Origin of the sequence: Nitratireductor sp. B36 (assembly GCF_020833685.1) — a bacterium.
Lineage (GTDB): Bacteria > Pseudomonadota > Alphaproteobacteria > Rhizobiales > Rhizobiaceae > Nitratireductor.
The window spans coordinates 230,230-684,758 of the sequence record NZ_JACKZY010000002.1; the positions used below are offsets into that span (position 1 = coordinate 230,230).

The following is a 454,529-nucleotide window of genomic DNA, read 5'->3' on the forward strand; positions in this document are numbered from 1 at the left end:
GTTGCCGGCGGTTACAACATCATCATCCTGTCGGATCGTCAGATCGGCCCGGACCGCATCGCCATCCCGATGCTGCTTGCCACCGCCGCCGTCCACCATCACCTGATCCGCAAGGGCCTGCGCACGGCGGTCGGCCTCGTGGTCGAATCCGGCGAGCCGCGCGAAGTGCACCACTTCTGCTGTCTGGCCGGCTATGGCGCAGAGGCGATCAATCCCTATCTCGCCTTCGATACACTGCTTGCCATGCACCAGGCAGGCGAGTTCCCGCCGGAGGTGGACCCGCAGGAGGTCGTCCAGCGCTACATCAAGGCCATCGGCAAGGGCATTCTGAAGGTGATGTCCAAGATGGGCATCTCCACCTACCAGTCCTATTGCGGCGCGCAGATTTTCGATGCCGTGGGCCTCGAAAGCGATTTCATCGAGCAGTATTTCACCAACACCGCCACCACGATCGAAGGTGTCGGGCTGGAGGAGATCGCAGCCGAGACGGTGGGGCGTCACACATCCGCGTTCGGTCCCGACCCGGTGTTGAAAAACGCGCTCGAAGTGGGGGGCGAATACAATTACCGCATACGCGGCGAAGCCCACATCTGGTCGCCCGATGCGGTCGCCTCCCTCCAGCATGCCGTGCGCGGCAAATCGTGGGAGACCTATCGCGATTTCGCAAAAATGGTCGATGGCGAGGCGGCAGACGCCAAGTCCATTCGCGGCCTCTTCGCGGTCAAAACCGCAAAGGACACGGGCCGCAAGCCGGTCTCGCTCAACGAGGTCGAGCCGGCGTCCGAGATCGTCAAGCGCTTCTCCACCGGTGCCATGTCCTTCGGCTCCATCAGCCGCGAGGCGCACACCACGCTGGCGCGCGCCATGAATGCGCTGGGCGGCAAATCCAACACGGGCGAGGGCGGCGAGGAGCCGGACCGCTACATGCCCATGCCCGATGGTTCGATGAACCCCGAGCGCTCGGCCATCAAGCAGATCGCCAGTGGCCGTTTCGGCGTCACCACTGAGTATCTTGTCAATTCCGACATGATGCAGATCAAGGTGGCGCAGGGCGCAAAGCCCGGCGAGGGCGGTCAGCTTCCCGGCCACAAGGTGGATGCCACCATCGCCAAGGTGCGCCACTCCACGCCGGGTGTCGGCCTCATTTCGCCGCCGCCGCATCACGACATCTATTCCATCGAGGATCTGGCGCAGCTCATCTACGATCTGAAGAACGTCAATCCGGATGCGGATGTCTCCGTCAAGCTCGTCTCCGAGGTTGGCGTGGGCACGGTCGCGGCAGGCGTCGCCAAGGCGCGCGCCGATCACATCACCATTTCGGGCTATGATGGCGGCACGGGCGCTTCCCCGCTCACCTCCATTAAGCATGCCGGCAGCCCGTGGGAGATGGGGCTTGCCGAAACCCACCAGACCCTGGTGCTCAACGGGCTGCGCTCGCGCGTCGCGCTTCAGGTTGACGGCGGGCTGAAAACGGGCCGCGATGTCATCATCGGCGCGCTGCTCGGTGCCGACGAATACGGCTTCTCCACCGCACCGCTGATCGCCGCCGGCTGCATCATGATGCGCAAGTGTCACCTCAACACCTGCCCTGTCGGCGTCGCCACGCAGGATCCTGTGCTGCGCAAGCGCTTCAAGGGCACGCCGGAGCATGTCATCAACTACTTCTTCTATGTCGCGGAAGAGGTGCGTCAGTATCTGGCCGAGATGGGCTACACGAAGCTCGACGACATTATCGGCCAGTCGGATCTTCTCGAGAAGAATGCGATGATCGCGCACTGGAAGGCGCGCGGTCTCGACTTCACGAAAGTCTTCTACAAGCCCGATGCCCCGCGCGAAGCCTTGCGCTGGACGGAACGGCAGGTCCATCCGATTGATGACATTCTCGACCGCAAGCTGATCGACGCGGCAAAGCCCGCGCTTGAAAGCCGCGAAAAGGTGTCGCTCGATTTCCCGATCTGCAACACCGACCGGTCCGCCGGCGCGATGCTGTCGGGCGCGGTGGCCAAGCGCTACGGCCAGAAGGGCCTGAAGGACAACACGATCGATGTGCGCCTCACGGGCACCGCCGGTCAATCCTTCGGCGCGTTCTTGGCGCGCGGTGTCACCTTCACCCTTTATGGCGATGCCAACGACTATGTCGGCAAAGGTCTCTCGGGCGGGCGCATCGTCATTCGTCCGACGGACGATTCGAAGATCATTGCCGAAGAGTCCATCATCGTCGGCAACACCGTGCTTTATGGTGCGACCGAGGGCGAGTGTTATTTCCGCGGCGTCGCCGGCGAGCGTTTTGCCGTGCGCAACTCTGGTGCCATTGCCGTGGTTGAAGGCGTTGGCGATCATGGCTGCGAATACATGACCGGCGGCGTTGTCGTCGTGCTTGGCCAGACGGGCCGCAACTTCGCAGCCGGCATGTCGGGCGGTGTCGCCTATGTGCTGGACGAGGCGGGCGATTTCGCCGAGCGCTGCAACATGGCGATGGTTGAGTTGGAGCCGGTGCCGGAGGAAGACGACATCCTGGAAAAGCTGCACCACCATGGCGGCGACCTCATGCATAAGGGGCGTGTCGATGTTTCCGGAGACATGACCCGTCATGACGAAGAGCGTCTGGCGCAGCTCATTGCCAATCACCTCCACTATACGGGGTCGTCGCGTGCACGGGCGATCTTGGACAATTGGGCCGACTATCGCCCCAAATTCCGCAAGGTGATGCCGGTCGAATATCGGCGCGCGCTTGAGGAAATGGAGCGCATGAAACTGGGCCTGGCGGCTGAATAGCCGCCACTTTCGAGGTCTGTTGCCAATGGACATCTTCGGCGATCAGAATTCGGGCAATTGCCTGAAGGTGAAATACACGGCCGACCATCTTGGTCTCGCCTATCGCTGGCACGAGCTCGACATCATGGCGGGCGAGAGCCGGACGGAGGCGTTTCTTGCCATGTCACCTTTCGGTCAGGTGCCGGTGGTCCGGTTCGATGACGGGCGGGTGCTCGGGCAGTCGGGCGCGATCATCCGCTATCTGGCGCGTGGCTCGGCCCTCCTGCCCGAGGATCCGTTCGCGCAGGCTGAAATCGACCAGTGGATGTTCTGGGAACAGAATATCCACGAGCCCAATGTGGCAGGTGCGCGCTTCCACGTGGTCTACCGCAAGGAGCCGGTGGAAACACGGGATCCAGCCAAGGTCGCGCGGGGGGATGCCGCGCTGGATTTCATGGATCAGGCGTTGAAGACGCGCGATTTCTTTGTGGGCGCTACGCTCACCATCGCCGACATTGCGCTGCTCGGCTACACGCGGCTTGCGCCGCAAGGCGGTTTTGAATTCGACGGGCGCAACGCGCTCACCCGCTGGATTGCACGGTGCGAGGATGTCCTCGGACTTCCGGCACTTCAATAGAATAACGGGGTTTACTCGATGGGTAAGGTTACAGGTTTTCTCGAAATCGACCGGCAGGTCCACAAGTATCAGCCGGCATCCGACCGCATTCGCCATTTCCGCGAATTCACGCTGCCCATGTCGGACAAGGAAGTCGAGAAACAGGCCGCGCGCTGCATGGATTGCGGCATTCCCTATTGCCACGGGCCGACAGGCTGCCCGGTCCACAACCAGATCCCGGACTGGAACGATCTGGTCTACAATGGCGACTGGGACGAGGCGATCCGCAACCTGCATTCCACCAACAATTTCCCCGAGTGGACGGGCCGCATCTGCCCCGCTCCCTGCGAGGAAGCCTGTACGCTCAATCTTGAAGACATTCCCGTGGCCATCAAGACGGTGGAACAGGCGATTGCCGACAAGGCCTATGAATCCGGCTTCGTTCGCCCCTATCCGCCTGAGCACAAGACCGGCAAGACCGTGGCCATCATCGGTTCCGGTCCCGCTGGCATGGCGGCGGCCCAGCAGCTTGGCCGCGCAGGCCATCAGGTTCATGTCTATGAGCGGGAGAGCAAGCCAGGCGGTCTGATGCGCTACGGCATTCCCGATTTCAAGATCGAGAAGCACTACATCGACCGCCGTGTCGAGCAGATGGAGGGTGAGGGCGTCACCTTTCATTGCGGTGTCAATGTCGGCGTCGACAAGCCGGTCGAGGACCTCCTTTCCGAATATGATGCCGTTTTGTATTGCGGCGGTTCGGAGCGCCCGCGTCCTGCCGGTATTCCTGGCGCCGACCTCGAAGGTGTGCACGACGCAATGCCCTATCTGGTTCAGCAGAACAGGCGTGTGGGAGGCGAGGACATCCAGTCCGTTGCCTGGGCATCCGATCCCATTCTGGCCGGCGGCAAGCATGTCGTGGTGGTCGGTGGCGGCGACACCGCGTCGGATTGTGTGGGCACGGCGTTTCGTCAGGGGGCGGTGCGCGTTACCCAGCTCGACATTCGTCCGCGCCCGCCGGAAAAGGAAGACAAGCTCGCCGTCTGGCCCTACTGGGCAACGAAGATGCGCACCTCCTCTTCTCAGGCCGAGGGGGCGGAGCGCGAGTTCCAGGTCGCAACGCTTGAATTCATCGGCGAGGACGGTGTTCTGACCGGCGTGAAATGCTGCCAGGTGGATGAGAAGCGCAAACCCATCGCAGGTACGGAATTCGTTATCCGCGCCGATCTCGCCTTCATCGCCATCGGCTTTTCCGGTCCGGCGGAAACGGGCGTTCTGTCGGAATTCGGGGATCGCCTGAAGACCGATGTTGATCGCCGCAACTCGGTCAACGTCAATGCCAATGACCGCGACTACAAAACGACCGTCGATCGGCTGTTTGCGGCAGGCGATGTGCGTCGCGGCCAGTCTCTGGTCGTCTGGGCTATCCGCGAGGGGCGTCAGGCCGCACGGGCGATTGACGAGTTCCTCATGGGAAGTTCCGTCCTGCCGCGCTGAGTGCTTCAGCAGAGTTTGAGAAATCAGGGCGTCGCCTGGGCAGATGGGCCAGGCGACGTCTTGTTTTGCGGGGATGTGTTCGTCTGAAGGGAAAAATTGTCTGCCCGACCAGGTGGAGTGGCAGTCTCTCGAGGGCGTTCGCGGCTTTCGATACGCTCTTGACGCTCGATCGGCTTGACCACCGCGCCCATCAGTTCAAGACCGCCGTCGAGAGCGGGATCGGAAAGCGAGATTGGCATTGTCCGGTTCACCGGCGCAGGGTTTTCCGGATGAAGCACAAGGGCCGGGAGGCTCTCCATGCCGAGCTCGCCGATATCCGGAGACACAGCCTCCCCGAGCAGCTTGTTCAGAGGTTTCTCCACATAAAAGGCAACCTTGCGTTTTCCCGCGCGGGTAAGATTGATGCCGTCACTGCCGCGTAGCCGAACGGGCTGGCCGTTCATGTCGGGCCCGGTGAAGACAAAGCCACCATTCTCGTCCACAAAACCGTCCCAGATATCCACAAAAGTGCCGTCGATGGCTTCGACGGCGGTTTTGTAGATATCGTTGAATGCAAGCATGTCCGACGACATGCTCGATGATTTGAATGACGGCAGACCGCTCCAGACGAGGGGAATCTGCCTGTCTTCAACTGCTGCAGCAAAGGTTGCGACACGCTGTGTATATTCCGCGACCCAGGCTTCGGAGCGCGGCGCTTCGCGCTTGCCGTCAACGATGAGTTGCTGGCGATCATTGGAGCCAATCATCATCACCACAACCGCGGGTGATACATCGTCCAGAATGCCGGCTATTTCGCCGTTCCAATCGTAGTAGTCGTCACGGACGAAGCCGGACGACCCATTGCTCCGATTGATCACGCGCACGCCCGGTGATTCTGCGTAGGCTGTGGTCAGCCCCTCGGCAAGTCCGCCTGCAAGGAAGTCCCCCACCACGAGGACGACGCGCGCATTGTCCAGCTTCTCCACTTCCGGGGATGGCGGTTGCTGACGTGGAGCAGAAGGGGCCGCTGAACGGCGCCTTTGTGTCCCTTGCTGCTTTCTGGGTGCGGAACGTTGGCGGGTCGCAGGTTTTTGCGGCTCGCGTTGACGTAGAGCCCCACCGAAAAGAAGGTCGAAAAGGCCACGTCGCTTCTCGCGCTGATAATCCTGTGCCTCGGCGAATGAGGGCAGGGTGATAGAAGCGGGCACGGCAAGAGCCAGAGCAATAGCGACGATGACAACGCGGCTGCCTTTGCCGCTGCCGTCGATACCGCTTCGTGTTAAGCCCATGCCCGCTCCCCTTGTTTCGGCTCAGTTTCCGCGCAGGCGACGCAGGACTTCCTTGCCGGGATGGCCATCCTCCTGCATGCCATTGCGCGCCTGAAACGCGCGAATGGCGGCACGCGAGCCTGAACCGATCTTGCCATCAATCGGGCCATCATAATAGCCGAGGGCGCCGAGGCGCTTCTGCAGTTCCTCGGTTTCAGAATAGCTCAGACGCTCGAACGGACGGTTCCAATCCCGCACCAGACCGCCGTAGCCGGCGATCTCGTCGGCGAGCAGGCCCACTGCGAGGGCGTATTTGTCTGAGTTGTTGTAGCGTTTGATGACCTGGAAATTCTTGGTCACGAGAAAGACAGGTCCGTCGCGCCCGTCGGGCACTTTCAGTTCGGCTGTGTCGCTCGGGCGCGGGAAGGGTTTGCCATTGGCACGGACCACACCGATTGACTGCCAGCGGCTCAACGCCATGTTGCCGCCGGGGAATTTGCGGCCCCCGGGGAGGGCTGCGGTTTCGTAGCCCCAGGTCTCTCCGCTCCGCCATCCGTTGCGACGCAGGAGATTGGCTGCGGTCGCCAGCGCATCAGGAATGGATGTCCAGATGTCTCGCCGCCCATTGCCGTCCATATCGACTGCATAGGCCTGATAGCTGGTGGGGATGAACTGGGTGTGCCCCATCGCGCCAGCCCAGGAACCGGTAAGGTGGCCGACATCGATGTCGCCGGTCTGAAGGATTTTCAACGCTGCGATGAGCTGCTGGCGGGCGAATTTTGCACGGCGCTTGTCGGCATAGGCGAGCGTCGCCAGCGAACGCGGCACGCTGCGCATGATGCGCTCGTTCTTCAACACTTCGCCGTAGTTCGATTCGATCGACCAGATGGCGAGCAGAATGTAGCGGCTGACACCAAACTGGCTTTCAATGCGGTCGAGCCACGGCTTCCACTGGCGGGCAAGTTGGCGACCGCGCTGAATTGCGTCTTCCTGCACACGGTTGTCGAAATATTCCCACGGCTCGGCGCGGAACTCGGGTTGGTAGCGCGCTTTTTCCAACACTTCTGGATCCGGGGCCGTAATGCCACGGAAGGCGCGGTCATAGGTGGCGCCGGAAATGCCGTTCTGGATCGCCACGTTGCGGAACTGTTGAATCCATCTTTGGAAGCCGGCATCCGCATTGGCCGGTTGAAGGGTTACGGTGAAGGCAACCACGAAAGAAGCGACCAATGTCGCGACGAGGTTTCGTGGGGGCAAGCGGAACAACATCACGATCTCCGTTACAGGTACTCCAGCCTATCCATGGCATGCCCCGGTTAGAAAAACGTTTACCATGCTGTTATCCTTCGTGAACGATCTTCTCGCATTTCCGTCACGAAATACGCGAATTCATTATGGAAACATCAATCCGGCGTTGCTAAGGCAGCGCCAAGCTCATTTTCATAAACCTTCGGGGGTCGATTTCTGATGACGAAACTTCGCAAAGCGGTTTTTCCTGTTGCCGGTCTTGGGACAAGGTTCTTGCCTGCTACCAAAGCGGTGCCGAAGGAAATGCTGACCGTTGTCGATAAACCCGTCATTCAATATGTCGTGGATGAAGCGCGCGAAGCCGGGATAGAGCACTTCATCTTCGTGACCGGTCGCAACAAGGCGGTCATCGAGGATCATTTCGACATCCAGGTGGAATTGTATGACACGCTGGAGCGGCGCGGCAAGACCGAGGTGCTTGATCGGCTGCGCAGTCTGCAGCCGCAACCGGGACAGACAAGCTACACGCGCCAGCAGGAACCGCTTGGCCTTGGCCATGCGGTGTGGTGTGCACGGGAACTTGTCGGAAACGAACCATTTGCTCTTCTTTTGCCGGACATGATCATGCAGGCACCGAAAGGGTGTCTTTCACAGATGGTGGAAGTGTTCGAGAAGACCGGGGGCAATGTGGTCTCGGTGGAAGAATGCGATCCGTCCCAGACCCACAAATATGGGATCGTCGGACGCGGCGCCGATGTCGCCGGAGGGTTCGAGATCAACGGCATGGTTGAGAAGCCGAAGCCGGAAGACGCGCCATCGAATTTCTATATCAATGGTCGGTATATTCTTCAGCCGACCATCTTCGATCTTCTCGCCAAGCAGGAGAGGGGGGCCGGCGGCGAAATTCAGCTCACCGATTCCATGCTCACCTTGATGAAAGAACAGCCATTCCACGGGTACCATTTCACCGGTCGAACCTTCGACTGCGGATCGCCTGAAGGCTTCGTTGAAGCCAATCTCGCCTTTGCGCTGGAAAGGCCGGATTTGCGCAAACATGTGTTGAAGGCGGTTGCCGCTTCGGACCGTAGCTAAATTTTTCGAAAACGCCGTCATTTCCCGAAAATGGCGGCGTTTTTGTTTCTTTTCCGGAATTTTCAGGGAAATTCCGGAAAACGGTTTTTAGCGCTGCATCCGGATGCCCATGAAGACACTTGTGGCATCGTAATCACGGTCTGGGAGGCTGCTAGTACGCTTCTCATAGCGGGCGCGACCCGTCAGGCCCAGCGTGCGGTTCAGCCACCATGTCATACCCGCTTCGCCATTCATGGTGAGGTCATGGCCACCGCTCATATAGTCTCGCCATGAAAGGCCGGCCGCTGCCTCGGCGGTGAGGTTGGCGCGAATCTGCCTTTCGACGCGCAGGGTTCCCGCATAAAGGATCGACCCGCTGTCACCGGCATCCGTGGTGCCTTCAATTGTGGTCGAACCATCAAGCCTGACATTCGTGCCTCGTTGCGGAGACCAGTTCAGGGCCGCTGCAAGCGCAAGGCCCGAAACCGTATCGAGGCGTTCGTCATCCAGGTCTTCGGTGATCCAGCCAATGGACGCTTCACCGGCCAGCTTTTCCTCGATATCGACCATGACACCGGCGCGGGCGGCAAGGCGTGTTGCCGAACGCTCATAACCGGCGCTGTCCTGCTTCTGATCGTAGAACCGGCGACCGAATTCACCTTCGATAAAGGGTGTGAGTGCCGGTGAAACCGCATAGCCCGTGCGCAGACGCAGCGTAGCCAGGGTAGAGTTTCGCTCTTCCTGAGAGAGGCTACTGCCATCGATCAGCGTGGCATCGCCATATTGCTGTCGCGACACTGATCCCGTGGCGCTGAGGCGCAGTTTTCCAAGGTCCTTTGATAGGCCAAGGCTACCGTCGATTGTGTGACGCAGCGGACGATCATCCACGCCTGTGATGATCACAGGGGATGAAGCCGATTCGGGGCTGATTGCGTAACCGAGGCTGGCAAGTGCAGTGTAATCGCGCGCGAGATCGAAGCGCAGGCTGCCATCGATGCCGCCCTCGAGATCGGACACCTCTTCGCCGTCAACGGATTTGCGGTAGATGCCATACGCGCCCACGGTTGCGGCATGCCGGGCCCAATCGGAAGCCGCATTCAGGCGTAGCGTTGTCTGTGAAATGACCGCTTCGCTGCCATTGGTGCTGGAATCGGCGTTTGAGGTCCAGGTAAGCCCCTGTTCGAGTGTGGGAGTGACAATAAAGGTGCCGACCCGCAATCCCAGCGCTGCATAGGGGTTTTCATCCGTTGCCTGATAATCGCTTTCTATGGCGCCGGTCCTCGGATTGAGTGCTTCCGCCCGTTCGATGCGTTCAACAGCTGATGGTGCTTCGTCGCTTTCGGCTATCGCGTCGGTGACGACAGGGTCCAACACTGCCGGTTCTCGCGGAGATTGTGTGGGGCTGTTGCGCGCGGCACGCGCGCGTTCCCGCTCGACGGCCGTGGAGGGAGCGCGGGCAGTCCGGTCATTTTCCGTCTCCGCCCGGTTGGCTGGGCTGGGGGTGGCCGGCGTGTAAGCCGGAGCGGAAATTCCGGCACCAGAATCAGCCTGGATGGAGGACGTGATGTCTGTTTCGGATACGAGCCCGCGCAGGCCTTCTGCTTGCTGTGCGCCCGCAATACCGGGTGTCAGCGCAAGCACAGACAGGCCAATCGCGGTCGACCCGTACAATCCGCGTATGCGGGAACCCACTCTGACACCGGGACGAGACATACAGATCCAGACTATCAAGACGCGCCATTCTTATGCTTACCGAAATCTAAACCTGTGTGGTTAACGGAAGGTTGAACACTGCAGCGCTATGCTCACCCACTGAAGAATGGACAATCTGAATGGACAGCCGGTCACCAAGGCGGTAAGGGCATTGCCATGCTGAAAGACTCTTCCATCAAAATCGATCGGAAAAGCGTCGTCGCTTCCGCCGTTCGCACCCTTGAAACCGAACGGGCAGGCCTGAAGGAATTGGCCGATGCGCTCGACAATGGTCTTGCCGATCCGTTTGCAGAAGCGGTGCGTATCATTGCCGGGGTCAAGGGACGCCTGATCGTGACCGGTGTAGGCAAGAGCGGCCATATCGGCTCGAAGATTGCCGCCACACTTGCTTCGACAGGGACGCCCGCTTTCTTCGTACATCCGGCAGAGGCCAATCATGGCGATCTCGGCATGATTGGTGATGACGATGTCATACTCGCCATGTCTTGGTCGGGAGAAACCACTGAGCTGCACGGCATTGTCGCGTATGCGCGACGCTTTGCCATTCCGATCATTGCCATTACGGCGGGCAAATCCTCTGCGCTCGCCAAGGAAGCGACCGTGGTCCTCGGTCTGCCTCGTGCGCCCGAAGCGTGCCCGCATGGGCTGGCGCCGACAACCTCGACTGTCTTGCAATTGGTGATCGGTGATGCGCTTGCGGTCGCATTGCTGGAAGCAAGGGGCTTTACCGCCGATCATTTCCGCACATTCCACCCCGGTGGCCAGCTTGGGGCGAAACTGACCCAAGTGCGCCAGATCATGCATTCGGGCAGCGAGCTGCCACTCGCCAGCAGCGGCGCGCTGATGCGCGAAGCGATTCTGGAAATGACGCAGAAGGGCTTTGGCTGTGTTGGCATTACCGACAATGAGGGTGCATTGATCGGTATCATTACTGACGGCGATCTGCGTCGCCACATTGACAGTGAGCTTCTGTCAATGACCGTGGATCAGGTGATGACGCGCAATCCGAAGACGATTGGGCCGGAAACGCTGGCCGAAAGCGCGTTGCAGATCGTGAATTCGTCGGCCATCACAACGCTGATGGTGGTCGAAGACGGCAAACCTTGCGGTGTCGTACACCTCCATGATCTGCTGCGAATTGGTGCTGCCTGAAACCAGCCCGCGGCCTGGAGCCGAGTGTGAGACTTGACGACGCCCCGTTTTGACGGGGCGCTTTTTGTGGTCTCCCCGGTTGGTCGTGGGTTCATGCTGCCCGTGAGGATGATGCAAAAGGGGACAATTCTTCGATTGGGGGTGTCGATCTCCCATGCCATATTGGCGTTTTGAAACCCGAAGCACTCGCCGGGGAAGCCCGATGCTTGCAGAACACGTTCAGCATCTTCTGGTCGTCTTCGCCGCTTATGTTGTTGTGATCGCCAGCCCTGGCCCCAGCACGTTGGCTATTATGGGGGTGGCCATGAAACAGGGGCGAGAAAGAGCGGTCCTTCTCGCCCTCGGAGTGGTGACGGGAAGCATGTTCTGGGCCGTGTGTGCAGCCACGGGCGTGGCGACGATGTTGACCGCCTATGCCGAAGCGATCTTTTTCATCAAGCTCGCTGGTGGGCTCTATCTACTTTACCTTGCCTGGAAATCCGCGAGGTCGGCCATGTCACCGCAGACTGGAAACACGAAATCAATGGCAGCGGCAAGGAAGATAATCTTCTATCGGAGAGGCGTGCTCTTGCACTTGTCTAACCCCAAAGCTGTTCTCGGCTGGGTGGCGATTATGGCGCTTGGAGTGGGGCCTGATGCGCCATCCCACACCTTGATCACAATCATAGCGGGGTGTGGTGTTCTGGGGCTCACAGTGAATGTGGGCTACGCTCTGCTTTTTTCGACCGGCGCTTTGGGACGGGCCTACCAGAAGTTCAGCAACTGGATCGAAGGAGCTTTGGCACTGGTTTTTGGCTAGGCAGGTTTTAGGCTGCTCTTGGCCAGATCGTAAGTCCCGGAGAAGATTTAAGGCCCCGGGACTCTTGAAAATTCAGACGGCCTCGACGCGGAGGGTTCCGGCGTCTACCGATGCGACCCGGACGCGCGTTCCAGTCGGCAGGTCAGGACCTGCGACACGCCACAACGTGTCATCCAGCCGAATGCGGCCATATCCGTTTTCAATGGGTTCTTCGAGCGTTGCCATGCGGCCGATAAGCTGTTCTCGGCGCCGGTTCAGAAGCGGCTGGTCGGTTTCCTCATTGCGGCGCGAATCCATCAGGCGTTTGCCGGCATAGGCCGAGATGAGTGCCAGGGCGAGGAAAACCAGAACCTGCACCTGCCAGCTCCAAACCGACAGGTCCCACAACTGCAGCGAAAGCGCGCCGGTCAGGATCGCGGCGATCCCGATCCATAAGAGAAAGACGCCGGGCACGAGGATTTCGGCTGCAAGAAGCACGAAGCCGAGCAGCATCCAGTTCCAAGGACCGAGTTCCACGATGACATGCTCGATCATGGGATTACTCCTGCGACGGTCCCGTGCGGGGAGGGCGGGCAGAAGAGACGCGCTGGCTGGTCGCTGAGGCTGCATTTCCTTCGCCAAACACCTCGCGTGCAATCGAGCCGATGCCGCCGAGCGAACCGATCAGTGAGGAAGCCTCGAATGGCATGAGGACGATCTTGTTGTTGCTGGAGGAGCCGATGGTGGCCAATGCTTCCGTATATTTCTGGGCCACAAAGTAATTGACGGCCTGAACGTCGCCGGCCGCAATGGCTTCCGAAACCACCTGGGTTGCGCGGGCTTCGGCTTCGGCGGCACGCTCGCGCGCTTCAGCGTCTCGGAAGGCGGCTTCCTTGCGGCCCTCGGCTTCCAGAATTTCTGCCTGCTTCAGGCCTTCAGCCTCAAGGATCTGCGCGCGCTTGTTGCGTTCGGCCATCATCTGGCGCGCCATCGATTCCACGAGGTTGGCCGGCGGATTGATATCCTTGATTTCGACACGCGTCATCTTGATGCCCCAGGGGCTTGCAGCATCGTCGACGATGCGCAGGAGCTTCTCGTTGATCGCATCCCGGTTGGACAGGAGTTCATCGAGATCCATCGAACCCATGACCGAGCGAATGTTTGTCATAGTCAGGTTCAGGATCGCATTTTCCAGACCCGACACCTGGTAGGCAGCCTCAGCGGCGGTGAGCACCTGATAGAAGGCAACGCCGTCGACTGCGACGATGGCATTGTCGCGGGTGATGACTTCCTGGGTGGGGACGTCAAGCACCTGCTCCATCATGTTCATCTTCGCGCCAACGCGGTCGATGAACGGGACAATGAGATTGAGGCCGGGCGTGAGCGTTCTGGTGTAGCGGCCAAAGCGCTCCACTGTGTAGTTGAAACCCTGAGGGACGGTCTTGATGCCTGCAAAGAGCAAAAGCAGGACAAGGACAACGAGGACGGGAATGATGATGTCAAAACCAGAGAAAAGCATATTCAGCTCCTGGAACCGCTTGTGCGGGAACGGATGTTTAGGCTGGCACGCAGTTTAAGGGTCTGCGCTGTGATGTGAACAGAAAGATCACGGATCCCATTGCCGCGGAAACAGACAGCGCGTCGACACAGGCTGTTTCCACAAAAAGTTGCAGCGCATGGCATATGCTTCGCCAATTATGACACCCTTGTGGCAGGACGTTTCACACCCAGCCAGCAAGTTCCCGGCGCACCAGGGTCTCGATCACAGCCATGCCTTCGTCGGTGTCGTTGAGACAGGGGATGTGCGTGAAATTCTTGCCACCAGCCTCATGAAAGATTTCTCCGGCTTCTCCAGCGATCTCCTCCAGGGTCTCCAGACAGTCGGACACAAAACCCGGATTGAATACCGCGATGGATTTGACACCCTCTTTTGCGAGCTTCTCGACGGTCTTGTCGGTGTAGGGCTGAAGCCATTCTTCCGGACCAAAACGGGACTGGAAGCAGGTGATGAGCTTCTTCTCCTCCCAGCCGAGGCGCTCGCGCAGGAGGCGGGTCGTTTTCTGGCAATGGCAATGATAGGGGTCGCCGCGCCTGAAATAGCTTTGCGGGATGCCGTGATAGGAAGCGATGACAACTTCCGGCTCGAAATCCAGGCTCTCAAGGTGCTTTTCGATGGAGCGGGCCAAAGCCTCGATATAGACCGGTTCGTCCTGATAGGAGGGCACGGTGCGTATGGCCGGCTGGAAGCGCATTTGCATGAGCGCTTCGAAGAATTTGTCGTTCACCGTTGCGGTGGTGGTGGCGGAGTATTGCGGGTAGAGCGGGAACATGACGATGCGGTCGCAGCCGCGCTCCATCAGGCTCCTTGTCACCGTCTCGATGGAGGGTTGGCCATAGCGCATGGCCCAGTCGACGATCACATGCTCATGCCCCGACAGCGCCTGGGCGAGTTTTTCGCCCTGCGACCGGGTGAAGGTGCGCAGCGGCGATTCATTGCGCTCGTGGTTCCAGATTTCCGCATAAGCCGCGCCTGACTTCTTCGGCCGTGTATTGAGAACGATGCCGTAGAGGATCGGATACCAGATCGGCTTCGGCCATTCGATGACGCGGGGATCTGATAAAAACTCCTTCAGATATCGCCGCATCGGCGCATAGTCGGTTCCGTCTGGTGTGCCGAGATTCACAAGCAAAACGCCTACCTTGCCGACATGGACAGGTGGGTGTTCTGCGGGCAGCGGGCCGACGGCTTTCGCTGCTTTGGGGTCGATTGTGGTGGGGAGATTCATGCTTTGGCTCCGATCATGCAAGGGAAGCTAGCGAAGCCGAGCCGGTTTTCAATGGAGCGCGTAGCCGCAGGGGCAAAAAAGAGCCCCGCCGGCTGGCGAGGCTCCGGACCGGTGCCGATGGGGCGGGTCAGTTTGCGGTCGGCAGATTGATCTCCATACCCACATCGATGCGGTGTGGGTTTAGCTGCGGATTGGCTTCCGCGATGGCCTTCCACTTCACCGGGTCGCCATAATGTGTGCGGGCGATCTCCCAAAGCGTGTCTCCGCGCACAACCGTGTGGGTGTTTTTGTCGGCTGTCATGGCCTCTCCGGCGTCTTTTGCGGCATCTTCGGTCGCCTCGGTCATCTTCGCCATGGCTTCGCCGGCGTCGTCGGCGGCCTTCTCGGCCATTTCCTTTGCGCCCTCAGTCACGGCTTCGACAGCCTCGCCTGCCTTTTCCATGGTTTCCTCAACGGCTTTGGGTGCCTCGCTGGCGATTGTTTTCGACATTTCGGGCAGGTCCGGGGTCGTCGCCTCAGCCTCAGCAGCGGCGACGCTCGCATCGATTTTCGTGATGCGGCCGTCGATGGCAGGTTTGTACGGGCTGTTTTCGGCCAAGTAATCGGCAAGCACCTGTTCGAGGCCCGGGCCGTAATCATAGGCGTTTTCGGCATTCTCCGCGAAGAGCTTGTAACCGTCGCCCCCGTTGCGCATGAAATTGTTGGAGGCAACCGTGTAGGTGGCATCCGGATCGATGGCGGTCCAGCCGTCGCCGTCCTTTACCTGGACAGACTTGATGCGGCCTTCGCCGGGCGCGACAGACGGGTCGAAGCTGTACCGCAGGCCCGAAACCTGAGGGAAGCGCCCGGCGCCTTCCTCGATCTGGCTAACGCCGCTTTCGAGTGAGGCAACGACGTCTGCACCCTTCAACTGGAAGGTGGCAAGCGTGTTCTGGAAGGGCAGAACACCGAGCACTTCACCCATGGTGACTTCGCCGGCATCGATGGAGGCGCGCAGGCCGCCGCCATTGGTGATGGCGAACTGCACGCCCTGATCCCTGGCGCGCGCCACCATGGCATCGGTAACGAGATTGCCCATCTCGCATTCGCCGGCACGGCACGTTTCGCGGCTGCCATCGACAGCGGCTGACGTTTCAGCCACGATCTTGTTTTTCAGTTCCTCGATTGGGCCGGCCAGTTCCTTGACACGGGCAACAACGGCTTCGTCCTTGGCAACGGAAGCGTCGATCAGCTTGACGTCGCCCGTGGCGGCGGTGACAACACCCTCATCATTGAAGGTAAGCTTCAGCTCGCCGAGATATTTCGAATAGGACGCGGCCTGCACCACGGGCACCTGATGGCCGTCGGGATTGTCGACCATGGTCGGGTAGGGGCCAGCCGCCCCTTCCACCGTGTTGGACAGCAGCGTGTTTGAGTGGCCACCGACGACCACGTCGACACCTGGGATTTTGGCGATGGCTTCAAGGTCGCGCGGATAGCCGACATGGGTGAGCGCGATGACCTTGTTTGCGCCTTCGGCGGTGGCGGCTTTCACGGCTGCGGTGATGCCGGCCACGTCCTCGATGATTGAGACATTTTCGCCGGGTGAGGAAAGCTCCGCCGTGTCGTTGGCGACCGCGCCGACAATGGCGATCTTCTCGCCGCCCACATCGAGGATGAGATACTCCTTCACCCGGTCACCGAGTGCTGAAGCTTCCTTGGCCTTGACGTTGGAGCCCAGAACCGGGAACTCGACCTTGTCGAGGAAGGTGGCGAGACCGTCTTCGCCATCATCGAACTCATGGTTGCCGACGACCATGGCGTCGGTCTTCATGAGGTTCAGGAACTCGGCTTCGGCAGCACCCTTGTAAGTGGTGTAGAAGAGCGAGCCCTGGAAATTGTCACCAGCGTTCAAAAGCAGGACGTTTTCGCCCTCAAGCGCCTTGCGGGACTCGGCCACGGCGGTGACGAGACGGGCTGCGCCGCCGAAGCACTCGCCGGCTTCATCGTCTTCTGGCGAGCAGGTGGAATCGTATTTGTTGATGGGTTCAATACGGCTATGCCAGTCATTCATGTGGAGAATGTTGAGCGTGTAATCGGCAAAGGCCGCACCGGCGCTCAGCGTCAATGCGGATGCGGTGAGCGATGCAATGGCGAGGCGTTTTCTGAAGGTCGATCTGTGCATGGTGACTTCTCCCGAATGGCTCTTTGCGGTCTCTACCGCCGCATTGTGACGCCCTGTTAAAGGCTTCGACCAGCATGTTTTCACCGGGCAGATGGCGATGCAAGAGAAAGTTGGGTCGCGAACCGAAAGTTCGCTGAAGGTCGCTCAAAGTGCTATTCTGGGCGATGCTGACGAGCCCAATGGGCTCCAGGGAGGTGAATGCCATGGACGCTGCAGAACTGCGCGCCATTCAGGCGCCGATCAAGGACCGCTATCGCGGAGAACCGGGTGCTGCTCTTATCACACTTCGCGCCAGGGGCGCGCTCGACGATCATAACATTGCCTGTAAGGTGGAGACCGGTCGTGCGATCGCCGTTGCCGGGCTGCATCCGGCGACGGGGGGAACGGGGCTGGAGCTGTGCTCCGGCGATATGCTTCTTGAGGCGCTGGTCGCCTGCGCGGGCGTGACGCTGAAGGCAGTGGCCACGGCGCTGGAGATACCGCTCCGGGCCGGCACCGTCTCGGCGGAGGGCGATCTCGACTTTCGCGGGACGCTGGGCGTGGTGAGGGATGCGCCGGTGGGTTTATCGGAAATCCGGCTGTCCTTCGATCTCGACGCGGATGCATCGCAGGAGCAGCTCGATCAGCTTCTGAAGCTCACCGAGCGCTACTGCGTGGTGTATCAGACGATTGCGAACGGCCCTTCGCTCAACGTGGCGATGACGCGGATGTGAGCGCGGGGCGAGGCTTTTCGACACGGGCCATCTCTACGGAAACCGCCTTGAGAAGGGCGTGGACCCGGCCGCCCGGCTGAAGGTCGAGCGCGTCTGCTGATTTTGCCGTGATGCGGGCCAGAAGCTGCTGCCCGCCAAAGCCAAGCGCGACCGTGGCGAACGCGCCGTCGCGGCGAATTTCCGCGACTATTGCGGGAAGCTGGTTGCGGATGGACAGCCTGTCATGGGGCGCAATGGCAATGGCGACATCGCCCGCCCGCACGCGCAGCCGAACCGTCATGCCGGGTGCGAAACCGTTTCCGGTAAGTTCGATGCGGTCATCCCCAAGCGCGATGGTGGCGGTGTGGTAGGAGGGGTCTGTATCTACCACGCGGCCCTCTAGGATGACGCCGGCCTCGTCGGGATCGCTGCCGGCGGCAAGGCCGAGGCGTGCGAGGATGGCTGCGGCGGGGCCGCTGTCGGCCACGCGTCCGTTTTCGATCAGCACGACCGTGTCGGCCAGACGCGCGACCTCCGAGGTTTCGTGGCTCACATAAAGGATGGGAATGCCGGCCTCGGTGCGGATCGCTTCCAGATAGGGCAGGATCTCGTTGCGCCGCGCCTTGTCGAGCGAGGAGAGCGGCTCATCCATGAGAAGCAGTGCAGGGTCGGCAAGCAGCGCCCGGCCGATCGCGACGCGCTGGCGCTCGCCGCCTGATAGCGTGGCGGGTGCGGCGTCGAGGCGGTCTTCAAGGCCAAGCAGGGCCATCACTTCATCGAAGGCGCGGGATGCCGGACGGCGACCGGCCCAGCGGGCATAGGTGAGGTTTCTGCGCACCGAGAGATGCGGGAAGAGGCGCGCATCCTGAAAGACGAAGCCTATGCCGCGTTTTTCCGGCGGGAGGTTCGTGCCCGTGGCTGAATCGAACAGCGTGCGTCCGCCCGCCACGATGCGCCCCGACTGCGGACGGGCCGTGCCGGCGATCATCTTGAGCAGGGTCGATTTGCCGGCACCTGATGGCCCGAACAGCGCGGTGACGCCTGCGCCGGCCTGAAAGGCGGTTTCGATCTCGAAACTGCCGGCGCGGCCCCTGATGTCGACACATAGAGCACTTCCGCTCCTCGCTGAATCGCGAAAATGCTCTAACTCATTGTTTTTCCGAAATTCCGGACGGAAAACCGGTTTCCACTTTTCCCGGAATTTCTTCAGCACGCTCATACGCGTCCTCCGGCGGTGAGCCTGCGGGCCAGATATTCGGACGCGAGGATGGCGGCGAGCGCCAGGGCTATGGCGATTGCGATCAGGCGAAGGGCGGCAGCGTCGCCGGACGGCGATTGCAGCAGCGCATAGATGGCAAGCGACAGGGTCTGCGTTTCGCCGGGAATGTTTGAGACGAAGGTGATCGTCGCCCCGAACTCGCCAAGCGCCTTCGCAAAGCCAAGCACTGCGCCGGCAATGACGCCCGGAAGGGCGAGCGGCAGGGTGACGGTGAAGAACACGGTGAGACGCGATGCGCCGAGCGTGCGCGCGGCTTCGCCAAAGCCCTGATCCATGGCTTCCAGCGACAGGCGGATGGGCCGCACGAGGAGCGGAAACGCCATGACGCCGGCGGCGAGTGCTGCACCCGTCCAGCGGAAGGCGAAGCTGATGCCGAACAGGTTTTCAAAGAGCTGGCCAAGCGGGCCTTTGGAACCGAACAGGATCAGCAGGCCATAGCCGGTGACGACCGGTGGCAGAACGAGTGGCAGGGTGACCAGCGCCTGAGCGACGCCCTTGCCGGGGAACTCCCTGCGGGCCAGAAGCCAGGCGACCGCAAAGGCCGGAACGAGCGCGCAGAGTATGGCGGTAAACGCCACCCTCGCGGACAGGAGTATGATCGAAAGTTCGGTCTCGCCCATGTTGGCAGTCTATTCTGTAGCTTCGGAAAAACCGAGATCGGTGAAGATCGCGCGGCCGGCATCGCTTTTCAGGAAGGTGAGGAAGGCTTCTGCGCTTTCGGCTCCATTCTTCGTGGCGGCGGCGGGGTAGAGGATCGGCGCGTGACTATCTGCCGGGAAAACATAGGCGAGCACCAGATCGCCGGCGGCTTTCTGGTCCGATCCGTAGACGATTGCCGCTTTCACCTCGCCACGGCTGGCGAGCCCCAGAGCCACACGGACGTTTTCACCGAACACGGCGTTCTTTTCGACGTCTTTCCAGAGACCGAGGTTTTCGAGCGCCGTGCGGGCATATTTGCCGGCGGGCACATGGCTCGGGTCGCCCATGGCGAAACGCTGGTCGAGCAGGGCGCTGGGGTTTTCCACCGGCTCTGTGCCTTCTGAGGTTGCGATGACGAGATTGTTGCCGGCGATGATGGTCTCGCTATCGGTGCGGACCAGATCACGTTCGACCAGATAGGCCATCCAGTCGATGTTTGCGGAGATGAACACATCCGCCGGTGCACCAGCCTCGATCTGACGGGCAAGAACGGAACTGGAGGCAAACGAGATGACCACTTCCTCGCCACCAGCTGCCTGATATTCGCTGGCGGCGCGCTCGATGGCGTCCTTCATGCTGGCGGCAGCGAAGACGGTGAGCTTTTCAGCGAGAGCCGCGGTGGAGAGAGAAGCGAGTAGGGCGAGGCTCACAAGAGTGCGTTTGAACATGAAACCACCATAGATCATTGATGCGGGCGAATGCCGCGCCAGTCAGCGAGAATGCATGGTGGTCAGGTCTGGACATTCGCGCCCCGAATGCCGCCCGAACCTTGGGACAGAGGCAGCCATCACGCGCTGCCCGGACCGGATATTAGGAGGGGCGCGACGGTGGGGTCAAGGGAGGATGGGGCAAGGGTCTTGGGGATGGGGGTGGTGGTATCTTGGAAGTGCCGGTGCTCGCCCCTCATCCTCACCTTCTCCCCGCGTGCGGGGAGAAGGGGGCCTTGACGTTGAGAAACGGTCAGGCGGTTGCTCCGGAGACGGTAGCCTCGATATGGTCGACAAGTGCATCGGGCAGCCGCAGGCGGCCGGCGAGCATGTCGAGATAGCCGCGCTCGGCGCGCGTCTTCGGTTCTATGGTAAGCCGTGAAGCTGTGTAGAGCTCGATTTTCTGAGCGTCGGTCTGGGCTGCTTCGACCAAAGCATCGAGATCGACCGGACGTTCGAGCTCCTGGATGAGGAAGGCTTCCGCCTCGCCGTCGATGCCGGAGAGCCTGAGCTTGTCGGCGATCTTTCCGCGCTCGGCCTCGTCAATGTGCCCGTCGGCACGGGCAGCGGCGATCATAGCACGCACCAGTGCGAGGGCGAATTCGCTTTCACCCTGTGGTGCTTGAGCCGGGTTGAAACTCGTGTCTTCCGGCGGTGGAAGAAGGTCACCTTCCTGCGCGGCTTCGGTTGGTTCCTTGCCTGCCTGATAATTCTGATAGGCCTTGTAGGCTAAACCGGCCACGGCGGCGATGCCGCCGAGCTTTAGTGCACTGCCGGTGACCGAGCGTCCTGCGCTGGTGCCCAAAAGAACTGCAGCGATTGCGCCCGTCGCGAGCGGATTGTCCTTGGCAAGCTGTACCGCCTGGCCTGCCTTGTCCCGCACTGTGCCTTCGGTTCCGGGCACTTGCGAGCCCAAAAGGTCGTTCAGCAGTTTCTTGGGGTCGAACATCCGCATCTCCTCGTTTCGCGCAGTATACACCCTAGGGTTGGCAGGAAAGTAGGGATGCATTCATTGCATTGCAATGACAACGCCTGGCATTACCGTGATGGCGCGGGTCATCACGGGCGAGCGAAGATCATCCGAACGGCTCGTTGGGTGCCGTGCCTCCTGAAAGACAGGTCATAATAGCGGGCCGTATGTCTTTTCTATGCCTGGCGGTTTCGAATTGGAGCGCCTCGATCACTCCATCGCGCGGAAACCGCTCAAGAACAGCAGAGAGTGTTGCAGGCGCGATACGGTGCCGACCGGTGCCAAGATGCTGGGCACCGGCTGATTTGGCTTTGACATTTCGCACGTCCGGTGGCAATGGCTCCCGCCCCCTTATTTTTACAGGTATCGACTGTGAACGATGTTGTTTCCCATCGACTGAATCTCCCCGATGGCCGGCGTCTCGGCTGGCACGAATGGGGTGCAGAAAATGGCAAGACGGTGATTTTTTGTCCCGGGGCCGGCATGGCCGGGGCGATCCCGTTCGGCGAGGCGGCGGCCCGGCGAATGGGCTTGCGCATTCTCTCCGTAGACCGGGCTGGTCTTGGAGCGTCAGATGCCAATTCGGAGAAGAGCTTTGCGAGCTGGAGCGGCGATGTTGCTTCCCTGCTTCAGCATCGTGGAGGCAATGAGGCTTTGGCCATCGGATTTTCGCAAGGTGCGCCCTTTGCCTTGGCCTTGGCGGATACCGGTTTGGTCAACGCGGTGTCGGTGGTGTCGGGGCAGGATGAACTTGCATCGCCCGAGGTGTTCTCGCAACTGCCTGAGCCGGTGGCAAACATGGTGCAGCTTGCAAAGGATGATCCTGAACGACTGGAGGCTGACGTCGCTGCCATTGCGACCGCTGAGTGGCTTTGGCAGATGATCGAGACAATGAGCGGGCCGCAGGATCGGGCATTTTATGCATCCGAAACCTTCGCGCCCCTTTATCGCAGGGCGCTTGAGGAAGGTTTTCGCCAAGGAGCCGCAGGATACGCCCGCGACACGCGTCTTGCCATGGCGCCATGGCCCTTCCGGCTCGAGGACATCGTTTGCCCGGTGCAGCTGTGGTATGGCTTGGCCGACACTAGCCCGGTGCATGCGCCGGATTTCGGAGAGACTCTCAACAAGCGTTTGCCGAACAGCAAGCTTATGCGGCTCGAAAATGAAGGAAGCGCGATTTTGTGGAGCCATGCCGAGGCGATCCTTGAGGATCTTGCCGGTATGGGATGAAAGCTCAGGCCTCTTGCTTCCCTGCTGGCGTTCCGATGGGGAAGCGGTCGCCGCGTTTTTCTGCCAGCTCGATCTGACGCTGGCGCTCGGCATAACGGGCGCGGTCCGCTTCGCTGCGGCTTTCGGCGCAGTGGGGGCAGGCAATACCTTCCTGGAACAGGGGTGAGGCGCGATCCTGCGGTGTCAGCGGATGCCGGCAAGCCCGGCAAAGCGTCGCTTCACCCTCTTCGAGCCCATGGCGAACAGAGACGCGTTCGTCGAAGACGAAACACTCCCCTTCCCAAAGGCTCTCTTCTGCCGGCACTTCTTCGAGGTATTTCAGGATGCCGCCTTTGAGGTGATAGACGTCATCGACGCCAATTAGCTTCATGTATGCGGTGGCCTTTTCACAACGGATGCCGCCGGTGCAGAACATGGCGACCTTGCGGCCTTTGAGGCGGTTGAGATTTCGCTCGGCCCAGGCCGGGAAATCGCGGAAGGTTTCAGTCTCTGGATCCACCGCGCGGGAAAAAGTGCCGATGGCAGTCTCATAGGCGTTGCGAGTGTCGACGACCACCGTCTCGGGATCGGAGATCAAGGAATTCCACTCGGCCGGCTCCACATAGGTCCCTGCCTGATTAACAGGATCGACCTCGGGCACGCCCATGGTGACAATCTCTTTTTTCAACCGGACTTTCATGCGGTGAAAGGGCATTTCGGAGGCAGTGCTGTACTTGACCTCCAAGCCTTTAAGCGCCGGCTTTTCTCCAAGATGTTCGATGAGCGCTTCGATGGCTTCGGGTGTTCCGGCCACCGTGCCATTGATGCCTTCGGCTGCAAGAAGGAGCGTGCCGCGAATGCCTCGCTCACAGCAGAAAGCGGCAAGCTCGGAACGCAATGCCTCGTGGTCGGGGAGAGAGGCAAAGCGATAGAGCGCGGCAACGCGAAACGCTTGTTCGGGTGAGGAAGAAATCATGCGCGGTCTCCTACGCCTCTCCTGAACCGCATGCAAGAAAAAGCAGCGTTTTAAAGGTTTGAACGGGATGTGGCAGCCCTCTTCGAAATTGTATGTGCCGCGATTTATCCCCTCATGGTTGTTCTGACGGATAATTGTCCAATGCAACCATGGGCGAGAGCGATGTTTTCAAACACAGCAATCAGGGAAATCAGCGAAGCGGCCTCGAAGGCGGGAATCGAGCCATCCCTTTTATTGGCGGTGGCGCAGGTGGAAAGCGGTGGGAGATCGCATGTGGTACTGCGCGGCCGACCGGAGCCAATTATCCGGTTTGAAGGGCACTATTTCGATCGACGGCTCACTGGTGCCAAACGTGCGGCGGCGCGCGCGGCAGGGCTCTCTGCGCCGGAGGCTGGGAAAGTCGCGAATCCACGGGGGCAGGTGGAGCGCTGGCTGATGTTTGAAAAGGCCGCGCACATCGACCGGAAGGCAGCCTGCGAATCCGTCTCCTGGGGGATTGGGCAGGTGATGGGCGCGCACTGGAGCTGGCTTGGCTTTGCCGATGTGGAGGCGCTGGTCGCAGAGTCCCGACGCGGCCTCGCCGGACAGGTTGCGCTGATGCTGCGATTTATCGAGAAAGCAGCCCTGAAGGATGCGCTGATAGCGCGGGACTGGGCGCGCTTTGCGCGCGGTTATAATGGCCCGGGCTACAGGCGCAACCACTATGACCGGAAACTCGCCCGGGCTTACCGAGCTTATTCGGCAGATGACCCGCCTCTTTCGGAAGCGGTGTTGCGGACCGGCACGCGGGGCGCTGCAGTCGAGAGCCTGCAGTTGATGCTGTGTGCCCTTGGTCGAAGGGTTGCGGTGGATGGCGTTTTCGGTCCGCAGACCGAGCTTGCCGTGCAGCGCTTTCAAACAGAAGCCGGGCTGGTTTCGGATGGCATCGTGGGCCCCGTGACCCTTGACGCGATCACAAGCCGCTTGCCGTATCGAGCCTTAGGTTTCCGTTTGTGGGCGTATTTCCTTCGGCTCGGGCGATTTTTGGGAGCGATGTTTTGAGTTTTGCAACTTGCCAGATTCTGGAGAAAAGTGTTCATGGACTGCGAAATCCGTGTCTTGAACCGTTTTAACGCTGCGATTTCGCTCGGAGATGGAAAATTTTGAGGAGACGTTTGCATATGAACGCTGCGATGCAAAAGAAGAACGAGGTGCTGCTGGCTATCCTGCAAGGTCAGCCGGTGATACCGGTTCTCAAGATCGAGCGGTTGGCAGATGCCGTCCCGCTGGCGCAAGCGTTGGTGAAGGGTGGATTGCCGGCGATCGAGATCACGCTGCGCACACCCGATGCAATCGACGCCATCCGTCTCGTCAGCGAGGAAGTGCCGGAAGCGATTGTTGGTGCGGGCACGATCCTGACCTCGAAGGATTTTTCCTATGCGGTGGCGGCCGGCGCGCGTTTCATCGTCAGCCCCGGCATCACGCAGGAGCTGCTTGATGCGGCCTCGATGTCGGAGGTGCCGTTTCTGCCCGGTGCCGCGACGCCAAGCGAGGTGATGGCGGCGCGGGAAGAAGGGTACAGCCTGCTCAAATTCTTCCCTGCCGAGCAGTCGGGTGGCGCCCCCTTCCTCAAGGCTCTTTCTTCGCCGCTCGCCTCTATCCGTTTTTGCCCGACAGGCGGCATATCGCCAAAGAATGTGGGAGATTACCTCTCCCTGCCGAATGTGATTTGCGTGGGCGGGTCCTGGGTGGCGCCTGACGCAGCGATCGAAGCGGGGGACTGGGCGACCATTGAAGCTCTGGCGCAGGCAGCCAGCCAGCTCAGGGGCTGATGGTCTCCTGAGCAAGGCGCCCAAAAAAAGCGGGGCCGGTTAGGCCCCGCTTTTTTGTTGAACTTTTGCCGTCTCTTAGTTGGTGCGGAAACGGGCCATGGAGATAAAGTTGACAGCTTTTCCGGAGAAGCGCGTGGCGTCCGCCACGGTAATGTCCTGCTGGAACCCAGTCGTGTAGACGGTTTCGGGCGAACGGACGAACTCGCTGTCGAACGCCGGAGGGCGGGCTGGGGGCGTGGCTTCTGTCAGCATCGAATTCTGGCTGAGCGCGCGGGTCGGCGCCTCAGACAAGGTGGCGACGACCACGGGCTGAGCGCCGCGGGCGACATCATTTGGCCCGGGCTTTGCCGATTTACGTGTGCTGCGCGCCCGGCTCTCCTGGCGGCTTTGGGGGAGTTGTTCCGCACGTGCGAGAAGCGCCTTGCGGGGGGAGGCGGAAACGGGCTGGCCTAGCTCCTCCTGGAGTGAAGAAGCGTCAGGAGCTTTCGCATCCACGTCGCCAGCAAGAGCGAAATCGCTCTTCACGGGTTCCGCATCTGCCTCTGGTCGCGGTTCGGGAAGCGCGGCGAGGGTGAACTCGTCAGCTACGGCGCGCTCGGGACGGCTCGAAGGCATTGGCAGATAGGCAGCCGTGGTGATCGGCTGCTCGGTTTCTTTGGCTTCGGCCAAAACGCCTGCAATCGCTTCCGGTGCATCCGTCTGGGCGGAAGCCATCTGCACGAGCGCTTCCTGGGTAGCGGTATCCGGCACATATTCCGGACGACGTGTCGGGATCGGGATGTTGGTGGCAACCAGCATCGCGGTTCCGGCGTTTTCAGGTGTTGCCTGCTCAATAGCAGGAGCTTCCTCCACCGGCTTGACTTCGAAGGGCAGCGGTTGGCCGACGGCAACATCCGGCCTCGGTGCAGCGCGCGGCGTGGGAAGACTGCGTTGTGGAAGGGCGGCCAAGATCGTGCTCGGCGTCTCGGGTTCGGGTTCGGGTTCGGGTTGCGGTGCAGGTGCTGCCGCCGGCGCCTCAGGCTGGCGCGCTGCGGGTTGCTGCCGCGCAACGACCGTTGTGGTCTCTGCGGTATCCTCTTCCTCGTCGGCTCCACCACCAAAGAGTGCTGCCAAGAGGCCTCGGCCATTGCCGCCGCCATTGTCACGTGCGACCTGGATCGGGCTGCCGTTCCGCTTGCGCGATTCATAAGCAGCGAGTGCCTGCTTGTATCCGGGCAGCGGTTTGCCATCCGTAGGAACATGCATGGTCTTTCCATCGGGGAAGACCGCAAGAAGCTGTTTGCGGCTCATGCGGGGCCAATGGCGCACACCCCCCACATCGATGTGAATGAAGGGAGATCCTGAACGGGGGTAATACCCAACACCACCAGCTTGGAATTTGAGGGCGGCGTTCCGCAAATTGGAGAGCTTTACGCCTGGAATGTAGAAATCGATTGCCTTGCCGAGCATGTGTTGGCTTTTTTTGGCAACTCCGCTCGAGCGGCTACGCAGCATCGCATTCGTTTTGGGCGAACGGTAGGCCGAGACGACGTGTATGTAATCGCGCGCGCCGGCGGCGCGATACACTTCCCACAACAGGTCAAGGACCTGCGGATCCATATTGGTGGGTTCGTTCTGGCGCCAGTCGCGCAGGAAGCGGTTCACCTGCTTCAGGCCGCTCTGAATGTAGCGACCGTTCTTTTTGAACGTGATCTCCGCTCGCTCTTTCGTGTGGATGAAATAGAGCTTTAGAGTGCGTGTTTCCGCGTGAGCGGCGGGCGCTGCTGCGACAAGCGCGCCAACTGCTAGCATCAAACCGGCGATAAGCCTCACGCGTATGAGCGCAGGCAAGCGCCACCCAAGAACGTGAACGTCGTTTTGTTTCAAGATCCGTGGCCTTACAGGCTGGTGTTTGTCCCCCGAGCCTGAGGCCCGGACTGTGTGGTTCCCACCTTCCGATTATTCTGTTTAATGGTTAATTCGATCTTATTAAAGGAGGAATGCGCGAAGAGGATGGCGATATCGTGGCAAAATGAGACAAGCCGTCGCAGGGTAAACAGGACGTTAAACTCTGGACTGTGGCTTTGGGGCCTCAATCGTCTTTTGCGCGTGGGCGCTCGGTCGGATCGATGCCCATGTCTTTCAGTTTCCGGTACAGGGTTGAACGGCCGATTCCCAGCCGTCGGGCGATCTCGCTCATCTGACCACCATAGTGATCCAGAGCAAATCTGATGATCTCGCCTTCAATCTCCTCTAGCGGGCGTACGTTGTCGTTTTCGTCCAGAACGGCGACCTGCCCGGGCAGATCGCGGGGGACAGCCGACGAGAGTTGCGAGACCTCCTGCGCCGCCGGATCTGCAGGGCGGGCGCGGCCCGCAGCTTCAATTCCGACATTCAGCAATTCGTAGGGATCAAGTCCTTCGACCTGGGCGAAGATCTGCGGAAAGTCAGCGACATCAAGGACGCCGGTTTCACACAGTACCACCGCCCGGAATACCGCATTTTCCAACTGCCGGATGTTGCCAGGCCAGTCGTAACGCTCAAGGAGTTCAAGCGCGCTGCGCGAAATCCCGGTAACGCGACTTGTTGCATTGTCGCCGAAGCGGGCGATGAAGGTTTGCACCAGAAGGGGGATGTCATCCTTTCTGTCGCGCAGGGGGGGCACCATGATCGGAAAGACATTGAGGCGATAGTAAAGGTCCTCACGAAACCGTCCTTCCTTCACGCGCTCGATCAGATTCTGATTGGTGGCCGAGATCAGGCGAATGTCCACTTTTTGTGTGCCACGTCCGCCGACGGTGTCCACCTCCCCCTGCTGGACTGCCCGCAAGAGCTTTACCTGGACGTCGAGAGGGAGGTCGCCGATCTCGTCCAGAAAGAGTGTACCCGTGTCAGCCTCGGTAAACTTTCCGGCACGCTTTTCCGTGGCTCCCGTGAAGGCTCCCTTTTCATGACCGAAGAGGATGCTCTCCACCAACGTATCGGGGATCGCTCCGCAATTGACCGTGACGAAGGGCTTTCGCCGCCGCCGGCTTTCGCTCTGAATTGCCCGGGCGATCACCTCCTTGCCGACGCCCGATTCACCTTCGAGCAGGATGGGAATGTCGCTGGCAGCTGCCTTCCGGCCCAGCATAATAACCCGCGCCATGGATCGGCTGTTGGTGATCAGTTGGTTGAAAGACGATGCCTCCGCCGGTTTTTCGCCACGTCGCTTGCGAATTTCCATGGCACTGACTTTGAGGGCATTGCTGATGGCAGTACCCAGCCGAGCGGGAGCCACAGGCTTTACAATGAAATCGAAAGCACCAGCGCGCATGGCTTCGACGGCGGTGTCTATGCTGCCGCGGGAGGTCTGAACAATGACCGGGATATCGGTCTCTTCCCCGCGAAGACGGTCAAGCATTTCCAGCCCACCCATCTGCGGCATCACCAGGTCAAGCACGATCGTAGACGGTGGCTTTTCGGCCCGTTCCAGAACCTCCAGTGCTTCCAAACCGTTTTCTGCAAAGAGCGGCGTATGCCCCAATTTCTCGACCGCCGCCTGAAGAAGGCGCCGCTGAACTGGGTCATCATCCACTATGAGAACGGCTTCGGACATGTCGCAATTATGCAATGGCTTTACGATATCGCGCTCAGTTTTTCGGCGCGGGCTGGATCAAAATGGCATAGGCTTCTAAACAAGGGCTCAAGAATCCCGGTGAACGAAACCTTTCGGCACCGCGGGGAGACAGCGATTTCGGCTCAACGAGGTTTATATGGCCAAGAACACTGACAGGGCCTCACACCCTGCGGCAACGGATGCGGCGCTAGCGGCTGAAAACGCAGTTTCTGAACTCGGCAACCTGCCAGAGTGGAATCTGGCTGATCTGTATCCGGCGATCGAGTCGCCTGAATTGAAGCGCGATCTTGATCGCGCGGCGGCGGAAGCTGCCGGTTTTGAGACGGCCTGGAAGGGCAAGCTGGCGGACGAGGCCGCGAGAGGGAATAAAGGCAGGCTTGGCGAAGCCGTTGAAGCCTATGAGTCCATCGAAGAACTGATGGGCCGAATCGTGTCCTATGCGGGCCTTCTCTACGCTGGCGACACCTCTGATCCAAAACGTGCAAAGCTCTACGGAGATGTGCAGGAGAAACTGACGGATGCGAGCGCGCATCTCATCTTCTTCACGCTGGAGCTCAACAAGATCGACGATGCCGTTATCGATGCAGCGCTGGAAGCGGATGCGAAGCTTGCGCGCTACAGGCCCTGGGTGCTCGATATCCGCCGTGACAAGCCCTATGAGCTGGAAGACAGGGTCGAACAACTTTTCCACGAGAAGTCGGTAACCGGGCGAGGAGCCTGGAACAGGCTGTTCGATGAGACCATGACCAGCCTTCGGTTTACCGTGGACGGGGAAGAGCTGGCGCTGGAGCAGACGCTCAACCTGTTGCAGGACGCGAATGGGGAGAAGCGTCGTAGCGCTGCCGAGGCTCTGGCTGACACGTTTTCCAGGAATTTGCGCACGTTCACGCTGATCACCAACACCCTGGCAAAGGACAAGGAGATTTCCGACCGGTGGCGTGGTTTTGAGGACATCGCTGATTCCCGCCATCTCGCGAACCGGGTCGAGCGACCTGTGGTGGATGCTTTGGCCGAAGCGGTCCGAAACGCCTATCCGAAGCTTTCGCATCGATATTACGCCCTGAAAGCCAAATGGCTTGGAATGGATGTTTTGAACCATTGGGATCGCAACGCCCCCTTGCCGGAGACGCCGCAGGCAGTGATCGGCTGGGACGAGGCGAGGAAAACGGTGCTCGATGCCTATCAGGCCTTCGATCCGCGCATGGCGGAGATTGCGAGCCGGTTTTTCGATCGCAACTGGATCGATGCGCCTGTGCGTCCGGGCAAGTCACCGGGCGCTTTTGCACATCCCACGGTTCCGTCTGTGCATCCGTATCTGCTGCTAAACTATCTCGGCAAACCGCGGGATGTCATGACGCTTGCCCACGAAATGGGGCACGGCATCCATCAGGTGCTGGCCGGCAAGCAGGGTGCCTTGATGGCGCCGACGCCACTGACACTGGCCGAGACGGCGTCGGTGTTTGGCGAAATGCTGACATTCCGTTCCCTGCTCGATCGGACGACCCAGAAGCGAGAGCGCAAAGCCATGCTGGCGCAGAAGGTGGAGGACATGCTGAACACGGTTGTCCGCCAGATCGCTTTCTACGAGTTTGAGCGGAAGGTGCATGCAAAGCGCCGCAGCGACGGGGAGCTGACCTCTGACCAGATCGGTGAATTGTGGCTCGATGTCCAGAAAGAATGCCTCGGGCCTTCGGTGAAGCTGCGCGAAGGGTATGAGACTTTCTGGACCTATATCCCCCACTTCATCCATTCACCTTTCTATGTCTACGCGTATGCCTTTGGCGATTGTCTGGTGAACTCCCTCTTTGCGGTCTATCAGCAGGCCCCGGAAGGGTTTCAGGATAAGTATTTCGCCATGCTTGAAGCTGGCGGTACGAAACACCATTCCGAGCTCCTGAAGCCATTCGGGCTTGCTGCCAGCGATCCGGATTTCTGGAGCAAGGGTCTTTCGGTCATCGAGGGTCTCATCGACGAGCTTGAATCGCTCGACGGCTAGGACAGGTTTCTCAGACGCAATGCCCGGGCAATTTCGGGGGCAGGTTCTTATTCGCGATGACGCGGCTGGCCGGGAGCTGCATTTCTCCCGGCCTCGCGCTGTTCTATCCGCATTGGATGCCGAGACATTCGACATCATGCTCGAACGGGCTGAGTTGGCGCGGCGTGAGGGGTTCTGGCTGGCAGGATACATGGCCTATGAGGCCGGATACCTGCTGGAGCCGAAATTAAGACCACTCCTGCCAGAAGGGCGGCGTGGGCCGCTTCTGTGCTTTGGCGTTTTCGATCCGCCCGAGGATCGGCCGATTGGCGCGCCGGTCGTGGGAGATGGCGCACTTTCCGACGTCAGGCCGAGCTGGAGCAGTACGGATTACAGGAGCCGTTTTGAACGCCTACACGCGCATTTGCGGGCGGGTGACTGCTATCAGGCGAACCTGACCTTTCCCATCAAGGCGCGCTGGAGTGGAAAGCCTGCCGGGCTTTTCGATGCGCTTGGCGCACGCCAGCCGGTGCGGTACGGGGCGCTGGTGGAGCTTGGCTGGCCGGTAATCGTCTCCCGTTCGCCAGAACTGTTTTTTCAGGTTTCACGGGATGGTTGGGTCGAGACCCTGCCTATGAAGGGGACGGCGCCACGCGGGGCGACGCCTAAAGAGGATGCGGCGCAACGGACGTTCTTGCGCAATGATCCGAAAAACCAGGCGGAAAACCGCATGATTGTCGATCTCCTGCGCAACGATATCTCCCGCATCAGCGAGGTGGGAAGCCTGGAGGTGCCCGAGCTCTTTCGGGTGGAAAGCTATCCAACCGTTCATCAGATGGTCAGTCGTGTTCGCGCGAAACTACGGCCGGATGTCGATTTTCGTGACATTTTTGCTGCGCTCTTTCCCTGCGGTTCGATTACAGGGGCGCCGAAAATCCGCGCCATGGAGATTCTTCACGGGTTGGAAGCAGTACCACGCGAGGCCTATTGCGGGGCGATCGGCTGGGCCGCACCTGACGGCACCATGCGTTTCAACGTGGCGATCCGCACGGTTTCGCTCTTTGCCGGTGGGGAAGCCGTCTACAATGTGGGCGGTGGGGTGGTGTTCGATTCCACTGCCGAAGGCGAATATGAAGAAGCGATGCTCAAAGCGCGCTTCGCGATGACCTGAAAAGGGGATGGGTGATGTTTATCGTATCGTTGCGCTACGTTGTGCCGGTGGAGCAGGTGGAGCCGCATATGGAGGGGCATATGGCCTGGCTCGAGGATCATTACGCGAGCGGGATGTTCATGGCTTCGGGACGCAAGGTGCCGAGAACCGGTGGCATCATCCTGGCGCGCGGCGAGCGCGAGGCCGTTGAAGCCTGTATCGCCCAGGACCCGTTCGTGGCGAACGGTGTGGCAGAAGCAGAGATCATTGAATGCGCCATTTCACGCACCACCCAAGGCCTTGATGCGCTTAAAGAATAGCAAGGCTTTGGCGAACCGGATCAGCATTTGCGCTTTATTGTGACACGCTTCTGTGTTTTGGAAGCTCTACTGTTCTGTTTAGGAGAGGCGCGCAATGGCTGACAAGAAATGGCCCATCCATGGTGAAATCACCGGTCCGATCGTTATGATCGGCTTCGGCTCTATCGGGCGTGGTACGCTGCCGTTGATCGAGCGCCATTTCAAGTTCGACAAATCGCGCATGGTCGTGGTGGACCCGAACGACGCGGATCGCAAGCTTTTGGATGAGCGCGGCATCCGTTTCGTGCAGGCACATGTCACGAAGGACAATTACAAGGAACTGCTCAAGCCGCTGCTGACCGAAGGTGAAGGCCAGGGTTTTTGCGTGAACCTTTCCGTGGACACGTCCTCGCTGGATCTGATGAAGCTGTGCCGGAAACTTGGCGTGCTTTATATCGACACGGTGGTGGAGCCCTGGCTGGGCTTCTATTTCGATGACAAGGCCGACAATGCCTCGCGCACCAATTATGCCTTGCGCGAGACAGTGCGCAGCGAGAAGGCGAAAAACCCCGGTGGCACCACGGCCGTTTCCACCTGTGGCGCGAACCCGGGCATGGTCTCCTGGTTCGTCAAACAGGCTTTGGTGAACCTTGCTGCCGATCTCGGGCTCGAGTTTGCAGAGCCTGGCGTCAATGATCGCGAAGGCTGGGCAAAATTGATGAAGGCCTGCGGCGTGAAGGGCATACACATCGCCGAACGCGACACGCAACGCACCAAAAAACCCAAACCGATGAACGTGTTCTGGAACACCTGGTCGGTCGAGGGCTTTATCGCGGAGGGTTTGCAGCCGGCGGAGCTGGGCTGGGGCACGCATGAAAAATGGAAGCCGAAAAACGCGCGCAAGCAGAAGAAGGGCAACAAGGCTGCAATCTTCCTTGAGCAGCCGGGTGCCAATACGCGGGTGCGCAGCTGGTGTCCGACGCCGGGTCCGCAGTACGGATTTCTTGTCACCCACAATGAGTCTATCTCGATCGCCGATTTCTTCACGGTGCGTGACAAGAAGGGCAAGGTCGTCTATCGGCCGACCTGCCATTACGCCTATCACCCCTGCAACGATGCGGTGCTTTCGCTGCACGAAATGTTCGGAGCAGAAGGGAAGGCTCAGCCGGAGCAGCATGTGCTTGACGAAACCGAGCTGGTTGATGGCATGGATGAGCTCGGCGTCCTGCTCTATGGCCACAAGAAGAATGCCTACTGGTTCGGTTCGCAGCTTACGCTTGAGGAGGCTCGAGAACTCGCGCCATATCAGAACGCGACAGGACTTCAGGTGACGTCAGCGGTGTTGGCGGGGATGGTGTGGGCGCTGGAAAACCCTGAAGCGGGTATCGTCGAGGCCGATGAAGTGGATTACCGCCGCTGCCTTGAGGTGCAATTGCCTTATCTGGGGCCAGTGAAGGGCTATTATACCGACTGGACTCCACTTGAGGGCAGACCCGGCCTTTTCCCCGAGGATATCGACGAATCCGATCCGTGGCAGTTCCGCAACATTCTCGTGCGTTGATCGATGAAGTGCGTGCTGTACTTGCATTGATGACAAAATCGGGCAATTGGATTGGATCTTGCCGGGCCCTGAACAGGGCTGGGCCCAATTCAAGGCGGGCGCTGCCGGCCATATTCCAGTAGCGCGACAGGAGGCCAGAACCATGAAGACAAGCAAAATTCTGACGCTTGCGACGGTCGTTTCAGCTCTTGCGGTGGCCGGCTGCCAGACGGGTATGCCAGACGGTGGTGGGCAGCGCGCAGCGCGCCAGACCGGCGTCGAAGGACAGTGGATGGGCACGGACGGTGTGGCCGTGTCGACCCTTCAGGGCGGTCGCTTCAGCTCGCGCGCCGTGGAGACCGGCGAGGTCCTGACGGAGGGATCCTACTCGCACCGTGGGGCGCAGACCATCGATCTTTCCTTCTATTCGTTGAAAAGTCAGCGGCAGACCTCAGCAACATGTCTTCTGGCATCGAGCGACCGCATGAACTGCACGCTGGCCAATGGCACGAATTTCGTCCTGACGCGCACTTCTGGCGTTTCCTGATTGCGAACACAATGAAGGCAAGCCGGGACATACGGCTTGCCTTCCTCGTTTTGTTTTTGACCGACTGCACCCCATGACCTTGGTCGGTCTTGCCCGCGGGCGGCGATTGTTGCGATAACATGGTCAAAACCCTTCGGGAGGAGCCATGTCCCCGCATTTCGACGCGCTGGAAATCCGTGACCCAGCCGAGCGCGAACGTGACCTGTTTTCAAGGTTGCCGGATTTTCTGAGCGGTGCCGTGGCCAAGGCCGATGGGCTTGCGAACTGGCTTTCGGGGCACGATCTCTCCGGCATTGTAGATCGCGCAGCCCTTGCGCGCCTGCCGGTCCTGCGCAAAACGGAGCTTCTGGATCGTCAAAGGACCACTCCGCCTTTCGGCGGGTTTGTCGATCCTGACGCGCTGGAGGGCGCGCGGGTTTTCATGTCCCCGGGGCCGATCTGGGAGATACAAGGGGCAGGTGCTGACCCCTGGCAGGCCGCGCGTGCCTTTTTCGCCGCCGGCGTGCGGCCGGGAGCGCGGGTTCACAATGCGTTCGCCTATCATATGACACCGGGCGGGTTCGTGCTCGACACGGGCGCGCGTGCGCTTGGATGCAGTGTATTCCCAGCGGGGACAGGCAATACGGACATGCAGGTGGAGGCAGCGGAGATCTTTCGTCCGGATGTCTATGCCGGAACGCCGGATTTTCTGCAGATGATGCTCGAACGGGCGGATCGCGACGGCAGGGACCTTTCGTCGATCCGGATTGGTCTGGTTTCCGGGGGAGCACTGTTTCCTGCCATGCGCGAAGCGTATCGCGCGCGGGGAATTCACGTTCTGCAGTGCTATGCGACGGCTGAGTTTGGGGTGATCGCCTATGAAACCTCCGGGGCTGACGGGGCACCGCTGCCGGGCATGGTCGTGAATGAAAACCTGATCGTGGAAATCGTGCGTCCTGGAACCGATGATCCGGTTCCGGAGGGTGAGATCGGCGAGGTGGTTGTCACCTCACTTAACCCGTCCTATCCGCTGGTGCGTCTCGGCACTGGTGATCTTTCTGCGGTTTTACCCGGCACAAGTCCGTGCGGTCGGACCAATATGAGGATCAAAGGCTGGATGGGGCGCGCTGACCAACGCACGAAGGTCAAGGGCATGTTCGTCGATCCCAAGCAGATCGCCGAACTCACCCGCAGGCATGCTGAGATTGAGAGGGCCCGGCTCGTTGTGACACGGGATGGCGCGAGCGATGCCATGACCTTGCATGTGGAGGTGCTCGCCGGCGCCACGCCCAACGCCGACGCCATCGAAACGACGCTGCGCGATGTGACCAAGATCGGTGGGCGCGTGGTTCTGGCTGAACCCGGTAGCCTGCCACGCGATGGCAAGGTGATCGCAGACGAGCGGGAATACTCAGACTAAAGCATAAGGGAGAAAAGGGGCTGGCAGTTCCCGTCTCGCTTGATTTCGCTCTGCCTGTATCACAGGATACATTTGCAATGGCGCGTGGGCGCGGAGGATCGCCCATGCCTTGCCAGAAAAGAAACAGGCGGTGACAGGCCGCGATTTTTCGGCCGCAGCATACTGCGGACCGCGGAGTGGAGGAGACCCCATGCGACTTCTGATCGGTGCCGTCTCGGCGCTTTCCCTGACCATGTTTGCAGGGCAGGCCCAAGCCCAGTGCGACGATGGCGAAATGGTTATCAAGTTCAGCCACGTGGTTGCCGAAAAAGGCCATCCCAAGGGAGATGCGGCAACGCTTCTGGCAGACCGGGTGAACGAGGAAATGAACGGAACCGCCTGTATGGAGGTGTTTCCGAATTCGACCCTTTATGATGACGACAAGGTGATGGAGGCCCTGCTTCTTGGCGATGTTCAGCTGGCTGCTCCTTCGCTTGCGAAGTTTGAGGCCTACACCCTCAAATATCGCCTGTTCGATCTTCCTTTCCTGTTTCCCACACTGGATGCGGTGAACAAGTTCACCACGTCAGATGACGGACAGGGCCTGCTGACTGTGATGGAAGACGAAGGCTATACGGGCCTTGGTTTCTGGTCTTCGGGTCTGAAACAGTTTTCTGCCGGCAAGCCGCTTCTGGAGCCGAAGGATGCGGCGGGGCTCAAGTTCCGCGTTCAGACGTCCGACGTTGCCGTTGCCATGATCGAGGCAATGGGCGCGTCAGCGCAGAAACTTGCTTTCAAGGAAGTGTATGGCGCGCTCCAGACCGGTGTCGTGGACGGCCAGGAAAACAGCTGGTGCAACATCTATACGCAGAAATTCTTTGAGGTGCAGGACGGCATCACGGAGACCAATCATCAGCTTCTCGCCTATCTTCTCGTGACGTCTACGGAGTGGCTGGACGGGCTTGATCCGGCGGTGCGCGACCAGTTCGTTACCATTGTTCAGGAAGTGACCGAGACCGCCAACGCCAATGTGGCCGATCAGGAAGGAACTTGCCGCCAGAACATTCTGGATGCCGGGGGCACGATCCGTGAACTGAGCCCTGAGCAGCGCGCGACATGGGTCGAAACCATGAAGCCCGTCTGGGCAAAATTCGAAGGCGATATAGGCAAAGAACTGATTGATTCAGCTGCCGCAAGCGGCTCCTGAGGTTTCAGTCTTTCCCGACGCGACGTCTCCCCTCGTCGCGTTATGCAGGGCCGTCCGCCGTGTGCGGGCGGTCTTGTGGCAGGCGATCTTCGGGAGGGAAATCATGGTTCTGTTATGGCCAGCGCTCGGGCTTGTCGCAATCGTGGCCGTCATGTTCCTCCTGGAACGGCGTTTTCCCGATGCGGTCGGGCGGTTTGAGGAGAATGTGCTTGCCATACTTCTGGCGGCGATCACATTTGTCTCTTTCACCCAGGTTATTGCCAGATATGGCTTCAACAGCGGCTGGGGCGGTGCGCTCGAGTTCACACGTATCCTGTTTGCGTGGATGATCCTGTTCGGGATGAGTTACGGCGTGAAGAACGGCATCCATCTGGGGGTCGATGCTTTCATTCGGCTGCTTCCTTCCCGGTTTTTCAAGGCGGTGGCGATTTTCGGCGCTGTCTGTGTTTTCCTTTACGCCTTCATTCTTCTCTACGCGGGTTGGATGACGCTCGTGGGGGCCGATGTGTCCACCAATTGGCGCCAGACCGGCGCTATCGGATACTGGAAATTCATGTTTGACCGGGGCACCGGGCTCGACGATCTCCGCTACCCGCTCTGGATGCAGGAGGCGTTCGGACTGCAGGATCGCGTTCAGCGTTGGGTGGCCTATCTCATGTTGCCCGTGGGGCTCGCCCTCCTCGCATTTCGCGCTCTTGAGGGCGTGGTGGGTATCGCCAAGGGCGAGCGCGACCTGATCATTGCCGGCCACGAAGCAGAAGATCTCGTCGCCGAAAACAAAGATGCCCTGAAGGAGTAGCGGCGATGGAACCGGCCATTCTTTTCGTCCTCGTTTTGCTCCTCCTGTTCCTCGGGGTGCCGGTTGCGGTGGCCCTGGGGCTCTCGTCGCTTATCATCATCGCGTTCTTTTCCAGCGATTCCATCTCCTCGGTGGCGCTTCAGCTTTTCACGGCTTCGCAGAACTACACGCTTCTGGCGATTCCGTTCTTCATTCTGGCGTCCGCCTTCATGTCGACGGGTGGCGTTGCGCGACGCATCATCCGATTCGCCATCGCTTCCGTCGGCCATTTTCGCGGTGGTCTGGCAATGGCGTCTGTGCTGGCATGCATGATGTTTGCCGCCCTTTCCGGTTCGTCGCCGGCAACGGTGGTTGCGATTGGTACAATAGCCATCGCCGGTATGCGGCAGGTTGGATACTCCAAGGAGTTTGCGGCCGGCATCATCGCCAATGCGGGCACCCTTGGCATTCTGATACCGCCGTCCATCGTGATGGTCGTTTATTCGGCGGCCACGGATGTGTCTGTGGGGCGGATGTTTCTGGCCGGTGTAGTGCCCGGGCTCGTTGCAGGTCTGATGCTGATGGTTGCCATCTATGTGATGGCACGGGTCCGCAACCTCCCGGCCGAGGAATGGAAAGGCTTTCACGAGATCGTCGAGGGCGGCAAGGAGGCGGGCTGGGGCCTTTTTTTGATCATCATCATTCTCGGCGGCATTTATGGCGGAGTTTTCACGCCGACCGAAGCGGCTGCCGTTGCCGCAGTGTATTCCTTCGCGGTGGCCTTGTTCGTTTATCGCGACATGGGACCCATGAAGAACGAGCGGTGGGTCAAGGAGGAAGATGGCCCGCGCGCAAGGGTGGGATTTTCGGCCACGGTCTATGCGCTCGCATTCTTCTTTGTCTGGATGATTTTGAGCTTTTTCCTGACAGCGGACTGGGACGGGGTGACGCTGCAGGGGCGTACGGTGACCGGGGTCGTCCTCTCTCTGGTGGCCATGGTGGCTTATGCAGTGTGGCGCAGCGGGGATGGGCCCGCGGCACTGCCGCGATTGCTTTCGGCGAGCCTGCCGATCTGGCGGCGCAATCTGAGCCTGATGGGACGGAATTTCCTGCGCGCCTTCTTCAACGAAGAGACACGGAAAGTGACGGTCGATGCTGCGCGCACCACGGTCATGCTGATGTTCATCATCGTCAACGCGCTACTGTTCGCCCATGTGCTTACGGCCGAACGGATCCCCCAGGCCATCACAGGTCTCATGGTCGATGCCGGTTTCACCTGGTTTACCTTCCTGATCGCCGTGAATCTGCTTCTGCTTCTGGGAGGGCAGTTCATGGAGCCATCAGGCCTTCTTCTTATCGTTGCGCCAGTTGTGTTCCCCATCGCTATGGAACTGGGTGTGGATCCGGTTCACCTCGGCATCATCATGGTGGTGAACATGGAAATCGGCATGATCACGCCGCCAATCGGGCTCAATCTGTTCGTGACAAGCGGCATAACCGGCATGAGCCTGATCCAGGTGGTGCGTGCGGCGGCACCATTCGTGGCGGTTCTGTTTATCTTCCTGATACTGGTTACCTATATGCCGGTTATGTCAACATGGCTGCCATACAGCCTTATGGGGCCTGAGATCGTGACAAGGTAACTGCGATTTGAGGAATTTCGTTAAGTAAACGTTAACGATTGGGCAGTTAGGATTCTGACTGTCGGATCGGCTTTCCTCCTCCCAAGCACGGTTCGAAACGGGGCGGCCGACCAGTGGCCGCCTCGTCCGTTTTCATTGCTCCACTCTGTCCATGCTCGAGTGCTGTCTGGCGCAGGTCTGCATGTCCTGCTGGGCCTTTCGTGCGGCGCGCCACCATGCTTTGCAGAACAATGACAAGGCTGGAGAACATCCGTATGCAGACCGATCTCATCAAATGGAGCACCAGACCGCGCCCGGAACGCGAGGTGCTTGAGGGACGTAACGTCAGGCTCGAGCCCCTTGATCCGGTGCTCCATGGCAATGGTCTTTATGCCGTTTCCACGGTTGCCGATGCGGATGAGCGATTTCGCTGGCTGGCAGAATATCCGCCGGAAAGCGAGGAGGCGTTCAGACCCTGGCTTGAAAAGGCGGCCAAGAGCGCCGATCCGTTTTTCTACGCAGTGATCGACAGGGCGACAGGACATGTCGGCGGCCGGCAGGCACTGATGCGTATCGACCAGGCCAATGGTGTTATAGAGGCTGGAAACATTTATTGGGGACCGGGGATATCGCGCAGTGTGCGGGCGACCGAGGCGCTCTATCTTTTTGCCAGCTACGTCTTTGATGATCTGGGGTACAGGCGCTTCGAATGGAAGTGCAACAATGCCAATCTGCCCTCGCGTCGCGCCGCAGAGCGGTTCGGTTTCAAGTTTGAAGGCGTCTTCCGTCAGCATATGATCGTAAAGGGTGAGAACCGCGACACGGCCTGGTACTCGATAATCGACAGCGAATGGCCGGCGCTAAAAAGTGCATTTGACGCATGGCTTGATCCAGCCAACTTCGATAAGGAAGGCCGTCAGAAGAAAAGGCTGGAAGCTTTCAGGGACTGACCCTGGAGCTCGGCGAGCAGACAGGCAGGGTCCTTTGTCGGAAAATCGCAAGGCGGCGATCGCAGCCGCGCTCATCCTCATCGGTTTTGGTGTCGTGGCCTATCTGATGCCGCGCATCATGCTCGCCATCGGTGCCTATTCGCCCTGGATTGCAGGCGTCGTCGCTGTTCTTTTCGTGCTGGCATTCTTCATGGTCTTCTGGTTGCGCGCCCGCGCTCAGCGGAAACGCAACTGATCCGGCTAGTCACTCAGGCGGCAAGGCTTGCTGCCAGGAGGGTCAGGCCCAGAAGCATCACAAGGGCGGCGCCCCCGATCTCAATCGCAGTATGAATATGGTTGCCCGCGCGGTTGCCGCCCGACAAGGCCACTGCCCAGTTCTTCGCCGTAACGGCGAGGGTCGCCAGAACGGAGACTGTGATCGCGGTTCCGATGGACATGGCCAGCACTGACAGAATCCCACCAAGCCAAAGGCTGTTCAGAAATGCAAAGGTGAGCACGATCAGTGCACCGGAGCAGGGGCGTATGCCCACGGCGGCGATGGCAGAGCCTGCGGTTTTCCAGTCAAAACGTTCTCCCGTCAGCAGGGCGGGGTCCGGGGCGTGAGAATGGCCGCAGCTGGGGCATACCTCACCGGGAGCGTGGCCATGCAGATGGTCGTGCCCGTGATGATGCTCATGTCCACAAGCGTGCTCATGCACCTGGTGGTGATGGTCGTGGCAATCGTCTCCGGGCCGGTGCTCATGTGAATGATCGTTCTTGTGTTCATGGACATGGGCCGCCGAAAGGCTGTGCATGGGTTGCGGGGCGGGGACACGGGTGGGGATGAGGCCTGTGAGCTTGCGCCAGAGGAGCCAGGCACCGAAAGCCGCGATCAGCCCGAAGCTTACAGTTTCAAGAAACCATGCCGCATCGGTCATGGAGATCGACGTCCCACGCAACGCGAGAAAGACGACACCCATCAGAATGATGGCGGTTGCGCCTTGAAGCAGTGCTGAGGCGAAAGAGAGAATGACGCCGCGGCGCAATGCCACCTCATTGGCGAGCATGTAGGAGGAAATGACGGCTTTGCCGTGTCCAGGTCCGGCTGCGTGGAAAACGCCATAAGCGAATGAAAGGCCGATAAGCACCCAGAGCTTGCTGCCATCTTCACGCATCGCCTTCAAGGCGCCGGTCAGAGTGCGATAAAATGCCTGCTGCTGTGCGTTGATCCATTGCAGGGTGCCAGCAAACGGGCCGGTCGGGCTGATCGCCGGTTCGGCCGCTCCAATGCCGAGCGAGCTTTGGGCCAAGGCCGCGCTGCAGATCAGAAGAAGGATTGCAGAGGCGGCAGCGACGTGGCGGAATCGGAGCATGGTTCAGCTATCCTTGCTGCAGATTAGCTCCAGGCGGGTAGCAAAGATCTGACTCATGTCATTGCCGGTTGGATCGTTGAAAAAAGCTTCTGTCAGCGTCTGCTGATTCTGGGCGATCGCTTCATCAGGATCCGGGCGAATGACGCTGCGGGTGCAACCAGCCGGAAGATTGTTGACGGTCATGTAGCTGTCTTCAACGAAATCGATGGCTGTGTAGAAGGTGGGGTCGTAGACACCGAAATGAATTTCACCGCTAAGGGGAAGGGGCGCTTCGGGTGCGGATTCAAACAGGATAATGAGCTGATTGTCGACGAAGTCGGCGACAAGCCGGTCGGGGGCTTGCATGGGGACATCCTTGCCGTCCCGCGTGACCAACTGGAAATAATTGAAATCGGCAAGCGACCCGTGAACGACGCTTGCAACCTCTTCGAGTTCCGCCTGATCGAGCGCGAGGTCCTGGTTCTTGTCGAACTCGACCAGAACCGTGCTGGAGAAAAGGTCGTCGAACCGCCAGACGTGATGCAGGGACGATACGTTTCCAGCGTCATCGACATTCACGTCGAGCCGAGCTTCGGCAAACACGTGTGGATGAGCAAGGGCGGGAACGGCGAAGAGAAGGGCAAGAAGGGTGGTGCCGGTTCCAAACGTGAAATTCCTGCGAATCGGCATACCCAACAGTCCTGCTCCCAGATCGTCTTTGCTGTTATGTACACGAAACGGGCGGAAATTGGACGCGCTGTTATTTGTTGGGATAATTTTCTTTCAGCCACTGGGCGAGAAAGTCCACAAACGCGCGGACTTTTGCAGGCAAATAGCGTCGATGCGGATAGATGGCGTATATTCCGGCGCCGTCGAAGCTGTTTTGCTCGAGCAGGGGGACCAGACGACCGGCACTGATTTCCGGATCCGCGATGAAGTCCGGCAGGATGGCGAAACCCAGGCCGGACAAAGCCGCTGCTCTGGCCGCCATGGGGCTGTTTACCTCCAGGCGCCCGGTGACCGGGACGTTGACGGTTGTGCCATCTTCCAGGCGGAACGGCCAATTCTGACGGTAGCGACTGTTGGTGTCTACAATACAGGGTAAATGGGTGAGCTCTTGCGGCGTGCCTGGTTCACCATGACGGGAGATTAACTCAGGGGACGCGCAAAGCATTACGCGGAATGGAGCCAGCCGCTTGGCGATCAGAGAGGAGTCGGCGAGCTTGGTGATGCGAATGGCGAGATCGAAACCCTCCTCGACCAGGTCCACGAAACGGTCGTCGAGATTGATTTCGAGCGTGACGTCCGGGTGCGCGCTGGCGAAATCGATGAGTGATTGACCGATGGGAGCATCGGCAAATGTACGGGGTGCGGAGAGCTTTATCCTGCCGCGGACATCTCCTGAAGAATCGCGCACCGCCTCGGCAAGGTCCTCGACATCACGCAACAGTTCAACGGCGCGGGCGAAATAGGTGTGGCCGGCTTCCGTGAGGGACAACTGCCTTGTGGTGCGGTTGAGCAGAAGGGCGCCCAGTTCGTCTTCCAGCTCGCGGACATATTTCGACAAAAGCGCCTTCGATTTTCCGACCTTTCGCGCGGCGGCGGAAAAGCCTTCGGCCTCGACTACATCGACGAATGCGCGCATGCGGCTGAGTGTGTCCACGAGAGTTTCCTTCAGCTTCCAGAGAGGATGTCGGCGGCGATGCGGATGAGCTGCCGGTCGCTGCCGGCGGGCCCGAGCAGTGAGATGCCGAAGGGGGCATCATGCACCTGGCCGAGAGGGATGGTGATCTGCGGCCAGCCCAGTAGGCCGGCAATGGACGTAAGCTTCAGCGCAAGGCTTCGATAGCGGTCGAGCTCTTCCTGCGTAGCGTTTTTCAGCGGCGCCACGGTCGGCTGGGTCGGCATGACGAGCACCATGTCGTGATCGAAGAGTGCTGCAAAGTCCTGCTGGAAACGATGGCGCTCAGCGCGCGCCTCGGCCACCGTCGTCGCGCTCAGACGGCTGCCAAACTCGAACCGTTCGTGAACGCCGGGACCGAGTTGCGGGTTTGCAGAGCGGATGAACTCGCCATGCACCTGCCAAGCCTCGAAAGCCTGGATAATACGGAAGCACTCGAACAGCCTGTCCATGGAGCCAGGCAGAGCAAGGAAGGCAGCGTCCCGGTCGAAATGATGCATGACTGACGCAAACATCGCGCCGTAGACCGAGCGCTCCTGCTCCGCGAAAAGAAGGGCCTCGAAATCCGAGATGCGGACCGGGCGCACGAGACGGTCCTTATGCGGATCGTTTCCAAGAAGCACATCGCCGACCCGTGAATAGATAATTGCATCCCGGGAGAACCAGCCAAACGTGTCGAAAGACGGGGCAAGGGGCATGGCTCCCTCGAGCGGGATGCGGCCGTGCGTCGTGCGGAGACCGATCAGGCCACAATAGGAAGCGGGCGCGCGGATGGAGCCATTCGTGTCAGAACCGGCGGCAATGTCGGCCAACCCGCCAGCCACCGCTGCGGCCGAACCGGAAGAAGAGCCACCGGTGAAACGTTGCGGTGCGGCGCGATTGACTGGAGCGGGGTAGTGGGCGTTCTGCCCAATCATCGAGAAGGTCAGTTCATCGGTTTGTGTCTTGCCAATGAAGCGTGCGCCCGCATCAAGAAGTTGCTGGATTGCTGGTGCTGTGCTCTGGGCGCGGGGATAATGCTCAGCGCGGCGCGGATTGCCGCCACCGGTCGGATATCCCGCTACGTCGAAGATATCTTTCACACCAAGCGTCAGACCCGCCAATGGTCCCTCGCCACTGGCAGGAGGAGAAGCGTCTGGGTAATCGAGGAAAGCGTTCAGCGTATCGCGCATCTTGATCATTATCGTCTTCCTCATCGCCCCAGAGCGCCAAAGGTCGGCATTCACGCGCTTTTTTTCAAGGACATAAAATTTTTCATTGATTGTGACAGCCGTTGCGCCTATATCCGCGCTGCCCAAAGTCGCACGTGCCTGTGGGTGTCCGCCGGGCCTCGAAAATGGCGAGGAAACCGGTACGGTACCTGGACCTAACCGCTCCAGTCGGTCTGATGGCCAACCATCAAACCGAGGACATCTTGAAGCAACGACGGTGCGGGCCTTTCTGGTGTCTGCCGGCTGTCCAAAAGCCGGGGTTACTGAAGAGGCACACCTTCATTGCCGGCAGTGCGGTTGGGATCTCCCATCCAAAGCTGAGGCAGACAAAGCGCATCTTCGCCGCGAGGCGGGAATGCATCGTAGCGCGTTATCGCATGACCTGGTTCCGGTGCTCTCCACCTGCCGGCTCCCGTGTGCGCATGCCGCGCCCTTTGTCCACCGCGGAAGCAAGGTTCGCTTTCGCAGTTCGAAGCTTCGGTAACGCGGTCTGAAAGCCGCGATTGGAGAGACACAATGGCCACCCAGCGTATTCTCGATTTCCTCGCCACCCGACGTCCCGAAGGGCCCTGCCTCGTCGTTGATCTCGACGTGGTGCGCGACAATTTTTGCGCCTTCGAAAAGGCATTGCCCGATTCCCGGATCTACTATGCGGTGAAGGCCAACCCGGCGCCGGAAATCCTGCGTCTTCTTGCTCAGTTGGGCTCCAGCTTCGACACGGCTTCGGTGGCCGAGATCGAGATGGCGATGAATGCTGGCGCGACTGCAGACCGCATCTCCTATGGCAACACGATCAAGAAGGAGCGCGATATCGCGCGTGCCTATGAACTGGGCATCCGCCTGTTCGCGGTCGATTGCGAGGAAGAGGTGGAAAAAATCGCTCGTGTTGCACCCGGTAGCAAAGTGTTCTGCCGTGTCCTGACGGATGGCGCCGGGGCCGAGTGGCCACTGTCGCGCAAGTTTGGCTGTGTACCGGGCATGGCTGTCGACGTCTTGCGCCATGCCCGCGCCCTCGGTCTGGACCCCTACGGGGTTTCCTTTCACGTTGGTTCGCAGCAAACCGATCTCGACGCTTGGGATCGTGCACTGGCTGACGCGCGTGGTGTTTTTGGTGCGCTGGCCGACGAAGGTATTGTGCTGCGCATGGTCAATATGGGGGGCGGCTTCCCGACGCGTTACCTGCGGGACGTGCCAGCTGCTCAGGCTTACGGCCAGGCGATCTTTTCGGCGCTTCGCAAGCATTTCGGCAACCGCATTCCCGAAACGATTATCGAGCCAGGGCGCGGCATGGTGGGCAATGCAGGTGTCATCAAGTCGGAAGTGGTGCTGATCTCCAAAAAGGCGGACAACGACAATGTCCGCTGGGTCTATCTTGATATCGGCAAGTTTGGCGGTCTGGCCGAGACCATGGATGAGGCGATCCGCTACCCACTCGTGACGCGTCACGACGGCAGCGAAACGGCGCCATGCGTGCTCGCTGGTCCGACCTGTGATTCCGCCGACGTGATGTATGAGAAGACCCCTTATCCGCTGCCGCTGTCGCTGACCATAGGCGATGAGGTGCTGATCGAGGGCACGGGTGCATACACCACGACCTATGCATCGGTGGCTTTCAACGGTTTCGAGCCGCTCCGATCCTATGTGATCTGACCTAGACTGTGTTGCCCGCGCGCTGCAGCGCGGGCCGGGTTTTCCGGATTTCAGGATCAGGCTTATGGAACAGGCTGTTTTCGGCAGCGCATGTGCGCCTGCCATCTCGATTCTTTGCGAAAAGGCTGGTGATGCGGCCGAGCGGGAGGCTCTGCTGGATCGCGTCATGGGTCCTCGGCGCAAGTCAAAATCTTCGGAGAAGCTGCGCCGCGGTCGTTTGCCGGCGGAAGGTTTGGCGTTCGTTGCGCGTGACTTGGGCGGTCGTATGATCGGCTCTGTCCGCCTCTGGAACGTTCGCCTGGGCGATGCTGGCGCCAATGCGCTTCTTCTCGGACCGCTCGCAGTTGAAAGAGAGTTCGCCGGGCAGGGGGTTGGCGCTGCGCTGATGCGCCATGCGATTGCAGAGGCGCGTCGGCTGGAGCATCAGGCTATCCTGCTCGTCGGTGATGCCGGCTATTATGGCCGCTTTGGTTTCACGTCCGACCTGACAGGGGGGATTTCCATGCCCGGCCCATATGAGGCCCACAGGTTTTTGGCGTTGGAGCTTACAACGGGCGCGATGGCGCACGCGAGCGGCACGCTTTGTCCCACCGGACGGAAAGCAGCTACGCGCAGTCTGGTTGCTTGATGATGACGGAGCGGATCGCACAGGATTTGCGATCCGCTCCGGCAAATCTTTTCTCAGAGCTTATGCGTCTCCAGCTCAGGGGAGTGCGTTACAAGATCTGGCTCAGCTGCATGGCGACAGACATGTCGCCATCAACCTTGAGTTTTCCCTGCATGAATGCAGCTGTTGGGTCGAGGTCGCCCGATATCATTGCTTCCAGATCGTCTTTGGACAGGCTGATGACGCAATCGGCCTGACCATCTTCAGTAGAAACAGCGCTGCCATCCACCACGATGACACCGTCATCCCCACAGTCAAACTTGACCGAACGGCTGAAATCCGAAGCCGCCACGCGGGCCTTCACTTTATCGGCAATTGCGTCCATCCCCATATGGATTCTCCCTGTATGCGCATCTGCGTTGTGTTGTCATTCGGTTGGCAATAGCACATGTCGGGTGCAGTCTGCCGCTGGCGGACAGTAGGTTACACTTGACGTTTACGTCAACGTCTTTCTTGCCGTCAACGTCGTGGTATTGGCGCTCGTTTCTTGCCGACAAGCAGGCGGTCGAGAAGTGCGATCAGAGCGTCTCTATTGTCTTCTCCCCCTAGTCTTTCAATGATCCGCTTCTCATGTTGAGCCCACAATTTCGAGATCTCAGAAACGAAATCGGAGCCCTTTGCAGTGAGGTGCAGGGAATGTGAACGGCGGTCGATGTCGCCTTTGCGACGCTCAGCCAGACCGCGGGTCTCAAGGCAATCCATGAGTGCAACGAAATTGGCGCGCTTGATGCCCAACTGCTCCGCCACCTCTGTTTGCTTTTGGCCCGGATTGGCGGCAATCAGAGACAAGACTGCAAATTCGGTTGGTCGCAGCTTCACGCAGGCGAAGGACTTCTGGAAATCCTGAAATACGACAAGTTGCGCCCGGCGCAGCTTGTAGCCGATGGCGGTCGCCAGAAGCGGTAAACAGGGGCTCTGAGCGTGGCTCTCAAAAACATCAAGATATTCATTCCCGGGGTTTCCGGTGGATATATTGACCGAAGGCTGGGTCATCTTCACTGTAAATCTCCAAACTATACTCTTTCGGCCCGCATAAACCGCATCGTCGAAACAGTGCTTTGCATCTCGACCGATAATTGGCGAGACCACCGAAGTAGCAAAAGACTGTTTGCATACGTTGGCCGTATAAGGCAACGCCCTATATCCACATTAAACAGATCCATTTTGGACAAGAATGAGGCGTTTGGATACAAAAGTTCACATAGAATGAGGTTTTTGTATGTTATGTTTATGGGTATAAGTTTTATAAATAATATTATTTAATACTTCTATTTTTCGTATATGGCTTTGTCTGAATGCTAAAATCAATAAATATTATGTTTCATATGTATTTCTTCACCGCCAAAGCCTTCTTCGGCTCGGCGATCGCATATCTCGCAACAAGTCGGGGGAAGCTCAAGCGGGATGTGAGAGCTTGTCTCTCTGTTCAATGCAATGGAGAAAGATGCGTCCGGAGATTATCTGCCATGCCCACCCCCGCTAGACGCTAGGCTTAGTGAGCACTCTTTTTGGGTGCGGGCGCGGCTTCTGCCGGTCCGAGCCTGCTGCGGGCAGTCTTGTCGCGGATCTCGCTCTTCGACAAATATTCGGCCTGCTCGATGAATACCTCGTGGATGAGCTTATCGCCGACGCGCTCGTTGATGCTGTCGCGAAGCCCATCCCGGAAAGCTACAACGTCGAAGCCCTCTTTGCTTGTGTAGTCAATCGCGGGGTTTGCATAGAGGTGGGAATAAATCTCATCGACCAGCATCGTCTGGACAGGGATGCTGAGCGCGGGCAGTTTCTTCGAATCCACGGAGTAGGAGAGGCGGGTCAGAAAGTAACCATCCACCACCCCGGCCTTGATCACCGGCACAGAGATGACATCGGTGCTCACATAGTCGAGGCCACCGAAAAATGCGGGTGGTGGCTCTGCACTGATCTTGGCCTGCGAGAACTGGAACGAATAGAGCATCGTTCCAACCGTGACGGCACAGATCCAGAGCGCGGCAAAAACGAATTTGATCATGCCGGTGAGGCCTGTCCGAATTCCTGCTGCGAGTAGGTGCCGTCTGTCTGTGCGCGCTGGATGGCGTCTTGCAGAAGATCGGCAACTTCGTTGACCGCACCCATGTGAGCCCGAATGGTGGCCTCGTTGTCGGCGAGCTTGTCGCGCAGGCGAATGAGGGCATCCCGGTGCGCATTGGCCAGCCCCGCCTCATTGGCGCCTTTGAGTGCCCGGGTCAGCTCGTAGAGGTGCCGGCTTTTTCGGGCGTTGGAAGCCTTGAGGTCGAAGGCAGGGTCGTTGCGGATTGCCGCGGTTTCCGCATCGATGGTTTCCTCAATGCGCCGCATGATCGCCAAAGCGCTTGCGCCACCATGCTGGTTCAACATGAGGGAGGCATTGTCGGAGTTTGCTGCGGAGGTCATATCATACATGAGGTTGTTCCGTTCCTGAACTTCAGCTGTCTTTGTCGCCGCCGGCCGGGGCCGTGTTCACGCCCAGCGTTTTGGCTGCTTCCCGTTGAATTTCCTCGACCATGGCAGTGGAAAGAAGCGCGCGTTTTCCGATCTCTTCCTGCTCAGGTGTTTGGGAGACTGCGCCTATCGGCACGGGCTTTTCATTCTCCACCGTGTAGTCGCGCAAGACATTGCGCGCGATGCCGATGCCGCCCTTTTCTGCCAGCGTTTCGCTCAGTTGCTGGGCCAGCATGGAGCGCCACATTTCACCCGCAAGACCCTCGCCGTAGACGGCAGATGTTTCCTCAGGCAGAAGGGACTGCATAAAGTTCTGCAGGACCATCGCTTCAAATTTCTTCTCGACATCGGAAGGCGCGTTTGCGCTGGCCTTCGAAGTCTGGACGGAACTGCTGTCGAACACTGCCGAGAAACTTGCGGTCACACCGGATTTCGCCTGGAGCCGCTCTTTTGCAGCTGCAGCTTTGGCGGGGTCGGCGGCGCGCGCGACGTTCAGGACAATGTCGCCGGGAGGCGATATCGCCAAGGCGTCCTCCATCATTCGTTTCGTAGGCAGCATCTTCCCAGAACAAGCTTGTGGGAGGCTTAAGTCTCGACGGGTTTGCTCCGCTCGATGAACTCAAGACGTTCCCTGTCAGCAGCACTCCGTTCGGAGAGATCTGTGGCTTCGCGATAGGCTCGCGCGAGCGCATTGCCGCGTGCATCAGCCTGCAAGAGGCGCTGTGCTTCCTGCCTGGCGCGCTCGGTGCTTGTGCGGCTGCGTTCGAGCGCACTGGCGACGCGACGGTGATAGAGTTCAGGAAACAGGGCGGTCATGGCCGATCCGGCATCGAGCGTTTCGGTTATGGCTTTTGCCTCTTCGTGTGCGACGGCGGCCTCGGCCATGTGCGCGGCGTGTTGGGCCTGATGAAAATCCTTGAGGCGCTGCATGACCATAACCAGTTTCTGCAGGCGCTTCTGACGGGGTGTCGGCATCGCTAGCGACCTTCGAAGATTGGGAAGAAGCCCTCGGCAAACAGGCCGAGCAATGAGGGAATGGCGAAATAGAGTAGAATGATGCCTCCGGCGATTACGAACGGCAGGGAGATGAAGTAGATCGGGATTTGGGGCGTAAGCTTGTTGATGAAGCCAATCGCGAGGTTCACCAGGATTGCATAGGCCAGAAACGGGCTGCCAAGCCGGATCATCACGAAGAAGGCATCGGACAGCGTGTCGGTAATATCGGTCAGGGCCGATTGCGGATCGAACAGGCTTTCAATCGGGGCCAGCTCATAGGAGACCACAAGTGCGCGGATGATCTGATGATGAAAATCAAGAACGAAAAGCAACATCAGAGCAGACAGTGAAATGAGTGCCGTCAGGGGTGGCTGGGCCTCGGCCTCTTCAATGGCCGTACCACCCGCGGCCATACCGAAGCCGGAAAACATTGCCATGGATGTACCGATAAACTGCAGCGACAGCACATAAAAGCGGGCGATGAGACCAATCAGCGCTCCAATGGCCAGTTCGGAGGCGATCAGCAGGAAGAGGGGCCCAGGTTCATTGGACACATGTGGCGTGATCAGGTCCCATAGATGCGCCAGCAGGGCCAATGTGGCCGCGACGGCTGCGAACAGGCGGACCTGCATCGGCACACGAACGCTTGAAAGCCCCGGCATAAAGAGGAAGCAGCCGCCAATGCGGCAGAAAGCAAGAAAGGCGGCCAGGAGCGGGGTTTCCAGCATGGGCTCACGTCAACGCCGTAATCAATCGGGGGATCAGTCCCTGGAGACCGGAACCGGTCATCAGGAGATCGAGCCCAATACGCTGAGGTCGACCCCTTTCGCCATTTCCACATGGCTGAGCACGGGAAGCGTGGGGAAGAGCCGCTCGGTGATCATGCGCACATAGGGGCGTGCCTCTGGCGCTGTGACGAGAACGAAGCGTTCGCCGGCATCGAGGTGTTTGCGAATGGCGGTGCTGGCTTCCTGCCCGAACTCCTCGAGCTGGCGCGGGTCGATATCGAACTCGCGGATTTCGCCCTTGGCATCACGCTTGAGCGCCTGGTGGAAGGCAAGGTCCCAGCGGCCGCCGAGCCTGAGGACCTTGAGCGTGTTGCCTTCAGTCAGGTCGCCGCAGATCTGCTGCGCCATCCGAATGCGCACATGCTCCACGATCTGCTCGGTGCGGCGGATATGCGGGGCAATCTCTGCAATCGCCTCAATGATCAGGTGCAGGTTGCGGATCGAGACGCGCTCGGCCAGGAGCAGTTTCAGCACCGCCTGCAGGCCGGGATAGGTGATATGGGAGGAGCAGATTTCGTCAGCAAGCTTGCGGTACTCGGGGTCGAGCCGTTCAATCAGCGCCTTCATGTCCTTGTAGGAGAGGAGCTGGGGCAGGTTGTTGCGGATGACTTCGCTCAGATGGGTGAGCAGCACCGACATGTTGTCGGCGAAGGCATAGCGCTCGCGCTTCAGGTCGTCGGCAAACATTTCCGGCACTGAGAAGGCGCGCATACCGAACGCAGGTTCCTTTACTTCCTCACCGGGCATGTCCGGCATGCGGTTATTCCCGACGAGCACCAGAAGCTCTCCCACGCGCATCTGATATTCCGTCACCACGGTGCCGTGGATCTTGATGCGGTAACTCTTGGGCGGAATGGAGTAGTCGTCGGTCAGGCGTACTTCGGGCACCACAAAACCGTACTGAGCGGCGAACTTCTTGCGCATTTTGCCCATGCGATAGGCGAGCTCCTGATGCGATGCCAGAAGCCGCGTCGAAAGCTGTTTGCCGATGAGGAGTTCGATCTCGGCCGTTTTCAGTGAAGATTTGACGGAGTTGCGCTCCTCCTCTTCCTGGGAGAGCTGTTCCTGTCGTTGTGCTTCATTCTCTTTTTCACGCCGCTGTCGGGCACGCCGTGGCAAGGCGTAGCCTATACCACCCATGATGCCGGCCAGTGCGACGAAGGGAAGGAAGGGGAGCCCGGGAACAAGGCCGAGCACGGTCAAGAGCATCGCGGCAACGAAGAGCGCACGCGGGTAGGCGCTGAGCTGTCCGAACACCGCCTGATCGGCAGAACCGCGCGTGCCGCCCTTGGAGACCAGCAGACCCGCCGCAAGAGAGACGATGAGTGCCGGGATTTGCGAGACCAGGCCGTCGCCGACAGAAAGCTTGGTGAAGACATCTGCCGCTTCGCCGATACTCATATCGTGGCGTGCATATCCGATGGCGATGCCGCCGACGATGTTGATGGCGGTGATGATGAGGCCAGCGATCGCATCGCCGCGCACGAATTTCGAAGCGCCGTCCATCGCGCCGAAGAAGGAGCTTTCCTCTTCAAGTTCGGCGCGACGACGCTGAGCTTCCTTGTCGTCGATCGTACCGGCGGAAAGATCGGCGTCGATCGACATCTGCTTGCCGGGAATGGCATCCAGGGTAAAACGGGCGCCGACTTCGGCGATACGCGTCGAACCCTTGGTGATCACGACGAAGTTGACCACCACCAGGATCATGAAGACGATCAGGCCGATGACGAAATCACCGCTCATCACCATGCGCGAGAAGCCGCCGATCACATAGCCGGCCGCGTTGGCTCCTTCATGACCTTCGGACAGGATCACGCGGGTCGTGGCGATGTTGAGCGAGAGGCGCAGCATCGTTGCGATAAGCAGGATGGTAGGGAAGGAGGAGAAATCCAGTGGCCTTTGAATCCATAGCGCGACCATGAGGATCAGCACAGAAAGCGCTATGGAAAAAGCGAGACCGACGTCGATCAGGAATGCTGGAATGGGCAGAAAGAGAACAGCCAGAATGATGACGATGCCGATGGCAAAGCCGATGTCGCGGCCGTGCTTTCTCGTCTCTGCACCTGTGATTGCTTCGCTCAACGCCATGCCGGTATTCCCACTCAATTCAGGACGCGTTTGCACGTCCGTGTGTGGAAGCTAGCGTCTCAAGCTTGCGTGAAAGAGGAGAGGGGCTGAAAAAGCTTCAGAAGCCGCCTTCAATGCGCTGGAAAATGACGTTGCTGAAACCGGAAATCTGCGATGCGACGAAGGGTGCGGAGAAGGCGACAGCGACGAGGATCGCCACGATCTTGGGAACGAAGGTGAGGGTGATTTCCTGCACCTGAGTGAGCGCCTGCACAAGCGCGATCCCGACGCCGACCACCATGGCGACAATCACCGCCGGGCTGGAGGCGACCAGAACTGTCCAGATGGCATACTGAACAATATCGAGAGCGTCGGCTTCGTTCATCGTTCAGCGGATCACGACACCCGGTCCGACAGGAATTTTGTCGCCGCTTTCGAGAATGGCCATGACGCCATCGCTATACAGGCGCACCTCGGCCACCTTGCCGGTGGTTTCGCCATCCGCGGAAGTGATTTCCCGGCCCACTAGGCTGCCGGCCTGGGCAAGGGCGGAAGCCTGCAGGATCTGGTCGAGCTTGGCATTTGCCTGCACCGACTGCTCGACCTGCGAGAACGTGGCAAGCTGTGCCACATAGTCGGTGGATTCCATCGGGCTGGTGGGATCCTGGTTTTTCATCTCCGCGACCAGAAGGCGAAGGAATGCCTGGTAATCGACGGTCTGGGGTGCTGCGGTCTGCTGGGTGCCGTTATTGTAGGTCTGGGCGCCTGATGCTGCTTCCACGTTCATAGCTTACTCTCCTGCAAGGGCGGTGACGGGCTCGCTGGTGGTGGATTGCGTGCTTTGCGTCATAATCTCGTCTTCAACGGGATAGAGCGCACGGATTTCCTTCAGAGCATCATACACCTGGCCGTTCGATACGAGTTCTTCCACATGCTTCAAGCCGGCCCGAATGCGCTCGCTTGTAAAGCTGTTCAAAAGCCGGGGGAGCAACTGAGCGAAGAGCTGACGCGCGTCGTCTGCATTGTCTGGCGTGATCAGCATTATCTGCACGGTGAAGTACAATTGACGCAGCGGCGTGTGCGCATCTTCTGCCTGAAGAACGTGGTTCTCGAGGAGGAATTGTACATTGTTCAGGAACTCGAGCGTGACTTTGCGGTCTGTCTTGATGACAGCGCCGTTGACATAGATCTTCTCGTTCGCTTTGAGTGATATTTTTAAAGTGCTCATTGCTGAATGCCGTCGCGGATGATCTGCGACACCTCGATAAGACCATCAAGGTTCTGCGATCGTCCCTGACGCACCTCTTCTCCCTCGCGCAGCAGCCATAAGCCGATTGAAATCAGATTGGCTCGGAGCTCTTTGGGTAGCTCGTTTTCCGGATTGCCTAAATCGTCGATGAAGGCAGTCCAGACGCGGATCATGAAGTGGATTGCCTCGACGGCTTCCTGCGAGTTCGGGCCCTTGTCGCGCGCGGCCTGAAGAAGATCGATCGAACGGCTCAGAACCTGTTCCTCCCGATCTCGGGCGTCGGCGAGCGAGTCTGTCTGAACTTCGCTGTAGGAAAACTGGTACATGTGCTTCCCGTTCGTTTGGTTCCGGCTGTCTGTCGGTTATCGCAGATAGTTCAAGATGCTGAGCTGCTGCAGGCGTGCGGTCAGTGCGTAGGAGGCGTCGAGCTGGGCTCTCAGATCGTTGACCCGCGTCGCAGCCTCGTATGGATCTATGCCTTCGCTGTCCTTGATGAGCGTCTTGAACAAATCAACCTGTGTGGAAAGCCGCTCGCTGGCTGCTGAGACCCGGTTTTCGACAATCCCGGCCTGAGCCTGCGCATTTGCGATCTCGGCAACGGCTTCCCCAACAAGCGTGAGCGCCCTGTCGTAAAGTACCGTGCGCGCTTCCCCACCGAGCGGGCCGTTGAGGAGGTCGGAAATCGTGGTCGCAACCATGGCCAGCTTACGGATGCCGCTCTCATTGGCCGTCAGAGATGTCTCCGCGGTTTCATTCAGGGTGATACGGCTGGTAATCTTCTGGCTGGAGGCGCTGGACCAGTTGGTCTCCCAACCCGCTCCGACGAACTGGGGTTCCACAAAATTGGTGAGGAAGTCGTCCATGTCGGCTGCGGTGATATTCGCCGCTGCCGGGTCGTTCTGACTGAAGCCGAACTTGGCCATGAAGGCTGCATCAAAGGCGGCTTTGGCTGGCGAAGCCGGGTCGTGGAAGTCGGACATCGGCTTGACGTCGGTGTTGATGCCAGCGAACAGATACTCACCATTGAGATTGGTGTTGAGTATGCCGGTGATCGACCTCAACACGCGCTCGGCTTCTGCCTGGGAAACCGAGACCTGGTCGATATCAGATTTTGCTGCGGTCAACGAGGCAAGCAGGCTTTGCCCGAGATCGCCAATTTGCGTCATAGCATTTTGTGTTGCTGAAAGACGGTTGGCGGCAATCGCGTTTGCGTCGACAAGCCCGTTGAGGCGGTCAATGTTGCGAGTCATCGAAAGGTTGCGGCCGGCATGGGCACCAAGGGCTACGCCAACATCAGCATGCCGTCCGGTTTGCGACTCCTTCAGTCTTTCAGCCAGCTCAGCCTGCATGCGCATGGTCTGGTACCGCAGTGATTGCGACATAGCCAGCGATGAGATGAAGGAGGTTTTCATGGTCGGTCTTTCTACCGGGTCGCCTGCATCAGCGTAGAGAGCATTTCGTCGATGATTGAGATGAGCCGCGCTGAGGCTTCGTAGGCATTTTCGAGATCGAGCAACAACGCCATTTCATTATCGACGTTCACGCCTGTTGCGTTCGAGAGTGCAGTTGCGGTTCGTACGGCCAGAGCTTCCTTGCCTTCAGCACCGCTGGCCGCCTCCTTGCGACTGGCTTCCAGCCAGCCGACGGAATCGAACGAGAACGCGGTCACGCTCCTGTTTGTGTCGAGACCGGCCAGAGGATCAAATGCCATCGGTTCGTCGAGGCGTTGCGAGTAGGCGAGGAGCAGGTCCGAGTAGGATGCCGCGCCGCTTGTGTTGTGCAGATAGGCCGCGCCATTGGCACCGCCGTCACGCAGGAGCGAGGGGTTTCCTCCAGTGCTCTTGTCGAACGCTGTATTGATACGGATTGCTCCGGCCAATCCGTCAATGAGCGTGCCTGCGGGTGGGATGCCGGGGCCGCCGGCCCAGGTAAACAGGCCTGCCATGTCAGGCTGGGTGGCGCTTGGATCCGTCTCGGCAAAGGCCGTGATCAGGCCGCGTGCGACCTCGTCGAGTTGACGCTGCATCTGCAGCGCAGTCTCGTCGCGCAACTGCAGCGCAGCCGCTATCGAGCCTTTTGCACTCGTGTTTCCACCCACGCCGGGCACCAACGGGACGCCGTCAACATAGACAGAGTTTCCGGTCGTGCCTGGCCCATAGCTTGTGTTCGGAGTGAATGTGACAGGCCGGGGAATAGTCTCAAACAAGGTGGCACCGTCGGCGGTGACGATGACCATATCGTTTCCGGAACGCGTCGTCGTCGAGATGGCGACATATTCGGAAATCTTCTTGAGGAGTGCTCCCCGCCTATCCAGCGCGTCCGAAACGTCGCGGCCGCTTCGCGTGCCATTGACGATTTCCGTATTGACGGTTTCGAATTCGCCGAGAAGGTAATTAAGATCTTCAACCGCTGTCGCGATATCCCGATCTGCATCTGCCCGGAAATTCTGTACCGATCTGGCGCCGTCATTGAGTGACCGCACCACCTGCTTGGCAGCCTGAACAGCGCTTTCTGCAAGCGTCGTGTTGGACGGCGTGGCCGCGTAAAGCTGCAAAGCCTCCTGCAACTTGCTGATCGCGGTGGCCGGCGCATTCGCATCGTCAACGCCATTGACGGTGAGGCGCATGGTGTCGAGCCCGCCGGACATGGCCTTCTGACCTTGCCAGGCCGATATCGCGAAAAGGTTTTGTCTGAAGAGAACTTCGTCGGCCGCGCGCCGAATCTGGACGACGCGCGCCCCGGGGCCCATGCTGGATAGGAGCGCGCTGCGATGCGCGTAGTCCGGATTGCTGGCTTCCGAAACGTTGCGAGAGACAACGGTGGTCTGGCGCGAGGTGTTGAAAAGCGCCGTCTGCGCAATGTTCAGTGCAGATGTCAGGGACATTTACGTTCTTCCACTCCCCCGTTCCGGAAACCCAGGCTTAGCGTTTCAGATTGACCAGAAGTTCCATCAGTTCGGAACCTGTCTGAAACGATTTCGAATTGGCGGTATAGTTGCGCTGAGCCTCGATCATGTCGGTCAGCTCTGTGGCGATGTCGACGTTGGAACGCTCCACAGCCCCCGGAGTTACCTTGCCAAGGCCGCCGGTTCCCGAAAAGCCCAACTGCACGCCGCCCGAATCCGCACTTTCGGAGAAGACGTTGCCGGTAATGACCTTCAACTGATCGGGGCTCTGCACATTGGCAAGAGGAATACGGTACAAAGCCCGCCGGGAGCCATCAGCGTATTGCGCGAAGATCGTCCCGTCCTCGGAGATCTCGACGCTGTCGATTGCATAGGGTGCGCTTCCATCCACCTCGCCGGTGACCGAGAACCCGGTATCGAGCTGGGTCATGTCGGAAAGGTCGATGGTCAGCGTGTCGCCGCCAGGCACCGTCAGAGAGATATCCGTGGGGCTCGCGCCATCGAGTTTGCCGTTGGTGGGATCGAAGGTGAGCGTTGTCGTCGCCAATGCCGGATTTGCGTAGGGAAACGACGTGTTGGGTGCCGCATCAGCGCGGTCGTACACAGCGACTTCCCACGTGTCCGCACCTGTCTTGGTCATATAGACGTCGAGCAGTTGCTTGCCGCCCAGGTTGTCGTAGGCGACCAGCGAAGTCTTGTGGGTGTACTGAGCGGTCGCAGCATTGGCAGAAGGCAGATCCGCTGCCGCCACAACGTCAGAGCTTGACGGAAGGTTGGCCGTGAGCGTTCCGTTGCGCGATGGGGTGGCCACCAGCTCCGATTGCGCGATTGTTACAGCCTCAAGCCCGGCGTAACCGTTTGCGGTGACCGCTGGGACGCCGTTGGCGTAGCTGTAGCCCATGAGTTTATAGCCGGCCGCGTTGACGAGCTCACCGTTTGAGTTGGGCACGAAGGAGCCGGCGCGGGTGAGAAAGGGCTGACCATTGGTGCCCTGAACGACAAAGAAGCCATTGCCCTCAATGGCAAGGTCCGTTCCAGACGTGGTGTATTGCAGCGGTCCGGACTTGGAAATTTCATAGCGGATCGACGTGGTCACACCGCCGGAGTTGTAGGAGCCGCCAGAGGACGGCAGAACAAGCGAGGAAAATTCCGCTTTCGCGCGCTTGTACCCATTTGTGCTGGAGTTGGCGATGTTGTCGGCGACGGTGGACAACCGGTTGGATTGTGCCGCCATGCCGGAAACACCGGTACGCATCATGCCGTAAAGGCCCATCGGAAGTCTCCTCATAGTCTACGCCGATCACGGTCAAGGTAGGAGGCGTGACTTGCGTGAAACTGGTGGTGGCACTTTCTGAAGAAAAAAATTGGCGGATCAGATGTCCGCCAGCCGGTAGCCAAGGTAGCGTTTGGAGTCGATCGGGTCGAACCCAAGCTTCTCGCGCAACTTCTTGCGCAATTTGCTGATGTGACTTTCCACCACGTTCTCTTCGACGTCCTCATCAAAGATGCCGTAGATGGCATTGAAGATCTGCGTCTTGGTCACCCGGCGTGTGGGGTTGCTCGCCAGATATTCCAGGATCCTGCGCTCACGGCGGGGCAGGGGAAGCGGTTGCCCCTCGATTTCCGGATCGCGCCCGTCGAAATAGATTCGCATGGTGCCGATTTCCGTGAAGGTGGCCGTTTCCTGCTGGGCGCGGCGGCGGATGGCTGTGATGCGCGCGAGGATCTCGCGGATGTGGACCGGCTTGCGAACAACATCGTCGACACCCCACTCGAACATGCGCAGCGTATCGTCGAGCGAATTGCGTTCACTCAGAGCAATCAACGGTGCGGTGGAGCGCTCACGAATGCGCTGAGCCCGAATGCTGCCTCCATCGCATTGGCCGAGCAAGAAAGCGCTCACGGCCTTGAGTTCATCATCCGGAACAGTCTCGACCCATTCGCCGAATTCGTCTGGTGCGAATCCTGCGCTCGCAACCCCTTCACGATTGAAAAGTGAGTGATAACCTTCAGTCACCAACTCACGCTCGTCTATCACGACAATCACCGGCCCGCCCTCCGAATCAACTTATGTATCAAGTGGTAACTGGTCGGGCGAATCACGCACAACTATGAAATCTCAGGAGTCAATATTGGGGAGTCTGAAAGTCAGGCCTTTTGGATCCTGTTCGAAAAAATAATTTCAATCAGGGATTGCAGAAGCGGCGTGCCTCCGGTGTCCAGGCTCCAAAGCCCGTGGCAACCATATTGGCAATCACACGGCAAACGTATCTTTTCTGCGCTGGATCGTTATCAGGGCCTGCGTGATAGCGCGCGACAGCCATCGACCACGAGCCATGGCGTTGCTTGAGCTGGACCAAAAACCGGGCGGCATAATCGACGTTCTGGCGCGGGTCCAACATGGATCGCAAATTCTGGAATTTCTCGCCATGGTAGTGGTAATTGATCTGCATGCAGCCCAGATCGATAAGTTTCTTACCTTCGCTACGAGCGCGCTCAAAGCTGCGAATTGCATCCCCCGCGCTACGCGCGAAGACTGCCTTCCCCTCGATGTTCAGCGCGTAGGGTTGCAAGCTTCCCTTCACGCCCGTTTCCGTGAGGCCGACGGCATAAAGGATCCCGGGGGGGACACGGTACTTTTCCGCCGCGCGAAGGATTTCACCCTCACAGGCATTGCCGGCGGCCTGGGCACTGCTGGCCATTGCCGAAAGGCTAAATATAAACGCCGCTATGAGACGCATCGGCGGTATCCTGTGCCTGCCGTCCGCCATTGCTGGCCTCCTCACGGGTAGAGCGATCACCGCCGGTTCCTCGCGAGGGATTACCCTCGCCGCGTCCATCGCTCATGGACTGGAACGCTCCGTCTCGCGTGTTGCCACCGGTCGCGGTGTTGGTTTGCCCGCCGGGCGTGGATTGTTGAATGGTGACCCGGTCAATGTCGTAGCCGAGTGAGCGCAGGGCCTTGACGATGGAGTCGCTGTCGGTGCTCAGGCGGTGGCGCGCCTCGGTGCTTTCAACCTGCAGATCAACCATCAGTTGCTCACCCACGAGACGCAACTTGGCCGTTACGGTTCCGAGTTCGGCCGGCTGAAGCTGGATCTTCAGGGTCTGCACCATCTTTCCGGCTTCGCCCTGCTGACTGGTCTGCAAATGTGCGGCCTCGCTTGTTCCGGCGCGCGGGGCCAAAGAGCTCTGGTCGCCGCCGACCGTGGGGGCGGGGGCGGGCGCACGCTGGATGGACACAACGCGGATTTCCTGTTGTTGCTGCTGGGCATTCTCGCGCACGGGCCCCTCATTGCCGCCAAGGCCTCGCAGCGTCGCCTCGGACTTTGCAGATTGTTGGGTGGTCTGCTCAGCCGCTATCGGCGTGGAAGACTTCTCACTGACAGACAATGCGGCTTTGTCAGATGCCTTTGGCAGTCCAGGAAGAGGTTGCTCGGCTCTGTCTACACGTTTGGCTGGTACTACGCGTTCCCGGGTCCGATCGTTCGCCTGAGGAAGAGGTTGGGCTGAAGCCATTTGTGGCGCAGCAGGGGCGTCTTCGGAAACCGGAGTGGCGGCCGTTCGTACCTCGCTGGATTGCACTGCAGGACCTTTACCGCCTTCCAGAAGCTCGTCCGCTGTTGCATCCGCTTCCCCGTCACCCTTGGCGTCACCTGTTTCACCGCTCAATCTACCGGGGACGGGTGCATTCGTTTGAGGAGAAAGTGTCTCGGGAAGGTGCTGCAGTTCGCCGTCTTCGTTTTGCTGTTCTTCTTCGCTGGAAGGCTCTTGCCGTGGCCCCAACCCTTCGGCAAGCGTCCAACGTATCGGCTGCCAACCTGTGGCTTCCTCGCTGGTTTTCTTCTCCTGATTGCCCTTCGTGGTCCGTGTTTCCGTCAGAGCTTCCTCGAAGGCTGACGAAAGAGGCTCTCTGCCCGCACGTTTCTGGAGCCCCGCATCCAGCGTCTGCAGGGTGGTCGGCAAACTCCGGCTTATGGCGGGATTCATTGTGCGGTTTCCTTTCCAAGCAGCGCATCTATGTCGTCGAGTTTGCTGCGCATTTCCTTCAAATAGCTATCGGCCTCGTCATTCTCGGGATCACCGGGAAAAGCGGCGTCGGCAGCCTCCTGCGTCATGAGAGATGCGGCGCTCTCAGCAATCTCAGCGTTGTTGTCGTCTTCAACGGAAATTTCTTCGTCAGGCAGGCGCGCATCCACGAGTTCCGGTTGGGAATCCGGCTCGAGTGCAGAAGTATGCCGTGGCTCGTCAAGAACCGCCCTGGCTATCGCGACAGCCGCATCGAGCAATTCCTGATCGGCTTTTGATAGACGATGACGATCGATGCTGTTCAGGGCGGTCAGGACATCGTTCACATTGTCCGAAGTCACAGAAGCCATGTTCGCGTAAAGAACGGCTCTTGGATCGTTGCGTCCGTCTGCGTCTTGACCATAGGCCATGGCCTTTTGCGAAGCGAAGGCGAGCAGCCGCTCATAACCCTCAATGGCGCTGTTGCGGGCAAGCCGCAGATACACGATCCTCGCCTGTTCATCGGACATCTGTGCAGTCACTTCGTCAACCATGGAAGGGTCGACGGTGTCGTTTAACTCCACCACTGCAGCGACGAATGTGTCGACAAACTGTGTTGCGTAGGGCGAACGTAGAAAACGCCGAACATATTGTTCCGATGCCCGGGCGAGCCGCTCTGTGTCTTTCAGGGCGGCAGCAAGCGGGATGCTACGCCGCAGGGCTGCCTCTTCAATAAGGGTTCCCGGGCTGAGAAGCCGGGCCTCATCAAGCATCCGAACCGCAAAAAGAGGGTTGTCCCGCGCCGTCACGGTCGCGCTGACGAGAGCGACTGGAGGCCCCACTTCCGGTGGAAGAGACTTGGGGTCGATCTCCTGAAGCACAGCGCGCGCCGCAGTGAAGTCTCCAAGCGCATAGCGCACTATTGCTTCGCCGAGCCGGGACTCCTGTGGGCCCAAAGAGAGCTTGGAGAAGAGCAATTCGAGAGTCTTGGGATTGCCGCCGCTTAACCCGTATATCAGCAAAGCCTGCAGGTTCCGCGGATCCGAGAAATCTGCCGGGTCGGCTTTGCGTATGCGGTTGTCAATGATGCCGAGCAGCTTTTGCTGCATGGGCAGGGCCGCATGATCGCCGTCTGCGATGCGGTCTTGAACGCGCTGAAGCGAGCGAACCATCTGATAGGGCTGCATGGAAGCTGCCTGCGCGCCGGTTTCGACGGCGAGACCGGTTATCAGAATAGCGGCGAATCTCGCAACTGCCCTCATCGTGGCACTTCCAGAAGGATTTCGATGCGGCGGTTGGCACTGGCGTACGGATCTTCGGGTACTTTGAGCTTGCGATCAGCAAAACCTGCCACCTGCTCAATGCGCATCTCATCCAGCCCGCCGCGCACAAGCATGTAATAGGCGGCCTGAGCGCGGGCGCTGGATAGACGCCAATTGTCGTAAGTCTCGCTACGGAATGGACGCCCGTCCGTGTGGCCACGAACGCTCACCTTGCCCGATTGTTCGCTCAGGGTCTGGCCGATCTTGTCCATGGCGAGAACGAGCTCCCGCTGCGGCACCGCCGACCCTACCGGGAACATGCCGTTTTCAAGATCATCGGTGATCGAAACAAGCACACCCTCGTCGGTTGCTACGACGGATATGGAGCTCTCGAGCGGTGTTCCCGCAAATTGTGCAGCAAGCTGGGATCGAATCTTCTCGGCCAGCTGCTCACCTCTTTCCAGCGCGTCTTGAGCGGAAGGCTCGGCGGGCGCTTTCGCGGCGTCGCTCTCGCTACTCTGTGATGTTTCGGGAGGAGCGGTTTCCTGTGCGGCAACGTCTTCCCGCTCCAGGGGTTTCAGGGGCTGAACCTCGCGAACCGGCTCCAGAGCGATTTGGGCCCCAGCCTCGGTTTCGGAAGCGTCCCGTGCGACGGCTGGTGGCGGATTTGCGCCGTTGCTTGGGAGATCGACATCGGTTCCGGCAGGATTTTCTCGCGCATTGTCGGGGTCGCCCTGAACACCAATCTGCGGTCGCGCGACCTGCTGCGACCAGAAATCGGGTGCGAATGGATCGCGGTAGGATTCTCCTCCGGACGCGCCCGAGGAAGGGCCCGCAATCTGCGCGCCTCCGTCCCCTTTCTGGGAAATGTTCTGCATCGTGTCGGTGTTGGATGCGATTTCGGCGAGCACGGCATAGGGGTCCGAGAACAGGTTCTCGTCAGACAGTTTCTGGATGTCCGACTGGCCAACGGAGTTCTCGAAACTCATCGGTCCTGATGTCTGCTCCTGGTTCTGCGATGGAGCGCCCGGTGCGTCATCTTCGACATCGTTGGGCGCGCTATCGACCGGATCGCCTTCGACGTCCTCAAGGCCCTTGCTGCTCGTGTTGCGATCGATGAGCTGCACCGGGTTGAAATAACTCGCAAGCGCGGTTTTCGTATCTTCGTCGGTCGCGTTGATGAGCCACATGACCAGGAAGAAGCACATCATGGCGGTCATGAAATCCGCAAAAGCGATCTTCCATGCACCGCCGTGATGGCCCTCGTCTTCGTCGCCGCCGCCACGACGAACGATAATGATCTCCGAGGCGCGATCCTCGTCTTCCGCAACGCTCATGAGATCAATCCTGCAAGTGTTTCCGACCACTCCGTAAGTCGGGTCTCAAAGAGTTCTTCATCGACTGAGATACTGAGGTCGAAGCCGGGGGCTTCCGCGAAATCGACGTGACGCGCTTTCTCGCCAAGCCCTGCCTTCAGACTGTCCCACAATGCGGGCGAACCGCTGGCCCGGATGCGCAGGGTTTCACGGTCACCAACCGCACTGCGTATCACGCGTTCAAGTTCCGCGATCGATCGCTTCTGCAGATCCTCCGTCAGAACGCCGCCGAGGATCCGCGATGTGGCCTGCGAGGTCAGCGCGACCAGGTCGTCTTCCAGAGCGGTAAAGCGCGTTTCGATTGCCAGACCCACCGCTTCGCCCAGTTGATTGCGCAGTGCCTCGAGCTCGTGAGCGTGCCGTTCACGTTCCTGTTCGAGAGCCACTGCATGTTCTTGAGCGAGCTTTTCTGCCAGCGCGGCTTCTGCTGCCGCGATCATCTCGTCGAGCTGGGTCTGCAGTGGAGGAACTGCTTCCTTGGCAGGAGGCTCCGGGCGCTCGATCAGTGAATCGAAATGTGCGCTCTCCGCCCTGCGCGGGGAGGCGGGCGGGGCTGGGGTGCCGAAGTCCGGCAGAACGTCGAAGAGCGAAAGAGCGGGAGGCATCAACCGGCCTCCGCCTCAGCGCGCGCCCATTTGCGCAGAATGTGGGCAGTGCGCTCCTCGTTGAGGTCGACCATACGGGCCAGACGTTCCTGCGGAGCAGGACGGATCTTGAGCCGGTGCGTGCCGTAGGTGTCGTCTTCCTCGAACTCAGGGTCGGAGTACGCGCCGTCGGTCAGACGTGCCTGTTCATCTTCCGGATTGGGCAGAGCCCGCTGCATGTCATCCGAAACCGGACCCTGTGCGATGGCCGGACGCATCAGGTTGGTCCCGATCGGTTTAAGGCCGAACCAGGTGACAAGAAACGCCACGAGGATGAAGGCGGCTGCGTTGATCAGGGTACCGGTGTGCTGTCCGACCGCATCAAGAATGCCCGGCTCCGGCATTGGTGTACCGTCGAGGCCGTCGATGAACTCGACCGATGAGACATTGATCACGTCGCCGCGAGCTTCGTTGAAGCCGGTAGCAGAGGCAACGACATTCTGAATTTCTGCAATCCGGGCATTGATTTGATCGGGTGTGGCGTTGGGACCGAGGATCTCCAGGATCCTTGCCTGATTGACCACCACGGCAATCGACATCTTGTCGACGCTGTAGCCGTTGCTGGTGGTGGCAATGCGCTTGGTGTTCAGCTCATAATTGGTGGTTTCTTCACGACGCTCGCTTTCTTCGGAGGATTTCGGACCCGCCGTTGCGGCCGTCTCGTCCTCGGGAAGATTCTGCGCCACTGAGGTTGGTTGAATGGCTGTTTCGCGATTGGCGCTGTCGCTGGAGCGGACGACCTGAACCGACCGTTCGACGCGTGAGTTCGGATCGTAAATAACCTCCTCGATCTGACGTGCGTCAGTGTTTACGTCTGCTTTGACGCTGGCGCGGAAATTGTCGGGGCCCAGATAGGGAGCCAGCGCGCGGCGAATGTTCTGCTCGATCTGGTTTTCGACCGTGCGTTCGACGCCTATGGAACGTTGTGCGGTGCTGTTGGAGGGATCATCGCCGGCGGCAAGCAGCGTGCCGGTCGAATCCAGAATGGTCACTTTCTCCGCATCCAGGCCGGGGACGGCGGCTGCAACGAGATAGCGGATCGACGAGGCTGCGTTGGTTGCATCCAGACTGGAGGCCCGAATGACGACAGAGGCCGAGGGCTGGCGTTCTTCCGTGCGGAATGTGCCGCGTTCCTGCATGACGATGTGAACCCGCGCTGCCTTAATGCCTGCGAGTGACTGAATGGTGCGGGCGATTTCGCCTTCAAGAGCGCGGACGCGGGTCACCTGCTGCATGAAGGTCGTGAGACCCAGGGAGCCGACATTGTCGAAGAGTTCGTAGCCCGCATTGGTGCTGCTTGGCAGGCCCTTCTCGGCCAGCAACATGCGCGCCTGCGCGGTCTTTCCGGCAGGTACCAGAACCGCCGTCCCATCCGAAACGACATCAAAACCGATCCCTGCCTCACCCAGAACCAGTCCGATCTGGTTCACGTCGGACCTGTCGAGTCCGATATAAAGCGTTTCATAAGCGGGCCTGTTGAGATAGGCCGCGCCCGCCACGATGACGGCCATGAAAAGTGCCAGCATGCCCCCAAGAAGGGCAAGCCGGCGAGGGCCGAGACTTTTCAGGTTTTCAACGACGGTCTGAATCTGCTCAGGCAACGCCCAATGCTCCCATACGAGTTCTGTCCGGGAGAGTAGACGTCGAAGCTTGTGCGAAAATGAAATGGGGCCGCGATGCGGCCCCATTGTGTGAGCGGTTTGGCTGCGGTTTGCGGCCTACTTGAAGAGGGAAAGAATGCTCTGCGCGTTCTGATTGGCGATGGCGAGCGCCTGAATGCCAAGCTGTTGCTGGACCTGAAGGGCCTGAAGCCGCGTGGATTCCTCGTTCATATCCGCATCGACAAGCTGCCCGACCCCGCGCTCGATGGAATCCATCAGATTGGAGACGAAGTCCTTCTGCAGATCGAGGCGTGTCTTTGCCGCGCCGAGGTCGGCAGCAGCGTTGGACATGTTGGACAGTGCTGTCTCAACGTCCGTCAGGTAGCCATCGATATCCGCGTCAGTTCCATTGGTGACGATGTCGATGAGCATGATGTCGTCGGCCAGACCACCGGGAAGTCCGCCCGCCGCAAAGAGTTTCACGCTGGCAATGTCGATTTTGATCGTGTCGACCGACACCGTTCCGGCTGAAGAGCGATTATAGGACGAAACGACTTCGACGTTTCCGGTGTCATCGGTCGCGAGAATGTTGGTTCCGGCATAGCTCGCACCGGTGGCAGCACTCTTGATGTGGTCAAGCAGGATGTCGATCTCGGCCTGGATTTTGCCTTGGTTCTCAGCACTCGCGCCGCGGGCTGTCACCAATTTGGACTTGATCGCATCCACCGCTTCCAGAACGTTGTTCATGGCCGTGTAGGATGTGTCGATCTTGCCGGCGCCCAGTCCGAGTGCGTCCTGAACCGCCGATAAAGCCTTGTTGTCGGAACGCATTGTCGTTGCGATAGACCAATAGGCGGCATTATCGCTCGCTTCAGCAACGCGGTAGCCCGTGGAGATGCGGCCCTGGACCACGTCCATGGCCTTGTTGGTCACCTTAAGGCTCTGCAATGCAACCATCGCAGAAGTGTTGGTCATGATGCTGGCCACGTGATCACCTCTTTGTTCAATCACTCCCGGTGGCACCGCGTGTTCGCGCCGGGTATGGTTAACGATAGGTAGATGCACATGGTTAACAGGCTATTAATGGAGGTTAACTGTTGCTCCAAATATCAAAAAAAGACGGGCCGCTCGAATGAGCGGCCCGTCCATTGTGGATTGATGCCGGCGCTTTGGCGCCGGGATCGATCTATTAGCGGAACAGCGACAGGATGTTCTGCGAGTTGGAGTTGGCGATCGAAAGCGCCTGGATGCCCAGCTGCTGCTGAACCTGCAGAGCCGACAGACGAGCCGATTCTTCGTTCATGTCCGCGTCAACGAGCTGGCCAACACCGCGTTCGATAGCGTCGGAAAGCTTGCCAACGAAGTCTTTCTGAAGATCGACGCGCGACTTGGCCGCACCAAGTTCTGCCGCCTGGTCGGCGAGGGAGGCGAGAGCCGTCTCGACGGTGCCCAAAGCAGTGTCGATTGCAGCGTCACCAACCTGGCCGCCGGAAGCATCGAACAGAGCCGCTGCAACAACGTTGGCTGCGGAACCACCGGTACCAGCCGCGTCGAGCACCAGAACGTTGGCACCCGTCAGCGTGATCTCGTCAATGGTGACGGTCGCGCCGCTGCGGTTGTAGGACGCAACGATGTTCACATCGGTGTTGTCCTGGATGATGTTGGAACCGGCATAGTTGGAGTTGCCGACGACCGACGTGATGTGAGCCTGGAGCGCGTTGATTTCGCCCTGGATCTTCTGCTGGTCTTCCTGAGAAGCACCGCGTGCCGTGACAAGCTTCTGCTTGATCTTGTCGACGGTGTCGATGACTTCATTGATACCCGTGTAGGCCGTGTCGATCTTGCCGGCGCCGAGACCCAGAGCATCCTGAACGCTGGAAAGGGCCTTGTTGTCGGACTTCATCGAAGTCGCGATGGACCAGTAAGCTGCGTTGTCGGAAGCTTCGCCCACGCGCAGGCCCGTCGAAATGCGGGACTGGGTGGTAGCCATGTTCTTGGAGATGGTGTTGAGGGTCTGCAGCGCCGTCATTGCCGACGCGTTGGTCATAAGACTTGCCATGGGAAAAACGCCCCTGAAATACAAAACAAACGAGGGACATACCGGGCTTACCGGTATGACGGAGCGGCATCATGCCCTTGATCCCGTTGTAAGATCTGTCCGCCATGCTTGAAGGCATTTATCGCGGCAAAGTCCTACCAAAAGGATAATGGGCCGGCTTAATTTTGTCGGCTGGCGTTTTTTCTGAAGAAACGAATTGTGGGGCCGCGAAGCCCCTCTAAACGAAAGAGCGAACGAGGCTGCCGACGAGCAGGTTCCAGCCATCGATCAGGACGAAGAACAAAATCTTGAACGGCAGGGAAACGACGGTCGGTGGCAACATCATCATACCCATGGACATGGTGATGGTGGCAACGATCAGGTCGATGACGAGGAAGGGCAACACGATCAGGAATCCGATTTCGAAGCCTCGTCTGATCTCGGAGATCATGAAGGCCGGAACCAGAACTCGTAGGTCTGCAGTCTCCACCGTTACGTCGATGTCTACATTGCCGCGTTCTGCGGCCAGATCGGCGAAGAGTGCAAAATCCTTCTCGCGGACATTGTTGACCATGAAGCCCCGAAAGGGTTCGGCAATGCGCTGGACCGCAACTTCCTCACTGATCTCATTGTTCATCAGGGGACGCATACCCTCTGCCCAGGCCCTGTCGAAGGTGGGCGCCATGACATAGAAGGTCATGAACAAGGATAGGCTGATCAGGATGAGGTTGGCAGGAGTGGTGGGCAGCCCCATGCCGGCGCGCAGGATGGAAAAGGCGATCACGAAGCGGGTGAAGCTTGTGACCATGATCAGAATTCCTGGCGCAACGGACAGGATCGTCAGAAGGCCGAAGAGCTGTATGATCGTTCCGATGGTGGAACCGTCTGCGCCCGTCAATGCCCCAAGATCGATGGATTGCGCCGCCGCAACGGTCGGAACGAGAGATGCGGCGATCAGAAGAGCAAGGCGTCTCATTCGAACAACAGAGCCCTGAAGAGGATTTGCTTGACCGCACCCTCGCTGCGAATGCTGGCGCGTTCTGCAAGATCAGAGCGCAGATGCTGAAGGCCGCTCGCGGTTTCCACCTGACGCAGTTTCACTGTGCGCAAGTATGCAAAAAGGTCCTGGTGGATCGCCGCTGCCATCGCTGGGTCAGGCTCCCCCTCGAACACAAGAGAAAGTTCAGCACGAACCCAGACTTCGCTGGGTTCGGCGAGATTGGTGGTGATGGGCTCCAACATGAAGATGCCGGGCGGGGGGGTGGCGGCGCCATCCTCGTCGGGAGCGTGAGTGGTGGCAACGCTTTCTGATGCCGTAGCAGCGGGCTCCTCGACGCTGCCCGATCTGCTCTGCAGATAGCTGCCGGCGAACCAGGCAGCTCCGGCAGCAAGGGCCGACATGACCAAAAGCATGCCCAACTGGACGACAAGGGACGGGCCCTTTTTTTCGGTGGGTTGCTGTTCAAGCAGCGCCATGCGTCTTCAGGCTCCGGCGTTGGGTTAGAATGGTAGCACCTGGTCGAGGAATTGCTGGCCATAGGGCGGCTGCTGTACCTCGCTGATCCGACCGCGCCCTCCGTAGGAGATGCGCGCTTCGGCGATGCGTTCGTAGGAAATCATGTTCTGCGGATCTATATCGCTTGGCCGAACGATGCCCTCGATGGTGAGGATGCGCAGTTCTGCGTTGACCCTGACCTCCTGGGTTCCTCGGATGCGCAGATTACCATTGGACATCACCTGTGTGACCACCGCGGCCACGAGGAGGCGAATGTTTTCCGAGCGCTCCGTCTGGCCGCCGCCTGCCGTCGATGTGCCGGAACCAATCTTGCCGTTGAGCGCAGCTGATGACCCCGCGCCGCCGATGGAATAGGAGCCAGAAAGACCCAAGCTGCGATCCACATCGCGCGAACGCTCGGATTCGTTCTTGAAACGAGCCTTGTCGTTGATCGATATCTCGACTGTCAGAATATCGCCGACATTGAGCGCGCGCGGATCTGTGAAGAGCCGGCTCTGCTTGTCGTCCCAGAGGGAGTAGCGAGTAAGCGCCGGGGCAGGGCGCTTTGGATAGTTGTAGGCGGCCATCACTTCCGGATCGATGGACGCTCCCACCTGCGTCATGGCCGGCTCTTTGCCAATCTCCTTGAGCGATTGGGAGCAACCGGCGACGAAGGCCAGCGGGAGGAGAAATACGGGCCGGAACGTCATGTCGGGTCCTCCGGACGCGCGGCGCTGGCGATGATGGTCGTCAGTGTCGCTGCGGACTTGCTGTTCATTTCATTGAGGATAATGCCGGCCGTTCGCGGTTCGAGCTTCATCAGGATGGCGGCGGCGAGTTCGACACGGACTTCCGCAAGGCGTTCGGCGGCAGCGTCGGGTCGCATCGAGGCATAGATTTCCACGATGCCGGCTTCGGCCTGCGCGAGAAAGATGTTTCGGCGCTGGAGCCAGCCTTCGTAATCGGCGCGCTTTTGCTCGAGAGCGGCGATGCGCTCGTCCACTTCACCCTTGAGTTTCTCCAGTTCCATCGCCTGGAGAGCGTAGCGGCGGTCGCGTGCTGCATCGGCGATGTTTGCGCAGAAGCGCTCAACCTCGTCGGGCTTCATCGTTGCCGGGTTCTCGTTCGCCAGTGCATGGAGTGGCGCGATCTGGGTAGCGATCACGAGCGCCGCGAATGCGCCAGTGGTGATTTTTCTCAATCGAAGACTGCGGGACATGCGGTGCACCTATTGCAGCACGAGTTCGGCCTGAAGCGCACCGGCGGACTTGATGCCCTGAAGGATGGCGATGATGCCATCCGGCTTCACGCCCAGCCGGTTGAGGCCGGAAACGAGGGTTTGCAGATTGGGACCGTCCAGCAGAGCCACATTGGCATCGGGCTGGTCGGCTTCGATTTCGGTAAAAGGTTCGATGGCAGTCTCGCCGCGAGAGAACGGCTCGGGCTGAACCACGCGCGGGGTCTCGGTGATGCGGACGGTGAGCGTGCCGTGGCTTATGGCAACGCGGGAGATGCGCACGTCATTGCCGATGACCACGGTGCCGGTGCGCTCGTCGACGACGACCCGGGCCGGACCGTCGGACTCCACCATCAGGTTTTCGATCTCGGCGTAGAAGCGGGCGTAGGAAATACCCTTGGGCCTGCGGATCCGAATGGTGCGGGCATCTTCTTCGTTGGCAAGCCGTGCGCCAAAACGGGAGCCGGTGTATGTGTTGATCGCGTCTGCAACACGTACGGCCGTGGAGAAATCCGCATTGCGCAATTGCAGGACAAGGCTGGCGCTATCGGACATGGAGGCCTCGACCTTGCGTTCGATGATGGCACCGTTGGGCACACGCCCCGAGGTGGGTACGCCCTGCGTGAGTGTCTCTGCCTGCCCCTGGGCGCTGAAACCGGAAACGATGACGGACCCCTGAGCCACCGCGTAAATTTCGCCATCGGCGGCGCGAAGGGGCGTCATCACCAGCGTGCCGCCAGCAAGCGACGTCGCGTCGCCAAGCGAGGAGACGCTGACGTCGATCCGAGCGCCCGACTGCACGAAGGGCGGAAGGTTTGCGGTGACAATGACGGCGGCGACGTTCTTTGCGCGGGCGCGACCGCCTTCCGACGCGATACCGAGATTTTCGAGCATCGCGCGCATGGACTGTTCGGTGAAGGGCGAGTTGCGCAGGCTGTCGCCGCTTCCCTGAAGGCCGATCACCAGTCCGTAGCCGACAAGCTGGTTGTCGCGTGCGGCCTGCAGCATCGCGATATCCTTGATGCGCGACGCGGCCTCGGCCGGGAGGCTGAGCGTGACCGCGAAGAGAATGGTGAGGAGGAGGCGATTCATCATATGGCACCGACCTGAACGCTACCATCTGCCAGGACGATCCCCATGAAGGTGCGACCGCTCTCAATGTTGCGCAAACGGATCATGTCGCCGGCTGCTCCGGCTTGAAGCGGTACGGCGCGGAGCGAAATGACGAGGGGGCCTTCGCTGAATGTCACCGTGACAGGGGTGCCGGTTTCCACCAGATAGGCGTCACGCACATAGCTGATGGGTATAAGGCGTCCCGGGAGGAGCGTACGCCGGGCGACTTTTCCGTCGACGTCTTCCAGCATTCGAGCAATCGCGGTGTTGCCGCGCGGGGGGCGTCGCAGAAACACTTCGTCGAGCGCGTCGACAGAAATGGTTTCGCCGGGATAGATGACACGCGTGGACACCACCGCCTGCTCCTGCGCTGCTACCGGAACACCGGTTACCAGGAAGCTGGCCAGCGCCAGGACAAGTGCGGAGACGATGGAGTGCGTGTTCATGCGAACCTACCGGATCGACTGGGTGACGGTTGCGGCCATCTCGTCGGCCGCGCGGATGACCTTGGAGTTCATCTCGTAGGCGCGTTGAGCGGATATCAGCTCGGTGATTTCTTTCACCGGATCGACATTTGAACCTTCGAGATAGCCCTGTTCGATGACGGCGAAGCCGGGATCTCCTGGTACGCCCTGGATCGCAGCACCCGAAGCGGGAGTTTCGCGGAACAGGTTGTCACCGATTGGGTCGAGGCCCGCTTCATTGGCGAAATTGGCAAGGGTTAGCTGGCCAAGATCCTGAAGCTCTGCCTGCCCGTCGATCCGCGCAAAAACCTGTCCGGTCTTGTTGATCACAACCTCTACCGCGTCCTCGGGAATGATGATCGCCGGGTTCACATTGTAGCCTTGGGTGGTTACGAGCTGACCGGTCGCATTGGTGTTGAACGAGCCGGCGCGCGTGTAAAGCGGCTCACCGTCAGTGCCTTCAATTTCGAACCAGCCCTTGCCGACCAGCGCTACATCAAGCTTGTTGCCGGTGTTGTTCATCGGGCCCTGGATATGCAGGTTGCGCACGGCTGCGGCTTTCACGCCGAGGCCGACATTCGCGCCTTCCGGCACGATCGCCTGATTGGCGCGACTGGGAACGCCCTGCATACGCTCCGTCTGATAAAGCAGATCGGAAAACTCGGCCCGGGCACGTTTGAAGCCGGTCGTGTTGATATTGGCGATGTTGTTGGCGATCACTTCAAGATTTAGTTGCTGGGCGCTCATGCCGGTGGCGGCAATCGACAGGGCTTTCATCTATCAGGCTCCTCAGATGGCCATGCGGCTGATGTCGAGATAGGCGGTGACAAGCTTGTCACGTACGGCAATCGCAGCCTGTAGCGCCTGTTCGGCGCTCATGACCGCGTCCACCACTTCCCGGGTTTCTGCTTCACCTTGCAGCGCCTTGATGGAAACGCCTTCGGCATGGTTCAATTTCGCTACCGTATTGGCCGCCGCTTGCCCCAGCATTGCGCTAAAAGCTTCTCCGGTTTCGGAGGTGGGGGCCTGACGAGCCGGCTGCAGACCGGTGGCCTGCGTCAATGTCGAAGGGGCGATGCTGCCCACGGGAGGAATCATGACTGGCTCCGCATCAGATCAATGGTCATGGAAATGAGTTCGCGCGCTTGCTTGATGACCTGCAGGTTCGCTTCGTAGCCGCGATTGGCCTCACGCATGTCGGCCATCTCGATCAAGACGTTGACATTCGGCATCTTCACATAACCGCGCTCGTCCGCGGCCTCGTGACCGGGATTGAACTCGAGGGTGAAATCGGTGGGATCACGGGCGATCGACCCGACCTCGACAACACTGCCGCCAATATTGCGGTCAAGCTCGGCAACGAAGCTGATGGTCTTGCGGCGGTAGGGATCTCCGCCCGGAATGTCGCTGGTAGACTTGGCGTTGGCCAGGTTTTCAGAAACCACCTGCATGCGCTCCGACTGCGCTTGCAGGCCGGATGCGGCGACTTTCAATGAAGCGGAAAGGGGGTCCACAGCTTATCCTCTCGACGTGTTCATCAGCATGCGGTGGAAGGCTTTGACGATTGCCGTGTTGAGCTCGAAGGAGCGGCGAACCTCGCCTGCATTGGCCAGTTCGTCTTCCATCTTCACGGTGTTTTCAGAAGGCAGAACAGACGGATCTTCGGTGCTGTTTACTGAAAAGGAGGCGTTTGTCGCACCGAATTTGAGATGGTTTGGATTGGTGCTGGTCAATGCCACGCGCGAACCGTTCAAGACATTTTCGAAGGGCTCAACCTCCAGGGCCTTGTATCCGGGTGTGTTGATGTTGGCGACATTGCTCGCCACTGTCGTCTGGCGAACGGAAAGCCACTTCGCCTGCTGGGTGGCAAGATCAAACAGGTTGACGGGCTGCATCAGGCAAGTCTCTCGGTCTATGCAAACATCCTGACGGCACTTTATGCAGCCAGTCTTGTGCGGGCCTTACGTCCCGTCTTCTGCAGAAACCTTGACCACCAGTTCACGTGACGTGATCATTTCCCAGTGCCCGTCTTTCCAGACGATCTGAGAGACACGGCTGCCATCGGGCAGACGTGAGCCTCTCTGCACGAGCCAGTATCCGTCCTCATCCTCGATCATGGCGCGTCCGCCCACCACATGCACAAGCCGAAAGCCTGGTTCATCGCCAGGAAAGGGCTGATTTTCCAGTGCTTCGGTGGGGGTGCGGTCGACGGTTCCGGTGGACGTGTAATCAACCTGCGGCAAAGGGATAATCTGCGAGGGGATACGGGCGCCGACCAAAGAGGGAAGAGCTTCACGGGAAGGTCCTTGCGGGGAGGGGCGCCCCGCAAACGTCATGGGTCGAACGCCAAACTGCTCCTGATTGAAGAAGATGTACCAGGGAAACATGGCACAGACAGCGGCCAGCCCGATACCGCCCACCATGATCATCCAGTCGCTGCGGCTGCTGCTTGGCTTGTGGAGAGAAGCCGTCTTTGGAATTCTGCGGGGAAGAAAGACGGATTTTCTTGAAGGCGGGGGCGTCTCGACAACAGGCGTGGCGGTTGGGTTGGGTTCGGTTCGCCGCCCGTCCGGGAGTTCGAGACTGGCCAGTTTAAGCGTCATTGTACCGGTTCTCCGGCTTTCAGTTTCATCGCCAGATCCGTGAAGGGATCAGTCGACCGCGGATCGTTTGGCGATTGTGTGAGGGCATCGTAGATGAGCGGTATCTGGCGCACGGCCTGATCGAGATCGGCATCGTTGCCGGGCTGATAGGCGCCCAGAAGGCGAATGTCGCGGGTGTCTTCGAAGCGGGCGATCATCGCGCGCAAGCGTGTCACCAAACGTTTTTCGTCCGGTTTCCATGCACGTTCGGCAAGCCGCGAAATGGAAGCGAGGGGATTGACCGGTGGGAAGCGGCCCTGCTCGGCTATTGCGCGGTCGAGCACCACGTGGCCGTCGAGAATGCCGCGTACTGCATCGGCAACCGGGTCGTTGTGATCATCTCCATCCACAAGGACGGAGAGGATCGCCGTGATGGAGCCGCGACCGGTTTCGCCGGGTCCGGCGCGTTCGAGCAGGCGCGGCAGTTCTGTGAACACCGAAGCAGGATAGCCGCGCGCCACAGGTGGCTCGCCGGCGCCGATTGCCACTTCGCGCAGTGCATGGGCGAATCGTGTGATGGAGTCGACAATGAGCAGAACCTTGTCGCCGCGATCGCGAAAATATTCAGCGACGCTCATGGCCGTATCGGGTGCTCGGCGGCGCATCATGGCGCTTTCGTCGCTGGTGGCGACCACAGCCACCGATTTGGTCATTCCCTGCTGACCAATCGTGTCTTCCAGGAATTCACGGACCTCGCGGCCACGCTCTCCCACCAAAGCGATGACCACCGTGTCAAACGCATCGGCGTTGGCGAGCATGGACAGGAGCGTTGATTTGCCAACGCCAGAACCGGCAAACACCCCGAGCCTTTGTCCGTGGCAAAGAGGGGTAAAGATGTCGATGACACGAACACCTGTGCGGAAAGCCTCGGAAACCCGTTGTCGTTGCATGGCGGGTGGCGTGACAGGGGCCCCGCCGGTGGCGGAGCTCGCGCCACCGGGGATGGGTTTCCCATCGGCTGGGCGGCCCAGGGCATCGATGACACGCCCACGCCATGCCGGTGAAGGCGCAAGGCTAAGTTGGCCACGATTGAAAACGGCTTCGCCCAGACCCACCGCACCTGCTTCCTCGTAGGGAGCGACGAGCACGCTGTCTTGCGCGATGCGGACAATCTCCCCTGCACCGGCAATACCACCCCGGCGGGCCTGCCGCGAAACGACATCACCGAGCCTTGCCGTTTCAGAAAGGCCGCGCACGCTGTAATGGGTCGGAGAAACCTCGCTGACGCGGCCGCCGTGCCGGACGAGGAAACGCTGATCGCCCGCTATCCGCCGATAGGCTTCTTCGAGAGCGGTCAGCGCGGTCTCGCGCGGAGGGTCAGCCGAGATTGCAGGCTCTGTCACAACTTCACTCATGCGCCGAGAAGCTTAATGGCATCCTTGAGGGCGGTGTCGCTGTCGCTCATCAGGGCCGAAACATGTTCAAAGGTGCGCTGTACCTCAATGAGGTTCATCATTTCGAGAACCGGATTAACATTTGCTTCTTCCACAAAACCCTGGGCGACGCCCACATCCGGCTGGTCGATGACCGGCTGGGCATCATTGGCGACGAAGCCCGAATTGCCGAAACGAGCGTAATCCTGCGATGGAGCAAAGGCATAAAGACCGATAGCGCCGACCAACTGGCCGTTTTGACGAAGCGTTCCATCCGCGCTTGCTTCAGGCGGGCCGGCGAGAGGGTCAAGCAACAATGGCGCGCCTCCCGCATCCAATACCGGATGCCCGTCTATGCTGACCAGTTCGCCGGTCTCACGCATGGTGAAGCGGCCGTCCCTCGTGACCACGGTACCGGCCGGCGTATCAAGCGCGAACCAGGCTTCGCCCTGTATCGCGAAATCGAATGGATTCTTCGTTTCACGCAGTCCGCCGGCATGGGTGGCGATGTTGGGTGTACCCGGTGCGGCAAACGAAACCGAATCCGGACCGTCGCCATTGACCATGTCGCGGAAGTTCACCGACGTGGCGCGGAAGCCGACAGTGCCGGCATTCGCGACGTTGTCGGCCAGTGTTCCAAGGCGTTTTTCGAGCGCTACCTGGGAGGACAGGGCCACGTAGAGTCCGGTCTGCATTGGATCTGTTACCTCTTCAACTGCGCGATGGTAAAAAGCATATCGGTGGAGATGCCGAATTCGGCGGGCTGGCTGAAAAGCGCTGCGATGGAAGTCTGCTGGGAGTTGGTCGGGTTCTCCAGTTCCCACATTGTGGTGAAGCGCTTCAGGAAATCCTCCAGCTTCTCGGGATCACGGAAGTCTTCGATGTCGATGCGCTCCTTGATCATCTCGACCTGCTTATCGATATCGGCCTGAGCAAGCGCTGCAGGGAAGCCGAGCGCCGTGCGCACCACCTCGGCGATGGCCTTGTCTGCCAGCAACTCATAGTAGGAACGGAATTCAGGGGCCTTGCGCTGGAAGTAGAGCGCGAGGCGCACACCCTCGTTTTCACGTCCCGCATCCTCTTCAAGCGTCTGGCGCACATAGCGCTCGACCGCCAGATTGTTGGCGATGTTGTAGGTCGTGGCATCCTCGCCGTAGCGTGCGAAATTGAACGCTTCCGCAAGTGCCCTGTAGCGCTTGTCTTCGGACTGGTTTGCCGGGCTGGCTGGATCGTCAATGCCGCCTTCCAGGACCGAACGAAGGAATTTGACGTCGATCACTTCATCTGGATCGAAGCCGTGCGCAAGCAAGGCGAAAGACAGCATTTCCTGATCGTTCATCAGATCATCGACAGATTTGATGTCAGGGATCTTCGCCAGATAGTTGTTGATGCTGCCGATCAGGGCCGGATCACTGGGAGAAGCGCCGTTCTTGAGTGCGCGGGTGAGATATTTGTCCACCGTTCCCTTTTGGGCGGGATTGTAATTGGTGGTGTCGACGCCGCCGGCGGCAAAGTTATAGGTCCGGGCAAATTCGGCATAACGTTTGTCGGTGAGCTTGTTTGCGAAGCTTTCAGGATCGCTGATGCCTTCTTCCAGCACCTTCACCATGAAGGCCTTGGCGTAGGCCATGTCGTCCAGCCCATGCGCTTTCATTGCGTAGCGGAACAGGCGGTCGTCATTGACGAACTCTTCAATGGAGGTCACTCGACCGATGTTCGCCTGATAGTACTCGGTTTCCCGCTGCACCATGGGCTGCGACTGCACACGCTCCAGCGAACGCGACAGGTCGCGGTTGATGAGATTGTAGCTCGTGAACGTGTTGATCAAGGCGCGCCCTCCGCCATCTTCGGTTGCGCAACCCTAATCCGTCTATCTTGCGCGAGGCTTTCGCGGACGCTTCCGGTATTCAAGCCTCACGCAAGCCACGGCGGGTACACAGGAGAAAAGGCCAAGAAAAGATGGCGGTTTAGATGGGTATTCTGATCGGACTGGTGGTAACGCTCGGCTGCGTGATCGGCGGCTATATGGCGATGGGCGGACATGTGGATGTGCTCTTCCAGCCGTGGGAATTCGTGATCATCTGTGGGGCAGCGTTCGGCACGTTTCTGGTCGCCAACCCGATGTCGACGGTGAAGGATGCGGGCAAGGCCTGCATGGAGGCTTTCAAGGGCGCGGTGCCCAAAGAGACCGAGTATCTTGAAACGCTGGGTGTTCTTCACAGCCTGATGCGGGAGCTGCGGACCAAGTCGCGCAGCGAGGTTGAGGCTCATATCGACAATCCCGAAGAATCGGCGATCTTTCAGACCTATCCAACGATCCTGAAAAACAAGGATCTCACCAACTTCATCTGCGACTATTGCCGCATTATCATTATCGGCAATGCGCGCCCTTTCGAAATCGAGGCGCTGATGGATGAGGAAATTCAGACCATCCGGCGCGATAAGCTTAAATCCTACAACGCGCTCGTGGCGGTTTCAGAAGGGCTTCCTGCGTTGGGCATCGTGGCTGCCGTTCTCGGTGTGATCAAGGCCATGGGGGCGATCAACGAATCGCCGGAGATTCTGGGTGGCCTAGTTGGCGCAGCGCTGGTCGGAACGTTTCTGGGAATCTTCATGTCCTATGCGGTGGTTGGTCCGATCGCGACCAAGATCAAGATTGTTCGCGAGAAGAAAAACCGGCTTTACGTGATCGTGAAGCAGACCTTGCTCGCATATATGAACGGCTCGCTGCCTCAGGTGGCGCTGGAGTTCGGCCGCAAGACCATTTCCGCCTACGACCGGCCGACCATCGATGCGGTCGAACAGAGCACGATGAACGCCGGCGGTGGCGAGAAGCAGGCGGCATGAAGCAGCAGGATCAATGGAGTTTCAGCCGATCATGGCGTTGACGAATGACCCTGAACTGATGCGTGCGCTCGTCGTGGAGCGGCTGGTGGGCGCCACCGGGGATCCGCGAAAGGTCGTTGAGGCGGCGCGTTCATGCGCGACCCGTGCCCTGCCGCGTGTCATGGAAAGCCTGGAAGAAAAGCTGCCTACGCCGATAACGGTGGATCTGGTGGATGTCGAGATCGTTCGCCTTGCCGAGCTCAAGCCTCAGCCAGATTGTTGTGATGCATTGGTGGTGGTTCCTGGCGAAGCCTCCGGTGACGCTCTTACCATGCGGCTCGATCCCACAGCGATCTCCCTTCTTGTCGGAGCCATGTTCGGCGGCAATCCGGAGCTGCCGGCAATTCCTCTCGAACGTCCGCCTTCTGCTATCGAACGCGATGTCGCAGCACACGCCTTCGACATTTTTGCCAAGGCGCTCAACGGAAAGGGGGCCCGTTCGCTTGGATTGCGGTTGCAGATGCCAACCGTGCTGGCCGGCGCTGACTTTCGACGTTTCGTTGTGCGGGATGGGCCAGGTGTCCGCATCAGATTTACCATTGGCGGGGAAGAACACGGTGGTTTTCTCACTGCTTGGATGCCGCAGCGACTTCTGCTGGAAGTTCGCGACCCTGAAGCAGAAGACAATCGCCAGCAAAGTGCCAAGGCTGCCGACTGGCACAATCGCTTCAGCGATGAGGTTATGCGCTCAAACGTCCGCCTTAAGGCGACCATCCCGCTGATGCGGATGGCGCTTGGGCAACTCGCGTCGCTTCATGAAGGTCAGGTGATCGAGTTTGGCGACGGGGCTCAAGCCGAGGCAAGGCTCGCGGTGCGCGACAAGACGGTTTTCACCTGTGATTTTGGAAAAGCCGGACATCACTACACGGTGCGGATCAAACAGCCCTTTGACGCCCGAAAGGACGTCGTCGAGGGGCTTCTGGCACAATGATGTGCCAGACAGGCGGTGAAGGAGAATGACCATGACGAATGCCCAGCCGGAGCCGCAGGAACACGGCGAGGAAGAGCTCAACAAGGCGATAGAGGAACTGAAGGACGTGCTTCACGAGGAGAGCTCCGGCGGCGAGGAACGGGTCGATTCCTTCTCGGGAAACCCCGACCTCGTCATGAGCATTCCGGTCGAGGTCCAGATTGTTCTCGGCAGTGCCGAGATGCCCGTGTCCCAACTCATGGCCCTTAAAAAGGGATCGACAGTTTCGCTCAACCGCCGGGTCGGCGAGCCGGTGGAGATCGTCGTGAACGGACGGCGTATCGCTCGGGGTGAGATCACACTGGTTGACAACGACCCGTCTCGCTTCGGGGTTAAACTCACGGAAATCGCCGGCAAGGCCTCCGTTGAATAAAGCGTAGAACAGTAAGCGGATAGGAAGGTCGGTTCGATCATGACGGAAGCTCTGGCTCTGACACAGGCGCAAAAGGCTGCCACCATTCTTGTGGCGATGGGCAAGCCCTCTGCAGGGCGTCTCCTGAAATTCTTCAAGCAGGACGAGCTCAAGGCGCTCATGGAAGGAGCGCGTCTGTTGCGAACCATTCCACAGGCAGAACTCGAAAAAGTTGTCAGTGAGTTCGAAAGCGAATTCACCGAAGGTGCCGGGTTGCTGGATTCGGCCGACAGCATTGACACGATTCTCAATGAAACGCTTTCCGAAGAGGAAATGAACCTTCTCATGGGGCGCAATGCGCCAGCGGCGAGTGAGGCCGAAGAGGTCTGGGCCGAACTTGAGAAGCTTCCTGCGGAAGAACTGATCGAACTCATCTCCGCTGAACACCCACAGGTGATCGCAGCGATTCTGGGCGGTATCGCTCCATCCATCGCCGCGAAAGTGTTGGTAAGCCTGGACAAAACCCTGCGCACCTCCGTCATCAGTCGAATGGCAGCGACGGGCGAAATGCCCGCCCAGGCGAAGAAGCTTATCGAGAACCGCATGAGTGACCTTCTGCGCAATATGCGTGCGGGCAAGGATTCTGCCGTCGGACTGGCGCGCGTGGCGTCTCTGCTCAACGAACTCGACAAGGAGCAGGCCGATGAGGTTATCCACGAGCTGGAATTGACCGGGACAAGCGATGTGAAAGCGATCCGCTCTCAGCTTTTCAGTTTCGAGGAGATCGTTCTGCTCGATCAGAAAGCCCGTGTTGCGCTGTTCGACGGGTTGTCGAGCGAATTGGTCACGCTGGCGCTTCGCAATGCCTCCGAAGCCATCGTCGAAGCGGTGCTATCGGCGCTTGGCCAGCGCACACGCCGCATGATCGAGGCCGAACTCAGCACCGGTTCGGAGGACGTGCCAGAAGCCGATATCATGCAGGCTCGCAGGCGCATTTCCGCAAGTGCTGTTCAACTTGCACAACAGGGCAATTTTGTTCTCCCTAGCATGCAGCAGCAGGAAGCAGCCTGACGCTTTCACGAAGGACAAGCCCGGGTCGCGATCCGGCACACCGGACTACTGTATTTCCAATCGCTTGAGCGAAGGTCCTGATGGCGGAAGGTGCCGACAAGGAAAGCAAGACCGAAGAGGCAACGGAAAAGAAGATCCGTGACTCCGTCGACAAGGGTCAATTGCCCTTCTCCAAGGAAGTGCCCGTTTTTGCGTCTTTTCTTGCCATACTGACCTTCGCAATATTCTTCGCGCAGGACAGCGCGATGCGGCTCGGCAGTTTTCTCTCCATTTTTTTGGAGCGGGCGGATGGCTGGTCGCTGGAGACGCGCTCCGATGCGATGGCGATCTACCAGCTTGTGTTTGTGGAGATCGCGAAGGTTGTCGGCGTCGTTATGGCTCTTCTTGTGACCGCTGGTATTGCTGCTTCGGTTTTTCAGAACACACCGCGTTTTGTCCTTGATCGGGTGAAGCCGAAGCTGTCGCGCATTTCTCTGAAAGAGGGCTGGAGCCGGATTTTCGGCGCCAAGGGTTTCGTCGAGTTCGCAAAATCGCTGGGCAAGATCATCGTTGCCGGCGGCTTTCTCATTCTTGCGATGCGCGAGGCAGAGACGCGACTGCTCGCGGGCATGATCACCAATCCAGTCGAGTTTACCTCGGTCATTCGCGATATCGCGGTTCAAAGTCTCGTCGTTGTGACGCTTGTGGTGGCGGTTATCGCGGTCGCCGACCTTTTCTGGTCTCGCCATCAATGGCGCGTGGACCTGCGCATGACCAGGCAGGAGGTCAAGGACGAGCACAAGCAGACTGAAGGTGACCCGATCGTCAAGGCGCGCTTGCGCTCACTTGCGCGTGATCGGGCTCGCCAGCGCATGATGTCAGCAGTGCCTCAAGCCACACTGGTTATAGCCAATCCAACCCACTTTGCGATCGCATTGCGGTATCGCCGCGATGAGGATGCGGCGCCCGTGGTGCTGGCAAAGGGGCAGGATCTTATTGCGCTTCGCATCAGGGAAATTGCCACCGAGCACGGCATTCCAGTGTTCGAAGAACCGGTGCTCGCGCGCTCCATGTACAAACAAGTTTCGATTGATAGTTTGATTCCGTCACAGTTTTACAAAGCTGTCGCGGAGTTGATCCGTCGCATCTACAGAACCGGTGAGAGACCGTAGTCAGCAGGGATACATTATGGATAAGCAGCCGCATTCGCCTGCTCGCGAAATCATCGTTGCCAATGCCATACGCGCAGTGGCGAACGAGTTGCGTCTTATCGACGTGGCCGACTATATCGCGTTTATTCGGCTGGAGAGCCTGGCGAGTGTCGCTGATATCGTTGAATCTGCTGCAGAGCTTTATTTCATGCCGGGTACGCTGCGTCTGGGGCACGGCTGTGACGCCCATGTGACATGGAGCGGAAGCCCGCGCATTTCGCTCGATCTGGAATTGCGCCCGCAGGGTGCCACGGTCTATTTCACCTTGGAACTCAGCGCCGACAATGCGGGCGTTGAAGTCAATTACGTGGCGTTTGACAATCCGTCCGATGATCCTGAGGTGAACTCACGTTATCTGGCCGAAGCCTTGCAGGCTTCGCGGATCGTGCGTAGCGAAAGGCCGCTCATCAACGGATGATCTTCGGGCTTGCGGGCCAGCATTGGCGCGGAAGATGGCCGGCTAGTCAATCAGTCCCTTGCGAAGCGCCTTGGCAACTGCGTGAACGCGGTTAACCGCGTTGAGCTTTTGCGTCGTGTTTGCCAGATATTGGTTTGCAGTATGTACCGATAGCCCAAGGCGCTTGGCGATTTCCTCGCTGGTCAATCCGTTGGCGGTCAGTTTCAAACACTGCAGTTCGCGTTTGGAAATGGTCGGGCTTGCGCTTTCCGCAGGGTGTGGGTCTCGTTCGATAAGTTGCGCGAAAAGAACGTGACACTGACTATGAAGATCAAAGAGAACATCGCGATCCAGACGGATGTTCTGGCCGAGAATGAAAACTGCACCATGATTTCGCTGATCCGTGGCGAGCGGTAGGATCAGGCCACTCCCCGCGTCAATCGGGGAGATTTCCTCCCAGTGCATGCCCGACGTCTCCTCAGGCATGGCAATCCCCCAGAACAGGGGATGGAAGGTTTCAGAAAGCTTGTCCGCAAAGCGTTTGGGTAATCGACTTGCGAACTCGATACTTTCGCTTCCCTGTTCGGTGGGCTGCCCTGTCAGACACGGGGTCAGGCGGGGTTTTGAGACGCCTTGGACCAGATAAAGATGAAACCGGTCAGCGCCGATGCTTTCGCTGAGCTCCTGCAGCTCGTCTGCGATGTCCGAAAGCATCCCCGTCATTCCGATCTATATGAGTCCGTTGCGAATGGCAGTTGCAATCGCCATAGCGCGGTTCTTGGCCGCCAGCTTGTGGATCGCGTGGGCGACATAACTGTTCACCGTGTTCGATGACACGTTGATGATAAGGGAGACCTCATCGGCCGTTTTTCCTTCAGAAACCCAATAGAGGCACTCCCGCTCCCGTTCGGAGAGCGGCTCGCCGACTGGATTTGCTATTGTCTTGTAGCCTGAGAGAAGGTGACAAAGCCCCATCTGCAATCGACGCAGCTCGGCGAGATCAAGCGTGTCGGTCTGATTGGTGGATATCAGTGCGATGTAGCGCTTCTTGCCTGATGGCAGTTTGAGAAGGAACACCTCTTGCTGCTGATGCAGCGAAAGGTTCGCCACCTCATCGCAAGCCAGGAGCGCAGACAGTGCGAGCGGGTGCCAGCCGCGCGGCATCGCACCCGGAAAGGTTGAAATGGAGCTTTCCACGAGCCGCGTAATCGCGGTCAGCCCCACATCTTCGATCGTGTCGAAGGTCCAGTTGGAAACGAGAATGCTTGCCATGCCCGTGGCACTGTCTGGTGCAGCTTCCGCGATGAGGTAGGAGACAGGCTCGCCAGACCGGCAATACCCGCGCGCAAGGTTGGAGAGATCGCGCCGCGATACGGTCTTGGACAGCCTTGCAGGGCGTTTCTCGCGTGTCTCAGTCGCCATTCGGTTTCACCGCAAATCCGCACCTTCAACGATCGGTGCCAAGGTTTCGCGGATACGCAATACGAAGCCCGCTAAATGCCCGTTCCATACAAATCTGATGGCGAAAGGGCCGGTAAAATGAGAACCGGTCGTTCCATTACGAGCTGCACAAAAGGGACGATCCAAAGTGGACGTTCGGAAGCCCCAGTAACTTCATTATGGTTAGGTAAGCTTTCGATTCGGGTCAAGAAATCCTGCGCGTGCTTCAAACGTTTCAAATATGAAGGAATGAGCGGCCCTCTTCGCTGAAAAGATGCATCTTTTCAGGCGCTGCAGTGATGCGGAGGCGATCTCCCTTGGCGTATTTCTGGACACCCGCCAGTTTCACGACGATCGCGTCATCCACATCTTTCACGTGTAAATAAACATTGGTGACTTCACCCAGCCGCTCGACGAAGTGCACATCGCCTTCGAAAAGGAAGTCGTCCTTATCTGCGATTCGCAGGTCTTCGGGGCGGACGCCGAAGTGGCACCGGGTGCCAGAGAGCGGTTCCGGGGAGGGAATGGGAACCGTGGTCTTCCGTCCACCTAGGCTGATAAGAGTGTTGTCGCCGGTTCTTTCGACCCGGGCCGGCTGGATGTTCATGGCGGGCGAGCCGATGAAACGGGCGACGAACAGGTTTGCTGGTTTTTCATAGAGGTCAATTGGCGCCCCCACCTGCTCGATATGACCCGAGGACAGGACCACAATGCGGTCGGCGAGCGTCATCGCTTCCACCTGATCATGGGTGACATAGATCATGGTCGTTTCGGGCATGGAGCTTTTCAGCTTGGCAATCTCAATGCGTGTGGCAACACGAAGCGCAGCGTCGAGATTGGACAAGGGTTCATCGAACAGAAACACTTTCGGATTGCGGACGATGGCCCGACCGATTGCCACGCGTTGACGTTGACCGCCCGAGAGGGCCTTAGGCAGGCGACCGAGATATGGAGTAAGCTGCAGAATTTCAGCGGCAGCGTGTACGCGCTTGTCGATCTCATCCTTCGGGGCTTTGGCGATCTTCATGCCGAAGGCCATGTTATCGTAGACTGTCATATGGGGGTATAGCGCGTAGGACTGAAACACCATGGCGATGCCGCGCTGGGAAGGTGGGATGTCGTTGACCCGTTCGCCACCGATGAACATGTCTCCACCGGAGATGTTTTCCAGACCGGCGATCATGCGCAGCAGGGTGGACTTACCGCAGCCCGACGGGCCGACGAAAACGATGAACTCGCCATCCTCGATCTTCAGATCGATCCCGTGGATGACCTTTGTAGCGCCATAGCTTTTTTGAATGTTCTTCAAATCGAGCGCTGTCATTTTCTCACTCCCCGACTGCCGAACCAGCATCCATATGGCGGCAATTTCAAAAGGTTGTTCTCCATCACGCCGTCGGCCTCGGCGTCTTCCATGGTCGCATACGCTTCCAGATCCAGTGAAAGCTCGACGGGATGCCCGGTCATGTTGATGGCAATGATGATCGTGTGTGCCGCCATCGAGCGCTCGAAAAGGAGGACGTCCGATCCCGCTTCGCGAAACGTTATGTCGCCCTTGGCGAACACCGGATGCCGCGAGCGGAAGGCAAGCGTTTTGCGATAATGGGAGAGGAGGGAGCCCGGTCTGTCCTGGGCGGAGACCGCCAGATGCAGATGCTCCGGTGGAACGGGAAGCCATGGTTTTACGCCCGAGAACCCGGCGTTAACCTGTGTTTCCGACCACACCATCGGCGTTCGGCAGCCATCGCGCCCCTTGAAGGTAGGCCAGAACTGGATGCCATATGGATCCTGCAGGTCCTTGAAGTCGAGCACCGCTTCCGTGAGGCCCAGTTCTTCTCCTTGATAGAGACAAACAGAACCGCGCAGCGTCAGAAGCAGCGTTGTCGTCATCTTGAGGAAGGCTTCGCGGTCATGCACCTGGTCGGCCCAACGCGAGGCGTGGCGCACCACATCATGGTTGGAAAAGCTCCAGCATGACCAGCCGTCGGGAGCTTTCTCCTCGAAAGCTTCGATGACCTGGCGGACGCGTTGCGGCGTCAGTTTCTCCTGCGACAGAAAATCGAAAGAGTAGCACATGTGCACCTTGTCGCCGCCGCTTGTGTATTGGGCAACGATGTCGAGCCCGCGCTGAGCGTCGCCCACTTCGCCGACGGCGGTAGTGCCGGGATACTCATCGAGCAGGGCGCGAAAACGCTTCAGGAATTCGAGGTTTTCAGGCTGATTCTTGTCGTAGAGATGGTCCTGATAATTGTAGGGATTGACCGCCGGAGCGATGGATGCGTTGCGGCGCTCCTGTTGGAGCGGGGGATTGTCTTCAAGCCCTGCCGAGTGAACGTAGAAATTGATCGTGTCGAGGCGGAAGCCATCGACGCCGCGCTCGAGCCAAAAGCGGACCGTATCGAGTAGCGCATCCTGCACGTCCGGATTGTGGAAGTTGAGATCCGGCTGGCTCGCAAGGAAATTATGCAGGTAGTACTGGCATCGGCTCGTATCCCACTGCCAGGCCGAGCCGCCGAAGATTGACAGCCAGTTGTTCGGCGGGCTGCCATCGGGCTTCGGATCGGCCCAGACATACCAGTCTGCGCGCGGATTGGTACGGTTCTGCCGGCTTTCTACAAACCATGGATGCTGATCGGAAGAGTGCGAAATCACCTGATCGATCATCACCTTGAGATCGAGCCGATGCGCCTCCGTGATCATGGCGTCGAAATCGGCCAGCGTGCCGAACATCGGATCCACTTCCTTGTAGTCGGACACGTCATATCCGAAGTCGAGCATGGGGGATTTGAAGAATGGCGAGATCCAGATCGCATCGACGCCGAGCGAAGCTATATAGGGCAGGCGCTGGGTGATCCCTTTCAGGTCACCGATGCCATCGCCGTTGGAATCCTGAAAGGAGCGCGGATAGATCTGGTATATGACTGCGCCGCGCCACCAGTCGGCGTCTTCCGTGTGTCGGCTCATGGCTCCAGGAGCATGTTCGAAGGGAACATCATGCAGAACATTCATGGGAGCGGTCAGCCTCCTTTGACGGACCCGGCAAGAAGGCCGCGGACCAAATAACGTTGCAATGCGAAGAAAACGAGAATGGGCACCACAATGGCCACAAAGGCCGAGGCGGTAAGAATTTCCCAGTTGCCGCCGCGTGAACCGAGCAATTCGCGCAGACGCCCCGTCAGTACCAGTTGCTCTTCGTTGTTGCCGAGGAAGACGGTGGCGACGAGCAGATCGTTCCACACCCAGAGGAACTGGAAGATGGCGAAGGAGGCCAGCGCAGGAAACGACAGCGGCAGAATAATTTTTCGGAAGATTTCGAAATCCGAGGCGCCATCCACGCGTGCGCTCTCGATGATTTCGCGTGGCAGGCCAGCCATATAATTGCGTAGGAGATAGATGGCGAGCGGCAGGCCGAAGCCGGTATGCGCAAGCCAGATGCCGATGAACGATTTACCGATGCCGACCGTGTTGTAAAGACGCAGGAGCGGGATGAGCGACATCTGAAGCGGCACGACCAGCAGGCCGACGATGGCGGCGAGCAGTAGCGCGCGGCCGGGGAACTCCATCCATGCAAGCGCATAAGCTGCATAGGCAGCAATCAGGATGGGAATGACGGTGGCCGGAATGGTCACGGTCATCGTGTTGATGAAACTTTTTCCAAGCCCCTCCGAGAACAGCACGTTCTCATAATTCTCCGTCGTGAATTTCGGCGGTTCCACGGTGCTTACGAAGATGCGCTGACCGCGCCCGGGTTCGGGTTTTTCCGAGTAAGCAATCGTATAGTCGCCATCGGTGTCGACGGTCAGCATGCCGCCGTCGCGCAATTCGGCATTTTCTCCGACGGCAAACGCAGAGGGTTCACGCGAGGAAATGCCAAAGCCGGTGACCTCGCCACTGTTGCCCTCGAATACATTCCCGGTGAGCACATACCGGCCTTCCTGAAGCCTTGCCTCTTCAGGTGGCGCCGAACGTGCGACGAGATTGCGCTCGGATGAGGTCAGAGCTGTCCACCAGCCACTTACGGCCAGCTGATCCTTGTCGCGCAAGGAGGAAACGAGAATGCCGAGCGTGGGAAGCGTCCAAAGGGCCACGAGGAGGATAACGGAAATATTGACAACCCATGCAAGTGCGGGCCGGGAGCCGACGGGCGTGCTCATTTCATGTCCTTCCGTGCTTCACGGATGTTCCAGATCATGATGGGCGTGACCATGGCCATGATCACCAGCGCGATGGTGGAGGCGCGTCCGAAATCGAGGCCGCGGAACATCCAGTCGAACATGTAGTTGGCAAGAACCTGGCTGCCCCACTGGCCGTTGGTCATGGCGAGCACGATGTCGAAGACCTTGAGGACCAGAATGGTGATTGTGGTCCACACCACGGCGATGGTGCCCCAGATCTGGGGGACTTTTATCTTGTAGAAAATCTGGAAGGGTGAGGCGCCGTCGATGACGGCCGCCTCAATGGTTTCTTCAGGAATGCCGCGCAGCGCGGCTGAGAGAATGACCATGGCAAATCCCGTCTGGATCCAGATCAGGATGACCATCAGGAAAAAATTGTTCCAGAAAGGGAGGGTGATCCAGGCCTGCGGTTCGCCACCGAAAAATGTGACAACGGCGTTGAGGATGCCGATCTGTTCCGACCCTTCAGCGCGGTAATCATAGATGAATTTCCAGATCACGCTGGCGCCGACGAAGGAAATCGCCATGGGCATGAAGATCAGGCTTTTGGCGACATTTCCCCAGCTGATCCGATCGGTGAGGGCAGCGGCAATGAGGCCGAAGAAGGTGGCGGCGGCGGGCACCACGACGAGCCACAAAAGGTTGTTGCGCATGCTCTCGCGGAAAGCCGCGTCCTTGGCGAGCCAGGCGTAATTGGCCCCGCCGACCCAGTGCTCTCCGCTTGGTCCATAGAAAGACAGAACGATCGAGTTGACCACCGGATAGACCAGATAAATCCCCAGGATGATCACTGCTGGTCCAAGAAAAAGCCATGGACGGATGCCGTTGGCTGCATTGATGTTTTCAGCCACGCGGTGGCCGCGAGGCGGATAAATCATATCCAGCAATCGGTTGGAGCCCCAGAAATAGCCGAAGCAGGCCGCCACGCCGAGCACCATGACCAACACCGCCTGAACAAGCTTGATGTCGGGCAGGACAGTGTTGAGCGCGGAGAAGACGGCGACGGCGCAAAGCACCGCAAAGACGATGCCTGCAGCCATGATGCCCAGTGCGATCACGAGATTCCGAAAAAATGCACCAAGACCGGGTGAGCCGTCAGAAGGTCCTGTTTCGGTAGAGGAGATTGCCATGGCTGCCTCCCGGGGCCGCATGAGATGGGTTTGATCCGTCCCGCCGCTCTCGAGGCGGCGGGACCGCCGGATGCTTACGCCTACTTGATGGCGTCCCATTCCTTCTGGATGTCCGAGGCGACATCCTCGGCGGATTTGCCTCCAACATAGTCAATCATGCCGGTCCAGAATGCGCCGGCGCCAATCTTGCCCGGCATCAAGTCGGATCCGTCGAAGCGGAAGGTCGTCGCACTGGTCAGGATTTCACCCTGCTTGCGCAGTGCGTCATTGGAATAGGCGTCTGCATTGACCCCTTTGTGGGGTGTCAGGAATCCGCTTTGCGCCATCCAGAGTTCGTGTGCGATCGGTGTTTTCAGGAACTCGATGAAGGCGCGTGCCACCTCAGAGTCTTTCGTGATCGCAAAGACAGTTCCTGCACCGAGGAGTGGTGTTCCGAGATCCTTCTCCGCATAGGCGGGCAGATAGAAGAAGTCTGCATCGCGGCCAAGTTCGGTGCCTTCGGGGAAAAAGGATGGAATGAAGGACGCCTGTCGGTGCATGTAGCATTTTGGCGGTACGGCGAAGAGACCCTTGGGGCTGTCGCGGAAGTCGGTTGATGCTACGGCGCCTGCGCCACCATCGACATAGTCGTCATTGCGGGCGAACGCACCGAACTCCTCGATTGCGGCGATGACGCGTTCATCGTTGAAGGGGATCTCGTTGCGCACCCACTGGTCGTAGACTTCCGGCGGCTGCGTGCGAAGCATCATGTCTTCCACCCAGTCGGTCGCGGGCCAGCCGGTTGCACCACCCGAACCGAGGCCGATGCACCAGGGTGTTTCGCCATCGGCGACGATCTGCTCGGAGAGCGCTTTCAGCTCTTCCATGGTTTGCGGCACTTCATAGCCCGCGTCTTCAAAGTTTTCGGGAATGTACCAGACGAGCGACTTCACGTCGGCCTTGTAGGGAAAGGCGAAAAACGCGTCCGTCCCGTCGTTGCCCTTGTAGGTTCCAAGGTCGACCCAGGACTGGCCCGCCGCGTAATTGTCCTTCATCCATTCGGCGGTATCGTTGCCAAGCGGTACGAGGAGGCCTTTCGATGCGAGATCGGCAGCGAGGCCGGGCTGCGGGAAAATCGCAATGTTCGGTGCACTCCCAGCCTGTGTGTCGATAACGATCTGCTGTTCGAAGGAATCGGAGCCTGAATAGTTCACCGTGGCACCCGTGGCTTCCTCGAAGAAGGCGGTGATCGATTCAAACAGGTCTTTATCGGCGCTCAGCCACGGGCCGAAGATGTTTAGCTCCTGTCCGGAGAAATCATATTCTGCCTGGAAGTCCTCATAGCTTTTCCAGTTGAAGCGGGCATCCTCGCCGGGGGTGAATTTCAGGTCGGCGGCATGAGCAGTGGTGCCGGCGAGCGCCAGAGCGAGCGCGCCGACAATCATGGACGTTTTCATGGTTCCTCCACATCGCGGCACAAGGCCGCTCCTCCTCGGGGTTCTGCATGTCCGGCGCAATGACAACGTTTTAAACGAAATTCAAAGCGCTTTGGATATGTGCAGCATCAATCCGCAGGGTTTTGGAGTCAAGAGGGTGTTCAAATTGCCCTGGAAAAAACGCAGGAAATTGGAAAAAATACCTTCATTTCTCTTGGTGTCCTAAATTCCGCTGAATGAAGGACTTGATCTGATCGAAGGGCTGTGACACGAATTTTTAAAGCGCTTTGAAAAAAAGGAAGATGCGTTGCCCGCCCGAAAAGCGATCAATCTCAAAATGCTCTCGGAAAGTCTGGGGCTGTCGCAAACGACTGTTTCACGGGCGCTGAATGGTTTTCCAGAGGTGGCAGAGAAAACACGTGCCCGGGTGGTGGAAGCAGCCGCGCGACTGAACTATCGACCGAGCCCAAGTGCAGCGAGCCTTGCGACGGGCAAGTCGCGCATGATCGGTCATGTGGTAAGCCTGTCCGAGCATATCATGATCAATCCGCATTTCGCTGATTTCATTGCCGGGGCCGGGGAAGTTTACGGTGAGAATGGATATGACATCCTTCTTCGGCTCGCGTCCCTTGAAGAACAGGAGCGCATTTATCGGGATCTGGTGGATGACCAGCGCGTGGACGGAGTGGTGGTTCACGGTCCCCTGACAGGGGACAGCCGCATTGCGATCCTCAACGCACTCGGGCTCCCCTTTGTCGTCCACGGACGAAGTGACGAAGAAGGGGCGGATTATTGCTGGATGGATGTGAACAACCGTCGAGCCTTCCATCGAGCCACGAATTTCCTGCTTGATCTGGGCCATCAAAGGATTGCGCTCATCAACGGGTTGGAGACCATGAACTTCGCAGATCGTCGGCGTCAGGGTTATGAAGCTGCGCTGAAGGAGGCCGGCATCGCGCCGGATACGCGGCTGATGCACAGTTCGGACATGGTGGAGCCCTATGGTTACCACGCAATGCGGACATTGATGGAACTTGCCGAGCCTCCGACCGCGATCGTCGTGGCAAGTGTCCTGCCGGCCATGGGCGTGACCCGGGCGTTGGCAGACCTGGGCCTGCGGGCAGGTGAAGACGTTTCGGTCATCGCCTTCGACGATTGCCTGTCGTTCCTGCAGTCCGGCTGCAGATCCGGTTTCGGAGGCAGGGTGCCGGACATCCCCTACTTCACTGCAGTGCGCTCCTCCATCCGCGAGGCCGGTAAGCGTGTGGCGCAGATGCTTCTAGACCGTATCGACAATCCGCATGGCCCGCTCCAAAGCGAATTGTGGGAGGCCGATTTCGTCATAGGCCAGACCACTGCTCCGCCTCGGCGGCGCTGATTCTGGCTCCTCATCCAAGGCAAACCCGGGAACCCCTCATGTCCGCCACAGACACGGAAATCATGGAGCTTGAATTCTCTCGTGCGGATTTTCCGGACGATTTCATCTTTGGAACGGCCACTTCTGGCCATCAGATCGAGGGTAGCCGATTTGGTGGATGTGGTGTGTCGCACTGGGATACGTTCGCAGCAACGCCAGGGAACACGGTGCGCGGGGAAAGCGGGGCGACGGCCTGTGATCACTATCACAGATGGGAAAGCGATCTCGACCTGGTTCGCGATGCCGGGTTCGATTGTTATCGTTTCTCCACTTCCTGGTCGCGTGTGTTGCCGGAGGGGCGCGGCACAGTCAATGAAGCAGGGCTCGATTTCTATGACCGTCTCGTCGACGGCATGCTCGAGCGAGGCTTGAAGCCATTCGCCACGCTTTATCATTGGGACCTGCCAGCGCCGCTGGCAGATCTCGGCGGGTGGCGCAACAGGGATATCGCGGCCTGGTTCGCCGATTATGCCAATGTTGTCATGAAACGCATCGGCGACCGCGTGGCGACCGCTGCCACGATCAATGAACCGTGGTGTGTGGCCTGGCTCAGTCATTTCATGGGCGAGCATGCGCCGGGCCTGCGCGATATTCGTGCGACTGCCCGCGCCATGCATCACGTGCTCCTGGCGCACGGTTGTGCCACGCAGGCGATGCGCGCGTTGGGTATGAACAATCTGGGTCTGGTTGCCAATTTCGAGTTTGCGGCACCTGCGGATGATCGTCCGGAAGCACGAAGGGCCGCGCGTCTCTACGATGGCATATACAATCGCTGGTTCCTCGGAGGTGTGTTCAACAAAGCCTATCCGGAGGATGTGCTTGAGGGGCTTGGACCCCATATGCCAGAGGGTTTCGAGAAGGATTTCGAGACAATTGGCGCGCCCGTCGACTGGCTCGGGATCAATTATTACACGCGCAAGCTGATTGCCGCGGATGAGTCAGACCAATTCCCTGCACTGAAGGAAGTGGAAGGGCCATTGCCCAAAACCCAAATGGGCTGGGAAATCTACCCTGATGGTCTGCATCACTTCATCACCTGGGTGCATGAGAGCTACACCAAGGGGCTGCCGATCTTTGTGACGGAGAACGGTATGGCTTCGCCCGACGAGGTGATGAACGGGCAAGTGAATGATGTTGCCCGCATTGATTTCCTCAACCGACATCTCGGTGCAGTGCGCAGGGCCCTGAGCGCGGGCGTTCCCCTGAAGGGCTACATCGTCTGGTCACTTCTGGACAATTACGAGTGGGCGCTCGGCTATGAAAAACGCTTTGGCCTCGTGCACGTCGATTTCAAAACACTCGAGCGCACACCCAAGGCATCATGGCATGCGCTTGGGCGTGCGTTGAGACGCTGAAACCGGATCAGACCGAACGCGTCGCGCCGCCGTCAATGCGGACCTTGGTGCCTGTCACATAGGAGGCCCGCTCGGAGGCAAGGAAAACTGCCATGTTGGCAAATTCCTCAGGGTCGCCATACCGTCCCATCGGGATAGATTCTGCGGCCGCAGCGGAAACTTCCTCCAGCGGTTTGCCGGAACGGTTGGCCGCCGCTGTGTCGAGTTCGACGACGCGCTGGGTGTGAATGCGTCCCGGCATCAGGATGTTGACCGTAACGCCGTCCCGCGCAACCTCCGTCGCCAGCGTCTTCGACCAGCCGACGATCGCCGAACGGATACCATTGGAGAGGGCCAGAATGGGAATAGGCTGCTCCACGCCGGAAGAGGTGACGGTGAGGATGCGGCCCCATTTGCGCTCGCGCATCGCTGGCAGGAGCCGCCCGGTGAGATGAAATATGTTGGCAGCCATTGTTTCGAAATTCGCGATCCAGTCGCCGCGTTTTGCATCGACAGCCGTAGCGGGCGGAGGGCCGCCTGTGTTGTTCACGAGAATGTCGACGCCCCCTTCGGCCAGGAGCTTGTCGGCCAAATCGTCGATCGCGGCATGATCTGAAAGGTCCAGCTCATAGGCCTGGACGGCGCCTGCGCTTGCCGGCAATTCCTTCGCCCAAGCCTCGATCTTGTCCTTGCTGCGTGCGGCTGCGACCACGGTCGCGCCTTCCTTCGCCAGCCCCTGGGCAATGGCAGCGCCGAGGCCGCGGCTTGCGCCGAGCACGAGGGCGCGCTTGTTTTTAAGTCCTAGATCCATCGGCAAATTTCCCGGATTGATGCACCGCCAACAGCCTTTTATCCAATTCGGCCATGACGGCTTGTGGTGGGTTTGCTCACCTTAGGTGAGACGGTGCGATTGGGCACGATTCAGAACAGGATTGCAAGTCTTGAGGGGAAGCTGTACAGCGATCCGCCGCTCCGCGCTGTGCCTTCAAATCTTGGTAACGGTCAGTCTTCGAATGTTATGTCCAGTGCCGAAACAAAACCGCAATTAATGCGTTGAAAGCGCGTGGTTTGTGCCGCGGCTTCACCCTAAGTTTTCTTGCATACGAGCTCCATATATGGACCGACGATCCTTCCTTGTTTCCTGCCTGTCAGCGTCGCTGTTGGGTACGTCCAGCCTGACGGCTCTTGCAACCCAGGCGCGCGCCGAGAATCCTGCGCCGCAAGGCGTTGACGAGAAAGGAAAGGCACAGGCCTTTTCCTTTGAAGCTCTCACGGAGGCGATGAAGAGCAAAGCTTCCGAGCCATTCTCAAAGGCTGAGTTCAAGTTGCCGGAGCAGATAGCCAGCTTGACCTATGATGAGCATCGGGCGATTCGCTTCCGGCCCGATCACGCCCTGTGGCAGGGGGAGGCCCCATTCGAGCTTCAGGCCTTCCATATGGGCTGGTTGTTCAAGGAGCCTGTTCGCCTCTACGCGGTGGAGGCGGATAAGGCCGAGCCGATCCTCTTCACCGGTCGTGATTTCGAGTATCGCAAGCCGCTCGATCCGGCCCGTTTCGAAGATCTCGTGATGGAGGGTGAGGCCGGCTTCCGGCTTCACTACCCTCTCAACGCTCCTGATGTGATGGATGAGTTGGTCTCATTCCTCGGTGCAAGCTATTTTCGTGCGCTGGGGCGGGACACGCTTTATGGGCTGTCGGCGCGTGGTCTCGCCATCGATACAGCTACCGCGAATGGGGAAGAGTTCCCCCGTTTCACCGATTTTTATATCGAGAAGCCAAATCGGCGCAGCAAGGAAGTGGTTGTCTATGCGGCGCTGGACAGCGAAAGTGTGACCGGCGCCTATCGCTTTGTCATAACGCCTGGGCGAAACACCGTCATGACGGTGACAGCACGCCTCTTCGCCCGCAAGGATATTGGGCGCCTCGGCGTTGCGCCAATGACATCCATGTTCCTCTTTGCTGAGAACAATGACAGCGCTTTCGATGACTATCGCGGGCAGGTGCACGACAGCGATGGTTTGAAGATCGTTCGCAAGGACGGTGACGAGCTGTGGCGTAATTTGAACAATCCCTCCCAGCTCGCAACATCCTTCTTTTCTGAAGACAGCCCGCAGGCTTTCGGGCTTTATCAGCGTGATCGTGATTTCGCGCATTTCCAGGATGCCGGCGCTCACTACGAACGCAGGCCGTCACTGCTTGTTGAGCCGCTCGAGGCCTGGGGGCGTGGCAACATTACTCTGGTGGAGATCCCCACCGACCTGGAAGTCAATGACAACATTGTCGCGTTCTGGGTCCCTGAAAGAGACGTCAAGGCCGGCGATGCCCTGGAATTCAACTACCGCTTGACGTGGGGCGCTATCGACGAACCGACCAACCGGTTCGCCAGAGTTATGGCGCTTCGCAGCGGAGAGGGTGGTGTTTCGGGCGTCAAGAACGAGGACGGGTTGCGCAAGTTCGTCGTGGATTTTGATGGTGAAGTCCTGCGGAACCTTCCCGGCGATTCAAACATTGAAGCAGTTGTAAACGTCAGCCGGGGCGAGATTGCCCATTCGGCGGTTTCCCGCATCGAGAGCAACGGCATGTGGCGTCTGGTGATTGACCTGAAGCCGAACGGTGCGGGTCCTGTCGAAATGAGCGGGCACCTCAAGCTCGATGACAAACGCCTTTCCGAAATCTGGAGTTATCAGTGGAGAGAAACAGATGATGCACGTTCGTGAGACGGATAGCCAGCCGATGACGCCTCTCCGTCACACTCTGCCGGTGGCTCCCATGGCGATGCCCGAGCAGGTGCTTGAACGCCGGCGCGCTCGTCCGGCGCTTTTCTCCATCCTGCTCAAAAGATTGGCGTGGAAGTAAAGCCGGGTACGCACGTGACCCCCGAAAGGGGCGGTCATTGAACGCCGCGAGAGTGTGATGGTCAGCGTAAGACGCGTTTTGTCGATCCTTTTCTGCCTGCTTATGGCGGGGCTCGTCGCTTCGCTTGCGGTCGGCTATTTTTCCGCCGACGGCATTCAATGGATCGACGCCATCCGTATTGTTCTTCTGGCCGCCAGCACAGCCTGGCTGGCCTGGGGCGCAGCTTACGCGTTCAACGGCCTGTTGACCTCTCCCATTTCAGAAAAGCACAAGCCTTTCGAACTGGCGCCGACAGAGGCGCGCACGGCGGTTCTGGTTCCCGTATACAACGAAGATCCGGTCAAAACCTTTTCCCATGTGGCCGCGATGATCGGCAGCCTCCACACGCTGGGTGCCGCCGGTCGATTTGATTTCGCGATCTTATCGGACACAAACGATGATCGCGTTGCGGCTGAGGAGGAGCGCTGGTTCCAGCGTCTGCTGGTGGAGAGTGGGGCGCAAACGGCGATCTATTACCGCCGTCGCGAGAAAAATACCGGCAAGAAGGCCGGGAATATCGCCGACTTTATCCGATCGTCCGGTGCATTGTACGACTATATGATCGTTCTCGATGCGGACAGTCTGATGGAAGGCTCCACCATGGCCGAGATGGTGCGGCGCATGGATTGCGAACCCAGGCTGGGATTGCTTCAAACCCTGCCCAAGATCGTTCACGCACGATCATTTTTCGGACGTGCGATGCAATTTTCCACCAGCTATTATTCCCCGATCTATACACGCGGCCTTGCATCCCTGCAGGGTGAGGCTGGTCCGTTTTGGGGCCACAATGCCATTATCCGCACGCGCGCGTTTGCTCAAAGCTGCGGGCTGCCGGAATTGTCTGGAACCCCGCCTTTCGGCGGGCATATTCTTAGCCATGACTATGTGGAAGCCGCGCTTCTGAGCCGCAATGGGTGGATCGTTCGCGTCGATCCGGATCTTTCCGGTTCCTATGAAGAGGGCCCCGACAATGTGGTGGACTTTGCCAAGCGCGACCGTCGCTGGTGCCAGGGCAATCTTCAACACGCTCGGGTGATGGTGGCCCCCGGCCTGAAGCCGTGGAGCCGGTTCGTCTTTGTCCAGAACATCATGGCCTATGTTGCATCGCCTCTTTGGGCTCTCTTCATCATGGCCTCAATCGCTGCGCCGGTGTTGAAGGGTGTGCCGGATTATTTTCCTGAACCGGGGCTGTTCCCGGTTTTTCCGCGGGTTGAACAGGGACTCGCGCTTACCCTGCTGGTCGGGGTTTTCGGCCTCTTGATCGGGCCGAAACTTCTCATTGTCCTGCGTGGCGCTTTGAGCGGTGTGAATGAGCGGTTTGGCGGCACTGGGCGGGCTTTGCTCAACACGTTGACGGAAATACTATCGACGAGCCTGCTTGCGCCGATCATGTTGATGTATCAGTGCCGTGCGGTGGTGGAAGTGTTTCTCGGTCTCGATGGTGGATGGCCTGCGACTGATCGGGAAGCCGGCTCTGTCAGTCTTTCTGAAGCGTGGTCTGCAAGCTGGTGGATCAGTGCCACGGGTCTCGTTACGCTGGGCCTCGCTTTCCAGTTCGCCCCCGAATATGTGGGCTGGCTTCTTCTGGTGGCCGGACCGCAGGTTTTTTCGCCAGTTCTCATCCATCTCAGTTCGTGGAGTGCGATCGAGGCTGGGGAGACCGGGCTCTTCCAGACAGCAGACGATCGCGCGCCATCGCCGGTGGTCTTGCGTCAGGAAGCAATTCTTTCTTACTGGCGAGGCGCTGCAGAGCCTGCGCCCGCAAATCAGCCGGTGACAGAACCGGCGCTCGAGCCCGCTGACGCGGAGCAGTGAGGCTGCCCTATGAATGCCCCCTTCATCCCCGCAAGCGTTGGCCGTGACCAGCGCCTGGACGTGTTTCGTGGTCTCGCTCTGATCACGATCTTCATCAATCACGTGCCGGGAAATCTCTATGAGAACCTGACATCCCGCAATTTCGGTTTTTCTGACGCCGCCGAGGCATTTGTTCTGATGTCAGGCATTGCCGTGGGGCTTGCGTATTCGCGCGGATTTCGCGAGGGAGCGTTCCTTGCGTCCTGCATGAAGGTCTGGCGGCGCGCAGGACTGCTCTATGTCACGCATATCGTGTCGTCGCTTCTGGCCATTGCGCTGGTCGCTGGCGGGGCGCTGTATTTCGGCGTCTTCGAGATGCTCGGTCGCATCAATTTTGGTCCGCTTCTGACCAAACCATTGCAAACCATGGTCGGTGTGCCGCTCCTTGGCCACCAGCTTGGATACTTCAACATCCTCCCGCTCTACGCCGTGCTTTTGCTAGTGTCGCCATTCTACATAATGATTGGCCTGCGCAGCCCTCGGGCGCTGATCGCAGTGGCCGTTGTTGTCTGGTTGCTTGCGGGAACCTTCCGTCTGAATCTGCCCAATTACCCGAATCCGGGGGGGTGGTTCTTCAATCCGGTAGCCTGGCAACTGATCTACGCGGTGGGGATTGCGGGCGGCCTTTGCATGCTTGAGGGTAGAAAGCTCGTACCCTATCGCGCGTGGCTGTTCTGGTTATGCGTCGCGTTTCTGGCGTTCTCGTGCATCTGGGTGCTGCTCAAGGCCGGTGCGCTGCCGGGGCGCAAGTTTCTGCCATTCTTCATTGCGGGCTTTGACAAGACCTTTCTGGCGTTGCCGCGGCTCCTCCACGCGCTCGCGCTTGCCTATGTCCTGACCAATGTCGCCTGGGTGGTCAAGGCCTTTCAATGGCCGGTTTTCCGGCCGATCGAGCTGATGGGGAGGAACGGTCTCGCCGTTTTCGCCTCCGGATCGGTTCTCGCAATCGTGCTGCAAATCCTGCGCTTGCGTTTTGAGACCAATTTCGCTTCTGATACCGTCTTGCTGGCTGTCGGGATTTGCCTGCAATACGCGCTCGCCCTGTTCCTTTCCAGACAGAAGGCAGAGCGAAAGGAAGCGCGGCGAGCCGCCGAACGCAAATTCATGCCAGGACCGACCGAGAAAGAGCGTCTTCGCGAGAGCGCTTGACCAAATGTGAGGCAGTGCCAGGGCCGGGGGAGTGCCCCCGGCGCTGGTTGCGCTGGATCCCGCCCAGACCCTAAACTGCGGGCGGAATGTTCTGGTTGAGCCGGAAGATATTGTCCGGATCATATCGGTGTTTGATCTGCCGCAGGCGGTTCCAGGTCGCCTCCGGATACGCATGACGGATGCGCTGATCGCCTTCGTCGGCGAGGAAATTTACATACGCGCCGAGACCGTTATCGCCCAGTTCCTTCAGGCACTGAGAGACCCATTCTTCATTTCGCGCCAGTGTTTCCGGGGTATCAATCGCGAGAAACACAGTCATGATCTTTCGCTGCCGATGCGCAAAAGCGGTGGCCTCCGGTGCGATCCGGGCTGCTGCTCCGCCCAGTACCCGGACCTGGATCATGCGAAGAGGGGCTTCGTTGCCTTCGATCAACTCAAGCATTTTTTCCGCCTGCGACTTCGTGATCCCATCCATGAACGTGGTGCGTATGGAGACCGACTGATGAAGGATCGGGTCATCGGGCATATACATTGAGCTGTAAGGGGCCGGCCCAACGAGGTCTGCTATCGGCTTTGCCAGCGCCCTGAAGGGAGCGAGCGCCTTCTCAGCCTGATCGACCGGTCCGGCAAAGGCCATCATGCCCATGAGGACCGTTTTCCCAACCATTTCCGGCGGCAAAAAGGGCATGGGAGGTGCCGGCATCACCATCGCGATGGTCGAGAGTTCATCGGGCGCCGCCTCCGCTGCCGCTACAAAACCGGTTAGTGTCTCAGGCGTCAGGGGAAGGATGAGCGGTCCGCCGGTGAATTCGGGAAGCGGATGAAGTCGGTATTTGAAGCGTGTCACGACACCGAAATTGCCACCACCGCCTCTGAGAGCCCAGAAGAGATCTGGATGATTGTCGGCGTCAGCAATCAGGACTTCACCTGCGGCTGTAACCACCTCGAAGGCAAGGACGGAGTCGATTGTCAAACCGTGCTTGCGAACCATATATCCTATGCCGCCACCGAGGGTGAGCCCACCAATGCCGACCGTGGCCGCGTCCCCAAAACCAACGATGAGCTTGCGCTTTTCGACCTCGACCGTCACCTCGCCAGCAGTGAGACCGGCACCAGCCCAAACCCAGCTTTGATCCTGTGCGAATTCAAGCGCGTTCAGGTCGCGCAGATCGATCACAATGCCCCCGGAACAGGAGCTGTGGCCGCATGTCGAGTGTCCTCCGCTTCGCACCGCTATTTCAATGCCCTGTTCCCGGGCAAAGCGAAGCGTAAGTGCCACATCGCGCGCGTCGGCCACACGCATGATCAACGCGGGTTGGTGGTTCCAGTTGTTGTTTGCGAGTGTCCGAGCCTGTTCATACTCGGCATCCGAAGGACGGATAGGCTTGCCCCTGACTTCACTCAGAAGCGGTTTCAGGCGGAGCCCTGTTGAATCGGATAAATCCGAGTCTGGACGAATGAGATAATTCATTTTGTATATCCTGGTTGAACTATTTCGGTGTCCCATGCGGGTGAGGCGCCCCGTCTTTGGTCGCTACACCGCACACAACAGCTCAGACCCAGCGTTCAGACGTTCTGGGCGGCGATCAGGGAAGGGTTCAGACATGTTCCCAGACCTGCGCATCCCCGCGCCATGTTTTTGGCGAGCGTCTTCGCGCTTCTTCCTCGCGGTTGCTTCGGGTTGATCGCTGCTGTCGTTGCAATGAACGCGGCAGCGAATGGCCAGTCGAATAGTCCACCGGGATTTCCGCAGCCTGCTAAATCTAGCTGCAAGGGATCATAAAAAAATGCTAAATAGCGTCCATGCGCGTCGGGGTGGGCCTTGGGGGGCTGCATCCCTCATGCGATCCAGGGAAGGCGAAACCAAACATGCCGCGCGCACAGCGCCCTCATTCTCCTGAAGCCGAGTTGGCGGCGCTCAGCGCTTGCACTGATGATCTCGGCGCTGGCAGCGTTCTTTCGGCAGAACTCGCGGAGTTCTGCCAGAGCGGTGTCAGTGTGATTATCGCTGTTGGGGGCAGGGGCAATGTGCCGCTGAGCGGTCAAGGTTGCGCTTGTCGTGTTCTGGAAGACGGGCGCATGCGCATCCTCCTGTTACGCAGAAGCAATCATGCGATTATTGCTGCAGCGGATCAGGACGCCCCCATCGCCGTCACCTTTAGCCAACCGCTTACCCATCGATCCATCCAGATCAAGGGGATCAACCCTGCCACTGGCGAACCCACACTGAGTGACAGGCAGGCTGCTGTGGAGCAATCGGCCGGGCTGGAACAGGAACTTCGCGACGTGGATTATGCCCGCAGGTTCACTGAAGCATACTGTGCGGTCGACGTGGATGATCTCGTGGCGCTCGATTTTGATCCGGTGGCCGCTTTTGTGCAGACCCCGGGGCCGGGGGCTGGGGCGGAATTGCGCAAATGACCACCACCTGGCTCCCCGAGATACGCAATGCGCTTGAGGGCATCGTTCCTTCGATACTCGCCACGGCTGACGTTGACGGTATCCCCAATGTGTCTTTGATTTCACATGTGCAATATGTCGATCCCGATCACGTTGCACTGTCCTATCAGTTCTTCAACAAGACCCGCCGCAATCTGCTCGCGACCAGACTGGGTTCCGTCACGGTTGTCGACCCGGATACGAATGCGCAGTATCGCCTCACCTTGGAGTATCTGGAAACGCAGACGAGCGGTCCACTGTTTGAGATCATGCGTGCCAAGCTTGCAGGAATTGCCTCGCATAGCGGCATGCAAGATGTTTTCCGCCTGCTTGGTTCCGATGTGTTTCGTGTGCGTGAGATAGAACCGGTCGCGAGCGAGGTGATCGCCAGGCCCATGAAACGCAATGCGTTGGCGGCCGCACGGCGCAGTTGCGAGCAATTCTCACGCGCCTCGGATATGGGGGAGCTGTTCGATACGCTGCTTGCCTGCCTGCAGCAGCACTTCGGAATCGAGCATGCCATGGTGTTGATGCTCGATCAGGTTTCCAAACGCCTGTACACGGTCAGCTCGCGTGGTTATCCCTTCTCCGGCATCGGTTCCGAAGTTGGCCTTGGGGATGGCGTGATCGGGGTCGCAGCCGCACAGCGCGTGCCCATTCGCATCGGGCATATGACGTCGCAGTATACCTATCGCGCTGCCGTTCTGGATAGTGCCAGGGCGGCCGGGCTCGAGTGGGAATGTGCCAATGCAATTGCCTTCCCTGGTCTTGAGGCGCCGCAGAGCCAGATTGCCGTTCCCATTCTGTGTGAGGACCAAACAATGGGGGTGCTGTTTGCCGAAAGCACAGAGCCCAACCAGTTTGGCTATGACGAAGAGGATGCGCTCACGCTGATTTCGGAGTTGGTGTCTGCACGGGTTGCCCTTTTGCAGAAAGAAGAGACTGCCGAGCGCATGCAGCCGGCTCCGTCCGGCAACGCAACCGCAGGCAAGGCCATCCGGCTCCGTCACTACAGGGTCGACAACTCGGTGTTTGTCGATGATGTCTACATCATTCGTGGTGTCGCGGGCGCGATCCTCTGGAAGCTCGCGCGGGAACATGCGCAGAGTGGGCGTGTCGCCTTCACCAACCGGGAACTGCGTCTCGACCCAGCGTTGCGGTTGCCCGACTACATCGACAATCTGGAGGCGCGGCTGCTTTTGCTTCAGCGACGATTAAGCGAACGTGGGGCCGGTATCGTCATCGACAAATGCGGTCGTGGACGCTTTCGATTTCTGGTGGAAGGCAAGCTTTTACTGGAGGAGACCTGAGAAGGAATTCAAGCATTGCTCAATGCAGCCAGCACAAGAGAGCTGAAATGATATGCTGTTTTGACATCGGCGGCTCCAAAACCGTTGTTGCCGATATGGGAGAAAACCAAAGGCCCGTCATCCGCCACCGGCAGATCACACCCGTGGGAGATTATGGTGCGTTTCGCGAGACCGTGAAGGCAATGGCGGGGAAAGGCACGACGCCTGTTGGCGTCTCGATCGCCGCGGTGATCGACCCGCATACCGGCTTGGCGCGCAGCGCCAATATTCCCTGCATTACAGGCCAAAAACTCGCCAGGGATCTGAATGAAACTTTAGGGCGTCCGGTTCATGTCATGAACGATGCGAATGCATTTGCGCTTGCCGAGGCCAGGGCAGGGGTCGGTGCCGGTCATCGGCATGTTCTGGCGGCAATTATTGGTACCGGTATCGGTGGTGCGATCGTTATCGACGGGAAAGTGATGACAGGTGCAACGGGCAATGCGGGTGAATGGGGGCATGGGCCGGCAAGCGCCATGCGGACAGGAACACTCCTGCCTGCCATTGAATGCGGGTGCGGACAGATGGGGTGTGTTGACACGCTTGGTGCCGCGCGCGGCATTGAGCGACTGCACGAGCACCTCCATGGCCTTGAGAGCGATAGCTATGAAATTCTTGAGCAATGGCATGGCGGAGGAGAACAAGCGACGCGGACCGTTGACGTGTTTCTCGACATTGTCGGTGGAGCATTGGCCAACATGGTAAATATGGTCGACCCTTCCATCGTGCCGGTCAGTGGTGGCTTGGCACAGGACGAACTGCTCATGGAGGCACTCGATGCCGAGGTGCGTCAGCGCTGCCTCATAGAACGCAGTGGCCGATTGTTGGTCCCTGTACCGGGTGGAGTTGAGAGCGCACTGATCGGGGCTGCGATTTTTGCAAGGGAGTCACACGATGCGGGCAACCCTTGAGGTTTGCGTCGACACTCTGGAGGGAGTGGAAGCATGCGTCGAGGGTGGGGCCGACCGTATTGAGTTGTGCGCGGCACTTCCACTTGGCGGGCTGACACCCTCTTATGGCTTGATGCGGGCGGGAGCCAAATGCGGCGTGCCTGCCTACGCGATGATCCGGCCACGCCAGGGAGATTTCTGCTTCAGCATGCGGGAGATCGCTCTGATGCGGGATGATATTGCGGCCGCACAGGAGGCTGGTCTCGCAGGCGTTGTGTTTGGAGCGGCGGCAGTCGACGGGGTGCTTGACAAGGAAGCACTTGAAATACTGAGCGAAGCAAGTGCCGGCATGGGGCGCACGCTCCATCGTGTCATCGACACGGTGGAGGACCGGCTGGTGGCAATTGACCTTGCTGTTGCGCTCGGTTTTGAAAGAATTTTGACGTCCGGCGGTGCTCCGTCGGTTCTGGAGGGGCAGGATGCGCTTGCTGCCATGTGTGCCCATGCAGGCGATCGCATCGAGATCATGGCAGGTTCAGGTCTGACGCCGGAAAATCTGGGCGAGATTGCGCGCTCAACCCGTATTCGCTCGTTCCATGCCTCGTGCAGCGTGCCGCTCAGGAGCGATCAAAAGATTGCCGGCTTGGGCTTCTCCCGCAGCGTGGAGCGGCAAACGTCCGCGCGGACAATTCGTGATATGAAAGACGTGCTGAAACGTCTTGAACTCGCCGAACAGACGGCAAACTAAGGTTTCGGGCTGGGCGAACTATTTGCCGTCCGTGTCTTGCCAGTCTTTTGGCAGGTTTGGTTCCTGAACGAGCGGTGCCAATAGAACCTTGCCATAGATCGGGCCATGGCGTTTGCGCTGCTCGGGGTCTTCCTTGAAGGAAAGTGCATACTGGCCGATCTGGTGGAAATAGGTGAGGCGCGCCCGCACGAGGCTTTCTTCAGGGCCATACCCCATGGCGCGAAAAGCGCGCTGCAGCAGCGTGATGCGCAGGTCATCCATCTCCGCCACTTCGCGTCCCAGCGCCCTTGATGTGCGCGACCAGTCGCGTACGGCAAGGTCCAGCAATGGGCTGAAGGGCTTTTCGTCCACCCAGATATGAACGATCTCGGTGAAGAACTGCAGGCCGTCGATGTCGGTGACGTCGCGCTTTGCCTCGAAGGGCGCGCAGTTCGCGCGGCGCCATTCGTTCAACAGTTCGTCGTGGAGATCCTTCAGGCTGGAGAAGTGAAAATAGAAACTGCCGCGCGTAACCTTGAAGTGACGGGCGAGCCGGTCGATCTTGACCTCGGCGATGCCGCGTTTTTCCAGGACCTTGCGCGCGGCCTTGACCCAGGCTTCGCGGCTCAGCGTCTGGCGCGGGGAGGACTTTGGGTCCGAGGCGGGCTTTGCATTCGTCATTCTTGCCAACGCTTTCTCCACTTCGGATGGGTTGCCGGCCTCATGTGTGACCGGAACCCAGATTTGGACCATGGCGACCCGGCTTCCGCTAGCAGAAGTTGAGCGCGGGGTCATCCCATGCCTTATGGGAGGGCGCTGATGCGCTCGAGCATCAGATCGAAGAACGGGGCCGGGTCGATGCGTCGGAGGACGTTGACATTCTTCTCCTTTCCGGTGACGTGCCACCAGTCGACGACGGTCATGCCTATGGTCTCGGACGATGAAATATCGACGGTGACATAGCACTGGCGTTGTTCATAGATCTCCGGGGAAAGCAAATAGCCCGTCACGCAGGCATCGTGGATCGGCCGCGCCTTGGTGGGAAATTTGTGGTCGCCATACTGGCAATAGAAATCGGCCATGTTGGCGGCTTCCAGGGCCGCGCGGCTGCCTGTGGCGCGCAGTGCCTGTAGCCACTCCGGTGTCATCTGCGCGGTGTAGGTGCAGTCAATCGGCGCCATGGTGACTGGTGCGCCCGAATGGAAGACTTTGTGGGCCGCATGCGGATCCACGAAAATATTGAATTCTGCTGCCGGCGTGGCATTGCCGCCTTCGAAGAAACCACCGCCCATCAGCACCACTTCGCGAATGCGCGGGATGATGCGCGGCTCCATGGTCATGGCCATGGCGAGGTTGGTCATCGGCCCGAGGGTGCAAACGGTGATCTCGCCTTCGGGCGCGGCCATAATCGTGCGCACGAGCCAGTTGACCGCATGCTCGTTCTGTACGGGGGTTACCGGTTCGGGCAGGTCTGCGCCGTCGAGGCCGGTCTCGCCATGAACGTATTCCGCCGTCATCAGCTTCTTCACCATGGGAGCCGGGCACCCCGCGAAGACGGGGACATCGGGACGCCCCGCCAACTCCACCACTTTGAGGGCGTTCCTGGTGGTCAGCGAAAGGGGGACATTGCCGCCGACTGTTGTGATGCCGACCACTTCAAGCTCCTGAGGCGAGCCCAGAGCGAACAGGATAGCAAACGCATCGTCCTGTCCAGGGTCTGTATCGATGATGATTTTTCTTGGCGCCATGCTCGTTGTCCAATTCCGTCTGCCTCGGCTATTGCCGACCACAATTCGATATGCATAAATACAGTACTGTATGGTATGTTCAAGCTGGGATGGTGGCCATGTCAATGAGTGCACGCGGTGAGTTTTCGGAAATTCCCGTACTCGATGTTTCCGGTCTGTATGACGGCGATGAGGAGGCGGTGCGCGCGGTTGCGTCAAGCCTGCGCGGCTATCTTGAGAATATCGGCTTTCTATACATTGTCGGCCATCCGATCCCCCAATCCGATATCGAGGCGGTTCGTGAGGCGAGCAAGCAGTTCTTTGCTCTTTCTGAAGATGAAAAGCTCAAGCTGCGAATAGACAAGAATTTCCGTGGCTATCTGCCGTTTGCCGGTTCCACGATCGTTACCTCGTCTGTGGCCGCCGTCAGCAAGCCCAATCAGAGCGAATCGATTTTCTTCATGCACGAGGTGGATGCAAACGATCCACGTGCGCTGGCCGAGAAGCCGCTGCAGGGGCCGAACCAGTGGCCGGATGTGGCGCTGTTGCCGGAGTTTCGTGAAACCATCGAGCGCTATGTGGAACAGATGAGTATGCTGGCCCGTAAGATGGTCGCCGCTATCTCCATTTCACTGGGGCTTTCGCCAGACGAACTGAACGCGCATTTTGAAGATCCGACGACATTTTTGAGGCTTCTTCACTACCCGACACAGAAGGCGGAAGAGGGGCTTTTCGGTTCTGCGCCACATACCGATTATGGGTTCATAACGCTGCTCGCACAGGATGACGTCGGGGGACTTGAAGTGAAGAACAAGGCAGGCGACTGGGTGCCTGCGCCGCCGATCCCCAATTCCTTTGTCATGAATGTGGGCGACATTCTCGCCCGCTGGTCGAACGACGTCTTTGTCTCCACGCCGCACCGGGTGATCAATCGTTCGGGCCGCGAACGCTATTCACAGCCCTTCTTCTTCGACCCATCGATGGAAGCGCTGATTGAGGCCCTGCCGGCCTGTGTCGCGGAAGGTGCCACACCAAAATACGAGCCGGTGCTCTATGGCGACTACCTGATGGAGCGGATCGATAAAAATTACCATTACCGCAAGAAGAAGGCTGCGCAGGAAAGCGCCGCTGGCTGAGAAGCGCAGCTGGATACGGTCCTGACGGTTCCGCGGGCCGCAGGGCCGTTTTGCAAAGGGTTAGACAGCCGGGCGCCGGCATATAAGAATAAATCCAGAGGAGAATGGGTATGAACACATATTTTACGCGTCTGACGGGGCTCGGCCTTGCCGCGGTGATCGGTGGCTGGAGCGTTTCGGCAATGGCTGCCGATGTTTCGAAATCGCCGGAGGTCGAAGAGACGGGCAAGCTAACGGTCGCAAACACGATCGACTTCGCGCCATTCGAATATCTCGATGCCGATGGCAAGCCGACCGGCATCATCATCGAACTGGCCGGCGAAGTCGCCAAGCTTGTGGATGCCGAGCTTGATGTTCAGCGAACCCCGTTCCCGTCGATGATCCCGGGTCTGGCTGCCGGTCGCTTCAAGATTGCCTGGGAAACCTTCTCGGCCAATCCGGATCGTTTGAAACAGGTCGATTTCGTGATGTTCATCAAGGCCGGCATTGCCGCCTCCACATCACCGGAAAAGAAGGATGAGTTCACAGGGGAATTGCCTCTTTGCGGCAAGCGCGTCGGCGTTTCGGCCGGCAGTGCGTCTGACTTCCTCGTCGACAAGCTGACCGCCGAATGCACGGAGAAGGGGCTGGAGCCGATCGACAAGTCGGTGTTCAATTCCTCAACCGACATTATTCAGGCCGTGCTTGCCGACCGCGTTGATGCGCGCATGGACGATGCCACCTCCTCCAGCTATTTCGAGGTTACGAGCAAGGGCCAGCTTGTCGTTCTGCCGACGCTCTATGACGTTGCGCCGCTCGGCCTCGCCATCGCCAAGGACGACAAGCCGACCGCCGACATGATGGTTTCGGCCCTTTCCGCACTGTTCGAGAACGGCACCTACAAGTCGATCCTCGAGAAATACGGAATGGGCGCCTATGCGATCAAGGAACCCTATTTCGTCGGTGACATGGAAGCGCTGCGGGCCGAGTGATCGGCCCATAGCGTCATTGCAGTGAATTTGGAGAAACGATGAGCAAGGTCGACGCGAGCGAAACTCGCCCCCAGCCATCCTCCCTGGTCGCGGATGTCGACCGTCTCGTCGTGGTGCCGCGCCGCAATTATGGCATTTGGATCGGTACGGCACTCACCCTGGTGCTCTCGTTCTTCATTCTGCGCGCTTTCGCCGTGAACCCGGCTTTTGGATGGGAGACAGCCGCAGGCTATCTCTTCCATCCGTCGATCATGCGGGGTCTACTGAACACGCTGATCCTGACCGTGGTGATCATGGCGCTGGCCATCATCATCGGCACGGTGGTGGCCGTCATGCGGGTTTCTCCGAGCCCCGTCCTGCGTGGCTTCGCAGGGGCTTATGTGTGGTTCTTTCGCGGCGTCCCGGCGCTGATCCAGCTCATCTTCTGGTTCAATCTGGCGCTTCTGGTACGCGAATTTTCGCTGACGCTGCCGTTTGTCGGCGAGGTGTTCTCGATCCGCACAAATGACTTCATGACGCCGTTCTTCTCTGCCGTTGTCGCCCTGTCGCTCTGTGAAGCGGGGTATATGGCCGAGATCATCCGTGCGGGCATCAAGTCGGTGCCTTCTGGGCAATCGGAAGCGGCAAGCGCGCTTGGCATGCCCTATCGCAACATCCTGAAACGCATTGTCCTGCCGCAGGCCATGCGTTTCGTCGTGCCGCCCACGGGCAATGAGGCGATCAATCTTCTCAAGATGACCTCGCTCGTGACCTTTATCGCGGTCGATGACCTTTTCTATTCGGCGCAGTCGATTTACGCGCGCACCTTCGAGACCATCCCGCTGCTGATCGTGGTCGCGTTCTGGTATCTGGCGGTCGTGTCCATCATGTCGGTAGGGCAGCATTTTCTGGAACGCCATTTCGGGCGCAGCGAGACCCGGACGGATTCTTGGGCTCTGCGCGTCGTTCGCAATGCAATCGGATCTCGTGCCAAGGAATTTTCAGCATGAGCAACACGCCAAGCGAAAATCGCGTGCGCTTTGGCGTGCCGGAGAACTCCATGGTGTTTGCCCGCGGCGTGCGCAAATCCTATGGTCAGCTTGAGGTGCTCAAGGGCGTGGACATCGATGTGCCAACCGGCTCGGTTGCCTGCATCATCGGCCCGTCCGGCTCCGGAAAAAGCACGTTTCTGCGCTGCATCAACCATCTGGAAAAGCTCACCGGTGGCATTCTTCTCGTCGATGGCGCCTTTGTGGGGTACGACCTGCGTGACGATCGTCTCTACGAGGTGAAGGACGACGAGCTATGCCAGCGGCGCGCCGAGATCGGCATGCTGTTTCAGTCCTTCAATCTGTTCTCTCACATGACGGTGATGGAGAACCTCATTGAAGCGCCCATCCATGTGCGTCGGATGCCGGCGGAACAGGCAAAGGCTGAAGCTCTGGAGCTTCTGGCGCGGGTGGGGCTGTCCGAAAAGGTCGACCGGTATCCGCGAGAATTGTCAGGCGGTCAGCAGCAGCGCGTGGCCATCGCGCGCGCCATGGCGATGAAGCCAAAGGTGCTGTTGTTTGATGAACCCACTTCCGCACTCGACCCCGAGCTTGTGGGGGAGGTTCTGCAGGTGATGCGTGATCTCGCCGAAGCCGGCATGACCATGGTCGTTGTCACCCACGAGATCGGCTTCGCCCGCGAAATCGGCGACCAGCTCATTTTCATGGATGGCGGCGTGATCGTCGAGCAGGGGGACCCGCGCGAGATGATCGCCAACCCGCAGTCGCCGAGGACACGGGAGTTCCTCTCAAAGGTTCTTTAGAGACGCCGTTTCCGAGCCTGTTTCAGAAGCGCCCGGTCACCATTCGGCGATTGATCCGTCCTCGTGACGCCACACAGGTGCGCGCCAGCGATGCCCGATCTCCGCCTGCTTTCGCACAAACTCCTCGTTCACCCGAATGCCGAGGCCGGGTCCCCTGGGGATTTTCAGAAAGCCATCCTCCAGTTCAAAACCATGACCCGGCTCGAGATAGTCGGCCATGTCCTGCGTGGCGTTGTAATGAATTCCGAGACTCTGTTCCTGGATGAAGGCGTTGTGGCAGACGGCATCCACCTGAAGGCAGGCGGCCAGCGCGATCGGTCCCAACGGGCAATGCGGTGCAAGGGCCACATCATAGGCTTCGGCCCAGTGTGCGATGCGCAGCATTTCGGAGATCCCGCCGACATGTGCGGTGTCCGGGTTGATTACGCTTGCTGCCCGCTGTTCGAACACCGGCTTGAAATCGAAGCGCGAATGCAGCCGCTCGCCGATGCACAGAGGGATGGATGTCTGACGGGAGAGATCGGCCAGCGTGCCGATATGAGCGGAATCGACCGCGTCTTCGATGAATATCGGCCTGAGATGCTCGATTTCCTTCAGCAATTGCTTCGACATTGGTGCGTGAACCCGGCCGTGGAAATCGAAAGCGAGGTCCATCTCGGTCCCGACAGCAGAACGCAGATCCGACAATTGCTGGACCACGCCATCGAGCTTCTTGTAGCTGTCGATGATCTGCATTTCCGCGCAGGCGTTGAATTTGCAGGCGCTGAATCCACGTTTCATCAGGTCTTTCGCGCCGGAAACGAGATCTGAAGGACGGTCACCGCCGATCCAGCAATAGCTGCGGATCTTGTCGCGAACGGCACCGCCCAGGAGGTCGTGGACGGGAGCGTTGTAATATTGCCCCTTGATGTCCCAGAGCGCCATGTCGATGCCTGACAAGGCGCTCATCAGCACCGGCCCACCACGATAGCATCCATTGCGATAGAGCATGTGCCAGATGTCTTCGATCCGCATGGGATCGGCGCCAATCAGAAAATCGGAGAACTCTTCGATCTTGGCTGCGAGCGTTGCAGCGTGACCTTCCAGAACGGGTTCGCCCCAGCCGGAAATCCCTTCGTCAGTTTCGATCTTGAGAAAGAGCCAACGCGGCGGAACAAGGAACGTGGTGAGCTTGGTGATCTTCATGAAAACGTGTCTTTTTTGGTTATGGTTTAACAGATCGGGCGGCACTCACGTCATGCTTGGCCTTGGCAATGAGGGCGAGGGCGAGCTTGCGTGCACCTTCGCTGTCGCGCAATCGCAGCGCCTCGACCAGTGCCCCATGTTGCCCGATCGATTCTTCGAGATTCTCGGCCGAGTGCGCCGAGGTCGACAGCATGAAGTTCAAAGCCGGGTCCATGAGAGCGCCAAACTGCTGGAAAATGCGGTTGTGGCTGGCTTTCAGAAGGAGCTCATGAAAGACGGTGTCGGCGGCGATAAAGGCTTCGACATCGTTGCCGGCCTTCGCCATCGCCTGCCACGCCGCTTCGATATCGGCGATTTCCTGCATCGTGGCCCGCCGCGCGGCCAGTTCTGCCGCCATCGGCTCAATCGCGCCGCGCGCCTCCAAAATGCAGTCGACCAACCCCATCCTGTCGAGATTGGGGCCAATCCATTCAAGGACCTGGTTGTCAAGAATGTTCCATTCGTCCTGCGGACACACGATGGTCCCGATGCGAGGGCGGCTTACAACCAGACCCTTGGCCTGAAGGATTTTCAATGCTTCCCGGATGACCGTGCGACTGACGCCATATTCTTCGCAAAGATCGTTCTCACGGGGCAGGTTGGAGCCCTCCGCGAACTTTCCCGAAAATATGTCCTGGGCAAGGGACTGCGCCACTGACAAGCGGACCCGTGGGCGGATCAGCTTACCCGCCGGAGCTTCCATGGTTGAAACGGTCACTGTCCTGTTGCCTCCACATTCTCTTTCCCGTCGGCTTTCTGGGAAAGCCGCGAGAGGGGTTCTTGTCGGCAGTCATGGCCGTCTTTTGTTCGTTGTCAAATCAATAGCATTATTTATCATACAAATGCAATTGACTAATATGATAATTGGACGTAATTTTCATCCGCTCTCAGGAGGGCGTCGCAGAGCAACAGGGAGGTTCTCATGCGTTTTTTGAAAACCGCAGCAATGGCTGCGATTGCCGGCACGCTTCTGGCCGGGTCGGCTTTGGCCGACGAAGTGAAGATCGGTTTTCTGGTTAAGCAGCCGGAAGAGCCGTGGTTTCAGGATGAATGGAAGTTTGCTGATATCGCGGCTTCTGAAAAAGGCTTCACGCTGGTCAAAATCGGTGCGGAAGATGGCGAGAAAGTCATGTCTGCCATCGATAACCTAGGTGTTCAGGGTGTCCAGGGCTTTATCATCTGTACGCCCGACGTGAAGCTCGGGCCGGGTATTGTCGCCAAGGCCGCCGCCAATGGTCTCAAGCTGATGACCGTCGATGACAGGCTGGTCGGTTCCGATGGCGAGCCTCTCGCCGATGTGCCTCACATGGGTATTTCGGCCGTGAAGATCGGCGAGACGGCCGGTGAAGCCATCGTTGCCGAGATCAAGAATCGCGGTTGGGATATGAGCAAGGTCGGGGCGATCCGTGTTTCCTACGATCAGCTTCCGACTGCAGTCGATCGGGTCGAAGGGGCAATTGCGAAGCTTAAAGAGGCTGGCTTCCCGGAAGCCAACATCTTCGATGCGCCGCAGGCACGTACAGACACCGAGGCCGCTCTCAATGCAGCCACCGTGGTTCTGAACAAGAATGCTGACATCAAGCATTGGGTCGCTTTCGGCCTCAACGATGAGGCTGTCCTCGGCGCAGTACGCGCTGCTGAAGGCGTGGGAATCGGCGCCGATGGCATGATCGGCGTGGGCATTGGTGGTGCAGATTCGGCGATCAACGAATTCAAGAAGCCCGAGCCAACGGGTTTCTTCGGAACGGTGATCATTTCGCCGAAGCGCCATGGCTATGAAACTGCACTCAACATGTATGAGTGGATTGTCGACGGCAAGGAGCCTGAGAAGCTGATCCTGACGTCCGGCGCTTTGGCGCTGCGCGACAACTACCAGGATGTCCGCAAGGAACTCGGCATCGAATAGCCGACGGCTTCCATGCAGCCGGCTTGTATTCATGCCGGCTGCTTTCCTCCCGCCTGTCGGGCGGGGTTCGACACTGGCTACGCTTTGGAGGAAGCCGGCTTCATGTCTTCCTATCTCGAATTCTCCGGCATCTCGAAGAGTTATCCCGGCGTTAAAGCGCTTTCCGACGTTTCTTTCGGAGTTCGCAAAGGCGCGGTTCACGGGCTGATGGGCGAGAACGGAGCAGGGAAATCCACGCTGATCCGCATTCTTTCTGGCGACGCAGCGGCCGATGAAGGCACTGTGCGCATAGACGGTGAGACGCAGAACTACCAGTCGACCCGCGATGCCTTCGATGCTGGCGTCGTTGTCATCCATCAGGAATTGCAGCTTGTGCCGGGGCTGACAGTCGCTGAGAACCTCTGCCTTGGACGGTTTCCTGCAACCGGCGGCGTCATCGGTTTCAGTGCCATGTATGAGGATGTCCGGCGCAAGCTCGAGCTTGCCGGAATCTCGGTCGATCCGACGCGCAAGGTTGCAGAGCTTTCCATCGGCGAACGCCAGATGGTGGAAATCGCGAAAGCCGTCATGCTGGATGCGCGTGTCATCGCGTTGGATGAGCCGACTTCCTCGCTATCCTCTCGTGAGAGCGAAATTCTTTTCACCCTGATCGACAGGCTGAGGGAGGATGGCCGCGTCATTCTCTACATTTCCCATCGGTTGGACGAAGTCTTCCGCCTCTGTGACAGCCTCACGGTTCTGCGCGACGGCAGACTTGCTGCCCATCACGAGACAATCGAAGGGGTCACGCGCGAGCAAATCGTCTCCGAAATGGTCGGGCGTGAAATCAGCGATATCTGGGGGTGGCGCGCGCGTCCCGTCGGAGCGGTCGAACTGGAGGTGGACGGGGTTCATGGCGAGAAGCTGCCCGTTCCAGCCTCCTTTCAGGCGCGAAAAGGGGAAATACTCGGGTTCTTCGGCCTCATTGGCGCGGGGCGTTCGGAGCTGTTGCGCATGATCAGTGGTGCCGATCCGCGCGCCGGCGGCCAGGTGCGTGTCGGCGGCGTGGACATCGGGTCAGGCCAACCGGCGGAGGCGATCCGCAAGGGGGTCGTTCTGTGCTCCGAGGATCGCAAGTTCGACGGCATCATCCAGGGCCGTTCACTCGAAGAGAACATCCTTATCTCTTCGCGCAGGCACCTGACGCGCTTCGGTGTGCTGGACCTGCGCCAGGAGGGGGAGGTCGCCGAGACCTTCCTGAAGAAGCTCAGGGTGCGCACGCCGTCGCGTAAGCAGGACATCATCAACCTGTCCGGCGGAAACCAGCAGAAGGTCATCCTGTGCCGCTGGCTTTCGGAAAAGGGTGTCCGGGTTCTACTCGTCGACGAACCGACGCGCGGCATCGATGTCGGTGCCAAATCGGAAATTTACGACATTCTCTATCAGCTCGCGGAGGAGGGGATGGCCATAGTCGTCATTTCCAGCGAATTGCCCGAAGTCATGGGCATTTGCGACCGTATCCTCGTGATGTGCGAAGGGCGCATCAGCGCAGAGATCGGGCGGGCTGACTTCAACGAACAATCCATCCTCGCCGCCGCGCTGCCGGACGAGGCCAGCGCCGCGTCGGTCGGTTAAGAGGCTTCACGATGACGACTTCCATCAAAAAGCTCATCCTGGGCGACCAGGGACTGCTTGTAATCTTCATTCTCGCCTTCGCGCTCGTGTCGCTGACGGTCCCCAACTTCCTGACCGAACGCAACATGCTCGGTCTCTTGCAGTCCGTTGTTACCGTCGGCGTGATCGCCTGCACCATGATGTTCTGTCTGGCGGCGCGCGATTTCGACCTGTCCGTCGGCTCCAATGTTGCTTTTTGCGGCATGGTCGCGGTGATGGCGTCGAACGCCACCGGGTCGATCTTTCTGGGTATTCTGACCGCGCTGGCTGCGGGCGCGCTGGTCGGCCTTTTCAATGGCGTCGTCATCGCCAAATTTCGCATCAACGCGCTGATCACCACGCTGGCAACCATGCAGATCGTGCGCGGGCTGGCGCTCATCTCGTCGGACGGGCGGGCTGTCGGTATCGACGATCCCATGTTCTACCAGCTGGCTCTCTCCAAGTTTTTAGGCGTTCCGACACCGATCTGGGTTCTGGCGGCTCTTTTCGTCATTTTCGGTTTTGTCCTGAACCGGACGGTTTTCGGCAAGAACACGCTTGCCATGGGCGGCAATCCGGAAGCCTCAAGACTTGCGGGCGTCAATGTCGACTGGATGCGAATCTGGATTTTCACGCTGCAGGGCTTCATTTGTGCGGTGGCAGGCATCCTGCTTGCCTCGCGCATCACATCCGGACAGCCGAATGCGGCCACGGGGCTCGAGCTCTCCGTCATTTCCGCTTGTGTTCTTGGCGGTGTGTCTCTGGCGGGCGGGCGTGCGACAATGACCGGAGTGATCGTCGGTGTGATGATCATGGGCATTGCAGAAAACGTCATGAATCTTCTGAATATTCAGGCTTTCTATCAATATGTGGTACGCGGGTTCATCCTGTTGCTTGCCGTGTTGCTCGATAATATGCGGTCGAGCGCAATCGGGCGACGCTGATGCAGGATGGCGTGTCGCAGATACTGGATTTGCCATCCTTTTAGCGAGCGTTTGGTAGCGCCTTGGATATCGGGAGAGATCGCATGACATCTGGACAGGGACGGTTGAGCGGCAAGCGCATTTTTCTGACAGGTGCCGCTCAGGGCATAGGGCGGGCGATTGCCGAAGCCTGCCTTCGGGAAGGGGCTTCTCTGTTTCTGGTGGACAGGGATGAAGCACTTCTTGAGCAGACGGTTGACGAACTCGGCGAGGCCGAGGGACGGCTGGCCCATGCTGTTGCCGATATCTCGGATGCCTCTGCCATCGAGGCGGCGGCAGCCATGGCCGGAAACAAGATCGGGACACCCAACGCGCTCATCAACAATGCCGGTGTCAATGTGTTCCATGAACCGCTGCAGACAGACGATGAAGAATGGGCGCGCTGTTTCGACATCAATCTGAAGGGGGCATGGCATTGCTGCCGTTCGCTTCTGCCCGGCATGATTGAAGCGGGCGGGGGCGCGATCCTAAACATCGCCTCGACGCATAGTTTCACAATCATTCCGCACACATTTCCCTATCCCGTTGCCAAGCACGCGCTTCTGGGCATGACAAAGGCGCTGGCGCTCGAATATGCGGGCAGGGGTGTGCGGGTGAATGCCATCGCACCCGGCTATGTGGAGACGCAGAAAAACGTCGATTACTGGAACAGTTTTCCCGATCCGGATGCTGCGCGGGCTGAGACCATGGCCCTGCATCCGGGCGGTCGCATCGCGACGCCCGCCGAGATCGCCATGGCGTCGGTTTTCATGATTTCCGACGAATGTCCCTTCATGAATGCCGCCTGCCTCGTTATTGATGGTGGTCTGAGCGTTTTGCAGCATCCGGCCTGAGTTCACTTTCATGACCGACCCTTCCCGTCCGTTCTGCGCTGCCGTTGACTGGGGCACGAGCAGTTTTCGTCTTTGGCTTCTGGATGATGAGGGCACTGTCATTGCCTCCAGCAGCAGCAATGAGGGGATGATGCACTGCGCGGGCACAGGCTTTGCGCCGGTTCTCGACGCTCATCTTGCAAAAGTGGGTGCGTCTGCCGGCACGCCTGTGTTGATCTGCGGTATGGCGGGTGCAAGGCAGGGGTGGCTGGAGGCACCTTATGTGGAGGTTCCCGCGAGCCTCGAAGCTTTGCCGACACAGGCAATAAAAATTGCCGGTGCCAAGAACGATGTTCGTATCCTGCCCGGAATTTCGCTGAACGACCCGCAGGCGCCGAACGTCATGCGCGGCGAGGAAACACAATTGCTGGGTGCTGTGAGCGAGAGCGGCAATGCGTTGGTATGCATGCCGGGGACGCATAGCAAATGGGTCGAGATTGAAAACGGTGTGGTCACGCGTTTCAGCACGTTCATGACCGGAGAGCTTTTCTCGCTGCTCACGAAACATGGAATTCTGCAGCACGCGGTCGAGGAAAAAGCCGTTGTCTCGTCAGATGACGCAGCATTCCGGTCCGCACTGAAACGCACCGAAGGACAGGCGCACGCTGCTCTTTCCGGCTTCTTTGGAGTCCGTGCTGCACAATTGCTTGGTCTGGAAACTCGTGGCGATGGTGCTGCCCATCTTTCCGGTCTCTTGATCGGCGGCGAGATCTCGGCCGCGCGAGAGCTTTTCGGTAAGGAGGGCAAGGTTACGTTGATCGCATCAGAGCCGATCAATGCGCTGTATTCGGTTGCCTTGGAAAAACAGGGTTTCCAGGTCGTCTCGAAAGATGCAGGAGAAGCCTCGCGGGCAGGGCTTTTCAGATCAGCAAAACGAATTTGGAGCCGATAGACATGCCGGAACGAGATGTGAGCTGGCCGGGAGAGAGGCGTGCGCTGGTAGCGATCCTGCGCGGCATTCGTCCTTCGGAAGTTACGGCCATGACTGAGATGCTCATCGACGAGGGCATCACGTCCATAGAGGTCCCGCTGAACTCGCCGGAACCGTTTCAGTCCATCGAAACGGCCCTTGCGATAGCAGGAGACCGGGCGCTTGTCGGCGCCGGCACCGTGCTCACCGTCGAGGATGTCGAACGGTTGCATGATATCGGCGGCCGGCTGGTCGTGAGCCCGAATACGGACCCCGAGGTTATTCGGCACAGCGTGTCGCTCGGCATGATCTCCATGCCCGGTGTTTTCACACCCAGCGAAGCCCTTCTTGCGCACAAATGCGGGGCTTCGGCGCTTAAGTTTTTCCCGGCATCAGCGCTTGGCGTGTCCGGCATTGCGGCTATCAAGGCAATTTTGCCGAAGGGTGCTGTGGTGTGTGCCGTGGGCGGTGTCTCCGATGCGACGCTGGCCGATTATTTCAAGATCGGCGTGCGCGCTTTCGGTCTGGGAACGGGACTTTATCGACCGGGTGATGCCGTTGATACAGTCAGGGCGCGGGCCCGCAAAACCGTAGAGGCCTATGATCGTGCTTCGAGGGGCTGAATTTTCCACCAAAGTGTCGCGAGAGGCCGGATAGCCGCCTTGGCAGTTGTGAAGGCGGCGTTGCCTTTTTCGATGAAAGGGTGATCGGAGCCTGTTCTTGACAATTGCGGGTGTCTCTTTCACCTCCTGTCGGGTGCGCGGCATCGGCGGCGTTCAACAGACAATCCGGAAGGGGTGGAAAATGTTCGAAAGCGCTCACATTGACGAGGCCATTGCGTGGCGTCGCGACTTGCATCGTCATCCCGAGTTGGGATTTCAAGAAGAGCGTACGTCGAAGCTGATCGCCGGTCTCCTGGAGGGCTGGGGCTGGCAGGTTCAAACCGGGCTTGCGAAGACCGGCGTGGTCGCGCGGTTGGGCGAGGGAGGGCATTCGATCGGATTACGGGCGGATATTGATGCGCTGCCCATCGAGGAAGCGACGGGGCTGGATTACGCTTCGAGCCACCCTGGAAGAATGCACGCCTGCGGGCATGACGGGCATACAGCGATGCTGCTTCTGGCCGCGCGTCAGATGGCGGCTGAAGGTGTGACCGGCGGAAACGTCACTCTGATCTTTCAGCCGGCAGAAGAAAATGATGGTGGCGCGCGCGTGATGATCGAGGAGGGACTTTTCAACCAGTATCCTTGCGACAAGGTGTTCGGGATTCACAATTGGCCAGGTCTCGCTCCCGGGCGCCTTGTCGCCCGCAACGGGGAAATGATGGCAGCCTTCGCGATTTTCGAGATCACCATCGAAGGGCGCGGCGGGCATGGTGCGATGCCGGAGCAGAGCGATGGTGTGGTGGCTGCGGCAGCACGCGTTTCAGCCGCGCTCCAGGAATTGCCGGCGCGGCGGTTGTCTCCGCTCGTGCCGGGCGTCGTTTCAGTGACGCAGATTCACACCGGCTCTGCATTCAACGTTTGCCCCGACCGGGCGGTCGTTTGCGGAACGACCCGCTGGTTCCAGTCTGAGGCAGGGGATGAGATCGAAACCAGGCTGGCCGAGGTGGTCCATGGCATTGCTGCAGCGCATGGCTGCCGGGCAAACATCGATTATCAGCGACGCTATCCCGCGACAATCAACAGTGCAGCCGAGGCGGGGCTTGCCAGGCAGGTGGGGGAGGCTATGGGTCTCGATGCCGGAGAGGCTGGACCGAGCATGGCATCGGAGGATTTCGCCTTCATGCTGAACGAAAAGCCCGGGGCGTATATCTGGTTGGGTGCCGCGCGCCAGGGCGAGAATCCCGGACTTCATTCGCCCAGGTTTGATTTCAACGATGAAGTGCTGCCGACGGGCGCCGAGTTCTGGGTGCGGCTGGTGCGGCAAGCTCTTTCTGTCTGATGGACGCTCTGGACAGCCGCTTCTTGCGGGCGTTTCTGGTCGTTGCTCGTGAGGGGTCGATCCGTCGCGCCGCTGAGCGGCTGAACGTTGCACCCTCGGCGATCAGCCGCAAACTGGCGGAAGCCGAAGCGCGGCTGGGAGTGGGTCTCGTGGAGCGTAGCGCGCAGGGCATCGTGCTGACGGATGCGGGGCGGCTGGTGCGTGAGCATGCACTCGTTCGGCAGGATGAGGAGACCTTTCTGCTCGATCAGCTCGGCAAGTTCAGGGCCTCGGGTGGGCAGGTGGTGCGTATTGCGGTCGGCGAAGGGTTTGCCGCAGATCTGATGCAGAATGGCCTGGCCCCGCTCGCGGCGAACCATCCTCATCTCAGGTTTCGCATCAACATTGCCGGAACGGAGGAAATTCAGCGTCAGGTGGTTGAAGGGGACGCGGATCTGGGCATCGCCTACAATCCTGTCCCCATGGAAGCAACACGCGCAGTGGCGCTTGCAAGGCAGCCGCTCTGTGGTGTGGTCCCGGTCCATTCTCCGCTCGCTGAACGCCGGTCTGTACGGCTTGCTGAAATGCTTGATCACCCCTTTGCCATCCTTGATGCCCGCCATGGCATCAGGGCACTGGTTGCGCGTGCAGCCGGCGATCTTGGGCTTGCGTTGCGGCCCCAGGTGGAGACCTCCTCCATCGCTGCTTTGATTCGATATGTGGGCGCGGGCATAGGGGGGAGTTTTCTTCCCCGCTTCTCGGTCTCCATTCAGGCGGAGCGGGGTGAGGTTGCGATTGTCGAACTTGATGAGGAGAGCCTTCGGCATGTCAGTGCGCACCTCATGGTGCGGGCCCGCCGCCGGCTGCCGCAGTCAGCTTCAACGACGGTGGAGTATCTTGCCGCAAACATGGCGGCATTTCGCGAATAGAGCATTTAGTGTTGCCAAATTTGCAACACCACGTGCCTGAATTGGCGTCTACTCAACAACACCCTGTCATCGCAGTGTCATGAACACCAAGTGGATGGGAGGTGGCATGACGCAGTCGGTTGGCGTGATCGGTCTTGGAGCTATGGGAATGGGCATGGCCCGTTCTCTTCTGGCCGGTGGCTTTTCCGTGGCAGCTTTTGATCTTTCGCCGCAGGCCATGGCAAGAGCGAAAGACGTAGGCATCGGTGCGCAAGAGACACCAGCCGGGGTGATCGAAGCAAGCGACATCATTGTCCTCTCATTGCCCCTTGCCAGCCATGTGGATGCGACGATTGAGGCCGGGCTGGCCGCAGGTGCCTTCAAGTCTCCAAAAATCATCATCGACACGTCGACTTCCGAAGCGGCGGTGAGCCGCAAACTGGCAGCGAAACTCTCCGAAATCGGCCACGGTTTCCTTGATGCGCCCGTCAGCGGCGGTCCGCAGGGGGCGGCAAGCGGTTCCCTTTCGGTGATGCTGGGTGGCGATGCGCAATGGGCCGCGCAGGCGAAGCCGGTTTTGGATGCACTTGCCTCCAAGGTGATCCATGTCGGACCGAGCGGAGCCGGCAATATCGCGAAGCTCGTCAACAATATGCTCGTGGCCTGCCATATGCTGACCACAGCGGAAGGGCTGCGCCTTGCAGAGGCAGCGGGTCTCCCTGCCGAGGACGCACTTTCCGTCATCAACAGCGCAACGGGACGGAGCGCGCTGAGTGAGATTCATTTTCCCAACTGGGTTTTGAGCGGCACTTTCGACAGCGGTTTTTCTGCAGGTCTGATGCGCAAGGATGTGAGACTGGCGCTTGAATTGGCACGGGACAGCGGCTGTTCCATGCCGGTTTCGGAGCTGGTTGCGAAACTGTGGTCCGAGGAAAGCTCGGGCATCGCCGACAATCAGGATTTTATGCTGCTTGGCCGTGTTGCGGCCAGTACAGAAGAGAAGACGAATGGCTGACGACATACTCCCTGCAACCGACACGCGCACAGAAGTCGCGCGGCTGCTGACCGAGCTGCTTGGCAGTGCCGAGGTGCAAAATCACGTCGCCGGACGGTTGATGTCGGGCGATGGCGAGACCCTGGCCTTGACCGATCCGGCCACCGGCAAGGCCTTTGCCGAGTTCTTCGATGCCGGTGCAGCCGTGGTGGACAAAGCCGCCGAGGCAGCAGTCGCTGCGCAGCGTGAATGGTGGGGCAAGACAGCTTCGGAACGCGGGCGCATCATGTTCGAGATCGCGCGCCAGATTCGTGCTCATGCGGAACCGCTTTCCCGTCTTGAGGCGATCTCGGCCGGCCGTCCCATCCGCGATGCCGCGGGCGAGCCGGCTCGCATGGCTGAGATGTTCGAGTATTATGCGGGCTGGTGTGACAAGATCAGTGGCGACGTGATCCCGGTACCGTCAAGCCATCTCAACTATACCCGCCACGAGCCGATCGGCGTGGTAACCCAGATCACCCCTTGGAATGCGCCGCTTTTCACCTGCTGCTGGCAGGTGGCACCTGCGATCTGTGCGGGCAATGCAGTGATGCTGAAACCTTCTGAGCTCACTCCATTGAGCTCGCTTGTCATTGCGGCCTTGTGCGTCAAGGCAGGTGCGCCGAAGGGGCTCGTCAATGTGATTGCAGGGCAGGGGCCGACGGCCGGCCAGAAGATGATCGAACACCCAGCGACGGGTCTGGTGGTGTTCGTCGGCTCGGCTGCGGGCGGTGTGGCGATCGCATCTGCCGCGGCGCGACGTCTTATCCCGTCAATCCTGGAACTGGGCGGGAAATCCGCCAACATCGTGTTTGCCGATGCAGATATCGACCGTGCCGTGGTCGGTGCGCAGGCGGCGATCTTCGCCGCGTGCGGTCAAAGCTGTGTGGCAGGTTCAAGGCTTCTGGTTCACCGCAGCGTGCACACGCAGATGGTTGAAAAACTGGCGAAGGCCAGTGCCCGAATTCCAGTCGGCATGCCGCTCGACCCGTCCACCCAGATCGGCCCGGTCAACAACGCCCGCCAGTGGAACAAGGTGGACACTATGGTGCGCGCCGCCGTTTCAGAAGGTGCGCATCTGGCAAGCGGTGGCGGAAAGCCAGAGGCCCTGAGCGATACCGATGGTTTTTTCTATGCTCCGACAATTCTCGATCAGGTCTCCCGCGAGATGGAGATAGCGCGTGAGGAGGTGTTTGGCCCCGTGCTCTCCGTTCTTTCGTTTGAGGACGAGGAAGAAGCAGTGGCCCTTGCCAACGACACGCCCTATGGCCTGGCGGGAGCGGTCTGGACGCGGGATGTGGGCCGTGCACACCGCGTTGCAGCAAAAGTTCGCGCTGGCACTTTTTGGATCAACAGCTACAAGACAATCCATGTGATGTCGCCTTTCGGCGGCTTTGGCCAGTCGGGCTACGGGCGTTCCTCCGGCCGGGAGGCGCTTGCCGCCTACACGACCACGAAATCAGTCTGGGTCGAAACCGCAGCCGATCCGACAATCGGCTTCGGTTACGCGCCGGGCTGAACCGCATGGGCGGTCCCTCGGGGCCGCCCTTTGTTCCATCCCGGCCCGCGTTAAGAATGGGGCGGGCTTAAGAGAGGGGATCTCAATGGAGAAGACGAAAGACATACTTTTGGACTGGCGCCTTCATCTGAGCGTGCTGGTCATCACGGTCATCGCAGAAGCCGTCGGCGTAATCGCGGTGCCGATCGGCATCGGTTCGATCCTGCTTCTTCCACTGCTTTATGCCTTTGTGATGGGGCTCATTCTAAACCCCAACGTCATTCGCAAGGTGGAAGGCTGGATGGGGCAGCGCGAGGTCCGTGCTGCGTCACCGTTGATCGTGATCGCGATCATGCCGTTCATCGCCAAATTCGGTACGATCATCGGGCCGTCGATGGAGAAGATCATTGCTGCCGGGCCGGCTTTGATTTTGCAGGAACTCGGCAATCTGGGCACGATTTTGCTTGCTTTCCCGGTTGCCGTTCTGGTGCTCGGCATGGGGCGGGAAGCAGTGGGAGCCACTTTCTCCGTCGCCCGTGAACCCAACATCGCGATCATCGCCGACAAATACGGGCTGAAATCCGCCGAGGGTGCCGGCGTCATGGGCGTCTATGTCATCGGTACACTTTTCGGGACATTCATCTTCGCCATTCTCGCGTCGCTTCTGGCGACATCCGGCTGGTTCAGCATTGAGGCTCTTGCCATGGCGTGCGGCATCGGGTCGGGCTCGATGATGGCGGCCTGCTCCGGTGCGCTGTCTCACGCCGTGCCGGAGATGAAGGAGCAAATCCTTGCCCTCGCCGGGGCCAGCAATGTGCTGACATATGCAACAGGCCTTTACCTGTGCATCTTTGTGGCCTTGCCGGTGACCGAGAAACTCTATGACCTTCTGGGCCGTAAAGAGCCCGTGGCCAGCAACGCCGGAGAATGATCATGAGCACTGCTGAACTTCCTGTCGATTACGAAGCAAACACGAAGCCCGACCTCGGCCAGCATGCCGTGCTGCTGGCCGCCGTGTCCCTCATTGCGCTGGTGGGGAATACGGTTGCGACAGACGCTACGGTTATTCAGGGGCTGGTCGGCCTTGCCGTCCTTTACGTCATTGCGATGGTTGGCCTGGTTCTGACACATGTCGTTCCAATCAACCTGCCATCGGTCGCCTGGATCTCGCTCGTGGGTATACTCGCAACCTTGCCCTGGACACCCGGGAGCGCGTGGGTTCTGGACAAGGTGAGCCACGTGAACTTCCTCACGCTGGCCACGCCGTGTCTGGCTTACGCAGGTATCGCGATCACACGTCGCGAAATCTCAATCGCCAAGTCCTCGGGCTGGAAGCTCTTCATCGTGGCCGTTCTCGTGATGACGGGCACTTATGTCGGATCGGCAATCATCGCGGATCTGTTCCTCTGATAGGATCTTGGGGCTACCGCCCGAATGCGTGGTAGCCCCAGGGCGCTGGGTGCAGACTTGCTGCATTCGTTCAAAGATGCACTATGAGCGCCAGTGGCACCGTGTGTTTCTGCTGTCGAGCGTCCGAGCGCGATCTTCTGCGCCCAGCGTTAGAGGCAACGGCCGGTTCGGTGTCTGACTGGAAGGTTTGGATGGGAGCGGCGAGGCATGCCATTGACGGCCACGAAGCTTGGACCGGATGGCCCCGAGGTCTCACGCCTTTGTCTCGGCACGATGATGTTCGGGGACCAGACCGACGAAGAGGCTTCCGCAGCCATCCTCGATTGCTATCTGGCAGCAGGCGGCAATTTCATCGATACGGCGGACTCCTATGCCGGAACCCGATCGGAAACCATTCTTGGAAAGCTTCTGAACGAGCGCGATCTGCCCGTTTATCTTGCCACAAAGTGCGGCAATCCACTGCCGGGGATGAACGGAAGCGGCGGCCTCTCGCCTGCGTGGATTCTTCAGGCGGCCGAATTGTCGCGGGAGCGTTTGAAGCGGGATTCGATCGATCTCTACTATTTGCACCACGATGACAACTCGACACCGCTCAATGAAATTGTCGGGGCGATGGGAGAGCTTCTGACCAGAGGCACCATTCGCGCTTGGGGTGTCTCAAATTTCCGACCATGGAAGATCGTTGAGCTTGTCCATCTGGCGGACAGGTTCGGGATCACGAGACCGATCGCTGCACAGCCCTATTACCACATGCTCAACCGAACTGCGGAAGCAGACTATCTGCCAGCGTGCCGCCATTTCGGCATTGGTGTCGTTCCCTATTCACCGCTTGCACGAGGTGTTCTTACGGGCAAGTATCGCTCTGGCACACCCCAGGGTTCGCGCGCGGCGCGCGGAGATACCCGCATGCTGGAAACGGAGTTTCACCCTGCAACACTGGAACTTGCGGCTAGAGCGGCTGCGTATTCCGATCAGAAGAAGGTGCCGCCGGCGCATCTTGCGCTCCAATGGGTGCTGGCCAATGATGCTGTTAAAAGCGTACTCATCGGCCCGCGCACCGTCGGTCAGCTCAATGATTATCTCAATGCGGTGAAAGCACCCTACGATGCCGACGATGAAGCATTCCTGAGTGCGCTTTGCACACCAGGCACCACACCCGTGCCAAACTATTGGGACCCCCGCGCGCCTTTGCAGGGCAGGCGAGCTCGGTTTGAAACGTCATTTTTCCGCTGACATAGACAGACCCGTTGGTTCGATAAGGCTCCTGTAAAGTCTGAATGAGCGAAATACCCCGTGAGCCGATGAGCGGAGAGGAACGGAAAATCGTCCTCGCGGTCATGGCTACTAAATGCAATCGGCGTCGGGCGATTTTCAGCCGCAACCTGGACAACGCCTTCAGGGCTCTTTCCCATCGTTGCAGAAAATGGAAAGCTAGCAGGCAACGGGCCCCAGGGAGGGCTTCAACTGTGTCCAACAGGCGGGGCAGGCATAAATGAAGCTTGGCTGTATCGGGGACGACTTCACCGGGTCGTCCGACCTTGGCAACACGCTTGCGAAAGCCGGTATGCGGGTCGTTCAATATAGTGGGCTCCCCAGTTCACCTGCCGCACCGGATGTGGAGGCCGGCGTCGTTTCATTGAAGACGCGGACAGTGCCCGCCGATGAGGCCGTCCGACAGTCGCTGGAGGCATTGGAGTGGCTGCGCGATCAGGGTTGCAGTCAGTTCTTCTTCAAATATTGTTCTACATTCGATTCAACATCTGAAGGCAATATCGGCCCTGTCGCGGAGGCCCTGAGTGAGGCGCTGGAGGCGGGACCAGTGATATTCTGCCCGGCCTTTCCCGCGACAGGTCGCTCCATCTATCAGGGACATCTTTTCGTCCATGACCGGTTACTCAGTGAATCCGGTATGGAAAACCACCCCCTGACGCCGATGCGGGATGCGGATCTGCGCCGGGTGTTGGCTTCGCAGACAAAAAAGCCTGTCGGCCATGTGGCGATCGGCGATGTGTTGGCCGGGCATGAAGCCATTCGACGCGCAATCACGCGGGAGTTCGAGGCGGGGCGGCCCTTCATCATTGTCGACGCGGTCACCGACGCACATCTGGTGGAGACCGGCAAGGCGGTGGCCGATCTCCCGCTTGTGACCGGCGGCTCAGGGATCGCTCTTGGCCTTCCAGAGAATTTCGGCTGCCGCCCCGCCCGGCTCGCCCGTGCGGAAGGGTTCGGGCCGATGGCATCGAAGGCGGTGGCACTGGCGGGCTCTGTCTCCCGTGCCACATGCGGTCAGGTGGAGGCGCACCGAAGGGCAGGCCAGCCCGCCTTCGAGATTATCGCTGCCGATGTGCTTGAAAAGCGGCTCAATGCGGACTCTCTGGCTGGATGGCTGATCGAACAAGAGGGCGTTCCGCTGGCCTATTCTTCCGCCGATCCAGAAACGGTTTTGGAGAATCAGCGCCGGTTTGGCCGGGACACGGTGGCGCAGGCCATCGAACAACTGTTTGCAGAGACCGCACGTGCTCTCGTGGAGCGTGGCGTGGACATCATCATATCCGCCGGGGGCGAAACCTCCGGAGCGATCGTGTCGGCGTTGGAAATCGAGGCCTTCGAGATCGGGCCGGAGATTGACCCAGGCGTTCCAGCGCTTCAGGTCGTTGGAAGATCGCTGAGACTGGCGTTGAAATCCGGCAATTTCGGAGGACAGGATTTTTTTACCAAGGCAGCAGGGATTCTTGGAGCAAGTGCATGAGTGAAGAAACACGTCTGCGAGATGAAATCGCACTTTTGGCGAAATCTCTCTATGATCGCGGCCTGACCCATGGGTCCACCGGCAATATATCGGCGCGGCTCTCCGATGGCAGTTTGCTTGTGACCCCTACGGGGTCTTCGCTCGGCATGCTGGACCCGGCTCGCATTTCCCGTCTCGATGGATCGTTCAACCATATTGACGGCGATCTTCCAACGAAAGAGGTTCCCCTCCATTCAGCCTTTTACGAAACGCGTCAGGCCCAGACCGGCGCGGTGGTCCATCTGCACTCCACCCATTCGGTGGCGCTCTCGGTGCTGCCTGAAACGGATCCCGATAATGTGCTGCCACCCATCACACCCTATTCGCTGATGCAGCTGGGCAAGGTGAAGCTTCTTCCCTACTTCATGCCTGGAGACGCGGCGATGGGAGAGGCGGTACGGGGCCTTGCAGGCAAGCATTCAGCAGTGCTTCTGGCCAATCACGGGCCGGTGGTGGCGGCAAAGAACTTGAGAGCAGCGGTTTTCGCCATGGAGGAGCTCGAAGCAACGGCCCGTCTGGTTCTGCTTACGCGCGGCATGAAGGCGAACCTTCTCACCGACAATGATGTGGCGGCCCTCGCGAAGCGGTATCCGGTCGAATAAAGGATTTTCGCGCATGCGAAATTGGGGGAGGCGGAGAATAGAGTGATCCGGCCTTTGTTTTGACGCGTAGTTTCTGGCAACAGAGGAGTTTGGGCGTCATGACAGGCAATACCGCAAAAGGCACGGTGTGGATCACGGGTGCCAGTTCCGGCATTGGGCGCGCGCTGGCGTTGCGTCTCGCGCGTCGCGGATGGCAGGTGGCGGCCAGTGCCAGACGTATGGAAGCGCTGGAAGAACTGGCGGCCGAGCAGACGGGGCGCATCTTCCCCTATCCGCTCGATGTCACCGATTTAGCGTTGACCAGGCGCGTTCACCGACAGATCGAGCATGATCTCGGGCCGCTCGATATGGCTATACTGGCGGCAGGCACCTACAAGCGCGATGGTGCTTTTGACTTCAGGGCCGAAACCGCGCAGGCAATGATTGCAGTCAATCTGCAAGGCACCTTGAATGCGCTTGAGCCGCTGCTGAAATCGATGATGCAGCGCGAGCGGGGCAAGATCGCCATCATGGCTTCAGTGGCGGGCTACAATGGTTTGCCTGGTGGCGCAACCTATGGCGCGACCAAGGCGGCGCTCAACAATCTATGTGAGGCAATGAAGCCGGAGGCCGAGCGCAGGAACGTTTCGCTGAGCATCATAAATCCCGGTTTTGTGGATACGCCGCTTACGGCGCGCAACGATTTCCCGATGCCATTCCTGATCTCTGCGGAGGAGGCCGCAGACACGATCGAGAAAGGGCTCGATTCCGGGAGGTACGAGATCATATTCCCCTGGAAAATGAAGATGGCAATCAAGGTGTTGCACGCCCTGCCAGCGGCTCTTCGCTTTATGATTACCCGCAGGCTCGTGCGCGCCGGAGACTGATCCTCTCACTGTGGCAGGTTAAGCAAGTTCGTATTGAACCACGTCGATACGACCGTTGCGAAAGCCTGCCCGGCAATAGGCGAGATAGTAAAGCCACATTCGGCGAAAGCGCTCGTCGAATCCGAGTGACGAAATGGCCTCCCACCCTCGTGCGAAGCGCACTTCCCATTCGGTCAATGTACGCGCGTAGTCCTTCCCGAAACAATATCGATCCGCGAGTGTCAGGCCGGCATTGAGAGCGGCATCTTCGAATGCGCGTTGGGACGGCAGCATGCCGCCGGGAAAAATATAGGTCTGGATGAAATCCGCCTTCCGTCGATAGATCTCAAAGCGACTTTCTTCCACGGTGATCACCTGGATGAGAGCACGCGCACCCGGTGCCAGGAGGGCACGGACACGGTCGAAATACACAGGCCAGTTCTCCTCGCCCACGGCCTCAAACATTTCGATGGAGACAATCTTGGAGAAGGTGCCGCGGCAGTCGCGGTAGTCTTGCAGACGAGTTTCAGACCTGTCGGACAATCCAGCTTGCGCAAGTCTTTCCCGGGTAAAATTGGCCTGCTCGCGCGACAGGGTCAGTCCGGTCACGCGGCAACCCGTCTTGCGGATTGCATGTTCAGCGAAGCCTCCCCAGCCACAACCAATTTCGAGAACATGATCATCAGGCCCGATCTTCAGGCGATCGATGATGCGATCGTATTTGGCAGCCTGGGCTTCCTCCAGGCTCTGTGTTTGCACGTCGAAGATGGCTGACGAGTAAGTCATGCTCTTGTCGAGCCACTGACTGTAGAATTCGTTGCCGAGATCGTAGTGGAAGGCGATATTGCGCCTGCTTCCTGTACGCGAATTGCGCCGAAGGCGATGCCTCAGCACATCGAGTTTGGAGATCAGCGACGAACTTTCCAACACGGCGCGCCAGCCTGTTTCATTGGCCAGTGCCAACTCGAGAACAGCGTCCAGGTCGGGCGTTTCGATATGGCCGTCGAGAAAGGCGCGTGCAAAGCCGTTGCTGCCTCCTGTCAGGATCTGCATGAATGCCCGCCCGTTCTTGAAGTGGAGCACGGCGGTAGGTCCTGGCCGTGTTCCGGCGGCTGTATGACGCCCGCCATCGGGGAAACGCAGAGTGATTTGACCGCAATCGATGGCGTCTGCCCAACGACAGACGATGCGCTGCCACAGAGGGCTCGATGACTGAGCGTGCAGTCGTCTGGAGGCATTTTCAATATGACTCATGAGGATCTGCCTTTCGATCGGATTTGACCAGAGACTGCGTGACCCGGTGCGGGGAAGGCACGTGCCTGTGGAAGGGGACCTTTTTCAGCCAGAGGCGTACCGCCTCGAGATGGATTGCACCGGTGATCTTAAGTGTCATCAGCGGGTGGCTGAAAAGCAGTCCGAGCAATGCCTTGTCGGTTAGGTCCTGTCGTCGCCCTGCAAAGGAGGCATGCAACACCGGCGCGTTCTCCTCTGTCTCGTTGATGGCGACCAGGACATCCTCTGTCGGCGGCAGGATACGGAAGTTGTACCTGCAGTTCATTGACAGGAAGGGTGATACGTAAAGCGCCTTGTCGCAGGCATGGCGAATGCCTTTCGCGGAAAGGTTCTCCGCAGGGATCACATAGGTGTGCCGTTCGCCGAAAGTGTTGCAAACTTCGTAGAGTATAAGCCGGACATCGCCCTGTTGATCCGTGCAGAAATACACGGACAGAGGGTTGAAGACGTAGCCAAAGATCCTCGGATAGCACAGCAGGCCCACCCGCATTGTCTTGGCATCGAAACCGGCCTTTTCAATCTGAGTGTTTACCCAGCGGCGCAATCCACCCCGAGTGCCATCGCCATGATCCGTGTCGTGGAAAGAGAACACGCCGGCGCGATTGTAGCTGAAGAACCACATGTGCTCCGACAGACAAGGCAACGCATCGAGATCGAGGTACAGAGCGAAAACCCGGTAACTCAGCCGGTGCGCCTTTGGGCGGTGACGTCGATGGACGACCTGTCCGGAATATATGGCGGAATCCCAGCTCATTCTGCGGCCACAGCATCCTGACTGAACGGCAGTGGCTGGTCTTGCCGATTGGCCCGCCATGGCGGAGAGACGCCGGCCAATTGCTCTGCCACGCCCAGGCCCGAGCGGATGCCGTCTTCATGAAATCCGCTCCCGAAATAGGCACCGCAAAACCAGGTTCTGCGGGTGCCCTGAAGGCGCCAAAGCTGCTTTTGTGCCACGAGCGCTTTCGTATCGAAGAGGGGATGCGTGTAGGAGAAGGCGGCAATCTGATCTTGCTCGGGAACCGCATAGACCGGATTGAGCGTCACGAAGAGCGGATGGGCCTGATCGAGATTCTGCAAACGGTTCATCCAGTAGGTGACACAGAGCTGGGGTTCCGCGAATTGGCGCGCTGCCTCGATGTAGTTCCAACTCGACCAGACACTGCGACGCTTGGGCATGAGCCCCGTGTGCCGGTGCAGCACCGCCTCATTGGGCGTGTAGGCGAATTGGCCCAGGAGGTCATATTCATCCTGACTTGGGTCTTCGAGCATGCGCAGCGCTTGGTCCGCGTGCGTGGCAATCACGACGTCGTCAAAAATGTCGGTATGCCCAGAAGCGTCGGTCACCTCCACCCCGCGATCCCGACGTCGGATCTTCGTTACGGGCGAGGCGAGGCGCACCTCGCCGTCGAAATCTTTTAGAAGTCGCTCGACATAGTTTCGGCTGCCCCCCGTGACAGTGCGCCAACGCGGACGGTGGGTGAGTGTCAGAAGCCCGTGTCGTTCGAAGAACCCGATAAAGGCGTGGAGTGGATATTCCCGCATCTGCGCAGCTGTGGTTGACCAGATCGCTGCGCCCATAGGCAAAAGATGGTTGTTGATGAAGCTATCGCTGTAGCCCGCCCTTGCAAGAAATGAGCCGAGCGTTTCGTCCGCATTGCCGCGTTCGATCAGAATGGATGGGGCCGTGCGGTAAAAGCGCATGATGTCGGCGATCATGCGCCAGAAGAACGGACGCAGGATATTTGCTTTCTGACCAAGCAGCCCCTTGAGCCCGGAGCCGGAATATTCGAACCGGCCGCCATCCAGCGATGCCGCAAAGGACATGTCAGAGGGTTGGGTGGAAACGCCCAGATGTTCAAAAAGAGAAACCAGTTCAGGATAGTTGCGGTCATTGTAGACAATAAACCCAGTATCCACTGCGGTGAGGCCGTTGGGGGTGATCACGTCGATCGTGTTTGCGTGTCCGCCAGGGCGCTGGTCCGCCTCATAGAGGGTTACCTGGCGAGAGCGGGAAAGCAGCCAGGCAGCCGAAAGCCCGGAAATGCCGCTGCCGATGACCGCCACGCGACTGTCGGTCGGTCTGTGTTTTCGTGTCAGCAACGGGAAACCCTCCATGGATGTTATTAAGGGTTACGGACATGGAGTCCGTTTGGATCTCCCGGCATCAAAAAATTTTGCTTGTTGTGATCCGGAATGCTCTAACTGTCGTAGCTCAGGGCATGAATCTCGATCTTTGCCCCACATTGCCTGCCGAACAGGCGCTTGCAGCGTTTCGCGCCGTTCACGACATTCGGCACCACACACCAGTCTTGCGGGGTTTGATGAAGGATATCTCCAGACCAGAGCCCAAAGACGATGTTGGACGGATGATCGTCCGCGTTGGTATGAGCGGCGACATGGAGGCTTTCGAACAGATTTTCCGCGCCTACGCTCCAAGGGTGCGCGCCTTCATGATGCAGCGTGTCCGGGACCCGCAAATCTCGGAAGAACTGATGCAGGAAACGATGGTCATGATCTGGCGCAAGGCCGCGCAATTCGACCCGGTGAAAGGCTCGCCCGGTGCCTGGATATTTACCATTGCCCGCAACTTGCGCATCGACAGCTATCGTCGTAGTCGGCAACCGGACTTCGATCCGAACGATCCGGCGTTTGTACCGGAAGCGGGCCCCGCAGCCGACGATTTCGTCGAAACGCAAGACCAGGAACAACGGCTGCATGCTGCGCTGACCGGTCTGCCTGCCGAACAGCATGACCTTCTGAAACTCGCATTCTTCGAAGAGGTTTCGCACAGCGAGATCGCGGCGCGTCTTGGTCTGCCGCTGGGCACGGTGAAATCGCGCATCCGGCTCGCCTTCTCAAAATTGCGTGCGGCTCTGGGAGACCGGCCATGAAAATTCGGCACCAGGTCAGCGACGCGCTTCTTCTCGATTACGCCACCGGTGTGCTTTCAGAGGGCTGGCGCATCGCGATTGCCACCCATCTTGCTCTGTCTCCCCAGAGCAGGCGCCGCCTTGCGCTGATGGAAATGGCGGGTGGAGCTTTGGTGAGGGATCTTCCGCCTGAGCCTTCGCCGCTCGATGAGGAGCGCAGCTGGATGGCACTCATCAGGCGGTTGGAGAACTCAAAGACGCAAGATGAGGCACCGCCGCCTGGCCGAAACCCGCAGAACGCTGCCTCTGTTGTCCTGCCCGAGCCTCTGCGCTCTTATGTGGGGGGAGACGTGGCATCTGTGAAATGGCGGCCGCTTGGTCGCGGTGCCTATCACCTGCCCATTGCAGTGGACGACAAGAACACCATGGTCCGGTTGCTGCGCATTCCGGCGGGCAAGCCCGTGCCTGAGCACGGGCACCGGGGCCGGGAGTTAACGCTTGTTCTTTCCGGCAGCTTTCGCGACGGCGAGGCGTTATTTGCACGAGGCGATCTGGAAGAGGCCGACGAGACCCTGCAGCATCAGCCGGTGGCGACGGAAGGCGAGGACTGCATCTGCCTTGCCGTCACCGACGCCCCGTTGAAATTCCGCAGCTGGCTGGTGCGCGCCGTGCAGCCCATCCTTGGAATTTGACGTGCGCGAATGACCAAGCACCGGAGCGTTCAATGACCTACATCATCGCCTATATCGCAACGGCCATCGTGTTTTTCGGGCTGGATTATGTCTGGCTGTCGCGTGTGGCCACGGGCTTCTATCGAGATCGCATGGGGCATCTGCTTCTGGATCAGCCAAACCTTGCTGCCGCCGGGCTTTTTTACTGCGTATATGTGGCAGGTATCGTCTACTTCGCCGTCGCCCCCGCACTTGGCAACGGTACTGCAACCAGTGCCCTTATTGCCGGTGCACTCCTCGGCCTGATTGCCTATGGCACCTATGACATGACCAATCTGGCAACGGTGAAAAACTGGTCCGTGGCGGTGACGATCGTCGATATGGCATGGGGCACTGTACTGACAAGCGCGTCGGCCTGGGCCGGCTACATGGCGACGCTGCGTCTGGTCGAAAGACTTTAGCTCCTGCACGGGGCCGCCCACGTGTCCGAGACAGCGTTTGAATGTATAAAAGCGGTTGTGAAGGGTGGTAACGGAAGGCCGTCGCCACCATTCTCACAGCTAGAAATATGCTGCAGCTACCCGTTTTCTTGGGGCATTCATCGCTTGGTTCTCAGCACCTGCTTCAACAGCGAAGTGGTTTCCGCGCTCGGGCGCTTCAGCCGTACGATACGCAAAGCTGCTTTTGCTTCCCAAGACCCTCAATGCCAAGCTCTACTACATCGCCTGCCTTGAGATAACGCTGGGGGGAGAGACCCATGCCGACGCCGGGCGGTGTGCCGGTCGAGATGATATCGCCCGGTTGCAAGGACATGAAATCGGAGAGGTAGCTGACGAGTTCCGCCACCCCAAATACCATTGTCTGGGTGGAACCAGATTGCATCATTTCACCGTTCACCGTGAGCCACATGGAAAGGTTTTGAGGATCGGCGATTTCGTCTCGGGTTACGAGCCAGGGGCCGGTAGGCCCGAAGGTGTCGCAGGATTTCCCCTTGGTCCATTGTCCCTGACGCTCGTTCTGGAAAGCGCGCTCGGAAACATCGTTAAGGACGCAATATCCGGCCACATGTTCGAGTGCATCTTCCTTGCCCACATGCTTGGCGGTTTTGCCTATGACAACACCCAGTTCCACTTCCCAGTCGGTTTTGGTTGCGCCGCGCGGGATGACGAGATCGTCGTCGGGGCCGCAGATCGCGCTGGTGGCTTTCATGAATATTATAGGCTCGGTGGGAACGGGAAGTCCTGCCTCGCGCGCATGGTCACTGTAGTTCAAGCCGATGCAGATGAACTTTCCCGTGGCGGATACGCATGGCCCAAAGCGCTGTTCGTGGGGGATGCGAGGCAGTGAGGATGGATCGAGCGCTGCCAGTGCTGTGAGCCCTTCAGGCGAGAGCGTTTCACCGGCTATGTCCATGGTGTGGGCGGAGAGGTCGCGCAGATCGCCATTGTCGTCGATTAGGCCAGGCTTTTCCGCGCCGGCCGCGCCAAAACGTACGAGTTTCATCGTGTTTTCCTACCGTTTCAGATCGTCCAGCCGCCGTCGATCACATGGATCTGGCCCGTGGTGTAGGTGGCGCCTGCCAGATGTACGACGAGGTCGGCGATTTCTTCGGCGGTCCCCAGGCGCCCCATCTGCTGGCGCCCCACGAAAGCCTTGCGGGCAGCTTCGTAGTCACCGGTCGCTTCCAGTCGCTGGCGCAGCGAAGGGCTGTCCACCGTGCCGGGGCAAATCGCATTGCAGCGAACTCCGCGGCCCACATAGTCGGCGGCGACGGATTTGGTCAGCCCGATCACCGCAGCCTTGGTGAGGCCGTAGACGCATCGATTGGGCGCGCCCTTCACGCTCGATACGACCGACGCCATGTTGATGATGCTGCCGCTACCCCGGTCCAGCATGCCGGGCAGCGCAGTCTTGATGGTGTGGATCATCGCCTTGACGTTGAGATCCATGGCGAGGTCGATGTCCTCATCGTTCGCCTCAAGAACGGTTCCGTTGTGAACGATGCCAGCGCAGTTGAAGAGAATGTCGACCCCTCCGATCTCCGAAACCAGCGCGGAGATGGCGTTCTTGTCGCGGACATCAAGCAGGTGCGGTTCGATTAAGTCCGTCTGCCGAACCAATGCCAAGAGGCTTTCTTCGTTGATGTCCGTGGCGTGAACCTTTGCACCGGCTTCGGCTAGGGCGCGGGCGCTTGCAAAGCCTATTCCCTGTCCCGCTGCGGTGACGAGGGCGGTCATTCCAGTGAGTGAACCCATTTTCCATCCTTCATCGTCTTGAGTGGCGGCCGTCGAAATTGACTATTGACTCGGCACAGCTTTCGCATATGATTTAACGATAAACCTAATGCAGTTCAAGCATACAATCACTATGAAGGCGACCGCACCGATGGCCACCCTGGAAACCGAACCGCAGCCGTCCCTGATCGAACTCAGGGAACGCTTCTTCACTGCTCTTCTCTCCGATGTTCTGGACGATCTCGGTTACATGAACCAGGCCATGCATCACACGATCCGCCCGCTCGATAGTTCTTTGGTGATGGTGGGAAGGGCGCGCACGGCGCTTTGCATGGATGTCTATGAACGTCCTGCACCGGGTGAAAACCCCTATGAGCTCGAAATCAAGCTCGTGGACGATTTGAAGGTAGATGAGATTCCGGTTTTTGCATGCGGAACCTCGGGGCGCATGGCGCCATGGGGTGGGCTTTTGAGCACAGCGGCAAAGTTTCGTGGCTCAGCAGGGGCGGTTATGGACGGTCTGGTGCGCGACACGCGTGAAATTCTCGCCGCGGGCTTTCCCGTTTTCCACGGCGGCATTGCGCCGCTGGATTGCAAGGGGCGCGGCAAGGTCGCGGCGCTTGACGTCGGGATCGAGTGCTCCGGTGTGAAGGTCAATAGCGGCGATCTCGTCTTCGGCGATGCCGATGGTGTCATTGTCGTGCCGCAGGAAATAGAGGCCAAGGTTCTTGAGGTTGCGCAGGAACGTCTGCGCGGCGAGCGCAATACACTGGCCGATCTCGAGGCGGGAGAACGCCTCGCAACCGTGTTCGCGAAATATGGCATCCTGTAAGTCGTCGTGACTCGCACTTGCCATAAAGCGAAACTCTCGGACGCGGCGCGAAGCGTGCTTTCGGGGGAATGCTGACAAGAAAAACAGAGGGGTAGAGTGAAATGACGCACAGAAACTCAAAAAACCGGTTGCGTGGCCTGCTGGTTGCAGGCGCAATGGCGGTCGCTGCCGGGCCGGCTCATGCTGAACTTTGCGGTCAAGTGGGGGGCGACCTGGTTTTGGGTATGGAGGCCAAACTCGGGACGCTCGATCAGCATGTGAACGCAGCCAATGCGACGCGCAATGTCGCCATGAACATTTTCGAAACGCTGATGACGCGCGATGAAAATATGGCGCCAATCCTTGATCTTGCAGAATCCCTCGACGTCAGCGAGGACAAGCTGTCCTACACCTTCAAGCTTCGCCCTGGTGTGAAGTTTCACAATGGCAAGCCGCTGACCTCGGCGGATGTGGCTGCCTCCTTCGACCGATACAACCGCATTGGCGTCGATCGTTCCGCGCTTGGCAGTGTCGATCGCTGGGAAACACCGGACGATGCGACCTTTGTGATCTTTCTAAAGGAACCGCAGGCAAGCTTCCTGGAGAGCATTTCGGCATCGACAGTGCCGATCGTCATCGTCCCCTCGGAACAGGCGAGTGCGGAGGCGACCCGGCTGGAGCCCATTGGCACTGGACCTTTCCAGCTTGAGGAGTTCGTGGCCGACAGCCATGTAAAGCTGAAGCGTTACGAGGATTACAAGCCCAACGAAACGCTTGACGCCATGTCGGGCTTTGCCGGCCGCAAGCAGGCCTGTGTCGACACCGTCACCTTTCGCACACTCGCCGAACCTGGCGCCCGGCTTGCCGCTCTCGAAACGGGCGAAGTGCATATTGTCGAGGATGTGCCGACGCTCTCCAAGGAGCGCCTTGTCGGCAATGAGGACATCGTCCAGACACAGCTCAAACATGCTGCCCTCTGGCTGAACTATCCGAACCTCTCCGAGCCGCCGACGGACAATCTGAAGGTCCGACAGGCGATTCAGGCAGCCATGAATCTCGATGAAATCATGGATGCGATGAGCGATGGTTCCTACAGCCTCAACCCGTCATTCCAGTTTCCCGGCCAGACCTATTATACAGAGGCCGGCAGCCAGTATTACAATCAGAACGACCCGGAGAAGGCCAAAGCCTTGCTCAAGGAGGCTGGCTACAATGGCGAGGCAGTCAAACTTTTGACGACACGGGATATTCCTCGCCTCTACACAGCTGCGGTTGTCATGTCAGAGCAGTTGAAAGCGGTGGGCATCAATGCCGAACTGGTGGTTCTGGACTGGCCTACTGCGCTTGGCATGAGCGTGAACGAGACGGAAGGCTGGAACTTCTTCTTCACGGGCTGGATCACGGTCACCGCTCAGGGCGGCGCCCAGTCGCTGCGCAACCTTGCCGATCCGTCCAATGTGCACAAGCCGAAGGACAACAAGTCCGACGCCGAGTTCATGAAGCAATTTCAGATTTTGAGCACGAGTCCTGATTTGGAAGAGCGCAAAGCCGCTTTCGCTAAGGCTCAGGAGCGAGTGTTCGAGCAAGTGATGGCGATTCCCTTCGGCGTGACGCCGAAGAACCAGGCGACGCGTGCCAATGTGAAGGGCTATGTGCCATTCTTCAACACGCGGGTTTCTAACGTCTGGTTGGCCGAATAGCCAGCCATTCCGACCCATGTTCCGTCATGTATGAACCGGCACGGAAACGTTTGGAGGTCACATGCTTGCTTACACGCTGAGGCGCATAGCCCAGGCCGTGCCGATTCTTCTGCTCGTCAGCCTGATCTCCTTCGGGATCATGCAACTGGTACCCGGGGATCCCGCCGCCGTTCTGGCGGGCCCCAACGCCACGCCTGACGAACTCATCAAACTGCGGCAGACACTGGGGCTCGACAAATCCCTTCTGTCGCAGATCATGATCTTTTACGGAAACCTGTTCCAGGGCGATCTCGGCTACTCCATTATTCTGGGCGAGCCGGTCCTGAAGGTGGTACTGGAGCGATCTCCCATCAGCATTTCGCTCGCGCTCTATTCGCTCGCACTGACGGTCATCCTCGGGCTTTCAATCGGGGTCATTGCAGCGATGAAACACAATCGCTGGATCGATCAGGCAGCGATGACCTTTGCACTGATCGGGGTTTCCGTCCCCAATTTCTGGCTGGGACTTGTGATGATTGTCCTGTTTTCGGTGCATCTTGGTTGGCTGCCAACGGGCGGCTATGTGCCTTTCTTTGAAGACCCGGTTGGCTGGTTTCTCGCCGCAACCATGCCGGCGCTTTCGCTGGCGATGATGCAGATCGGACTTCTCGCCCGTCTGACCCGCTCTACCATGTTGGAAGTGCTGGGCCAGGATTATATTCGCACGGCCCGCGCCAAGGGCGCGAGCGAGCCACGGGTGATCATCAAGCACGCGATGAGCAATGTGCTGATCCCTGTCGTTACCGTGCTCGGAATGATCCTCTCGGTGCTTCTTTCCGGTTCGGTAATTGTTGAAACGATTTTCGCGGTGCCGGGGATCGGAGCGCTCCTCGGTAATGCGATCCTTGGACGGGATTATCCCATGATCCAGGGAGGTCTCATTTTCGTGGCGGCGGTTCTTCTGATCCTGAACATCGTTGTCGATGTGCTCTATGCCTGGCTCGATCCAAGGGTGCGCGTCCAATGAGCCATCTCGAAATCTCCAACAATCCGAGCGCGCTGACTTCCCTGCGTCGGTTCCTTGGAGGGCGGCGTGTGCGCCGCCTCATCCGGCATCGATCCTTCATGATCGGGTTGTGGTTGTGTCTTTTCGTGACGGCCATAGCCATTTTCGCTCCGATAATCTCATCGGTCGATCCGAACAAGATGGCCATCCGTTCACGTTTCCAGCCGCCGTCGCTCGAATTCCTTCTCGGCACAGACAATCTGGGCCGTGACCTTTTCAGTCGGGTGGCGTGGGGCGCGCGTCTGAGCCTTGCCATCGGTCTGGGCGTGGTTCTCCTCAATGCCGTGTTCGGTGTGCTTCTTGGGGCGCTTGCGGGTTACTTCCGGCGTCTAGACGGTATTCTCATGCGTCTTTCGGATGCGCTCATGGCCTTTCCGTCGGTGCTGCTTGCCATCGGAATTGCCGCGGCGATGGGAGCGTCGGCCATGACGGCGGTGATCTCGCTGGCGGTCGTCTATATTCCACGCACGGCGCGTATCCTGCGCGCTTCGGTTCTGCAGGTGAACGAGCTCGAATTCGTCAATGCGGCGCGAGCGGCGGGTGCGGGCGACTTCCATATCTTACGGCGTCATATCCTGCCCAACTGCATGGCACCTCTGGTGGTGCAGCTCAGCTTCGTCTTCGCCTATGCGATTCTCTCGGAAGCAGTGCTGAGTTTTCTCGGGCTCGGGGCGGCGCCCACCGATCCCAGTTGGGGCATCATGATCTCCGAAGGCCGCAGCTACATCCGAGAAGCGCCCTGGATGACCATCATCCCGGGTATGGCGATCGCCATCACGGTGCTTGGCCTGAACCTTCTGGGGGACGGCTTGCGGGACGTTCTCGACCCTCGCGTGAAGATGGAGCACTGACGATGCAAAGAAATCCAATTCTGCGCGTTGAGGGACTGCGCACCACGTTCACGAGCGACGATGGTGAGGTGGTCGCGGTGGATGATGTCAGCTTCGACGTGAACGAAGGCGAGATCGTTGGCCTTATCGGCGAGAGCGGCTCCGGCAAGAGCGTCACTGCGCTCGCCGTAATGGGGCTTTTGCCGAAGACTACATCGCACGTTACAGCAGAGCGGATCATGTTCGATGGTCGCGACCTTGCGCACGCTTCCGAGCGGGAGTTGCGGCGGTTGCGCGGGGGCTCCATCGGTATGATCTTTCAAGAACCGATGAGCTCGCTCAATCCGGTTCTGAAGATCGGCGATCAGCTCATCGAGCCGATCCGTATTCACGAACGCATCAGCTACCGTGCAGCCTTCGACCGGGGGGTGGAGCTTCTAACCAAGGTCGGCATTCCGTCGCCTGTGCAACGCATGAATGATTATCCGCATCAGCTTTCGGGCGGTATGCGGCAACGCGTCATGATCGCCATAGCACTGTCTTGCTCTCCCAAGCTGCTTCTTGCCGATGAGCCCACCACGGCGCTCGACGTGACCATCCAGGCCCAGCTCCTCGACCTTCTTCTGGAAATCCAGGCCGAGACAAAGATGGCGATCGTGCTGATCACGCACAGCATGGGGGTCATTGCTGAATGCGCCGACAAGGTGGTGGTGATGTATTCCGGCCGAATCGCGGAACAGGGCCCGGTCACGGAGATATTCGACAGGCCGGGGCATCCCTACACGAAAGGTCTCATGCAGTGTACGCCGGAACTGACCGGAAATTCCCGTCGATTGACCACCATACCGGGTACGCTCCCAAGCCTTAGCGCGCTGCCACCCGGCTGTCGTTTCGCGCCGCGCTGTGACCTCGCACAACCGGACTGCGTGGCCGGTAGACCGCCAATGATCGCTATAGGAAAGGAACATGCTTCTGCCTGTATCCGGGCGGATGAACTCGTCGTCTCGGCAGCACAACCAGAGGGAGCCGAGGTATGAGCAAAGCACCGCTTCTATCCGTTCGGGATCTTTCCAAATATTTCACCATCCGCAGCCCTTTCAGGGGCACGACCGTTGGCACAGTGCAAGCGGTCAATCGGGTGAGTTTCGATATCGGCGAGGGAGAAACGCTCGGGCTCGTTGGAGAATCCGGTTGCGGAAAATCCACGACCGGGCGGCTGCTTCTGCGTCTTATCGAACCGGACCGCGGGGAGGTCCTTTTCGAGGGGAGGGACCTCTTGAAGCTTGATGCCGGTGAACTCAAGGCCATCCGCAAGTCGATTCAGATCGTCTTCCAGGATCCGTTCAGTTCCCTCAACCCCCGTATGACGGTCGAAGACATTATCACCGAGCCGCTCTATGTGCAGGGAGGCATGACGCGACATGACATGCGCGACCGTGCCCGTATGCTGCTTGAGCGGGTGGGGCTCAATGCGGCGCATATCACGCGTTACCCGCATGAATTTTCGGGCGGGCAGCGGCAGCGGATCGGTATCGCGCGCGCTCTTGCGGCAGACCCGCGCTTCATCGTCTGCGACGAGGCGGTCTCGGCGCTGGATGTCTCGGTGCAGGCGCAGGTCATCAATCTGCTGCAGGATCTTCAGGAGGAATTCAACCTTTCCTACCTGTTCATCGCGCATGATCTTTCGGTCGTGCGACATATCTCGGACCGGGTTGCCGTCATGTATCTGGGTGAGGTGGTGGAGATCGCGGGAAAGGATGCGCTCTACGCCTCTCCACGTCATCCCTATACAAAGGCGCTTCTGGAGGCGATTCCGGTTGCCCATCCACGTCTCCGAGGCAAGCGTGCGCGCCTTGGCGGTGAGGTATCCAGCGCTCTCAACCCGCCTCCGGGATGCCGCTTCAGCCAACGCTGTCCTTTCGCACAAGACGTTTGCCGAAGAGAGGCGCCGGCGCTCAGGGAGTTGGGCGAGCGCCATCAGGTAGCGTGTCATTTTGCAGAGGAATTGCAGGCCGTCGCAGCCTGAAAACAAATTCCGCTGTCATGACCGGAAGATCATCAGGGCCATTGCGCCAATCTCGCGAGAAACGAAATGACCAGCAAAAAAGATCCGTTGCGTTCCACCGAATGGTTTGGAGGGCATGAAAAGGGAGCCTTCATTCACCGAAGCTGGATGAAAAACCAAGGCTTTCCTCAGCATCTTTTCGACGGCAGGCCTGTCATCGGCATCTGCAATTCATGGTCGGAACTGACCCCTTGTAACGGTCAACTGCGCGATTTGGCCGAACATGTTCGGCGCGGCATCTTCGAGGCAGGCGGTTTTCCCGTCGAATTCCCGGTGATGTCGCTGGGTGAATCAAATATGCGCCCGACCGCCATGATGTTCCGCAACCTGGCGGCGATCGAGGTGGAAGAAAGCATTCGCGCGAATCCCATTGACGGGGTGGTTCTTTTGGCGGGCTGCGACAAGACCACACCGGCTCTTCTAATGGGGGCGGCGAGTTGCAACCTGCCGACACTGCTGGTTTCTGCCGGCCCCATGCTGAGCGGCAGTTTCAACGGAGAGGTCCTGGGATCGGGGACGGACGTCTGGCGTCTCAGCGAGGAGATGCGGGCCGGAACGATCTCGCCAGACCAGTTTTCGGCGGCGGAGGCCGCCATGAGCCGGTCGCCCGGCACCTGCAACACGATGGGCACTGCCTCCACGATGGCCTGCCTTTCGGAAGCAATGGGGATCACGCTTCCAGGAAACGCGGCCATCCCTTCTGTGGATGCGCGGCGGCGCGTGCTGGCGTTCATGAGCGGCAGGCGCATTGTCGAGATGGTTCACCAGGGACTGGGCATGTCGCAAATCCTGACGCGCAAGGCGTTCGAAAATGCAATCTGCGCAAACGCTGCAATCGGTGGATCGACCAATGCGGTTATCCATTTGCAGGCATTGGCGGGGCGGGTCGAGGTGCCATTCTCGCTCGATGACTGGAACCGCATTGGCCGCAACATTCCGACCATTGTCGATCTGATGCCTTCGGGCCGCTTTCTGATGGAAGACTTCTTCAATGCCGGGGGCATGCAGGCAGTGCTCAGAAGGCTTCTCGATGCGGAGCGTCTTCACGCGGATTGCCTCACGGTGAATGGCCGTACGATTGCCGAGAACAACAGCGCGATCCGGGTGCTCAATGAACAGGTCATTCGTCCCTTTTCCGAACCGCTTACCGCGGATGGGGGGATCGTGGTGCTGCGAGGCAATCTGGCTCCCAATGGGGCGATTATGAAGCCTTCGGCCGCGACAGCGTCGTTGATGACGCACCGCGGCGCGGCGGTGGTGTTCGAGGACATCGATGACTACCACGCAAGGATCGATGATCCCGCACTCGACGTCGACGAAACCAGCGTTCTTGTGCTGAAGAATTGCGGCCCGCGCGGGTATCCGGGCATGCCGGAGGTGGGGAACATGGGGCTGCCCCGCAAGCTGCTTCAGAAAGGCGTGTCTGACATGGTGCGCATATCCGATGCGCGAATGAGCGGCACGGCCTATGGCACGGTCATCCTCCATGTATCACCGGAGGCGGCTATCGGCGGCCCCCTCGCGCTGGTGGAAAACGGTGACATGATTTCCATTGATGCATTGACAAACTCCATAGTGCTTGAAGTGCCGGACGAGGAGCTTGCCCGTCGTAAGGCAGATTGGGTGCCGGCCGCGCCGCCCGCCAGCGGGTTCGAGCGGATGTTTTCCGATCACATCTTGCAGGCGGATGAAGGGTGCGATTTCGAGCTTCTCAAGGGTCGGCGCGGGGCCGCGGTGGCGCGGGATTACGTATGATGAAGGAGGGAACCTTGTTGAATTGTGGAGTGGGCCGCGCGGACATGACGCCGCCGGTGGGCATCCCTCATATCCTGTGGGGGGCGCGTACCGTTGATCTGGCCGAGAGCATTCACCTGCCGCTGCATGCGACAGCACTTTGCCTTGAAAACGACGGAACGAAAATTCTGGTCTGCGATCTCGATCTGACGGGATTGCCCACACGTGTCTGTGATGAACTGCGTTCGGAAATCGAGCGTGAAACCGGCGTTCCGGCTGCTCACGTTTCGATAGGGGCAACGCACACACACAGCGCCCCCGTCTGGGATGCGGAGACGACCAATGGTCTGTCGCCGGACATGCCCGGAATGAAGCTGATGCCATCATGGCGCGAAAAGTGCCGGAACGCTGTTCTTTCAGCTTGCCGCACGGCGGTGGAAAGCCTGCAGCCGGCGCGCATCGCCTCTGGTTATGGCACAAGCGAGGTCACACTGAACCGGCGTTTCTCCACGCCGGAGGGACGGATGGTGGTCAGCCCGCATCAGGGCGGGTTGCGCGACACCACGATAGCGCTCCTGCGTTTCGACGATCTCGACGGCAATACGATCGCAAGCGTGGTGGGTTACGGCACGCATCCAATCGTGCTCGCTCACCAGAATACGGCGATCAGCGCCGAGTTTCCGGGAGCTCTGAAAGAAGGTGTCGAGAAGCTCGTCGGCGGTATCTGTCTGTTCCTGCAAGGCAGTGCGGGTGATCAAATCCCGTTCGAGGCCCTGAGCGGCGATGTCCGGCTTGCCGAGCGGATCGGCAACCGGATCGCGGCAGATGCAGCCGCCACGCTCACCGCGATGTCTCCGATGAACTACCGCACGGAATACAGCCATGTGGTGGAATCGGGTGCTCCGCTCGGCGTTCAAAAGAAGACGGTGCTTGCCGACAACCCCGCGACAATCCGCGTTGCCGAAGCCGTGGCCGAGCTGCCCGTCAAGCCGTTCGAGTCCATCGACGTTCTTGAAGAACGCGCGGCCGCGACGAAGGCGGAGCTCCACGCGTTGAAGAATGAAGGCGTGGACCATGACACGCTTGCCGATATTCATTTCCGGGCACGGCGCGACGATATCATGCTCGTCATGGCCCGGCGCGTTCAGGGCGTTTCGACGGTGCCCATTCCGATACGCGCCCTGCGCATCGGCGATGCGGTTCTGGTGTCGGCTCCGATGGAGATCTTTTCTGCCACGGGACTAGCCATCCGGGAGGCGTCGCCCTTCGGGATGACTTTCGTAGGAGGGTATACAAACGGGACCGAGGGGTATTTGCCACCTGCCGATTGCTATGCTGAAGGCGGCTATGAGGTGGAGCTTGCCTGCTATGTTTCGAAGGATGCAGAAGCGGTTTTCCGGCAATCTGCGATCGAACTGGTGAAAGCACTTTACACGGAGTGAAGGCGCTGAAGTGCCTAGAGTGGCATCCGAGAGAGCAAATAAACGCATTTACCGTTGCTGAAGCTTTCAGTTGTCCACAGTCTCCAGACCCGCCAGGCCGCAATTCGGCGTATATCAATCACAGCAGCTTGTAGGGCCGCTGTGACGGGGCAATTGGGTCGAACGCGATATGGCCAAGAAGTCCGCCGTGGGGCGGTCGTCAAAACCGAGCCTTAAGGACGTGGCAAAACTCGCCAATGTCTCCGTGATGACGGTCTCCAATGTCATCAATGGACGCATGGCGCGTGTCGGCGACGAGGTGGCCGCGCGGGTGCGCGAAGCTATCCGCGAACTCAATTATCGCCCTCAGCGCAGTGGCCGCAGCTTGCGGCTGCAAAAGGAATTCGCGCTTGGACTGACGGTATTGCATCCTGATCGGCGTTTTCTCGACGATCCATACATCACCCAGGTTGCAGCGGGGATGAGCAATTATCTCGCCACCATCGGCTACAGCCTCATGGTGAACGGGTTGCGCAACCTCGAAGCTCTCGACACGTTGATGGAGCGCAGCTTCGGCTATGACGGTTTTGCGGTGATGGTCTCAGGTGAGCGTGAGCAGAGGGTGCAGGTCTATAAAAAACTCGCACAGCTCAAGCTGCCGATGGTCGTCATCCAGGACGCTCCACCATCTGATCTGCCTGAAGTCTCTTCGGTCTGTCAGGATGATGGTGTAGGGGCGGGGATGCTTGTCGAGCGCCTGATCAGCAAGCGAGCCAAGCGAATTTTGTTTGCCGCTTCCCGCCAGGTCTGGCCGGCTATGGAGAGACGGGCAGCCGCCGCCGTTGCCGCTGCGGGAAAGCGGGCACATATCGATCACCTGTCGTGCAGCGAAGATGATTTCGAATTGTCCATCCGCCAGATCGAAGCCTGGTTGCGAAGTCATCCTAACACCGACGCCGTTATGGGTGGCAACGACCAGCTTGGCCTTGCGGCGATGCAGGCTGCGGAGCGATGCGGTCTTTCCGTGCCGGCGGAACTGATGGTGACCGGCTATAACGCCTTCCTTTTCCAGAAATTCTCCAAGCCCACCCTGTGCAGCGTTTCCTCGCCTGCTTACGAAATCGGCCAGGAGGTTAGCAAGATGTTGATCGACCTGCTCAATGGAGATGGGGGCGAGGCTCAGCATCTTCTGATGCCAGTAAGTATCGTCGAGGGCGGCTCCATCGGCTGATCTGAAATACATGCCCGACGATATTTGTTGGCTCTTATAGAGAGTGGTTTGAGTTGCTTTCCGAGAAGGAAAAAGGTGAAGGAATCCATACGAACCAAGAAAGAATAACGTTCTGCTTGGCTAAATAGCTAGGAAGTCGCGGCCTTGGGTATCAGAGGCACATCTTCTCGATACGTAGCGCACAGTGAGAGACAATTGCTTCTTGGGGCCGGTTAATACCGCTCGGCGGGTCGGAGTGGCCCCCCTGCATGAACTGGTAGCGGAGGAGGGTTACCGCCAATCCCCACACCTACCGGATATACGCTACAGGCTTCGATTATACTCCAGGGTTCTGGCGGCATAGTCACGCAGTGTGTTTGATCAGTTTGGCGTCGGCAAACGGCGCTATTCTCGATCAGTGTTTGCAGCCAACTTGTATGGGGCGGCGAAACCTTCGCGCGGTAGGCATATTCATCCATCGCCGCTGATCGTAGTTCGCTTATTCTTTGCATGAGCGCATTCGGTTTTTGGTCAAGCTACGGTGAGCACACCATTCGTGAAATCGGCGCCTACCCTTCGTCCTCGAACTCAAACCACAGAGGGAATGATGCGCGAGCATACCGGAAGGAAGTTCGATTGGGTGGCGGCGCTGGCGTTCGGCTCTGGCGCGGCGGTGATGATTCCGAGCATGATCGCTTTGGCAGTCTCGTTGATGGCTGTGTTCGTTTTGCTGTTCTGAAACCGTAGCAATGCGGGGAATTGCGTCTTGATTCACTGGTCTAAGCCGCCTGGTCATTGCAAGCTGTGCGGGCTGCGCTATTGTGCGGCTTGGAAAACGATTGAGTTCGTAACGTGCCTAATTCTCGAATGGACAGGACATCGTCGCGGACCCGCATCCGGTTCATGAACCACGCGGGCAGTCTTATCGCATGCATCTAGCCCTGGCGCGGCCGCAAGGCCGTCGACCGGGGGCCGGAAATCCAACCAAGTCACAAATTCGGTTCTGATTTCCGGGTCCGCAACCGCTGGCCCGGTGGAGATGCATGATGATCGACAGACTTCCCAGCCGCTTGTGCGTGGCTTCCGATATTGTTGTCCGCGGGAGGCGGACATGAGGATCCTGATCGTAGGCAGCGGGGTCATCGGCGTGACCTCCGCATGGTATCTGGCGCGCGCCGGACACGAAGTCACCGTCCTCGACCGGCAGTCGGGTCCCGCGCTGGAGACCAGCTATGCCAATGCCGGAGAAGTGTCGCCGGGCTATTCGTCTCCTTGGGCAGGTCCGGGAGTGCCGTTGAAGGCGCTCAAGTGGCTCCTGATGAAGCACGGCCCTCTCGCCATCCGTCCCCGGCTCGATCCGGCGATGTGGTCGTGGTTGTTGCAGATGCTCGCCAACTGCACGTCGCGGCGATACGCCGTGAACAAGGCGCGCATGGTGCCGATCGCGGAGTATAGCCGTGACTGCCTGCGGGAACTGCGGGCCGGGACAGGTATCGCATACGACGAGCGGGTGCGCGGCACCCTGCAACTGTTCCGGACCCAGAAGCAGCTCGATGGAACGAGCGGAGATATCGAGGTCCTGAAGCAGTTCGGCGTCGAGTTCAACGTCCTTGATCGCCGCGGCTGCGTCACTGCCGAACCGGCGCTCGCGCGGGTAACCGAGAAGTTCGTCGGCGGCTTGCAGCTTCCTGGCGATGAGACGGGGGACTGCCGCGTCTTCACCGATAAGCTGGCGGCTCTCGCCTCTGCCGCGGTCGACTTTCGTTTTGGCGTCTCGGTTGAAGGACTCGTCCAAGAAGGCGGCAGAGTTTCAGGAGTCCTGACTTCGGACGGGTTGCTTCCAGCAGAAGTCGTCGTCGTCGCCGCAGGAAGCCACTCCCCCCGACTTCTCGCTCCTGTGGGCATCCATGTCCCTGTCTACCCGGTCAAGGGTTACTCGCTTACCATGCCCATAATCGATGAAGCGGCCGCGCCCGTATCGACGGTGATGGACGAGACCTACAAGATCGCCATCACGCGTCTGGGCGACCGCATCCGCGTCGGCGGCACTGCCGAGATATCGGGCTTCGACCTCTCGTTGCCGAGTTCGCGTCGCGCGCCGCTGGAGCATTCGGTCATGGACCTGTTTCAAGGGTCGGGCAGCGCCGCGGACGCATCCTTCTGGTGCGGCCTCAGGCCGATGACCCCGGACGGTCCGCCGATCGTGGGGGCCACATCGGTGGCCGGCCTCTACGTGAACACAGGGCATGGAACCCTCGGATGGACGATGGCCTGCGGCTCGGGACGAGTCCTGGCGGACCTCATTTCGGGCAAAATTCCCGATATCGACGTCTCAGACCTCGGGCCAGCGCGGTATCGGTCATGAGCGCGCAGGCGATGCGGGCGGGCGCCATCCTTACGATCGATCTTGAGGCGATCGTTTCCAACTGGCGGCTGCTGTCGAAACTGGCGGAGCCCGCCGAGTGTGCCGCTGTCATGAAGGCGGACGCCTACGGACTCGGAGCGCCCGAAGTCGCGGCCGCGCTTCAGGCGGCAGGGTGCAAAGCCTTCTTCGTCGCCCATCTCGAAGAGGGACTTGATCTCAGGGAGGCGATCGGTTTCAGCTCCCGCGTCGTCGTTCTGAACGGCACTCCTCCGGGTGCCAAGAACGAGTTCCTGCGATCGGTCTTGATCCCGGTCGTCGACACGGCAAGAGAGCTCGCTGCCTGGCGAAGTCGCGCCTGCGAAGCGGGACGCGGCGTGCCTGTCGCACTCCATCTCGACACGGGTATGTCTCGCCTCGGACTGTCGCCGGGCGACGTCGCCATGCTGGTAGACGATCCCGCCCTCATGGAGGGGCTTTCAGTGGAGCTGATCATGAGCCATCTCGCCTGCGCCAACGAGCCGACGCATCGCGCCAACCAAAGTCAGCGGCGCGAGTTCGCCTAGCTCCGCTCGGTCCTCCCTCGCGAACTCGTCGGGTATCTTCCTTGGCAAGGGATTCCACAGTGACCTTGTGAGACCGGGAGCCGCGCTCTACGGGATCAACCCGGCTCCCGGGGCGCCAAATCCGATGCGTCAAGTCGTGAGGCTGTCCGTGCGCGTCCTTCAGCTATAATCCTCCAGCAAGAAGCTGGAAAGGGGCGTGTGTTACATTGTCGTTCTGGCCAAAGACGGCGAAATTCTTATACACATCGGCGTAGATCCTGTAGTTGGATTCGACGAAGCGGGCTGACGTTCAGAGCAGGCTGGCTGGTTTCAGAATGGAACGCTGGCCGCCATCCGCACTAGCCGCTGAATTTCGGCGTGTGCTCACCGCTTGCGAGGATGTCGAAGATTCCGAGTGATCTAGTCAATCCGCCCGCGGGCTAAGATGTCCTCGACTGACGGCAGGGCCGACATCACCTCAATCGTGATATCGCTTTCTGCCGGCGTCGTTCCTTCCCAGCCGGCGTCGCTCGGCTTTCCCACGACGATCCGACCGACCATTGCCGCCATCTCGTGCGGGACACAGTAATAATCATAGACACCCGGTACCTTGAGAACGATCTCTGCGCTTTCTCCCGGCAGGAGAAACCCGGTATCCCAAGGCTCCGCATTGGAGGGTATGCGGCGCGAACGGTCGTAATTTGCCGGGTGATAGGCTGTGGCGGTATGGCTATTGCCGTTATCCCGGTTGATGAACCGCAGGGCCGTGCCAGGCGAGACAGCAAGTCCGACAGGTGTGAACCAGATGCGCTCGCCGCGCGACGTGCCGCGCATTTCTATTGTCACGGCAGGTGCAGCCTTGAGCGAAGGCGAAAAGAGGAATGCGGCGCCAAGGCCGCCTCCCATTGCAAGGAATTGTCGACGCGGGGTGATCATTCTGCCAGACGTCCCTTGGCGTCAGCGTCATGGTAAAGAACGACATGCGCGTGTGGCTTGTCCACGCCCGGATGGCCGGCATTGTAGTAGATGTCGACGCCACTCACCGTGTGCGAGCCAATGCTCAGCCCGTCATAGGCGGTACCATTCTGCAGTTCTTCGAGGGGCGTCATGTAGACTGTGGCGGATAGTTTGCCATCGTGATCATAGGCCAGGAACGGGCCGGCGGGCAGGGTTTCGGGATCGACGAACAGCGTGCCGAGACTTGGGATAAACTCCGGCAGGGGTAAAGCATCGCTGACTTTGACGTAAGGTTCTCCGGGCGGTGCTTCCTTCAGGGTTTCCTCGTCATGCGCGACTGCTGGAGCTGCTGCAAGAAGCGATACGGTGGTAAACAGTATATGCAGAAATTTCATGGGGTTGTCCTTTCCTGTTGGATGGAGGCCCTTTGGAGGGTGCTCGATCCATTGGATGCGCGCCGCTGCAAAACGTTCCCGAAATTGAGCCGCCCTGGCCGAATAAAAATTCTACGACGTTTCGGGAACGCAGCGCCGGGTCCGCGCATCCAATGGTCGAATGGAGCGATTGCCCCATCCCGCCGAGCGGCCGTCTTGCCGCAAGAAGGAGTTTGATTGTGCTCAACACGATGTTCCCCCCCGATCACACCTGCGACAGCGTCCCGGTATCTGCCCGAATTCGCGCACGTTTGAGGGATGCCGGCCACACCTTCCGGGCCAATGACAACATTGCGGCTTTCATCGAGGATGGTGAGCTGGAAGACCTTTGCCTGGAAGTCGAGAACCGGATGAATGCGGTGCTCGACGCACTCGTGATCGACACGGAGAATGATCACAACACCGTGGGCACCGCGCGGCGGGTGGCGAGGATGTTTGTCGATGAGGTGTTTGCAGGGCGGTATCGCCCGGCGCCGCCCGTCACCAGCTTTCCCAACGTCTCGCAGCTGAATGAACTGATGATCGTCGGCCCGCTCACGGTGCGCAGTGCCTGCTCCCACCATCTGTGCCCGATCATGGGAAAGATGTGGATCGGAGTCCTTCCCAGCAGGGAGGCTGAACTGATCGGTCTGTCCAAGTTTGCCCGCGTTTGCGACTGGATCATGAGCCGCCCGCAGATTCAGGAGGAAGCTGTGATCATGTTGGCCGATGAACTCGAAAGCCGTCTTCAGCCTGAAGGGCTGGCCGTCGTGATGGAGGCGGATCATTTCTGCATGCACTGGCGTGGCGTGAAGGATGAGCAGCCGGTGATGACGACGTCCATTATGCGCGGCGCGTTTTTGCAGAACGAGGCGCTGAGGCGTGAATTTCTCGACCTGCGAAAAGGGGGTGACAAGTGATCCTGATCAGACGTTCAAGATCAAGTCCGACAAGTCTATTCTGTTGGCTCGGCAGTGGTGAACCTTCGATGCCAGGGAACGGGATGAAGGGTGCTGGTGTTAGTCAACTCCGAGGAGGCACAAATGCATGAAGCCATCGAACGGGCTGCATCTGTATTCACTGAAGATGTTCCAGATACCGAATTGGCCAGGCGTGCGGCCCGAAAGGACGGCGCCGCCTTCGAGGCGATCATGCGTCGCCACAACCAGCTCCTGTTCCGAACGGCCCGGGGCATCGTGCGCAGCGACGGTGAGGCAGAGGATGTCGCGCAGGAAGCATGGATGCAGGCGTGGCGCGCGCTGTCGGGCTTCCGCGCCGAAAGCAAGCTTTCCACCTGGCTGGTCCGCATCACCGTCAACGAGGCGTTGGGCCGGTTGCGCCGGAAAAGCGCGCAAATCATTCCATTGGAGACAGCCATGATGTCGTCCGACAAGGACACACGCTCGGCACTGACGGAAGCACCTGCTCGTGGACCGGAGCATTCGGTCGAACGGTCCCAGCTCCGCGCTCTTATAGAGGCGCGCATCGCGGTGTTGCCCGAAGCATTTCGCAGCGTCTTCATGCTGCGGGCAATCGAGGACATGAGCGTTGATGAGGTGGCGGAGGTGCTGGACATTCCCGCAGCCACAGTCCGCACACGCTATTTCCGTGCCCGTGCCCTTCTGCGCGAAAGCCTCGCGCAGGAGATGGACGTTGCCATCGGCGAGGCCTTCAGCTTTGCCGGTGAGCGCTGTGATCGCATCGTGGCGGGCGTGTTGGCTCGAGCCCGGGCGGAAGGTCTTTGCGAGTAGGGCTGCTTGCTGAGCGGAAACAATCTGCGCTCTGCGGGACGAATGATACGAAGGGAGACATGGCATGGGCAATACGCAGGACGTGGATAGGGGCCCGGACCTCACTGAGGGGGTGACGTTGGCTGACTTCAACGACCGACAGATGTTGCGTGGGCATGTGGGGAAGGCCTCCGTTCTGCTTGCACGTGTTGGTGAAGAGGTTCTGGCGGTCGATGCCAGTTGCACGCATTACGGAGGTCCGCTGGACGAGGGACTGATCACCGGAGAAACCGTTCGCTGTCCGCTTCATCATGCCTGTTTTTCGCTGCGCACCGGCGAGGCTCTGGCCGCTCCTGCCTTTGACCCATTGTCATGCTGGAAGGTGGAGCGTGATGGCCAACGCATTTTCGTTCGCGAGAAGGCGGCGCCGCCGCCGCGCGTGATAGCAAACACGGATGAACCGCGCGCCATCGTGATCATTGGCGCTGGAGCTGCCGGATTTGCTTGCGCCGAAATGCTGCGCAGAAGAGGCTATGATGGGGCACTCACTCTTCTCGGCGCCGACGAGGATGCGCCGTATGACCGGCCGAACCTGTCCAAGGACTATCTCGCCGGAGATGCGCCGCCCGAATGGATGCCGCTCAGGCCGGATGAGTTTTACCAGAAGAACGACATCGATCTGCAACTGGGCGAAACGGTTTCCTCCATCGACGTGCCGGCGCACCGCGTGGCGCTGGAGGGCGGGCGTGTTCTGGAGTTCGACCGCCTTCTGATCGCGACGGGAGCGGAACCGGTTCGCCCACCGATCCCCGGTGCCGACCTGCCGCATGTCTTCACCCTGCGCAGCTTTGCTGACGGACGTGCCCTTGCCGATGCGGCAGAGAGAGCGAAAACTGCCGTTGTGCTGGGCTCGGGTTTCATAGGACTCGAGACGGCGGCGGCGCTCAGGCAGCGCGGACTGACAGTGCACGTGGTCACGCAGGATGCCCGTCCGCTTGAGAAGGTGCTTGGGCCTGCGCTGGGAGATTTTATTGCCGGGTTGCATGAAGACCATGGTGTCACTTTCCACATGCGGACTTCGATCAAGGCGATCTCCGCGAATGCGGTGACACTCTCTTCAGATGACACGATTGATGCGGACCTGGTTGTCATCGGTGCAGGTGTACGCCCGCGCACCGCACTGGCGGAGAAGGCGGGGCTGTCGGTCGATGATGGAATTCTCGTCGACGAACGGCTCCAGACGTCTGCCCCCGGCATTTACGCGGCGGGTGACGTGGCGCGCTGGCCGGGGCCGCAGAACCGAGAAACGATGCGCATTGAACACTGGGTGGTAGCAGAGCGCCAGGGTCAGGTGGTGGCTGCAAACATGCTTGGTGATGATAAGCCGTTTGACGACATGCCTTTCTTCTGGAGTGCACATTACGACATTCCCATTCGCTATGTGGGCCATGCCGAACACTGGGATGTTGCGGCCGTTGATGGCGATATTACAGCGTGCGATGCCAGCGTCAGCTACCGGAGGGGCGGGCGAACGCTGGCCGTAGCCACCCTTGGGCGAGATGTGGAGGCGCTGGTCAGAAGGCGAACCCTGCCAACCTCCGAATGAGGCCAGCTGGCCTCTACCGAGCTGGGTAGCGAACACGCAGGTCGGGGTCGATCACGGCGCCGTCGGACAAGTGCGCCTTGGTGAGCTTTCCGATGTCCATGACATGATAGACGCTCACGCCGCGTGCAATGAGGTGGTCGGTGATAATCCGCCGATGGCAGCGCCACCAGACCGCTTCTGCACACATGAGGGCGCATCGCCGCTCATGGCAAAGATCGAGCAGCTTGAGCAATGCTGATCGAAACGTGTCGGTGAGGGCGAAATCCGCGTAGTTGTGAAAGCTCTTGTTGCGCCAGAAGCCGTTTTCATCAGGCGGAATTTCTGCGACCTTGGACCTTAGACCGCCAAGGGGCGGGCAATGGATGTAGCCGATTCCATCAGATTGGAGCTGTGGCTTGAGTAACTCCGAATTATAGGACGGATTGGTCCGTGATCTCGGAAACCTGCGCACGTCGACAACCATGTCGATTGACGCTTCCAGAAGCATTGCCTTGAAGGTTTCCAGTGTCCGGTTCGAATGGCCGATCGTGAAAGCCACTGTTTCTGACTGGACCGCCTCATCCATTTTTTGAAAGCGCCGATTCCTTGTGAGCGGCGATATGATCGGTCTTGTCGCTCTTGATCTCGTACTGGGGCTCGTCTGGCGATGCGCGCCGCCTGTGCCCCTTGTACTCGAAGTCGCTGTCGTGGATCTTGATGATCTTTCCGGAGACCCGTCCGGCCTCCGAATTCCAGCTCACTGAATCACCGACATCGAACCTGGCCATTGGACTGTACTCCTCGTCTGGGCATTGCCAAGAACAACGCGTGGTGGATGAAGGACGTTCCAAATGCGAAGTGGTGTGGCCGTCCCGAGGGCCGCGATCGGGAACCCAGATCACCGAACCACCTGTTTGAGACCGTCCAATGCTATCGGCAATTCAGCGCGGGCCGTGCCCGCCTCTGCGTAGATAGCATAGGCGGGATAGGTGAAGCGGGGAGCTCCTGCAACGAGTTCGAGTTCGCCGGTTTCCAGGTGTGGTTTGACAGCACCTTTTCGAAAGTACCCGCTACCTCCAGCGCGAAGGATGTAACTCAGGCCGAGGGGGCCTAGGCCGACCAACAGCCCGTGTGGGTCTGTTGAAAGTGTCGCCGAAGCCTGTGACGCTGCAAACTGTGGCCCCCAGTCGACATGGACATAGTGCGGTTCTTCCGACGCAGCTTTCTGCACGGTCCGCACGAGAACGAGTTCTTCTTCCTCGATCAGTTCAACCTTGAAACCCGTCAACATCGGCGGTGCGTAAAGCACAGCGATGTCGAGCACGCCGGTCCGCAATTGCTCAATCAACTGGTCCGGCAAGCCGACATTGGCGCGAATGGCGATTTCCGGCCGGTTCTGCTTCATCCATAGCAGCCAGTCGAGCAGCACGGGGTTCCACAGGCTGAGTTCGCCCCCCAGAGCTATGATGCCGGTCTTTCCTGCCGGAATTTTGAGTTGCTGGCGAGCGCGTTCCCACACCTGGAGAAAGGACAGTGCGAAGCGTTCGAACTCACGGCCGGCCGATGTCAGAACCGCTCCGTTCCGGTTTCGTATGAAGAGTTTGCGTCCGAGTTCGTCCTCGAGCGTGCGGATACGTGCGCTCACCGTGGTTTGGGTGACATGCAGCCGCTCCGACGGTTTCAGGAAGCTTCCAGTGTGCACAATCTCCAGAAACGTTCGCGCGCGTTCAATATCCATCACGATCTCCGATAAATGCAATTTATTTGCACTGATACACCATTTAATTCCGTTTGCCTTTGATTTTCGAAAGGCGCAGCCTGAGCGTGGTTCACGAGGAGTCCGCCAATGCAGCATTCGTCAAAGCCCCCGCAATATGCGTCCCCGCCATGCTTCATGCATGAGCTGTCCGCCAGCGGTGGCGGTGAAGATGTTGCCTCAAAGGACTGGACGGAGGTTCGACGCTGGCGAAAGGAAAAGCGCAAGCTCCTGATTGCGGCTCGGATGGCAAAGAGCCAAATCGAGCGGCAAGCCTGTTCCGACGGGATCGTTCGGAAGTTGGATCGGACGATCAAACAGTTCGCAGGCAAGGTGATCGGCATCTATTGGCCGGTACGAGGAGAACCGGACCTGCGCAACTGGGGCATCGAAGCCATCGATCGTGGTGGGCGGCTGGCGCTGCCGGTCGTCACTGAGAAGGGGGCGCCGCTTGAATACCGGCTATGGACTCCCGGTGATCCTCTGGAGCGGGGTGTCTGGAACATTCTCGTGACAGCAGGGGGATCTGCAGTGCAACCTGATGTTGTCATCGCGCCACTCGTGGGTTTTGACGCAAGGAGCTACCGGCTCGGCTATGGCGGCGGTTATTTCGACCGCACTCTGGCGGCGATGTCCGCGAAGCCGCGGACGATAGGCGTCGGTTATGCCGACTACGCGCTGACAAGCATTTTCCCGCAACCTCACGACATACCAATGGATGAGATCATCACGAGTTAACCGCTGAAGACAGGCAGTCGATTTTCGGACAAAGCGACGTGTCCTCGCCAATTCCTCGAGACCACCGTGCCTGTCGCATGAAAGAGGGTCCTGCACATGTTTGCGAATGCGCATGAGAAAGAGTTGGAGCGAGCCGCCGACACTCCACCATTCGTTCGCCGTTGGTTATTCTCGACCAATCACAAGGATATCGGAACACTCTATCTGATCTTCTCGATCCTTGCGGGCATTCTCGGCACTGCTTTGTCGGTCGCCATTCGTATGGAGTTGCAGGAGCCGGGCTTGCAGATATTTGCCGCCTCCGAAACCTTCAACGTGTTTGTAAGCGCCCACGGGCTCGTGATGATATTTTTCGTCATCATGCCGGCGCTCATCGGTGGCTTCGGCAACTGGTTCGTGCCGATCATGATTGGCGCGCCGGATATGGCCTTCCCGCGAATGAACAACATTTCGTTCTGGCTTCTTGTCGTCTCGTTCCTGCTTTTCCTCATGTCGCTGTTCGTGCCGGGTGCGCCCGGTTCGTTTGGCCATGGAGGCGGCTGGACGCTGTATCCGCCTTATTCCGTGTCCGGACAGCCGGGGCCGGCGGTCGATCTCGTCATCCTGTCGATCCACCTGTCGGGCGCCTCATCGATCCTTGGGGCGATCAATTTCATCACGACGATCTTCAACATGCGCGCTCCGGGCATGACGCTGCACAAAATGCCGCTTTTTGCATGGTCCATGCTGGTCACTGCATTCATGCTCCTGCTGGCGCTACCGGTGCTGGCAGGCGCCATCACCATGCTTCTGACCGACCGAAATTTCGGCACGGCTTTCTTCGATCCGGCAGGGGGTGGGGATCCAGTCCTTTACCAGCATCTGTTCTGGTTCTTCGGACATCCGGAAGTCTACATCATGATCCTTCCTGCCTTCGGCATTATAAGCCACGTCATTGCGACCTTCGCCCGAAAGCCGATCTTCGGCTATCTCGGCATGGCATACGCCATGGTGGCCATAGGCGTGATCGGCTTCGTGGTGTGGGCGCACCACATGTACACCTCTGGCATGTCTATTGACAGCCAACGCTATTTCGCCTTCGCCTCAATGGTGATCGCGGTGCCGACCGGCGTGAAGGTCTTCTCCTGGCTTGCCACCATGTGGGGTGGCTCCGTCACCTTCCGTGTGCCGATGTTGTGGGCGACCGGCTTCGTTCTTCTGTTCACGATCGGAGGCGTGACCGGCGTGGTCCTTGCCAGTCCCGGCGTCGACCGGATGTTACACGACACTTACTATGTCGTTGCGCATTTTCACTACGTTCTGTCACTGGGTGCAGCGTTCGCCATCTTCGCGGGCTGGTATTACTGGTTCCCCAAGATGACCGGTTACACGATGAACGAGACGTTGGGACGATTGCATTTCTGGCTCACCTTCATCGGCGTCAACCTGGTCTTCTTTCCGCAGCATTTTCTTGGCCTCGCCGGAATGCCACGCCGCTATGCCGACTACCCCGATGCCTTCGCCGGTTGGAATTATATCTCCTCGGTCGGATCTTATGTTTCAGCGGCAGGTCTTCTGGTTTTTCTTTTCGCTGTAGGTGAAGCCTTTTCCCGCAAGTGCCTTGCTGAAGCCAATCCATGGGGTGAGGGAGCGACGACGCTCGAATGGACGCTGACCTCGCCGCCACCGTTTCATCAGTTTTCGTCGCTCCCGCGTATAATGTGACAGGAGGCATGAATGAACGAGGTTATGGATGGAGCAACCAGCCTGCCCGGGATCATTCTGTTCTGGTTGTGGTGGGTTTTTCTGACGTTTCTTGAAGCTGCGACACGGGTCAAGGATACCGAACATCAACCGCAGCCGACACAAGCCATGGCAGATGCCGCAATCGAGGATGGCACGACCCACACCGGCATCGCCAGAATTCTGCGCTTCGATCCCGCATTCGACCTCGACATGTTTCTGTACGGTGCGCGCCATGCCTACGAGACCATTGTGGAGGCGTTTGCGGCGGGGGACATGGAGAAACTTGAATCTTTGGTTTCGAAAGAGGTTCTGGCAATCTTCGTAAAAGACTGCGCCGCGCGCGCCAGTCGAGGGGAGAGTGTCGACCTCACCCTGATCGGTGTTAAAAGCATCGACATTGCGCAGATGGACGTGGCCGAGACTGCGATGGAAGTGACGCTACGCTTCCACGCGCAAATGATCTGGGTCGAACGCAGCGCCGAAGGTCTGATCGTCAGTGGGAATCCTGCGGAAATCATCGACGTGGTCGAAGCATGGACGTTCGCCCGCCCCATCCCGGTCCCCGGCAATGCATGGGTGCTCGTGGCCACCAGCGGTTGAACGGAGCAGGAAGTGAGGGGCGGGTTCTGTCTGCGTGCTTCAGACGCACCCACGACCCCTTGAAACAATGGGTTGAGTGGCTAGATTCATTGCATGTGTAACCTGTTTCTCTCATTGACGCTCAGGATAACCTCGCAAGCCCATGGGCTTGCCGGGGCGGCTTTGCGTTGATGTAAAGACATCGGCTCTTTTTCCGCTCCGGGTTCCTCGCACAGGTTCTTTGAGGTGATCCGCCGGTTCTTCCCGGTGTTGGAGAGAGACATGTTCATAATTGCCCTGCCCCTGCTCTGCAGGCGATGCGGTGATATTTCGCCGCGCGCAGCCACACGCTGCCTTCATTGCAAAACTCTGTTCAAGGCTACCGTTCGATCATCGCCGTCTTCCTATCAGGGATGCAGCCGATCAATGCGCAGCCACAAAGCGCATCGCTTCGACATGGTGCGGATGTGAATAACCTCCGCTCGACACTGACCCGTGTTCTGCTGCCGGTGCTGTTCACATCGGCGGCAGTTGCGTCATACATGCTGCACCCTCAGGCACTGGCTTGGCTCGAATTCGACGTGTCGGAGAAACCGATCCGTGTCCTGACGGGCGGGGCCGCCTATTTTTCGGCAGCCTGGCTGGGCGGTCGGCTCGTTGGACTTGCACTGGAGCGTGCTGGTCGCAAACGCCGTCAGGTGCCAAAACTTCTGCTTGAACTGGTTTCAGCGGCTCTTTTCATTGCCGCGACCATTGCAACTGTGATGCTGGTGATCGGCCAGAGCTGGAGCGGTGCCATCGCCGGTTCAGGCCTTGTGATCGCCGTCATCGGCTTTGCTTTGCGGAGCACGCTTGCCGATGTCTTTGCGGGGATCGCGGTTGGACTGGAAGCCCCTTACCGGATCGGTGATTGGATCTCCATCAACGATCGGACAAGAGGGCGGGTGATCGAAATCGGCTGGCGGACGACGCGGCTGTTCACACGCAACGACACCTATGTGATTCTTCCCAACAGTCAGATCGCCCAGCAGGCATTGACCAACTACAGTGCGCCCAATCGCAAGTATCGCGCGCAGGTTGAAGTTGTGCTCAGCCATGAGCTTCCCGTTGCGGTGGCGCGTGAGTTGCTGGCCGACGCGGCGGCCCGTTCGCCGATCATTGTCAATGTCCCGAAGCCGGATGTGCGGGTCGCTTCCTACGATATTGACGGCATCCGTTATCATGTGCGGTTCTGGGTGCCCAGTTTTGCCGACGATATCGATTGCCGTGACGCCATTTTCGGCCAAATCGACTCCGCGCTTCGCGACGGCGGATTGCCGCTGCCTGCTACAGGTTTGCGGTTGTTGAGCGAACGGGTAACGGGAGGCGCTCAGAGGCGGGAAATCGGCGATGCCTGACCGTCGGCCTCAATGCACGGAGTCAGAATTTTCTCATAAGAAAATTTTGTAATAATAATATGATTTGTTGCGTCTCTGAGGTCTTGTTTATTTATTTCTTTGGGCTATATTAAAGTCATGGGTAAGAAAATTTACAAAATATTCTGCACCGGCCTCCGGGAGATTCATGTAATCGCCCGGGGCTTTACGTGCGAATCGTAGAAAAAACGCCTTCAGGCTCCGGGTTTTCTTCAAGAAAAAATGTCAATTCTTTTGCGAAATTTCTTGCGGAAGCGGAGCGTAGAGTGTCCATTCGTAATACATTGCTGTTATGTCAAAAATGCCGCGCCGGTATTCCACGGGCTGCAGTGCGTTGCCCCTGGTGTTCTGCCTCAGTGCGCGTTTTCGCGAGCACGAGATATCCTGCTGACCATGAACTCCGACTTCGGAGTACGGGATACACCAGGAACCGTAGATACGCGAATGATGGTCGGAGTGACCTTGAGCCAGGAGGCTGAGATGTCGCAGTCGTCCCACCAAACTGAAGGAGCGCATATCCAAATCGGAACACCTCCCTGGCGCTGAATCCTCGGCGCCAGGGGACGTGGAGGGCGAACTCGGTTCGTCAATGCCTCATTAAATTTGGAGAAGCGCATATGGCCAAGAGAAAAGGCGATCAGAAGCGAAAGCAACCAAAGGGAAAAAAGAAGAAAAACATCCAACAGCCCGATGCGGTCACAGAACAGTTGGCATCCGCCAATCGGAAGCCACCTCGATAGACTGACCTTATGACATGAGGAAGTGAATGGCCGCCCAGGCAGTCAAAATCGCTTCCTTGGTCGGGTAACCCACGCTCCCCGGGCGGACAGACGTTCCCGCGCGGGGAGTTTGTTTGTCGTCCGGTATGACGGAGCGACTATCTTGGATCCCAGGAATAATGGATGGCGTGCGATGATACCCGCTCGTGTTTCCTTCGTGGTCGATTTCGAGATCGATGCAAATTCCAACGGCAGGAGAATGGCGCTGTGGAGGGTTGCTGCTCGAACTGCAGAACTACTGCCTAACAGCAGCAAGGCCGACGTCGCCAGCGCGCTTTATGCACGTGAGAGGCTGGGCACCACCGCGGTCGGCGGCGGCATCGCTTTCCCGCATGCTGTTGTGGAGGGTTTTCCGGAGCCGTTGATTCTGGTTCGGCGATTGAAAAGACCCATCGATTTTGGTGCTCCGGATGGGCGCGGAATCGATATTCTCGCGGCAGTGCTCGGCGACACAACCGATATAAAGTGGCTCCGCTCGGCTTTGATAAGGCTCGAGCGGCTCGCCCGGGATAAGAAACTGCTCACGCAACTGCGCAGTGCCGATAACTCAAATGAGGTCAGGGCGATATTACTGGAAAGCGGCCTTGAGGTTCGTATCGCTCGAGACATGATGACAATGGGTGGGGCGATGCGTTGCAAAATGCACGCTTTGGGTTGAGCTGGATCGATGTCTTTGAGCGCAGGCGCGACAGTTGCGCACTGGGGCTCGGGACGGTTGCCGCAAAAAACGCCATCTTTCCTATTGCACCGGAAGTGTCGCGACCGGTGTACAGGATTCAACCCGGTTCCGTACGCGGATCGAGCCCCAGGGCAGCTGAGGAAGTATCGGGAAGAGGAACGAATTTCTCCCGCTCTTCTTCTGCAGGCAGACGCCCGTCGGCTTTCATGCTGAGCAAGAGGAACAGGGCGTATATCACGGCTATCGTGGACTCGAATAAAAAGAACGATGCCGGTCCGTAAAGCGACATGAGCGCGGCAGCGAGAAGCGGGCCGATCGTTGCGCCGATGGAGTAGACCATCAAAAGGCGCCCGGATGCCGCGACATAATATTTGCGTTCCAATCGATCGAAGACCTGAGCGACGCAAAGCGGATAAACGCTGCTGATCGCACCTCCGAATGCCAAAGCCATGACGATCAGAACGGCGCGCGGAAGTTCGACGGCAAGCGCGCCCGACAGTAGCCCCCATGACGCGCCGACTGCAATCAATATGCAGGACATGACGATGCGCCGGTCAAACTTGTCCGCCAGCATGCCCACGGGAACCTGAAGTCCCAGCCCTCCCAGCACGACGGTGCTCACGAACAGAGCCGCTTCAGAAGCGCTCAAGCCAATCTGGCGAGCGAAGACCACGCTCAGCGCATAGAAGGAACCGACGAGGATGCCTGCGACGCCGGCTCCCGCCAGACCGATCCGTGATACCTCATACAGTCTTCGTACGCCGAGCACGCGCAACTCACCCAAATTCGGCTCTCCAAGGCGTGTCATGGCGATGGGAACAAGGGCCAGCCCGGTCAGTGCCGAGGCCAGCATCAGATGGCCGCTGGAGTCGTCCGGGGCTAAGCTGATCAGTGTCTGACCCGTTGCGACGGCCAAGTAGAATACCAACATGTAGAAGCCGAGGACGCGCCCCCTGGTCTCATTGTTGCTGCGCTCATTGAGCCAGCTCTCAATTGCAGTGGTCATGCCCGCGATGCAAAAACCGTTGATCACCCGCAGAATGATCCAGACGATAGGCGTCGGGAAGAAACCGTAGGCAAGGCAGATTGCGGCGGTCAATGCGGCGAATGCCGAGAAGGCTCGGATATGTCCGATTCGCATGATGACCCGTTTCGCGCGATAGCCGCCGAGCACCAGGCCCAGATAATAAGACGCCATCACGACGCCTGTCAGAGCCACCGGGTAGTCTGCAGCCTCCATCCGTAGTGGGTAAAACCACGCCAAGCAAGCTGTTACCAGCCATGACGAGGATGGTGCCTCCCAGGAGGGACTTCACGGGAGCCAGCGATTCTACGAGGTTCCGAGGCATCGTTTGAAAATGCTCTCCTCCTGTGCCCGCATGATTGACGGACAGGTTGTCGCCCACCACCAGTATCAGAAACGAGCTTGTTCAGGCAGTTGGCGGAAGAAGAGCCTCGCCCGAAACCGCTTTTCAAATATTTTCCTCAATGAACGCAAATCAGCTTTGGCGATGGTCGAACCGCATCCAGCCAGCGTGGTTTGAGTCGCTTGGCTCGGCGTCGCGAATCCATGCAGATTGGGGGAACTGGCAAGAGCCTTGCGCAGGCACACCAAGCGGGTTTGCTTCGCATTCATACTTGCCAGCCCCTTGTGCAGAGCAATGGTGAGAAAAATTCTACTGTCGCGCTGTGAGCGACTGTATCATCATATCTAGGCAGCAGGTTTTACCACCCGCAGCCTAATACCGGTCGAACTCTCCCGCATCACCCCTTCAGCGTAGTGATTCAGATGCGGCGGTGCAGCCCGCCCCCCGTCATCCTCCCAGCGCGCCAGGCATTCAGAGCTGGGCTCACCTGCATAGCCAATGCTGGCTGCAGGTTCGAACGTCTTCGGAAACAGTTTGCCGAAGTGTTCACTACGCATCATCATGTCATCGATCCTTCCATATTTGTCGTGGCGGCGGTTTGCTGATCTCTCCACGAATTGTACTCGCGCTTTTCGCCAGATCACGAAGCCAGAGGATTGCCCGACGCGCTCTGGCGCTCGACCTCTGGTGAGACCGGCCACATTCGCAATTCGCGATCGTCGAAGCCGTTGACGACGCGCGGAATGTCGTTTCGCGAAATCCCAATATCATCGAGCAAATTGTCGTCCATGGCCCGCAGAGCCGCGATCATCCTGCGGCGTTGCCAGTTTCGAACGACATTTCGAGCCAATCTGCGCAACCTGCCAGGTATTCTGTCTCTATTTGACTGGCCGAACTTGTGGGTCTCGGGAGACAAGGAAATGTCGGGATTGATAATTTCAGTGTGCATGACGCGTTCTCCAGATTGAGGAGGTTGAACCGGCACGTTTGCGTCCTACTTTCGAGCCGTCCGCATATGAGCGGAAGCGGGCCCTTCGGCGCATTCGTGACTCAGAGTATCGGTGTGGAGATCAGGAGTACCCCGCAGCGCAGACAGGCAAACGCCTTGTCCCGCCCGGGGTCACCGGCGGTTCAGATTGTTTCCTGCAGTGAGCAGGAACCTCATATGGAGACTGAACTTGGTCATGCTCCGTATTTGGGTTTGTCGGCGCACCTAATCAAGTGCGCAAGGTGCGCTGCGACCTTCTGGCGCGAGCTATGGTAGCTTGAGTCAATCGTGAACAGTTCGAGCAGGTTCAAACGCGTAATCGCGGACGCAGCCTTGACTTCCCGCACTGTCACAGACGGCTGCGCCACATGCTTTCTGGGTGTCTGAGATGAAGCGCTGATGGATTGGACTTGTCACAAGGACAAATCGGGATGTATCCGGATCAGATGCTCGGAGGCAATGGAAAGCGGACGTGTCCCGACATTAATGCCTTTTATCTCGAACCGTGGAAACCGCGATCCTGGCTGGAATGTGCGCTGAAATGAAGAACTCTCCAAAGTGCTCGCCGAATAGGTAACGACCCATCACGAGAGCGCGAGCGACCATCGCGGAGGCCACTGCCACTCGAACTCGGCTTACTGACGTGCCGCTTCGGGATATGTCGCGGTCGCTTGAGGAGTATGATGCCGCTCTGGCGTGTTCCAACACACGAGATGTAGTGTTATGGATATCGAGTCTTTGGACCGCTACCGTCAATCCCCACACCTGCCGGAAATACGCTACAGGCTCCGATTGTTCTCTCGGACATTGGCGGCCTAGCCATACTGACAGCACTGGAGCTTCCAGACCGTCCCGTCATAGCGAAAAAGCGGTCGATCAACTCTAGCCGCCGATGGAGTCCTCGGTCTTATCTGAAACTGCCAATCGCTTGGCGTCCGCCAAACGAAAAGCATGTCAGGTTTTGACACCCCAACGTGCCAGCCTCCATCTGAAGGACCGGTGGTTCACGGCTGAGCTCGATGAATTTTACCCATTACAATCTGGGGCACGTCGAACGGGGCAGTGTCGTCGTGGTGACGCTCAGCGGCAGCGCGGCCAACGTTCGCCTCATGGATGGCTCAAATTTCAGCAACTACAAGGCGGGCCGCCGCCATCGTTACGTCGGAGGACTTGCCAAACGTTCCCCCGTGCGCCTGCCGGTGCCGCATTTCGGCACCTGGCATGTTGCCGTCGACATGCAGGGGTTGTGTGGTTCGGTGCGGTCTGGTGTTCAGGTGATCCGAGGTGATGCGCTCAAGCCTCTTCCTGCAATCAACGAGGCACCGCTGCGTAGCGTCCCCACACTCGTTCGCAATGCCGAGGACGAACTCGCTCCCACGACCGAGGCCCCCGATGGCCGGGTTTTCGATGTTTTCATCTCCCACGCATCGGAGGACAAGGATGAAGTCGTGCGACCGCTGGCGAATGCACTGCGCGAAGCAGGATTGTCGGTCTGGTACGACGAATTCGAATTGCGGATCGGCGACAGCCTTCGCCGCAAGATCGACCGCGGTCTGGGAAGCAGCCGCTTTGGCGTGGTCGTGCTGTCGCAGGCGTTCTTTGGCAAGGGCTGGCCCGAATACGAGCTCGATGGACTGGTAACCCGCGCCGTGTCGGGCGAACAGGTCCTGCTGCCGATCTGGCACAACGTCTCCAAACGCGAGGTGATTGGCTACTCGGCTTCGCTCGCGGATCGACTGGCGCGCAGTACCGCCACTCACACCGTCGAAGAGATTGCCGCGGAAATTGCCGACGTCGTGCGCCTGCCGAATGCAGCGTGACCCCGGACGCCCCAGGAGAGACCCAAATGAGAAAGCAGATTGAAGATGAATGGACAGGTTGGGACGGCGACACCATCGTCCGGCTGACCGACGGTTCGGTATGGCGCCAGGAGGAATATCACTATGAGTATCACTACGGGTACCGCCCCTCCGTGACCCTGTCCGGCAATGTCATGCATGTCGAGGGCATGAGCCGCGGCATTCGCGTCCGCCGGATCGACTAGGAGAACAGGGGAATGCAGACACGCATTGCAGGAGCCTGGACGGGCTGGAGCGGCGATACCATTGTCAAGCTCGCCAACGGAACGGTCTGGCGTCAGGATCAGTATTATTATCGCTATCAGTACAAGTACCGGCCATCCGAGACGCCAAGTTCCTTCGCCACCTCTTGCGTCGGCTTTCCCCAAACCAGCGCGAACAGTTCCTCGCGCGAGCTCTTGTGACGGCATTTTGGCTCCTTTCTGGTCAGTGGCCGGCGGGCATGCTTCGCTTACTTATCGACACTTATATCTAGCTGTGAACGATTTTCGACATTGGTGATTGTTTTTCAATCGTTCGGACTGTAAGGCTCTTTCGATCGACGGGCGATGTATGATCGCTTTTCGACAGCCATGAGGGAAAGCCGACATGAAGCTGGATATCGGGAATCCTGCCCATTTTCAGAACGAACCCGTTCCAGAGGGCGCCCGGCTCGCAGGGTGGGCGGCCCTCGTTCACGCGCTCGACGTGAAAGCACCGGTGCGAAGCCCTTCCTGCATCTCCGAACGGCACGTGCGCGGCAATCGTCGGGGGGAGGGCATCTGGGAGATCTATGACAAGCGGTATCAGCCGGACGATACCCTTGATGGGCATCTCGGCTTTGCCCTACGCCATGAGCCGATCGATTTTCTGGTTCTCAAACGCATCCTCGATGCACTGCCAGAACAGGACCTCATAGACTTCATCCAGCGGACACCGACCGGCGCGGTCACACGCCGCGTATGGTTTTTTTACGAAACCCTGACGGGCAAGCGCCTCGATATCGACGACGCCCCCACAGTTACCGCCGTCGACGCACTTGATCCGGAAACATATTTCACCGGTCCAGCGTCACTGTCCCTGCGCCATCGTGTGCGCAACAATCTGCTTGGCACGGGCGCGTTCTGTCCGATCATCAGGCGCACCGAAAAGCTGGAAGCATTTCTGGCCCTCCACCTTTCCAGGAAGGCCCAGGAGACGATAGGGCGGACAGGTGCTCATGTCGTCTCCCGGGCCGCGAGCTTGCTCCTGCTGGCCGACAGCCGCGCGAGCTTCGAGATCGAAGGGGAGCGCGCACCTGCCAATCGGCTCGAGCGCTGGGGACGCGCGGTTCTGGAGGCCGGCAAGCGTCCACTCAATCAGACCGAAATCTATCGCCTGCACCGCATCCTGATCGGCGACGACCGGTTCACCGAGATTGGATATCGCAGCGAGGGCGTGTTTCTGGGCGAGCGGGACCACAACCATGATCCGTTGCCCGAATTCATCGGAGCTCGCCCTCAGGATGTTCCCGACATCATGACCAGCCTCAATGAATGCAACAACAGACTGCGGATCTCAGACGTCGATCCGGTCCTGCAGGCCGCGGCAATCGCGTTCGGGTTTGTATACGTGCATCCGCTGGCCGACGGCAACGGGCGCCTGCACCGCTGTCTCATCCACCACGTGCTCGCCGAGCGCAAATACACCCCGCCCGGCATGGTGTTTCCTGTTTCTGCGGTCATGCTGGATCGTATCGACGACTACACCTCGACCCTGAAGCGGCACTCTGGCCCCTTAATGGAGTTCATCGACTGGCGCGCGCTGCCCAATCACAATGTCGAGGTCACCAACGAAACGGCGGACCTCTATCGCTATTTCGAGTGTACCGAGGAGGCCGAGTTCCTCTATAGCTGCGTGCAGCGGACAGTCGAAATCGATCTGCCGCGCGAGATCGACTACCTCAAGTGCCGCGATCAGGCGCTGACCGCCATCATGAATCTGGTCGAAATGCCGGACCGTATGGCGCAGGACCTCATCATGCACATCCGCCAGAACGGCGGCTCCCTCAGCAAACGCCGCCGCACCGGCGAATTTGAGAAGCTGCGCGACGACGAAGTTCAGCAGATTGAGGCAATTGTCGCGGATGCCTTCCAAGATTTTGACAACAGCTACAGCACAGAACCCTAAGCTTCAGCCATCGTATTGTTCGGGATCGCACTTCGGTTCGAGCCGACAGAGATCGGCCACGACGTGGCGTGGCGGACGGGTGCCTCGGCGAAAGATGCAGGCAGGCGTCAGCGCGGAGTTCGAATCCCTCTCGGGGCCTCAAGTCGGAATGAACCTGAGCACCACATCGAAGGCCGGCCGCCGTGTGTCTCGCCCCAATCCGAAAGAAGAGTGGCAGTCAGCCGACGTGCCCGAACTCGCTATTGTCAGCCGCGAACTGTTCGAGCAGGCGCACGCGCGCAAACGCGAGCGCAGCCTTGACTATCCACACCATCATCGCCGACCGCGTCATATGCTTTCGGGGCTGCTTCGGTGCGGTGCGTGCGGATCAGGCATGTCGACCAACGGCAAGGATAAATCAGGCCGTATCCGGATCAGGTGCTCGGCCGCGACGGAAAGCGGGTCATGTCCCGACCCGAAAACCTTCTATCTCGAGACCGTGGAGACCGCCGTTCTGTCTGGCCTGCATGCCGAGATGAAGAGCCCCAGGGTACTCGCCGAATACGTGAAGACCTATCACGAGGAACGCAAGCGACTGTCCGCAGAGGCCGATGCTAATCGAATTCGGCTTGAGCGCCGCGCCGAGCAACTCAAGCGCGAGATCGACCGTTTGGTCGATCATCTCGCCAAAGGTATTGGCGATCCGTATGTGATCGGTCCCCGCTCGACTGAACTCTACCATGAGCGCGAGGCGGTTCTTGCAGAGTTGGAGAAAGCTCCACCTGCCTTCGAGGTCGTTTCGCTGCATCCCGCCATCCTGAAGCGCTATGAGGAGCAGCTCGAAGTCCTTCAACACGCACTGGCGGAAGGCATCCGGTCAGGCGACCGGGAATGTGCGGAAGCAATACGGGAACTGGTCGAAACGGTGACCGTCTACCGCGATCCTTCAGAACCCGGAGCGGTCGAGATCGAGATTGCAGGACGGCTCAACTCGATCCTTGGCGAACGTGCCTACCCCAATGGCGTCAAACGGGTGTGGGGATTGATGGTAGCGGAGGAGGGATTCGAACCCCCGACACAAGGATTATGATTCCTCTGCTCTAACCGACTGAGCTACTCCGCCGCCTGGAGGCCGGGGAACCTGTTTCAAACCGGTCCGGTGCCTCACGAAGACGCGCGGATATAAGGGGGCGGTGTCTGTCGTGTCAAGCGGGGTTCACCGTTTCTTGGGGGAATTTGTCGAGGCTAACGATTTCCCTGAAGAAATTGGCGGGATTTCACGGGCAGGGTTGAGTCGTGAGGGCCGCGTCTGTATGTGTTTTCTGCGCCAAAATCTTGGGCGAAGGATTTTATGAAACCGCGTATTGCCGTACTCGGATGTGGCTACTGGGGCTCGAACCACATTCGCACGCTTAAGTCTCTGGGAGTGCTGGCTGCCGTGTCCGATGCCAATGAGGCGCGGGCTGAAGGCTTTGCCAGCGAACATGAATGCGTGGCGATCTCACCCGACGCGCTCTTCGAGCATGCCGAGATCGACGCGATCGTGCTGGCGCTGCCGCCGCAGTTTCATGCCGAATATGCCATTCGGGCCATGCGTTCGGGCAAGGATGTCCTGGTTGAAAAACCCATAGCGCTGACTGTCGAGGATGCCGAGCGCTCGGTCTCCGTGGCGCATGAAACAGGGCGCATTATCATGGTCGGCCATGTGCTGCGCTTCCATCCGGCTTTCGAAAAACTGAAATCGCTGATCGACCAGGGCGATCTTGGTGACATCCGCTATATTCATTCGCACCGGCTGGGGCTTGGCAAGTTTCACACCGAGAACGACGCTCTGTGGGATCTTGCCCCACACGATCTCTCGATGATCCTGGCGTTGACGGGAGCAGCTCCCGAAGAAGTGCGCGGCGAGGGAGCGGCGCTGCTCGACCATCTGAGCGATTTCGCGCATTTGCACATGCGTTTCCCCGGCGGCCTGCGCAGCCACCTCTTCACCTCTCGGCTTAACCCCTATCGTGAGCGTCGCCTGACGGTTGTCGGCGACAAGGCGATGGCGGTTTTTGACGACGTGGAGCCATGGGGGCGCAAGCTCGCCGTCTATCGTCATGCGGTCTGGCAGGATAGCGGCCACTGGGCGTTCACCACCAACGAGCCGACCTATGTGGATGTGGAAGAGGGAATGCCGCTGACGCGTGAGCTGCAGCATTTTCTCGACTGCATCGAAACAAGAAGCGAGCCGCGCACGACAGGCGAAGAAGCCATAGAGGTTCTGCGAATTCTGACGGCCGGTTCTGTAACACATGGCTGAGGCGTCACATCAGCGAGCGTAAACTGCCGGCCTATTGCCCATTTTGCGTGCACGCATGCTCTTTGCAGGCCGGGCGCTGCTGGCGCGGGCGATCTTATCGACCTTATGCGCTGTGGGCGGCTGCTGCCAGACGCGTGAGCTGAGCTTCGGCTTCCCGCCCTCTTTCCGAACGCTCGATGAAGCCACCGCCAAAGACGCGGGCCTCATTGCCGTCATCGGAGTAAAGCACGCAGGCCTGCCCGGGAGCGACGCCTGCCTCGCCCTCGGTCAGTTCAACCCAGGTCTTGCCGTCTGCGTGATGCAGCACGGCAGGGCGTGGTGGGCGGGTCGAGCGAACCTTGGCAAAGACCTCCATCCCATCTGCGGGCAATTCGTCAAGCGGCCCATCGCCCAGCCAGTTCACCTGGCGCAGGAACACCTTGTGCGTTTCCAGCGCCTCTCGCGGGCCGACGATGACACGCGCATTCTCGGCATCCAGATGCACCACGTAGAGCGGTTCTCCCGTGGCAACGCCGATACCGCGCCGCTGGCCGATCGTGTAATGCATGACGCCGTCGTGGCCGCCGAGCTTGCGCCCGTCCAGATGCACGATCTCACCCGGCGTTGCGGCTTCCGGCTTCAGCTTGCTGATGATGTCGGAATACTTGCCGCGCGGTACGAAGCAGATGTCCTGGCTGTCCTGCTTGGTGGCAACGCTCAGGCCCATCTCCTCCGCAATGGCGCGCACCTCCGGTTTGGACAGACCGCCCAGCGGGAAACGCAGATAGTCGATTTGCTCCTGCGTGGTGGCGAAGAGGAAATAGCTTTGATCGCGATCTGCATCCACCGGCCGTGTAAGGGCCCGGTGGGCGCCATTGGCGCGGCTGCGGATATAGTGGCCGGTGGCGAGTGCATCGGCGCCGAGATCACGTGCCGTCTCCAGAAGATCGGCGAATTTCACGGTCTGATTGCATGAAACGCAGGGGATCGGCGTTTCGCCGGCGACGTAGCTTTGAGCGAAGGGGTCGATCACGGCTTCGCGAAAGCGCTGCTCGTAATTCAGCACATAGTGGGGGATGCCCAGCGTCTCTGCGACACGGCGTGCGTCATCGATGTCCTGACCGGCACAACAGGAGCCCGGACGGTGTGTCGCCTCGCCATGATCATAAAGCTGCAGCGTGACCCCGACGACGTCATAGCCCTGTTTGGCGAGGATGCCGGCGACGACGGAGGAGTCCACGCCGCCCGACATGGCCACAACGATTCGGCAGTCCTGCGGGCGTCCGGGCAGGTCGAGGCTGTTCATTTGCTTGATCTTCTTTGTGTTTGATCGTGGCCGATTACATGCCAATGCGGCGAATATAGGTCAAGGATCTGCGTGCTTCCAGCCCGAAGGTTAACGAGAGCCATCAGGAGCCAAGCCTTGGTTTCCCGGAGGTTTGCCGTGCGGGTCGACGCAATTTGAAACAAATCGGCGACAAATTCCTAACGCGGGATTCATGTCCGTTACCGTATGCTTACCATGTGTTTAGGCAAATTTTAAAGCCGGCGCAGTAGCTTGTGTATCGGGTCTTGAGTTCAGGTAGAGAGTACTATGACCGAAATGGTTCGACCGCGCGTAAAATATGTGATCGGCCCGGATGGCAGCCCGCTGACAATTGCGGATCTGCCGCCGAGCAATACGCGCAGGTGGGTAATCCGTCGCAAGGCGGAAGTGGTGGCCGCAGTGCGCGGTGGGCTTTTGAGCCTCGAGGAAGCCTGTCAGCGATATCGTCTGACGGTGGAGGAGTTCCTCTCGTGGCAGGCTTCTATCGATGATCATGGCCTGGCGGGGCTGCGGACAACACGTATCCAGCAATATCGACATTGATCAGGTTTCGGCGCATTTCCACGAAAACTGGAAATTGCGTCGACTGCCGTTCAAACCCGAAAGGGGCCGGTGTTCTGCGCCGGCCCCTTTCTTTACGGGCTCAGTGCCAGCTCGGTCCTATACGGTTACCCGGATCGGGGGTATCTTTTGAGAAATGCTTGAAAACATGGCTCTTTTCCTCGGTCACAGGAACAACGCAAAACGGCAGGGAAATCCCCGCCGTTGAAACCGGTTCAGCGCTCAAATGTGGTCGTGGGGGCGGTAATCAGCCAGTCATCGCGCGGGATGCTGCTGCGTCCTGACGGCCGCGCCCGTCACGGTTCTCCAAAGCTTCGGCCTTGGCAAGTTCTGCTTCCGCTTCGGACAGTTCCGCCTCGGCGGACTTACGCTGTTCGACAAGCTCTGCTTGCGAGGTGCGCAGGTTGTCGCGGCGCAGGCGCGCGGCCTTGGCAAAGGTTGGGTAGGCGAAATGGTTGAGATCGGTGATACCGGCCTTCGTTTCTTCCGAAATGATCTGCGCATCCAGCTCCGCAGCCATGCGGTCGAATTCGGCGATCATTGAATCCAGCTGTGCCATGCGGCGGCGCTTCTCATTAACCTGAAACTGCTTCAGTCGAACGAGGTTTTCACGCGGCTTCATACTCGATACTCCCACAATACGCACACACCAGCGCCCCTCGGCGGCTGTCCGTCCCGTTTACGCCGGGTCAGTCCTCGCAGGGTAAGCGCACTTAGGAAACAAATTCCTAAGATTTGGCCCCTTCGGTAACCATTCGTTTACGGGCATTGTTAATCATAAGGACGATGGCTTAAGGCACGGTAAAGATTGTGCGTGAGAAAGCCGTAATTTGATTGCGGGGAGAGTCGGTTAGCATGAATTGCTAATGTGATTCGATCTATTCATAGGCGGATATTTCACCATTGGAATCAAAGCGGTGCTTTCAAAAGCTGAAAAGGGAATCTGGTGCTTGCCAGACCGAATTAGATTTTGTTAACCATTAACTGGCAGCCTCCGATTCAGGCAATCATTGCTTCGGTGCCGGGTGCCTGCCAGGCCGGGTCGGCGGCGAGAAGGGGATAAAGATGCGCGTTTTGCTGATTGAAGACGACAGTGCCACGGCACAGAGCATCGAACTGATGCTCAAGTCCGAGAGCTTCAATGTTTATACGACGGACCTCGGAGAAGAGGGCGTCGATCTGGGTAAGCTCTACGATTACGATATCATACTGCTTGATCTCAACCTGCCGGATATGTCGGGTTACGAGGTCCTGCGGACACTGCGCCTTTCGAAAGTGAAGACGCCGATCCTTATCCTCTCCGGCATGGCCGGCATCGAGGACAAGGTGCGGGGCCTCGGCTTCGGTGCGGATGACTATATGACCAAGCCCTTCCACAAGGACGAGCTGGTGGCGCGTATTCACGCCATCGTGCGTCGCTCCAAGGGGCATGCACAGTCGGTTATCACCACCGGTGATCTGATTGTGAACCTGGATGCCAAGACGGTTGAGGTCGCTGGACAGCGCGTCCACCTGACGGGCAAGGAATACCAGATGTTGGAGCTGCTTTCGCTCCGCAAGGGAACGACGCTCACCAAAGAGATGTTCCTGAACCATCTTTATGGCGGCATGGACGAGCCGGAATTGAAGATCATCGACGTCTTCATCTGTAAGCTTCGCAAAAAGCTTGATGCAGCATCCGGCGGTCAGAACTTCATCGAGACGGTGTGGGGGCGCGGTTACGTATTGCGCGAGCCCGAGGAAATTCGCGAAAGCGCCTGACACCTTCTCGAATCCCCTTCAAAAACGCGCAAACCCGGCCGCGAGGCCGGGTTTTTTGCTTTGCCTGGATCTATTTCTATTGTGGCCGGGTGCTATGCGGCGGTCTGAAACTCTCGGAACTGCTCGAGCAATTGCGCGCGCGTAAAAGGCTTCAACATGTAGCCTTGGGCACCAGCCCGCTTCGCGCGCATGATCGCGCCGAGGTCGAGCTCAGCCAGACACAAGAGAATATAAGGCTTGAACTCTGCCGGCAAAGCCATCAACCGGCGAACGAGATCGCTTGAATCCATATCCGGCAGAGAGCTGTCGATGATGATGATGTCGGCCATATCATGGGCAGACAGATCGAGGGCCTCCTGCCCACTGGCCGCCTCAGTGACCATCATTTCCGCGCTGGCGAGTATCCGTTTGGCGACCTTCCGGATGACGCTGGAATCGTCGACGATCAGGCAGCGAGCCATTTTCCACATCCTTTCGTGCAATGCAGTTGCCGCTGTCAGGCAAGCAGGAAGGATTATGGAGCACGGCTGGTAAAGCTGCCGCAAAGACTTATGGTTAACGGACTATTTCCCTGCAGACAGGATGATCTCATCGGCCGTGGCGCGAATATTGACGGTCATGCCGGTATCGCGCGCCAGAAGCAGCGTGTAGTAAAACTGAACGCTGTGGGCATCGATGGGCTCTTCCGGTTTGCTTCCAGAGTGAAGCTCAAGAAATTTTGGGGGAACACGGAGCATTGGCCCCTCGGCCTTGATCTTGAAGGCAGGCGCGCTTTCAAGATTTTCTAGGTAAACACGCAGTTTGCCGCCGCGTGGGATAGCGGAATTGGCAACCAGCAACAGGTTCAGCAAAAGCTTTACCTGGTTCTTGGGCAGAAGCGCACGCGCGCCGTGCCATTCGAGGTCGGGCTTTTCGTTCGCGATGAACGCCGTGGCCACTGCCTGTGCATCTCCTGTATCGATCTGCATGCCAGCCGAGCCGGCGGCGCCAAAAGCGATGCGCGCAAACTGAAGGCGTGCCGAGGCGTTGACTGCGCTGGCGCGGATCAGGGCCATGGCATCTTCGTCAGCGCCGCCCTCATCTAACAGTTCTAGGCCGTTGTTGATCGCACCCACCGGCGAAATGATGTCGTGGCATACGCGGCTGCACAGAAGAGCGGCGAGATCGGTTGCGCTCAATGAGAAAAGTTCGGACATAGGCATCTGTCCTCCAGACGTTGTTGCCGATCGGGCCATCGCCGCCTGTGGACGCTGCGGTGCCGGCCGGTCTTTGCTCTTGTGGTTCCGACTTCGAACAGGCTCCAGTCACCAACCGAATCAGATCATGGAACGCGCTGCTTCTGGTTACACAGGCGCGCGAAAACCGGCAACAGTTTGGCCTGAAATGGCGCGGGCGGCAGACGCTCATCCCGGGCGTGGGGCCATGCGCCGGCCATGTTTCAGGTTGAGGTTAACAGTTGGAAAAGATTCACGGCCTATTTTGAAGCAATCGTGGCTCTTGGCGGGGTAACGGTGGGCGGTCTGGGTCTATGACAGCCACTCATGGATGGAGAATGAACAATGCCTGCACGGCTTTTTGATTGGACGCGGTTTATCCAGGTTTTTCTGGTGGTTTTCGCGGTCGGCCTGGGCGCCATCTCCGTGACCACCAATACGGCACGGGCCAACAATGGTTACACGGCTCAGGAGATCGTTGACGCCGGACACGGATTTTTCGGTGCCACCACGGGTGGTCTGGCAACCGTGGTGGAGAAGGTCTTTTCCAATTACGGCTTGCCGAACGGATATGTTCTTGGCGAGGAAGGCTCCGGAGCGTTCATCGGAGGCCTGACCTATGGCGAGGGCATGCTCTATACCAAGAACGCTGGCGACCATAAGGTCTTCTGGCAGGGACCATCTATCGGGTGGGACTATGGCGGTCAGGGATCCCGCGTCATGATCCTCGTTTACAACCTCAACTCCGTGAACGATCTTTACCGACGTTTCGGCGGCGTTGCGGGCTCTGCTTACCTGGTGGCGGGTCTTGGCTTCAATGCGCTGACCAATGACAACATGATTTTGGTTCCGATCCGCACCGGTGTCGGCGCGCGCCTTGGCATCAATCTGGGTTATCTGAAAATGACCCCGCAGCCGACCTGGAATCCTTTCTAAGGTGGCTCTCCCACGGTGGCGGGCAACTGATCGGTCCGCCGTCCCCAATGGTCAAAACGGCTACCTGAGCGTATCAGCTTGACGTGCGTGTCGTTTTGCGTGACCCAATGAGGTAACAACTGCACATGCAGGGTTTCCTCGACGAAATGGGTTTCATGCGGTGATCACGACGATACTGCTTATTCTTCTGGGCTTTTTTATCGCAGGGTTTCTCGCTCTTGCTTTGGCGCCGCTTGTGTGGCGCAGGGCGGTGCGGCTTACGACAAAGCGGATAGAAGCCAGCATGCCGCTTTCCACCAATGAACTCGAGGCGGAGAAAGATCGGTTGCGCGCCAGCCATGCCATGGCGGCCCGCCGGCTCGAGATGAACATCGAGTCCCTGAATGCGAAGACGTCTTCGCAACTGGTCGAAATTGCCCGGTTGAGCGATGAGGCCCGGCAGCTTGCCGAGGATCGCGACGCACAGGACAAGGTGATTGCCGAATTGCGCAGCGAGACCGAAAAACAGCGCACGGCCCTGGCGGAGAACGCCGAAGTCATTTCCATGCTGGAAACCAAGCTGGAGGAAGCGCTCTCGGAGCTTGAAGTGCGCGGCAGCGCGCTGACGGAGCTCAATGACCGCTATGAGGAAGAGCGCTTGCTGGCGAGCAGCCGGCAGATCGAAATGGTCGCTCGCGAGACGGAACTGCGCAAGGTGGAGGATGATCTGGCCGAACTTCGCCGTGATCGCAAGGATGCCGTTCGCGCAGCACGCGAAGCCGAAACCGCTCGCAAAGAGGCTGAAGCCGGCTTGAAAGTGGCCGAGAAGCGCAACGCGGATCTTCAGAAAAAGCTGGAGGCACAGATGAGGGCCCTTTACGAACACGAGGAGAAGCTTGAGCGCCGTGAAGCCGAAATTGCACGTCTCCGCAAGGAGAAGAATGGGGCGAGCGAGGCCAGCTTGTCTGAGGAGGGTGCTCGCCGGCTGAAGGAGGCGGAGGCGGAATGCGAGCGCCTGTCACGTGAACTTGCAGACAAATCCCTGCAATTTCATACGCTTTTGGCCGATGGAGGTACAAAGACGACGGTCGTTCAACAGTCTTCCGACGGTGATCAGGAAAAACTCAAGACACGGATTTCCAGGCTGCTTCAGGAAAACAAGAAACTGCGTGCGGAGCTTTCTGAGAGCAAGAAAAACGGAAAGGCTCCGCGTGCCATGGCAGCCGATGATGCGCAGGCGGATGGAGCGTTGCGCGAGCAGATCCATAGCCTGGCGGCAGAAGTGATCGGTCTGACGGCATCCCTGGAAGGGGAGAGTTCACCAATCGCCGAAGCACTTCGGTCTCAGGAGACAGGAGGCGACGGTCGCCCCATGAGCCTTGCCGAAAGAGTGCGCATTCTGCGCGAGCGTGCATCCTAGCATCACACCGGGCGCCAGAGCCGGTGTAGGGCAATCGCAGAGGCTGCGGCCACGTTGAGGCTGTCGAAATCCGGGGCCATCGCAATGCGTGCGGTGGGAAGCCGCCTCATGTCCTCTTCCGAAAGTCCATGCCCCTCGCTGCCAAGAAGCAACGCATGGCGCGGGTCGCGCTCTATCTCCGCAATGTCCCTCTTTCCTTGTGGGCTCAGCGCGAGAATTGAATAGCCCCGATCCTGTAGTGCCGCTGCAAGACTGGCTGTATCGCTGAACCGTGCGAAGGGAACTTTCAGCGTAGCCCCTACCGATACACGGATAGCCTTGCGGTAGAGCGGATCGCAACAATCGTTGGTGAGAAGCACGGCGGCAGCGCCGAAGGAAGCTGCGTTGCGGAAGATCGAGCCCATATTGTCGTGATTGGATATGCCTGCGAGGGCGACCACCAGCGCCGCGTCGGGCAGCGTATCGAGCAGCGCTTCGCCGCTTGTTTCGCGCTTGCGACCGATTGCCAGAATGCCCCGATGGATCTCGAAACCGGCGATCTCGTCCATGATCGCAGCGCTGGCTGTATAGATTGGAACGTCTTCGGGAATGCGCTCAATCAGGTCGCCGAGCCCGGCCACACGGTTTTCGCGCAGAAACACGCTTTCGGCTGTGAACCGGCTTGTGGAGAAGAGCACGTTGAGCACCACCCGCCCTTCGGCCACGAAACGGCCCTGCCTTCCCACGAGATCGCGTTCGCGAATATGGCGATAGGCAGCGATGCGAGGATCTTCGGCGCTTGCGATAGATAAGAGCTTCCGTTTCAACTGGCGAGCCCCATGCGCGCTTCCTTTGCCATCGCCACAAGGGTGTGGCGCATCTGTTCCGTGTCGCTTAGCGGAGATTTGAAGAAAATGCGGCACGTTCGGTCGCCGAGTGCCAGGTCGATCCCCTCGGGGTCGATCCCGGTCAGTTGCCATTTTCCTGACGGAGCATTCGCAAAATGGCGGGCGTAGTTTTCAATCGCGTCTGCATGGTCGCTGTTCATATGGGCGATGGCACCCGCTTCTGCTTCGGCCAGGCCGGTGAGTGCCGGGCTATCGATCACAAGTTCCGTTCGAGACAGCTTGTAGGCTCGTGCAAATCCTCCATTGAGAAGTGCCGTCTTTGGCTCCAGCCGGTAGAGAGAGAAATCCGGGAAATCGATATACAGCTTGGCCTTGGGATGGCGTGCGAGATAGCGACGCTTGGCGCGCGCATGGTCTTCGCTGTCGTGCTCCAGCCGCAATGCGGCAACCTTGACGGAAAGGCGTGGATGCGCCAGCGGGTCGCCTTTGCCGGGTTCGCCCAACAGGAGGGAGCAGCGCGGATCGGATTCCAGCCCCTTCGTATGAGCGGACAGTCCAGACACCAGGATGAGCGGTGCTCCGTCCAGATCGGTTGCGGTGGCAACGCGGGTGGCGAAGGGCGCGCCGTCTTCTGGATCGATTGTCGCCAGTCCACCGAAGCGCGCAGCGCGCATAAGCGTCTTCGCAAGACGAATGGCATCCGCATCCGTTTCGAGAATGACGTCTTTTGTTTTTCCTTCGCTCATCGATGCCTCAATCCGTTGAAGCATCTCCTTCGCCGATCATGCTTTCGGCTGCAAGCGGCGACGGTGGATTTCCGTAGTCTGCTATTTCGGCGCCATGCGGATCGCGCCGTCGAGGCGGATGGTCTCGCCATTCAGCATCTGGTTCTCGACGATATGGCAGGCAAGCGCTGCATATTCGGAAGGTTCACCAAGGCGCGGCGGGAAGGGCACCTGTTGGCCGAGCGAGGCCTGCGCCTCTTCCGGCAAGCTCGCCATCATCGGCGTCTTGAAGATGCCCGGCGCGATGGTGCAAACCCGGATGCCGGAACGTGAAAGATCGCGCGCGATGGGCAGTGTCATGCCCACCACCCCGCCTTTGGAGGCGGAGTAGGCCACCTGGCCGATCTGACCGTCGAAGGCTGCCACCGACGCGGTGTTGACGATGACCCCGCGCTCGCCACCCTCAAGCGGTTCGAGTTCCTGTGCCTGGGCGGCAAACAGGCGGATCATGTTGAACGTACCGAGGAGGTTGATCTCGATCACCTTGCGATAAAGATCGAGCGGGTGGGGCCCATCCCGGCCGACGGTCTTAGTGGCCGTGACAATGCCGGCGCAATTCACCAGTATGCGGGGCGCACCGAGCTTTTTCGTTGCTTCATCCAGAGCCGCCAGACCATCGGCTTCGCTGGTGACATCGCATTTGACCGCAATGCCGCCGATATCGGCGGCCACCCCTTCGGCTCTCTCCATGCCGACATCGGCGATGGCGATCTTTGCGCCTTTGTCGGCGAGCGCGCGCGCGGTCGCTTCACCAAGACCTGAGCCTCCGCCCGTAACGAGTGCAACGATGCCGGATGGGTTCATGAGACTGCCTCCCTCGATGTGTCGTCAAGACACTAGCGAGGGAGGCCGGGCTGGAAAAGCGGCATCTGCGCAATGCCGCTGTGTGTGAAGATGCTCAGCGCCGGATGATGGCGCCAAGCACGTCGCGTATGCCAATCGCCCCGACAAAACGTGAGGCCTCGTCAAAGAGCGCCACCGGAGCCGTCTGGGATTGCTGCATGGCCCGCATCACAGTGCGCAACGGCGTACCCGCCGTCGCCCAGAAGACCTTTGGCCTGTCCTCGGGCAGGTCTTCGATATTGTCGCAGGAGACCCAGATGGCAGGCTTGCCGTTTCTCTCAGCATCGATGACCAGCATGTTGTCGTCGAACTTGAACCGGGTGGTCTTGCGCCGGTCGAGCCACAGCCAGCCTTCGCCGGCCGCCTCCAGGTCGCGAACATCGCGCATCACGTTCCAGGCGGTCAGCACAGAGAGCGGATTCACATTGGAAATGAAGTCCCGCACATAATCGTTTTCGGGTGCAAGAACGATATCTTCCGGCGTGCCCGTTTGCACGATCCGACCGCCTTCCATGATGGAGATGCGGTTGCCGATCTTGAGCGCTTCCTCAAGATCGTGGCTCACGAACAGGATGGTCTTTTTCAGGCGCTCCTGGAGCTCGAGCAACTCGTCCTGCAGCTTGGTGCGGATGAGCGGATCGAGCGCGGAGAAGGGCTCGTCCATGAGCAGGATCGGCGCTTCCGTGGCAAAGGCGCGGGCAAGGCCCACACGCTGCTGCATTCCGCCCGAAAGCTCATGGGCATATTTGTCGGCCCAGTCGGTCAGATGCACCAACTCGAGCTGCGCCATCACGCGTTCCTTGCGCTCCTTGGCGGGTACGCCGGCCAGCTCCAGCCCGAAACCAACATTCTCCGCCACCGTGCGCCAGGGCAGGAGGGCGAATTGCTGGAAGACCATCGCCACGCATTCGCGGCGGATCTTGCGCAACTCGGCTTGTGAGCAGTTCACCACGTCCGCCTGCCAGTCGCCGTCGTGAACGACGACATTGCCACGCGCCACGGTGTTTAGCCGGTTCACCGCACGCAGCAATGTGGACTTGCCCGATCCCGAAAGCCCCATCAAAACGGATATCTCGCCGCGCTCGACGGTGAGGTCGCAATGGGCACAGCCGAGCACCGCGCCGGTTTCGGCAAGGATTTCCTCGCGGTTCCTGCCCGCATCCACCAGCGGAAGAGCTTCGGCCTTCTGGCGATCCGTCCCAAAGAGGATGTCGACCTTTTTGAAATCGATGGCCACGCTCATTTGTCGCTTCCCCGCTCGATGCGCGCGATGCGGTCGAGAATGATCGCCAGCACGACGATGGCGAGGCCGGCTTCAAGCCCGAGAGGAATGTTGACCGAGTTGAGCGCGCGCACCACCGGTTTTCCGAGCCCGTCGGCGCCGATCAGTGCGGCGATGACGACCATGGAAAGCGATAGCATGATGCATTGGGTGAGACCCGCCATGATGGAGGGCAGGGCAGCCGGCAGTTCCACCTTCCACAGGAGCTGCCGTTTTGTAGCGCCGAAAGCGTGGCCGGCCTCAATCATGGGCTGGGGAACGGAGGTGATGCCGAGATAGGTGAGCCGGATTGGGGCCGGTGAAGCGAAGATTACGGTCACGATCAGGCCGGGTGCGGCACCCAGGCCGAACAGGATGAGAACGGGGATGAGATAAACGAAGGTCGGCAGTGTCTGCATCAGATCGAGCACCGGTCGCAGAAACTGATAGACGCGAGGATTGTGCGCTGCCCAGATGCCAACGGGAACGCCAATCGCCATGGACACGGCGGCCGCGGCCACGACGAGCACCAGCGTTTCGACCGTTTCTTCCCATAAACCCTGATTGATGATGAAAAGCAGGCCGAGCGCTACCGCGACTGAAAGCTTCCAGGAACGTTGTAGCGCATAGGCAAGTGCTGCAATGGCAAGCACCAGTACGATCGCGGGAACGGCCAGCAAAATGTCCACCATTCCGTCGAGCACGTCGGCCAGAACATCTGCCAGTGTGTCGAACAGCCAGGCAAAATTGGTGGTCAGAAAGTCGAAGAAGTCTCGGCCCCACCGGCCGATGGGAATTTTCCAGTCAGCGATCCATTCTGAAAGAGGGTCCATGAGCCCGGGGATTTCCTTTTTTCGGATTTCTTCTTATGCGTTGCGTCTGCCGTCGGTGCGGCGGGCTTTCGGCCTTCAGGCCGAAAGGGAGACGCCGCGGAGTGCCTGCCCGGGCACCCCGCACCGTCCTGTCGTCTACATGCCCAGATGCGCCTTCACGGCATCGAGACCGGGCTCGCCCTCAAACGTGGTGACACCTTCGAGCCAGGGGCCGAGCGCGTCGGGATTGGCCTTGAGCCATTCTTCAGCGGCCTTTTGTGGTTCGGCACCGTCGTCAAGAATCTTGCCCATGATCTCGTTCTCCATCTGGAGAGAAAAGACCATGTTCTTCAAAAGTTTGCCTAGGTTTGGGCATTCTTCGGAAAGGCCTGCGCGGGTGTTGGTGTGCACTGTTGCGCCGCCATAATTGGGGCCGAACACATCGTCACCGCCTTCAAGATAGGCCATCTCGATATTGGCGTTCATCGGGTGCGGTTCCCAACCGAGGAACACCACGTGCTCCTTCGATCCCACAGCGCGGCGCACCTGCGAGAGCATGCCGGCTTCCGAGCTTTCCACCACTTCGAAATCCTTGAGACCGAACGTGTCGTTCTCGATCATGTCGAGGATCAGACGGTTGCCGTCATTGCCGGGCTCGATGCCATAGATCTTGCCGTCCAGCTCGTCGGCAAACTTGGCGATATCGGCAAAGCTCTTCAAACCCGCATCATAGGTATACTGTGGAACCGCCAGCGTGTATTTCGCCCCTTCCAGATTGGTGACCACGGTTTCCACCGTGCCATCCTCGCGGTAAGGCGCAATATCGGCCTCCATGGTCGGCATCCAGTTGCCGAGGAAGACGTCCACGTCATTGTTCTTGAGCGATGCATAGGTCACCGGCACCGAAAGGACCTGCGTTTCGGGCTCATAGCCAAGCCCCTCCAGCACCACCGAGGCAGTGGCCGTTGTTGCGGTGATATCGGTCCAGCCGACATCCGAGAAAGTTACGGACTGGCAGGACTCCGGTTCGGCGGCGAATGCGGTGCCCGATGCGAGACTTGCGGCGAGCGCAAGGACCTGGGACGTTTTTCGGCTCGGTAACATTGACGGCTCTCCTCTGTGTTTGTTCTTGGCTGAGCGCGGGTCTTAACCGGCTTTGCGCGTTATTTCAAAGGCAAGCACCAATTCAGGGGCGCTGCAAGCACAAACAGGTGTCTGTTTGCGCCATGCAAGGTGTCGTATGCGACGGTATTTGGTGGAAGAATGGCGTTGCGGCGTTTTCTAAAGTCTGCTGGTGGTGTTTAAGAGCGCGAACGGCACAGGCAGCGCAATGGCAAAGCTCTACTTCCACTATGCGACCATGAATGCAGGCAAGTCGACCATGCTCCTGCAGGCATCCTATAACTACCGCGAGCGCGGGATGAACACGATGCTGTTCGTCGCGGGCCACTACCGCAAGGAAGATGGCGGCTATATTTCCTCGCGCATCGGGCTCGACAGCGATGCGGAAATGTTCCGCGATGGCGATGACCTTTTTGCGCGCATCGCCGAGCACCATGACCACACGACGGTTCACTGTGTATTTGTCGACGAGGCGCAGTTTCTGGAAGAAGAGCAGGTTTGGCAGCTCGCCCGCGTGGCAGACAGGCTGGGCATCCCGGTCATGTGCTACGGGCTGAGGACCGATTTCCAGGGCAATCTCTTCACTGGTTCGCAGGCGCTTCTGGCGCTGGCGGATGAACTGCGCGAAGTACGCACGATCTGCCGCTGCGGCCGCAAGGCCACCATGGTGGTGCGTCTCGGGCCTGACGGCAAGGTCGCGAAAAAGGGCGCGCAGGTCGCCATCGGCAAGGATGTCTATGTCTCGCTTTGTCGAAAGCACTGGGAGGAAGAGATGGGGCGCTGGAAGGCGGAGGATCTTGTGGGGTTTGCCGGGAGTGCTGCCGACTAGTCTGCTCGTTCAGGCGATACCCAGAAAGCGGATGAGCGCATAGCTCGCCACACCCAGCGCAGTCAGCGACAGAAGGGCTGCGACGATCACCCGGCCACCGCTTTTCATCACGCTTCTCATATCGACTGTCAGGCCGAGTGCTGCCATGGCGACGATCGTCAGAAGCCCAGACGTTTCATGCATGACTGGAAGTGCCGGAGCCGGTATGAGATCTGCCGAGCGCAGCCCCATCATGGCCAGAAAGCCGATGATGAACCAGGGCACCATCTCGAAGAACCCAAGCTTGACGCCGGTCTTGCGCCCATGGGTCAGTCCTAAAAGGAAGATCACCGGCCCGAGCATCAGCACACGAACCAGTTTGACCAGTGTTCCCACCTGAATGCCGATTGCGCCGGCCGGCGCGGCGGCGGCCAGCACCTGAGGCACCGCATAGACAGTGAGGCCGGCAAGCACGCCCGACTGGACCGGGCTCATGCCGATGGCCGCATAGAGGACGGGCAAGAGCAGCACGACAAGAATGCTCAGGAATGCCGTGAAGGACAGGGAGGCGGCCACTTCCGATGCTTCGGCGCGGATCACGGGTGCCGCGGCTGCAATCGCCGAATTGCCGCAGATGGAGTTTCCGCAGGCGACCAGCGTTGCAAGGCCGCGCGAAAGGCCGAGCGCGCGGCTGATCGCATAGCCTGCAACGAGCGAGAGTACGACCACGCCCACAATCCCGCCCACAAGTCCGAGGCCCGCGTCGCCAAGGGCTGCGAGACTGATCGAGGCACCGAGCAAAACGATCGCCACTTCCAGCACCGCCTTGGCACAGAAATCGATGCCGGGGCGGAAGGCAGGGCTGATGCGGGCGATGGAGCTTATCGCGGCGCCGAACAGAATGGCGAGAACCAGTCCTTCGAGCCACGCCTCGCCGAGAAATACCTGTTCTGCCCACGCGGCCGCCAGCGCTGCTGCTGCGACGAGAACAGACAGAACAATGCCGGGAACAAGCTGTAGCGGGTGGCGAAGTGCGGACATGAAGGCGACCTGATGCGATGACCCATTCTTGGTCGCATGGCGCTTTATCGACTTCTATCGAATAGTATGGCATATATTGTTCGTATAAATCGAATGATACCATGACCTTTGAACAATTGCTGATCTTTGTGGCCGTCGCCGAGCGGGAGCACCTGACCCAGGCTGCCGCCGCTGTCGGGCGTACGCCCTCTGCCGTCAGTGCATCGATCAAGGCGCTTGAGAGCTATTATGGTGTCGAGCTTTTTCACCGCGTTGGCCGCCGCATCGAGCTGACACGTGTCGGCAAGGTGTTTCTTGGCGAGGCGCAGGCGACGCTCGCGCGGGTGCGCTCGGCCGAAACCATGCTTTCAGAGCTTGGCGGGCTGCGGCGCGGCACGCTCAATGTCCACGCCAGCCAAACGGTGGCCAGCTACTGGTTGCCGCCGGTGCTCATGCGGTTTCACAAGCTTTACCCCGGCATCTCGTTGAAACTCACTGTGGGCAACACCCGCATGGTGGCAGACGCAATGCTGGAAGGCGTGGCCGAGGTGGGGCTGGTCGAGGGGAGGGTGGATGAGCCGGCGCTCACCGTGCGCCGTGTGGATCGGGATGTCATGGCAGTCGTGGTCGCACCAACGCACCCATGGGCCTCAGGCAAGCCGCTTGCGCCGCAAGATCTTGTCGAGGGCTCAACATGGATCATGCGGGAGGAGGGATCGGGCACCCGTGCCGCCTTCGAAAGCACATTGACCGAGATGGGCGTCGACCCAGCCGGGCTCAATCTGGTCATGGAGTTTCCCTCCAATGAGGCGGTGCTTTCCGCCGTGCGCGAGAGCGGCTGTGCCGCAGCCATTTCCATGTCTGCTGCAGGCCCCCTGGTGGAGCGCGGTTTGCTGAAAGTCGCGAATATCGATCTTGGTGCACGCGATTTCAGCCTGCTTCGTCACAGGGAGCGCAGGCAGAGTGGTGCTGCCACCGCGCTTGAGGAATTGTGCGTCGAGGCCGGTAACGTCTTTCAATCGTCAATCGACCCACATATATTTCCGCAACCCTGACCTTTGCGGAGCGTATCAACATGGCCACCTTGCAGAATTTCGACACGGAGATCGCGAAGACCCGTGAGGTGGTCGACGAGATGCGCTCGAAGATCGAGCAGTCGGGCACCGTGCTCGACAAGCTCGCCCGCACTGACGAAAAGATCGGCCAGGCCGATTTCGACATTGAGAATGCCCGCATTCAGGATGTCTTGACGCAGCAGAAGGTGATGGAAGCAAACATCGCCGACCTGATCATCGGCCTTGAGGATGCCACCAATGTCTTCGGCTCCGAATTCGAGAGCATGAAGAGTTATACGGGCTGGGAAAACTTCATCGGCATCTTCTCCAAGCAGAAAAAGCAGCGCATGCGCACCGAGCGTGTCCGCAACATGTCTCTCGCGGGCAATCTGCAGGAACTGCTTTCAAAATCGGACACCATCACCGGTATTCTGAAGGATCAGAAGCAGGTGCTCGAAGAGCGCTACCAGACCTCTGAGGCCAGCCTTGCCAAGGTCATCGAACGGCGCAAAACCACGATGGAAACCTTGGAAGCGACCCAGAAACGCATCGAGGAACTCAACCCGATGCTGCTCGACATCGAAAACCGGATCGCCGCGTCCACAAGCCAGAAGGAGCGTGCGAAGCTCGAGGGAGAACGCTCGAAGCTTGCCACCGAATACAATGAGGCACAGGCGAAGGAGCAGGAGCTTCTTGCCGAAAGCCAGACGCTCGAGCGCTACACCTCCATGTTCCAGACCTTCGTGGATTCGCTCAACAACCAGATCGCGGCCCAGTCGACGCTGATCAACAAGCTCACCATCGACACCGAACAGCGCATCGTTCTCTACAAGGCGCTCGAAGATTCATTGAAGACCGCAGCCCAGCAGGATGTCGCCCACCGCATCAACACGCTTGGCTCGAAGGTCGACAACACCGCTGAGGAAACCATGGCCGGTATAGGTGCCGCGGCACAGCGGCACATTGGCGACCTGCTTGAACTGCATGAGAAAAACATGGTCACCACCGCCGACATCCAGCGCCGCAAGAAGCTTGCCGACGATGCCTTCGCCCGCCGCTTTGAGGACGTGATGAAGAAGCACGACGCCGCGAATTACGTTCGGGCGTGACGAGATACGGTGTGCGCACCTTCAATGCCGATCCGCACCCTTACCCTCTCTCCGCTCGCGGGGAGAGGGGGACGTTTACGTGGCGGTCGTCTTCCTTCTCCCCGCGAGCGGGGAGAAGGAGCCGGCAGGCGGATGAGGGGCGGGCGCCAAGGTCCCAGAACAGGTCTTTTGCATGAATACCGCTCCTGACGCCGCATTGCGCTATTTCGACGCCATTGCGTCCGCGCTTGAAGGGCTCGGCGTCTATTTCGGTGACCGCTCCGCATCGCCTTTCCAGTCGCACGGTCTCGTGGCGGAAGTTGTTTCACCCTATATCGGTCGCCTGGAGCGCTCCTTCGAGTGCTGGCAGAACCGTCTCGGTTTCATGGAAAAATTCCGCATCCAGCGCGCCGAGAGTGGTTATCCGGTTTTTCAGAGCGTGCTTGAACTGGAAAACGACCGGCGTCAGGCCGAGAAACGTCTTGCCGGCATCTCCGGACCGGATGAACTTCGCGCCGAGATGGTCGATTTCATCCTGCGCCACCGGGAATTTCCGGCTGACCTCCAGCGCTCCATGGCCGAGCGCCTTTATCTGGAGCAATTGAAGGCGGGCAATGTGTTTTCGCCGTTCATTTTGCCGGAAACGGTGCGCGTTTCGGTGAATCCCAAGACAAAACGGCCGTATTATCTGGTGCATTGGGGCGCTTTTGACGGAAATTCGAGCCTTCCCATGGTCTATATGGCAGCGGTCGAGGATTCCTCGCCCGGCATGGTCAAGGCGCTTGTTTCCGACGATGGCAGGCTCAACGAGGATGTCGAGATCGGCCTGCCGGTGGGGGGGCTGCTCAATCCGGAGCTTGCGCATCAGTTCGACGATTTTGCGGAAAAGAACTCCGCCTATTCCCTGTCGCCGGCCACGATTGCGGGTAATCTCGACAAGGATTTCGACCACCTTCACCCCAAGCAACTGCGCCGGGTGGTGCTGGGACCGTTTTACACGGCCGGCATCACGGAGAACAATTCGACCGTCTCGGAAGTGCTTGGCAAGGTGCGCCGGCAGGAAAATGCGTGGCTTCTCACCTGGACGGTGCAGGAGGTCTATTCCAAGACCGAGCGCCCGGCCCGCAAGGGGCTGTGGTCCAGCCAGCCGGCGCGCGAGGAATTTTTCATTGACACCGACGACCTCGATGCGGCCCGCATGGGCGTGAGCGCCTATGAGCAGCACGCGCTTGTGCCGCACGAGGCCTATCAGGCGCTCTATGCCGCCGGCGAGGCGCAGAAGATTTTCGATGGCTACGACGTGCACGTCATTTCGGGCGGGCGGGTGATCACGGATGTGTAGCAGCTTCGCCCAGGCAGAAGACTATGCGCCAGCGTTTGTGCCCCCTTCTCCCCGCTTGCGGGGAGAAGGTGAGGATGAGGGGCGCGCGCCAGGGGTGAAAGTTTTGCAAGGCATGGGCGCCTTTCCGCCCGAAACGCCGCATGCCCCTCATCCGCCTGCCGGCACCTTCTCCCCGCAGGCGGGGAGAAGGGCGATGGCCGCTGGCGTTGTGCATCAAGGGCGGTTCCACTGCCCGACAGATCAGGAGTTTCCATGGACACCGGCCTGACGACCATCGACGAGAAGGACATCGAAAAGCACCGGGCGACGGCGCAGAGCCTTGTGACGCGCTTTGTGGTGCTTCAGTCTGATGGCGGCCGCTCCGGCACCGAGCTTGCCGGCACCGGGCGGCGTTTCGTGTCGACCGTCTCCACCGGCGCGTTGCGTCGCACGCGTGAAGTGGAACTTGCAAAAACCATCGCCGCCATCCGGCAGGGCGACCCGATGCTGTCCATTCCACAGCACACGCTTCTCTATCGTACGCGTCGCGGGGTGGCCGTGGCGCTGGCCGTCGCCGATGTCTTTGCGCGTTCCACCGAACTTGAAAGCCTTCAGGAGCGCAACGCCCGCAGCCCGCTTGAGGGCGATGCGGCGCAGACCTATCACGCGCTTCTGCAGGCATCGGCCTATGTCGCCGCCTTCACGCTCTCATCCTATCTCCTCCAGATGCTTGACGCCGACAGCGAGCCGGTAAACGACACGGATGAGCCGGATTTCCAGTTCGATACACCGCAGGACGCGCTCAAAAGCGTTCTTGCCGCGCTCGAAGGCGCGATCTCGGGTGCTGCCGACGACACGGCGATGACGGCGCGCGCCCGCGCGCTTGCCCGCGTCGCAATCGAGGGGCTCTTGCAGCGGCGCAGCCGTTTCACCGGTCTCGGCGCGTTCGAAGACACGCATATGCGGCTTGAGACCGACGATTTCACGCTGGACGGGTTCGATGTTGCGCCGGGCAGCCGGCGCAAGCCGCTCGTCATGTCCTTCAAGAAGCCCAACGAGATCATCGGCAATCACATCGCCAAATATCAGGCCATGAAGCTCGCCAAGATGCTGATGGCCTATGATTTCGACCGTCAGCTCAACCCGTTCGTGGAGCTGGGGGGCTTTCTGTTCACCTTCATCGGCGATGGCGCGCCGGGCACCGGCAAGACCATCCTCATTCAGATGACCGCCGGACTTTTGAACGATTACTGCCAGATCGCGGGCGTGCCGTTCCACTACGAGAATTTCGGCGTCGACCAGATTTCCTCCTATCAGGGCAAGTCGGGGCAGAACTGCAAGCAGTTCGTGGAAAATGTTCTGAGCCCGCGCGCCATCGGCTTCGGCACCATCGACGACATCGATCAGGTGGCGGCCAAGCGCTCCGACGACCGGGCGTCTGCCGGCCAGCAGGAGGTGACGGGCGTTCTGATGGAGAGCTTTGCAGGGGCGGGCACCGTTGTGCGCGGCAATTGCTCCTTCGGCATGTTCTCCAACTATCCGGAGAATGTGGACGACGCGCTGCGCCAGCGCGCCGGCGCGCGCTGGCTTGTCGACGGGCCGCAGACATTTGAGGACTATGTCGACATTTTCGTGCTTCTGGCCGGCAAGAACCATTCGATCCCGCTTGGCGAGCACGAGCCGTTTGCAACGCAGGAGATCAGACGCGCGGTCGAAACCGCCTATGAGGCGCATTCGAAACCGCAGGAAGAAGGGCTGGCGAAGGTCTATGAGCGCTTCCTGAACGATCGCGGCGAGCCGAAGACGCTTACGGATATCGGCGCTTATCTGCACGAGATCAAGCTGGCAGAGCCACGCTTCACCGGCCGCGCCATCAAGAACATCACCGACGCCATCAAGATGCGCGCCATGGACATCGAGCTTCCGGACGAATGGTTCGAGACGCCCGACGCTTTCATGCGCAAAAGCTATGATGAAAAGAAAGCGATGATCGCCGAACTGCGCCGGCCATTCACGATGGACATGGTGATGCAGGAAATCAATCGCTACGCGGATTCGGAGTTCCGCTATTCGCACCGGTCCGACGATGCGGCGGTTTCCACCATCGTCCGCGACCAGCGCCTGCGCGAACGCGCGCTGCGCGAGATCGAGGACATGAAGGCGAGGGGGACCTGGTGAACCTCCTCCGCGAAAACGATCTCATTTTCGGCCGCCTCCTGAAGATTGAAGAACCGCATCTGATCGCGCGTTACAACAAGGCGCTGGATGCCTTCGGCGTGCCGCAGACGAAACTCGCCTCCTTCGAGATCGACCGCACCGGCTTCTCGCCGCAGATTGCCGAGGAGCTGGACGACGAGCAGTATCTCGATCCCAACGGCGTCAATCGCCGCTTCATCATCCTCACCCCGGCGCAAATCGAATTGCCCGTGGTGCACACGGCCTTCTCCAACACCTCGCAGCTCGTCTACGAATTCATGATGGCCAATGCGCGCGCCATCAATGCGATCACCATCAAGGATGTGGTCTATGGCGAGATCGAGGAGCAGGTGAACCAGGTGCGCGATATCGAGGACCTGCTGTCCATCGCGCAGGTGGAGTTCAAGGTTCTCTCCGCCGAAGACCTGCTCGGAAAGGCCGCGGAGCTTGGCCGGCTTGCCGACCGTGTGAAGCATGAACCCGACGCCTGGCGCGACGACGAATTGCTCAACCGCATGGTCGCGCTTGCGCGGGAAACCGGCGACATCCGCGAAAACAGCCTCGTGCCCGAACAGGTCGTGTTTCGGCATGATGCCTATTGGACGAGCCATTTCGGCGGCGTCTACATATTCGCCGATACGGACACAACAACGGTGATCGCTGATCCGGCGACGCCGGGCTTCCGCCGCTCGCGGCCCTGGCAGGTGAGTTATCTGTCGAAGGACGATCCCGCGCGCATCTTCCGATTTCTGGCCGAGACGGGCCGCATCCAGCTCCCCCGCGCCTCGTGGATCGAGCGCTCCAATTATCTTGCCCATCGCGGCGAAATGGTGCTGCTCGATCTGATCCGGCGCGAGGAGCCGGATACGGATTTCGCCCGCGTCGATCCGGTGTGGCTGCAGACCTGGACGCACCGCAACGCGAAACTGGTCGCTGGCGAGGGGAGTGTTCCGCTTCTCAACGCCGCCGTGCGCGAAATCAGCCAGACGGGGACGCTCAAGATCGAAGAAATTCCGGCGCGTGAACGCTTTCTCGTCACCCGCGCTGACCCCGCGCACAAGGATGCCTGGCTCACCAACCGGCTGATCTCCGATTTCGTGCCGTCCGATTTCATTGCGCGCTACGTCTTCAACAAGCAGGGTTTTTACCGGGATTACGAAACCTGGCCGCAAGCCTGGCGCGAATATGTTGTGGCGCGGCTGAAAACCGCATATCTCATGGACAAACCGGCGCTGCGAAAGCGCCTCTACGGCCTGGAAAACTGATCCAGGCCCCAAACGCCTGAGGGAGGCGCTTCGTGCTCGATCCGATCGTTGAATTCTTCACCCGCGTGTTTCACTGGATCGGTCGCGGTATCGGGCTGTTGATTGCCTGGATCCTCTGGCCGTTCATGGCCGCCGGCCGCTGGTATACAAGGCGCGGCTGGATCATTCGGGGTTCGATCGGACTTGTGCTGCTCGCGATCGTTGGCTTCTACGGCTATTTCTTCTGGCAGACACAGGTCTGGACGGGCTTCAATCCCGATTACGTCGCGGAATACAATCTTGACGCGCGTGGCGTTTCCGCCGGCGAGCAGACAGCAGCCACGCAGGGCGGTGAGACACGGACCTGCGGACGGTCCGCCATCGTCGACGTGACCGGAGATCTCACCGACTTCAACGTCAACGACAATGCATGGATTTCCTCCATGCTGCTCTACAAGCTCGGCTTTTTCTTCGTGCTCGACTGGGACGACACGCCCTTCTTCGACAACAAGGCATCGTTCCAGCGCGGCATCAATCAGGCGACACGCCGCAGCGCCATCGAACTCGTTGATGCGCTTGGCCGTGTGCGCGGCACATCGCAGATCGACCGCGATCTGCAGAATGCGCGCGGCGCGCTCACCTTCGATGAGGAAACCTGGTATTTTGGGCTGAGCCCCTTTGGGCCCAAGACGCCCACCCCTAGTTTCTATCGCTCCGCCATCCGCGATCTGCGCAGCTTCAACGACCGGCTTGAGACTTGCGAGGCCGTGTTCGATGCGCGCGCCGACAATCTGATCCAGTATCTCGACCGCATTGCGAGCGATCTGGGTTCGACCTCCGATCTTCTGCGCCAGCGTTCGGAAAACTACAATTCCGGCTGGTTCGACACACGTGCCGATGATCGTTTCTGGTTCGCCTATGGCCAGCTCTACGCTTATTACGGCCTTCTGAAAGCGGCGGGTGCCGACTTTGAAGATGTCATCAAGCAGCGTTCGCTGGGCTCGCTCTGGGACACGACGGAAGAGCAGTTCCGCGCGGCGCTGAATGTGCAGCCCTTCATCATCTCCAATGGGCGTGAGGATGGCTGGATCATGCCGACCCACCTCGCCACGATGGGGTTCTACATCCTGCGTGTGCGCTCCAATCTCGTGGAACTGCGCCTCGTTCTGGACCGGTAGGTCATCCGGTCTGCGGGTCAAACGCCGATGTCTGCCCCGCCTGCTGCTTCATTGCCACCGTCGCACATGCCCTGTCGCATTTCACGCATTGCGCGCCTCTTTTGCGACGGTGGACGTTTAGAATTCGCGGCTTTATGCCAATCGGCAAACGTTGCGGACCACCGGGAGAGGAAATCATCGTCATGGCCGAAGTGAAATCCGACATCGAGATCGCCCGCGCGGCGAAGAAGAAGCCCATTCAGGAAATCGGGGCGCGGCTCGACATTCCATCCGAGCACCTTCTTCCCTATGGCCATGACAAGGCGAAGGTTTCGGCCGAGTTCATTGCAGAGGCCCGCAAGAACGGGAACGGCAAGCTGATCCTCGTTACGGCGATCAACCCGACCCCGGCGGGTGAGGGCAAGACGACCACCACGGTCGGTCTTGGCGATGGTCTGAACCGCATCGGCAAGAAGGCTGCGATCTGCATCCGCGAGGCCTCGCTTGGCCCCTGCTTCGGCGTCAAGGGCGGGGCAGCCGGCGGCGGCTATGCCCAGGTGGTTCCGATGGAGGACATGAACCTCCACTTTACCGGCGATTTCCACGCCATCACCTCTGCCCACAACCTGCTTTCGGCGCTGATCGACAACCATATTTACTGGGGCAACGCGCAGGAGATCGACATTCGGCGCGTGGCCTGGCGTCGCGTGATGGACATGAACGACCGTGCGCTGCGCGAAATCGTCTGTTCGCTCGGCGGCGTGGCCAATGGTTTCCCGCGCGAAGCGGGTTTCGACATCACCGTTGCCTCCGAGGTCATGGCCATTCTGTGCCTTGCGACGGACCTGAAGGACCTCGAAAAGCGGCTCGGCGACATCATCATCGGCTATCGCCGGGACAAGAGCCCGGTCTTTGCCCGCGACATCAAGGCCGATGGCGCCATGACGGTGCTCCTCAAGGACGCGCTTCAGCCCAATCTGGTGCAGACGCTGGAAAACAATCCGGCTTTTGTGCATGGCGGCCCCTTCGCCAACATCGCCCATGGCTGCAACTCGGTGATGGCGACAACCACGGCGCTGAAGATCGCCGACTATGTGGTGACGGAGGCCGGTTTCGGCGCCGATCTCGGTGCGGAAAAATTCTTTGACATCAAATGCCGCAAGGCAGGCCTCAAGCCCGCCGCCGCCGTGATCGTGGCGACCGTGCGGGCGCTCAAGATGAATGGTGGCGTCAGGAAGGAAGACCTGGGCACCGAGGATGTCGCATCCGTCAAGGCAGGCTGCGTCAATCTTGGCCGCCACATCGAAAACGTGAAGCAGTTCGGCGTTCCGGCCATCGTCGCCATCAACCATTTTCACACGGATACGGATGCCGAGATTGAGGCGGTAAAGGCCTATGTGGCCGAGCAGGGGGAAGAGGCCGTTTTATGCCGCCACTGGGCGGAAGGCTCTGCCGGGATCGAGGAGCTGGCGCACAAGGTGGTGGCGCTGGCCGAAAGCGGGGTCTCCCAGTTCGCACCGCTCTATCCCGACGACATGCCGCTCTTCGACAAGATCGACACGGTGGTGAAGCGCATCTATCGCGGCTCCGAGGCGATCGCCGACAAATCCGTGCGCAATCAGCTAAAGCAATGGGAAGAGCAGGGATACGGCCACCTGCCGGTCTGCATGGCCAAGACGCAGTATTCCTTCTCCACCGATCCCAATCTGCGGGGCGCACCCACCGGCCATGTGGTGCCGATCCGCGAGGTGCGGCTTTCCGCCGGCGCCGGTTTCGTGGTGGCGATCTGCGGTGAGATCATGACCATGCCGGGTCTGCCGCGCGTGCCGTCCTCCGAGCATATTTTTCTCAATGAAAACGGCCTGATCGAGGGGCTTTCCTGATAAGTTGAGTCTGATGGCTGGGCGGGCTGCAGGCCCGCCAACTGCCTGCACGGGGACAGAGGGCAGGCCCGTATGTGGTACAAACTCAAGTTCACTTGAAGTTTAATCCTGGTCATGAGATTTTAGCCTCAACAGGAGAGGCTGCCGATGCTCACCATCAATCAGGTTTCAAGGCGCAGTGGCGTGGCCGCATCCGCACTGCGATATTATGAAGAGCGGGGATTGATCACCTCGGAGCGTGCAGGCTCTGGCCATCGGCGCTACCAGCGCGCCGTGCTGCGTCGCGTGGCCTTCATCGTTTTCGCCCAGCGGGTGGGGCTGTCGCTTGATGAGATCAAGGCGGAACTCGACAAACTGCCCACCGACCATGTGCCGAAGGGTGATGACTGGGCGCGGCTTTCCGAGCACTGGACGAAGCGCATCGATGAACGCATCGCCGAGATGGAGCGGTTGAAGCACGGCCTAACCGAATGCATCTCCTGCGGATGCCTCTCTCTGGAGACCTGCGCTCTGACGAACCCGGCCGACCGGGCAGGCCGGATGGGGCCGGGTCCGCGTTATTGGGTAGGTGCCAAGGCGTGAGCGACGTTTTTCAGCTTTCCTTCACACGCCTTGTCCAGCTGCGCATGGCAATCGGTAGCCATTTGGAAAAGCCGGGCGAAAGCGTTTCGTATCGCTGCTTGAAGTCATCGTGGCTTTCATAAATGTCGGCAAGCCCGGCGTAAGCGTCGTGTGAGCAGTCTCTACCCCACATCTGTGCCACCCAGGCATGGTGTCGTTGGATCAATGGATCAAGCGCCCGTGCTTGCGGCACTGTGCCGTCCTCCATTGTCTTCACTAGGTCCGCCTCGATCCCCGCGAGCGCACTCATTCGCTCTTTCATATCCTGATCGCTGATTGCCTTTGCTGCCGAATCGCTTGCGGTGACTTTCTCGTGTGTTGAATCACCAAGGCGATCTTTCAGCCATGCTTCGTATTCGGCCTGTTTTTCGGGCGTCACGAAGCCCTTGTACAAATTCTCATATTGCATCGCACGTTCTCCTTTCAGATGGGCGATCGTGCGGTCGATCGTCCTGATGAGCTGGCGATAGCGCTTGGCTTCGGCCGCGAGATGGCTGCGTTGTTCATTCAGCGCTGCCAGACTGTCGAAGCGCGGATCGTCGAGAATGGAACCGATCGTCTCGAGCGGCATCCCAAGCTCGCGATAAAGGAGGATCTGCTGCAGGCGCAGCAATTCCGCCTCTCCGTAGTAACGGTAGCGGTTCTCGCCGACACGCACAGGTGAAAGAAGGCCTATGGCATCATAGTGGTGAAGGGTCCGGACCGAGACGCCGGCAAGCTTCGCCAAATCGGTGACCATCCATTCTTTCATCGCGCACGCCTCCGCAGGACCAAGGGATTAATCCCTCCCCTGTCGTGAGGGTCAAGCGGCACTGGGCCCCGGGTCATCGCCGTCGGAGTATTCGGGGGAATGTCGCGCAATCGCATCCGCATTATGAACAAGGCGCAGCGCCGGGCGCGCCACCGCGCGCATCTTTCGACGTGCTGCTTCCGGCTGATAAAGCACGTCTTCGAGCATGAGGTGCTCCGGGTGAGAGTTGCCGTGTCTTGGAAGAACGATGCTCTCGCCTGCAGCCAGCCCGATAAGCGCCAGCCCGCGCAATGTTGTCAGTGGCAATGTCAGCCCGACGAAGCCTTGTAGTTCGTCGTGGCTGATGATGCGTGTTTGCGGGTGTTCATCACCCGTGCGGAAGCGCACACGGCTGTTCAACGTCGCCACATGGGCTGGCGCGTCTTCGCGGAGCACGACACGCGCTCCATCAAGCTTCGCGCGCAGAAGTGCCGCATAGGCTTCACTGAAGTGGTGCCTGCGCTCCTGCAAAAATTCCAGAATGGTGAAGTCCTTGGTGGTGAGAATACATCCCTGCCCGGTCCACACGGCGATCTCCTGCTGATCTCCAGTACGGCCCTTCGCATGGGTGGTCGAAAGGGCCGTGAACAAACAAATCCGCACGCCACTTGCGTGGTTGTGCAGCCTGCATTTGGGTGGTTTCCCCTGCGCCCAAGGCATGGCGCAGGGGTCAAACTCCCGTCAGGAGATGTCCCGTGAAAAAGCGGAGATGCGGGCTCGTCATGATTGTAAGCTCAGGCGTTTTCTTCCTGGGTCACGCGGACCACGGTCAGCTTGTGAGTCTGACCCGTACGCGCGGTCCAGTCGATTGATTGGCCCTCCTTGAGGCCGATAAGCGCCGTGCCCACGGGTGTCGTGATGGAGATGCGGCCCTGTTCGATATCTGCGTCGCCGGGGTAAACCAGGGTCACGGTTTTTTCGGGCCCACCGTCGGCGGTATAGACGACGGTCGAACCCATGCGCACAATGGTAGCGGCAAGCGAGCCGTCGCGAACGACGCGAGCCCGGTCCAGTTCGGCCATCATGGTTTCCGATACGTCCGGATTGCGATCTTCCAGCGCTTCGGCCAAGCCGGTCAGGCGTTCGTAGTCGGTTTCGGAAATCGTGATGCTCGGCTTGCGCCCTGTCTTCTGCTGCATTGGCTTGTCCATGCGTGTCATCCGGGCATGCAACCATGCACGCCACGAGGCTTCGATTGTCGTACGAAATTCTGGTGATGCGCCTTAGAACCGTTTCCGCCGTGCGATCTGATCGTGTCGATCAACAGGCGGAGGAGCGCCCCTCGGTTCGGAGGCGCACGGCACCGAACCGGGGGTCAGTATCCCGCAATGGGACATACCCGGAAAAAAACGGACATGTGTTTTCGGTTCGTGCTCATTGTTTAAACGTGGTGCGTGGATCAGGCGATGTCAAGACGGTTGCAGTAAATGCTGGAGTAATGCGCAGGACCATATGAACCCGCCAGTTGCGCGCTCACAGCAAATCTCCGAAGGTTTCGAACCTTCCCGAATTCAATCTTAATTACGCAACAATCATGGTGTTCGCATCCAGCGTGTTGCAAAACCGATCAGTCAGGCGGGGGCTATTAGGCAATGACAGGTGAGCAGGACGGATTCTTTCGACGGGTTGCGCGCCAGCGCGGGGCACTTGCACCGGTGCTCCTTCTCCTCGTGCTGACACTTGGCTCGTTCGCCTTTTTCGCCATTGCTGATGAGGTGGCGGAAGGGGAGATCAAGGCTCTCGATGAATATCTGCTCCTCTCCCTGCGTAATCCCATGGATGCGTCTGATCCGCTCGGCCCACCCTGGCTGGAGGAAACCGCACTTGAGATCACCGCCATCGGCGGTTATCCGGTCATCGTACTTTCGCTTCTCGTGTTGACAGGTCTGCTTCTTGTAACACGCCGTTTCGGTGCAGCCTTCTATGCGCTTTTGTCCGTGGGGTCTGGCGCGCTTGTCTCATATCTTCTGAAAAACCATTACGAGCGTCCGCGGCCGGATCTTGTCGAACATCTCGACGTGATCCACACGGCCAGCTTTCCAAGCGGTCACGCAACGGTCACCACAGTCGCTTATCTGACGCTGGCTGCTCTTGTCGTGCGTTTTTTTCCGGACTGGAGGGTCAGGCTTTATGTGCTTGCTGTCGCGGTGTTCATTTCCTTTATCGTCGGAGCAAGCCGCGTTTACCTTGGGGTTCACTGGCCGAGCGATGTTGCTGCAGGCTGGGCGCTGGGCGCTGCCTGGGCAAGTTTCATATGGCTGTGTCTGAGTCTCCTTGCGCTTTATCGCGGCAGACGGGCGGGCAATGGCTCGGGAAAGCGGTTGCGCGAAAGCGCTGTCGAGGTTATGGAGAAACCATGATGATGATTTCTTGCGCAAAACTCTGGTGGTGGGCCCGCTAACAGCGGCCAGCCGTGCAGTGTGCGCGCAGAAAAGACCATGGCCGCAGGTGAAAACCGGGCGGCCTTTTTTGTCTGCGCTTCCCGGCGGTGCCTGAAACAGGGAGCATGAAATGAGCCTGGAAGTTCTGGATAACGGTGCTGAGCGTTTTACGACCGCTGGCGGTGTGATGATCACGCGAAGCCGTGTGGAAACCGCCTATGAAGGCGCCATCGACGCCTATATCGATGCGCTGGATGAGCGCCGCGGGGCAGTTTTCTCCTCCAATTACGAGTATCCGGGTCGCTATACCCGCTGGGACACGGCGATCATCGATCCGCCCCTGGTGATCTCGGCCCGTGGCCGCGACATGAAGATCGAGGCGCTGAACAGACGTGGCAAGGCACTTTTGCCCATCCTTGCCGACCGGGTTGCTGCACTCGATCCCGTGACGGTGAAGCAGCGCGATGATGGGCATCTTGAGATTTCGGTGGCAGAGCCCGAGCGGGTCTTTTCCGAGGAAGAGCGCTCCCGTGTGCCCACGGTCTTTACTGTGCTGCGTGCCGTTACGGAGCTTTTTCACACCGATCACGATGCCAATCTGGGGCTCTATGGGGCGTTCGGCTACGATCTCGCCTTCCAGTTCGACCCGATCAGGCAGAGCCTCAAGCGCCCCGAAAGTCAGCGCGATCTGGTCCTCTACCTTCCTGATGAGATCCTGGTGGTCGACCATCACGCGGCCCGAGCCTGGCACGACCGGTACGACTATTCGGGCGAAGGCTTCTCGACGGCGGATCTGCCGCGAGATGGCACGCGGGAGGCCTTCAAGACAGCCGATCATGTTCCACCGCGCGGCGATCACGAGCCCGGTGAATATGCCCGTCTGGTGGAGAAGGCGAAGGACAGTTTCCATCGCGGGGATCTGTTCGAAGTTGTTCCCGGGCAAATGTTCATGGAACGCGCCGAACGCCGACCCTCGCAGATTTCGCGTCGTCTGAAGGAGATCAATCCCTCACCCTACTCCTTCTTCATCAATCTGGGTGAACAGGAATATCTTGTCGGCGCCTCGCCGGAGATGTTCGTGCGGGTCAATGGAAGGCGCGTCGAGACCTGTCCGATATCCGGCACGATCAGACGGGGCGATGATGCGATTGCCGATGCCGAGCAGATCATCAAGCTTCTGAACTCCAAGAAGGACGAGTCCGAACTCACCATGTGCTCTGATGTCGACCGCAACGACAAGAGCCGTGTGTGCGAGCCGGGGTCCGTGCGTGTGATCGGCCGCCGCCAGATCGAGATGTATTCGCGCCTCATTCACACGGTCGATCACATCGAGGGGCGGCTGCGCGAGGGCATGGATGCCTTCGACGCGTTTTTGAGCCATGCCTGGGCCGTCACGGTGACGGGTGCGCCGAAACTCTGGGCCATGCGGTTCATCGAGGAGAACGAGAAGAGCCCGCGCGCCTGGTATGGCGGCGCCATCGGGATGGTGCATTTCAACGGCGACATGAATACCGGCCTGACACTTCGAACCATTCGCATCAAGGATGGTGTGGCAGAGGTTCGGGCGGGTGCGACGCTACTGTTCGATTCCGATCCGCAGGAGGAAGAGGCCGAAACGGAGCTCAAGGCGTCGGCCATGCTTTCGGCGATCCGCGATGCGGGGAAAGCAAACATGGAAAATGAAACGCGCGCCGGTGCCCGTGTGGGTGAGGGGGTGAAGATCCTGCTTGTCGATCACGAAGATTCCTTCGTGCATACGCTCGCCAACTATTTTCGTCAGACGGGCGCGGAAGTGGTGACGGTGCGCTCGCCGGTCGCCGATGAGGTGTTTGACCGCGTTGCGCCGGATCTGGTCGTTCTCTCACCCGGACCCGGCCGGCCGGAGGATTTCGACTGTAGGGCCACCATCGCCAAATCTCGCGCGCGCAATCTGCCGATGTTCGGTGTTTGCCTTGGTCTTCAAGCGCTTGTCGAAGCCTATGGCGGCGAACTGCGCCAGCTCGCCGAGCCTATGCATGGCAAGCCTTCGCGCATTCGTGCCAGTGGAAACAGCCTTGTGTTCTCGGGCCTGCCTTCGGAAGTGACGGTTGGGCGCTATCATTCCATTTTTGCCGATCCGGTGCGCATGCCATCCGCCTTCGTGGTGACAGCGGAGACTGAGGATGGTGTCGTGATGGGGATAGAGCATGAGGAAGAGCCGATTGCAGCCGTGCAATTCCATCCCGAATCGATCATGACGCTTGGGCAGAATGCAGGGATGCGCATGATCGAGAATGTGGTGGCGCATCTGCCGCGCAAGGCACGTGTGAAAGCGGCCTGAAAGATTGAGCTTTTGTGTTCCCGTGGGGTTGGCCGGGAGCCGTGAAGGGGAACCGTCATGCCATCCAACGGCAAGCTTCAACGCATCGCAATGTGGTCCATTGTTGTTGCGCTGGGCATTTTTGCACTCAAGCTTGCCGCGTGGTGGCTTACCGATTCTGTGGCGTTGTTTTCCGATGCGATGGAATCGGTGGTCAACGTCGTCGCCTCATGCGTGGCATGGTATGCGCTGCGCATCGCCCACACACCGGCGGACGACAACCACCCTTTCGGTCATCACAAGGCGGAGTATTTCTCCGCCGTTCTGGAAGGCGTCCTGATCGTTGTTGCTGCGCTGCTGATCATCCATGAGGCATGGACGGTTCTTTTCGACCCGCGCCTGCTCGATGCTCCGGTTCTCGGATTGCTGGTAAACGGGCTGGCTGCGGTCGGAAACGGCCTGTGGGCGTGGCTGCTCATCTCGACTGGGCGCAAGGCGCGCTCGCCGGCCATGGTGGCGGACGGCAAGCATCTATGGACCGATGTGGTAACCTCGGCCGGGGTGATACTAGGCCTCGTTCTTGCGGTTGCCACCGGCTGGTATTGGCTTGATCCGGTGATGGCGCTGGTGGTTGCGGTGAACATTCTGTGGCATGGCTGGCATCTGGTCGGCGATTCCGTCCAGGGGTTAATGGACGTGTCCGTGGAGCCGGAGGAACTGGCCAGAATCGAGCGTGTGATCGCCGACAATGATGACGGCGCACTGGAATTTCATGATCTCAAGACGCGTGAAGCGGGCAGGGCCCGCTTCATCGAGTTTCATCTGGTGGTTCCCTCGCAAATGACGGTCGAAAGCGCCCATCGCATCTGTGACCGTATCGAGGGAGCGCTCGCCAAAGCCCAGCCCGGCGCGGAAGTCACCATTCATGTGGAGCCGGAACACAAGGCGAAATTCTGCTGATCAGGACCGTTTGATGCCTTTTTCCAGCACATCAGGATACGTCTTCACGATCTCCTGAATCTCCTCGCTATAGTCGTCCATTTGCTGGATTTTACGCACCTCGATCGTCTCGTTGGGCGAGGCAGGGCAGCGTTTGGCCCACTCGATGGCATCAGCCATTGTTGGAACATTGATGATCCAGAAGCCGCCGAGCACCTCCTTGGCCTCGATGAAGGGGCCGTCGATCACCACCGGTTCGCCGCTGGCGAACGAAACCCGCGCGCCTGCAGACGGCGGATGCAGGCCTTCCAACGCTTCCAGAACACCGTCGGCACGCAATTCCTCATTGTAGGCCATCATCTTGGCCACCGCGTCGGCGGGTAGATCAAGCTCGGGGCCGGCCGTCTCATATCCCTTGGGGATCATCAGCATCATGTAGCGCATTGCAGGTTCCTTTCTCGCTTTTGCTCCCATCTAGGACGGACAGGGAAGGGGCGATCCGACAGGCCCATCGATTTCGTTTGGTGAACCCGGACCCCTACGACGCTACCGCGAGCCTGATTTCCGCGCCAGATAAAGCTTTTTGCCGATCCGGTTGCCGATCCGGGGGCAGGGCCTAAGCGGCCTTGCGTTCGGCAAGCTGGCGATCGAGGCGGGCATAACCCTGTTCCATCCCGTCGGACATGGGGGATTTCAGGATCATGTCGCGTGCTTCCTTCGATTTGCAGCGGATCACCATTTCCATGCGTGTGCCTTCGCCGTCTTCCTCGAAGGTGGTGGTGATTTCCGTGCCGCCGCCGGTCCAGTCCTCGTCAAATATTTCCTCGTGAACAATGCGGTGAGGGATGTCGATCTCCCGGTAGGTCGCCGTCATGCCCATATCGGCGCCATTTTCGGTGTTGTGCCAGACGTAGCGGCCTTTGCCGCCTTCCTTCAGGTCGATTTCGCAAACAGGCAGGGTCCAGTTTTCCGGGCCGGTCATCCAGCGCTTGATAAGCTCGGGTCGCGTGTGGGCATCGAAAACCATTTGCCGCGGAGCGTTGAAATGGCGGGTAATCAGCAGCTCGTTATCACCGCGGGTGGTGACTGTGAGAGTGTGGGGTTGTGGCATGCTCTTACCTTTTCGGAATTCGAGGGGGCTGACGCCTGTTCAGCCGGTCCCGGCCGGCGGTTCATTCACGGTCTTCAAGGTGTCGAGGAGTGCGTCGAGCTTTGCGTAACGCTCTTCCAGGAATTGACGGTACTGAGCGAGCCAGTCGATGGCATCGCCCAAGGGTTTGGCCTCGAGCTTACATGGACGTTTCTGGGCATCGCGGCTGCGCGACACGAGCCCCGCCTTTTCCAGCACCTTGATGTGTTTGGAGATGGCGGGCTGGCTGAGTTTGAACGGCTCAGCGAGTTGCATCACGGTTGCTTCGCCTTTTGCCAATCGGGCGAGAATGGCGCGCCGTGTTGGGTCTGCCAGAGCGGCAAATGTCGCATCCAACTGGTCTGTCTGCATGATGCTCACTTTAATTCTATTTTAGTTATATAACTAAATGGAAATATATAGTCAATGCCTCCTTTGGAGCCACACCGACCTGAAGTGAACATTCCCATCCGGGGTCTCATCCTGTATGTCGTGACGGCAGGCAGTCAGGACACTCATTAATGGATTCCACACCGCAACCCTCTTTCGAAGGCCCGCTCACGCGCCTTGCTCCGGTTGCACAATGGCTGTTTCTCGTCGCGCTCACAGTGGCTTTCGCCGGCATCATGCTCTACGGGACGCTGCCGGCGGCGCTGCTGATTGGCCCCATGCTGGCAGCTGTTGCCACCGGGGCAATGGGTGCGCGCATTCGTGTTCCGGGTCTAGGCTTTGCCTCGGCGCAGACGCTGGTGGGGCTTCTGATCGGCGGTTCACTGGAGCCCGCGATCATCGCGTCCTTCGCTGATATCTGGCCCATTCTCCTGCTTACGGTTCTGGTAACGGTCGCGGCCAGCAGCTTTCTCGGCTTTCTTGTCAGCCGCTGGAGGATCCTGCCGGGCACGACGGCCGTCTGGGGGTCTGCGCCGGGTGCAGCTACGGCCATGGTTCTCATGGCAGGTGCTTTCGGCGCGGATGCAAGGCTCGTGGCGTTCATGCAATATTTGCGCGTGATTTTCGTGACCGTTGCCGCGGCGCTCATTGCACGGCTATGGGTGGACACTTCTGGTGTCGAAATGCCCGCAACAGACTGGTTTCCGCCGATCGGTCTTGCCGCCTTCGCGATTACGCTGGTCACTGCGCTGGCGGGAGGGCTTTTCGGCAGGCTGGTGCGCTTTCCGGCGCCGTTCTTTCTTGGAGGCATGGTTGCCGGAGCGCTGGTGCATTTGGGCGGCGGTCTTGCGCTCGAGCTCCCGCCCTGGCTCATGGGCGCCTCCTATATGATGGTGGGTTGGACCATCGGCCTGAAATTCGACCGGGCGCTCCTGCGCACCGCCTTCAGGGCGCTGCCTCAGGTGGTGTTGTCTGTTCTCGCCCTCATGGCATTGTGTGGCGCGCTTGGGTGGTTTCTTCATGTGGAATGGGGCATCGACCCACTCACAGCCTATCTGGCAACGAGCCCCGGCGGCATGGATTCGGTCGCGATCATTGCTGCCGCTGCCTCGCAGAATGTGAACCTCTCCTTCATCATGGCGGTGCAGATGGCGCGTTTTCTTTTCGTGCTTCTGGCCGGCCCGCCCATCAGCCGCCTGGTGGCGCGGTGGGCAGGGCCTTAGAAATCGCGGTTATGTGTCCCCATAGACCTTGCTCCAGAAGTCCATATAGGTCGCCGGCGGCTCGGGAGACGTCATCATTTGCTGGCTGAGGAAGATGCCGATAATTCCGTTTTCCGGGTCGGTGTAGGCAGTTGTGCCGTAGCCGCCGTTCCAGCCGAAGCTGCCGGGCGCAAGCCAGGGCCGCGTCCTTTTCACACTCACCGAGACTCCAAGGCCCCAACCTGCTCCTCCGTCCTCCATGAACATATCGGCATGAGGGCCGGTCTTCTGATGGGGTGTGAGTTGATCGCGCGTCATCTCCGCGACGGATTCAGCCTTCAGGTAGCGCCTGCCGTTCAGTTCGCCGCCATTCATCATCATCCGGCAGAATGCGAGATAATCGTCGACGGTGGTGGCGAGACCACCGGCCCCGGAATCGAGCGGTGGCGGAACGCTGAAATCGATACCGTCTTCCGGGCCGTACGTTTTGATTTCCATGGCGCCGCCCGTGAAATCCGGACCGTAGAGGGGTGGCAGGCGATGCTGTTTTTCGGGCGGCACGAAGAAAGCCGTGTCCTTCATACCCAGTGGTTCAAAGAGACACGCCTTCATCAGGGTGCTCAGCCGCTCCCCCGTCACCCGTTCGATCAGAATGCCGGCCACGTCTAGACCGTTGTTATAGAGAAATTTTTCTCCCGGATGTGCCGCGAGCGGCAATGCGGCGAGCTGCTGCATATATTGATCCGGCGACATTTTCGGCAGAACCCAACTCGGTGCGATTCCGGCTTTGCGCATCGCCTTCTGGATTGGATAGGCATCCGGAAACACCATGATGGCGCCGAGGCCGAAGGTCATGGTCAAAAGATGGCGCAGCGTCACCGGCCGGTTTGCCGGTACGGTGTCGTCGAGTGGCCCGTCTATCCGTTTCAGAACCCTGCGGTTTGCCAGCTCAGGCAAAAAGTCATCCACGGGACGATCCAGCGTCAGCAGACCTTCTTCCACCAGCATCATCGCAAGCGCTCCCGTCACCGGTTTGGTGATGGACGCCACGCGAAAGATCGTGTCGCGCTCCATTGGCGCACCTGAACCGTTCATTTCGAAGGTTCCGGCGCTGGCCACATGTGTCCGTTCTCCGTGGTGGACCAGCCAAGTGGCTCCGGCAATTTCGCCCGTATCCACGCGGGCGTTCATGGAATGTTGCAGTGCGGCCAGGTCGGGAGTCACAGTGTGCATGGTGTTGGATCTCGAAGGCAGGGAGGAGGAGGCAAGTAGAACTCCGGCGCTGGTCAGCAGGGCGCGGCGGGTGCGGTCAATCTTTCCTCTTTCGCTAATCGGCATGGTCCCTCGCTCCCGGCGGCGCCAGCGTCGGTTTCTTGTCGAGCGGAACCATGTGGAAATAGGGTTCGGCCTCCGCCAGCGTTCGCGCATAGCTCGGCCGCTGCATGAGGCGGGTGAGATAGGCTGCCAGTTCCGGATGCCCGTCGTTTATCGCAACAATGTTGTTGGCATAAAACAGCGCGGGCGCTGCGGAGCAGTCTGCAAGCGAAAACATGTCCCCGAGCGCAAAGCGTTTTCCCTTCAAGCGCTTCTCGAGGAAGGTGTAGGCCGTCTTCAGCCCGTCGATTGCTTCTTCAACCCCAAAAGGATCGCGTTTCTCCTCGGGTCGAAGCTGATCTCCGACGACCTTCTGCAGGTTCTGGTGAACGTAATTGTCGCACAGACGGTCGATCATTCTAGCCTCGAGCGCCTGCTCGGGATCTGCCGGCACGAGGCGGGTCGGGCCGGGATGGAAATGGTCGAGATATTCGATCACGGTGGTCGATTCCACCACAACGCGGTCGCGCGCCTCATCCACCAGGGCCGGGATCTTGGTTGCTGGCGAAATGCTCTGGTAGGCTTTGCGCTCGCTCGGGTCCATCAGGTTGGGTATGACCGGCTCAAACGGCGTCTCATTCTCATAGAGCGCGATCAATGCCTTGTGGGAGTACGACGAGAGAGGGTGGGAATACAGTTTCAGGGTCATGGCTCAACCTCGCTTTTCTCCGGGCCGTGTGGCTCCGTGCCGGTGTGGTCGCCCGGCGCATAGCGCAGGATCAACGTCCCGTTTGGCAGTGGGCGTGTCTCGATCAACCGGAATCTGCGTGGGGCACTGCCTTCCTTGAAGAACGGCGTGCCTTTGCCGAGTTGGATCGGGACGATTGCAAGCATCAGTTCATCCACGAGACCTTCGCTCATAAGCGCATGTGAAAGCTTGGCGCTGCCGAAAACATAAATGTTCTTGTCGGGTGCAGCGTCGGCTTTCAACGCCCGTATTCCCGCGGCAATATCGCTCATCACGCGTGTGTTGTTCCAGTCGGACTGGGGCAGTGTATGTGAGGCTACCAGTTTGGGCAGCGCGTTCATGAACGTTCTGACCTCGGACGCTTCCGACTCGTCAGCAGTCGTCCAGTAGTTCTTCATTCCTTCATAGGTGGTGCGGCCGAAGACAAGGCAGGACGCATTCTTTCCGAAACTCCGGCTGAGGGCATCCAGCTCCTCGCACCAGGCTTCGCCATGGAAGCCGAGGTCCCATTTCTCCTCACCCTCAAAATAGCCGTCCAGTGTCACCAGCACCCAGATAATGACCTTGCTCATCTCGATCTCCCTTGAAGAGCGACGGTTTTCGATATCGAATTAAAACTGGTTTCATTTTCTAACTGGTTGCACCATATGCTTACTGGTGGCATTCTGCAATCAGAATTTTCAGGAGGCTTTCTTGCAGGACCAGCATCGCTCGGGTTGCCCGATCAATCTCACGGTCGAGGTGATTGGCGACAAATGGAGTTTGATTGTCGTGCGCGACATGATGTTCGGGAACAGGCGTCACTTCCGCGAATTGCTGAACAATTCAATGGAAGGGATTGCTTCAAACATCCTCGCCGACCGTTTGCGCAGGCTCACATCGGAAGGCGTGATCTCAAAGGCGGACGACCCCAGCCACAAACAGAAGGCAATCTACAGTCTGACGGAAAAAGGCATCGAGTTGGTGCCTGTCTTCGCCATGATCGGCGCTTGGGGCAGCAAATGGCTTCCGGTCACCGAGGAGTTGTCGATCCGGGCGAAGATTCTTGCGGAGGGCGGACCGTCGCTCTGGGAAGATTTCATGGATGATCTGCGTGTGACGCATCTTGGGGCGCCACCCAATCGGGACAAAAAAGGGCCGGGTGTGGGTGAGCGGCTCCAGGCAGCCTACGAGGCCGTCGTTGCCCGTCAGTCTGAAGCGGATCAAAGCTGAGGCTTTGAGAGATATTCATCGTGCAGTCGCCACCATTGATAGGGCTCGGTCTGCGGAGTGCCTTCGGGTGACGCCTCCCATGTCTCCTGTCGTCCATAGGGTGTCAGATCAAGCAGGGTCCAGCTTGTTCCAAGCGCTTCCACGCCCCGGCCGCTGGTGTAATAGGTGTGGTAAATCGAACCGCCCTCGCGCAGGAAGACATTCAGGCCGAAACCTCCGCCCACGCCGTAATCCGCGTTGAACGTCGAGTTCATCACCGAGTACCACGGCAACTTCCAACCCATCCGCGCCTTGAACGCTTCAATCTCTTCCGCCGGCGCGCGTGAGACGAGCACCAGAGTGGTGTCGCGTGCGTTGAGGTGGGCCGGATTGCCGAGATTGTCGACAAACATGGCGCAGCCGCGGCAAGGAGCGGGGTCTGCAGGCTTCAGCATATGATGATAGACAATAAGTTGCCTGCGGCCTTCGAAAATCGCCTCGAACCCTTGGCTGCCTTCGGTGGTCTCGAAGCGATAGTCTTTCTCGACCAGGACGCGGGGAAGCCGGCGCCGTTCTGCTGCCAATGCGTCACTTGCCCGCGTGTGGGCTTTCTCCTTGGCGAGCAGGCTTTCACGGGCCTTTTGCCATTCCTCTCGGGATACGGTCTGCTGTCCCATATAACCCTCCGGTCCAAGTTGGTTGTGCTTTTAAGCGGCCTTTGAAAGAAGCGCGTCGAGCTTGTTGAAGGAGGAGGTCCAGCCTTCCTCATGGCCGTCACGCGATGCGGTCGAGGTGAAGAATGCCTGGTGGAAATGCATGTGCGTCTTGCCATCATCGGTGTCGCTGAAAACGATCGTGACCACAGTTTCGTGTCCGCGCGCTCCGTCTTCCTCCTCCCAGGCATGGGTGAACACAATCCGTTCGGGTGGTGAGACTTCGTGATATGTCCCGCTGACCCAGTGTTCTGAACCATCACTGCCGCGCATGCAGGTGCGAAACCAGCCGCCTGCGCGGATGTCGCCTTCCGAAACCGGTATCGTCATCCCCTCCGGGCAGCTCCAGCGGTCCAGATGTTCCTTGCGGGTCCACATCTCGAAAACGAGATCACGCGGGGCATTGAATACCCGTTGAATGGCCAGCTCGGCATCGGCTTTCTGCGTGGTCTCCATGTTCATCGTGGTTGCTCCTTCTGTATTTCTTGCAGGTAGCTGTCGAGGCGGTCGAAGCTCGCCTCCCAATAATGGCGGTAGGCTTCCACCCAGCCGGCGATATCCTTCAAGGGGGCGGCTTCGAGCCGGCAGGGGCGAAATTGGGCATGCTTTCCGCGTGAAACGAGCCCAGCTTTCTCCAGAACTTTCAGGTGCTTGGAGATGGCTGGAAGTGTCATCTCGAATGGTTCTGCCAGTTCGTTGACCGTGGCTTCGCCTTCCGCCAGCCGGGCGAGCATTGCCCGGCGGGTTGGGTCGGCGAGGGCGGAGAAAGTGGCGCTCAGTGCGTCGGTCTGCATTGCTTCACCAGTTAGTTAATTAACTAATTGGTAAAATACAGTTTGAATGTGCCTTGTCAAGCTCTCCGTTCCGCCTGCATGACGATCCACTTGCCAGCCGCGCCGGCGTCGTTTAAGGAAAGCTCCATGATGACGCGCCAGACAGTTTCCCGTTCCGCTCGTGCCGCCTTTTCCGGCGCGACTGTGCGCGCGCTAGCATCCAGCCTTCTTCTTCTCGGCCTTATCGGCGATCGCCGGGTCCGTTGAAGGAGCGCCCGGCGATCGATGTCGCCGGCTGGCAGAAGCTCTTTCTCCAAAACTTCACTTTACTGTTGACAGGCCCGCCGTGCGAAGCGCACGCAACCGGTGCCGGGAGAAAATGGAATGGACGCGCAGAACACGATGACTGACATGGAAAGAAACCGAGTACAGGGAGAGAAAGCCGCGCAGGGCCGGAAAGGCATGCCGGACGCTTCGGTCAAGTATCAGCCTTATCCGCAGATCGATATTGCTGATCGGACATGGCCTTCGAAGCGCATTGAAAAGGCGCCGATCTGGTGCTCGGTCGACCTGCGCGACGGCAATCAGGCATTGATTGACCCGATGGGGCATGAGCGCAAGGCGCGTATGTTCAAACTCCTGCTCGACATGGGCTTCAAGGAGATCGAGATCGGGTTTCCCTCCGCCTCGCAAACTGATTTCGATTTCGCCCGCTGGTGTATCGAAGAAGGTGGAGTGCCCGATGATGTGTCGCTGCAGGTTCTCGTGCAGTGCCGTCCGGAATTGATCACCCGCACCTTCGAAGCGCTGGAGGGCGCGAACCGTCCGATCGTCCACTTCTACAATTCCACCAGCGAATTGCAGCGTCGCGTTGTGTTTGGCAAGGATGTCGCCGGCATCAAGCAGATCGCCACCGATGCCGCCAAGATGGTGATGGACATGGCCGCCAAGGCAGGTGGTGGCTACCGGTTCCAGTATTCTCCGGAGAGCTTCACCGGTACAGAGCTCGACGTCGCGCTTGATATCTGCAATGCGGTGATCGAAATCATCAACCCCACTCCGGACAACAAGCTGATCATCAATCTGCCGTCCACGGTCGAGATGTCCACGCCTAATATCTACGCCGATCAGATCGAATGGATGTGCCGCAATCTCGACCAGCGCGAGAACCTGATTGTCTCGTTGCATCCGCATAATGATCGCGGAACCGGCATCGCCGCCACCGAGCTTGGCCTGATGGCCGGCGCCGACCGTGTCGAGGGCACGCTGTTCGGAAATGGCGAGCGGACCGGCAATGTCGATGTCGTCACCCTGGCGCTCAACATGTATACGCAAGGGCTCGACCCGGAGCTGGACTGCACCGACATCAACCGCATGAAGGATGTCTACGAATACTGCAATCAGCTCGTCATCCCCGAGCGGCATCCTTATGTGGGCGAACTGGTCTACACCGCGTTTTCCGGCTCCCATCAGGATGCGATCAACAAGGGCATGAAGGCTATCAAGACGGCGAACAAGCCGCTCTGGGAAGTTCCTTATCTGCCGATCGATCCACAGGATGTGGGACGATCCTATGAGGCGATCATACGGATCAACTCCCAGTCGGGCAAAGGCGGCATCGCCTATGTCATGCAGGCCGATTACGGGCTTAACCTGCCGCGCAATCTGCAGGTGGAATTCCGCGAGGACATTCAGGAGATCACCGACCGCGAGGGCAGGGAACTGCCTGCGAAGCAGATCTACGAACGTTTCATGGAACTCTATGTCGACCAACCCGGCGCGCGCCTCAAATTCGTCGATCACCAGACCTTCCCCGACACCAGCGTTAAAGGTCAGCGCATCGTCGAGGCGACGATCATGGACGGGGGCAGGGAGACGGTGATCAAGGGCGTGGGCACCGGCCCTGTAGACGGTTTCATCGACGCCCTGTCCAAACATCTGGGCGTCGCGATGTCGGTGGTCGATTATTCGGAGCACTCCATGCAGCAGGGCTCCAATGCAGCGGCCATCTGCTACATGGAAGTCCAGCATCCCGGCGGCAAGCTTTTCGGTGCGGGCGTCAACACAAACATCGTCACGGCCTCGCTCGAAGCGGTGGTGTCGGCGGCCAACCGGATCGTGGGGTGACCGGCACTCTTTTTCGTGAAGACACGGGCGAGGGGGATCCTACCCTCGTCCTGCTGCACGGCTTTGCCGGCAGCCACCGTGTCTGGGAGCATGTACGCCGCGCACTTCCCACCGGTCTGCGCATCCTTGCATACGATCTTCCCGGCCATGGCCGCTCGCTCGATTGCCCGGGTGCAGGCAAGGCGAAGGCCACCGCGCAGGCTGTCATCGATGATCTTGAGGCGCGCGGAATCGGGCGCTTTCATATGGCCGGCCATTCCTTCGGCGGTGCCGTCGCAGTCCTTGCCGCCCATCTCGCACCCCATGCCGTTGCTTCCCTGGCGCTGTTCGCGCCGGGCGGCTTCGGGCGGGAGATCGCCGGCGATCTGATGGTGGCGCGAGCACAAGCCGGCACCGACATCGAAATCGCAGCCGCCATGCAGGGCATGTTCGGGCCACATCGCACCGTTCCTCCTGAAAGCGTGGCTGAAGCCATCGCACTGAACGCCGTGCGGGGACAGCGCGAGAAGCTTGTCGAGATAGCAGCCCTGATAGTTCGCGATGGCAATCAGGGCGTTTTTCCAGCCGGTATGCTTGAGAACCTGACGATGCCGGTCCATCTCGCATGGGGGGCGCTGGATTCCGTGTTGCCACCTCGCCAGGCGGCACGCGCGCCTGGCTCTTTCACTCTTCACCATCTGGAAGGGGCTGGTCACATGCTACCGGAGGAAAGGCCAGAGGCAGTGGCCCGTATCATCGCCCGGAGTATCGGGGCGGTGTAAGGTTGGCAAATCCCTCAAAGTCCCCGGTTTTTCACAAATTTACTTTGTAAACGCTGCTTTCTAAAGCGGAACAAAACGTGATGATTTTCTGTTTTAGCCATGTTAACGATGGGTTAACGCTAAGTTTCATCAGGAGTCCTGCCCATGAGTGAGGCTGGTCAGTCCGCAGCTTCGGTTACCAATGTGCGCAATCTTTCCGAGGCTATGCGCGAGATGAAAAACGCGGCTGCCGACAGGGCGGATGTGGTCGTCGAGATGCGGGAGGCAAGTCGAACGCGCCTCGAATTGCTGGCTCAGGAACTTCAGCCGGTTTTCGCTGATGTGCCGGCGGATGATCCCTCTTTCGACTTTGTCATCTCTTCCGGGGAGCAGCCGAGGCTGTGGATCGACGCCGTCGCTCATGTGGTGATGGGGCGGGACCGCCGCACCTATCGGTTCCTGCGCGACACCCGCCTCGGTCGGGTGGTTCTGGCCGAGAGCACGGAGATCGCGCCGGTGGCCGATCAGGTCACACGCTACATCGCCGAACGCATGGTCGAACGCCAGCGCGCTGTGGAGGGTGATGTCGAAGTGTTTCGGCGCCCCGAAGCAATTGATGAACCCATGGCCGCCGCCACCTCAGAAGGCTCCGCCTGGCGCAGCTTTCTGAGCGGATTGGGCCTTGTGGTTCTGGGTGGCATCGTTGGTGTCGTGGGCGTCGCCATTGCCATGTGGGATCGGTTTCCGGAACTGGAAACGCTATTGTCCCGTTTCTGAAGCTTCAAAATTTCGCCTCGTTTTCGGATCAACTTTTGGTTGAAGGGCCGATAGCGAGTGATTGTGATGAAGTTTCTGTTTTTTTGTGCCTTGCTTCTGGTCTCGACCGGTGTCTTCTCTCTGATCGCAGTGGTCATTATTGGCAGTTCCGTCGATGCCGCGGGTGTTCTCCACGAGCCGGTCGCCCTGATGGACCTGTGCGTCACGTCTTTGGTGTCGGGGCTCGCTCTTGGGTCGGTTTGGGCGTTCCTGGTCTTCTACCGGCGCGTACGCCCGTCCTGACCGTGCTCAGCCAGCCGATGTCTCCCCACTGGTAAGCAGCGCCCCGGAGACCTCACCGATGGTGCCGTTTCCATCGGTAACACCGCGCCGGGAGAAGCGGATTTCCCAGGCCCCCGGCGCGCCGTCAATTTCGAAGAGATTGTAGTGGGCCGGCGGTTTGGCGCTACCATGGGACTGCCCAGCAGCGGCAACACCGACCACCGGCACCGTTTCCTCATTGGGGCCGTCGATGCGATGTACCGTCGGTTTGTGCGTGTGCCCGTGCAGAACGAGTTCCGCGCCGTGCTTACGGATCAGCTTCTGGAACCGTTTGATGCCGTAGAGCCGCTTGGCTGCGTGGGTCGCCCCACGCACCGGAGGGTGGTGGATCATAATGACCCGAAAAAGTCCGGCTTTCCCGGTGGCATCAAGCATCTTTGCCAACCGTTTTGCTTGCGCCTTGGAGAAATGCCCGCTCGCGAGAAAGGGCGCTGTAGCACGTGCCGAGGAAACGCCGATGATGGCCATCTTCTCCCGTACACGAAGATAGGGGAAGCCACCCTTGCCTTTTGGTGCCTTGCCATCGTCTCCTGTCATGTAGGCAGCCCATGCCTTGCAGCATCGCGCCAGCGCGCCTGGCACATAAGCATCGTGGTTGCCCGGGACCACGGAGATCTTGTCAGCCGGCCCGAGGCTTTCCAGCCACAGCCGTGCCATCTCGATCTCCTTGTCGAGAGCTAGGTTGACGAGGTCTCCGCTAAGCGCGATGTGGTCGGGTTCTGCTGCCAGCATGTCGTCGGTAATGCGGTCGATCAGACCATGATCGAGATTGAGCCTGCGGTTGCGGCGCCAGTTGATGTAACCGGTGATACGCTTGGAAGCGAGCTCCCGATAGCTTATGGCGGGGAGGGGGCCCAAATGGATGTCGGAAAAATGCGCAAGGCGAAACATGCTTTCGTGTGTAGAACACCCAAAACGCCCTGACCACCCCGCAGGATGCTGCATATGAATGAAACACCTCCTCAGCGCCCTTCCCCGCCGTTCAATGCCCGCCTTTTTCATTTCTGGTTGCGCCTGAGCCGCCCCATGACGCTCGGCATGCGCGGTGTGGTGTACGATCAGAAAGCTCATGCAGTGCTTCTGGTGCGCCACACCTATGTGAAGGGTTGGCACTTTCCGGGCGGTGGTGTCGAGCCAGGCGAAAGTACGGAGGCTGCCCTTGCCCGCGAACTGATCGAGGAAGGCAACATCGAGCTTATCGAAAGGCCGGTCCTCAAATCACTTCATTTCAATCGCATCGCCAGCAATCGTGACCACGTAGCGGTTTACCTGATCACACGATATCGCCAGACACATCCACATGTGCCCGACCGGGAGATTGCAGAGGCGCGCTTCTTTCCGCTCGATGGCCTGCCTGAGGGAACAACTGGGGGCACCCGCCGCCGTATCGCTGAAATATTCGAGAATGCCCCCGTCTCGGACGAGTGGTAGAGACGCAATACGGTTTGGTCAGAGAGGGTACTGTCGGTCGGGCCATCCTCCTCCCCATCCGACGTGGCGAGAAGGAGGATTGGCGGCTGCACCTCAGGCAGCCTGCTCCAAACGGTCGCGATTGTGTGGTGCAGTCAGATCGAGCTCCGGTCCCAGTGGTACGACCCCTGTCGGGTTGATCGTGCCGTGGCTGCCATAATAGTGCGCCTTGATGTGAAGCATGTCGACAGTCTCCGCCACGCCTGGCACCTGGTAGAGTTCTCGCAGGTAATTGGAGAGCTGCGGGTAGTCGGCGATGCGGCGCAGATTGCATTTGAAATGCCCGACATAGACCGGATCGAAGCGTACGAGAGTCGTAAAGAGCCGCCAGTCGGCCTCCGTCAGGCGGTTGCCAGCAAGATAACGCTGGCGTGAGAGCCGTTTTTCCACGTCATCAAGAGCTTTGAAGAGTGCCTTGAACGCTTCTTCATAGGCTTCCTGCGTGGTCGCAAAGCCCGCCTTGTACACGCCGTTGTTGATGTTGTCGTAAACAAGCGTGTTGATGCTGTCGATCTCGCTGCGCAGATCTTCCGGGTAAAGGTCCAGCGTCGCATCGCCCCACTCGTCAAAGGCATCATTCAACATGCGTATGATTTCCGCCGACTCGTTGGAGACGATCGTCTCGGTCTTTTTGTCCCAAAGCACCGGCACGGTCACTCTGCCCGAATAGGCGGGATCTGCCTTGGTATAAATCTGGTGCAGAAAGTCGAACCCATAAAGATCGTCGCCGGTGGCGCCGTCTTCCTTCAGGAACGTCCAGCCGTTTTCGCCCATGAAGTGATGGACGACTGACACGGAAATAACGTCCTCCAGCTTTTTCAACTTTCGGAAGATCAGCGTGCGGTGCGCCCAGGGGCAGGCAAGCGAGACATAGAGATGATAGCGACCGGGCTCGGCCTTGAAGCCACGCTCACGGCCTTCTGCGGGCGTACCGTCCTCGGTGACGAAATCCCGGAACTGTGATTTGGACCGCTGAAAGCGGCCGCCTGTTTTTGACGTGTCATACCACTTGTCGTGCCAGACACCTTCTACGAGCAAACCCATTCAAATCTCCTCTGTTTCGATGGATGTAGGGCATTGGTCGACCGATCCCAACCGTTGGGAGCGTAAACGCTGCGTCAACAAATTCCGTTCAGTGGCAAAGTTGCAGTGGACGAGGCGGAAAAATGCTGGTAGCGGGAATTCCCTTCAGCGAGGAAAATGCACGGCAATGATCCGGTTTCTGGTGGAGCGACGACGAAAGGACTGAAGGCCCCTGGCATGGGGCAGGCGCGCCTGCGGCCGCCTCCACCTTTCGAGACCACCGGAATAACTGCTCATGTCTTCTGCTGACATTCACTACCTGCCGGAAGAGCCGGCACACGACGCTGAAATCGAACTCATCAACGAAGAAGCCTTCGGCCCTGGCCGTTTTACGCGTGCTGCCTACAAGATTCGCGAAGGCGGGCCGCATGATCGCTCACTGTCCTTCGTGGCCGTTCATCAAAACCACGTCATTGCCTCGGTCCGCATGACATGGATCGCAGCCGGCGAGGGGCGGGCGCTCCTGCTCGGCCCGCTTGCGGTGCGGCCCGCCTTCAAGAGCATAGGCATAGGCCGCAAGCTTGTAGCCATCGCCGTCGAGGCTGCGCGCGAAGCTGGCGCCGGCTCTGTCGTTCTGGTTGGCGATGCCCCGTACTATGGACCGCTCGGCTTTGAAAAAATTCCCCAAGGTCAGCTTTCCATGCCGCGCCCTGTCGATGCGGAGCGTCTTCTGGCCGTCGAATTGAAAGAAGGTGCGGTGGCGACGCTGAAAGGTGACGTTACTCACGCTGCACTTTCAAGATAATCTCGACTCCCGGAAATAATTGTGGAATATAGATTGCCTATCCAAAGGTGATTTATGATTATATTTGTTATTGTAGAAATTTGTACAGAAAAGAATAAGTGCGTTATTTCATAATATTTCCCTTCCTCTCTCTATTTTTGACGGGGTGTGTTTCTCCCGAACCTTACACCGTGGAACCTCGCGGACCGGGAGCGCTGACAGGGAGCGCCACGCCGCCGCCCTATGTGAAGGGCGGCTTTCCGGGAAAAGGGCGCCTCTGCGAAACACGGAACGGCGCCGGCGAGCCGGTGACCTACAATTGCTGAAGTCGGTTGGGCGCTGGCTTTCAGCGCCCCTCGCGATACCACATAGCGCCAAAAGCGAAGAGCAACAGCGCCAGTGCCAGAAGCCCGGTGAACACAGGAACCCGGCGCACGGCTTTCAGAATACTGTCGTCAGTGGTTCTGAATCCGATCCAGTCATTGCCCGATGCGCTGCCGGTGCGGCGCACGGGTACGATATTGGGCAGGTCGCTATCGGCAATTCTGCGCACCGAGCCGCCTGTCGCATCGGCGGCCGGTGCAAGCTTTTCCTCTGTGGAGATCATGTCGCCGAATTCCGGCGCGTTCACCGGCCCCACATGGGCAAGTGTCGTCAGGTCACCATTGGCGATGCTGTAAATGCCTATTTCATTCGTCTCCAGGCTTGTGGAGAAGCGGCCGGGTCCGGCGGGGCCAAGATCGGTCGATAGCGTGTTTCCCGAAGGGGTGGTGATCTCGGCCTGCGGCGCGCTTTCTTCCATTGTCTGGCGTGTGATCTCGAGCCGCATGCCGCGGCCCGCCGCCGAAAGGCGCTCTTCCTCGAGCTCCGGCTCCTTCATCAGCCAGTGGGCGATGCGACGATAGAGAGCCACATGCGGGCCGCCACCCTCGAAACCGCGGGCCCACAGCCAGCCCTGATCGGAGAGGAACATGCCGACACGACCCTCGCCCTTGCGGTTCAGAATGAGAAGCGGCTGCTCGTTGGCCCCCTGCATGACCACCTGACCGTCTGGCCGGTCGATGCCGATCAGGCGGAACCAGCGGCTCCATGCCGGAGGCTCGGAGCCTGCTCCTTCAAGGCCGCGCGTCACGGGGTGGCGTTCGCCGGTCTCTGTCAGGCGCGGATAAAAACCCTGTTCCACCACATCGCCCGTCGGCAGGCCGGGCAGGGCAGCGATCAGTGGCGTGCGGGCGATGGACTGGTTGCCGGCGAATTCCGGCCCCGCCGCGATCAGCAGCGCACCGCCATTTTCCACATACTCTGCGATATAGTCGTAGTAGAGGATAGGCAGCACATCGCGGTGCTGGTAGCGGTCGAAGATGATCAGGTCGAAATCGTCGATCTTTTCGACAAAGAGTTCGCGCGTCGGAAAGGCAATCAGCGAAAGCTCGTTTATCGGCGTCCCGTCCTGCTTTTCCGGCGGGCGCAGAATGGTGAAGTGAACGAGATCTACCGAAGCATCGGATTTCAGCAGGTTCCGCCAGGTGCGCTCGCCCGAATGCGGTTCACCTGAAACCAACAGAACGCGCAGGTTTTCGCGGATGCCGTCGACCAGCGCGACCGCGCGGTTGTTCACGTCCGTCAGTTCGCCCTCAACCGGGTCAATCGCCAGTTCGATGATGTTGCGTCCGGCATTCGGCACATCGATTTCGAGCAGTGTTTCCCGGCCGATCAGCGCCTCTTCGATGAAGAGCTCCTCGCCATTGATGATCACGCGCACATCCACAGGGCCGCGCTGGTTGCCTGTGGCGACCACGCGATAGGTCATTTCCAGGGGCTTGCCCACTATGCCGAAACGTGGTGCGCGCTCGAAACGTATGCGGCGGTCCATCTCGTCGGCCTTGCCGGTGATCAGGCCATGGATCGGCGCGCCAATGCCTGCAGCATTTTCAGGGACGTCGTGCACCTGACCGTCGGTGATCAGCACGGCCCCGCCCACGCGGGACGGCGGTACATCGCGCAGGGCACCATCGAGCGCCTCGAAAAGGTGTGTCTGGGCATTTTCAGTTGCCGAAGAAGACCGGCCAGTGCGCACCACGCGGGTTTCGAATTCCTTGAAACGGGCAAGCCTCGCTTCCAATTCGGCGGCGGCTTCGTCGGTCGTCTCGCTGCGTCCGTCGATCGTGGTCTGGCTCTGGCTTTCGTCGACCACAAGGGCGACCACGCTTTGAAGCGGCTCGCGCTCTTCATCGAGAAGCACCGGATTGGCCAATGCCGCGGCCAATGCGGCCAGCGCAGCCAGCCTAAGCCACGCGCCGCGTTGCCGCGTCCAAAGTCCGAGGAGCGCCAGAAGCGCAACGGGGATGAGCAGCGCTGCCAGAACAGGCCAGGAAAAGAAGGGTTCGAAACTGAGCGACCAGTTCATCCTATTGCCCCAACCGTTCCAGCAGGACCGGCACATGAACCTGATCCGATTTGTAGTTGCCCGTGAGCATGTACATCATGATGTTGACGCCCGCGCGGTAGGCATAAAGGCGTTGCAGCGGGTCATTGGGCACGGTCGGCAGAAGCGGTTCGCCGCTGGCGTCCAGCGCCCACGCCCCGGCCAGATCATTGCCGGTGATCATGATCGGCGTCACCCCGTCACCCACCCGGACGGGCCGGTCGGTGCGGGTGGAGGAATCGAGCGATGCTTCCACCCAGAGCGGGCTGCCGCGATAGCGCCCCGGAAACTCCGGCAGGATGAAGAAGGATTTCGTCAGCACATGGTCTTCGGGTACCGGTTCCAGCGGCGGCACGTTGAGGCCGGAAAGGATATCGCGCAGGCGTTGCGTGGCGGGTGTCACGGCATCCGAGCCGAACCCGCTTGAATACTGATCGCGCGTGTCGAACAATACCGTTCCGCCAGACTGCATGTAGGCGTCTATGCGGGCGATCGCTTCTTCGCCGGGCATTGGTGCGTCCGGGTCGATGGGCCAGTAGATCAACGGGTAGAAGGAAAGCTCATCGGTGGCGATGTCGACCCCCGCAGGTTCGCCAGGCTCCAGCGCGGTCTTCGCTGCAAGGAAAGCCGACAGCCCCTGAAGTCCGGCGCGGCTCGTGGCGTCGAGCGAGGAAAGCCCGGTGATCACATAGGCGATGCGCGTCTGCGAAATCGCCTCGATCGCCTCTGCCTCTCCGGCTCGCTCGTCCAGCGCACGGGCTGCGTTTGGTGACATCATGGCAAGCATCAGGCCCATGGCCAATAGGGTCGCCGCACCCTTTGCCAGTTGCGGTTTGCGGCGAAGCCGTCCCCCGAGCCAGAGTACGGCGAGTGTGTCCAGCGCCAGAAGGGCGAGGGCGGCGGCAAAGAGTGGGCCTTTCAAGGGCTGCTGTTCGTCCAGTCCGTAGGAAATGGCGGTCATCGGGGCAGGGGCCTCAGGGCGCGTGATCGGGATCAGCTCCGTGTCGGGCGCAAGCAGGTTGTGGGCCACGACGCCTTCCTCGCTGCCATAGAGGCCGGGCGGATGTTTCAGCGTCACGGCGTTTGTGTCTGCGGCAAGAGCCTCGGCCTCGCCGGAGGGCGGTACAAGGCGCCCCTCCGCCGAAATCAGGCGATACGGTGCAAGCGCTCGCCCGCCTTCTGCTCCCGCAGTGTTGAGCGTCCCCTGATTGCGTGAGAGCTGGACGATCCGGCGCAGCATTTCCACGAAACTGCCGGAGATCGGCAGGTTCGACCAGGTCGCCTCAGGCGTCACGTGAAAGAGCACGATCTGGCCTTCGCCCCGCGAAACGCCGGTGACGAGCGGCGTGCCATCGGCCAGGTTTGCCCAGCTCCGCTCCACGATGTCGGGCGAGGGTTCGGCCAGAACCTGCCGGTTTACCGTCACGTCGCGTGGTGGCGCGAGATCGGAGAAGGGACCATTGCCCGGAAACTCAGCAACGGGTTGCGGCTCTGTCCAGGAGAGCGCACCGCCGAGCGACCGTTCGCCCAGCCTGAGCCGAACGGGCAACAGATCCTCGTCATTGTCGGCCGCTGCCAGTCTGGGCCCGGCAAACCGCACCAGCGTGCCACCGCCATTCACCCAGTCGATCAGCGCCTGACGTGGGGCTGCCGGCAGTGTACCAACATCGGCCATGATGATCACCGCCGGCTTCTGCTCCAGCAATTCCGGCAGCGCTTCGGTCAGTTCGGCGCTCGATGGCTCCATGAGGTCGGCGAATGGCGCAAGCGCCCGCTCGATATAGTAGAGCGGCGAAAGCAGCGGCTGTGCCTGATCCGCTTCGCTCTGTGAAATCAGGCCGATGCGCCGGCGCTTGCTGTTCTCATCGAGAACCCTCAGGCCGGCGGCCTGGTTCTGGCCCTCGATCCCCACAGACACGAAGTCGTTTCGCAGCTCGAAGGGAAGACGCATGGCGCCCGTCGCCCGGGTTTCGCCCGCGCCGAACGTGATTGTCGTTTCGGCGATGCGTCGGCCTCTCTCGTCACTCGCATAGGCAACGGCCTGACGCGGCCCTGTATCGTTTTGCGGGCGTGTTGCCGTGATTTCGAAGGCCTCCGCCGTGTTTTGCGTATCCGTCGCTGCGAGCAAGTCGAGCCGATCTGGTTGTGCCCACAAGGCCTCTCCCGGGCTGCCGGAGAAAAGCGCGCTGAAGGCGGCTTCATCCCCACTCATGGCCAGACCGTCGGTCAGAACAGCAACAACGGCGCCCGGAAAATCATCCAGCGCTTCAGCGACCCGGCCATAGGTGGCCGGCCGATTGCCGGGGACGGGACGCGGTTGCGCTGCGTTGAGACGCTCCAGCGCCGTATTGGCATCGAAAGGTCCGATCTCCTGGTTCTGCTCTTCAGCTGTCAGGGCCAGGACGACTGGCTGTTGATTGACGCGGGCATCCTCGATCAGACGCGCCGCCGTGGCCACACGTTCATCCCACTCAGGAGCTGCAGCCCAGCCATTGTCGAGCACGACGGCCAGTGCCGAGCCTTCGCCCGCTGCCTTCTCGCGCGGGTTCAACACCGGGTCGGCCAGGGCGAAAATCACCAGTGCGGCGAGCATCAGCCTGAGCAATGTCAGCCACCACGGACTCTTGTGCGGTGTTTCCTCGCGTTTTGCGATTCGCGCCAAAATCTTCAGCGGCGGAAAGGTTTCGGTCTGTGGCCGTGGCGGTGTCAGGCGCAAAAGCCACCAGATCACCGGCAGGGCGATCAGCCCCCAAAGCAGGAAAGGTTGCGCAAAGGAGAGAGAAAGCCAGTTCACAAGCCCCTCTCCATTCCAAAGCCGGCATCGGCGCTCATGGCATTGTGTACGGTGACCAGCGCCTGCGCAGCAGGCTTGTCCGTGTGGTGCACGGTATAGCTCCAGCCGAGCCGCTTGCACCAGAAAGCCAGTTCCTCACGTCGAGCGTGATAAAGTCGCCGATAATCTTCTGCCAGTGTTTCGGCGCGGCCCGCAGTCAGTTTTTCGCCCGTTTCAGGGTCGGAAAATTCAGTGCGACCGGTGTAGGGGAAGCTTTCTTCCGCCGGGTCGACCACCTCGACAAGATGGGTGCGTGCGCCCCGGCTCGCCAGTTGGTCAAGCCAGGCGATGGTTTCTTCCACCGGATCGAGAAAGTCGCTCACCAGCACCACGTCCGAGAAACGGCGGATCTGCAGAAGGTCGGGCCGGGCCGGCAGGTCGGGGGTGTGCATGATCTGGGCCGCCAGCCGCTCTGCTCCATTTCGGGCGGAAAACGGATCGGTGACGCCGGGCCACGCGATTCGCTCGCCGCTTCGCGACAAGAGTTCTGCCAGCGCAAAGGTCAGCACGAGCGCTCGCGCTTCCTTGGGCGTTGGCGCCAGGGATGATTTGTAGAGCATGGAAGGCGATGGGTCGGCCCAGAGCCACACCGTATGAGCCGCCTCCCATTCGCGGTCCCGCACATAAAGATGGTCGTCGCGTGCGGAGCGCCGCCAGTCGATGCGTGAAAAAGCCTCGCCCTCCACATAGGGACGGAACTGCCAGAAGTTCTCGCCTATTCCGCGTTTGCGTCGTCCGTGCCAGCCGGCGATCACGTTGTTGGCAACGCGCTTTGCATCCACAAGCAGGTCAGGCATCAGCGCGGCTCGCGCACGCGCGCGAACCAGCGCATCGCTCGATGCGACCGGTTTGGAAACTTCGCCGATCTTTGCCATCAAGATCCTATCTGGAGCGCGGTGCCCATCAATCGAGCGCCTTCACGAGGCGCCGGATCACGTCGCGCACGGTCATGCCTTCCGCGCGCGCCGCGAAGGTCAATGCCATCCGATGTTGAAGCACAGGTTCGGCCAGCGCCCGCACGTCATCCACGGAGGGGGCGAGCCTGCCATCATAGAGCGCCCGGGCACGGGCACAGAGCGTCAGAGCCTGGCTGGCGCGAGGGCCTGGGCCCCATGCCACATGGCGGTCCGTGTCAGGGTTGCCGACGCCGGGCCTCGCCGTGCGCACCAGTTGCAGAATCGCATCGACCACGCTCTCGGGCACGGGCATACGGCGGATCAGCATCTGGATTTCCTTCAGCCGCTCCGGCGAAAGCGCGTTCTTTGCCTCAGCTTCATCCGTGCCCGTGGTTTCGAGAAGGATGCGTCGCTCGGCGTCGAGCTCGGGGTAGAGAATGTCCACCTGCATCAAAAAGCGATCAAGCTGTGCTTCCGGCAAAGGATAGGTGCCTTCCTGCTCCAGCGGATTCTGCGTCGCGAGCACATGGAAGGGCGAGGGAAGGTCGTGCCGGTGGCCGGCCACAGTCACGTGATATTCTTGCATCGACTGGAGAAGCGCGGATTGGGTGCGCGGGCTGGCACGGTTGATCTCGTCCGCCATCAGAAGCTGTGAGAAGATCGGACCGGGCAGAAAGCGGAACGAGCGCTTGCCCTTCTCGTCCTGCTCCATCACTTCCGAACCCAGAATATCGGACGGCATCAGATCCGGTGTGAACTGGATGCGTCGTGCATCGAGACCGAGCACAACGCCGAGTGTCTCCACGAGTTTCGTCTTCGCGAGCCCGGGCACTCCGACAAGCAGTGCATGGCCGCCGGCGAGGATCGCCACAAGGGTGCGTTCCACCACCGCTTCCTGACCGAAAATCACCTGCCCGACGCCTTCGCGCACCTTTGCTATATCTGATAGCGCACGTTCGGCTTCAGCGACCATTTCCTTGTCGCTCATGGGCTTTTTGCCCGGAACTTCGTTTTTGGAAACAATGGTCATGCCGTCTCGATCCTCGTTAAAGGCCCCGGGGGACTAAAGGGCAGCAGGAACGGACCACACCGGCACGTGTCTGGAGCGATTCGTGCCTTCACGTCCCTTTGGCAAACTTAAAACACTCAACAAGGCTGACAAGCGAAACAACAGTGACTATTTCGTGACCATGAACAAGAAAACGAGCAAGAGCCCGTCAAGCCTCGCGGGAGCCGCCGACACTGCCAGCCTGGAAGCCATGATCGCGCGCGCTGCCCGTTCGGGCAAGGGCGTACCGCCGGTGGAGCGCTGGAATCCCGAGTTTTGTGGCGATCTCGATATGGAGATTCGCGCCGATGGCACCTGGTTCTACATGGGAACACCGATCGGACGACCGGCGCTGGTTCAGCTTTTCTCCTCCGTTCTGCGCAAGGACGAGGACGGCAAGACCTATCTCATCACTCCGGTGGAAAAAGTCGGCATTCGTGTTGAAGATGCGCCGTTTCTTGCAGTGGAGATGGTTGTAACCGGTGAAGGGGAGGCACAAGCGCTTACCTTCCGCACAAATGTCGGTGATGTGGTCGAAGCTGGTCCCGGGCACGAATTGCGCTTTGTGGATCAGCCGGATACAGGCGGATTGAAGCCATATCTGCATGTGCGCGGAAGGCTTGAAGCTCTTGTCGCACGCTCTGTTTTGTATGAGTTGGTGGAGGTCGGGGAGGAGATCGAGATCGACGGGCGCATGATGTTCGCGATCCGCTCGCGCGGCGCAGTGTTTCCTGTCATGCCCGCTGACGCGTTGCACAGGCTGTCGCAATGACCATGAGGAGTATCTCGAAAACTCTTTATTCGGCGGAAGAATTTCGCCGTCGCGCGGCGCGCCAGCAGGGACCCGCGGGAGCGGAAGATTACGGCGATCACAGCCTGAATCCCGACCTACGTGAAATGATCGTGCGACCTGGGCTGCGTGATGCCGCCGTACTCATACCGGTCGTTGACCATGCCGATGGCGCGTCGGTGATCCTCACCCAACGCACTCAGTCGCTTCGCAGTCACTCAGGCCAGATAGCTTTTCCGGGTGGGCGTATCGATCCGGAGGACGCGTCGCCGGAGGCCGCGGCCTTGCGCGAGGCAGACGAGGAGATCGGCCTTCTTCCCAATGCGGTCGATGTGGTCGGCCGCATGCCGGACTATTCCACCGGGAGCGGATACCGTATTGCTCCGGTGCTTGGCATCGTGCAACCAGGCTTTGATCTGCGCATCAATCCTGACGAGGTGGATGCCGCTTTCGAAGTGCCGCTGGCCTTCTTGATGGACCCCGCCAATCATCGGCGCGAAAGTCGTCTGTGGCAGGAAAAGGAACGGTTCTATTATACCATGCCCTTCGGTGAGCGCTTCATATGGGGTGTTACGGCCGGCATCATTCGCACTCTTTACGAAAGACTTTATGCTTGATGGACAAGCGATTGATTTTAGATTCGGAATGGCTGTCCGATAAAAAGCTACAGGCGCTGCTGGAAGCACTGTCTACGGGCGGTGATGAGGCGCGTGTCGTTGGCGGAGCTGTGCGCAACACGCTGCTTGGCCAAACCGTCACCGACATTGATATCGCCACCACCACGCAGCCGGATGAGACGGTGCGTCGGGCGCGCGGCGCCGGCTTCCGCACCGCGCCCACCGGCATCGACCATGGAACCGTTACGGTTATTGCGGAGGGGCAGGCCTACGAAGTCACCACGCTGCGCGCGGATGTGGAGACCGATGGCCGGCATGCGCATGTCACTTTCGGCCGCGATTGGCGCAGCGATGCCGAGCGGCGTGACTTCACCATCAACGCGCTTTATGCGCGCGCGAATGGCGAGATCATCGATCTGGTGGGCGGCCTTGAGGATCTCGAAAGCCAGACCCTGCGCTTCATTGGCGACGCCGATACCCGGATCACTGAGGATTATCTGCGCATCCTGCGGTTTTTCCGTTTTTTTGCCTGGTATGGGCGAGGCCGCCCTGATGCGGCGGGGCTCAAGGCCTGTGCACGTCATCGCGATGGGCTGGAACGGTTGTCGGCCGAACGTGTCTGGGCGGAGCTTAAAAAACTCCTCTCGGCGCCGGATCCCTCACGTGCTCTCCTGTGGATGCGCCAGACAGGGGTTCTGACGAAAATTCTTCCCGAATCGGAAAAATGGGGAATCGACACCATCGCTCCGCTGATCGAGGCGGAGCAGACGCTCGGCTGGCGGCCGGACCCATTGCTTCGGCTTGCTGCGATCATCCCGCCCCATGAACCTCGAATTTTGGAACTGGGAAAGCGTCTGCGCCTGTCCAATGCTGAGAAGAAAGACCTTTCGGATTGGGCGAGTGCACCGGTACCCTCCCCGGATTTGAGCGAGAGCGGTTTCAGGAAACTCGCCTACAAAGCAGAACCAAATGGCCTCTGGTGGCGTCTGAAGTTGGCTTTGGTGAGTGCTCGTGCGCGAGCATCGGAAGACGACAAGGCGCTGATGGAGGCAGCCGGTTATACTCGCCTCATGAAGCTCGCTGAAGCATGGCAAAAGCCATCACTCCCGGTCGATGGGACCGATCTCGCAAAACTCGGGCTGCAAAAAGGGAAGGCCGTTGGAGAGGTTCTCTCCCTGCTGGAGGAAGAGTGGATCGCGTCTGATTTTTCGTTGAAACGCGACGCGCTGCTTGAGCGCGCCGCCTTGATGATCTCGTCCACCGGCTGAAAAGGTCGGTGAAACAAGCGTGGTCAGGCCGCGTTGCGCGCCTCTGCGATGCGTGAGCGAATGGCTTCAACCATGCTCTCGCGGATCACGGTTTCGCCGTGAGCTTCGCGCATATGCTCGGCTGCACGGCGAATGACCTCCGCCTCTTCTTCGTGGCGGGTGTGCCAGTCGCAGCCTGGAACGAGCGAGCCGCAATGAAATTCCTTCATGAGACGATCCTCCTGTTCTCAGTTTATGCGTGCCATGAACTATAACACGGAATGCGGCAAGAGGTTGCCGAAGGAAAAACCGTCAGCAGTCCGCGTGGATTGTTACTGTAAACCCAACGGTTATTCCGCCAGCATCCGTTCTATCTCGCTTCGTAGCCACGTCTTGAAATTACGGACCTTGGCTGGCTCAGGCCTGTTTTGGGATGTGATCAGCCAATAGCTAAAGCGTGTCTTGGCGCGTTCGCGGAAGGGGGCGACGAGTTGACCACCGCGCAGGGCATCATGGGCAAGCGTGTGCCAGGCAAGCATTACGCCTTGTCCGGCAATAGCCGCATCAAGACAGAGCGCTGCGTCGGTAAACGTATCGCCTTCCGCCAGATCCCGCTCGTCCAGGCCAAGCGGTTTTAGCCACACATCCCACTCGATGTTGGAATTGGCGTCACGGATGATGGGGGCGGTCAGGACGTCTTCCGGTGTTTTCAGATGCCTGGCGATCGAAGGGGCACAGACGGGAAAAACTTCCTGTGGCAGAAGATGTTCTGCGCGCACATCCGGCCAGTTTCCCTCGCCGACACGGATCGCAAGGTCGATGTCCGTGCTGTCGGGATGTACCAGACCGATTGAGGCTTCAAGTCGGAGCTTGGTTTCTGGGTGTGCTCTTGCATAGCGGGCAAGTCGGGGTACCAGCCATTTCGCGGCAAAGACCGGGGCGACGGAAATCGTCAGCACTGAATCCGTGTCATGGCGCGTTAGCGCTACAGCTGAATCGAGCGCTTGAAACCCCATGCCCAGTCGCTCGATGAACTGGCGTCCCAGCGCAGTCGGGCGAATGCCGCGTCCCGTCCGCTCGAAAATCGCGACGCCGAGCTGTGCCTCGGTCTTCACCACCTGTTGGCTGACGGCTCCGACCGATACGCCCAGCTCTTCTGCGGCAGCGCTTAATGAGCCGCCGCGACCGACCGCTTCGACGGCGCGTAGTCCGTTCAGGTGAACCCTTGGCAGATGTTTCATGCAGTTTTTCTAAAGTATCCGATAGGCAATCTCCATTGAAAATCATTGCATCCGAGCGGATTCTGGGTCCTGAACACGCCATTCCTCGAGAAAGGGAATGCTATGATACAGTTTTTCTGGATAAGAATTCAGGCTTTCAGGACCCGTTACCGGCGGGCGCGCAGGGCGCTCGCAGAAGCTGAATGGCAGCACGATCCGCTGGCTCATCCGGTTTTGCGCACAATGTCGATGGAGGAGTTGGCCGACTTGCCCATGGACAGGACCGCGAACGCAAGGATGGCGGAGCCTGCTCGACACTTTGCGCCTGCGACTGCTGGTGCCGAACTGCCTACTCCGCCGCCATCCTTCCGCCCAGAAAGCCGCCTGACTGGCGTTTCCAAAGCTGTGCGTAAAGTCCGTCCCGTTCCACCAACGCCTCATGGGAGCCTTCCTCCACGATACGCCCCTGATCAAGCACGATGATCCGATCGAGGGCGGCGATGGTCGAAAGACGATGAGCGACAGCAATCACCGTCTTGTTCTCCATAAGTCGCTCAAGATTTTCCTGGATCACGGCTTCGATCTCGGAATCGAGCGCCGAAGTCGCTTCGTCGAGGATGAGGATGGGTGCATTCTTCAGCATCATTCTTGCAATCGCGATACGCTGGCGCTGACCACCCGAAAGTTTGACGCCGCGCTCGCCCACCACCGCATCATAGCCGGTGCGCCCTTTCGGGTCCGACACGTTAAGGATGAACTCGTGAGCCGAGGCGCGCTTCGCCGCGGCAATGATGTCCTCTTCGCTGGCCTTGCCCCGGCCATAGGCGATGTTGTCGCGGATTGAGCGGTGCATGAGCATCGGCTCCTGGCTCACCACGCCGAACTGGGCGCGAAGCGAGGCCTGTGTCACCTGGGTGATGTCCTGCCCGTCAAGCAGGATTTTTCCATGCTCGGCCTCAAAGAGCCGCAGCATCAGATTCACAATCGTGGTTTTGCCGGCGCCCGAGGGGCCAACCAATGCCACCCTTTCCCCCGGCTTGATATGCAGATCGAGCCCTTCGATTATGCCGCTTTCCTTGCCATAGTTGAACGTGACGTTGTCGAAACGGATGTCTCCCTTGGCACGCTTCATCTCTTTGGCATTATCAGCGTCGCGGATAGCCGGTTCCACTGAAACGACCGTGGTGGAATCCTGCACGGTCGCATAGTTGCGGATCAGCCCGTTGATGTTGAACATCATCCAGCCGGACATCTGGTTGAGCCTGAAGACGAGGCCCATCGCGGCAGCGATCTCGCCGGTGGTGATCGCGCTGTCCAGCCAGCGCGATACGGCAAGAACAAAGATCGCAGCCATCATGAAACCATTGACGATAGCCACCGTCACGCGCACCCGGGTGATGGCGCGCGTCAGTGTTTGAACGGCACTCAGAAAATGCGCCATGCCCTCGCGCACATAGGAGTGTTCGCGCTGTCCGCTGTCGAACAGCTTGACGGCCAGGATGTTGGTGAAGGCATCCACCATCCGCCCGTTCAGGATGGAGCGCTGGTCGGCTGTACGACGGCCCGCCCGCCTGAGCGGGGGCAGGAGGTAGCGCGCGATCGCCACATAGGCCACGAGCCAAAGCAGGACCACCAGTCCCATGAACGGGTCGAGCACGGTGAGGATCGAAGCGGCCAGCACGACGAAGGTGAGGAAGCTCCACATGGTTTGCAGAACGTTGATGATGAAGTCGCCGGTTGCCTCACCGCCCTGCAGAATTTTGGTCGCGATGCGGCCTGCAAAGTCGTTCTGGTAGAATTCATAGGGTTGTTCGATCACACGGCGAAACGCCTGCCAGCGCACACGCTGATAGAAGGCCGGCGCGATCACCTGTTCTTCAAGGATGGTGTTGCCGATGATCACCACTGCACGGATGATGAGAAGGAGCGCAAGGAAACCGGCAAGTTTTTCCCAGTGGTCGGCAATCAGTGTCTGTGGCGAAGAGGAGTCCAGAAGGTCGATCAGCCAGCCAAGCGCCCAGTAAAGCCCTGCATCGACGGCACCCATCAGGCCGCCGGCGATCAGAAGCAGAATGAAGGGCCACTTGGCTTGCCGTGCGAAGAAAAGGATGAATTCATGCGCCTTAACGGGCAACACGGAGCGCCCGGTGTCGCCGAAGGGGTCGATGACCCCTTCGACGCTGCGCCACCAGCTTTCAGACCTGCGCGGTTCTTTGCTTTTCTCGTCTACGCTCATTCCGCAGCCTCATTTACGTCCAGATCGAGGAAACCGCCGGACTGGCGCTGCCACAGGCTTGCATAGAGCCCTCCGGCAGCCACCAGTTCGTCGTGCGTGCCTTCCTCGACGATGCGGCCCTTGTCCATGACGACCAGGCGGTCCATTGCAGCGATGGTCGAAAGCCGGTGTGCAATGGCAATCACCGTTTTGCCCTCCATCAGGCGATAGAGGTTCTCCTGAATTGCCGCCTCAACTTCTGAATCGAGCGCTGAAGTCGCCTCATCGAGGATGAGGATCGGAGCATCTTTCAGCATGACACGGGCGATGGCAATGCGCTGGCGCTGGCCGCCGGAGAGTTTCACGCCCCGCTCACCCACATGCGCATCGAAGCCCTTGCGTCCTTTCGGATCGCTCAGCCCGCCGATAAAGCCCATCGCTTCGGCGCGCCGTGCCGCTTCCAGCATCATCGCTTCGGTCGCGTCGGGTCGACCATAGAGGATGTTGTCACGAACAGACCGGTGTAGCAGGGACGTGTCCTGTGTCACCATGCCGATTTCGGCCCGCAGCGAATCCTGCGTGACCTCCGAAATATCCTGTCCGTCGATGAGGATACGGCCACGCTCCAGATCATAAAAGCGCAACAGAAGATTGACGAGGGTGGACTTACCGGCGCCCGAACGGCCCACGAGCCCGACCTTCTCACCGGGCTTCACCGAAAGTGAGAGATCTTCGATGACGCCGCCCTTCTTGCCATAATGGAAGCCGATCCGATCGAACTCGATCCGGCCTTTCGGGACGACAAGCGCTTTCGCGTCCGGCTTGTCATCCACCAGACGCGGCAGCGAAATCGAGCCGATGCCATCCTGCACGGTCCCGACATTCTCGAACAGCCCTGTCAGCTCCCACATGATCCATTGCGACATGTTCCAGAGCCTCAGCACGAGGCCGATGGCAACCGCCACTGCGCCCACCGATATTTCCCCGCCGATCCATAGTGTGATCGACAAATATCCCACCGCGACAAGGCAGGCCGAGTTCAGGAAATAGAGAAGGCCGTATAGACCGGTTACATATCGAAACTGAGCGTAGACCGTCTGCAGAAACCCATTCATCCCTTCGCGCGCAAAGCCAGCCTCGCGCTGTGCGTGCGAGAAAAGCTTCACCGTCTGGATGTTGGTGTAACTGTCCACCACGCGGCCGGTCATTATCGATCGGGCATCGGCTTGCTTTTCGGCGATTTTGCCGAGCCGCGGGATGAAATAAGCCATGAGGGCAATATAGCCGCCGAGCCAGAAAAGGATCGGAAGGGACAGACGCCAGTCGGCAGAAGCTGTCAAAAACAGAATGCCCACGAAATAGATCACGACGTAATTGAAGACGTCGAAGGTCTTGACGACGCACTCCCGCACAGCAAGTGCGGTTTGCATCAGCTTGGTCGCGATGCGGCCGGCGAATTCGTCCTGGTAGAAGCTCATCGACTGCTTGAGCAGATAGCGATGCACTTGCCAACGGATTCGCATGGGGTAGTTGCCCATGAGAATCTGGTGGTTGTTGAGACCGGCAAGCAAGATCAGTCCGGGCAGGATGATAAGGATGAAGCCCGCCATGCCAATAAGCCGCATCCCTTCCTCATCGAGGAATGTGGCCCGGTCGCGGTCCGATAGCCAGTCGACGATGTCGCCCAGAAAGGCGAACATCCAGACTTCCGCCAGGGCGATGGCCGCGACAAGAAACGTACCCAACAGGACATAGGGCCACGCGCCTTTCGTGAAATGCAGGCAAAAGGCGAAGAATGTGCGGGGCGGCTCCTGCGGTTCTTCGTTGGGAAAAGGCTGAAGCCTTTGTTCGAACCATTGAAACATTGTCTCAGGCGTCTTTCATTCTGGAGCCCGCGAACGTGATGTGTTGAATCATGTTCGCGGGATAGTTGTCTGTGTTCAAAAAGCTTTTCCGCGGGCGGCGGCTGGCGGAAAAGCGATGATTGCCGGTTGCCCGGCTATCTGTGACCCTTGCGCGGCACGGATGCTGCAGGGCTGTTCGTTCGCGGCTTGCCCGGTCCCTTCAGGGGACCTGTACTCAGCGGCGCGGCGTGGCCGATACCGCCCATGTCACGAGCGATACTATGCGGCGGATCTGCGGGCTTGCCGAGAGCGGCCTTGAAGGCTCCTGAAAGCAAGGTGGCAGGAGCGCCGTCGTTTCCGCGCTCGAGTGCGCGGGTGGCCGGGTCGGCTTTCGCGAGCTTGTTCTTGCGGGGCGGGACGCCCCCTTTTTGAAGGTGTGCAGTCATGATGCAAATCCATTGTGACAACCGGAAGAAACGGTCGGCGGATTCGCTCGGCTGCGGCTTTACCTGTGCTGAAAAAGCTGAAGAACGAAACCCGCCGTCAGGCTTGGTGCGGCGCCGTGTTCCACGGGCGCAGGCCTGCGAAGGAGGTAAGCATCGAATTGTCCATTGCCGCCTCCAGCGGTTTTCGTTGATAGGGCGCGTCTTATAGCGTTCATAGCCGGGTTTGGCCAGATGGTTTTTGACCAAAAGGCCTACCAGGGGTTGTAGAAAAATTGATCTCCGTGGACCCACCCCACAGGGAAGCGGGGCGGGTTTCGATGAGGGCTGCATGGTCCGCTGTCTTGTCATTCGAACAGCTTTCGCAGCATCGTCCAAAGGGCGGGGCGCTCCGGCATGGAAAACTTCATGTCCACGTCGGGAAGCTGACCTCGATGAGGCCTCCTTTGTTCAGTATGTCTATCGGGCGATATCGTAGCGCCGATTGTCAAAGCCCATGCCTCCAACCGGCGATCCTGCAAGGTGGGGCGGTTTGGGTCTATGTGCGGAACGACAAAGTCGTTGTTGCGGCCGAACGGCCGCCGGGGGAAGCGGTTATGCATCGCGAACGTCCTTGAAAAGCGGGAGGAAATCCCGACGGACCGCGATACGTAGCTACCTGAAAAATTGGTGGGAGCGAGCCGAACCGAGTCCGCCGTCAGGCCTTCAGGCCAAAGGCGCGGAGCCAAGTCATGTAATGTCGATGCGTATCCATGCTTTTCTCCTGTGGTTCGCGTTGACAATGGTTGGCTTATACTCACAGTTGCAGAGAACTGCCACCTGTTTTTGTGCTCTTTCGTTCGCCCGCTGCCTGGTGTAACCGGAAAGCCACAGCCAGCCATGTCGAGAGACACAGCCAGATGCGTATCGCGCTCTATCAGCCAGACATCCCGGGCAATACCGGGGCCATACTTCGCCTCGCCGCCTGCCTGGGCTTTACCGTCGACCTGATTGAGCCGGCCGGATTCGACCTTTCCGACAAAAACCTGAAGCGGGCGGGCATGGATTACCTCGAGCGTGCCGCTCTGGTCCGTCATTCGTCGTGGGAGGTTTTTGACCGCTGGCGTCGGGAGGAAAAGCGCCGTCTTCTGCTTTTCACCACCAAAGCCCAAATGCATTACACCGAGGTTTCTTACATCGAAGGCGACATTCTGATCTTCGGACGCGAATCTGTTGGAGCACCGGATTTTGTTCACGAGGCGGCTGATGCCCGTCTGGTGATCCCGATGGAGAAGGGCGCGCGCAGTCTGAATCTGGCCATGAGCGCGGCGATGGCTGCCGGCGAGGCGTTGCGTGAGTTGCGCTAAAGCTTCGAACCGGGAAGATGAAACCGGCTTTTCGTTTCCCAGGCAGCGCATCGAAGGGCCGGGTTGTTCTTTGTGCGCCCGCCAGGATGCATGGCGATCCGGCGTGTGTTTTTGATAAATCCTGGGTGGCATCATTTCACTTTCCTTTTCGGGAAAGGGATGCCTAAAAGTTCAAGTGAACTTTAAGTCAAGCTTCGTGTGGGTTGGCGTTTTTTGCTTGAGAGCAGTGGTTTCTCAGTCCGCGCTCGGTAAACGGCGCATCGTGAATTCGATCACATCGCCTGGTCGCTCGCACCAGCTTTCTATTTCGGTCCAGTAGGCTTGCTTGGGCCACCGCTCCAGCCATTCCCGTGCTTTTTCCCGGGCTTGCGCGCGGGGCAGGGAAAAACTCTCCCGCAAAAAACCATCGCGTGGCAGGCGGCTTGCCCTGGCGCGGTGTTTGTCGAGGCTGCGTTTCAGCCCCTCCAGCGGTGGTTTTGCGGGCACTCGCACAAAAGAACTCCTTGACCCGATGGATAAGAAGCTTAGGCAACGCGGTTGAAAATTGCGAGTCATTTGTAGGGCTGTCCGCCTGCCGCAGCGTCGCGTAGGATCGGGCCAAAGGGAAGATGATGGAACGACCAGAGCTGCCTGCCGGTTTGCCGGAGAATATCGAAGAAAAGAAAGTCGCTGCGCGCGCCTGGTTCGAGGAACTGCGCGACAGGCTGTGCGCTGCCTTTGAGGAACTCGAGGACGCGCTGACCGGTCCACTGTCAACACGCACGCCCGGCCGCTTTGAGCGCACCCCCTGGGAGCGGGAAGGCGGTAAGGGTGGTGGTGGCGTCATGTCGATTATGCACGGCAGGGTGTTTGAAAAGGTTGGCATTCACGTGTCCACCGTCCATGGTGAGTTTTCGCCCGAATTTCGAAAGCAAATCCCGGGCGCGGATCGCGATCCGAGCTTCTGGGCCTCAGGGATTTCGCTGATCGCCCACCCGCAGAACCCGCATGTGCCGGCCGTTCACATGAACACCCGTATGGTGGTCACCACCAGCCAGTGGTTCGGGGGCGGGGCTGATCTCACACCGGTTCTCGACCGTCGCCGTACTCAGGAGGATCCTGATACGGAGGCCTTCCATAAGGCCATGCGTTTCGTCTGCGAACGCCACGCAGCCATCGTCGATTACGAAAAGTACAAAACCTGGTGTGACGAGTATTTCTACCTGCCGCACCGTCAGGAGCCGCGCGGCATTGGCGGTATCTTTTACGATTGGCTGCGCTCGCCGGAGGATAAGGGGGGCTGGCAGGCCGATTTCGACTTCACCCGTGATGTGGGACGTGCCTTCGCAGTCGTCTATCCGCATCTGGTGCGCAAGAACTTCAACACCAATTGGACGGAAGCTGACCGCGAGGAGCAACTGGTGCGGCGAGGCCGCTACGTGGAGTTCAACCTGCTCTATGACCGGGGCACGATCTTTGGTCTCAAGACCGGGGGCAACGTCAATTCCATCCTGTCCAGCTTGCCGCCCGAGGTGAAATGGCCCTGAGCCAGTATGGGGTTCAATCTCGCTGATCGATAAGCGGCAGTGTTTTTGATTTGAAAGTTGTGAACGGGTGGGGTCTTTAGCGAAGGCTGCTTCCCCGCCCGAGGACAATGTACATGAAACTGCCCCATATCCTGTTGGCGCTTCTGGTGACTGCCGTCTGGGGCTTCAACTTCGTCGTCATCAAGGTCGGCATTGACAATTTTCCGCCAATACTTTTTTCCGCGTTGCGGTTTGCGGCGGCGGCTTTGCCGCTTGCCTTTTTCGTGCCGAGACCTGTGATCGCCTGGCGCTATGTCATCGCCATCGGGGTCGTGCTGGGCATCGTCAAGTTCACGCTCCTGTTCTTGGCCATGGATGTCGGGCTTTCTGCCGGATTATCCTCGCTCGTGCTTCAGTCACAGGCGTTTTTCACCATCATGCTTGCGGCGTTCGTGCTGGGTGAACGGCCGACACGCATGCAGCTTCTCGGTATCTTCGTCGCCTTTTGCGGGATTGCCCTGATTGCGCTGACGGTGGACGCAAGCATCACGATCATGGGCCTGGCGTTGGGGATCGCCGCCGCTTTCATGTGGGCGATTTCCAATCTTCTGATGAAGCAGGCAGGCAAGGTCGACATGTTTCGCCTGATGGTCCATGTGAGCCTCATTCCGCCGCTCCCGCTACTTGCCCTTTCTCTCATGATCGAAGGCTGGGAGGCGGATATGGCCGCGCTGTCCAGCATCAACTGGACCGGCGTTGGCGCGGTTATCTATATCGCTTACGCCGCAACGATCTTCGGTTTCGCTGTATGGGGAATGTTGATCAGAACCTATGGTGCGGGGCGGGTTGCGCCATTTTCCTTGCTGGTGCCGATTTTCGGGATGAGCTCGTCAGCCCTGTTTCTCGGCGAAACTTTTGGCCCGATGCGCATGGTGGCTGCAGCACTTGTTCTCGCTGGGCTCATGCTGACCCAGGTCAGGCAACGCGCGCCGCTGGCCCAGGCGGGCGCTGCCTGAGACAGCCCTATGGGCGCATGGTCGCGAGTTTCAGGCCGAAACCGATAAACACCGTTCCAGTGAGCGCTTTCAGCCCGCGCTGCATGCGGACATTGCTGCCGATCGTTTTGAGGCCCGAAAACAGAAGCACGAGCGAGGAGAACCACACAATGTTCAGAAGCGAGTGGATCACCACGAGCGCGAAGGCCCAGAGGGTGGCGTCGGCATTGGCCGGAATGAACTGCGGAAATGCCGCCAGGTAGAACATCGATACTTTTGGGTTGAGCGCGTTGGTCAGAAACCCTTCGAATGCCGCGCGTATGAGTGTGCGCCGGCGTTTGGCAGGGGTCACCTCAAGCGGTGACGCAAAGCCATGCCAAGCCTGCCAAAGCGCTTTCATACCGATATAGCAGAGATAGGCCGCACCCAGCATTTTCACGATGAAGAACAGCTGGGCTGACTGCACCAGAATGATGGAAATGCCGAGGATCGACAAAGCGCCATGAACGTAGAACGCTGCGAAGAACCCGGCGATGTTGGCAAAACCGGCCGCTTTGCCTGAAGTGGGGACTGTCTTGGCAATCAACACGCCATTCGGGCCCGGCGACATGACAAGAAGTGCGGCAACCAATGTGAAGGTTCCAAGCTCGATCAGCGTCATGGTTTGTGCCCTGAGTTGAACGCGGTTGTGAGACGCGGCAGAATACTCGGCAAACGTTTTGATTGTCGAGCGATACAAGAGCGGCTCCTGACATGCTGAAACCACCCAGCACCGTGACCGGCCTCATGGTTCATCCCGTCAGTGGCGATACAGTGCTGCAAAACGAGATTGTGGCCGAGCAGGCGTCATCGCTCGGCCATGCCGGTCGAATTGCCGAAAAGGCACTCATGCATCTTGCCGCGGCAGATCCCGCCGATGGAGAGGATGTGGACCGCCGTCTTCACGCCGCCGCCGAAGCGGTGCATTTTTATTTCATCCAGCGTGAGCTTTGTGGCATGCGCAGACACGAAGACGTGATTGCGGAGCTGTCGATCCCTGGCAGGGTATTGGTGCGCCTTGGGGCGCGTATAGGAACACGTTGAGCGCTGGCCTGCTGGATGTCGCGGTCTGGCCCGCTTGCTGCCGTCAGGGGTTCGTGGCACTCGCCTGCCAGCAATGGCAGACAGGAAAGACGGCGCCATGGAAAACGCTTACGGTACGCTGGCCTCGTGGGTTTATCATCTCGACAAACCCATAGGCCGCTCTTTCGGGGATATTGAGTTCTATCGCGACCGCCTGGCGGGCTGCACCGGTCCGGTGCTCGAGCCTGCAGCCGGTAATGGCCGTGTTCTCATCCCGCTTCTTGAGGCCGGGTTTGATGTTCGCGGTTTCGATGCTTCCGAGGAGATGGTGGCCTACTGCCGTAGGGAATGTGAGGCGCGCAGCCTGCCGTCACCGGTCGACATCGCACGCTTCGAGGATTTCGAATATGAAACGCGGTTCGGTGCCGTCATCATTCCTGCGGGTTCCTTCCAGTTGATCACGGAGCCGCGGCAGGCGCTGACCGTGCTTGAGCGTTTCCGCAAGGCGCTTCTCCCCGGCGGCCGGCTGATCCTCGATCTCGATGCATTGGCATGTCTTGCGGACACCGCGCTCGCGGCGCGGCACTGGCAGACGAAGGACGACCTGCTTACACTCGTCGAAAGCCGGGTGGAGACCTGTTTCCAGCGCCAGACAACGCTTTCGCAGCTGCGTTACGAGCATTGGCGCGAAGGCCGACTCGTGGCCAGCGAGATCCAGCTTTTTCACCTGCGTCTCTGGGGGCTCCTGGAATTCGAGCTGGCATTGCGCTCTGCCGGCTTCGCCGAGGTTGATGTCTTTGCGGACTATCGGACCGAGAGCGCTTTGGCGGCGGGTGCTTCCGTCTTTACCTTTGAGGCAGCCGCGCCGCTTTGAGTGTGAGAGATCGTCGACCGAAACTTGGCAAAAGCGCCTGTATTGAAAAACAGGAGTTTTTAAGTCATCTTTATTCGCTGCGTTTTCCCCGCGACAATCTGCCCTGTAGGGTCGCCCCCGTCTGGACAAGTTCCTGCGTGGCGCATAGAAACCATCGAAAAATGCCGGGGGTAGAACCGGGCAGTTTCCGTCATGCGCGGGAGTTTGCTTGGGTTCGAGTGCAATAAGGCGTCCCCACCGGCCGACTCAAGGTGAAAGGATCGCAGTCCCGTGAGCGCTACCGATTCGACCGAACATACAAGGCGTGACTTTCTTTACGTCGCAACAGGCGTTGCCGGTGCCGTCGGTGCGGCTGGTGTTGCATGGCCGTTCATCGACCAGATGCAGCCCGATGCCTCCACCCGCGCACTGGCGTCAATCCAGGTTGATGTGTCCGGCGTTGAGCCTGGCATGTCCCTGACCGTCAAATGGCGTGGCCGGCCTGTGTTCATCCGCAACCGGACGGAAAAGGAAATCGAGGAAGCGCGGGCGGTCGCACTGGAGGATCTGAAGGATCCAGTGGCGCGCAACGCCAACATTCCTGCTGACGCGCCTGCCACTGACATCGACCGCTCCGCGGGCGAGGGCAAGGAGAACTGGCTGGTGATGGTCGGCGTCTGCACGCATCTGGGCTGTGTGCCGCTTGGCCAGGCCGGCGATTTCGGCGGCTGGTTCTGCCCATGCCATGGTTCGCACTACGACACCGCCGGCCGTATCCGCAAAGGCCCGGCTCCGGAAAACCTTGCGGTTCCGACATTTGAATTTGTGTCCGACACCGTCATTCAGGTCGGCTAAGGCTCGGCGAGAGGGGATTTTCTATGAGCGCTGGACATTCGACCTATACGCCCAAGAGCGGCCTCGGCCGTTGGATGGATGCGCGTTTGCCGCTTCCGCGTCTGGTCTATGATTCTTTCGTGGCCTATCCGGTGCCACGCAATCTCAACTATGCGTACACATTCGGCGGTATTCTGACGCTGATGCTCGTTGCGCAGATCGTGACCGGCATCGTGCTGGCGATGCATTATGCCGCCAACACCGAGGTGGCCTTCAACTCGGTCGAGAAGATCATGCGTGATGTCAACTCCGGTTGGCTGATCCGCTACCTGCACTCCAATGGCGCGTCGATGTTCTTCATCGCCGTCTACGTGCACATCTTCCGCGGCCTTTATTACGGTTCCTACAAGGCGCCGCGAGAGCTCCTGTGGATCCTCGGCTGCATCATCTATCTCCTCATGATGGCGACCGCTTTCATGGGTTACGTGCTTCCCTGGGGCCAGATGAGCTTCTGGGGCGCGACGGTGATCACCGGCTTCTTCACGGCCATCCCCGTTGTAGGTGACTGGATTCAGCAGCTCCTGCTCGGCGGCTTCGCGGTCGACAATCCGACGCTGAACCGCTTCTTCTCGCTGCACTACCTTCTGCCCTTCATGATCGCCGGCGTCGTCGTGCTGCATGTCTGGGCGCTGCATGTCACCGGTCAGACCAATCCGACCGGCATCGAAGTGAAGCAGAAGACCGACACCGTGGCCTTCACGCCCTATGCGACCGTCAAGGATGCGTTCGCCATGGTCGTGTTCCTGGCTCTGTTCGCCTATTTCGTCTTCTACATTCCGAACTTCCTTGGTCACCCGGATAACTACATCGAGGCTGACGCGCTGAAGACCCCGGCGCACATCGTTCCGGAATGGTACTTCCTGCCGTTCTACGCGATCCTGCGCGCCATCACCTTCAACATCGGGCCTATCGATTCCAAGCTCGGTGGTGTTCTGGCCATGTTCGGCGCCATCGCGGTCCTGTTCGTCGTGCCATGGCTCGACACCTCGAAGGTTCGTTCAGCGGTTTATCGTCCCTGGTACAAGCTGTTTTTCTGGCTTTTCGTCATCAATGCAATCTTCCTGGGCTGGCTCGGATCTCGTCCTGCGGAGGGTGTCTATGTGGCGATGGCTCAGGGGGCGACGCTCTACTACTTCGCCTTCTTCATCGTGATCATGCCGGTTCTGGGTCTGGTCGAGACGCCCCGCCGCCTGCCCAATTCCATCACGGAAGCGGTGCTGGAGAAGAAGTCCGCCGGCGTGCCGGCCACAGAACAGGCAAAGGGCTGAGCGAGAGAATGCGCAAAGGGATTTTCGCAATGAAAAGCATCCTCAACGGATTGGCTGCGCTCGGCCTCGGCCTGGCTGCGGTCACGGCAGCAAACGCGGCCGAGTATCCGATCAAGAAGCCGGTCGAGCAGGACTGGTCCTTCGCTGGCCCGTTCGGAACCTATGACAAGGGCCAGCTGCAGCGCGGGTTCAAGGTTTACCGTGAGGTCTGTGCGGCCTGTCACTCGATGAACCTTGTGGCGTTCCGCAATCTTGAGGATCTGGGCTATTCCGAGGCCCAGGTTCGTGCGATCGCAGCCGAATACGAGGTCGAGGACGGCCCGGATGATTCCGGAGACATGTTCATGCGTGCTGCAAAGCCGTCTGACCGTTTCCCGGCACCGTTCGCCAACCCGCAGCAGGCCGCCGCCTCCAACAATGGAGCGGTTCCACCGGACTTTTCGCTGATTGCCAAGGCGCGCGCCGTGGAGCGGGGTTTCCCGACCTTCGTCTTCGACATCTTCACACAGTATGCCGAAGCTGGTCCGGATTATATCCACGCTCTTCTCACGGGCTATGAGGAAGATTCCCACGGGCACGAGGTTCCGGAAGGCACCTATTACAACCCGTATTTCATCTCCTCAGCCTCGCTTGCAATGGCACCTCCGCTTTCTGAGGGCATGGTCACCTATGATGACGGTGCGCCCGAGACTGTTGACCAGTATGCCCGTGACGTTGCAGCGTTCCTCATGTGGGCAGCCGAGCCCCACCTGGAAGCCCGCAAGTCCACCGGATTTGTGGTCATGGTCTTCCTTCTGCTCTTTGGTGGACTGATGTATCTCACCAAACGCAAGATCTGGGCGGACGTCCATTAAGGCGCCTGCAAGGCAAGAAAAAACAGGAAGGGCGCTTGAAGCGCCCTTTTCTTTTGCTTCGCAACGCGGCAAGAACTATCTGAACCGGGGCAGGGTACATGGCAGCTTCTCAGACACTTCAAGACACGCTTCTTTCCGCGATCCGCACCATTCCGGATTATCCGAAGCCGGGCATTCTGTTTCGCGATATCACGACCTTGCTTGGCAATGCGCGCGCATTTCGCCGGGCCGTGGACGAACTGGTCCATCCCTATGCGGGTGCCAAGGTCGACAAGGTTGCTGGGATCGAGGCACGCGGCTTCATCCTTGGAGGAGCGATTGCGCACCAGCTCTCTTCGGGTTTTGTGCCGATCCGCAAGAAGGGCAAGCTGCCGCACGACACGGTGCGCGTTGCCTACAGTCTCGAATATGGCATCGACGAAATGGAGATGCACAAGGATGCGGTGACGCCGGGCGAAAAGGTCATTCTGGTCGATGACCTCATTGCCACCGGTGGAACCGCCGAAGGTGCGGTCAAGCTCCTCACGCAGATGGGAGCCGACATCGTGGCAGCCTGTTTCGTGATAGACCTGCCTGATCTTGGCGGACGGGCCAAGCTGGAAGCGCTTGGCGTCGATGTTCACACACTGATCGCTTTTGAGGGCGAGTGAGACCGGTTCAGCCGGCTTTCATCAGCACACCGTTTTCAAAGCTCATCACGGGCTCGCCATCTGCGCCGTGTGCCGCAGCGGAAAGCGAGACCAGATGCCAGCCGGGGCGGGAGGCCAGGGGACGATGGCCGGTCACGGCCCGCGTGAACGTGATCGTGTCTCCCTCGTAGACAGGCTTCAACCATTTCAGATTGGAAAAGCCGGGCGAAGGGCCGAATTCGGGTTTCTCGCCGGGTCCTTCCCACGGGCCGAACGCATCGCGTTCGATGCCGATCAGATTGTACCGCATCCACATGGCGCATGTATGCCAGCCGGAGGCGCATAGACGGCCGAACACGCTGTCGCGCGCTGCCTCTGCATCGGTGTGAAACGGTTGCGGATCGAACTGGCGACCGAACGCTATGATCTCGTCGGCTGTAAACGTATGAGTGCCCAGCGTTATTGTTTCGCCTAAGCGGAGAAACCGATCGAGGCTCATGCCGGGTCTCCCGTATTGCGCATTCTGAACATGATCGGGTTCTCCATCTCCATCACCGTTTCGCCGCGCTGGTTGGTGATCAGATGCCGGAAAGTGACGAGACCGATGCCGGGCCGCGATTTCAATGCCCGCCGTTCGAGCACGGTGGCTTTCCCCGTCAGTGTGTCGCCGGCGATCACAGGACGCCTCCAGCGGGCCTCGGTGATGCCTGGAGAGCCCTGCGAGGTGGAGTCCACCAACAACGCGTCATAGAGCATGCGCATGAAGATGGCGCAGCTATGCCAGCCGGAGGCCGATAAGCCGCCAAGAATGCTGGCTTTCCCCGCTTCTTCGTCCAGATGCATGGGTTGCGCGTCGAACTGGCGTGCGAAGTCCTTGATCTCTTCGGCACCAACGGTTTTTTCGCCGAAGGGAATGGTCACTCCGGGCTCAAGGTCTTCAAACGCCCACTTTTTGTCAGTCATGGTTCAATCCTGTTCAGGCTTGAACCTTATGGCCGCAAGCAGTGCATTCTTCAAGCACCGGATGGAGAAGATTGCCAAGCTTGGACGCTACAGAGCCGCGCGTCTTATAAGACGCGCAAAGGACGCTGTAGTACTTTCAAATGAATTCATTTGAAAGCGACATGCATTAGATCGCCGTGCGTCCATTCGGACGCACAAAGGAGGATCTAAACTATTGATGGAGCATCGGAATAATCCGAAAACCGGATTCCACTTTTCGGTTCGATGCTCTAGAGCCAGCCGCGGCGTTTGAAATACCAGAAGGGCAGAAGAGCGGAGAGCACCATCAGCCCAAGGGCGAAGGGATAGCCGAGCGGCCAATGCAGTTCCGGCATGATATCGAAGTTCATGCCATAGACCGAGGCGACAAGCGTCGGCGGAAGGAAGATGACGGCCACCACGGAGAATATCTTGATGATGGCGCTCTGTTCGATGCTGATCATGCCAAGGGTCGCATCAAGCAGAAAACCGATCTTCTGTGAGAGCCCTGTCGTATGATCGGCAAGCGAGGCGATGTCGCGCGAAAGGGTTTTGATGCGCGCGCGTTCGTCCTTGCCGCTGCGGCCCGAGACCGCGCTCAGGAAGCCGGAAAGACGCTGCATGGTGAGAAGACTGTCCTGCAGTTTTGAGATCAGATCCTCTTTGCGGCCAATCCGGCGGAGGAGGATCTGGAAGTCACGGTCGCGTTTGGAGGCCTTCTTTTCGGAAGGATGAAAAATGCCTTTCGAAAGTTCTAGAATTTCGCGGCCCGCCCGTTCCAGAATGTCGGCAAGCCGGTCAGTGATGACTTCCAGAAGATTGATCAGCACCGCCTCACCATTGGTACACCCAAGGGCGGCTTTCGCCGCTCTCTGGGGGAGGATCTGGAAGGCGCTGGGTTCGTGGAATCGAAGTGTGACCAGCGTGCCCGCGGGACTGAGAATGAAGGTTACGGGCCCCATCTCCGGCTGGTCGCCGTCTGCCCTTGCCGGCAGGGTTGCCGTCATGTAGTGCGCGCCGTCTTCGCTATAGAGCCGGCTTGAGATTTCGATTTCTTCCATGTCGGCACGCGTCGGAATTGCGATCCCGAACCATGCTTCGACGGTCCTCTCTTCCTCCGGGGAGGGGGAAAGCATATCGACCCAGACGATTGAGTCCTGGTCAACAGATGCCAGTGCGACTGAATTCAGACGTTCGTTCTGGAGACTATAGGCCTTGATCATTGCTTCGTTCCCTCAAACCGGGAATGAAGATTTCCGGCTATTGGCGCGCCGTCAAGACCAGGTCCTTCTGGCCAGTCGGTATGCGGTCAGGTGTTGAACTTGAACAGCATCACGTCACCGTCCGTCACCACATACTCCTTGCCCTCATCGCGCGCCTTGCCGGCCTCTCGGGCAGCCACTTCACCGCCGAGAGTGACAAAGTCTTCGTAGCCGATGGTCTGCGCACGAATGAAGCCGCGTTCGAAATCCGTGTGGATCACGCCGGCGGCCTGCGGAGCCTTTGCGCCCTTCTGCACCGTCCAGGCCCGGGTTTCCTTGGGGCCTGAAGTAAAGAAGGTGATCAGGTCGAGCAGTTCGTAGCCGGCACGGATCAGACGGTCGAGGCCGGGCTCTTCCAGCCCCATTGCCTCCAGATATTCAGCCGCTTCCTCATCGGCAAGCTGGGCCACCTCGGCTTCGATGGCGGCGGAAATCACCACCGTCATCGCACCCTGCGCCTTTGCCATTTCCTCCACGCGCTTGCTCTGGGCATTGCCTTCGGCAGCGTCGCCCTCGGCCACATTGCACACATAGAGCACTGGCTTTGAGGTCAGCAGGTTGAGGCCGCGCAGGATCTTCAGATCCTCCGCCGCGATGCCGTCCAGAAGCACGCGCACCGGCTTGCCGTCCTGAAGCAGCGCCAGTGCCTGCTCCATCATGGGCAGAAGCGTCTGGGCTTCCTTGTCCTTGCCGGTGGCGCGCTTCTGCATCTGCAGGGTGCGCCGTTCCAGGCTTTCGAGGTCGGCGAGCATCAGCTCCGTCTCGACGGTCTCGGCGTCCGCCACCGGGTCGATTCGACCCTCCACATGGGTGATGTCGTCATCCTCGAAACAGCGCAGCACATGCACGATGGCGTCTACTTCGCGGATATTGGCCAGAAACTGATTTCCCAGTCCTTCGCCCTTGGAAGCGCCGCGCACGAGGCCGGCAATGTCGACAAAGGAAATGCGGGTCGGAATGACCTCCTTGGAACCGGTCACACCGGCAATCTTCTTCAGACGCGGGTCCGGCACGGCCACTTCGCCCGTGTTGGGCTCGATGGTGCAGAACGGGTAGTTGGCAGCCTGTGCGGCGGCCGTTTTGGTAAGCGCGTTGAAGAGCGTCGACTTGCCAACATTGGGCAGACCGACGATGCCGCATTTGAAACCCATTTCCTATTCCTTCTGGCCGAGGAGTTTTTTGAGCATGGCTGCCATCGGGCCGCTCTCGGGGAGGGAGGCGGAAGGCCCCTTCTGCCGCGCCTGGCGGATGTGGCTCTGTTGTTTGGCGGGCTTGCTGTCCCGTTTTTCGGCCGGCTCTGCGCCGGCACCCTTCACCGCAAGGCTGACCCGGTTCATGAAACCCGCTTCGTCGCCTTCGGCAAGCATTGCGATATTGTCTGCGATGGCGTCCAGCATCGGTTCAAGCCAGGCCTGGTCCGCCTTGGCGAAGTCGCCCAGCACATGCGCGTTCACACGCGCCTTGTCGCCCGGGTGGCCGATGCCGATGCGCACGCGGCGGTAATCCTTGCCGCAATGGGCGTCGATCGACTTGATGCCGTTGTGGCCGCCCGAGCCGCCGCCCGTCTTGATGCGCAGCTTGCCGGGCGCGAGGTCGAGCTCGTCATAAAAAACGATCAGATCGTCGAGATCGATCTTGTAGAAGCGCATGGCTTCGCCAATCGCCTGGCCTGAGAGGTTCATGAAGGTCTGCGGCTTGATGAGCAGAACCTTCTCGCCGCCGATGCGGCCTTCGGCCACCAGCGCGGTGAACTTCTTCGACCATGACGAAAAACTATGGCGGCGCGCAATCGCGTCCGCCGCCATAAAACCGACATTGTGCCGGTGCCGTTCGTATTGCTGGCCGGGATTGCCGAGCCCTGCAATAAGCAGCATGAGGTTTCGCAGGAAAGGGGAGGATTACTCCTCGCCCTCGCCCTCCTTCTCTTCAGCCTCGACTTCAGCTTCGTCCTCGTCAGCCTCGGACTCTTCCGACTTGAGGCCGGCAGGGGCTGCGATGGTTGCGATGGTGAAGTCGCGGTCTGTGATGGTCGGCTGAACACCCTCGGGGAGTTTGACGGTAGAGATGTGAGCGGAATCGCCGATATCCATACCGTCCAGATCAACCTCGATGTATTCGGGGATGGCCGTAGCGGGGCAGGTGAACTCGACCTCGTGGCGCACAACGTTGAGAACACCGCCGCGCTTGATGCCCGGAGCGGTCTCTTCGTTGATGAAGTGAACCGGCACGTTCACGGTAACGACCGTTCCCTTGCCGATGCGCAGGAAGTCCACATGCATGACGAAATCGCGGACGGGATCAAGCTGATAGTCCTTCGGAAGGACCTGAATCTTCTTGCCGTCGACGTCGATGGTGGCAATCGTGGTGAGGAAGCCGCCGCCGAAAATCTTCATGGACACTTCCTTGTAGGGAAGCGTGATGGAAAGCGGGGCATCCTTCTCGCCGTAGATCACGGCAGGAACTTTACCGTTGCGCCGAATAGCCCGGGCGGACCCCTTACCGACCCGTTCGCGCGCCTCGGCCTTCAGCTCGTAGCTCTGATGGCTCATGGCCTATCCTTTCATGTTTTGGAGCGCTCCCGCGCAATCGGGGAACGTGAAAGCCTTCCGAATAAGAAACAGGCGGCGCATGATGCACTGCCTGAATACCGAAATCGCTCGGACGGACTTCCGCCCGCGTTGCCTCCAAGGGTGTCTACGCGGACGGCGGGTCTATAGCCGATGCAAGGGGTATGTGCAAGGGCGCAAGCCCTTTCAGCCCATGGCCGCCGGCTGGATGGGCTGCGGTGGCCGGCCGCTGGTTTTTTCAGCGCTGACGCGTGCGTCATACATTGCCCGGGCCGCTTCCATTCTGCCGGCGTTGGCGAGGGCAAACTGTTTCAATGCCGAAAGCGGTTGAGCAAGCTCATGCCCGAAGGCAGTCAATCGGTATTCCACGCTCGGGGGCACCGTCGGATGTTCGATGCGCTCAAGAAAGCCATCGCGTTCGAGGGCCCTGAGCGAACTTGTCAAAACCTTCTGCGAAATTCCATCCACGCGCCGTTTCAGCGCGTTGAAGCGCAACGGTTCCTCGTTGAGGCGCTCAATGATCAAAGATGTCCATTTGTCTCCGATCAACGACAGAACCTCGCTGATCGGTCGGCAGTTTTCAGAGATGTGTCCGTGACGTGGTTTCATAAAGGTGCCTTCTTGCAACCCGCTTTCCTCTGCCAGATATAGGGGCGGTTACTAAAAGATACCACCGGGAAATTGAGCCCGGGCGGACAGAGGAATGATGCTATGAAAAAAATCCTGGTTCTCGTTGGCTCCAATCGAAAGGAGTCGATCAATCATAAATTTGCACAGGCTTTGGAAAAGCTGGCCGACGGACGCCTTGCGTTCGAATATTTCGATCTCACCACATTGCCGATGTACAATGATGACGACGTGGGGGCGTATCCGGCCGCCGCGCAGCAGCTTAAGGACAGCGTTGCGGCAGCCGATGGCGTACTTTTGGTGACGCCCGAACACAATCGCTCCATACCCGCGGTTTTGAAAAATGCAATCGACTGGGGCTCGAGGCCCTGGGGACAGAATAGCTGGACCGGAAAGGCCACCGCCATCGTGGGATCCAGCCCGGGCGCCATGGGAGCAATTGCGGCTCAGATACATCTTCGTTCGATCATGGTCAGCCTTGGAGCCACGCTGTTGACCAGCCCGGAAGTCTATCTGCAGATGAAGCCCGGCCTTATCGACCAGAACAACGACATCACCAATGAAGAAACGAAGGCCTTCCTGACAGGCTTCATCGATAAATTCTCTGCGTGGGTTGGCTCGGCTCAAGATCGCGTCGCTGCCTGAGCAAAGAGGCGCGCGAACAAAAAAGCCGGCTCTTGGAGCCGGCTTTTTTATTTGGGAATCTGTTTTTGTCAGTCAAACAGGCTCGAAACCGATTCTTCCGTCGCCGTGCGTGAGATCGCCTCGCCGATAAGGTCAGCGATGGTGATCGTGCGAATGTTCTCCGCCGCTTCCACTGCCGAACTGGGTTGGATGGAATCGGTGATCACCAGTTCCTTCAGGCGCGACCCGGCGATGCGCGCTGCGGCACCGCCCGAAAGGACGCCATGCGTGATATAGGCTGTCACACTCGTGGCACCGTTGTTGAGCAATGCGTCGGCCGCGTTGCACAGTGTCCCACCGGAATCGACAATGTCGTCGATGAGCAGGCAGTCCTTGCCGCTGACGTCTCCGATCACGTTCATCACTTCGGATTCGCCGGGCCTGTCGCGGCGTTTGTCGACGATGGCAAGTGGCGCATCAATGCGTTTGGCGAGCGAGCGGGCGCGCACCACACCGCCGACATCTGGCGAAACCACCATGACGTTGGAGAGGGTGTAATTGGCCTTCACGTCGCGCGCCATCACGGGCACGGCAAAAAGGTTGTCGGTCGGAATGTCGAAGAAGCCCTGGATCTGCCCTGCATGAAGATCGAGCGTCAACACGCGGTCGGCCCCTGCCTGGGTGATCAGATTAGCCACCAGCTTGGCCGAGATCGGTGTGCGGCCGGATGTGCGTCGGTCCTGCCGGGCATAGCCGAAATAGGGCAACACGGCGGTGATGCGTCGGGCGGAAGAACGCCGGAAGGCATCGATCATGATGAGGAGTTCCATCAGGTGATCGTTGGCCGGGTAGGCGGTCGACTGCAGAACGAAAACGTCCTCGCCGCGTACATTTTCCTGGATTTCGACGAAAATCTCCTGATCGGCGAACCGGCGAACGGTGGCTTTGCCAAGAGAAATGTTGAGATAGCGGGAAACGGCCTCTGCCAAAACCCGGTTGGAATTGCCCGCAAAGAGCTTCATGGAATGTCCTCGGAGAACGCCTTGACGCTTGACCGCGCTTTTAACGGGGTGAGGCTTTATTGCAAGCGCCTGAGGAAAGAATCACGATGAAATCCCGAAAAAATCAGCTCTGCCTTTGTACAAGCCAGGCGGATAGCTGACTGATGGTTGCATCGGCCACGGCTTCCATCGTCGCGTTGGTGACTGAAGACCAGCCGTCGCCTTGCCCCCCAGGTGCGGCTTGCTGCCCCTGAAAACGGTGCAGCCGGTTGCCTGAAGGATCGAGCACGTCCCAGACATAAATCACGGTCGTCTTGCCGCCATCGGCGATGGCTGAAAAATAGCCCTTCATCACCATGGAGGCGCTGCCGCCCTGGGGCACGATGGCAATACCGCTTTGTCGGGCTCGGGCTTCGAGGCGGCGGGAGAGCGCCGGGACGGCCTCTGCCGTTGCACCGATCACCGGGGCAAACTGTATGCGCTCACTGGTGGTCACGGCCTGCAGGGGGGCTGCCGCAGTCTCGTTCGCCGCGTCCGTCTGCAAGGCGAGGGCGGTTTCGGTCGGCTGCTGCTGAAGCCCGGTCTGCCCACCGGGAACAGTGCCCTCCGGTGTCGGCCCGGAATTCAGATCGAGCGGGGATCCCGTGTTGCAGCCGGCAAGACCGACAAGGCTCAACATGGCGATGCCCGTTATGGCGCGTTTAGTCAAAATACCGCAGCCCCCCTCAATGGCTTCGATCCTGCGCGGCATATTGCCTTCACCTCGTTATAAGGTCCAGCCCGTAGCGCGAAAGCGGCTCGGGTGCGTCTTCGGTGGTCAGATAGGTGCGGCCGAGACACATGGCGCTGCCAGTGTCGGAATCCATGATGATCATGTGTGCGAACAGCGTCATGCCTGGCGCGATGGGCTCTTCATTGCCGGCGTAGAACATCTGCGGATCCATCCAGGACGGCGAGAACCGCGCGCCCAGTGAATAGCCGCAGGCGTTCAACCGGTGCTTTGTCAGGCCATGGGTTTCCATCACGCGTGCGTGCGCATCGAACACGTCGCCGAATGTGCTGCCTGGCGTCATCGTCTTCTGCACTGCATTCAGCGCATCACGTGCCGCCTCGAAAAGCTCCTGATGTCTTTTGGAGACCTTGCCCGTCAGCACGGTCTGCATCATTGCTGCATGATAGTGATGATAAACACCGGCCCATTCGAGCGTGATCTGGTCGTTCTTGTTGAGCTTGCGCCGGCCCGCCTTGTAGCGGCACAGAAGCGCGTCCTCGCCCGAACCGATGATGAATTCATTGGCCGGATAGTCACCACCGCCGGCAAACACCGCGCCCTGCATGGCGGCCAGGATTGCGGCCTCGTCTCCGCCCTGCTTGATAAGTGGCAGCGCGGCGTCCAGTGCCTCATCGCCGAGCTTCGCAGCGCGTTTCACCTTCTTGATCTCCGCCTCGCTTTTGAACAGCCGCAGGCGGCTGACGAGATCTGACGCGTCCTCGATCTTGCCGAATGTCTGCAACTGCTCGTCGAGCAGGCGGGTGCTGCGGCCCGTGAGGCCATGCGTGTCGTATTCGACACCGATCCTGGCACCCAGCAGGTCGAGATCGTTAAGCAGATTGCGCAGGTCGACGGCCGGGTTGGCGTCGTGCCTGTCTGTCCACAGGACGATGTTTTCGATGGTGGAGGTGTGCCGCGCCTGACGCAGATCGGCCGAGCGTGTCAAAAGCACCATCGAGCCATCGGCTTTCACGACAAGGCACTGGAAGAAGCAGAAGCCGAACGTGTCGTAACCCGTCAGCCAGTACATGCTCTCCTGCGCGAAAAGCAGCATGGCGTCGAGCTTGCGCTCGGCCATTTCGATGACGAGGCGATCGCGCCGGGAATCGAATTCTGCCTGGTCAAAATGAAGCGCCATCAAATGTCCTCCAGGATGATCGCTGAAATCTGACGTCCGTAGTCACGTTCACCACGATGCGTGGCGCGGCGATAGGAGTAAAAATGCTCTTCTTCTTCATAGGTGCAGCGCCCGATCTGCACGGCATGGACGCCGGCTGCCGTCAGCCGAGCTACCGTGTAGCCATTGAGATCGAAAAGCGCATGCCCGGCCTTGGGCGACGGGCGAAACCAGTCCCGGTTTGCCGGGTTGTGGTTGACGAAACGCTCCACGAATTCCGGCCCCACCTCATAGTTTTCCTGGCTTATGGAGGGACCCAGAACGGCGGTGATGTTTTCCCGCTCCGCGCCCAGCAGTTCCATCGCCGCAATGGTGTTTTCCAGAATGCCGGTCAGAGCCCCTTTCCAGCCGGCATGGGCGGCTGCGATCACGCGCGCCTTGCCGTCGGCGAGCAGAATGGGCCCGCAATCGGCAGCAAGCGCGCCAATCGCCAGCCCCGGCCGGTTGGTCACCAGCGCGTCGGCCTCGGGTCGCTCTCCTGCAAAAGGTTCATCGACAATAACGGCATGGGGCGAGTGCACCTGGTGAACCGTCAGAAGATGGTCTGCGTCGACGCCCAGCCATTCGGCCACGCGTCGTCTGTTCTCGGTCACCGTCTCGCGGTCGTCGCCCGAGCCATAACCCACATTGAGCCCTTCATAGAGCCCCGTCGAAACGCCGCCCGCCCGGGTGAAGAAGCCATGCTTCACACCATTTTCCCGCTCACGGTCCAGTAGCGGGGACCGCAGGGGTTCCGGCCTCGTCGTGTCCAGCATGCGCCGCCTTTTCAGATGTTCTCAAGCGGCGGGATGGTGGGGCAGGGGCGAAATCAAGTCAATGCGCTGAGAGGAAAGGGGGAACCGCCACTGTGGATGGCGTCACGGCCAATACCTTGAACAATGTTCCCATCTGGTCGGGGCTGGCGAGCCGTTCCACATCGTTGCGAATGGCTTGCTGCTCCGTGGCGTTCCTGCCGGCACCCAGTCGTCCGGCGCGCTCCAGAAGGCCGAGCCCGATGAGAAAGTCACCCTGGCCCATCAGTTCGGCGGTCAGGCCCTGCTCCTTTGCTGCACCTGCCAGAGCGGAGAAATCCACATGCGCCGTCAGGTCGGCTTTGCCGGGCTCCTTCAGCAAGTCCTGATAGGCGTGGCCGCGCATCGCCTGCAACGTGTCGCCGGGGGCGGGGGAGGCATAACCATAATCGATGAAAAGCCCAGCTCCGCCCTCTCTGCCGATGCGTTCGGCGATGCGGGCCATCAGGGCATTGCGAGCGGGCGCGAGTTCCACGATTGCTCCCTCGGGTGCGTTATTTGCACCCGGCGGCAGTAGAGCGGGGTCCGCAGAGCCGGCCCCTGCCATGAACGCAAGCCGTTCTTCCGCATCGAGGCCAACCACGCGTTCGCGCCAGGCATTTCCGATCTTCACATATTGCCGGATGGGAATGGCGTCGAACAGCTCATTGCCAACAATGAAAAGCGGCCCTTCCGGCAAAGCGTCCAGATCGGCGATCCATGCCACTTCACCTTCCGGAAGCCCAAGCGTCGTACGCTGCACGTCGCTCAGCCGCGGGCTCGCTTCGATCATGAAAAGCCGCATCTGCTTTCCGAACGCCGGGTCGATTTTCGCCCAGGTCCGGAGCATGTCCTTCATCAGCGTTCCGCGTCCGGGGCCAATCTCGGCCACAACAGGCGTTTTCGGTGCGCCGCTCGCCTGCCACGCCGTGTAGAGCCAGATGGCGCACAATTCGCCGAACATCTGGCTGATCTCCGGCGCGGTCGTGAAATCGCCATCGGCGCCAAAGGGCTGGCGCGTCGTGTAATAGCCCTCGTCGGGATCGAAAAGGCAAAGCGCCATATAGTCGGCGATGCTCATTGGCCCCGCCGTTTCGATCTGCGCCCTGATGCGATCCTTCAGTGTTTTCATCGGGCTGCGGCCCGCGCCCTCAGCATCGCCCACACGCCCACAAGCACCATGGGCAGCGAAAGCACCATCCCCATGGTCAGCCACCCGCCGGCCAGATAGCCGATATGCGCGTCAGGCTCGCGGAAGAACTCGACCACGATGCGCGATAGGCCGTAGCCGCACACAAACGCGCCGGCGACGAAGCCCGGCATCTTCAGCTTCAGCCCCTTATGGGTGAGAAAGCGCAGCACCACGAAAAGCACAAGCCCTTCGAGCGCTGCTTCATAAAGCTGGCTCGGATGGCGCGGCTCCGGCCCGCCATTGGGAAAGACAAAGGCCCAGGGCACGTCCGTCACCCGGCCCCAAAGCTCCGAGTTCACGAAGTTGGCCACACGCACCAGACCGAGACCGATCGGCACCACCGCCGAGACCGTATCGAACAGGCTCCAGGCATTGATGCCGCGCTTCTTCGCAAACAAAAGCATGGCGAGCGTGACGCCGAGCAGCCCGCCATGGAACGACATGCCACCCTCCCATACGGCGAGAATGTCGAGCGGGTTCGCGATGTAGCGGGGAAGGTCGTAGAAGAGAATATAGCCGATGCGTCCGCCGGCCACGATGCCGATCGCGGCCCAGAGAACGAAATCGTCGAGATCCGTGACGGTCATCGCCGGCTTGCCGCCTGCCCACAGGCGCTCGTTCGAAACCAGCCGGCGCGCATACCACCAGCCGGTGAGGATGCCGACCACATAGCCAAGCCCATACCAGTGGATTGCGAGCGGTCCGACCTGTAGCGCCACCGGGTCTATGTTGGGAAAGGGCAGGGCGGCGAGAGGCGTTAGCAGGTAATCGGTCAATCGGGCCTCCCGGCGCATGAAACATAGTCGCCGCAGGTATTGCGAAGCATCGGGGCGAGGTCAAGGCGCGGTTTGCCTTGCAATCGGCCGTCTTGCCCACTAGGTCAGAGGTTCAATCTGGGAAACGAGCCATGACCAACGGAAGCAACCGAATCCTCGACGAGTTCGCCAAGCTGATGACCGATGCCGCAGGTGCCGCTCAGGGCGTGCGCCGCGAGGTCGAGACAGCCTTTCAGGCACAGGCCGAACGCATTCTCAGCTCGATGGACGTCGTCCAGCGCGAAGAGTTCGAGATGGTGCGCGAGATGGCTTTGAAAGCGTGCGAAGAAAACGCGGCGCTCGTTGCGCGCATCGACGCTCTGGAAGCAAAACTTTCGGAAGGCGGTGCCGCAAAAGCTGCGAAATCCGATTCGAAACCGGCGTCATCCACCCGGACGAAAAAATAATTTTTTATTACCGGCGCCTGTGTATGGCGTCGAAAAATCCTTGTCCGAGAGTCGCTTACGTCGCGCCGCTCTGTGCCGCGCGGCGTTTCTATCCACACGCTCCACAGGCTTTCGATAAAAAAGGTCTGGTCACGCGACTCTGCATCAATACACTGAATTTACAGCGTGATTCGTAACTGGTCATGCAGTCGGGCAGGGGCGGGCCCGCGTAAGTTCCATGCGTTGTCGTTGTCGCTCCACATTGTGTTTCAGGTCTGAAACGACTTGCGGAAGAGCATTTCCGCTGTGGATTCTTGCGGGGTGTTGCGGCGCCTCCAGATACGGGAAAGCAGATTAATGAGCCTTCTTGAACTCGACATGACCCGTGATGCGCATCCCGTTGATGTCATCGAACATGTCGCGCACACCAATGACTGGAGCTTCGAGCGTAATGGCGACGACGAGATCGCCATCGCCGTGGCCGGCACATGGACCGACTATAACGTGTCCTTCTCCTGGATGGAGGAATTCGAGGCGCTGCATGTTGCCTGCGCCTTTGATCTGAAAGTGCCTGCGAAGCGTACCCTGGAAGTCATGCGGCTCCTTTCGCTCATCAACGAACAGATGCTGTTCGGCCATTTCGACCTGTGGGAGCGCGAGAATGTCGTGATGTTCCGCCAGGCGCTGGTTCTTGCCGGCGGCGTCGAGCCTACGGGCCAACAGGTCGAGACCATGCTGAACAGCGCTCTGGAAGCCTGTGAATGTTATTATCAGGCTTTCCAGTATGTCATCTGGTCGGGCAGCACCGCTCAGGATGCATTGAACAGCGTGTTGTTCGAAACCTACGGAAACGCCTAGGTCGCAAGAAGGGGAGCGGGCATGTCATCGGAGAAGGCCCCGGAAATCACATTCGACGATTTCCTGAAGGTGGATATCCGCATCGGCACCGTGATTGAGGCTGAACCTTATCCGGAAGCCCGCAAACCTGCCATCAAGCTCAAGGTCGATTTCGGTCCGGAGATCGGTATCAAGAAGTCGTCCGCGCAGATCACCGTGCATTATACGCCCGAGACTCTCGTCGGGCGGCAGGTGGTGGCGGTGGTCAACTTCCCGCCGCGCCAGATCGGAAAATTCATGTCGGAAATCCTCGTGATGGGGTTTTCAGACGAAAATGGCGCCATCGTTCTCGCTGGATGCGACGGGAAAGTGCCAAACGGCAGCCGCCTTCACTAAACAGCCTCAGCAGGCCTGATCCGGGTTGTATAAATTCGGCCGTCCGTGCCTCAATCCAGAAAACCAAATGTCTCCGCGCCGTCAAAGTGGCGAATACGCAGACCGACAATCGCACCTGTTTCCATCAGCCGTGCGTTGATGGCCATGCGGTTGCCTTGGTCTCGTGGGCGCCAGTGTGTCGTGCATCCGCAGGTGGGGCAGTGGTGCATTGCAAGCGTCTTGTCGCCCTGCACGTAGGCCACGGTTGTGTCTTCGCCGCTTGGAAAGCTCACCTCGGCAGGGTCGCAATGAAGCCAGAGTGCGCCGAGCCTGCGGCAGAGCGAGCAGTTGCAGTCGGTCAACCACAAGGGCCGTGCGGACGTTTCCATCCGCACGGCCCCGCAATGACATACCGCTGTCAGGATCATATCCGTCAGGCGACTTCGTCGTCGCGCTGGTTGACGAAGATCAAGACGCCGATGATCGCCATGTAGAACTTGAAGGCCGCGTCCTGTCCGTTCCACGTGTCGGACTGCCACATCAGGAACCATTCGCCCCCGACGACCATGAAGCCGAAGAACCAGACGAGAAAGCCGATCGTTGCACCCGCGACCATCAGTTTCTTGGATGCGTGGAACTCTGCAGCCGAAGCGTTGCGCGCACCGAGCATCCTGAGGCCGCCGAGCAGCAGAAGCACAAAGGTAAGGCCTTCACCGGCGATGATAAGCCAGTATCCGGCATGCCACAGCGCCGGCGTGGTGATAGCGCGATACATGGCTGAATTGCCGGGGAAAGTGGTGTCCATGCTGAACACATGCTGCACGAAGGCGAAGTTCGAGCCGTAATCGGTGATGTTGTTGAACGTCACCATGAAAGCAAAGGCAGCGAGTGCCAGCGTCATGGCGATTTTTGCGTAGCGTGAAGTCATGGGCCCCTTCCTTGGATGACCGGTCGGGCGAAATAAGCGTGTGTAGCCCGGTTGCGACTCAGTGTGTTAGACGAAAGGATAACGTGCAATTTACCGCAGGCGAAGGGTCAGGAGACTGCCCGACCCGCGATATCGGGAGACAAGTCTTGAAGACGATCGTCGAACTGACCAGCGCCGCGCGCCGCAAGGCTGAAATCGCCGGCCTCGACAGGCAGCTGGACAGGCTCTGTCTGGGTGACTGGGCCCGAAAGGGAGATTTTGTTGAACTGGCGGGGCAGGGGGAAATCATCGTCTTCATGATCCGTGCCCGGCGCATCCGCGTGGATGCCGATGGCGTCCAGACACTGGTTTTCGAGTTGGATCACCCACCCCGCCCGGCTGTACGTTGACCTGGTTGAAACGCTCTATGAGGGCACGCGGATAACGGCCCGCAGACCGCCGAGCGGACTGTCGTCCAGAGTCACGTCGCCCCCGTGGCTACGGGCGATATCGCGGGCAATGGACAGGCCAAGCCCTGTTCCGCTTTCATCCTGATTGCGGGCTTCATCAAGCCGCACGAAGGGTTTGAAAACATCCTCGCGCATGTCGGCTGGGATGCCGGGCCCGTCATCGTCCACGGTGATGGTCAAGGTCCCATTGCTGTTGCGGGCGGTGATCTGAACATTGGAGGCATAGCGGAAGGCATTGCCGATCACATTGTTCAACAACCGGCTGAAGGCGTTGGGCCGTACATGCAGATACGTGTTGCCGTTGGTCCCGATCTTCAGCGTGCATCCGCGCAGGCCGGCTTCTTCCGCAGCGCGTTCAAAGAAAGCAGCGAGGTCGAATTCACCCGGATCCTCCGCCGCTTCGCCGCGCGCAAACGCGAGATATCCTTCCAGCATCGAGCGCATATCCTCGATGTCCTGATTGAGTGCCTCGATGTCCTCTTTGCTGCCAGCCACGGCCAGTTGCAGCTTGAAGCGGGTCAGAATGGTTCTGAGATCGTGGCTCACCCCCGTCAGCATGGCGGTTCGCTGCTCGATCTGCCGCTCGATCCTTTCACGCATCAAAAGGAAGGCACTGCCGGCACGGCGAATTTCCTCCGCACCGCGCGGCCGGAAATCGCTCGGTGTCGGCCGCCCCTTGCCGAAACTGTCAGCAGCGGCGGCCAATTGCAGGATGGGGCGGATCTGATTGCGCAGGAAGGCCACAGCAATGGCAATTAGCACCAGCGACGTGCCAACCATCCATAGAAGAAAAATATGCGTGTTGGATGCATAGGCCTGGCTGCGGCGGGCAAATACACGCAGGACCTGGTTCTCGAGCTGAATGCGAATTTCGATGATGTTTGAATTGCCCACCGTGTCGAGCCAGAAAGGCCGGTTGATCTGCCGGGTGATTTCTTCACCCAGCGTTTGATCGAGGATGGAAAAAAACGGTTTGGGGCCGGGAGCTGGCAGAGGATCGGGCGGCAGAAGGTCGATCTTCAGAGCCAGCCGTTCCTGCGCAATGCGAATGACCTGCGCATAACCGTCATTGCCCGGATAGGTCTCGATCATGTCGATAATCGCAGAAATGTCGCGCGTGACAGCCTGGCTCAGACGCTGCGTGACCGTTTGCCAATGGCGCTCCATGAAAACGAAAGCGATGACGGACTGGAGAAGCAGCATCGGCGCGATCACGATGATCAGCGAGCGCGCATAGAGTTGCTTGGGCATATAGCGCGAAACGATGCGCCAGAACCGTCGCCAGGGCCTGCGCATGGCACCCAATGCCTGTTTGAAGTGCGTCAACGACGTAATCTTCCTGGCTGCCGTCTTCTGTTCTGAGTTGATGTTCAATTCCGCCATTCGCCCTTTCGGGCATCCATTCCCGAACTGCAATCCGGTCCGATCCTATGCATTGCGTGCGAAAGAGGGAACCGCTTTTACGCGCGGCGTTCTCGCGGCCGCATTGTGCTGGCCTGTACGCGGATACAACGTCAGCAACCGCAAGTGCGAAGAGCCTCTTGACTTAAAGTCAACTTGAACTTCGAAAGTGTGTGGCATGTCGGTTCCCATTGATTTTCCAAGGAGACACCATGCCCGCGCAGTCACAAGCAAGTTCCAACCCCGGCGCGATCTATCGCGTCGATAAATTCACTGTTCCTGTCGCGGCCCGGGAGGAATTTCTCGATCGCGTCTCCGCCACGCACGCGCTTCTGCGAGAACAGGTGGGTTTCGCGGGGGACATCATTCTCGAGCAGGCCTCAGGCCCAGGCGTGTTCAATTTTGTCACGATGGTGGAATGGGAGGGGCCCGAGGCAATTGCGCGCGCAGGTGAGGCTGTGGCTCGGATGCATTCCGAAACGGGGTTCGACCGCCTCGAGATGATGGATCGCCTTGGCATAAAAGCGGATATTGCGAACTACCGGCCGCTTTCGGTTTGAGATACGGGCTATTCCACGCTTAGCCGATACCCGATGCCTCGCACGGTCTGCAGGTAGACGGGATTGGAAGGGTCGCGCTCGATCTTGCGGCGCAGGCGGTTGATCTGAACGTCGATCGTGCGCTCGCCCACCTCCGAATCCTCTCCCACCAGTTCATGCCGCGGCACAGTTTCGCCCGCCCGCTCTGCGAAAATCACCATGATATCGCGTTCGCGGTCGGTCAGCTTCACCAGCTTGCCGCTGTGCTTGAGTTCTCGTTTGGCGATCTGGAATGCGTATGGGCCGAACACCACTTGCTCGACCTTGGGAGTGGATTGCGGCGCGCTGCGGCGCAAAATGCTGTTGATGCGCAGCACGAGTTCCCGAGGATCGAACGGCTTTGGCAGGTAGTCGTCGGCGCCGGCTTCAAGTCCCGTGACGCGGCTGTCCGTTTCCGAAAGCGCGGTCAGCATAAGGATCGGTGTGTCCTTTTCTTCGCGCAGTGATCTGGTGAGCGAGACACCATCTTCTCCCGGCATCATGACATCGAGAACGACGAGATCGAAATCGAGTCCCACCAGTTTGCGGCGTGCTTCGGCCGCGTTGCCGGCAATGGTCACGCGGAAACCGTTTTCCCGCAGAAAGCGGTTGAGCAGGCTGCGAATACGCGTGTCGTCGTCGACCACCAGCAAATGCGGCGCATCATCGCTCAGGACAGGTGGGTCCTTTTCGAGATTGCCGGTTTCGCTCATCGTGACGACCTCCTCAAGAGACGTGGACGCATTGCTCATTTAGAACGCCCGTTGGGCAGTTTGTCCATCTGAGCGCGCAATTCCGGGTTCACCATGGCGCGCAGAAAGCGTTCTACCGCCGTGCTGTCGCCCGGCTGAGCTTCTTCAAGTGCCGCACGGATGCGGCGGGACTGTGGCAGCGCCAGCGCCAGCGCCAGGTCGCGCCCCTTCTGCGTCGGGTAGAGTTCGCGTTGGCGGCGGTCGCGGGGCCCTGGGACCTGGACAATGTATCCATCGTCGATGAGCTGTTTGAGCACCCGAGCCAGGCTCTGCTTGGTGATCCTCAAGACTTCGAGAAGTTCCGCCACGGTCAGGCCGGGCAGCCGGTTGACGAAGTGCAGAACCCGATGGTGCGCTCGTCCGAAACCATATTGGTCAAGGATGGCGTCAGGATCGGCCGTGAAATCCCGGTAGGCGAAGAACAGATGCTCGATGATTGCGAAGTCAACGCCATCATCCAGTGTCAGCGGGGTTTTGATCGGGTCGGCGTCTGTCATGCTTGTTGGCTGCTTCCGGTCGTTTCGGTCGAGTGATGAAGAAATTATGTCAGCCTTATTGACATAATTTCAAGGCATGGTAATTTTTGACAATGTTTTCGTCCTGACGCGAACAAAAAGGTATCCTGAAGGTCATTTTTCGGAACATCCTTCAAATTCCTTTTGGTAACGCTTAGGCTGAGATGGATGAAAGCGTCGTCCTCAGGGCGGTATTTTCGATTTGCCCGGTTCCACGGAAACGAACCGGCGGGAGAGGTTACATGGCAGCGGTTCCTTTTGATCAGCTCGAGGGCTTTATCTGGCTCAATGGTGAATTCGTCAAATGGGCGGACGCGAAGATTCACGTATTGTCTCATGGTCTGCACTACGCCAGTGCCGTGTTCGAGGGCGAGCGCGCTTATGGTGGCGAGATCTTCAAGCTCACCGAGCACACCGAGCGCCTTCATGAATCCGCACGTATTCTTGGTTTTACCATTCCCTGGTCGGTGCAGGAAATCGATGATGCCTGTCGAGAGCTTCTGGCGCGACAGGGCTTCGCCGACGCCTATGTTCGGCCGATTGCCTGGCGCGGAAGCGAAATGATGGGCGTGTCGGCGCAGAACAACCGCATCAACCTCGCCATCGCGATCTGGCAGTGGCCGAGCTATTTCGATCCCGAGCAGCGCCTCAAGGGCATCCGTCTTGACATGGCCGAGTATCGTCGGCCGGATCCTCGTACGGCCCCCTCCAAATCCAAGGCCGCCGGCCTCTACATGATCTGCACGCTTTCCAAGCACGCGGCGGAGGCCAAAGGGTATGCTGATGCAATGATGCTGGATTGGCGCGGCCAGGTCGCTGAAGCGACCGGAGCAAACATCTTCTTCGTCAAGGATGGCGTCCTGCATACGCCGACGCCTGACTGCTTTCTTGATGGAATCACCCGTCGCACGGTGATCGATCTTGCCCGCCGTCGCGGCCTGGAAGTGGTTGAGCGTGCAATTATGCCGGAAGAGCTGGAAGGTTTTGAACAGTGTTTCCTTTGCGGTACCGCTGCGGAGGTCACACCTGTCTCCGAGATAGGCCCTTACCGCTTCGAAGTCGGTGAAATCACGCGTTTGCTGATGAATGACTATGCCAACGAAGTGCGTCCGGAGTTGCGCGTGGCAGCGCAATAAGTAGCCGCAACCGCAGGTTACTTCCTGAAATATTCACAGCCTCCTGTTTGACAAGGGCCGGAAACGCGCTTTCATGTGCGCGCCGGCCCTGGGAGGTCGGTGTTTTGAGAGGGACCGGATATGGAAGCTCTACTTCCTATTATTGTGCAGGCTGTGACTGGTGTTCTTGGCGGCGAGGCGATCGGCGCTGTCGTGAAGAAGGCGGCAATGGGTCACGGCGCCAAGATACTGAGCGGTATCATCGGCGGCGTCGGTGGCGGCGCTCTGCTGTCAAGCATGGGCGGCGATGCCGGTGCGTTGGGCGGTCTGCTTGGTGATGCTGTTGGCGGCGCTGTCGGTGGCGGCGTGCTCACCGGCATTGTCGGTGCTGTCATGGGCGCCATGAACAAGAGCTGATCTTCATCAATTTCATGAAGCGGGCAGCCGGGGGTGGTTGCCCGTTTCCCGTTTCTGTACCGCGTTTTCAGGTCATGACCACGAGGTCTTTATGGGCAATCTCCGGGCCGGCATCATCCCCGTGACGCCATTTCAGCAGAACTGCACCATTCTTTTCGATGAAGAGACCAAGAATGGGGTGGTGGTGGATCCAGGCGGTGAGGTGGACCGTATTCGCGGGGCTATTGACGACAATGATATCTCTGTTGAGGCGATCTGGCTGACCCATGGTCATATCGACCATGCTGGTGGCGCGATGGATCTCAAGGAGGCACTTGGTGTCCCCCTTATAGGGCCGCATGAGGACGACCGGGAGCTTCTGGCCAATCTTGAAAACCAGGCGCGCATGTTCGGCCTCGATCAATCCGTGCGCAACGTTATCCCCGACCGCTATCTGAGCGAGGGTGAAACGGTCTCCTTCGGTGAGCACGAGTTCGAGGTTCTTCATTGCCCGGGCCATGCGCCGGGGCATGTCGTGTTTTTCAATCGCAAGGCCCGGTTCGCTCATGTGGGCGATGTGCTCTTCAACGGTTCGGTCGGCCGCACCGACCTGCCAGGCGGCGACCATGATGCGTTGATCTGCTCGATCAGGGAGAAGCTGCTGCCGCTCGGTGACGATATCGGCTTCCTGTGCGGTCATGGCCCCGGTGGGCGTTTTGGCGACGAGCGGCGCTCCAACCCATTTCTCGTATAGTTGCGCGTTCAGTCTGTGCGCAGCCGGGCAATTCCATAGCCGGCAAGCGCCAGTGCCACGGCGGATGCGGCCGTCCGCGCCTGGTTCCAGAACTGCCATCTTGAAGAGTATTCGGACCAGATTGCTTCCGCCGCTTCGATTTCTTCCGGTACCGAAACCAGCGCCAGCGCCTCGTTCATCGGCACGTTGACTGCCATCGTAAGAATGAGGCCGAACACCAGGTAGGTCGCGGCCCCTGCAGCGATCCAGAAGGCTGGAGCCTTCTGCCCCTGGACCCGGATCATGAACGCTGTCAACGCAAGGACCACAGGTGTCAGAAAGAATGCAGGAAAGAACACCGCATTGCGCACCGAGGCGTTCATCGCCTGCATGGCCGCGATCGCCACACGAGGGTCTGTCTGGTCGAGGCCCCACATGGTTGAGCAAACCCACGCATAGAAGAACCCGAAGATCGCCCCGGAGAAAAGAATAGCCACGACCGAGAGGCCGGTTGTCACGCTGCGCATCGCCTTGTCTCCAAAATCGTACATATCTGTACGCTTTATATTTTCGTACATTTGTGTACGGTGCGTGTCAAGGCAGTCGGAGATGTGCATGCGTGAGGAAACGAGGGTTGAACGCCAGGCGCAGATTGAGCGTGCCGCCTATCGGCTTTTGCACGAAAGGGGCTATGGCGGAACGTCGATGCTGGCCATTGCCAGGGAGGCGAGGGCGTCAAACGAAACGCTCTATCGCTGGTATGGCGACAAGAATGGTCTCTTCAAAACGATGGTCGAGGCGAATGCGCAGGAAACGCGCGAGGCTCTGCAGCGAGCGATTGAGACAGGGGAAGATCCGCTGCAATGTCTGGAGAACGTTGCCCCGGTTCTCCTGTCGATGCTTCTTGGCGAGAAGGCGGTCCTTCTCAACCGTGCTGCCGCTGCCGATGAGAGTGGAGAATTGGGCCGCGCCATCGCCGCTGGCGGACGCAGCGCCGTGGCGCCACTTGTTGAACAGTTGCTTCGCCAGGCCTGTGAGGATGGCAGTCTTGATGTGCTGTCGCCGTCGGCCGCTGCGGAACAGTTTTTCAGTCTTCTGATTGGCGATCTTCAGATCAGGCGCGTGATCGGTGTATTGCCGGAGCCGCAACCTGACTTCGTTGTAGAACGGGTGTCCAATGCCATGATGGCTTTCAAAACCCTTTGCGTTCGCTCCTGCTCTGATTGACATCACGGCGATGAATCAACTACAGATTGAATTTCGCGTGAGGCGATCGTAGGCTCAGCGGGTGGCTGCGATCCAGGTCTGGCGTTCGTTGCTTGTGTCCGAGGACCGGTTCTTCATTTTCCAGAGTGTCCCTTGGAGGCGTTCTTTATCCCCACATCCAGCTTTTCATGAAGAAAGGCCGGGCTGAGCCCGGCCTTATTTCAACTCGGGGCAGGGAACCCTGAGGTTAGCGCGGCTGGCAGAAATGGCGCTGACCGTCATAGCCCATGAACGTGCCGGTACGCCCGTCGAAGCTGCGATAGCGGTTGGAGCAATAGCGGAACCATTCGCGCGACCATGGCTCCATCGCGGGGCGATAGCGAACCGGGTGTTCGCGATATACCGGGCGTTCCCGGTAGCGGTATGCTGGGCGCTCTCGGTATTGATAGACAGGCTGGTAATCGGGACGATAGGGCGGGTCGATGTAGACACGATCATTGTCGCGGCGCGACTCCGAGAGAAGCCCACCGACAATGGCGCCTGCGGCCAGACCGATCACTCCGGCGGCGATCGCATCATTGTTTTTGTGCCGATGGCGATGGCCGGCATCGGCGGTGGAGATCGCTCCGAGCGTTGTGGCTGCGACGGCAAGGGAGAGAATTCCCGTCTTCAGGAAGCGTTTCATGACTTTACCTCTTCAAACACGAGCTACGGTTTTTTCAGGGGGATCCGCAGCTTTCGCCAAGGATTTACCCCTTCGCACCTGAATGGCACCTGAATGAGGCAGGCAGCCTGGGTTCAACCGTTATGAAACATTCCAGAAGCGTGGACCGCGTTGCGGACATGCCGCTCAAACGCTCTGCCGCGTCTTGCCTGCAAGCGTAATTGCCAGAGCTTCCTACAATGGATTCCAGCCGGGCTTGCGCCTTTCGCCGGTCTCTCTGTGGGTGAGGATGCGCGGATCAGGCTGGAGAATGTCCGGCACTGACGATTGAGGCATTGGATCCCGCCATATCGGATCGCCGGGGCGCAGGTTAAAGGCAGACACCGGCGGGCAGGGCTTCGTCTCCGGGCCCACGCCTTTTCAGCACCTTTGCCTCCCATACAAGCTGGCGCAAACTTAGAGTACGTCCAGCGATCGCTGGACGTTTCAGGGCAATTCCGGAACCGCCATAACGGCTCATTGCCCGGAACTGCTCAAAAACAGGGGCTTTGCCTCAATCGTTGTTGCGCGACACCGGCAAAGCTGTTCTGCAGGAATGCTGCGCCCCCCTCAGGGCGCAACCTCCAGGTTGACGGCTTTCGGGCCTTTGCCGCGCTTGTCCGGCTCGGTCTCGAATGTAACCTTCTGTCCGTCCTCGAGGCCCTGCAGGCCAGATGCCTGGACAGCTGAAATATGAACAAACACGTCCTTCTCGCCATTGTCCGGGGTAATGAACCCGTATCCCTTGGCCTGGTTGAAGAACTTGACGGTACCACTCTGCGACATAGGAAGGAGTCCTTTCTCCCTTTATGCTGGTTTCGGCGGGCCAACCTCTTGGCGGGTTTTGGCCCATGGCGTCATCGGTCGTTTACTGGGGGAGAAGAAACAGTCAGCTTCGCGCCTCTCATCGGGACCAATGTTGCGGGCTTCTCGCCCGGACAAATCTTTTGTCCTCATTGCTTCGACGCGACTTCCCGGAAGGGGGATTTGAGCCCCCGCCAGGGCATGCCATTCCAGTCTCCGGGCCGGCAAATGCCCGAATGGCAGGGAGCTTGTTCGATTTTTTTTAAGGGGGCAAGCGAAAGTTTTATGAATAATACGAATTGCGAAGAGCCATGCTTCTGCAATCTGTACGGGCAAACAAAAAGCGCGGCGAGTGCTCGCCGCGCTTGAAATGTGCATCCGAGAATGTCTCGAAATCAGGCTGCGGACAGATTGACTGCCTTCGGCCCCTTACCCATGCGGTCGGGCTCGACCTCGAAGGAAACCTTCTGACCATCGCTGAGCGTGGTCATGCCGGAACGCTCAACAGCCGAGATGTGAACGAACACGTCTTTCGCGCCATCATCGGGGGTGATGAAGCCGAAGCCTTTGCTCGCATTGAAGAATTTAACGGTGCCTGTCTGGGCCATTGGGAAACTCCTTTTCCCTTTGAGAAGTCGCGTCTGCGCAACGTGCACAGGTTAGCGGTGGTTCGAGAGTTTGAAGAAAATCGGGGAAAGGGGCCGTCCAAATCATAAAGCTTCCAGTCTCCGGGTCTGCAATCACCCGAGCGCGGATGAATCTATGACACGAAAGGGAAACAGCTACAAGACTGTCCGAAACGCCCTGTTGCGTCCCATCTGAGGCGTGCCGCAGCGCGGTTTCTCGCAATCGCCCCTTTTTTCTTTGAACCGCACAAACACCAGTTTCAGCCACTTTTCAGCGCGTTTTCCGATCAATCTTCGACTAAGGTATAATATCCTCATCCTCTCGCAGCCGCTTCCAGTGCAGCAATATCGAGCTTTACCATTTTGAGCATGGCCTGGGTCACACGTTGTGCCTTGGCGGGGTCTCGATCATTTATCAGTTCGCCGAGCTGTCTTGGCAAAATCTGCCAGCTCAGCCCCCATCGATCCTTCAGCCATCCGCATTGCTCGATCGTTCCATCTTCTCCGAGTGCGGCCCATAGCTTATCGATCTCGCTCTGACTGTCGCATTCGACGATGATCGAGAAGCTGTGGTTGAAAGCATCGAGCGGCCCGGCTTCGAGGCCTCGGTAGTGTTGATCACCGAGCATGAAGCTGGCGATCTTTACGCTTCCCGGCGGCCCGCTCGGGGTTTCAGCGGGTAGGGTGCTGAGGCTTTCGATCTTCGATCCCGGGATCAGTGACGTGTAGAGTCGGAGTGCGCTTTCCATGTCTTTTTCGAACCACAAATGCGGTATGACTTTCATGGTCGTGCCCTTTCGTCTGGCTGAATTTCTCCACGCAGGACGAGGGCCGGTGTTGAATTCCGACACGCCGGTTAGGTTTTTTCGGCAATCGGCCTCCAGCCGTGCAGGATCCGCATGTCCGGCAGTGTCGCGCACCAGAAATGCCCCTGAAAGGGCTGGTCATGGACGCGGGCGATCGGCACACCGCGCAGGCTGCACAGGAGCAGCGTGCCAACAGCACCATGGGCGATGACAGCGATGTCTCCGGTTCCCTCTTCCATCCTGATCCTTTCCACGGCTGCAAGAATCCGGTGCTGCGCATCGATGGCGCGCTCCCATCCTCTCACGCTTATGGTCGGCTGGGCGAAGAACGCATCGGCCGTGCGTTCAAATTCCTCGGGTGGAAGAAAACCGGTCGCTGAGCGGTCATTTTCTCCAAGCATGGGGTCCGTTTTGACGTCGAGGTGGTGCCGGGCACCAAGAATGGCAGCCGCTTCAAGGGCTTTCTTTTCCGTGCTGGACCAGATTGTGCCAATGTTTTGCGCTGCGTCGCTTTCGGCAAAATGCTTCATACGTTCGCGTCCGGTGGTGCTTAGCCCCCAGTCTTCCACAGCGATCGAGGGGTCAATGATGACCTCGGGGTGCGTGATGAAGAGAAGTTTTGCCATTGGTGCAGGTTCTGACACGGGGCGTGTCCGGCGTCCATCCTGCGGTTTGAAACGTCATCTGTGCTTATCTGGCGCCAGAAGTGCGCCCTCAAAGTCCTGTCGGGCAACGGTCGAGCACAAAGTAAGCCATTCACAGCCAACACACGCCTTCCGGGTCTTGCCACGGGCAAAGGCGGTGCGCATCCGCTCGATCAGTCTTTTGTCGGGGCGAAGCAAGCGGCCTGTCTCTGTCGCTTGGCCGAGCCAGTGTGAGAGTGCATGTGCCGCACGGGCATCGCGTTGGTTCACGCGCGGGTTGAGGCAATGTGGGTGCGAGCTTTCGTGAAGGAGCGGACGGCAAATGTCATCAGGACCTTCGACGAGAAGCAGATCTTCACCTGCATTGAGACGCGAAATGATTTTGTCGTAATTGGCGGTGAAGGCGGGGCTGTAGCCCCGCCCGACATAAGTGAGCATGCACAAAAGATGATGCGCACGCAGCCGAACTGTCATTTTGTCTCGCCGCGCTTTGCAAACCGCGCGAGCGCGACAAGGGATGCTGCTCCCAATGCGGACTTCAGAATGCCGCCGACAACAAAGGGGGCAACGCCGAGCAGGAACGCCTTTTCCATCCCGATCATGCCGGCAAGCCAGATGCAGCCCATAGCAAGACAGAGTCCGTTCGCTGCGAGCATCGAGCTGAAGGCAAGAAGCGGGCGCTGGGCGTTCCATCCGCGCTCAGCCAGAAGGCCGACGAGGTAGGCCATGACCGGGAATGAGGCAAGATAACCGCTAGTCGGTCCTGCGAAGTGAGCAAGGCCGCCAGCACCTCCGGCCAAAACAGGCAGACCGATCATCGCCTCGCCGAGCCAGGCAAGAACAGTCAGCGTGCCCAGGCGTGCGCCGTAGAGTGCACCAATCATCGCGATCGCGAAGGTCTGCATGGTCACCGGGACGGGCACCATGGGCACCTCGATGCGCGAGGCGAGCGCGAGAGCGAGGGTTCCAAGCACAACGGCGCTGACCTTGTAAGCAAGCGACTTCTGGTCAAGCTGCAAGACGCCCGCACTGCCGATCAGACCAGGGGTGTTCAGGGGGACGGTACTCTGTGACATTTCGCACCTTTCAAATTATAGATAATTTTTAATATTGATCTATTATTGAGTCCATATTCGAGCGGCTTTGGCAAGAGGGTGTGAATAATCCCTGCCTGTGCATCGGTTTCAGCGCATGTGAACGGGGATGCGCAACGAAGATGCGCGAAAGACATGGAGCCATATCCGCCCCATCTGAAAATGAAGCTTCCGAGGCTGGTCAGCCCTCGATCACAAATGCCTTGCGCTGTTTGCCGGATGCCGTCTCGACTGGCTTGTGTCCGACCCATTGCACATGCCGGGAGAGGACCGCGCATGCCGCGTCCGTTTCTCCACGCCGCAGGTGTTCGAGGATCGCACGATGATCGCGGTCCGTACGTGTTTCCCAGTTGGAGCGCCATGCGGAGAACAGGAACCGGGCGCTGGCCGCATGGAGATCGTCTATGGCGGCAAGCAGGCGAGGCATGCCGCATGGGGTTACGAGAAGTCGGTGAAAACGCCGGTTTGCTGCTTCCCAAGCAACCACGTCCTCAGCCTGATCGCCTTCGAGTGTCGCCTCCTCAGCTGCGTTGAGGATAGCCGGGGTCAGGTGCTGCGCAGCGTTGCGCAACGCCAGCACTTCCAGTGCCGCGCGCATCTCTGCCACTTCGCGCACCTGATTGAGATCGAAGGCCGCCACCCGGACGCCGCGGCGCGGCTCGTTCTTTGCCAGGCCCTGAGCTTCCAGCAGCCGGAATGCCTCACGCACCGGCACATGGCTCGTAGCGAATTCCTCGGCGATATGATCCTGCCGCAACCGCGCGCCCGGTTCCAGTTTGCCTGAAACGATGCGCTCGGCCAGCGTGCGGGCAATCTGAGTGGCTTTGGTCTCTTTGCGTGCGGTCATAATTATAGATAATTTGGTTCGTGCTCTTTTGTCGAGTGCCGGCCGGCCCTTCTTTTGAGGGGCGTGTGGAACTGTGGTGCTTGACGATTTTCATATATGGGATATTTTCTCAAATATGGATTCTGGATCGCATGGACCCTCAAGCGTTGACCGACGTATAGCCGAGCGCCTCCGCACACTTCGTCAGGAGCGCGGTTGGTCTCTGGAAGATCTTGCCAGTCGGAGCGGTGTGAGCAGGGCGACCCTTTCGCGACTTGAAAACGCCGAGGTCAGCGCCACTGCCAATGTGCTGGGCCGTCTCTGCCAGGCCTATGGCATCACGCTTTCGCGTCTCATACACCTTGTGGAAGATGATTTTCCTCCACTTGTGCGGCGGTCTGCTCAGACGGTGTGGGAGGATGCGAAGTCTGGATTTAAGCGCCGGATCATTTCACCTCCGGCCCGTGCGCTTGCCGGGGAGGCTATGGAGGGCCTGCTACGCCCCGGAGCGCAGATCACCTATGAAGGGCCACCGCGGGCGGGGTTGGAACACCACCTCGTTTTGCTGGAGGGTGCCTTGCATATCATGGTCGACGGGGCGTCTCACACACTGCATCCCGGCGACTGTCTTCGCTATCAGCTTCGCGGCCCAAGTCGGTTTGAGGCCGATGTGACCGCGGGTGCGCGCTATCTCCTTTTCACGGTCTGACCATGCCGAGCACTGCCACATTTTTCATAGAACGTGTTGATGCTATCAAAGCGCAAAGCCTCCTGCCTGAATTGGCTGCTTTGCTTCACGCTTGTGTCCATGACGGGGCGAGCATCGGTTTCATCTTGCCGTTCGGTTTGGAGGACTCTGCGCATTTCTGGCGCGAGAAAATTCTTCCAGCGCTTGGATCAGGCGGGCGCATACTGTTCGTCGCCCGGCAGGGCGGCAGGCTTGCGGGGGCCGTTCAACTTGTCGTCGATACCCCGCCCAATCAGCCACATCGCGCCGAAGCTTCCAAGCTGCTCGTTGATCCCGCCTGTCGCCGGCAGGGCATTGGGCGGGCGCTTATGAGAGCACTGGAAGCTGAGGCGGGAGAGCTTGGACGCAGCCTTATCACGCTGGACACCAGGACGGGCGACAAGGCCGAGCCGCTTTACGCTGCACTGGGCTTTTCCGTTGCGGGCGTCATCCCGGATTATTGCCGTGATCCGTTTCTCGATCGTCTCGACGCCACGACGATCATGTACAAGCGGATCGATGCCGTGCGGGCTTTATGACCCCGCTCGACTTTCGAAGGCCGGAGCCGCAAGACGTTCCGCGTGGGCCCGCAGGTCGGCCGGCCATTTGCCTGTTCTCCGTCGGAAGCTCTCTGCATCACCGGCATAAAGGGCGCGTGCCGCGTCTTCATATCCGGGTTGGTCGCCCAGCATCGCCATCATGAATGCATCGGCCGCCGATTTGGCTCTGCGGACTTTTTCATGGGGCGCATCCGCGGTGCGGGCGGCATCGACCAGCTTTCGCAGTGTTGCCGAAGCACCGCCGGGCTGCCCGTTCAGCCAGTCCCATTGGCGCGGCAGCAGGGTCACCTCGCGCGCCACCACGCCCAGCCTGGGTCGACCGGGGGCGCGCTTCGGGTGCGTCTCCTGTTCCTTCGGAGCCAGCCTTGCCGCCACATCCTCGCAGCTTCCTGCAAGGTTGAAGTCGATCTGTCTGCCCGACAGGTCATCGAAGATCAGCACATCGGCACCGGAATGCTCATCGAGCAAATGCTTGGCCGCCAGCGCAACCTCGACGGCGCTGCCTCTGGCGAGAAGCTTCTTGCTATGAAAGGCGGTGAAACTGGACATTGGGGTTATTCCTTTGAGTTGGGTGTTTTTACCCGGGTATAATAAATCTGTCAATATACCCGGGTAAATTCCTGATCGAGACGGGAGTGCGTATGAAAGAACTTCTGCTGTTGCGCCATGCGAAGTCGAGCTGGGAGGATCCGGGGCTGAGCGACATTGCACGCCCGCTGGCGTCGCGGGGGCGTCGTGCTGCTCCGCTCATGGGGCGGGAGCTTGTGAGGCGGGGCTGGCTGCCTGACCGGGTTCTGGTGTCTCCGGCCCGTCGTGCGCAGCAGACATGGCGCCTGGTTGCCGCAGAGCTTGGGGGTGCCGAACCGGAACTTGGCAGCGGGGAGGGGCTCTATATGGCCGCTCCCGAACACTTGCTTACCGTGCTGCAAGAGGTGCCGGAGCAAGCCCGGCGCGTTCTCCTTGTCGGTCACAATCCGGGCATGCAGGATTTTGCTGTTCGTCTTGCCGGCCCGGGGTCCGAAGTGGATGCGCTTGAACGCATGCGGCAGAAATTCCCCACCGCCGCCATCGCCCGCTTTGGCTTTGAGGAAGAGTGGGCGGTGCTTGCGCTTGGCGGTGCACGGCTGCTTGATTTTATCAAGCCGAAGGATTTTTCCCCAAAATAGGTTTGCGGGCCGAGCTTGCGACAGCGGCGCATCCGCGCTAGCACATTCTCAAACGTCTGGAGGTTTTATGTCCCGGTGAAGGGGGGCGGTTTGCGCCCCGGAAATGGATGCCGGAATTGGATAATTGCCGGTTTATAAGCGGCTCGCGCATCCGTTTCGCTTTCTTCAATGCAGTTTTCCTGCAGTCAGCGTGCCTCTGGCAGGCGCGTTCAATGCTGCACAACCGGACATGACCGAAAATGATCAAGACCTATCAGCCCGGCGTCGATGACGACGCCATCGTCGATATCTGGCTTCGCGCCAGCCGGCTCGCGCACGCCTTCCTTGGCGAAGATTTCATCGCCGGGGAAGCTGACAATATCCGCAATGTCTACCTGCCTATGGCCGAGACATGCACCATCTGGGTGGATAACCGGCTCGTCGGCTTCATCTCGCTGCTCGGCCACCAGGTGGGCGGTCTTTTCCTCGATCCGGCGTTTCATGGCCGCGGTCTCGGACGAGCGCTGATGGATGATGCCGTTGCCCGCATGGGTACGCTCGAACTCGACGTGTTCGTGAAGAACGATCTCGGCCGACGCTTTTATGCGCGCTATGGCTTCGTTGCGATCGAGGAGCGTATCGACGACCCCACGGGTGAGCCGGTGCTGCATCTTCGCTATCCTGCCTGACATGATGGCGGATGATGAATCCTGACACCCTTCTGTCAGGATCTGTGAGGGGTGACGCATTCCCTGTGCGTCACCCCTTTCCATTTCGGGTTCGCGGTTCCATATTCAGCCCCATGGCCAGATCACCCGACAAGAAGAATGGCGGCTTCGCCGAAGCCCCCCAGCCCGCGCTTTCGGGCACGCCGCTTTCCGGTTCCCCCTCCGGTTCTATCGCGGACTGGGCGGATGAAATCGCGCAGGAAGCCGAGAAGCCCGCAAAATCGAAAAAGCCGAAGGCACCCGCCGGACGCTCTTCCGCCGCCACCAAGACTTCGCGCGGCACCTCCATGGGCGGCGCGGCCTCGGCCAAGGAGCGCGCTGCTGCCGGCCTCATGCCGGTTGCCGGGCTCGATGTCACGCTGGAAGAGGCCGAAGGGCTGTCTTCCTCCGGCGTCACGGCCACGGTTGCCGCGCTTTCGAAGCTGATCGAAGGCGGCGATCCGAACCTTCAATCCACATGGACACCGCACCGCCCCGCGCGGCCGGAAAAATCCGAGGGCGGCATTCCGCTCAGAATGTCGACGGAGTTCAAACCCTCCGGCGATCAGCCCACGGCCATTGCCGATCTTGTCGCGGGCGCCCACGAAAACGAGCGCACCCAGGTCCTTTTGGGCGTCACCGGCTCCGGCAAGACCTTCACCATGGCCAAGGTGATCGAGGAAACGCAGCGCCCGGCCATCATCCTCGCGCCCAACAAGACGCTGGCCGCCCAGCTCTATGGCGAGTTCAAATCCTTCTTCCCGGACAATGCGGTCGAGTATTTCGTTTCCTATTACGACTACTACCAGCCGGAGGCCTACGTCCCGCGCTCCGACACCTATATCGAGAAGGAGTCCTCCATCAACGAGCAGATCGACCGCATGCGCCATTCGGCCACGCGCGCCCTGCTTGAGCGCGATGACGTGATCATCGTTGCGTCGGTCTCCTGCATCTACGGTATCGGTTCGGTCGAGACCTACACGGCCATGACCTTCCAGATGCAGATTGGCGACCGGCTCGACCAGCGCCAGTTGCTCGCCGATCTCGTGGCTCAACAATACAAGCGCCAGGACATCAATTTCGTCCGTGGCTCCTTCCGCGTGCGCGGCGACACGATCGAAATCTTCCCTGCTCACCTGGAAGACCGCGCCTGGCGCATCTCGCTCTTCGGCGACGAGATCGAGACCATCACCGAGTTCGACCCGCTCACCGGCAAGAAGACGGGCGATCTGCAATCGGTCAAGATCTACGCCAATTCGCACTATGTCACCCCGCGCCCCACGCTCAACCAGGCCATCAAGGGCATCACTGCCGAATTGAAGCAGCGCCTTGCCGAGCTGGAGCGCGCCGGTCGTCTGCTGGAAGCACAGCGTCTCGAACAGCGCACCCGCTTCGATCTCGAAATGCTGGAAGCCACCGGCTCCTGCGCTGGCATCGAGAACTATTCGCGCTATTTGACCGGCCGCGCGCCGGGCGAGCCGCCGCCCACCCTGTTCGAGTACATCCCCGACAATGCGCTCGTCTTTGTCGATGAGAGCCATGTCACCATCCCGCAGATCGGCGGCATGTATCGCGGCGACTTCCGCCGCAAGGCCACACTCGCTGAATACGGTTTCCGCCTCCCGTCCTGCATGGACAACCGGCCGCTCCGCTTTGAGGAGTGGGACGCCATGCGCCCGGCCACGATCGCCGTCTCCGCCACGCCCGGCAATTGGGAGATGGAGGCTGCCGGCGGCGTTTTCGCCGAGCAGGTCATTCGCCCCACCGGCCTCATCGACCCGCCTGTCGAGGTGCGCCCGGCCAAGACCCAGGTCGACGATGTGCTGGGCGAAATCCGCGAAACCGCCGCCAAGGGCTATCGCACGCTCGTCACCGTGCTCACCAAGCGCATGGCGGAGGACCTCACCGAGTACCTGCATGAGCAGGGCGTGCGCGTGCGCTACATGCACTCCGACATCGACACGCTGGAGCGCATCGAGATCATCCGCGACCTGCGCCTTGGCGCCTTTGACGTGCTGGTCGGCATCAACCTTCTGCGCGAAGGGCTCGACATTCCCGAATGCGGCCTTGTGGCCATTCTCGATGCCGACAAGGAAGGCTTTCTGCGCTCTGAAACCTCGCTCATCCAGACCATCGGTCGCGCCGCGCGCAATGTCGATGGCCGCGTCATGCTCTATGCCGACCGCATCACCGGCTCCATGGAGCGCGCCATGGAAGAGACCAACCGCCGCCGCGAGAAGCAGCTTGCCTACAATGAGGAACACGGCATCACGCCGGCTTCCATCAAGAAGAACATCGCCGATATTCTCGATTCCGTTTATGAGCGCGACCATGTCCGCGCCGACATTGGCGGTGCGGCGGGCAGGGGCGACGACCTCAACAATCTCGTCGGCAACAACCTCGCCGCCCATCTCGAACATCTCGAAAAGGCGATGCGCGACGCTGCCGCCGATCTCGATTTCGAGGAAGCCGCGCGCCTGCGCGACGAGATCAAGCGTCTGAAGGAAACCGAGCTTGCCATTCTCGACGACCCGCTCGCCCGCGACGCCGGCGTGGAAAACACGCAAAAATCCCGCCGCGACAAGGCGCGCGGCCGCAAGGGGCCCCTTCGACAGGCTCAGGATGAGGGGGCTGGTGGACACAAAGCCCCTCATGGTGAGCCTGTCGAGCCACGAGAGGCGGGCAGCAAAGCTCTGGCCTCATCGCTCTTCCACAAGCCCGATCTCGACGAAATGGGCACCTCCGGCGCGCATGCCGTGCCTGCCGGCAAGAGCCTTTTCCGCAAGAACGATCTGGACGAAATGACGGTCGGCCGCACCGAAAAGCCGGTGCGCAAGCCGCTTCCGCAGAAGCCGGAAGACGACCCCAAACTGGTGAAACGCCACCGGCCCGGCATCGGCTCCTACGAAGATCCGGCGGACGAGCGGCGCGCGAAGCGCCGGCCCGGAAAGACCGGGCGGCCGGGGCGGTAGATAAACTCCGTCATCCCGGAAGCCGTAAGGCTATCCGGGACCTATTGGCAGAATGCCGTAGAGCGCGGTCGGGTTTTCGCCGATGCACTTCTCAGTACTGTCATCTTCTTCTGTGGAACTGGGCCGCGCTTACCCAATAGGTCCCGGCTCTCGCTCCGCTCGGCCGGGATGACGGGTGTGGATTCTCGTTGTGAGCCACAACCAATACGTGCATATTCGTTGCATGGGTGGTTATGTCTACATTCTCGCATCGCGAAAGAACGGGACGCTTTACACCGGCGTCACTAGCGATCTTGAGCAGCGTATTTGGGAGCACAGGGAAGGCATTACCGGCGGCTTCACCAAGAAATACGGGGTTCATATGCTCGTCTGGTATCGTGACTATCCCGATATCCGCGATGCCATAGAAGAAGAGAAACGCATCAAGCGTTGGCGCCGAAAATGGAAGCTGGAACTGATCGAAAGAATCAATCCCGACTGGGACGATCTCTCCAGCGCTCTGAACCATTAACCTCCGTCATCCCGGAAGCGAGCACTGTTCGGTCCTGGGGGCGCGCTTTTCAATACGGAGTTCTTTCTGCGGATACCGGCCGTGCTGGCCCAATGGGTCCCGGCTCTCGCTTCGCTCGGCCGGGATGACGGATGAGCGCTGGCTTCCGTAAATACGTCATCCCGGAAGCCGCGAGGCTATCCGGGACCCATTGGCAGAACGCCGTGGGGCACGGCCCGGTTTTCGTAGGAACGCCCTTAAGCTTCCTCGCCGTTGAGGCGGATTTCCCTCACTCCCGATCCCGCTCAAACCGCGCTTTCACCGGAAATTCTGGCAGCCATTTCTCGCGGCGTGAAGCCCACAGCTCATAATCCGGCACAAGCTGGTCCGGCGCGTCCAGCGTGCCGAGATGCACTTCTATCTCGTCGCCGGTGCGGGCAAAGACCGAAGAGCCGCAGCGCGGGCAGAAGTGGCGGCCCTCAAAGGCGCTCGTCTCGCCGGTGATACGCACCGCCTCCGCCGCAAAGACGGCTGCCGCATAAAACAGCGCGCCATGGTGCTTGCGGCAGTCGAGGCAATGACAGATGCCCACGCGGTCGGGCTCTCTCGAAACCTCGATCCGCACCGCGCCGCACAGGCATCCGCCGCTCAACCGCTTCATTCCCTGCTTCCTTTTCTGCTTTTGGTCGGGTGCACTCTGCCGCCTGAAAGGTGCGACGGCAAGGAACACAGGCGCAGAGGGAGTGAGGCGGCTTGAAGAGTCCCGACAGCATCCGTGTCGCCTTCTCCTCGCGAACGGGGAGAAGGAGGCCGTCAGTCCCTACAGCTTCGTCATCATCGGACCTGATCCGAGGACCCATGCCAAAACGCCGGGGATAAACCGCAGCCCTTCAAGGCGAAACGCAATTTTTCTCACTCCTACCCCGTCACCACCGCAACGGCATGGATCCTATGGTCAAGCCATAGGAGACGACGTTGGCGAAGCGCATTCCCTACTCGCTATTCGCTACTCCCTATTCGCTCTTTTCTCCCCACCCCCAAAACCTCCACTACACTTCCCCCATCACCCCTGTCGGGAACCGGGTCCGGAGCCGGGGATCAGGAGGGGCGACGGCAGCCTCCCCCTCGGGTTCGGTGACCCGGGGCCTGTGAGGGCCCGCGAAAGGCCGGCGGCCGGCATCATGTCGGTTGCGGAAAAGCCGCTAGGGCGACGTTTGCCCGAGTGACCGGTCGGCAGACGGGACAGCGGCCGGCGGGGCGCGCTTTTCGCGCCACTTCAATTCCAACAGAGAGGCACGAAAAACGCGCCCCGTTTCCCGAACCACGCAAACCCCGGCGGCAACCCCGCGCGGCAACGATGGAGCCTGCCCGAAATGCCTGCCCCCTCTGCAGAATGCCCGCCAACACCAAACGCCCCTTCTCCCCGCAGGCGGGGAGAAGGTGAGGATGAGGGGCGAGCGCCGTGAGTGGCCGGGATACCGACAGCGGTGGAAAAGCTCGCAAGGCCCCGCCCGCCCCTCATCCCCTGCCGGGACCTTCTCCCCGCAAACGGGGAGAAGGAGGCCGTCATCCCGAAAGTCGCAGGCTACCCGGGGCCCATTGGCAGAATGCGCAAGCACACGACCGGTCAACAGGAACCCGCAACGACCTTTTTCTCAAATCGTCAACGCAAAAGAAGGGAGGCCCCAAATGCAACGCAAAACCAGAAAATCGCCGGCGAAGACCGACGCCAATGAGCAGCTGCTCGAGATCATCCGCAGCCTTGTGAAGATTCGCGACACGCTAATGGATGAGAAGGGCATCAAGCCACTTTTGCCCATTTGCCCGCCCGAATGGCCGCACGAGGAAATGCAGGTGGTGTTCCGCTATCTCGCGGGGCAGGCCGAGAGGCCGCAGCATTGTTCAAAACGGCGGTGCCGCCGCGCTGGTATGTGTCAGGCAGGGGCGGATGCGCCGCTGGACGCGGACTGTTTTTCGAACTGGAGCGATAGCGAGGTCTCGCGGCTCCATGCTGCCTGGCTGGGCGTCGTTTTGTGCTGGATCTATGATTGTGAGCGGTCTTTGCATTTCATGGAAATGACGCGGTATGGAACGCAGGCATGCAGCGTGCCGACACGGAAACAGGGCCTCGAGGAGGCCGGCAAAAAGCTTGCATCAAGAACCGTCTGACAGGGAAACGCCAGCATGTCTTTCTGCGCGTGCGGCTCTCAGGTCCGGGTGGATGTGCCTCTTAGGCTTCGAACCTGGCGGCGCTGTCCAGTCCGGCCTGAACCAGGTTCAATGGCAGGCGGTGTCCGCTCGCCCACGACCGCATCACATGTCCGGCGACCCGTTCACGGGAGGCGCTATCGCTCCGTCTTATGCCAAGTTCGGCACACACGGCCTCAATGGCATTCTCCATCGCGGCCATTTCCTCTGCATCGAAGATGCCAGCGCTTTTGTGCAGTACTCCAGGCTTGGCCATGTCCGGCCCTCCTCTGCCGTGGGAAGTTGCAGTCAGCGTGTGACACCTCCAACGTCGCCGTCTGCTCGTCCTTCGCCTTACACGGTAACAGGTTTATTTCCCGTGTCTATTATGGCGAATCTATGTTGCGAGGCCGCGACGGGCCCGCAGAAAAAAAACAGCAAGGCGTGAACCTTCCTCGTTCCTCCCGCGACAGAAGGGTATCGGACGGCCGAAGTGGCCGGCCATCAATCCCAAAGGAGGATGATGAAATGTCCCTGAAACGCACCATTGCAAAAGGCCTGATGGCCATCACTCTTGCCGCAACGGCACTTTCAACCGTCAGCGTGGAAAGCCGCGCAGGCAGTCTGTCTCCGGGCGAGGCTGCGGCCATCGCCGGGCTTGGCGGTTTCATCGCCGGTGGCCTGATCGCGGACTCGCGAGCCCGGTACTACGGTCCTGCGCCGGTCTATGGCCGTGCCTCGGCCTGGGATCGGCATGTGGCGCGCTGCTATGCCCGCTACCGCTCCTATGACGAGTACAGCGACACCTTCCTTGGATATGACGGCTACCACCATCGTTGTCGCCTGTGAACGGTTCACGCCGAAATGCTGCGCGGTTACTCGATTTGACCGCGCCGCCGCCGCGTGCGTTGAAAATTCGGGCAGGTCGTGAACACGGCTTGTCCGGATTTTGTCGGTTTTTAGCCGCTGGAGGATGAACCAATCCGGGGATCCTGCGTTATACGACCGACGATGGCCGGCGGATCGGGAGATTGCGGCAAAGCTTGGGCAGGCGACGTGTTTAAAGCGGTCACCCCGTTTGATTTGAGATTTCCGGCATCCCGCACCACCTTTTTCTCGCCGACCTGGTTTCCGGCTCCCCCAAAACTGTCAACGGGGATCGGGTCGGCATGTACACAGCAAAGGAGTTCCCTCCATGAAAAAAATCCTCGCAGCCCTTGCCGCAACCGGTTTCCTCACGCTTTCGGCCTACGCCGCCGAAGTTCAGGGAACGGTGGCTTCCATCGATGTTGCGACGAGAACGATCGCTCTCGATGACGGTACCGTCTACACCGCCGGTGAGGGCGTCGATCTCGCCAATGTTGCTGCAGGCGCCACGGTGACGCTGACAATTGACGACACGACAAATGAGGTGACCTCCGTCGAAGCGCAAATGTAACCCTGCCCGTTCGTCCCTCCGGACGGGAGCCGGTCTCCACAGGAGGCCGGCTTTCTTGTTCGGGTTTGTCCTTTCGGAACAAACTGTCATAAAACAATGCTAAGGGGGCTTTCGAGAAGGGAATCGGTCCGGTTCCCTTGCCTTATGCATCGATGACCGGAGGCGGAATTTCATGAAGATTGCAGTTCTTGGCGGCGATGGGTTCGTCGGCTGGCCGACCTCGCTTCACCTGTCGGCCCGTGGGCACGAGATCCACATCATCGACAATCTGTCCCGGCGGTGGATCGATACCGAGCTCGGTGTCCAGTCGCTGACGCCCATGGACTCCATTCAGGAGCGCACCCGCATCTGGCATCAGGAAACGGGCCGTCGCATCCGCTTCCATCTGATCGACCTGGCGCGCGACTATGATGTGCTGAAGGCATGGCTTGCCGAGCACAGGCCCGATGCCATCGTGCATTTTGCCGAGCAGCGCGCCGCGCCCTATTCGATGAAGAGCGACCGCCACAAGAACTACACTGTCAACAACAACGTCAACGCGACCCACAATCTGCTCAACGCAATGACGGAGATAGGCCTCGATGCACATCTCGTCCATCTGGGCACAATGGGCGTTTATGGCTATTCCTCGGTTGGCGCGGCAATTCCGGAAGGCTATCTCCCGGTGGGCGTGGAGACGCTTTCGGGCGAGACGGCGTCGCAGGAAATCCTGTACCCGACCAATCCGGGCTCGATCTACCACATGACGAAGTCGCTGGATCAGCTTCTCTTCCAGTTCTACGCCAAGAACGATGGCGTGCGCATCACCGACCTGCATCAGGGCATTGTGTGGGGCACGCACACGGAAGAAACGAAGCTCCATGCGCAGCTTATCAACCGCTTCGACTATGATGGTGACTACGGAACAGTGCTGAACCGCTTCCTGATCCAGGCGGCGATCGGTTATCCGCTGACTGTGCACGGCACGGGCGGCCAGACGCGGGCGTTCATCCACATTCAGGATTCGGTGCGCTGCGTCGAGATCGCATTGAACAATCCGCCGAAGCGGGGCGACCGCGTGGAAATCTTCAACCAGATGACGGAAACGCACCGGGTGCGTGACCTGGCGGAACTCATCGCGCGCATGACGGGCGCGAAGGTCGCGTACCTGCCGAACCCGCGCAAGGAAGCGGCGGAAAACGATCTGGTCGTGAGAAACGACAAGTTCCTGTCGCTCGGCCTCAACCCGATCACGCTGGAAGAAGGGCTTCTGGCCGAGGTCGTCGATGTGGCGAAGAAGTTCGATTATCGCGTCGACCGCTCGCGCATCCCGGCCGTGTCCGCCTGGACCAAGGACATCGCGCCCACCATCGAGCGCGATCCGGAAGGCAAGCGGCTCAAGAGCGTGGGCTAAGCGACGGCTTTCATGTCGAAACACGCCTATGTGACGCTTGTCACCAACGAAGATTATGCGATGGGCGCGCTGGCTCTGGTGCGCTCGCTGCGGCTGACGGAAACAGATGCCGATCTCGTGGTGATGCACACCGGTGGAGCTCCCGCCCAGGCGCTGAAGCCGCTGGCTGCGCTCGGCGCGCGTCTGGTGCCGGCGGAGCTTCTGCCCACTTCAGATGCCTTCAACGAGCGGCATCAGCGCGCGCGGCTTCACGCGAATGCGCCCTTCACCAAGGGCAACAAGCCGAGTTTTCACACCCCGCTCGACAATTTCGCCAAGCTCAGGCTGTGGCAGTTGACCGAGTATGAACGGGTCGTGTTCATCGACGCCGACGCGGTGGTGGTGCGCAATATCGACCGGCTGTTCGGTTACCCGGAATTCTCCGCCGCGCCCAATGTCTATGAGAGCCTTGCGGATTTTCACCGGCTGAATTCAGGCGTGTTTGTAGCAACGCCTTCCGAAGCGAGTTTTGCCGCCATGCTTGCGCGACTGGATCAGCCCGAAGCGTTCTGGCGGCGGACCGACCAGACCTTCTTGCAGGCGTATTTTCCGCACTGGCACGGTCTGCCGGTGTTTTTCAACATGCTGCAATATGTGTGGTTCAACCTCCCGGCGCTCTGGGACTGGAACTCTGTTTCCGTGGTTCACTATCAGTATGAAAAGCCTTGGGAGCAGGATCATCCGAAAGCCGCGGAGCTGGGTCCTCTGATCGATCTTTGGCACGCCTTCCATTCGGGTGAGAACATCCCCGATGTTGAGACGCTGGCGAACCCCTCGCCATGAGTGGGCCCCACAGTATCGTTTCCGGCGGGACAGGGCTGGTCGGCCGTTTCATTGTCGAGGCGCTGCTGGCCGCAGGTCATCGGGTGACGGTGATTGGCCGAAACGCACCTCGGGAAGGTCTTTTTTCAGGGGCGGTCGCATTTGCGCCCATGACGCTTGAGCCGACATCCATCTTGACGACTCTGTTCGAGGGGGCGGATTTCTTCGTGCATGCGGCCTTCGACCACCTGCCCGGCCGGTACCGGGGCGGGGAGGGCGATGATGCGGCGGGGTTTCGTCGACGCAATCTCGAGGGAAGCATTGCCATGTTCCGCGCTGCGCGGGCGGCGGGTGTGGCGCGAACGGTGTTTCTTTCGACCCGGGCCGTTTACGGGCCCCGCAAGCCGGGAGCGATGCTCGATGAGACCGATGCCTGCCGTCCCGACACGCTCTATGGGGAGGTGAAACTTGCCGCCGAAGAAGCGCTTTCCCAACTTTCCGGAGACGGTTTTTCCGGCGTAAGTCTGCGGGTTACCGGTGTGTACGGGCCGGCCGGAACTGGACGATCTCACAAGTGGGAGAGCCTCTTTGAGGACTATTTGTCGGGCCGTGAGATCACACCGCGCATCGCGACGGAGGTTCATGGTGAGGATGTCGGATCGGCTGTGCGCATATTGTTGACCTCGCCCGCGGAAAAAATCGCGTCGGGTCTTTTCAATGTGTCGGATCTGACCCTCGATCGCAGTGAACTTCTAGCGCTGGTCGCTCGCGAGACCGGCAGTGAGAATCCACTGCCGCCCGCCGCCGATCGAGATGCGGTCAACGCCATGAAAACGGAACGTCTTCGTGCACTTGGATGGGCGCCAGGTGGGTGGGCGTTGCTGGAACGATCTGTGCCCCTTCTGTTAGGCAGACGTTAACTGCTCCGTGGTTTGTGGAGCGGGGCTGCAACGGTCAACTTCATGTGTTGATTCAACTTGTTCACGTGTTGATTCAGGTTGTTCCTGAGATGAGTCCGTTTGCGGCGGCAAGTGTCTGAACAAGAATCGAATTCTTCCGTTCTGTGCGGTGAGCCAACGCTTCTCCAAGCGCTGAATTTCACTGTGCCTTTGCCATATATCTCCAAATCCGCAACGCGGGCAGGGCAGCCATCTTTTCCAATGAATTGCCTTCGCTAAAGCGGCGTCTGCTGCATTTCCAAGTGCAAATCAGTCCCGTTGTAGGGGTTGGCCTCTGCAATGGTTTCATCGAGTTCGACGCCAAGGCCGGGGTCGCGCGACGGAATGACAAAACCATCCTCCCAGGTGATTTTCTTTTTCAGCAGTTGCGCGTGGAAACCATCGAAGGTTCGGATCGCTTCAAGGATCAGAAAATTGGGAAGTGTGGTGGCGAGCTGAATGTTTGCCGCGGCAATGATGGGGCCGCAATAGCAATGCGGTGCGATCTGGACGTGGTGGGCTTCCGCCATCGCGGCGATTTTCTTCGTTTCAAGCAGGCCGCCTGACCGGCCAAGATTGGGCTGAAAGATGCCGGCAGCGCCGAGGCTGAGAAGCTGTGCAAATTCATACTTCGTGGTGAGTCTTTCCCCCGTGGCGATTGGGATCGTGGTTGCACGTGCGACCTGCGCCATGGCTTCGGGACTGTCCGGAGGAACAGGCTCCTCGAACCAGAGCGGATCATAGGGCTCGAGCGCTCGTGCCATGCGGATCGCACCCGACGGTGTGAACTGGCCGTGGGTGCCGAACAGGATGTCGGCGCGCGTGCCGACAGCTTCGCGCACCGCGGCAACCATGCGTATGGAAAGGTCGATATCGCTCTGGCGCGGTTGATGGCCGCCGAAGGCGGTGTATGGGCCCGCCGGATCGAATTTGACCGCGTCAAAACCCTGCGCAAGGCAGGCCAATGCGGCTTCGGCGGCAAGGTCGGGATCGTTGTAGACATTGCGTTCGCTATCCGTCTCGTCCGGTACGGCGCTGCCCGTGGCAGGGTAGAGATAGGTGTAGCTGCGCAGCCGCTCTTGCACCTTTCCGCCGAGCAGCTTGTAGACCGGTTTGCCCGCCTCTTTGCCGATGATGTCCCAGCACGCCATTTCCAGGGCTGACACGCAACTCATCAAAGTCGGATCGGGCCGCTGACTGAAGCCGGAGGAATAGGCACGGCGAAAGAAGGTTTCGATGTCGTGCGGGTCGTAACCGATCAGGTATCGTTCGGCCACGTCTTCGATCATGCGCGCGGTGAGGTGTGGACTGAAGGCGGCGGAATAGGCTTCGCCGTAACCAACCACACCGCCATCGGTGACGAGCTTCACGAAGATGAAGTAGCGACCGCCCACATACGGAGGCTGGTTTGCGGTGACGAAGGTTTTGGCGTCCGCGATCTTCATTCGAAAACCAGCACGTTGCGTAGGGCCTGGCCATTGTTTACTGCGGCAATCGCCTCATTGATGTCTTCAAGCCGGTAGCGACCGGTGATGAGTTCATCGAGCTTCAACCGGCCCTTTTGATAATGCTCGACAAGGATGGGTATGTCGTGTCGGAGCCGGGTTTCACCCATCTTGGAACCGATGATTTTCTGGTTGAGGGCCGCCAGCTTTCCCGGGTCATAGGGGATGCGCACGCCGTTGGCCGGCATGCCAACCACGATGACAGAGCCGTTGCGGGTGATATAGCGCGGGGCGCTTGCCAGGGCTGATTCGACGCCGACTGTAACGAACACGAAGTCCACGCCGCGCCCCTGTGTAAGCGCTTTGATCGCCTTCGTGTGATCGGGGTCAGCGGGGCTGAACGCGTGGGTGGCGCCGAAATCGCGCGCTGCCGCGAGTTTGTCTTCACTCAGGTCGAGCGCGATGACCGGGCTCGCGCCGGCAAGTGCCGCACCCTGAACGGCATTGAGCCCGACGCCACCACAACCGATGACAGCCACAGCATGGCCAGCCGACACCCGCGCTGTGTTGGCGACTGCGCCAAAGCCGGTGATGACGCCGCAGGCAAGAAGCGACGCGACGTCGAACGGCATATCGGTTGGGATATGAGCGAGTTGACTTTCGTGAACGACCACCTTCTCGGCAAAGGCGCCGGTGCGCAGCCCCTGTTCACATGCGTCGCCATTGGTGAAGGTGAGTGGCCCCTGCTGATCGAGCGGGAACACCTCTTCGCACATGACGAGGCTCTGACGCGCGCAATAATGGCAATGGCCACAGGAGCGGATCAGCGTGACGACAACATGATCGCCCGGCGCCACACCAGTAACTCCAGGACCGATCGCTGAAACCACGCCGGCGGCCTCGTGACCATAGACTGCCGGAAGATCGCCGCCCCAGGCACCTTCGGCATAGGAGATGTCGGAGTGGCAGATTGCGCAGGCCTTCAGGTCGACGAGAACTTCACCCTGGCGGGGCGGGGAAAGTTCAAGCGTTTCAATCGAGAGGGGTTTGCCGAACTCCCGGCATACGGCGGCCTTGATCTGCATGGAAACCTCGCTGGAATGCGTGCAAACCGGATTAAAGCCGGAAGTTTGTCTTTGGTGCAACGCAGATGCGACATCGAAGCGAAACCATGCGTCATTGGAAGAGGTGCCATGCGCTAGCGTTTGTTGACCGGAAGCGGGCGTGGAGATAGGCCGGATGTAAATCAAAAAGGGGAACGACAAACGATGAATGCACCGGAAACACCCACTGGAGATTTGACGCTACGCACGCAGGCGATGCCCGGTGACGCGAATGCCGCAGGCGATATTTTCGGCGGCTGGGTGATGGCGCAAATGGATCTCGCGAGCGGCATTCGAGCTGCCGAACGCGCCCATGGACGCGTGGTCACGGCCGGCGTGAAAGAAATGGCCTTCGCCAAGCCGATGAAGGTGGGCGATACCCTGTGCATCTACACCCATATCGAAGGGGTGGGGCGGACATCAATCCGGCTCAAGGTGGAAGCGTGGGCACAGCGTTATCTGTCACCGACCATGGAAATGGTCACCCATGCGGATTTCGTCATGGTAGCGCTTGATGCCAATGGCAAGCCCACACCGGTTCCGCCGGAAGATTGAGGCTTACGCCTCCGTCGATGCTTCGATTTTTGTGGCGAGCACGCGGTCGATCCGGCGGTTGTCCAGATCCATGACTTCGAAACGCCAGCCCATGGCATCGACGCTTTCACCGGTCTTCGGCAAATGCGTGAATTCGTTGAGCAGGAAGCCGGCGAGCGTGGTGTAGGTGCGCTCGGCCGGGAGATTGAAGCCAAGATGATCGGCCATCTCGTCGGCAGGCATGGAGCCGGGAAGCAGCCAGGAGCCGTCGGCGCGCTCAACGATGTCCAGCTCACCTTCCTCGGCATCCGCACGGAAAATTCCGGCGATTGCTTCGAGAATATCGGATGGGGTGATGATGCCTTCGAAATGGCCGTGCTCATCGTGCACCAGCGCCATCGGGATAGCGGCCTCTCGAAGAACGGAAAGTACATTGAGCGCGTCGGCCATGTCATGCACGATCGGGGCGGGCAGAACATGCGCCCGGATGTCCAGCGCTTCCCCCGATAGCTGGGCAGCAAGAAGATCGCGCAATTTGACGACGCCTTTTATCTCGTCGACCGAACCATCGCCAGCGGGCAAGAGGGAGTGGCCGGACCTTTTGACATCCTCCGCCAATGCCTTTTCATTCGCTGTAAGATCCAGCCAGTCGATCTCACCACGCGGGGTCATGATGGCGCGCGCCTTGCGATCGGCAAGCCGCATGACGCCGGCAATCATGCGGCGTTCATCGGATTCAATGGTGCCGCTGGTTTCGGCTTCGGCGATAAGCGTGCGGATTTCCTCATCGGTCACCCGTTGTTTTGACTCCGCGCTCTGGCCGAGCAATGCAAGGACCAGCCGCCCCGACACATCCAGCAGCCACACGAGCGGCAGGGTGATGCGTGACAGGAGACCCATGATCGGCGCAACCTTGACGGCGATGCCTTCAGCGTTCTTGAGTGCGATCTGCTTTGGAACAAGTTCGCCGACGATCAGCGACACATAGGTGATGAGAGCCACCACAAGGCCTACGCCGAGCGGATTTGCCAAGCCTTCCGACACACCTTGCAGGATAAGCCAATCGGACAGACGCGTGCCGAGCGTCGCGCCGGAAAAGGCGCCGGAGAGCACACCCACGAGCGTTATGCCGATCTGGACCGTCGAAAGGAAACGCCCCGGATCAGCCGAGAGGGCGAGGGCCCGTGCCGCACCGCGCTGCCCCTGATCCGCCCGGGATTTCAACCGGGCAGGTCTGGCGGAGACCACGGCCAGCTCCGACATGGCCATGAAACCATTGAAGAGAATGAGGACGAAGAGTATGGCGATTTCTACAATGAGCATGAAAGCTCTTTAGCACTCCGGGATGAACGGCGCGAGACTGCCTTGTGGGCAGTGGAAGCCCTATTTACAGGCGCGGTAGCCGTTGCGGCGGCCTTTCAGATCGAAATGAAAGTGATCGCGGTGATCGTAGTTGTAACCGGGGCCGAGAACGGTGGTGAAATAGTCACACCCCTCGGCACGCACAGAGTTCAACAGTCCGCGTTCGCGGAAGGCGAAAAAGCCCGGCTTGCGCACATCGATTTCGCGGCCGCTTTTCAGCTCGATGCTCATTACGTCAAGAGCGTTGCCTTTGGAATGCTCCGAAGCAACGCTGGTGCCGGCAATGCGGCGACACGAATAGCTTGAGCCTTGCCGGATTTTTCCGATGCCGGTGAGATAGCGTTTGCGGGCGGCAGGAGCGAGCTCGTTTTTTGTCCAGCGGGCGAATGTTTCCGCCATCTGGCAATTCAGCGTGGCGGCTGGCGCCATTTCGATGTTGCCGGAAAGGCCACTGACTTTGACGGGCCAATCGATGCGGCAAGCACCACCGTCGTTGATGGGCTCCAGATCCTGATACTTGACGCCAAGGCGCTTGAGCCGACGTCGACAGGCGATTTCTTCTGCTGGCATGACACGCGGCGAGCTTTCGCTGCGCGGCAGGGTCATGCGCGGATAGGAAACCATCATCGGATTCGACGGAACCAGCGCCTGCAATCCCCTCGCATTTTCAGGTGCGGGAGTGGAAACAGAGGGTGTTGCCACCTGTGGAACCGGTGCGATGGGAGCAGGTGCCAGTTGCGCGACCGGCACCGCTGCAGTCTGAACACCGATATCTACCGATGGGCGCGGGGACATCACATCGCTGACGGAGCAGGCAGAAAGAACCAGAAATGTGGCAGCAACCGCTGCGCGCCGCAGAGGTGCACGTAGGGGTGTTGCAACCGGGTTGCCAACACGAATACCGACCATGAACACGCCCCGTCGACCTTATACGCTTCCAGAAGGAAGGTACCGTAGCCCGACAAGGTAAAGGAAAGGTCAGCAGGGGCATTCAGACCTGTGACCTCATTGTGACGCGTCGAGCAGGCAGCTATTTGCAGTAGAGGCTGTCGTTCCGACGTTGAGCCAAGTCCAGATGAAAATGGTTGGCGTGATCTGCATTGGCGCCTGGGCCGAGAACGGTCTTGAAAGGGCCACAGGCGGCTGTGCGGAAGGCATCGAGAAATCGTGCGCTTCCGCTTTTGGGGTTGGGCTTTTTCGCGACATCGAGTTCAGTGCCATCGGCCAAAGTGAAGCTCATGATGTCGAAGGCGTTCCCGTAGGCGTGTTCGGAAAGTTTCCGGGTCCCAGCGCGTGACCGGCAAACATAGGCCGAGGCATGCCGAACGGCTGTGATTGGCTGTTTGAGGTGACGCCTGGTGAGGGGCGGCGTTGTGTCCGTGAAGAAACGAGCGAGTGTGAGAGCCATCGCGCAATTGAGCGTTGCCTTGGGCTGTAATGCGATCTTCGCGGAAAGGCGTTCGATCTCCAGCGGATGAGCGATTGCGCAACCGGCAGCCTCTGCTATGGGCTTGTGCTCAGAATACGAAACACCAAGTTTTGTCAGGGCGCGGCGGCAGGCGACCTCTTTGGCGGGCATCCGGCCTGGCTTCCGCGCGGGCGGACGTTTCTGGGGTTCGGTTTTTGCTGGTGGACGAGGCGAGGGGATGGGGACGATGACCGACATCTCCTCGCGCCGCACTTCTCCGCGGCTGTTGGGTATTGGGCCTGTGGCCGGTAGGGGAACGGAGGCGGTCGGCTCAGCGGCACGTGCGTTGCTCGGGAGAGGAGGCAGGAACAGAGCGCAAAGCAGTATTGCCGGCAGCGCGTGTCGAACAGCTGAAAGAGCGATCATGCCGGATGTTTGCCGGAACTTAGGCTTATCGGGAAATAACGGTATGTTTCGAAGTGTTCACGATACGCCGAGTGCATCCAGGCCTTCTATCAGCCAATCATAAAGCATCGGCATTCCGAGCAGATAGGTGGCGACATGCTTCGCGCCGTGCTGGCGGGCGTCCCTGACGGCTGTTGACCACTCCTTCACGTCGTAGTCGCCGCGCCCCACCCATGCCAGCGCTATCAAATCAGCAATCTCATCCACATTGAGATCACCCACCAGTTCTCGAAATTCCTCTTCGGTGAGGTCTTCTTCCTCTTCTTCGATCAGCCCGTCATGCTGATGCCGATCACGAGCATCGCCATCGATCTCGATTTCGCGCTCGTGACCATCATCATAGTCTGCGTTCAGCGCGGCGCTTAATATGCGCGCTTTGCCTGCCAGCAAGCGCACGGTTTCCGGGTCTATGGTCAGCGCCCATTCGCGCTCAACAGGCTTCTGCATGCGCTTCTCCTCCGGCACTTCGGAGATATGATAACGCAAAACGTGCGGAAAGCACGACGGATTGTTGAGCTCCTGTTCAGGCCACGCTGCGTTGCCTGTTGCGCAGAGCCGGAACGATTTCGACTGCGAGGATCGCGGCAAAGATCAGACCGCAGCCGGCGAGACCGAGCGCCGGCAACCGTTCTCCGAGAAAGATCGCACCGAAAAGTGCGGCGAAGACTGCTTCCGTGGAGAGGAAAATCGCAGCTTGCGGGGCTGTGGTGTAGCGTTGGCCGATGACCTGCAGTGTGAAGGCAATGCCACCGGAGAAAATGCCGGCGTAGAGGATTTCGGGCAGGGCGGTGCGAATGGCGGACAGGTCGACCGGCTCAACAAGGCCCGCAATGGCGAGGGCTATGACTGCGGTGATGCCGAATTGGCTGACGGATAGCGTGACAGGCCGGCCGGTATGACTAGCACTTCTTCCGATCATGATCACCTGAAGCGCCCAGAAGAGTGCGCAAAGGATGGTCAGCCAGTCGCCGGTGGTCAATGCCACGCTGCCTGCACCTGAGAGCAACCAGATGCCCGCGAGAGCAGACAGGGCTGCCGGCCAGACGACGAGGTGCGGCCATTGGCGGAACAGAAGAACGGCCAGAAACGGCACCATCACAACGTACAGGCCAGTGAGAAAGCCGGAATTGGTGACGCTGGTGGTCAGAAGCCCGACCTGTTGTGCTGCCATGCCAGCGAACAGAAGCAAACCAATAAGCAGGAAATTCCGCTTATCAGTGAAGGTCAACGACCTTGTGCTGCCTCGGGATTCCCATATTGCGAAGGGCAGCATGGAGAGGCAGGCGATGGCAAAGCGCAGACCGATGAACAGGAACGGGCCGATGGCATCCATCGCGGTCGACTGGGCGACGAAGCCCATGCCCCACATGGCGCCTGCAAGAAGCAATACAAGATTGGCCTGAACCCGTGTCATACGCCTGCCCGGAATGAGGAAATTGCGCATGTCTTACGGAGCCGCCGCCTGCCGCACAAGGGCCGCTCCACATGTCTCCTATGGGCCAGCCTGGCGATGCATCACTCCGAACGGAAGATGCGGATGATCTCGCCCCGACGCTTGTCTGTCAAAAGCCATATCGAGCCGTCAGGTGCGACATTGACATCCCGTATGCGCCCGAAGGCTCCCTTGAAAAGGCGCTCTTCACCGAGGATTTTGCCATTTTCGTCTCGATCAAGTCGGGCGACGAGGTGGTATTTCAGCGCCGCGACCAGAAAATCCCCCTGCCATTCGGGAAACATTTCGCCCTGATAGACCGCAGTGCCAGACGGTGCGATGGACGGATCCCAATAGAATTCGGGCTGTTCATATCCCGGCGCTTCGTTGCCGACGCCGATCTTCGTGCCGCTGTAGTTGACGCCGTAGGAAATGACCGGCCAGCCATAATTCTTTCCGGCTTCGGGGCGATTGACTTCGTCGCCGCCGCGGGCACCATGCTCAACCGTCCAGACCACGCGGGTTACAGGGTCAAAGACGGCACCTTGCGGGTTGCGATGCCCCATAGACCAGATTTCAGGCGCGGTGTCGGCGCTCCCGGCAAAAGGATTGTCCTTGGGAACGGTCCCGTCGGGGTTGATCCTGAGCACGGATCCGGCGTGGTCGGTGGGATCCTGTGCCCGATCGCCTTCTCCCCGGTCGCCAATGGTGAAGAACAGGGTACCGTCTGGATGGAGCACGATGCGCGAGCCGAAATGTTGTCCTGCTCCAGACTTGCGGTTCATGGAAAAAATCGTCGCGACATCTTCAAGGCGCGCATCTGAGCCGTTTCGTACAAGCTTGGCCCGGGCAATGGCTGTGCCGGCTCCGCCCTCGCCAGGCTCTGAAAAAGAGAGAAAAATCGTTCCTGTCTCGGCGAAATCCGGCGAAACGGCAACATCGAGCAATCCACCCTGGCCGACAACGGCGACCTCGGGCACGCCAGCGATTGGGGCAGAGAGAGAGCCGTTGGAGAAAAGGCGCAACTGGCCCGGGCGTTCCGTGACGAGCGCGCTTCCATCGGGCAGAAAATCAAGCCCCCAGGGATTGGAGAGACCACGGACAAGGGTTTCGGCCTCGACCGTCACTGCCTGGGTGGTGAAGGTTTTGGCGGCGGCGGCGCCCGGGCAGGCAAGGAGACCGGCGGCGAGGGCGGTTCGAAGGATCTGGTCTTGCATCAGCGGGTCTCCCATTGTCTCTTTCATCTTGAGATAGGTTATGAGGGCTGTCGAACAAGGCGAGACAACGGGGCGCAACAAGAGGGGAAGAACGGACGCGCAAAAATTTGCGTGAAAATCGTCACCGGCTTGTTATATTGGGAGAGGTCATACGAAACGGTTCCGTAGGCAGACGCTTTCGGACCGTTTCTTTTTATGTCTGCACCGGCGGCAGGACGACGCTTCGCGTAAGGCGTGTGGGGTCTTCCTGCCTTCATGTCTGGAAGGTGAATGAAATGAACAAGGTCCCTATGACGCTTGCCGGAGCCGCGGCGTTGAAGGAAGAGCTGCGTTGGCGCCAGCAGGAAGAGCGGCCACGCATCATTGAGGCGATCGCGGAGGCGCGCGCCCATGGCGACCTTTCGGAGAATGCGGAGTATCACGCTGCCAAGGAGGCCCAGAGCCTCAACGAAGGCCGCATTGGCGAACTCGAAGATCTGATCGCGCGCGCCGAGGTCATCGACGTCACAAAGCTTTCCGGCGACACGATCAAATTCGGTGCCACGGTGATGCTGGTCGATGAAGACACGGAAGAGGAGAAGACCTATCAGATCGTCGGCGATCAGGAAGCCGATGTGAAGGCGGGCCGTATCTCCATTTCCTCGCCCATCGCGCGGGCACTGATCGGCAAGGCGGTGGGCGATTCCATCGAGGTCAACGCACCAGGCGGCGCGCGCGGCTATGAAGTGGTGGAAATCCGCTACGGCTGACCATCATGTCCGGTAAAACGCCCGAAAGCGGCCTGCGGCTCCGCGTCCGTGATGTGGACGTGGTGGCCCCCAACTTCAAGAAGCGGCTTTCGGGTGTGACCAGCACCATCGTGCAGCTTGTTCCAGAACAGTCGAAGACGCTTGCGATTGCGACGTTGGGGCCGGGACTGCCCGACACGCTGCCCAAATTGCGCTGGTGGCAGGTGCCAGGGCTTCTGCGAAAGCCGGCGAACCGACCCTTTCGGATATGGCATGCGCGGCGCAATCCGGAGATGCTGGCTGGGGTGGTGTTGCGGGACGTGTTTCGTGCGCCGCTGAAACTCGTTTTCACCTCCGCTTCGCAGCGCGAGCACACGCGTTGGACCCAGTTTCTGATCCGTCGCATGGACCGGGTCGTGGCCACCAGCAGGAAATCTGCGGGTTACCTCAAGGTTGAAAGCCGTGTGATCATGCATGGGATCGACACGCACCGTTTTTCGCCAGCGCTGAGCCCAGAGGCCGGGGCGGTCGCGGTGGGTTTGCCGGATGAAAAACGGTATGTCGGGTGTTTTGGTCGCGTACGGCACCAAAAAGGAACCGACCTCTTTGTGGATGCGATGATCGCGCTTTTGCCGGATCGTCCCGGCTGGTCTGCGATCATCGCCGGTCAGGCGACCGGGCCGCATATTGGTTTTGAGCGGGAGCTGAGGGAGCGCGTTCGCGCAGCCGGGCTCGCAGACCGAGTGCATTTTGTGGGCACGCGTCCGCAAATTCCAGCCTGGTATCAGGCACTTTCACTGTTTATGGCGCCGCAGCGCTGGGAAGGTTTTGGACTGACCCCGCTTGAGGCTATGGCCTCAGGAGTTCCGGTTGTCGCTACGGATGTGGGGGCTTTTTCGGAGCAACTGGAGGGCAGCGGGGCAGGTATTCTGGTGCCGGTTGACGATCTTGATGCGATGATTGCCGCTGCGGCGTGCTACATGGATGATGAAAAGCGGCGCAGTGTGGCGGCAAGCGCGGCGCTTCAGCATGCGCGCTCGCGTTTTCCGCTGGAGGGTGAAGCGAATGCGCTCAATGCCCTCTACGAAGACCTTTGGCATGAGGCCAGTACGTGAAGATCGAAGGATTCATCGTTCACCTGAAGCGCGCTACGGCGCGTCGTTCACAGGTGGAGCATCTGTTGGCGACGTTGCCTGTCGCAAGCCATGTGGTGGACGCCGTCGATGGTCAGGAACTCGGCGACGAGGAGATCGGGCGGCACTATGTGAAGGGACTGCATCAGCCGGTTTATCCCTTTGTGCTGAAGCAATCCGAGATCGCCTGTTTTCTGTCTCACCGCAAGGTGTGGCGCATGATCGTGGAGCGTGGGCTCGATGCGGGGCTTATCATCGAGGACGATGTGGCTCTCCAAATGCCGCTTTTCCGAAGGTGTCTCGCGCTTGCCAAGCGGGGCTGCACGGGAAAGGCATATGTGCAGTTTCGCATCAGCCCTGTTCGGGGCAGGGTGCGGGAGGTGGCAGGGGAGGACGATGTTCGCCTCGTGGCGCCGGAGGTTTCGCAGCTCGGCACGGTGGCACAGCTTGTGACACGCGAGGCGGCTGAGCATCTGCTTGTCCTGAGTGAGCGTTTCGACCGGCCGGTCGACACGTTTCTGCAGATGCGCTGGGTGACAGGGATCGCACCCTGTTGCGTGGTGCCCTCAGGGATCAGTGATCAATCAGCCCAGATCGGAGGCAGCACGGTCAGTGTGTCGGGCAAGGTGAAGCGCAGCGCAGGCGAACGACTTTGCAGAGAATGGAAGCGTTTCGTTTATCGGAGCGAGGTGCGAAAATATTCTCGTGCCTGGCAGGCGCCCGAGGTGAAGCGGTGATGAAGACGCTGGTCATCAATCTGGAACGTGAAACGGCCCGGCTTGCGCATATGCGCAAGGTGTTTGGTGAACAGGGGCTCGACTTCACGGTGGTGAAGGCGGTCGATGCCAAGCTCCTCTCACCGGAGGACCTGAAGGCCGGGCGCACTGGAAAACCTCGATTTTACGAGTTGGGCGCAGGTGAAATAGCCTGTTTTCTCTCTCATCGGAAATGCTGGGAGATCGCGGCTCAGAGTGAAGATGCCTACACGATCATCTGTGAGGATGACATTTTCCTTGGGGAGAACGCATCGGCCATTTTTGGTGATGCAAGCTGGATACCCGCGGACGCAGGGGTTGTGCGACTGGAGGCGTGTCGGCCGAAGACGCTGATCGCCAAGGCGGCAGTTTCCACGGTGGCCGGTCGTAAGGTGCATCCTTTGCGCTTGGCACATGCTGGCTCGGGTGCATATGTCGTTTCCCGAGATGCCGCCGTCAGGCTGCTTCGTGAAACCACCGAGTTTTGCGACCCGCTCGATCAATTCCTTTATAGTTCTGAAGAGCCGGCAACCGGTGCTCTGGAAAAATACCAGATGGTTCCCGCGCCTGCTATCCAGGAAGTATTTCTTCGAAAGGATAAATTGCTCGGAAGTTCATTGCTGGATGAACGTTACTCGGTCCAATCTACCGGGAAGCCGAGAGGTGTTGGGAAAAAGATCCTTCGTGAGATTGGACGCTCCAGGAAGAAAATCGCACGCTTTTTTGCCAACGTCTGGACTTATATAACCACCGAGAACATGTGGGTTCGTGTGCACTTCAAATAGTGGTAAGCGCCGCGCTGCTCACCTTTCTTAGATGCCGAAACGATGCATGAGTTCCGCAAGAGGAGAACCCTTTGGCGGTCGGGTGCCTTTCAAGCCGGCACTTCTGAGAACTTCATTCCACAGGTGAATGGTTCTGGTCTTCTCCGTGCAAATTTCTGCGAGGCTTTTTCGGCTATCGTAGAGCAGAGGGGCGTCCTTGAAGTTCAGTGGGTAGAAGACCTCTTCTGGCTCTGCCAGATCAAAAACACCGTGTTTCTTCGCGAGATAAGTAATAGCCTTTGGGCCAAATGTTCCCCAGGGAAGGGTTGCGGGTTCGATCTTCTTCCCGAGGAACCAAGATTTCAAGCGAAGGCGATTGGCGTCACGACCGCGCGTCCACGGCGGGATCGCATCCCGGTTAAAGAAAGAAAGGACCTCTTCAATAACTGGGTGATCCGGTTTTGCGTAGAGGAGGGCGCCATTGATGTAAGTGGCGCTTTCTCGTCCGAAAACGATGTCTTTTTCAAAGCTCACTGGTCTGAGGCAGATCATGTCCAAATCCGCCCATGCACCACGCTCCTCTTTTTGCAGTAGGAAACGAAAGTAGTCAGATGCGAGCGCGTAGGACCCCGTTTTTCTATGGCGTAGCCGATCGACTTCCAAACGGGAAAGTATTTTATCAGCGTCCAGATTTTGCACGCCTGGTGGGGTGTTTTTTATCTCTTCGAATGAATAGAGATTAACATCGTGTCCGGCGTCGACAAAGCTCTTTGCGGAAAGAACCTCTATCTCGCCAAGGTTTCCTCCGATCCAAAGAGTGTTGATTTTCATCTAATTGCTTTTTCTACTCTTGATTTCAGGCTTGTTGAAATCTGGTTTTTGAATTTTTCGCTAACTTTGTTTTTTGTGAATATCTTTTTCTCTCGGAAGCCGAATAACTCTCGAAGGCCGTTCTCAAATGCTTGGGTCGTTGGGGCGCCGAATTCGTTGATGATGTTGGTTCGCCCGTCTGGCTTCTTGGGCATATAGAGCGTCGGAATACCCATTGCCATGCAGGGCATGGCTGCATGTATGCGGGACGTGACAACCAGACTGGCCGTGTCTCTGTACAAGGCGAGGAGGTCTTTCGCGAATGCCCGTTGAACAGGCGAAGTGACCGGGGCCACCTCATGCTGGATGGCAAGTTTGCTTTTCCAGCGTTTTACTCGGTGTGCGGGTTTGGGAGCATCCACGAGAACAACAAGCTCTTCCTCGGGCTCCTGTGTGCGGGTCGGGAAAGTGAGCGTTGTACAGTAAGAAAGATACGCCTCCACACCCCAACTTTGAATGATCTCCAAAGTGCTTTGATCGCGGCAACCGATCGGAGCGTGTTTTTTGAAGTAATCTAAGTGTTTCCGGTAGTATTCTGCCGCCCCAGGGGTGATGTGGAACCCGTGAAAGATCGGAGTGATTTTTTCGCTGGGCGGCCATGCCTGAGGGCGGTGGCTGAACCATCCATTCATGACAAGCATACACTCATCGCCGTCATAAGTGTTTAGAGAATCACGATCCAGATAGAAATCGACTTTGGGTAGATGCTGTTCGACCGCCAGTGTCTGAATCCAATCACCGATATTGGCAAGAATCCCGGTGGGATATTGAAACGAAAGGGCGGCGATCTTCATTGGAGTGTCCCCATCCTGCTGCTGGGGACGGTACGGCAAGAAAAGGGCTTATCTATGGCCTAGTCGATCGCCACCAGGCCTTCGTCCTTCACCTGGCGGATGGTGAGTGCGGTGCGGACCGTGTCTACATTGGGCGCGGAGGTCAGCTCTTCAATGACAAAAGTCTGGAAGGTGGTCAGATCCGTTGCCACGCAATGCAGCATGAAATCGGAATCGCCGGAGACCATCCAGGCGCGGCGTACGATGGGCCATTTCAGCGTTCGCTGAGCGAAAGTCTTCAGCTCGGTCTCCGACTGATAGTGGAGCCCGATCAGGCAGAAGGCGACCACATCATAGCCAAGTGCCGGGGAATTGAGCAGGGCACGGTAGCCCTTGATGATGCCGCCTTCCTCCAGCCGCTTGACACGCCGGAGGCAGGGTGGGGCGGAAATGCCGACGCGGCGCGAAAGCTCGACATTGGTCATCTTGCCATCGGCCTGAAGCTCGCGCAGAATTTTCCAGTCGATTGCGTCAAGATCGGCCTGTAGCGGCATAGTGTTTCCCATTTCTGCTCTAAACACGCGAGAATCTTTCATGCGCGCAGACCGAAATTAGGGCAAGCGTCCTGCCAAGCCAAGCAATGCATTCACCGGCAAGGTGGACTATCCACCGTGTTTGGAGCCCTCGCGAACGCGCAAATGCGGGGCAGCGGCATTCGGTAGCTGTTGGAAACCTGTTCCTCGCCTTGCACTTTGCGGTGGTGAATACTTAGATCATGTCACCGGATTGTTTTGGATGGTGGCCCAGGGGTGATGCCGGGGGTCTGCTGTTCGGTTTCGCGTTTTCTGCCCGCTGGTGGTTCCAACGCGCTTACAAGTCAAGAATGCCCGATGGGGTGGGAACATGCCCGCGGTGCTTTTAGGAAGAAAGGATTTCATCCATGTCACGTCGTCACGCGCCCGTCCTTATCATCGGCTCGGGTCCGGCCGGATACACGGCGGCGATCTATGCGGCGCGCGCCATGCTGAAGCCTCTTCTTGTGGGTGGTCTGGAACAGGGCGGACAGCTCATGATCACCACCGATGTGGAGAACTATCCGGGCTTTGCCGATCCGATCCAGGGACCGTGGCTGATGGAGCAGATGCGTGGCCAGGCGGAGAATGTGGGCGCGGAGATCGCCAATGACCTCATCGTCGATGTCGACCTGTCGTCGCGCCCCTTTGTGCTCAAGGGCGATTCCGGCACGGAGTACAGCTGCGATGCGCTGATCATCGCCACCGGCGCCAAGGCGAAGTGGCTTGGCCTGCCTTCCGAGCAGACCTTTATGGGTTTTGGCGTCTCGGCCTGCGCGACCTGTGACGGGTTCTTCTATCGTGGCAAGGATGTTGCCGTCGTGGGCGGCGGCAACACGGCTGTGGAGGAGGCGCTTTACCTGTCGAATCTCGCAAAGTCGGTGACGCTTATCCATCGCCGCGACGAACTGCGTTCGGAACGCATTCTTCAGGAACGCCTGATGGCCAAGGAGAATGTAACGATCATGTGGGATACCGTGGTGGAAGAGATCACCGGGACGCCCGCAAAACCGCCCATGCCCGCATCTGCATCGGGCGTGCGCGTGAAGAACGTGCATTCGGGGGCGGTGTCCGACCTCGCCGTGGATGGTGTTTTCGTGGCGATCGGCCATGCACCCGCGGTCGAGTTATTTGAAGGCAAGCTCAAGCAGAAGCCCAATGGCTATCTGTGGACGCAGCCCGGCACCACGCAAACGGATGTTCCGGGGGTGTTTGCTGCAGGTGATGTGGCAGACGACATCTATCGCCAGGCCGTGACGGCAGCGGGGCTCGGCTGCATGGCGGCGCTGGAAGCAGAGAAGTATCTGGCAGCCATGGAGACAAAAAAAGAAGCTGCCGAATAGACGGGAACGACGCAGCGACAGGAACGGGCGGCAACGCCCATGACGGTACAAGCGCCTGACAGAGGAGAACGAGGCGTTGGACTGGGACAAGCTCAGGGTTTTTCACGCCGCCGCAGAGGCTGGCTCGTTTACGCACGCCGCTGAAACGCTGCATCTTTCGCAGTCGGCCATTTCACGCCAGGTGAGTGCGCTCGAACTCGAAGTGGGGGTGCCGCTTTTCCATCGGCACGCTCGCGGGCTGGTGCTGACGGAGCAGGGCGAGATGCTTTATCGCACCGCTCATGACGTGCTGATGCAGCTGGAAAGCGTGCGCGTGCGGCTGACCGAGGCGAAGGACCGTCCGTCCGGTCTGTTGAAGGTTTCCACCACGGTGGGGCTCGGCACGGGCTGGCTGACAGAGCGGTTGCCGGAGTTCATCGAGCTCTACCCGGACATAGAATTGCAACTCATTCTCGACAATGAGGAGCTCGACCTGACCATGCGGCAGGCTGATTGCGCGATTCGGATGCGCCAGCCGCAGCAGCCGGATCTGATCCAGCGCAAGCTGTTTACTGTGCATTTTCATCTCTTTGCGTCGCCTTCCTACGTGAACAAGCATGGAAAACCGTCGTCCATTGCCGATCTGGACAAACATCGGATCGTGACATTCGGCGAGGCGGTGCCGCCGCATCTCAGCGATATGAACTGGCTGGAAACAGCCGGCAGACCGGAAGGGCAGAAACGCCAGACGGCGCTGCAGATCAACAACATCCTGTCGATCAAGCTGGCGGTGCAGCGCGGGGCCGGCATCGCCATGCTGCCTGATTATGTGGTGGGCAAGAGCAATGATCTGGTGCAGCTTCTGCCGGAAACCGCCGTGCCGTCATTCGACACCTATTTTTGCTACCCGAACGTGATGAAAAATCAGGCAAAGCTTCACGCTTTCCGGGATTTCCTCATCTCAAAATCAAGGCATTGGGCATTTTGACGCAGTATTTCCCAAGAAATACGGGGCGTTATGCAAAATTGCATGGGTGAATTGCAAAAACATGTGGTTGTTATTTAGGCTGTCATTGCCCATATGAGAAGCACTCCCGGGGGCGTTCTCCTCCCATTTGCCCCCGCGAGTGTTCCCCTCTGGAGGTTTCGCCTATATGGCACTTCCAATGACTAAAGCCGGATCTCCGTGATCCGGCTCTTTTTTTATCTGCCAGAGCTTTATGTCATTCCAGGCTATGGTGCTGAGCGGGTTGCTCTGGTGAAAGTCAGCGAAAGAGCGTTTCGTTTTCCAACCCACTATAGAGGCTGGCGACCTCCTCAGCATAACCGTTGAAGAGCTGCGTCGGTATGCGCTCGCCCGTATGCAGTACCTGCTCCTCGGCCTGACTCCAGCGCGGGTGGGGCACGTCAGGATTCACATTTGCCCAGAAGCCGTATTCACTGGCTGCGATCTCCTCCCAAAAACTCACCGGCCTTTTTTCTGTGAAAGAGATGCGTCGGATGGATTTGATGGATTTGAAGCCGTACTTCCATGGCAGAGCCAGACGCAGAGGCGCGCCGAATTGCTTGGCCAAGGGTTTACCGTACGCGCCGGTGACGAGGAAGGCGAGGTCGTTCGAAGCCTCTTCGATGGTCACGCCTTCGACATAGGGCCAAGGATACCACACCTGCTTCTGGCCCCCGGCGACGGAGGGATCATTGAAGGTTTCAAAGCGGACATAGCGCGCGGACGAAAGCGGATTCGCCATCGCCAGAAGAGCGGAAAGCGGAAAGCCGGTCCACGGCACTGTCATAGACCAGGCTTCGACGCAACGATGCCGGTAGAGGCGCTCTTCCAGTGGCATACGCTTTATCAAATCCTCGAAGGCAATGGTGCCGGGCTTTTCCACCAGACCATCAATCTCGATGTCCCAGGGGTGAGTCGAGAGCGCCTGAGCCGCGCGCGCGATCTGCTTGTGCGATCCGAATTCGTAGAAATTGTTGTAGGCGCTGCTCACATTCTCCGGGGTGAGCGGGCGTTCGATCCGGTAGGCTTCGTTCCGCTCCGCTGGGTAAAGGGATGCGGTTCGCGACGCGGCGTCTTCGTCTGCCTGCGCTTTTGCCGGCCGGGACAGCAAGCCTGGACCCGCAATCGCCCCCAGACCAAGTGCCGCGAGCACCGCACGGCGATTGGCGAAAACGCATTCGGGCGTCGCCATGCTTTCAGCTAATGCCCAGCGCGGGCGGCGGAAGATCGTGGGCATAGCTTTCTCCGGCGAGTTCCTGATAGCATCACCTTTGGTAAAACCGCTGGCCAGCGGTTCAAAATCACGGTCCTTCACGATTGCGTGGCGATCTTTCAGATTGATGCTCCCATCAAGCCGCCTTGCCCTGCGCGCTCATCGCCGCATCCGCCAAGCGCCCGGTCAGTTCAGCCATGTGATCAAACGTGGCGCGATAGCTGGCGACACCCGCCGTGGCGGAACGCAACTCGATGATCAGATCGTCTGTTTCGGACGCGGGGATCGTCGCCTCGACAATGTCCCAACCTGTCCAGCCGGGGCGTGCGTCGAAGCCAAGAATCTGCCCGCGCCGTTGTGACAGAATGGCGGTGATGCGGGCAGTGGCATCTGAGGGGGTGTAAACCTCGACCTTGAGGACGGGCTCGAGGAGAACAGATGAGCACTCGGCAAGTCCTTCCTTCATGGCAAGTCGCCCGGCAAGCTGGAACGCCATGTCTGAGGAATCCACCGAATGGTAGGAACCGTCCGAGAGGTTGACGGCGAGATCTATGACCGGAAACCCGAGCGGACCGGATTTGAGATAGTCGCGAACACCCGTTTCGACCGAGGGTATGTATTGCTTCGGAACGACGCCTCCGGTGATCGTGTCGGTGAACTCGAAACCGGAGCCGCGGGGCAGGGGGCGTATCTCGAGCACAACATCGCCGAACTGGCCGTGACCGCCCGATTGCTTCTTGTGCCGGCCGCGTTTCGTGGTGCTCTTGCGGATCGTTTCGCGATAGGCAACGCTCGGCACGGTGGTGTCCACAGGGATCTGGTATTTGCCTTCCAGGCGCTCGCGGGTGACGCGCAGATGCATTTCGCCCTGCCCGCACAGAACGGTTTCTCCGGTCTCCTGCCTCTGTTCAAGGCCGAGCGAGGGGTCTTCTTCCATGAGCTTCTGCAAGGCGATCGAGAGCTTTGCTTCGTCTTTGCGCTCGCTTGGATGTACCGCCACCGAATAAACAGGCTGAGGATTCTCCAGTGTGAGGAGCGGCGGCTGCGGTGTCTTGGCTGAGGTCAGCGTGTCCCCCGTCTTTACCCCCTCAAGCTTGCCCAGTGCCACTGTTTCGCCGGTCCCCGCATTCGTGACTTTGGATTGTTCTCGCCCGAGAAGCGTGTACAGGCCGGAAACCTTGTCGATAGTCTGGCTGCTGCGCAGTTCCATGCCATCGCTGACCGAGCCGGAAAGCACACGTGAGACGGACAGCTTGCCTCCATGCGGTGTGTGGATTGTTTTCAACACCTGGAGGACTGGCTCACCAGATGCGTCCAGACCTAGCCGCCTTCTTGTCGCTTCAACATCTGGCGCATCGTGGCGAATTGCCTTCAGAAGCCGCAATATCCCATTGCCTTTTTCTGCTGAGCCGATCAGCACCGGTGTTACGGCCCCATCGCGCAGATCGGCCGCCAGGTCGTCGAAAATCGCATCACGGGGTGGCTCTATCTCCTCGAGCAGTTGCTCCATCAACCTGTCATCGTGATCCGCCAACGTTTCAAGCATCGAGAACCGCGCTTCAACCTCGCGTGCCCTGTCATCGTCAGAGATGGGTGCGATCTCGCTACTTGCGTGTTCCCGGTAGATATAGGCGCGTTCCAGGGCCAGATCGATCGATCCGATGACGATGCCGTCCTTGCGCAAGGGAATCTGGCGCAGAAGCAGCGGGGTCTCGCTGGTTGGCTGCAACATCTTGAGCATATCGCGCACGCCCATGGTGGCATGCTCGATCTTGTTCAGGAAGATCATGCGCGGAATGCCGAGCTCGTCGAGCCGATGGAGGGCGAGCTGCAGGGCGGGGATTTTTTTCTCGTCGGGTTCGGTGACGACGATGGCGATGTCGGCTGCAGCGAGAACCGGATCCGCCTCAAAGGCAAATTCAACCGATCCGGGACAATCCACGAAAGTCATGCTTTCATCAAGGAAACTGGTGGTGGCGACACAAGCCTCGACACTCATCTGATGGGCCTTGGCTTCAGCGGAGTGATCACCCACGGTTCCGGAGCCAGTGCTGGCCTGCTTGGTTATGGCGCCGGTGCGCTCCAGAATGGCTTCAAGCAATGTTGTCTTGCCACTCGCAAACGGACCGACAATGGCGATGCACTTCGGTCCGCGACTTCTCTCTCCCGAGCGTTTTCCCATGGTCGGCGGCCTCCTCACACGCGTTTACTTGCACACGTTTCATGAGCGGCGGCCGGCCTGTGCGGCCGTCGCGCGGTCGTAGCGCGTAGACGGTGATCCGGAGCATTCTCCGCCCTTGAAGAACCCGTTTGCGGCACTCACATGCCGGTGCGCCAACGTTTCCCGTAGAATATGGTCACACGGCTTTGGGTTTTGGGCAAGGGGTTCTCAAGCGCTCAACGCCAGGGGTTCGAGATGCTCACTCTTGTGCCGGACCATGGGAGCGGGCTGAGGGCGCCCGAGGAAATAGCCCTGGAACCGATTGCAGCCGGCAGCGCGTGCGAGCTCGAACTCCGTCTCGGTCTCGATTCCCTCAGCAACGATTGTTAGCCCTTGAATGCGCGCGATCTGCGTCAATGCCGAGACGAAGACCTGTGCGATACGATCATGTCCGAGGTTTCGGATGTAGCTGCGGTCGATCTTGATCGAGTCGATCGGCAACGTCTTGATATAGTTGAAGCCGCAATGGCCTGTTCCAAAGTCGTCAAGTGCGATGTGGAACCCCATTGCGCGCAACCGTTCGATACGGGCGATGATTTCGGGTGTAGCCGCCGTGGCGACGGTCTCAGTGATCTCGAGAACGAAACGGTTGGCCGCCTTGCCGGTCTCTTGCAGAACGCGATCCAGCATGTGCACCAGGCCATCACGCTTGAGCTGTTCTCCCGAGACATTGATGCTGATGCGCTCACATGACAAACGGTCAAGATCGAGGCAGGCGCGGCGGAACACCCATTCGCCGACCATGTCGATCAGGTTCGATCTCTCGGCAACAGGGATGAATTCGGCCGGTGAGATCATGCCGCGCACAGGATGACGCCAGCGCACCAGACCCTCCAGGGCCGTGCAGTTGCGCTCGGCATCGGTCAGCGGCTGATAGTGAAGTTCGAGCTCGTTCAGATAGATTGCGGCGCGCAATTCGCGCTCCATAAAGCGACGCTGGCGCTTCTCCGAGAGCATGTCGGGATCAAACACGGTTATACGCCCCCGTCCGGCTCCCTTGCTTTCATACAGCGCGAGATCCGCGAGCAACGGAAGCTCTTTCGGGCTGCTGGCATGTTCGGGTGCTATGGCAATGCCGATCGAGGCGCCAAGCGGTATCTGATGTCCTTCGCACACGCGCCCCTGCTGAAGCATTGAAAGCAATTTTTCGGCCCGGGAGCGGCAACGATCGAGGTCATTTCCGTACATGAGGATGGCGAATTCGTCCCCGCCCAACCGACCGATCGTGCAATCGGGGAAACAGTGTTTCGCGCAGGCAACCAGATGGGCGAGCGCCTGGTCGCCAAACTGGTGACCGAATCCGTCATTGAGCTGTTTGAAATGATCGAGGTCGACGAGCAGCAGCATGATGCGGCGCGGCTTTGAAAGCGTGCCGATGCTGGCGCTGAGTTCATCGAGGAAACGCCCGCGGGTGAGCGCGCCCGTGAGAAGATCATTTTCAGTAAGCCGTGTCCGCTCGGCTTCAATGCGTACGGCATCCTTGAGTTGGTCGGTCACGGTGCGTTTCAGGTATTCAAGCAAACCCAGGCCGGTCGCGCTGAGTACGAAACAGGTGAGCAACAGCCAATTCGGCACGCCACTTTCGCGTGGCACGATGAAATAGGCCACGGCGACGAGTGCCGTTGCTGTAATCAGAAGCGCTTGAACGCCTATGTAAACACGCGCGCCATTGCGGCGAACGGTGGAGAGGATGCTCATGCCCCTGGTGTCTCCCCGAATCCCTTGGAAAACGAGAGAACAATGAGAAGCTTAAAGAGTGCGTTAAGACTATTGCGCCGCAGAAGATTATTTTGCGGCGCAATAGTCCGGCTGTCGTTCGGACAGCTACTTGAGTGATGCCGTGAAGCGCTGGATGCGGTTGCAGGCTTCTTCGAGGAGCGCCTCGGACGTGGCGTAGGAGATACGGAAATTGGGTCCGAGACCGAAGGCCGACCCGTGCACAACCGCAACACCTTCCGCTTCCAGAAGCTCCGATACGAAGTCCTCGTCAGTGTTGATGGTTTTGCCGGACGGTGCCGTTTTGCCGATCAGTTCCGCACAGGACGGATAAACATAGAATGCGCCTTCGGGGACAGGGCAATTGATGCCCTTAGCCTGATTGAGCATCGACACCACGAGATCGCGGCGGCCCTGGAATATCGCCTTGTTCCTGGCCACAAAATCTTGCGGACCATTCAAAGCCTCCACGGCGGCCCATTGAGCGATGCTGCAGGCACCCGAAGTCTGCTGACCCTGGATCATATCCATGGCCTTGATCAGCTCGATGGGACCTGCCGCGTATCCGATGCGCCAGCCCGTCATGGCGTAAGCCTTGGAAACCCCGTTCATTGTCAGGGTGCGCTCATAGAGCTTCGGCTCCACCTCGGCGATGGTGTGGAACTTGAAATCGCCATAGGTCAGGTGCTCATACATGTCATCCGTCAACACCCAGACGTTGGGGTGGGCGAGAAGAACTTCGGCAAGAGCTTTGAGCTCTTCAGCCGTATAGGCCGCCCCTGAAGGATTGGACGGCGAGTTCATGATCAGCCATTTGGTCTTAGGCGTAATCGCCTTTTCCAATGCCTCGGCGGTGAGCTTGAAGCCGTTCTCGATGCTGGTTTCAGCAGCTACCGGCGTGCCGCCGCAAATGGACACCATTTCGGGATAGCTCACCCAGTAAGGGCTCGGGATGACCACTTCGTCGCCGGCGTTGAGCGTCGCCATCATTGCATTGAACAGAACCTGCTTGCCGCCGGTAGCGACAATGGTCTGCTTCCAGTCGTAATCAAGGTTGTTCTCGCGCTTGAACTTGGCGGCAATCGCCTCACGCAGCGGCTGGATGCCGGAAACGGGTGTGTATTTCGTCTCGCCTCGGTTGATGGCCTCAATCGCTGCTTTCTTCACATTCTCCGGCGTGTCGAAATCCGGCTCGCCTGCACCAAGACCGATCACGTCACGGCCCTGGGATTTGAGTTCGCGCGCTTTCTGGGAAACCGCGATGGTTGCGGAGGGTTTTACGCGTGAAAGGGCATCGGCAAGGAAAGCCATAATGGAGGACTCCGGTTCCTGTGAGAATTACGCTGCACATCAGCGTGAACCTTCATGTCCGATCGTGCGCAGAATCGCAAGCGGCCAGCCAATTTGCGGCATTAAACCAGTCGTTAACGGCGAATAAAGGCGTTGGGTGGCATTTTGCGCACCATGAAAGAGACGTCTCAAGGAAGCGCAGCATGCCGCGCAGCATAGGCCTCGGCCACATCGCCCGCCAGGACGACGGGATCGCTGTGGGTATCTGGGGCGGCTATACATTGAAATCGGCCTTTCAACCGATCTTCTCCTTTCGTGAAGGCCGTCTCCTGGTCAGCGCGTATGAAGGCCTCATTCGCCCCTTTCGAGATGAAAAGCCTGTGGGCCCGGGCATCTTCTTTTCCAGTATTCCCGACATTGACCGGTTTCAGGTCGAAACGCTGGCTAGAACCCTGCACCTGTTGAATGCAGGTGTCAGTCTCGGCGAAACGGCTTCGCTTTTTGTCAACTTCGACCCGTCGCATTTTGTGGATGCCGCGTCCGCGGCGAGCGCGTTGCGCGACGTGCAGGGGGTGCTGAGGGAGGCAAATATCTCGGCTGAGCGTGTCGTCTGTGAAATTACCGAGCAGGAGACGGGGTCTGACGAGACACTCATCAGATTTGTGCAGGCGCTCAAAGGGTATGGACACCGGGTTGCGGTTGATGACTACGGAGCCGACAGTTCTGATCTGAAGCGGATTGAGGCTCTGGGGCCGGATATAGTCAAGTTCGATGGCGCCTGGACCGGTCGCCTTCTTTCCTCAGGACCTGGTGTTGCAATGCTGACCGATATGGTGCGGGCATTCGCGCAGAAGGGGATACGAACCGTTTTCGAAGGCATTGAAACCGGTGATCAGCTTGAATTGGCCGAAAGTTGCGGCGTCTCCATGGTGCAGGGGTTTGCGCTCGCCCGTCCGCAATTGGCACCCGGCGCTTTTGCCGAATTTGAGGCGGCACGCGAGAGCGAGCGACGACGGGTGCTGGCGGACACTGTAGAGCATCTTGAGCGAGGCAAGGTCGAAACGGCCAAACGCGACGTTTCCTCCAATCGGAGCGGACGCACCTTCGGGCGCCGTGGAACCTGAAAACATGAGCAGGCAGCGAAGCGTCGAGCCGGTCGCGGCCTCGATCCTGGTCGATGAGATCGGTCTGGAAACGGGGGTCTATGGCCGGTACCGGCTACGTAGCCTCTATCAGCCCCTCTTCCGCATTGCATCAGATATGCTGATACCCGAGGCGCTGGAGGCCTCAGTGTTGCCCATGCTCAAATCTCTGCCGGTGGACAGGGATGGCTTTCTTGCCTCGGTCGACCCTGCCGCGCAAGCTGATGTTCTGTCGCTCTGCAATCTCATGCATATCGGAAATCATCATCATGCCAGGCATGACAGTCTTTCCCTCCACGTGCCCTTCAGGCGGTCGATGCTCTGCGGACAAACGGCGCTGGAGCATCTTGCTCTTACCTTCGCGCGACTTGCGGAGACCGGTTTTCCTCCCAAATCCCTGGTGTGCAGTGTTCAAAATCCCGAACCCTGTGACCTGGAAGCCGTCGAGCGCTCGCTGGCGGTTCTGAACGCAGCTGGCGTGGGGGTGGCGATGGAGGGGTTCGGCTTGCATACGGAAACGGCTGAACTGTTGGAGCGTCTCCAGCCGCGCATTGTGAGCGTCGATGGCTCCTGGTTTCGACGCATTGCCGATGAACGTGCTGCATTGCGGCTCATGCGTCAGGTAATAAAAAGCCTCAAGCGCCGAGGTGCAAAAGTGCTGGTAAAAGGTCTCGAGAGCCCGGCTCATCTCCTGGCGGCACTATCCGTCGACGCCGACCTGGTTCAGGGCGATCTGCTCGCCAGAGCTGAAGAAGCGGGGTGTGTGGCGGATGTGAGACCGCTGGATATCGGGCGTATATTCCGCGATCCGGAGACGGTCGTGGTTTCGCTTAAATGAAGCTCGGAGTGATTTGATCCAGCGTGGCTGGCCATGTTGTCAAAGGTCAGGGCCCGATACTGTCAGGCCCTGACCCTATCTTTAGTGTGCGGAATTGCTGTTTGCTGCCGTAACCGGCTCCTGGCTTTCGCCATAGGCGGCAGTCGCGGAGCGGAGATCGGTTCTGTTTTTGGTGTCATTTTGAAGCAGAGCGATATGCGCTGCGGCTTCCGGCTTGGAAATGCGCTGGAGCATTGATGCGAATTGCTCATGCTTTTGCACTTCAAGCGCTGCGCGTCTGGCCCAGGCCTCGATCGAGACGACGTCTGTTGGTTCCTCGGACACCATGGTCATCGACGAAAGCCGGTACTCGTCATTTATCGCTGTCGTCTTATTGGGAGCGCCGGGCGATGAGCCAGTTGCAGGGCCCGACGGGTTCGAGTTGCCGTTCGAGCCTGTCGGCTGATCTTCGTTCGGTTCGGGTTGGGTTGCCTCGTTAGGCGGCGAAGCCGGCTCCTGTGGCTCAGGCCGGTTTGCCGGCGGTCTGACCCTGTCGAACAGAGGCAGTTTGTACAAGTTTCCGATCAGCACGATGCGTCCTCTCCTGATTAAAATTTGTGCAATTGGTTGTAGTTGAGTTTCAATTGCTACCAGAGAGGGATTTTAAATCGGTGTTCGAGACCGGAAAAATTCGAGGTAAATTTTGTGAAAACCGTATCGACTTGTATTAGGCCGCAGCCCTGTCGCTGGTGCCGGGCGCTGCTTGTTTTGAGGGGCTTTCGGACGATTTGCGCTCCTGCATTTTCTTGCGCATCACACGCAAAACTGCATTGAGAAGATCAATATCGATATAGAACTGCTTCGAAAGTTCGGGCGCTATCTGATCCATCTCTACGCCTTGTGCGATAAGGCGCTTGACCTGGGCAATCATCGCTGATGGCTCAGTGAGACGGTTTTTTATGCCGTTGTCGGCAGATGGAAGCATGGAATTCCCGCCGGTTGAAAATCACGGACGCAACGAACTCACGCTGAACAGAAATACCGCCGATAAATCGACCGATTGACGGCGAGATTGTGGCTGTCCCCGTTAATCACCGGCAGCCTACGAATCGACACTATTATGCGCCCGCTACGCTTGAGTGCAAGATATAGGGTTCAACCGGGGCTAGAAGGCAAATGTGCCCTGTGCGTCGATGGCATCGGGTGAGCGCGCGTTTTCCAGTGCAAGCATTTTTTGCTTTGTCGTGATGCCGCCATGGGCGGAAAAGCCGCCTATCTTGCCGCCCGCGGCAAGGACACGATGGCAGGGGATGATCAACGGGATGGGATTTCGGCCCATTGCCGCGCCGGTCTCCCGGGTTGCTTTCGGGAATCCCACGCTCTCGCAGAGAGCACCGTAAGTCGTCGTTTCCCCATAGGAGAGATGTCTCATGGCCGTGTAAAGGGTCCGATGAAACGGGCTGATGCCGGAAAGATCGAGAGGAACCTTCGAGAAGTCCTCCTGATTGCCGTTGAAATAGCTTTGCGCGGCCGCGATCAGATTTGCCATGGCGCCTGCCGCTTGTGTGGCTTTGCAATCAGGAAACCGCCGTTTCAGCAAGCGCTCGACCGCTTTTGCGTCCGGTGCAGGAAGAATGAAACGAGCAAGCCCGGACGCACTCCAGCCTGCACCGCAGAAGCCGAAAGCCGTTTCGAAAACCTGATAACCACTGGATGACATGGGAGCCTGATCACGCTGCTATCCAGCTTGCTTCTAACATGGAAACATTATGGTACGAAGAGTGAACGGTGACTGTCCTGACATGAGATTGCCACGCTTTGGTTTGCACGATAGAAGGCGCACGGGTGGGGATGATCTGATCAAAGGAATGCGCCTTGCCGTTGTTTTCCCGTCTTTTGGCCGCCGGTCTCGTACTTGCCCTGCCTTCTCTGGCCGGTTGCGCAACGACTGGGAGCGATGGTCAAGCCAAAGTCGAGGCAGCTGAAAATCCTGCCGATGCGGCAGTGATTGCCAACAGCCTGGTCGCGGAACAGGACGCCGCGATTTCGGATGAGGATGTCAGCCCGGATGCATTTGCGGGGCAGCGTCCGCCGTCCGCCGCGCTCACGGCACTGGAGGCCGGGGCAGGCGTAAAGCCGGTGGCGCCGCGTAGCGCTGAACTCGATGCGCTGATCGCTCGCTACGCGACCGTCTATGAGGTGCCTGAGCGGCTTGTGCGCCGGGTGGTCAAGCGGGAGAGCAATTTCGATCCCTCGGCACGCAACCGCATCTACTGGGGGCTTATGCAGATCCGGCACGATACGGCACAGACCATGGGATATCGCGGCCCCGCATCTGGTCTTCTCGATGCAGAGACCAATCTCAAATATGCCGTCAAATATCTGCGTGGCGCCTACATCACTGCCGATCGAAACGAAGATCGCGCGGTGCGCTTCTATGCCAGCGGTTATTATTACGACGCCAAGCGCAAAGGCTTGCTCAAGGAAACCGGTCTGCGGAATTGACGCGCTGGCTTCGGCGGGAGCTGTCAGCAGGCTTTGACGCAGGGCGATAAACCCGTTCTGAACGATCTTCTATTGGTGTATGTCTGCACCCTGCGGGATGCTGCTCGGCGGCTCCTGCTTGCAGTCATGGGAATGCGCTTGAACCGGCCGCCTCGGAGGATTGCAGATGAACGACATGAAGCCGGTGGGTGCCAATGAAGCTGCACCTGTCTTGCCATCCCTTGCAATTTCCGTGCGCGGGCTGACCAAGCGTTACGGGACCGTTCCCGCGCTGGACGGTATTGATCTGGATGTTCCGCGAGGCATGATTTTTGGCATTCTCGGGCCAAACGGTGCGGGAAAGACCACGTTGATCCGATTGCTTGCAACGCTTGCGCGTCCCGACGGGGGCACTGCTTCGGTCATGGGGCACGATCTTGTTTCAAGCCCCCAAGCCGTAAGGGGTCTTATTGCGTTGACGGGTCAGTTTGCCTCCCTCGATGAAGATCTGACGGGGCGTGAAAACCTCATCATGCTCGCGCGCCTGTGGGGCTTTTCAGCCAACGCAGCCAAGGAAAGAGCAGATGAGCTGCTTGCGGCTTTCGAGCTTTCGGACGCCTCCAGAAAGCAGGTGAAGTCCTATTCTGGCGGGATGCGCAGACGGCTCGACATTGCAGCGTCGCTGATCGTGACGCCGGGCGTCCTGTTCCTTGACGAGCCAACGACCGGTCTCGACCCCAAAGCCCGGCAGGGCGTCTGGAAGATGATCCGCTCACTGGCTCAATCCGGTGTGACAATTCTTTTGACCACCCAGTATCTCGAAGAAGCGGATCAGTTGGCCGCACGCATTGCAGTGATCGACCGCGGCCGCAAGATCGCTGAGGGAACGAGCCGGGAACTCAAATCGGCCATTGGTTCGGGGTTCCTGCATGTCGCTCTTGGTGATCATGCGCGGTTGGGCGAAGCGGAAGCGATTTTGGAGCAGGCTCTGGGAGCGCCCGTTCAACGCAGTGCCGAAGGCGCACAGCTTTCTGTGGTTGCAGGATCGACCAGAGCCGCAAACGAGGCGCTGGGGCTGTTGATTTCAGCAGGAATAGAGCTCTCCGATTTCTCGATGGGCTCTCCCAGTCTCGATGAGGTGTTTTTCGCTCTCACCGGGCAACCGATGGATGAAGAAGCGGGGGGAGAGACGTCATGAGTTCCGTAGAGACCGGCCCGGCGCTGCTATCCCACGCGGCTCGACCGCCCCGACCGTCAGCACTTGCCAATGCGCTGACCTTTGGTTGGCGGGCGGTGTTGAAATTCAAGCATGTGCCGGAGCAATTGTTTGACCTGATCATGACACCGCTCATGTTCACGCTGCTGTTCACCTTTGTCTTCGGTGGCGCCTTGGCGGGGTCGACGAGCGACTATCTACAGTTCTTCCTCCCCGGCATTCTTGTGCAGACCGTGGTGTTCAACTCGGTTTATTCCGGAATGGGGCTTTCAACGGATCTGTCAAAGGGATTGTTCGACCGTTTCCGCTCGTTGCCGATATGGTCTCTTTCGCCCTTTGCAGGCCTGATGGTCGGAGATGTTCTGCGCCACACGATTGCGGGGTTGATCATCCTGTCCGTCGGGCTGGCCTTGGGCTATCGCCCGGAAGCGGGGATCGTGGGGGTTCTATTCTCATTTTTTCTTCTGATTGTCATTGGCTTCGGTGTCGGCTGGATTTTCATAGTGCTCGGCCTGCTCATCCGTACACCCATGACCGTCATGACGATCGGTTTCACCTTTATTTTTCCGCTTGTATTCGCCTCCAACATCATGGTGCGTCCCGAGACGATGCCGGAATGGCTCGAAGCAATTGTGGTGCGGAACCCGGTGACGCACATGGCGACGGCCCTGAGGGGGCTGATGAGCGGAACGGCCACAGCAGGCGATGTGGTGCTTGCTTTGACGGCGCCGGTGCTTTTGACGATCGCTCTGTCACCTCTCGTTTTGTGGCTTTATCGGCGCAATTAGCGAGTGTGTTCCGGATCGCAGAAAAAGAGCGCGCCCCCGTTGGGAGGGCGCGCTCGGAGTTGAGCAAATGAGCCTCGTTCTCTTCCCGGTATGGGACAAGGTCGAATCCTTTGTCCTGATACTGGAAGAGGAGGCAGTCGATGCCCTCAGCGCAACCGCTGAAGTGCCTCAGGTGCCCCGGTAACTCATAATACGAGCCTTTCGGGTACGCCGTCCGCCGGCCGTCGACCTCAATTAAAAACGTGCCCTGCACAACCACGGTCCGGATGGACTGGCTGTGATAGTGATACGGGTTGTCGTTCCCGGCGGGGTACAGAACGAAGGCCTCATAAGGGGCCTCTCCTGCGAGGTCGCCGCGAACATTGGCATATTTGATGCCACCCGAATCCGGGATCTCGATCCACTCGAGTTCCGACGCGGGGAAGGATACGATCCTTTCCTTGAGCGATGCGGGGCCCGAGCAGGCGACAATCACGGCTGTCACTGCCGCAAGCGGCAGGGCAATTCTCAAAAAGAACTTCATCGCAAAAAATCCCAGGTGCTCGAAACTGCGCACAGGGCCTTAAAATATTTGGCCCCGATATCTTGCTTCAAAGGTGGGAAAAGCGCCGATATTCCAATTTTACCAATGTCCTTCGAATGCTTTCGATGTTCAGTTTCCATATCCGGCGCAGGAATACTGTTTACTCTGTATATGACTAAAACATTTGCTATTATGCGCCGTTGTTTATGCGTTTAATATCGTCGTTTACTAGGGGCATCCAGTCGAACTTTATCTATTCGACAGCGCGTTTTCATCGCCTTCGCTGTGGCGAATGCCTGAGATCAATGTAGGAAATGTTAGACGGCGAGGGACATGCTTTCCCGGTCGGTGGTGTCGGCACACCGAGCGCTTGCACCATGTGGCATGGGGCGTGGGGAGGCTGCAGCCGCCGGGTCGGTGTGGCGGCTGCGCTCGTCTCGTCTGACTGCTTAGAGGAAGTAACTCTGCAGTGGCCGCACCTCGAGGCTGCCGGCCTTCAATGCGACAATGGCTTCGGCGGCAGCTTCCGCACCTGCCATGGTGGTGTAATAGGGCACTTTCTGCATCAGGGTCGCGCGGCGCAGCGACTTGGAGTCCGACATGGCTTTCTGGCCGTCCGTCGAATTGAACACGAGCTGCACCTGGCGGTTGCGGATCGCATCCTCGATATGCGGGCGGCCTTCCAGAACCTTGTTGATCTTCTCGGCCTTGATGCCGTTTTCGCGCAGGAAACGGGCGGTGCCGCCGGTGGCCAACACATGCCAGCCGGCGTCGGCGAGCCGCTTGACGGCGGGCAGGACACGGGCCTTGTCATCGTCGCGCACGGAGACGAAAAGCGTGCCCTCGCGAGGCAGATCGACGCCGGCACCGAGCTGCGCCTTGGCAAAGGCGAGCGCGTAATCGGTGTCGAGACCCATCACCTCGCCCGTGGATTTCATCTCTGGTCCAAGCAGCGTGTCGACGCCGGGGAACCGGGCGAAGGGGAAGACGGCTTCCTTGACCGCGATATGACCGAGGTCGCGCGCGTTCGGCATGGCGCCATAATGGGCGAAGGCGTTTTCCAGTGTTTCACCTGCCATGATGCGGGCGGCGATCTTGGCGATGGGGCGGCCGATGGTCTTGGCCACGAAAGGCACGGTGCGCGAGGCGCGCGGATTGACCTCGAGAACATAAATCTCGCCGTTCTTGACCGCATATTGCACGTTCATCAGCCCGCCGACCTTCAAGGCGCGGGCGAGGGCTGCGGTCTGCTGTTCCAGTTCTGCGACAAGGCCTTCGTCGAGAGAGTGAACGGGCAGCGAACATGCGGAATCGCCTGAATGAATGCCCGCTTCCTCGATATGCTCCATGATACCGGAAACATAGGTCTGGTTGCCATCGGACAGGCAGTCCACATCCACTTCGACGGCCTCTGTGAGATAGGTGTCGAAAAGGAGCGGGTTCTTGGAAAGGAGCGTGTTGATCTGTCCGGTCTTGTCGGCCGGATACTTCTGGCGGATTTCTTCCGGCACGAGGCCCGGCACCGTATCGAGCAGATAGGTCTGCAGCATTGTCTCGTTGTGGATGATCTGCATGGCACGGCCGCCCAGAACGTAGGACGGGCGCACGACCAGCGGAAAACCGAGTTCGGACGCCACCACACGAGCCTGCTCAACGGAGTAGGCGATGCCGTTTTTCGGTTGCTTCAGGCCGAGCTTGACCAGCAGCTTCTGGAAGCGGTCACGGTCTTCGGCAAGGTCGATCATGTCGGGCGCGGTGCCGAGGATCGGAATGCCGGCCTTCTCCAGCGCGTCGGCAAGCTTCAGCGGCGTCTGCCCGCCAAACTGCACGATCACGCCGTGCAGCGTGCCGGCAGCCTGTTCGGCGCGCAGGATTTCCAGCACGTCTTCGGGCGTCAGCGGCTCGAAATAGAGACGGTCGGAGGTATCATAGTCGGTGGACACGGTCTCGGGGTTGCAGTTGACCATGATCGATTCATAGCCGGCATCGGCCAGCGCGAAGGCGGCATGACAGCAACAATAGTCGAACTCGATGCCCTGGCCGATACGGTTGGGGCCACCGCCGAGGATTACCACCTTCTTGCGGTCGGAAACGCGGGCCTCGTCGGCGACTGAGCCGGCGAAAGGCAACTCATATGTCGAGTACATGTAGGCGGTGGGGGCCGCGAACTCCGCCGCACAGGTGTCGATGCGCTTGTAGACGGGATGGACGCCAAGGGAATGGCGAATCTTTTGAATCTCTTCCGTCTCTTTCTTCGTGAGCGACGCGAGGCGCGCATCCGAGAAGCCCATGGACTTCAGAAGGCGCAGGTTTTCAGCATCTTCCGGCAGGCCGTGCTCGCGCACACGCTCTTCCATGGCAAGGATCGCTGCGATCTGCTCCAGGAACCACGGGTCGATGCGGCACATCGCGTGGACGTCTTCGAGGCTCGTGCCGAGGCGGATGGCTTCGGCCACCATGCGCAGGCGATCGGGCGTGGGCGTGCCGAGGGCCGCGCGGATGGCGTTCTTGTTTTCAGACGGATCGCCTTCCGGATCGTATCCGGGGATCTCGATCTCATCGAGGCCGGTGAGGCCGGTTTCCAGGCCACGCAGGGCCTTCTGGAAGGATTCGGCAAAGGTGCGGCCGATGGCCATGACCTCGCCCACCGACTTCATGGCCGTGGAGAGAACCGGTTTGGAGCCTGGAAACTTCTCGAAGGCGAAGCGCGGGATCTTGGTGACAACATAGTCGATGGACGGTTCGAAGGAAGCCGGTGTGGCACCGCCGGTGATGTCGTTTTCCAACTCGTCCAGCGTGTAACCGACGGCAAGTTTCGCTGCGACCTTTGCAATGGGAAAGCCGGTTGCTTTCGAAGCAAGTGCTGAGGAGCGCGACACGCGCGGGTTCATCTCGATGACGACGAGACGGCCATTCTCCGGGTTGACGGCGAACTGAACGTTGGAGCCGCCCGTTTCGACACCGATCTCGCGCAGCACCGCAATCGATGCGTTGCGCATGATCTGATATTCCTTGTCCGTCAGCGTCAGGGCAGGGGCCACGGTGATGGAATCGCCGGTGTGCACACCCATCGGATCGACGTTTTCAATGGAGCAGATGATGATGCAGTTGTCCGCGCGGTCGCGGACCACTTCCATCTCGTATTCCTTCCAGCCGAGAACGGATTCTTCGATCAGGACTTCCGTGGTGGGGGAGGCATCGAGGCCTGAGGAGACGATCTCGAAGAATTCCTCGCGGTTGTAGGCGATGCCGCCGCCCGTGCCGCCCAGCGTGAAGGAGGGGCGGATGATGGCGGGCAGGCCGACAAAGTCGAGCGCCTGCGCGGCCACGCCCATGGCGTGGTTCATGTAGCGCTGCTTGCGGTCGCTCTCGCCGAGGTTCCATTCGTTTTCGAGATCGTCCAGCGCCTTGTCGAGAGCGTCGCCGGAGAGCTTTTCCTTGAGCTCTTTGCGCTTTGCCTCGTGTTTTTGGCGATCGGCGTTCTTGACGTCGGAGGCGTTGGCGAGCATCGAGCGCGGCGTTTCAAGCCCGATCTTGGCCATGGCCTCGCGGAACAGCGAACGGTCTTCGGCCTTGTCGATGGCCTCGGGCTGGGCGCCGATCATCTCGACATTGTAGCGCTCCAGAACGCCCATGCGGCGCAGGCTGAGAGCGGTGTTGAGCGCCGTCTGGCCGCCCATGGTGGGGAGCAGCGCGTCGGGTCGCTCCTTGGCGATGATCTTGGCGACAACTTCCGGCGTGATCGGCTCGATATAGGTCGCGTCGGCAAGCTCCGGATCGGTCATGATCGTGGCCGGGTTGGAGTTCACCAGAATGACGCGATAGCCTTCTTCTCGCAGCGCCTTCACGGCCTGAGTGCCGGAATAATCGAACTCGCAGGCCTGGCCGATAACGATGGGGCCGGCCCCGATGATCAGGATCGACTTGATGTCGGTGCGTTTTGGCATGGAAGATCACTCGCGCGTGTGAGCCGACGCCGCACGGGCGTATGCCGCGCGCAGGCCGGGCAAAAATTGTCGGGCTAGGCGCGCCTTATAGGCAATGGGCGAGACTTACGGAACCCCGAAAATGAGGATTTCAACGCTGCTTTCGCCTGAAACGCTGTTTCGTGGTGGGGGTGTGCATTCATCAGGGCCGAATGTCGTTTCCGTGGGGACGCGACCGGGCCGGTTGGTTGCCTGCGGCATGGAGACGGTTTTCCATGATACTCGGATCTACCCGTTTTCGGCGGAATTGAAATTCCCGGAAACCAACAATTCCTTCCGTCACGCAGGCGGGCAAACAACCTCTGGCCTTGTGGCGTATAAGCCGATAACTAGTATTTATTGGAAGCAATCGGGAATTTTGCGCATGCGCTGGAAGGGTCGTCGCCAAAGCAGCAATGTCGAGGACCGTAGGGGTCGGTCGGGGAACGGGGGGATGTTCCCGGGGGGATTTGGTCGGTCAGGCGGCCGCGTGAGGCTTCCTGTCGGCGGCGGCAGACGCGCCGGGGGCGGGCTGTCCGGTATCCTTGTGCTCGTGGTTCTTTTCTTCGCTTTGCGTGCCTGTGGCATCAACCCGTTGGAGATGCTTTCTGGTCAACCGGGTGGCGGCGGTAGCCAGACCACCACAACGCAGCAGCAGTCTCCGAGCGGCGCCAGCGATCAGATGAAGCAGTTTGTGAGTGTCGTGCTGGCCGAAACGGAAGACACCTGGAATGGCATATTCGAATCGCAGGGGCTCGACTACAAGGAACCATCCATGGTCCTCTTCACCGATTCCGTGCGGTCAGCCTGTGGCTTTGCTTCCGCGGCGACGGGCCCGTTTTATTGCCCCGGCGATCAAAAGGTCTATCTCGACCTCGGCTTTTTTGATCAACTTTCACGCCGTTTTGACGCATCGGGCGATTTTGCGCAGGCCTATGTGGTGGCCCATGAAGTGGGGCATCACGTGCAGAACGTCACTGGCATTCTGCCGCGTTTTAACCAGATGCGCCAACGTATGAGCCAGGCTGAGGCGAATGCGATGTCGATCCGGGTGGAACTGCAAGCGGATTGCTTCGCCGGCATCTGGGCACATTACACGGCCCAGAAAGGACTTCTCGATGACGGCGATATCGAGGAAGCGTTGAACGCTGCCAACCAGATTGGCGACGATACGCTGCAACGCCGCACACAGGGTTATGTGGTGCCGGAAAGCTTTAACCATGGTACGTCCGAACAGAGGCGGACATGGTTTGCGCGGGGGCTTAAGAGCGGACGGCTGGCCGATTGCGACACGTTCAACGAGCCTATCTAGAAACGCGCCAATCCAGACCTGAGCCGGTCGTTCCCTTACCACGCACGAGGTGGATCGGAACATGTTTGGACTAGGAAGAATACTGGGCCTCGCCTTGACGCTGGGCTGCGGCTTGGTCACGTCGCAGGCTCCCGAGTTTTCGCAGCAGTACCGGCAACGGCTCAACGGCGCTCAGGATGAGTTGAGACAAGTCGTCGAAGCTTTTGACGCTGATGCCGCAGATAACAATCTGAACCGCGAAACTGCGATACAGGTATACGAAAAGACCGGTAGTGCTTTCCTTCAGGACCGTGCCGAGTCCGTTCGGGCGGCGATCGGAAGGTTGGGGGATCTGGAGCGGCAATCTCAGGCGTTCGATGAGGCTATGCCAGTGCTCAGGCCCCTGGTTGTGGCGCGTGCACCAGACGGTCCCATCCTTCAGGGGGCTTTAAGAGATTTCGAACCCGCCATACCGGTCACATTGCACGGATTTATCTGGGCAGGCGCCGGGCTGATACTCGGTTTCTGTATCGCTTGGCTCATCGGTTTGCCATTTCGGCGAAGGCAACGTTATTCAACGCGCAATCTTCGCGTGTAGAATTGCAACTACCCGTTTAACGCGTTTTTAAAACCCGCGAAGTAGTTTGCCGCCAACAAATAAAGCTTGGGTGGGCAACATGGTTTCTCGGTTTGGACGCGTTTTGCGCTCTGGTAGGCGGCTGTGTCAGCGTTTCGGTGCTGACAGGTCTGGTAATTTCGCAATGATGACCGGCCTGTCGGCCATGGCATTGATCGGCGCTTCCGGCTTTGCTGTTGATTATTCGAATCTGAGCCGGGTGCGCTCTGAATTGCAGAACGCACTCGACACGGCTGCCTTGGCCGTGGCCCAAAAGGGCAAGAAAATCTCGGATTCTGAAGCGAATTCTATCGCTTACAACTATCTCAAAGGGAATCTGGACAGAAACTTCGATGCGTTGAATGTTGAACGCGATGGTCGTTCTGTACGTGTTACGGCCAAGGTCGATGTGGATCTGATGTTCGGCGGGATACTCGGCAAGGACACCATGCCCGTCGATGCAGTTTCGCAGGCCGACGTCGCCCTGGTGTCTTATGAGATCGCTCTGGTGCTCGATACGACGGGTTCCATGCAGGGCAGCAAACTGCGCGACATGAAAAAAGCCGTCGAAGAAATGATCGACAACATCTCCGCGCAGGTAGACAACAAGGATCGATTGCGCTTTGCGCTTGTTCCCTTCTCGACCTTTGTTAACGTCGGTCCGCAATATGGGCCGGAGTTCGACGAAAAGGGTAAGATGAAGGAGGGAACTGGGGCGCCTTGGCTTGATCTCTACGGGGAAAGTGAGATTCCTCAGCTCGAGCTCCAGACCGGCATTAGCCGCTTCCAAGTCTACAACACTCTGGGTTACGAGTGGAAAGGCTGCGTGGAAACCCGCATGCGCGATGGCAACACGCGGCATGATGTGGCGGCAACGCCTGCAGATCGTCGAGACCCCGCCAGCCTTTTCGTTCCTGCATTTGCGATCGATGAACCGAATACACATTGGTCAGAGCGCTTTTACAATGATTACCTCGACTCGTCGGTCGATCCTCTCGACAACAGTCTTCTGGGCAAAGTAAAGAAGGTCGGAAAATACGGTTTTGATCTTTTGGGGAATGTGCTGGGCGGCAAAAAGCCGAAACCCAAATACGATGCACCGGGGCCGAACTATATGTGCAGTTCGGAGCCACTGACACCACTCACCAACGATTATGCTTTGCTCAAGTCGAAGGTAAAGCAGTTCGAGGCTGAGGGTAACACCAACATCATGGAAGGCGTTTCCTGGGGGGCACGTGTTCTTTCACCGGACGAGCCTTTCCCCGCAGGGAATTCGGAGGATGGCCTGGTTAAGGTCATGGTCGTGCTAACGGATGGTGCAAACACGTTTGGTGTTTTGAATAACCGTCTCCGGTCCCGCTATACGAGCTTTGGCTACATGGTTGAAGGTCGCCTCGATGGAGAGGTCAATGCAAGCTCCAGCAAATCCACAAGGCTGATGAACGACAAGACGATCGAAGCCTGCGATTTTGCAAAGGAAAGCGGTATCGACATCTACACCATCAGGCTTGAGGTCCGCGATACCGGCACGGGCGACATGATGCGTTCCTGCGCCAGTCGGCCAGACCAGTATTTTGACACCCCTTCCAGTCGCCAGCTCAAGGAAGTGTTCGACAAGATCGGTGAGCAGATCGTCAAGCTGCGTCTTTCTTCCTGACCGCTGCTGCGGACGTGCAGAACAAAAAAGGGCGGCACGAGGCCGCCCTTTTTGCTTATTCAGCGAGCGCTGGTTCGCCGCGCCGATCACGAATGAGATTGGCGAAACGACGGAAGAGGTAATGGGAATCCTGCGGGCCGGGTGAAGCCTCCGGATGATGCTGGACCGAGAAGACAGGTTTGCCGACGACTGTCAGGCCGCAATTGCTCCCGTCGAAAAGAGAAACATGTGTTTCCTCGACGCCTTCCGGCAGAGTGTCTCCATCCACCGCGAAACCGTGGTTCATGGAGACAATTTCCACCTTGCCGGTGGTGAAGTCCTTCACTGGATGGTTCGCACCGTGATGACCCTGGTGCATTTTAACGGTTTTCGCACCGAGCGCGAGCGCGAGCATCTGGTGTCCGAGGCAGATACCAAACAGGGGAATTTCGGTTTCCAGCAACTCCCGGATCATCGGTACGGCGTATTCGGCAGTGGCGGCGGGATCGCCGGGCCCGTTTGACAGAAACACCCCGTCGGGCTGCAGGGCCAGAATGTCCGCTGCACTTGTCTTTGCAGGGACCACGGTGACTTTGGCACCGAGGCCGGCAAGAAGGCGCAGAATGTTACGCTTTGCACCATAGTCGACAGCGACAATGTGATGGGTCGTGTCCTCCACAGACCGGTAACCTTCGTCCCAGACCCAAGGGGTCTCCGTCCACGCCTGCGACTGGCCCGAGGAGACCTCTTTTGCCAGATCCAGCCCGACGAGACCGCTCCAGTCACGCGCCTTGGCCTTCAAGGCGTCGATGTCGAAATTTCCCTGGGGATCGTGCGCTATGACGGCATTCGCTGCACCCTTTTCACGCAGGAGCGCCGTCAAAGCACGTGTGTCAACACCGCTGATGGCCACGATGCCGCGGCGCTTCAGCCAACTATCCAGATGGCCGCTCGCACGATAATTTGACGGGTTGGTGATATCAGCGCGGAACACGGCACCGACCGCGCCAGCGCGGGCAGCAGGATGAAGATCTTCAATGTCTTCATCATTGGCCCCGACATTGCCGATATGCGGGAAGGTGAAGGTGACGATCTGGCCGGCATAGGAAGGGTCGGTGAGAACCTCCTGATAACCTGTAAGCGCCGTGTTGAAGCAGAGTTCGCCGATCGCTTCGCCGCCGGCTCCCACGCCCTTTCCCTCGATCACAGTGCCATCAGCCAACACGATCAGGGCTGTTGGCCGGCTCGTGCTCCAGGGGGCGGTTTTGGTCGCCATTGGGGTCTCCATCATTCGTGTGCCTGACCACCATCGCAGGCAGAGGCCTGCGCGGGCTTCAGGTTTTCTTAACATGATCTGCGAGCAGACCGGTTCTCACTTTTTGCCGTCAAACGCAAGGGGGCATCGGCATGGGGGGCTTGAAAGACACTCGCACATGGGCCATATGCCCCAGCGAATTGGGTCCGCGGAAAGGCAAAGGCTGGCGGATTCAGGCCGAAAAGGAAATTGTCCATGCAAGCCGCGGACAATAGGCAAAGGCTGCAAATCGGTCAATCACTCGCAATTAATTATTTATGTCAATGTTTCCAATGGTTTATTGGGGCATTGTCGCTTGCTTCGTGAGTTGGCCGGAGCTATGTTCGTCCTAGCGACGGGAGACAGGTGTTATGATGCGCGAGAAACTCGCCAAGGCGTTGAACGACGCCGTCAAACAGAAAGACAAACGCCGCATTTCAACGCTGCGTCTGGTTCAGACTGCGATCAAGGATCGCGATATTGCCAATCGTGGAGCCGGCAAGGACCCGGTTAGCGATGAGGAAATCTTGCAGATCTTGTCCAAGATGGCCAAGCAGCGGCAGGAATCCGCGAAAGCCTTTGAAGAGGGCAACCGGCTGGAGCTTGCGGAGCAGGAGCGCGAGGAAATCGCTGTCATTTCCGAGTTCCTCCCCAAACAGCTTGGTGAAGATGATCTCAAGCAGGCCTGTGCGCAAGTCGTGCATGAAGTCGGTGCAGACGGGCTTCGGGACATGGGCCGATGCATGAATGTGCTCAAGGAGAAATTTCCAGGGCGCATGGATTTCGGCAAGGCCAGCGGCATTGTCAAAGGCATGCTGCGCTGATCGCGTAGGCGGCTTTTTCTGAGAAAAACTTGCAGGCGGCTCAACCGAGCCGCCTTTTTTGCGTTTGGGAGTTAAGGAGGCTCGGTTCTTGACCTTCCAGTTGCTGGAAGAGTTACCACAGGGTCCGGATTGTTTCAGGAGTTTTCGGATGGCTGACGACCAGAAACATCATGCGCACCGGGCGCACGGGGCGCACGGCAGCTGTGACAAGCCGGCGTCTGGTGAAAAGAAAGCCGCGCCGCAGGGAACCAAGTATACCTGTCCGATGCACCCGCAGATCGTGCGTGACCAACCAGGATCCTGCCCGATCTGCGGTATGGCCCTTGAACCCATGGGGGTTGCAGACGGGGAAGGACCAAATCCGGAGCTGGTGGACTTTACCCGCCGTTTTCAGGTTAGCGCTTTTTTGGCCATTCCGCTCCTCTTGGTCGCCATGGGGCCGATGGTGGGGGTGCCTTTTCGACACTGGATCGGAGAGCAGGCGGCCGTATGGCTCGAGTTCGTGCTGGCCACTCCAGTTGTTCTTTGGGCGGCGCTTCCATTCTTTCGCCGCGGTTACGAATCTTTCCTCAATCGCAGCCCGAACATGTGGACCCTGATCTCCATAGGCGTTGGAGCGGCCTATGCTTATAGCGTGGTGGCGACGTTCGCGCCGGGCCTCTTCCCCGCCCAATTTCGGGGCGAGGGGGGAGCCGTGCCGGTTTATTTCGAGGCTTCGGCGGTCATCGTTGCATTGGTTTTCCTTGGTCAGGTGCTGGAGCTGCGGGCGCGGGAGCGAACTGGTTCAGCCATCCGCGCGTTGCTCGATCTTGCTCCCAAAACAGCACGACGCCTCAAGGAGGATGGGGCCGAAGCGGATATACCGCTTGAAGAGGTTCGTGTCGGGGACCGGCTGCGGGTCCGCCCCGGTGACAGTGTGCCGGTCGATGCCATGGTCGAAGAGGGGCGGTCGTCGGTTGATGAATCGATGATCACGGGCGAGCCGGTTCCGGTTGAAAAGTCAGAGGGTGATCCGGTGACTGGCGGAACCATCAACAAGAACGGCACGCTGATTGTGCGGGCGCAGCGCGTCGGCTCGGAGACTGTGCTTTCGCAAATCGTTGACATGGTCGCCAAGGCGCAGCGTTCCCGCGCGCCTATCCAGGGCCTTGCCGATCGGGTTTCCTTCTATTTCGTGCCAACTGTTGTGCTGGTGGCAATACTGGCTTTCGTCGTCTGGGCTCTGTTCGGACCAGAACCCTCAATGGTTTTCGCGATAGTCTCTGCGGTTTCGGTGCTCATCATTGCCTGCCCCTGTGCGCTGGGACTGGCAACTCCGATGTCGATCATGACAGCGACGGGACGGGGGGCGCAGAGCGGTGTACTGATCAAGGACGCCGAGGCGCTGGAACGGTTCGCCGGTGTGGACACGCTCATCGTCGACAAAACGGGGACGCTGACTGAAGGACGTCCCAGACTAACAGACGTCGTCGTGGTCGGAACGTTGGACGAGAAGCAGCTTTTGATGTTCGCTGCCAGCCTGGAGAGGGGATCTGAGCATCCCTTGGCTGAAGCGATCGTCGCCGGCGCGGAAGATCGTGGCATTGGGCTTGAAAAGGTCAGCAATTTTGATGCGGTCACCGGCAGGGGGGTGGTCGGTCGGGTCGCCGGTCGCCAAGTGGTGCTCGGGAACAAGGCGATGATGGAACGGGCCGGAGTCGCGATCGAGCGTTTGATGGAGCGCGCTGATGCGCTTCGTGCGGAAGGCAAGACGGCGATGTTCGTATCCGTGGATGGCGAGGCGTCGGGTCTGGTCGCTGTGGCCGACCCGGTCAAGGAAACTACCTCTGATGCCATTCGTAAGCTTCACGAACTCGGGTTGAACATCATTATGGCGACGGGTGACAACGAACGAACGGCGAAAGCGGTGGCCGCGCGGCTGGGTATTGATGAAGTGCGGGCCGATATGTTGCCGGAGGATAAGCAGAAGCTGATTGAGGAACTACGAGAAAGAGGTGGTCGCGTTGCGATGGCCGGTGACGGGGTGAATGACGCGCCCGCACTTGCTGCTGCCGATGTCGGGATTGCTATGGGGACGGGCGCTGATGTGGCAGTGGAAAGTGCCGGGATAACGTTGGTGAAGGGTGACTTGAAGGGGATCGTGCGCGCTCGCGCGCTTGCTCAGGCAACGATTCGCAACATCAAGGAGAACCTCTTCTTCGCCTTTGTCTACAATGCTCTAGGTGTTCCGATCGCGGCCGGCATACTTTATCCTGTCTTCGGCACCCTGCTGTCACCGATGATTGCCGCAGCCGCAATGAGCCTGTCCTCCGTTTCGGTCATAGCGAATGCGTTGCGGTTGCGTACTGTCAAGCTTGGATAGGGTTTGCTGCAGCCCCTAGGGGTCACGCGGCGTTGGCATCCGTGCTTTCTTCTTTCGTGCGGACGCCATCTTCGCGCAGCTCCTCGAGCGGGCTTGGGCGTCCCAGATAATAGCCCTGACCGATCTGGCACAATTCATTCGCAAGGAAGCTTAATTCGCCCGAGGTTTCGACACCTTCGGCCAGGACCGGGAGGCCGAGACCACGGCCGATGCCCAGCACCGCGCGAACGATGGTGGCAGCCTGTTCGTTTGTATCGACCTGCCGAATGAAACTTCCATCGATCTTGATCTTGTCGAAGGGGAAAGCGCGTAGATTGGAGAGCGAGGAATAACCCGTCCCGAAATCGTCCATTGCCACGCGGATTCCGAGTGTTTTCAACTGACGGAGTGTGGTCAGCGCGCGATGCATATCGCGGACAAGAGCGGTCTCGGTGATTTCAATCTCAAGGCGATGCGGTGACAACCCGGTCTCAAGCAGGATGCGATGAACCGTTTGAGCGAAGTTCACGCTGTGAAGCTGGATCGCTGAAACATTTACCGCGACCATCAGGTTGCTTTTCCAGCCAACGGCGGCCTGGCACGCTGTCTTGAGAACCCATTCACCGATCGGAACGATGGCGCCGCTTTCTTCTGCCACAGGGATAAAAATACCGGGCGAGACGTTGCCTCTTTCGGGATGGTGCCAACGCAGAAGCGCCTCGTAGCCGATCAGTTCGCCGCTATCGAGCTTTTTCTGAGGCTGATAGACCAGGTGAAATTCGTTGCGGGTCACTGCATGGCGCAATTCGTGTTCCATTATTCTGCGGGAACGGGCTTCGATGCCCATGGCGTGTTCGTAGAATCTATAGGTGTCGCGTCCTTCGGATTTGGCGCGGTAAAGTGCCGTGTCGGCGTGGTTGATCAGTGTCTCCTGATCCTGAGCATCGCGTGGATACAGGGCAATGCCGATGCTGGTTGACATCAGACCGTCGCTGCTTGCCCGCGCGTTCTCTGCCCGGAAAGCTTCAAGCACCCGTTCGGCGAGTGTTGCCGCGTCCTTCTGATTGGAGATACCAGGAGCGATGATGGCAAACTCGTCACCACCGAGACGTGCCAGCATTTGCCCCTCGCTCAGAACGCTGCCGGCGTTGTCTGCGACCTTGCGCAGCATCGCATCACCTGCGGCGTGGCCGAACAGATCGTTGACCTCTTTGAACCGGTCAAGGTCAAGGCACAGCAACGCTATCGACTTTCCATCGGCGAGTGTTGCCATCTCTTTTTCAAGCTGGGCTGTGAAGCTCCGCCTATTGGGCAGATTGGTCAGCGTATCGTTCATCGCCAGGCGACGGATGTCGGCTTCTGCCTTCTTCCGCTCGAAGAGGTCGCGTACCGCAATCACGGTATGCGGTTTGCCGCTGTAGTCGATGGTTCGGGAAAGAAGCTCAACCGGTCTGCTCGTTCCATTGGCGTTCTCGAGCGTGGTTTCCCAGACAGGTTCTTCGGCATTGGCGCCGTCGAGCTGGATGGCGCCGAACAGCGTCGTAAAATCCATCCCCACCAGTTCCTCGATGGTCCGCCCACATAATCTTGCCAGGCTCTGATTGGCTGTAACGATAACTGTATCATCACAAACCAGAAGACCTTCGAAGGCAGCGTTGGCGAGGCCACGCATCCGGCGTTCCTCCGCGACGGCACGCCGCTTGTCACGAATGTCTACCCAGAGGGCCAAAGCCGTCAACGCGAAGATCAGCACGGCTGCGAGAGACACTGCAGCTGCCAGAATTGTGGAAGGAACGGAAAATTGGGAAATGGTGATGGCTGGATCAGGAATGATCGAGGCGGCGCCCATCGCTGTGAAATGCATGGTGCAGATTGCAACGGTCAGCGTCAGGCTCGCCAGGAAGTTTCGTGTCTGCGAGGTTCGTGCGAGAGCAATCTGGATGGCGAGGGCACCAAGAACAACACCGGCGATCACGGAGGCTGCCACCAGCACCATGTTCCACTCAAGCCGTCCCTCGACTTCGAACGCGATCATGCCGGTAAAATGCATCACTGCAATTCCACCTCCGATGATCGACCCTCCAACGAGTTGATGGTCCCTGGTGGGGCGTGCCGTGGCAACGGACATTCCCAGACCGCTACACAAGATTGCAAGGATCAGGGACAGGGCCGTAAGCGGGACGTCATATGCCGTGGGCATGCCGGGGGAGAAGGCCAACATGGCGACGAAGTGCGTGGCCCAGACACCAAAACCGAAGCAAATGGCGGCTACTGTCGTCCATAAGAGGCGGGTTTGGCCCGTCGATTTGCGCAGATGCCTAAGAAGCGTCACCGCCGCAAACGAGGCGATCGCCCCCAGAACGCCAGCCAGCACAACCAGCCGGAGATCGTGTTCATTGACAATGCAGTTGTAAACCGTAAGCACGTGTACCGCCATCCTGATGCTTGCAATGCCGGCCTTGTTGGCCGGTCCGTATCCAATCGATCTCCGGGGTTTAGCATCTGCGCTTGAACAATCGGTTAAGTTGTATGATGGGCGGCTCCCTCTCTTGTCTTTTCCGGCTGTGAATACCGTGAAGAAGCCTCTTCAAGAGTCGCGGTCGCCGACGATCGTGCTTATATGATCCGGTAGGCAGGATAAAAATGCGCTTTCCGAACTCCTTTCTCGATGAACTCCGTGACCGCGTGCCCATATCGCAGGTGGTGGGAACGCGCGTCACGTTCGATCGCAAGAAGACAAATGCGTCGCGTGGAGATTACTGGGCGTGCTGCCCCTTTCATGGAGAGAACACACCGAGTTTTCATTGCGAAGACAGGAAGGGGCGCTACCATTGCTTCGGTTGCGGGGTTTCGGGAGACCACTTCCGATTTCTGTCAGAACTCGATGGCATTGGTTTTCCAGAAGCCGTGGAGCGGGTGGCCGACATGGCTGGCGTGCCCATGCCGCAGCGCGATCCGCAGGCCGAGCGGCGCGAGCAGCAGCGCGCGTCCCTGTCTGACGTCATGGAGATGGCGGCGGGTTTCTTTCAGAGCATGCTGCAGGAGCAACAGGGGGCGGAAGCGCGCGCCTATTTGCGCGGACGGGGGCTTTCCAGCGCTACTCAGCAGGCTTTTCGCATTGGCTTTGCTCCTTCCAGCCGGAATGCCCTCAAGGAATACCTGGCTGGCAAAGGGGTAACAAAGGACCAGATCGAGGCTTGTGGTCTTGTTGTGTTCGGCCCCGATATACCGGTTTCCTATGATCGCTTCCGTGACCGGATCATGTTTCCGATCGAGGACGCCAGAGGGCGTGTGATCGCTTTCGGCGGGCGCGCCATGTCGAAAGACGTGCCGGCCAAATATCTGAATTCCCCCGACACCGAGCTCTTCCACAAGGGAACGGTCCTTTACAATCTCGCCCGCGCGCGACGGTCGGCAGCCAAGGGCACCCCCGTGATCGCGGTGGAAGGCTATATGGACGTGATCGGGCTCGCACAGGCTGGCTTCGAGAATGCCGTTGCGCCATTGGGCACAGCCTTGACCGAGAATCAGCTGGATCTCCTTTGGCGCATGTCAGGAGAGCCGGTTCTGTGTTTCGACGGGGACGAGGCTGGCTTGCGGGCCGCCTGGCGTGCGGCAGATCTCGCGCTGCCGCTTGTGCAGCCGGGGAAAAGCCTGCGCTTCGCGCTCCTGCCTGAGGGCAAGGATCCCGATGATCTCGTGCGGGAGGAGGGGCCTGATGCGTTTGCTGCAGTTCTTGCCGGAGCGCGGCCGCTTGCCGATATGCTTTGGATGCGAGAGACGTCCGGCAAAGTGTTCGACACTCCAGAACGCCGGGCCGAACTGGAGCGCAACCTGCAGGCATTGACGGGGCGGATCGGTGACGAAAATCTGAGGCGCCATTACAGTCAGGACATGAGGGAGCGCGCGCGTGCTTTCTTTGGCGGAAACCAGGCGCAACGCGGCGGTGGGCGCGGGTTCCGTGATGGTGGCACAGGAGGACGAAGCCGCGGCTTCGGTGGGCGCCCTGGTGGCGCATCCGGGCGATTGGCTGTCTCGGAGAGCCTCGCCCGTTCTGCGCTTGTTCGCAGCTCATCACCGACGATGCCGCTGCGTGAGGCAACGCTTCTTGTTTCGCTCGTCAACCATCCGCCCTTGATTGATGAGTATTTCGATGCGCTGGATCAGATGCTTTTGGCTAGCGCTGATCTCGGGCGGTTGCGCATGTCGATCCTCGATGCAGTCGCGCATAATCCGGCGCATGATCGCGAGGTTCTTCTGCGAAAGATCGAGGCGGATGGGCTTCTTCCAATCTGGCAGCAGGCCGAAGCGCGGGTGAAGTCCGCCTATATGTGGCCAGCGCTCGAAAATGCTGCGCTGGATGACGCTCGGGAAGCCTTTGCACAGACGCTCCACTTGCACCGGCGCGCAGGCTCTCTACATAAGGAGCTTAAAGCGGCCGAACTGGCGCTCGCCAATGACTGGAATGAAGAGGATGCGCGGCACTTGGTGGAAATCCAAGCCGAGCTGAGCAATCTGCAGGCAACCGAAGCGCTCATCGAAGGCTTTGGTATTCTATCGGGGCGTGCGAATCGGTCCTGACGACGAAGGCGCATCGCTGTGGGGTTTCGGTCTGTGAACGTCGAAAAAGCACCTGAATCACTGTTTGATTCGCTTTTTTGACACAAATCACCATGCTTCGCCTTGACGCCGCGTCGGAATACAGGAATCAGGATCGATTCGAGAATGAGCCGTGCTGCCGCGGAAGATCGGACAGCACGCAAGAACAAGATACCGAAATTGGACGAGACAGGGAGTCCACCTAAGTATCAGGGTTAATCCGGCATTAACGCGGCCAGCGCTAGATCACGAATCAGGTTGCGAAATGCCGCGACGGACAGCCGTTGCAGCGGCGGCGACGGGGTGGCATGGAACCCCGCTCGGTTGGAGAAGGCAAAGCATGGCGACAAAAGAGAAGGAAGAGGTCGAAACTGAACGTGAGGGCTCCGATGGTCCCTTGCTCGACCTCTCCGACGACGCAGTCAAGAAGATGATCAAAGCCGCCAAGAAGCGCGGCTATGTGACGATGGACGAGCTGAATGCCGTCCTTCCTTCCGGCGAAGTCAGTTCCGAACAGATCGAAGACACGATGGCGATGCTCTCGGATATGGGCATCAATGTGGTGGAAGAAGATGAGGTCTCGGAAGACAATGATTCCAGTGATAGCGAGGAAGGCGGCGAGCTGACCACGCAGTCGGGAACCGCTGTCGCGACGACCACGAAGAAAGAGCCCACAGATCGCACCGACGATCCCGTGCGTATGTATCTGCGCGAGATGGGTTCGGTGGAGCTTCTGTCGCGCGAGGGCGAAATCGCCATTGCGAAGCGCATTGAGGCCGGCCGCGAAACGATGATCGCGGGGCTTTGCGAGAGCCCGCTGACCTTCCAGGCGCTGATCATCTGGCGTGACGAACTGAACGAAGGCAAGATCCTGCTGCGCGAGATCATCGATCTTGAGGCCACTTATGCGGGCCCAGAAGCAAAGCAGGCGCCGGTCGTCCAGCGTCCCGATGAAGAAAACAAGCCGGCGGCTGAAGAAAAGCCAAAGCGTACCCGCGGTGACGACGTCACGGACGTGGGTGGTGAAGGACAGCCGGAGGAAGAGGACGACGAAGAGGATGAAGCCAATCTGTCGCTCGCCGCGATGGAGGCTGAACTCAAGCCCGGTGTCATGGAGACGCTGGACTTTATCGCCGACACCTACAAGAAGCTGCGCAAGCTGCAGGACCAGAAGGTCGAGTCGAGCCTCGCCGACGGCGATAGCCTGTCCAGCAGCCAGGAGCGACGCTACAAGCAGTTGAAGAGCGAGCTGATCACCTCGGTGAAATCTCTGTCTCTCAACAATGCGCGTATCGAGACTCTGGTCGAGCAGCTCTACGACATCAACAAGCGTCTCGTGCAGAATGAAGGTCGTCTGCTGCGGCTTGCCGAAAGCTATGGCGTCAAGCGCGAGTCGTTCCTCAAGGAGTATCAGGGCTCGGAGCTCGATACGAACTGGACCGAGCGTGTTGCGACGCTTTCCGGCAAGGGCTGGAAAGAGTTTTCGAAGAACGAGGCGAAGGCGATCGAGGATCTGCGGGCCGAGATCCAGAATCTTGCGCAGGAGACCGCGATCTCCATCGGTGAGTTCCGACGCATCGTGAACCAGGTGCAGAAGGGTGAGCGGGAAGCGGCCATCGCCAAGAAGGAGATGGTCGAGGCCAATCTGCGCCTCGTGATCTCCATTGCCAAGAAGTACACGAACCGGGGCCTTCAATTCCTGGATCTGATCCAGGAGGGCAATATCGGCCTGATGAAGGCGGTGGACAAGTTCGAGTATCGTCGCGGCTACAAGTTCTCCACTTATGCGACCTGGTGGATCCGGCAGGCGATCACGCGTTCGATCGCTGATCAGGCCCGCACGATCCGCATTCCGGTTCACATGATCGAGACGATCAACAAGATCGTGCGCACTTCGCGCCAGATGCTGCACGAGATCGGGCGTGAGCCGACGCCTGAAGAGCTGGCCGAGAAGCTCGCCATGCCGCTCGAAAAGGTGCGCAAGGTGCTGAAGATCGCCAAGGAGCCGATCTCGCTCGAAACGCCTGTGGGCGATGAGGAGGATTCGCATCTCGGTGACTTTATCGAGGACAAGGGTGCGGTTCTGCCCATCGATGCGGCCATTCAGGCAAACCTGCGTGAGACGACGACGCGCGTTCTTGCCTCGCTGACACCGCGCGAGGAACGCGTGCTGCGCATGCGTTTCGGCATCGGCATGAACACCGATCACACGCTGGAGGAAGTTGGTCAGCAGTTCTCGGTGACGCGTGAGCGTATCCGCCAGATCGAAGCGAAGGCGCTGCGCAAGCTCAAGCACCCGAGCCGGTCGCGCAAGTTGCGGTCGTTCCTCGACAGCTGATCGACAGTCCATTCCGATCGAGAAGAGCCGGGCGAGGAGCCCGGCTTTTTCTTTGCGTTTTGGGCGGAACGGCCAACCCGCTTGACAGGCTGGCCTGACCCGGGCACCACGACACGATGCAACAACGGCTGCTTTCCGTTTCGACATCAGGTCCGGGTCTTTACGAGTTCACCGATCAGGTGGACCTGTTCGTAAGGCAAGCTGGGATTGATGCCGGCCTGCTTACGGTCTTTGTTCGTCACACCTCTTGTTCGCTGATCATTCAAGAGAACGCGGATCCGGATGTGTCACGCGACCTGCAGACCTTTTTTTGCAGGCTCGTGCCGCCATCCGATGATGCGTCGATGACCTGGGTGACGCATCGTCTGGAAGGGCCCGACGACATGCCTGCTCATATAAGGGCGGCGCTGACACAGACCTCCATCGGCATACCGGTGATGAACGGCCGCCCGGGCCTCGGAACCTGGCAGGGCATTTACCTTTATGAGCACAGAAGACAGCCGCATCGCCGAGAGGTGATTCTTCATCTGGCCTGAGCAAAACGCTGAGTTCCGGTTTCGCTGGCAGTCGGGTAGGGTTAAGTTGCTATAGAGTTTTGACAGTGAGGGGAGTACGGGCATGTCATTCCTGAAGCGCCTGTTCGGAGGAGGAACGGACACATCCACCGCGGGGGAAGGAAAGCCGGTAGGGGATGCTGTTGAGCACAAAGGTTTCATGATCCAGCCCACTCCGTTTTCTGAAGGCGGCCAGTTTCAGACTTGCGCGGTGATCTCCAAGGAGGTGGATGGCGTTCGCAAGGAGCATCGACTCGTTCGGGCAGATCGCTTCCCAAGTGCAGATCTCGCCGCAGAGCAGGCGATCCGCAAGGGACGGCAGGTGATCGATGAGCAGGGTGACCAGATTTTCAGCTGATCCGGTCGTCCTTTGCTCTTTATGCGCCTTCACACAGCAATGGCTGACTGGACCAACAGCGAGGCTTCGGTCAGACTTGCAGTCTGTGATCTACAGGCTGAAAGGCATTTACATTGACGCTCGCAGCTTCGCTCTTTCCCATCTTTTGCTGGGGGTTCTACACCGTTTTTGCCAGCTGGTTGGAAAAGCGCCGGCCCTCATTGTCCATCATCATGGGAGCGCAGCGCCATCGGTGGGTGCGCAACGCGGTGCATCGCGAGACACCGATGGATGCCATCCTGTCGGGCAATTTGATGGGAGCGGTGTCATTTTTCGCGTCCACAACCGTGCTGATCATTCTGGCCATCATCGCTGTGTTCGGGCAGATCAGTGCTGTGGTGGAGGCAGTGTCCGTCATGCAGCCGACGCTGGATATCTCGAAAGCGGCCGTCGAGCGGCATCTGGTCCTGTTTCTGGTGATGTTCGTGATGGCATTTCTATCCTTCACGCTGTCGCTGCGGCAGTTCAACCACTTCTGCATCATGCTCGGCGCAGCGGACGAGGCGGATGAATGCGACCCTGAGGAAATCTATGTCATGGCCGCGCTCAACACCATCGCGGCACGCAATTTCAATCAGGGTATTCGGGCCTACTATTTCTCATTGGGTATGATCGCCTGGTTCGTCTCCGTGTGGGCGGCTATCGGCGTCAGTGTTTTGCTGTTTGCGTCGATACTCTACCGAGAATTCTTCTCCGCGGCCCGTGAACTGGTGGCGGGTCTCAAGGTTGAGGTCACCAATCCTGCACAGAAGGGGATGGCCAGGAAGAGGAACTCGGACAAGCCATAGACTGCCCACGCCTATGGCGTGGGAACCAGCCCCTCAATCAGCCCAGCGAGAGCTGTACGGTAGGGTTCGGCATCCGCACCAGCGTCAATAGCCAGCGCTGCCCGATCGAATGCCGCGCCTAGCAAGCCGGTAAGTGCATCGAGCGGCAGATCGCGGATCTGGCGGGCCTTGATGGCGGCCTCCAGCCCCTGCTTCAAGGTTCTGTTGCCGTGGCGGTTGTCCACCTCATCCATTCCGCTTCTTCCGAGAACAGCAGGACCATCAAGCAGCAAGAGGCGTGTGCGTCCGGGCGCAGCCATCGCTTTCAGATAGGCTTCGCCGCCTTCGATCAAGGCGATAGTGGCGGTCGAAGATGTGGTTGTGTGCCTCTCGATTTCATCCGCCACTGTGCTCGCTTCACGTTCAACCACAGCGGCAAACAGAGCCTGTTTGTCCGCGAAATGATGATAGAGCGCTCCCCGCGTGACACCGGCCTCCCGGGCGATCTCCGGCGTCCCCGTCTCCGCATAGGACTTGTCCACGAAAAGACGCCGCGCGGCCTCGATGAGCCTCTCGCGTGTTTCATCACTGCGCTCGCGGTTGGAGCGCCGACCTGTTTCCTGTTGCATACATGCAGCCTGTATGTTATTTATCAATACATGCAGTCTGTATGTTTATAGCGGCGGTCGCTGATTGCAAGTGTTTTGGGCGTCGCGGGAACAAGGCATGCAGTTGTGTCCAACGCGTCAACAGGAACCACACCGATGAAAACCACCAGCTATTACCCGGTTGTCATGACGGAAAAAGTCGCCGAAACCGCAGCGTTTTACTGCGCCCATTTCGGCTTTCATCCGGCGTTTGAGGCGGACTGGTATGTCCATCTTCAGTCAAGCAGCGACCCAAGCGTCAATCTCGCCATACTGAACGGAAACCACGCGACCGTGCCGGAGAGCGGCAGGGGTCAGGTGTCAGGTCTGATCCTGAATTTTGAGGTCGATGATGTAGACACCGAATATGAGCGGCTGAAAGGAGCCGGGCTTCCAATGCTGCTGGAACTGCGTGACGAAGCGTTCGGGCAACGTCACTTCATCACTGCCGATCCTAATGGTGTGCTGATCGACATCATCAAGCCGATCCCACCCTCTGCGGAGTTTGCAGATCAATATTCGCCTGATGCCGTTCCCCAGTAGGGTTGCTGGTGAAGGGAGATCAGATTGGAAGCCGCGGTGCGATTGCACCAGCGGCTTCCGCACTGTCGTGATCAGGCGCCAACGATTTCGACGACTTCAATGTCAAAAATCAGATCGTGTCCGGCCAGCGGATGATTGGCGTCCACCGTGATTTCATCATCACCCACGCCAACCACGGTAAGGGAAATCTGGTTTCCGTCCTGCGTGGTGGCCTGGAGGTTGGAGCCCACCTTTACGTCCAGCTCCGGGGGCAATGCCGAACGTGGCACGGCCTGAACCTGGTTTTCGTCTCGGGCACCGTAGGCCTCAGCCGCGGGGATGTTGAGCGTGCCGCTCTCACCCTGCTTCATACCCTGGATCTGCCGGTCGAGGCCGGAGATTATCTGGCCGCTGCCTACCTTGAACTCGAGTGGTTCGCGTCCGGCCGAGGAATCAAACTGCGTGCCGTCGGCCAGCTTGCCTGTGTAATGGATGCGCACGACATCGCCGCTTTTGACCTGGCTCATGTCTGTCTCTCAATCGCTTTCGTGTGAGAAGATGTTGACGCGGCATAGCGCTCTGCGTCGGCGAACAGGGATGTGGCAACGCCTCTCTTTCCCTTGTCGACACAGCCTAGTGCGTGCGGGGCACTCCTGTAAAGCGATGGAAGACAAACGGCCGGGGATGTTTTGTCCCCGGCCGCCTTCCGCAGCGTGGAACGGCCCTGGGGCTTGGGGAGCACCTGGGGTGGGCCAAGCGCCGCGAAAGAGCGTGTGTCTTGCAGAAACCGAGCGCCTTTATTTGCCGACGATCGCCCAGGCCACACCAAAGGGATCGACGAGTTGCCCATAGCGATCCCCCCAGAACATCCGCTCCAGAGGCATTGTTACCTTCATGCCGGCGCCCACCGCGCGTGCCCACCAACCGTCGACATCGTCAACGTTCAGGGTCAGCGTGTACCCGGCATGTTCCTGCAGAGGCTGGCCATACTCAGGGTAAGCGTCGCACAGCATGAGCGACCCGCCGTGAACGTAGAGATGAATGTGCATGGTGCGGCCATTGTCGTCTTCCGGTTGTCGGAAAACCTCTTTTGCCGCCAGGGCCTGTTTGTAGAATTCGGCGGCTTTTGATGCGCCATCGACGATGAGATAAGGGACTACACCACCCAGAACCTCGGGCATCTCCTGTTCATCTGCAACGTTGTGGGTTTCGGACATGATTTTCTCCTAATAGCAAGCCCGCGATGTCGGGACTTGTCATCAGGACGAATAGTGGTGGGCAACTCCGACAGGCCTACCGATTTTTTGTTCAATCCACCCGGTTCTTCACGGCCAGGCGGTCAAGATGCTGACGTATATGCGCAGCTTCGGCTGGCGTGCGCGCTAAAGCTATGGCGCGGGCAAACGCTTCGCGGGCTTCTTCCGCACGACCGATTTCGCTCAGATAGGCACCGCGCACACCATGATAATAAAAATAGCCGGAAAGGCGCTCTGCAAGCGGCGCGATCAATTGCAATGCAGTTTCGGGCCCGTGCGTTTTGGAGACTGCAACTGAGCGGTTGAGCGTGATGACGGGTGACGGAGTCTGGCTTTCCAGCATCTGATAAAGAAGGTCGATTTCTTCCCAGTCGGTTTCCTCCGGCGTGCGGGCGCGGGCGTGAAGCGCCGCGATCGCCGCTTGTATCTGGTAGGAGCCGGGCCGTCCGTGACGCAGAGCCTTGTCCACCAGGGCCAATCCCTCTTCAATGCCGGTGCGGTTCCAGAGCGAGCGGTCCTGGTCATCAAGCAGAACGGCGTTGCCATCCGCATCTGTGCGGGCGGCGCTGCGGGCATGCTGGAGAAGCATGAGGGCGAGGAGACCCATGATCTCGGGTTCGGAGGGGAAAAGCCTCAACAACAGGCGGGCAAGCCGGATCGCTTCATCGCATAGCGAGGCGCGTACGACGTCTGTGCCGCTGGTCGCGGAATATCCTTCGTTGAAGACCAGGTATATCATCGCAGCGACCGCACCGAGCCGCTTCGAGCGCTCGACGGCATCGGGGGCCGCAAAGGGTACATTGGCCTCGGCGACCCGACGTTTGGCGCGGGTGATGCGCTGTTCCATTGCCTTTTCACCAACCAGAAAGGCGCTGGCGATCTCTCGCACGCTCAGACCGGAAACAATACGCAACGCAAGCGCCACCTGCTGGGTTGCGGGGAGGTCGGGGTGACAGCACACGAACATCAGCCGAAGAATGTCGTCGCGGTAGTGCGCATCGTCCAGCCGCTCTGCCATGTCGCCTTCGACATCGTCGAGGTCCGATATCCTGTCTTCGGGGGGAAGAGCGGTGTTGCGACTGTCCCGGCGAACACCGTCTAGCGCTGCATTGCGGCCGACGAAAATCAGCCAGGCGGTCGGGTCGCGCGGCGGGCCCTTAAGGGGCCAATTCTTCAAAGCCCGCAGACATGCTTCCTGAAAAGCCTCCTCGGCCCGGTCGAGATCGCGGAAATAACGCAGAAGCGCGCCCATAGCCTGCGGGCGCGCGCTGGTCAGTGCATTCTCGATCCAGGCCAGTTCGGTCATTTGGCGGACGGTTCCCTTTCAGGCAGGTTGCCTTTCTCAAAAATCTGTACCGGACGGATCTCGAAGGTCACGCTCTCGCCTTCCTTCATGCGTTTGGCGAAATCGACAACCTCTTCCAGGTTCTCGCAATCGACGACGTAGAAGCCGAGTAACTGTTCCTTGGTCTCTGCGAAGGGGCCATCGAGCACCAGGTGCTCGTTGCCGGAAGCGCGGAGCGTCGTTGCCGCTGAAGTGGGCATCAACCGGATTGCCGGCCCCATACGGTCCGTATCGACAAGCTCCTTCTGAACCCGCCGACGCTTGGCAAGCACTGCATCGTCCTCTTCCCGGGACCAGGACATGACGACGTCTTCATTGTGATAGCAGAGAATCGCGTAGAGCATTCCGGTTCCTTTCTCGATTGGAAGACGGCGAACCTTGCCGCATTCCGACACGATGCGTCGAGAAAATTGTGGGACGGATGGTGCAAAGCCATCCACCGGAATATTGTCGGAAAAACTTCCGCCCGGCGTTCAATCCTGATAGCTGAAAGCCGCGTCACCAAACGAGAGCCAGCCATGTTCGCCAACACATTCCCCGACCGCGCCCTGATTGCCGAGACCGTGGCCAAGATGCTGATCGAGATCAAGGCGGTTCATTTCCGGGCTGACGAGCCCTATACGTTCACCTCAGGCCTGAAGAGCCCGGTCTACATCGACTGTCGGAAGCTCATCTCTTATCCGCGCATTCGCTCGGCCATCATGGACTTCGCGGCCTCAGTCGTCTTGCGCGATGCCGGCTTTGAAAAATTCGATGCGGTGGCCGGCGGCGAGACGGCGGGTATTCCCTTTGCTGCCTGGCTCTCCGACAAACTCGGCCTGCCCATGCTCTACGTTCGCAAGAAGCCTAAGGGATTTGGCCGCGATGCTCAGATCGAAGGCAATCTGAATGAAGGGGCGCGGTTGCTTTTGGTGGAAGATCTGACCACGGACGGTGGGAGTAAGCTCAAATTCGCCGAGGCCGTCCGCAAGGCGGGTGCCGAGGTGACCGACACTTTTGCCGTTTTCTACTACGGTATTTTCCCCGATACCCCGAAGCGTCTGGAGGATGCCGGCATGCGGCTTCACTATCTCACCACTTGGTGGGACGTTTTGCAGGTAGCGCGTGCGGACAAGCTTTTTGACGAAAAGACGCTCGATGAGGTGGAGAAGTTTTTGAACCAGCCGCTTGAATGGTCTGCTGCCAATGGCGGCATCTCCGAGATCGGCGAAAAGGCTGGCTAACAGACGATCAATCGAACATCAGCAACAAATGGCAGGCGGCGGTTTCGCAAAACGAAACTGCCGCTTTTCTGTTTTCACAAGGGTATCTCGTCGAGAGCCGTTTTTTGTTCGTCGGTGAGCGGCATATGCGGCGGTAGCGGCGTGGCAAAGTCTGCGTCATCGTGCAGTCTCGCAGTCAGGTATTTCACCGCGGGAATAAGCGGGTGAGCAGAAATCGCGGTGCGTGCACTGGACGCCGCCTCCAGGGCATCATCATTGGTGGGTTCGGCCCAAAGTTTTGCAACAAGCGGCGCGGTCACGCTGGCAGTTGCCGAAATGCATCCGGCGTAATTTTCAGATTCCGCCTTCGAAATTGAGGCTTCGTTGCTCGGGAAGACGGCAAAGTCACTGATCTTTGCCAGTTCGGAAGCATAGTCGAGATCGCCTGAACTGTCTTTCGCACCGGTTATGCGATCAGGGAAGGCTTCTTTCAGACGGCGGGCAAGGGCCGGGGAGAAGGTAAGGCCCGTCATCTGGGGGAAATTATAGAGATAGACGGGGATGGGGGTTCCGGAGGTGCCGGAGATCAGCCGCTCAAACCAGGCGAACAGGCCCTCATCACTCACTCCCTTGTAATAATAAGGTGGCAAGACCAACGCTGCGGCGAAGCCCAATTCGTGGGCGCGGCGGGTCAGCGCGATTGTTGTCTTCAGGTCTGGTGTGCCGGTACCAACCATCAGTCTGGTGGTGTCGAGGGCGCCGGCGGCGGCTTCCATGAGGGTAGTGCGCTGTTCAGGGCCGAATGAGTTGGCTTCGCCCGTGGTGCCGAGCACGTTCAGCGCATCGCATCCATTGTCCAGCGCCCATTGCGCGTGGCGCAGAAAACGGGCCGTGTCAGGGTCTCCCGAAGCTGTCACAGGTGTTGGGACGGCGGCGATAACACCACGCAGGCCGTTGCGCGTCATGAAGGAACTCCTTTGAAGCCGGCGATGAATTCGAAGGCATCTTGCAGATTTCGCAAACACAGCAAAGCCCGGTCGGAGGAGGGAACATCCGACCGGGCTCCTTTCGCCAGCCCGCAGCCAGAGCATGGGGCGGGCAGAAAGGGGTCAGTGCCTATCTGGCGCTGGCCACCGGAGCGACAAGCGGGGTGATACGCCGCAGTGCCACACGCCTGTTCTCGCGTTCGCGCTCCTGGGTATCGATTTTAAGGTAGCGCTCGCCATAGCCCTGAGTGACCAGGTTTTCCGGCGGGATGCCGAACACATCCGTCAGCGCGCGGGCCACCGATTCGGCGCGGCGATCCGAGAGCGCCAGATTGGCGAGATCCGAGCCGACAGCATCCGTATGGCCTTCGATCAGAAAGGTCTCGGCAGGATTCTCGTCCAGCATGCGCTCAATGGCGGTCGCAATCGCTTCGAGCTCGTCAATCTCGCTCTCTTCGATATCGGCCGAGCCGAAGGCGAATTCGACTGTATCGAGATCGATGCGACGAACCATATCGCGTAGGCGCGCTGAGCGTTTGACCTCTTCAAGCGAGTATATGCGGCGCACGGGTTCTACCGGAGGCTTTTCCAGGAAAGTATAGTAACGCTCCGGATCCTCCACACGCTCTGCCTCCAGAATATAATCGCTGACGGGGATCGTCAGGCGAAGTGGTGGCAGCTCGCGAGCGGGATCATGCCACCGGTCGACGGTCTCGAGGCGCTCGTCTGGTACGAAGACGAGGACCTGTTCGCGGCCATCCGGCGTAACCCGCACACGGCGAATGACGTCGCCATAACGGTTGCGAACGGTGATCAGGCGAACACCATTTGGACGCGTGACAACCTCTCGCACACGGCCGCGCGGCAGCTCCTCGTAATAAACTTCGTCATCCTCGCGGATAAGGCGGTCGCTGTCCTGGCTTTCGACGAAAACCTGATTGTTGATCTGGATGATCGTTCGATTGTCATTGAACTCGCGTACGACCTCCGCAGATTCGCGGCGCTCTCGCAGTTCACGCCGGCGCTCGCGGCGTTCCTCACGCGTTTGACCCAGTTCGATCCGTTCGCCGCGCTCTTCAAGAATGTTGCGGATTTCGCTGCGAAGCGTTTCTGGATTGATCGCGTCAGCCTGCGCCTCGGCGTCGCTTTCAGGCATGGGGGCCTGTTGTGGTTCTGCCTCGGCGTTGGCATTCTCCTCTTCCGCGGCGCTCTCCGCCTCGGATGCTTCGGCTGGAGCGGAGGACTGCGCTCCTCCGTTGGCCTCTGGCTCCTTTTCGCTATCCAAAACAGGCGCGGCGTTTTCAGGGAGAGGCTCGATTTCCTGCGCTTCGGGCTCGTTGCCGCTCTCTGGCTGAGTTTCAATCACTTCATTTGTACGCTCTTCCGCGGGCGTGGGAGCAGCGTCCTCCGCTTTTCCGGAAGGCTCTTCTTCAGCCGACCGTTCCTCGGCGGGCTGCTGAGCGGCTGGCGCCACCTCTTCAACAGGCTGGTCTTCTGCGGGTTCTTCCGTGCTAGGCGAGGGGGTGGCTTCTGCCGGCAGATCTGTGTCGTCGGAAGCTGGTTGAGAACCTGCCTCAGGCTGAGAAGCGGTGCCTTCCCCGGCGTCCGGAGTGCCCTCTTCTGCACCAGAAGTCGATTCTCCCTCGGCAGGAGCGCTTTCCGCAGGAGCCGTTTCTTCAGCGGCTTCGGGCTCGACGGGGGGCGTAGGCTGCTCTTCCGGTGCTTCAAGACCGGAGGGGGCGTCCTCAGGCGCTCCTGCGTTGTCGGTTCCAGGCTCTTCCTGTGTGCCCGGTTCGTCGGCGGCTGCCGGCTGCTCGGCTTGAGTTTCGGCAGCAGGTGCAGTTGCCTCAGGCTCCGATGTCGGCTCGGGTTTCGACGCTGGCGCGGCCTCGTTCTCAGCTGGAGCCTTGTCCTTGTCCTTCTGCTTTTTTTCGCCGCGCTTTTTCAAGAGCGCCCGCCAGGCTTCTTCGGTCATGCCTTTGGGCTTTTCGGCCTGTGCCAGAACCACCCCGGAGGAGCGCTCCGTTGCGATGCTCGGCTGCGTTGCCAAAGGTGCGGCAGCAATGAGCAGACCGAGGGCAGTTGTCGTCATGATCCGCTTTCGCGTCGTCATAAAATCTCTCCTGTATGCAGGCGTCCCATCGCCGCTTTAACCGCTTCGATGGCGTTCGGTTCCCTTTTTCCCGCAATTGATACTCCTGCGTGTGGAAGCGTGACTGCGAAGTGACGAGAACGTGTCTGAAACGGGGCCCTTACGATGCTTGACGTGCGATCCTTGGCGGTTCAAAGCTCGAGCATGACGACGAAGAAATTCTGGAAGACCAAGACGCTGGCAGAGCTCAACGACCAGGAATGGGAAGCTCTTTGCGATGGCTGTGGCAAATGCTGCCTCGCCAAACTCGAGGACGAGGACACCGGTGAGATTTACTGGACGAGTGTGGGATGCCGCTTGTTCGACGGCGAAACGTGCCGATGCAGCGACTATGGGAACCGGCTGAAGCGCGTTCCTGATTGCGTGCGGCTTACACCGGACAATGTGGGCAATATCCCCTGGCTTCCCAGCACTTGCGGATATCGCCTCGTGGCAGAGGGCAAGGAACTGCCATGGTGGCATCCGCTGGTTTCGGGTGATCCAAACACTGTGCACGAAGCCGGCATTTCCATTCGTGGCCGGGTGAAGACCAACGAAGATCAATTGGCAGAGCCGGAAGACTATTTTGCCTTCATCCTGGATGAGGAACCATAGACATCACACGATGTTTCCTTCTGGGGCGCTTTACGAATGAGGAGTTATGCCGATGTCCGATGAAAAGGCGCTGAGCCTTGTGCAATCCTTTCTGAATGCCCTGAACGCCAGCGATCACGATGCTGCTCTGGCATTGGTAAGCGATGATGTAGCGCACGATCCGTTCGACGGAGAGCGAGAGATCGGCCGAGAGAAACTGCGTTGGCGTCTCGGATTGAGGACTCGGCATTTCGACGAGCGCCTTGCAGATATCACCGTCATGAATGCCCCAGGTGGCATTCGTGCGGCTGCGGAGTTTACGGTTCGCGGCACCTACCGAACAACTGCAGAAGGCCTGCCGGAGGCGACAGGGCAGACTTATACGCTCCCCGGCGGAATGTTTTTCGAGATCGATGGCGGCGAAATTACGCGGATCAGCGAGCATCGAAATCCGGTCCAGTGGAACGCGGCTTTGTCGGCCATCGGCTGAATGCGATATGAACAGCCCATTCCTCATTGGTTCAGGAGTGTTTTGAGATTGTCATCTCCATCAGGGGCGCGAGAGGGTCCCAAACACCAAGGAGAGCACAATGTTCGAGAAACTCAAGATTGCCACGCTGTCAGCCATGATCGGGTTGGGCACGCTGCTTGCGGCGCCGGCAACAGCGCAGGCGGACAGCCTTTATTTCGGCTTTGGCATTGGTGGCCCCTCGGGCGGTTATCTTTACGGAAATAGCGCCCGCAGTCATCGTGCCGAGCGTCCTCGTCGCCATCACAGTGCGTGCACCCCTAGACAGGCGGTTCGCAAGGCGGAACGCATGGGTATCCGTCGCGCCCGGGTGGTCAGGGCCAATCGGAACATCATTCGCGTTGCAGGACGCACCCATTGGGGGCGGCAGCATGTTGTTTTTGCTCGCGCCCCACGGTGCCCGGTTATCCGTTGAGTGCGGATTGACCGAGATAAAACACGAAAGCCGCCGGCGAGCGCCGGCGGCTTTCCATTTCTGATATTCGATCGTCGGGTTTACCGGTCGAGTTCAAAGGTCACATTGACCTGTACCTGATAGGCGTTCTCGCCTGCTTCCACGGGGACAGCCTCGGCTGAGGCCTGCATCCGAACAGCCTTGCCAGCATAGGGCATCGGGGGGCGCTGATGCATCTGTTCGGAGATCTCAACGATGTCGCCCAATTTCACGCCGGCAGCCTCTGCCAATGTCTTGGCCTTGTCGAGTGCATCCTTCACGGCGCGCTTTCGGGCCTCGGTGATGGCCTCGGATGGATCGTCGTTGGTGAAAGTAAGTCCGCCGCCCTGATTCACACCAAGACTTACCGACCGATCGAGAACAGTCCCGACTTTAGCGAGATCGCGGATGCGTACCGTGAGCGTATTGCCGACCTCGTAGCCCACGATGCGTGGCGTCTTTTCCTCGTTCTTCTCGTTGGGGTACACATAGCGCGGGTTGATGGACAGACCGCCTGTCTGCAAATCACGCGCTTCAATGCCGTCTTCCTTCATCGCATCGATGACTGCGGTCATTGCCTGATTGTTTGCGTCGAGAGCGTCGCGTGCCGTTTCTGCTTCACGCACCACGGCGATTGTGAGAATTGCCATATCGGGGCTGACAGCGGCTTCTCCCTCGCCAGTCACGATGATTCGCTTATCCCTATCGTCTGCCAAAGTTGGAACAGCGCTGAGCAGGGAAGCAGCAAGCACGGGAGCAGCGAATACGGCGGGGAAGACGGATTTGGTCATGGAAATCTCCTTTTGCGATGTCCCGAAAAGCGACCTAGCTATGGATTGTGTGTCGATTGCGGCAAGATGGCTTGTGCGCGGCGAAAAAAGCAATTAATCCATCGGCCACCGGGCCTGTAGCTCAATTGGTTAGAGCCGGCGGCTCATAACCGCTTGGTTGGGGGTTCGAGTCCCTCCGGGCCCACCATCGACCAGACTTTTGGTGGTGCAGGTCTATCCCGGCTGTTTGATCCGGTTTTTTTATCATAACTGATTAAGTTTTTATTAATCCACGGATTCCCCAAGAATTGGTGTTTCCGGTGGAGAACCTACTACTACGATCTATATTTTTATTCGTACTTTGTCTTTTTCCGGACTTTGCCTTTTCCCAAATCGGCATCGGTTTCCGTGGAGATGGCAGTTATGTAGGGACGATCGGATCGAACAAGGGATCAGTCGAAGCTTATAAATGTCCGGCCGGAACAGTGCTTCGAGGTCTCCACCACGCCGACGTCTCCATGAGCGCAAATGCTTCCAGCGTTCGCGGTATGACAGCACAGGTGGGGCTTTATTGCGCGTCGATATCTGTTCTTCCGAACGGAACGGTTGAAACCATCAACACGTCAGCCAATGGTACCCCGGAAGTCTCGGGTTACGGCTATCCCACTCAAGGAACCCAACGGCACGGATATTGTCCGCCTGGACAGATTGTTCAGAGGCTGGGTGGGTATGACCGGGTCGGGCCTGGGGCTACTATCCCCTGGGCTTCCAGTCTGCGAATGGCGTGTCGTCCTCTTCAACTCGGTGCATCGGATTGGGTTTCCGTCAATACGGCTGCTACAGCTGGCGTTCAGACCGTTGGGGTGAATGAGGGCAATGCCACGCACACTTTCCGGGGCTGGTTTTGCAACAATGAGGCCTATCGAGCAGCCTCGGGTATTCATAGGCAGGCTGGAGGGAGGGGCTACGATGGCATCAATGTCTATTGCGGCCAATTGGAGCAAGCGCGCCACTCGGCGGCTCTGAATTTTTCCGACTTTGCTTGGGATCAAACGATTGGCGGCACAGGCTGGCTGCTCAATTTGACCAAGGATGGCATTCTTCTCGACAATGGAAGCGGACTTTCGGGAGAAGATGTTGAGCCATATCTCGCTGCTTCCGACAACGATACGGCTGATTACGATTCCAGCAAGGAGGTTTATGTTCTGCCGGGATCCGGCTATGGGGCCACGGCCTCACAAAGACCGGCAGGCATTCCTGAAAACTCTTTTGCGGAAACAGGCAGTTGCGCGAGCAACATCCTAAAGGTCGACCAGGAAGACAGCACCTGTTCTCTCACGGTTACGGGGCGACCCGATCTTTCGATTTCCATCTCAGCGCCGGCGGGTGTCTACCACGCGCCAGGCGACACGATGGATATGAGTGTGAGTGCCACCAATCTTGGCCCCGGTACTGTCCAAACCTCTGATGGATTCGCCATCACGGTTTCCGTGCCGGCAGGGTGGACAGCCAGCCCGGTTCCCGGGTGTACGGTCTCAGGGCAAACGGTGTCGTGTGTTATAAACACGCCTCTTTCGCCCGCTCCAGTCCCTGGAGGCAGCGGCGGAAACATAGGCTTCACAATCCCGCTGGTCGCAAACTCGGATGCCGTTTCAGGAAGCTATCCGCTTGTTGCCTCGCTTGACCGGTCTGTCTCCGACGGAGACACCGACCCGACGAACGATGATTTTGTTCTGTCAAACGATCAGGCGCAGGGGACTGTGCAGTTCGTCAAATTGCCCAGACTCACGCTTCGCAAGACCACCTTGGATGATGTCGGCAGCTTCACCTTCACCGGCAACAATGGGTGGGAAACTCAGACGATCACCACTGTGTCCCAGGGCGTTGCTCAACCGGGGGTCACGCAGATCCTGGCAGAGGTCGACGTCCAGACGGTCATTTCAGAGACTTTGCCGCCCAATTGGGTTCTCGACGACGTTGTCTGTTTGGGAATGGGGACAGGGGGAACAGTGTCGTTTGATGAGAATTCCTTCACACTTTCTCCTGAGGCGGTGGCGGTCGATAGCGAGATCGACTGTGCGGTTATCAATCAGAAGGTTCTGTTGAATACTTCGAAGAGCTCGGATGTTGGCAACGGTGTCGGCGTCCAGGCGGGGGACACGATCACCTACACGCTGACGACCCAGGTGACCGGAGGGACGACCTCTCAGGATCTGGTTTTATCAGACACGTTGGGGGCGGGGCTCGACTTTGACAGTGTCACGGCGCCGGGGGCTTTCGTTGCAGATACTAGCGGCGCGCCGAACCTGTCATTCACGCTTCCTGCAGGCACAGCAGCGGGAACCTACAGCGTGTCCTATACGGCCACGGTCTCTGATGGTGCTTCGGGATCGGTTTCCAACAGCGCTGTGGCCAACATCGGCGACTGCTCTCCCTGTGCGACCACGAACCGGCTGGTGGAACTGAGCACGTCGAAGGCTTCGGATGTGGGCGATGGTGTCGGCGTCCAGGCGGGGGACACGATCACCTATACGCTGACGACCCAGGTGACGGGGGGAACGACGACACAGGAGCTGGTTCTGACCGACACGCTGGGGGCGGGGCTCGACTTTGGCAGTGTCACGGCGCCGGGGGCTTTCGTTGCAGATACTAGCGGCGCGCCGAACCTGTCATTCACGCTTCCTGCAGGCACAGCAGCGGGAACCTACAGCGTGTCCTATACGGCCACGGTCTCTGATGGTGCTTCGGGATCGGTTTCCAACAGCGCTGTGGCCAACATCGGCGACTGCTCTCCCTGCGCGACCACGAACCCGCTTGTTGAACTCAGTACATCGAAGGCTTCGGATGTGGGCGACGGTGTCGGCGTACAGGCGGGGGACACGATCACCTATACGCTGACGACCCAGGTGACGGGAGGAACGACGACACAGGAGTTGGTTCTCACCGACACGCTGGGGGCGGGGCTCGATTTTGGCAGTGTCACGGCGCCAGGGGCCTTCGTTTCAGATACGAGCGGCGCACCCACCCTGACCTTCACCTTGCCCACCGGCACGGCAGCGGGAACCTACAGCGTCTCCTACACAACGACGGTATCAGACAGTGCGTCGGATTCGGTTTCGAACGCAGCGACTGCTGATATTGGCGAATGCAGCCCCTGTTCCACAAACAATCCTCTTGTGACGACCAGCACCTCGAAAGCTGTCGATGTGGGCGATGGTGTAGGCGTTCAGGTTGGAGATACGCTCACCTATACGCTAACGGCCGTTATTGCAGCCGGCGTCTCAACACAGGACCTGGTTCTCAGTGATGTTCTGGGGCCGGGCCTGGAGTTTGGCAGCGTTACGGCGTCGGGCTCGTTTGTTCCAGACACAGGCAGTGCGCCCAATCTGTCATTCACGCTTCCCTCAGGAACACCTGCAGGAAGCTATGCCGTTTCCTACACAGCGACAGTGACCGATTTGGCTTCGGGGCAGGTGTCAAACGCGGTGAGTTCAAATTTTGGGAGCTGCGCGCCCTGCGCTACGACGAACCCTTTGGTGGAACTGAGCACATCGAAGGCTTCGGATGTGGGTGACGGTGTTGGTGTTCAGGCGGGGGACACGATCACCTACACGCTGACCACACTCGTGACTGGAGGGACCACAACACAGGATCTGGTGCTGACCGATACGTTGGGACCGGGGCTCGACTTCGGCAGCGTCACGACGCCCGGGGCTTTCGTTCCAGATACGGGAAGCGCGCCGAACCTGTCGTTCACGCTTCCTGCCGGCACGGCAGCGGGAACCTATAGCGTGTCCTATACGGCGACGGTGTCCGAGAGTGCATCGGGCTCGGTTTCCAACAGTGCAGTGGCCGATGTGGGCGAGTGTTCGCCCTGTGCAACCACGAACCCGCTTGTTGAACTTAGTACATCGAAGGCGTCGGATGTGGGTGATGGTGTTGGTGTTCAGGCGGGCGATACGATCACCTACACGCTGACCACTGTGGTGACGGGCGGCGTGACGACACAGGATCTGGTGCTGACCGACACGCTGGGGGCGGGGCTCGACTTTGGCAGTGTCACGGCGCCAGGGGCTTTCGTTCCAGATACGAGCGGAGCACCGAGCCTGTCGTTCACGCTTCCTGCCGGCACGGCAGCGGGAACCTATAGCGTGTCCTACACGGCAACGGTTTCTGACAGTGCATCGGGATCGGTTTCGAACAGCGCCGTCGCCAACATCGGCGACTGCTCTCCTTGCGCGACCACGAACCCGCTTGTTGAACTGAGCACATCGAAGGCTTCGGATGTGGGTGACGGTGTCGGGGTTCAGGCAGGGGATACGCTTACCTACACGCTGACCACTGTGGTGACGGGGGGCGTGACGACGCAGGATTTGGTTGTGACCGACACGCTGGGGGCGGGGCTCGACTTTGGCAGTGTCACCGCGCCGGGGGCTTTCGTCTCAGATACGGGGAGCGCGCCCAACCTCTCCTTCACCTTGCCTGCTGGCACGGCAGCGGGAACCTACAGCGTCTCCTACACAGCGACGGTATCAGACAGTGCATCGGGATGGGTCTCCAACAGTGCGGTGGCCGATGTGGGGGATTGTTCTCCCTGCGCGACCACGAACCCGCTGGTGGAATTGAGCACGTCGAAGGCTTCGGATGTGGGTGACGGTGTCGGCGTACAGGCGGGGGACACGATCACCTATACGCTGACCACACTCGTAACCGGAGGGACCACAACACAGGATCTGGTTCTGACCGACACGTTGGGGGCGGGGCTCGACTTTGGCAGTGTCACGGCGCCGGGTTCGTTCGTTCCGGAGACGGGAAGCGCGCCGAACCTCTCCTTCACCTTGCCTGCCGGCACGGCAGCGGGAACCTATAGCGTGTCCTACACGGCAACGGTTTCTGACAGTGCTTCGGGACCGGTTTCCAACAGTGCGGTGGCCAACATCGGCGACTGCTCTCCTTGCGCGACCACGAACCCGCTGGTGGAACTGAGCACGTCGAAGGCTTCGGATGTGGGCAACAGTGTCGGGGTTCAGGCGGGCGACACGATCACCTACACGCTGACCACACTCGTAACCGGAGGGACCACAACACAGGAGCTGGTTCTGACCGACACGTTGGGGGCGGGGCTTGACTTTGGCAGTGTCACGGCGCCGGGTTTGTTTGTTCCGGAGACAGGGAGTGCGCCGAGCCTGTCCTTCACCTTGCCCGCCGGCACGGCAGCGGGAACCTACAGCGTGTCCTACACGGCAACGGTTTCTGACAGTGCTTCGGGATCGGTTTCCAACAGTGCGGTGGCCAACATCGGCGACTGCTCTCCCTGCGCGACCACGAACCCCTTGGTGGAACTGAGCACATCGAAGGCTTCGGATGTGGGTGACGGTGTCGGCGTACAGGCGGGGGACACGATCACCTACACGCTGACGGTCCAGGTGACGGGTGGAACGACGACACAGGATCTGGTTGTGACCGACACGCTGGGGGCGGGGCTCGACTTCGGCAATGTGACTGCATTGGGGCCATTCGCAGCCGACACCGGCAGTGCGCCCGAGCTCTCCTTCACACTTCCCGTTGGAACGTCGGAGGGGACCCATAGTGTGTCCTATACGGCGACAGTATCGGACAGTGCCACTCTGGAAGTACAAAACAATGCAGTTGCCAACATCGGGGATTGCTCACCCTGCACGACCACAAATCCACTTGTTGAACTGAGTACCTCGAAAATCTCGGATGTTGGCAATGGCGTTGGCGTCCAGGCGGGCGACACGATCACCTATACGCTGACCACGGTGGTGACGGGCGGCGTGACGACACAGGACCTGGTTGTGACCGACACGCTGGGGGCGGGGCTCGACTTTGGCAGTGTCACGGCGCCGGGGGCTTTCGTTCCAGATACGGGAAGCGCGCCGAACCTCTCCTTCACCTTGCCTGCAGGCACGGCAGAGGGAACCTACAGCGTGTCCTACACGGCAACGGTTTCTGACAGTGCATCGGGATCGGTTTCGAACAGCGCCGTGGCCAACATCGGCGACTGCTCTCCCTGCGCGACCACGAACCCGCTGGTGGAACTGAGCACATCGAAGGCTTCGGATGTGAGTGACGGAGTTGGTGTTCAGGCGGGCGATATGATCACCTACACGCTGACCACACTCGTAACCGGAGGGACCACAACACAGGATCTGGTTCTGACCGACACGCTGGGGGCGGGGCTCGACTTTGGCAGCGTCACGGCGCCGGGGGCTTTCGTTCCAGATACGGGAAGCGCGCCGAACCTGTCCTTCACCTTGCCTGCTGGCACGGCAGCGGGAACCTACAGCGTCTCCTACACAGCGACGGTATCAGACAGTGCATCGGGATCGGTCTCCAACAGTGCGGTGGCCAACATCGGCGACTGCTCTCCCTGCGCGACCACGAACCCGCTTGTTGAACTGAGCACATCAAAGGCTTCGGATGGGGGTGACGGTGTGGGCGTACAGGCGGGGGACACGATCACCTACACGCTGACCACTGTGGTGACGGGTGGCGTGACAACACAGGATCTGGTTGTGACCGACGCGCTGGGGGCGGGGCTCGACTTTGGCAGTGTCACGGCGCCAGGGGCCTTCGTTTCAGATGCGAGCGGAGCACCCGTCCTGTCCTTCACCTTGCCCACCGGCACGGCAGCGGGCACCTACAGCGTCTCCTACACAGCGACGGTATCGGACAGTGCGTCGGGATCGGTTTCGAACAGCGTCGTGGCCAATGTGGGCGATTGTTCGCCCTGCATGACCTCCAATCCACTCGTTGAATTGAGCTCATCCAAAACATCGGATGTAGGGGACGGTGTCGGGGTTCAGGCGGGGGACACGATCACCTATACGCTTACGGCCGAGGTGACGGGAGGAACGACAACACAGGATCTGGTTCTGACCGACACGCTTGGGCCGGGGCTCGATTTCAACACTGTAACCGGGCCTGGCCCATTTATTGCCGATGCCGGTTCCGCGCCGGTGCTGTCCTTCAGGCTTCCCGCGGGATCGGCAGCGGGGACACACAGCGTTTCCTATACGGCGACGGTCTCCGAGAGTGCTACCGGACCCCTGTCCAACGCGGTGGTCGCGAATGTGGGAGAATGCAAATCCTGTACAACGGCAAATCCGCTGGTCCGGCTTGGTACGTCAAAGACGTCGGATGTGGGCGACGGTGCGTCCGTCGAAATCGGAGATACGCTGACCTACACATTAACGACGGTGGTTGCAGACGGGAGGACAACGCAGGATCTCGAATTAACCGATACGCTCGGGCCCGGGCTCAAATTCGGCAGTGTGGTCAGTTCCGGCCTGTTCGAAGCAGAAACAGGTGCAGCACCGGAGCTTTCCTTCAAGCTTCCCGCGGGAACGCCGGCTGGAACTCACAGTATCACCTATACGGCTGTCGTTGACGAGGATGCACCGGTGACCTTGTCCAACACAGTGGTTGCCAGCAATGGGGCGTGTGCACCTTGCCGAACGGAAAACCATATTCCTCCGGATGTGAGTGTTGCAAAATCGCTTGTGACGGAGGGAGGCGTGGTTCCGGGGCTCGCCGAATTGGGAGAGCCCCTTACATTCGAGATCGTGCTGACCAATGTCGGTAGCGCTGCCATCGACTTTTCCGTGCTCGATGTTCTGGACCCGCATTTGCGGTTTGTGGCCGCCAGCCACGGTGGACGCCACAGCAGCGGTACTGTCGAGTGGACAGGCTTGACTGTCCCGCAGCGCGAGGGGAGCACCAACGGTCAACTTGTTCTGAGGGTTGATGCCTCTGTGGTCGAACGACTGGCACACCCGGCGGATACGGTAGTCAACTTTGCCAAAGTCCCCGCTGAAGCGGACCCAGATTGCCCCTCCGAACAATGCGTTGTCCTGCCTCTCCAGTTCCCCGGGCTTAGCTTGGCCAAAACCGGTGGATTCTCGGATATGGATGGCGACGGTCTGGCTTCACCCGGCGATGTTCTCCTATACGAGTTTGAAGTCACCAATACCGGCAAGCTTCCGGTCACCGACATTCGGATCGAGGACCATGGCCCTAAGTTCAACGGGCATGCTGCGAATGGCCGCCTGTCTGATGTACAGCCGGCAACGTTAGCGCTGGAGGTAGGGGAGACGGAGCGCTTTTCAGCCAGCTATCTGCTCACGCAGGCTGATATCAAGAATGGTGCGGGAACGTCCGAGGCGGTTGTGAACACAGCAATTGCTTATGGCTCAGTTTTGGATGGCGGCGGAGCGGTGTTTTCGCTCGCTTCGAACGAAAGCACGCTGCCACTGACATTACCGGCTGGGGCCGGCAACCTTACAATCAGCAAAACTGCGGAAAGAACGACAATCCGGCGGGGTGAGCTGGCGCCATTCACGATCATCGTAACCAACAATAGCGATGGGCCCGTTCGAGGATTGAAAGTGGAGGATCGGCTTCCGCCGGGGTTTCGCTTTGTTGAAGGTTCTGCACTGGTGGATGAAGCGCCGGCAGCCCCGGTCGTGAATGGCCGCTTGTTGCGCTTCGATGACATTTCGCTGGCGGCACGCAGTTCCATTGAAATCCGCCTGAGCATGAACGCCCCGGCGTCTATAGGCCCAGGAGTTTACATCAACACAGCGGTGCTGACCGATCCCCTCGGGCGCCGGATATCCTCCGAAGCTCAAGCCAGTGTCCGGATAGAAGAGGAGCCGGTTTTCGACTGCGGTGATGTGATCGGTAAAGTTTTCGATGACACAAACCGAAACGGGTATCCGGACGATGGTGAACCGGGACTGCCGGGGGTGCGATTGGCCGCAGTAGAAGGGAAGTTGATAACAACCGATGCGGCGGGTCGCTTTCATATTCCATGCGCGTCGCTGCCAGATCAGCGATTGGGGACCAACTTCGTTGTCAAGCTCGATGCTCGAACCCTGCCTTCCGGCTATCGCCTGACGACGGAACATGTCCGGGTGGTTCGTTTGACGGCGGGCAAAATGACGAAAATCAATTTCGGCGCATCGATTCAGCGCCTGGTGCGGTTTGATCTTCGGAGCGACGCCTTCGTACGAGGGAAAAATACGCTGAAACAGGACTGGCTCTCCGCTGTCGACCAGCTGATTGAGATTCTCGACAGGGAGCCCTCCGTCCTGCGGGTGAGCTATCTGGATGAAGAAGGCAGCCATACGCTCGCGAGACATCGTCTTGCATGGGTTGAAAAACGTATCACGAACCATTGGCGCCGGTGGGGCGGCCGGTACCGTCTGGACATTGAAACCCGTGTTCTCACCGGGAAAGTCCGACCCCCTGGATATTCGGGGTTTGACCTGGACCAGGCTATCGGTGAGTGAAGTTCATTGAGGAAGGATAAATGCCCCGCCGGCAAAACCGGCGGGGCCATTTTCGAGAGGTGCTCCGACTACTGGAGCTGATTGCCCCTGTCGCGCGGCCGCAGGAGTTGCGGATTGATGCGCAGGGGACGATCAAGCTGCTGCCGGGGCACCCGGTTTACCGGTGGCGTCACGCGGATCTGCCGGCAATTCGGGTATTTGCCCGTGGTGCCCGGCGGGCAGCGGCGCTGCACGACCGGACGACAGTTCGGGAAGGTTCCCGTTGTGCCCTGCGGGCAGCGGCGCTGCACAACCGGGCGGCAGTTGGGGAACGTGCCAGTCGTTCCACGCGGGCAGCGGGGCCGCACGATGGGTGCGCAGTTGGGATAGCGCCCCGTGGTTCCCGGCGGGCACTGACGCTGCACCTCCGGCTTGCGGCAGGCACCGGCCACCAGACGTGTTCCACGCGGACAGACGCATTGTCCGTCCTGGGTGCGGATCATGCCCGGAAGAAGCCGGCATTGCTGGCGGATTGGCCGGCAATTGGGCGGCGTGCCCGTCGTGCCGCGCGGGCATTCGCGCTCGACCTGCGGCTTGACGCAACGGCCGTTTGCCAGGCGCGTTCCGCGTGGGCAGACACAGCGGCCATCGCGCGTGCGGATCTGGCCCGGCAGGAGCCGGCATTGCGGCCGGGGATCTGCCTGCGGCTTCGGATCGGGCTCGCGCGGCGGTGTTGGCCGCGGCGTGGGCAGCGGAACCGGAGCGGTCTGCGTGCCGACGCACTGGCCATTGCGGAAGGTGGTGCCTTCCGGACAGACACAGCGCCCGTCATTGTTGAGAACGAGACCCGGCGAACATTGCTGGTCCTCATCCTCATCCGCCAGAACCGTGAAGTCATGGCAGTCATAGGCACGGCCATCTCCAGCACCATCCGGCGCACCTGAGAGCGAGGGCGCGGTGCGCACATCCGCTTCACGGTCGATCACCGCAGCGCAGTTGCGTCCCGATGCACCATTGCCCACTGCGTTGGCGAGACCGCCATCTTCCGGCAGCTCGACAACCACCTCATGCGTGCGGCTTTCGCCACTGGCAAGGGTGAGGTCGGCTTCGCAGGCGAAGGGAAGCTCGGACGGCTCGGGCGAACAGCCGAAGGGCGGATTTACCGAGACGATCCGGGCCGGAACGCCGCCAAACCCTTCGACCCGAAGCGCATCGCCGATGCGAACCGGACCGGAGATCGATGACGGACCTTCGTTGCGGATGGTGATCTGGAACGTGCAGGGCTGGCCAAGCAGGCACTCTGCATCGCCGGCCTTCTCGACCGTGATCTGCGTGCCGCCCTGAGCACAGGCCTCGCCGATGGGATAGACGATGTCGTCTCCCGGAGCCGGGCCGAAGGAACCGCGTGCGCAGTTCTCGAACCGCTCATTGGGTGAGACATTGACCGTCACATCGAAGTGCCGCGCGGTCCCGGGTGTCATGACAGCGCCGGGGATCTCACAGGTGAGATTTGCCGCAGGCACCGCGCTGCACGACCATTCCGGGCCGTCAGGCGTGACAGTCTGGATATTGACCGGTGCACCGCTGCCGATGATCTTGGCGGCGTCGTTGACGCGAACCGGACCGACGGGTGCTGCCGTTCCGGCATTGCTGACCGTGATCCGGCAGGCCACACCTTCTGCGAGCGACACGGTGGGCTCACAGGTCTTCTGGATGCGCATTTGCGGCTGGCCGCCCGGGATGCCCGGTATGGTCGCCGTTGCACAGGCCTCGTTGTTGGCGAGATTGGTTTCGCCTTCAAGCGCGGTCACCTTCGCACAGTTCTCGACCTCGCTTGTCGGATAGTCGCCAACAATCGTGGTCACGAGAATGTCCGTCGATGCGCCCGGCACAAGGTTCAGGCCCGGATGATCGCACTGGAACGTGTTGCCGGCGAGCGGCGCGCACGACCAGGGCGGTGAGGGGCTGAAGGATGCCGAAGCGACATCGCCGGCCGGGAACGTGTCCACGAAGCTGACGGGACCGTTGATCGGCGTGGCACCGGCATTGAGGATGGTCACGACATAGGTGCAAAGACCATCCGGCGTGCAGACCGTGGGTTCTGCGCGCTTGCGCACGGCGATATCCGGAATGTCGTTCTCCGGCGGCGTGCAGGCCGGATCGCCCGGCAGGCAGATCGCGATTGTGGCGCAGGCCTTGTCGTTGGTCGGATCGCCAAACGGATCCTTGCCGCTGGCCGTGTAGTCATATTCGGCGCAGTTGCGGATCGCGCTCCAGCTCCATGCCGGCCCCGGCTGGAAACCGAGTTTCAGCTCCACGAATTCGCCCGGATTGAGGGTCGTTTCGGGGTGCTCGCACGACATGGGGCTCATCATCGGCACGCAGGTCCATGGCGCATTTGGCCCTGAGACCACCGTTGCATTGCCGGGCGTCGTCACCTCATCCAGTACGATCTTGCCGGTGTAAGGAGCGTCACCCGCATTGGAGACGCGAATGGTGAAATCGCATGAACCGTCGATCTCGCATTCGGCCTCATCGGCGCGCTTTTCGACCTTGATGTCGGGCTTGCCCTCATCGTCGGGCGGGCATTCGAGGTCTTCGGGGATTTCAATGTCGACCACCTGTGAACAGCATAGCCCAACGCCCTCGGCCGGACCCGCATAGGTCTCGATGCCGGTGACGAGCAGATGAACCGTATCGCCAGGCAGCGCGCCGGTGATTTCCCATTCCAGCGTCCCGCCGCCGGCCGGAACGGCCTGGCTCGGCGGATCGATGATGATGCCGGGCGTGGTGGAGGTCACGGTGACGACATTGCCTGCCATCTCCGGGCCGACATCCATGCGGTAGATATAGGCGCCACCGCCGGGAAGGCAGTCCAGCTCACCGGTCTCGACCGAGAAACAGGCCTCTTCCGGCCCGTCGCCGGGCGGCGGCGGCGGCGGATCGCAATCCGTTACATCGATGGTGATGGTGGTCGGGTCGCCCGTCTTCCAGTCGCCATCGTCCGGCAGGGCGGGATCGTGCGACGGAATGGTGGCGACAAGCCCGCCGGTTGCCGTGCGGATCACGGCCACGTTGGCCTGATTGTCGACATTGGTTGCGGCAGGGAACGCCGCCTGGTCGATCTTTGCCTTGATGGTGATGTCGATGGCGCGCTCAGTCAGGCTACCGTCGCCGTCGAGATCGGCGGCGGAAAGGTGGAAGTCCGACTGGGTGAGCGTGTCGTTTAGGGTTGCGGTCGTGCTGACCACATGGGGTGGAACGGCTCCACCGCCGACACCGATGATGTCGCCGCTGAACGTGGCGTCGACAATCGACAGATTGGCGGGAAGTTGATCGGTAAACTCGAAGGTCACATTGGTGAGAAACGCGTCGAGGCCCGGGTGGGCGATCATATCAGGTGTGCCGCGCACGCCGAGGCGCAGGCGGTATTCCACATAATCGCAATTGAGCTGTGCTCCGCGCTTTTCAAGGAAAGGCGTCAGATCAGGCTCGACTTCGGGCACTTCCGGTTCAAGTTCAATGCGTGGGCCTTCGGCGTCGCCCGGCGTTTCGAGAACCTCAAGCTCCTCGATCGTCCGGTCCTGTGCTCTGGCCTGATTGATGCCGGAAAGCGGTATGAGCGCGGTGGAGAGCGCCATGCCCGCCACCAGCAGCCAGCGCGGCGAGCGCGCTTTTTCTGCAAGGGGTTTCATGATCGTCTCCATGACGTTGTTGACCGTGGTCCGGTCGGTGGGAAAAGTGAACATGATCATCTCTCCCTCCTCACGGCGCACAGGATTCAAGCGGCGTTTCAAGCGGCAACGTCACCTTGCAACAGGGGAAGTAGCCACCCGCCTCGGCGTCGGACTGCTTATAGAAGCACAGGCCGAGATCGACGGTTTCGCCAGGGATGTGGCCGTTGATGCCGAGAGTGAACGGCGTGGCCAGGCTGGGGACCGTCTGCTTGGACGGGGAAACGCCGACGCCGGGCGTCAGCGATTTCGCGGAAAGCGAATCGCCACCGATGCCGGCGCGGTCATGGATATAGAGATCGGCTTCAAGCCCCGCGGGCGTACAGAAATACGCTGCAGTCTCCAGCTCGATACAGGGCGGGAGATCGTTGGGCGGCGGGAAGCCGGGCGGCCAGCCGGGGACGGGAATGTCGCCCGGATAGGGGATAGGCTCGTAGTAGCCTGCGCGGCCCTCACAGGGACGCCAGACCTCCACGTCGCCGACATGCCCCTTGACCTCGGGGTCTTCGAAGAAACCGTCGTAATCGGCAAACCACGAGCCGAAGGGCGGTTCGTTTTTTGGCCGCACGAGCGTGCTTCTCGTAAGCTGTACGCCATGAACGGCAAGCGGCCCGCCTTCGATGAGCTGGTCTTCAAGGGCGGGGTTGTCGCGCAGCCTGTCGCCGGTTTTGACCAGCGTGGCAGCGCAGGCATTGCGATTGAAGAAGCCTTCGGCGTCATAGCCATATTGCAGATCGATGCCGCCGGCTCCCTGTCGGTATGGTTCGGGAAAACCGACTGCATATTCCTGCGGTGCCGGCACCCAGATGCTTTCGGTTTCGGGATCGTCGGGGCTTTCACGCCAGTAGCGCAGCACCGACGCCTCGCCGCTGTCGGCGAAGCTTGAGTAGTCATAGCGGTTTTCGATCTCGCCCCGCTGGGCAAGGTACATGAAGCCGCGCGTGTCGAAGGCGATGTCGGTGACCGGAAGGTCTTCGTCCGCTTCCACCGTCAGCTCCCAGCGCGGGTCGCCGGCGAAGGTGCCGTCGCGGGCGATGCCCACGGACCAGATTTCCGCTTCCTCACCGACTGCGTAGTAGAGGCGTCCGCCATGCATGGCGAGGCCATGGACGCGACGCTCTTCCTGCGTGTAGCCCCAGCTTTTGGGCTCTTCCGCGTCGAAAGCAGCACCCTGTATATCCATCACGGCGCCATCGTCGCCCACCGGATCGAGCCCGCGTGCCGGCCTGCCATCGACACCATGATCGAACGTGTCGATGAGATTGCCGTCGATGTCGATGCGGTGAATGAGACCGCTGTCTAGATCGGAAGCGAAGAACTGGCGGTGTGACCGGTCAAAGGCGATGTTGCCGATGCCGGGTCCGCTGTTGGTGTCGATATTGGCAAACAGGGTCACGGCACCGGTGATACCGTCGATTTTCCAGATCGAACCGGGGCCGCCGCCATTCTTCTCGCCGAATTGCCCATCCATGAAGCGTGCGCCGGCTTCGCCGCGGCGCTGCCGTTCGGGCCGCCCGTCCTCGTCTTCGTCTTCCGTGACGATCTGAAGGCCGTGCAGGGACGTGGCCGCCGCATAGAGGTTCGGCACGATGGCTGTGGTCTCTTCGCGCTTGCCGTCATCATAGGCAAGGCCGAACACCTGGCCGATTTCGGAGGCCGGCACTTCGAAGGGCGGTGGCGTAAAGACCACCTGCCCGCTGGGTGGGGCGCCGAGCCAGGTCATGTCGAAGATGCGCAGCGAGGCGCGCTCGGTGTCGATGAAGGTTTCGTCGACCGGGTCGACGCCGGGCAGGAGACCTTCCTCGAAACCGGGGATGAGCGTGCCGGGAAAACCGGTCACGGCCATGAAACCCGGCTGGATGATCGCGTTTTCCTGCGCGCTCGCTGGCGCATGTGTTGAAAAGCCCGCCATGATTGCGAGCGCTATGGCGGCGGTGCTTTCAAGAAAGCGTTTGGCGATTCTGCCAGAACGCGCATGTGCGTTTTCTTCGCACCGTGCCGGGAACTGCCGGTTATGCCCCATAACGTGCCTCCCGAAGCCGTTTCGGAAGGTTGCCGGATGGGCATCTTTCTCGAGCCCTGTTCCCCTTGTTCCGGTGTATCCCCCCGAAGCGAGGTTCATTTCAACCCCGTCATGGGAGAGCCTACGCCTCGGCTTACGCAAGGTCAACAAAACCGCCCCAGCCATGCGCCGCGGCGGCTTCAACGACCGTTTGCAGTCGATATGCCGTGTCATCAGAACACTCCTTTCCGGGTGCGCACCATGCGTACCCTGCAGGGTTTGTCTGACGAGGCTGTGAAAAGGTTCACACTGAAGAGCGCCGTAAAGCCGATAGAGGGAGGCAATTCTGTTTCCACCGAACCGCAAATGGACTAGCTTTTCAGAAACTGGGGGAAGCGATGAACCGAAACGCACCGTCGCGCAACACACTGCCGAAGAGCCAGGCATGAGTGGTGCGGATCAGACATCCGATGCTGCACTCGTGGCCAGAACGGCGCGCGGCGATAGGGCGGCGCTCCGGCTCTTGTTCATGCGGCATCACACGCGGGTGTTCCGTTTCGTGATGCGCCAGACGGGATCGGAAACCATGGCGGACGAGATTGCGAATGAAGTGTTTCTGGAGGTGTGGCGCCAGGCGCCGCGCTTCGAGGCGCGCTCTCAGGTCTCCACCTGGCTGCTTGGCATCGCCCGTTTCAAGGCGCTTTCGGCCTTGCGCAAGCGTTGGGAAAGCACGCTGGATGACGGGCAGGCGGAGGCAATTGAAGACAGCGCCGACACGCCCGAGGTCACCACAATGAAGGATGACAAGGCGGCGGCGCTGCGCTCATTCGTCAACGCGCTGTCCGAGGAGCATCGCACCGTGGTGGATCTCGCCTATTATCACGGCAAGTCGGTGACCGAGATCGGCGAAATCCTTTCCGTCCCCGTCGCCACCGTCAAAACCAGAATGTTTTACGCCCGCAAGAAGCTTGGAGAAGCCCTGCAGGCGGCAGGATATGATCGAGGCTGGCCATGAGCGAGAACGCACAATCAAACCGCCGCGACCGGCTTGAGGCGCTGTTGCCCTTCTTTCTGAACGGCACGCTTTCGGGCGCGGAACTGCGCGAGGTCGAGGAATGGCTCGCTTCCGACCCGCAGGCCATGGCCTCGTTGGCTGAAGCTGAGGGTGAATATTCGGCAACGATTGCCGACAATGAGGCGATCCGTCCGCCGGACGATGCGTTGACCCGTTTTTCCAGAGCGTTGGCCGAAGAAGCAGGGCCTGAAAGGGCCGCGAAATCCTCGCTGCGTGAAAGACTGGCCGGTTTTCTGCCTTCGCTGCCGGTGCAGGCTGCGTGGGTGGCCGCCGGGCTTGCGCTCGCCATTCTTGTGGGCCAGACGGTCTGGCTCAATCTTTCGCAGACCGAGCAATATTCCGTGGCGGGTGCGGATCGTGAGGATGCACCCTTCGCCTTCGTGACGTTTGCGGCGGATGCCTCCATGGCCGATGTCTCGGCACTATTGGAGGAAAGCGGTGCCGAGATCGCCGCCGGACCGTTGCCGGGTGGGCTCTACCGTGTTCTTGTGCCCGCAGAGACGGCGGAGCAGTACGACGCAATTGTTGCCGGGCTCGAAAAGGCTGAATTCGTGGAAACCGTCGTCATCGGACGCAGACCCGGCGATGACTAGGTTGGTTTCGCGCATGCTGGCGGCTATCGCCATCACAGCCCAACTGGCAATGGCCGCGCACGCTCAGACCACCGCACCAGCCGAGGCTGGGGGCGGTGAAACGCAGGCTCGCGCAGCCTCCGGCGAACGGCGCGTGGTTTATCTGCCGCAGATGCTGGCGGAGCTTTTTGGTCCGGGGACGGGCGAGGCTGCACTGGCGCAGCCCGCGGCATCCGGCGACGCGCCTGAGACAGATGGCAATGCTTCAGGCGGCGGGGCTGGCCAGACCGTTCCTCCTCCCACAACGGCGGGAGCGGGCGCCAATGCCCGGCCTGTCGCGCCGCAACGCGCCATCTCCGGGGCTTTTGTGCCGGACGAGGTGCTTGTCACTCTTGACGGCGATGCGGATGTGGCCGCCGCCGTGGCCGCACAGTTCGGCCTGGAGCTGCGTTCGGCCCGTGGATCGGCTTTGCTCGGGCGCACCGTTGCCCGGTTCGGCATCCCCGACGTGCGTCCGGTGGCCTTTGTGCTTGCACAGCTCGAGGGTGACGGCCGGCTGTCAGATCGTGTGCCGAACCACGTGTTTCAGCTTCAGCAGGCGGCAGGCGTCGTCAATTATGCGTTCGAACGGATCGCACTCGATGCCGGTGCGGCGAGCGGCGAGAATGTGAGCGTGGCCGTGATAGATACGGCGCTGGATGAGGCGCATCCGGCCCTTGTCGACCGTGTGGCACGCGTGTTTGACGCGCTCCCCGACATGGCGGTGAAAGACCGGGAGCATGGCACGTCCATCTCTGGGCTGATTGCTGGCGATGGGCCGTTTCGCGGCATGGCGCCCGGCGTGCGGCTCCTCCATGCACGGGCTTTCGAGGGCGGTATCTCCAGCACGAATGTGCTTCTGGCCGCACTCGACTGGGCGGTGGAAGAGGGGGCGCAAATCGTGAATATGAGCTTTGTCGGGCCGGAGAACCCGCTTTTCTCGTCCGCCTGCCGCAATGCGATGGCGCGGGGTGTCGTGCTTGTTGCTGCGGCCGGCAATAACGGACCGGGCGCGCCTTTCGGCTATCCTGCGGCCTATGATGGCGTGATCGCCGTGACGGCAACGGATGTGCATGACCGGGTGATGGGAAAGGCCAATCGCGGTCGCTATATCGATCTTTCAGCACCCGGCGTGAACGTGGTGGCGCCAATTCCCGGCGGCATGGATGTGGTTACCGGCACATCTTTTGCCGCTGCAATCGTCTCAGGTGCGATTGCCAATCTGATCCATGCCGGCGAGGACGCCGAACCAGAGACGCTTTCGCAACTGCTGCGGACGACTGCGGTGGATCTGGGCCGACCTGGACGGGATGATGATTTCGGCGACGGACTTCTGAACACACGGGCGGCAATGGAAGGACGGACTGCCAATTAGCCGCCTGTGGAAGCCTTCCTGAGACCTACAGGCGCGATGACCAGGCCCTGATCGTCCTGGGCACGATGGGCTGTCACGCCGTAAATTATCGCAAGGTTTTCATCCGAGAGCACGGTTTCCGGCGTTCCAAGCGCCGCCAGCTTTCCTTCGTTGAGAAGCATGACCTGGTCGCACCATCGGGCGGCCAGTGTGAGATCGTGGAGCGAAACCAGAACGGTTCTTCCTTCGGCGGCCAGCCGTTTCAGCGATTGCATCAGCATGATCTGGTGCGCTGCATCCAGGCCCGAGGCTGGTTCATCGGCCATGAGAAGCGGTGTTTCCTGCACGATTGCACGCGCCATCAGAACGCGAGCCTGCTCGCCGCCCGACAGCTCCTTTGCGACCCGGTCGGCAAGCGGTGCAATGTCTGCCATTGCCATGGCGCGGGCGATTGCGGATTCGTCCCGGGCGTTCGGACGCTGACCGAAGGCTCGCCATGGCAGGCGGCCAAGGGCCACCAGATCGCGCACGGACAGACGCCAGCCTATGGTTCTCTGCTGCGGCAGATAGGCGATGAGGCGGGCGCGTTGGGCTGGGCCGATCGCCGCGAGATCGTGTTCGCCGAGCTGCATGGCGCCCGCGGCGGCTATGTGCCCGTTGAGCGCGCGCATGAGCGTGGATTTACCGGCGCCATTCGGCCCCAGTAGACCGATCACCTGTCCGGGTTCAATATCGAAGCTGATGGCATCAAGGACCTGCCTCTTTCCAAGTACTACGCTCAGATTTTTGACTTGGAGGTTCATCACAGCATCTCCCGGCGGGCGCGGACAACGAGCCACAGGAAGAACGGTGCGCCGATAAGCGCCGTCAGAACGCCGACATTGAGCTCGCCGGCTGGCAGAACGATCCGCGCGGCGATGTCTGCCGCGAGGAGCAATGCTGCGCCGCCAAGGCCGGCTGGTAGCAGGAGACTGCTTGGCATCCTGTTGGTGAGCGGGCGGATAAGATGAGGCACAACCAGGCCGATGAAGCCGATCGTGCCGCTCACCGCAGTGGCCGCACCGACGGAGAGTGCGACACCGGCTACAATCATGAAGCGTGCGCGGCCCATATGAATCCCGAGACTGGAGGCTGCTTCCTCCCCAAGTGAAAGCGCGTCTATCGCGCGGGCTGAGAGCGAAATCAGGAACCAGCCCACAGCCATCAGCGGCAAGGCGATCGCCACAAATTCCATGGACCGGTCTTTGAGAGACCCGAGCAGCCAGAAGATGATCTCGTAGGAGGCAAAAGGGTTGGGCGACAGGTTGAGAACGAGTGAGGTAAGCGCTCCTGCGAGACTGGAGAGCGCAACGCCCGCCAGAATAAGTGTAAGCGTTGAGCCCTGGCGGGCGGCGATCGCAAGCAAGATGAGAACTGCGAGGAGTGCGCCGAACAGCGCACCGGCGGGGAGGGCGTAGAGCGAGCTTCCGGCAAGCCCCGAGTAGAAGACCAGCACCGCTCCGAGCGCTGCCATGGAGGACACGCCGATCACGCCGGGTTCGGCCAGCGGATTGCGCAAAAACCCCTGAAGCACCGCGCCGGAAAGCCCGAGTGAAATGCCGATGGCGAGACCAAGAATGGCGCGCGGCAGGCGAATTTCGCGCATGATGATGGCCGCTGCCTCTCCTCCGCCAGCAAAAAGGCCGGCAACGCTGTCTCCTGAGGACAGTTCAGCTGGGCCGACCAATAGCGACACGACGAACAGCGCGAGAGCCAGGAGTGTAAGCGATATGGAAAGCCTCATGGCGCGGCGCTTTCGGGGCAGGGGGCCATCGTGGAGCGGAGCGCTGCCAATGCCCGCACGGCTTTGATCACCAGGGGCGTTCCGCAAGACAGAGAGCCTTCAGGCACGAATGCGCCGACGCGCGTCTGCGGAAGAGCGGCTATGGCGGGATGACGTGGTACGTATTCTCCAAGCGTTGGCGCCGTTTGAGGTGTGCTCATGTTGATGACATCAGGTTGTGCGGCGATCACCTGCTCAAGCGGAAAGGGTGCTACGCCAACGATGCCCATTTCGGCGGCAAGATTGACAAAGCCCGCAGCCTGCATCACGGAATCGGCCAGCGTGCCGCGCCCCGAGGCGATGCCATTCTGATCATAGGCGATCATCGTCGGGTGCTTGCCGCATTGTCGGGCGGCAATCGCTTTGAGTTCGCTGTCGAAATCGTTTGCTATGGTTTCGGCTTTTTTCTCCTGTCCGATGAGCGCACCCATGCGCCGGATTTCACCGGGAATGGTTTCAAGTGTCTGCGCGAAGGAAAACTCTTCGACATGAAAGCCGAGACGTTTCAGCAGCGCGGTGGTGTTGTGCAATGAGTAAGTGCCGGTGACGACCAGGTCGGGATTTTCCAGAAACACTTCTTCTGCAAGCCCGTGATTGACCGGGTAGCCCTGCGCTTTCTCATGCAGCATGGAGAGGCTCGGTTCGCGCGCCAGAAAAGAGACGGACACCAGCTGGCCCGGTTCTGCCAATGTCATGGCAAGCTGGTCAGTGCACAGATTGAGCGACATGACCCGTTTCGGCATGGCTAGGACCGGCGCGACAAGCAGCGCGCCGGCCAGAAGAACAAGGCCGGAAAGGCAGGGGAGGCGTTTCCGGCGCTTCAACATCAGGGAGCGAACTTTGCCCGGAAGCCGGCAAACACGCCGAAGCCGGGTGTGCCATAGCCCTGAACGACTTCATATTTCTGATCGAGCAGGTTTTCGCCTCTCAGATAGAGTTCCGTGTTTTCGTTCGGCTTGTAGGCGATTTTCGCGTTGAGAAGAACGTAGTCATCCAGCGCCGAGCGCGGGCCGTCGACATAACCGTCCACCGTATCGAGAGCGATTTTCGCCGTTGCTCCGATCTCCCAGCGTTCGGCTGGACGGATGGTAGCGCCGAGGGCGATGTCGTGCTTCGGGATGCGCACTTCCCGCAGTCCGTCGGTCTGTGTTGCTTTCGTGTAGGTGTAAGCGCCACGCAGGTCGAGCCAGTCGGTTGCCGCGTAGGCAAAGGACGCCTCCACGCCGCGCGTTTTCACCACGCCATCGGTCTGGATGTTCTGATAGGTGACCGGGTGGTAGCCGATATAGTCCTCGACATCGATCATGAAGAAGGTGAGGTCGGTGACGAGCCTGTCATCCAGAAAACGCTGTTCGACACCAATATCAAAGCCGATGCTGGTTTCTGGCTTCAGGTTGATATTGCCATAGAATGGTGCGTAGAGCTCATAGAGGCTCGGCGCGCGATAACCCGTTCCGACCGAGGAGTGGAAACGGGTTCCGGTGCTGGCAAATTCGTAGGAGCCGGTGGCACGCCAGGATGTGTGCCCGCCGAAGGTGCTGTGTTCGTCGTGGCGGAGGCCCGCTGTCAAAGTCAGCGCGTCAAACGGGCTGTAGATCGCGTCGATCCAGCCGCCGCCCATCGAAACGTTTTTATCGACACTTGCGGTAAGGGCGGTCTGACGCTCCCAATCCGCGCCGAAATTGAGCGTCAATTGGGGAGAGATTTCCAGAGAACCGAGATAATCCAGCTTGTAGCGCAATCCGTCAAAGGTTGAGGTGGAACCGAAGCCGCTGGTGCTTTCGCGGGCAGTATCGGATATCTGCGCCGACACCGTGTTGTTCAATTGACCGTCAAACAGAGAGAATTCGGCACCAACCCGCCCGGCTGCCTGACGAAACGTGCCATTCGCCGGGCTGTCAGCGATGGGATACCCATCATCCGTCTCCGTCGAACCATTCAACAAAAGCCCGCTGGCGAAGACGGCCAGATCGTCGCTGATCTCGTATCGGCCGCTGAATGTCCCGGTCAGATTGGTGTACCCATCATCTTCAACACCGGATGATGCCATTGAGAAACCATCGGTGGTGAAGCCAGATAGAGACAGGCCAAACTCGCCGCGGTCGAAACCGCCCGTCAGCGTGTAGTTGCCGAAGCCGGTTTTGCGCGACCCGCCTTCGACATGAATGCCGTGTTCGATGCCCTGCGGAATGCCGCCAAGCGTCGAGAGATTGACCACGCCGGCAATTGCATCGGAGCCATAGAGCGTGCTCTGCGAGCCTTTCAGAACTTCGATTCGCCCAATGCCGCCGGAGAGAAGATGACCATAGGCGGACTGCACGGTGGGGCCCGAAACCTCCGAAATATCGATGCCCTCGAAGAGGGTCTTTACATACTGCCCGCGAAGGCCGCGCATGATCAGCGTGGTGGTGTTGCCCGGACCGCCATTCGGGGAGAGATTGAGACCAGGCAGTTGATTGAGATAATCCTGTACCAGTGGCAAAGACTGTTCCTCGATCTCATCGCGCTCGATGATTTCCACGGTCGAGCCCACTTTGGATGCCTCTGTGGGCGTGCGGCTGGGGGTGATGACCAGGGTGTCGAGCTCAAAGTCCTCGGCCTGCGTGGTGAGCGCGGAGAAGCCAAGTATCAGTGCGGTCGTGCTGGACAGGATAGAATTGCGGTGTCGGCGTGAATGCATGCGTGTGCTCCAGGACCAGGTTCTTAGGTGTGCTGGAGAGCGACAGACGCCTGAGTTCGGTCTCCCCGCCAGCGATGACAATCGCCACCACTGCGAGAAACACAGCCCCGGAAGCGTCCCGCATCCGGTCGGTGACGGCCTGAGGCAGGTTTCCTGGCTCGCGCTTCACTGGCTTCCTCGCCTTCCCGGGCCTTGCACCCAGTGGCATTCGAGGAGCCTCTGCGCTCACAGTTGCGGGAGCAGCCACGGCTTCGGTTCGAAACGACCGTTCCGTGTTCCCTTTTCTCTGGCGGATGAACACCCTGCCAGAGCACCTCAAGCGAACCGAAATCGCTTAGCAACTGGCCGTGACAGCGTCAATCGCAAGGTTGGCGCAGACCCCTGGAACGTGACTCCTGACGTCAGGGTTTGGCAGCAACGAAACGCATCTCTTGTTGCGAAATCGGCTCTTCATGTAATTTTTGCGGCAATGCTGTCGCAAATCCGTCATTGGGTTTGTCGAAAAAGTTGCAGAATTCCCTCCTCCAACCTCGAGGCAATTTTGACATCGGGGTCGGGATGGGAAATGCTAACGGCGAACCGAAAACGGTAAATAATGGGAGTGCGTCGATGACGTTTTTCAAGAGCAATGGCGAGAATGTGCCGGCACACGTCGCCGACATGGCGAATGAGGCACGTGCCGGCAGAATGGACCGGCGAGAGTTTCTTGCGCTCGCAAGTGCGCTCGGCGCATCGACAGCAACCGCCTACGGCATGCTGGGGCTCGCAGCCCCCACACACGCAATGGCGCAGGAGCCGAAAAAAGGCGGTACGCTGCGTGTGGCGATGTTCATCAAGGATCCGAAAGATCCACGTACGGCCGACTGGTCGGAGATCGCCAACGCCATGCGCCAGACGCTTGAGCCGCTGGTAAAGTACACGCGCGATTTCACCTTTGAGGGCAAGCTTCTCGAAAGTTGGGAAGTCAACGAGGACGCGACTGAGTACATTCTTCACGTGCGGCCGGGCGTGACCTGGAACAACGGCGACGCCTTCACCGCGGATGACGTGATCTACAACTTCAACCGCTGGTGCGATCAGACCGTGGAAGGCAATTCCATGCCGGCCCGCATGGCTTCGCTCGTCGATCCGGAGACCAAGAAGGCGCGCGAGGGCGCGATCGAAAAGGTCGACGACATGACGGTGAAGCTCAACCTGTCGGCACCAGATATTTCGATCATTCCGGGCATGTCGGACTATCCGGCCCTTATTGTTCACCCAAGCTTTGATGAAACGGGCCGCGATTTCGTTGCAAATCCCATCGGGACCGGTCCGTTTGAACTCGTGTCCTATGAGGTCGGCAACCGTGTGGAGCTGAAGAAGCGGGCCGACGGCAAATGGTGGGGCGGCGAGGCCTATCTCGATGGAATCGAGTTCATCGACTACGGCACGGATCCGTCCGCGACCGTCAGCGCCTTTGAATCCGGAGAAATACACACGAACTACGAGACTACCGCCGATTTCGTCGACATTCTGGATTCACTTGGACTGGTGAAATCCGAGGTCACCACGGCGACAACCATCGTGGCGCGCACCAATGTCGACAACGCGCCCTATGACGACGAGAAGGTGCGCCGGGCGCTGCAGCGCGCCGTCGACAACACGACCGTGCTGGCGCTTGGTTACAACAATGCCGGCGAGGTGGCCGAGAACCACCATGTCTGCCCGATCCATCCCGAATATGCGGAGCTGCCGAAGCTCGAGCGCAATCTCGACGAGGCCAAGGCCCTGATGGAGGAAGCCGGCCAAATGGACTATGAGCACGAGCTCATCACCGTGGACGAGGACTGGCACAAGAACACGGGCGACGCCATCGCCGCCCAGTTGCGCGAGGCCGGCTTCAAGGTGAAGCGCACGGTCCTGCCCGGCTCCACCTTCTGGAACGACTGGACGAAGTATCCCTTCTCCATGACCAACTGGAACATGCGTCCGCTGGGCATCCAGGTGGTGGCGCTCGCTTACCGCACGGGCGAGGCTTGGAACGAATCCGCCTATTCCAATCCGGAGCTTGACAAGCTGATCGAGGAGGCGCTGGCCATTCCCGATCCGGACAATCGCCGCGAGGTGATGAAGAAGATCGAGGAGATCATCCAGGGCTCGGGCATCATTCTCCAGCCCTACTGGCGCAAGCTCTACAACCACTCGGTGGAGGCCGTGAAGAACCACGGGATGCACCAGACCTTCGAGATCGATCTGGAAAAGGTCTGGCTCGACGAGGGCTGAGACTGAACCAGAAAGGGGGCCATGAGGCCCCCTTTTGCGCAGGCAATCAATAACAACCTCCGCAAACGGGGGAAGGGGAAACCGTGCTTGGGTTTATTCTAAGACGTCTGGGCGTCATGGCATTGACGATGCTTTGTCTGACCCTTGTTGTTTTCTTTCTGGTCAATCTTGAGCCGAACCTCAAAAAGCTGGCGATCAGCCAGCTTGACATGCGTTCCTCTGCTGCGGAGCTGGAAAGTTGGCTTCAGAAGAACGGGTACCGCCAGAATTTCTTCGTGCGCTACGGCCAGTGGCTCGGCGTGGTGCAGAAGCAGCCGAATGTCGATCCGGAAACCGGTGTGTCTTCGCCACGGTTCTCCTATTGCGATGAACCGGCCGAGCCCTATTACGGCGGCATTTTACAGGGAGACTTCGGCTGCTCGACCAAGTTCAAGGTGCCGGTCGCCGAAAAGCTCTTTCCGGCCCTTGGCGCTACCGGCATCCTGATGTTCTGGGTCATGGTGGTGATGGTTCCCGTCGCACTTCTGATCGGTGTCCTTGCGGGGATGCGGGAGGGGACGCGAACGGACCGAACACTCTCTGTCGCCTCGATTGCCACCACGGCAACACCGGAATATGTGTCCGGCGTGATCTTTGCGGTCATCTTCGCCTCATGGCTGGGATGGTTGAACGGCTCGGCCGCGACAGCCACGCGCCAGGGCATTTCCTTCTACAATTTCACCCTGCCGGTGATGACGATGGCGATTTACGGCATTGGCTATATCGCGCGCATGACACGGGCCTCCATGGTGGAGGTGATGACGCAGCAATATATCCGCACTGCCCGCCTCAAGGGGCTGGGCTTTCGTGCCGTGGTGATCAAGCACGCGCTGCGCAATGCGCTGATCGCCCCCTTCACCGTCATCATGCTGCAGTTCCCCTGGCTTCTGACGGGCGTTGTCATCGTCGAGGTGATGTTCCGCTATCAGGGTTTTGGCTTCACGCTGGTGGAGGCGGCGAGCAACAACGACATCGATCTGCTTTTAGGCTGTTCTCTGGTGTCGGTCTTCGTCGTCCTGTCCACGCAGCTCATTTCGGATGTGGGCTATGCCTATCTCAACCCGCGCATCCGCGTGCAATAGGGAGGACGCGCGATGCAGGTAGAAACCCTTGGCATTTTCGGCATTATCTTCGGCGTGCTGGCGCGCTTCTGGCCGGTGTGGATAGCGCTGGCCATCATCCTGTTCTTCAGCCTGCGCTTTCGTGAGCGGCTCGGCCTCTATGGACAGCTTTTTGAAACGGGCGTCGGCGTTGCCGGCGTCATGATCTGCTTCTTCTGGCTGTTCACCGCAATCTTCGCCGGCACGGTCGCGCCCTTCGATCCGTTGGCGCAGTTTCCGATCATGAAGAATGTGCTTCCAGGCGGGATCGAGCCGGAAAGCGGACAGGCCTTTCTGTTCGGGGGCGACCGGCTGGCGCGCGACGTGTTCTCGCGCATGGTCTATGGCAGCCAGATCGTTCTGATCATCGCGCCAGCGGCGACGCTCTTCGCCCTCATGGTGGGCACCACGCTTGGCCTGCCGGCGGGTTATTATGGCGGGCGGATCGACAGTTTCCTGTCCTTCCTCGCCAATCTGGTGCTCGCCTTTCCGGTCATCCTGCTCTTCTATCTTCTGGTGACGCCGGGCATCCGCGAAACACCCATTCCGCAATGGATGGCCGGTGTGTTCTTCATCTTCCCCATTGTCTTTTTCGTGACGCTTTTCTGGACGCGCTACAGAAGCCGCCCGCAGCTTCTGGCGATCCAGCTTGCGCTGACATTGCTCATCGGTGGCTGGGCCTATCTGGGGCTCGTGTTCGATGCCGATCCGCTCGGCATCATCTCGATCAGCTCCAACCAGCTTAACATCTTCGTGGCGGTTGTCTTCGCCTCGGCACCGGGCGTGTTTCGCATCGTTCGCGGGCTGGTGATGGACATCAAGACGCGTGACTATGTGGCAGCCGCCCAGACGCGTGGCGAAACGCCCTGGTACATCATGCTGTGGGAAGTGCTGCCCAATGCGCGCGGGCCACTCATTGTCGATGTGTGCCTGCGTATTGGCTACACGACCATCCTTCTTGGAACGCTCGGTTATTTCGGCCTCGGTCTCGCGCCTGAAAGCCCGGACTGGGGTACGGGCATCAAGGAATCGAGCCGTCTGCTCCGGGCCTATGTGCACCCGGCGCTGCCCCCCGTTTTTGCCCTCATGTCCTTCGTGCTCGGGCTGAACCTGCTTGCCGATGCGCTGCGCGAACAATCGCTGAAGGATTGAGGATGAACACTGAGAGCGACGCCATGAACGAAGCCATCAGCATCACACGCGGTCAAAAGAGCGGTCAGCCGATCCTCGAAATCGAAAACCTCTCTATTTCCTTTTTCACGCGCGCCGGCGAAATCCCGGCAGTGATGGATTTTTCCTGCGAGGTCATGCCCGGTGAGGCGATGGGCATTGTGGGCGAATCCGGCTGCGGAAAGTCGACCGTTTCGCTCGGCATCATGCGCGATCTTTCCAATGTCGGGCAGATCGTCGGCGGGCGTATCAAGTTCAAGGGCCGCGACATGGCCGAGATGAGCGAGGAGGAACTGCGCCAGATCCGCGGCAATGAGATTGCCATGATCTATCAGGAGCCGATGGCGAGCCTCAACCCGGCCATGAAGATCGGCCAGCAGCTTATGGAAGTGCCGCTCATCCACGACAATGTGTCGAAGGACGAGGCGTGGCGCCGCGCGCTGGAGATGGTGGACGCGGTGCGGCTGCCCGATCCCGAACGCATGATGCGGTCTTACCCGCACCAGCTCTCTGGCGGCCAGCAGCAGCGCATCGTCATCGCCATGGCGCTTCTGTCGAAGCCGGCACTGCTCTTGCTGGATGAGCCGACCACCGCGCTCGACGTGACAGTCGAGGCGGGAATCGTCGAACTGGTGAAGGGACTGGGCAAGAAATACGGCACGTCGATGATCTTCGTGTCGCACAATCTGGGCCTTATCCTTGAAACCTGTGACCGTGTAACAGTGATGTATTCGGGTGAGGCGGTGGAAACGGGCCGCGTTGAAGACGTGTTCGACCGGATGCGCCATCCCTATACGCAGGGGCTCTTCCGCTCCATCCCGCTGCCGGGTGCCGACAAGAATGAGAGGCCCTTAATTGCTATTCCCGGCCAGTTGCCGCTACCGCACGAGCGCCCAAAGGGCTGCAATTTCGGCCCGCGCTGCCAGCATTTCAAGGAAGGTCTGTGCGATGCCGGCGACGTGCCCATGCTGCCGGTTGAAGGGCATCAACGGCACCATTCCCGCTGCCTGCGCTTTGATGAGATCGACTGGAATGCGCTGCCGGAAGGTGCGATTGTGGACAATGAGCCGATAGAGCCCGGCAAGCCGATGCTCCGCATCGAAAATCTCAAGAAATACTACCACGTCGCCGCCAACAGCATCTTCGGTGGCGGCGATACCAAGACCGTCAAGGCCAATGAGCAGATCAGCTTTGAGGCGCGGGAATCGGAAACCGTCGCGATTGTTGGCGAATCCGGCTGCGGAAAATCGACCCTCGCCAAGGTGCTCCTCGGGCTGGAGACAGCGACGGATGGCGAAGTGGTGCTGGCAAACGAGCCCATTCAGTCCACGGCGGTCGAGGACCGGGATACGGGCACGGTAGCCGGCATCCAGATGGTGTTTCAAAACCCGTTCGACACGCTCAATCCAAGCCACTCCGTGGGGTCGCAGATCGTGCGCACGCTGGAGAAGTTCAACATCGGCAAGACGCTGGCCGACCGCAGGCAGCGCATGCTGGAACTGCTCGATCTGGTAAAGCTGCCACGCGCCTTCGCAGAACGTATGCCGCGCCAGCTTTCCGGCGGGCAGAAGCAGCGCATCGGTGTCGCCCGTGCCTTTGCCGGCAATGCCAAGGTGGTGGTGGCGGACGAGCCCGTCTCCGCGCTCGACGTTTCCGTGCAGGCGGCGGTGACCGAACTCCTGATGGACATTCAGCGCAAGAACAAGACCACCATGCTGTTCATCAGCCATGATCTTTCCGTGGTGCGCTATCTGGCCGACCGTGTGGTTGTCATGTATCTCGGCCATATCGTGGAGCAGGGGACGACCGACCAGATATTCGCGCCGCCCTATCACCCCTATACGGAGGCGCTGCTCTCGGCGATCCCGATTGCCGACACGTCTGTCCGCAAGAAGCATATCGTGCTCGAAGGGGACATACCCTCGGCGATGAACCCGCCCTCGGGCTGCCCCTTCCAGACGCGATGCCGGTACAAGGACCAGGTCCCAGGCGGCAAATGCGAACGGGAGGTGCCGCCGTTGAAGGATCTGGGCAACGGACATTTCAGCCTTTGCTGGCTGGACGATGACGTTCTGAAATCCATGGAGCCGGTGATCAGTTTCGATGCGCCGCGGAAAGCCGGCAAACCGGCGCGCCGGCAGGGGAAGGCAAAGGCGGCCAGTCAGAAACCGAAGGCAAAGGGCGAAATCCGGCCGATTGCCGGAGGTCGAAAGCCGGTCAGGGCTTCCGCGGCGGGCCTGTCTGCGGTGCCGGGCTCCTCCTCGCCGAAACGTGTTCAGGCGGAGGCCGGAGGCGGGCGTCAGGCGGCATCTACCCGCGTGAAGCCGGCAACCGCAAAGGCGGCAAAAGACGCGAAGCCCGCCCGCATCCGCCAGCCCAAAAAGCCGGATGATCTGAAGCTGATTTCCGGCGTGGGGCCGAAGCTGGAGGCGCGGCTCAACGATCTCGGCGTCTACACCTTTGCGCAGATCGCGGCCTGGAAAAAGGCCGAGCGCGACTGGGTGGATGATCATCTGAGCTTCAAGGGCCGGATCGAACGCGACGACTGGGTGAAACAGGCCAAGGCGCTGGCCAAAGGCGGTGTCGAGGAGTATGTGCGGGTTTTTGGCAAGAAGCCGCGCTGATCCCGATCCTGTCACGCATTTTAAGCGATCTCTTCTGGATATCGTTACGACTTTGCATCACTTTGCGCGGGCCAGCCCATATGCGATGGAGAATCGTGTGCCTGCCCGGATCGTTCCCATGTTGCTTGTCCTGCTGACCCTGGCAGGAATGTCGATCCCCCTTTCGAGCTCTGCCCATGCGCAGCGTGGTGTTGCCGCCGAGGCGACTGCCGATGTGAAGATGCGCGAAGGGCCGGGCATGCGTTATCGCGCCGTGCTTACCATCCCGCGGGGCGCCCGTGTTGCGACACTGCGCTGTACACGGCGCTATGAGTGGTGCGAGGTGGGGTATGCCGCGCGAAAAGGATGGGTCTCTGCGAGACATCTGCGTGATACGCGTCCGCGCTATCGTGATCGCCCGATTTCCGATGTCGGTGCTTTGATCGGTTTGGAAATCTTTGATTTCGTGATGCGAGAGCTGGAGGACCGCGACCGCGACGATGCGTTTGATGAGATTGCGGGCTCTGGCGGTGATCGCCGCCCGACACCGCGCAACGCCTGTTTCTACGATCGTCCGAACTTTCAGGGGCGCCAGTATTGCGTGGGCATTGGTGAAGACGTTCGCGTCCTTGCGCCCGGGTGGCGTGGGCGCATTGCCTCGGTTCGTGTGGGGCAGCGCACCACGGTCGAGATCTGTTCGCGCCCTGGCAATGATGGACGCTGCAGTCTGCTCACGCGTGATGTGCCGTTCGTGCGCAGCGGCCATGCGGTATCGTCTTTCCGTGTGCTCCGTCGGCGGGCAGGTGATGAACCCGATGTCGAGCCGGTGCGTCGGGCGTGCTTTTTCGAACGTCGTGAGTTTCGCGGTGCAAGCATCTGTTTCGATGCAGGTGATGGGAACCCGGCGCTGCCGCGTGACTGGGTGCGCCGCATTGCGTCGGTGCGTCTTGAAGGCGGTGCCGAGGTGCGCATCTGTGACCGGCGTAATTATGGCGGTTGGTGCGAAACGATCGAGCGCAGTGTGGGCCGTCTGAGCGATGTCTTCGACGATCCTGTTCGTTCCATAGAGGTCTATTGATCGGACCATCGGAATGGTTCTTGCAAGTGCGCCGGCCCTCGGGCCCGCGCATTCGCTTGGAATGTCTGTGTTGCTAAAACATGAGTATAAATATCATATAATATCAATGCCATGCACCGCATTCCAAAATTTGACCGATTGATAAAAAAATGAAACTGCGTTAGCCTTTCCCCAATAATAAAAGGGGAATACGGAATGGCTGATGGTCTCTATGCGGACGGCATCGCCGCCGGCCGCCTTTCCGGTGAGGAGTACGACAGGAACTTCTCCGACCTGCATCCACCGCTCGACCGCCATGAGGCGGCCGTGGAGGCGGATCGCTGTTACTTCTGCTTCGATGCGCCGTGCATGACGGCGTGTCCGACATCGATCGACATACCCATGTTCATCCGCCAGATTGCCACGGACAATCCGCTGGGCTCTGCCAGGACGATCTTCGACCAGAACATTCTTGGCGGAATGTGCGCCCGCGTTTGCCCGACGGAGACGCTGTGCGAAGAAGCCTGCGTGCGCGAGGAGGCGGAGGGCAAGCCGGTGCAGATCGGCCGTCTGCAACGCTATGCCACCGATGCGGCGATGGCCGTAGGCGCACAGTTTTATGAGCGTGCCGCGCCAACCGGCAAGCGGGTTGCCATTGTCGGAGCGGGGCCTGCGGGGCTTGCCTGCGCGCATCGACTGGCCATGCACGGGCATGACGTCACCATCTTCGAGGCTAGATCAAAGCCTGGCGGCCTGAACGAGTTCGGCATTGCAGTCTACAAGACACCGGATGGGTTCGCCCAGGCCGAGGTGGACTATGTGATGGCGATTGGCGGCATCACGCTTGAGGAAGGCAAGGCGCTGGGGCGGGACTTTTCGCTCGGTGACCTTAGCCGGGATTTCGACGCCGTGTTTCTCGGCATGGGGCTGGCCGGCGTCAACGCGCTCGGCGCGGACGGCGAAGATGTGGAAGGTGTTGAGAGTGCGGTGGATTATATCGCACATCTGCGTCAGGCGCAGGATCTCGCCAGCCTGCCGATCGGTCGCCGTGTCGTCGTGATCGGCGGCGGGATGACGGCCATCGACGCTGCCGTTCAGGCAAGGCTCCTTGGCGCCGAGGAGGTGACGATCTGCTATCGCCGGGGCCAGGAACACATGAACGCATCCGAATTCGAGCAGGATCTGGCTGCCTCCAAAGGCGTTGTCATCCGGCACTGGCTGCAGCCCCAGCGCATTCTCGCGGAGAATGGCAAGGTCACGGGGATCGAACTTGAATACACGGCGCTGAAGGACGGAAAGCTGTCCGGAACCGGTGAGACACTGACCCTGCGCGCCGACCAGGTGTTCAAGGCCATTGGCCAGTCTTTCGAGGCCGGGGTTCTGAACGGCTCCGGCGCATCGATTTCGCTTGAGGGGCGTCGCATCAAGGTCGACGAGGAAGGGCGAACCTCCTTGTCGAAGGTCTGGGCCGGCGGCGACTGCATCGCCGGCGGCGACGACCTCACCGTTTCGGCAGTCGCGCAGGGGCGCGACGCGGCCGAGAGCATCCACCGCGCATTGGCCGGCTGAGGAGCGAGAAACCCATGGCAGACATTCGCAGCAATTTCGTTGGTATCAAGTCTCCAAATCCCTTCTGGCTTGCTTCCGCACCGCCCACCGACAAGGCCTACAACGTCGAACGCGCCTTCAAGGCGGGCTGGGGCGGTGTCGTCTGGAAGACGCTTGGCGAGGAGGGCCCACCGGTCGTCAATGTCAATGGGCCGCGCTATGGCGCGATCTGGGGGGCTGACCGCCGGCTTCTCGGCCTCAACAATATCGAGCTCATCACCGACCGCGATCTTTATCTGAACCTGCGTGAAATCAAGCAGGTGAAGAAGAACTGGCCTGATCGCGCACTGATCGTTTCGCTCATGGTGCCGTGTGAGGAACAGGCCTGGAAGGCAATCCTTCCCTTGGTCGAGGAAACCGAAGCCGATGGCATCGAGCTCAATTTCGGCTGTCCGCATGGCATGAGCGAGCGTGGTATGGGGTCTGCTGTTGGACAGGTGCCCGAATATGTCGAGATGGTGGTGCGCTGGTGCAAGCAGACCACGCGCATGCCTGTCATCACCAAGCTCACGCCGAACATCACCGATGTGCGCAAACCGGCTCGCGCCGCTCATGCCGGCGGCACGGATGCGGTGTCGCTCATCAACACGATCAACTCGATCACGGGAGTGGACCTCGACAGCTTTGCTCCCGAGCCCACCATTGATGGCAAGGGCTCTCATGGTGGCTATTGCGGCCCGGCGGTGAAGCCGATTGCGCTCAACATGGTGGCCGAGATCGCGCGCGATCCCGAGACTGCCGGTCTGCCGATTTCCGGCATCGGCGGTGTCACCACATGGCGCGATGCGGCCGAGTTCCTGGCGCTGGGGGCAGGAACGGTGCAGGTGTGCACCGCGGCCATGACCTATGGCTTCAAGATCGTCGAGGAAATGATCGAGGGGCTGGAAAACTGGATGGACGCCAAGGGGCACACCACGCTTGATGACGTGATCGGCCGGGCGACACCAAACGTGACCGACTGGCAGTATCTCAATCTAAACTACGTGACCAAGGCGCGGATCGATCAGGATCAGTGCATCAAATGCGGGCGCTGTCACATTGCCTGCGAAGACACTTCTCATCAGGCGATCACCGCCATGGTGGATGGCAAACGCCATTTTGAGGTGATGGAAGAGGAATGCGTTGGCTGCAATCTTTGTGTCAATGTCTGCCCGGTGGAAGGCTGTATCGACATGGTGCCGCTGGCCGCCGGCGCGCTCGACAAGCGCACGGGCGAGACAGTCCAGCCCGTCTACGCCAACTGGACGACGCATCCCAACAACCCGGCCAAAGTGGCTGCGGAATAGCGAGAGCGGCGGCGGCATACTGCCGCCGTTTTCCTGTACACCCTCTTCACACGCATCCCTGCACTAAAAGCCTGCCGCCCGTCTGACCGAGCAACACGGCCATCTGTCAGGAGATGGCAATTGGCGGTTTTGCTTCTATTGCGGATATAAAATATCCAGGATATTAAATATCGATATTATGGAGGTCGATATGAAACTAAGCGAGGGTGTCGAGGCTGCTGTTCATTGCGCCACGCTTCTGGCGCAGCTGGATGAGGGACGAACCATGCCTGCCAGTGCGCTGGCCGAATATCACGGTCTTTCGCAAAGTTATCTTCTGAAACATCTCAAGCAGCTCACGGCGGCAGGCCTTCTGGAATCTGTTCCCGGCCCCCATGGGGGCTATCGGTTGGCGCGCTCCGCGGATGCGGTCACGCTGCTTGACGTGGTGTTGGCGATCGAAGGTCCCAGACCTGCCTTTCGTTGTGCGGAAATCCGCCAGCGCGGGCCGGGGGCTCTGGAGCCGAAGGCCTATGCGAAACCATGCGGTATCAACGCTGCCATGCTGCGCGCCGAGCAGGCTTACCGTGCCGAGCTTCGCAAGACGCGGCTCTCAGATGTGATTTCCGACTATCAGGCGAGCGCGGATCCCCGTTCGCTTGCCTTTGGTTGCGCCTTTGTCGAGCGTCATCAACGTCCATAGGGCAGTGCCCGCATTTAGAAGAGAAGGACAGGACCATGCAGGAACGTCTGAACTACATGAAAACCCAGCCCGAATTGATCGGCGCCGTGCTTGATCTGAAGAAGGCGGTGGACAAATCCGGGCTGGATCGCGGGCTGATCCATCTGGTGAACCTGCGTGCCTCGCAGATCAATGGCTGCAGCTATTGCGTCGACATGCACACGCGCGAGGCGCGGAGGGATGGCGAGAGCGAGCAACGCGTGCATCTTGTCTCGGCCTGGCGGGAATCTCCCCTGTTTACGGAACGGGAGCGCGCGGCCCTCGGGTGGACCGAACGCCTCACAAAGATTGCCGAAGGCCCGGTGGAGGATGAGGATTACGAAAACATGCTTGAGCATTTTTCAGAACCGGAACTGGTCCAACTCACGGTTCTGGTCGGCCTGATCAACGTCTGGAACCGGATCGCGATCCCGTTCCGCTCCGTACATCCTGTCGTTCCGGATAGCGCGCGGAACGTGGCGTAGGGAGAGTGGCCATTTCATCTGCAATCGATTGGAGTGGATGATGTTTGAAACAGTACCCACGTTCATTCCTGTTCTGGGGCGTTTGCTTCTTGGTGGAGCCTTCGTCTTCGCGGGATTGCGCAATCTTGGCAGTATGTCCTTTCTGACGGGTGCGCTGTCCGCGCGCGGGGTGCCCCTGGCTTCAATCGTGCTGATAACCGGTATAGCGATCCAGTGTGTGGCCGGGCTCTTGCTGATGATCGGTCTGTATTCCGCATTTGCGGCTTTGGGATTGATTGTATTCCTGATCGTCGCAACCCTGATCTTTCACAATTTCTGGGATTATCAGGGAGAGGAGCGGGTCGCGCACCTCAATGGTGTGATCACCAACACTGCTCTTGCCGGGAGTTTTCTGCTCGTCGTCGCGTACGGATGATCCAAGCCTTGCAAGTTTACGGAAGAGCCCGGAAACCGGTTTCGGTTTCCGGGCCTTTTCTTTAAACATCGGGGGGAGAAAGGGAGGCGGGTTTGACCGACACCGTGGACACCAAGGCGGCGCGCCGCGCTGCACATCGCTCAAGCGCGACCGGTATTCAGAAGAAGCTTGGGCATCTTGCCATGCTCGGCTTCGCAACATTGGTGGCCGGATCGTTTTCGCTAGGGTCCTTGGCTGCGCCGCATATTGGCCCGGTGGCCCTCAATGCGGCACGATTCCTGATCGGGATTGTCTTCATGGGCGTGATGGTGCGGCTTGTTCTGCGCCAGCCGCTGCCTCTCCCCAAAGCCCCATGGCGCTTTCTGGTGCTGGGCGGGCTGATGGCATTCTATTTCGTCACCATGTTCATGGCGCTTGGCATGACAAGCCCGGTGTCGACCGGGGCGGTGTTCACGTTGATGCCACTGCTCAGCGCCTTTTTCGGGTTTCTCATTCTCCGACAGGTGCCGCGCGGGCTTGTCATACCAAGTCTCGTCCTGGCGGGTCTGGGCTCGGTCTGGGTCATTTTCGACGGGAATCTGGAGGCCATGCGTCGCTTCGATCTGGGCAAGGGAGAGTTGATCTTCTTCGCCGGTGTGGTTGCGCACGCCGCCTATGCCTCATTGGTGCGGCTTTACAACCGCGGTGAACCCATCATCGCATTTACGTTCTGGACGCTTCTGGCAACCGGTTTACTGATAGCGATATATGGCGTACCGGAGATCGCTGCGACTGAATGGAGTGCATTGCCGTCGGTTACCTGGATCGCGATCTTTTATCTCGCGATTTTCACGACGGCGGGCACCTTTTTCCTGCTCCAGTTTGCCGCTCTGCGTCTGCCGGCCTCAAAAGTTCTGGCTTATAACTATCTGACGCCGACGCTGATCATTGTGTTCGAGGGGTTGCTCGGTCATGGCTGGGCCAGCCTTTCGGTGATCGCAGGCGCGGTTCTCACCATCTTCGGATTGATCATTCTGGCATTGTCGCCCGAAAGGTGAACCTATCCGACAAACCGGCGCTGGAAGGTGTCGGCGTTCCTGAGCGGCGGCAGGCCTGTCTGATCAAGCCAGCGTTCGCTGGGCTCGACAAGCCGGCGATAGATATCGTGAACCAGGCTCCTTGCCTTTTCTCCGGGCCAGTCCTTTGGCAGGAGAGCCATTGGCAGGCCGGGATCGCGCAGAACGATCCGTCGCCAGTCATGGATAAGCAGGGTTCGCGCTGCCATCGCGTCCACTGGGGTTGGAAGCGGCGTTTTAGAAAGGCTGTCAGCTAGGGGTGTATACTCGGCAACCAGTTGGCGATAGGCGCCAGCGATCTCTTCTGAAGGCCAGAGGTTTCGCAGCATTTCGGGGTGCTCGGCGCTCGAGCCGTGGATCACCAGCATCTCGCTCAAAGGAGCATCGCCGGGTGCCGTGCTGTCGGGTGGCTCTACGGTGCGTGGAAGAAGATAGATTCCATCGGCGATCTTGAGAAATCCGCCGTCCTTTAGAGTGGCATCATGCATGCCATTGCTGCCGGGTGCGGCGATAGCAACGGTCCACGAACCATCCCAGGCTGGTGGCCCGCCCGCATAGATACGACGGGTCGCAAGGTCAAAGGCGTGCCGTCCGTGCTTGTCGAGGGAGAAAAACGAGTTGCGACCGCGTCGCTCGCGCACCACCCAACCGTCGCTGGCAAGCCGTGACATGGCTGTGCGCAATGCTCCCGCTTCGATGCCAAGCCGCGCCATGACCTCTTGGAGCCCCGCTAGCGGTGCTTCGCCGCCGCGCGGCACAATGGCGTCGCCGAAGAGGGTGATCACCAAAGACCAGACACGAACACGCCCGCGCTGATGCAGACGTTCGATCAGGTCGGCAAGGGCGGATTCGGAAGGTTCTGCGGGCACATCCATTCTCTTCAAATGCCATGGCAGAACGGGGCGGGCAAGACTGTCAGTCGAGCGTGGAGACGCCGCTCACAAGCAGATGGGTCGCGAGCCTTGCATAGTCCTGCCTCGAAATTCCGCGATCCTCGCGAAACCACATGTAGAACCAGTTGAGCATACCGAAAAGGCTCATCGTGACCGGTTTCAGAAGTGGCCTGTTGTCGAAGGCCGTGGGATTAACCTGACGCACCGCTTCGGCGAAGATCGCCACCAATTGCCGCTCCAAAGCCTTCAACTGTTCCTGTTGTCGCTCGGGGAGAAGCTGAAGGCCGGAAAGTTGAACGCGGTGCTCATTGTCGGCGTCGCGATAGGCTTCGAGCAGGGCCGTGACCAGCCGTTCGAGTCGTGCACGAGGCCCGGCCTCCGGATCATCCGCCTCTTCCACCGCCTCCACCAGTTCCTGCAGATGCGTTTCGATGATATCGAAGAGCAGCGCTTCCTTGGAGGCGTAGTAGTGGTAGAGCAGCGCCTTGGAGACACCCAGTTCTGTTGCAAGCTGGTTCATTGAGGCGCGGTCGTAGCCATCACGCGCGAAAATGCGCGCGGCGCCATGCAGCATGGCGTCGCGCTTGTCGTCGTAGTCCTTGGCGCGTGTGCGGGCCATCAGTTTCCTTCGAAATCAGGATGCTTGGAAATGTCGGTTAAGATCACTGTTTTACCCGCTTGTCGATGATGCGCACGGCCTTGCCCTGGCTGCGGGCCACACTGCCGGGATCGGTCGCGTGGACGCGCACCGTCACCCCGACCACATCCTTGATGCGTTCGCCGAGCTGGCGGCAGGCGGCGAGGCGAACATCTTCACTCGCTTCGAGCGAGGCCATCTCCACATGGATGGTCATGGCGTCCATGCGGCCTTCCTGCGTGAGCTCGATCTGGAAATGGGGCGCAAGGCCCTTCACGGTCAAAATCTGTTCCTCGATCTGGGTCGGGAAGACGTTCACTCCGCGAAGGATCATCATGTCGTCCGAGCGGCCGGTGATCTTTTCCATGCGACGCATGGATCGCGCTGTTCCGGGAAGAAGCCGTGTCAGATCGCGGGTGCGGTAGCGCACGATGGGGAAGGCCTCCTTGGTGAGCGAGGTGAACACCAGTTCGCCCATTTCGCCATCCGGCAGCACTTCGCCGGTTTCCGGGTCGATGATCTCGGGATAGAAATGATCTTCCCAGATGTGCAGCCCGTCCTTCGTCTCCACGCATTCATTGGCAACGCCCGGTCCCATCACCTCCGACAGGCCGTAAATGTCGACCGCGTGCATGTCGAATGCGTCTTCGATCTCGGCCCGCATGGCATTGGTCCAGGGTTCGGCACCAAAGATTCCCACCTGCAGCGGGCTCTTGCGCGGGTCCAGCCCCTGCGCCCGGTATTCGTCCAGGATCGAGAGCATGTAGGAGGGGGTGACCATGATGGTCTGCGCCCGAAAATCCTCGATCAGCGTGACCTGGCGTGCGGTCATGCCGCCGGATGCGGGCACCACAGTGGCTCCAAGCCGTTCCGCGCCATAGTGCGCGCCAAGCCCGCCGGTGAAGAGCCCATAGCCATAAGCCACATGCACGACATCACCGGGGCGTGTGCCAGACGCGCGGATCGAGCGCGCCATGACCTCCGCCCAGGTGTCGATGTCCTTTTCCGTGTATCCCACCACGGTTGGCTTGCCGGTGGTTCCGGAAGAAGCGTGAATACGCACCACTTTCTCACGCGGCACGGCAAACATGCCGAAGGGATAGTTGTCGCGCAGATCCGTTTTTACGGTGAAGGGGAATTTCGAGAGATCGGAGAGCTCTTTCAGGTCGTCGGGGTGAACGCCGGCAGCATCGAAACTCTTCCTGTAGTGCGGCACATTCTCATAGGCGTGGTTCAACGACCATTTGAGACGTACCAGCTGCAACGCCTGGATTTCATCGCGCGAGGCGATTTCAATGGGATCCAGCTCTTCTTTTCTTGGGGTCAGGTCTTTCATGTGTCTCTCCCGAAGCTCTCAGGCCTCCTCCTCGAAATGTTTGCCGCTGATCACGCGAGAATTGCCACGGAATTCCGCGATCAGCTTGCCGTCCTGATTTTCGACCCGCACGTCATAAATCCCGGAGCGGCCGAACCGCGCAACCTCCCTCGCGACTGCTTTCAGCCGGTCGCCGAGCGCGGCGGGCGCAATGAAGGTGATGGAATTGTGCTGTGCGACAACGATCTGATTGTAGGAGTTGCAGGCAAAGGCGAAGGCCGAATCCGCCAGCGTGAAGATGTAGCCACCATGGCAAATGTCGTGCCCGTTGGTGTGGTGTTTCTCCACCGTCATGGAGAGGGTCGCGCTGCCCGGGGCCACCGCATCGAGGCTGCATCCCAGCCATTTGGACGCATCGTCGCGCGCCCACATCGCCTGCGCGCTACGCTCTGCGATCTCCTGTGGAGACAGTTGCATTTGTGACATTTAGGCTCCTCCCGAGGCCATCAATGCAATCAGACTTGCATAAACCGACCGGTCGGTCAATAATACTGTTGTGAGGAGGCGGTGGCGCCGCTTCCGGGAGGATAGCATGACGAAAACGGCACAGATCGCTGTGGCGGAAAGCCAGAAACTGGCGCAAGAGTTCGAATTGACGGCACTGCCATCGGGTTTCGTGAATGACCCATTTCCGGTCTATCATGCGCTTCTGGAGCATGCACCCTTGAAGCGCTTTTCCGATGGCTCCGTTATGCTGTCGCGCTATGCCGATCTCGATCGCGTCTACCGCGACACGAAAACCTTCTCCTCCGACAAGAAGGCGGAGTTCCGGCCGAAATTCGGCGACACACCGCTCTATGAACATCATACGACAAGCCTCGTCTTCAATGATCCGCCGCTCCACACGCGGGTGCGCAAGATCATGATGGGGGCGCTGACGCCGCGCGCGCTGGCAGCCCTTGAGCCGGGCCTGATCACGCTGGTCGATGGCCTGCTCGACCGTATGGAAGAGAAGGGCGAGGTCGATCTGATCGAGGATTTTGCCGCGGCGATTCCGGTCGAGGTGATCGGCAATCTGTTCGATATTCCCCATGAGGAACGCGAGCCGCTGCGCGACTGGTCGCTCGCCATTCTCGGGGCGCTGGAACCGGTTCTCAGCGATGAACAACTCAGATGGGGCAACACCTCCGTCACCGATTTCAAGGCCTATCTCAAGGACATCGCCGATGATCGCCGACGCAATCCCGGCGATCCGGCGACCGACGTTCTGACCCGTCTCATCAACGGCAATGATGGGGAAGAGCTCTCCGAGGTGGAGCTTTTGCAGAACTGCATCTTCATCCTCAATGCCGGTCACGAGACCACCACGAACCTGATCGGCAACGCCCTTTATGAGCTGTTGCAATGGCCCGAAGAGAAAGCGCGGCTTGAAGCGGACCCGGACCTGATCGCAACGGCTGTCGATGAGTTCTTACGCTTCCAGAGCCCCAATCAGTTTGGCAACCGCATGGCGGTGGAGCCGGTGGAGTTTTATGGCGAAACCGTGGAGCCTGGCACACCGATCCATTTGTGCATTGGTGCTGCCAACCGCGACCCACGCCAGTTCGCCGAGCCGGACCGGCTCGATGTGGGGCGCAAGCCGAACAAGCATCTGGCCTTTGCCGGCGGCCCTCATCTGTGCGCGGGCTTCTCGCTTGCGCGCATGGAAGGACGCATCGGCATTTCGCATTTTCTCAAACGTTTTCCCGATTACCGGCTGACCGGCGAACCCGAACGCACCGGACGTGTGCGCTTCCGCGGCTTTTCCCGACTGCCGGCGCGGGTGCGCTGACCAGTAAAGGAGTTTTCCATGAGCGTGATGCGGCTTGAAAGCTATGTGGCGGGGGCGTGGGTTGCGCCCTCGGGCGACCTCAAACCCCTGCGGAGTGCGGTCACCGGCGATGTCGTTGCCGAACTCGGCTCTCAAAAGCTGGATTTCGCCCGCATGGCCGATCATGCCCGCCAGGTGGGCGGGCCGGCGCTGCGCGCGATGACGTTCCACGACCGCGCCTTCGCCATCAAGGCGTTGGCGCAATATCTGAACGACCGCCGCGAAGCGCTCTACGAGCTTTCTTACGAGACCGGCGCGACCAAGCCTGACTCGATGATCGACATCGATGGCGGCATCGGCACGTTGTTCGTCTATTCGTCCAAGGCCCGGCGCGAGCTGCCGGACGATCACGTCTATGTGGATGGCGCGCTGGAGCAGCTTTCGCGCTCCGGAAACTTCGTTGGCCAGCACGTGGCGACCCCGCTTCAGGGCGTGGCCGTCCACATCAACGCTTTCAACTTCCCGGTTTGGGGCATGTTGGAGAAGCTTGCGCCGACACTGATTGCCGGCGTTCCGGCCATCGTCAAGCCGGCCTCCGCCACCGCGTGGCTTGCCGAAGCCTGTTTCCGCATGATCGTGGAATCCGACCTGTTCCCGGAAGGCGCGGTGCAGTTCATCGCCGGCTCCACCGGAGACCTGCTCGACCGCCTGACCGGTCAGGACGTGGTGTCCTTCACGGGCTCCGCCTCCACCGCATCCATGCTGCGCGCCAACCCGAAGATCATCGGCAATTCCGTGCGCTTCGTGGCCGAGCAGGATTCGCTCAACGCTTCGGTGCTCGGGCCGGATGCAGCACCTGGAACGCCTGAATTCGATGCCTTCATCAAGGAAGTGCACCGCGAGATGACCGCGAAGGCCGGCCAGAAATGCACCGCTGTGCGCCGTATTTTCGTGTCCGACGCGCACCGCGAGGCGGTCACCGACGCGCTCATTGCCCGGCTTGAGAAGACCGTGGTCGGCAATCCGCGCAGCGAAGGCGTGCGGATGGGCGCGCTCGCAAGCCTCGCCCAGCGCGACGACGTTCTTGAAAAGGCCGGCATTCTGGCCACCGAGGCCCGCCGTGTCTTTGGCGACCCGGATGCCTTTTCGGTCACCGATGCGGATGCCGGCGCGGGCGCTTTCGTGCCGCCCATGCTGTTCTCCTGCGACGATCCCGATGGCGCTCAGAAGCTGCATTCCGTCGAGGCCTTCGGCCCCGTGTCCACCATCATGCCATACCGTGATCTCGGCCATGCGCTGAAACTCGCCAATCGCGGCGAGGGGTCTCTCGTCGCTTCAGTCTTCACCCATGATCCGGCGGTGGCCCGCCAAGCGGTTCTGGAGGCAGGCGCCTTCCATGGCCGGCTCTATTTCGCCAACCGCGACACCGGCAAGGAAGCAACCGGCCACGGTTCGCCGCTGCCGCACATGGTGCATGGCGGTCCTGGCCGCGCCGGCGGCGGTGAAGAGCTTGGCGGTGTGCGTGGCGTGATGCACTACATGCAGCGCACCGCGATCCAGGCAAGCCCCGACCTTATCGCCGGCATCACCAATCGCTATGTGGCGGGCGCTTCGACCGAAGAGAAAGAGCCGCACCCCTTCCGCCTGACCTTTGGCGAATTGGAGCCGGGCCGCACACTCTGGGCCGGTCCGCGCGAGGTGACGTTGGCGGACATCGAGCATTTCGCCGAGTTCACCGGCGATACATTCTACGCGCATATGGACGAGGAGGCGGCTGCCGCCAATCCGTTCTTCCCCGGGCGTGTCGCGCACGGCTATCTGATCCTGTCCTTTGCGGCGGGCATGTTTGTCGATCCGGCACCGGGCCCGGTGCTCGCCAATTATGGTCTCGACAATCTGCGCTTTATGAAACCGGTTTCTCCTGGTGATGCGCTCAAGGTGCGCCTTACGGTCAAGCAGAAGACGCGCCGCAAGGACGAATATGGCGAAGTGCGCTGGGATGTCGGCGTTTACAATCAGGAAGGCGAACAGGTTGCCGCCTATGAACTCCTGACGATGAACGCCATGGAGTGACAGTTCAAAACCGCTTCACGTTCCTCCGGCCTGATCTTTTTCGGTTTCGCGCTAGAAGGGCAGGCCCACATAATTTTCGGCCAGCATGGTAAGCGCGGCACGCGACTGGAACAGATAATCGAGCTCCGCATGCTGGATCCGCTGGCCGAACGTGCCCTGGTCGGGAAACCGATGCAGGGTGCTCGTCATCCACCAGGAAAAACGCTCGGCCTTCCACACACGCGCAAGTGCCTTGTTTGAGTAATCGTCCAACCCGGCGGAGGACCGCTCGATATAGAATTCCCGAAAGGCATCAAAGAGATAGCGCACGTCGCTCGCAGCGAGATTCAAGCCCTTCGCGCCGGTGGGGGGCACGATGTGAGCGGCGTCGCCAGCCAGAAACAGACGGCCAAAGCGCATCGGTTCCGCCACGAAGGACCGCAGAGGCGCGATGGATTTTTCGATCGAGGGCCCGGTGATCATCGCCTCGGCAGTGGCTGTCGGCAGCCGTTTGCGGATCTCCTCCCAGAAGCGGTCGTCGGACCAGTCCTCGACGTGCTCATCCGCCGCCACCTGAACGTAGTATCGGCTGCGGGTCGTTGAACGCATGGAGCACAAGGCGAAACCGCGTGGATGGTTTGCATAGATCAGCTCGTCGCCCACCGGAGGCACTTCGGCGATGATGCCAAGCCATCCAAACGGATAGATGCGTTCGAAGGTTTCGATGGCGTCTTGCCGGATGGATTTGCGGGAAATTCCGTGGAAACCATCACAGCCGGCGATGAAGTCGCAATCGATGCGATGGAGCTTCCCGTCCTTTTCATAGGTCACATAGGGGTGGGCGCCCTCAAAATCGTGCGGCTGAACCTTTCCGGCCTCGTAGACGGTGATGGCGCCTGCGGAGCCTCGACCGTCCATCAGGTCCTGTGTGACCTCTGTCTGGCCATAAACAAGAACGCGTTTGCCGCCCGTCAGGGCATGGAGATCAACCCGGTGACGGCGGTTGTCGAATGCCAGATCGAACCCGTCATGGGGCAGGCCTTCGCGGCGCATGCGCGTGCCCACACCGGCTTCATCGAGCAGTGCGGCGGTGCCTTCCTCAAGCACGCCTGCGCGGATTCGCGAGAGCACATGTGCCTTCGACGCCCGCTCGAGAATGACATTGTCGATGCCGGCATTGGTAAGAAGCTGTCCAAGCAGCAGGCCTGCCGGGCCAGACCCTATTATGACGACTTGTGTTCGCACGCTTCGTCCTTCCTCCCTTGGTGAGGGGAAGACTGAAAGACGCAACGCTGTCGGACAATGGACATTTGTCGCAAACGATTGCACTTTTCGATCATACTTGAAGAGAAGCGCGATGCGGACCAGAGTTCCAAACTACCGACTTTATCAAGAAGAATCAGGCGAATCCTCTGATTTTTGGCTCCACTGTGAAACGCTCTCTGCTCGCAGTGCACTGCACAATTGGGAAATTTCGGTGCATCGGCACAACGCGCTTTTTCAGCTGTTCTGGATGACCGCAGGAGAGGGAAAGCTGATCGGTGAGGATATGGCGGGGGGCGTGTTTTCCGCTCCTTGCGCCATTTTTATTCCCCCGGGGGCGGCGCATGGGTTTCACTTTGCTCGAGGTTCCGAAGGCGTCGTTGCGACGGTTCTCGCAGACCGGCTGGCTTTGCCGCGTGCGTCAGACAGGGCGTTTTCGACCTACTTCACTCAGTCGCGCATTGTGCCCATGGGGAATGACACGGCCGGTGAAGGGACGCATCTGGAGCGCCTTTTCTTTCAGTTGCTTGAAGAACATGGCAAAGCTTCCGTTCTGGGCCGTGATCTGTTGCTGGACATGCATGTTACCGAAATTCTGCTGCGGCTGGCGCGCGCTGGTGTGCGAGCATCCTCGTCGGAGCCGCAGGGCAGGTCAGACAGCGACAGCCGGCGGCTCTTGGCACTGGAGACACTGATCGCAACGCATTTTCGCGAGCATCGTCCCGTTGCCTTCTACGCTGAGAAAATCGGTGTATCGGTCGCGCAGCTGAACCGGATCGCACGACGGGAGGCGGGTGCGAGCGTCTCGCGGTTGCTCGCACGCCGTCTGATTGACGCGGCGCGCCGTGATCTTGTCTTCACGCCCACACCTGTTCAGGCGATAGCCTATTCGCTGGGCTTTCAGGATCCAGCCTATTTCAACCGCTTTTTCCGGCGTCAGACCGGCACCACGCCGAGCGTCTATCGGGAGACGCAACGGCGCAGGCTGGCGTCGTGATACCGGTAATCACATAGCTTTCTTGGTCACCTCGTGGGTGAAAGCGCCTTCCGGCTGCTTGGTGATCACCGGATCGGATCCGCCCTGCAGCAATGTCTCCACCGTCTGCTGATAGGCGGCCTCATCCAGTGTGGCATCTTCACCCAAAAGCTTGGCAATTTCGCCCATCATACGCGTCTGGTGCTTTTCGGTCTGCGCACCGGTTTCGTCATTATCGAGCACGATCATAGCCGCTTCTTCCGGGTTGTCCTTTGCCCACATCCAGCCCTTCATCGAAGCCCTTACAAAACGCGCCATCCTGTCCACGAATTCGGGGTCCTCAAGCTTTTCCTCCAATACGTAGAGCCCGTCTTCCAGCGTCGCCACGCCTTCGTCGGTGTAGTTGAAGACCACGATATCGTCTTCGGTCAGACCGGCATCAATCACCTGCCAATATTCATTGTAGGTCATAGCGGTGATGCAGTCGGCCTGTTTCTGCAAAAGCGGGTCGACATTGAATCCGATCTTCTGGATCGTCACTCCGTCTTCCGAACCGTCTCGCGGCAGGCCAAGTTTCGACAGCCAGTTGTATAGCGGATACTCATTGCCGAAGAACCAGGTGCCCAGCGTCTTGCCCTTGAAGTCTTCCGGTTTCTCGATGCCGGTTTCCTTGCGGCAGACCATGGTAAGGCCGGACCTGGCGAAGGGCTGGGCGATGTTGACCACCGGGGCGCCCTTTTCCCGTGCGGCAAGCGCGGAGGGGAGCCAGTCCACCATAACATCGGCGCCGCCACCCACGAGGACCTGAACCGGGGCAGCATCGGGGCCTCCCGGCTTGATCTCAACGTTCAGATCTTCTTCTTCGTAGAAGCCCTTGTCCTTGGCCACGTAATATCCGGCAAACTGTGCCTGCGTCACCCATTTGAGCTGCAAGGTCACATCGTCTGCGGCGATTGCCTGTGAGGCGGTGAGCATCAGTACGCCGGACAATAGTCCTTTCACTGCGTGTTTCATCTTCGCTTCCCTCTTTGATTGGGCCGCCGTTCTCCACGCGGCCGGTTATCCACTCCTCATGGATGGATGCCAGAAGGTGACAGCGCGCTCCAGAAGCGCCACCGCACCATAGAAAAGTGAGCCTGCCAGAGCCGCCATCGCGATCTCTGCCCACACCATATCGATGTTCATGCGCCCCACCTCGGTGGAAATGCGGAACCCCATGCCCACGATCGGCGTGCCGAAAAATTCGGCGACGATGGCCCCGATCAGCGCCAGCGTGGAGTTGATTTTCAGTGCATTGAAGATGAAGGGGGCTGCCGCCGGCAGGCGCAGCTTGAAAAGCGTCTGCCAGTAGGACGAGGCATAGGTGCGCATCAGATCGCGGTCGATGGCGGAGGAGGCTGAAAGCCCCTCGACCGTGTTCACCAGCATGGGAAAGAAGGTCATGATGATGACGACAGCGGCCTTGGAGGGCCAGTCGAAGCCGAACCACATGACCATGATCGGCGCGACGCCGATGATCGGCAGGGCGGAGACGAAGTTTCCAAGCGGCATCAGGCCGCGCTGCAGGAAGGGCGAGCGGTCGATGGCGATGGCGGTCAGGAAGCCGGCGCCGCAGCCGATGGCGTAGCCGATCAGAACCGCCTTCAGGAAGGTTTGCTGGAAATCGGCCCAGAGTGTCGGCAGGGAGGATGTGATACGGGTCCAGATGGCGCTGGGTGGCGTGAGGAGCACGGGCGAAATGTCGAAACCGCGCACCACGCCCTCCCACACCACTAGAAGCGTGATACCGAAGATCGCCGGGATGAGCAGGCCAAGCGCACGTCTGGCGGATGCCGAGTGCGGGTTCAGCCTGGCGAGCCACTCGTTCAGCGCCCATGCGGCGGCCCAGAAAAGAAGCGCTCCGGTCAAGGCCCAGTTCATGGCTTTGCTCCCAACCGGGCCATCACCACTCGCTGGCCGATGCCTACAAGCCCCACCAGAAGGGCCGCGAGTGCGGCAGCCATGAAGAGGGCCGACCATATCTGCACCGTCTGGCCGTAATAGGAGCCGGCCAGAAGCCGCGCGCCGAGGCCCGAAACCGCTCCTGTCGGCAGTTCGCCGACAATCGCACCCACGAGGCTTATCGCCACCGCCACCTTCATGGAGGTGAAGAGATAGGGGAGGGCGGCCGGCCAGCGCAGTTTCCAGAAGGTCTGAGTGCCGCTGGCATTGTAGGTGCGCATCAGGTCGAGCTGGAATGCTTCTGGGCTGCGGAAGCCCTTCACCATGCCCACGACAACGGGAAAGAAGGAGAGATAGGTGGAAATCAGCGCCTTGGGCAGAAGGCCCGAGAGGCCGATGGCGTTCAGCACCACGATGATCATCGGTGCGACCGCCAGGATCGGGATCGTCTGACTGGCGATCACCCACGGCATGACGGACTTGTCCATCGCCCTATTGTGCACGATGCCAACGGCAAGCAGCACGCCGAGCGCGGTGCCGATCACGAAACCTAGCAGGGTGGAGGAGAGGGTGATCCAGGCGTGATAGAACAGGTTTCGCTTGGATGTGAGCCGGGTTCCGACCGTGGTTTTCCAGATTTCCGCCACCACCTGATGCGGCGAGGGCAGAACGGGACGCTCCTGCGCCATCGTATCACGCACGAGATCGGTGGCTGTCCATTCCGTCCCCGCCCGCTCATAGGCGTCGATCTGCCATGGGGCGTTGAGATAGACGGTGAAGGCGTACCAGATGAGGATTATGACGCCGAGCACGATGAGGATAGGCAGGGCTTTACCTTCCACCGCGCGACGGAAGACGGGCGTTGTGGTGCGGGTTGGGGCTGTGTCCGCCGCCGCCGTCATGGTGTCACCTGCTGGGCGGGGTGCTGCCCCTCATCCGCCTGCCGGCACCTTCTCCCCGCACGCGGGGAGAAGGACGACGCGGCGACGTCTATGCCTCCTTCTCCCCGCCTGCGGGGAGAAGGTGAGGATGAGGGGCGGGCGCAAACGGCAATCAGTGGCTCAGTCATCGCCATGCCCCGCACGCAGACCCTCGCGCACCCGGTGTGCGATTTCCAGAAACTCCGGCGTTTCGCGGATGTCGAGCGGTCGTTCCCTTGGCAACGGGGAATCGATCACGTCCGTCACGCGGCCGGGCCGTGGCGACATGACGATGATGCGCGTCGAAAGATAAACCGCCTCCGGTATCGAGTGGGTCACGAAGCCGATTGTCTTGCCGGTGCGGGCCCACAGGTCTAGCAACTGTTCGTTCAGGTGGTCGCGCACGATTTCGTCGAGCGCGCCGAACGGCTCGTCCATCAGAAGGAGATCGGCGTCGAAGGCGAGCGCACGGGCAATCGATGCGCGTTGCTGCATGCCGCCGGAAAGCTGCCAGGGAAACTTCTTCTCAAAACCCGCCAGGTTCACCAGATCGAGCGTGCGGTGCACGCGCTCTTTCTGCTCTGCCTTCGAATAGCCCATGATCTCCAGCGGCAGGGCGACATTCTGCTCGATGGTGCGCCAGGGAAAGAGCCCCGCCGCCTGAAACACATAGCCATAGGCCCGCTTGCGGCGCGCCTCTTCCGGCGTCATTCCGTTGACGAGAATTTCGCCGGCGGTCGGCTGCTCCAGATCGGCAATCACACGCAGAAACGTGGTCTTGCCGCAGCCCGATGGGCCGATGAAGGAGACGAACTCACCCTTGTTGATGGTCAGATCCACATCGGCGAGCGCACGCACCGGCCCGTCATTGGTTTCGAAGGTGAGGCCGAGCCCCTTCGCTTCCACGACGGGCTGGCTGGTTTGAGGGGAGGACGCTTCCTGGCGGATTGCTGGGTTGGCGTTCAATGGATGTGCCTCCTTATACGCCGCTCGCCGGAATGCCCGTCCGCTCCACCTTGCGCGGCGCGGTCACCTGCTTCCATTGCGAAAGCGCCCGGTTCACCGCCATGTGCGGTTTGCGTCCCACGAATCTTCCGTGGCCCGGCTTCGGCTTCACCGCGCCATCCTCGACCACGATCTCGCCGCGGGACAGAACGGTCTTTGGAAGGCCCTTCACCTCAATACCCTCGAACACATTGTAATCGATGGCCGATTGCTGGCTTTTGGCGGAAATCGTCTTCGTGGCTTCCGGGTCCCAGATCACGATGTCCGCATCGGCGCCCTCAACGATCGCACCCTTTTGCGGATACATGTTCAGGATTTTTGCAATATTGGTGGAGGTGACGGCGACGAATTCGTTCATGGTCAGCCGCCCTGTATTGACCCCATAGGTCCACAGAACGGGCATGCGGTCCTCAAGTCCGCCGGTTCCATTGGGGATCTTTGTGAAGTCCCCCACGCCGTAGCGCTTCTGCTCCGTCGTGAAGGCGCAATGGTCTGTCGCCACCACCTGCAACGAGCCGGCCTGCAGCCCTGCCCACAGCGAATCCTGGTGCTGCTTGTTGCGGAAGGGCGGGCTCATCACGCGGCGTGCGGCATGGTCCCAGTCGGCATTGGCATATTCGCTTTCATCCAACACCAGGTGCTGGATCAGCGGTTCGCCGTAAACGCGCATGCCCTTCTGCCGCGCGCGGCGGATCGCCTCGTGGCTCTGCTCGCACGATGTATGCACCACATAAAGCGGTGTGCCCGCCATGTCGGCGATCATGATGGCGCGGTTGGTGGCCTCGCCCTCCACCTCGGGCGGGCGCGAATAGGCGTGCGCCTCCGGCCCATTGTTGCCTTCCTCCAGAAGCTTTGCCTGAAGCTGAGCGACCACATCGCCATTTTCGGCATGGACGAGGGGCAGGGCGCCCAGTTCCGCACAGCGCTGGAACGACGAATACATCTCGTCATCGTCCACCATCAGCGCGCCCTTGTAGGCCATGAAATGCTTGAAGGAGGTGATGCCCTTTTCCACCACCTCAGGCATCTCGTTGAAGACCTGCTCGCCCCACCAGGTGATCGCCATGTGAAAGGAATAGTCGCAGGTCGCCCGGGTCGACTTATTGTCCCACATTTGGATGGCCTCCAGCAGGGATTGACCGGGCGAGGGCAGGCAGAAATCCACCACCATCGTCGTGCCGCCCGAGACGGCAGCGCGGGTGCCGCTTTCGAAATCGTCGCTCGAATAGGTGCCCATGAAGGGCATTTCCAGATGGGTGTGCGGGTCGATCCCGCCCGGCATCACATAGCAGCCGGTGGCGTCGATCTCATGATCGCCATGAAGATCGTGGCCGATCGCCACGATCTTGTCGTGCTGTACGAGAATGTCGGCCTTCCACGTCCGGTCGGCCGTGACGATGGTTCCGTTTCTGATGACCTTGGACATGAGTTTCCCCTCTTATTGTGTTGTCCTCGGCGGATTTGGGGGATCGTCAGATCATTCGACGATCTCCGCCGTTTCCACCACGGCATGGAAAAGAACGTCCGCACCCGCTTGCGCCCACTCCTTCGTGATCTCTTCCGCCTCATTGTGCGAAAGCCCGTCGACGCAGGGGCACATCACCATGGCGGTCGGCGCCACCTGATTGATCCAGCAGGCGTCGTGGCCGGCGCCCGAAACGATGTCGCGATGCGAATAGCCAAGCCGTTCGGCGGCGTCGCGGATCGCCTTCACGCAGCCTTCGTCGAAGGTGACCGGGGCGAAATGGCCGACCGGCTCGATCTCGAATTTGATGTCGAGCGCGTCGCAGATCGTCTCGATGCCCGCCTCGATCTTCGCGCGCATTTTGTTCAGCGTCTTCTCGTCAGGCGAGCGGATGTCGACGGTGAACACCGTCTTGCCCGGAATGACGTTGCGGGAATTGGGGTAGACCTCCACATGGCCGATGGCGCCCACGGCGTTTGGCTGGTGGTCCATCGCCACTTCATGCACCAGCTCCGTCACCCGCGCCATGCCGAGCCCGGCATTGCGGCGCTTGGGCATCGGTGTCGAGCCGGTGTGGCTCTCCTTGCCGGTCAGCGTTACCTGCAGCCACCACAGGCCCTGCCCATGGGTGACGACGCCGATGTCGACGAGCTCGTCCTCAAGGATCGGTCCCTGCTCGATGTGCAATTCGAAGAAGGCCTTCATCTTGCGCTGGCCGACGGGCTCGTCGCCCTTCCAGCCGATGCGCTCCAGCTCGTCGCCGAAGCGCTTGCCTTCCGCGTCCGTGCGGTCATAGGCCCAGTCGCGCTCATGGACGCCCGCAAACACGCCCGACGCCAGCATGGCAGGCGCAAAGCGCGTGCCTTCCTCATTGGTCCAGTTGGTCACCACGATGGGGTGCTTGGTCTTGATGCCCAGATCGTTCATCGAGCGGATGATTTCGAGCCCGCCCAGAACGCCGAGCACGCCGTCATATTTGCCGCCTGTCGGCTGGGTGTCGAGGTGGGAGCCCACATAGACGGGCAGGGCGTCTGGGTCGGTGCCTGCGCGCGTTGCGAACATGGTGCCCATTTCGTCCACGCCCATTTCGAGCCCGGCTTCCTCGCACCATTTCTGAAAGAGTTTTCGGCCTTCGCTGTCTTCGTCGGTCAGTGTCTGGCGGTTGTTGCCGCCGGCCACACCGGGCCCGATCTTCGCCATCTCCATGAGTGAATCCCAGAGGCGGTCGGCGTTGATCTTCATGTTCTCGCCCGGTGCGGCCATGTTGTGTTGTCCCTTACTTTAATTCCACTTCGACGAACGACATCGGTTTGTCGCCGCCATTGATGACATTGTGCTCCACACCCTCGTCGCGGCGGTAGGAAACGCCTGCTTCAAGGTTGTTGTGCACGGTCTCGCCACCCGGCATTTCCAGATGGAAGGCGCAGGGCGTGAGCGTGGTGATCACATAGTCCATGCCATGGCGGTGCCAGCCGGTTTCCGCGCCCGGCGCAAAATCCCAGCGGGTCACGCGCACGCGCTCATCGTCGATCAGCACCTCATGGGTGGCCTTTTCGCGTTCCGTTGCCATGTCAGTCGATCATCCTCAAAACGTCGCGCAGATTGTCGATCAACTCGTCGATCTGGCCTTTCGAGATGATCAGCGGCGGCGAAAGGGCGATGATGTCGCCGGTGGTGCGGATCAGGAAACCGCGCTCATAGGCTTTCAGGAAGGCGGAGAAGGCGCGCTTCGTCGGTTCGCCGGGAATGCCTTCAAGCTCCACCGCGCCGACAAGGCCGATGTTGCGGATGTCGATCACATGCGGCTCCCCCTTGAGCGAGTGCAGCGCATCGGCCCAGTGGTCGGCAAGCTCCGAGGCGCGCGTGAGCAGCCCTTCTTCCTGGTAGGTGTCGAGCGTGGCCAGACCCGCCGCACACGCAATAGGATTGCCCGAATAGGTGTAGCCGTGGAAGAACTCGATCAGGTGTTCGGGCCCGTTCATGAAAGCGTCGTGGATTTCCTTCTTCACGAAAACCGCACCCATGGGGATGACGCCGTTGGTCACGCCCTTGGCGGTGGTCATGATGTCCGGCACCACGCCGAAATAATCCGCCGCAAACGGCGTGCCAAGGCGGCCGAAACCGGTGATGACCTCATCGAAGATCAAGAGAATGCCGTGCTTGTCGCAGATCTCGCGCAGGCGCTTCAGATAGCCCTTCGGCGGGATCAGCACGCCCGTGGAACCGGCCACCGGCTCGACGATCACCGCCGCCACCGTCGAGGCGTCGTGCAGCGTGACGATACGCTCCAGCTCGTCGGCCAGGTCGCCGCCATGCTCCGGCTCGCCGCGCGTGAACGCGTTCTGGCCGGGCAGATGCGTGTGCGGCATGTGGTCGACGCCCGTCAGAAGCGTGCCGAACATCTTGCGGTTGGCAACGATGCCGCCCACCGAGATGCCGCCGAAATTGACGCCATGATAGCCGCGTTCGCGGCCGATCAGGCGGAAGCGGGAGCCGTCGCCCTTGGCGCGGTGATAGGCAAGCGCGATCTTGAGCGCCGTGTCGACGCTCTCGGAGCCGGAATTGGTGAAGAAGACGTGGTCCATCCCCTCCGGCGCGATCGCCGCCAGTCGGTTGGCGAATTCGAACGCGATGGGATGGCCCATCTGAAATGCGGGCGCATAGTCGAGCTGTGCCGCCTGCTGCTGAATGGCCTCGGTGATCTTCGGCCGGCAGTGGCCGGCATTCACGCACCATAAGCCCGCCGTGCCGTCCATGATCTTGCGGCCGTCCTCTGCGGTGAAGTGCATGTCCTTGGCGGCGACCAGCATGCGCGGCGTTTTCTTGAACTGCCGGTTCGCGGTGAACGGCATCCAGAACGCAGACAGATCGTTCGGCCTCTTGTTGAGCCTGTCGAGCATGACCAAGCTTCCCCTGATTGTTGTTTCGCTCGGCTTGTCCCGGTCAATGCTTGGTGCTTTGCGCGAAGATATGCTACGCAATTTTTGACCGTTTGGACAAACGTTAACACCGCCATGTTGGCGGTCAAGGGGATAGTAGGGGAAATGTCCTTGCGCTGGCGCATTCCACAGTGGACTAATCGGCTGGACCAGCTTGGCCTTTCGCCGTGGGCTGGTGATGTCCGCCATGCGGGCGAGGCCACCTGATGGACAAGCCCGCCGCCCGTCCAAAGCGCACCCGCATCCAGCGCGAAAAGCGCGAACTGATCGGTGAAGCCGCGCTGGAGGTTTTTTCCCAGCACGGGTTTCGGGGCTCGACCATTGACCAGATTGCCGATGCGGCCGGCATGTCGAAGCCCAATCTCCTCTATTATTTCAAGAACAAGGAGGAGATTTTTGCGACTTTGATTCACCGTCTCATGGAGACCTGGCTCGCCCCCCTGCGGGAGATGGATGCGACAGGCGATCCGCACACCGAAATCCGCTCCTATATTCGCCGCAAGATCGAGATGGCGCGTGATTTCCCGCGCGAGAGCCGGCTGTTTGCCAATGAGATTCTGCAGGGCGCACCGCGTATCCTGCCGCTGTTGGAAGGCGAGTTGAAGGAACTGGTGGACGAGAAAGCCGCGATTATCGCCACCTGGATGCGCGCGGGACGCCTGAAAAAGAGCGATCCCTACCACTTCATCTTCGCCATCTGGGCGACCACCCAGCACTATGCCGATTTCGACGTGCAGGTGCGTGCGGTGCTGGGCGAAAACCGCGGTGGCGAGGGCCGTTTCGAGGATGCCGCGCGGTTTTTGGAGGGGCTGTTTCTGGCCTGAGAAACGGCGCTTATCGAGACGGTTCGTCATGAGGATGCGTTGGGGCTGGCCCCGTCCGGGGATAAACACGCGCTCATACCTGCAATCCTGATCTTTTTTCTTTTCCCAAGCATCCGACCAAGCATCTGAATTGTCTTCGGAACGTGCATCGTTCCTCGCATCACATCAAGAAATATGTAGGAATTTTATCCTCTCCACCCGCAGTGGCCTGATCATAGCCCCGTTGAACGAGGCGGGGGCAGATGGTCAGCGAAGGCGACGAGCGAGAACTTGCCAGGGATTATGCGGCACTGCGCGCGGCCTATGCCGAAGGCGCGTTTCTGATACGGGCTTGGCATTTGCAGGTCTTGCTGGAGGCGCGGGCGAACTTCAATCCCGCTCAGCCGCGTGTTCCGCGTGGTTACCGCTACGGTGGGCGGTGGACTGGGCCGGGCGGCGACTGGGGCGGACCTGCACGGGACGATGGCCGTGCGAAAATTGTGGCCGTCAGCGGCGATCCGGACGAGCCGAAGATCCCCCACAGAAGGCCAGCGCGGGCGCGTGAGCGCAATCGGATCGGCCGCGCTGCGGCCCGGTATCTGCGGACGCTTCCGCTTTGGCAGCAGGTTCGCTTTCTCGCGCGGGTCGGCTGGCTGGCGAACGAAGCCGGGCACACGATCCGATCCTACTCTGACGAGCCGCGCGCGCTGGAGGAACTTAAGGAACGTGCGACTGTACCGAGTCCGGGCTATGATATACACCATATAGTTGAGAGAACGCCGGCATATCGTGACGGATTTTCGCGGGAGATGATCGAGAGCCCCGACAACAAGGTGCTGGTTCCACGGTACAAGCATTGGGAGATCACGGCATGGTACGCTAGGAACAACAAGGAGTGGGGTGGAGTTAGTCCTCGCGCGTATCTCAGGGGAAGAAACTGGGAGGAACGCGAATTGATGGGGCGATATGCGCTGAGAAAGTTTGGAGTGCTGAAATGAAGTCCAAAGCCGCTCGTCTTGCAAACCAGTCGGACGATAGCCTCATCGCGCGTGCTGCGGAAATTGGTGTGGCACAGGACCATGCGCTGCTGGGAAATGAAATTTCCCGCTGCAACAGACTTTTCGATGAGTTGACGGCAATCGAAGAAGAACTGCGCACGCGGCCAGGAGATCGGCGGCGGCTGTTCATCAAACTCTATGAACATCGAAACATGCAGGTGCGTCTGAATTCCGCCAAGGCGACCCTTGCCGTTGCGCCGCAGGAGGCGCGGGCGCTGCTGGAGTGGATCGCGGAATCGAAGCATAATCCACAAGCTGGCGATGCCGGGATGTGCCTCTGGGCGCTGGATGAAGGGATCTTCGTTCCAGAATAAGGCATCCCGGATTGGCAGCCTTGGCAGAAGGGAGTAGCGTGGCGAAGAAGGGAGAAAATGTTTCCGTCGACAAGATGCTGCAACGCTTCATCGAACTGAGCCTGACGCAGCATGGAGCGCTGCTATATCTTGAGACCGGGCCTTACAATCGCGCTTATATGAAAATCAAAAAGCTGGTTGAAGAAATGGAAGCGCGCCCCGGTGATCAGCGCCGTATTTTGACCGATCTGTTCGACCATCCAAACCCTCAAGTGCGATTGAACGCAGCCAAATATGCTCATCCTCTTTTCCCCGAGGAGTCCATTCAAGTCGTTCAATCCATCATTGATGCCAAAAAATACCCGCAGGAAGCGCATGCCAGGAGCGCGCTTGATTATCTGATGTTCGGACCATTGCCCCGAGAATGATGGTTGTCCAGCGTTGTTGACGTAGGACGTCGCCCCTGAACCCACGGCAATCCATCCGCGAGAGCGCGGTGGATATTGAGATTGCATAAGCAAGTTTCAACCCGCACCAACCCCGTGTTCCGCGTGGTTACCGCTACGGTGGGCGGTGGACTGGGCCGGGGGGCGACTGGGGCGGACCTGCACGGGACGATGGCCGTACAAAAATTCTGGCCGTCAGCGGCGACCCGGAAGAGCCGAAGATCCCCCACAGAAGACCTGCGCGGGCGCGTGAGCGCAATCGGATCGGCCGTGCTGCGGCCCGGTATCTGCGGACGCTTCCGCTTTGGCAGCAGGTTCGCTTTCTCACGCGGGTCGGCTGGCTGGCGAACGAAGCCGGGCACACGATCCGTTTCTACTCGGACAAGCCGCGCTCATTGGAGGAACTTAAGGAACGTGCGACTTTTCCGAGATCGGGCTATGATATACACCATATAGTTGAGAAAACGCCGGCATATCGTGACGGATTTTCGCAGGAGATGATCGAGAGCCCCGACAACAAGGTGCTGGTTCCACGGTACAAGCATTGGGAGATCACGGCCTGGTAGGCCCAAAGAAATGGCAAGTTCGGTGGCCTCTCTCCTCGAGAGGCTCTCCATAATGCCACTTGGCGCAAGCGGGTAGAGATAGGACTGTCGGCATTAAGGGAACATGGAGTTTTGAGATGACGGTGAAGAAGAGAAGTGAGCTCTCCGTCGATCAGATTATCCGGCGGTTCATCGACCTCAGCCTGACGCAGCATGAGGCTGTGCTATATCTCGAAACACGGCCCTACAATCGCGCTTATCTTAAGATTAAAGGTTTGGCGGAAGAACTGGAAGCACGCCCCGGTGATCAGCGGCATGTTCTGGTCGATCTTTTCGACCATCCAAACCCGCAAGTGCGTTTGAACGCAGCCACATATGCCCATCCCCTTTTCCCAGGTCCGGCCATTAAGGTCGTTCAATCCATCATCGATGCCAAAAGACATCCACAGGAAGCGGATGCCAGGACCGTGCTTGACTACTTGATCAATGGACCTCTTGAACCGGAATGATGGAGTTGTTGCGAAGATGACATCTCGACATCATACCGAAACCCAGGCCCGTTCATTGAACATGCCGGATGGGTTGGACGCTTGGATAGGTCTGCTGCCAAATCCAATGATTTGGGAGGATTCTTGTTTCAGCAACTTCTTCGAGGGCTTCAGGGCGCGGGCGGGTAGAGGCCGGTCTTTTGCGTTGCAGCGGCTCGGCACTTTCAAATGATGACGAGACGCAAGAATAACGCTCCCGTCGATGAGATGCTGCAACGCTTCATAGAACTGAGCCTGACGCAGCATGAGGCGCTGCTATATCTTGAGACCGGGCCTTACAATCGCGCTTATATGAAAATCAAAAAGCTGGTTGAAGAACTGGAAGCGCGCCCCGGTGATCAGCGTCATGCGCTGATCGAACTGTTTGATCACGACAATCCTCAAGTGCGGCTGAACGCCGCCAAACATGCCCACCCTCTTTCTCCGGATAAGGCCATTCAGATTTTTCAATCCATCATTGATGCCAAGGCGCTTCCGCAGGACGTCTATGCCAAGGATGTACTTTCATTTCTGATGCATGGACCACGGTTTGGGCGAAGGTAGAAAGCCGCCGGGAGGAACGCGAATTGATGGAGCGATATGCACTGAGAAAGTCTGGAGTGCTGAAATGAAGTCCAAAGCCGCTCGTTTTGCAAACCAGTCGGACGACAGTCTCATCGCGCGTGCCGCTGAAATTGGCATGGAACAGGATCATGCGCTGCTGGGAAATGAAATTTCCCGTTTTAACAAGCTCTTCGACGAACTGATGTTGATTAAGAATGAACTGCGTACGCGGCCAGGAGATCGGCGGCGGCTGTTCATCAAACTCTATGAACATCGAAACATGCAGGTGCGTCTGAATTCCGCCAAGGCGACCCTCGCCGTTGCGCCGCAGGAGGCGCGGGCGCTGCTGGAGTGGATCGCGGAATCGAAGCATAATCCACAAGCTGGCGATGCCGGGATGTGTCTCTGGGCGCTGGATGAAGGGATCTTCGTTCCGGAATGAGTTTCAGCAACCAGCGCGGGCAGTGATGCAGTGTCATGTCATCAGCCGGCAGAACCCGCAAACTCATCGCGCGCGATAGAGCGCATGCTGTGCGTCGAATGCGCGCTGATAGGCGGGACGGCTTGTGCCGCGCTCCATATAGGCGCAGAGGCTGGCGTGTTTCTCAATGAGTGAACTGCCCTCCAGCCGGCGCAGCACGGTCACCATCATGATGTCGGCGAGGCTGAAATGGCCGCAAAGCCAGTCCCGTTCTGCAAGCGCATCCGAAAGATCCCTGAGCCGGAGATCGACCTTTTCGTCGAGGAGGGCAAGGAGTTCACCGAACCAGGGGCGGTCCCGTACTGTATAGCCTGCAGCCTCCCGCTCGACGATGGGTGGCTCTATGGTGTTCAGGGCGGCAAAGAACCAGGAGAGTGCCATCGCGCGCCCCTGATCATCTTCCGGCAGAAGACCGGTATGTTCGCTGGCAATGTGAAGAAGGATGGCGCCCGTTTCAAACAGGCTCACCGTGCCCGTTTCAAGGGTCGGGATCTGGCCGAACGGCTGGAGCCTGCGATGACGGGGCTCCTTCATTTGCTGGAATGAAACGGTGCGGATATCATAATCCTGCCCGACCTCCTCAAGCGCCCAGCGCACACGCATGTCGCGGGCATGACCCTGCCCACGGTCGGGTGATTTCTCAAAAACAGTCAGAATCGGACGCATCCTGTTTCTCCCTTGTCACTGCCCTCAAGTTCGAAGGACGAGAAGCAATGCCGTGATCCGACATGTTCCTTGCTCTTCAGACCCGGTTTTCAGCGACAGGACTTCAATATCGCGCAAATTGCCCCATATGCGCAGAACGCATCGTCGTAACGAAAGGATCACTCCATGCGCCCTTCCTTCATTGCCGCTTCGTTTCTGATGACCGCCCTTGCCGCGAGCCCGGCCTCTGGCGAGCAGGTGGGTGAGGTGGGCGTGGACTGGCTCGGAAACGACATCGTTATAGAGGCCGTGAGCGATCCCGAAGTGGAGGGTGTCACTTGCCACGTCACCTATTTCGATCGCGGTATGATCGATCGGTTGCAGAAGGGGAACTGGTTCGAAGACCCCTCCAACTCCTCCATTTCCTGCCGTCAGACGGGGCCCATTGTCATTGGTGACATCGATCTTGGCGAGGATGGCGAGGAGGTGTTCAAACAGCGCCAGTCGCTGATCTGGAAGTCGGTCGTCGTCAAGCGCATTTACGACGAGAAGAACGACACGCTGATTTATCTCTCCCACGCCCGTCAGGTGCAGGATGGTTCGGCCAAGATGGCGATCTCCACCGTGCCGCTTTACGGCACCAAGGCGCGATGGGTGAAGGAAGAGTAAGGCGCAGGCGCGCGTTCTCCTGTCAGCTCGGTTTGGTCGCCTGAGGGGCTATTCAAGGGACTGTTTGCGGCACCGCTTGAGGCATTGAAAACAGAAACGTCGTTTCCTTCTCGTCGCTTTCAACCTCCAGCTTGCCCTTGTGGGCGCGGGCGATTTCGGAAGCGATGAACAGCCCAAGGCCCAGCCCTTTCTGATGCGCGCGCACTTCGGCGCGGGAAAAGGGCTGGAAGAGCCTGACGCGCACGTCCGGAGGAATCGGCCCGCCGGCATTGGTGACGCGGATCGTGAGAACGCCGTTGCGGCACGCGGAGACAACGCGCACGGCTTCACCCTCGGAGCCGTGATCGATGGCATTGCCCACGAGATTGGAAACGAGCTGGCCGATGCGCCCCTCGTCACACTCGATCGGATCCGGAAGATCGATCTGTGTTTCAACCCTCGCCTCATCGCGACCGGCAACGACCTCGTCCACCACCTGCTGGATGACGGGCCCGAGTTCGACCCTCTTCATCTCCACCGCCATGCCTTTGCCGAGGCGGCTCGCCGCCAAGTCAAGCATGTCGTCGATGAGACTGCTCATCCGCGCAATGCTGGAGCGCATGAGGGTGACGACTTTCTCGCGTTTCTCCGGATCGGGGTCTCGCGCCAGAATCTCCGCGCCGCTGCGGATGGAGGCCAAAGGGTTGCGCAGATCGTGGCCGAGCACGGCGACAAACTGCTCGCGCAGTTTCGCCGTCTGCTTTTCGTACCAGAGTCCCTGTTCCAGCTTGATCCGCTTTTGAACCGCATTCTCGACGCGTTCCTCCAGCGATGCGTTGAGTGTGGCGAGTTCTTCACGGGCCTTTTCGGCTGCGCGGCGCGCTTCCAGAAGTTCCCGCTCATATTGCCGGCGTTGACGCGCCCGAAACAGCGCGATGCGCACGGAGAGGGGCGCGCCATCGGCGTCGCGCACTTCGCGGGCGTTTGCAAGCACTGGCATTGTGGTGCCCGAAGCGTCGGAGAGATCGAGCGCCACCTCGTCGAAAAAACCCTGCATGCGCAGCAGGGGGGCAAAGTGGGTTTCATAGAAGATGCGACCCGGGGCGCTCAGAATGTCATGAAACGCCTTGCCTGCCAGTTCCTCTTTCGAATAGCCGAGCCAGTCCACGAGCGTTTGATTGGCGCGCAGGATATAACCGCTGGGGTGCAACGAGACATAGGCGCAGGGAGCGTTTTCATAAAGCTCCTCCGCATCATCCACCGCGTTCTTGTAGACCACGTTCACACGAAATCCCTCATGGCCTTGATCACCTCATCGGGTGCGCTCAGATTGGGGCAGTGTCCGTAGGCATCAATAAGGGCCAGATGCGCATCGGGTATGTGCTCTTTCACGTATTTTCCGACCTGTTGACCCGCGATGACATCTTCCTTGCATTGCAGCACGAGACACGCGGGGCGAACCGAGGCCAGATCGGCCCGGTTATCGGACAGGAAGGTTGCACGTGCGAATGCGCGGGCAATATCCGGATCAGTCCGGCAGAAGCTGTTCTCAAGCTCTTCTGAAAGCTCGGGGCGATCCGCGTTGCCCATGATCAAGGGCGCCATCTGCGCCGACCAGCCCATGTGATTTTCGTCGAGAAACTCCAGGAGTTCTTCCAGTTGCTGGCGCGAAAACCCGCCCTGATAGTCTCCGTCATTGAGATAGCAGGGGGAGGGGCAGACCAGCACCAGCTTCTCGAAATGCTTGGGCGACTTGATCGATGCCAGTGCGCCGATCATGGCGCTCACCGAGTGTCCGACAAAAATACCGTTCTCGACATTTAACGCTTCGCAGATCTCCACCACGTCATCCGCGTAACCTTCCAGCGTGGCGTATTTCTTCTGATCATAGGCACCAAGATCAGAGCGGCCCGCACCGACATGGTCGAACAGGATAACCTTGTGGTCGCGCTCGAATTCCGGTGCAACGAAACGCCACATGTTCTGATCGCACCCAAAACCATGAGCGAAGATCATCGGCTTCTGGCCTTCGCCGCTGACATTGATGTTGTTGCGTTTGATGATCGACATTCAGAACTGACCCATTGTTATCAGGGTGGACCTGCCGCCGCTGGCCAGCCACAGGAGAAATTGTCTGCTGTCGGTGGTGGGGTGCCTCCCTCTATGCATGCTAAGCCATATTTATCATGCGCGGAAGCCGGTTGTGGTTTTTTGTGTTTCCGTTGCGGAAGGCTGAATGACCCATCGGTTCACGTGCGCTTCCGGCCAAATGAAGGGCTTCATTTTATTCGAGATAGGCATAGGCTCCGGTCGCGGTGAAGGCCAGGCGAGGGTCGCTTTCGCCCCGCATCTCCACCCGCACATAGGCCATGCGCCGACCATTCGACAGGATCTCGACGCGGATTGCGAGCGGACCCGGCTTCAAAGGCCGGATGAAATGCGTGGTCATGTCCACCGTGGTGCAGGTTCGAAAGCGGCCATTGGCGGCGGAAAGCGCTGCCACGGCGCAGGTGTCGGCGGCGGAAGCCGTTGCCTGCCCGCAGATCACCCCGCCCACATGCACCAGATCGGCATTTTCCGGAAGGCGGAAATCGACCCCCGTCTCGTCTGCCGATAGCGCTTCGATCGCCAGTGCTTTGATCCACGGCGCGAAGACCGATTGTAGCGTTTCCCTTGCTGCGCCGAGTGCCTGTTCGGCGTCATATTGCGTGTTCATGTCACTTCGATCCCCAAAAACATGTTACGAAATATTGCCATGATATGTGTTTTTTGTTACATATTAAAGGCGGATTGACGCTCCGCCCTGAGCCGCGCGCGAGCATGGAGGACAAGCGATGTATAGCCAAGGGCTTATCGGCGCGAAGACCGATACCACGGAAGACGAGGCCTTTCTCGCCGCCTTTCAGGCGCGGATCGACGCCGAGGAAAAGATCGAGCCGAACGATCCGATGCCGGAAGGCTATCGCAAGACGCTGGTCCGTCAGATCGGCCAGCATGCGCATTCCGAGATTGTCGGCATGTTGCCGGAAGGCAACTGGATCACGCGCGCGCCGTCGCTGCGCCGCAAGGCGGCACTCCTCGCCAAGGTGCAGGATGAGGGCGGCCACGGGCTTTATCTTTATTCCGCCGCCGAGACGCTGGGCGTTTCGCGCGAGGAGATGACCGAAGAGCTTCTCAGTGGCAAAGCGAAGTATTCCTCCATCTTCAACTACCCGACGCAGACCTGGGCCGACATCGGCGCGATCGGCTGGCTGGTGGATGGTGCGGCCATCATGAACCAGATTCCGCTCTGCCGCTGTTCCTATGGTCCCTATGCGCGCGCCATGATCCGGGTGTGCAAGGAAGAAAGCTTCCATCAGCGTCAGGGCTACGAGATCATGATGACGCTGGCGCGCGGCACGCCCGAGCAGAAGGAAATGGCGCAGGATGCGCTGAACCGCTGGTGGTGGCCCTCGCTCATGATGTTCGGTCCTTCGGACGGCGACAGCCAGCACAGTGACCAGTCCATGAAGTGGAAGATCAAGCGTTTCACCAATGACGAACTGCGCCAGAAATTCGTCGATGCGACGGTGCCGCAGGGCGAGTTCATCGGCCTGACCTTCCCCGATCCCGATCTGAAATGGAACGAGGAGAAGGGCGGGTACGATTTCGGTGCCATCGACTGGGACGAGTTCTGGCGCGTGGTGAAGGGGCATGGCCCCATGAACCGCGAGCGCATCGCGGCGCGGCGGAAAGCCTGGGAGGATGGCGCATGGGTGCGCGAGGCGGCCCTTGCCCATGCGGAAAAACGCAAAGCCCGCCGCGAGGCGGCGAAAATGGCGGCGGAGTGAGTGACATGACGAAGAACCTGATCCCCCTTTGGGAAGTTTTCATCCGCCCGCGCAACGGGCTGGCGCACAAGCATTGCGGTTCGGTTCACGCCGCCGACGAGGTGATGGCGCTGCAGGCCGCGCGCGATGTCTATACGCGCCGGGGCGAGGGCACATCCATCTGGGTGGTGCCGTCTTCTGCGATCACCGCGTCGGACCCGGAAAACAAGGACGAGAATTTCGAGCCGGCAATGTCGAAGGTCTACCGTCACCCGACCTTCTATGACATTCCCGAAGATGTGGGGCATATGTAATGGCTGCCGCGTCTTCCATCTCTCGTGAAACGCTGACGGCGTTCCTGCTGCGCCTTGCCGACGACCATCTGGTTCTCGGCCACCGGCTTTCGGAGTGGTGCGGTCACGCGCCCATGCTGGAAGAAGATCTCGCCATGCCAAACATGGCGCTCGATCTCATTGGTCAGGCGCGGTCGCTCTACCAATATGCCGGCGAGGTCGAGGGCAAGGGCCGCGACGAGGACCAGCTGGCCTATATGCGCCGTGAACGTGAATATGTGAACTGCCTGATGGCCGAGCGCCAGAACGGTGATTTCGCACACACCATGCTGCGCCAGTTCTATTTCGCAGCCTTCATGCAGCCGCTCTGGCAGGCCATGATGACGTCGACCGACGAGCGTCTCGCCGGCATCGCCGCCAAGGCCGAGAAAGAAGTCGCCTATCACATCCGCCATGCCGGCGAATGGGTGGTGCGCCTTGGCGACGGCACCGAGGAAAGCACGCGCCGCATGAAGGCCGCTGTCGAGGCGCTCGCGCCCTATGTGAACGAGCTGTTCGAAAGCGACGAGGTTTCGCGGGCTGTGGCCGAGGCCGGCATTGCGCCTGATCCGACCACTTTACGGCCTGCCTTCGACGCCATTGTCGGCCCGGTCTTTGCCGAGGCAGGCCTTGAATGGGTGGAAACGCCCTATGGCCAGACGGGCGGCCGCCAGGGTCGTCACGGCGAGGCATTGGGCTTCCTGCTCGCCGAGCTGCAATACATGCAGCGCACCTATCCGGGGATGACCTGGTGAGCGCGAGGTCGGATAAGGTCGTGACAGCCTCCTTCTCCCCGCCTGCGGGGGTCCAAAGGACGGGCCGAGACCAGCGGCTCGGCCCCGGCGGGTCCCGGCAGGGGGATGAGGGGCGAGCCTGCCTCTCGGATGCTGTGCAAAGCCCCTCATCCGACCCTTCGGGCCACCTTCTCCCCGCGCGCGGGGAGAAGGAAGAGAGCGCCTATCGCGCCGCCGCCGCCGTGGTCGATCCGGAAATCCCCGCCGTCACCATTGCCGATCTTGGCATCCTGCGCGGCGTCGAGATGGATGGGGATGTCGCCGTCGCCCGCGTCACGCCCACCTATACGGGTTGCCCGGCGGTGCTTGCCATCGAGCTGGCGGTGGAAACGGCGCTGCGTGAGGCGGGTTTCGAGCCGCGGGTGGAGCGCGTCATCTCTCCTGCCTGGACCACGGACTGGATCACGGCGGAGGGGCGGGAAAAGCTGCGCGCTTACGGCATCGCACCTCCGGCAAAAGCCTCCAATTCCATTCGCGCCCTGTTCGGGGAGACGGAGGTGGCATGCCCGCGCTGCGGCTCGCTCGAGACCGCGCGCATTTCCGAGTTCGGCTCCACGGCCTGCAAGGCGCTTTACCGCTGCCAGAGCTGCCACGAGCCTTTCGACTATTTCAAATGTATCTGACAGACCCCAGACCGAGGTGACCATGGCCCCGCGTTTTCACGATCTGAAAGTGGCCTCCATCGAGCGCCAGACCCCCGATGCCGTGGCGATCGCCTTCGAAATCCCGGCTGATCAGGCCGAGGCCTTTGCCTTCACGCCCGGCCAGTATCTGACGCTTGCCACCGACATTGACGGCAAGGAAGCCCGCCGCTCCTATTCCATCTGTTCGGCTCCGGGCGATCCATATCTGCGCGTCGGCGTGAAGAAGGTGGCCGATGGCCGATTCTCCACCTTCGTCAACGATGTGCTTTCGGTCGGCGACACGATCCGCGTGATGCCGCCGCAGGGGCGTTTTACCGCGCTCAAGGGCGAGCGCCACGATTACCTTCTGTTTGCCGCAGGCTCCGGCATCACGCCGATGCTTTCCATCGCCCGCACGGTTCTGGCACATGAGCCCGACAGCACGATCACGCTGGTCTATGGCAATCGCTCCACCGAGACGATCATGTTCCTTGAGGAACTGAACGATCTCAAAGACCGCTATATGAACCGCTTCACGTTGATCCACCTTCTGTCGCGCGAAACGCAGGATGTGGAGCTTCTGAACGGTCGTATCGATGCAGAGCGTGTTGGCGAGCTGGCCGCTGGTGGTCTCATCGAGCCCGCCGCCATGGATGGGGTGTTCCTTTGCGGCCCCGGCGAGATGATCGATGCGGTTTCCGGTGCGCTTCAGAGCATGGGTGTCGAGCGCGACCGCATCCGCTTCGAGCGCTTCACGCCCTCCGGGGAGGCGCCGGCCCCGCGCAAGGCGTCGAAGGCCGCGCGTGAGGCTGTTCAGGATGGCGTTGCCATTGAGGTCGTGGTTGACGGCGTGCGCCGCAGCTTTTCCATGCAGGATACCGATGGCACCGTGCTCGACGCCGCCCACAAGGCCGGCATCGAGCTGCCTTATTCCTGCGCCGGCGGCATGTGCTGCACCTGCCGCTGCCGCGTTGTGGAGGGACAGTCGGAAATGGCCGTGAACTTTTCGCTGGAACCCTGGGAAGTGGAAGCCGGCTTCACGCTCGCCTGCCAGACCCGCCCCACGGCGAAAAAACTGGTTCTCGATTTCGACGCCGCCTGATCGGCGGGTATCGTTTTCACACTACCTTCAATGACGCGCTCCTTCTCCCCGCTGGCGGGGAGAAGGTCCCGGCAGGGGGATGAGGGGCGAGCGCCTGCTTTTCTCTTTTGCCGTCTTGCTCTCCATGTGGCCCCGCCCTTCGACAGGCTCAGGATGAGGGCTGTGTTGGTGGATGAGCTTTGTTGCGAGCAGCTCTAAGATACGAATGGCTTCAAACGGGCTGAGCAATCTTCCAGCCCGTTTCGCGCTCTATGCAGAAACCTGCTGACAGCCTCGCCCATTCGAAGCCACAACGGCTGATCTGCCTTCTCCCTCATCCTGAGCGTGTCGAAGGGCGGGGGAGAAGGCACACGCTGCCATGGCCGCTGGTTCAACTAGGCAGCGTCATCCGGGCCTGAACGGCCCGGCATTCAATCAACCTCAGCGCTTCTCGCGGATATCCGTCAGCGTCTTTGCCGGCGTGATGGCTTCCGGGTCGAGCTTGATCTCGATCAGCGCCGGCTTCCCGCTCGCCTGCGCGCGCTCGAAGGCTCCCGCAAATTCTTCCGTCTTCTCCACTGTCTCGCCATGCCCGCCATAGGCGCGGGCAAGCGCTGCGAAATCGGGGTTGTTGATCGAGGTGCCAGAAACACGGCCGGGATATTCGCGCTCCTGATGCATGCGGATCGTGCCGAAAATGCCGTTGTTCACCACCACCACGATGATCGGCAGGTTCTCCTGCACGGCGGTGGCGAATTCCTGGCCGTTCATCATGAAGCAGCCGTCACCGGCAAAGGCCAGCACCGGGCGTTCCGGAAAGAGCGCCTTGGCGGCCACCGCCGCCGGTGTGCCGTAGCCCATGGAACCGGAGGTCGGCGCGCCTTGCGTGGCGAAACGGCGGAAGCGGTGAAAGCGATGCACCCAGGTGGCGTAATTGCCGGCGCCATTTGTGAAGATCGCATCCTCCGGCAGAACGCTTTCCAGATACTCCATGATCGGACCCATCTGCACCGTGCCGGGGCCGGTCTTTGGCGGGGTCGACCAGTCGAGATAGGCTTGATGCAGGCGCTCGGTCTCCGCCGCCCACGGCGCGTCACCGGGCGCGAGCCCGGCAAACGCCTCGGCGAAGGCTGCCGACGATGCATTGATGGCAAGCGTTGGGCGGTAGACACGGCCAAGCTCATTGGCGTCGGCGTGCACATGCACCAGCTTCTGGTCGGGATAGGGGCTCTTCATGAGCGTGTAATCGGAGGAGGGCATCTCGCTGAACCGGCCACCAACCAGCAGAACCAGATCGGCCTCCTTGATCGCGGCTGCGAGCTTTGGATTGGGGCCAATGCCCACATCGCCTGCGTAAGAGGGGTGCAGGTGATCAAACAGCATCTGCCGGCGGAACGAGCAGCCGACGGGCAGGGACCACGCTTCCGCCGCCTTCTGAAAATCGGCCACGGCCTTCTCGTTCCAGCGCGAACCGCCGAGAATGACGAAGGGGCGCTTGGCATCTTTCAGGAGAGCGGCAAGCTCTTCCATCTCGGCGTTGCCCGGTCGCGTCTCCACTGGTGTGTAGGGCAAGGCCGCCGGCGCATCCACCACGCTGGTCAGCATGTCCTCGGGAAGCGAAATCACCACCGGGCCGGGGCGACCGGAGGTCGCGACCGAAAAGGCGCGGGTCAGGATTTCGGGAATCCGCGCCGCATCGTCGATTTCGGTCGCCCATTTGGCGACGGGGCCGAAAAAGGCGCGGTAATCCACTTCCTGAAACGCTTCGCGTTCACGCGCGTGGCTTGCCACCTGTCCAATGAACAGGATCATCGGTGTGGAATCCTGCATGGCGATGTGAACGCCGGGCGAGGCGTTTGTTGCGCCGGGACCGCGCGTGACGAAGCAGATGCCGGGCTGGCCGGTCAGCCGTCCATGGCAGTCCGCCATCATCGCCGCGCCGCCTTCCTGACGGCAGACGATGTTGCGGATCTTGGAATCGTGAAGCGCGTCGAGCACCGCCAGGTAGCTTTCGCCCGGCACGCTGAAAATGCGGTCGACGCCATTGGCTTCAAGGCTGTCGACGATGAGCTGGCCGCCGGTCTTCATTCGCTGTCGTCTCCGATTTCGCGCAGGATTTCTGCCGTGTGTTCGCCAAGCCTTGGGCTTGGCCGTTCATAGGAAAGTGGTGTCTGTGAAAGGGCGATTGGCGCGCGCACCGAAGGCAGCGCCGTGCCGTGTCCGTCATCGAGCGAAAGCTGCATGCCGCGCGCCTTCACCTGCGGATCGTCGAACATTTCCTCAATTGTGTTGATCGGGCTTGCCGGCACCGCATTGGCGTCGCACTTGCCCAAAAATTCCGCCTTTTCCCAGCCCGCCAGCGTGGCCACGATGCGTTCGCGCAAGGCGACGCGGTTGGCCACGCGCGCCGGGTTGGTTGCAAAGCGTTCGTCTTCCGGCAGGTCGCCAAGGCCGACGATCTTGCAGAAGCGCTGGAACTGGCCGTCATTGCCGACGGCGAGGATGATGTGCCCATCCTTCACCGGCAGCACCTCATAGGGCGCGATGTTCATATGCGCATTGCCCATCTGCACCGGGCTGTTGCCGGAGATGAGATAGTTCATGTTCTGGTTGGCGAGCACCGCCACCTGGCTGTCGAGCAGCGCCATGTCGATCATCTGGCCTTCGCCGGTCGCCTCCGCATGCCGCAGGGCGGCCTGAATGGCGATCACCGAGTAGAGCCCGGTGAAGATGTCGCTCACCGCTACGCCCACCTTCTGCGGCTCGCCGCCCGGTGCGCCGGTGATGGACATCAGGCCCGACATGCCCTGAATGATGAAGTCGTAGCCCGCACGTGGCGCATAAGGGCCGGTCTGGCCAAAGCCGGTGATGGAGCAATAGACGAGGCGCGGGTTGATGGCCTTCAGGCTTTCATAGTCGAGCCCGTATTTTTTGAGACCACCCAGCTTGAAGTTCTCGATCAGAACATCGGCGGTGGCGATCAGCTTTTTCAGCTTCTCCGCCTCTTCCGGCTGCGAGAAGTCGAGCGCGATGGAGCGCTTGCCCCGGTTGCACGAATGGTAATAGGCAGCCGAGAGATTCTCGCCATCCGCACTTTCCACGAAGGGCGGTCCCCATTTGCGGGTATCGTCTCCGCCATTGGGGTTTTCGACCTTGATGACGTCAGCGCCCAGATCGGCCAGAACCTGACCTGCCCATGGCCCGGCCAGAATACGCGCCAGTTCGATGACGCGAACGCCCTTCAGGGGTGGGTTGTTCATGATCGCCCGCAGCCCTCCAAAACTCATGCCGTTTTGAGGTAGCAAACCGCAGGGCGTGCTTCCAGATGCGCAGACAGCATTATTTTGGCATTAATTGATGAGTTTTCCGGCCCAGCGACCAAAGTCCTCCATCGCCCTCTCGCGGCCGATCTCGTTGAGAGATTCGTGTCGGAAACCGTCGTAGATCGTTGTTTCAAGATTCAAAAAGCCGTTTTCTCGCAATCGGCTTTCGAGCTTGCGGACGATCTTCCCGCCTTTGGTGGAGGGGTCTTCGCTGCCACCGACGAGCATGAAGGGCAATGACTTGCGGGCGGCCTCCAGTGCAGCATTGTCGGCTGCCTTCAGACTGAGATCGAAGAGTGCTGTCCAGATGCCGATGGATGCTTCCCATCCGGAGAGGGGGTCTGCGATATATTTGTCCACTTCGCTCTCATCCCGAGACAGCCAGTCGGCATCGGTGCGCCGGTCGGGAAAGGCACGCGCCCAACTGGCGAAGGTGAGTTTCGGCAAAAGCCGCGAGGGAACGTCCGAGCCCAGGCGAAAACGCTCCCACGCGAGCACGGCCTTGCCGGCCAGCGCCTCCGCCCTTGTGGCGAGCGGTGCATTCCAGATCGCCGCACCCGCAAGGCGGTGGCCGTTGCGCAGCGCGTAGTTGAGCGCGATCATACCCCCCATGGAGTGGCCGAAAATGATGATCGGAAGTCCGGCATGCTCCTTGGCAATGTATCTGTGAACAGTCTCCACATCCTTGAGCAGCGTTCCGGCGGTCGCCTTCGGCCCGATATGGCCGAGTGGCGCGCCGGGAGCCCTGGTTTTCCCATGGCCGCGATGGTCATGCGCGTACACATAGAAACCGCTTTCGGACAGAAAATCTGCGAAACGGGCATAGCGGGCCGCATGCTCTGCCACCCCATGGTTGATCTGTACTGCAGCGCGCGCGGTTTCGCGCGCCCGGCGTGTCAAAACATGCAGATCGGACCCGGTCGGCGATGCCAGGCGGGTTTCAGCATCGAAGCCCATCTTCCCTCCTCACGGCGGATTGCCCCGCCGCTCCGTTTGGCCTACATACGCTGCGCAACAGGTTCCCCCAATTCGAGTGAGACGGAGCGCGACGAGCCACATGGCACGCCAATTCATCTACCACATGTCCGGCCTCAGCAAGGCCTATGGCTCCAAGAAGGTTCTGGAGAACGTACACCTGTCCTTCTACCCGGATGCGAAAATCGGCATTCTTGGCCCCAACGGCGCGGGTAAATCGACCGTTCTGAGGATCATGGCCGGCCTCGACAAGGAGTTCACCGGCGAGGCGTGGCTCGCCGAAGGCGCGACCTGCGGGTATCTTCCCCAGGAGCCCCAGCTTGACCCGGCCCTCGACGTGATGGGCAATGTGATGGAGGGCGTCGCCGCCAAGAAGGCGATCCTCGACCGCTACAACGAGCTGATGATGAACTATTCCGACGAGACGGCGGAGGAGGCGTCCCAGCTTCAGGACCAGATCGACAGCCAGAACCTCTGGGATCTGGAAAGCCAGGTGGAAATGGCCATGGAGGCACTGCGTTGCCCGCCGGGCGATGCTTCCATCGAACATCTTTCCGGCGGTGAAAAGCGCCGCGTTGCGCTGTGTCAGCTCTTGCTGCGCCAGCCCGACCTGCTTCTCCTCGACGAACCGACCAACCATCTGGATGCCGAGACCACCGCATGGCTTGAAAAGCACCTGCGCGAATATCCAGGCGCCGTGCTCATCATCACCCACGACCGCTACTTCCTCGACAATGTCACGGGCTGGATTCTCGAGCTCGACCGCGGTCGCGGCATTCCCTATGAAGGCAACTACACCGCCTATCTGGAAGCCAAAGCCAAGCGCATGCAGCAGGAGGGGCGCGAGGAAGCCGCCCGCGAAAAGGCGCTGGCGCGCGAGCGCGAATGGATGGCGGCCAGCCCCAAGGCCCGTCAGGCCAAGTCGAAGGCCCGTATCCGCGCCTATGACGAGCTGGTCCAGTCGGCGGCCGACCGGCGGCCCGGCGACGCGCAGATCATCATTCCCGCCGGCGAGCGGCTTGGCAATGTGGTGATCGAGGCAGAAGGGCTTACCAAGGGCTATGGCGACCGCCTTCTGATCGACAATCTCGAGTTCAAGCTGCCGCCCGGCGGCATTGTCGGCGTCATCGGTGCCAACGGCGCCGGTAAGACGACGCTCTTCCGGATGATCACCGGCCAGGAAAAGCCGGATGCCGGCGAGATCCGCATTGGTGACACCGTCAAGCTCGGCTATGTCGACCAGAGCCGCGATGCGCTCGACCCCAACAAGACGGTCTGGGAAGAGATCTCCGGCGGCAACGACATCATCAAGCTGGGCACCCACGAGGTGAACAGCCGTGCCTATTGCTCGTCCTTTAATTTCAAGGGCGGCGATCAGCAACAGAAGGTCGGCACGCTATCCGGCGGTCAGCGCAACCGTGTTCACATGGCCAAGCTGCTCAAGGAAGGCGGCAACGTCCTGCTGCTCGACGAACCGACCAACGATCTCGACACCGAGACGCTGGCCGCACTCGAAGACGCACTTGAAAACTTCGCCGGTTGCGCCGTTATCATCTCGCATGACCGCATGTTCCTCGACCGCCTGGCCACCCATATCCTCGCCTTCGAAGGCGACAGCCATGTGGAATGGTTCGAGGGCAATTTCGAGGACTACGAGCAGGACAAGATCCGCCGCCTCGGTCCCGACAGTGTCAATCCGAAGCGGGTGACCTACAAGCGACTGACGCGGTAGACAGACCGGTCCTTGTCGATAAAATATGGCGGGAGGGGCTTCGGCCCCTTCATCTTTTTGACATTTACACTCTGTTTGAGTGTTTAAATCAGTATCGGATCGTGAACGTCCGCAGTCGTGTTTCCTTGACACTATGGCGTTTCAGCGTAAATCCGCCCCAGAAGGCAAACACAGGCACGGACCATGTTGCGCACCGGCGAGCCAGAGGCTTCAGATTTCGCACCACACCACTCCAACGCCATGACGCGGGTCTGCGTTGGCGGGATTGGTGTCGAGATCCCCGAGGCATCCATCTCAAATGAAGAGCTGGTCGACAGCTTCAATGCCTGGGTCGACATGGAAAACCCGAAGAGAGAGGCGAGGGGGCTGTCACCCTTGGCCAAGTCCGACGCGGATTTCATCGAGCATGCCTCCGGCATCAAGCGCCGCCACGTCTATGAGCGCGACGGCATTCTGGATCCGAATCGCATGGCTCCCATCATTCCGGCCCGGGCCGACGATGAGCTTTCGGTCATGGCCGAGTTCGGTGCGGCGGCGGCGCGCAAGGCGCTTGATCAGGCCGGTGTCCAGGCGCGCGATGTCGATCTCGTCATCTGCGCCTCCGCCCATCACCAGCGGCCCTATCCGGCCATCGCCATCGAAATTCAAAAGGCGCTCGGCACCAGCGGTGCGGGTTTCGACATGGGGCTTGGTTGCTCCTCGGCGCTCGCCGGTCTGCATGTGGCAACCAATCTCGTGCGCTCCGGCGCGCATCGCCGTGTGCTCGTGGTCACGCCTGAGCTCATCACCGCGCATCTGAATTTCCGTGACCGGCAGACCCATTTCATTTTCGGAGATGCCTCCGTGGCGGTTCTGATCGAGGCGCTGGGCGCGCGCGAAGAACGTCCCGGCCACTTCGAGATTGTCGACACGCGCAGCTGGACCCAGTTCTCCAACAATATCCGCACGAATTTTGGCTTCATGAGCCGCCTTGCGCAGGATGATCCGTCCTATCTCGCCATGGAAGGCAATCTCATCAAGCAGAACGGCAACAAGGTCTTCAAGGATGTGACCATTGCCGGCCACAAATTCATCGTCGATTTTCTGGCCGAGCATGGTCACACGCCCCAGACCATGCGCCGTTTCTGGTTGCATCAGGCCAATGCACGTATGAATGCCATGATCCTGAAGCTCGCTTTCGGCGGCGAGGTTGGGCAGGATCGCGCGCCCACTGTGCTCGACCGGCTGGGCAACACGGCTGCTGCCGGTGCCATTGTCGCACTGGAAGAAAACCATCGGGACATGCAGCCCGGTGAACATGGGCTGCTGTGCGCTTTCGGCGCGGGTTATTCCATCGGCGGTGCGCTGCTCAGGATGATGTAGGCGCTCGCTACGCTTTAGCTTTGCCTGGTTTCCAGCCCGTCCTCTTCTTCCGGATCGAGCAGACGTGTGGCGCGCCAGCGCGTCAACACCGTATTGATGTCATCGACAATGAAGTGGCGTGCCGCGTCCCGGTCATAGCCATCGTCCAGCATTGCGTCATAGTCGGTATGCTCGTGGCGGATATGGGTGATGGTGGCGAGCCAGACTGCGATGGCCGGCGGCAATGTGCGCAGCTTGCGGTCATTGGCCTTGTCGCGGATAGCCTCGGCATCGGCCATCGGTGCCCAGGGAATCAGCAATGTCAGCGCCTTGTCGACCGATTTGCGTCGCCCGGTGGAAGCCCGCTTCATCGTCATAAAAACCTTGTTCTGCTTGGGTTCTGGGCAATTGGCGCTCTTTGCACACTGTACTGTGCCGCCTTGCCAAGCAAGTCGAAACGATATAAACATATCTTTATATCTATTGGGAGAAACGCATGCTCATGCGTCCGGCAATTCAACTCGACCAGATGGTCGACACGTTGAAAGCGGCGGCAGAAACCAGCCGCCTGCGTATCCTTGCGCTCTTGTCGCAGGGGGATCTGACCGTGACCGACCTGACCGAAATTCTTGGTCAGTCGCAGCCGCGCGTTTCCCGCCATCTCAAGCTTCTGCTCGAGGCCCAGCTCATCCTTCGCTATCAGGAAGGCTCCTGGGCCTATTTTCGCCTGTCCGATGCCGAGGCAGCGCGCGAGTTTGTCGACGGTGTCATTGGCAGGCTGGATCGTGCCGATGCCGTCATTGAGCGTGATCTGGAGCGGCTTGCTGCCATCAAACATCGCCGCGAAGAGCGTGCGGCAGAATATTTTGCGCAGAATGCGGCGAGCTGGGATCAGATTCGCTCTTTGCACGTGCCCGACAAGGCGGTCGAGGAAGAGCTGTTGAAGCTCATCGGTGCGCGGCCGTTCCAGTCCATGGTGGATCTCGGCACCGGCACGGGGCGCATGCTGGAGCTTTTTTCCCCACTCTATCAGCGCGCTGTCGGGATCGACCTTTCGCGTGAGATGCTTGCGGTCGCCCGCTCCAATCTCGACCGCGCGGGCATTGGCCATGCACAGGTTCGGCTTGGCGATATTTCCGCCCCGCAGCTCGAGCGTGACGCCCATGACCTGGTGACCATTCACCAGGTCTTGCACTATATCGACCGGCCAGGGATTGCCATCCGTGAAGCTGCCCGGCTGTTAAGACCGGGCGGGCGGCTGGTGATCGTGGATTTCGCGCCACATGAGCATGAGTTCCTTCGTGAGGAACATGCGCATATGCGTCTGGGGCTGGCCGATGGCCAGATCGCCGAATGGCTTGACGAGGCCGAACTGGACCTTGCTGAAACACTTGAATTTGCGCCGCAGGGTGAGGCTGGAAGAGGTCTCACGGTCAAGCTCTGGCTTGCCCGCGACCGGCGCATGCAGATTGCCGATGGCAGAGTGCCGTCATTTGCTCAAAAGGAGACGGCTTGATGCCGCAACAGCGTTTTTCCCGCCAGCCCGATGTATCCGGAAAGCTCCGCGTATCGTTCGAGTTCTTCCCTCCGAAGACGGATGCCATGGAGGCGCGTCTGTGGGAGACGGTGAAACGGCTTGAGCCGCTTTCCCCCTCGTTCGTCTCGGTCACCTATGGTGCCGGTGGTTCCACACGTGAGCGCACGGCACGCACGGTCAAGCGCATCCTTGAGGAAACGCAACTTACGCCAGCCGCGCACATGACCTGTGTGGACGCATCGCGCGAAGACGTCGATCAGGTGGTGGGCGAGTTTGTTGATATGGGTGTGAAGCGCTTTGTGGCCCTGCGCGGCGATCCGAGTGCCGGTGTCGGAGCAGCATACCGCCCGCATCCCGATGGCTATGCCAATGGCGCTGAGCTGGTGGGTGCGATGAAGCGTCAGGGCGATCTGGACATTTCGGTCTCGGCCTATCCGGAAAAACATCCCGAAAGCCCCGATTTCGCCACTGATATCGACATGCTCAAGCGCAAGGTCGACAATGGTGCGACGCGCGCCATTACGCAGTTCTTCTTCGACAACGATCTTTATGAGCGTTATGTCGAGCGTGCGCGCCGTGCGGGCATATACATTCCCATCGTGCCGGGTGTCCTGCCGATACACAATTTCACGCAGGTGGCGAATTTTGCCGGGCGCTGCGGCGCCAGCATTCCCGGCTGGCTTGCAGAGCGCTTCGCCGGGCTCGAAGACGAGCCGCAGATACATGCTCTTGTGGCCTCTGCGGTCGCTGCCGAACAGGTGCTCGATCTCATGGAGCGCGGCATTGAGGACTTCCATTTCTACACAATGAACCGGGCCGATCTTGTTTATGCGGTCTGCCACATGATCGGGATTCGTCCGCGTTCCGCCTCGAAAGTGGAGCAGCCTGCCGCTGCTTGAAATAAAGGGCCGGATGAACCGGCCCTTTTCGTATCATATCAACAAACTCGGATGCGCTGCCTTCCAGGTGGCTGCTCCGATCATGGATTTACGGCAACACACCCATCACAAAGGCGCCGATAAACACGAATGCCGCGCAAATCATCAGTGCATTCACAGGCCGTGTCAGTCCCATGCCAAAGCCTCCTCTGCTTATTTGCAAGCCGGATTCTACGGATGGAGCGCTATCCGACAAGCGGATTTTATGCTGCGCCGCGGCAGGTTTGTGAAAAACCAACCCGTACTGCTCGTGCTCGTTTGAAATCATTGAGCAATTGGTCTGATTCACTTTGTGTTAACGGATGCGAGCCTGGAACCTTCCGTCGATGATGATCAATCCGACGGCGATTAGCACGATGCCGGCGATTTCAGAGGGAGCCAGCCGTTCACCCAGGAACAGACTTCCAAGCAATATGGCGCTCACGGGATTTAGGAAAGTGACCAGGGATGCATTGGTCGCGCCGGCGGTTGCCAGGATCCGGAAATAGATCAGATACGCGAATGCGGTAGAAAGCACGGCCAGCCCCAGGACCGCGGACCAGATTTCGCAGGAGAACCCGGTCAGGTTATCCGGTCCGTATAGTGCGAACACCAGAGGGATCATGATGATACTCGAGGCGGTCAGCTGGCCTGTGGCGACGATGGTTGGGGGCACGCCGCGAAAACGCCGTCCATAGATGAAGGCGAGGCCATAGGAGATCGCGCCGCCGATCAGCGCGAGTTTTGCCCATAGCGGACCGCCAAGCCCGGAGAGGACGCCCGGGCCGATCATTACGGCAGTGCCTGTAACGCCGAATGCGATGCCGGTCAGCTTCGCCGGAGTGAGCCTTTCGTCCGCAGTAAAAAAATTGGCAAGAAGAGCGGTCCAGAAAGGTGTCGTGGCATTCAACACAGCTGCAAGCCCGGCCCCCAATTGTGTCTGCCCCGTGAAGATCAGCGAAAAGGGAATGACGTTGTTGAGGAGCGCCAACACGACAAAGCCGCCGGCGAGAGGCAGAGCCATGCGGAAGGATGGTCCGCGGACGGTCAGGAAAAGATGGAGCACGAGGGCCCCGATCGAGACGCGAAACATGACAAGCACCAAAGGCTGCATCTCACTGACAGCAATGCGCGCGAAGAAGTAGGATCCGCCCCAGACCGTGCCCAGCAGGATGAGAAGAGCCCAGTCTTGCGTCGACATTTGATAACCGGTCGTCTGAGCGGGCGCTTGGGAAGTCATTGTCCCTCCTTCGGTTTGGATCATTTGTCCGCTTCCTGCGTTAAGTTGCGGGGAGGGGAGCTGCCACCCGAAACCTGCCTGAAACCCAACCGACGCGGTTTTCAACCGCAATCGCTGCGGTGGAACGTTTACATGCAACGCAAATCCACTACGCTTTCCTCCCGCCCTTTGCGTTCATTCGAACCAGGAGCTGCCAATGCAGATTTTTGAGACCGCCCGAGACGCTGCCCTCAAGCTACGTCCGGATGATCCGGTCTACTGCTTTCGGCCTGAAGTGCTCAAAGCCGATGCCCGCAATTTCATGGGGCAGTTTCCGGGCAAGACTGCCTATGCAGTGAAAACCAATGGCGAGAAACTCGTTCTGAAAACGCTGGCTGAGGCGGGTGTTGATGCCTTTGATGTGGCGTCTCCGGCAGAATTTGCCGCCGTCCGCTCCGTCGCGCCCAACGCCGAAATGCTCTACATGCATCCGGTCAAGGCGCAGTCGGATATTCGCCTTGCCCTTGAAGAGTATGGCATTCGCGTCATCGTGGTCGACCATGAGGACGAGGTGACGAAACTGATCCGGGTCGTCCGTGCCCTCGACATCGACCCCGGCTCGCTTACTGTTTTCGTACGCATTCAGACCAAAGGCCATGCAGCTTATGAACTGTCGAAGAAATTCGGAGCCGGCCCGGCGCAGGCAGTCGAGCTCTTACGCCGTCTGGATCGTCATGGCTATAAGCTCGGCCTGTGTTTCCATGTCGGGTCTCAAATCCAGGATCCGGACACTTACGAGCGCGCGCTCGCATCAGCCGACTGGGTGCGGGGCAGGGCCGGTGTCGAGCTTGCGGCCCTCGATGTCGGCGGCGGCTTCCCGGCGGAATATGGCCACGATCCCAACCGCAGGAAGCCCGAAATGCCAAGCCTTGATGAAATCATGGCGCGGCTGCGGGCCGACATCGTGGAGTGGGGTTTTGACGATATGCCGCTCGTGGCCGAACCTGGCCGTGTCATCGTCGCGCGTGCCTTTTCGCTGATTGTGCGCGTACTGCTGCGCAAAGGCCGCCGGCTATACATCAATGATGGCATATGGGCTTCGCTTTCGGATTCCTGGACCGGCAAGATCACACTGCCGGCCCGCTTCATTCCCGATCCCGCGATCCGCAATCGCAACGGTGATCCTGAAAAGCTGGTTCCGTTCAAGGTTTGCGGGGCCACCTGTGATTCCGTTGACATTCTTTCGCGTCCATTCTGGTTGCCGGAAACGGTGGATACCGGCGATTGGATCGAAATCGGCCATATTGGTGCCTATTCCCTGTCGCTAAGAACCCGTTTCAACGGGTTTTATCCCGATACGTTCGTCGAGGTAAAAACACCTTTCGATGCGGGCGCAGCGCCGGAAGGCTTTGCCAGCCTCGAAACCATGGCGGACTGACCGGGCGCAAAAGGACAAGGGGAACAGTTTTTGGAAGCGGAAGCACATGCCTTTCCTTTGACGGAGGTCGCCTTCGTCCTTCTCGTAGCCATTGCGCTCGGGCTTGGCCTTATGCGGTTGAAGCAACCGCCGCTTGTGGGGTTCATTCTGGCCGGCGTGGTCATGGGGCCGACCGGCTTCGGCCTCATCGGCAATTCCGAAAACGTGATAGCGCTTGCCGAGATGGGCGTCCTCATGCTGCTTTTCTTCATCGGCATGGAGTTGTCCCTCAGAGCTTTCATCATGAGCCTCAGGCCCGCCGTGCTCGTGACCGTCGGGCAATTGTCCGTGGCGCTGGCCATCGGTCTGTCCATTGCATGGATGAGCGGAACGGGGCTCGCCGAGGGCATCATCTTCGGCTTCATCATCGGTATTTCCAGCACGGTCGTCGCCATGAAAATGCTCGACGACATGGACGAACTGCGCCGTGATGCAGGGCGCATCGCCATAGCGGTTCTCATCGCCCAGGACATTGCCGTTGTGCCGATGCTCATCATCGTCTCCGCGCTGGGTGGCGCGGAGACCAGCCTCGTTGCCATCGCCGCAAAAGTGGCGCTGGCGGTCGGCTTTCTGGGATGGCTTTTGTGGTGGCTTGGCCGGCGGGGCAAGCTGCGCGTACCCTTCGCCGATGCAATCGGCGACAATGTGGAAATTCTTGCTCTTGGCGCGCTGGGTGTCTGTTTCGGTGTGGCGGCGCTATCGGGTTTCCTCGGCCTTTCGCCGGCCTACGGCGCATTCGTCGCGGGCATTCTGGTCGGCAACTCAAACCTTCGCGCGCGCATCATTCCCGTCATCGAGCCGATTCAGAGCGTGCTCGTGGTGATCTTCTTCCTGTCCATCGGCCTGCTGTTCGATCTGGGCTATATCTGGAACAATCTCTGGATGGTGCTGGGGGCAGCGTTTCTTGTCATCGCCGCCAAGACGCTGCTCAATGTTTTTCTGTTGCGCGCCACCGGTCATGATCGCAACACGGCGCTGATCGGTGGCCTTTCCATGGCGCAGATCGGCGAGTTTTCATTCGTGCTGGCGGCGGCCGGGCTATCGGCCGGCGCTCTGGCGCAGGACAGTTATCGTCTCGCGATTGCTGTGACAGCAATCTCCCTTCTCTTCTCGCCTGCCTGGATGTCCGTGATGCGTCGCATCGAAGACGTCGCGGCTCAGGGTTTCTCTTCCTATCGTGAAGCCTTGTCGGAAGCTTATGCTGATGAGATCGAGAATGTCGGTGAGGGACTTTGGTGGGTGCGCGCCCGCTATCGCGCCGGCCGGATGACCCTGCGCAAATGGCGCGCGCGCCGTGCGTTGGAAAAGGCCGCCAAGGCGGCCAGGAGGGAACGGGAGGAGCCGCCCCCCGAGGCTGTTACGATGGAAGCCACGACCCGGCAACCCGATCAACGAGAGGCCACCGGGACGTCGAAGCAAAAGGTCTAGAGGTTGGAAAACAGTGTCGGTGTCGGCCACCCGTCGGCGGGCAGGCCAAGGCGCAGTTGCTCCTGGCGCACGGCTTCGCGTGTTCCGGCCCCCAGAATGCCGTCGATCTTACCCACATCGTGGCCGCGGGCGGCAAGCTTGGTCTGCAGCTGTTTCATCGTCTCCGGCGCCAGGCCCTGTTCAGGCGATCCCACGTCGAAACGGGGCGCACCGGCAAGACGCGCGGCCAGATGTGCCGCCGTCAGGGTGTAGATGAGCGACTGGTTCCACTCTAGATAAATATCGTAATTGTCATAGACGAGGAAGGCTGGACCCTTGTGCCCCATCGGAAGCACCAGTCCTGTCGGCATTCCGTCGGCTGGTAGGGGGCTTCCGTCGCGGCGCGTCACGCCCATTGCCGCCCATTCCGAACGGGGCAGTTTGTTGACGCGGCCGGTTTTCTCCCAAGCCATCTGGTCGGGCACGCGCACTTCTTCCATCCACGGCTGACCGGGTTTCCAGCCCAGCGACTGAAGGTTTTTTGCTGCGGTCAGAATCGCGTCGGGAGAGCTGCCCTTAAGGTCAACTTTGCCGTCGCCATCGCCGTCAACACCCTTGGTGTAATAGTCGGACGGCAACATTTGCATCTGGCCGATTTCGCCCGCCCAAGCGCCGGTTACGTCAGCGGGCACCCATCCCTGATCGATCAGGTGCAGAAGCGCGATGAGCTGCGGGCGGAAGATTTCCGGACGGCGGCAGTCATGCGCCAGCGTGGCGAGCGCGTTGAGGGTCGAGAAGTCACCCTGCACGGCGCCGAAATCCGTCTCCAGCGCCCAGAAAGAGGCGATCACCGGCCCCGGTACGCCGAACTCGTTCTCTGCCCGTGCAAAGATGTCTGCATATTTCTGCAGATTGGCCGCGCCGTTTTTCAGGCGATAATCGTTGATCATGCGGTTGGCGAATTCCGCAAACGTCTGGTTGAAGACACCCTGTGCCCGATCGCGCTCCAGAACTTTCTGGTCGATGCGCGCGCCGTTCAGCGCGGAGAGCCCGCGCTCGCTAACTCCGTCTGCGGCAGCGTCCTGACGCACACCTTCTCGCCAGGCGTTGAAATCACCACCGCACTGTTGCGACAGGGCGTTGCCGGTGAGGCCGAAGGCAAAGAGCGCTCCGAGCAAAATGGTTTTACTGCGCATGTCTACTCTCCTTGGAAACGCACGCCGTGGGCGCTTCGTGTTGTCATCTGGCGTTGGCCTTCAGCCAGTTTTTCCAGGCTGTCGCATTGCCGTTAAACACGTTGATGTCGGCTTTACCCTCTATGCCGGGGATGACACCGGTACCGGTGTATTGCCAGAAGACCCACGGATGGTTTGCATATTTGTCGTCCGGGTGTCCGGCCACCGAGCGTAACCAGAAGGGATAGCCTTTGAAACTGCTGAGGCCGTTGTCGTCAAAGAAATCGATCGATGTGTAGATAATGGGGCGCTTGCCGTAATACCGTTCCACCGTATCGAGGAAAATCCGCATCTCTGCGCGCACTTTCTCCGCTGGCGGGCGGGTCGTGCAGGTTGGCGAGAAAGGGTTCCACTCCATGTCGAGCACGGGTGGGAGTGCCGAGGCATCCCGCGGCACGTTGCGGATAAACCAGCGTGCTTGTTCGATGGCCGGCCGGCAGAAGTAGAAGAAGTGATAGGCGCCGCGGGGCACACCCGCCGCCTTGGCCTCGCGCCAGTTGCGCGCGAAAAAGTCATCCACCCGGTCGCCGCCTTCTGTCGCTTTGATAAAAGCGAAAGAGATGTTGTTGCGCGCGACCTTATTCCAATCGATTTCAGCCTGATATTTGGCGACATCAGTGCCATGGATCGCATAGTGCCAGGGCGCCCGACCTTTCCATTCATGCGGGTCGGTGTCGCCAAACCGCAGGCCATGGCTGGTTGAAGCGGGTGTTTGCACCTTGGGAGCAATATCGGAAAAATCATAGTCGACCGTGGAGCAGCCAACGAGCAAGACGGATAGACTGGCGATGATCAAACGACGCATGATGTGCAGAGACTCCCCCGGATGCGAATCAGCGAAATTGAGCGTCGCTCACAGGAATAGGCGAAGATGACAGCCCAGTCACCACGACAGGCCCGGCAGCGAGACGAAATCAAGAACTGGAAGTGCGAATGTGGCTGATGTTCAGGCTTCTCAAGTGGCTCCTCAGCCTCATTTTGATCGTGCTCATCGGGGGGGCTTTGTGGCTGTATCTTGCTCCCCCCGCTCTTATCCGCGTTGGTTCCAATTACGCGGCCAAAATTATCTGCTCGAATGTCTTTGTAGCGGGCCGCGACCCGCAGACCGTGCTTGAGCAGGATGTTCAGGCGCCGGGGCACCCGCTCCTGAAGCTCATGCGCGTACGGGTCGAGCCGTCCGATGCCACGGTTCACACCGGCCTCTTCGGTGTTTTTGGCGGGGGGCTTGCCGTCTATCGCGGTGCGACCGGCTGCGCCGCCGTGCCCGATGGCGATGTGGACGCGGCACTGGGCGCCCGTTTCGACAGGCAGGAGCCTTCGCCTCAGGGGACGGATCTGTGGCCGGATGGCCCGCGCATCGACGTAAAGGGGCATGAGCTGGTGGCCAAACTGCTTGATGATCCCGCGCTCACCGGCCCCGGCATGCGCGCCGTGGTCGTCGTGCAGGATGGCCGCATCATTGGCGAGCGCTTTGGCGAGGATGTCGCCCATTACACGCAGCCCCTGATCGGCTGGTCCATGACCAAAACCGTTACCGCCGCCCTCATCGGCACCCGCCTCAAGGCTGGCCGCCTGTCGGTCGAGGACAGCAATCTGTTCCCTGAATGGGCGGATGACGAACGATCGCAGATCACCGTTGCCGATCTTCTCGCCATGGAGAGCGGTCTCTACTTCAACGAGGATTACGGCGATGTGAGCGATGTCACGCGCATGCTCTATCTCGCCTCGGACATGCCGGCCTTCGCGGCTGACCAGAAGCTTGAAAGCCCGGTCGGCGAGGTTTTCAACTATTCGAGCGGCACGAGTGTTCTCCTGTCGCGTGTGTGGCAAGACACGTTCAGCGCGCCCCAGGATGCGCTGGCCTGGCCCTATGAGGCCCTGTTCGGTCCGCTCGGCATGGACAGCGCTGTCTTCGAGACCGATACGCGTGGCACTTATGTCGGGTCCTCAAACCTTTTTGCATCTGCGCGTGACTGGGCGAAGTTCGGCCAGCTTCTCCTTCAGGATGGTGTGTGGAAGGGCGAGCGCATTCTGCCCGAAGGCTGGGTGCGGTGGATGCGCACCCCCACCGAGGCTTCGGGCGGCGAATATGGCCGTCATGTCTGGCTGCACGGCCCGCGCGCCAACACACCGCGCGGTGTACCGGAAGACGAGGGTTTCGACCTGCCTTCTGATGCATTCTGGATGCTCGGCCATGACGGTCAGACCATCACGGTCATCCCCTCGCTGCGCATGGTGGTTGTGCGCATGGGCCTCACACCCTCACGCCTCGGCTACAAGCCACAGGCGCTGATCGAGGCTCTGGCGAAACTTCCGGGGAAGATGGAGTAGGGTGAAGTTGTGCGTGGTTCGACAAGCTCACCATGAGGGATGGGATTGGCTGCACAACTGGTGAGCAAGGGCGTGGAACCGGTCTTCACCGCGAAGCTCCACTTCCCTCATGGTGAGCTTGTCGAACCACGCACCACGTCACTGCAACAGTATCTCGTCCACCACAGGCAGTTCCACAATCGCCTGCACGGCGTAACCGCGAAAAAACGAGTCGAAACGCAGGCTTGCGCCCCGTTTCTCGCATTCCGATTCCAGTGCTTCACGCAGTGAATCACGCGGTGTCACGTGGAAGGCTGCAAGCCAGCGCCGCAGTCCTGCGCGGAACCAGCCGGGCAGCCGCTCCTGCCGGCCGAAATCCACGATGTGCAGCGAGCCACCCGGCGCGACGCAGTCGAGGCCGGCTGCAATGGTCTCGCGCCATGGCGGGATCATCGACAGCGAATAGGAAATGAAAACCCGGTCGAACCGGGTTTGCCCGAACAGCGCTTCGGCATGGAAAGACGATGCATCGGCCTTGGCCAGTTGGGCATCAATGCCCTCGCGCTCCATGCGCCGCCTCGCGGTCGACAGCATCTCCTGCGAGATGTCGAGGCCGAAGAGCCGCGCGCTCGGATAATGGTCGGACACGAGCGCCAGATTGCGCCCCGTTCCACAGCCCAGCTCCAGTACCGCGCCGTCTTCCGGCACGTTCAGCCCGCCGATCAGCCCGTCGCGCCCAAGCAGATAATATTTGCGCGTCAGATCATAGATATGGCGCTGGCGGCGATAGACGGCGTCCATCAGGCTGGCGTGGCCTGCGGCCTGCGGCATGGCCATTCTCAGGCCGCCTTCACATAGAGGTGGAAGCCGCCATAGATCGCCGAGCGATCATTGGCTGAAAGTTCGCGCGAGCGGATTTTCTCATAGTGCCACTGGTTCAGAATGTGGTCGTGTACGCGGCCCGGCAGCAGGCTCGGTGCTGCGGCTGTGCGGAAAATGACGCGCGCGCCGGGCGCTGCCGTGCGGGTTATCTCGCTCCACAGCGCGTTAAGCTGATCATCGTTCATCCAGTCCTGGGCGTCGAGCAACACATAGCGGTCCACGCTCTGTGCCGGCTTTTTACCCAGCACATCCATCAGGTTGGCGTGATGCACGGTCACATTGCCTGCTGCTGCGCGGATTGTCTCGAAGTTGCGGCGTTCCAGATAGGCGGGCAGGGCGGCCTCGTCCTGTGCGGGGTAGTGGCGTGCAAAAGCCTGCCAGGCGAAATAGTTTTCCTTGAGTGGAAAATGGCAGGCGAGTTTTTCAAGGCGGCTCGAGAGCACGTCTGCCATGCTGCCGTTGCCGGCGGTGATGAGTGAATCGTACTGTGCGGGCGGAATACCCAGGCCGAACAGGGAGGCTTTGCGTGACGTCGCCCAGCGGACCAATTTCCGCTCGAAGAGGGGCCGCAATTGCTCATCGAAGAAAAGGCGCTGGTCGCGCATAGAACGTGATTTCATGATGTCGGCAGGGTTCACGCCATAAAGTTTTGCGACCGTGTGGCCCGTGGCGATGAAGAAGCCGAGTAGGCCTTTGCGATAGAAATTCTTGCTGAATGCATCGATCCGGCGGCGCCCGAGCGGTCCACGTTTTTCCCAATGCCGGCGTGACTGGGCATCGAGTGCGGGCGCGATGAAACGTTCATAGGCCTGTTTGTTGGAGCGCTGGTTGGTGGCGCCGAAAAACCGGAGGAGGTCGCCATGGTTTGGCAATGTCTTGAAGGCTGCGAGCTTCAGCCGGTTGAGCGCCACATGCGCGGCGTTCAGGTCCACGGCGTCGATCTTCGCCGGCTGGCGGGTGAGATAGGCCAGCACATTGCAGCCGCCCGACGCGATGGTGACGACGCGATGGCTCTCATCGAGTTCCATCGCCGCGATGTCCACGTCCGGGTCTTCCCAGATCTGCGGATAGACGAGGCCCGAGAAAAGAAGGGCGAAGAGGCGTTCGGAAAGGCCGGCGCGCGTGGTGGCCCTGTTCTGATAGACCGCCTTGCCGAGATGGCGGCGGGTGGAAAGGCCGGTGCCGGCTGAAAGATCTGTCATGGGTCTCTCCCCTCAATCTTTTATTGAGGGGCTACTGCGCTTCCATGACAGGCGCGTGAACGCTGAATGACCGAGTGTGACGGGGCTGTTAAAGGCGGGGAATATTCCCCGCCCGCAGTGCCGAGCGCTTTACGCCTTTCCGAACCCACCGGCGGTGGGCGTGGTCACGATCACCGCTTCACCGGCCTCGATGACTGTCTGGTCGCAGCCCTTGAGCGTTTCGACGTGGCCATCACGGCGGCGCACCTCGGTCTTGCCCATTTCTCCGTCTCCGCCGCCCTCTACGCCGCGTGGCGGCAGGGTGCGGTGAGAGGAGAGAATGGCGCATTCCATGGTTTCGAGGAAGCGAATGGTGCGGCGCGTGCCGTCGCCCGCATTCCACTTGCCCTTGCCGCCAGAGCCTTCGCGGATATGGAAGTCCTCGAGCAGAACCGGGAAGCGCAGTTCAAGGATTTCCGGGTCCGTCAGGCGCGAATTGGTCATGTGGACATGCACGCCCGACGCGCCGTCAAAGCCGCGTCCGTCATTCATGCGGCCAGCCGGAGAGCCGGAGCAGATTGTTTCGTAATACTGATATTCTTCATTGCCGAAGGTCAGATTGTTCATCGTGCCCTGGCTGTTGGCGATGGCCTTCATCGCGCCGAACAGCGCATTGGTGACGTGCTGGGACGTCTCCACATTGCCGGCCACGACAGCCGCCGGATAGGAGGGGCGCAGCATGCAGCCTTCCGGGATCACGATGTTGATCGGCCTGAGGCAGCCCGCATTCATCGGGATCTGCCCTTCCACCATCACGCGGAAGGCATAGAGCACCGCCGCGCGGGTCACCGGTTCGGGCGCGTTGAAATTGTTCTTTTGAACATCCGATGTGCCGGTGAAATCGACGGTCGCCTCGCGCTTTTCACGGTCGACGGTGATCTTCACCTTGATCACCTGGCCGGTATCGGTCGGATATTCATATTCCGATGCGTCCGGCAGGCGTTCGAGCACGCGGCGCACGGCTTCTGCCGCATTGTCCTGCACATGGCCCATATAGGCCTGCACCACGTCCAGACCGAACTGGTCGATCATCTTGCGCAGTTCCGCCACGCCCTTTTCATTGGCGGCGATCTGCGCCTTCAGATCGGCGATGTTCTGGTGCGGATTGCGTGCGGGGTAGGGGTGGTCGGTCAAAAGCGTGTGCAGGTCCTGTTCGCGGAACCGCCCGCCATCGACGAGCTTGAAATTGTCGAACAGAACGCCTTCCTCGTCCACCGTGGTCGCCAGCGGTGTCATGGAGCCGGGGGCGGTGCCGCCAACATCGGCATGGTGGCCGCGCGAGGCGGTGTAGAACAGGATGGTTTCGCCGCGATCATCAAACACGGGCGTGACCACCGTGATGTCGGGCAAATGCGTGCCGCCATTATAGGGCGCGTTCAGCGCGAACACGTCGCCGGGGCGGATATTGCCGTTGTTCAGCCGGATGATTGTTTCAACCGAACGGTCCATGGAGCCCAGATGCACCGGCATGTGCGGGGCGTTTGCCACCAGCGCGCCATTCTGGTCGAACACCGCGCAGGAGAAGTCGAGCCGCTCCTTGATGTTCACCGAATAGGCGGTGTTTTGCAGCGTCACGCCCATCTGTTCGGCGATCGACATGAACAGGTTGTTGAAGACCTCGAGCATCACCGGGTCGGCTTCTGTGCCAAGGGCTGCCATGCGGGCCTTTTTCTCCACGCGCCGCATGAGGATATGATCGAGTGCTGTGATCTCGGCCTGCCAGCCGGGCTCCACGACAACCGTCTGGTTGGCCTCGATGATGAGGGCAGGCCCGTTGATTTTTGCACCGCGCGACAGGGCTTCACGCCGGAAGACGCCGGCATCATGCCATGCGCCATCGCAGAAGATGGGACGCGTTTCGCCAGGCTGTGGCATCGCTTCGGTGGTCGCCTGCTCCTGCTCCACCGGTCGTCCGTCGCCAGCGTCCAGTCCCTCGACGCTGACGGCCTCCACCACCATCGGCTTGTCGTCATAGACGAAGCCGAACTGCGCCTTGTGCGCCGCCTCGAAGGCGGCTTTGGCAGTCTCAAGCGTTCCGTCGAAGGCAATGGGCAGCGTGGTGTCGGTGCCCTCGTAGCGGATTTCCAGCTTTGTGGCCCAGACCACCTTGTCGCCGGTGATGCCCTGATCGGCCAGTTCGGCGCGCACTTCTTCGCGCAGCGACGCCGAAAGCGCGTCGATGGCCTCCAGCGCGCTTTTTGAGAATGGCTGCATCAGCGCCTGCTGGCGCGAGGCAAAGACGGTCGCCAGCCCGATGCCATAGGCTGAAAGCAGGCCCGACATCGGATGGATGAGCACGGCTTCCATGCCAAGCGCGTCGGCCACGAGACAGGCATGCTGGCCGCCTGCGCCGCCAAAACAGTTCAGGAGGTAGCCCGTCACGTCATAGCCGCGCTGTACGGAAATCTTCTTCACCGCATTGGCCATGTTTTCCACGGCAATGGTGACAAAACCTTCGGCCACGGCTTCCGGAGGGCGCCCGTCGCCGAGCTTTTCGGCAAGCGCGGTGAAACGCGCGCGCACGGCGTCGACATCGAGCGGTTGGTTCTGCTCGGGGCCGAAAATGGCCGGGAAGAAGTCGGGCTGCAATTTTCCGAGCATCACATTGGCATCGGTCACGGCGAGTGGCCCGCCACGGCGGTAGCAGGCGGGGCCGGGATTGGCACCAGCCGAATCCGGACCGACCTTGAGCCGGTTGTCCTCGAAATGCAGCACCGAGCCGCCGCCGGCGGCCACGGTGTGTATGCGCATCATCGGCGCGCGAATGCGCACGCCCGCCACTTCCGTGTCGAAGGCGCGTTCATATTCTCCGTCATAATGGGCGACATCCGTCGAAGTGCCGCCCATGTCGAAGCCGATCACCTTGTCGAAGCCGGCAAGCCGCGCGGTCTCCACCATGCCGACCACGCCGCCGGCAGGACCGGAGAGGATCGCATCCTTGCCCTGAAACTTGTCGGCTGCGGTCAGACCGCCCGACGACATCATGAATTTGAGGCTGGGGCCCTGGCCGTTCTCATCGACGCCCAGTTCTGCCGCCACGCGGCTCACATAGCGTGACAGGATCGGCGACAGATAGGCATCCACCACCGTCGTGTCGCCGCGCCCAACCAGCTTGATGAGTGGTGAGGTCTCGTGGCTGACAGAGACCTGCGAAAAACCGGAATCGCGGCAAAGACTTGCCGCCGCTTTCTCATGCTCGGGATATTTCCACGCATGCATGAAGACGATGGCCACCGCATCGATGCCGTCGGCCTTGGCCGCCTCGATCTCGCCCTTCACGGCTCCAAGGTCGAGTTCCGTTTCCACCGTGCCGTCCACGCGTCGGCGCTCCGGCACCTCGATCACGCGCTCATAGAGCTGTTCGGGAAGAATGATCTCCTTGGCGAAGATGTCGGGCCGCGCCTGGTAGGCGATCTTCAGCGCATCGCGAAAACCTTTGGTGATGAGAAGCGCCACGCGGTCGCCCTTGCGCTCCAGAAGCGCATTGGTCGCCACGGTCGTCCCCATCTTCACGTCGCCGATCAGATGCGAGGGCATGGGCTCGCCCTTTTTGACGCCCAGATGATCGCGTATGCCCTGAATGCCCGCATCGGCATAGGCTTCCGGGTTTTCAGAAAGCAGCTTGCGGGCAAAGAGCCCGCCATCGGGGGCGCGGCCGATAACGTCGGTGAACGTGCCGCCGCGGTCGATCCAAAAATCCCATTTGCCTGCTGTCATCATCGGTTCCTTCGCATTATCCTTGCCGGAAGGAGAACCATGTCTCGGATAAAACGTCAATAATTTATTGACATATTATCTGGATGTGCCACGCTGCCCAAGTCGCAGCGAAGAAGGTGAGGGAACGCCTCCGTTGCATTATAGAAATGGGAGATCAAACATGCATCATTCCGTCAAGTTCGCTTTGGCCGCAGCTGCGCTCGGCTTTGCCACATCCGCATCGGCGCAGACCAAGTGGGATATGCCGGTGCCTTATGGCGACACCAATTTCCACACTCAGAACATCGTTCAGTTTGCCGACGATGTGAAAACCGCCACCAATGGCGGGCTCGAAATCACCGTTCATTCAAACGGTTCACTCTTCAAGCATCCGGACATCAAGAATTCCGTGCGTCAGGGGCTTGCCCAGATCGGTGAGATCCTCGGCTCGCGTCTTTCCAACGAAGATCCGATCTATGAAGTGGATTCCATCCCCTTCCTGGCCACCAGCTATGACGACGCGAAGAAGCTTTATGATGCGTCGAAGGACCAGCTTGCCGCAAAGCTTCAGGAGCAGGGGCTTCAGCTGCTTTTCTCTGTGCCCTGGCCGCCGCAGGGCATCTACACCAAAAAGGAAATTTCCTCGGTTGACGACCTCAAGGGCCTGAAGATGCGTGCCTACAATGCGGCGACCGAACGGCTCGCCCAGCTTGCCGGGGCATTGCCCACACAGGTCGAGGTGCCCGATTTGCCCACAGCCTTTGCCACGGGGCGTGTTGAAGCCATGATCACCTCACCGTCGACAGGCGCAAACTCCAAGGTCTGGGATTTCCTCTCTCACTACTCCGATGCGCAGGCGTGGCTGCCGCGCAATATGGTCTTCGTGAACAAGGCAGCATTCGATGCCCTGCCGGAGGATCAGCAGGCAGCCGTGCTCGAGGCGGCCGCTACCGCGGAGACCCGTGGCTGGGAGGCTTCCGTCAAGGAAACGATGGAGAAGACGCAGGTCCTGAAAGACAACGGCATCACCGTGACGGCGCCCAGCGCTGAGCTCAAGGAAGGGCTGGCAGCGATCGGTGCTGAGATGTCGGCGGAATGGGCCGAAAAGGCCGGCGACGAAGGCAAGGCCGTCCTGGACGCCTACAAGAACTGATCGCTTTGACAGGCGCTGCAGGCGACGGAACATTTCGTTGCCTGTAGACGCGTTGCCGCGTGCAACCGCAATCTGACCGTCGGAGCGGAGACGACGACAATGAGAAAGACATTAAACGGGCTCTATGGCGCGGCCGAATGGCTGGCCATGGCTGCTCTCGGCGTGATCGCTCTTATGGTGTTTGCGCAAGTGCTCGGACGTGTCATCGACACTGTGATGGGCCTTTTCGGTCTGCCACCCTTCGGATTTCTTGTTCCGTCGCTGGCGGAGATCGCTGGCTTTCTGCTGGTGGGAGCCTCGTTCATGGCGCTCGCCGGCTCGCTTCGCGGCGGTGCGCAGATCCGCGTGACGTTGGGATTGACAGCCATGCCCGACCGGATGCGGCAAATGGCCGAGGTATTCGTGCTCGTCATAGGTGCCGCGCTGTCGGGATTCTTCTTTTACTATGCGTCAAAGCTCGCCTTCGACAGCTACCGTTTCAACGAACTGTCCTATGGCATTATCGCCGTTCCGCTCTGGATCCCACAGGCGGTCATGGCGCTCGGGGTTGGTGTTTTCACCCTTGCCCTTCTGGACGACCTCTTTGCGGCTCTCGCCGGGAGGCCTCCATCCTATCTGGCAAATGAAGATGGCGCGGCGGAGGAGGTGTGATGGATCTTCTGACCATTTCCCTCACACTCGGCGGCCTGCTCCTCGTTTTGCTGGCGGCAGGACTGTGGGTCGCGTTGGCGCTCATGATTGCCGGTCTTGCCGCCATCTTCTTCATGGTGCCGGTGCCGCCCGGCGCGGTGATGGCCACCACGGTATGGGGTTCCATCAACTCCTGGGACCTTGCCGCTCTCCCGATGTTTATCTGGATGGGGGAGATTCTCTTTCGCACGCGGCTCGCAGAAGACATGTTCGCCGGGCTGGCGCCGTGGATGCGGCGTCTGCCGGGACGGCTTCTGCACGTCAACATTCTTGGCTGTGCCATTTTCGCCGCTGTGTCGGGTTCGTCCGCCGCCACCACGGCCACCATTGGGCGCATGTCTCTCCCGGAACTCAGAAAGCGTGGCTACGACGAGCGCATGGCCATCGGCTCGCTCGCTGGTTCAGGCACGCTCGGCCTGCTTATTCCTCCCTCGATCATTCTGATCGTCTACGGTGCGGCCACCGAGCAGTCGATCGCGCGACTTTTCATCGCCGGGGTTATTCCCGGCCTGATGCTCGCAGCGCTCTTCATGGGCTATACGGCAGTCTGGTCTCTGATCAATCGCAGGCGCATGCCCGAAGCCGATGCACGCGTGCCCTATCTTCAGCGCATCTGGCAGACCCGTCGCCTTTTTCCGATCCTTGCACTCATCGCCGGGGTTATCGGTTCCATTTATGGGGGCTTTGCTTCTCCCACGGAGGCGGCAGTCGTGGGAGTGGTGCTTGCGCTGGCGCTCTCTTGGTTCACCGGCACGCTCAATCGTGTGACGTTTGCTGATGCGTTGCGCAACGCTTCACGTACCTCCTGCATGATCGTGCTCATTCTGGCTGGAGCATCGGTGTTGACGGTGGCTATGGGCTATACGGGCATTCCCCGGGCGCTGGCGCAGTTCATCGCAGAACAGGGATATTCGCCCTATGCGCTGCTCGCGGCGCTGACATTGTTCTTCATCGTTCTCGGCTGTTTTCTGGATGGCATTTCGATCGTCGTGCTGACCGCCTCCGTCATTTTGCCCATGGTGGAGGCTGCGGGGCTCGACATCATCTGGTTCGGCATCTATCTCGTCATCGTGGTCGAGATGAGCCAGATCACACCGCCGGTGGGTTTCAACCTGTTCGTCATTCAGGGGCTGACCGGCCACAACATTCTGAAGGTCGCCGGCATGACACTGCCGTTCTTCCTCATGATGATCGTTGCCGTGGTGCTGATCATCATGTTCCCGCAACTGGCGCTGTGGCTGCCGCAAACCATGCTCGCGAGGTGATGATGTCGAACGCGGAAAAGAAAGTCGGTCCGGTGGTCTCTGCTGCCCATCTGGCCGCCGGTGCCATGCCGGCATTGTCGGAGATCGAATTTGCGATGACCGTGATGAACCATTCCTTCGAGCGCTGGATGGTACGCTGCATGGCGGCTGCAGGTGTTCCGGGACTGCAGCCCACCGCCGTGCAAATCCTGCACGCGGTCAATCATCGGAACCGGGAGAAGACGCTTTCGGAATTGTGCATGATGTTCAACATCGAGGATGTGCACGTCGCTTCCTATGCTATCAAGAAACTTGCTGCGCTCGGCCTGGTCAAGACTGGGCGCAGAGGCAAGGAGAAGACCGTCAAGGCCACGGCGGAGGGCGCTGCGGCTTGCGAGCGCTATCATGAGGTTCGCGAGGCTCTGCTTGTTGCCAGCACAAAGCGGCTCAAACTCGATGAGGAGGCGCTTTCTGGCATCGCAGCGGTTATGCACGCACTTTCTGGCCAGTACGATCAGGCTGCGCGCAGCGCGACCAGTCTTTAGCCCTCTCTTCTGATCCCGCATCGTTACCGACAGTCACTCAACGTGACGAAACTCCGTGCCGGCGCGCGCATTTCCCTCTTGTGAGCGCGGCGACGCGCTTTTGAGATGCGCTTTGTATGGAGAGTGGATATGAAAAAGTTTCTAGCCGCCACCGTTTCGGGCCTTGCCCTTCTTGGACTTGCTGCCTGCAGCGAAGGCGACAACACGACCACCCAGAGCATCGAGCCCGAGCAGCAGGATGCGACCCCGATGGATCCGCCGGCTGCAGCGCCGGAAGCTGAGCCGATGCAGGATCAGGATACGACCAGTCAGTAAGGGCCAGCCAATAAAGGCCATCAAAGGCCAATAAAGGTATGACCCGTCAGGCTGCGTATTGAGTGCCTGAGACCAAAGACCGGATGGCGCAAAAGGTGCCGTCCGGTTTTTGCTTGCGCCAAACTGCGCCTCGAAATCCAAAGCGTTTGCGGTTACAAAACCGACATGACGTTTTGGGATCGGATAACAGACTTTATCACGCGCGCGCCGGGCAATGCGCTGTCGGCGATGGTCGAGGCCATCCGCACGGTTTTCGAAGGCGACCCGCAACTGCGTCGGCGTGTTGCCTTTTCGATCGCCATCATTGCTCTGTCGGCGAAAATGGCTAAGGCAGATGGTGTCGTCACGCAGGACGAGGTGCGGGCGTTTCACGAGATTTTCTCGGTTCCGCGCAATGAACAGGCCAATGTTGCGCGTCTATACAGCCTCGCTCAGCAGGACGTGGCCGGCTTTGAAGCCTATGCGCATCAAATGGCCAATCTATGCGGATATGGCGGACCCAATTGCATGGTCCTCGAAGACATTCTTGATGCGCTCTTCCATATCGCAAAGGCCGATGGTGTGATTCACGAGCGGGAGACGGCGTTTTTGCAGCGCGTCGCAGAGATCTTTGATATTGGCGAAGATCATTTCGAGCAAATTCTGTCACGTCACGCCATTAAGGGAGATGGCAATCCCTATCTGGTTCTGGGCGTTGATCAGGATGCACCGTTCGAGGACATCAAGCGTCATTATCGCAAGCTGGTCGCCGAGAACCACCCAGACAGGCTGATCGCGCGTGGGGTTCCCGAAGAATTTCTGGCCATCGCCAACACTCGTCTTGCCGCGATCAATGCCGCCTATGAGAGCATCGAGAAAGTGCAGGTGCGCGCTTGAGTGTGGACGTCCTGAAAGCTGCCTCATTTGAGCCGGATTTCCAAGGCGCAGAGGTTTGTCCATCTCCCAATTTTGGCGAGCGGCGGAATGGCTGCACTCCCGATGCTCTTATCCTTCACTACACTGGAATGGAGACCGGCCAGAGCGCGCAGGACTGGCTTTGTGCGTCAGAGAGCGAGGTTTCAAGTCATTACCTCGTTCATGAAGATGGACGCATCGTGCAGATGGTCCGTGAGGCGGACCGCGCATGGCATGCAGGCCGGGGCACCTGGCAGGGCCGCGATGATGTGAATTCCTGGTCCATCGGCATCGAAATTGCGAATGCGGGGCATCCCATGGGGTTACCGGAATTCCCGGAGGCCCAAATCGAAGCGGTTTTGAGACTTGGGCGCGATATCTGTCGGCGTCACGGTATTCCACCAAAACGCGTTCTTGCTCACTCCGACATTGCCCCTGGCCGAAAGGTAGATCCAGGGGAACGTTTCCCATGGAAGCGCCTGGCGGAAGCAGGACTTGGCCATTTTGTCGCAACAGTGTCTGTTTCAGGCGGACGTGTCCTCGGCCCGGAGGACGACGGGCCAGCCGTTGAGGCGCTGCAGAGATTGTTGAAACGCTATGGCTATAACATCGATGTCAGCGGTGTTTATGACGAAAAAACCCAAACTGTTGTCCGGGAATTTCAAAGACATTTCAGACCTTTAGAGGTTAGTGGTCTGGCTGATGCGACAACATGCATAATTCTGCGGGAATTGTTGTATAATTGATCTGTGATTGATTCTTCTCCCTGACGATCACTCACTCCCAAGATTGGCGCAAAATTACATCGATTCATATTTATTGAATTGAAGCGCCTTTTTTGTTTCCCCTTCGCCTGCAAAACACCGCCCGTGTTGAGGTCGTGGGACCCTTGTCCCGGCCTCTTGAAAAAGCAAAACCGCCGCGCGAATGCCGCGGCTCAGAGTTACGGGTCGAAATGAAAATCAAAACCTTACTCGCGGCAGCGATCGCTGTCGGCGCTGCAACGTCTTTGTCCAACGCTGGCGAGAAGACCAACTACGCACAGGAAATTGCTCTGCATTCCGCCAAGAAGAGTGCTGAGAAAACCACCAAAGGCGAAGATGCTCCTAATCTGCTTCGGACAATTCTTCGCGGCGGAAATGGTTCCCAGGCGAGCAAGGTCGATATGACCACCACCGCGTCCGTCAAGCCGGCGAAAGCCACCAAGAAGACCGCTTCAAAGTCGAGCAGGAAGAAAACCACGGTGAAGACGACCGTCCGTTCAAGCGGGAAGGGCGGTTCCTATCAGACGATCATCGCTCAATACGCTTCGGCTTACGGGGTGCCGGTTTCCCTGGCGAATGCGGTGGTCCGGGTTGAGAGCAACTACCGGGCCAATGCACGGGGAGCGGCAGGCGAAATTGGCCTCATGCAGATCAAGCCGGCCACGGCACGCATGATGGGTTACCGCGGTTCGGCCAAGGGGCTCTACAATCCCGACACCAACATCAAGTATGGCATGAAGTATCTCGCCAAGGCGCACAAGCTTGGTGGAGGCACGACCTGCGGGACGATTCTGAAATACAATGCAGGCCATGGCGCAAAGCGCATGAACCCGATCTCTTCGCGTTATTGCTCGAAGGTGAAGCGCATTCTCGGACACTAAGTTCGGGAATACGGGGTTTCGTGTGCAAACGCATGCGTTTTGAGTTGCGTTTTGTCGCACGAAACCCTTTATACGTCCTGCCAGCCGGTCGGACGGCCGCGCGAACGAGAGCCGAAAGGCTGTTTGCGAGGAAAGTCCGGGCTCCACGGAAAAACGGTGCCGGATAACATCCGGCGGGGGCAACCCCAGGGAAAGTGCCACAGAAAGCAGACCGCCCCGCCTGTTTTTCGGTTGTTTTTCAGCTATTTGCCGAGAACCGAAAAACTGGCGGGGTCAGGGTGAAAGGGTGGGGTAAGAGCCCACCGCGTCGACGGTAACGAAGACGGCATGGTAAACCCCACCGGGAGCAAGACCGAATAGGAATGGCGCGAGGGGCGACCCTCAGGGCGTTTCCGGCCCAGCCGTTCGGGTAGGTTGCTTGAGGCCGATGGCAACATCGGACCCAGAGGAATGGCCGTCACGTTGCATCGTTTTCGGGCGTTGCAGCCATACAGAACCCGGCTTACAGACCGGCTGGCACCGATTTTCCGAAATTCGCCGATTTCTCCGGAATTCGACGGATTTTCGGCTCCTTTTCAGAAAATTCCGAACAGTTTCACGCCGTTTTCAATGCAGCGTCGATCGCCTGCCAGAGGGCGTCTGTCGGCTCGCATCCGACCGACAGACGAACGAAACCTTCGGCCACATCATCACCCCATCGCGCGCGCCGTTCGGCCGAGGTGTGAACGCCGCCGAACGAGGTGGTCGCCTCAATGAGCGGACAGGCATCGATGAAGCGCTCTGCCTGTTCTTTCGAGCCGAGCGTCAGTCCGACGAGCGAACCGAAACGGAGCATCTGGGTTTTGGCAAGGGCGTGCGAGGGATCATTCTTCAGGCCAGGATAGCGCACCGACCGGACCGCTGGATGATCTGCGAGACGTGTTGCAATGCTCTCGGCGGATGAGCACATGCGGTCGAAGCGCACTTCGAGCGTTTCGAGCCCGCGCAGGACCAGCCATGCTTCGAAGGGGCCGGGGATGACACCGGCAAGTTTGCGCCACTCGCGGATCGTTTCGATCATCGTTGCGTCGCGGCCTGCGACGTGTCCGAAAAGCACGTCGGAATGTCCGTTGGGGGCCTTGGTGTCGGCGGCAAGCACAAGATCGACGCCGAGATCCAGCGGCCGCTGGCCATAGGGCGTCATGGTGGTGTTGTCGGCGACAACGATTGCGCCCGAAGCATGGGCAGCCTTCGTGATCAATTGAATGTCGCACAGATCAAGGCCGGGATTGGACGGCGTCTCGATGAGCACCATGCGGTATCCGGCAAAACCACCTTCTGCGAATGACGCGGTCGGGCGGGTGTCGTAGCTGATGCCAAGACGGGTGAGGTGCTTTTCCAGAAGAACTCGGGGTGTGTAGTAGCCGTCCGAGGGCAGGAGTATCCGATCGCCGGCTGAAAGCAGGGCCAGGAGAACCGACGAGATGGCCGCCATGCCCGATGGGAAGACGATGGCTTCGGCATCCTCCAGATGTGCGAAGGCTGCCTCCACCGCCTCCCAGGTGGGGTTGTCAAACCGGCCATACTGACGCGCGCCCGCCGGGTCGCCGGGCAGATGAAACACCGAGCTCATGACGATCGGTGTAGAGAGCGGGTCGCCTTTTGAAAGGTTTCCCGAATGAAGGTGTGAGAGGCTTGCTGCACGGGCATTCTGACTTTCGGACATTGGGCTCCTCACGATGAATTTGGATGGATGCTGGCCGGACGGCACGAGGCTCTTCCTAACCTTTTGTTAGCCTTAATGCACGATAAATGACCATGGCCCGATGCATGTCCAAAACGCCTGTCATTGCGGCATTTGTGAAGCTTAATCCCGTTGACGCCCATATCGGCCCATGGTACCCCATATAACAAATCAGCGTTTCGTTGCAGTTGGAGTACGGGTTCCTCCCATGTCGGCCTCTTTTTCCGGGCGGCGTGGAAGCTGGGATTCACCCTTGCAGGGGGGCGGGCAAATGTTCGGAGAGCCGCAGCTGAGCGCGGCTGAAGAGATGCAGAGGGGCATGGGCCTTTTGGCCACAACGCGTCATGGACCGGTTTCTGTCGAATGCAGTAAACAAGATCGACTCCAAGGGTCGGGTCTCGGTGCCGGCGCATTTTCGCTCCGTCGTTCAAAAACGTGGCTTTACCGAACTCTATGCGCTGCGAGCGCTCGACATTCCTGCGATGGATGTGGGCGGTCTCGATCTGCTCGACCGCTACGAAGAGCGGATCGCGCAGGAGGACCCTTTTCTGCAGACTGCGGACGATATGTCGTTTTTCGTGCATGGCGACGGCGCGTTCCTGAAACTGGATCAAGATGGGCGCATCACCGTGACGGATTTCATTCGCGAGCACACCGGCATCACGAAGGATGTGGCCTTCGTCGGGCGCGGGCATTTCTTTCAGATCTGGGAGCCGGAGCGGCTGAAAGCCCATGGGCAGGCGGTGCGCGAACGGCTTCTCAAGCTTCGGCAGGCGGCCACATCGGCCCGTACTGCCGGACAGTCGGAATGATGGCGGGCCCCGGCGGCGAAAGCCCGGCCGGTGGCGGACCGGCCCGCCACATTCCGGTTCTTTTGCGTGAAGTTCTCGACGCTCTTCGGCCTCTCGACGGCCAGCATTTCATTGACGGCACGTTCGGTGCCGGCGGCTACACAACCGCGCTGCTTGAAGAGGGTGCATCGGTCACGGCAATCGACCGCGACCCGACCGCCATCGAAGCAGGTCAGGGACTTGTGGAGCGATGGGCTGGACGTCTCAGACTGGTGGAGAACCGGTTTTCCAGGCTCGACGAGGTGGTTGAGGGCCAGGTCGACGGTGTTGTGCTCGACATCGGCGTGTCCTCCATGCAGATCGATCAGGCCGTGCGCGGTTTCTCCTTCCAGAAGGATGGCCCCCTCGACATGCGCATGGAGCGCTCGGGTTTGAGCGCGGCCGATGTGGTCAACACGATGAAGGCGGGCGATCTGGCGCGCATATTCGGAATTTTGGGCGAGGAGCGTCAGGCAGGGCGTATCGCGCGTGGTCTTGAGAGACTGCGCGCCGAAAAACCTTTCGAGACAACGCTGGAGCTGGCGCGTGCCGTCGAAAAAATCGTTGGCCGTCGACCGCAGGAAAAAATTCATCCCGCAACGCGCGTCTTTCAAGGGTTGCGTATCTACGTCAATGACGAGCTCGGTGAACTGGCGCGGGCGCTTTTTGCGGCCGAACGGGCTTTGAAGCCCGGCGGGCGGCTGGTGGTGGTCACGTTTCATTCTCTGGAAGACCGGATCGTGAAGCGCTTCATGGTTGAGCGGGCCGGTGGCCAGGGCGGTTCCCGCCATCTGCCGGAGGTGCATGACGCCGCTCCCACATTTCACAAACCGGCCAAGCCCGTTGCGCCAACACGGGAAGAGACGGAGCAAAACCCCAGGGCGCGCTCGGCGCGGCTCAGACTGGCGGTGCGCAGTGAGGCACAAGCCGGAGAGGTTGATTTCGACATTGTCGGTCTTTCGCGCTTTCCGCAGCCGACACGTGCTGGTGAGAGGTAGAGGCAAAGATGTTTCGCACGAGCGATATTGTGCTGATCACGGTCATGATGGCGGCGGCAGCGTTTACCTACAAGACCAAGCACGATGCCGAAGCCAAATATGAGGAGCTGCGCAAGATCGAGCGACAGGCAGAGCTCGAGGAGGATTCGATCGATCTCCTCAAGGCCGACTGGAGCCTTCTGACCCAGCCAGCGCGCCTGCAGCGATTGGCCGAGACCTATAAGGACGAATTGGGACTGCAGCCGGTGGAGGCGCCTCAGATAGCCGAATTCTCCGACCTTCCGGAAAAATCCTTGACCATTGAAGGGCTCGTCGGCGGCATGGCGGATGCCGGCGGCGAAGCGGATCAGACGACAACCGGGGCGGTGCAGCCATGATGAGCTCGAGCGGATATGCAGACGACCTGGCTTCCTCGGCTGTTCGCCGAGGGGCCGCAACCATCGTGATGGACGGAACCGGCAAATCCCGCGGCGGGCGGGCCCAGAACCGGGTGGTGATGGCGATGGCCGTCATGTTCGGTATTTATGCGGCACTCGGCGGGCGGCTGGTTCATCTCGCCTTGCAGGATGAGCCCGAGCCAAGCGTTCCCGCCGCGCGCGTGACCGCCTCACGGCCCGATCTTGTGGATCGCAATGGTGAAGTGCTCGCGACCGACATCAAGACAGCTTCGCTTTTCGCTGAACCACGGCGGATCGTGGACATCGATGAGGCGATCGAAAAGCTTTCGACCGTTCTTCCCGATCTCAACTATCAGCAGACCTATCGGAGGCTCGACAGCGATGCGGGCTTCGTGTGGCTGCGCCGTCAGCTGTCGCCGCGCCAGCAGGCGGACATTCTGGCACTGGGCGTGCCAGGGCTTGGTTTTCGCACGGAAAAGCGGCGTTTCTATCCGGGCGGACCGACCGCATCGCATATCCTCGGGCTCGTGAACATCGACAACAAAGGCATCGCGGGCATCGAGAAATTCGTCGATGACCAAGGCCTTGCAGACCTGCAGGCCACGGGGCTTGCGGTGGAGGGGCATCTGGAGCCCGTCAAGTTGTCGATCGACCTGCGTGTACAGCATATCATCCGCGATGAACTGGTTCAGGCACTTGACCGGTATCAGGCGATTGCAGCCGGTGCTGTGGTGTTGAACGCCAATACCGGCGAAGTGGTGGGGATGGCATCCGTGCCCGATTACGATCCCAACAATCCGGTGAACGCGCTCGACAAGGACCGGTTGAACCGCATGTCGGCCGGCGTGTTCGAGATGGGCTCGACCTTCAAGATCTTCACGACCGCGATGGGGCTCGATTCGGGCCTGGTGAGCATCAATGACAGTTTCGACGCGACACGCCCCATTCGCATCGGCGGTTTCACAATCAACGACTTTCACGGCAAACGTCGCGTCTTGAGCGTGCCCGAGATTTTCATCTACTCTTCCAACATCGGCACAGCAAAGATGGCCGATGTGGTTGGTATCGAGGGGCACAGAGCGTTTCTTGAGAAGATCGGTCTTCTGGGGCGGATGTCCACGGAATTGCCCGAAGTTGCCTTGCCGACGGAACCCAAGGAGTGGAAGAAGATCAACTCGATCACGATCTCCTACGGTCATGGTGTGGCCACGACACCGCTGCAGACCGCGGTGGCGGCCGCGGCCATGCTGAACGGTGGCAAGCTTATTCCGCCAACGTTCCTGCCGCGCTCGGAGGCAGAGGCAGACGAAATCGCAAAACAGGTGATCTCGCCCAAGACAAGCGCCCAGATGCGGTATCTCTTCCGCCTCAACTCTGAAAAAGGTTCCGGCCGGCGGGCTGAGGTCGAAGGCTATTATGTGGGTGGTAAAACGGGCACGGCTGAAAAGGTCGTCAACGGCCGCTACTCCAAGAATGTTCGGTTCAACGCATTCATTGCCGGTTTCCCGGTCGACGATCCCGAATATATCGTGCTGGTATTCGTCGATGAACCCAAGCCGGAGCGGGACGGGATCGGTGCGACCGCGGGTCTGAACGCCGCGCCTATGGTGCGCAACATCATCCGCCGTTCGGCGCCGTTGCTTGGCGTCAAGCCTGAATTCGGTCAAGAAAGTGATGCCTTGCTGATTTCGCAGCAGTGAGTCGGCGCAGTGAGACGGCCATGTGCCGAGACAACAAACGCAAATGAAAGTACCGGGGCCTCATGAAGTTCAGTGAATTGGCGGAGATTCTTCCTCAACAGGGATTGTTGTCTGCGGAAGCGGAAGTCTCGGGGATTTCCGCGGATTCGCGAAAGGTAGAGGCGGGGGATCTGTTTTTCGCCCTGGCGGGGACAAAGGCCAATGGTGCGGCATTTGCGGCAGAAGCTGCCAGCAAGGGGGCAGCCGCCATCGTTGCTGCACCCGGAGCGCTTTCTTCCGATCCCGGCGTTCCTGTCATTGAAGCAGAGGACCCCCGGCACGCTCTTGCCCTGTGCGCGGCGCGTTTTTTTCCGCGCCAGCCCGATACGATGGTTGCGGTGACCGGGACCAGCGGCAAAACCTCTGTGGCCTCATTCACGCGCCAGATCTGGGAACACGCGGGCCTGGCGGCAGCCAGCATCGGCACGACCGGCGTGGTGGCACCGGGGCGCGACGAGTATGGTGAACTGACGACGCCCGATCCGATCGCGCTGCATCGGCTGCTCGACGAACTGGCAGGTGAGGGTGTTAGCCATGCCTCCATGGAGGCATCGAGCCATGGCCTAGACCAGCGCCGTCTTGATGGGGTGCGGCTATCGGCTGGTGGTTTTACCAATCTGGGCCGCGACCATATGGATTATCATCCAACGGTTGAGGAATATCACAAGGCCAAGCTCCGGCTCTTCGACACGCTCCTTACGAAGGGAGCGCCTGCGGTGGTCTTTGCCGACGATCCCTGGACCGAACCAACGGTAGCAGCCGCGCAAGCTGCGGGTCTCGACGTGCGCACGGTGGGGCGGCGGGGGACATTCCTGACGCTGAAGCGGGTTGAACACGAGCGTCACCGTCAGCGGGCGGAAGTGGATGTCGACGGGGTTATCTACGAGGTTGACCTGCCGCTTGCCGGCGATTTCCAGGTGGCCAATGCATTGGTTGCGGCCGGGTTGGCAATCAGCACCGGAACGGCGGTTGAGACGGCGTTTACGGCCCTGGAGACCCTCAAAGGGGCGTCGGGTCGTCTCGAGCTCGTGGGGACGGCCGAAAACGGCGCCCAGGTCTATGTGGATTATGCCCACAAGCCGGATGGGCTGGAGAACGTGCTGAAATCTGTCCGCCCCTTCACGACAGGGCGGGTGATCGTCGTCTTCGGCTGTGGCGGTGACCGCGACACGGGAAAACGCCCGATCATGGGTGAGATCGCGGCGCGACTGGCGGATGTGGCGATCGTGACGGACGACAATCCGCGATCGGAAGATCCGGCAACCATCCGGGGCGCCATCATGGCGGCAGCGCCGGGAGCGCGTGAAATCGGGGACCGCCATGAAGCTATCCGGTTTGCCGTGTCGATGCTTGAAGAGGGCGATACATTGATTGTCGCCGGCAAGGGGCACGAAACCGGACAGGAAATCGCCGGCGAAAAACATCATTTCTCGGACCATGAGGAAGTGCGGGCCGCACTCGCGGAGCGGGCCCGATGAGCGTTTTGTGGACACATGATGCGCTGGTACAGGCAACGGGGGGCAGACCGCTCGGCCAGCCGGTCGCGGCGATTACCGGCATCTCCATCGACACGCGGACGCTGCAGCCGGGCGATGCCTTTTTCGCGATTCAGGGCGAGCGGTTCGACGGACATGATTTTGCCACCGCAGCCATGGCGGCGGGAGCCTCCGTTCTGGTGGTTTCCGAGGCGAAGCTGCCGGCGCTCGGGCGGTTGGCTGTTCCGAAAGTTGTTGTGCCGGATGTACAGACGGCCATGGAAGATCTGGGCCGCGCCGCGCGCCTGCGCAGCCGCGCCAAGATCGTGGCGGTGACCGGTTCGGTTGGCAAAACGTCTACCAAGAACATGATGCGGCAGGCCTTTTCGGCTTGCGGGAGCGTTCATGCAGCGGACCGTTCTTTCAACAATCATTGGGGGGTGCCCCTGACGCTCGCCAGGATGCCGGCCGATTGCGATTTCGCGATTTTCGAGATCGGCATGAACCACCCGGACGAAATTCGCCCGCTGGTGAAGATGGTGCGCCCGCATATTGCCGTTGTCACGCTGGTGGCGGCGGCGCATCTCGGCTTCTTCAAGAGTGTCGATGAGATCGCGCGTGCCAAGGGCGAGATTTTCGAAGGTGTCGTGAAGGGCGGTGCTGCGCTCGTCAACCGCGACGACAAGCGCTGGAAACTGCTTTCGGCGATTGCCGGGGAAGCCGGTGTGAAGACCATTGCGGGATTTGGCGAGAATGCGCGCGCCGATGTCCGGTTGATGCATGCTGAATGCGGCGCGCAATCCTCCACCTTTGCCGTGAAGATCGAAGGCCAGGAGACTGAGGTGCGGCTCGGTGTTCCGGGGCGGCATATGGTTCAGAACGCGCTTGCCACACTGGGTGCTGTGCATCTGGCGGGCGCGGATGTGGAGAGGGCGGCGATGGCGCTGGGCTCTTTCGGCACGGAAGCGGGGCGTGGCGCGCGGCACCGGCTGATGCTGGAGGATGGCGCGTTCACGCTGATCGATGAGAGCTTCAACGCCAATCCGGCCTCGATGGAGGCCGCGTTTGATCTGCTGCAGCGCGCGGACGTGGGCGAGGGCGGGCGGCGCATCGCCATTCTCGGAGACATGGCGGAGCTTGGCACCCACGCGCCCAAACTGCATGCGGGGCTGGCGGATCTTGTCACGGGGGCGGGAACGGACTGTGTGTTTCTGGCCGGACGCGAAATGAAGGCGCTGGCTGAGGCGCTGCCGGAGGGGCTGCCGGTGGAATATCGCGAGACGACGGACGAATTGCGCGAACTTGTGATCAACGCGGTGAAGCCGGGCGACGCCGTGATGATCAAATCTTCGAAGAGCATCGGCTTCAACAAACTGGTCGACGCCTTTATCAACACCTATCCGGGCGCGGCGACGGGGGACTGATCCATGCTCATGATGCTCGTTGAACTGGCCGATGAAGTTTCGGTCTTCAACGTATTCCGTTACATCACTTTCCGCACCGGCGGCGCGCTGATCACCTCGGCGCTGATCGTTTTTCTGTTCGGGCCGATGATCATCGCATCGCTCAGGGTGCGGCAGGGCAAGGGACAGCCGATCCGTGCCGACGGGCCGCAGACCCATTTCAAGAAGGCCGGTACGCCGACCATGGGCGGGCTCATGATGCTGTCGGGCATTCTGGGCTCGTGCGCGCTGTGGGCAAACCTTTCCAGCGTTTATGTCTGGGTGGTGCTGATGGTGACGGTGGGGTTTGGCGCCATCGGATTCTACGACGATTATCTGAAGGTGACGAAACAGTCGCATCTTGGATTTTCGGGCAAGGCGCGACTTTCGGCGGAATTCCTGATCGCGGGGCTTGCGGCATGGACCATCATGCAGGCGGGGCAGGCGCCATTTTCCTCGTCGCTCACTTTTCCGTTTTTCAAGGATTTCCTGCTCAATCTCGGTATTTTCTTCATCCCGTTCGCGGCTTTCGTGATCGTCGGGGCGGGCAATGCGGTGAACCTGACGGACGGGCTCGACGGGCTTGCCACCGTGCCGGTGATGGTGGCGGCGGCTTCATTCGGCGTGATCGCCTATCTCTCCGGCAACGCCATTTTCGCCAACTATCTGCAGATCCATTTCGTGCCCGGCACGGGTGAGCTGGCGGTGATCCTCGGAGCCGTGATCGGCGCGGGGCTCGGCTTCCTGTGGTTCAACGCACCGCCGGCGGCGATCTTCATGGGGGACACCGGATCACTGGCGCTGGGTGGCCTGATCGGCTCGGTGGCCGTGGCCACCAAACACGAGATCGTGCTCGCCATTATCGGCGGGCTGTTCGTGGTGGAAATCCTGTCGGTGATCATCCAGGTGGCGGTCTTCAAAATGACCGGAAAACGCGTGTTCCTGATGGCGCCGATCCACCATCATTTCGAAAAGCTCGGCTGGACGGAAAGTCAGGTGGTGATCCGGTTCTGGATTATCGCCGTGCTGCTTGCCCTCATCGGGCTCTCCACGCTCAAGCTGCGTTAGGGGTCGCGAATGATCCCGGCCACGGTTTTCAACAACAGGACCATCGCCCTTTTCGGGCTCGGCGGTTCGGGTATCGCCACCGCCCACGCGCTGATGGCCGGCGGGGCGCGGGTGACGGCGTTCGACGACAACCCCGACAGCGTGGCGCGGGCGGCGGGTGAAGGAGTGCCGACCGGAGATCTGCGCAACATCGACTGGAACAGGCAGGAGGCCTTCGTCCTTTCACCGGGTGTGCCGCTGACGCATCCGCGTCCGCACTGGAGTGTGGATCTGGCGCGGGCAGCGGGAGTGGAAATCATCGGCGACGTGGAGCTTTTCGCACGCGAGCGCCGGGTCCATGCATCTGGGGCACCGTTTGTTGCCATTACCGGCACCAACGGCAAGAGCACGACAACGGCTCTGATCGCACACATTCTCAAAAGTGCGGGACGCGACACGCAGATGGGCGGCAATATCGGCCGGGCCGTGATGACGCTCGAACCTCCTGCTGCTGATCGATACCACGTGGTGGAATGTTCCTCCTATCAGATCGATCTTGCTCCGACGCTTGATCCTTCCGTTGGCATTCTGCTCAATCTTTCGCCCGACCATCTGGACCGGCACGGCTCCTTCGAGAATTACGCGGGTATCAAGGAACGTTTGGTGGCCAGGAGCGGGCTGGCGATTGTCGGTGTCGACGATCCCGACTGCCGGCACATCGCCAACCGGCTTGAAAAGCAGGGTCGCAGGCTTCAGCGCATCTCGGCGACCTCATCGCTCTCTGACGGGTTTTATCTCAAGGGTTCCGATCTCATGCGGGCTGCTCGTGGCGTTGCGGAGAAACTGGCGACGCTTGAAGGCATCGGATCTCTGCGTGGCGCACACAACGCTCAGAATGCGCTGGCGGCCCTCGCGGCCTGTCTCGAGTGCGGCCTGACGGCCGATGAAATTCAGGCCGGTTTCAACAGTTTTCCGGGGCTCGCCCACCGGATGGAGCAGGTGGCGCGCCGGGGGCGGGTCCTCTTCGTCAATGACTCGAAAGCCACCAATGCCGACGCGGCAGAACGAGCATTGGCGAGTTTTGAGCGCATCTACTGGATCGCCGGCGGACTGCCCAAGGAAGGCGGGATCGACACGCTGAAGAGTTTCTTCCCGCGGATCGCCAAGGCCTACCTCATTGGCGAGGCGGCACCGGCTTTCGCTGCCACCATCGGGGAGGCGACGACGTTCGAGATTTCGGGTACGATAGACAAAGCCGTAGACCATGCGGCGCGCGATGCGGCGGGCGATCCCGCGCCGGAATCTGTTGTTCTGTTTTCGCCAGCCTGTGCGAGTTTCGATCAGTTCAGAAATTTTGAGGTGCGTGGCGATGCCTTCCGCGAAGCGGTGCGTTCGCTCGCCGGTACCGAAATGATGGGGAGCAAGTGACATGGTGAGCCGCACCGATCGCAGCCCGGTGGCTAACTGGTGGTGGACCATTGACCGGTGGTTTCTCGCGGCCTTCCTCATGCTGATGGGGCTGGGCGTGGTCCTGTCGTTTGCGGCAAGCCCCGCCGTGGCGGAGCGCATCGGCTTGTCGAGTTTTCATTTCGTCACGCGCCAGATCGTTTACATGCTGCCTGCGTTGGTGGTCATGATCGCGATTTCCTTCCTCAGTCCGCGTCAGGTACGTCGGGTCGCCCTCGTCATGCTTGCGGGCGCGCTGGTTCTGATGGTGGTCACCCTTTTTGCGGGCATGGAAGTCAAGGGTTCGCGGCGCTGGCTCTATGTATTCGGAGTGTCCGTCCAACCTTCCGAATATCTGAAGCCGGCCTTTGTGGTGATCTGCGCGTGGCTCTTTCATGAGCACGCCCGGCAGCCGGAGATCCCGGGCAACCTGTTCGCAATGCTTCTTCTGGGGCTCGTGATCGCGCTTCTGGTGGCCCAGCCTGATCTCGGCCAGACCATGCTGGTTCTCGGCACCTGGGGGGCGATGTTCTTCATCGCCGGAATGCCATGGCTGTGGATTGCGGTGCTTGGTGCATTGGGTGCAGGCGGGGCATTTCTTGCCTACACGATTTTCCCTCACGTGGCCGACCGCATCGACCGCTTCCTGACCGGTGAGGGTGACACCTATCAGGTGGATATGAGCATCGAGGCGATAACCCGCGGCGGCTGGTTTGGACGTGGTCCTGGCGAAGGGACCGTCAAACGTATCCTGCCTGACAGCCACACGGATTTTGTCTTTGCGGTTGCCGGTGAGGAGTTCGGCATCATCCTGTGTCTGATCCTGCTTGGGCTGTTTGCCTTTGTGGTCTTGCGCGGGCTGACGAAAGCGCGGCGTGAGGAGGATGACTTCACACGCTATGCGGTGAGCGGCCTCGTTATCCTGTTTGGTTTTCAGTCAATCATCAACATGGGTGTGAATGTCCGTATGCTGCCGGCCAAGGGTATGACGTTGCCCTTCATCTCCTATGGCGGTTCGTCGCTGATCGCCATGGCCATTTCCATGGGTTTCGTGCTGGCGCTGACGCGCCGCAAACCGGAGAAGCGCCGCCCTGTGGCCTATGCGCCGGCATCGGGACACGAGGCGATCGCGAACTGATATGAAACGTGGCACGATCCTTCTTGCCGCCGGTGGGACCGGCGGTCATCTCTTTCCGGCTGAAGCGCTGGCACATGCGCTACACGCGCGTGGGTGGCAGGTGCATCTGGCGACAGACAAGCGGGCAGCGCGCTTCTCCGGCGATTTCCCCGCCGAGGAAACCCATGTCATTGAGAGCGCCACATTCGGTTCGAAAAACCCGATTGCGCTTCTGAAAGCGGGCTGGACCATCTGGCGTGGCGTCAAGCAGGCCTCGGCGCTGATGCAGCGGCTGAAGCCCGCCGCGGTGGTCGGCTTCGGCGGGTACCCGACCCTGCCGCCGCTCTGGGCGGCGACGCGAAGAGGTATTCCCGCGTTGATCCATGAGCAGAACGCCGTGATGGGGCGTGCCAACAAGGCGCTGGCATCGCGTGTGGAGGCCATTGCCGGTGGCTTTCTGGCCGATGAGGGACCGTTTGCCGACAAGATTTTCATGACGGGCAATCCGGTCCGTCCGGCAGTTATTGAGGCGGCTGGCGAGGCTTACCGAGCGGCAGATTCGCAGGCCGCATTTCGTTTGCTTGTTTTTGGCGGCAGCCAGGGGGCGCAGTTTTTTTCCGATGCCATCCCTCCTGCCATCGCGAAGCTCGCGCCGAAGCAAATCAAACGCCTTCGCGTCACTCAACAGGCGCGACCGGAAGACGAAGCGGAAGTTCGTGCCGCTTATGACAAGCTTGGTGTGCCGGCAGAGGTTTCGACATTTTTCAACGATATGGCGCGGCGCATTGCCGAGAGCCATCTGGTGATATCGCGTTCGGGTGCCTCGACCGTTTCGGAGATTGCAGCGATTGGCCGACCGGCCTTTCTGGTGCCCTACCCGCATGCGCTCGACCACGATCAGGCAGCCAATGCAGCAGCGCTGGAGCGCGCCGGGGGGGCTGAACTCCATCCGCAGGCCACGCTCAGCCCCGAGCGTCTTGCCGAACTGATCGGAGGAGCGATGGAGCAGCCTCAACGCCTCGCCGACATGGCCGCGGCAGCGCATGGCGTGGGTAAAACGAATGCGGCCACGTTGCTTGCAGACCTCGTTGAGGCTATTGCCTCCGGCCAATCTGCCAAATCAGTGAAAGAAGGAAGCCACGCATGAAAATGCCGGAGACGATCGGAACCGTGCACTTCGTCGGCATCGGCGGCATCGGCATGAGTGGTATCGCGGAAGCTCTGCATACGCTGGGGTACCAGGTGCAAGGGTCGGATCAGGCCGAAAATCCCAATGTTGTGCGTTTGCGCGAGAAGGGGATCGAGGTTTTCGTGGGACATGCCGCCGAAAATCTCGGTGAGGCCGAGGTCATTGTTGTCTCCACGGCCATCAAGAAAAACAACCCGGAACTCGTGGCCGCGCGTGAAAAGCACCTTCCGATCGTGCGTCGCGCGGAAATGCTGGCCGAACTGATGCGATTTCGCCAGGCGGTTGCCATCGGAGGAACACACGGCAAGACCACAACCACTTCGATGGTGGCTGCCCTGTTCGATGCAGGTGGATTCGATCCGACAGTCATCAATGGCGGCATCATCAATGCCTACGGCACCAATGCCCGGATGGGCGCGGGCGACTGGATGGTGGTGGAGGCCGATGAAAGCGATGGAA

At 59.6% G+C, this 454,529-nt stretch carries 443 protein-coding genes, 2 tRNA genes, 1 other RNA gene, 2 pseudogenes and 1 riboswitch (2 of these 449 only partly in view); of the genes and pseudogenes, 233 read left to right on the plus strand and 215 right to left on the minus strand.

The features are described 5' to 3' along the window. The 3 genes in view from gltB to H7H48_RS07660 are tightly spaced (at most 25 nt apart) and all read left to right on the plus strand, a layout consistent with a single transcriptional unit that may run on beyond the window. A protein-coding gene (gene gltB, locus H7H48_RS07650; protein ID WP_229448412.1) for a glutamate synthase large subunit crosses the window boundary here: on the plus strand, positions 1–2,775 show its 3' portion. It extends 1,959 nt beyond the left edge of the window; 2,775 of the gene's 4,734 nt are visible here — the last part of the coding sequence; the start codon falls outside the window, past its left edge; the stop codon is at positions 2,773–2,775. Positions 2,776–2,800: 25 nt separating this feature from the next. After that, entirely contained in the window at positions 2,801–3,391 is a 591-nt protein-coding gene (locus H7H48_RS07655; protein ID WP_229448413.1) for a glutathione S-transferase family protein, read from the plus strand. 18 nt (positions 3,392–3,409) lie between these two features. Beyond that, complete coding sequence (locus tag H7H48_RS07660) at positions 3,410–4,864, plus strand: glutamate synthase subunit beta (RefSeq protein ID WP_229448414.1); 1,455 nt, start codon at positions 3,410–3,412, stop codon at positions 4,862–4,864. A 23-nt stretch (positions 4,865–4,887) separates the two neighbouring features. On the opposite strand, the gene H7H48_RS07665 is transcribed toward H7H48_RS07660, so the two are convergent. Then, positions 4,888–6,132 (minus strand): DUF459 domain-containing protein, encoded by a 1,245-nt coding sequence (locus H7H48_RS07665; protein WP_229448415.1) that lies wholly within the window; start codon positions 6,130–6,132, stop codon positions 4,888–4,890. 21 nt (positions 6,133–6,153) lie between these two features. Then, positions 6,154–7,380, minus strand: coding sequence for a lytic murein transglycosylase (locus H7H48_RS07670; protein WP_229448416.1), 1,227 nt, complete (start codon positions 7,378–7,380; stop codon positions 6,154–6,156). A gap of 198 nt (positions 7,381–7,578) precedes the next feature. Here H7H48_RS07670 and galU point away from each other — a divergent pair, with 198 nt between their 5' ends. Beyond that, positions 7,579–8,451, plus strand: a complete 873-nt coding sequence (gene galU / locus H7H48_RS07675; protein WP_229448417.1) for a UTP--glucose-1-phosphate uridylyltransferase GalU — start codon at positions 7,579–7,581, stop codon at positions 8,449–8,451. Positions 8,452–8,538: 87 nt separating this feature from the next. Here galU and H7H48_RS07680 read toward each other — a convergent pair whose 3' ends face one another. Continuing rightward, on the minus strand, positions 8,539–10,101 hold the full coding sequence (locus tag H7H48_RS07680) for an outer membrane beta-barrel protein (protein WP_229448418.1): 1,563 nt from the start codon (positions 10,099–10,101) through the stop codon (positions 8,539–8,541). A 198-nt stretch (positions 10,102–10,299) separates the two neighbouring features. Here H7H48_RS07680 and H7H48_RS07685 point away from each other — a divergent pair, with 198 nt between their 5' ends. Together H7H48_RS07685 and H7H48_RS07690 are read left to right on the plus strand one after the other, a co-directional pair. After that, entirely contained in the window at positions 10,300–11,295 is a 996-nt protein-coding gene (locus tag H7H48_RS07685) for an SIS domain-containing protein (RefSeq protein WP_229448419.1), read from the plus strand. A 202-nt stretch (positions 11,296–11,497) separates the two neighbouring features. Next, positions 11,498–12,094: a LysE family translocator gene (locus tag H7H48_RS07690; RefSeq protein WP_229448420.1), complete on the plus strand. Its 597-nt coding sequence runs from the start codon at positions 11,498–11,500 to the stop codon at positions 12,092–12,094. Between the two features lie 72 nt (positions 12,095–12,166). Here H7H48_RS07690 and H7H48_RS07695 read toward each other — a convergent pair whose 3' ends face one another. From H7H48_RS07695 to H7H48_RS07710, 4 genes are all read right to left on the minus strand, one after another. Next, positions 12,167–12,628, minus strand: a complete 462-nt coding sequence (locus H7H48_RS07695; protein ID WP_229448421.1) for an NfeD family protein — start codon at positions 12,626–12,628, stop codon at positions 12,167–12,169. A 4-nt stretch (positions 12,629–12,632) separates the two neighbouring features. Next, a complete protein-coding gene (locus H7H48_RS07700) occupies positions 12,633–13,592 on the minus strand; it encodes an SPFH domain-containing protein (RefSeq protein WP_229448422.1) in 960 nt (319 codons plus the stop codon). Between the two features lie 202 nt (positions 13,593–13,794). Beyond that, complete coding sequence (gene hemH, locus H7H48_RS07705) at positions 13,795–14,859, minus strand: ferrochelatase (RefSeq protein ID WP_229448423.1); 1,065 nt, start codon at positions 14,857–14,859, stop codon at positions 13,795–13,797. Between the two features lie 127 nt (positions 14,860–14,986). Next, entirely contained in the window at positions 14,987–17,023 is a 2,037-nt protein-coding gene (locus tag H7H48_RS07710; RefSeq protein WP_229448424.1) for a 5'-nucleotidase C-terminal domain-containing protein, read from the minus strand. 203 nt (positions 17,024–17,226) lie between these two features. Between H7H48_RS07710 and H7H48_RS07715 the strand changes: the two genes are divergently transcribed. Beyond that, the gene (locus tag H7H48_RS07715; protein ID WP_229448426.1) at positions 17,227–17,736 is read left to right on the plus strand and encodes an OsmC family protein; all 510 of its coding nucleotides are present in this window, start codon (positions 17,227–17,229) and stop codon (positions 17,734–17,736) included. On the opposite strand, the gene modC is transcribed toward H7H48_RS07715, so the two are convergent. From modC to H7H48_RS07735, 4 genes are all read right to left on the minus strand, one after another. Continuing rightward, on the minus strand, positions 17,711–18,934 hold the full coding sequence (gene modC / locus H7H48_RS07720) for a molybdenum ABC transporter ATP-binding protein (RefSeq protein WP_229448427.1): 1,224 nt from the start codon (positions 18,932–18,934) through the stop codon (positions 17,711–17,713). The two genes, H7H48_RS07715 and modC, sit on opposite strands and share 26 nt — an antisense overlap. Next, positions 18,931–19,614 (minus strand): molybdate ABC transporter permease subunit, encoded by a 684-nt coding sequence (modB, locus tag H7H48_RS07725; protein ID WP_229448428.1) that lies wholly within the window; start codon positions 19,612–19,614, stop codon positions 18,931–18,933. Before modB ends, modC begins: the two co-directional genes overlap by 4 nt. A 9-nt stretch (positions 19,615–19,623) precedes the next feature. Next, entirely contained in the window at positions 19,624–20,361 is a 738-nt protein-coding gene (gene modA, locus H7H48_RS07730; RefSeq protein WP_370633332.1) for a molybdate ABC transporter substrate-binding protein, read from the minus strand. Between the two features lie 292 nt (positions 20,362–20,653). After that, the gene (locus H7H48_RS07735; protein ID WP_229448429.1) at positions 20,654–21,349 is read right to left on the minus strand and encodes a tellurite resistance TerB family protein; all 696 of its coding nucleotides are present in this window, start codon (positions 21,347–21,349) and stop codon (positions 20,654–20,656) included. A 393-nt stretch (positions 21,350–21,742) separates the two neighbouring features. Between H7H48_RS07735 and H7H48_RS07740 the strand changes: the two genes are divergently transcribed. Then, positions 21,743–22,600 carry an alpha/beta fold hydrolase gene (locus H7H48_RS07740; RefSeq protein ID WP_229448430.1) on the plus strand — a complete coding sequence of 286 codons (858 nt, stop codon included), beginning with the start codon at positions 21,743–21,745 and terminating at the stop codon, positions 22,598–22,600. Between the two features lie 4 nt (positions 22,601–22,604). On the opposite strand, the gene H7H48_RS07745 is transcribed toward H7H48_RS07740, so the two are convergent. Continuing rightward, positions 22,605–23,555, minus strand: coding sequence for a rhodanese-related sulfurtransferase (locus H7H48_RS07745; RefSeq protein WP_229448431.1), 951 nt, complete (start codon positions 23,553–23,555; stop codon positions 22,605–22,607). A gap of 162 nt (positions 23,556–23,717) precedes the next feature. On the opposite strand from H7H48_RS07745, the gene H7H48_RS07750 reads away from it, so the two are divergent. Both H7H48_RS07750 and H7H48_RS07755 read left to right on the plus strand, forming a co-directional pair. Further along, the gene (locus H7H48_RS07750; RefSeq protein ID WP_255663464.1) at positions 23,718–24,596 is read left to right on the plus strand and encodes an N-acetylmuramidase domain-containing protein; all 879 of its coding nucleotides are present in this window, start codon (positions 23,718–23,720) and stop codon (positions 24,594–24,596) included. A gap of 131 nt (positions 24,597–24,727) precedes the next feature. Continuing rightward, a complete protein-coding gene (locus tag H7H48_RS07755) occupies positions 24,728–25,366 on the plus strand; it encodes a 2-dehydro-3-deoxy-phosphogluconate aldolase (RefSeq protein WP_229449210.1) in 639 nt (212 codons plus the stop codon). Between the two features lie 75 nt (positions 25,367–25,441). Here H7H48_RS07755 and H7H48_RS07760 read toward each other — a convergent pair whose 3' ends face one another. Beyond that, positions 25,442–27,232: a DUF882 domain-containing protein gene (locus H7H48_RS07760; protein WP_370633333.1), complete on the minus strand. Its 1,791-nt coding sequence runs from the start codon at positions 27,230–27,232 to the stop codon at positions 25,442–25,444. 205 nt (positions 27,233–27,437) lie between these two features. Then, positions 27,438–28,943, minus strand: a complete 1,506-nt coding sequence (locus H7H48_RS07765; protein ID WP_229448433.1) for a sigma-54 dependent transcriptional regulator — start codon at positions 28,941–28,943, stop codon at positions 27,438–27,440. A 157-nt stretch (positions 28,944–29,100) separates the two neighbouring features. Between H7H48_RS07765 and H7H48_RS07770 the strand changes: the two genes are divergently transcribed. From H7H48_RS07770 to H7H48_RS07820, 11 genes are all read left to right on the plus strand, one after another. Then, a complete protein-coding gene (locus H7H48_RS07770) occupies positions 29,101–30,960 on the plus strand; it encodes a M3 family oligoendopeptidase (protein ID WP_229448435.1) in 1,860 nt (619 codons plus the stop codon). Between the two features lie 19 nt (positions 30,961–30,979). Continuing rightward, positions 30,980–32,110, plus strand: a complete 1,131-nt coding sequence (locus H7H48_RS07775) for an aminodeoxychorismate synthase component I (protein ID WP_229448437.1) — start codon at positions 30,980–30,982, stop codon at positions 32,108–32,110. Between the two features lie 14 nt (positions 32,111–32,124). Beyond that, complete coding sequence (locus H7H48_RS07780) at positions 32,125–32,409, plus strand: YciI family protein (RefSeq protein ID WP_229448438.1); 285 nt, start codon at positions 32,125–32,127, stop codon at positions 32,407–32,409. Positions 32,410–32,503: 94 nt separating this feature from the next. Continuing rightward, a complete protein-coding gene (locus H7H48_RS07785; RefSeq protein WP_229448440.1) occupies positions 32,504–33,949 on the plus strand; it encodes a homospermidine synthase in 1,446 nt (481 codons plus the stop codon). Positions 33,950–34,091: 142 nt separating this feature from the next. Then, complete coding sequence (locus tag H7H48_RS07790; protein ID WP_229448441.1) at positions 34,092–34,475, plus strand: hypothetical protein; 384 nt, start codon at positions 34,092–34,094, stop codon at positions 34,473–34,475. 145 nt (positions 34,476–34,620) lie between these two features. Beyond that, positions 34,621–35,874, plus strand: coding sequence for a phenylacetate--CoA ligase family protein (locus H7H48_RS07795; protein WP_229448442.1), 1,254 nt, complete (start codon positions 34,621–34,623; stop codon positions 35,872–35,874). Between the two features lie 190 nt (positions 35,875–36,064). Then, positions 36,065–37,060 carry a DctP family TRAP transporter solute-binding subunit gene (locus tag H7H48_RS07800; protein WP_229448443.1) on the plus strand — a complete coding sequence of 332 codons (996 nt, stop codon included), beginning with the start codon at positions 36,065–36,067 and terminating at the stop codon, positions 37,058–37,060. 103 nt (positions 37,061–37,163) lie between these two features. Further along, positions 37,164–37,859 carry a TRAP transporter small permease gene (locus H7H48_RS07805; RefSeq protein WP_229448444.1) on the plus strand — a complete coding sequence of 232 codons (696 nt, stop codon included), beginning with the start codon at positions 37,164–37,166 and terminating at the stop codon, positions 37,857–37,859. A gap of 5 nt (positions 37,860–37,864) precedes the next feature. After that, positions 37,865–39,481, plus strand: a complete 1,617-nt coding sequence (locus tag H7H48_RS07810) for a TRAP transporter large permease (RefSeq protein WP_229448445.1) — start codon at positions 37,865–37,867, stop codon at positions 39,479–39,481. Positions 39,482–39,735: 254 nt separating this feature from the next. Beyond that, positions 39,736–40,410, plus strand: a complete 675-nt coding sequence (locus H7H48_RS07815) for a GNAT family N-acetyltransferase (RefSeq protein ID WP_229448446.1) — start codon at positions 39,736–39,738, stop codon at positions 40,408–40,410. Positions 40,411–40,444: 34 nt separating this feature from the next. After that, a complete protein-coding gene (locus H7H48_RS07820; RefSeq protein ID WP_229448447.1) occupies positions 40,445–40,645 on the plus strand; it encodes a hypothetical protein in 201 nt (66 codons plus the stop codon). 13 nt (positions 40,646–40,658) lie between these two features. On the opposite strand, the gene H7H48_RS07825 is transcribed toward H7H48_RS07820, so the two are convergent. From H7H48_RS07825 to H7H48_RS07840, 4 genes are all read right to left on the minus strand, one after another. After that, positions 40,659–41,762 (minus strand): nickel/cobalt transporter, encoded by a 1,104-nt coding sequence (locus tag H7H48_RS07825; protein WP_229448448.1) that lies wholly within the window; start codon positions 41,760–41,762, stop codon positions 40,659–40,661. A 3-nt stretch (positions 41,763–41,765) separates the two neighbouring features. Next, on the minus strand, positions 41,766–42,431 hold the full coding sequence (locus tag H7H48_RS07830) for a DUF1007 family protein (RefSeq protein ID WP_229448450.1): 666 nt from the start codon (positions 42,429–42,431) through the stop codon (positions 41,766–41,768). Between the two features lie 70 nt (positions 42,432–42,501). Then, positions 42,502–43,404, minus strand: a complete 903-nt coding sequence (locus H7H48_RS07835; protein ID WP_229448452.1) for a LysR family transcriptional regulator — start codon at positions 43,402–43,404, stop codon at positions 42,502–42,504. Between the two features lie 11 nt (positions 43,405–43,415). Continuing rightward, entirely contained in the window at positions 43,416–44,603 is a 1,188-nt protein-coding gene (locus H7H48_RS07840) for an amidase (RefSeq protein ID WP_229448454.1), read from the minus strand. A gap of 546 nt (positions 44,604–45,149) precedes the next feature. Here H7H48_RS07840 and odc2 point away from each other — a divergent pair. Further along, the gene (gene odc2 / locus H7H48_RS07845; RefSeq protein ID WP_229448455.1) at positions 45,150–46,283 is read left to right on the plus strand and encodes a type III PLP-dependent enzyme; all 1,134 of its coding nucleotides are present in this window, start codon (positions 45,150–45,152) and stop codon (positions 46,281–46,283) included. Between the two features lie 64 nt (positions 46,284–46,347). After that, on the plus strand, positions 46,348–46,911 hold the full coding sequence (locus H7H48_RS07850; protein WP_229448457.1) for a GNAT family N-acetyltransferase: 564 nt from the start codon (positions 46,348–46,350) through the stop codon (positions 46,909–46,911). A gap of 88 nt (positions 46,912–46,999) precedes the next feature. Here the strand turns inward: H7H48_RS07850 and H7H48_RS07855 are convergent, their stop codons facing one another. From H7H48_RS07855 to H7H48_RS08040, 38 genes are all read right to left on the minus strand, one after another. Further along, complete coding sequence (locus H7H48_RS07855; protein WP_229448459.1) at positions 47,000–47,281, minus strand: SCP2 sterol-binding domain-containing protein; 282 nt, start codon at positions 47,279–47,281, stop codon at positions 47,000–47,002. Between the two features lie 128 nt (positions 47,282–47,409). Beyond that, positions 47,410–48,084, minus strand: coding sequence for a MarR family winged helix-turn-helix transcriptional regulator (locus H7H48_RS07860; protein WP_229448461.1), 675 nt, complete (start codon positions 48,082–48,084; stop codon positions 47,410–47,412). A 358-nt stretch (positions 48,085–48,442) separates the two neighbouring features. Next, on the minus strand, positions 48,443–48,958 hold the full coding sequence (locus tag H7H48_RS07865; protein ID WP_229448462.1) for a hypothetical protein: 516 nt from the start codon (positions 48,956–48,958) through the stop codon (positions 48,443–48,445). Continuing rightward, positions 48,955–49,368, minus strand: coding sequence for a hypothetical protein (locus tag H7H48_RS07870; protein WP_229448463.1), 414 nt, complete (start codon positions 49,366–49,368; stop codon positions 48,955–48,957). The genes H7H48_RS07865 and H7H48_RS07870 overlap by 4 nt, the downstream gene beginning before the upstream one ends. Before the next feature lie 22 nt (positions 49,369–49,390). Then, positions 49,391–49,933: a rod-binding protein gene (locus H7H48_RS07875; RefSeq protein ID WP_229448464.1), complete on the minus strand. Its 543-nt coding sequence runs from the start codon at positions 49,931–49,933 to the stop codon at positions 49,391–49,393. 59 nt (positions 49,934–49,992) lie between these two features. After that, positions 49,993–50,382: a hypothetical protein gene (locus H7H48_RS07880; protein ID WP_229448465.1), complete on the minus strand. Its 390-nt coding sequence runs from the start codon at positions 50,380–50,382 to the stop codon at positions 49,993–49,995. Between the two features lie 2 nt (positions 50,383–50,384). Further along, positions 50,385–51,131: a flagellar biosynthetic protein FliR gene (gene fliR / locus H7H48_RS07885; protein WP_229448466.1), complete on the minus strand. Its 747-nt coding sequence runs from the start codon at positions 51,129–51,131 to the stop codon at positions 50,385–50,387. A gap of 60 nt (positions 51,132–51,191) precedes the next feature. Beyond that, positions 51,192–53,279 carry a flagellar biosynthesis protein FlhA gene (flhA, locus tag H7H48_RS07890; RefSeq protein WP_229448467.1) on the minus strand — a complete coding sequence of 696 codons (2,088 nt, stop codon included), beginning with the start codon at positions 53,277–53,279 and terminating at the stop codon, positions 51,192–51,194. Between the two features lie 97 nt (positions 53,280–53,376). Then, positions 53,377–53,643, minus strand: coding sequence for a flagellar biosynthesis protein FliQ (gene fliQ / locus H7H48_RS07895; RefSeq protein ID WP_007008607.1), 267 nt, complete (start codon positions 53,641–53,643; stop codon positions 53,377–53,379). A 3-nt stretch (positions 53,644–53,646) separates the two neighbouring features. After that, on the minus strand, positions 53,647–54,045 hold the full coding sequence (gene flgD, locus H7H48_RS07900; protein WP_229448468.1) for a flagellar hook assembly protein FlgD: 399 nt from the start codon (positions 54,043–54,045) through the stop codon (positions 53,647–53,649). Positions 54,046–54,048: 3 nt separating this feature from the next. Then, a complete protein-coding gene (flbT, locus tag H7H48_RS07905) occupies positions 54,049–54,486 on the minus strand; it encodes a flagellar biosynthesis repressor FlbT (protein WP_229448469.1) in 438 nt (145 codons plus the stop codon). Further along, the gene (gene flaF, locus H7H48_RS07910) at positions 54,483–54,833 is read right to left on the minus strand and encodes a flagellar biosynthesis regulator FlaF (protein WP_229448470.1); all 351 of its coding nucleotides are present in this window, start codon (positions 54,831–54,833) and stop codon (positions 54,483–54,485) included. Before flaF ends, flbT begins: the two co-directional genes overlap by 4 nt. A 36-nt stretch (positions 54,834–54,869) precedes the next feature. Beyond that, the gene (locus H7H48_RS07915) at positions 54,870–55,919 is read right to left on the minus strand and encodes a flagellar hook-associated family protein (protein WP_229448471.1); all 1,050 of its coding nucleotides are present in this window, start codon (positions 55,917–55,919) and stop codon (positions 54,870–54,872) included. Positions 55,920–55,930: 11 nt separating this feature from the next. Further along, a complete protein-coding gene (gene flgK / locus H7H48_RS07920; RefSeq protein WP_229448472.1) occupies positions 55,931–57,391 on the minus strand; it encodes a flagellar hook-associated protein FlgK in 1,461 nt (486 codons plus the stop codon). Between the two features lie 37 nt (positions 57,392–57,428). Then, positions 57,429–58,685: a flagellar hook protein FlgE gene (locus H7H48_RS07925; protein WP_229448473.1), complete on the minus strand. Its 1,257-nt coding sequence runs from the start codon at positions 58,683–58,685 to the stop codon at positions 57,429–57,431. Positions 58,686–58,784: 99 nt separating this feature from the next. Then, entirely contained in the window at positions 58,785–59,459 is a 675-nt protein-coding gene (locus tag H7H48_RS07930) for a response regulator transcription factor (RefSeq protein ID WP_229448474.1), read from the minus strand. Between the two features lie 139 nt (positions 59,460–59,598). Then, positions 59,599–60,153 (minus strand): lytic transglycosylase domain-containing protein, encoded by a 555-nt coding sequence (locus tag H7H48_RS07935; RefSeq protein WP_229448475.1) that lies wholly within the window; start codon positions 60,151–60,153, stop codon positions 59,599–59,601. Continuing rightward, positions 60,125–61,402 carry a flagellar hook-length control protein FliK gene (locus H7H48_RS07940; protein WP_229448477.1) on the minus strand — a complete coding sequence of 426 codons (1,278 nt, stop codon included), beginning with the start codon at positions 61,400–61,402 and terminating at the stop codon, positions 60,125–60,127. Before H7H48_RS07940 ends, H7H48_RS07935 begins: the two co-directional genes overlap by 29 nt. Continuing rightward, on the minus strand, positions 61,399–62,682 hold the full coding sequence (locus tag H7H48_RS07945; RefSeq protein WP_229448478.1) for a chemotaxis protein: 1,284 nt from the start codon (positions 62,680–62,682) through the stop codon (positions 61,399–61,401). The genes H7H48_RS07940 and H7H48_RS07945 overlap by 4 nt, the downstream gene beginning before the upstream one ends. After that, entirely contained in the window at positions 62,679–64,019 is a 1,341-nt protein-coding gene (locus tag H7H48_RS07950; protein ID WP_229448480.1) for a MotB family protein, read from the minus strand. Before H7H48_RS07950 ends, H7H48_RS07945 begins: the two co-directional genes overlap by 4 nt. Beyond that, positions 64,016–64,663, minus strand: a complete 648-nt coding sequence (locus H7H48_RS07955) for a hypothetical protein (protein ID WP_229448482.1) — start codon at positions 64,661–64,663, stop codon at positions 64,016–64,018. The genes H7H48_RS07950 and H7H48_RS07955 overlap by 4 nt, the downstream gene beginning before the upstream one ends. Next, on the minus strand, positions 64,663–66,303 hold the full coding sequence (fliF, locus tag H7H48_RS07960) for a flagellar basal-body MS-ring/collar protein FliF (protein ID WP_229448484.1): 1,641 nt from the start codon (positions 66,301–66,303) through the stop codon (positions 64,663–64,665). Before fliF ends, H7H48_RS07955 begins: the two co-directional genes overlap by 1 nt. A 117-nt stretch (positions 66,304–66,420) precedes the next feature. Then, a complete protein-coding gene (locus H7H48_RS07965; RefSeq protein WP_229448485.1) occupies positions 66,421–67,290 on the minus strand; it encodes a flagellin in 870 nt (289 codons plus the stop codon). Positions 67,291–67,492: 202 nt separating this feature from the next. Continuing rightward, complete coding sequence (locus H7H48_RS07970; protein ID WP_229448486.1) at positions 67,493–68,362, minus strand: flagellin; 870 nt, start codon at positions 68,360–68,362, stop codon at positions 67,493–67,495. Positions 68,363–68,579: 217 nt separating this feature from the next. Then, the gene (gene fliP, locus H7H48_RS07975; protein WP_229448487.1) at positions 68,580–69,317 is read right to left on the minus strand and encodes a flagellar type III secretion system pore protein FliP; all 738 of its coding nucleotides are present in this window, start codon (positions 69,315–69,317) and stop codon (positions 68,580–68,582) included. After that, entirely contained in the window at positions 69,314–69,817 is a 504-nt protein-coding gene (locus H7H48_RS07980) for a flagellar basal body-associated FliL family protein (RefSeq protein ID WP_229448488.1), read from the minus strand. The genes fliP and H7H48_RS07980 overlap by 4 nt, the downstream gene beginning before the upstream one ends. 24 nt (positions 69,818–69,841) lie before the next feature. Then, on the minus strand, positions 69,842–70,546 hold the full coding sequence (flgH, locus tag H7H48_RS07985) for a flagellar basal body L-ring protein FlgH (protein WP_229448489.1): 705 nt from the start codon (positions 70,544–70,546) through the stop codon (positions 69,842–69,844). Continuing rightward, positions 70,543–71,055: a MotE family protein gene (locus H7H48_RS07990; protein WP_229448490.1), complete on the minus strand. Its 513-nt coding sequence runs from the start codon at positions 71,053–71,055 to the stop codon at positions 70,543–70,545. The genes flgH and H7H48_RS07990 overlap by 4 nt, the downstream gene beginning before the upstream one ends. Before the next feature lie 9 nt (positions 71,056–71,064). After that, entirely contained in the window at positions 71,065–72,168 is a 1,104-nt protein-coding gene (locus tag H7H48_RS07995) for a flagellar basal body P-ring protein FlgI (RefSeq protein WP_370633334.1), read from the minus strand. After that, the gene (flgA, locus tag H7H48_RS08000) at positions 72,165–72,632 is read right to left on the minus strand and encodes a flagellar basal body P-ring formation chaperone FlgA (protein WP_229448493.1); all 468 of its coding nucleotides are present in this window, start codon (positions 72,630–72,632) and stop codon (positions 72,165–72,167) included. Before flgA ends, H7H48_RS07995 begins: the two co-directional genes overlap by 4 nt. A gap of 6 nt (positions 72,633–72,638) precedes the next feature. Then, positions 72,639–73,427, minus strand: coding sequence for a flagellar basal-body rod protein FlgG (gene flgG / locus H7H48_RS08005; RefSeq protein WP_229448495.1), 789 nt, complete (start codon positions 73,425–73,427; stop codon positions 72,639–72,641). Positions 73,428–73,439: 12 nt separating this feature from the next. Then, positions 73,440–73,748, minus strand: a complete 309-nt coding sequence (locus tag H7H48_RS08010; RefSeq protein WP_229448496.1) for a flagellar hook-basal body complex protein FliE — start codon at positions 73,746–73,748, stop codon at positions 73,440–73,442. Continuing rightward, positions 73,745–74,164: a flagellar basal body rod protein FlgC gene (flgC, locus tag H7H48_RS08015; RefSeq protein WP_229448497.1), complete on the minus strand. Its 420-nt coding sequence runs from the start codon at positions 74,162–74,164 to the stop codon at positions 73,745–73,747. Before flgC ends, H7H48_RS08010 begins: the two co-directional genes overlap by 4 nt. Positions 74,165–74,167: 3 nt before the next feature. Further along, positions 74,168–74,545 (minus strand): flagellar basal body rod protein FlgB, encoded by a 378-nt coding sequence (gene flgB / locus H7H48_RS08020; protein WP_229448498.1) that lies wholly within the window; start codon positions 74,543–74,545, stop codon positions 74,168–74,170. A 66-nt stretch (positions 74,546–74,611) separates the two neighbouring features. Further along, positions 74,612–75,253 (minus strand): hypothetical protein, encoded by a 642-nt coding sequence (locus H7H48_RS08025; protein WP_229448499.1) that lies wholly within the window; start codon positions 75,251–75,253, stop codon positions 74,612–74,614. Continuing rightward, complete coding sequence (gene fliI / locus H7H48_RS08030) at positions 75,250–76,647, minus strand: flagellar protein export ATPase FliI (protein ID WP_229448500.1); 1,398 nt, start codon at positions 76,645–76,647, stop codon at positions 75,250–75,252. Before fliI ends, H7H48_RS08025 begins: the two co-directional genes overlap by 4 nt. Further along, positions 76,644–77,360 (minus strand): flagellar basal-body rod protein FlgF, encoded by a 717-nt coding sequence (flgF, locus tag H7H48_RS08035; protein WP_229448501.1) that lies wholly within the window; start codon positions 77,358–77,360, stop codon positions 76,644–76,646. The genes fliI and flgF overlap by 4 nt, the downstream gene beginning before the upstream one ends. A gap of 8 nt (positions 77,361–77,368) precedes the next feature. Beyond that, on the minus strand, positions 77,369–78,493 hold the full coding sequence (locus H7H48_RS08040) for a DUF1217 domain-containing protein (protein ID WP_229448502.1): 1,125 nt from the start codon (positions 78,491–78,493) through the stop codon (positions 77,369–77,371). Between the two features lie 143 nt (positions 78,494–78,636). Between H7H48_RS08040 and motA the strand changes: the two genes are divergently transcribed. The 6 genes from motA (at position 78,637) to H7H48_RS08070 (ending at position 83,552) form a co-directional block, all read left to right on the plus strand. Beyond that, on the plus strand, positions 78,637–79,512 hold the full coding sequence (gene motA, locus H7H48_RS08045; RefSeq protein ID WP_229448504.1) for a flagellar motor stator protein MotA: 876 nt from the start codon (positions 78,637–78,639) through the stop codon (positions 79,510–79,512). Between the two features lie 31 nt (positions 79,513–79,543). Further along, positions 79,544–80,482, plus strand: a complete 939-nt coding sequence (locus H7H48_RS08050) for a FliM/FliN family flagellar motor switch protein (protein WP_229448506.1) — start codon at positions 79,544–79,546, stop codon at positions 80,480–80,482. A 25-nt stretch (positions 80,483–80,507) separates the two neighbouring features. Then, a complete protein-coding gene (fliN, locus tag H7H48_RS08055; protein WP_229448508.1) occupies positions 80,508–80,894 on the plus strand; it encodes a flagellar motor switch protein FliN in 387 nt (128 codons plus the stop codon). A 39-nt stretch (positions 80,895–80,933) separates the two neighbouring features. After that, a complete protein-coding gene (locus tag H7H48_RS08060) occupies positions 80,934–81,944 on the plus strand; it encodes a FliG C-terminal domain-containing protein (RefSeq protein ID WP_229448510.1) in 1,011 nt (336 codons plus the stop codon). A gap of 80 nt (positions 81,945–82,024) precedes the next feature. Then, positions 82,025–83,095: a flagellar biosynthesis protein FlhB gene (gene flhB / locus H7H48_RS08065; protein ID WP_229448512.1), complete on the plus strand. Its 1,071-nt coding sequence runs from the start codon at positions 82,025–82,027 to the stop codon at positions 83,093–83,095. Between the two features lie 16 nt (positions 83,096–83,111). Further along, on the plus strand, positions 83,112–83,552 hold the full coding sequence (locus H7H48_RS08070) for a hypothetical protein (RefSeq protein ID WP_229448513.1): 441 nt from the start codon (positions 83,112–83,114) through the stop codon (positions 83,550–83,552). Between the two features lie 42 nt (positions 83,553–83,594). On the opposite strand, the gene H7H48_RS08075 is transcribed toward H7H48_RS08070, so the two are convergent. From H7H48_RS08075 to H7H48_RS08105, 7 genes are all read right to left on the minus strand, one after another. Further along, positions 83,595–84,245, minus strand: a complete 651-nt coding sequence (locus tag H7H48_RS08075) for a helix-turn-helix transcriptional regulator (RefSeq protein ID WP_229448514.1) — start codon at positions 84,243–84,245, stop codon at positions 83,595–83,597. Between the two features lie 15 nt (positions 84,246–84,260). Continuing rightward, complete coding sequence (locus H7H48_RS08080) at positions 84,261–84,953, minus strand: helix-turn-helix transcriptional regulator (RefSeq protein ID WP_229448515.1); 693 nt, start codon at positions 84,951–84,953, stop codon at positions 84,261–84,263. A gap of 253 nt (positions 84,954–85,206) precedes the next feature. Continuing rightward, positions 85,207–86,295, minus strand: coding sequence for an ABC transporter ATP-binding protein (locus H7H48_RS08085; RefSeq protein ID WP_229448516.1), 1,089 nt, complete (start codon positions 86,293–86,295; stop codon positions 85,207–85,209). Beyond that, positions 86,292–87,935 (minus strand): alpha-glucosidase, encoded by a 1,644-nt coding sequence (locus H7H48_RS08090; protein ID WP_229448517.1) that lies wholly within the window; start codon positions 87,933–87,935, stop codon positions 86,292–86,294. The genes H7H48_RS08085 and H7H48_RS08090 overlap by 4 nt, the downstream gene beginning before the upstream one ends. A gap of 53 nt (positions 87,936–87,988) precedes the next feature. Further along, on the minus strand, positions 87,989–89,125 hold the full coding sequence (locus H7H48_RS08095; protein WP_229448518.1) for a carbohydrate ABC transporter permease: 1,137 nt from the start codon (positions 89,123–89,125) through the stop codon (positions 87,989–87,991). Further along, a complete protein-coding gene (locus H7H48_RS08100; RefSeq protein WP_229449212.1) occupies positions 89,122–90,084 on the minus strand; it encodes a carbohydrate ABC transporter permease in 963 nt (320 codons plus the stop codon). Before H7H48_RS08100 ends, H7H48_RS08095 begins: the two co-directional genes overlap by 4 nt. A gap of 272 nt (positions 90,085–90,356) precedes the next feature. Beyond that, complete coding sequence (locus H7H48_RS08105; RefSeq protein ID WP_229448519.1) at positions 90,357–91,712, minus strand: ABC transporter substrate-binding protein; 1,356 nt, start codon at positions 91,710–91,712, stop codon at positions 90,357–90,359. A gap of 286 nt (positions 91,713–91,998) precedes the next feature. Here H7H48_RS08105 and H7H48_RS08110 point away from each other — a divergent pair, with 286 nt between their 5' ends. Both H7H48_RS08110 and H7H48_RS08115 read left to right on the plus strand, forming a co-directional pair. After that, positions 91,999–93,069: a LacI family DNA-binding transcriptional regulator gene (locus tag H7H48_RS08110; RefSeq protein ID WP_229448521.1), complete on the plus strand. Its 1,071-nt coding sequence runs from the start codon at positions 91,999–92,001 to the stop codon at positions 93,067–93,069. A gap of 38 nt (positions 93,070–93,107) precedes the next feature. After that, the gene (locus tag H7H48_RS08115) at positions 93,108–94,463 is read left to right on the plus strand and encodes a GH1 family beta-glucosidase (RefSeq protein WP_229448522.1); all 1,356 of its coding nucleotides are present in this window, start codon (positions 93,108–93,110) and stop codon (positions 94,461–94,463) included. 7 nt (positions 94,464–94,470) lie between these two features. Here the strand turns inward: H7H48_RS08115 and H7H48_RS08120 are convergent, their stop codons facing one another. After that, positions 94,471–95,253: an SDR family oxidoreductase gene (locus H7H48_RS08120; RefSeq protein WP_229448523.1), complete on the minus strand. Its 783-nt coding sequence runs from the start codon at positions 95,251–95,253 to the stop codon at positions 94,471–94,473. A gap of 304 nt (positions 95,254–95,557) precedes the next feature. Between H7H48_RS08120 and H7H48_RS08125 the strand changes: the two genes are divergently transcribed. From H7H48_RS08125 to H7H48_RS08140, 4 genes are read left to right on the plus strand one after another with little or no spacing between them, the layout of a single operon-like run. After that, positions 95,558–97,159, plus strand: coding sequence for a glucan biosynthesis protein (locus tag H7H48_RS08125; protein WP_229448524.1), 1,602 nt, complete (start codon positions 95,558–95,560; stop codon positions 97,157–97,159). Then, a complete protein-coding gene (locus H7H48_RS08130) occupies positions 97,143–97,298 on the plus strand; it encodes a hypothetical protein (RefSeq protein ID WP_223021356.1) in 156 nt (51 codons plus the stop codon). Before H7H48_RS08125 ends, H7H48_RS08130 begins: the two co-directional genes overlap by 17 nt. Positions 97,299–97,334: 36 nt before the next feature. Further along, positions 97,335–99,152: a glucans biosynthesis glucosyltransferase MdoH gene (gene mdoH / locus H7H48_RS08135; protein ID WP_370633353.1), complete on the plus strand. Its 1,818-nt coding sequence runs from the start codon at positions 97,335–97,337 to the stop codon at positions 99,150–99,152. Between the two features lie 9 nt (positions 99,153–99,161). After that, on the plus strand, positions 99,162–100,340 hold the full coding sequence (locus H7H48_RS08140; protein ID WP_229448526.1) for an OpgC family protein: 1,179 nt from the start codon (positions 99,162–99,164) through the stop codon (positions 100,338–100,340). Between the two features lie 70 nt (positions 100,341–100,410). Here the strand turns inward: H7H48_RS08140 and H7H48_RS08145 are convergent, their stop codons facing one another. Further along, a complete protein-coding gene (locus tag H7H48_RS08145; protein ID WP_229448527.1) occupies positions 100,411–101,811 on the minus strand; it encodes an FAD-binding oxidoreductase in 1,401 nt (466 codons plus the stop codon). A gap of 398 nt (positions 101,812–102,209) precedes the next feature. Here H7H48_RS08145 and H7H48_RS08150 point away from each other — a divergent pair, with 398 nt between their 5' ends. From H7H48_RS08150 to H7H48_RS08165, 4 genes are read left to right on the plus strand one after another with little or no spacing between them, the layout of a single operon-like run. Next, complete coding sequence (locus tag H7H48_RS08150) at positions 102,210–102,761, plus strand: hypothetical protein (protein WP_229448528.1); 552 nt, start codon at positions 102,210–102,212, stop codon at positions 102,759–102,761. Then, a complete protein-coding gene (locus H7H48_RS08155; RefSeq protein WP_229448530.1) occupies positions 102,758–104,089 on the plus strand; it encodes a GAF domain-containing protein in 1,332 nt (443 codons plus the stop codon). Before H7H48_RS08150 ends, H7H48_RS08155 begins: the two co-directional genes overlap by 4 nt. A 47-nt stretch (positions 104,090–104,136) precedes the next feature. Then, positions 104,137–105,039 carry an ROK family protein gene (locus H7H48_RS08160; RefSeq protein WP_229448532.1) on the plus strand — a complete coding sequence of 301 codons (903 nt, stop codon included), beginning with the start codon at positions 104,137–104,139 and terminating at the stop codon, positions 105,037–105,039. Then, positions 105,023–105,766, plus strand: coding sequence for a copper homeostasis protein CutC (locus H7H48_RS08165; RefSeq protein WP_229448533.1), 744 nt, complete (start codon positions 105,023–105,025; stop codon positions 105,764–105,766). Before H7H48_RS08160 ends, H7H48_RS08165 begins: the two co-directional genes overlap by 17 nt. Before the next feature lie 18 nt (positions 105,767–105,784). Here H7H48_RS08165 and H7H48_RS08170 read toward each other — a convergent pair whose 3' ends face one another. Together H7H48_RS08170 and H7H48_RS08175 are read right to left on the minus strand one after the other, a co-directional pair. Continuing rightward, entirely contained in the window at positions 105,785–106,426 is a 642-nt protein-coding gene (locus H7H48_RS08170) for a TetR/AcrR family transcriptional regulator (protein WP_229449213.1), read from the minus strand. Positions 106,427–106,548: 122 nt separating this feature from the next. Continuing rightward, the gene (locus H7H48_RS08175) at positions 106,549–107,493 is read right to left on the minus strand and encodes a nucleoside hydrolase (protein WP_229448534.1); all 945 of its coding nucleotides are present in this window, start codon (positions 107,491–107,493) and stop codon (positions 106,549–106,551) included. A 98-nt stretch (positions 107,494–107,591) separates the two neighbouring features. Here H7H48_RS08175 and H7H48_RS08180 point away from each other — a divergent pair, with 98 nt between their 5' ends. The 4 genes from H7H48_RS08180 to H7H48_RS08195 all read left to right on the plus strand — a co-directional run bounded on the left by H7H48_RS08180 (position 107,592) and on the right by H7H48_RS08195 (position 111,371). Then, the gene (locus tag H7H48_RS08180) at positions 107,592–108,608 is read left to right on the plus strand and encodes an isopenicillin N synthase family oxygenase (RefSeq protein WP_229448535.1); all 1,017 of its coding nucleotides are present in this window, start codon (positions 107,592–107,594) and stop codon (positions 108,606–108,608) included. A 110-nt stretch (positions 108,609–108,718) separates the two neighbouring features. Further along, a complete protein-coding gene (locus H7H48_RS08185) occupies positions 108,719–109,579 on the plus strand; it encodes an ABC transporter substrate-binding protein (protein ID WP_229448536.1) in 861 nt (286 codons plus the stop codon). 38 nt (positions 109,580–109,617) lie between these two features. Then, positions 109,618–110,568 (plus strand): amino acid ABC transporter permease, encoded by a 951-nt coding sequence (locus H7H48_RS08190; RefSeq protein WP_229448537.1) that lies wholly within the window; start codon positions 109,618–109,620, stop codon positions 110,566–110,568. Then, the gene (locus H7H48_RS08195) at positions 110,565–111,371 is read left to right on the plus strand and encodes an amino acid ABC transporter ATP-binding protein (RefSeq protein WP_305082515.1); all 807 of its coding nucleotides are present in this window, start codon (positions 110,565–110,567) and stop codon (positions 111,369–111,371) included. Before H7H48_RS08190 ends, H7H48_RS08195 begins: the two co-directional genes overlap by 4 nt. A 36-nt stretch (positions 111,372–111,407) precedes the next feature. On the opposite strand, the gene dgoD is transcribed toward H7H48_RS08195, so the two are convergent. Continuing rightward, the gene (gene dgoD / locus H7H48_RS08200; RefSeq protein ID WP_229448538.1) at positions 111,408–112,556 is read right to left on the minus strand and encodes a galactonate dehydratase; all 1,149 of its coding nucleotides are present in this window, start codon (positions 112,554–112,556) and stop codon (positions 111,408–111,410) included. Positions 112,557–112,575: 19 nt separating this feature from the next. Then, entirely contained in the window at positions 112,576–113,298 is a 723-nt protein-coding gene (locus H7H48_RS08205) for a FadR/GntR family transcriptional regulator (protein ID WP_255663659.1), read from the minus strand. 219 nt (positions 113,299–113,517) lie between these two features. Here H7H48_RS08205 and H7H48_RS08210 point away from each other — a divergent pair, with 219 nt between their 5' ends. The 16 genes from H7H48_RS08210 to H7H48_RS08285 all read left to right on the plus strand — a co-directional run bounded on the left by H7H48_RS08210 (position 113,518) and on the right by H7H48_RS08285 (position 129,926). After that, positions 113,518–114,501, plus strand: coding sequence for an arabinose ABC transporter substrate-binding protein (locus H7H48_RS08210; RefSeq protein WP_229448540.1), 984 nt, complete (start codon positions 113,518–113,520; stop codon positions 114,499–114,501). Positions 114,502–114,603: 102 nt separating this feature from the next. Then, a complete protein-coding gene (gene araG / locus H7H48_RS08215) occupies positions 114,604–116,115 on the plus strand; it encodes an L-arabinose ABC transporter ATP-binding protein AraG (RefSeq protein WP_229448541.1) in 1,512 nt (503 codons plus the stop codon). 11 nt (positions 116,116–116,126) lie between these two features. Beyond that, a complete protein-coding gene (araH, locus tag H7H48_RS08220; protein WP_229448542.1) occupies positions 116,127–117,077 on the plus strand; it encodes an L-arabinose ABC transporter permease AraH in 951 nt (316 codons plus the stop codon). An 83-nt stretch (positions 117,078–117,160) separates the two neighbouring features. After that, complete coding sequence (locus H7H48_RS08225; RefSeq protein WP_229448543.1) at positions 117,161–117,949, plus strand: SDR family oxidoreductase; 789 nt, start codon at positions 117,161–117,163, stop codon at positions 117,947–117,949. Between the two features lie 10 nt (positions 117,950–117,959). After that, positions 117,960–118,880 carry a 2-dehydro-3-deoxygalactonokinase gene (locus H7H48_RS08230; RefSeq protein WP_229448544.1) on the plus strand — a complete coding sequence of 307 codons (921 nt, stop codon included), beginning with the start codon at positions 117,960–117,962 and terminating at the stop codon, positions 118,878–118,880. Positions 118,881–118,882: 2 nt separating this feature from the next. Continuing rightward, positions 118,883–119,521 (plus strand): 2-dehydro-3-deoxy-6-phosphogalactonate aldolase, encoded by a 639-nt coding sequence (locus H7H48_RS08235; protein WP_229448545.1) that lies wholly within the window; start codon positions 118,883–118,885, stop codon positions 119,519–119,521. A gap of 181 nt (positions 119,522–119,702) precedes the next feature. Further along, positions 119,703–120,842 (plus strand): amidohydrolase, encoded by a 1,140-nt coding sequence (locus tag H7H48_RS08240; protein WP_229448546.1) that lies wholly within the window; start codon positions 119,703–119,705, stop codon positions 120,840–120,842. Beyond that, on the plus strand, positions 120,842–121,750 hold the full coding sequence (locus H7H48_RS08245) for a LysR family transcriptional regulator (protein ID WP_229448548.1): 909 nt from the start codon (positions 120,842–120,844) through the stop codon (positions 121,748–121,750). The genes H7H48_RS08240 and H7H48_RS08245 overlap by 1 nt, the downstream gene beginning before the upstream one ends. Before the next feature lie 106 nt (positions 121,751–121,856). Continuing rightward, positions 121,857–122,744: an NAD(P)-dependent oxidoreductase gene (locus H7H48_RS08250; protein ID WP_229448550.1), complete on the plus strand. Its 888-nt coding sequence runs from the start codon at positions 121,857–121,859 to the stop codon at positions 122,742–122,744. After that, positions 122,737–124,281: an aldehyde dehydrogenase family protein gene (locus tag H7H48_RS08255; protein WP_229448552.1), complete on the plus strand. Its 1,545-nt coding sequence runs from the start codon at positions 122,737–122,739 to the stop codon at positions 124,279–124,281. The genes H7H48_RS08250 and H7H48_RS08255 overlap by 8 nt, the downstream gene beginning before the upstream one ends. Before the next feature lie 85 nt (positions 124,282–124,366). Beyond that, positions 124,367–125,191, plus strand: coding sequence for a DUF3100 domain-containing protein (locus H7H48_RS08260; RefSeq protein WP_229448553.1), 825 nt, complete (start codon positions 124,367–124,369; stop codon positions 125,189–125,191). Between the two features lie 2 nt (positions 125,192–125,193). Then, on the plus strand, positions 125,194–125,670 hold the full coding sequence (locus H7H48_RS08265) for a hypothetical protein (protein WP_229448555.1): 477 nt from the start codon (positions 125,194–125,196) through the stop codon (positions 125,668–125,670). Between the two features lie 207 nt (positions 125,671–125,877). Continuing rightward, positions 125,878–126,903, plus strand: a complete 1,026-nt coding sequence (locus H7H48_RS08270; protein ID WP_229448557.1) for an aldo/keto reductase — start codon at positions 125,878–125,880, stop codon at positions 126,901–126,903. 259 nt (positions 126,904–127,162) lie between these two features. After that, positions 127,163–128,419: a 3-oxo-tetronate kinase gene (otnK, locus tag H7H48_RS08275; RefSeq protein WP_229448559.1), complete on the plus strand. Its 1,257-nt coding sequence runs from the start codon at positions 127,163–127,165 to the stop codon at positions 128,417–128,419. Continuing rightward, the gene (gene otnC, locus H7H48_RS08280; protein ID WP_229448561.1) at positions 128,416–129,060 is read left to right on the plus strand and encodes a 3-oxo-tetronate 4-phosphate decarboxylase; all 645 of its coding nucleotides are present in this window, start codon (positions 128,416–128,418) and stop codon (positions 129,058–129,060) included. Before otnK ends, otnC begins: the two co-directional genes overlap by 4 nt. Before the next feature lie 98 nt (positions 129,061–129,158). After that, complete coding sequence (locus H7H48_RS08285; RefSeq protein ID WP_229448562.1) at positions 129,159–129,926, plus strand: SDR family oxidoreductase; 768 nt, start codon at positions 129,159–129,161, stop codon at positions 129,924–129,926. Positions 129,927–129,944: 18 nt separating this feature from the next. Here the strand turns inward: H7H48_RS08285 and H7H48_RS08290 are convergent, their stop codons facing one another. Genes H7H48_RS08290 through H7H48_RS08300 form a run of 3 tightly spaced genes read right to left on the minus strand, consistent with a single transcriptional unit; the run spans position 129,945 to position 133,295 of the window. Next, the gene (locus H7H48_RS08290; RefSeq protein ID WP_229448563.1) at positions 129,945–131,159 is read right to left on the minus strand and encodes a cyclopropane-fatty-acyl-phospholipid synthase family protein; all 1,215 of its coding nucleotides are present in this window, start codon (positions 131,157–131,159) and stop codon (positions 129,945–129,947) included. Beyond that, entirely contained in the window at positions 131,146–131,952 is an 807-nt protein-coding gene (locus H7H48_RS08295) for a DUF1365 domain-containing protein (protein ID WP_229448564.1), read from the minus strand. Before H7H48_RS08295 ends, H7H48_RS08290 begins: the two co-directional genes overlap by 14 nt. Further along, positions 131,949–133,295 carry an NAD(P)/FAD-dependent oxidoreductase gene (locus H7H48_RS08300; protein ID WP_370633354.1) on the minus strand — a complete coding sequence of 449 codons (1,347 nt, stop codon included), beginning with the start codon at positions 133,293–133,295 and terminating at the stop codon, positions 131,949–131,951. The genes H7H48_RS08295 and H7H48_RS08300 overlap by 4 nt, the downstream gene beginning before the upstream one ends. 122 nt (positions 133,296–133,417) lie before the next feature. Between H7H48_RS08300 and H7H48_RS08305 the strand changes: the two genes are divergently transcribed. Genes H7H48_RS08305 through H7H48_RS08315 form a run of 3 tightly spaced genes read left to right on the plus strand, consistent with a single transcriptional unit; the run spans position 133,418 to position 135,200 of the window. After that, positions 133,418–134,089, plus strand: a complete 672-nt coding sequence (locus H7H48_RS08305) for a sigma-70 family RNA polymerase sigma factor (RefSeq protein ID WP_370633335.1) — start codon at positions 133,418–133,420, stop codon at positions 134,087–134,089. After that, complete coding sequence (locus H7H48_RS08310; protein WP_229448566.1) at positions 134,086–134,760, plus strand: ChrR family anti-sigma-E factor; 675 nt, start codon at positions 134,086–134,088, stop codon at positions 134,758–134,760. The genes H7H48_RS08305 and H7H48_RS08310 overlap by 4 nt, the downstream gene beginning before the upstream one ends. A 32-nt stretch (positions 134,761–134,792) precedes the next feature. Further along, positions 134,793–135,200, plus strand: coding sequence for a DUF2177 family protein (locus H7H48_RS08315; protein ID WP_229448567.1), 408 nt, complete (start codon positions 134,793–134,795; stop codon positions 135,198–135,200). A gap of 196 nt (positions 135,201–135,396) precedes the next feature. Here H7H48_RS08315 and H7H48_RS08320 read toward each other — a convergent pair whose 3' ends face one another. Continuing rightward, a complete protein-coding gene (locus H7H48_RS08320; RefSeq protein WP_229448568.1) occupies positions 135,397–136,242 on the minus strand; it encodes a fumarylacetoacetate hydrolase family protein in 846 nt (281 codons plus the stop codon). Positions 136,243–136,259: 17 nt separating this feature from the next. Beyond that, on the minus strand, positions 136,260–136,994 hold the full coding sequence (locus H7H48_RS08325; protein WP_229448570.1) for an SDR family oxidoreductase: 735 nt from the start codon (positions 136,992–136,994) through the stop codon (positions 136,260–136,262). A gap of 130 nt (positions 136,995–137,124) precedes the next feature. On the opposite strand from H7H48_RS08325, the gene H7H48_RS08330 reads away from it, so the two are divergent. The 13 genes from H7H48_RS08330 (at position 137,125) to H7H48_RS20150 (ending at position 150,886) form a co-directional block, all read left to right on the plus strand. Beyond that, the gene (locus H7H48_RS08330) at positions 137,125–137,805 is read left to right on the plus strand and encodes an RraA family protein (protein WP_229448572.1); all 681 of its coding nucleotides are present in this window, start codon (positions 137,125–137,127) and stop codon (positions 137,803–137,805) included. Between the two features lie 101 nt (positions 137,806–137,906). Then, positions 137,907–139,484, plus strand: a complete 1,578-nt coding sequence (locus tag H7H48_RS08335; RefSeq protein WP_229448574.1) for an ABC transporter substrate-binding protein — start codon at positions 137,907–137,909, stop codon at positions 139,482–139,484. A gap of 61 nt (positions 139,485–139,545) precedes the next feature. Beyond that, on the plus strand, positions 139,546–140,490 hold the full coding sequence (locus H7H48_RS08340; RefSeq protein ID WP_229448576.1) for an ABC transporter permease: 945 nt from the start codon (positions 139,546–139,548) through the stop codon (positions 140,488–140,490). Beyond that, positions 140,487–141,380: an ABC transporter permease gene (locus H7H48_RS08345; protein ID WP_229448578.1), complete on the plus strand. Its 894-nt coding sequence runs from the start codon at positions 140,487–140,489 to the stop codon at positions 141,378–141,380. The genes H7H48_RS08340 and H7H48_RS08345 overlap by 4 nt, the downstream gene beginning before the upstream one ends. 2 nt (positions 141,381–141,382) lie before the next feature. Then, on the plus strand, positions 141,383–142,396 hold the full coding sequence (locus H7H48_RS08350; RefSeq protein ID WP_229448580.1) for an ABC transporter ATP-binding protein: 1,014 nt from the start codon (positions 141,383–141,385) through the stop codon (positions 142,394–142,396). After that, a complete protein-coding gene (locus H7H48_RS08355; protein ID WP_223021320.1) occupies positions 142,393–143,385 on the plus strand; it encodes an ABC transporter ATP-binding protein in 993 nt (330 codons plus the stop codon). The genes H7H48_RS08350 and H7H48_RS08355 overlap by 4 nt, the downstream gene beginning before the upstream one ends. A gap of 66 nt (positions 143,386–143,451) precedes the next feature. Continuing rightward, entirely contained in the window at positions 143,452–145,179 is a 1,728-nt protein-coding gene (locus tag H7H48_RS08360; RefSeq protein WP_229448582.1) for an IlvD/Edd family dehydratase, read from the plus strand. Positions 145,180–145,193: 14 nt separating this feature from the next. Further along, the gene (locus H7H48_RS08365; RefSeq protein WP_229448583.1) at positions 145,194–146,600 is read left to right on the plus strand and encodes a neutral/alkaline non-lysosomal ceramidase N-terminal domain-containing protein; all 1,407 of its coding nucleotides are present in this window, start codon (positions 145,194–145,196) and stop codon (positions 146,598–146,600) included. A 169-nt stretch (positions 146,601–146,769) separates the two neighbouring features. Next, positions 146,770–147,810, plus strand: a complete 1,041-nt coding sequence (locus H7H48_RS08370; protein ID WP_229448584.1) for a LacI family DNA-binding transcriptional regulator — start codon at positions 146,770–146,772, stop codon at positions 147,808–147,810. Positions 147,811–148,396: 586 nt separating this feature from the next. After that, positions 148,397–148,528, plus strand: a complete 132-nt coding sequence (locus H7H48_RS20085; RefSeq protein WP_255663506.1) for a hypothetical protein — start codon at positions 148,397–148,399, stop codon at positions 148,526–148,528. A 372-nt stretch (positions 148,529–148,900) separates the two neighbouring features. Then, the gene (locus H7H48_RS08375; RefSeq protein ID WP_229448585.1) at positions 148,901–150,154 is read left to right on the plus strand and encodes a D-amino acid dehydrogenase; all 1,254 of its coding nucleotides are present in this window, start codon (positions 148,901–148,903) and stop codon (positions 150,152–150,154) included. Further along, on the plus strand, positions 150,151–150,717 hold the full coding sequence (locus H7H48_RS08380; RefSeq protein ID WP_255663507.1) for an alanine racemase: 567 nt from the start codon (positions 150,151–150,153) through the stop codon (positions 150,715–150,717). The genes H7H48_RS08375 and H7H48_RS08380 overlap by 4 nt, the downstream gene beginning before the upstream one ends. Positions 150,718–150,751: 34 nt before the next feature. Beyond that, positions 150,752–150,886, plus strand: a complete 135-nt coding sequence (locus H7H48_RS20150) for a hypothetical protein (RefSeq protein WP_370633355.1) — start codon at positions 150,752–150,754, stop codon at positions 150,884–150,886. Positions 150,887–151,116: 230 nt separating this feature from the next. On the opposite strand, the gene H7H48_RS08385 is transcribed toward H7H48_RS20150, so the two are convergent. Together H7H48_RS08385 and H7H48_RS08390 are read right to left on the minus strand one after the other, a co-directional pair. Then, the gene (locus H7H48_RS08385; RefSeq protein WP_229448586.1) at positions 151,117–151,632 is read right to left on the minus strand and encodes a plastocyanin/azurin family copper-binding protein; all 516 of its coding nucleotides are present in this window, start codon (positions 151,630–151,632) and stop codon (positions 151,117–151,119) included. Continuing rightward, a complete protein-coding gene (locus H7H48_RS08390) occupies positions 151,629–152,048 on the minus strand; it encodes a hypothetical protein (protein WP_229448587.1) in 420 nt (139 codons plus the stop codon). Before H7H48_RS08390 ends, H7H48_RS08385 begins: the two co-directional genes overlap by 4 nt. A gap of 218 nt (positions 152,049–152,266) precedes the next feature. Here H7H48_RS08390 and folE point away from each other — a divergent pair, with 218 nt between their 5' ends. From folE to H7H48_RS08405, 3 genes are all read left to right on the plus strand, one after another. Further along, on the plus strand, positions 152,267–152,986 hold the full coding sequence (gene folE, locus H7H48_RS08395; RefSeq protein ID WP_229448588.1) for a GTP cyclohydrolase I: 720 nt from the start codon (positions 152,267–152,269) through the stop codon (positions 152,984–152,986). Between the two features lie 123 nt (positions 152,987–153,109). After that, positions 153,110–153,817 carry an RNA polymerase sigma factor gene (locus H7H48_RS08400; protein WP_007009997.1) on the plus strand — a complete coding sequence of 236 codons (708 nt, stop codon included), beginning with the start codon at positions 153,110–153,112 and terminating at the stop codon, positions 153,815–153,817. A 64-nt stretch (positions 153,818–153,881) separates the two neighbouring features. Beyond that, positions 153,882–155,402 carry an FAD-dependent oxidoreductase gene (locus tag H7H48_RS08405; RefSeq protein WP_229448589.1) on the plus strand — a complete coding sequence of 507 codons (1,521 nt, stop codon included), beginning with the start codon at positions 153,882–153,884 and terminating at the stop codon, positions 155,400–155,402. A 13-nt stretch (positions 155,403–155,415) separates the two neighbouring features. On the opposite strand, the gene H7H48_RS08410 is transcribed toward H7H48_RS08405, so the two are convergent. The 3 genes from H7H48_RS08410 to H7H48_RS08420 all read right to left on the minus strand — a co-directional run bounded on the left by H7H48_RS08410 (position 155,416) and on the right by H7H48_RS08420 (position 157,119). Beyond that, a complete protein-coding gene (locus H7H48_RS08410) occupies positions 155,416–155,967 on the minus strand; it encodes a DUF488 family protein (RefSeq protein WP_229448590.1) in 552 nt (183 codons plus the stop codon). Beyond that, positions 155,960–156,169 (minus strand): DUF2945 domain-containing protein, encoded by a 210-nt coding sequence (locus tag H7H48_RS08415; protein WP_007009994.1) that lies wholly within the window; start codon positions 156,167–156,169, stop codon positions 155,960–155,962. Before H7H48_RS08415 ends, H7H48_RS08410 begins: the two co-directional genes overlap by 8 nt. Positions 156,170–156,279: 110 nt before the next feature. Continuing rightward, positions 156,280–157,119, minus strand: coding sequence for a LysR family transcriptional regulator (locus tag H7H48_RS08420; RefSeq protein WP_229448591.1), 840 nt, complete (start codon positions 157,117–157,119; stop codon positions 156,280–156,282). Between the two features lie 108 nt (positions 157,120–157,227). Between H7H48_RS08420 and H7H48_RS08425 the strand changes: the two genes are divergently transcribed. From H7H48_RS08425 to H7H48_RS08445, 5 genes are all read left to right on the plus strand, one after another. After that, positions 157,228–157,875 (plus strand): 5-formyltetrahydrofolate cyclo-ligase, encoded by a 648-nt coding sequence (locus tag H7H48_RS08425; protein ID WP_229448592.1) that lies wholly within the window; start codon positions 157,228–157,230, stop codon positions 157,873–157,875. A gap of 96 nt (positions 157,876–157,971) precedes the next feature. Continuing rightward, a complete protein-coding gene (gene ctaD / locus H7H48_RS08430; protein ID WP_229448593.1) occupies positions 157,972–159,579 on the plus strand; it encodes a cytochrome c oxidase subunit I in 1,608 nt (535 codons plus the stop codon). A 12-nt stretch (positions 159,580–159,591) separates the two neighbouring features. Next, entirely contained in the window at positions 159,592–160,200 is a 609-nt protein-coding gene (locus H7H48_RS08435) for a Tim44/TimA family putative adaptor protein (RefSeq protein WP_229448594.1), read from the plus strand. Positions 160,201–160,646: 446 nt separating this feature from the next. After that, entirely contained in the window at positions 160,647–161,576 is a 930-nt protein-coding gene (locus H7H48_RS08440; protein WP_229448595.1) for a mechanosensitive ion channel family protein, read from the plus strand. A gap of 930 nt (positions 161,577–162,506) precedes the next feature. After that, complete coding sequence (locus tag H7H48_RS08445; RefSeq protein WP_229448596.1) at positions 162,507–163,031, plus strand: PTS sugar transporter subunit IIA; 525 nt, start codon at positions 162,507–162,509, stop codon at positions 163,029–163,031. A 118-nt stretch (positions 163,032–163,149) separates the two neighbouring features. On the opposite strand, the gene H7H48_RS08450 is transcribed toward H7H48_RS08445, so the two are convergent. The 4 genes from H7H48_RS08450 to H7H48_RS08465 all read right to left on the minus strand — a co-directional run bounded on the left by H7H48_RS08450 (position 163,150) and on the right by H7H48_RS08465 (position 165,368). Beyond that, positions 163,150–164,331 (minus strand): MFS transporter, encoded by a 1,182-nt coding sequence (locus H7H48_RS08450; RefSeq protein WP_370633357.1) that lies wholly within the window; start codon positions 164,329–164,331, stop codon positions 163,150–163,152. A gap of 135 nt (positions 164,332–164,466) precedes the next feature. After that, positions 164,467–164,688, minus strand: a complete 222-nt coding sequence (locus H7H48_RS08455) for a hypothetical protein (protein ID WP_229448598.1) — start codon at positions 164,686–164,688, stop codon at positions 164,467–164,469. Positions 164,689–164,763: 75 nt separating this feature from the next. Then, a complete protein-coding gene (locus tag H7H48_RS08460) occupies positions 164,764–164,982 on the minus strand; it encodes a hypothetical protein (RefSeq protein ID WP_229448599.1) in 219 nt (72 codons plus the stop codon). Positions 164,983–165,059: 77 nt separating this feature from the next. Continuing rightward, positions 165,060–165,368 carry a DUF1127 domain-containing protein gene (locus H7H48_RS08465; protein WP_229448600.1) on the minus strand — a complete coding sequence of 103 codons (309 nt, stop codon included), beginning with the start codon at positions 165,366–165,368 and terminating at the stop codon, positions 165,060–165,062. A gap of 1,058 nt (positions 165,369–166,426) precedes the next feature. Here H7H48_RS08465 and H7H48_RS08470 point away from each other — a divergent pair. The 5 genes and pseudogenes from H7H48_RS08470 to H7H48_RS08490 all read left to right on the plus strand — a co-directional run. Continuing rightward, complete coding sequence (locus H7H48_RS08470; protein WP_229448601.1) at positions 166,427–167,227, plus strand: DUF1883 domain-containing protein; 801 nt, start codon at positions 166,427–166,429, stop codon at positions 167,225–167,227. 26 nt (positions 167,228–167,253) lie between these two features. After that, the gene (locus H7H48_RS08475) at positions 167,254–167,451 is read left to right on the plus strand and encodes a hypothetical protein (protein ID WP_229448603.1); all 198 of its coding nucleotides are present in this window, start codon (positions 167,254–167,256) and stop codon (positions 167,449–167,451) included. Between the two features lie 12 nt (positions 167,452–167,463). After that, on the plus strand, positions 167,464–167,670 hold the full coding sequence (locus H7H48_RS08480; protein ID WP_229448604.1) for a hypothetical protein: 207 nt from the start codon (positions 167,464–167,466) through the stop codon (positions 167,668–167,670). Positions 167,671–167,854: 184 nt separating this feature from the next. Continuing rightward, complete coding sequence (locus H7H48_RS08485; protein ID WP_229448605.1) at positions 167,855–169,414, plus strand: Fic family protein; 1,560 nt, start codon at positions 167,855–167,857, stop codon at positions 169,412–169,414. Between the two features lie 373 nt (positions 169,415–169,787). Next, positions 169,788–169,856: pseudogene (locus H7H48_RS08490) on the plus strand (hypothetical protein); the annotation flags it as partial. On the opposite strand, the gene H7H48_RS08495 reads toward H7H48_RS08490, so the two are convergent. Further along, positions 169,857–170,246, minus strand: coding sequence for a hypothetical protein (locus tag H7H48_RS08495; RefSeq protein ID WP_229448606.1), 390 nt, complete (start codon positions 170,244–170,246; stop codon positions 169,857–169,859). It abuts the pseudogene before it with no gap. Between the two features lie 193 nt (positions 170,247–170,439). Beyond that, positions 170,440–170,516 (minus strand) — tRNA-Met (locus tag H7H48_RS08500). 228 nt (positions 170,517–170,744) lie between these two features. On the opposite strand from H7H48_RS08500, the gene H7H48_RS08505 reads away from it, so the two are divergent. After that, on the plus strand, positions 170,745–171,698 hold the full coding sequence (locus H7H48_RS08505; RefSeq protein WP_229448607.1) for a Gfo/Idh/MocA family protein: 954 nt from the start codon (positions 170,745–170,747) through the stop codon (positions 171,696–171,698). A 103-nt stretch (positions 171,699–171,801) separates the two neighbouring features. Here H7H48_RS08505 and mnmA read toward each other — a convergent pair whose 3' ends face one another. Further along, complete coding sequence (gene mnmA / locus H7H48_RS08510) at positions 171,802–172,983, minus strand: tRNA 2-thiouridine(34) synthase MnmA (RefSeq protein ID WP_229448608.1); 1,182 nt, start codon at positions 172,981–172,983, stop codon at positions 171,802–171,804. Between the two features lie 288 nt (positions 172,984–173,271). Between mnmA and H7H48_RS08515 the strand changes: the two genes are divergently transcribed. Beyond that, a complete protein-coding gene (locus H7H48_RS08515) occupies positions 173,272–173,547 on the plus strand; it encodes a DUF1153 domain-containing protein (RefSeq protein WP_007009631.1) in 276 nt (91 codons plus the stop codon). Positions 173,548–173,812: 265 nt separating this feature from the next. Here H7H48_RS08515 and H7H48_RS08520 read toward each other — a convergent pair whose 3' ends face one another. Next, positions 173,813–174,187: a flagellar export protein FliJ gene (locus H7H48_RS08520; RefSeq protein WP_229448609.1), complete on the minus strand. Its 375-nt coding sequence runs from the start codon at positions 174,185–174,187 to the stop codon at positions 173,813–173,815. Positions 174,188–174,630: 443 nt separating this feature from the next. Here H7H48_RS08520 and ctrA point away from each other — a divergent pair, with 443 nt between their 5' ends. After that, on the plus strand, positions 174,631–175,326 hold the full coding sequence (gene ctrA / locus H7H48_RS08525; RefSeq protein WP_223021304.1) for a response regulator transcription factor CtrA: 696 nt from the start codon (positions 174,631–174,633) through the stop codon (positions 175,324–175,326). A gap of 92 nt (positions 175,327–175,418) precedes the next feature. On the opposite strand, the gene H7H48_RS08530 is transcribed toward ctrA, so the two are convergent. Together H7H48_RS08530 and chpT are read right to left on the minus strand one after the other, a co-directional pair. Beyond that, positions 175,419–175,787 (minus strand): PleD family two-component system response regulator, encoded by a 369-nt coding sequence (locus H7H48_RS08530; RefSeq protein ID WP_229448610.1) that lies wholly within the window; start codon positions 175,785–175,787, stop codon positions 175,419–175,421. 102 nt (positions 175,788–175,889) lie between these two features. After that, complete coding sequence (gene chpT, locus H7H48_RS08535; protein ID WP_229448611.1) at positions 175,890–176,522, minus strand: histidine phosphotransferase ChpT; 633 nt, start codon at positions 176,520–176,522, stop codon at positions 175,890–175,892. Positions 176,523–176,885: 363 nt separating this feature from the next. Here chpT and H7H48_RS08540 point away from each other — a divergent pair, with 363 nt between their 5' ends. Then, entirely contained in the window at positions 176,886–177,476 is a 591-nt protein-coding gene (locus H7H48_RS08540) for a DUF1134 domain-containing protein (RefSeq protein WP_229448612.1), read from the plus strand. A 160-nt stretch (positions 177,477–177,636) separates the two neighbouring features. Next, positions 177,637–178,875 carry a hypothetical protein gene (locus tag H7H48_RS08545; protein WP_229448613.1) on the plus strand — a complete coding sequence of 413 codons (1,239 nt, stop codon included), beginning with the start codon at positions 177,637–177,639 and terminating at the stop codon, positions 178,873–178,875. A gap of 2 nt (positions 178,876–178,877) precedes the next feature. Here H7H48_RS08545 and H7H48_RS08550 read toward each other — a convergent pair whose 3' ends face one another. The 6 genes from H7H48_RS08550 to H7H48_RS08575 form a co-directional block, all read right to left on the minus strand. Then, entirely contained in the window at positions 178,878–179,681 is an 804-nt protein-coding gene (locus H7H48_RS08550) for an RNA methyltransferase (protein ID WP_229448614.1), read from the minus strand. After that, positions 179,678–180,448 carry a HugZ family protein gene (locus tag H7H48_RS08555; protein ID WP_229448615.1) on the minus strand — a complete coding sequence of 257 codons (771 nt, stop codon included), beginning with the start codon at positions 180,446–180,448 and terminating at the stop codon, positions 179,678–179,680. The genes H7H48_RS08550 and H7H48_RS08555 overlap by 4 nt, the downstream gene beginning before the upstream one ends. 81 nt (positions 180,449–180,529) lie before the next feature. Then, positions 180,530–181,291 carry a 3-hydroxyacyl-CoA dehydrogenase gene (locus H7H48_RS08560; RefSeq protein WP_229448616.1) on the minus strand — a complete coding sequence of 254 codons (762 nt, stop codon included), beginning with the start codon at positions 181,289–181,291 and terminating at the stop codon, positions 180,530–180,532. A gap of 94 nt (positions 181,292–181,385) precedes the next feature. Further along, positions 181,386–182,573 carry a choline ABC transporter ATP-binding protein gene (gene choV, locus H7H48_RS08565; RefSeq protein WP_229448618.1) on the minus strand — a complete coding sequence of 396 codons (1,188 nt, stop codon included), beginning with the start codon at positions 182,571–182,573 and terminating at the stop codon, positions 181,386–181,388. After that, positions 182,570–183,424, minus strand: coding sequence for a choline ABC transporter permease subunit (gene choW, locus H7H48_RS08570; protein WP_229448620.1), 855 nt, complete (start codon positions 183,422–183,424; stop codon positions 182,570–182,572). Before choW ends, choV begins: the two co-directional genes overlap by 4 nt. A gap of 135 nt (positions 183,425–183,559) precedes the next feature. Then, positions 183,560–184,507: a choline ABC transporter substrate-binding protein gene (locus tag H7H48_RS08575; protein ID WP_229448622.1), complete on the minus strand. Its 948-nt coding sequence runs from the start codon at positions 184,505–184,507 to the stop codon at positions 183,560–183,562. A gap of 226 nt (positions 184,508–184,733) precedes the next feature. Here H7H48_RS08575 and H7H48_RS08580 point away from each other — a divergent pair, with 226 nt between their 5' ends. Continuing rightward, positions 184,734–185,354: a thymidine kinase gene (locus H7H48_RS08580; RefSeq protein ID WP_229448623.1), complete on the plus strand. Its 621-nt coding sequence runs from the start codon at positions 184,734–184,736 to the stop codon at positions 185,352–185,354. Between the two features lie 9 nt (positions 185,355–185,363). Here H7H48_RS08580 and H7H48_RS08585 read toward each other — a convergent pair whose 3' ends face one another. Then, positions 185,364–186,374: a YeiH family protein gene (locus H7H48_RS08585; RefSeq protein WP_229448625.1), complete on the minus strand. Its 1,011-nt coding sequence runs from the start codon at positions 186,372–186,374 to the stop codon at positions 185,364–185,366. A gap of 101 nt (positions 186,375–186,475) precedes the next feature. Between H7H48_RS08585 and H7H48_RS08590 the strand changes: the two genes are divergently transcribed. The 8 genes from H7H48_RS08590 (at position 186,476) to soxR (ending at position 196,879) form a co-directional block, all read left to right on the plus strand. Next, the gene (locus tag H7H48_RS08590) at positions 186,476–187,408 is read left to right on the plus strand and encodes a LysR substrate-binding domain-containing protein (protein ID WP_229448627.1); all 933 of its coding nucleotides are present in this window, start codon (positions 186,476–186,478) and stop codon (positions 187,406–187,408) included. A gap of 20 nt (positions 187,409–187,428) precedes the next feature. After that, the gene (locus H7H48_RS08595; protein ID WP_229448628.1) at positions 187,429–188,517 is read left to right on the plus strand and encodes a hypothetical protein; all 1,089 of its coding nucleotides are present in this window, start codon (positions 187,429–187,431) and stop codon (positions 188,515–188,517) included. 172 nt (positions 188,518–188,689) lie between these two features. Beyond that, a complete protein-coding gene (locus tag H7H48_RS08600) occupies positions 188,690–189,838 on the plus strand; it encodes a hypothetical protein (protein WP_229448630.1) in 1,149 nt (382 codons plus the stop codon). A 252-nt stretch (positions 189,839–190,090) separates the two neighbouring features. Next, positions 190,091–191,995 (plus strand): AAA family ATPase, encoded by a 1,905-nt coding sequence (locus tag H7H48_RS08605; RefSeq protein WP_229448631.1) that lies wholly within the window; start codon positions 190,091–190,093, stop codon positions 191,993–191,995. Then, complete coding sequence (locus H7H48_RS08610; RefSeq protein WP_229448632.1) at positions 191,992–193,278, plus strand: DUF6638 family protein; 1,287 nt, start codon at positions 191,992–191,994, stop codon at positions 193,276–193,278. The genes H7H48_RS08605 and H7H48_RS08610 overlap by 4 nt, the downstream gene beginning before the upstream one ends. 32 nt (positions 193,279–193,310) lie before the next feature. Then, a complete protein-coding gene (locus tag H7H48_RS08615; RefSeq protein ID WP_229448633.1) occupies positions 193,311–194,435 on the plus strand; it encodes a DUF2333 family protein in 1,125 nt (374 codons plus the stop codon). A gap of 182 nt (positions 194,436–194,617) precedes the next feature. Continuing rightward, complete coding sequence (locus H7H48_RS08620) at positions 194,618–196,297, plus strand: formate--tetrahydrofolate ligase (RefSeq protein ID WP_229448634.1); 1,680 nt, start codon at positions 194,618–194,620, stop codon at positions 196,295–196,297. 147 nt (positions 196,298–196,444) lie between these two features. Then, a complete protein-coding gene (gene soxR, locus H7H48_RS08625) occupies positions 196,445–196,879 on the plus strand; it encodes a redox-sensitive transcriptional activator SoxR (protein ID WP_229448635.1) in 435 nt (144 codons plus the stop codon). Positions 196,880–196,889: 10 nt separating this feature from the next. On the opposite strand, the gene H7H48_RS08630 is transcribed toward soxR, so the two are convergent. The 3 genes from H7H48_RS08630 to rnk all read right to left on the minus strand — a co-directional run bounded on the left by H7H48_RS08630 (position 196,890) and on the right by rnk (position 198,847). Beyond that, complete coding sequence (locus H7H48_RS08630) at positions 196,890–197,669, minus strand: MerR family transcriptional regulator (protein ID WP_229448636.1); 780 nt, start codon at positions 197,667–197,669, stop codon at positions 196,890–196,892. Positions 197,670–197,720: 51 nt separating this feature from the next. After that, a complete protein-coding gene (locus tag H7H48_RS08635) occupies positions 197,721–198,299 on the minus strand; it encodes a nucleoside-diphosphate kinase (RefSeq protein ID WP_229448638.1) in 579 nt (192 codons plus the stop codon). Positions 198,300–198,442: 143 nt separating this feature from the next. Further along, the gene (gene rnk, locus H7H48_RS08640; RefSeq protein ID WP_229448640.1) at positions 198,443–198,847 is read right to left on the minus strand and encodes a nucleoside diphosphate kinase regulator; all 405 of its coding nucleotides are present in this window, start codon (positions 198,845–198,847) and stop codon (positions 198,443–198,445) included. A 453-nt stretch (positions 198,848–199,300) separates the two neighbouring features. On the opposite strand from rnk, the gene H7H48_RS08645 reads away from it, so the two are divergent. The 3 genes from H7H48_RS08645 to H7H48_RS08655 all read left to right on the plus strand — a co-directional run bounded on the left by H7H48_RS08645 (position 199,301) and on the right by H7H48_RS08655 (position 203,348). Continuing rightward, positions 199,301–200,068, plus strand: coding sequence for a phosphatase PAP2 family protein (locus H7H48_RS08645; RefSeq protein WP_229448642.1), 768 nt, complete (start codon positions 199,301–199,303; stop codon positions 200,066–200,068). A gap of 151 nt (positions 200,069–200,219) precedes the next feature. Next, positions 200,220–202,409 carry an anthranilate synthase gene (locus H7H48_RS08650; protein ID WP_229448644.1) on the plus strand — a complete coding sequence of 730 codons (2,190 nt, stop codon included), beginning with the start codon at positions 200,220–200,222 and terminating at the stop codon, positions 202,407–202,409. 57 nt (positions 202,410–202,466) lie between these two features. Then, positions 202,467–203,348: a cation diffusion facilitator family transporter gene (locus H7H48_RS08655; RefSeq protein WP_229448646.1), complete on the plus strand. Its 882-nt coding sequence runs from the start codon at positions 202,467–202,469 to the stop codon at positions 203,346–203,348. Here H7H48_RS08655 and H7H48_RS08660 read toward each other — a convergent pair whose 3' ends face one another. The 3 genes from H7H48_RS08660 to H7H48_RS08670 form a co-directional block, all read right to left on the minus strand. Further along, positions 203,349–203,771, minus strand: coding sequence for a YciI family protein (locus tag H7H48_RS08660; RefSeq protein ID WP_229448647.1), 423 nt, complete (start codon positions 203,769–203,771; stop codon positions 203,349–203,351). It abuts the gene before it with no gap. 172 nt (positions 203,772–203,943) lie between these two features. Beyond that, positions 203,944–204,438, minus strand: coding sequence for an SRPBCC family protein (locus tag H7H48_RS08665; protein ID WP_229448648.1), 495 nt, complete (start codon positions 204,436–204,438; stop codon positions 203,944–203,946). A gap of 39 nt (positions 204,439–204,477) precedes the next feature. Beyond that, positions 204,478–204,828 carry a helix-turn-helix transcriptional regulator gene (locus H7H48_RS08670; protein ID WP_229448649.1) on the minus strand — a complete coding sequence of 117 codons (351 nt, stop codon included), beginning with the start codon at positions 204,826–204,828 and terminating at the stop codon, positions 204,478–204,480. Positions 204,829–204,977: 149 nt separating this feature from the next. Here H7H48_RS08670 and H7H48_RS08675 point away from each other — a divergent pair, with 149 nt between their 5' ends. After that, complete coding sequence (locus H7H48_RS08675) at positions 204,978–206,069, plus strand: AbrB family transcriptional regulator (RefSeq protein WP_229448651.1); 1,092 nt, start codon at positions 204,978–204,980, stop codon at positions 206,067–206,069. Positions 206,070–206,078: 9 nt separating this feature from the next. Here the strand turns inward: H7H48_RS08675 and H7H48_RS08680 are convergent, their stop codons facing one another. The 3 genes from H7H48_RS08680 to H7H48_RS08690 form a co-directional block, all read right to left on the minus strand. After that, complete coding sequence (locus H7H48_RS08680) at positions 206,079–207,281, minus strand: serine hydrolase (protein ID WP_229448652.1); 1,203 nt, start codon at positions 207,279–207,281, stop codon at positions 206,079–206,081. Between the two features lie 94 nt (positions 207,282–207,375). Beyond that, positions 207,376–208,071 (minus strand): glutathione S-transferase family protein, encoded by a 696-nt coding sequence (locus H7H48_RS08685; protein ID WP_229448653.1) that lies wholly within the window; start codon positions 208,069–208,071, stop codon positions 207,376–207,378. Continuing rightward, entirely contained in the window at positions 208,068–208,682 is a 615-nt protein-coding gene (locus H7H48_RS08690; protein WP_229448654.1) for a dihydrofolate reductase family protein, read from the minus strand. The genes H7H48_RS08685 and H7H48_RS08690 overlap by 4 nt, the downstream gene beginning before the upstream one ends. A 121-nt stretch (positions 208,683–208,803) precedes the next feature. On the opposite strand from H7H48_RS08690, the gene H7H48_RS08695 reads away from it, so the two are divergent. Continuing rightward, entirely contained in the window at positions 208,804–209,322 is a 519-nt protein-coding gene (locus H7H48_RS08695) for a helix-turn-helix domain-containing protein (RefSeq protein WP_229448655.1), read from the plus strand. Here the strand turns inward: H7H48_RS08695 and H7H48_RS08700 are convergent. Genes H7H48_RS08700 through H7H48_RS08710 form a run of 3 tightly spaced genes read right to left on the minus strand, consistent with a single transcriptional unit; the run spans position 209,313 to position 210,808 of the window. After that, complete coding sequence (locus tag H7H48_RS08700; protein ID WP_229448656.1) at positions 209,313–209,978, minus strand: DUF899 domain-containing protein; 666 nt, start codon at positions 209,976–209,978, stop codon at positions 209,313–209,315. The two genes, H7H48_RS08695 and H7H48_RS08700, sit on opposite strands and share 10 nt — an antisense overlap. Positions 209,979–210,008: 30 nt before the next feature. Next, positions 210,009–210,476 (minus strand): SRPBCC domain-containing protein, encoded by a 468-nt coding sequence (locus H7H48_RS08705; protein ID WP_229448657.1) that lies wholly within the window; start codon positions 210,474–210,476, stop codon positions 210,009–210,011. Then, positions 210,473–210,808, minus strand: coding sequence for a helix-turn-helix transcriptional regulator (locus tag H7H48_RS08710; protein WP_229448658.1), 336 nt, complete (start codon positions 210,806–210,808; stop codon positions 210,473–210,475). Before H7H48_RS08710 ends, H7H48_RS08705 begins: the two co-directional genes overlap by 4 nt. Positions 210,809–211,189: 381 nt before the next feature. On the opposite strand from H7H48_RS08710, the gene leuA reads away from it, so the two are divergent. The 4 genes from leuA to H7H48_RS08730 all read left to right on the plus strand — a co-directional run bounded on the left by leuA (position 211,190) and on the right by H7H48_RS08730 (position 214,713). Next, positions 211,190–212,914, plus strand: a complete 1,725-nt coding sequence (gene leuA / locus H7H48_RS08715) for a 2-isopropylmalate synthase (protein ID WP_370633358.1) — start codon at positions 211,190–211,192, stop codon at positions 212,912–212,914. Next, complete coding sequence (locus H7H48_RS08720) at positions 212,911–213,675, plus strand: alpha/beta fold hydrolase (protein WP_229448659.1); 765 nt, start codon at positions 212,911–212,913, stop codon at positions 213,673–213,675. The genes leuA and H7H48_RS08720 overlap by 4 nt, the downstream gene beginning before the upstream one ends. Before the next feature lie 144 nt (positions 213,676–213,819). Further along, on the plus strand, positions 213,820–214,431 hold the full coding sequence (locus H7H48_RS08725; protein WP_229448660.1) for a hypothetical protein: 612 nt from the start codon (positions 213,820–213,822) through the stop codon (positions 214,429–214,431). Between the two features lie 66 nt (positions 214,432–214,497). Next, positions 214,498–214,713 (plus strand): DUF3955 domain-containing protein, encoded by a 216-nt coding sequence (locus tag H7H48_RS08730; protein ID WP_229448661.1) that lies wholly within the window; start codon positions 214,498–214,500, stop codon positions 214,711–214,713. Positions 214,714–214,719: 6 nt separating this feature from the next. Here H7H48_RS08730 and H7H48_RS08735 read toward each other — a convergent pair whose 3' ends face one another. Then, positions 214,720–215,643: a metallophosphoesterase gene (locus tag H7H48_RS08735; protein ID WP_229448662.1), complete on the minus strand. Its 924-nt coding sequence runs from the start codon at positions 215,641–215,643 to the stop codon at positions 214,720–214,722. A 54-nt stretch (positions 215,644–215,697) separates the two neighbouring features. Here H7H48_RS08735 and H7H48_RS08740 point away from each other — a divergent pair, with 54 nt between their 5' ends. After that, positions 215,698–216,183, plus strand: a complete 486-nt coding sequence (locus H7H48_RS08740; RefSeq protein ID WP_229448663.1) for an NUDIX domain-containing protein — start codon at positions 215,698–215,700, stop codon at positions 216,181–216,183. Positions 216,184–216,276: 93 nt separating this feature from the next. Here the strand turns inward: H7H48_RS08740 and H7H48_RS08745 are convergent, their stop codons facing one another. Beyond that, positions 216,277–217,266 carry a glutathione S-transferase family protein gene (locus tag H7H48_RS08745; RefSeq protein ID WP_229448664.1) on the minus strand — a complete coding sequence of 330 codons (990 nt, stop codon included), beginning with the start codon at positions 217,264–217,266 and terminating at the stop codon, positions 216,277–216,279. A gap of 274 nt (positions 217,267–217,540) precedes the next feature. On the opposite strand from H7H48_RS08745, the gene H7H48_RS08750 reads away from it, so the two are divergent. Then, a complete protein-coding gene (locus tag H7H48_RS08750) occupies positions 217,541–218,050 on the plus strand; it encodes a GNAT family N-acetyltransferase (RefSeq protein WP_229448665.1) in 510 nt (169 codons plus the stop codon). 325 nt (positions 218,051–218,375) lie between these two features. On the opposite strand, the gene H7H48_RS08755 is transcribed toward H7H48_RS08750, so the two are convergent. The 4 genes from H7H48_RS08755 to H7H48_RS08770 are packed head-to-tail and all read right to left on the minus strand — an operon-like array spanning position 218,376 to position 225,213. Then, positions 218,376–220,436: a hypothetical protein gene (locus tag H7H48_RS08755; protein WP_229448666.1), complete on the minus strand. Its 2,061-nt coding sequence runs from the start codon at positions 220,434–220,436 to the stop codon at positions 218,376–218,378. A 1-nt stretch (position 220,437) separates the two neighbouring features. Then, positions 220,438–223,248 (minus strand): DUF4159 domain-containing protein, encoded by a 2,811-nt coding sequence (locus H7H48_RS08760; RefSeq protein WP_229448668.1) that lies wholly within the window; start codon positions 223,246–223,248, stop codon positions 220,438–220,440. Beyond that, positions 223,245–224,162: a DUF58 domain-containing protein gene (locus H7H48_RS08765; protein WP_229448670.1), complete on the minus strand. Its 918-nt coding sequence runs from the start codon at positions 224,160–224,162 to the stop codon at positions 223,245–223,247. Before H7H48_RS08765 ends, H7H48_RS08760 begins: the two co-directional genes overlap by 4 nt. Positions 224,163–224,190: 28 nt before the next feature. After that, complete coding sequence (locus tag H7H48_RS08770; RefSeq protein ID WP_229448671.1) at positions 224,191–225,213, minus strand: MoxR family ATPase; 1,023 nt, start codon at positions 225,211–225,213, stop codon at positions 224,191–224,193. 160 nt (positions 225,214–225,373) lie between these two features. Here H7H48_RS08770 and H7H48_RS08775 point away from each other — a divergent pair, with 160 nt between their 5' ends. The 3 genes from H7H48_RS08775 to H7H48_RS08785 are packed head-to-tail and all read left to right on the plus strand — an operon-like array spanning position 225,374 to position 227,906. Further along, entirely contained in the window at positions 225,374–226,003 is a 630-nt protein-coding gene (locus tag H7H48_RS08775) for a DUF1285 domain-containing protein (protein WP_229449217.1), read from the plus strand. Between the two features lie 2 nt (positions 226,004–226,005). Then, entirely contained in the window at positions 226,006–226,638 is a 633-nt protein-coding gene (locus tag H7H48_RS08780) for a CoA pyrophosphatase (RefSeq protein WP_229449218.1), read from the plus strand. Further along, entirely contained in the window at positions 226,638–227,906 is a 1,269-nt protein-coding gene (locus H7H48_RS08785; protein WP_229448672.1) for a CCA tRNA nucleotidyltransferase, read from the plus strand. The genes H7H48_RS08780 and H7H48_RS08785 overlap by 1 nt, the downstream gene beginning before the upstream one ends. 23 nt (positions 227,907–227,929) lie before the next feature. On the opposite strand, the gene H7H48_RS08790 is transcribed toward H7H48_RS08785, so the two are convergent. The 5 genes from H7H48_RS08790 to H7H48_RS08810 all read right to left on the minus strand — a co-directional run bounded on the left by H7H48_RS08790 (position 227,930) and on the right by H7H48_RS08810 (position 233,610). After that, complete coding sequence (locus tag H7H48_RS08790; RefSeq protein ID WP_229448673.1) at positions 227,930–228,115, minus strand: DUF1059 domain-containing protein; 186 nt, start codon at positions 228,113–228,115, stop codon at positions 227,930–227,932. Between the two features lie 120 nt (positions 228,116–228,235). Beyond that, a complete protein-coding gene (locus tag H7H48_RS08795) occupies positions 228,236–229,126 on the minus strand; it encodes a LysR substrate-binding domain-containing protein (RefSeq protein ID WP_229448674.1) in 891 nt (296 codons plus the stop codon). Positions 229,127–229,454: 328 nt separating this feature from the next. Then, complete coding sequence (locus H7H48_RS08800) at positions 229,455–231,341, minus strand: ABC transporter ATP-binding protein (RefSeq protein ID WP_229448675.1); 1,887 nt, start codon at positions 231,339–231,341, stop codon at positions 229,455–229,457. Further along, positions 231,338–233,185 carry an ABC transporter ATP-binding protein gene (locus tag H7H48_RS08805; RefSeq protein WP_229448676.1) on the minus strand — a complete coding sequence of 616 codons (1,848 nt, stop codon included), beginning with the start codon at positions 233,183–233,185 and terminating at the stop codon, positions 231,338–231,340. Before H7H48_RS08805 ends, H7H48_RS08800 begins: the two co-directional genes overlap by 4 nt. Positions 233,186–233,319: 134 nt before the next feature. Next, positions 233,320–233,610: a hypothetical protein gene (locus tag H7H48_RS08810; RefSeq protein ID WP_229448677.1), complete on the minus strand. Its 291-nt coding sequence runs from the start codon at positions 233,608–233,610 to the stop codon at positions 233,320–233,322. Positions 233,611–234,506: 896 nt separating this feature from the next. On the opposite strand from H7H48_RS08810, the gene H7H48_RS08815 reads away from it, so the two are divergent. Then, positions 234,507–234,953 carry a tRNA (cytidine(34)-2'-O)-methyltransferase gene (locus tag H7H48_RS08815; RefSeq protein ID WP_229448678.1) on the plus strand — a complete coding sequence of 149 codons (447 nt, stop codon included), beginning with the start codon at positions 234,507–234,509 and terminating at the stop codon, positions 234,951–234,953. A gap of 234 nt (positions 234,954–235,187) precedes the next feature. Here H7H48_RS08815 and H7H48_RS08820 read toward each other — a convergent pair whose 3' ends face one another. Next, positions 235,188–235,445: a hypothetical protein gene (locus tag H7H48_RS08820; protein ID WP_223021253.1), complete on the minus strand. Its 258-nt coding sequence runs from the start codon at positions 235,443–235,445 to the stop codon at positions 235,188–235,190. Between the two features lie 119 nt (positions 235,446–235,564). On the opposite strand from H7H48_RS08820, the gene hemF reads away from it, so the two are divergent. Together hemF and H7H48_RS08830 are read left to right on the plus strand one after the other, a co-directional pair. Then, complete coding sequence (gene hemF / locus H7H48_RS08825) at positions 235,565–236,479, plus strand: oxygen-dependent coproporphyrinogen oxidase (RefSeq protein WP_229448679.1); 915 nt, start codon at positions 235,565–235,567, stop codon at positions 236,477–236,479. 113 nt (positions 236,480–236,592) lie between these two features. Further along, complete coding sequence (locus H7H48_RS08830; protein WP_229448681.1) at positions 236,593–237,474, plus strand: EamA family transporter; 882 nt, start codon at positions 236,593–236,595, stop codon at positions 237,472–237,474. A 7-nt stretch (positions 237,475–237,481) separates the two neighbouring features. Here the strand turns inward: H7H48_RS08830 and H7H48_RS08835 are convergent, their stop codons facing one another. Further along, positions 237,482–238,114 (minus strand): LysE family translocator, encoded by a 633-nt coding sequence (locus tag H7H48_RS08835; RefSeq protein ID WP_229448682.1) that lies wholly within the window; start codon positions 238,112–238,114, stop codon positions 237,482–237,484. Positions 238,115–238,206: 92 nt separating this feature from the next. Here H7H48_RS08835 and H7H48_RS08840 point away from each other — a divergent pair, with 92 nt between their 5' ends. From H7H48_RS08840 to H7H48_RS08865, 6 genes are all read left to right on the plus strand, one after another. Further along, complete coding sequence (locus H7H48_RS08840) at positions 238,207–238,536, plus strand: DUF6665 family protein (RefSeq protein ID WP_229448683.1); 330 nt, start codon at positions 238,207–238,209, stop codon at positions 238,534–238,536. A 97-nt stretch (positions 238,537–238,633) separates the two neighbouring features. Continuing rightward, positions 238,634–239,389, plus strand: a complete 756-nt coding sequence (locus H7H48_RS08845; protein WP_229448684.1) for a bifunctional 2-polyprenyl-6-hydroxyphenol methylase/3-demethylubiquinol 3-O-methyltransferase UbiG — start codon at positions 238,634–238,636, stop codon at positions 239,387–239,389. Positions 239,390–239,659: 270 nt separating this feature from the next. Continuing rightward, positions 239,660–240,223, plus strand: a complete 564-nt coding sequence (gene petA, locus H7H48_RS08850; protein WP_229448685.1) for a ubiquinol-cytochrome c reductase iron-sulfur subunit — start codon at positions 239,660–239,662, stop codon at positions 240,221–240,223. Positions 240,224–240,246: 23 nt separating this feature from the next. Further along, a complete protein-coding gene (locus tag H7H48_RS08855) occupies positions 240,247–241,530 on the plus strand; it encodes a cytochrome b N-terminal domain-containing protein (protein ID WP_229448686.1) in 1,284 nt (427 codons plus the stop codon). A 29-nt stretch (positions 241,531–241,559) separates the two neighbouring features. After that, positions 241,560–242,384: a cytochrome c1 gene (locus tag H7H48_RS08860; protein ID WP_229448687.1), complete on the plus strand. Its 825-nt coding sequence runs from the start codon at positions 241,560–241,562 to the stop codon at positions 242,382–242,384. A 98-nt stretch (positions 242,385–242,482) separates the two neighbouring features. After that, positions 242,483–243,034: an adenine phosphoribosyltransferase gene (locus H7H48_RS08865; RefSeq protein ID WP_223021247.1), complete on the plus strand. Its 552-nt coding sequence runs from the start codon at positions 242,483–242,485 to the stop codon at positions 243,032–243,034. A 7-nt stretch (positions 243,035–243,041) separates the two neighbouring features. Here the strand turns inward: H7H48_RS08865 and H7H48_RS08870 are convergent, their stop codons facing one another. The 7 genes from H7H48_RS08870 to H7H48_RS08900 all read right to left on the minus strand — a co-directional run bounded on the left by H7H48_RS08870 (position 243,042) and on the right by H7H48_RS08900 (position 248,432). Next, positions 243,042–243,512 (minus strand): MaoC family dehydratase, encoded by a 471-nt coding sequence (locus tag H7H48_RS08870; protein WP_229448688.1) that lies wholly within the window; start codon positions 243,510–243,512, stop codon positions 243,042–243,044. Next, positions 243,509–243,976, minus strand: a complete 468-nt coding sequence (locus H7H48_RS08875; RefSeq protein ID WP_229448689.1) for a MaoC family dehydratase — start codon at positions 243,974–243,976, stop codon at positions 243,509–243,511. Before H7H48_RS08875 ends, H7H48_RS08870 begins: the two co-directional genes overlap by 4 nt. 269 nt (positions 243,977–244,245) lie before the next feature. Further along, positions 244,246–245,217 (minus strand): magnesium transporter CorA family protein, encoded by a 972-nt coding sequence (locus tag H7H48_RS08880; protein WP_229448690.1) that lies wholly within the window; start codon positions 245,215–245,217, stop codon positions 244,246–244,248. 86 nt (positions 245,218–245,303) lie between these two features. Next, positions 245,304–246,407 (minus strand): redox-regulated ATPase YchF, encoded by a 1,104-nt coding sequence (gene ychF, locus H7H48_RS08885; protein WP_229448691.1) that lies wholly within the window; start codon positions 246,405–246,407, stop codon positions 245,304–245,306. Positions 246,408–246,410: 3 nt separating this feature from the next. Then, entirely contained in the window at positions 246,411–247,130 is a 720-nt protein-coding gene (gene pth, locus H7H48_RS08890) for an aminoacyl-tRNA hydrolase (protein ID WP_229448692.1), read from the minus strand. 24 nt (positions 247,131–247,154) lie between these two features. After that, positions 247,155–247,805, minus strand: coding sequence for a 50S ribosomal protein L25/general stress protein Ctc (locus H7H48_RS08895; RefSeq protein ID WP_229448693.1), 651 nt, complete (start codon positions 247,803–247,805; stop codon positions 247,155–247,157). A 204-nt stretch (positions 247,806–248,009) separates the two neighbouring features. Then, positions 248,010–248,432 (minus strand): helix-turn-helix domain-containing protein, encoded by a 423-nt coding sequence (locus H7H48_RS08900; protein WP_229448694.1) that lies wholly within the window; start codon positions 248,430–248,432, stop codon positions 248,010–248,012. Between the two features lie 102 nt (positions 248,433–248,534). On the opposite strand from H7H48_RS08900, the gene H7H48_RS08905 reads away from it, so the two are divergent. Beyond that, the gene (locus H7H48_RS08905; RefSeq protein WP_229448695.1) at positions 248,535–249,095 is read left to right on the plus strand and encodes an NADPH-dependent FMN reductase; all 561 of its coding nucleotides are present in this window, start codon (positions 248,535–248,537) and stop codon (positions 249,093–249,095) included. A gap of 68 nt (positions 249,096–249,163) precedes the next feature. Here the strand turns inward: H7H48_RS08905 and H7H48_RS08910 are convergent, their stop codons facing one another. The 6 genes from H7H48_RS08910 to lgt form a co-directional block, all read right to left on the minus strand. Further along, positions 249,164–250,096 carry a ribose-phosphate pyrophosphokinase gene (locus tag H7H48_RS08910; protein ID WP_223021238.1) on the minus strand — a complete coding sequence of 311 codons (933 nt, stop codon included), beginning with the start codon at positions 250,094–250,096 and terminating at the stop codon, positions 249,164–249,166. 103 nt (positions 250,097–250,199) lie between these two features. Next, a complete protein-coding gene (locus H7H48_RS08915) occupies positions 250,200–250,826 on the minus strand; it encodes a hypothetical protein (RefSeq protein ID WP_229448696.1) in 627 nt (208 codons plus the stop codon). A 7-nt stretch (positions 250,827–250,833) separates the two neighbouring features. Beyond that, positions 250,834–251,985, minus strand: a complete 1,152-nt coding sequence (locus H7H48_RS08920) for a Xaa-Pro peptidase family protein (RefSeq protein WP_229448697.1) — start codon at positions 251,983–251,985, stop codon at positions 250,834–250,836. Continuing rightward, a complete protein-coding gene (pgeF, locus tag H7H48_RS08925) occupies positions 251,985–252,779 on the minus strand; it encodes a peptidoglycan editing factor PgeF (RefSeq protein ID WP_229448698.1) in 795 nt (264 codons plus the stop codon). The genes H7H48_RS08920 and pgeF overlap by 1 nt, the downstream gene beginning before the upstream one ends. A gap of 58 nt (positions 252,780–252,837) precedes the next feature. Beyond that, on the minus strand, positions 252,838–253,926 hold the full coding sequence (locus tag H7H48_RS08930) for a class I SAM-dependent methyltransferase (RefSeq protein WP_229448699.1): 1,089 nt from the start codon (positions 253,924–253,926) through the stop codon (positions 252,838–252,840). Beyond that, positions 253,923–254,780 carry a prolipoprotein diacylglyceryl transferase gene (lgt, locus tag H7H48_RS08935; protein ID WP_370633336.1) on the minus strand — a complete coding sequence of 286 codons (858 nt, stop codon included), beginning with the start codon at positions 254,778–254,780 and terminating at the stop codon, positions 253,923–253,925. The genes H7H48_RS08930 and lgt overlap by 4 nt, the downstream gene beginning before the upstream one ends. 113 nt (positions 254,781–254,893) lie before the next feature. Between lgt and H7H48_RS08940 the strand changes: the two genes are divergently transcribed. The 3 genes from H7H48_RS08940 to H7H48_RS08950 all read left to right on the plus strand — a co-directional run bounded on the left by H7H48_RS08940 (position 254,894) and on the right by H7H48_RS08950 (position 256,420). Further along, complete coding sequence (locus tag H7H48_RS08940) at positions 254,894–255,208, plus strand: accessory factor UbiK family protein (RefSeq protein ID WP_229448701.1); 315 nt, start codon at positions 254,894–254,896, stop codon at positions 255,206–255,208. Between the two features lie 336 nt (positions 255,209–255,544). Further along, positions 255,545–256,045: a YbjN domain-containing protein gene (locus H7H48_RS08945; protein WP_223021232.1), complete on the plus strand. Its 501-nt coding sequence runs from the start codon at positions 255,545–255,547 to the stop codon at positions 256,043–256,045. Positions 256,046–256,066: 21 nt separating this feature from the next. Continuing rightward, complete coding sequence (locus H7H48_RS08950) at positions 256,067–256,420, plus strand: tRNA-binding protein (protein WP_229448702.1); 354 nt, start codon at positions 256,067–256,069, stop codon at positions 256,418–256,420. 50 nt (positions 256,421–256,470) lie between these two features. On the opposite strand, the gene H7H48_RS08955 is transcribed toward H7H48_RS08950, so the two are convergent. Both H7H48_RS08955 and H7H48_RS08960 read right to left on the minus strand, forming a co-directional pair. Then, positions 256,471–256,788, minus strand: a complete 318-nt coding sequence (locus H7H48_RS08955) for a GFA family protein (protein WP_229448703.1) — start codon at positions 256,786–256,788, stop codon at positions 256,471–256,473. Positions 256,789–256,832: 44 nt separating this feature from the next. Beyond that, the gene (locus H7H48_RS08960; RefSeq protein WP_229448704.1) at positions 256,833–257,327 is read right to left on the minus strand and encodes a DUF2165 family protein; all 495 of its coding nucleotides are present in this window, start codon (positions 257,325–257,327) and stop codon (positions 256,833–256,835) included. Positions 257,328–257,473: 146 nt separating this feature from the next. Between H7H48_RS08960 and H7H48_RS08965 the strand changes: the two genes are divergently transcribed. Further along, positions 257,474–257,716, plus strand: a complete 243-nt coding sequence (locus H7H48_RS08965) for a hypothetical protein (protein WP_229448705.1) — start codon at positions 257,474–257,476, stop codon at positions 257,714–257,716. Between the two features lie 15 nt (positions 257,717–257,731). Here the strand turns inward: H7H48_RS08965 and H7H48_RS08970 are convergent, their stop codons facing one another. Continuing rightward, a complete protein-coding gene (locus H7H48_RS08970; protein WP_229449219.1) occupies positions 257,732–259,072 on the minus strand; it encodes a HAMP domain-containing sensor histidine kinase in 1,341 nt (446 codons plus the stop codon). 317 nt (positions 259,073–259,389) lie between these two features. On the opposite strand from H7H48_RS08970, the gene H7H48_RS08975 reads away from it, so the two are divergent. Continuing rightward, positions 259,390–259,737: an antibiotic biosynthesis monooxygenase gene (locus H7H48_RS08975; protein ID WP_229448706.1), complete on the plus strand. Its 348-nt coding sequence runs from the start codon at positions 259,390–259,392 to the stop codon at positions 259,735–259,737. Between the two features lie 8 nt (positions 259,738–259,745). On the opposite strand, the gene H7H48_RS08980 is transcribed toward H7H48_RS08975, so the two are convergent. Together H7H48_RS08980 and H7H48_RS08985 are read right to left on the minus strand one after the other, a co-directional pair. Then, positions 259,746–260,468: a response regulator gene (locus H7H48_RS08980; protein ID WP_229449220.1), complete on the minus strand. Its 723-nt coding sequence runs from the start codon at positions 260,466–260,468 to the stop codon at positions 259,746–259,748. A 35-nt stretch (positions 260,469–260,503) separates the two neighbouring features. Then, positions 260,504–261,004 carry a MarR family winged helix-turn-helix transcriptional regulator gene (locus H7H48_RS08985; RefSeq protein ID WP_229448707.1) on the minus strand — a complete coding sequence of 167 codons (501 nt, stop codon included), beginning with the start codon at positions 261,002–261,004 and terminating at the stop codon, positions 260,504–260,506. Between the two features lie 260 nt (positions 261,005–261,264). Here H7H48_RS08985 and H7H48_RS08990 point away from each other — a divergent pair, with 260 nt between their 5' ends. The 3 genes from H7H48_RS08990 to H7H48_RS09000 all read left to right on the plus strand — a co-directional run bounded on the left by H7H48_RS08990 (position 261,265) and on the right by H7H48_RS09000 (position 263,287). Then, a complete protein-coding gene (locus H7H48_RS08990) occupies positions 261,265–262,158 on the plus strand; it encodes a branched-chain amino acid aminotransferase (protein WP_229448708.1) in 894 nt (297 codons plus the stop codon). A 120-nt stretch (positions 262,159–262,278) separates the two neighbouring features. Further along, a complete protein-coding gene (locus H7H48_RS08995) occupies positions 262,279–262,554 on the plus strand; it encodes a hypothetical protein (protein WP_229448709.1) in 276 nt (91 codons plus the stop codon). Between the two features lie 91 nt (positions 262,555–262,645). Beyond that, a complete protein-coding gene (locus tag H7H48_RS09000; RefSeq protein ID WP_229448710.1) occupies positions 262,646–263,287 on the plus strand; it encodes an MBL fold metallo-hydrolase in 642 nt (213 codons plus the stop codon). Between the two features lie 8 nt (positions 263,288–263,295). On the opposite strand, the gene H7H48_RS09005 is transcribed toward H7H48_RS09000, so the two are convergent. Continuing rightward, positions 263,296–263,793: a DUF1772 domain-containing protein gene (locus H7H48_RS09005; protein WP_229448711.1), complete on the minus strand. Its 498-nt coding sequence runs from the start codon at positions 263,791–263,793 to the stop codon at positions 263,296–263,298. A gap of 88 nt (positions 263,794–263,881) precedes the next feature. Between H7H48_RS09005 and H7H48_RS09010 the strand changes: the two genes are divergently transcribed. Beyond that, positions 263,882–264,493 (plus strand): TetR/AcrR family transcriptional regulator, encoded by a 612-nt coding sequence (locus H7H48_RS09010; RefSeq protein ID WP_229448712.1) that lies wholly within the window; start codon positions 263,882–263,884, stop codon positions 264,491–264,493. Positions 264,494–264,719: 226 nt separating this feature from the next. On the opposite strand, the gene H7H48_RS09015 is transcribed toward H7H48_RS09010, so the two are convergent. The 8 genes from H7H48_RS09015 to H7H48_RS09050 form a co-directional block, all read right to left on the minus strand. Next, positions 264,720–265,157, minus strand: coding sequence for a BA14K family protein (locus H7H48_RS09015; RefSeq protein ID WP_229448713.1), 438 nt, complete (start codon positions 265,155–265,157; stop codon positions 264,720–264,722). A gap of 588 nt (positions 265,158–265,745) precedes the next feature. Next, a complete protein-coding gene (locus H7H48_RS09020; protein ID WP_223005964.1) occupies positions 265,746–265,961 on the minus strand; it encodes a cold-shock protein in 216 nt (71 codons plus the stop codon). Between the two features lie 413 nt (positions 265,962–266,374). Then, positions 266,375–266,587 (minus strand): cold-shock protein, encoded by a 213-nt coding sequence (locus H7H48_RS09025; protein ID WP_223021220.1) that lies wholly within the window; start codon positions 266,585–266,587, stop codon positions 266,375–266,377. 332 nt (positions 266,588–266,919) lie between these two features. Continuing rightward, positions 266,920–267,390 carry a VOC family protein gene (locus tag H7H48_RS09030; protein WP_229448714.1) on the minus strand — a complete coding sequence of 157 codons (471 nt, stop codon included), beginning with the start codon at positions 267,388–267,390 and terminating at the stop codon, positions 266,920–266,922. Between the two features lie 71 nt (positions 267,391–267,461). Next, complete coding sequence (locus H7H48_RS09035; RefSeq protein WP_229448715.1) at positions 267,462–268,037, minus strand: histidine phosphatase family protein; 576 nt, start codon at positions 268,035–268,037, stop codon at positions 267,462–267,464. A 54-nt stretch (positions 268,038–268,091) separates the two neighbouring features. Then, a complete protein-coding gene (locus H7H48_RS09040) occupies positions 268,092–268,529 on the minus strand; it encodes a DUF1284 domain-containing protein (RefSeq protein WP_229448717.1) in 438 nt (145 codons plus the stop codon). After that, a complete protein-coding gene (locus H7H48_RS09045; protein ID WP_229448719.1) occupies positions 268,526–269,131 on the minus strand; it encodes a biotin transporter BioY in 606 nt (201 codons plus the stop codon). The genes H7H48_RS09040 and H7H48_RS09045 overlap by 4 nt, the downstream gene beginning before the upstream one ends. A gap of 199 nt (positions 269,132–269,330) precedes the next feature. Continuing rightward, positions 269,331–269,996, minus strand: a complete 666-nt coding sequence (locus tag H7H48_RS09050) for a GntR family transcriptional regulator (protein ID WP_229448721.1) — start codon at positions 269,994–269,996, stop codon at positions 269,331–269,333. 115 nt (positions 269,997–270,111) lie between these two features. Between H7H48_RS09050 and H7H48_RS09055 the strand changes: the two genes are divergently transcribed. Together H7H48_RS09055 and H7H48_RS09060 are read left to right on the plus strand one after the other, a co-directional pair. Further along, positions 270,112–270,684 carry a helix-turn-helix domain-containing protein gene (locus tag H7H48_RS09055; RefSeq protein ID WP_229448722.1) on the plus strand — a complete coding sequence of 191 codons (573 nt, stop codon included), beginning with the start codon at positions 270,112–270,114 and terminating at the stop codon, positions 270,682–270,684. A 125-nt stretch (positions 270,685–270,809) separates the two neighbouring features. Continuing rightward, positions 270,810–271,241: a GNAT family N-acetyltransferase gene (locus H7H48_RS09060; protein ID WP_370633338.1), complete on the plus strand. Its 432-nt coding sequence runs from the start codon at positions 270,810–270,812 to the stop codon at positions 271,239–271,241. Here H7H48_RS09060 and H7H48_RS09065 read toward each other — a convergent pair. Beyond that, positions 271,236–271,811: a DUF2239 family protein gene (locus H7H48_RS09065; protein ID WP_229448725.1), complete on the minus strand. Its 576-nt coding sequence runs from the start codon at positions 271,809–271,811 to the stop codon at positions 271,236–271,238. The two genes, H7H48_RS09060 and H7H48_RS09065, sit on opposite strands and share 6 nt — an antisense overlap. A gap of 92 nt (positions 271,812–271,903) precedes the next feature. Here H7H48_RS09065 and H7H48_RS09070 point away from each other — a divergent pair, with 92 nt between their 5' ends. The 4 genes from H7H48_RS09070 to H7H48_RS09085 all read left to right on the plus strand — a co-directional run bounded on the left by H7H48_RS09070 (position 271,904) and on the right by H7H48_RS09085 (position 276,597). Then, complete coding sequence (locus tag H7H48_RS09070) at positions 271,904–272,428, plus strand: histidine phosphatase family protein (RefSeq protein ID WP_229448726.1); 525 nt, start codon at positions 271,904–271,906, stop codon at positions 272,426–272,428. 239 nt (positions 272,429–272,667) lie between these two features. After that, positions 272,668–273,096, plus strand: a complete 429-nt coding sequence (locus tag H7H48_RS09075; protein WP_229448727.1) for a GNAT family N-acetyltransferase — start codon at positions 272,668–272,670, stop codon at positions 273,094–273,096. A gap of 113 nt (positions 273,097–273,209) precedes the next feature. Next, positions 273,210–276,086 carry an excinuclease ABC subunit UvrB gene (gene uvrB / locus H7H48_RS09080; RefSeq protein ID WP_229448728.1) on the plus strand — a complete coding sequence of 959 codons (2,877 nt, stop codon included), beginning with the start codon at positions 273,210–273,212 and terminating at the stop codon, positions 276,084–276,086. Between the two features lie 223 nt (positions 276,087–276,309). Continuing rightward, a complete protein-coding gene (locus H7H48_RS09085) occupies positions 276,310–276,597 on the plus strand; it encodes a GIY-YIG nuclease family protein (RefSeq protein ID WP_229449221.1) in 288 nt (95 codons plus the stop codon). Positions 276,598–276,865: 268 nt separating this feature from the next. Here the strand turns inward: H7H48_RS09085 and H7H48_RS09090 are convergent, their stop codons facing one another. Then, on the minus strand, positions 276,866–277,237 hold the full coding sequence (locus H7H48_RS09090) for a GFA family protein (RefSeq protein ID WP_229448729.1): 372 nt from the start codon (positions 277,235–277,237) through the stop codon (positions 276,866–276,868). Between the two features lie 1,028 nt (positions 277,238–278,265). On the opposite strand from H7H48_RS09090, the gene H7H48_RS09095 reads away from it, so the two are divergent. Then, on the plus strand, positions 278,266–278,745 hold the full coding sequence (locus tag H7H48_RS09095) for a hypothetical protein (RefSeq protein WP_229448730.1): 480 nt from the start codon (positions 278,266–278,268) through the stop codon (positions 278,743–278,745). 61 nt (positions 278,746–278,806) lie between these two features. On the opposite strand, the gene H7H48_RS09100 is transcribed toward H7H48_RS09095, so the two are convergent. Continuing rightward, on the minus strand, positions 278,807–279,040 hold the full coding sequence (locus H7H48_RS09100; protein WP_229448731.1) for a hypothetical protein: 234 nt from the start codon (positions 279,038–279,040) through the stop codon (positions 278,807–278,809). Between the two features lie 251 nt (positions 279,041–279,291). On the opposite strand from H7H48_RS09100, the gene H7H48_RS09105 reads away from it, so the two are divergent. From H7H48_RS09105 to H7H48_RS09125, 5 genes are all read left to right on the plus strand, one after another. Next, the gene (locus H7H48_RS09105) at positions 279,292–279,612 is read left to right on the plus strand and encodes a BA14K family protein (RefSeq protein ID WP_229448732.1); all 321 of its coding nucleotides are present in this window, start codon (positions 279,292–279,294) and stop codon (positions 279,610–279,612) included. Between the two features lie 346 nt (positions 279,613–279,958). After that, positions 279,959–280,201 carry a DUF1344 domain-containing protein gene (locus tag H7H48_RS09110; RefSeq protein WP_229448733.1) on the plus strand — a complete coding sequence of 81 codons (243 nt, stop codon included), beginning with the start codon at positions 279,959–279,961 and terminating at the stop codon, positions 280,199–280,201. Positions 280,202–280,373: 172 nt separating this feature from the next. After that, complete coding sequence (locus H7H48_RS09115; RefSeq protein ID WP_229448734.1) at positions 280,374–281,594, plus strand: NAD-dependent epimerase/dehydratase family protein; 1,221 nt, start codon at positions 280,374–280,376, stop codon at positions 281,592–281,594. 12 nt (positions 281,595–281,606) lie between these two features. Next, on the plus strand, positions 281,607–282,416 hold the full coding sequence (locus H7H48_RS09120) for a glycosyltransferase (protein WP_229448735.1): 810 nt from the start codon (positions 281,607–281,609) through the stop codon (positions 282,414–282,416). Then, positions 282,413–283,315, plus strand: a complete 903-nt coding sequence (locus tag H7H48_RS09125; RefSeq protein ID WP_229448737.1) for an NAD(P)-dependent oxidoreductase — start codon at positions 282,413–282,415, stop codon at positions 283,313–283,315. The genes H7H48_RS09120 and H7H48_RS09125 overlap by 4 nt, the downstream gene beginning before the upstream one ends. A 254-nt stretch (positions 283,316–283,569) precedes the next feature. Here the strand turns inward: H7H48_RS09125 and H7H48_RS09130 are convergent, their stop codons facing one another. Continuing rightward, on the minus strand, positions 283,570–284,778 hold the full coding sequence (locus H7H48_RS09130; protein ID WP_229448739.1) for a mandelate racemase/muconate lactonizing enzyme family protein: 1,209 nt from the start codon (positions 284,776–284,778) through the stop codon (positions 283,570–283,572). Then, complete coding sequence (locus H7H48_RS09135; RefSeq protein ID WP_229448741.1) at positions 284,775–285,863, minus strand: Zn-dependent alcohol dehydrogenase; 1,089 nt, start codon at positions 285,861–285,863, stop codon at positions 284,775–284,777. Before H7H48_RS09135 ends, H7H48_RS09130 begins: the two co-directional genes overlap by 4 nt. A 183-nt stretch (positions 285,864–286,046) precedes the next feature. Between H7H48_RS09135 and H7H48_RS09140 the strand changes: the two genes are divergently transcribed. Beyond that, positions 286,047–286,436 carry an acyl-CoA thioesterase gene (locus H7H48_RS09140; RefSeq protein WP_229448742.1) on the plus strand — a complete coding sequence of 130 codons (390 nt, stop codon included), beginning with the start codon at positions 286,047–286,049 and terminating at the stop codon, positions 286,434–286,436. A gap of 3 nt (positions 286,437–286,439) precedes the next feature. Here the strand turns inward: H7H48_RS09140 and H7H48_RS09145 are convergent, their stop codons facing one another. The 6 genes from H7H48_RS09145 to H7H48_RS09170 form a co-directional block, all read right to left on the minus strand. After that, on the minus strand, positions 286,440–287,738 hold the full coding sequence (locus tag H7H48_RS09145) for a hemolysin family protein (protein WP_229448743.1): 1,299 nt from the start codon (positions 287,736–287,738) through the stop codon (positions 286,440–286,442). 60 nt (positions 287,739–287,798) lie between these two features. Further along, positions 287,799–288,686, minus strand: coding sequence for an extensin family protein (locus H7H48_RS09150; RefSeq protein ID WP_229448744.1), 888 nt, complete (start codon positions 288,684–288,686; stop codon positions 287,799–287,801). Between the two features lie 121 nt (positions 288,687–288,807). After that, positions 288,808–289,356, minus strand: a complete 549-nt coding sequence (locus H7H48_RS09155; RefSeq protein ID WP_229448745.1) for an extensin family protein — start codon at positions 289,354–289,356, stop codon at positions 288,808–288,810. Between the two features lie 312 nt (positions 289,357–289,668). Continuing rightward, positions 289,669–290,097, minus strand: coding sequence for a DUF3775 domain-containing protein (locus H7H48_RS09160; RefSeq protein ID WP_229448746.1), 429 nt, complete (start codon positions 290,095–290,097; stop codon positions 289,669–289,671). Between the two features lie 76 nt (positions 290,098–290,173). Continuing rightward, a complete protein-coding gene (locus H7H48_RS09165; protein ID WP_229448747.1) occupies positions 290,174–291,064 on the minus strand; it encodes a DMT family transporter in 891 nt (296 codons plus the stop codon). A 101-nt stretch (positions 291,065–291,165) separates the two neighbouring features. Continuing rightward, on the minus strand, positions 291,166–292,299 hold the full coding sequence (locus tag H7H48_RS09170) for a PQQ-dependent sugar dehydrogenase (RefSeq protein ID WP_229448748.1): 1,134 nt from the start codon (positions 292,297–292,299) through the stop codon (positions 291,166–291,168). A gap of 275 nt (positions 292,300–292,574) precedes the next feature. Between H7H48_RS09170 and greA the strand changes: the two genes are divergently transcribed. Genes greA through H7H48_RS09190 form a run of 4 tightly spaced genes read left to right on the plus strand, consistent with a single transcriptional unit; the run spans position 292,575 to position 295,700 of the window. Beyond that, on the plus strand, positions 292,575–293,048 hold the full coding sequence (gene greA, locus H7H48_RS09175) for a transcription elongation factor GreA (RefSeq protein WP_229448749.1): 474 nt from the start codon (positions 292,575–292,577) through the stop codon (positions 293,046–293,048). A 5-nt stretch (positions 293,049–293,053) separates the two neighbouring features. After that, positions 293,054–294,142: a glycosyltransferase family 4 protein gene (locus H7H48_RS09180; RefSeq protein WP_229448751.1), complete on the plus strand. Its 1,089-nt coding sequence runs from the start codon at positions 293,054–293,056 to the stop codon at positions 294,140–294,142. Continuing rightward, positions 294,139–294,897, plus strand: a complete 759-nt coding sequence (locus H7H48_RS09185) for a glycosyltransferase family 25 protein (protein ID WP_229448752.1) — start codon at positions 294,139–294,141, stop codon at positions 294,895–294,897. Before H7H48_RS09180 ends, H7H48_RS09185 begins: the two co-directional genes overlap by 4 nt. Further along, positions 294,897–295,700 (plus strand): glycosyltransferase family 25 protein, encoded by an 804-nt coding sequence (locus H7H48_RS09190; RefSeq protein ID WP_229448753.1) that lies wholly within the window; start codon positions 294,897–294,899, stop codon positions 295,698–295,700. Before H7H48_RS09185 ends, H7H48_RS09190 begins: the two co-directional genes overlap by 1 nt. Positions 295,701–295,727: 27 nt before the next feature. Here the strand turns inward: H7H48_RS09190 and H7H48_RS09195 are convergent, their stop codons facing one another. From H7H48_RS09195 to H7H48_RS09205, 3 genes are read right to left on the minus strand one after another with little or no spacing between them, the layout of a single operon-like run. After that, entirely contained in the window at positions 295,728–296,510 is a 783-nt protein-coding gene (locus H7H48_RS09195; protein ID WP_229448754.1) for a hypothetical protein, read from the minus strand. Next, on the minus strand, positions 296,507–297,343 hold the full coding sequence (locus H7H48_RS09200) for a polysaccharide pyruvyl transferase family protein (protein WP_229448755.1): 837 nt from the start codon (positions 297,341–297,343) through the stop codon (positions 296,507–296,509). Before H7H48_RS09200 ends, H7H48_RS09195 begins: the two co-directional genes overlap by 4 nt. Positions 297,344–297,402: 59 nt before the next feature. After that, the gene (locus H7H48_RS09205; protein ID WP_229448756.1) at positions 297,403–297,876 is read right to left on the minus strand and encodes an Lrp/AsnC family transcriptional regulator; all 474 of its coding nucleotides are present in this window, start codon (positions 297,874–297,876) and stop codon (positions 297,403–297,405) included. A gap of 386 nt (positions 297,877–298,262) precedes the next feature. Between H7H48_RS09205 and trxB the strand changes: the two genes are divergently transcribed. Both trxB and H7H48_RS09215 read left to right on the plus strand, forming a co-directional pair. Continuing rightward, positions 298,263–299,237 (plus strand): thioredoxin-disulfide reductase, encoded by a 975-nt coding sequence (trxB, locus tag H7H48_RS09210; protein ID WP_229448757.1) that lies wholly within the window; start codon positions 298,263–298,265, stop codon positions 299,235–299,237. Positions 299,238–299,313: 76 nt separating this feature from the next. Beyond that, positions 299,314–300,204: a LysR family transcriptional regulator gene (locus tag H7H48_RS09215; protein ID WP_223021186.1), complete on the plus strand. Its 891-nt coding sequence runs from the start codon at positions 299,314–299,316 to the stop codon at positions 300,202–300,204. A gap of 277 nt (positions 300,205–300,481) precedes the next feature. On the opposite strand, the gene msrP is transcribed toward H7H48_RS09215, so the two are convergent. From msrP to H7H48_RS09235, 4 genes are all read right to left on the minus strand, one after another. Next, positions 300,482–301,459, minus strand: coding sequence for a protein-methionine-sulfoxide reductase catalytic subunit MsrP (gene msrP, locus H7H48_RS09220; protein WP_229449222.1), 978 nt, complete (start codon positions 301,457–301,459; stop codon positions 300,482–300,484). Between the two features lie 112 nt (positions 301,460–301,571). Further along, the gene (locus H7H48_RS09225; protein WP_229448758.1) at positions 301,572–303,617 is read right to left on the minus strand and encodes an elongation factor G; all 2,046 of its coding nucleotides are present in this window, start codon (positions 303,615–303,617) and stop codon (positions 301,572–301,574) included. 207 nt (positions 303,618–303,824) lie between these two features. After that, on the minus strand, positions 303,825–305,354 hold the full coding sequence (locus H7H48_RS09230; protein WP_229448759.1) for a bifunctional diguanylate cyclase/phosphodiesterase: 1,530 nt from the start codon (positions 305,352–305,354) through the stop codon (positions 303,825–303,827). 126 nt (positions 305,355–305,480) lie between these two features. Beyond that, positions 305,481–306,683 carry a pyridoxal phosphate-dependent aminotransferase gene (locus tag H7H48_RS09235; protein WP_229448760.1) on the minus strand — a complete coding sequence of 401 codons (1,203 nt, stop codon included), beginning with the start codon at positions 306,681–306,683 and terminating at the stop codon, positions 305,481–305,483. A gap of 182 nt (positions 306,684–306,865) precedes the next feature. On the opposite strand from H7H48_RS09235, the gene H7H48_RS09240 reads away from it, so the two are divergent. Together H7H48_RS09240 and H7H48_RS09245 are read left to right on the plus strand one after the other, a co-directional pair. After that, the gene (locus tag H7H48_RS09240; RefSeq protein ID WP_229448762.1) at positions 306,866–307,786 is read left to right on the plus strand and encodes an EAL domain-containing protein; all 921 of its coding nucleotides are present in this window, start codon (positions 306,866–306,868) and stop codon (positions 307,784–307,786) included. 4 nt (positions 307,787–307,790) lie between these two features. Next, positions 307,791–308,642 carry an EAL domain-containing protein gene (locus H7H48_RS09245; protein ID WP_229448763.1) on the plus strand — a complete coding sequence of 284 codons (852 nt, stop codon included), beginning with the start codon at positions 307,791–307,793 and terminating at the stop codon, positions 308,640–308,642. Between the two features lie 81 nt (positions 308,643–308,723). Here H7H48_RS09245 and H7H48_RS09250 read toward each other — a convergent pair whose 3' ends face one another. The 3 genes from H7H48_RS09250 to H7H48_RS09260 all read right to left on the minus strand — a co-directional run bounded on the left by H7H48_RS09250 (position 308,724) and on the right by H7H48_RS09260 (position 310,341). Further along, positions 308,724–309,212, minus strand: a complete 489-nt coding sequence (locus tag H7H48_RS09250) for a hypothetical protein (protein WP_229448764.1) — start codon at positions 309,210–309,212, stop codon at positions 308,724–308,726. A 136-nt stretch (positions 309,213–309,348) separates the two neighbouring features. After that, positions 309,349–309,606 (minus strand): hypothetical protein, encoded by a 258-nt coding sequence (locus tag H7H48_RS09255; protein WP_229448765.1) that lies wholly within the window; start codon positions 309,604–309,606, stop codon positions 309,349–309,351. Positions 309,607–309,786: 180 nt separating this feature from the next. Continuing rightward, positions 309,787–310,341: a methylated-DNA--[protein]-cysteine S-methyltransferase gene (locus H7H48_RS09260; protein WP_229448766.1), complete on the minus strand. Its 555-nt coding sequence runs from the start codon at positions 310,339–310,341 to the stop codon at positions 309,787–309,789. A gap of 155 nt (positions 310,342–310,496) precedes the next feature. Here H7H48_RS09260 and H7H48_RS09265 point away from each other — a divergent pair, with 155 nt between their 5' ends. The 3 genes from H7H48_RS09265 to H7H48_RS09275 all read left to right on the plus strand — a co-directional run bounded on the left by H7H48_RS09265 (position 310,497) and on the right by H7H48_RS09275 (position 313,109). Next, a complete protein-coding gene (locus H7H48_RS09265; RefSeq protein ID WP_229448767.1) occupies positions 310,497–311,126 on the plus strand; it encodes a lytic transglycosylase domain-containing protein in 630 nt (209 codons plus the stop codon). A gap of 166 nt (positions 311,127–311,292) precedes the next feature. Then, on the plus strand, positions 311,293–312,303 hold the full coding sequence (locus H7H48_RS09270) for an ATP-binding cassette domain-containing protein (RefSeq protein WP_229448768.1): 1,011 nt from the start codon (positions 311,293–311,295) through the stop codon (positions 312,301–312,303). Then, positions 312,300–313,109 (plus strand): ABC transporter permease, encoded by an 810-nt coding sequence (locus tag H7H48_RS09275; RefSeq protein WP_229448769.1) that lies wholly within the window; start codon positions 312,300–312,302, stop codon positions 313,107–313,109. The genes H7H48_RS09270 and H7H48_RS09275 overlap by 4 nt, the downstream gene beginning before the upstream one ends. A 217-nt stretch (positions 313,110–313,326) precedes the next feature. Here H7H48_RS09275 and H7H48_RS20155 read toward each other — a convergent pair. Together H7H48_RS20155 and carB are read right to left on the minus strand one after the other, a co-directional pair. Next, positions 313,327–313,632: pseudogene (locus H7H48_RS20155) on the minus strand (hypothetical protein); the annotation flags it as partial. A gap of 449 nt (positions 313,633–314,081) precedes the next feature. After that, the gene (carB, locus tag H7H48_RS09280; RefSeq protein WP_229448770.1) at positions 314,082–317,579 is read right to left on the minus strand and encodes a carbamoyl-phosphate synthase large subunit; all 3,498 of its coding nucleotides are present in this window, start codon (positions 317,577–317,579) and stop codon (positions 314,082–314,084) included. Between the two features lie 403 nt (positions 317,580–317,982). On the opposite strand from carB, the gene H7H48_RS09285 reads away from it, so the two are divergent. The 3 genes from H7H48_RS09285 to H7H48_RS09295 all read left to right on the plus strand — a co-directional run bounded on the left by H7H48_RS09285 (position 317,983) and on the right by H7H48_RS09295 (position 321,161). After that, positions 317,983–318,909, plus strand: coding sequence for a neutral zinc metallopeptidase (locus H7H48_RS09285; protein ID WP_229449223.1), 927 nt, complete (start codon positions 317,983–317,985; stop codon positions 318,907–318,909). A 61-nt stretch (positions 318,910–318,970) separates the two neighbouring features. After that, positions 318,971–319,486 (plus strand): DUF2937 family protein, encoded by a 516-nt coding sequence (locus H7H48_RS09290; protein WP_229448771.1) that lies wholly within the window; start codon positions 318,971–318,973, stop codon positions 319,484–319,486. A gap of 163 nt (positions 319,487–319,649) precedes the next feature. Then, positions 319,650–321,161: a VWA domain-containing protein gene (locus tag H7H48_RS09295; RefSeq protein WP_229448772.1), complete on the plus strand. Its 1,512-nt coding sequence runs from the start codon at positions 319,650–319,652 to the stop codon at positions 321,159–321,161. A 55-nt stretch (positions 321,162–321,216) separates the two neighbouring features. Here the strand turns inward: H7H48_RS09295 and carA are convergent, their stop codons facing one another. Continuing rightward, the gene (carA, locus tag H7H48_RS09300; protein WP_229448773.1) at positions 321,217–322,416 is read right to left on the minus strand and encodes a glutamine-hydrolyzing carbamoyl-phosphate synthase small subunit; all 1,200 of its coding nucleotides are present in this window, start codon (positions 322,414–322,416) and stop codon (positions 321,217–321,219) included. A 392-nt stretch (positions 322,417–322,808) separates the two neighbouring features. Here carA and H7H48_RS09305 point away from each other — a divergent pair, with 392 nt between their 5' ends. Beyond that, on the plus strand, positions 322,809–323,258 hold the full coding sequence (locus tag H7H48_RS09305) for a GatB/YqeY domain-containing protein (protein ID WP_229449224.1): 450 nt from the start codon (positions 322,809–322,811) through the stop codon (positions 323,256–323,258). Positions 323,259–323,406: 148 nt separating this feature from the next. After that, positions 323,407–325,620, plus strand: coding sequence for a copper-translocating P-type ATPase (locus H7H48_RS09310; RefSeq protein WP_229448774.1), 2,214 nt, complete (start codon positions 323,407–323,409; stop codon positions 325,618–325,620). A gap of 22 nt (positions 325,621–325,642) precedes the next feature. On the opposite strand, the gene H7H48_RS09315 is transcribed toward H7H48_RS09310, so the two are convergent. Next, positions 325,643–328,024 carry an EAL domain-containing protein gene (locus H7H48_RS09315; protein ID WP_229448775.1) on the minus strand — a complete coding sequence of 794 codons (2,382 nt, stop codon included), beginning with the start codon at positions 328,022–328,024 and terminating at the stop codon, positions 325,643–325,645. A gap of 218 nt (positions 328,025–328,242) precedes the next feature. Here H7H48_RS09315 and dnaG point away from each other — a divergent pair, with 218 nt between their 5' ends. The 5 genes from dnaG to H7H48_RS09340 all read left to right on the plus strand — a co-directional run bounded on the left by dnaG (position 328,243) and on the right by H7H48_RS09340 (position 334,275). Further along, entirely contained in the window at positions 328,243–330,180 is a 1,938-nt protein-coding gene (dnaG, locus tag H7H48_RS09320) for a DNA primase (RefSeq protein ID WP_229448776.1), read from the plus strand. A gap of 358 nt (positions 330,181–330,538) precedes the next feature. Continuing rightward, positions 330,539–332,536, plus strand: a complete 1,998-nt coding sequence (gene rpoD, locus H7H48_RS09325; RefSeq protein ID WP_229448777.1) for an RNA polymerase sigma factor RpoD — start codon at positions 330,539–330,541, stop codon at positions 332,534–332,536. Positions 332,537–332,652: 116 nt separating this feature from the next. Then, positions 332,653–333,072 carry a secondary thiamine-phosphate synthase enzyme YjbQ gene (locus tag H7H48_RS09330; RefSeq protein WP_229448778.1) on the plus strand — a complete coding sequence of 140 codons (420 nt, stop codon included), beginning with the start codon at positions 332,653–332,655 and terminating at the stop codon, positions 333,070–333,072. 82 nt (positions 333,073–333,154) lie between these two features. Next, a complete protein-coding gene (locus tag H7H48_RS09335) occupies positions 333,155–333,448 on the plus strand; it encodes an HlyU family transcriptional regulator (protein WP_229448779.1) in 294 nt (97 codons plus the stop codon). Between the two features lie 113 nt (positions 333,449–333,561). Then, on the plus strand, positions 333,562–334,275 hold the full coding sequence (locus H7H48_RS09340) for a DUF599 domain-containing protein (protein WP_229448780.1): 714 nt from the start codon (positions 333,562–333,564) through the stop codon (positions 334,273–334,275). A gap of 11 nt (positions 334,276–334,286) precedes the next feature. Here the strand turns inward: H7H48_RS09340 and H7H48_RS09345 are convergent, their stop codons facing one another. Further along, positions 334,287–334,883, minus strand: a complete 597-nt coding sequence (locus tag H7H48_RS09345) for a TetR/AcrR family transcriptional regulator (RefSeq protein ID WP_229448782.1) — start codon at positions 334,881–334,883, stop codon at positions 334,287–334,289. A gap of 135 nt (positions 334,884–335,018) precedes the next feature. Between H7H48_RS09345 and H7H48_RS09350 the strand changes: the two genes are divergently transcribed. Continuing rightward, positions 335,019–335,444, plus strand: coding sequence for a VOC family protein (locus tag H7H48_RS09350; protein ID WP_229448784.1), 426 nt, complete (start codon positions 335,019–335,021; stop codon positions 335,442–335,444). A 71-nt stretch (positions 335,445–335,515) separates the two neighbouring features. Here the strand turns inward: H7H48_RS09350 and H7H48_RS09355 are convergent, their stop codons facing one another. The 4 genes from H7H48_RS09355 to H7H48_RS09370 form a co-directional block, all read right to left on the minus strand. Next, positions 335,516–335,950: a peptidylprolyl isomerase gene (locus tag H7H48_RS09355; RefSeq protein ID WP_229448785.1), complete on the minus strand. Its 435-nt coding sequence runs from the start codon at positions 335,948–335,950 to the stop codon at positions 335,516–335,518. Between the two features lie 270 nt (positions 335,951–336,220). Beyond that, positions 336,221–336,640: a glyoxalase/bleomycin resistance/extradiol dioxygenase family protein gene (locus H7H48_RS09360; protein WP_229448787.1), complete on the minus strand. Its 420-nt coding sequence runs from the start codon at positions 336,638–336,640 to the stop codon at positions 336,221–336,223. A gap of 91 nt (positions 336,641–336,731) precedes the next feature. Then, the gene (locus tag H7H48_RS09365; protein WP_229448788.1) at positions 336,732–337,985 is read right to left on the minus strand and encodes an RNA polymerase sigma factor; all 1,254 of its coding nucleotides are present in this window, start codon (positions 337,983–337,985) and stop codon (positions 336,732–336,734) included. Further along, positions 337,982–338,368 (minus strand): YciI family protein, encoded by a 387-nt coding sequence (locus H7H48_RS09370; RefSeq protein WP_229448789.1) that lies wholly within the window; start codon positions 338,366–338,368, stop codon positions 337,982–337,984. The genes H7H48_RS09365 and H7H48_RS09370 overlap by 4 nt, the downstream gene beginning before the upstream one ends. Positions 338,369–338,542: 174 nt before the next feature. On the opposite strand from H7H48_RS09370, the gene H7H48_RS09375 reads away from it, so the two are divergent. Further along, the gene (locus tag H7H48_RS09375; RefSeq protein ID WP_229448790.1) at positions 338,543–339,247 is read left to right on the plus strand and encodes an orotate phosphoribosyltransferase; all 705 of its coding nucleotides are present in this window, start codon (positions 338,543–338,545) and stop codon (positions 339,245–339,247) included. Between the two features lie 74 nt (positions 339,248–339,321). Here H7H48_RS09375 and H7H48_RS09380 read toward each other — a convergent pair whose 3' ends face one another. Together H7H48_RS09380 and H7H48_RS09385 are read right to left on the minus strand one after the other, a co-directional pair. Further along, positions 339,322–340,191 carry a dihydrodipicolinate synthase family protein gene (locus H7H48_RS09380; protein ID WP_229448791.1) on the minus strand — a complete coding sequence of 290 codons (870 nt, stop codon included), beginning with the start codon at positions 340,189–340,191 and terminating at the stop codon, positions 339,322–339,324. A gap of 151 nt (positions 340,192–340,342) precedes the next feature. Then, positions 340,343–342,325, minus strand: coding sequence for an OmpA family protein (locus H7H48_RS09385; protein WP_229448792.1), 1,983 nt, complete (start codon positions 342,323–342,325; stop codon positions 340,343–340,345). A gap of 183 nt (positions 342,326–342,508) precedes the next feature. Between H7H48_RS09385 and H7H48_RS09390 the strand changes: the two genes are divergently transcribed. The 3 genes from H7H48_RS09390 to H7H48_RS09400 all read left to right on the plus strand — a co-directional run bounded on the left by H7H48_RS09390 (position 342,509) and on the right by H7H48_RS09400 (position 343,881). After that, complete coding sequence (locus H7H48_RS09390) at positions 342,509–342,958, plus strand: YcgN family cysteine cluster protein (protein ID WP_370633340.1); 450 nt, start codon at positions 342,509–342,511, stop codon at positions 342,956–342,958. Positions 342,959–343,010: 52 nt separating this feature from the next. Beyond that, the gene (locus H7H48_RS09395; protein ID WP_229448794.1) at positions 343,011–343,427 is read left to right on the plus strand and encodes a nuclear transport factor 2 family protein; all 417 of its coding nucleotides are present in this window, start codon (positions 343,011–343,013) and stop codon (positions 343,425–343,427) included. A 100-nt stretch (positions 343,428–343,527) separates the two neighbouring features. Then, on the plus strand, positions 343,528–343,881 hold the full coding sequence (locus H7H48_RS09400) for a hypothetical protein (RefSeq protein WP_229448796.1): 354 nt from the start codon (positions 343,528–343,530) through the stop codon (positions 343,879–343,881). Positions 343,882–343,961: 80 nt separating this feature from the next. On the opposite strand, the gene H7H48_RS09405 is transcribed toward H7H48_RS09400, so the two are convergent. Next, entirely contained in the window at positions 343,962–344,690 is a 729-nt protein-coding gene (locus H7H48_RS09405) for an SIMPL domain-containing protein (RefSeq protein WP_229448797.1), read from the minus strand. Positions 344,691–344,800: 110 nt separating this feature from the next. Between H7H48_RS09405 and H7H48_RS09410 the strand changes: the two genes are divergently transcribed. Next, positions 344,801–344,877: transfer RNA gene (locus tag H7H48_RS09410), tRNA-Ile, on the plus strand. Positions 344,878–345,448: 571 nt separating this feature from the next. Continuing rightward, the gene (locus H7H48_RS09415) at positions 345,449–353,986 is read left to right on the plus strand and encodes an isopeptide-forming domain-containing fimbrial protein (protein WP_229448798.1); all 8,538 of its coding nucleotides are present in this window, start codon (positions 345,449–345,451) and stop codon (positions 353,984–353,986) included. A 68-nt stretch (positions 353,987–354,054) separates the two neighbouring features. Here the strand turns inward: H7H48_RS09415 and H7H48_RS09420 are convergent, their stop codons facing one another. Together H7H48_RS09420 and H7H48_RS09425 are read right to left on the minus strand one after the other, a co-directional pair. Next, complete coding sequence (locus H7H48_RS09420) at positions 354,055–357,720, minus strand: hypothetical protein (RefSeq protein ID WP_370633341.1); 3,666 nt, start codon at positions 357,718–357,720, stop codon at positions 354,055–354,057. Positions 357,721–357,730: 10 nt separating this feature from the next. Continuing rightward, entirely contained in the window at positions 357,731–359,611 is a 1,881-nt protein-coding gene (locus tag H7H48_RS09425) for a hypothetical protein (RefSeq protein WP_229449225.1), read from the minus strand. Between the two features lie 535 nt (positions 359,612–360,146). On the opposite strand from H7H48_RS09425, the gene H7H48_RS09430 reads away from it, so the two are divergent. The 3 genes from H7H48_RS09430 to H7H48_RS09440 are packed head-to-tail and all read left to right on the plus strand — an operon-like array spanning position 360,147 to position 362,762. Beyond that, positions 360,147–360,716, plus strand: coding sequence for a sigma-70 family RNA polymerase sigma factor (locus tag H7H48_RS09430; RefSeq protein WP_229448800.1), 570 nt, complete (start codon positions 360,147–360,149; stop codon positions 360,714–360,716). After that, positions 360,713–361,369 carry a hypothetical protein gene (locus H7H48_RS09435; protein ID WP_229448801.1) on the plus strand — a complete coding sequence of 219 codons (657 nt, stop codon included), beginning with the start codon at positions 360,713–360,715 and terminating at the stop codon, positions 361,367–361,369. Before H7H48_RS09430 ends, H7H48_RS09435 begins: the two co-directional genes overlap by 4 nt. After that, on the plus strand, positions 361,362–362,762 hold the full coding sequence (locus H7H48_RS09440) for a S8 family serine peptidase (RefSeq protein WP_229448802.1): 1,401 nt from the start codon (positions 361,362–361,364) through the stop codon (positions 362,760–362,762). The genes H7H48_RS09435 and H7H48_RS09440 overlap by 8 nt, the downstream gene beginning before the upstream one ends. Here H7H48_RS09440 and H7H48_RS09445 read toward each other — a convergent pair. The 4 genes from H7H48_RS09445 to H7H48_RS09460 are packed head-to-tail and all read right to left on the minus strand — an operon-like array spanning position 362,759 to position 367,243. Then, positions 362,759–363,544, minus strand: coding sequence for an ABC transporter ATP-binding protein (locus H7H48_RS09445; protein WP_229448803.1), 786 nt, complete (start codon positions 363,542–363,544; stop codon positions 362,759–362,761). The two genes, H7H48_RS09440 and H7H48_RS09445, sit on opposite strands and share 4 nt — an antisense overlap. Further along, positions 363,544–364,545 (minus strand): FecCD family ABC transporter permease, encoded by a 1,002-nt coding sequence (locus H7H48_RS09450; protein ID WP_370633359.1) that lies wholly within the window; start codon positions 364,543–364,545, stop codon positions 363,544–363,546. The genes H7H48_RS09445 and H7H48_RS09450 overlap by 1 nt, the downstream gene beginning before the upstream one ends. Further along, the gene (locus H7H48_RS09455; protein ID WP_229448806.1) at positions 364,521–365,390 is read right to left on the minus strand and encodes an ABC transporter substrate-binding protein; all 870 of its coding nucleotides are present in this window, start codon (positions 365,388–365,390) and stop codon (positions 364,521–364,523) included. The genes H7H48_RS09450 and H7H48_RS09455 overlap by 25 nt, the downstream gene beginning before the upstream one ends. Beyond that, on the minus strand, positions 365,390–367,243 hold the full coding sequence (locus tag H7H48_RS09460; protein ID WP_229448807.1) for a TonB-dependent siderophore receptor: 1,854 nt from the start codon (positions 367,241–367,243) through the stop codon (positions 365,390–365,392). Before H7H48_RS09460 ends, H7H48_RS09455 begins: the two co-directional genes overlap by 1 nt. A 125-nt stretch (positions 367,244–367,368) precedes the next feature. Continuing rightward, positions 367,369–367,576: riboswitch (cobalamin riboswitch) on the minus strand. A 276-nt stretch (positions 367,577–367,852) separates the two neighbouring features. On the opposite strand from H7H48_RS09460, the gene H7H48_RS09465 reads away from it, so the two are divergent. From H7H48_RS09465 to H7H48_RS09515, 11 genes are all read left to right on the plus strand, one after another. Beyond that, positions 367,853–369,505 (plus strand): ABC transporter substrate-binding protein, encoded by a 1,653-nt coding sequence (locus H7H48_RS09465; protein ID WP_229448808.1) that lies wholly within the window; start codon positions 367,853–367,855, stop codon positions 369,503–369,505. Between the two features lie 83 nt (positions 369,506–369,588). Continuing rightward, the gene (locus tag H7H48_RS09470) at positions 369,589–370,626 is read left to right on the plus strand and encodes an ABC transporter permease (protein ID WP_229448809.1); all 1,038 of its coding nucleotides are present in this window, start codon (positions 369,589–369,591) and stop codon (positions 370,624–370,626) included. 12 nt (positions 370,627–370,638) lie between these two features. Beyond that, entirely contained in the window at positions 370,639–371,796 is a 1,158-nt protein-coding gene (locus tag H7H48_RS09475) for an ABC transporter permease (protein WP_229448810.1), read from the plus strand. A 23-nt stretch (positions 371,797–371,819) separates the two neighbouring features. Beyond that, positions 371,820–374,438: a dipeptide ABC transporter ATP-binding protein gene (locus H7H48_RS09480; RefSeq protein ID WP_229449226.1), complete on the plus strand. Its 2,619-nt coding sequence runs from the start codon at positions 371,820–371,822 to the stop codon at positions 374,436–374,438. Positions 374,439–374,556: 118 nt separating this feature from the next. Continuing rightward, on the plus strand, positions 374,557–375,495 hold the full coding sequence (locus H7H48_RS09485; RefSeq protein WP_229448811.1) for a peptidase inhibitor family I36 protein: 939 nt from the start codon (positions 374,557–374,559) through the stop codon (positions 375,493–375,495). A 195-nt stretch (positions 375,496–375,690) separates the two neighbouring features. Beyond that, positions 375,691–377,043, plus strand: a complete 1,353-nt coding sequence (locus tag H7H48_RS09490; protein WP_229448812.1) for an NAD(P)-dependent oxidoreductase — start codon at positions 375,691–375,693, stop codon at positions 377,041–377,043. 14 nt (positions 377,044–377,057) lie between these two features. Further along, positions 377,058–378,368, plus strand: a complete 1,311-nt coding sequence (preA, locus tag H7H48_RS09495; RefSeq protein ID WP_229448813.1) for an NAD-dependent dihydropyrimidine dehydrogenase subunit PreA — start codon at positions 377,058–377,060, stop codon at positions 378,366–378,368. Positions 378,369–378,558: 190 nt separating this feature from the next. Continuing rightward, positions 378,559–379,050, plus strand: coding sequence for an Rrf2 family transcriptional regulator (locus H7H48_RS09500; RefSeq protein ID WP_229448814.1), 492 nt, complete (start codon positions 378,559–378,561; stop codon positions 379,048–379,050). 35 nt (positions 379,051–379,085) lie between these two features. After that, complete coding sequence (locus tag H7H48_RS09505; RefSeq protein WP_229448816.1) at positions 379,086–379,553, plus strand: carboxymuconolactone decarboxylase family protein; 468 nt, start codon at positions 379,086–379,088, stop codon at positions 379,551–379,553. 40 nt (positions 379,554–379,593) lie between these two features. Continuing rightward, positions 379,594–379,968 (plus strand): DoxX family protein, encoded by a 375-nt coding sequence (locus H7H48_RS09510; protein WP_229448817.1) that lies wholly within the window; start codon positions 379,594–379,596, stop codon positions 379,966–379,968. A gap of 92 nt (positions 379,969–380,060) precedes the next feature. Then, complete coding sequence (locus H7H48_RS09515; RefSeq protein WP_229448820.1) at positions 380,061–381,005, plus strand: DMT family transporter; 945 nt, start codon at positions 380,061–380,063, stop codon at positions 381,003–381,005. Between the two features lie 2 nt (positions 381,006–381,007). Here H7H48_RS09515 and H7H48_RS09520 read toward each other — a convergent pair whose 3' ends face one another. Genes H7H48_RS09520 through paaI form a run of 4 tightly spaced genes read right to left on the minus strand, consistent with a single transcriptional unit; the run spans position 381,008 to position 384,345 of the window. Beyond that, a complete protein-coding gene (locus tag H7H48_RS09520; RefSeq protein WP_229448821.1) occupies positions 381,008–381,898 on the minus strand; it encodes a PaaX family transcriptional regulator C-terminal domain-containing protein in 891 nt (296 codons plus the stop codon). Between the two features lie 40 nt (positions 381,899–381,938). Further along, positions 381,939–382,535 (minus strand): TetR/AcrR family transcriptional regulator, encoded by a 597-nt coding sequence (locus H7H48_RS09525; protein WP_229448822.1) that lies wholly within the window; start codon positions 382,533–382,535, stop codon positions 381,939–381,941. Positions 382,536–382,578: 43 nt separating this feature from the next. Continuing rightward, positions 382,579–383,889, minus strand: coding sequence for a phenylacetate--CoA ligase PaaK (paaK, locus tag H7H48_RS09530; protein ID WP_229448823.1), 1,311 nt, complete (start codon positions 383,887–383,889; stop codon positions 382,579–382,581). An 18-nt stretch (positions 383,890–383,907) separates the two neighbouring features. Continuing rightward, positions 383,908–384,345 (minus strand): hydroxyphenylacetyl-CoA thioesterase PaaI, encoded by a 438-nt coding sequence (gene paaI / locus H7H48_RS09535; protein ID WP_223022407.1) that lies wholly within the window; start codon positions 384,343–384,345, stop codon positions 383,908–383,910. A 115-nt stretch (positions 384,346–384,460) separates the two neighbouring features. Here paaI and H7H48_RS09540 point away from each other — a divergent pair, with 115 nt between their 5' ends. Together H7H48_RS09540 and paaZ are read left to right on the plus strand one after the other, a co-directional pair. After that, positions 384,461–385,699 carry a cytochrome P450 gene (locus tag H7H48_RS09540; protein WP_229448824.1) on the plus strand — a complete coding sequence of 413 codons (1,239 nt, stop codon included), beginning with the start codon at positions 384,461–384,463 and terminating at the stop codon, positions 385,697–385,699. A gap of 18 nt (positions 385,700–385,717) precedes the next feature. Next, positions 385,718–387,751: a phenylacetic acid degradation bifunctional protein PaaZ gene (gene paaZ / locus H7H48_RS09545; protein WP_229448825.1), complete on the plus strand. Its 2,034-nt coding sequence runs from the start codon at positions 385,718–385,720 to the stop codon at positions 387,749–387,751. Positions 387,752–387,802: 51 nt separating this feature from the next. Here the strand turns inward: paaZ and pobA are convergent, their stop codons facing one another. Further along, the gene (gene pobA / locus H7H48_RS09550; protein WP_229448826.1) at positions 387,803–388,975 is read right to left on the minus strand and encodes a 4-hydroxybenzoate 3-monooxygenase; all 1,173 of its coding nucleotides are present in this window, start codon (positions 388,973–388,975) and stop codon (positions 387,803–387,805) included. A 232-nt stretch (positions 388,976–389,207) separates the two neighbouring features. On the opposite strand from pobA, the gene H7H48_RS09555 reads away from it, so the two are divergent. Beyond that, the gene (locus tag H7H48_RS09555) at positions 389,208–389,990 is read left to right on the plus strand and encodes a helix-turn-helix domain-containing protein (protein ID WP_229448827.1); all 783 of its coding nucleotides are present in this window, start codon (positions 389,208–389,210) and stop codon (positions 389,988–389,990) included. A gap of 9 nt (positions 389,991–389,999) precedes the next feature. Here H7H48_RS09555 and H7H48_RS09560 read toward each other — a convergent pair whose 3' ends face one another. The 8 genes from H7H48_RS09560 to H7H48_RS09595 all read right to left on the minus strand — a co-directional run bounded on the left by H7H48_RS09560 (position 390,000) and on the right by H7H48_RS09595 (position 398,200). After that, positions 390,000–390,983, minus strand: coding sequence for an ABC transporter substrate-binding protein (locus H7H48_RS09560; protein WP_229448828.1), 984 nt, complete (start codon positions 390,981–390,983; stop codon positions 390,000–390,002). Between the two features lie 45 nt (positions 390,984–391,028). After that, the gene (locus H7H48_RS09565) at positions 391,029–391,889 is read right to left on the minus strand and encodes an ABC transporter permease (protein WP_229448829.1); all 861 of its coding nucleotides are present in this window, start codon (positions 391,887–391,889) and stop codon (positions 391,029–391,031) included. Beyond that, on the minus strand, positions 391,886–392,812 hold the full coding sequence (locus tag H7H48_RS09570; RefSeq protein WP_229448830.1) for an ABC transporter permease: 927 nt from the start codon (positions 392,810–392,812) through the stop codon (positions 391,886–391,888). Before H7H48_RS09570 ends, H7H48_RS09565 begins: the two co-directional genes overlap by 4 nt. A gap of 159 nt (positions 392,813–392,971) precedes the next feature. Continuing rightward, on the minus strand, positions 392,972–393,796 hold the full coding sequence (locus H7H48_RS09575; protein WP_229448831.1) for an ABC transporter ATP-binding protein: 825 nt from the start codon (positions 393,794–393,796) through the stop codon (positions 392,972–392,974). 13 nt (positions 393,797–393,809) lie between these two features. Next, the gene (hydA, locus tag H7H48_RS09580; RefSeq protein WP_065814914.1) at positions 393,810–395,261 is read right to left on the minus strand and encodes a dihydropyrimidinase; all 1,452 of its coding nucleotides are present in this window, start codon (positions 395,259–395,261) and stop codon (positions 393,810–393,812) included. A gap of 51 nt (positions 395,262–395,312) precedes the next feature. Then, positions 395,313–396,563, minus strand: a complete 1,251-nt coding sequence (locus tag H7H48_RS09585) for a Zn-dependent hydrolase (protein WP_229448832.1) — start codon at positions 396,561–396,563, stop codon at positions 395,313–395,315. Between the two features lie 13 nt (positions 396,564–396,576). Continuing rightward, the gene (locus H7H48_RS09590; protein WP_025029618.1) at positions 396,577–396,870 is read right to left on the minus strand and encodes a cupin domain-containing protein; all 294 of its coding nucleotides are present in this window, start codon (positions 396,868–396,870) and stop codon (positions 396,577–396,579) included. Between the two features lies 1 nt (position 396,871). After that, complete coding sequence (locus tag H7H48_RS09595; RefSeq protein ID WP_229448833.1) at positions 396,872–398,200, minus strand: aspartate aminotransferase family protein; 1,329 nt, start codon at positions 398,198–398,200, stop codon at positions 396,872–396,874. Positions 398,201–398,445: 245 nt separating this feature from the next. On the opposite strand from H7H48_RS09595, the gene H7H48_RS09600 reads away from it, so the two are divergent. The 7 genes from H7H48_RS09600 to H7H48_RS09630 all read left to right on the plus strand — a co-directional run bounded on the left by H7H48_RS09600 (position 398,446) and on the right by H7H48_RS09630 (position 402,917). Further along, positions 398,446–399,063, plus strand: coding sequence for a TetR family transcriptional regulator C-terminal domain-containing protein (locus tag H7H48_RS09600; RefSeq protein ID WP_229448834.1), 618 nt, complete (start codon positions 398,446–398,448; stop codon positions 399,061–399,063). 242 nt (positions 399,064–399,305) lie between these two features. Beyond that, positions 399,306–400,040 (plus strand): hypothetical protein, encoded by a 735-nt coding sequence (locus tag H7H48_RS09605; RefSeq protein ID WP_229448835.1) that lies wholly within the window; start codon positions 399,306–399,308, stop codon positions 400,038–400,040. Further along, positions 400,037–400,414, plus strand: coding sequence for a DUF2019 domain-containing protein (locus H7H48_RS09610; protein WP_229448836.1), 378 nt, complete (start codon positions 400,037–400,039; stop codon positions 400,412–400,414). The genes H7H48_RS09605 and H7H48_RS09610 overlap by 4 nt, the downstream gene beginning before the upstream one ends. A gap of 38 nt (positions 400,415–400,452) precedes the next feature. Next, entirely contained in the window at positions 400,453–400,821 is a 369-nt protein-coding gene (locus H7H48_RS09615; RefSeq protein WP_229448837.1) for a DUF2019 domain-containing protein, read from the plus strand. Between the two features lie 700 nt (positions 400,822–401,521). Continuing rightward, entirely contained in the window at positions 401,522–401,893 is a 372-nt protein-coding gene (locus H7H48_RS09620) for a DUF2019 domain-containing protein (protein WP_229448838.1), read from the plus strand. Between the two features lie 210 nt (positions 401,894–402,103). Beyond that, positions 402,104–402,475, plus strand: coding sequence for a DUF2019 domain-containing protein (locus H7H48_RS09625; protein WP_229448840.1), 372 nt, complete (start codon positions 402,104–402,106; stop codon positions 402,473–402,475). Positions 402,476–402,539: 64 nt separating this feature from the next. Further along, positions 402,540–402,917 carry a DUF2019 domain-containing protein gene (locus H7H48_RS09630; RefSeq protein ID WP_229448841.1) on the plus strand — a complete coding sequence of 126 codons (378 nt, stop codon included), beginning with the start codon at positions 402,540–402,542 and terminating at the stop codon, positions 402,915–402,917. Between the two features lie 63 nt (positions 402,918–402,980). On the opposite strand, the gene H7H48_RS09635 is transcribed toward H7H48_RS09630, so the two are convergent. Next, on the minus strand, positions 402,981–403,622 hold the full coding sequence (locus tag H7H48_RS09635; RefSeq protein ID WP_229448842.1) for a glutathione S-transferase family protein: 642 nt from the start codon (positions 403,620–403,622) through the stop codon (positions 402,981–402,983). A 165-nt stretch (positions 403,623–403,787) separates the two neighbouring features. On the opposite strand from H7H48_RS09635, the gene H7H48_RS09640 reads away from it, so the two are divergent. After that, positions 403,788–404,270 (plus strand): CreA family protein, encoded by a 483-nt coding sequence (locus H7H48_RS09640; RefSeq protein ID WP_229448843.1) that lies wholly within the window; start codon positions 403,788–403,790, stop codon positions 404,268–404,270. Between the two features lie 52 nt (positions 404,271–404,322). Here the strand turns inward: H7H48_RS09640 and H7H48_RS09645 are convergent, their stop codons facing one another. The 3 genes from H7H48_RS09645 to H7H48_RS09655 all read right to left on the minus strand — a co-directional run bounded on the left by H7H48_RS09645 (position 404,323) and on the right by H7H48_RS09655 (position 406,965). Then, the gene (locus H7H48_RS09645; protein ID WP_229448844.1) at positions 404,323–405,534 is read right to left on the minus strand and encodes a PAS domain-containing sensor histidine kinase; all 1,212 of its coding nucleotides are present in this window, start codon (positions 405,532–405,534) and stop codon (positions 404,323–404,325) included. Continuing rightward, on the minus strand, positions 405,531–406,319 hold the full coding sequence (locus H7H48_RS09650) for an alpha/beta fold hydrolase (RefSeq protein WP_229448845.1): 789 nt from the start codon (positions 406,317–406,319) through the stop codon (positions 405,531–405,533). Before H7H48_RS09650 ends, H7H48_RS09645 begins: the two co-directional genes overlap by 4 nt. A 214-nt stretch (positions 406,320–406,533) precedes the next feature. Then, positions 406,534–406,965 carry a PaaI family thioesterase gene (locus H7H48_RS09655; protein WP_229448846.1) on the minus strand — a complete coding sequence of 144 codons (432 nt, stop codon included), beginning with the start codon at positions 406,963–406,965 and terminating at the stop codon, positions 406,534–406,536. Positions 406,966–407,083: 118 nt separating this feature from the next. On the opposite strand from H7H48_RS09655, the gene paaA reads away from it, so the two are divergent. From paaA to paaE, 5 genes are all read left to right on the plus strand, one after another. Then, positions 407,084–408,079: a 1,2-phenylacetyl-CoA epoxidase subunit PaaA gene (gene paaA, locus H7H48_RS09660; protein ID WP_229448847.1), complete on the plus strand. Its 996-nt coding sequence runs from the start codon at positions 407,084–407,086 to the stop codon at positions 408,077–408,079. A 5-nt stretch (positions 408,080–408,084) separates the two neighbouring features. After that, positions 408,085–408,372 (plus strand): 1,2-phenylacetyl-CoA epoxidase subunit PaaB, encoded by a 288-nt coding sequence (gene paaB, locus H7H48_RS09665; RefSeq protein WP_229448849.1) that lies wholly within the window; start codon positions 408,085–408,087, stop codon positions 408,370–408,372. Further along, a complete protein-coding gene (gene paaC, locus H7H48_RS09670; protein WP_229448851.1) occupies positions 408,372–409,145 on the plus strand; it encodes a 1,2-phenylacetyl-CoA epoxidase subunit PaaC in 774 nt (257 codons plus the stop codon). Before paaB ends, paaC begins: the two co-directional genes overlap by 1 nt. Before the next feature lie 221 nt (positions 409,146–409,366). Further along, a complete protein-coding gene (gene paaD / locus H7H48_RS09675; RefSeq protein WP_229449227.1) occupies positions 409,367–409,807 on the plus strand; it encodes a 1,2-phenylacetyl-CoA epoxidase subunit PaaD in 441 nt (146 codons plus the stop codon). A gap of 22 nt (positions 409,808–409,829) precedes the next feature. After that, the gene (gene paaE / locus H7H48_RS09680) at positions 409,830–410,909 is read left to right on the plus strand and encodes a 1,2-phenylacetyl-CoA epoxidase subunit PaaE (protein WP_229448852.1); all 1,080 of its coding nucleotides are present in this window, start codon (positions 409,830–409,832) and stop codon (positions 410,907–410,909) included. Between the two features lie 420 nt (positions 410,910–411,329). Here the strand turns inward: paaE and H7H48_RS09685 are convergent, their stop codons facing one another. The 3 genes from H7H48_RS09685 to H7H48_RS09695 all read right to left on the minus strand — a co-directional run bounded on the left by H7H48_RS09685 (position 411,330) and on the right by H7H48_RS09695 (position 415,168). Continuing rightward, positions 411,330–412,976, minus strand: a complete 1,647-nt coding sequence (locus H7H48_RS09685; protein WP_229448853.1) for a thiamine pyrophosphate-binding protein — start codon at positions 412,974–412,976, stop codon at positions 411,330–411,332. After that, positions 412,973–414,148 (minus strand): CaiB/BaiF CoA-transferase family protein, encoded by a 1,176-nt coding sequence (locus H7H48_RS09690; protein ID WP_229448854.1) that lies wholly within the window; start codon positions 414,146–414,148, stop codon positions 412,973–412,975. The genes H7H48_RS09685 and H7H48_RS09690 overlap by 4 nt, the downstream gene beginning before the upstream one ends. A gap of 90 nt (positions 414,149–414,238) precedes the next feature. After that, complete coding sequence (locus H7H48_RS09695) at positions 414,239–415,168, minus strand: alpha/beta fold hydrolase (protein ID WP_229448855.1); 930 nt, start codon at positions 415,166–415,168, stop codon at positions 414,239–414,241. Positions 415,169–415,268: 100 nt separating this feature from the next. Between H7H48_RS09695 and ettA the strand changes: the two genes are divergently transcribed. Further along, on the plus strand, positions 415,269–416,918 hold the full coding sequence (gene ettA / locus H7H48_RS09700; RefSeq protein WP_229448856.1) for an energy-dependent translational throttle protein EttA: 1,650 nt from the start codon (positions 415,269–415,271) through the stop codon (positions 416,916–416,918). 240 nt (positions 416,919–417,158) lie between these two features. Next, complete coding sequence (locus tag H7H48_RS09705; protein WP_229449228.1) at positions 417,159–418,280, plus strand: beta-ketoacyl-ACP synthase III; 1,122 nt, start codon at positions 417,159–417,161, stop codon at positions 418,278–418,280. Between the two features lie 14 nt (positions 418,281–418,294). On the opposite strand, the gene H7H48_RS09710 is transcribed toward H7H48_RS09705, so the two are convergent. Next, on the minus strand, positions 418,295–418,630 hold the full coding sequence (locus tag H7H48_RS09710; RefSeq protein WP_229449229.1) for a DUF2293 domain-containing protein: 336 nt from the start codon (positions 418,628–418,630) through the stop codon (positions 418,295–418,297). 125 nt (positions 418,631–418,755) lie between these two features. Between H7H48_RS09710 and H7H48_RS09715 the strand changes: the two genes are divergently transcribed. Both H7H48_RS09715 and metF read left to right on the plus strand, forming a co-directional pair. Then, positions 418,756–419,775, plus strand: coding sequence for a metalloregulator ArsR/SmtB family transcription factor (locus tag H7H48_RS09715; protein WP_229448857.1), 1,020 nt, complete (start codon positions 418,756–418,758; stop codon positions 419,773–419,775). Then, entirely contained in the window at positions 419,775–420,695 is a 921-nt protein-coding gene (metF, locus tag H7H48_RS09720; protein WP_229448858.1) for a methylenetetrahydrofolate reductase [NAD(P)H], read from the plus strand. The genes H7H48_RS09715 and metF overlap by 1 nt, the downstream gene beginning before the upstream one ends. A gap of 334 nt (positions 420,696–421,029) precedes the next feature. On the opposite strand, the gene H7H48_RS09725 is transcribed toward metF, so the two are convergent. Continuing rightward, complete coding sequence (locus H7H48_RS09725) at positions 421,030–421,953, minus strand: DMT family transporter (RefSeq protein WP_229448859.1); 924 nt, start codon at positions 421,951–421,953, stop codon at positions 421,030–421,032. A 196-nt stretch (positions 421,954–422,149) separates the two neighbouring features. On the opposite strand from H7H48_RS09725, the gene H7H48_RS09730 reads away from it, so the two are divergent. Both H7H48_RS09730 and H7H48_RS09735 read left to right on the plus strand, forming a co-directional pair. After that, positions 422,150–423,370, plus strand: coding sequence for an alanine racemase (locus tag H7H48_RS09730; protein WP_229448861.1), 1,221 nt, complete (start codon positions 422,150–422,152; stop codon positions 423,368–423,370). A gap of 30 nt (positions 423,371–423,400) precedes the next feature. Next, the gene (locus H7H48_RS09735; protein WP_229448862.1) at positions 423,401–424,837 is read left to right on the plus strand and encodes a cation:proton antiporter; all 1,437 of its coding nucleotides are present in this window, start codon (positions 423,401–423,403) and stop codon (positions 424,835–424,837) included. Here the strand turns inward: H7H48_RS09735 and H7H48_RS09740 are convergent. Both H7H48_RS09740 and H7H48_RS09745 read right to left on the minus strand, forming a co-directional pair. Continuing rightward, positions 424,834–426,012 (minus strand): lytic murein transglycosylase, encoded by a 1,179-nt coding sequence (locus H7H48_RS09740; RefSeq protein ID WP_229448863.1) that lies wholly within the window; start codon positions 426,010–426,012, stop codon positions 424,834–424,836. The two genes, H7H48_RS09735 and H7H48_RS09740, sit on opposite strands and share 4 nt — an antisense overlap. Before the next feature lie 43 nt (positions 426,013–426,055). Then, positions 426,056–426,856 (minus strand): glycoside hydrolase family 25 protein, encoded by an 801-nt coding sequence (locus H7H48_RS09745; RefSeq protein WP_229448864.1) that lies wholly within the window; start codon positions 426,854–426,856, stop codon positions 426,056–426,058. 128 nt (positions 426,857–426,984) lie between these two features. On the opposite strand from H7H48_RS09745, the gene H7H48_RS09750 reads away from it, so the two are divergent. Continuing rightward, positions 426,985–428,382, plus strand: coding sequence for a serine hydrolase (locus tag H7H48_RS09750; protein ID WP_229448865.1), 1,398 nt, complete (start codon positions 426,985–426,987; stop codon positions 428,380–428,382). A gap of 138 nt (positions 428,383–428,520) precedes the next feature. On the opposite strand, the gene H7H48_RS09755 is transcribed toward H7H48_RS09750, so the two are convergent. From H7H48_RS09755 to H7H48_RS09765, 3 genes are all read right to left on the minus strand, one after another. Then, complete coding sequence (locus H7H48_RS09755) at positions 428,521–429,198, minus strand: class I SAM-dependent methyltransferase (protein WP_229448866.1); 678 nt, start codon at positions 429,196–429,198, stop codon at positions 428,521–428,523. Positions 429,199–429,200: 2 nt separating this feature from the next. Further along, positions 429,201–430,445 carry a DUF3419 family protein gene (locus H7H48_RS09760; protein WP_229448867.1) on the minus strand — a complete coding sequence of 415 codons (1,245 nt, stop codon included), beginning with the start codon at positions 430,443–430,445 and terminating at the stop codon, positions 429,201–429,203. A 129-nt stretch (positions 430,446–430,574) separates the two neighbouring features. After that, positions 430,575–434,201, minus strand: coding sequence for a hydantoinase B/oxoprolinase family protein (locus tag H7H48_RS09765; protein WP_229448868.1), 3,627 nt, complete (start codon positions 434,199–434,201; stop codon positions 430,575–430,577). 160 nt (positions 434,202–434,361) lie between these two features. Here H7H48_RS09765 and H7H48_RS09770 point away from each other — a divergent pair, with 160 nt between their 5' ends. The 9 genes from H7H48_RS09770 (at position 434,362) to rnpB (ending at position 441,187) form a co-directional block, all read left to right on the plus strand. Beyond that, positions 434,362–435,333 carry a TRAP transporter substrate-binding protein gene (locus tag H7H48_RS09770; protein ID WP_229448869.1) on the plus strand — a complete coding sequence of 324 codons (972 nt, stop codon included), beginning with the start codon at positions 434,362–434,364 and terminating at the stop codon, positions 435,331–435,333. A 99-nt stretch (positions 435,334–435,432) separates the two neighbouring features. After that, positions 435,433–435,984: a TRAP transporter small permease gene (locus H7H48_RS09775; protein ID WP_229448870.1), complete on the plus strand. Its 552-nt coding sequence runs from the start codon at positions 435,433–435,435 to the stop codon at positions 435,982–435,984. Continuing rightward, positions 435,984–437,288 carry a TRAP transporter large permease gene (locus H7H48_RS09780; RefSeq protein WP_229448871.1) on the plus strand — a complete coding sequence of 435 codons (1,305 nt, stop codon included), beginning with the start codon at positions 435,984–435,986 and terminating at the stop codon, positions 437,286–437,288. The genes H7H48_RS09775 and H7H48_RS09780 overlap by 1 nt, the downstream gene beginning before the upstream one ends. Continuing rightward, complete coding sequence (locus H7H48_RS09785; protein ID WP_229448872.1) at positions 437,288–437,812, plus strand: winged helix DNA-binding protein; 525 nt, start codon at positions 437,288–437,290, stop codon at positions 437,810–437,812. The genes H7H48_RS09780 and H7H48_RS09785 overlap by 1 nt, the downstream gene beginning before the upstream one ends. 129 nt (positions 437,813–437,941) lie before the next feature. Continuing rightward, on the plus strand, positions 437,942–438,127 hold the full coding sequence (locus H7H48_RS09790; protein WP_229448873.1) for a hypothetical protein: 186 nt from the start codon (positions 437,942–437,944) through the stop codon (positions 438,125–438,127). 165 nt (positions 438,128–438,292) lie between these two features. Continuing rightward, complete coding sequence (locus tag H7H48_RS09795) at positions 438,293–439,003, plus strand: DnaJ family molecular chaperone (protein WP_229448874.1); 711 nt, start codon at positions 438,293–438,295, stop codon at positions 439,001–439,003. Beyond that, entirely contained in the window at positions 439,000–439,767 is a 768-nt protein-coding gene (locus H7H48_RS09800; RefSeq protein WP_229448875.1) for an N-acetylmuramoyl-L-alanine amidase, read from the plus strand. The genes H7H48_RS09795 and H7H48_RS09800 overlap by 4 nt, the downstream gene beginning before the upstream one ends. Before the next feature lie 209 nt (positions 439,768–439,976). After that, entirely contained in the window at positions 439,977–440,666 is a 690-nt protein-coding gene (locus tag H7H48_RS09805) for a lytic transglycosylase domain-containing protein (protein WP_229448876.1), read from the plus strand. Positions 440,667–440,746: 80 nt separating this feature from the next. Beyond that, positions 440,747–441,187, plus strand: an RNA gene (rnpB, locus tag H7H48_RS09810) — RNase P RNA component class A. A gap of 74 nt (positions 441,188–441,261) precedes the next feature. Here rnpB and H7H48_RS09815 read toward each other — a convergent pair. Next, positions 441,262–442,371, minus strand: a complete 1,110-nt coding sequence (locus H7H48_RS09815; RefSeq protein WP_229448877.1) for a cystathionine gamma-lyase — start codon at positions 442,369–442,371, stop codon at positions 441,262–441,264. A gap of 362 nt (positions 442,372–442,733) precedes the next feature. Between H7H48_RS09815 and mraZ the strand changes: the two genes are divergently transcribed. The 11 genes from mraZ to murC form a co-directional block, all read left to right on the plus strand. After that, on the plus strand, positions 442,734–443,201 hold the full coding sequence (gene mraZ / locus H7H48_RS09820) for a division/cell wall cluster transcriptional repressor MraZ (RefSeq protein WP_229448878.1): 468 nt from the start codon (positions 442,734–442,736) through the stop codon (positions 443,199–443,201). Then, positions 443,198–444,217: a 16S rRNA (cytosine(1402)-N(4))-methyltransferase RsmH gene (rsmH, locus tag H7H48_RS09825; protein ID WP_229448879.1), complete on the plus strand. Its 1,020-nt coding sequence runs from the start codon at positions 443,198–443,200 to the stop codon at positions 444,215–444,217. The genes mraZ and rsmH overlap by 4 nt, the downstream gene beginning before the upstream one ends. Positions 444,218–444,225: 8 nt before the next feature. Next, on the plus strand, positions 444,226–444,594 hold the full coding sequence (locus H7H48_RS09830; protein ID WP_229448880.1) for a hypothetical protein: 369 nt from the start codon (positions 444,226–444,228) through the stop codon (positions 444,592–444,594). Continuing rightward, positions 444,594–446,315 (plus strand): penicillin-binding protein 2, encoded by a 1,722-nt coding sequence (locus H7H48_RS09835; RefSeq protein ID WP_229449230.1) that lies wholly within the window; start codon positions 444,594–444,596, stop codon positions 446,313–446,315. The genes H7H48_RS09830 and H7H48_RS09835 overlap by 1 nt, the downstream gene beginning before the upstream one ends. Before the next feature lie 62 nt (positions 446,316–446,377). Next, a complete protein-coding gene (locus tag H7H48_RS09840) occupies positions 446,378–447,832 on the plus strand; it encodes a UDP-N-acetylmuramoyl-L-alanyl-D-glutamate--2,6-diaminopimelate ligase (RefSeq protein WP_229448881.1) in 1,455 nt (484 codons plus the stop codon). Continuing rightward, positions 447,829–449,253, plus strand: coding sequence for a UDP-N-acetylmuramoylalanyl-D-glutamyl-2,6-diaminopimelate--D-alanyl-D-alanine ligase (locus tag H7H48_RS09845; RefSeq protein ID WP_229448882.1), 1,425 nt, complete (start codon positions 447,829–447,831; stop codon positions 449,251–449,253). Before H7H48_RS09840 ends, H7H48_RS09845 begins: the two co-directional genes overlap by 4 nt. A 3-nt stretch (positions 449,254–449,256) precedes the next feature. Continuing rightward, complete coding sequence (gene mraY, locus H7H48_RS09850; RefSeq protein ID WP_065814948.1) at positions 449,257–450,339, plus strand: phospho-N-acetylmuramoyl-pentapeptide-transferase; 1,083 nt, start codon at positions 449,257–449,259, stop codon at positions 450,337–450,339. A gap of 9 nt (positions 450,340–450,348) precedes the next feature. Then, positions 450,349–451,746, plus strand: a complete 1,398-nt coding sequence (gene murD, locus H7H48_RS09855) for a UDP-N-acetylmuramoyl-L-alanine--D-glutamate ligase (protein WP_229448883.1) — start codon at positions 450,349–450,351, stop codon at positions 451,744–451,746. 1 nt (position 451,747) lies between these two features. Beyond that, positions 451,748–452,902, plus strand: a complete 1,155-nt coding sequence (gene ftsW, locus H7H48_RS09860) for a putative lipid II flippase FtsW (protein ID WP_229448884.1) — start codon at positions 451,748–451,750, stop codon at positions 452,900–452,902. Between the two features lies 1 nt (position 452,903). Beyond that, positions 452,904–454,028 (plus strand): undecaprenyldiphospho-muramoylpentapeptide beta-N-acetylglucosaminyltransferase, encoded by a 1,125-nt coding sequence (gene murG, locus H7H48_RS09865; RefSeq protein ID WP_229448886.1) that lies wholly within the window; start codon positions 452,904–452,906, stop codon positions 454,026–454,028. Then, positions 454,025–454,529: the beginning of a UDP-N-acetylmuramate--L-alanine ligase gene (gene murC, locus H7H48_RS09870; protein ID WP_229448887.1), read on the plus strand. 899 nt of this gene lie beyond the right edge of the window; only the first 505 of its 1,404 coding nucleotides appear in the window; it begins with the start codon at positions 454,025–454,027; its stop codon lies beyond the right edge, outside the window. Before murG ends, murC begins: the two co-directional genes overlap by 4 nt.

Coding starts and splice junctions, on each gene's coding strand:
- H7H48_RS09030 (WP_229448714.1), bottom strand. CDS start 267,390: ATGAAAGTCATACCGCATTTGTGGTTCGAAAAAGACATGGAAAGCGCA.
- paaI (WP_223022407.1), bottom strand. CDS start 384,345: ATGCAACTGTCTCCACAGGAGATCGCAGAGCGTAGCGCGCAGGCGATG.
- chpT (WP_229448611.1), bottom strand. CDS start 176,522: ATGTCCGAACTTTTCTCATTGAGCGCAACCGATCTCGCCGCTCTTCTG.
- H7H48_RS09730 (WP_229448861.1), top strand. CDS start 422,150: ATGCAGATTTTTGAGACCGCCCGAGACGCTGCCCTCAAGCTACGTCCG.
- H7H48_RS09415 (WP_229448798.1), top strand. CDS start 345,449: ATGGCGTGTCGTCCTCTTCAACTCGGTGCATCGGATTGGGTTTCCGTC.
- H7H48_RS09140 (WP_229448742.1), top strand. CDS start 286,047: ATGAATGCACCGGAAACACCCACTGGAGATTTGACGCTACGCACGCAG.
- H7H48_RS08010 (WP_229448496.1), bottom strand. CDS start 73,748: ATGATTCCTCCCGTGGGCAGCATCGCCCCTTCGACATTGACGCAGGCC.
- H7H48_RS08530 (WP_229448610.1), bottom strand. CDS start 175,787: ATGGCTCGCTGCCTGATCGTCGACGATTCCAGCGTCATCCGGAAGGTC.
- lgt (WP_370633336.1), bottom strand. CDS start 254,780: ATGCGCCGGGAGGCCCGATTGACCGATTACCTGCTAACGCCTCTCGCC.
- H7H48_RS09480 (WP_229449226.1), top strand. CDS start 371,820: ATGAACGAAGCCATCAGCATCACACGCGGTCAAAAGAGCGGTCAGCCG.
- H7H48_RS08400 (WP_007009997.1), top strand. CDS start 153,110: ATGCATGAAGCCATCGAACGGGCTGCATCTGTATTCACTGAAGATGTT.
- H7H48_RS09330 (WP_229448778.1), top strand. CDS start 332,653: ATGCAACAACGGCTGCTTTCCGTTTCGACATCAGGTCCGGGTCTTTAC.
- H7H48_RS09130 (WP_229448739.1), bottom strand. CDS start 284,778: ATGAAGATCGCGGACGCCAAAACCTTCGTCACCGCAAACCAGCCTCCG.
- H7H48_RS08655 (WP_229448646.1), top strand. CDS start 202,467: ATGCCATCCAACGGCAAGCTTCAACGCATCGCAATGTGGTCCATTGTT.
- H7H48_RS08990 (WP_229448708.1), top strand. CDS start 261,265: ATGGCAGCGGTTCCTTTTGATCAGCTCGAGGGCTTTATCTGGCTCAAT.
- H7H48_RS07850 (WP_229448457.1), top strand. CDS start 46,348: ATGGAACAGGCTGTTTTCGGCAGCGCATGTGCGCCTGCCATCTCGATT.
- H7H48_RS07855 (WP_229448459.1), bottom strand. CDS start 47,281: ATGGGGATGGACGCAATTGCCGATAAAGTGAAGGCCCGCGTGGCGGCT.
- H7H48_RS08180 (WP_229448535.1), top strand. CDS start 107,592: ATGTCAATGAGTGCACGCGGTGAGTTTTCGGAAATTCCCGTACTCGAT.
- fliP (WP_229448487.1), bottom strand. CDS start 69,317: ATGAGACGCCTTGCTCTTCTGATCGCCGCATCTCTCGTTCCGACCGTT.
- H7H48_RS08650 (WP_229448644.1), top strand. CDS start 200,220: ATGAGCCTGGAAGTTCTGGATAACGGTGCTGAGCGTTTTACGACCGCT.
- fliN (WP_229448508.1), top strand. CDS start 80,508: ATGACCATGACGAATGCCCAGCCGGAGCCGCAGGAACACGGCGAGGAA.
- H7H48_RS07995 (WP_370633334.1), bottom strand. CDS start 72,168: ATGATGAATCGCCTCCTCCTCACCATTCTCTTCGCGGTCACGCTCAGC.
- H7H48_RS09040 (WP_229448717.1), bottom strand. CDS start 268,529: ATGACAGTTCGGCTGCGTGCGCATCATCTTTTGTGCATGCTCACTTAT.
- mraZ (WP_229448878.1), top strand. CDS start 442,734: ATGGACCGGTTTCTGTCGAATGCAGTAAACAAGATCGACTCCAAGGGT.
- H7H48_RS09120 (WP_229448735.1), top strand. CDS start 281,607: ATGTCGAAACACGCCTATGTGACGCTTGTCACCAACGAAGATTATGCG.
- H7H48_RS08455 (WP_229448598.1), bottom strand. CDS start 164,688: ATGAATGCGAAGCAAACCCGCTTGGTGTGCCTGCGCAAGGCTCTTGCC.
- H7H48_RS08260 (WP_229448553.1), top strand. CDS start 124,367: ATGGAGAAGACGAAAGACATACTTTTGGACTGGCGCCTTCATCTGAGC.
- H7H48_RS09195 (WP_229448754.1), bottom strand. CDS start 296,510: ATGAAAATCAACACTCTTTGGATCGGAGGAAACCTTGGCGAGATAGAG.
- hemF (WP_229448679.1), top strand. CDS start 235,565: ATGGAACGACCAGAGCTGCCTGCCGGTTTGCCGGAGAATATCGAAGAA.
- flgK (WP_229448472.1), bottom strand. CDS start 57,391: ATGTCCCTGACATCTGCACTGAACATTGCGCAGACGGCGCTTTTCAAC.
- H7H48_RS09640 (WP_229448843.1), top strand. CDS start 403,788: ATGCGCCCTTCCTTCATTGCCGCTTCGTTTCTGATGACCGCCCTTGCC.
- H7H48_RS09145 (WP_229448743.1), bottom strand. CDS start 287,738: ATGCTCATTGTAGAAATCGCCATACTCTTCGTCCTCATTCTCTTCAAT.
- H7H48_RS09270 (WP_229448768.1), top strand. CDS start 311,293: ATGAACGACATGAAGCCGGTGGGTGCCAATGAAGCTGCACCTGTCTTG.
- H7H48_RS08700 (WP_229448656.1), bottom strand. CDS start 209,978: ATGGGACAGCAGACCGTATCCCGAGAGGAATGGCAAAAGGCCCGTGAA.
- H7H48_RS09285 (WP_229449223.1), top strand. CDS start 317,983: ATGCGCTGGAAGGGTCGTCGCCAAAGCAGCAATGTCGAGGACCGTAGG.
- H7H48_RS08415 (WP_007009994.1), bottom strand. CDS start 156,169: ATGGCCAGGTTCGATGTCGGTGATTCAGTGAGCTGGAATTCGGAGGCC.
- flaF (WP_229448470.1), bottom strand. CDS start 54,833: ATGTACCAGTTTTCCTACAGCGAAGTTCAGACAGACTCGCTCGCCGAC.
- H7H48_RS07655 (WP_229448413.1), top strand. CDS start 2,801: ATGGACATCTTCGGCGATCAGAATTCGGGCAATTGCCTGAAGGTGAAA.
- H7H48_RS07785 (WP_229448440.1), top strand. CDS start 32,504: ATGGCTGACAAGAAATGGCCCATCCATGGTGAAATCACCGGTCCGATC.
- H7H48_RS09360 (WP_229448787.1), bottom strand. CDS start 336,640: ATGTCCGAAACCCACAACGTTGCAGATGAACAGGAGATGCCCGAGGTT.
- H7H48_RS08250 (WP_229448550.1), top strand. CDS start 121,857: ATGACGCAGTCGGTTGGCGTGATCGGTCTTGGAGCTATGGGAATGGGC.
- H7H48_RS08305 (WP_370633335.1), top strand. CDS start 133,418: ATGAATCTCGATCTTTGCCCCACATTGCCTGCCGAACAGGCGCTTGCA.
- H7H48_RS08685 (WP_229448653.1), bottom strand. CDS start 208,071: ATGACCCTGAAACTGTATTCCCACCCTCTCTCGTCGTACTCCCACAAG.
- H7H48_RS08735 (WP_229448662.1), bottom strand. CDS start 215,643: ATGTTTCGCCTTGCGCATTTTTCCGACATCCATTTGGGCCCCCTCCCC.
- H7H48_RS08225 (WP_229448543.1), top strand. CDS start 117,161: ATGACATCTGGACAGGGACGGTTGAGCGGCAAGCGCATTTTTCTGACA.
- H7H48_RS09085 (WP_229449221.1), top strand. CDS start 276,310: ATGGGTGGTTATGTCTACATTCTCGCATCGCGAAAGAACGGGACGCTT.
- H7H48_RS07690 (WP_229448420.1), top strand. CDS start 11,498: ATGCTTGCAGAACACGTTCAGCATCTTCTGGTCGTCTTCGCCGCTTAT.
- H7H48_RS08025 (WP_229448499.1), bottom strand. CDS start 75,253: ATGACGCTTAAACTGGCCAGTCTCGAACTCCCGGACGGGCGGCGAACC.
- H7H48_RS08690 (WP_229448654.1), bottom strand. CDS start 208,682: ATGAGCAAGGTCATTATCTGGGTGCTGGTGACACTGGACGGCTATTTT.
- H7H48_RS08605 (WP_229448631.1), top strand. CDS start 190,091: ATGGACACCGGCCTGACGACCATCGACGAGAAGGACATCGAAAAGCAC.
- H7H48_RS07980 (WP_229448488.1), bottom strand. CDS start 69,817: ATGGCGCTGCTTGAACAGCAACCCACCGAAAAAAAGGGCCCGTCCCTT.
- modA (WP_370633332.1), bottom strand. CDS start 20,361: ATGTTCAAACGCACTCTTGTGAGCCTCGCCCTACTCGCTTCTCTCTCC.
- H7H48_RS08575 (WP_229448622.1), bottom strand. CDS start 184,507: ATGTTACCGAGCCGAAAAACGTCCCAGGTCCTTGCGCTCGCCGCAAGT.
- H7H48_RS08970 (WP_229449219.1), bottom strand. CDS start 259,072: ATGCGCAGGCCCTGGCGACGGTTCTGGCGCATCGTTTCGCGCTATATG.
- H7H48_RS08270 (WP_229448557.1), top strand. CDS start 125,878: ATGCCATTGACGGCCACGAAGCTTGGACCGGATGGCCCCGAGGTCTCA.
- H7H48_RS08255 (WP_229448552.1), top strand. CDS start 122,737: ATGGCTGACGACATACTCCCTGCAACCGACACGCGCACAGAAGTCGCG.
- H7H48_RS09500 (WP_229448814.1), top strand. CDS start 378,559: ATGAAACTAAGCGAGGGTGTCGAGGCTGCTGTTCATTGCGCCACGCTT.
- H7H48_RS07935 (WP_229448475.1), bottom strand. CDS start 60,153: ATGCGTCTCATAGCGGCGTTTATATTTAGCCTTTCGGCAATGGCCAGC.
- H7H48_RS09725 (WP_229448859.1), bottom strand. CDS start 421,953: ATGACTTCCCAAGCGCCCGCTCAGACGACCGGTTATCAAATGTCGACG.
- H7H48_RS08815 (WP_229448678.1), top strand. CDS start 234,507: ATGCGTATCGCGCTCTATCAGCCAGACATCCCGGGCAATACCGGGGCC.
- murG (WP_229448886.1), top strand. CDS start 452,904: ATGAAACGTGGCACGATCCTTCTTGCCGCCGGTGGGACCGGCGGTCAT.
- H7H48_RS09760 (WP_229448867.1), bottom strand. CDS start 430,445: ATGACAGATCTTTCAGCCGGCACCGGCCTTTCCACCCGCCGCCATCTC.
- H7H48_RS08235 (WP_229448545.1), top strand. CDS start 118,883: ATGCCGGAACGAGATGTGAGCTGGCCGGGAGAGAGGCGTGCGCTGGTA.
- H7H48_RS09765 (WP_229448868.1), bottom strand. CDS start 434,201: ATGACAGCAGGCAAATGGGATTTTTGGATCGACCGCGGCGGCACGTTC.
- H7H48_RS08475 (WP_229448603.1), top strand. CDS start 167,254: ATGAGAAAGCAGATTGAAGATGAATGGACAGGTTGGGACGGCGACACC.
- H7H48_RS08480 (WP_229448604.1), top strand. CDS start 167,464: ATGCAGACACGCATTGCAGGAGCCTGGACGGGCTGGAGCGGCGATACC.
- H7H48_RS09585 (WP_229448832.1), bottom strand. CDS start 396,563: ATGGCCGCACCGGGCGAGAACATGAAGATCAACGCCGACCGCCTCTGG.
- H7H48_RS08080 (WP_229448515.1), bottom strand. CDS start 84,953: ATGGCGACTGAGACACGCGAGAAACGCCCTGCAAGGCTGTCCAAGACC.
- ettA (WP_229448856.1), top strand. CDS start 415,269: ATGGCACGCCAATTCATCTACCACATGTCCGGCCTCAGCAAGGCCTAT.
- H7H48_RS08375 (WP_229448585.1), top strand. CDS start 148,901: ATGAGGATCCTGATCGTAGGCAGCGGGGTCATCGGCGTGACCTCCGCA.
- H7H48_RS09510 (WP_229448817.1), top strand. CDS start 379,594: ATGTTTGAAACAGTACCCACGTTCATTCCTGTTCTGGGGCGTTTGCTT.
- H7H48_RS09010 (WP_229448712.1), top strand. CDS start 263,882: ATGCGTGAGGAAACGAGGGTTGAACGCCAGGCGCAGATTGAGCGTGCC.
- H7H48_RS09560 (WP_229448828.1), bottom strand. CDS start 390,983: ATGAAACACGCAGTGAAAGGACTATTGTCCGGCGTACTGATGCTCACC.
- H7H48_RS08660 (WP_229448647.1), bottom strand. CDS start 203,771: ATGCGCTACATGATGCTGATGATCCCCAAGGGATATGAGACGGCCGGC.
- H7H48_RS07660 (WP_229448414.1), top strand. CDS start 3,410: ATGGGTAAGGTTACAGGTTTTCTCGAAATCGACCGGCAGGTCCACAAG.
- H7H48_RS08945 (WP_223021232.1), top strand. CDS start 255,545: ATGAGCCTTCTTGAACTCGACATGACCCGTGATGCGCATCCCGTTGAT.
- H7H48_RS09490 (WP_229448812.1), top strand. CDS start 375,691: ATGGCTGATGGTCTCTATGCGGACGGCATCGCCGCCGGCCGCCTTTCC.
- H7H48_RS08150 (WP_229448528.1), top strand. CDS start 102,210: ATGCCGCGCGCACAGCGCCCTCATTCTCCTGAAGCCGAGTTGGCGGCG.
- H7H48_RS09110 (WP_229448733.1), top strand. CDS start 279,959: ATGAAAAAAATCCTCGCAGCCCTTGCCGCAACCGGTTTCCTCACGCTT.
- H7H48_RS09065 (WP_229448725.1), bottom strand. CDS start 271,811: ATGTCCAGTTTCACCGCCTTTCATAGCAAGAAGCTTCTCGCCAGAGGC.
- H7H48_RS08995 (WP_229448709.1), top strand. CDS start 262,279: ATGGAAGCTCTACTTCCTATTATTGTGCAGGCTGTGACTGGTGTTCTT.
- H7H48_RS09290 (WP_229448771.1), top strand. CDS start 318,971: ATGTTTGGACTAGGAAGAATACTGGGCCTCGCCTTGACGCTGGGCTGC.
- H7H48_RS08120 (WP_229448523.1), bottom strand. CDS start 95,253: ATGGATCTAGGACTTAAAAACAAGCGCGCCCTCGTGCTCGGCGCAAGC.
- H7H48_RS09425 (WP_229449225.1), bottom strand. CDS start 359,611: ATGGCGGGCTTTTCAACACATGCGCCAGCGAGCGCGCAGGAAAACGCG.
- H7H48_RS09590 (WP_025029618.1), bottom strand. CDS start 396,870: ATGGCAACGGAACGCGAAAAGGCCACCCATGAGGTGCTGATCGACGAT.
- H7H48_RS09795 (WP_229448874.1), top strand. CDS start 438,293: ATGACGTTTTGGGATCGGATAACAGACTTTATCACGCGCGCGCCGGGC.
- H7H48_RS08920 (WP_229448697.1), bottom strand. CDS start 251,985: ATGGCGCTTCATTTTGACCAGGCAGAATTCGATTCCCGGCGCGATCGC.
- H7H48_RS09180 (WP_229448751.1), top strand. CDS start 293,054: ATGTCCGGTAAAACGCCCGAAAGCGGCCTGCGGCTCCGCGTCCGTGAT.
- H7H48_RS09095 (WP_229448730.1), top strand. CDS start 278,266: ATGCAACGCAAAACCAGAAAATCGCCGGCGAAGACCGACGCCAATGAG.
- H7H48_RS09745 (WP_229448864.1), bottom strand. CDS start 426,856: ATGCGTCGTTTGATCATCGCCAGTCTATCCGTCTTGCTCGTTGGCTGC.
- H7H48_RS09310 (WP_229448774.1), top strand. CDS start 323,407: ATGGCTGACGACCAGAAACATCATGCGCACCGGGCGCACGGGGCGCAC.
- greA (WP_229448749.1), top strand. CDS start 292,575: ATGAACAAGGTCCCTATGACGCTTGCCGGAGCCGCGGCGTTGAAGGAA.
- H7H48_RS08785 (WP_229448672.1), top strand. CDS start 226,638: ATGGACAAGCGATTGATTTTAGATTCGGAATGGCTGTCCGATAAAAAG.
- H7H48_RS07750 (WP_255663464.1), top strand. CDS start 23,718: ATGTTTTCAAACACAGCAATCAGGGAAATCAGCGAAGCGGCCTCGAAG.
- ychF (WP_229448691.1), bottom strand. CDS start 246,407: ATGGGTTTCAAATGCGGCATCGTCGGTCTGCCCAATGTTGGCAAGTCG.
- mnmA (WP_229448608.1), bottom strand. CDS start 172,983: ATGAACAGCCTCGACCTGCCCGGACGCCCGCAGGACTGCCGAATCGTT.
- murD (WP_229448883.1), top strand. CDS start 450,349: ATGATCCCGGCCACGGTTTTCAACAACAGGACCATCGCCCTTTTCGGG.
- H7H48_RS08470 (WP_229448601.1), top strand. CDS start 166,427: ATGAATTTTACCCATTACAATCTGGGGCACGTCGAACGGGGCAGTGTC.
- H7H48_RS09335 (WP_229448779.1), top strand. CDS start 333,155: ATGTCATTCCTGAAGCGCCTGTTCGGAGGAGGAACGGACACATCCACC.
- H7H48_RS08860 (WP_229448687.1), top strand. CDS start 241,560: ATGAAAAGCATCCTCAACGGATTGGCTGCGCTCGGCCTCGGCCTGGCT.
- H7H48_RS07865 (WP_229448462.1), bottom strand. CDS start 48,958: ATGATCAAATTCGTTTTTGCCGCGCTCTGGATCTGTGCCGTCACGGTT.
- H7H48_RS08620 (WP_229448634.1), top strand. CDS start 194,618: ATGGCCGAAGTGAAATCCGACATCGAGATCGCCCGCGCGGCGAAGAAG.
- H7H48_RS08090 (WP_229448517.1), bottom strand. CDS start 87,935: ATGAGCCGACACACGGAAGACGCCGACTGGTGGCGCGGCGCAGTCATA.
- H7H48_RS08355 (WP_223021320.1), top strand. CDS start 142,393: ATGAGCAAAGCACCGCTTCTATCCGTTCGGGATCTTTCCAAATATTTC.
- H7H48_RS09160 (WP_229448746.1), bottom strand. CDS start 290,097: ATGCAGAAGCCTGTTGAGCGCGAATGGGCGCTGACCATAGACCCGGAA.
- paaB (WP_229448849.1), top strand. CDS start 408,085: ATGACGAAGAACCTGATCCCCCTTTGGGAAGTTTTCATCCGCCCGCGC.
- H7H48_RS08445 (WP_229448596.1), top strand. CDS start 162,507: ATGATACCCGCTCGTGTTTCCTTCGTGGTCGATTTCGAGATCGATGCA.
- H7H48_RS09465 (WP_229448808.1), top strand. CDS start 367,853: ATGACGTTTTTCAAGAGCAATGGCGAGAATGTGCCGGCACACGTCGCC.
- H7H48_RS08060 (WP_229448510.1), top strand. CDS start 80,934: ATGACGGAAGCTCTGGCTCTGACACAGGCGCAAAAGGCTGCCACCATT.
- H7H48_RS08770 (WP_229448671.1), bottom strand. CDS start 225,213: ATGACCATTGTTTCCAAAAACGAAGTTCCGGGCAAAAAGCCCATGAGC.
- H7H48_RS08910 (WP_223021238.1), bottom strand. CDS start 250,096: ATGAAGCTCTTTGCGGGCAATTCCAACCGGGTTTTGGCAGAGGCCGTT.
- mraY (WP_065814948.1), top strand. CDS start 449,257: ATGCTCATGATGCTCGTTGAACTGGCCGATGAAGTTTCGGTCTTCAAC.
- H7H48_RS08050 (WP_229448506.1), top strand. CDS start 79,544: ATGGCGTTGACGAATGACCCTGAACTGATGCGTGCGCTCGTCGTGGAG.
- dnaG (WP_229448776.1), top strand. CDS start 328,243: ATGCGCTTTCCGAACTCCTTTCTCGATGAACTCCGTGACCGCGTGCCC.
- rsmH (WP_229448879.1), top strand. CDS start 443,198: ATGATGGCGGGCCCCGGCGGCGAAAGCCCGGCCGGTGGCGGACCGGCC.
- H7H48_RS09225 (WP_229448758.1), bottom strand. CDS start 303,617: ATGGGAAAACGCTCGGGAGAGAGAAGTCGCGGACCGAAGTGCATCGCC.
- H7H48_RS08350 (WP_229448580.1), top strand. CDS start 141,383: ATGCAAAGAAATCCAATTCTGCGCGTTGAGGGACTGCGCACCACGTTC.
- paaZ (WP_229448825.1), top strand. CDS start 385,718: ATGAGCGTGATGCGGCTTGAAAGCTATGTGGCGGGGGCGTGGGTTGCG.
- H7H48_RS09050 (WP_229448721.1), bottom strand. CDS start 269,996: ATGACCGCACGCAAAGAGACCAAAGCCACTCAGATTGCCCGCACGCTG.
- flgA (WP_229448493.1), bottom strand. CDS start 72,632: ATGAACACGCACTCCATCGTCTCCGCACTTGTCCTGGCGCTGGCCAGC.
- H7H48_RS09115 (WP_229448734.1), top strand. CDS start 280,374: ATGAAGATTGCAGTTCTTGGCGGCGATGGGTTCGTCGGCTGGCCGACC.
- H7H48_RS08750 (WP_229448665.1), top strand. CDS start 217,541: ATGTCTTCTGCTGACATTCACTACCTGCCGGAAGAGCCGGCACACGAC.
- H7H48_RS08405 (WP_229448589.1), top strand. CDS start 153,882: ATGGGCAATACGCAGGACGTGGATAGGGGCCCGGACCTCACTGAGGGG.
- H7H48_RS09125 (WP_229448737.1), top strand. CDS start 282,413: ATGAGTGGGCCCCACAGTATCGTTTCCGGCGGGACAGGGCTGGTCGGC.
- H7H48_RS09610 (WP_229448836.1), top strand. CDS start 400,037: ATGAAGTCCAAAGCCGCTCGTCTTGCAAACCAGTCGGACGATAGCCTC.
- motA (WP_229448504.1), top strand. CDS start 78,637: ATGGGTATTCTGATCGGACTGGTGGTAACGCTCGGCTGCGTGATCGGC.
- H7H48_RS08705 (WP_229448657.1), bottom strand. CDS start 210,476: ATGAACATGGAGACCACGCAGAAAGCCGATGCCGAGCTGGCCATTCAA.
- H7H48_RS09845 (WP_229448882.1), top strand. CDS start 447,829: ATGAGCGTTTTGTGGACACATGATGCGCTGGTACAGGCAACGGGGGGC.
- H7H48_RS09790 (WP_229448873.1), top strand. CDS start 437,942: ATGAAAAAGTTTCTAGCCGCCACCGTTTCGGGCCTTGCCCTTCTTGGA.
- fliR (WP_229448466.1), bottom strand. CDS start 51,131: ATGCTGGAAACCCCGCTCCTGGCCGCCTTTCTTGCTTTCTGCCGCATT.
- H7H48_RS07710 (WP_229448424.1), bottom strand. CDS start 17,023: ATGCACAGATCGACCTTCAGAAAACGCCTCGCCATTGCATCGCTCACC.
- H7H48_RS09805 (WP_229448876.1), top strand. CDS start 439,977: ATGAAAATCAAAACCTTACTCGCGGCAGCGATCGCTGTCGGCGCTGCA.
- leuA (WP_370633358.1), top strand. CDS start 211,190: ATGACTGACATGGAAAGAAACCGAGTACAGGGAGAGAAAGCCGCGCAG.
- H7H48_RS08895 (WP_229448693.1), bottom strand. CDS start 247,805: ATGAGCCATCAGAGCTACGAGCTGAAGGCCGAGGCGCGCGAACGGGTC.
- H7H48_RS07970 (WP_229448486.1), bottom strand. CDS start 68,362: ATGGCAAGTCTTATGACCAACGCGTCGGCAATGACGGCGCTGCAGACC.
- H7H48_RS07810 (WP_229448445.1), top strand. CDS start 37,865: ATGGAACCGGCCATTCTTTTCGTCCTCGTTTTGCTCCTCCTGTTCCTC.
- H7H48_RS08580 (WP_229448623.1), top strand. CDS start 184,734: ATGGCAAAGCTCTACTTCCACTATGCGACCATGAATGCAGGCAAGTCG.
- H7H48_RS08905 (WP_229448695.1), top strand. CDS start 248,535: ATGAAAAAAATCCTGGTTCTCGTTGGCTCCAATCGAAAGGAGTCGATC.
- H7H48_RS08520 (WP_229448609.1), bottom strand. CDS start 174,187: ATGAAGCCGCGTGAAAACCTCGTTCGACTGAAGCAGTTTCAGGTTAAT.
- H7H48_RS08485 (WP_229448605.1), top strand. CDS start 167,855: ATGAAGCTGGATATCGGGAATCCTGCCCATTTTCAGAACGAACCCGTT.
- H7H48_RS08285 (WP_229448562.1), top strand. CDS start 129,159: ATGACAGGCAATACCGCAAAAGGCACGGTGTGGATCACGGGTGCCAGT.
- H7H48_RS08765 (WP_229448670.1), bottom strand. CDS start 224,162: ATGGCAAAGATCGGCGAAGTTTCCAAACCGGTCGCATCGAGCGATGCG.
- dgoD (WP_229448538.1), bottom strand. CDS start 112,556: ATGAAGATCACCAAGCTCACCACGTTCCTTGTTCCGCCGCGTTGGCTC.
- H7H48_RS09690 (WP_229448854.1), bottom strand. CDS start 414,148: ATGAACAACCCACCCCTGAAGGGCGTTCGCGTCATCGAACTGGCGCGT.
- H7H48_RS08085 (WP_229448516.1), bottom strand. CDS start 86,295: ATGACAGCGCTCGATTTGAAGAACATTCAAAAAAGCTATGGCGCTACA.
- H7H48_RS09025 (WP_223021220.1), bottom strand. CDS start 266,587: ATGGCCCAGACAGGCACCGTTAAATTCTTCAATGCGAGCAAAGGCTTC.
- H7H48_RS09570 (WP_229448830.1), bottom strand. CDS start 392,812: ATGACGGCGGCGGCGGACACAGCCCCAACCCGCACCACAACGCCCGTC.
- H7H48_RS08100 (WP_229449212.1), bottom strand. CDS start 90,084: ATGGTGCTCGGCGTGGCGGCCTGCTTCGGCTATTTCTGGGGCTCCAAC.
- carB (WP_229448770.1), bottom strand. CDS start 317,579: ATGCCAAAACGCACCGACATCAAGTCGATCCTGATCATCGGGGCCGGC.
- H7H48_RS09295 (WP_229448772.1), top strand. CDS start 319,650: ATGATGACCGGCCTGTCGGCCATGGCATTGATCGGCGCTTCCGGCTTT.
- choV (WP_229448618.1), bottom strand. CDS start 182,573: ATGAGCGTGGCCATCGATTTCAAAAAGGTCGACATCCTCTTTGGGACG.
- H7H48_RS08950 (WP_229448702.1), top strand. CDS start 256,067: ATGTCATCGGAGAAGGCCCCGGAAATCACATTCGACGATTTCCTGAAG.
- H7H48_RS09440 (WP_229448802.1), top strand. CDS start 361,362: ATGACTAGGTTGGTTTCGCGCATGCTGGCGGCTATCGCCATCACAGCC.
- H7H48_RS08805 (WP_229448676.1), bottom strand. CDS start 233,185: ATGTTTCAATGGTTCGAACAAAGGCTTCAGCCTTTTCCCAACGAAGAA.
- H7H48_RS09540 (WP_229448824.1), top strand. CDS start 384,461: ATGACGAAAACGGCACAGATCGCTGTGGCGGAAAGCCAGAAACTGGCG.
- H7H48_RS08845 (WP_229448684.1), top strand. CDS start 238,634: ATGGAAAACGCTTACGGTACGCTGGCCTCGTGGGTTTATCATCTCGAC.
- araH (WP_229448542.1), top strand. CDS start 116,127: ATGACGACTTCCATCAAAAAGCTCATCCTGGGCGACCAGGGACTGCTT.
- H7H48_RS08380 (WP_255663507.1), top strand. CDS start 150,151: ATGAGCGCGCAGGCGATGCGGGCGGGCGCCATCCTTACGATCGATCTT.
- H7H48_RS09460 (WP_229448807.1), bottom strand. CDS start 367,243: ATGCATTCACGCCGACACCGCAATTCTATCCTGTCCAGCACGACCGCA.
- H7H48_RS08675 (WP_229448651.1), top strand. CDS start 204,978: ATGGATTCCACACCGCAACCCTCTTTCGAAGGCCCGCTCACGCGCCTT.
- hemH (WP_229448423.1), bottom strand. CDS start 14,859: ATGAATCTCCCCACCACAATCGACCCCAAAGCAGCGAAAGCCGTCGGC.
- H7H48_RS08960 (WP_229448704.1), bottom strand. CDS start 257,327: ATGACTTCACGCTACGCAAAAATCGCCATGACGCTGGCACTCGCTGCC.
- H7H48_RS09155 (WP_229448745.1), bottom strand. CDS start 289,356: ATGCCCGCCAAAGAGGTCGCCTGCCGCCGCGCCCTGACAAAACTTGGT.
- H7H48_RS08165 (WP_229448533.1), top strand. CDS start 105,023: ATGCGGGCAACCCTTGAGGTTTGCGTCGACACTCTGGAGGGAGTGGAA.
- H7H48_RS09740 (WP_229448863.1), bottom strand. CDS start 426,012: ATGCGCAGTAAAACCATTTTGCTCGGAGCGCTCTTTGCCTTCGGCCTC.
- H7H48_RS07745 (WP_229448431.1), bottom strand. CDS start 23,555: ATGATTTCTTCCTCACCCGAACAAGCGTTTCGCGTTGCCGCGCTCTAT.
- H7H48_RS09400 (WP_229448796.1), top strand. CDS start 343,528: ATGTTCGAGAAACTCAAGATTGCCACGCTGTCAGCCATGATCGGGTTG.
- odc2 (WP_229448455.1), top strand. CDS start 45,150: ATGGCCACCCAGCGTATTCTCGATTTCCTCGCCACCCGACGTCCCGAA.
- H7H48_RS09435 (WP_229448801.1), top strand. CDS start 360,713: ATGAGCGAGAACGCACAATCAAACCGCCGCGACCGGCTTGAGGCGCTG.
- H7H48_RS09655 (WP_229448846.1), bottom strand. CDS start 406,965: ATGAACACGCAATATGACGCCGAACAGGCACTCGGCGCAGCAAGGGAA.
- H7H48_RS09775 (WP_229448870.1), top strand. CDS start 435,433: ATGAGAAAGACATTAAACGGGCTCTATGGCGCGGCCGAATGGCTGGCC.
- H7H48_RS09150 (WP_229448744.1), bottom strand. CDS start 288,686: ATGGTCGGTATTCGTGTTGGCAACCCGGTTGCAACACCCCTACGTGCA.
- H7H48_RS09600 (WP_229448834.1), top strand. CDS start 398,446: ATGGACAAGCCCGCCGCCCGTCCAAAGCGCACCCGCATCCAGCGCGAA.
- H7H48_RS09345 (WP_229448782.1), bottom strand. CDS start 334,883: ATGCAACAGGAAACAGGTCGGCGCTCCAACCGCGAGCGCAGTGATGAA.
- H7H48_RS07990 (WP_229448490.1), bottom strand. CDS start 71,055: ATGTCCCGCAGTCTTCGATTGAGAAAAATCACCACTGGCGCATTCGCG.
- H7H48_RS07665 (WP_229448415.1), bottom strand. CDS start 6,132: ATGGGCTTAACACGAAGCGGTATCGACGGCAGCGGCAAAGGCAGCCGC.
- H7H48_RS09815 (WP_229448877.1), bottom strand. CDS start 442,371: ATGTCCGAAAGTCAGAATGCCCGTGCAGCAAGCCTCTCACACCTTCAT.
- H7H48_RS07695 (WP_229448421.1), bottom strand. CDS start 12,628: ATGATCGAGCATGTCATCGTGGAACTCGGTCCTTGGAACTGGATGCTG.
- H7H48_RS07800 (WP_229448443.1), top strand. CDS start 36,065: ATGCGACTTCTGATCGGTGCCGTCTCGGCGCTTTCCCTGACCATGTTT.
- H7H48_RS09475 (WP_229448810.1), top strand. CDS start 370,639: ATGCAGGTAGAAACCCTTGGCATTTTCGGCATTATCTTCGGCGTGCTG.
- H7H48_RS09715 (WP_229448857.1), top strand. CDS start 418,756: ATGCTCATGCGTCCGGCAATTCAACTCGACCAGATGGTCGACACGTTG.
- paaA (WP_229448847.1), top strand. CDS start 407,084: ATGTATAGCCAAGGGCTTATCGGCGCGAAGACCGATACCACGGAAGAC.
- H7H48_RS09015 (WP_229448713.1), bottom strand. CDS start 265,157: ATGAAACGCTTCCTGAAGACGGGAATTCTCTCCCTTGCCGTCGCAGCC.
- H7H48_RS08240 (WP_229448546.1), top strand. CDS start 119,703: ATGTTCGAAAGCGCTCACATTGACGAGGCCATTGCGTGGCGTCGCGAC.
- pth (WP_229448692.1), bottom strand. CDS start 247,130: ATGCTGCTTATTGCAGGGCTCGGCAATCCCGGCCAGCAATACGAACGG.
- H7H48_RS08210 (WP_229448540.1), top strand. CDS start 113,518: ATGCGTTTTTTGAAAACCGCAGCAATGGCTGCGATTGCCGGCACGCTT.
- H7H48_RS08795 (WP_229448674.1), bottom strand. CDS start 229,126: ATGAAACATCTGCCAAGGGTTCACCTGAACGGACTACGCGCCGTCGAA.
- H7H48_RS09305 (WP_229449224.1), top strand. CDS start 322,809: ATGCGCGAGAAACTCGCCAAGGCGTTGAACGACGCCGTCAAACAGAAA.
- H7H48_RS07770 (WP_229448435.1), top strand. CDS start 29,101: ATGGCCAAGAACACTGACAGGGCCTCACACCCTGCGGCAACGGATGCG.
- H7H48_RS08560 (WP_229448616.1), bottom strand. CDS start 181,291: ATGAACCCATCCGGCATCGTTGCACTCGTTACGGGCGGAGGCTCAGGT.
- H7H48_RS08600 (WP_229448630.1), top strand. CDS start 188,690: ATGAATACCGCTCCTGACGCCGCATTGCGCTATTTCGACGCCATTGCG.
- H7H48_RS07870 (WP_229448463.1), bottom strand. CDS start 49,368: ATGTATGATATGACCTCCGCAGCAAACTCCGACAATGCCTCCCTCATG.
- H7H48_RS09620 (WP_229448838.1), top strand. CDS start 401,522: ATGACGGTGAAGAAGAGAAGTGAGCTCTCCGTCGATCAGATTATCCGG.
- flgH (WP_229448489.1), bottom strand. CDS start 70,546: ATGACGTTCCGGCCCGTATTTCTCCTCCCGCTGGCCTTCGTCGCCGGT.
- H7H48_RS20085 (WP_255663506.1), top strand. CDS start 148,397: ATGCGCGAGCATACCGGAAGGAAGTTCGATTGGGTGGCGGCGCTGGCG.
- H7H48_RS09055 (WP_229448722.1), top strand. CDS start 270,112: ATGGATTCTGGATCGCATGGACCCTCAAGCGTTGACCGACGTATAGCC.
- H7H48_RS07945 (WP_229448478.1), bottom strand. CDS start 62,682: ATGAGGGCAGTTGCGAGATTCGCCGCTATTCTGATAACCGGTCTCGCC.
- H7H48_RS07805 (WP_229448444.1), top strand. CDS start 37,164: ATGGTTCTGTTATGGCCAGCGCTCGGGCTTGTCGCAATCGTGGCCGTC.
- H7H48_RS08670 (WP_229448649.1), bottom strand. CDS start 204,828: ATGCAGACAGACCAGTTGGATGCGACATTTGCCGCTCTGGCAGACCCA.
- H7H48_RS08800 (WP_229448675.1), bottom strand. CDS start 231,341: ATGAGCGTAGACGAGAAAAGCAAAGAACCGCGCAGGTCTGAAAGCTGG.
- pgeF (WP_229448698.1), bottom strand. CDS start 252,779: ATGCTGGACACGACGAGGCCGGAACCCCTGCGGTCCCCGCTACTGGAC.
- flgD (WP_229448468.1), bottom strand. CDS start 54,045: ATGAACGTGGAAGCAGCATCAGGCGCCCAGACCTACAATAACGGCACC.
- rpoD (WP_229448777.1), top strand. CDS start 330,539: ATGGCGACAAAAGAGAAGGAAGAGGTCGAAACTGAACGTGAGGGCTCC.
- flbT (WP_229448469.1), bottom strand. CDS start 54,486: ATGAGCACTTTAAAAATATCACTCAAAGCGAACGAGAAGATCTATGTC.
- H7H48_RS09000 (WP_229448710.1), top strand. CDS start 262,646: ATGGGCAATCTCCGGGCCGGCATCATCCCCGTGACGCCATTTCAGCAG.
- H7H48_RS09200 (WP_229448755.1), bottom strand. CDS start 297,343: ATGAAGATCGCCGCCCTTTCGTTTCAATATCCCACCGGGATTCTTGCC.
- H7H48_RS08915 (WP_229448696.1), bottom strand. CDS start 250,826: ATGCCGCGCAGGATCGAAGCCATTGAGGGGGGCTGCGGTATTTTGACT.
- H7H48_RS09260 (WP_229448766.1), bottom strand. CDS start 310,341: ATGTCATCCAGTGGTTATCAGGTTTTCGAAACGGCTTTCGGCTTCTGC.
- H7H48_RS09650 (WP_229448845.1), bottom strand. CDS start 406,319: ATGTCGATCATCAAACGCAACAACATCAATGTCAGCGGCGAAGGCCAG.
- araG (WP_229448541.1), top strand. CDS start 114,604: ATGTCTTCCTATCTCGAATTCTCCGGCATCTCGAAGAGTTATCCCGGC.
- choW (WP_229448620.1), bottom strand. CDS start 183,424: ATGGACCCTCTTTCAGAATGGATCGCTGACTGGAAAATTCCCATCGGC.
- H7H48_RS07780 (WP_229448438.1), top strand. CDS start 32,125: ATGTTTATCGTATCGTTGCGCTACGTTGTGCCGGTGGAGCAGGTGGAG.
- H7H48_RS08115 (WP_229448522.1), top strand. CDS start 93,108: ATGTCCGCCACAGACACGGAAATCATGGAGCTTGAATTCTCTCGTGCG.
- otnC (WP_229448561.1), top strand. CDS start 128,416: ATGAGTGAAGAAACACGTCTGCGAGATGAAATCGCACTTTTGGCGAAA.
- H7H48_RS09230 (WP_229448759.1), bottom strand. CDS start 305,354: ATGAGCATCCTCTCCACCGTTCGCCGCAATGGCGCGCGTGTTTACATA.
- H7H48_RS09005 (WP_229448711.1), bottom strand. CDS start 263,793: ATGCGCAGCGTGACAACCGGCCTCTCGGTCGTGGCTATTCTTTTCTCC.
- H7H48_RS07840 (WP_229448454.1), bottom strand. CDS start 44,603: ATGATCAAGATGCGCGATACGCTGAACGCTTTCCTCGATTACCCAGAC.
- H7H48_RS09255 (WP_229448765.1), bottom strand. CDS start 309,606: ATGCTTCCATCTGCCGACAACGGCATAAAAAACCGTCTCACTGAGCCA.
- rnk (WP_229448640.1), bottom strand. CDS start 198,847: ATGCAGCAGAAGACAGGGCGCAAGCCGAGCATCACGATTTCCGAAACC.
- uvrB (WP_229448728.1), top strand. CDS start 273,210: ATGGCCAGATCACCCGACAAGAAGAATGGCGGCTTCGCCGAAGCCCCC.
- H7H48_RS08980 (WP_229449220.1), bottom strand. CDS start 260,468: ATGAGCGAAACCGGCAATCTCGAAAAGGACCCACCTGTCCTGAGCGAT.
- flgG (WP_229448495.1), bottom strand. CDS start 73,427: ATGAAAGCCCTGTCGATTGCCGCCACCGGCATGAGCGCCCAGCAACTA.
- H7H48_RS07735 (WP_229448429.1), bottom strand. CDS start 21,349: ATGTTCGACCCCAAGAAACTGCTGAACGACCTTTTGGGCTCGCAAGTG.
- H7H48_RS07685 (WP_229448419.1), top strand. CDS start 10,300: ATGCTGAAAGACTCTTCCATCAAAATCGATCGGAAAAGCGTCGTCGCT.
- H7H48_RS07925 (WP_229448473.1), bottom strand. CDS start 58,685: ATGGGCCTTTACGGCATGATGCGTACCGGTGTTTCCGGCATGGCGGCA.
- H7H48_RS09380 (WP_229448791.1), bottom strand. CDS start 340,191: ATGACGCGCAACGGCCTGCGTGGTGTTATCGCCGCCGTCCCAACACCT.
- H7H48_RS08725 (WP_229448660.1), top strand. CDS start 213,820: ATGAGTGAGGCTGGTCAGTCCGCAGCTTCGGTTACCAATGTGCGCAAT.
- H7H48_RS09190 (WP_229448753.1), top strand. CDS start 294,897: ATGAAGACGCTGGTCATCAATCTGGAACGTGAAACGGCCCGGCTTGCG.
- H7H48_RS09365 (WP_229448788.1), bottom strand. CDS start 337,985: ATGACCGAACTGGCCTGGATCGAGAATGCACTGACCAGCGCGCGCCCG.
- H7H48_RS08590 (WP_229448627.1), top strand. CDS start 186,476: ATGACCTTTGAACAATTGCTGATCTTTGTGGCCGTCGCCGAGCGGGAG.
- H7H48_RS07795 (WP_229448442.1), top strand. CDS start 34,621: ATGTCCCCGCATTTCGACGCGCTGGAAATCCGTGACCCAGCCGAGCGC.
- ftsW (WP_229448884.1), top strand. CDS start 451,748: ATGGTGAGCCGCACCGATCGCAGCCCGGTGGCTAACTGGTGGTGGACC.
- H7H48_RS08205 (WP_255663659.1), bottom strand. CDS start 113,298: ATGGAAGCTCCGGCGGGTAAGCTGATCCGCCCACGGGTCCGCTTGTCA.
- H7H48_RS07790 (WP_229448441.1), top strand. CDS start 34,092: ATGAAGACAAGCAAAATTCTGACGCTTGCGACGGTCGTTTCAGCTCTT.
- H7H48_RS09045 (WP_229448719.1), bottom strand. CDS start 269,131: ATGTCACAGAGTACCGTCCCCCTGAACACCCCTGGTCTGATCGGCAGT.
- H7H48_RS08160 (WP_229448532.1), top strand. CDS start 104,137: ATGATATGCTGTTTTGACATCGGCGGCTCCAAAACCGTTGTTGCCGAT.
- H7H48_RS09240 (WP_229448762.1), top strand. CDS start 306,866: ATGCCGCGCAGCATAGGCCTCGGCCACATCGCCCGCCAGGACGACGGG.
- H7H48_RS08425 (WP_229448592.1), top strand. CDS start 157,228: ATGCAGCATTCGTCAAAGCCCCCGCAATATGCGTCCCCGCCATGCTTC.
- H7H48_RS08290 (WP_229448563.1), bottom strand. CDS start 131,159: ATGAGTCATATTGAAAATGCCTCCAGACGACTGCACGCTCAGTCATCG.
- H7H48_RS08460 (WP_229448599.1), bottom strand. CDS start 164,982: ATGATGATGCGTAGTGAACACTTCGGCAAACTGTTTCCGAAGACGTTC.
- H7H48_RS07765 (WP_229448433.1), bottom strand. CDS start 28,943: ATGTCCGAAGCCGTTCTCATAGTGGATGATGACCCAGTTCAGCGGCGC.
- H7H48_RS09525 (WP_229448822.1), bottom strand. CDS start 382,535: ATGGCCCGCACACGCGCCAAGGACTACGACGACAAGCGCGACGCCATG.
- H7H48_RS08185 (WP_229448536.1), top strand. CDS start 108,719: ATGAACACATATTTTACGCGTCTGACGGGGCTCGGCCTTGCCGCGGTG.
- H7H48_RS08740 (WP_229448663.1), top strand. CDS start 215,698: ATGAATGAAACACCTCCTCAGCGCCCTTCCCCGCCGTTCAATGCCCGC.
- trxB (WP_229448757.1), top strand. CDS start 298,263: ATGTCACGTCGTCACGCGCCCGTCCTTATCATCGGCTCGGGTCCGGCC.
- paaC (WP_229448851.1), top strand. CDS start 408,372: ATGGCTGCCGCGTCTTCCATCTCTCGTGAAACGCTGACGGCGTTCCTG.
- H7H48_RS09695 (WP_229448855.1), bottom strand. CDS start 415,168: ATGGGCTTCGATGCTGAAACCCGCCTGGCATCGCCGACCGGGTCCGAT.
- H7H48_RS08465 (WP_229448600.1), bottom strand. CDS start 165,368: ATGCACACTGAAATTATCAATCCCGACATTTCCTTGTCTCCCGAGACC.
- H7H48_RS08875 (WP_229448689.1), bottom strand. CDS start 243,976: ATGACTGACAAAAAGTGGGCGTTTGAAGACCTTGAGCCCGGAGTGACC.
- H7H48_RS08540 (WP_229448612.1), top strand. CDS start 176,886: ATGCCTGCACGGCTTTTTGATTGGACGCGGTTTATCCAGGTTTTTCTG.
- H7H48_RS09705 (WP_229449228.1), top strand. CDS start 417,159: ATGACGCGGGTCTGCGTTGGCGGGATTGGTGTCGAGATCCCCGAGGCA.
- H7H48_RS08420 (WP_229448591.1), bottom strand. CDS start 157,119: ATGGATATTGAACGCGCGCGAACGTTTCTGGAGATTGTGCACACTGGA.
- H7H48_RS08975 (WP_229448706.1), top strand. CDS start 259,390: ATGCCCGCGCAGTCACAAGCAAGTTCCAACCCCGGCGCGATCTATCGC.
- H7H48_RS07880 (WP_229448465.1), bottom strand. CDS start 50,382: ATGCCGACACCCCGTCAGAAGCGCCTGCAGAAACTGGTTATGGTCATG.
- H7H48_RS09390 (WP_370633340.1), top strand. CDS start 342,509: ATGACGACGAAGAAATTCTGGAAGACCAAGACGCTGGCAGAGCTCAAC.
- H7H48_RS08870 (WP_229448688.1), bottom strand. CDS start 243,512: ATGAGCCTCGATCGGTTTCTCCGCTTAGGCGAAACAATAACGCTGGGC.
- H7H48_RS08070 (WP_229448513.1), top strand. CDS start 83,112: ATGGATAAGCAGCCGCATTCGCCTGCTCGCGAAATCATCGTTGCCAAT.
- H7H48_RS08880 (WP_229448690.1), bottom strand. CDS start 245,217: ATGATCAAGGCCTATAGTCTCCAGAACGAACGTCTGAATTCAGTCGCA.
- H7H48_RS09165 (WP_229448747.1), bottom strand. CDS start 291,064: ATGACACGGGTTCAGGCCAATCTTGTATTGCTTCTTGCAGGCGCCATG.
- H7H48_RS07775 (WP_229448437.1), top strand. CDS start 30,980: ATGCCCGGGCAATTTCGGGGGCAGGTTCTTATTCGCGATGACGCGGCT.
- metF (WP_229448858.1), top strand. CDS start 419,775: ATGCCGCAACAGCGTTTTTCCCGCCAGCCCGATGTATCCGGAAAGCTC.
- H7H48_RS09235 (WP_229448760.1), bottom strand. CDS start 306,683: ATGGCTTTCCTTGCCGATGCCCTTTCACGCGTAAAACCCTCCGCAACC.
- fliQ (WP_007008607.1), bottom strand. CDS start 53,643: ATGAACGAAGCCGACGCTCTCGATATTGTTCAGTATGCCATCTGGACA.
- H7H48_RS08855 (WP_229448686.1), top strand. CDS start 240,247: ATGAGCGCTGGACATTCGACCTATACGCCCAAGAGCGGCCTCGGCCGT.
- H7H48_RS07825 (WP_229448448.1), bottom strand. CDS start 41,762: ATGCTCCGATTCCGCCACGTCGCTGCCGCCTCTGCAATCCTTCTTCTG.
- H7H48_RS09755 (WP_229448866.1), bottom strand. CDS start 429,198: ATGGCCATGCCGCAGGCCGCAGGCCACGCCAGCCTGATGGACGCCGTC.
- H7H48_RS08780 (WP_229449218.1), top strand. CDS start 226,006: ATGAGGAGTATCTCGAAAACTCTTTATTCGGCGGAAGAATTTCGCCGT.
- H7H48_RS08315 (WP_229448567.1), top strand. CDS start 134,793: ATGACCTACATCATCGCCTATATCGCAACGGCCATCGTGTTTTTCGGG.
- H7H48_RS09830 (WP_229448880.1), top strand. CDS start 444,226: ATGTTTCGCACGAGCGATATTGTGCTGATCACGGTCATGATGGCGGCG.
- H7H48_RS08370 (WP_229448584.1), top strand. CDS start 146,770: ATGGCCAAGAAGTCCGCCGTGGGGCGGTCGTCAAAACCGAGCCTTAAG.
- H7H48_RS07700 (WP_229448422.1), bottom strand. CDS start 13,592: ATGCTTTTCTCTGGTTTTGACATCATCATTCCCGTCCTCGTTGTCCTT.
- paaE (WP_229448852.1), top strand. CDS start 409,830: ATGGCCCCGCGTTTTCACGATCTGAAAGTGGCCTCCATCGAGCGCCAG.
- H7H48_RS09205 (WP_229448756.1), bottom strand. CDS start 297,876: ATGCCGCTACAGGCCGATCTTGACGCAATCGACTGGAAAATTCTGCGC.
- H7H48_RS09505 (WP_229448816.1), top strand. CDS start 379,086: ATGCAGGAACGTCTGAACTACATGAAAACCCAGCCCGAATTGATCGGC.
- H7H48_RS09355 (WP_229448785.1), bottom strand. CDS start 335,950: ATGAGCCAGGTCAAAAGCGGCGATGTCGTGCGCATCCATTACACAGGC.
- H7H48_RS09405 (WP_229448797.1), bottom strand. CDS start 344,690: ATGACCAAATCCGTCTTCCCCGCCGTATTCGCTGCTCCCGTGCTTGCT.
- H7H48_RS08130 (WP_223021356.1), top strand. CDS start 97,143: ATGATGCACGTTCGTGAGACGGATAGCCAGCCGATGACGCCTCTCCGT.
- H7H48_RS08095 (WP_229448518.1), bottom strand. CDS start 89,125: ATGAGCACGCCCGTCGGCTCCCGGCCCGCACTTGCATGGGTTGTCAAT.
- H7H48_RS09135 (WP_229448741.1), bottom strand. CDS start 285,863: ATGCAGATCAAGGCCGCCGTATGCCGGGAGTTCGGCAAACCCCTCTCG.
- H7H48_RS08410 (WP_229448590.1), bottom strand. CDS start 155,967: ATGGATGAGGCGGTCCAGTCAGAAACAGTGGCTTTCACGATCGGCCAT.
- H7H48_RS08295 (WP_229448564.1), bottom strand. CDS start 131,952: ATGAGCTGGGATTCCGCCATATATTCCGGACAGGTCGTCCATCGACGT.
- H7H48_RS09420 (WP_370633341.1), bottom strand. CDS start 357,720: ATGATCATGTTCACTTTTCCCACCGACCGGACCACGGTCAACAACGTC.
- H7H48_RS07830 (WP_229448450.1), bottom strand. CDS start 42,431: ATGCCGATTCGCAGGAATTTCACGTTTGGAACCGGCACCACCCTTCTT.
- H7H48_RS07815 (WP_229448446.1), top strand. CDS start 39,736: ATGCAGACCGATCTCATCAAATGGAGCACCAGACCGCGCCCGGAACGC.
- fliI (WP_229448500.1), bottom strand. CDS start 76,647: ATGAGTGAAGTTGTGACAGAGCCTGCAATCTCGGCTGACCCTCCGCGC.
- H7H48_RS08330 (WP_229448572.1), top strand. CDS start 137,125: ATGGCCACCCTGGAAACCGAACCGCAGCCGTCCCTGATCGAACTCAGG.
- H7H48_RS09170 (WP_229448748.1), bottom strand. CDS start 292,299: ATGCAAGACCAGATCCTTCGAACCGCCCTCGCCGCCGGTCTCCTTGCC.
- H7H48_RS09350 (WP_229448784.1), top strand. CDS start 335,019: ATGAAAACCACCAGCTATTACCCGGTTGTCATGACGGAAAAAGTCGCC.
- H7H48_RS09710 (WP_229449229.1), bottom strand. CDS start 418,630: ATGAAGCGGGCTTCCACCGGGCGACGCAAATCGGTCGACAAGGCGCTG.
- H7H48_RS08265 (WP_229448555.1), top strand. CDS start 125,194: ATGAGCACTGCTGAACTTCCTGTCGATTACGAAGCAAACACGAAGCCC.
- galU (WP_229448417.1), top strand. CDS start 7,579: ATGACGAAACTTCGCAAAGCGGTTTTTCCTGTTGCCGGTCTTGGGACA.
- H7H48_RS08645 (WP_229448642.1), top strand. CDS start 199,301: ATGACAGGTGAGCAGGACGGATTCTTTCGACGGGTTGCGCGCCAGCGC.
- H7H48_RS09100 (WP_229448731.1), bottom strand. CDS start 279,040: ATGGCCAAGCCTGGAGTACTGCACAAAAGCGCTGGCATCTTCGATGCA.
- H7H48_RS08435 (WP_229448594.1), top strand. CDS start 159,592: ATGAACGAGGTTATGGATGGAGCAACCAGCCTGCCCGGGATCATTCTG.
- H7H48_RS08835 (WP_229448682.1), bottom strand. CDS start 238,114: ATGACGCTGATCGAGCTTGGAACCTTCACATTGGTTGCCGCACTTCTT.
- carA (WP_229448773.1), bottom strand. CDS start 322,416: ATGGCGACCAAAACCGCCCCCTGGAGCACGAGCCGGCCAACAGCCCTG.
- H7H48_RS08595 (WP_229448628.1), top strand. CDS start 187,429: ATGGCCACCTTGCAGAATTTCGACACGGAGATCGCGAAGACCCGTGAG.
- H7H48_RS08840 (WP_229448683.1), top strand. CDS start 238,207: ATGCTGAAACCACCCAGCACCGTGACCGGCCTCATGGTTCATCCCGTC.
- H7H48_RS09520 (WP_229448821.1), bottom strand. CDS start 381,898: ATGGATGTGCCCGCAGAACCTTCCGAATCCGCCCTTGCCGACCTGATC.
- H7H48_RS09485 (WP_229448811.1), top strand. CDS start 374,557: ATGTTGCTTGTCCTGCTGACCCTGGCAGGAATGTCGATCCCCCTTTCG.
- modC (WP_229448427.1), bottom strand. CDS start 18,934: ATGAGCGTGCTGAAGAAATTCCGGGAAAAGTGGAAACCGGTTTTCCGT.
- flhA (WP_229448467.1), bottom strand. CDS start 53,279: ATGGCGTTGAGCGAAGCAATCACAGGTGCAGAGACGAGAAAGCACGGC.
- H7H48_RS08775 (WP_229449217.1), top strand. CDS start 225,374: ATGAACAAGAAAACGAGCAAGAGCCCGTCAAGCCTCGCGGGAGCCGCC.
- H7H48_RS08125 (WP_229448524.1), top strand. CDS start 95,558: ATGGACCGACGATCCTTCCTTGTTTCCTGCCTGTCAGCGTCGCTGTTG.
- H7H48_RS08630 (WP_229448636.1), bottom strand. CDS start 197,669: ATGAAAGAATGGATGGTCACCGATTTGGCGAAGCTTGCCGGCGTCTCG.
- H7H48_RS09445 (WP_229448803.1), bottom strand. CDS start 363,544: ATGAACCTCCAAGTCAAAAATCTGAGCGTAGTACTTGGAAAGAGGCAG.
- H7H48_RS08710 (WP_229448658.1), bottom strand. CDS start 210,808: ATGCAGACCGACGCACTGAGCGCCACTTTCTCCGCCCTCGCCGACCCA.
- H7H48_RS07715 (WP_229448426.1), top strand. CDS start 17,227: ATGGACGCTGCAGAACTGCGCGCCATTCAGGCGCCGATCAAGGACCGC.
- flgB (WP_229448498.1), bottom strand. CDS start 74,545: ATGCAGCCCGTCAACCTGTTTGATCTTGCCACCCAGCAGGCGAAGTGG.
- H7H48_RS07915 (WP_229448471.1), bottom strand. CDS start 55,919: ATGAAAACCTCCTTCATCTCATCGCTGGCTATGTCGCAATCACTGCGG.
- H7H48_RS08955 (WP_229448703.1), bottom strand. CDS start 256,788: ATGGAAACGTCCGCACGGCCCTTGTGGTTGACCGACTGCAACTGCTCG.
- H7H48_RS08665 (WP_229448648.1), bottom strand. CDS start 204,438: ATGCCACAACCCCACACTCTCACAGTCACCACCCGCGGTGATAACGAG.
- H7H48_RS08230 (WP_229448544.1), top strand. CDS start 117,960: ATGACCGACCCTTCCCGTCCGTTCTGCGCTGCCGTTGACTGGGGCACG.
- flgF (WP_229448501.1), bottom strand. CDS start 77,360: ATGCAGACCGGACTCTACGTGGCCCTGTCCTCCCAGGTAGCGCTCGAA.
- H7H48_RS09385 (WP_229448792.1), bottom strand. CDS start 342,325: ATGACGACGCGAAAGCGGATCATGACGACAACTGCCCTCGGTCTGCTC.
- H7H48_RS09625 (WP_229448840.1), top strand. CDS start 402,104: ATGACGAGACGCAAGAATAACGCTCCCGTCGATGAGATGCTGCAACGC.
- H7H48_RS08385 (WP_229448586.1), bottom strand. CDS start 151,632: ATGATCACCCCGCGTCGACAATTCCTTGCAATGGGAGGCGGCCTTGGC.
- H7H48_RS08345 (WP_229448578.1), top strand. CDS start 140,487: ATGAGCCATCTCGAAATCTCCAACAATCCGAGCGCGCTGACTTCCCTG.
- H7H48_RS08830 (WP_229448681.1), top strand. CDS start 236,593: ATGAAACTGCCCCATATCCTGTTGGCGCTTCTGGTGACTGCCGTCTGG.
- soxR (WP_229448635.1), top strand. CDS start 196,445: ATGCTCACCATCAATCAGGTTTCAAGGCGCAGTGGCGTGGCCGCATCC.
- H7H48_RS07940 (WP_229448477.1), bottom strand. CDS start 61,402: ATGAATCCCGCCATAAGCCGGAGTTTGCCGACCACCCTGCAGACGCTG.
- H7H48_RS08360 (WP_229448582.1), top strand. CDS start 143,452: ATGACCAGCAAAAAAGATCCGTTGCGTTCCACCGAATGGTTTGGAGGG.
- H7H48_RS09780 (WP_229448871.1), top strand. CDS start 435,984: ATGGATCTTCTGACCATTTCCCTCACACTCGGCGGCCTGCTCCTCGTT.
- H7H48_RS08985 (WP_229448707.1), bottom strand. CDS start 261,004: ATGACAGACGCCGACCCGATCAAAACCCCGCTGACACTGGATGATGGC.
- H7H48_RS09630 (WP_229448841.1), top strand. CDS start 402,540: ATGAAGTCCAAAGCCGCTCGTTTTGCAAACCAGTCGGACGACAGTCTC.
- H7H48_RS09605 (WP_229448835.1), top strand. CDS start 399,306: ATGGTCAGCGAAGGCGACGAGCGAGAACTTGCCAGGGATTATGCGGCA.
- H7H48_RS07955 (WP_229448482.1), bottom strand. CDS start 64,663: ATGCCTCCCGCTCTTTCGCTCTTCGACGTTCTGCCGGACTTCGGCACC.
- H7H48_RS08245 (WP_229448548.1), top strand. CDS start 120,842: ATGGACGCTCTGGACAGCCGCTTCTTGCGGGCGTTTCTGGTCGTTGCT.
- H7H48_RS08170 (WP_229449213.1), bottom strand. CDS start 106,426: ATGACGAATGCAAAGCCCGCCTCGGACCCAAAGTCCTCCCCGCGCCAG.
- H7H48_RS09395 (WP_229448794.1), top strand. CDS start 343,011: ATGTCCGATGAAAAGGCGCTGAGCCTTGTGCAATCCTTTCTGAATGCC.
- H7H48_RS08505 (WP_229448607.1), top strand. CDS start 170,745: ATGAAACCGCGTATTGCCGTACTCGGATGTGGCTACTGGGGCTCGAAC.
- H7H48_RS09370 (WP_229448789.1), bottom strand. CDS start 338,368: ATGCTCTACGCGATTCTCTGCTATCACAATGAAGACGTCGTCATGTCC.
- H7H48_RS08585 (WP_229448625.1), bottom strand. CDS start 186,374: ATGTCCGCACTTCGCCACCCGCTACAGCTTGTTCCCGGCATTGTTCTG.
- H7H48_RS08140 (WP_229448526.1), top strand. CDS start 99,162: ATGAATGCCCCCTTCATCCCCGCAAGCGTTGGCCGTGACCAGCGCCTG.
- modB (WP_229448428.1), bottom strand. CDS start 19,614: ATGGGCGAGACCGAACTTTCGATCATACTCCTGTCCGCGAGGGTGGCG.
- H7H48_RS09105 (WP_229448732.1), top strand. CDS start 279,292: ATGTCCCTGAAACGCACCATTGCAAAAGGCCTGATGGCCATCACTCTT.
- otnK (WP_229448559.1), top strand. CDS start 127,163: ATGAAGCTTGGCTGTATCGGGGACGACTTCACCGGGTCGTCCGACCTT.
- H7H48_RS09020 (WP_223005964.1), bottom strand. CDS start 265,961: ATGTCGCAGAGTGGTACCGTCAAGTTCTTCAACCAGGCCAAGGGATAC.
- H7H48_RS07755 (WP_229449210.1), top strand. CDS start 24,728: ATGCAAAAGAAGAACGAGGTGCTGCTGGCTATCCTGCAAGGTCAGCCG.
- H7H48_RS08865 (WP_223021247.1), top strand. CDS start 242,483: ATGGCAGCTTCTCAGACACTTCAAGACACGCTTCTTTCCGCGATCCGC.
- H7H48_RS09245 (WP_229448763.1), top strand. CDS start 307,791: ATGAGCAGGCAGCGAAGCGTCGAGCCGGTCGCGGCCTCGATCCTGGTC.
- H7H48_RS09770 (WP_229448869.1), top strand. CDS start 434,362: ATGCATCATTCCGTCAAGTTCGCTTTGGCCGCAGCTGCGCTCGGCTTT.
- hydA (WP_065814914.1), bottom strand. CDS start 395,261: ATGTCCAAGGTCATCAGAAACGGAACCATCGTCACGGCCGACCGGACG.
- H7H48_RS09075 (WP_229448727.1), top strand. CDS start 272,668: ATGATCAAGACCTATCAGCCCGGCGTCGATGACGACGCCATCGTCGAT.
- H7H48_RS09565 (WP_229448829.1), bottom strand. CDS start 391,889: ATGAACTGGGCCTTGACCGGAGCGCTTCTTTTCTGGGCCGCCGCATGG.
- H7H48_RS09035 (WP_229448715.1), bottom strand. CDS start 268,037: ATGGCAAAACTTCTCTTCATCACGCACCCCGAGGTCATCATTGACCCC.
- H7H48_RS09835 (WP_229449230.1), top strand. CDS start 444,594: ATGAGCTCGAGCGGATATGCAGACGACCTGGCTTCCTCGGCTGTTCGC.
- H7H48_RS08810 (WP_229448677.1), bottom strand. CDS start 233,610: ATGACTGCACACCTTCAAAAAGGGGGCGTCCCGCCCCGCAAGAACAAG.
- H7H48_RS09275 (WP_229448769.1), top strand. CDS start 312,300: ATGAGTTCCGTAGAGACCGGCCCGGCGCTGCTATCCCACGCGGCTCGA.
- H7H48_RS09090 (WP_229448729.1), bottom strand. CDS start 277,237: ATGAAGCGGTTGAGCGGCGGATGCCTGTGCGGCGCGGTGCGGATCGAG.
- preA (WP_229448813.1), top strand. CDS start 377,058: ATGGCAGACATTCGCAGCAATTTCGTTGGTATCAAGTCTCCAAATCCC.
- H7H48_RS08755 (WP_229448666.1), bottom strand. CDS start 220,436: ATGAACTGGTCGCTCAGTTTCGAACCCTTCTTTTCCTGGCCTGTTCTG.
- H7H48_RS08790 (WP_229448673.1), bottom strand. CDS start 228,115: ATGAAGGAATTTCATTGCGGCTCGCTCGTTCCAGGCTGCGACTGGCAC.
- H7H48_RS08325 (WP_229448570.1), bottom strand. CDS start 136,994: ATGGGTTCACTCACTGGAATGACCGCCCTCGTCACCGCAGCGGGACAG.
- H7H48_RS08900 (WP_229448694.1), bottom strand. CDS start 248,432: ATGAAACCACGTCACGGACACATCTCTGAAAACTGCCGACCGATCAGC.
- H7H48_RS08555 (WP_229448615.1), bottom strand. CDS start 180,448: ATGAGCGAAGGAAAAACAAAAGACGTCATTCTCGAAACGGATGCGGAT.
- H7H48_RS08340 (WP_229448576.1), top strand. CDS start 139,546: ATGCTTGCTTACACGCTGAGGCGCATAGCCCAGGCCGTGCCGATTCTT.
- H7H48_RS07950 (WP_229448480.1), bottom strand. CDS start 64,019: ATGAGCGTTGCGGAAGACGAGGATCGCGCCTCGGAGATCATTATCGTT.
- H7H48_RS09750 (WP_229448865.1), top strand. CDS start 426,985: ATGTGGCTGATGTTCAGGCTTCTCAAGTGGCTCCTCAGCCTCATTTTG.
- H7H48_RS08155 (WP_229448530.1), top strand. CDS start 102,758: ATGACCACCACCTGGCTCCCCGAGATACGCAATGCGCTTGAGGGCATC.
- H7H48_RS08515 (WP_007009631.1), top strand. CDS start 173,272: ATGACCGAAATGGTTCGACCGCGCGTAAAATATGTGATCGGCCCGGAT.
- H7H48_RS09595 (WP_229448833.1), bottom strand. CDS start 398,200: ATGCTCGACAGGCTCAACAAGAGGCCGAACGATCTGTCTGCGTTCTGG.
- H7H48_RS09455 (WP_229448806.1), bottom strand. CDS start 365,390: ATGTTGAAGCGCCGGAAACGCCTCCCCTGCCTTTCCGGCCTTGTTCTT.
- H7H48_RS09840 (WP_229448881.1), top strand. CDS start 446,378: ATGAAGTTCAGTGAATTGGCGGAGATTCTTCCTCAACAGGGATTGTTG.
- H7H48_RS08075 (WP_229448514.1), bottom strand. CDS start 84,245: ATGCTTTCGGACATCGCAGACGAGCTGCAGGAGCTCAGCGAAAGCATC.
- H7H48_RS08745 (WP_229448664.1), bottom strand. CDS start 217,266: ATGGGTTTGCTCGTAGAAGGTGTCTGGCACGACAAGTGGTATGACACG.
- H7H48_RS08730 (WP_229448661.1), top strand. CDS start 214,498: ATGAAGTTTCTGTTTTTTTGTGCCTTGCTTCTGGTCTCGACCGGTGTC.
- flhB (WP_229448512.1), top strand. CDS start 82,025: ATGGCGGAAGGTGCCGACAAGGAAAGCAAGACCGAAGAGGCAACGGAA.
- msrP (WP_229449222.1), bottom strand. CDS start 301,459: ATGCCCACGATCTTCCGCCGCCCGCGCTGGGCATTAGCTGAAAGCATG.
- H7H48_RS08195 (WP_305082515.1), top strand. CDS start 110,565: ATGAGCAACACGCCAAGCGAAAATCGCGTGCGCTTTGGCGTGCCGGAG.
- H7H48_RS09070 (WP_229448726.1), top strand. CDS start 271,904: ATGAAAGAACTTCTGCTGTTGCGCCATGCGAAGTCGAGCTGGGAGGAT.
- H7H48_RS09635 (WP_229448842.1), bottom strand. CDS start 403,622: ATGCGTCCGATTCTGACTGTTTTTGAGAAATCACCCGACCGTGGGCAG.
- H7H48_RS08175 (WP_229448534.1), bottom strand. CDS start 107,493: ATGGCGCCAAGAAAAATCATCATCGATACAGACCCTGGACAGGACGAT.
- H7H48_RS08680 (WP_229448652.1), bottom strand. CDS start 207,281: ATGCACACTGTGACTCCCGACCTGGCCGCACTGCAACATTCCATGAAC.
- ctaD (WP_229448593.1), top strand. CDS start 157,972: ATGTTTGCGAATGCGCATGAGAAAGAGTTGGAGCGAGCCGCCGACACT.
- H7H48_RS08105 (WP_229448519.1), bottom strand. CDS start 91,712: ATGAAAACGTCCATGATTGTCGGCGCGCTCGCTCTGGCGCTCGCCGGC.
- H7H48_RS08320 (WP_229448568.1), bottom strand. CDS start 136,242: ATGAAACTCGTACGTTTTGGCGCGGCCGGCGCGGAAAAGCCTGGCCTA.
- ctrA (WP_223021304.1), top strand. CDS start 174,631: ATGCGCGTTTTGCTGATTGAAGACGACAGTGCCACGGCACAGAGCATC.
- paaK (WP_229448823.1), bottom strand. CDS start 383,889: ATGAAAGACCTGACCCCAAGAAAAGAAGAGCTGGATCCCATTGAAATC.
- H7H48_RS09785 (WP_229448872.1), top strand. CDS start 437,288: ATGATGTCGAACGCGGAAAAGAAAGTCGGTCCGGTGGTCTCTGCTGCC.
- H7H48_RS07670 (WP_229448416.1), bottom strand. CDS start 7,380: ATGTTGTTCCGCTTGCCCCCACGAAACCTCGTCGCGACATTGGTCGCT.
- H7H48_RS08310 (WP_229448566.1), top strand. CDS start 134,086: ATGAAAATTCGGCACCAGGTCAGCGACGCGCTTCTTCTCGATTACGCC.
- H7H48_RS08335 (WP_229448574.1), top strand. CDS start 137,907: ATGACGCACAGAAACTCAAAAAACCGGTTGCGTGGCCTGCTGGTTGCA.
- H7H48_RS08145 (WP_229448527.1), bottom strand. CDS start 101,811: ATGAATTATCTCATTCGTCCAGACTCGGATTTATCCGATTCAACAGGG.
- H7H48_RS08940 (WP_229448701.1), top strand. CDS start 254,894: ATGACCAACGGAAGCAACCGAATCCTCGACGAGTTCGCCAAGCTGATG.
- H7H48_RS08930 (WP_229448699.1), bottom strand. CDS start 253,926: ATGAAAACACTGAAGGATCGCATCAGGGCGCAGATCGAAACGGCGGGG.
- H7H48_RS08390 (WP_229448587.1), bottom strand. CDS start 152,048: ATGAAATTTCTGCATATACTGTTTACCACCGTATCGCTTCTTGCAGCA.
- H7H48_RS09685 (WP_229448853.1), bottom strand. CDS start 412,976: ATGAAGACCGGCGGCCAGCTCATCGTCGACAGCCTTGAAGCCAATGGC.
- H7H48_RS09430 (WP_229448800.1), top strand. CDS start 360,147: ATGAGTGGTGCGGATCAGACATCCGATGCTGCACTCGTGGCCAGAACG.
- H7H48_RS08190 (WP_229448537.1), top strand. CDS start 109,618: ATGAGCAAGGTCGACGCGAGCGAAACTCGCCCCCAGCCATCCTCCCTG.
- H7H48_RS09375 (WP_229448790.1), top strand. CDS start 338,543: ATGTTCGCCAACACATTCCCCGACCGCGCCCTGATTGCCGAGACCGTG.